This window comes from Aquimarina acroporae (assembly GCF_023195925.1).
Classification (GTDB): Bacteria; Bacteroidota; Bacteroidia; order Flavobacteriales; family Flavobacteriaceae; genus Aquimarina; species Aquimarina acroporae.
The window spans coordinates 402,833-835,355 of the sequence record NZ_JALPRE010000003.1 but is presented as its reverse complement, the minus strand read 5'-3'; the positions used below and the strand labels follow the sequence as shown (position 1 = coordinate 835,355).

Annotated in this window: 362 protein-coding genes and 2 tRNA genes (1 of these 364 only partly in view); 192 read left to right on the top strand and 172 right to left on the bottom strand. The window is 34.4% G+C overall.

The genetic code is table 11. The annotated features are described in order from the left end of the window. The first annotated feature begins 206 nt into the window (after positions 1-206). The 33 genes from M0D21_RS08105 (at position 207) to M0D21_RS07945 (ending at position 24,720) form a co-directional block, all read left to right on the top strand. A complete protein-coding gene (locus M0D21_RS08105; RefSeq protein WP_248328215.1) occupies positions 207-614 on the top strand; it encodes a hypothetical protein in 408 nt (135 codons plus the stop codon). A gap of 341 nt (positions 615-955) precedes the next feature. Beyond that, on the top strand, positions 956-2,440 hold the full coding sequence (locus M0D21_RS08100) for a S41 family peptidase (RefSeq protein ID WP_248328213.1): 1,485 nt from the start codon (positions 956-958) through the stop codon (positions 2,438-2,440). Between the two features lie 141 nt (positions 2,441-2,581). Continuing rightward, complete coding sequence (locus tag M0D21_RS08095; RefSeq protein WP_248328211.1) at positions 2,582-3,412, top strand: trypsin-like serine protease; 831 nt, start codon at positions 2,582-2,584, stop codon at positions 3,410-3,412. A 318-nt stretch (positions 3,413-3,730) separates the two neighbouring features. After that, positions 3,731-4,162, top strand: coding sequence for a hypothetical protein (locus M0D21_RS08090; protein WP_248328209.1), 432 nt, complete (start codon positions 3,731-3,733; stop codon positions 4,160-4,162). Positions 4,163-4,329: 167 nt separating this feature from the next. Further along, positions 4,330-4,902, top strand: coding sequence for a hypothetical protein (locus M0D21_RS08085; protein ID WP_248328207.1), 573 nt, complete (start codon positions 4,330-4,332; stop codon positions 4,900-4,902). 100 nt (positions 4,903-5,002) lie between these two features. Then, positions 5,003-5,506, top strand: a complete 504-nt coding sequence (locus tag M0D21_RS08080; protein ID WP_248328205.1) for an energy transducer TonB — start codon at positions 5,003-5,005, stop codon at positions 5,504-5,506. 421 nt (positions 5,507-5,927) lie between these two features. Then, positions 5,928-6,284, top strand: coding sequence for a hypothetical protein (locus M0D21_RS08075; protein WP_248328203.1), 357 nt, complete (start codon positions 5,928-5,930; stop codon positions 6,282-6,284). Positions 6,285-6,362: 78 nt separating this feature from the next. Further along, entirely contained in the window at positions 6,363-6,884 is a 522-nt protein-coding gene (locus M0D21_RS08070) for a hypothetical protein (protein WP_248328201.1), read from the top strand. Positions 6,885-7,072: 188 nt separating this feature from the next. Beyond that, on the top strand, positions 7,073-7,465 hold the full coding sequence (locus M0D21_RS08065) for a hypothetical protein (RefSeq protein WP_248328199.1): 393 nt from the start codon (positions 7,073-7,075) through the stop codon (positions 7,463-7,465). A gap of 155 nt (positions 7,466-7,620) precedes the next feature. Continuing rightward, positions 7,621-8,289: a hypothetical protein gene (locus tag M0D21_RS08060; RefSeq protein WP_248328197.1), complete on the top strand. Its 669-nt coding sequence runs from the start codon at positions 7,621-7,623 to the stop codon at positions 8,287-8,289. A 384-nt stretch (positions 8,290-8,673) separates the two neighbouring features. Further along, positions 8,674-9,414, top strand: coding sequence for a hypothetical protein (locus M0D21_RS08055; protein ID WP_248328195.1), 741 nt, complete (start codon positions 8,674-8,676; stop codon positions 9,412-9,414). A gap of 122 nt (positions 9,415-9,536) precedes the next feature. Beyond that, positions 9,537-10,532, top strand: a complete 996-nt coding sequence (locus M0D21_RS08050; protein WP_248328193.1) for a hypothetical protein — start codon at positions 9,537-9,539, stop codon at positions 10,530-10,532. A 782-nt stretch (positions 10,533-11,314) separates the two neighbouring features. Next, the gene (gene ribB / locus M0D21_RS08045; protein ID WP_248328191.1) at positions 11,315-11,977 is read left to right on the top strand and encodes a 3,4-dihydroxy-2-butanone-4-phosphate synthase; all 663 of its coding nucleotides are present in this window, start codon (positions 11,315-11,317) and stop codon (positions 11,975-11,977) included. Further along, positions 11,978-12,574 (top strand): Crp/Fnr family transcriptional regulator, encoded by a 597-nt coding sequence (locus M0D21_RS08040; protein ID WP_248328189.1) that lies wholly within the window; start codon positions 11,978-11,980, stop codon positions 12,572-12,574. A gap of 125 nt (positions 12,575-12,699) precedes the next feature. Further along, entirely contained in the window at positions 12,700-13,485 is a 786-nt protein-coding gene (locus tag M0D21_RS08035) for a DUF4261 domain-containing protein (RefSeq protein ID WP_248328187.1), read from the top strand. A gap of 132 nt (positions 13,486-13,617) precedes the next feature. Then, positions 13,618-14,199 (top strand): Crp/Fnr family transcriptional regulator, encoded by a 582-nt coding sequence (locus tag M0D21_RS08030; RefSeq protein ID WP_248328185.1) that lies wholly within the window; start codon positions 13,618-13,620, stop codon positions 14,197-14,199. Between the two features lie 63 nt (positions 14,200-14,262). Continuing rightward, positions 14,263-14,886, top strand: coding sequence for an FMN-dependent NADH-azoreductase (locus M0D21_RS08025; protein WP_248328183.1), 624 nt, complete (start codon positions 14,263-14,265; stop codon positions 14,884-14,886). 166 nt (positions 14,887-15,052) lie between these two features. Continuing rightward, positions 15,053-15,802 carry a DUF6597 domain-containing transcriptional factor gene (locus M0D21_RS08020; RefSeq protein ID WP_248328181.1) on the top strand — a complete coding sequence of 250 codons (750 nt, stop codon included), beginning with the start codon at positions 15,053-15,055 and terminating at the stop codon, positions 15,800-15,802. A 33-nt stretch (positions 15,803-15,835) separates the two neighbouring features. Then, entirely contained in the window at positions 15,836-16,123 is a 288-nt protein-coding gene (locus M0D21_RS08015) for a YdhR family protein (RefSeq protein ID WP_248328179.1), read from the top strand. A 52-nt stretch (positions 16,124-16,175) separates the two neighbouring features. Then, positions 16,176-16,703, top strand: a complete 528-nt coding sequence (locus M0D21_RS08010) for a DinB family protein (protein ID WP_248328177.1) — start codon at positions 16,176-16,178, stop codon at positions 16,701-16,703. 128 nt (positions 16,704-16,831) lie between these two features. Then, positions 16,832-17,245 (top strand): hypothetical protein, encoded by a 414-nt coding sequence (locus M0D21_RS08005; protein ID WP_248328175.1) that lies wholly within the window; start codon positions 16,832-16,834, stop codon positions 17,243-17,245. Between the two features lie 34 nt (positions 17,246-17,279). Then, positions 17,280-17,756, top strand: a complete 477-nt coding sequence (locus tag M0D21_RS08000; RefSeq protein ID WP_248328173.1) for a hypothetical protein — start codon at positions 17,280-17,282, stop codon at positions 17,754-17,756. Beyond that, entirely contained in the window at positions 17,719-18,348 is a 630-nt protein-coding gene (locus M0D21_RS07995; protein ID WP_248328171.1) for a nucleotidyltransferase family protein, read from the top strand. Before M0D21_RS08000 ends, M0D21_RS07995 begins: the two co-directional genes overlap by 38 nt. Before the next feature lie 137 nt (positions 18,349-18,485). Then, positions 18,486-18,929 (top strand): hypothetical protein, encoded by a 444-nt coding sequence (locus M0D21_RS07990; RefSeq protein WP_248328170.1) that lies wholly within the window; start codon positions 18,486-18,488, stop codon positions 18,927-18,929. 208 nt (positions 18,930-19,137) lie between these two features. Next, positions 19,138-19,608 carry a hypothetical protein gene (locus M0D21_RS07985; protein ID WP_248328168.1) on the top strand — a complete coding sequence of 157 codons (471 nt, stop codon included), beginning with the start codon at positions 19,138-19,140 and terminating at the stop codon, positions 19,606-19,608. Positions 19,609-19,669: 61 nt separating this feature from the next. Then, the gene (locus M0D21_RS07980) at positions 19,670-20,149 is read left to right on the top strand and encodes a GNAT family N-acetyltransferase (protein ID WP_248328166.1); all 480 of its coding nucleotides are present in this window, start codon (positions 19,670-19,672) and stop codon (positions 20,147-20,149) included. Between the two features lie 59 nt (positions 20,150-20,208). Continuing rightward, entirely contained in the window at positions 20,209-20,511 is a 303-nt protein-coding gene (locus M0D21_RS07975) for a hypothetical protein (RefSeq protein WP_248328164.1), read from the top strand. 203 nt (positions 20,512-20,714) lie between these two features. Further along, positions 20,715-21,323, top strand: coding sequence for a Crp/Fnr family transcriptional regulator (locus M0D21_RS07970; protein ID WP_248328162.1), 609 nt, complete (start codon positions 20,715-20,717; stop codon positions 21,321-21,323). A 35-nt stretch (positions 21,324-21,358) separates the two neighbouring features. After that, on the top strand, positions 21,359-21,808 hold the full coding sequence (locus M0D21_RS07965; protein ID WP_248328160.1) for a DMT family transporter: 450 nt from the start codon (positions 21,359-21,361) through the stop codon (positions 21,806-21,808). Continuing rightward, positions 21,805-22,527, top strand: a complete 723-nt coding sequence (locus M0D21_RS07960) for a GNAT family N-acetyltransferase (protein ID WP_248328158.1) — start codon at positions 21,805-21,807, stop codon at positions 22,525-22,527. Before M0D21_RS07965 ends, M0D21_RS07960 begins: the two co-directional genes overlap by 4 nt. Before the next feature lie 3 nt (positions 22,528-22,530). Further along, on the top strand, positions 22,531-23,160 hold the full coding sequence (locus M0D21_RS07955) for an NAD(P)H-dependent oxidoreductase (protein WP_248328156.1): 630 nt from the start codon (positions 22,531-22,533) through the stop codon (positions 23,158-23,160). Positions 23,161-23,515: 355 nt separating this feature from the next. Next, a complete protein-coding gene (locus M0D21_RS07950) occupies positions 23,516-24,109 on the top strand; it encodes a hypothetical protein (RefSeq protein WP_248328153.1) in 594 nt (197 codons plus the stop codon). A 149-nt stretch (positions 24,110-24,258) separates the two neighbouring features. Further along, positions 24,259-24,720, top strand: coding sequence for a RidA family protein (locus M0D21_RS07945; RefSeq protein WP_248328151.1), 462 nt, complete (start codon positions 24,259-24,261; stop codon positions 24,718-24,720). 354 nt (positions 24,721-25,074) lie between these two features. Here M0D21_RS07945 and M0D21_RS07940 read toward each other — a convergent pair whose 3' ends face one another. The 6 genes from M0D21_RS07940 to M0D21_RS07915 all read right to left on the bottom strand — a co-directional run bounded on the left by M0D21_RS07940 (position 25,075) and on the right by M0D21_RS07915 (position 27,660). Continuing rightward, entirely contained in the window at positions 25,075-25,284 is a 210-nt protein-coding gene (locus M0D21_RS07940) for a PLDc N-terminal domain-containing protein (RefSeq protein ID WP_248328149.1), read from the bottom strand. 5 nt (positions 25,285-25,289) lie between these two features. After that, entirely contained in the window at positions 25,290-26,135 is an 846-nt protein-coding gene (locus tag M0D21_RS07935; protein ID WP_248328147.1) for a hypothetical protein, read from the bottom strand. Between the two features lie 222 nt (positions 26,136-26,357). After that, on the bottom strand, positions 26,358-26,876 hold the full coding sequence (locus M0D21_RS07930) for a hypothetical protein (RefSeq protein WP_248328145.1): 519 nt from the start codon (positions 26,874-26,876) through the stop codon (positions 26,358-26,360). Between the two features lie 49 nt (positions 26,877-26,925). Further along, a complete protein-coding gene (locus M0D21_RS07925; protein ID WP_248328143.1) occupies positions 26,926-27,183 on the bottom strand; it encodes a hypothetical protein in 258 nt (85 codons plus the stop codon). Between the two features lie 4 nt (positions 27,184-27,187). After that, complete coding sequence (locus tag M0D21_RS07920; RefSeq protein WP_248328141.1) at positions 27,188-27,397, bottom strand: hypothetical protein; 210 nt, start codon at positions 27,395-27,397, stop codon at positions 27,188-27,190. 29 nt (positions 27,398-27,426) lie between these two features. Continuing rightward, a complete protein-coding gene (locus M0D21_RS07915) occupies positions 27,427-27,660 on the bottom strand; it encodes a hypothetical protein (protein ID WP_248328139.1) in 234 nt (77 codons plus the stop codon). A 373-nt stretch (positions 27,661-28,033) separates the two neighbouring features. Between M0D21_RS07915 and M0D21_RS07910 the strand changes: the two genes are divergently transcribed. From M0D21_RS07910 to M0D21_RS07895, 4 genes are all read left to right on the top strand, one after another. Then, positions 28,034-29,668, top strand: a complete 1,635-nt coding sequence (locus tag M0D21_RS07910; protein ID WP_248328137.1) for a helix-turn-helix domain-containing protein — start codon at positions 28,034-28,036, stop codon at positions 29,666-29,668. A gap of 101 nt (positions 29,669-29,769) precedes the next feature. Next, positions 29,770-29,907, top strand: a complete 138-nt coding sequence (locus M0D21_RS07905; protein ID WP_248328135.1) for a hypothetical protein — start codon at positions 29,770-29,772, stop codon at positions 29,905-29,907. A 27-nt stretch (positions 29,908-29,934) separates the two neighbouring features. Continuing rightward, entirely contained in the window at positions 29,935-32,100 is a 2,166-nt protein-coding gene (locus M0D21_RS07900; protein WP_248328133.1) for a prolyl oligopeptidase family serine peptidase, read from the top strand. Between the two features lie 6 nt (positions 32,101-32,106). Then, positions 32,107-33,732, top strand: coding sequence for a S8 family serine peptidase (locus M0D21_RS07895; RefSeq protein WP_248328131.1), 1,626 nt, complete (start codon positions 32,107-32,109; stop codon positions 33,730-33,732). A 177-nt stretch (positions 33,733-33,909) separates the two neighbouring features. Here the strand turns inward: M0D21_RS07895 and M0D21_RS07890 are convergent, their stop codons facing one another. Continuing rightward, complete coding sequence (locus M0D21_RS07890) at positions 33,910-34,413, bottom strand: hypothetical protein (protein ID WP_248328129.1); 504 nt, start codon at positions 34,411-34,413, stop codon at positions 33,910-33,912. A gap of 81 nt (positions 34,414-34,494) precedes the next feature. Further along, positions 34,495-34,974: a hypothetical protein gene (locus tag M0D21_RS07885; RefSeq protein ID WP_248328127.1), complete on the bottom strand. Its 480-nt coding sequence runs from the start codon at positions 34,972-34,974 to the stop codon at positions 34,495-34,497. A 172-nt stretch (positions 34,975-35,146) separates the two neighbouring features. Between M0D21_RS07885 and M0D21_RS07880 the strand changes: the two genes are divergently transcribed. Beyond that, on the top strand, positions 35,147-35,374 hold the full coding sequence (locus M0D21_RS07880) for a hypothetical protein (RefSeq protein WP_248328125.1): 228 nt from the start codon (positions 35,147-35,149) through the stop codon (positions 35,372-35,374). A gap of 106 nt (positions 35,375-35,480) precedes the next feature. Here the strand turns inward: M0D21_RS07880 and M0D21_RS07875 are convergent, their stop codons facing one another. After that, positions 35,481-35,744 (bottom strand): hypothetical protein, encoded by a 264-nt coding sequence (locus tag M0D21_RS07875; protein WP_248328123.1) that lies wholly within the window; start codon positions 35,742-35,744, stop codon positions 35,481-35,483. A gap of 29 nt (positions 35,745-35,773) precedes the next feature. On the opposite strand from M0D21_RS07875, the gene M0D21_RS07870 reads away from it, so the two are divergent. The 26 genes from M0D21_RS07870 to M0D21_RS07745 all read left to right on the top strand — a co-directional run bounded on the left by M0D21_RS07870 (position 35,774) and on the right by M0D21_RS07745 (position 61,902). Then, positions 35,774-36,250 (top strand): hypothetical protein, encoded by a 477-nt coding sequence (locus tag M0D21_RS07870; protein WP_248328121.1) that lies wholly within the window; start codon positions 35,774-35,776, stop codon positions 36,248-36,250. 1,007 nt (positions 36,251-37,257) lie between these two features. Next, positions 37,258-39,183 carry an AAA family ATPase gene (locus M0D21_RS07865; protein WP_248328119.1) on the top strand — a complete coding sequence of 642 codons (1,926 nt, stop codon included), beginning with the start codon at positions 37,258-37,260 and terminating at the stop codon, positions 39,181-39,183. A gap of 147 nt (positions 39,184-39,330) precedes the next feature. Then, entirely contained in the window at positions 39,331-39,867 is a 537-nt protein-coding gene (locus M0D21_RS07860; protein WP_248328117.1) for an ATP-binding protein, read from the top strand. After that, positions 39,851-41,353, top strand: a complete 1,503-nt coding sequence (locus tag M0D21_RS07855) for a PIN domain-containing protein (protein WP_248328115.1) — start codon at positions 39,851-39,853, stop codon at positions 41,351-41,353. Before M0D21_RS07860 ends, M0D21_RS07855 begins: the two co-directional genes overlap by 17 nt. Then, positions 41,331-41,726: a hypothetical protein gene (locus M0D21_RS07850; RefSeq protein ID WP_248328113.1), complete on the top strand. Its 396-nt coding sequence runs from the start codon at positions 41,331-41,333 to the stop codon at positions 41,724-41,726. Before M0D21_RS07855 ends, M0D21_RS07850 begins: the two co-directional genes overlap by 23 nt. Positions 41,727-41,864: 138 nt before the next feature. Beyond that, on the top strand, positions 41,865-42,776 hold the full coding sequence (locus M0D21_RS07845; protein WP_248328111.1) for an HNH endonuclease: 912 nt from the start codon (positions 41,865-41,867) through the stop codon (positions 42,774-42,776). Next, positions 42,773-43,156: a (deoxy)nucleoside triphosphate pyrophosphohydrolase gene (locus M0D21_RS07840; RefSeq protein ID WP_248328109.1), complete on the top strand. Its 384-nt coding sequence runs from the start codon at positions 42,773-42,775 to the stop codon at positions 43,154-43,156. The genes M0D21_RS07845 and M0D21_RS07840 overlap by 4 nt, the downstream gene beginning before the upstream one ends. Before the next feature lie 90 nt (positions 43,157-43,246). Continuing rightward, positions 43,247-43,933 (top strand): nucleoside/nucleotide kinase family protein, encoded by a 687-nt coding sequence (locus M0D21_RS07835; RefSeq protein ID WP_248328107.1) that lies wholly within the window; start codon positions 43,247-43,249, stop codon positions 43,931-43,933. A 143-nt stretch (positions 43,934-44,076) separates the two neighbouring features. Then, positions 44,077-44,820, top strand: coding sequence for a hypothetical protein (locus tag M0D21_RS07830; protein WP_248328105.1), 744 nt, complete (start codon positions 44,077-44,079; stop codon positions 44,818-44,820). A 21-nt stretch (positions 44,821-44,841) separates the two neighbouring features. Continuing rightward, positions 44,842-46,224: an AraC family transcriptional regulator gene (locus M0D21_RS07825; protein ID WP_248328103.1), complete on the top strand. Its 1,383-nt coding sequence runs from the start codon at positions 44,842-44,844 to the stop codon at positions 46,222-46,224. Positions 46,225-46,252: 28 nt separating this feature from the next. After that, positions 46,253-46,645, top strand: a complete 393-nt coding sequence (locus tag M0D21_RS07820) for a hypothetical protein (protein WP_248328101.1) — start codon at positions 46,253-46,255, stop codon at positions 46,643-46,645. 128 nt (positions 46,646-46,773) lie between these two features. After that, a complete protein-coding gene (locus M0D21_RS07815) occupies positions 46,774-47,334 on the top strand; it encodes a hypothetical protein (protein ID WP_248328099.1) in 561 nt (186 codons plus the stop codon). Positions 47,335-47,520: 186 nt separating this feature from the next. Then, complete coding sequence (locus M0D21_RS07810) at positions 47,521-47,946, top strand: hypothetical protein (protein WP_248328097.1); 426 nt, start codon at positions 47,521-47,523, stop codon at positions 47,944-47,946. A 117-nt stretch (positions 47,947-48,063) separates the two neighbouring features. Beyond that, positions 48,064-48,681, top strand: a complete 618-nt coding sequence (locus tag M0D21_RS07805; RefSeq protein WP_248328095.1) for a chorismate mutase family protein — start codon at positions 48,064-48,066, stop codon at positions 48,679-48,681. A 305-nt stretch (positions 48,682-48,986) separates the two neighbouring features. Beyond that, complete coding sequence (gene map, locus M0D21_RS07800) at positions 48,987-49,751, top strand: type I methionyl aminopeptidase (protein ID WP_248328093.1); 765 nt, start codon at positions 48,987-48,989, stop codon at positions 49,749-49,751. Positions 49,752-49,837: 86 nt separating this feature from the next. Next, entirely contained in the window at positions 49,838-50,368 is a 531-nt protein-coding gene (locus M0D21_RS07795; RefSeq protein ID WP_248328091.1) for a CIA30 family protein, read from the top strand. Between the two features lie 196 nt (positions 50,369-50,564). Continuing rightward, entirely contained in the window at positions 50,565-51,053 is a 489-nt protein-coding gene (locus M0D21_RS07790; protein ID WP_248328089.1) for a phosphoribosylaminoimidazolesuccinocarboxamide synthase, read from the top strand. Positions 51,054-51,308: 255 nt separating this feature from the next. Next, entirely contained in the window at positions 51,309-52,610 is a 1,302-nt protein-coding gene (locus M0D21_RS07785; RefSeq protein ID WP_248328087.1) for a WG repeat-containing protein, read from the top strand. A gap of 3 nt (positions 52,611-52,613) precedes the next feature. Then, positions 52,614-53,102, top strand: coding sequence for a YybH family protein (locus M0D21_RS07780; protein ID WP_248328085.1), 489 nt, complete (start codon positions 52,614-52,616; stop codon positions 53,100-53,102). 117 nt (positions 53,103-53,219) lie between these two features. Then, a complete protein-coding gene (locus tag M0D21_RS07775; RefSeq protein WP_248328083.1) occupies positions 53,220-54,032 on the top strand; it encodes a helix-turn-helix domain-containing protein in 813 nt (270 codons plus the stop codon). Between the two features lie 62 nt (positions 54,033-54,094). Continuing rightward, on the top strand, positions 54,095-55,768 hold the full coding sequence (locus M0D21_RS07770; protein ID WP_248328081.1) for an alpha/beta hydrolase-fold protein: 1,674 nt from the start codon (positions 54,095-54,097) through the stop codon (positions 55,766-55,768). A 159-nt stretch (positions 55,769-55,927) separates the two neighbouring features. Further along, the gene (gene bla, locus M0D21_RS07765) at positions 55,928-56,830 is read left to right on the top strand and encodes a class A beta-lactamase, subclass A2 (RefSeq protein WP_248328079.1); all 903 of its coding nucleotides are present in this window, start codon (positions 55,928-55,930) and stop codon (positions 56,828-56,830) included. 9 nt (positions 56,831-56,839) lie between these two features. Then, positions 56,840-57,772, top strand: coding sequence for an alpha/beta hydrolase (locus M0D21_RS07760; protein WP_248328077.1), 933 nt, complete (start codon positions 56,840-56,842; stop codon positions 57,770-57,772). A 203-nt stretch (positions 57,773-57,975) separates the two neighbouring features. Beyond that, positions 57,976-60,216 (top strand): aminotransferase class III-fold pyridoxal phosphate-dependent enzyme, encoded by a 2,241-nt coding sequence (locus M0D21_RS07755; protein WP_248328075.1) that lies wholly within the window; start codon positions 57,976-57,978, stop codon positions 60,214-60,216. Positions 60,217-60,259: 43 nt separating this feature from the next. After that, positions 60,260-61,069: a LytR/AlgR family response regulator transcription factor gene (locus tag M0D21_RS07750; RefSeq protein WP_248328073.1), complete on the top strand. Its 810-nt coding sequence runs from the start codon at positions 60,260-60,262 to the stop codon at positions 61,067-61,069. 176 nt (positions 61,070-61,245) lie between these two features. Then, a complete protein-coding gene (locus tag M0D21_RS07745; protein ID WP_248328071.1) occupies positions 61,246-61,902 on the top strand; it encodes a hypothetical protein in 657 nt (218 codons plus the stop codon). 26 nt (positions 61,903-61,928) lie between these two features. On the opposite strand, the gene M0D21_RS07740 is transcribed toward M0D21_RS07745, so the two are convergent. Beyond that, positions 61,929-63,188 carry a MutS-related protein gene (locus M0D21_RS07740; protein ID WP_248328069.1) on the bottom strand — a complete coding sequence of 420 codons (1,260 nt, stop codon included), beginning with the start codon at positions 63,186-63,188 and terminating at the stop codon, positions 61,929-61,931. A gap of 269 nt (positions 63,189-63,457) precedes the next feature. Between M0D21_RS07740 and M0D21_RS07735 the strand changes: the two genes are divergently transcribed. After that, on the top strand, positions 63,458-63,937 hold the full coding sequence (locus M0D21_RS07735; protein ID WP_248328067.1) for a hypothetical protein: 480 nt from the start codon (positions 63,458-63,460) through the stop codon (positions 63,935-63,937). 160 nt (positions 63,938-64,097) lie between these two features. Continuing rightward, positions 64,098-64,634: a toll/interleukin-1 receptor domain-containing protein gene (locus tag M0D21_RS07730; RefSeq protein WP_248328065.1), complete on the top strand. Its 537-nt coding sequence runs from the start codon at positions 64,098-64,100 to the stop codon at positions 64,632-64,634. A 66-nt stretch (positions 64,635-64,700) separates the two neighbouring features. On the opposite strand, the gene hemL is transcribed toward M0D21_RS07730, so the two are convergent. From hemL to M0D21_RS07715, 3 genes are read right to left on the bottom strand one after another with little or no spacing between them, the layout of a single operon-like run. Beyond that, positions 64,701-65,987, bottom strand: coding sequence for a glutamate-1-semialdehyde 2,1-aminomutase (gene hemL, locus M0D21_RS07725; RefSeq protein WP_248328063.1), 1,287 nt, complete (start codon positions 65,985-65,987; stop codon positions 64,701-64,703). A 2-nt stretch (positions 65,988-65,989) separates the two neighbouring features. After that, positions 65,990-66,859 (bottom strand): glucosaminidase domain-containing protein, encoded by an 870-nt coding sequence (locus M0D21_RS07720; protein WP_248328061.1) that lies wholly within the window; start codon positions 66,857-66,859, stop codon positions 65,990-65,992. A gap of 8 nt (positions 66,860-66,867) precedes the next feature. Continuing rightward, positions 66,868-67,809, bottom strand: coding sequence for a 1-aminocyclopropane-1-carboxylate deaminase/D-cysteine desulfhydrase (locus tag M0D21_RS07715; protein ID WP_394802451.1), 942 nt, complete (start codon positions 67,807-67,809; stop codon positions 66,868-66,870). A 78-nt stretch (positions 67,810-67,887) separates the two neighbouring features. On the opposite strand from M0D21_RS07715, the gene M0D21_RS07710 reads away from it, so the two are divergent. After that, on the top strand, positions 67,888-68,841 hold the full coding sequence (locus M0D21_RS07710; protein WP_248328059.1) for a polysaccharide lyase family 7 protein: 954 nt from the start codon (positions 67,888-67,890) through the stop codon (positions 68,839-68,841). A 14-nt stretch (positions 68,842-68,855) separates the two neighbouring features. Here the strand turns inward: M0D21_RS07710 and M0D21_RS07705 are convergent, their stop codons facing one another. Further along, positions 68,856-69,182 (bottom strand): hypothetical protein, encoded by a 327-nt coding sequence (locus M0D21_RS07705; protein ID WP_248328057.1) that lies wholly within the window; start codon positions 69,180-69,182, stop codon positions 68,856-68,858. 30 nt (positions 69,183-69,212) lie between these two features. Between M0D21_RS07705 and M0D21_RS07700 the strand changes: the two genes are divergently transcribed. The 3 genes from M0D21_RS07700 (at position 69,213) to M0D21_RS07690 (ending at position 70,729) form a co-directional block, all read left to right on the top strand. Continuing rightward, complete coding sequence (locus M0D21_RS07700; protein ID WP_248328055.1) at positions 69,213-69,389, top strand: DUF5522 domain-containing protein; 177 nt, start codon at positions 69,213-69,215, stop codon at positions 69,387-69,389. A gap of 85 nt (positions 69,390-69,474) precedes the next feature. Further along, entirely contained in the window at positions 69,475-70,026 is a 552-nt protein-coding gene (locus tag M0D21_RS07695; protein WP_248328053.1) for a DUF4136 domain-containing protein, read from the top strand. Between the two features lie 88 nt (positions 70,027-70,114). Beyond that, positions 70,115-70,729: a DUF4230 domain-containing protein gene (locus tag M0D21_RS07690; protein ID WP_248328051.1), complete on the top strand. Its 615-nt coding sequence runs from the start codon at positions 70,115-70,117 to the stop codon at positions 70,727-70,729. A gap of 271 nt (positions 70,730-71,000) precedes the next feature. Here M0D21_RS07690 and M0D21_RS07685 read toward each other — a convergent pair whose 3' ends face one another. Both M0D21_RS07685 and M0D21_RS07680 read right to left on the bottom strand, forming a co-directional pair. Further along, complete coding sequence (locus M0D21_RS07685) at positions 71,001-71,696, bottom strand: alpha/beta fold hydrolase (protein ID WP_248328049.1); 696 nt, start codon at positions 71,694-71,696, stop codon at positions 71,001-71,003. Positions 71,697-71,733: 37 nt separating this feature from the next. Then, on the bottom strand, positions 71,734-72,021 hold the full coding sequence (locus tag M0D21_RS07680) for a DUF6958 family protein (RefSeq protein ID WP_248328047.1): 288 nt from the start codon (positions 72,019-72,021) through the stop codon (positions 71,734-71,736). Positions 72,022-72,323: 302 nt separating this feature from the next. Here M0D21_RS07680 and M0D21_RS07675 point away from each other — a divergent pair, with 302 nt between their 5' ends. From M0D21_RS07675 to M0D21_RS07625, 11 genes are all read left to right on the top strand, one after another. Next, positions 72,324-72,656 (top strand): single-stranded DNA-binding protein, encoded by a 333-nt coding sequence (locus M0D21_RS07675; protein WP_248328045.1) that lies wholly within the window; start codon positions 72,324-72,326, stop codon positions 72,654-72,656. Between the two features lie 271 nt (positions 72,657-72,927). Next, a complete protein-coding gene (locus M0D21_RS07670) occupies positions 72,928-73,521 on the top strand; it encodes a Crp/Fnr family transcriptional regulator (protein ID WP_248328043.1) in 594 nt (197 codons plus the stop codon). Positions 73,522-73,541: 20 nt separating this feature from the next. Then, the gene (locus tag M0D21_RS07665) at positions 73,542-77,069 is read left to right on the top strand and encodes a metallophosphoesterase family protein (RefSeq protein ID WP_248328041.1); all 3,528 of its coding nucleotides are present in this window, start codon (positions 73,542-73,544) and stop codon (positions 77,067-77,069) included. Positions 77,070-77,104: 35 nt separating this feature from the next. Further along, positions 77,105-78,715 (top strand): glutamate synthase-related protein, encoded by a 1,611-nt coding sequence (locus tag M0D21_RS07660; protein WP_248328039.1) that lies wholly within the window; start codon positions 77,105-77,107, stop codon positions 78,713-78,715. Between the two features lie 60 nt (positions 78,716-78,775). Next, positions 78,776-79,519 (top strand): hypothetical protein, encoded by a 744-nt coding sequence (locus M0D21_RS07655; RefSeq protein ID WP_248328037.1) that lies wholly within the window; start codon positions 78,776-78,778, stop codon positions 79,517-79,519. Between the two features lie 26 nt (positions 79,520-79,545). Then, a complete protein-coding gene (locus M0D21_RS07650; protein ID WP_248328034.1) occupies positions 79,546-80,796 on the top strand; it encodes a cation:proton antiporter in 1,251 nt (416 codons plus the stop codon). 92 nt (positions 80,797-80,888) lie between these two features. Next, positions 80,889-82,910, top strand: a complete 2,022-nt coding sequence (gene ppk1 / locus M0D21_RS07645) for a polyphosphate kinase 1 (protein WP_248328032.1) — start codon at positions 80,889-80,891, stop codon at positions 82,908-82,910. A 315-nt stretch (positions 82,911-83,225) separates the two neighbouring features. Then, positions 83,226-84,164, top strand: a complete 939-nt coding sequence (locus M0D21_RS07640; protein ID WP_248328030.1) for a hypothetical protein — start codon at positions 83,226-83,228, stop codon at positions 84,162-84,164. A 33-nt stretch (positions 84,165-84,197) separates the two neighbouring features. Further along, entirely contained in the window at positions 84,198-84,965 is a 768-nt protein-coding gene (locus M0D21_RS07635; RefSeq protein ID WP_248328028.1) for a glycoside hydrolase family 25 protein, read from the top strand. A 115-nt stretch (positions 84,966-85,080) separates the two neighbouring features. Continuing rightward, positions 85,081-88,467 carry an amidohydrolase family protein gene (locus M0D21_RS07630; protein ID WP_248328026.1) on the top strand — a complete coding sequence of 1,129 codons (3,387 nt, stop codon included), beginning with the start codon at positions 85,081-85,083 and terminating at the stop codon, positions 88,465-88,467. Positions 88,468-88,486: 19 nt separating this feature from the next. Beyond that, entirely contained in the window at positions 88,487-89,092 is a 606-nt protein-coding gene (locus tag M0D21_RS07625) for a methyltransferase domain-containing protein (RefSeq protein WP_248328024.1), read from the top strand. A gap of 50 nt (positions 89,093-89,142) precedes the next feature. Here the strand turns inward: M0D21_RS07625 and M0D21_RS07620 are convergent, their stop codons facing one another. The 18 genes from M0D21_RS07620 to M0D21_RS07535 form a co-directional block, all read right to left on the bottom strand. Continuing rightward, positions 89,143-91,206, bottom strand: coding sequence for an alpha-ketoacid dehydrogenase subunit alpha/beta (locus M0D21_RS07620; protein ID WP_248328022.1), 2,064 nt, complete (start codon positions 91,204-91,206; stop codon positions 89,143-89,145). 49 nt (positions 91,207-91,255) lie between these two features. Continuing rightward, positions 91,256-92,329 carry a branched-chain amino acid aminotransferase gene (locus tag M0D21_RS07615; protein WP_248328020.1) on the bottom strand — a complete coding sequence of 358 codons (1,074 nt, stop codon included), beginning with the start codon at positions 92,327-92,329 and terminating at the stop codon, positions 91,256-91,258. A gap of 87 nt (positions 92,330-92,416) precedes the next feature. Next, positions 92,417-93,718: a dihydrolipoamide acetyltransferase family protein gene (locus M0D21_RS07610; RefSeq protein WP_248328018.1), complete on the bottom strand. Its 1,302-nt coding sequence runs from the start codon at positions 93,716-93,718 to the stop codon at positions 92,417-92,419. A 43-nt stretch (positions 93,719-93,761) separates the two neighbouring features. Beyond that, positions 93,762-94,538, bottom strand: coding sequence for a DUF3050 domain-containing protein (locus M0D21_RS07605; RefSeq protein WP_248328016.1), 777 nt, complete (start codon positions 94,536-94,538; stop codon positions 93,762-93,764). Further along, positions 94,535-95,134, bottom strand: coding sequence for an acyltransferase (locus tag M0D21_RS07600; RefSeq protein ID WP_248328014.1), 600 nt, complete (start codon positions 95,132-95,134; stop codon positions 94,535-94,537). The genes M0D21_RS07605 and M0D21_RS07600 overlap by 4 nt, the downstream gene beginning before the upstream one ends. Positions 95,135-95,224: 90 nt before the next feature. Continuing rightward, on the bottom strand, positions 95,225-95,977 hold the full coding sequence (locus M0D21_RS07595) for an enoyl-CoA hydratase/isomerase family protein (protein ID WP_248328012.1): 753 nt from the start codon (positions 95,975-95,977) through the stop codon (positions 95,225-95,227). Between the two features lie 17 nt (positions 95,978-95,994). Then, the gene (gene paaZ / locus M0D21_RS07590; protein ID WP_248328010.1) at positions 95,995-98,490 is read right to left on the bottom strand and encodes a phenylacetic acid degradation bifunctional protein PaaZ; all 2,496 of its coding nucleotides are present in this window, start codon (positions 98,488-98,490) and stop codon (positions 95,995-95,997) included. Between the two features lie 3 nt (positions 98,491-98,493). Beyond that, positions 98,494-99,705 (bottom strand): 3-oxoadipyl-CoA thiolase, encoded by a 1,212-nt coding sequence (locus M0D21_RS07585; protein WP_248328008.1) that lies wholly within the window; start codon positions 99,703-99,705, stop codon positions 98,494-98,496. Between the two features lie 31 nt (positions 99,706-99,736). Further along, the gene (locus M0D21_RS07580) at positions 99,737-100,144 is read right to left on the bottom strand and encodes a PaaI family thioesterase (RefSeq protein ID WP_248328006.1); all 408 of its coding nucleotides are present in this window, start codon (positions 100,142-100,144) and stop codon (positions 99,737-99,739) included. Positions 100,145-100,148: 4 nt separating this feature from the next. Beyond that, the gene (locus M0D21_RS07575) at positions 100,149-101,327 is read right to left on the bottom strand and encodes a 3-hydroxyacyl-CoA dehydrogenase NAD-binding domain-containing protein (protein ID WP_248328004.1); all 1,179 of its coding nucleotides are present in this window, start codon (positions 101,325-101,327) and stop codon (positions 100,149-100,151) included. 1 nt (position 101,328) lies between these two features. After that, positions 101,329-102,108, bottom strand: coding sequence for an enoyl-CoA hydratase-related protein (locus M0D21_RS07570; protein ID WP_248328002.1), 780 nt, complete (start codon positions 102,106-102,108; stop codon positions 101,329-101,331). Further along, the gene (locus M0D21_RS07565) at positions 102,109-102,477 is read right to left on the bottom strand and encodes a VOC family protein (protein ID WP_248328000.1); all 369 of its coding nucleotides are present in this window, start codon (positions 102,475-102,477) and stop codon (positions 102,109-102,111) included. Between the two features lies 1 nt (position 102,478). Further along, positions 102,479-102,982: a 1,2-phenylacetyl-CoA epoxidase subunit PaaD gene (gene paaD, locus M0D21_RS07560; RefSeq protein ID WP_248327998.1), complete on the bottom strand. Its 504-nt coding sequence runs from the start codon at positions 102,980-102,982 to the stop codon at positions 102,479-102,481. A 50-nt stretch (positions 102,983-103,032) separates the two neighbouring features. Then, positions 103,033-103,788: a 1,2-phenylacetyl-CoA epoxidase subunit PaaC gene (gene paaC / locus M0D21_RS07555; RefSeq protein ID WP_248327996.1), complete on the bottom strand. Its 756-nt coding sequence runs from the start codon at positions 103,786-103,788 to the stop codon at positions 103,033-103,035. A gap of 68 nt (positions 103,789-103,856) precedes the next feature. After that, a complete protein-coding gene (paaB, locus tag M0D21_RS07550) occupies positions 103,857-104,141 on the bottom strand; it encodes a 1,2-phenylacetyl-CoA epoxidase subunit PaaB (protein WP_248327994.1) in 285 nt (94 codons plus the stop codon). 11 nt (positions 104,142-104,152) lie between these two features. Then, entirely contained in the window at positions 104,153-105,109 is a 957-nt protein-coding gene (gene paaA / locus M0D21_RS07545) for a 1,2-phenylacetyl-CoA epoxidase subunit PaaA (protein WP_248327992.1), read from the bottom strand. An 11-nt stretch (positions 105,110-105,120) separates the two neighbouring features. Continuing rightward, entirely contained in the window at positions 105,121-106,194 is a 1,074-nt protein-coding gene (gene paaE, locus M0D21_RS07540; protein ID WP_248327990.1) for a 1,2-phenylacetyl-CoA epoxidase subunit PaaE, read from the bottom strand. A 93-nt stretch (positions 106,195-106,287) separates the two neighbouring features. Then, a complete protein-coding gene (locus M0D21_RS07535) occupies positions 106,288-106,857 on the bottom strand; it encodes a TetR/AcrR family transcriptional regulator (RefSeq protein WP_248327988.1) in 570 nt (189 codons plus the stop codon). Between the two features lie 191 nt (positions 106,858-107,048). On the opposite strand from M0D21_RS07535, the gene M0D21_RS07530 reads away from it, so the two are divergent. Continuing rightward, positions 107,049-107,498, top strand: coding sequence for an META domain-containing protein (locus tag M0D21_RS07530; protein ID WP_248327986.1), 450 nt, complete (start codon positions 107,049-107,051; stop codon positions 107,496-107,498). On the opposite strand, the gene M0D21_RS07525 is transcribed toward M0D21_RS07530, so the two are convergent. Then, complete coding sequence (locus M0D21_RS07525) at positions 107,495-109,150, bottom strand: T9SS type A sorting domain-containing protein (protein ID WP_248327984.1); 1,656 nt, start codon at positions 109,148-109,150, stop codon at positions 107,495-107,497. The two genes, M0D21_RS07530 and M0D21_RS07525, sit on opposite strands and share 4 nt — an antisense overlap. 171 nt (positions 109,151-109,321) lie before the next feature. Between M0D21_RS07525 and M0D21_RS07520 the strand changes: the two genes are divergently transcribed. After that, positions 109,322-111,082 (top strand): aromatic amino acid hydroxylase, encoded by a 1,761-nt coding sequence (locus M0D21_RS07520; RefSeq protein ID WP_248328233.1) that lies wholly within the window; start codon positions 109,322-109,324, stop codon positions 111,080-111,082. Between the two features lie 12 nt (positions 111,083-111,094). Here M0D21_RS07520 and M0D21_RS07515 read toward each other — a convergent pair whose 3' ends face one another. Together M0D21_RS07515 and alaS are read right to left on the bottom strand one after the other, a co-directional pair. Continuing rightward, entirely contained in the window at positions 111,095-112,042 is a 948-nt protein-coding gene (locus M0D21_RS07515; RefSeq protein WP_248327982.1) for a GSCFA domain-containing protein, read from the bottom strand. Positions 112,043-112,064: 22 nt separating this feature from the next. Continuing rightward, complete coding sequence (gene alaS / locus M0D21_RS07510; RefSeq protein WP_248327980.1) at positions 112,065-114,698, bottom strand: alanine--tRNA ligase; 2,634 nt, start codon at positions 114,696-114,698, stop codon at positions 112,065-112,067. A gap of 209 nt (positions 114,699-114,907) precedes the next feature. Here alaS and M0D21_RS07505 point away from each other — a divergent pair, with 209 nt between their 5' ends. From M0D21_RS07505 to M0D21_RS07480, 6 genes are all read left to right on the top strand, one after another. Continuing rightward, positions 114,908-115,885 (top strand): M23 family metallopeptidase, encoded by a 978-nt coding sequence (locus M0D21_RS07505; protein ID WP_248327978.1) that lies wholly within the window; start codon positions 114,908-114,910, stop codon positions 115,883-115,885. A gap of 7 nt (positions 115,886-115,892) precedes the next feature. Beyond that, on the top strand, positions 115,893-116,999 hold the full coding sequence (locus M0D21_RS07500) for a CapA family protein (RefSeq protein WP_248327976.1): 1,107 nt from the start codon (positions 115,893-115,895) through the stop codon (positions 116,997-116,999). A gap of 4 nt (positions 117,000-117,003) precedes the next feature. After that, on the top strand, positions 117,004-117,333 hold the full coding sequence (locus M0D21_RS07495; protein WP_248327974.1) for a MerR family transcriptional regulator: 330 nt from the start codon (positions 117,004-117,006) through the stop codon (positions 117,331-117,333). A gap of 125 nt (positions 117,334-117,458) precedes the next feature. Continuing rightward, complete coding sequence (locus M0D21_RS07490) at positions 117,459-118,061, top strand: LemA family protein (RefSeq protein ID WP_248327972.1); 603 nt, start codon at positions 117,459-117,461, stop codon at positions 118,059-118,061. After that, positions 118,061-118,498 carry a TPM domain-containing protein gene (locus M0D21_RS07485; protein WP_248327970.1) on the top strand — a complete coding sequence of 146 codons (438 nt, stop codon included), beginning with the start codon at positions 118,061-118,063 and terminating at the stop codon, positions 118,496-118,498. The genes M0D21_RS07490 and M0D21_RS07485 overlap by 1 nt, the downstream gene beginning before the upstream one ends. Then, positions 118,499-119,302: a TPM domain-containing protein gene (locus M0D21_RS07480; RefSeq protein WP_248327968.1), complete on the top strand. Its 804-nt coding sequence runs from the start codon at positions 118,499-118,501 to the stop codon at positions 119,300-119,302. A gap of 89 nt (positions 119,303-119,391) precedes the next feature. Here M0D21_RS07480 and der read toward each other — a convergent pair whose 3' ends face one another. The 4 genes from der to era all read right to left on the bottom strand — a co-directional run bounded on the left by der (position 119,392) and on the right by era (position 126,656). Further along, positions 119,392-120,699: a ribosome biogenesis GTPase Der gene (gene der, locus M0D21_RS07475; RefSeq protein WP_248327966.1), complete on the bottom strand. Its 1,308-nt coding sequence runs from the start codon at positions 120,697-120,699 to the stop codon at positions 119,392-119,394. Positions 120,700-120,936: 237 nt separating this feature from the next. Next, positions 120,937-122,469 carry a choice-of-anchor I family protein gene (locus tag M0D21_RS07470; protein ID WP_248327964.1) on the bottom strand — a complete coding sequence of 511 codons (1,533 nt, stop codon included), beginning with the start codon at positions 122,467-122,469 and terminating at the stop codon, positions 120,937-120,939. Between the two features lie 170 nt (positions 122,470-122,639). Then, on the bottom strand, positions 122,640-125,387 hold the full coding sequence (locus M0D21_RS07465) for a collagen-binding domain-containing protein (protein ID WP_248327962.1): 2,748 nt from the start codon (positions 125,385-125,387) through the stop codon (positions 122,640-122,642). Between the two features lie 384 nt (positions 125,388-125,771). Beyond that, positions 125,772-126,656: a GTPase Era gene (era, locus tag M0D21_RS07460; RefSeq protein ID WP_248327960.1), complete on the bottom strand. Its 885-nt coding sequence runs from the start codon at positions 126,654-126,656 to the stop codon at positions 125,772-125,774. A 211-nt stretch (positions 126,657-126,867) separates the two neighbouring features. On the opposite strand from era, the gene M0D21_RS07455 reads away from it, so the two are divergent. Beyond that, positions 126,868-128,892, top strand: a complete 2,025-nt coding sequence (locus M0D21_RS07455) for an OmpA family protein (RefSeq protein WP_248327958.1) — start codon at positions 126,868-126,870, stop codon at positions 128,890-128,892. Here the strand turns inward: M0D21_RS07455 and M0D21_RS07450 are convergent, their stop codons facing one another. From M0D21_RS07450 to M0D21_RS07440, 3 genes are all read right to left on the bottom strand, one after another. Then, positions 128,893-130,236, bottom strand: coding sequence for an alanine/glycine:cation symporter family protein (locus M0D21_RS07450; RefSeq protein ID WP_248327956.1), 1,344 nt, complete (start codon positions 130,234-130,236; stop codon positions 128,893-128,895). Positions 130,237-130,276: 40 nt separating this feature from the next. Next, positions 130,277-130,750 (bottom strand): RNA methyltransferase, encoded by a 474-nt coding sequence (locus tag M0D21_RS07445; protein WP_248327954.1) that lies wholly within the window; start codon positions 130,748-130,750, stop codon positions 130,277-130,279. A gap of 68 nt (positions 130,751-130,818) precedes the next feature. Beyond that, a complete protein-coding gene (locus tag M0D21_RS07440; RefSeq protein ID WP_248327952.1) occupies positions 130,819-131,661 on the bottom strand; it encodes an N-acetylmuramidase domain-containing protein in 843 nt (280 codons plus the stop codon). 259 nt (positions 131,662-131,920) lie between these two features. Between M0D21_RS07440 and M0D21_RS07435 the strand changes: the two genes are divergently transcribed. The 3 genes from M0D21_RS07435 (at position 131,921) to M0D21_RS07425 (ending at position 136,474) form a co-directional block, all read left to right on the top strand. Further along, on the top strand, positions 131,921-132,496 hold the full coding sequence (locus M0D21_RS07435; protein WP_248327950.1) for a hypothetical protein: 576 nt from the start codon (positions 131,921-131,923) through the stop codon (positions 132,494-132,496). Positions 132,497-132,658: 162 nt separating this feature from the next. Beyond that, the gene (locus tag M0D21_RS07430; protein WP_248327948.1) at positions 132,659-135,718 is read left to right on the top strand and encodes a sensor histidine kinase; all 3,060 of its coding nucleotides are present in this window, start codon (positions 132,659-132,661) and stop codon (positions 135,716-135,718) included. A gap of 6 nt (positions 135,719-135,724) precedes the next feature. Beyond that, on the top strand, positions 135,725-136,474 hold the full coding sequence (locus M0D21_RS07425; protein ID WP_248327946.1) for a LytR/AlgR family response regulator transcription factor: 750 nt from the start codon (positions 135,725-135,727) through the stop codon (positions 136,472-136,474). Positions 136,475-136,479: 5 nt separating this feature from the next. Here M0D21_RS07425 and M0D21_RS07420 read toward each other — a convergent pair whose 3' ends face one another. From M0D21_RS07420 to M0D21_RS07260, 33 genes are all read right to left on the bottom strand, one after another. Further along, entirely contained in the window at positions 136,480-137,841 is a 1,362-nt protein-coding gene (locus tag M0D21_RS07420) for an ATP-binding protein (RefSeq protein ID WP_248327944.1), read from the bottom strand. Positions 137,842-137,922: 81 nt separating this feature from the next. Then, positions 137,923-139,092 carry an eCIS core domain-containing protein gene (locus M0D21_RS07415; protein ID WP_248327942.1) on the bottom strand — a complete coding sequence of 390 codons (1,170 nt, stop codon included), beginning with the start codon at positions 139,090-139,092 and terminating at the stop codon, positions 137,923-137,925. A 15-nt stretch (positions 139,093-139,107) separates the two neighbouring features. After that, the gene (locus tag M0D21_RS07410) at positions 139,108-144,336 is read right to left on the bottom strand and encodes an eCIS core domain-containing protein (protein ID WP_248327940.1); all 5,229 of its coding nucleotides are present in this window, start codon (positions 144,334-144,336) and stop codon (positions 139,108-139,110) included. A 3-nt stretch (positions 144,337-144,339) separates the two neighbouring features. Then, positions 144,340-145,758, bottom strand: coding sequence for a contractile injection system tape measure protein (locus M0D21_RS07405; RefSeq protein WP_248327938.1), 1,419 nt, complete (start codon positions 145,756-145,758; stop codon positions 144,340-144,342). Further along, on the bottom strand, positions 145,759-149,691 hold the full coding sequence (locus tag M0D21_RS07400; RefSeq protein WP_248327936.1) for a PKD domain-containing protein: 3,933 nt from the start codon (positions 149,689-149,691) through the stop codon (positions 145,759-145,761). It lies immediately after the preceding gene. A gap of 15 nt (positions 149,692-149,706) precedes the next feature. Next, the gene (locus M0D21_RS07395; protein ID WP_248327934.1) at positions 149,707-152,691 is read right to left on the bottom strand and encodes a hypothetical protein; all 2,985 of its coding nucleotides are present in this window, start codon (positions 152,689-152,691) and stop codon (positions 149,707-149,709) included. Continuing rightward, positions 152,684-156,478 carry a hypothetical protein gene (locus M0D21_RS07390; protein WP_248327932.1) on the bottom strand — a complete coding sequence of 1,265 codons (3,795 nt, stop codon included), beginning with the start codon at positions 156,476-156,478 and terminating at the stop codon, positions 152,684-152,686. Before M0D21_RS07390 ends, M0D21_RS07395 begins: the two co-directional genes overlap by 8 nt. Position 156,479: 1 nt before the next feature. Then, positions 156,480-156,923: a GPW/gp25 family protein gene (locus M0D21_RS07385; RefSeq protein WP_248327930.1), complete on the bottom strand. Its 444-nt coding sequence runs from the start codon at positions 156,921-156,923 to the stop codon at positions 156,480-156,482. A gap of 10 nt (positions 156,924-156,933) precedes the next feature. Then, on the bottom strand, positions 156,934-157,221 hold the full coding sequence (locus M0D21_RS07380) for a PAAR domain-containing protein (protein ID WP_248327927.1): 288 nt from the start codon (positions 157,219-157,221) through the stop codon (positions 156,934-156,936). A 5-nt stretch (positions 157,222-157,226) separates the two neighbouring features. After that, complete coding sequence (gene vgrG, locus M0D21_RS07375) at positions 157,227-158,972, bottom strand: type VI secretion system tip protein VgrG (protein ID WP_248327925.1); 1,746 nt, start codon at positions 158,970-158,972, stop codon at positions 157,227-157,229. Beyond that, a complete protein-coding gene (locus tag M0D21_RS07370) occupies positions 158,969-159,661 on the bottom strand; it encodes a CIS tube protein (RefSeq protein ID WP_248327923.1) in 693 nt (230 codons plus the stop codon). The genes vgrG and M0D21_RS07370 overlap by 4 nt, the downstream gene beginning before the upstream one ends. Continuing rightward, positions 159,661-159,846, bottom strand: coding sequence for a DUF5908 family protein (locus M0D21_RS07365; RefSeq protein WP_248327921.1), 186 nt, complete (start codon positions 159,844-159,846; stop codon positions 159,661-159,663). Before M0D21_RS07365 ends, M0D21_RS07370 begins: the two co-directional genes overlap by 1 nt. A 1-nt stretch (position 159,847) precedes the next feature. Beyond that, positions 159,848-160,315: a phage tail protein gene (locus M0D21_RS07360; RefSeq protein ID WP_248327919.1), complete on the bottom strand. Its 468-nt coding sequence runs from the start codon at positions 160,313-160,315 to the stop codon at positions 159,848-159,850. 12 nt (positions 160,316-160,327) lie between these two features. After that, entirely contained in the window at positions 160,328-160,762 is a 435-nt protein-coding gene (locus M0D21_RS07355) for a phage tail protein (protein WP_248327917.1), read from the bottom strand. A 53-nt stretch (positions 160,763-160,815) separates the two neighbouring features. After that, entirely contained in the window at positions 160,816-162,876 is a 2,061-nt protein-coding gene (locus tag M0D21_RS07350) for a phage tail sheath family protein (RefSeq protein ID WP_248327915.1), read from the bottom strand. A gap of 21 nt (positions 162,877-162,897) precedes the next feature. Next, positions 162,898-164,136: a hypothetical protein gene (locus tag M0D21_RS07345; protein ID WP_248327913.1), complete on the bottom strand. Its 1,239-nt coding sequence runs from the start codon at positions 164,134-164,136 to the stop codon at positions 162,898-162,900. Between the two features lie 81 nt (positions 164,137-164,217). Next, the gene (locus tag M0D21_RS07340) at positions 164,218-164,817 is read right to left on the bottom strand and encodes a DUF4255 domain-containing protein (RefSeq protein ID WP_248327911.1); all 600 of its coding nucleotides are present in this window, start codon (positions 164,815-164,817) and stop codon (positions 164,218-164,220) included. 351 nt (positions 164,818-165,168) lie between these two features. After that, positions 165,169-165,585, bottom strand: a complete 417-nt coding sequence (locus tag M0D21_RS07335; RefSeq protein WP_248327909.1) for a DUF2452 domain-containing protein — start codon at positions 165,583-165,585, stop codon at positions 165,169-165,171. A gap of 57 nt (positions 165,586-165,642) precedes the next feature. After that, on the bottom strand, positions 165,643-165,927 hold the full coding sequence (locus M0D21_RS07330; protein ID WP_248327907.1) for a TIGR03643 family protein: 285 nt from the start codon (positions 165,925-165,927) through the stop codon (positions 165,643-165,645). Further along, positions 165,924-167,414, bottom strand: a complete 1,491-nt coding sequence (locus M0D21_RS07325; protein ID WP_248327905.1) for a cryptochrome/deoxyribodipyrimidine photo-lyase family protein — start codon at positions 167,412-167,414, stop codon at positions 165,924-165,926. The genes M0D21_RS07330 and M0D21_RS07325 overlap by 4 nt, the downstream gene beginning before the upstream one ends. Next, positions 167,404-168,936: a cryptochrome/photolyase family protein gene (locus M0D21_RS07320; protein ID WP_248327903.1), complete on the bottom strand. Its 1,533-nt coding sequence runs from the start codon at positions 168,934-168,936 to the stop codon at positions 167,404-167,406. Before M0D21_RS07320 ends, M0D21_RS07325 begins: the two co-directional genes overlap by 11 nt. Positions 168,937-168,939: 3 nt before the next feature. Continuing rightward, positions 168,940-170,241, bottom strand: a complete 1,302-nt coding sequence (locus M0D21_RS07315; protein ID WP_248327901.1) for a DASH family cryptochrome — start codon at positions 170,239-170,241, stop codon at positions 168,940-168,942. After that, a complete protein-coding gene (locus M0D21_RS07310; protein WP_248327899.1) occupies positions 170,234-170,377 on the bottom strand; it encodes a DUF2256 domain-containing protein in 144 nt (47 codons plus the stop codon). The genes M0D21_RS07315 and M0D21_RS07310 overlap by 8 nt, the downstream gene beginning before the upstream one ends. A gap of 78 nt (positions 170,378-170,455) precedes the next feature. Further along, positions 170,456-171,097, bottom strand: a complete 642-nt coding sequence (pdeM, locus tag M0D21_RS07305) for a ligase-associated DNA damage response endonuclease PdeM (protein WP_248327897.1) — start codon at positions 171,095-171,097, stop codon at positions 170,456-170,458. A gap of 6 nt (positions 171,098-171,103) precedes the next feature. Further along, a complete protein-coding gene (locus M0D21_RS07300; RefSeq protein ID WP_248327895.1) occupies positions 171,104-173,566 on the bottom strand; it encodes a ligase-associated DNA damage response DEXH box helicase in 2,463 nt (820 codons plus the stop codon). Beyond that, positions 173,559-175,184 (bottom strand): ATP-dependent DNA ligase, encoded by a 1,626-nt coding sequence (locus tag M0D21_RS07295; RefSeq protein ID WP_248327893.1) that lies wholly within the window; start codon positions 175,182-175,184, stop codon positions 173,559-173,561. The genes M0D21_RS07300 and M0D21_RS07295 overlap by 8 nt, the downstream gene beginning before the upstream one ends. Continuing rightward, a complete protein-coding gene (locus M0D21_RS07290) occupies positions 175,181-176,206 on the bottom strand; it encodes a ligase-associated DNA damage response exonuclease (RefSeq protein ID WP_248327891.1) in 1,026 nt (341 codons plus the stop codon). Before M0D21_RS07290 ends, M0D21_RS07295 begins: the two co-directional genes overlap by 4 nt. A 13-nt stretch (positions 176,207-176,219) precedes the next feature. Next, the gene (locus tag M0D21_RS07285) at positions 176,220-176,633 is read right to left on the bottom strand and encodes a hypothetical protein (protein WP_248327889.1); all 414 of its coding nucleotides are present in this window, start codon (positions 176,631-176,633) and stop codon (positions 176,220-176,222) included. Between the two features lie 5 nt (positions 176,634-176,638). Beyond that, complete coding sequence (locus M0D21_RS07280; protein WP_248327887.1) at positions 176,639-177,436, bottom strand: SGNH/GDSL hydrolase family protein; 798 nt, start codon at positions 177,434-177,436, stop codon at positions 176,639-176,641. A gap of 30 nt (positions 177,437-177,466) precedes the next feature. Next, a complete protein-coding gene (locus M0D21_RS07275; protein WP_248327885.1) occupies positions 177,467-177,637 on the bottom strand; it encodes a Lacal_2735 family protein in 171 nt (56 codons plus the stop codon). Positions 177,638-177,659: 22 nt separating this feature from the next. Continuing rightward, complete coding sequence (gene folE, locus M0D21_RS07270; protein WP_248327883.1) at positions 177,660-178,358, bottom strand: GTP cyclohydrolase I FolE; 699 nt, start codon at positions 178,356-178,358, stop codon at positions 177,660-177,662. A 283-nt stretch (positions 178,359-178,641) separates the two neighbouring features. Further along, a complete protein-coding gene (locus M0D21_RS07265) occupies positions 178,642-188,031 on the bottom strand; it encodes a Tc toxin subunit A-related protein (RefSeq protein ID WP_248327880.1) in 9,390 nt (3,129 codons plus the stop codon). Between the two features lie 225 nt (positions 188,032-188,256). Continuing rightward, positions 188,257-196,479: a SpvB/TcaC N-terminal domain-containing protein gene (locus M0D21_RS07260; protein WP_248327878.1), complete on the bottom strand. Its 8,223-nt coding sequence runs from the start codon at positions 196,477-196,479 to the stop codon at positions 188,257-188,259. Between the two features lie 156 nt (positions 196,480-196,635). Between M0D21_RS07260 and M0D21_RS07255 the strand changes: the two genes are divergently transcribed. Both M0D21_RS07255 and M0D21_RS07250 read left to right on the top strand, forming a co-directional pair. Beyond that, on the top strand, positions 196,636-197,214 hold the full coding sequence (locus M0D21_RS07255; protein ID WP_248327876.1) for an RNA polymerase sigma factor: 579 nt from the start codon (positions 196,636-196,638) through the stop codon (positions 197,212-197,214). Then, a complete protein-coding gene (locus M0D21_RS07250) occupies positions 197,207-197,938 on the top strand; it encodes a tetratricopeptide repeat protein (protein ID WP_248327874.1) in 732 nt (243 codons plus the stop codon). The genes M0D21_RS07255 and M0D21_RS07250 overlap by 8 nt, the downstream gene beginning before the upstream one ends. Here M0D21_RS07250 and M0D21_RS07245 read toward each other — a convergent pair. The 3 genes from M0D21_RS07245 to M0D21_RS07235 all read right to left on the bottom strand — a co-directional run bounded on the left by M0D21_RS07245 (position 197,928) and on the right by M0D21_RS07235 (position 202,179). Continuing rightward, positions 197,928-200,507, bottom strand: a complete 2,580-nt coding sequence (locus M0D21_RS07245; RefSeq protein ID WP_248327872.1) for a CHAT domain-containing protein — start codon at positions 200,505-200,507, stop codon at positions 197,928-197,930. The genes M0D21_RS07250 and M0D21_RS07245 overlap by 11 nt on opposite strands. A 228-nt stretch (positions 200,508-200,735) precedes the next feature. Beyond that, on the bottom strand, positions 200,736-202,019 hold the full coding sequence (locus tag M0D21_RS07240; RefSeq protein WP_248327870.1) for a S8 family serine peptidase: 1,284 nt from the start codon (positions 202,017-202,019) through the stop codon (positions 200,736-200,738). Further along, a complete protein-coding gene (locus M0D21_RS07235) occupies positions 202,009-202,179 on the bottom strand; it encodes a hypothetical protein (protein ID WP_248327868.1) in 171 nt (56 codons plus the stop codon). The genes M0D21_RS07240 and M0D21_RS07235 overlap by 11 nt, the downstream gene beginning before the upstream one ends. 336 nt (positions 202,180-202,515) lie before the next feature. Between M0D21_RS07235 and M0D21_RS07230 the strand changes: the two genes are divergently transcribed. The 11 genes from M0D21_RS07230 (at position 202,516) to M0D21_RS07180 (ending at position 215,792) form a co-directional block, all read left to right on the top strand. After that, positions 202,516-202,923 carry a response regulator gene (locus M0D21_RS07230; RefSeq protein ID WP_248327866.1) on the top strand — a complete coding sequence of 136 codons (408 nt, stop codon included), beginning with the start codon at positions 202,516-202,518 and terminating at the stop codon, positions 202,921-202,923. Between the two features lie 20 nt (positions 202,924-202,943). After that, positions 202,944-203,489, top strand: a complete 546-nt coding sequence (locus M0D21_RS07225) for a heme NO-binding domain-containing protein (protein WP_248327864.1) — start codon at positions 202,944-202,946, stop codon at positions 203,487-203,489. Beyond that, the gene (locus M0D21_RS07220) at positions 203,482-205,071 is read left to right on the top strand and encodes a sensor histidine kinase (RefSeq protein ID WP_248327862.1); all 1,590 of its coding nucleotides are present in this window, start codon (positions 203,482-203,484) and stop codon (positions 205,069-205,071) included. Before M0D21_RS07225 ends, M0D21_RS07220 begins: the two co-directional genes overlap by 8 nt. A 4-nt stretch (positions 205,072-205,075) precedes the next feature. Then, positions 205,076-206,170, top strand: a complete 1,095-nt coding sequence (locus tag M0D21_RS07215; protein WP_248327860.1) for an FIST signal transduction protein — start codon at positions 205,076-205,078, stop codon at positions 206,168-206,170. Between the two features lies 1 nt (position 206,171). After that, positions 206,172-207,332 carry a sensor histidine kinase gene (locus tag M0D21_RS07210; RefSeq protein ID WP_248327858.1) on the top strand — a complete coding sequence of 387 codons (1,161 nt, stop codon included), beginning with the start codon at positions 206,172-206,174 and terminating at the stop codon, positions 207,330-207,332. A gap of 5 nt (positions 207,333-207,337) precedes the next feature. After that, positions 207,338-208,471, top strand: coding sequence for an FIST signal transduction protein (locus M0D21_RS07205; protein ID WP_248327856.1), 1,134 nt, complete (start codon positions 207,338-207,340; stop codon positions 208,469-208,471). Position 208,472: 1 nt separating this feature from the next. Beyond that, the gene (locus M0D21_RS07200) at positions 208,473-209,525 is read left to right on the top strand and encodes a sensor histidine kinase (protein WP_248328231.1); all 1,053 of its coding nucleotides are present in this window, start codon (positions 208,473-208,475) and stop codon (positions 209,523-209,525) included. A 4-nt stretch (positions 209,526-209,529) separates the two neighbouring features. Then, the gene (locus tag M0D21_RS07195) at positions 209,530-209,850 is read left to right on the top strand and encodes an Hpt domain-containing protein (RefSeq protein ID WP_248327854.1); all 321 of its coding nucleotides are present in this window, start codon (positions 209,530-209,532) and stop codon (positions 209,848-209,850) included. A gap of 15 nt (positions 209,851-209,865) precedes the next feature. Next, complete coding sequence (locus M0D21_RS07190; protein ID WP_248327852.1) at positions 209,866-210,588, top strand: LytR/AlgR family response regulator transcription factor; 723 nt, start codon at positions 209,866-209,868, stop codon at positions 210,586-210,588. A 323-nt stretch (positions 210,589-210,911) separates the two neighbouring features. Further along, positions 210,912-211,520, top strand: a complete 609-nt coding sequence (locus M0D21_RS07185; protein ID WP_248327850.1) for a hypothetical protein — start codon at positions 210,912-210,914, stop codon at positions 211,518-211,520. 258 nt (positions 211,521-211,778) lie between these two features. Next, the gene (locus M0D21_RS07180; protein ID WP_248327847.1) at positions 211,779-215,792 is read left to right on the top strand and encodes a DUF6923 family protein; all 4,014 of its coding nucleotides are present in this window, start codon (positions 211,779-211,781) and stop codon (positions 215,790-215,792) included. 48 nt (positions 215,793-215,840) lie between these two features. On the opposite strand, the gene M0D21_RS07175 is transcribed toward M0D21_RS07180, so the two are convergent. Continuing rightward, positions 215,841-217,913 (bottom strand): tetratricopeptide repeat protein, encoded by a 2,073-nt coding sequence (locus M0D21_RS07175; protein ID WP_248327845.1) that lies wholly within the window; start codon positions 217,911-217,913, stop codon positions 215,841-215,843. 182 nt (positions 217,914-218,095) lie between these two features. Here M0D21_RS07175 and M0D21_RS07170 point away from each other — a divergent pair, with 182 nt between their 5' ends. The 8 genes from M0D21_RS07170 (at position 218,096) to M0D21_RS07135 (ending at position 229,599) form a co-directional block, all read left to right on the top strand. Beyond that, positions 218,096-218,392, top strand: a complete 297-nt coding sequence (locus M0D21_RS07170; protein ID WP_248327843.1) for an STAS domain-containing protein — start codon at positions 218,096-218,098, stop codon at positions 218,390-218,392. Between the two features lie 789 nt (positions 218,393-219,181). Continuing rightward, positions 219,182-219,493 carry a glycosyltransferase family protein gene (locus tag M0D21_RS07165; RefSeq protein ID WP_248327841.1) on the top strand — a complete coding sequence of 104 codons (312 nt, stop codon included), beginning with the start codon at positions 219,182-219,184 and terminating at the stop codon, positions 219,491-219,493. A 272-nt stretch (positions 219,494-219,765) separates the two neighbouring features. Continuing rightward, positions 219,766-221,145: a glycoside hydrolase family 71/99-like protein gene (locus tag M0D21_RS07160; protein ID WP_248327839.1), complete on the top strand. Its 1,380-nt coding sequence runs from the start codon at positions 219,766-219,768 to the stop codon at positions 221,143-221,145. Between the two features lie 908 nt (positions 221,146-222,053). Further along, positions 222,054-226,061: a DUF6923 family protein gene (locus M0D21_RS07155; protein ID WP_248327837.1), complete on the top strand. Its 4,008-nt coding sequence runs from the start codon at positions 222,054-222,056 to the stop codon at positions 226,059-226,061. A gap of 194 nt (positions 226,062-226,255) precedes the next feature. Continuing rightward, complete coding sequence (locus M0D21_RS07150) at positions 226,256-227,503, top strand: oligosaccharide flippase family protein (RefSeq protein ID WP_248327836.1); 1,248 nt, start codon at positions 226,256-226,258, stop codon at positions 227,501-227,503. A 101-nt stretch (positions 227,504-227,604) separates the two neighbouring features. After that, entirely contained in the window at positions 227,605-227,901 is a 297-nt protein-coding gene (locus tag M0D21_RS07145) for an STAS domain-containing protein (protein ID WP_248327834.1), read from the top strand. Between the two features lie 23 nt (positions 227,902-227,924). Continuing rightward, the gene (locus tag M0D21_RS07140) at positions 227,925-228,224 is read left to right on the top strand and encodes an STAS domain-containing protein (protein WP_248327832.1); all 300 of its coding nucleotides are present in this window, start codon (positions 227,925-227,927) and stop codon (positions 228,222-228,224) included. Positions 228,225-228,423: 199 nt separating this feature from the next. Beyond that, positions 228,424-229,599, top strand: a complete 1,176-nt coding sequence (locus M0D21_RS07135) for a glycosyltransferase (protein WP_248327830.1) — start codon at positions 228,424-228,426, stop codon at positions 229,597-229,599. Between the two features lie 19 nt (positions 229,600-229,618). Here the strand turns inward: M0D21_RS07135 and M0D21_RS07130 are convergent, their stop codons facing one another. The 3 genes from M0D21_RS07130 to M0D21_RS07120 all read right to left on the bottom strand — a co-directional run bounded on the left by M0D21_RS07130 (position 229,619) and on the right by M0D21_RS07120 (position 235,472). Then, complete coding sequence (locus tag M0D21_RS07130; protein WP_317249859.1) at positions 229,619-231,157, bottom strand: cellulase family glycosylhydrolase; 1,539 nt, start codon at positions 231,155-231,157, stop codon at positions 229,619-229,621. 5 nt (positions 231,158-231,162) lie between these two features. Continuing rightward, positions 231,163-232,284 carry an Ig-like domain-containing protein gene (locus tag M0D21_RS07125; protein WP_248327826.1) on the bottom strand — a complete coding sequence of 374 codons (1,122 nt, stop codon included), beginning with the start codon at positions 232,282-232,284 and terminating at the stop codon, positions 231,163-231,165. Positions 232,285-232,382: 98 nt separating this feature from the next. After that, the gene (locus tag M0D21_RS07120) at positions 232,383-235,472 is read right to left on the bottom strand and encodes a hypothetical protein (RefSeq protein WP_248327824.1); all 3,090 of its coding nucleotides are present in this window, start codon (positions 235,470-235,472) and stop codon (positions 232,383-232,385) included. A gap of 171 nt (positions 235,473-235,643) precedes the next feature. On the opposite strand from M0D21_RS07120, the gene M0D21_RS07115 reads away from it, so the two are divergent. Further along, a complete protein-coding gene (locus M0D21_RS07115) occupies positions 235,644-236,465 on the top strand; it encodes a dolichyl-phosphate beta-glucosyltransferase (protein ID WP_248327822.1) in 822 nt (273 codons plus the stop codon). 81 nt (positions 236,466-236,546) lie between these two features. Here the strand turns inward: M0D21_RS07115 and M0D21_RS07110 are convergent, their stop codons facing one another. The 3 genes from M0D21_RS07110 to M0D21_RS07100 all read right to left on the bottom strand — a co-directional run bounded on the left by M0D21_RS07110 (position 236,547) and on the right by M0D21_RS07100 (position 241,531). After that, on the bottom strand, positions 236,547-237,713 hold the full coding sequence (locus M0D21_RS07110; protein WP_248327820.1) for a PepSY-associated TM helix domain-containing protein: 1,167 nt from the start codon (positions 237,711-237,713) through the stop codon (positions 236,547-236,549). Positions 237,714-237,801: 88 nt separating this feature from the next. Beyond that, the gene (locus M0D21_RS07105; RefSeq protein WP_248327818.1) at positions 237,802-239,103 is read right to left on the bottom strand and encodes a DUF4374 domain-containing protein; all 1,302 of its coding nucleotides are present in this window, start codon (positions 239,101-239,103) and stop codon (positions 237,802-237,804) included. Positions 239,104-239,134: 31 nt separating this feature from the next. Next, a complete protein-coding gene (locus M0D21_RS07100) occupies positions 239,135-241,531 on the bottom strand; it encodes a TonB-dependent receptor (RefSeq protein WP_248327816.1) in 2,397 nt (798 codons plus the stop codon). 114 nt (positions 241,532-241,645) lie between these two features. Between M0D21_RS07100 and M0D21_RS07095 the strand changes: the two genes are divergently transcribed. After that, a complete protein-coding gene (locus M0D21_RS07095) occupies positions 241,646-242,656 on the top strand; it encodes a helix-turn-helix domain-containing protein (RefSeq protein ID WP_248327814.1) in 1,011 nt (336 codons plus the stop codon). Positions 242,657-242,665: 9 nt separating this feature from the next. Here the strand turns inward: M0D21_RS07095 and M0D21_RS07090 are convergent, their stop codons facing one another. From M0D21_RS07090 to M0D21_RS07065, 6 genes are read right to left on the bottom strand one after another with little or no spacing between them, the layout of a single operon-like run. Further along, positions 242,666-243,487 carry a crotonase/enoyl-CoA hydratase family protein gene (locus M0D21_RS07090; protein WP_248327812.1) on the bottom strand — a complete coding sequence of 274 codons (822 nt, stop codon included), beginning with the start codon at positions 243,485-243,487 and terminating at the stop codon, positions 242,666-242,668. Between the two features lies 1 nt (position 243,488). Continuing rightward, positions 243,489-244,601: a heparan-alpha-glucosaminide N-acetyltransferase domain-containing protein gene (locus M0D21_RS07085; protein ID WP_248327810.1), complete on the bottom strand. Its 1,113-nt coding sequence runs from the start codon at positions 244,599-244,601 to the stop codon at positions 243,489-243,491. A gap of 34 nt (positions 244,602-244,635) precedes the next feature. Then, on the bottom strand, positions 244,636-247,080 hold the full coding sequence (locus M0D21_RS07080; RefSeq protein ID WP_248327808.1) for a GNAT family N-acetyltransferase: 2,445 nt from the start codon (positions 247,078-247,080) through the stop codon (positions 244,636-244,638). A 4-nt stretch (positions 247,081-247,084) separates the two neighbouring features. Continuing rightward, on the bottom strand, positions 247,085-248,254 hold the full coding sequence (locus M0D21_RS07075; protein ID WP_248327806.1) for an MFS transporter: 1,170 nt from the start codon (positions 248,252-248,254) through the stop codon (positions 247,085-247,087). Next, positions 248,251-249,582: a lysine N(6)-hydroxylase/L-ornithine N(5)-oxygenase family protein gene (locus tag M0D21_RS07070; RefSeq protein ID WP_248327804.1), complete on the bottom strand. Its 1,332-nt coding sequence runs from the start codon at positions 249,580-249,582 to the stop codon at positions 248,251-248,253. The genes M0D21_RS07075 and M0D21_RS07070 overlap by 4 nt, the downstream gene beginning before the upstream one ends. 12 nt (positions 249,583-249,594) lie before the next feature. Further along, positions 249,595-251,100: a pyridoxal phosphate-dependent decarboxylase family protein gene (locus tag M0D21_RS07065; protein WP_248327802.1), complete on the bottom strand. Its 1,506-nt coding sequence runs from the start codon at positions 251,098-251,100 to the stop codon at positions 249,595-249,597. A 417-nt stretch (positions 251,101-251,517) separates the two neighbouring features. On the opposite strand from M0D21_RS07065, the gene M0D21_RS07060 reads away from it, so the two are divergent. From M0D21_RS07060 to M0D21_RS07050, 3 genes are all read left to right on the top strand, one after another. Beyond that, on the top strand, positions 251,518-251,736 hold the full coding sequence (locus M0D21_RS07060) for a hypothetical protein (RefSeq protein WP_248327800.1): 219 nt from the start codon (positions 251,518-251,520) through the stop codon (positions 251,734-251,736). Between the two features lie 143 nt (positions 251,737-251,879). Beyond that, the gene (locus M0D21_RS07055) at positions 251,880-252,311 is read left to right on the top strand and encodes a hypothetical protein (RefSeq protein WP_248327798.1); all 432 of its coding nucleotides are present in this window, start codon (positions 251,880-251,882) and stop codon (positions 252,309-252,311) included. A gap of 16 nt (positions 252,312-252,327) precedes the next feature. Then, positions 252,328-252,705: a DUF2237 family protein gene (locus M0D21_RS07050; RefSeq protein ID WP_248327796.1), complete on the top strand. Its 378-nt coding sequence runs from the start codon at positions 252,328-252,330 to the stop codon at positions 252,703-252,705. Between the two features lie 246 nt (positions 252,706-252,951). On the opposite strand, the gene M0D21_RS07045 is transcribed toward M0D21_RS07050, so the two are convergent. Both M0D21_RS07045 and M0D21_RS07040 read right to left on the bottom strand, forming a co-directional pair. Next, positions 252,952-253,179, bottom strand: coding sequence for a hypothetical protein (locus tag M0D21_RS07045; protein ID WP_248327794.1), 228 nt, complete (start codon positions 253,177-253,179; stop codon positions 252,952-252,954). Between the two features lie 23 nt (positions 253,180-253,202). Then, on the bottom strand, positions 253,203-253,988 hold the full coding sequence (locus M0D21_RS07040; RefSeq protein WP_248327792.1) for a prohibitin family protein: 786 nt from the start codon (positions 253,986-253,988) through the stop codon (positions 253,203-253,205). A 404-nt stretch (positions 253,989-254,392) separates the two neighbouring features. Between M0D21_RS07040 and M0D21_RS07035 the strand changes: the two genes are divergently transcribed. After that, positions 254,393-255,220, top strand: coding sequence for an RsiV family protein (locus tag M0D21_RS07035; RefSeq protein ID WP_248327790.1), 828 nt, complete (start codon positions 254,393-254,395; stop codon positions 255,218-255,220). Positions 255,221-255,298: 78 nt separating this feature from the next. Continuing rightward, complete coding sequence (locus M0D21_RS07030) at positions 255,299-256,165, top strand: YitT family protein (RefSeq protein ID WP_248327788.1); 867 nt, start codon at positions 255,299-255,301, stop codon at positions 256,163-256,165. On the opposite strand, the gene M0D21_RS07025 is transcribed toward M0D21_RS07030, so the two are convergent. From M0D21_RS07025 to M0D21_RS07005, 5 genes are all read right to left on the bottom strand, one after another. After that, on the bottom strand, positions 256,158-257,438 hold the full coding sequence (locus tag M0D21_RS07025) for an FAD-dependent oxidoreductase (RefSeq protein ID WP_248327786.1): 1,281 nt from the start codon (positions 257,436-257,438) through the stop codon (positions 256,158-256,160). The genes M0D21_RS07030 and M0D21_RS07025 overlap by 8 nt on opposite strands. A gap of 24 nt (positions 257,439-257,462) precedes the next feature. Next, on the bottom strand, positions 257,463-257,702 hold the full coding sequence (locus tag M0D21_RS07020) for a hypothetical protein (RefSeq protein ID WP_248327784.1): 240 nt from the start codon (positions 257,700-257,702) through the stop codon (positions 257,463-257,465). A 438-nt stretch (positions 257,703-258,140) separates the two neighbouring features. Then, on the bottom strand, positions 258,141-259,103 hold the full coding sequence (locus tag M0D21_RS07015; RefSeq protein ID WP_248327782.1) for a sodium-dependent bicarbonate transport family permease: 963 nt from the start codon (positions 259,101-259,103) through the stop codon (positions 258,141-258,143). 20 nt (positions 259,104-259,123) lie between these two features. Next, positions 259,124-259,414, bottom strand: a complete 291-nt coding sequence (locus M0D21_RS07010; RefSeq protein WP_248327780.1) for a hypothetical protein — start codon at positions 259,412-259,414, stop codon at positions 259,124-259,126. A 5-nt stretch (positions 259,415-259,419) separates the two neighbouring features. After that, a complete protein-coding gene (locus tag M0D21_RS07005) occupies positions 259,420-259,692 on the bottom strand; it encodes a hypothetical protein (protein ID WP_248327778.1) in 273 nt (90 codons plus the stop codon). Between the two features lie 102 nt (positions 259,693-259,794). Between M0D21_RS07005 and M0D21_RS07000 the strand changes: the two genes are divergently transcribed. Continuing rightward, positions 259,795-260,712: a LysR family transcriptional regulator gene (locus tag M0D21_RS07000; RefSeq protein WP_248327776.1), complete on the top strand. Its 918-nt coding sequence runs from the start codon at positions 259,795-259,797 to the stop codon at positions 260,710-260,712. A gap of 536 nt (positions 260,713-261,248) precedes the next feature. Here the strand turns inward: M0D21_RS07000 and M0D21_RS06995 are convergent. The 15 genes from M0D21_RS06995 to M0D21_RS06925 all read right to left on the bottom strand — a co-directional run bounded on the left by M0D21_RS06995 (position 261,249) and on the right by M0D21_RS06925 (position 288,508). Continuing rightward, complete coding sequence (locus tag M0D21_RS06995) at positions 261,249-262,151, bottom strand: mechanosensitive ion channel family protein (RefSeq protein ID WP_248327773.1); 903 nt, start codon at positions 262,149-262,151, stop codon at positions 261,249-261,251. Positions 262,152-262,171: 20 nt separating this feature from the next. Beyond that, positions 262,172-262,678, bottom strand: coding sequence for a Dps family protein (locus M0D21_RS06990; protein WP_248327771.1), 507 nt, complete (start codon positions 262,676-262,678; stop codon positions 262,172-262,174). 348 nt (positions 262,679-263,026) lie between these two features. Further along, a complete protein-coding gene (locus M0D21_RS06985; protein WP_248327769.1) occupies positions 263,027-263,563 on the bottom strand; it encodes a mechanosensitive ion channel domain-containing protein in 537 nt (178 codons plus the stop codon). 106 nt (positions 263,564-263,669) lie between these two features. Further along, positions 263,670-265,331: an alpha/beta fold hydrolase gene (locus tag M0D21_RS06980; RefSeq protein WP_248327767.1), complete on the bottom strand. Its 1,662-nt coding sequence runs from the start codon at positions 265,329-265,331 to the stop codon at positions 263,670-263,672. Between the two features lie 207 nt (positions 265,332-265,538). Continuing rightward, entirely contained in the window at positions 265,539-267,287 is a 1,749-nt protein-coding gene (locus tag M0D21_RS06975; RefSeq protein WP_248327765.1) for a tetratricopeptide repeat protein, read from the bottom strand. A gap of 222 nt (positions 267,288-267,509) precedes the next feature. Beyond that, positions 267,510-268,085 carry a hypothetical protein gene (locus M0D21_RS06970; protein WP_248327763.1) on the bottom strand — a complete coding sequence of 192 codons (576 nt, stop codon included), beginning with the start codon at positions 268,083-268,085 and terminating at the stop codon, positions 267,510-267,512. Positions 268,086-268,089: 4 nt separating this feature from the next. Next, positions 268,090-268,764: a hypothetical protein gene (locus tag M0D21_RS06965; protein ID WP_248327761.1), complete on the bottom strand. Its 675-nt coding sequence runs from the start codon at positions 268,762-268,764 to the stop codon at positions 268,090-268,092. A 251-nt stretch (positions 268,765-269,015) separates the two neighbouring features. Then, a complete protein-coding gene (locus M0D21_RS06960; protein WP_248327759.1) occupies positions 269,016-273,341 on the bottom strand; it encodes a glycosyl hydrolase in 4,326 nt (1,441 codons plus the stop codon). Between the two features lie 81 nt (positions 273,342-273,422). Next, on the bottom strand, positions 273,423-275,732 hold the full coding sequence (bglX, locus tag M0D21_RS06955; RefSeq protein WP_248327757.1) for a beta-glucosidase BglX: 2,310 nt from the start codon (positions 275,730-275,732) through the stop codon (positions 273,423-273,425). A gap of 96 nt (positions 275,733-275,828) precedes the next feature. Further along, complete coding sequence (locus tag M0D21_RS06950; protein ID WP_248327755.1) at positions 275,829-277,472, bottom strand: glycoside hydrolase family 16 protein; 1,644 nt, start codon at positions 277,470-277,472, stop codon at positions 275,829-275,831. A gap of 92 nt (positions 277,473-277,564) precedes the next feature. Continuing rightward, positions 277,565-279,358 carry a hypothetical protein gene (locus M0D21_RS06945; protein WP_248327753.1) on the bottom strand — a complete coding sequence of 598 codons (1,794 nt, stop codon included), beginning with the start codon at positions 279,356-279,358 and terminating at the stop codon, positions 277,565-277,567. 21 nt (positions 279,359-279,379) lie between these two features. Further along, a complete protein-coding gene (locus M0D21_RS06940) occupies positions 279,380-280,846 on the bottom strand; it encodes a RagB/SusD family nutrient uptake outer membrane protein (RefSeq protein WP_248327751.1) in 1,467 nt (488 codons plus the stop codon). Positions 280,847-280,850: 4 nt separating this feature from the next. Then, entirely contained in the window at positions 280,851-283,868 is a 3,018-nt protein-coding gene (locus tag M0D21_RS06935; RefSeq protein WP_248327749.1) for a SusC/RagA family TonB-linked outer membrane protein, read from the bottom strand. Between the two features lie 254 nt (positions 283,869-284,122). Next, positions 284,123-286,849, bottom strand: a complete 2,727-nt coding sequence (locus M0D21_RS06930) for a triple tyrosine motif-containing protein (protein WP_248327747.1) — start codon at positions 286,847-286,849, stop codon at positions 284,123-284,125. Positions 286,850-286,930: 81 nt separating this feature from the next. Beyond that, positions 286,931-288,508: a solute:sodium symporter family transporter gene (locus M0D21_RS06925; protein ID WP_248327745.1), complete on the bottom strand. Its 1,578-nt coding sequence runs from the start codon at positions 288,506-288,508 to the stop codon at positions 286,931-286,933. Between the two features lie 392 nt (positions 288,509-288,900). On the opposite strand from M0D21_RS06925, the gene M0D21_RS06920 reads away from it, so the two are divergent. The 12 genes from M0D21_RS06920 (at position 288,901) to M0D21_RS06865 (ending at position 301,781) form a co-directional block, all read left to right on the top strand. Continuing rightward, positions 288,901-289,572, top strand: coding sequence for a helix-turn-helix transcriptional regulator (locus M0D21_RS06920; RefSeq protein ID WP_248327743.1), 672 nt, complete (start codon positions 288,901-288,903; stop codon positions 289,570-289,572). Between the two features lie 315 nt (positions 289,573-289,887). Further along, positions 289,888-292,332 (top strand): peptidoglycan DD-metalloendopeptidase family protein, encoded by a 2,445-nt coding sequence (locus M0D21_RS06915; RefSeq protein WP_248327741.1) that lies wholly within the window; start codon positions 289,888-289,890, stop codon positions 292,330-292,332. A 102-nt stretch (positions 292,333-292,434) separates the two neighbouring features. After that, a complete protein-coding gene (locus M0D21_RS06910) occupies positions 292,435-293,313 on the top strand; it encodes a TolB family protein (protein ID WP_248327739.1) in 879 nt (292 codons plus the stop codon). A gap of 3 nt (positions 293,314-293,316) precedes the next feature. Next, positions 293,317-295,149, top strand: coding sequence for an N-acetylmuramoyl-L-alanine amidase (locus M0D21_RS06905; protein WP_248327737.1), 1,833 nt, complete (start codon positions 293,317-293,319; stop codon positions 295,147-295,149). Positions 295,150-295,318: 169 nt separating this feature from the next. Next, positions 295,319-296,779: a S8 family peptidase gene (locus M0D21_RS06900; RefSeq protein WP_248327734.1), complete on the top strand. Its 1,461-nt coding sequence runs from the start codon at positions 295,319-295,321 to the stop codon at positions 296,777-296,779. 293 nt (positions 296,780-297,072) lie between these two features. Beyond that, positions 297,073-297,978, top strand: coding sequence for a helix-turn-helix domain-containing protein (locus M0D21_RS06895; RefSeq protein ID WP_248327732.1), 906 nt, complete (start codon positions 297,073-297,075; stop codon positions 297,976-297,978). A gap of 98 nt (positions 297,979-298,076) precedes the next feature. Beyond that, positions 298,077-298,916, top strand: a complete 840-nt coding sequence (locus tag M0D21_RS06890; protein ID WP_248327730.1) for an aldo/keto reductase — start codon at positions 298,077-298,079, stop codon at positions 298,914-298,916. Between the two features lie 12 nt (positions 298,917-298,928). Beyond that, complete coding sequence (locus M0D21_RS06885) at positions 298,929-299,693, top strand: SDR family NAD(P)-dependent oxidoreductase (RefSeq protein WP_248327728.1); 765 nt, start codon at positions 298,929-298,931, stop codon at positions 299,691-299,693. A 43-nt stretch (positions 299,694-299,736) separates the two neighbouring features. After that, on the top strand, positions 299,737-300,708 hold the full coding sequence (locus M0D21_RS06880) for an aldo/keto reductase (protein ID WP_248327725.1): 972 nt from the start codon (positions 299,737-299,739) through the stop codon (positions 300,706-300,708). Positions 300,709-300,873: 165 nt separating this feature from the next. After that, positions 300,874-301,086, top strand: coding sequence for a hypothetical protein (locus M0D21_RS06875; protein ID WP_248327723.1), 213 nt, complete (start codon positions 300,874-300,876; stop codon positions 301,084-301,086). 143 nt (positions 301,087-301,229) lie between these two features. Beyond that, positions 301,230-301,511 carry a hypothetical protein gene (locus M0D21_RS06870; RefSeq protein WP_248327721.1) on the top strand — a complete coding sequence of 94 codons (282 nt, stop codon included), beginning with the start codon at positions 301,230-301,232 and terminating at the stop codon, positions 301,509-301,511. A gap of 3 nt (positions 301,512-301,514) precedes the next feature. Then, a complete protein-coding gene (locus M0D21_RS06865; protein ID WP_248327719.1) occupies positions 301,515-301,781 on the top strand; it encodes a hypothetical protein in 267 nt (88 codons plus the stop codon). Positions 301,782-302,370: 589 nt separating this feature from the next. Here the strand turns inward: M0D21_RS06865 and M0D21_RS06860 are convergent. The 5 genes from M0D21_RS06860 to M0D21_RS06840 form a co-directional block, all read right to left on the bottom strand. After that, positions 302,371-302,616 (bottom strand): hypothetical protein, encoded by a 246-nt coding sequence (locus M0D21_RS06860; protein ID WP_248327717.1) that lies wholly within the window; start codon positions 302,614-302,616, stop codon positions 302,371-302,373. A 172-nt stretch (positions 302,617-302,788) separates the two neighbouring features. Continuing rightward, a complete protein-coding gene (locus M0D21_RS06855; protein ID WP_248327715.1) occupies positions 302,789-303,454 on the bottom strand; it encodes a hypothetical protein in 666 nt (221 codons plus the stop codon). A gap of 50 nt (positions 303,455-303,504) precedes the next feature. After that, on the bottom strand, positions 303,505-304,599 hold the full coding sequence (locus tag M0D21_RS06850; protein WP_248327713.1) for a DUF4097 domain-containing protein: 1,095 nt from the start codon (positions 304,597-304,599) through the stop codon (positions 303,505-303,507). Continuing rightward, positions 304,577-305,116: a hypothetical protein gene (locus tag M0D21_RS06845; protein WP_248327711.1), complete on the bottom strand. Its 540-nt coding sequence runs from the start codon at positions 305,114-305,116 to the stop codon at positions 304,577-304,579. Before M0D21_RS06845 ends, M0D21_RS06850 begins: the two co-directional genes overlap by 23 nt. Continuing rightward, complete coding sequence (locus tag M0D21_RS06840) at positions 305,116-305,658, bottom strand: RNA polymerase sigma factor (RefSeq protein WP_248327709.1); 543 nt, start codon at positions 305,656-305,658, stop codon at positions 305,116-305,118. Before M0D21_RS06840 ends, M0D21_RS06845 begins: the two co-directional genes overlap by 1 nt. Positions 305,659-305,822: 164 nt before the next feature. On the opposite strand from M0D21_RS06840, the gene M0D21_RS06835 reads away from it, so the two are divergent. Both M0D21_RS06835 and M0D21_RS06830 read left to right on the top strand, forming a co-directional pair. Further along, positions 305,823-308,228 carry a TonB-dependent receptor gene (locus M0D21_RS06835; protein WP_248327707.1) on the top strand — a complete coding sequence of 802 codons (2,406 nt, stop codon included), beginning with the start codon at positions 305,823-305,825 and terminating at the stop codon, positions 308,226-308,228. 3 nt (positions 308,229-308,231) lie between these two features. Beyond that, a complete protein-coding gene (locus tag M0D21_RS06830) occupies positions 308,232-309,080 on the top strand; it encodes a DUF4249 domain-containing protein (RefSeq protein ID WP_248327705.1) in 849 nt (282 codons plus the stop codon). 74 nt (positions 309,081-309,154) lie between these two features. Here the strand turns inward: M0D21_RS06830 and M0D21_RS06825 are convergent, their stop codons facing one another. The 7 genes from M0D21_RS06825 to M0D21_RS06795 all read right to left on the bottom strand — a co-directional run bounded on the left by M0D21_RS06825 (position 309,155) and on the right by M0D21_RS06795 (position 318,787). Then, entirely contained in the window at positions 309,155-310,285 is a 1,131-nt protein-coding gene (locus M0D21_RS06825) for a glycoside hydrolase family 26 protein (protein ID WP_248327704.1), read from the bottom strand. Between the two features lie 107 nt (positions 310,286-310,392). Next, positions 310,393-311,364 carry a type I phosphomannose isomerase catalytic subunit gene (locus M0D21_RS06820; RefSeq protein ID WP_248327703.1) on the bottom strand — a complete coding sequence of 324 codons (972 nt, stop codon included), beginning with the start codon at positions 311,362-311,364 and terminating at the stop codon, positions 310,393-310,395. After that, entirely contained in the window at positions 311,365-312,492 is a 1,128-nt protein-coding gene (locus M0D21_RS06815) for a glycerate kinase (protein ID WP_248327702.1), read from the bottom strand. A 12-nt stretch (positions 312,493-312,504) separates the two neighbouring features. Continuing rightward, complete coding sequence (locus M0D21_RS06810; RefSeq protein WP_248327701.1) at positions 312,505-314,112, bottom strand: sodium:solute symporter; 1,608 nt, start codon at positions 314,110-314,112, stop codon at positions 312,505-312,507. A gap of 4 nt (positions 314,113-314,116) precedes the next feature. After that, entirely contained in the window at positions 314,117-314,725 is a 609-nt protein-coding gene (locus tag M0D21_RS06805; protein WP_248327700.1) for a GNAT family N-acetyltransferase, read from the bottom strand. Positions 314,726-314,745: 20 nt separating this feature from the next. Further along, complete coding sequence (locus tag M0D21_RS06800) at positions 314,746-316,050, bottom strand: MGH1-like glycoside hydrolase domain-containing protein (RefSeq protein ID WP_248327699.1); 1,305 nt, start codon at positions 316,048-316,050, stop codon at positions 314,746-314,748. A 73-nt stretch (positions 316,051-316,123) separates the two neighbouring features. Continuing rightward, positions 316,124-318,787, bottom strand: coding sequence for a TonB-dependent receptor (locus M0D21_RS06795; protein WP_248327698.1), 2,664 nt, complete (start codon positions 318,785-318,787; stop codon positions 316,124-316,126). Between the two features lie 132 nt (positions 318,788-318,919). Between M0D21_RS06795 and M0D21_RS06790 the strand changes: the two genes are divergently transcribed. Both M0D21_RS06790 and M0D21_RS06785 read left to right on the top strand, forming a co-directional pair. Beyond that, entirely contained in the window at positions 318,920-319,951 is a 1,032-nt protein-coding gene (locus M0D21_RS06790) for a LacI family DNA-binding transcriptional regulator (RefSeq protein WP_248327697.1), read from the top strand. A 669-nt stretch (positions 319,952-320,620) separates the two neighbouring features. Then, positions 320,621-322,222 (top strand): isocitrate lyase, encoded by a 1,602-nt coding sequence (locus M0D21_RS06785; protein ID WP_248327696.1) that lies wholly within the window; start codon positions 320,621-320,623, stop codon positions 322,220-322,222. 83 nt (positions 322,223-322,305) lie between these two features. Here M0D21_RS06785 and M0D21_RS06780 read toward each other — a convergent pair whose 3' ends face one another. Then, complete coding sequence (locus M0D21_RS06780) at positions 322,306-322,815, bottom strand: hypothetical protein (protein ID WP_248327695.1); 510 nt, start codon at positions 322,813-322,815, stop codon at positions 322,306-322,308. A gap of 154 nt (positions 322,816-322,969) precedes the next feature. Between M0D21_RS06780 and M0D21_RS06775 the strand changes: the two genes are divergently transcribed. Beyond that, on the top strand, positions 322,970-323,356 hold the full coding sequence (locus M0D21_RS06775; protein WP_248327694.1) for a Fur family transcriptional regulator: 387 nt from the start codon (positions 322,970-322,972) through the stop codon (positions 323,354-323,356). A gap of 81 nt (positions 323,357-323,437) precedes the next feature. On the opposite strand, the gene M0D21_RS06770 is transcribed toward M0D21_RS06775, so the two are convergent. Next, a complete protein-coding gene (locus M0D21_RS06770) occupies positions 323,438-324,709 on the bottom strand; it encodes a S8 family serine peptidase (RefSeq protein WP_248327693.1) in 1,272 nt (423 codons plus the stop codon). A gap of 462 nt (positions 324,710-325,171) precedes the next feature. Between M0D21_RS06770 and M0D21_RS06765 the strand changes: the two genes are divergently transcribed. The 7 genes from M0D21_RS06765 to M0D21_RS06735 all read left to right on the top strand — a co-directional run bounded on the left by M0D21_RS06765 (position 325,172) and on the right by M0D21_RS06735 (position 331,050). Beyond that, on the top strand, positions 325,172-325,441 hold the full coding sequence (locus M0D21_RS06765) for a hypothetical protein (protein WP_248327692.1): 270 nt from the start codon (positions 325,172-325,174) through the stop codon (positions 325,439-325,441). 314 nt (positions 325,442-325,755) lie between these two features. Continuing rightward, positions 325,756-326,292: a hypothetical protein gene (locus M0D21_RS06760; protein ID WP_248327691.1), complete on the top strand. Its 537-nt coding sequence runs from the start codon at positions 325,756-325,758 to the stop codon at positions 326,290-326,292. 11 nt (positions 326,293-326,303) lie between these two features. Continuing rightward, positions 326,304-328,511 carry a DUF5916 domain-containing protein gene (locus M0D21_RS06755; RefSeq protein WP_248327690.1) on the top strand — a complete coding sequence of 736 codons (2,208 nt, stop codon included), beginning with the start codon at positions 326,304-326,306 and terminating at the stop codon, positions 328,509-328,511. A gap of 73 nt (positions 328,512-328,584) precedes the next feature. After that, entirely contained in the window at positions 328,585-328,890 is a 306-nt protein-coding gene (locus M0D21_RS06750) for a heavy-metal-associated domain-containing protein (RefSeq protein WP_248327689.1), read from the top strand. Between the two features lie 11 nt (positions 328,891-328,901). Then, positions 328,902-329,432, top strand: coding sequence for a DUF6702 family protein (locus M0D21_RS06745; protein ID WP_248327688.1), 531 nt, complete (start codon positions 328,902-328,904; stop codon positions 329,430-329,432). Positions 329,433-329,444: 12 nt separating this feature from the next. Then, on the top strand, positions 329,445-330,032 hold the full coding sequence (locus M0D21_RS06740) for a HupE/UreJ family protein (protein ID WP_248327687.1): 588 nt from the start codon (positions 329,445-329,447) through the stop codon (positions 330,030-330,032). A gap of 190 nt (positions 330,033-330,222) precedes the next feature. After that, entirely contained in the window at positions 330,223-331,050 is an 828-nt protein-coding gene (locus M0D21_RS06735; protein ID WP_248327686.1) for a hypothetical protein, read from the top strand. A 123-nt stretch (positions 331,051-331,173) separates the two neighbouring features. On the opposite strand, the gene M0D21_RS06730 is transcribed toward M0D21_RS06735, so the two are convergent. From M0D21_RS06730 to M0D21_RS06720, 3 genes are read right to left on the bottom strand one after another with little or no spacing between them, the layout of a single operon-like run. Beyond that, positions 331,174-331,617, bottom strand: a complete 444-nt coding sequence (locus tag M0D21_RS06730; RefSeq protein WP_248327685.1) for a hypothetical protein — start codon at positions 331,615-331,617, stop codon at positions 331,174-331,176. Then, positions 331,610-332,932, bottom strand: coding sequence for an ABC transporter permease (locus M0D21_RS06725; protein ID WP_248327684.1), 1,323 nt, complete (start codon positions 332,930-332,932; stop codon positions 331,610-331,612). The genes M0D21_RS06730 and M0D21_RS06725 overlap by 8 nt, the downstream gene beginning before the upstream one ends. A gap of 54 nt (positions 332,933-332,986) precedes the next feature. Further along, positions 332,987-333,619: an ABC transporter ATP-binding protein gene (locus M0D21_RS06720; RefSeq protein ID WP_248327683.1), complete on the bottom strand. Its 633-nt coding sequence runs from the start codon at positions 333,617-333,619 to the stop codon at positions 332,987-332,989. Between the two features lie 100 nt (positions 333,620-333,719). On the opposite strand from M0D21_RS06720, the gene M0D21_RS06715 reads away from it, so the two are divergent. From M0D21_RS06715 to M0D21_RS06685, 7 genes are all read left to right on the top strand, one after another. Next, entirely contained in the window at positions 333,720-334,121 is a 402-nt protein-coding gene (locus M0D21_RS06715) for a MerC domain-containing protein (protein WP_248327682.1), read from the top strand. A 16-nt stretch (positions 334,122-334,137) separates the two neighbouring features. Further along, positions 334,138-334,800, top strand: a complete 663-nt coding sequence (gene folE / locus M0D21_RS06710; protein ID WP_248328229.1) for a GTP cyclohydrolase I FolE — start codon at positions 334,138-334,140, stop codon at positions 334,798-334,800. A gap of 117 nt (positions 334,801-334,917) precedes the next feature. Further along, positions 334,918-335,223 carry a hypothetical protein gene (locus M0D21_RS06705; protein WP_248327681.1) on the top strand — a complete coding sequence of 102 codons (306 nt, stop codon included), beginning with the start codon at positions 334,918-334,920 and terminating at the stop codon, positions 335,221-335,223. Between the two features lie 255 nt (positions 335,224-335,478). Then, positions 335,479-336,174, top strand: coding sequence for an ABC transporter ATP-binding protein (locus M0D21_RS06700; protein ID WP_248327680.1), 696 nt, complete (start codon positions 335,479-335,481; stop codon positions 336,172-336,174). A 20-nt stretch (positions 336,175-336,194) separates the two neighbouring features. Further along, complete coding sequence (locus M0D21_RS06695; protein WP_248327679.1) at positions 336,195-338,693, top strand: TonB-dependent receptor; 2,499 nt, start codon at positions 336,195-336,197, stop codon at positions 338,691-338,693. 16 nt (positions 338,694-338,709) lie between these two features. Then, positions 338,710-340,161 (top strand): ABC transporter permease, encoded by a 1,452-nt coding sequence (locus M0D21_RS06690; RefSeq protein ID WP_248327678.1) that lies wholly within the window; start codon positions 338,710-338,712, stop codon positions 340,159-340,161. Beyond that, positions 340,158-341,504, top strand: coding sequence for a DUF3526 domain-containing protein (locus tag M0D21_RS06685; RefSeq protein ID WP_248327677.1), 1,347 nt, complete (start codon positions 340,158-340,160; stop codon positions 341,502-341,504). Before M0D21_RS06690 ends, M0D21_RS06685 begins: the two co-directional genes overlap by 4 nt. Before the next feature lie 37 nt (positions 341,505-341,541). Here M0D21_RS06685 and M0D21_RS06680 read toward each other — a convergent pair whose 3' ends face one another. The 12 genes from M0D21_RS06680 to M0D21_RS06625 all read right to left on the bottom strand — a co-directional run bounded on the left by M0D21_RS06680 (position 341,542) and on the right by M0D21_RS06625 (position 356,395). Beyond that, positions 341,542-342,588, bottom strand: coding sequence for a succinylglutamate desuccinylase/aspartoacylase family protein (locus M0D21_RS06680; protein WP_248327676.1), 1,047 nt, complete (start codon positions 342,586-342,588; stop codon positions 341,542-341,544). Positions 342,589-342,758: 170 nt separating this feature from the next. Then, the gene (locus tag M0D21_RS06675; RefSeq protein WP_248327675.1) at positions 342,759-343,934 is read right to left on the bottom strand and encodes a cytochrome-c peroxidase; all 1,176 of its coding nucleotides are present in this window, start codon (positions 343,932-343,934) and stop codon (positions 342,759-342,761) included. A 257-nt stretch (positions 343,935-344,191) separates the two neighbouring features. Next, positions 344,192-345,607 (bottom strand): S41 family peptidase, encoded by a 1,416-nt coding sequence (locus M0D21_RS06670; RefSeq protein WP_248327674.1) that lies wholly within the window; start codon positions 345,605-345,607, stop codon positions 344,192-344,194. A gap of 48 nt (positions 345,608-345,655) precedes the next feature. Then, complete coding sequence (locus tag M0D21_RS06665) at positions 345,656-346,177, bottom strand: hypothetical protein (RefSeq protein WP_248327673.1); 522 nt, start codon at positions 346,175-346,177, stop codon at positions 345,656-345,658. A gap of 101 nt (positions 346,178-346,278) precedes the next feature. Continuing rightward, positions 346,279-347,367: a helix-turn-helix domain-containing protein gene (locus M0D21_RS06660; protein ID WP_248327672.1), complete on the bottom strand. Its 1,089-nt coding sequence runs from the start codon at positions 347,365-347,367 to the stop codon at positions 346,279-346,281. A 191-nt stretch (positions 347,368-347,558) separates the two neighbouring features. Then, positions 347,559-347,631: transfer RNA gene (locus tag M0D21_RS06655), tRNA-Met, on the bottom strand. A gap of 104 nt (positions 347,632-347,735) precedes the next feature. After that, a complete protein-coding gene (locus tag M0D21_RS06650) occupies positions 347,736-347,918 on the bottom strand; it encodes a CPXCG motif-containing cysteine-rich protein (protein WP_248327671.1) in 183 nt (60 codons plus the stop codon). Positions 347,919-347,923: 5 nt separating this feature from the next. After that, positions 347,924-349,267: a TolC family protein gene (locus tag M0D21_RS06645; RefSeq protein ID WP_248327670.1), complete on the bottom strand. Its 1,344-nt coding sequence runs from the start codon at positions 349,265-349,267 to the stop codon at positions 347,924-347,926. Further along, on the bottom strand, positions 349,230-352,460 hold the full coding sequence (locus tag M0D21_RS06640; RefSeq protein ID WP_248327669.1) for an efflux RND transporter permease subunit: 3,231 nt from the start codon (positions 352,458-352,460) through the stop codon (positions 349,230-349,232). The genes M0D21_RS06645 and M0D21_RS06640 overlap by 38 nt, the downstream gene beginning before the upstream one ends. A 2-nt stretch (positions 352,461-352,462) precedes the next feature. Continuing rightward, complete coding sequence (locus tag M0D21_RS06635; RefSeq protein ID WP_248327668.1) at positions 352,463-353,626, bottom strand: efflux RND transporter periplasmic adaptor subunit; 1,164 nt, start codon at positions 353,624-353,626, stop codon at positions 352,463-352,465. Positions 353,627-353,796: 170 nt separating this feature from the next. Continuing rightward, positions 353,797-354,255: a MarR family winged helix-turn-helix transcriptional regulator gene (locus M0D21_RS06630; protein ID WP_248327667.1), complete on the bottom strand. Its 459-nt coding sequence runs from the start codon at positions 354,253-354,255 to the stop codon at positions 353,797-353,799. A 220-nt stretch (positions 354,256-354,475) separates the two neighbouring features. Continuing rightward, positions 354,476-356,395 carry an ABC-F family ATP-binding cassette domain-containing protein gene (locus M0D21_RS06625; RefSeq protein WP_248327666.1) on the bottom strand — a complete coding sequence of 640 codons (1,920 nt, stop codon included), beginning with the start codon at positions 356,393-356,395 and terminating at the stop codon, positions 354,476-354,478. 59 nt (positions 356,396-356,454) lie between these two features. Here M0D21_RS06625 and M0D21_RS06620 point away from each other — a divergent pair, with 59 nt between their 5' ends. Further along, positions 356,455-356,844 (top strand): DUF983 domain-containing protein, encoded by a 390-nt coding sequence (locus M0D21_RS06620; protein WP_248327665.1) that lies wholly within the window; start codon positions 356,455-356,457, stop codon positions 356,842-356,844. Here the strand turns inward: M0D21_RS06620 and M0D21_RS06615 are convergent. From M0D21_RS06615 to M0D21_RS06580, 8 genes are all read right to left on the bottom strand, one after another. After that, a complete protein-coding gene (locus M0D21_RS06615) occupies positions 356,836-357,882 on the bottom strand; it encodes an NAD(P)/FAD-dependent oxidoreductase (protein WP_248327664.1) in 1,047 nt (348 codons plus the stop codon). The two genes, M0D21_RS06620 and M0D21_RS06615, sit on opposite strands and share 9 nt — an antisense overlap. 70 nt (positions 357,883-357,952) lie before the next feature. Next, positions 357,953-358,843, bottom strand: a complete 891-nt coding sequence (gene porN, locus M0D21_RS06610; RefSeq protein WP_248327663.1) for a type IX secretion system ring subunit PorN/GldN — start codon at positions 358,841-358,843, stop codon at positions 357,953-357,955. A gap of 17 nt (positions 358,844-358,860) precedes the next feature. After that, on the bottom strand, positions 358,861-360,408 hold the full coding sequence (gene porM, locus M0D21_RS06605) for a type IX secretion system motor protein PorM/GldM (RefSeq protein WP_248327662.1): 1,548 nt from the start codon (positions 360,406-360,408) through the stop codon (positions 358,861-358,863). A gap of 48 nt (positions 360,409-360,456) precedes the next feature. After that, the gene (porL, locus tag M0D21_RS06600; protein ID WP_248327661.1) at positions 360,457-361,083 is read right to left on the bottom strand and encodes a type IX secretion system motor protein PorL/GldL; all 627 of its coding nucleotides are present in this window, start codon (positions 361,081-361,083) and stop codon (positions 360,457-360,459) included. Positions 361,084-361,159: 76 nt separating this feature from the next. Then, on the bottom strand, positions 361,160-362,533 hold the full coding sequence (porK, locus tag M0D21_RS06595; protein WP_248327660.1) for a T9SS ring complex lipoprotein PorK/GldK: 1,374 nt from the start codon (positions 362,531-362,533) through the stop codon (positions 361,160-361,162). Between the two features lie 110 nt (positions 362,534-362,643). Continuing rightward, positions 362,644-363,807: a formimidoylglutamase gene (locus tag M0D21_RS06590; RefSeq protein WP_248327659.1), complete on the bottom strand. Its 1,164-nt coding sequence runs from the start codon at positions 363,805-363,807 to the stop codon at positions 362,644-362,646. A gap of 3 nt (positions 363,808-363,810) precedes the next feature. Next, the gene (gene topA, locus M0D21_RS06585) at positions 363,811-366,303 is read right to left on the bottom strand and encodes a type I DNA topoisomerase (RefSeq protein WP_248327658.1); all 2,493 of its coding nucleotides are present in this window, start codon (positions 366,301-366,303) and stop codon (positions 363,811-363,813) included. A 107-nt stretch (positions 366,304-366,410) separates the two neighbouring features. Next, positions 366,411-367,193 (bottom strand): hypothetical protein, encoded by a 783-nt coding sequence (locus tag M0D21_RS06580; protein ID WP_248327657.1) that lies wholly within the window; start codon positions 367,191-367,193, stop codon positions 366,411-366,413. Between the two features lie 129 nt (positions 367,194-367,322). On the opposite strand from M0D21_RS06580, the gene miaB reads away from it, so the two are divergent. The 7 genes from miaB (at position 367,323) to groL (ending at position 374,055) form a co-directional block, all read left to right on the top strand. Further along, positions 367,323-368,768 (top strand): tRNA (N6-isopentenyl adenosine(37)-C2)-methylthiotransferase MiaB, encoded by a 1,446-nt coding sequence (gene miaB / locus M0D21_RS06575; protein WP_248327656.1) that lies wholly within the window; start codon positions 367,323-367,325, stop codon positions 368,766-368,768. A 32-nt stretch (positions 368,769-368,800) separates the two neighbouring features. Further along, positions 368,801-370,060, top strand: coding sequence for a sigma-54 interaction domain-containing protein (locus M0D21_RS06570; RefSeq protein WP_248327655.1), 1,260 nt, complete (start codon positions 368,801-368,803; stop codon positions 370,058-370,060). Between the two features lie 37 nt (positions 370,061-370,097). Next, positions 370,098-370,604 carry an LptE family protein gene (locus M0D21_RS06565; RefSeq protein ID WP_248327654.1) on the top strand — a complete coding sequence of 169 codons (507 nt, stop codon included), beginning with the start codon at positions 370,098-370,100 and terminating at the stop codon, positions 370,602-370,604. Between the two features lie 31 nt (positions 370,605-370,635). After that, positions 370,636-371,547 carry a hypothetical protein gene (locus M0D21_RS06560; protein ID WP_248327653.1) on the top strand — a complete coding sequence of 304 codons (912 nt, stop codon included), beginning with the start codon at positions 370,636-370,638 and terminating at the stop codon, positions 371,545-371,547. Between the two features lie 7 nt (positions 371,548-371,554). Beyond that, positions 371,555-371,884 (top strand): preprotein translocase subunit SecG, encoded by a 330-nt coding sequence (gene secG, locus M0D21_RS06555; RefSeq protein ID WP_248327652.1) that lies wholly within the window; start codon positions 371,555-371,557, stop codon positions 371,882-371,884. 153 nt (positions 371,885-372,037) lie between these two features. Further along, positions 372,038-372,313, top strand: coding sequence for a co-chaperone GroES (locus tag M0D21_RS06550; protein ID WP_248327651.1), 276 nt, complete (start codon positions 372,038-372,040; stop codon positions 372,311-372,313). Positions 372,314-372,417: 104 nt separating this feature from the next. Then, positions 372,418-374,055 carry a chaperonin GroEL gene (gene groL / locus M0D21_RS06545; RefSeq protein ID WP_248327650.1) on the top strand — a complete coding sequence of 546 codons (1,638 nt, stop codon included), beginning with the start codon at positions 372,418-372,420 and terminating at the stop codon, positions 374,053-374,055. A gap of 88 nt (positions 374,056-374,143) precedes the next feature. Here groL and M0D21_RS06540 read toward each other — a convergent pair whose 3' ends face one another. The 4 genes from M0D21_RS06540 to M0D21_RS06525 all read right to left on the bottom strand — a co-directional run bounded on the left by M0D21_RS06540 (position 374,144) and on the right by M0D21_RS06525 (position 379,678). Beyond that, positions 374,144-376,798 carry a peptidase associated domain and porin domain-containing protein gene (locus M0D21_RS06540; protein WP_248327649.1) on the bottom strand — a complete coding sequence of 885 codons (2,655 nt, stop codon included), beginning with the start codon at positions 376,796-376,798 and terminating at the stop codon, positions 374,144-374,146. Continuing rightward, positions 376,798-377,646 (bottom strand): GLPGLI family protein, encoded by an 849-nt coding sequence (locus M0D21_RS06535; protein WP_248327648.1) that lies wholly within the window; start codon positions 377,644-377,646, stop codon positions 376,798-376,800. Before M0D21_RS06535 ends, M0D21_RS06540 begins: the two co-directional genes overlap by 1 nt. A gap of 74 nt (positions 377,647-377,720) precedes the next feature. After that, positions 377,721-377,921, bottom strand: a complete 201-nt coding sequence (locus M0D21_RS06530) for a hypothetical protein (protein ID WP_248327647.1) — start codon at positions 377,919-377,921, stop codon at positions 377,721-377,723. Positions 377,922-378,196: 275 nt separating this feature from the next. Next, positions 378,197-379,678 (bottom strand): helix-turn-helix domain-containing protein, encoded by a 1,482-nt coding sequence (locus tag M0D21_RS06525; protein ID WP_248327646.1) that lies wholly within the window; start codon positions 379,676-379,678, stop codon positions 378,197-378,199. 121 nt (positions 379,679-379,799) lie between these two features. On the opposite strand from M0D21_RS06525, the gene aceB reads away from it, so the two are divergent. Continuing rightward, complete coding sequence (gene aceB / locus M0D21_RS06520) at positions 379,800-381,398, top strand: malate synthase A (protein ID WP_248327645.1); 1,599 nt, start codon at positions 379,800-379,802, stop codon at positions 381,396-381,398. A gap of 239 nt (positions 381,399-381,637) precedes the next feature. Beyond that, entirely contained in the window at positions 381,638-382,936 is a 1,299-nt protein-coding gene (locus M0D21_RS06515; RefSeq protein ID WP_248327644.1) for a hypothetical protein, read from the top strand. Between the two features lie 3 nt (positions 382,937-382,939). Here the strand turns inward: M0D21_RS06515 and M0D21_RS06510 are convergent, their stop codons facing one another. Together M0D21_RS06510 and M0D21_RS06505 are read right to left on the bottom strand one after the other, a co-directional pair. Then, complete coding sequence (locus M0D21_RS06510; protein ID WP_248327643.1) at positions 382,940-383,698, bottom strand: M15 family metallopeptidase; 759 nt, start codon at positions 383,696-383,698, stop codon at positions 382,940-382,942. A gap of 175 nt (positions 383,699-383,873) precedes the next feature. Continuing rightward, the gene (locus tag M0D21_RS06505; protein WP_248327642.1) at positions 383,874-384,428 is read right to left on the bottom strand and encodes a DUF3347 domain-containing protein; all 555 of its coding nucleotides are present in this window, start codon (positions 384,426-384,428) and stop codon (positions 383,874-383,876) included. Positions 384,429-384,596: 168 nt separating this feature from the next. On the opposite strand from M0D21_RS06505, the gene M0D21_RS06500 reads away from it, so the two are divergent. The 8 genes from M0D21_RS06500 (at position 384,597) to galE (ending at position 399,204) form a co-directional block, all read left to right on the top strand. Further along, entirely contained in the window at positions 384,597-385,052 is a 456-nt protein-coding gene (locus tag M0D21_RS06500) for a GAF domain-containing protein (protein WP_248327641.1), read from the top strand. Between the two features lie 247 nt (positions 385,053-385,299). After that, entirely contained in the window at positions 385,300-386,316 is a 1,017-nt protein-coding gene (locus M0D21_RS06495) for a GntR family transcriptional regulator (protein ID WP_248327640.1), read from the top strand. 229 nt (positions 386,317-386,545) lie between these two features. Next, on the top strand, positions 386,546-389,617 hold the full coding sequence (locus tag M0D21_RS06490) for a SusC/RagA family TonB-linked outer membrane protein (RefSeq protein ID WP_248327639.1): 3,072 nt from the start codon (positions 386,546-386,548) through the stop codon (positions 389,615-389,617). Between the two features lie 39 nt (positions 389,618-389,656). Beyond that, a complete protein-coding gene (locus tag M0D21_RS06485) occupies positions 389,657-391,234 on the top strand; it encodes a RagB/SusD family nutrient uptake outer membrane protein (protein WP_248327638.1) in 1,578 nt (525 codons plus the stop codon). 113 nt (positions 391,235-391,347) lie between these two features. Then, positions 391,348-394,704, top strand: coding sequence for a CRTAC1 family protein (locus M0D21_RS06480; protein WP_248327637.1), 3,357 nt, complete (start codon positions 391,348-391,350; stop codon positions 394,702-394,704). A 34-nt stretch (positions 394,705-394,738) separates the two neighbouring features. After that, positions 394,739-396,505, top strand: coding sequence for a glycoside hydrolase family 36 protein (locus M0D21_RS06475; RefSeq protein WP_248327636.1), 1,767 nt, complete (start codon positions 394,739-394,741; stop codon positions 396,503-396,505). 2 nt (positions 396,506-396,507) lie between these two features. Next, positions 396,508-398,076 (top strand): sodium:solute symporter, encoded by a 1,569-nt coding sequence (locus M0D21_RS06470; protein WP_248327635.1) that lies wholly within the window; start codon positions 396,508-396,510, stop codon positions 398,074-398,076. Positions 398,077-398,184: 108 nt separating this feature from the next. After that, positions 398,185-399,204, top strand: a complete 1,020-nt coding sequence (gene galE, locus M0D21_RS06465; protein WP_248327634.1) for a UDP-glucose 4-epimerase GalE — start codon at positions 398,185-398,187, stop codon at positions 399,202-399,204. Positions 399,205-399,279: 75 nt separating this feature from the next. On the opposite strand, the gene M0D21_RS06460 is transcribed toward galE, so the two are convergent. From M0D21_RS06460 to M0D21_RS06425, 8 genes are all read right to left on the bottom strand, one after another. Continuing rightward, the gene (locus M0D21_RS06460) at positions 399,280-401,400 is read right to left on the bottom strand and encodes a peptidylprolyl isomerase (protein ID WP_248327633.1); all 2,121 of its coding nucleotides are present in this window, start codon (positions 401,398-401,400) and stop codon (positions 399,280-399,282) included. A 141-nt stretch (positions 401,401-401,541) separates the two neighbouring features. Next, positions 401,542-402,234: a lysoplasmalogenase gene (locus M0D21_RS06455; RefSeq protein WP_248327632.1), complete on the bottom strand. Its 693-nt coding sequence runs from the start codon at positions 402,232-402,234 to the stop codon at positions 401,542-401,544. An 18-nt stretch (positions 402,235-402,252) separates the two neighbouring features. After that, a complete protein-coding gene (locus M0D21_RS06450) occupies positions 402,253-403,521 on the bottom strand; it encodes a hemolysin family protein (protein WP_248327631.1) in 1,269 nt (422 codons plus the stop codon). 3 nt (positions 403,522-403,524) lie between these two features. Continuing rightward, positions 403,525-403,716 (bottom strand): hypothetical protein, encoded by a 192-nt coding sequence (locus M0D21_RS06445; protein ID WP_248327630.1) that lies wholly within the window; start codon positions 403,714-403,716, stop codon positions 403,525-403,527. A 42-nt stretch (positions 403,717-403,758) separates the two neighbouring features. Then, positions 403,759-404,316: an LPS export ABC transporter periplasmic protein LptC gene (gene lptC / locus M0D21_RS06440; RefSeq protein WP_248327629.1), complete on the bottom strand. Its 558-nt coding sequence runs from the start codon at positions 404,314-404,316 to the stop codon at positions 403,759-403,761. Beyond that, positions 404,316-405,689, bottom strand: coding sequence for a hypothetical protein (locus M0D21_RS06435; RefSeq protein WP_248327628.1), 1,374 nt, complete (start codon positions 405,687-405,689; stop codon positions 404,316-404,318). Before M0D21_RS06435 ends, lptC begins: the two co-directional genes overlap by 1 nt. Positions 405,690-405,705: 16 nt before the next feature. Further along, positions 405,706-406,950, bottom strand: a complete 1,245-nt coding sequence (locus M0D21_RS06430; RefSeq protein WP_248327627.1) for a hypothetical protein — start codon at positions 406,948-406,950, stop codon at positions 405,706-405,708. Next, a complete protein-coding gene (locus M0D21_RS06425; RefSeq protein ID WP_248327626.1) occupies positions 406,947-407,678 on the bottom strand; it encodes a type III pantothenate kinase in 732 nt (243 codons plus the stop codon). Before M0D21_RS06425 ends, M0D21_RS06430 begins: the two co-directional genes overlap by 4 nt. A gap of 98 nt (positions 407,679-407,776) precedes the next feature. Here M0D21_RS06425 and M0D21_RS06420 point away from each other — a divergent pair. Beyond that, positions 407,777-407,849, top strand: a tRNA-Phe gene (locus M0D21_RS06420). A 69-nt stretch (positions 407,850-407,918) separates the two neighbouring features. On the opposite strand, the gene M0D21_RS06415 is transcribed toward M0D21_RS06420, so the two are convergent. Further along, the gene (locus M0D21_RS06415; RefSeq protein ID WP_248327625.1) at positions 407,919-408,095 is read right to left on the bottom strand and encodes a hexameric tyrosine-coordinated heme protein; all 177 of its coding nucleotides are present in this window, start codon (positions 408,093-408,095) and stop codon (positions 407,919-407,921) included. Between the two features lie 195 nt (positions 408,096-408,290). On the opposite strand from M0D21_RS06415, the gene M0D21_RS06410 reads away from it, so the two are divergent. The 20 genes from M0D21_RS06410 (at position 408,291) to M0D21_RS06315 (ending at position 426,047) form a co-directional block, all read left to right on the top strand. Then, positions 408,291-410,252, top strand: a complete 1,962-nt coding sequence (locus tag M0D21_RS06410; protein WP_248327624.1) for a TraM recognition domain-containing protein — start codon at positions 408,291-408,293, stop codon at positions 410,250-410,252. A 3-nt stretch (positions 410,253-410,255) separates the two neighbouring features. Beyond that, entirely contained in the window at positions 410,256-410,813 is a 558-nt protein-coding gene (locus M0D21_RS06405; RefSeq protein ID WP_248327623.1) for a M23 family metallopeptidase, read from the top strand. A gap of 9 nt (positions 410,814-410,822) precedes the next feature. Next, positions 410,823-412,076, top strand: a complete 1,254-nt coding sequence (traM, locus tag M0D21_RS06400; protein ID WP_248327622.1) for a conjugative transposon protein TraM — start codon at positions 410,823-410,825, stop codon at positions 412,074-412,076. A gap of 92 nt (positions 412,077-412,168) precedes the next feature. Continuing rightward, positions 412,169-414,514: a TraG family conjugative transposon ATPase gene (locus tag M0D21_RS06395; protein ID WP_248327621.1), complete on the top strand. Its 2,346-nt coding sequence runs from the start codon at positions 412,169-412,171 to the stop codon at positions 414,512-414,514. 35 nt (positions 414,515-414,549) lie between these two features. After that, positions 414,550-415,392: a DUF4138 domain-containing protein gene (locus M0D21_RS06390; RefSeq protein ID WP_248327620.1), complete on the top strand. Its 843-nt coding sequence runs from the start codon at positions 414,550-414,552 to the stop codon at positions 415,390-415,392. A 21-nt stretch (positions 415,393-415,413) separates the two neighbouring features. Continuing rightward, positions 415,414-415,908, top strand: a complete 495-nt coding sequence (locus M0D21_RS06385) for a hypothetical protein (RefSeq protein ID WP_248327619.1) — start codon at positions 415,414-415,416, stop codon at positions 415,906-415,908. 30 nt (positions 415,909-415,938) lie between these two features. Further along, entirely contained in the window at positions 415,939-416,547 is a 609-nt protein-coding gene (locus M0D21_RS06380) for a hypothetical protein (RefSeq protein ID WP_248327618.1), read from the top strand. A gap of 31 nt (positions 416,548-416,578) precedes the next feature. Continuing rightward, complete coding sequence (locus M0D21_RS06375) at positions 416,579-417,142, top strand: hypothetical protein (RefSeq protein ID WP_248327617.1); 564 nt, start codon at positions 416,579-416,581, stop codon at positions 417,140-417,142. A gap of 28 nt (positions 417,143-417,170) precedes the next feature. Beyond that, positions 417,171-417,716: a hypothetical protein gene (locus tag M0D21_RS06370; protein ID WP_248327616.1), complete on the top strand. Its 546-nt coding sequence runs from the start codon at positions 417,171-417,173 to the stop codon at positions 417,714-417,716. Between the two features lie 31 nt (positions 417,717-417,747). Then, on the top strand, positions 417,748-418,281 hold the full coding sequence (locus tag M0D21_RS06365) for a hypothetical protein (RefSeq protein WP_248327615.1): 534 nt from the start codon (positions 417,748-417,750) through the stop codon (positions 418,279-418,281). A 70-nt stretch (positions 418,282-418,351) separates the two neighbouring features. Then, complete coding sequence (locus tag M0D21_RS06360; protein WP_248327614.1) at positions 418,352-419,233, top strand: hypothetical protein; 882 nt, start codon at positions 418,352-418,354, stop codon at positions 419,231-419,233. A 20-nt stretch (positions 419,234-419,253) separates the two neighbouring features. Further along, positions 419,254-419,535 (top strand): hypothetical protein, encoded by a 282-nt coding sequence (locus M0D21_RS06355; protein ID WP_248327613.1) that lies wholly within the window; start codon positions 419,254-419,256, stop codon positions 419,533-419,535. A gap of 102 nt (positions 419,536-419,637) precedes the next feature. Further along, positions 419,638-419,958, top strand: coding sequence for a hypothetical protein (locus tag M0D21_RS06350; RefSeq protein WP_248327612.1), 321 nt, complete (start codon positions 419,638-419,640; stop codon positions 419,956-419,958). 178 nt (positions 419,959-420,136) lie between these two features. Beyond that, positions 420,137-420,763: a hypothetical protein gene (locus M0D21_RS06345; RefSeq protein ID WP_248327611.1), complete on the top strand. Its 627-nt coding sequence runs from the start codon at positions 420,137-420,139 to the stop codon at positions 420,761-420,763. Between the two features lie 43 nt (positions 420,764-420,806). Beyond that, positions 420,807-421,229, top strand: a complete 423-nt coding sequence (locus M0D21_RS06340) for a PH domain-containing protein (protein WP_248327610.1) — start codon at positions 420,807-420,809, stop codon at positions 421,227-421,229. 231 nt (positions 421,230-421,460) lie between these two features. Next, positions 421,461-422,219 (top strand): hypothetical protein, encoded by a 759-nt coding sequence (locus tag M0D21_RS06335; protein WP_248327609.1) that lies wholly within the window; start codon positions 421,461-421,463, stop codon positions 422,217-422,219. 163 nt (positions 422,220-422,382) lie between these two features. After that, positions 422,383-423,249: a hypothetical protein gene (locus M0D21_RS06330; protein ID WP_248327608.1), complete on the top strand. Its 867-nt coding sequence runs from the start codon at positions 422,383-422,385 to the stop codon at positions 423,247-423,249. 114 nt (positions 423,250-423,363) lie between these two features. Then, positions 423,364-424,149, top strand: coding sequence for a hypothetical protein (locus M0D21_RS06325; protein ID WP_248327607.1), 786 nt, complete (start codon positions 423,364-423,366; stop codon positions 424,147-424,149). A 74-nt stretch (positions 424,150-424,223) separates the two neighbouring features. Beyond that, on the top strand, positions 424,224-424,985 hold the full coding sequence (locus M0D21_RS06320) for a hypothetical protein (protein ID WP_248327606.1): 762 nt from the start codon (positions 424,224-424,226) through the stop codon (positions 424,983-424,985). Between the two features lie 225 nt (positions 424,986-425,210). Beyond that, a complete protein-coding gene (locus M0D21_RS06315; protein WP_248327605.1) occupies positions 425,211-426,047 on the top strand; it encodes a hypothetical protein in 837 nt (278 codons plus the stop codon). A 53-nt stretch (positions 426,048-426,100) separates the two neighbouring features. Here M0D21_RS06315 and M0D21_RS06310 read toward each other — a convergent pair whose 3' ends face one another. The 5 genes from M0D21_RS06310 to M0D21_RS06290 all read right to left on the bottom strand — a co-directional run. Then, complete coding sequence (locus M0D21_RS06310; protein WP_248327604.1) at positions 426,101-426,859, bottom strand: LytR/AlgR family response regulator transcription factor; 759 nt, start codon at positions 426,857-426,859, stop codon at positions 426,101-426,103. 400 nt (positions 426,860-427,259) lie between these two features. After that, the gene (locus M0D21_RS06305) at positions 427,260-427,709 is read right to left on the bottom strand and encodes a hypothetical protein (RefSeq protein WP_248327603.1); all 450 of its coding nucleotides are present in this window, start codon (positions 427,707-427,709) and stop codon (positions 427,260-427,262) included. 754 nt (positions 427,710-428,463) lie between these two features. Then, positions 428,464-429,759 carry a KamA family radical SAM protein gene (locus M0D21_RS06300; protein WP_248327602.1) on the bottom strand — a complete coding sequence of 432 codons (1,296 nt, stop codon included), beginning with the start codon at positions 429,757-429,759 and terminating at the stop codon, positions 428,464-428,466. A gap of 33 nt (positions 429,760-429,792) precedes the next feature. Continuing rightward, positions 429,793-432,039, bottom strand: a complete 2,247-nt coding sequence (locus tag M0D21_RS06295) for a TOMM precursor leader peptide-binding protein (RefSeq protein ID WP_248327601.1) — start codon at positions 432,037-432,039, stop codon at positions 429,793-429,795. Between the two features lie 134 nt (positions 432,040-432,173). Beyond that, positions 432,174-432,523, bottom strand: partial view of a hypothetical protein gene (locus M0D21_RS06290; protein WP_248327600.1) — the end only. 568 nt of this gene lie beyond the right edge of the window; 350 of the gene's 918 nt are visible here — the last part of the coding sequence; the start codon falls outside the window, past its right edge; it ends in the stop codon at positions 432,174-432,176.

The following is a 432,523-nucleotide window of genomic DNA, read 5'->3' as shown; positions in this document are numbered from 1 at the left end:
CAAAGCCTTATTATACTACTTAAGAGCATACAACCTCTGGTAGCGATAAGCTGTTATCCTCTAGTGATGTTTTATTAAGTTTTTAGGGTAACATTTAGGCCTTTGCAAACACTTACTATTAGTTACCAAAAACTGCAACATCATATAAAAGAAGTATAGTTACCTTTAGTAACTATATACACTTGTTGTAGGCAATTTCAATAAAGATGAGTAAAAAACAAATAATCATATATCAAACTTTTTCTTTCCTATTGGTAATTCCATTTTTATTGTTGATTGAATTAATTGATTCCAATTATAAGCTTAGTATTGGTTTCTGTATCGGATGGATAGTTGGAAATATTGTTAATCAATTTTGGTCTAAACCTGTTTATATAGATAATATCTATTTTGAAAATAATTCTCTGACGATTGAATATTTAAATCCTCTGTTGAAAAAGGGAATAGAAAAATATGACTTTGAAAAAATCTCTGATTTCAAAATAAAAAAGAAATCTCTCTTCGATAGATCTGGAAGAATAGAATTTAAATTTGACGAATCCGTTATAAAATATGCATATCTGAAAATGGATAAAGAAAATATTGTAGAAAAGACTACAAAATTATTTAATTAAAAAACTACCTTTAACAGCATATATATGATCATAGTAACCAAGCAATTCACCAACTGGCATCTGTACCTTTTATAATATTTTATGCTTTAGCAGCGAGATTTTACCAACCCATATTATAATACTTAGGGGCATACAACCTCTGGTAGCGATAAGCTGTTATCCTCTAGTGCTGTTTTATTAAGTTTTTGTGGTAACATTTAGGTCTTTGCAAACACTTACTATTAGTTACCAAAAACTGCAACATCATATCTAAGAAATATAAGTAACTTTGGTAACTACATACTTATATTGTCCTTCATTATGTACATTGTAGAAAAAACCTGAATTAAATACTTAAACAAGTGACAAACACCTTATTTAAATTAGCTTTTTTATTGGCTTTAACAATCTCATTGCCAATTTTAGCTCAAGACAGCCTTGTTTTTCAGCCAGAGCAAATGCACAAGGATTTGGTTAAGTTTAAGACTGCCTTGATTAAAACACATCCAGGTGTTTATGAATTTCAAACACCTGAAGAATTTGAGCAATTTACAAATCAATTAATGTTAGAAACATCTAAGCCTCTAGAGGGTAAAGCATTTTACAATGTTGTGTTGAAACTTATTGCCAAAATTCATGACGGGCATACTGGTGCATATCCCAAAGATCCACTGAGGGAGTCTTTCAAAAAACATAAGCGATTACCTTTCGAAGTTTTTATTAAAAATCAAAGGATTTACATTGTTAGAAACATGAGTAACCTATCGATTCCAAATGGTTCGGAAATTATTTCCATAGATAATGTTCTCTCCAATGAAATTGTTTCTAAAATGATTCGGCATTATTCTGCTGATGGAGTAACTATTTCGGCAATTGAACACTATCTTGGAGTATCATATCTATCATTTAGCCGAACGTACCCTATAGTTTATGATGCCAAATCGACCTATGAAATAACATATAAAGACTATGTCACAAGAGAAATTAAGACTAAAATAGTCACATCAATTTCAAACCAGGAATACTTAAAAATTGAACTCGAACGATATGGAACGAATTCTAATAAGTATAAAGAAAAAGCTTTTGACTTTACGATAAATGAGAATGAAAAATATGCCTATTTACAAGTAACTCGTTTTTTTAAAGACAGTTTCCAAGAACCAGAAAGTACATACCCCGATTTTTATAAAAAGTGTTTCAAAGAAATTGAAGAAAGGAAAATTGAAAATCTGATTATAGACCTTAGAGATAATGATGGTGGCAAAGTTAGTAATGCTGCTCATTTATTGAGGTATTTTGTGAAAAATCCTTTTACACCCGTAAATGAAACTACAACAAAGGGAAATGATCAATACTATCTGGATTATAATGATAATGAAAATGGACTTTATCTCGATGAGCAATTTGGTTTAAAGAAAAAATTAAATGGAGATTATAAGGTTACAGATTTTGACTACCTAACAGGGTTGAAAGTTTTTAAACCTATCGATGAATATGAGTATAATGGTAAAATTATTGTTTTAATTGACGGTGGAGCATCATCGGCTGGAGGTTCGGGAGCAGCAATTATACAGGAATATACTGATGCCATTTTCGTTGGAAGTGAAACATTTGGCACTGCAGGAATTAGTAATGGGGTGAATAAAATTTATGTTTTAGGGAACGAAACTGGGATCGTCTTAACAATCCCGGTTATGCATTCAGATATTGCCGTAAACAAACATTTAAAAAGAAGAGGCGTATTGCCCGATTATGAAATTTCAAATAACATACACGATATTATTAACAAAAGGGATGTTATGATGGAATTCGTTGTAAAAAACCTATTGAATAGAAGTAAGAAATAAAAAAATGAGGTACAACAATTTGTATATGTCGCATTTGGCAGGAAAACGCAACTTACAATAGATATTGTAAATCCTATTAAAATCGTAACAAATCATGAAGTAATTCGTCTTAAGTTTTTAAGCATATCTCTAACTACAATTATGAAAAAAATTTTGTTTTTCTTACCAGTATTAGCACTAACTGCATTTACATTACCGCAGAACAATTTTAAGCCCTTCGGAATAATAAGACACGATACCGATATTAAGAAATATATCGAATTGGGACAACAACCTGAATTTGATTGTGTAGGACGGTATTCTGAATCAATTGAAAGTAATGATTATGCCGTAGGCGTTTTAATTTCTCCCAAGTGGGTGCTTACAGCATCTCATTTTGTGCAAAAGACATCTTTCTGGAAGTTTGGAGATAATTTCTACCAAACCAAAAGAATAATCAAACACCCCAAACTTAAACCTGGTGCTCAAGAAGCCCAATGGAACGGATGGGATATGGCATTGATAGAACTAGACAAACCCGTCTTGGATATAACCCCCGCTAAACGGTATTATGGAAATAAAGAACTGGGACAAACAATTACTAAAGTTGGATATGGATACATTGGAAACGGAAACGACGGAATGGACAATCCAAGAAAACAAGAGAAGCTAGGAGGTCGAAACATTATAGATGCAATTGGAGGAACATTCGAAAACAGAAAATTTAGCACCGATGTTATGGTTTGCGACTTTGACAACCCCGATAATCCTGAATCTAATCACTTTGGATCGCCAATTCCACTTGAGTTAGAAATAGGGGGATCGAAAGGAGATAGCGGAGGCGGAATTTTTATGAAAGAAAATGGTGAAACATTCTTTGTAGGAATTGTTTCTGGAGCCCTAAACCGACAAATTAAATATGGTTCGGTAATGGCTTTGGCACGAGTTTCAACAGCAAATGAATGGATTGACTCCATTATTGAAAAAAAATAAAGCTCTCTATACAACACAATATATGTGCTCATAGCAACTAAGTAATTCACGGCCTGTTATTGTATTTTTATAATGATTTATGGTTTTCAAGGCTATAGCAGCGAGATTTTACTAAGCCTTATTATACTCCATAGGAGCATATAACCCCTGGTAGCGATAAGCTGTTTCCTTCTAGTGCTATTTAACTGAGTTTTAGGGTAACATTTAGACGTTTGTAAACACTTACCATTAGTTACAAACAATTACAACATCATATAAAAGAAATATAGTTACCTTAGTAACTATATACACTTGTCACCAAACAATGGAAAAGAATAAATGAAAGCCTTACTGAATATAGTAACTCTGACTATCTTTTTATTTTTCGGACAAAGTAAACAAACTAAATTAAACGGAATTTATTACTCTATCGATAATAAATTTGAAAGGTGGTCAATAATGGAGTTGACTGAAAATGGAATATTTAAATACAAATATGGTTTAAGTGCTTGTCAAGGAGAAATAACTGGAACTTATTCAATTAACAACAATAGAATTCGATTTAAGAATGATACAGAATTCATGAAAGAATATTTGGAATCCGAAAGAGATTCTTTGATTAAATCGGATTCAACTTTTATTGGAATTGGAATACCAATTTATCCTGACTTAAGTTTAACCGAATGGAAAATAAAAAAGAACTCAATAAAGCCGATTTCGGAAATTGATTGCGGTTGTATAATAGAAAAAGGAAAACATAAGAAAAAATAAAAATCGTTTGGTAACAATTGCGGCTGAATTCCTTAATCGGAATTCATTTCAGATTTGCTACCTTAGCGACTCATCGGAATGTTTTCTTCGTCAGCACTGCAGCTCGCCCGCTGCTATCGCAGCGTCGTGCAACAAGCCATTCACAGAACGTTAGCTACAAGCTGAAAATGAACACTCAAAAGATAATATCAATACTCTTTGGAATTTTAGCAATTTATCTAATAACTGAATTTTTATTAGATAAATCGGATAAAAGATTAAGGTCATTTGATAAAACATATGTCTTAAAAGAGAGCTTAATTATTTCTGATAAGTTTAAAACTGATTTTAAATCATCATATGGAATTAGATTAGACTTATTGAATGGAAATTATAAAGGAATGGCTGACACAATATTTCCTTTAGAAATTGACTTAAAGATTCTGAAAAATGGAAAAGAAATAGAATTATTTGGAGATTATAAAAAAAGTTATTTCATAAATAATAATGAGGCTCAACTTGCAAGTTTTATGAGCAAAAAGAATGCTGAATATGAAATAGAAATGAATATTCACGATGCTGAAATTGAAAGAAACACCAAAGAACTTAAATTATATATAGAAACCAATGTTCCTGCACCTAGTTATGAACTGTATTTTGACAGAGAATTTAAATGGGTGTATCAAATTATAACTGGTATTGTCATATTAATTTCATTAATTACTGGATATTTTGGTTTTCGAAAAAAAGCCAGCAGCTAACACGGTATATAGCAAATAGGGCGTTCGGTTGTTTACGAAAGTTCCTTGTTTATTTGAAACACCGCCAAATCGTTGTGCGTCATTTAATAAAAATTGTGAATTGAACAAAATAATAGGAATTATATTGACAACTTTACTTCTGGTTTCTTGTAAGAATTCGGAAAAATCAAAAACGGAAAACAATTCTGAACCTGAAAACGAAATCACTCAATCGGAATTTAAAAAAGTGGAATCTCAAAATTCGCTGAACTTGGAATACCAACTTTTGGACGAAAATGACGAACAAATAAATTTTTCGAGTTTAAAGAAAATGCCTGAATTCCCAGGCGGACTCGATTCTCTGACTAAATTCATTCAACAGAATTATAAATTTCATCAAGGATTTACGGAATACATAAATGGAAAAGTTAAATCGACTTTTGTAGTTGACACTCTTGGAAAAGTGGTGGAAATAGAAATAATTGAGGGATTGAGAAAAGATTATGATGATGCTTGTTATAAAGTAATATCCAAAATTCCTGATTGGAAACCAGCCGAATTAGAGAATAACAAAAAAGTGAAAGTGAAATTTCTTCTGCCATTCAAATTTGTGGCTGAAGAATAAAAAACGATCGCGCAACAATATATATGTGCTCATAGCAACCAAGTAATTCACCTACCGATTATTCTACTTTTTATAGTAGTTTATGGTTTTTAAGGCTGTAGCAGCGAGATTTTACCAACCCATATTATAATACTTAGGGCATACAACCTCTGGTAGCGATAAGCTGTTGCCTTCTAGCGATGTTTAACTGAGTATTAGGGTAACATTTAGCCATTTGTAAACACTTACCATTAGTTACATACAATTACAACATCATATAAAAGAAATATAGTTACCTTAGTAACTATATATACTTGTTGTACATAATAGAGAAATGAATAAAGAAGAATTTTACAATAATCTAATCAAAGCAACTGATACAGTATATCCTCTTACTTGTGAAATGGTTATAAACAAACTACCTAAAAACTTTAAATATGTTGTGAAAATCTTTTCAAATTTCAGAGAAGGTCTTGAAGAAGGCGAAATGACTTTTCCTGATGTGGAAAAACTTAACCAAACAACAGCCCCCATTGAGGCAAAAGAGGTAATTGAAATTCTATGGATGGACCACGCGATTCCAGAGTGGATAAATATTCAGGTAGAGGACTATGATGAGAATTATACTTATTTCTCTTTGGAATGCTGTGGGAGATATTCAAAGCTTAGTAATCATTTATATCACATAAAGGAAGGCTATCCGCCATTTCATTCTTTAAGTCCAGCTTTACCATCAGATTCATTGAATGAAGATGACGAGATAATCTCAAAATTTGATATAAACTGGAATAAACAATAAACTATGTACAACAACACCTAAACTGCATTAAAACGCAGCTTAGCCAAATGTTGTAGCGCATTAAAATTAAATAACTGAATGAATTTAGCCAGGCATTGCGAATTATGCGATAACCAAATCGTTAGTTTAAAGGAAGGGACTACCTGTAAATTGACAAACAAAAAACCAGAATTTAATAAAACTTGTTCAAAAATCGAATTGAGGGAAAAGTTCGAACAAACACTTAAGGAAGTAAACATTCATTATGAACAGGTTAAAAGAACCAAAATTGCTTCTTATGTAAATTTTGGAATATTTCTTTTCATAAGTTTATTTGTAATGTTCGGTGGATACTATTTAGGTAAATACGCATTAGACAGTGGAGTTATTTCCACTGTTCCAATTATAATAATGGGAGTTGGATTCTTAATTTTACCAATGGCTTTTGGACCATTAAACCGATACAGACAAGACGTAAATGCCGCAAAAAATAAAAAGGATAAAATAGACGAGGTTCTGAATTTATATAACATTGACTATACCATTGATCTAAAATTTGGAAAGGAAATTCATGGAACTCAAGAAGTTTATGCGGATTTAAAAATAAAAGGGTTAAGGTAAAACGCACTACAACAACATGTATAATTAATTGCGGCTGAATTCCTTAATCGGAATTCATTGCAGATTTGCTACCTTAGCGACTCATCGGAATGTTTCCTTCGTCAGCACTGCAGCTCGCCCGCTGCTATCGCAGCGTCGTGCAACAAGTCATATACAGAACGTTGTAACACATTTACCAAAATAAACTAATGGAAAAAACTTTTTTTAAAAACCAAACATTTCAAGTTTTAATAATAGTTGCTCTTGGACTTCTAATTTGCTGGAATCTATACACATTTTTAATTTCGAAAAGTTTGGTTGCACTTATTCCTACTTTAATTCAAATGATTGTTCTAGTCCTAGTTTTGATGAAACATAAACATGCAAAAATGGGAATTAACGTTTGGGCAGTAATACTAATGCTCGGAGGTGGACTTGTAATTCTTGGCAAGCTCATAAAATTATTCATTGGAGATGATATAATGGATGGAATAGGAAAGTTAGTCTTAAATATAATTATATTCTCATCCGGACTTATTATCTATTATTACAATCAAAAAACTGTGGAAGTAAAACGGACGGACGAAAAAGTGATAGAGTAAAAAACGTGTTACAACAACGTGTATAATTAATTGCGGCGGAATTTCCTCAATGGAAATTCACACACATTAATTATCTTTAGCAACGGTGGAAAGTACTCGCGTACTTTCTCACAACTAATCATACACAAAACGTTGTAGGCATTAAAAAACACTTTATGTTTAACTGGTTTAAAAAAAATAAGCGAAAAGCAGAATCTGAATTTCTCAAAACAAATTCTCAAGAATATTCTTTTCGCTGGTTTGAATTAGGTGATAGCGATAATCCTTTTAACAAAAAAGTGTTAGATGTAAGTTCTTATACAAGAACAACAATGGCTTTTACTAAGGAAAAAGCTGTGGCAGAAAAGTATAATGAATTAAGAACATCTTTGGGAAAGGAATTAATTGAAATTGATACATCAGATTTCGATAAGACATCTACCAATCTTCAATATCCACATAATGGAGATAAACTAGAAGGCATAGCATTTAAGTCTGATTCTATGGACTGTAAATGGGACATATACGCTTATGATGGTTATTTACTTTTTTCCAGAAGTTGGGACGGACAATTAGTTTATAAAGCTAAATATGGTATTAGTTCTGACAAATTAACAATATCCGAGATACTATTTGACAATTATTTATCAAAAGACGAAGCAATAAACGATGTTCATTTCTTGATTAAAACTCATGCAATCGGACAAGCTTTTCCTCACTTAATCCCAAAAGAATTAAAAACTGAAACGGAAATTGCTCAATGGTCATTTACTAAATTCGGAAATCGAGCTTATTATGCCTGTTATGATGACATAACGGATACTGTTGTTAATTCAAAAGAATAACCACCTACAACACGATACATGATGTCATAGCAACTAAATGGCTAACAGATTGGTCTGTGTATATTTATGAAGGCGCAATGCTTGCGGAATGGAAAAGTTAGCAACCAATGCGCAGTTTTTGTCGAAATCAGGGTAATAATTTGTCCTGCTACGACACATATATTAAACGTTAGCATTCATTATGGAAGCAATTTTTGAAATTATAATTATATTAATCTTCTCCTATCCTGGAGCAGGTTTTAGATGGTTTATTTCAAGATTTTGGAAATCTAAAAAAACGTTCAAGGATTTTTTAAATGATGATTCATATATGAATGGGATAATTGGTTTATTAGTACTTTCTGCTCCTATAATTATATATAATTTAATCTAACCAATTACAAAATGGGAATATGTAGATTGTGTTTGAAAGACAAAAAATTGATTAAAGCACATATAATTCCAGATTTTATGTACAAAGGAATGAAAGACGAAAAAAATGTATTTCATTCTATAAAAGGAATTTCTGATGAGATCAAACCTATCCCATTACAAACCGGAGAATTTGACAAAGGAATACTTTGTGAAGATTGCGATAATAGAATACTCGGAGGCAAATATGAAAGGTATGCCAAGTCATTAATTTTTAGTGATAAATTAAATCTGGAAACTTATCCAACTTATAAAGCGGAAAATGGCAAGGATTTTTCAATACTTAATGATATTAATTATGACAAAATGAAATTATTCTTATTATCAGTATTATGGAGGGCAAGTATTACAAATAGACCTTTTTTTAAAGAAATTGATCTAGGATATAAACACGAATGCAGAATTAAGAAAATACTTTTTGAAAATATTATTCCAGATGAATTAGAATATCCCATATTAGCAACCTCTTTTTCTCAAACAAAACATCCTTTGCAACAGATAATCGCACAGCCAAAAAGAATAAAATTTGCTAATAATATAAATGGATATAGCTTCTCAATGAGAGGTTTGAATTTTATATTTTTAGTTAACTCAATAAACCATTCTTTACCCAAAAGTATGACGGAATCAATATTAAATAAAAACAATGAAATGACAATTTTTTACCATAAAAACAAACAGGATTTTAATATTTTAAACTCTATTTTAAAATAAAAAACGAATGCTAACAATTTGTATATTGCATATGCCGCCTTCGGCAGGCAAACGCAACATACAAGAGAAGTTAGCGCAAATCAAAAAAAATGAAAATCATTTACTACATAATGTTTATTTGGATGACATTAATTCTTTTCGCTTCTTGTCTATCAAATAAAACGGAACTTCTTAAAAATACAGGATGGTATGACTATGGTTTTTATGGTAAAGTTAAAAAGAGCGTTGAGCATATTTATGACATGCGACCGGATACTACAGTCATTGAAGGAAGAAAATCAAGAAAAATTAGAATAAATAAATTATTATTTGATCTTGATTTCGAAGTAAATTTTGACGAGCAAGGAAGAACTATAAAATATCGCCCTAATATAGGAGGACATATATCTTTTTTTGAATATAATGACCAAAATCAGTTAGTAAAATTGAGAAAATGTAGCAAAATTAACGATAAGGATAAGGATTGTAGTGAACTTATAGAATATTTATATGATTACGAAGGAAATTTGATTGAAGAATCAAAATATGAAAGGAGTTATTACGATAATACCAGAAACAAATTGATTAATATATATATATATAGATTAGAAAAAAAATACAATAAACACAATGATATAATAGAAGAAAATTTGAAACTGTATGATTATGAAACTGATTATGAGAATAACGATGCTGAGAAATTAGAAAGTATTGAGATACGTAGTAAAGTTTTTCAAAATGAATACAATAACAATATGCAGTTGATAAAACAAAAATTTGTTCTAAAAACAAATGACTCATTGATTAAAGGAGATAGGTGGATTGATTATGAATATGACGACAACGATAATTTGATTAAAAAATGGACTCACTTTGCCTCCTACGATGATATAGAAACTTATTATTCTGATGGAAAATTAAAAATAAAAAACAGTAATACCTGGAGTGGTCCAATTAAATGTTATTATTTGGAAAATGGAGATGTCGATCACGTTGAATCACCAAAAAGTTATCATAATACAACCATTAAATGCGAGTATGGCGAATATGATAAGGTTGGCAATTGGACAAAACGAATCATTTACATAAAAGGTATACCCAAATATTACACCGATAGAAAAATTGAATACTACGAATAAAAATGCGCTAACAGTTTGTAATATGCATATGCCGCCTTCGGCAGGCAAACGCAACATACAAAGGACATATAAACAATAAAGCATATCGAATATATAATCCACATATACCTTTTCTTTCGGTTTTGGGCAGCAATGATTTACAATAAGAATTCATTGCCAAAGGAAACTAGAGTTTCAAATCCTAAAATGGAGACGGAAGGTATGTCTTGGACAGTTTTCTGGGAGGATGAGGGTCTACCAACCCCATCAATTAATTTGACTCGTGCCTTTGTATATGTAATCCATTATAGGACTTGTTTGATCATTGGAGACAAAAATAAAATAGGAAGTTATGGACCAAAATACTTTAACAAATTAATGTTCAAACTTGCAAAACTTTATTTTCCGGACTGGATCGGTTTTAACACGGAAAGGTGTTCATATGAACCTGAATTAGCAAATAGAGTTCTAAGGATCCAAAAAGTAGCTGAATGGCAGTTGAATAAAATGTTTGATAATGAAATCTAAAAAATTTACAACAATTTGTATAGTTCATTTGCTCCCTTGAGGATGCAAACACAACTTGCAAACCACGTTAACTTTAACACAGTAAAAAATTGCGTTAGTTTCTCGCCTCTACCCTATCAAGTCTGAACATAATTGAATGAATAAGACTCCCCTACCAGTAATACCTAACCTTAATAACACCTATCAAATCGTTTAATTTATTGACTTAGGTCAAATAGTTTGATCGTAAACAACACTAGTTTTGTACCCATATAAAAACCAATAAACGATTTAAAATGGTACTTGCAGAGTTAGATACACTAAAAATATTTGGTAACAGTAGTCAAGAACGTATAGAAAAAGCATTGGCGAATCTTCAAAACGGAAATGGAATTATCTTAACCGATGATGCAGATAGAGAAAATGAAGGTGATTTAATATTCTCTGCTCAACATATGACTATTCCTCAAATGGCATTGATGATACGAAAATGCAGTGGTATCGTTTGTTTATGTATGACCAATGAAAAAGCTGACTTTCTAGATCTCCCCTATATGACCGAGGAAAACACGAGTAATTTTCAAACTGCTTTCACTATTTCAATAGAAGCAAAAAAAGATGTTACTACTGGAGTTTCTGCCAAAGACAGAATAACAACTATTCAGGTCGCCTGTGATGAAAACACTACAAGTAGTGATTTGGCTAGACCCGGTCATATCTTTCCGCTAAGGGCAGACGATAACGGCGTTTTAGGAAGAAAGGGACATACCGAAGGAAGTGTCGATTTAATGAGATTGGCGGGGCTAAAACCCGAAGCCGTTTTATGCGAATTAATGAATGACGACGGTACCATGGCAAAAAATGACTCCATTTTACGCTTTGCCAAAGAACATGATATGATCGTAGTATCTATTCAAGATATTATTCATTATCGTAAATTTGTAAGAGACTATAAATAGATGACTGATTATAAAAAACTTACAAACTTCATAAAAAAGAATGTCGACATTACCAATGAAGATTTAAAAGTCGTGTTATCCTATTTTAAAACGATAAAAAAAAGTAAAAATCAAATCTTACTCCCTAGCGGTAAAAACAGTCAGGTTAGTTATTTTGTAAATAAAGGTTGTTTAAGATTGTTTTATATAGATGAGGAAGGGAAAGATATTACACGCTATATCGCATTCGAAAATCAATTCGCAACAGAACTGGTTAGTTTTATCACAAACCAACCTGCTCAAGAATCTATTCAAGTTATAGAAAACAGTGAACTGTTATACATTACTCATGAAGATTTTAGGCATCTTATGAAGAGCATTCCCAAGTGGAAAGATTTTTATACTGTGTATTTAGAAAAAGCATATGTAAATAATTCTAAAAGATTAAGCTCATTTACTACGCTAAATGCTTCAGAGCGCTATCAACAATTGTTTGAAGTTAATCCAGATATTGTAAAGCGGTTACCCAATAAGGTGGTCGCCTCTTATATCAATATATCACAAGAAACGTTAAGCAGAATCAAATCTAAATTCCTGCTGCAAAATGAAACAAGTTGAGTAAGAAAAAAGGATGAATTACCATTCTATTACTTCTTGTTGAATATGGTTACTTTTATATAAAAATATATGGTTACTTTTTGTAACTATGTACAGATGTTACCTGCAAGCTGAAAATCATAACTATGTTCAACATTTTCAAAAAGAAAGAAAAATCAGTTAATCAAGCTGAAAAAAGACCTAAAACGATTCTTTGCATTCCTGGAAATTGGAATAATAGAACAGAAATAGTAACTGCAATTGCAGAAAACAATATGAATGATTTCATTTTTGCTGGAATGGTTCTTTTGAATTTAAAAACCAACAAGGGATTTGAATTGGAAATTTGCGAAAGAGATGACAGAATGAAAGATTCTTTCAAATATGCAGGAATGGTAAATCAAGTATCAGAAGAATTTTTAGAAAAAATTGACAAGCACAAATTTGTTGTTTATCTGTCAGCAGAAACTGGTGATTTAAAATCTGCTACAGAAATTGCGGAAGCTGGAAATGCGATATTAAAATCTGGCGGAACTGGAATTAAAGTAGAAACAACTGGAAAAGCATTTACTAAAGAGCATTGGACTGAATTATTGAATGATTTTGAAGAATCGAACCTTTATCAAATGTACGTCTTGGATTCAATAAGTGACGGAAAAGGAACAACCTACACATGCGGAATGCAAAACTTAGGACTTAAAGACAGTATTGTTTACAATGAAGATTTCCAAGAATCAGTAAATCTACTTTCTATTTTTGGTTATTACCGACTTATAGACAAACCTGAAATTCAATCAGGACAGACATTTAGCACAGATATGGAATCGCCAATTTTTGAAATTAATGAAGAAAGAAATCAACCGAATATTGGAGATAAACTTTTTGAAAACCCATATGGAATGTGGAAATTAATAAGAAAATCCAGCAGGTAACAATGTATATGAAAAAAGGCGAGATAATAATAAAATCAAGGCATTTAGATTGCATCAATCTTTATGCTTAACCGAAAATTCGGTGCATCCAAACCGCCTACTTTTCATACACTAACGTTGGCAATAATTTGAATGAAAGAGCAACTAATCAAATCAATTTCAAAATATATTAAATTAAATTCTCAAGAGGAAAATTTAATCGAAACGTTTTGGATTGAGAAAATACTTGAAAAAGGAGATTATCTTTTGCGAAACGGTGAAACTTGTCGAACGGATAATTTTGTTGTTCAAGGAACATTGAAAGCATTTTACATAAATCCCGAAACAGGAAAAGAAGAAATCCTATATTTTTCAATTGAAAATTGGTGGGCCACAGACATTGAGAGTTTTCAAAAACAGAAACCTTCAATTTACAACATTCAAGCTATTGAAAAGACCACGTTACTACAAATACGCTACGACTCTTTTCAAAAAATGCTAAAGCAAATTCCAAAACTTGAACGCTTTTTTAGAATCATCCTTGAAAATTATCTCGGCAGTTTACAACGGAGAATAATCTTAAATAACGTTCTTGATGCAGAACAACGGTATTTGGGCTTTTTGGAAAATTACCCAGAAATTGCCGAAAAAGTACCAAACTATCTAATTGCTTCGTATTTAGGGATTACTGCTGAATTTTTGAGCAGAATCCGTAAAAAAATCGAAACATCTTAAACTACATCAATTTTTTTCACTTTCCCTATTCAGAACTTTGCTTCATAATCAAAATTAAAGAATATGAACAAGGTATTAATTATCAACGCAAGTGTAAGAAATGAAAAATCACACAGCCGAAAACTAACACAACTTTTTAAGGAAAATTGGAAAGCTAAAAATCCAAACGATACTTTCACTTATCGAGAAGTTGGATTAGAACAAATCCCTGCAATTAATGAAGAATGGATTGCTAGTGCATTTGTGAAACCAGAAAACAGAACAAAAGAAAACCAGGTAGGGGTTGAGTTCAGCAATGAATTGGTTAAAGAATTCAAGGAACATAATATCTATGTTTTGGGAACGCCAATGTACAATTGGTCAATTCCGAGTGGGCTAAAATCTTATATAGACCAACTTATGAGAATTAACGAAACCTGGAAATTTCGGTCAGGAGAACCTGATGGTGATTATGTTGGAATTCTTCAAAACAAAAAAATGTTTATCTTGTCAAGTCGTGGTGATACAGGTTATGGAGAAAACGAGAAAAACGAACATATGAATTTTCAAACAACCTATTTGAAATTCGTTTTCGGGATTATGGGAATAAAAGACATTTCTATCATCTCATTGGATAATGAAGAATTTGGTGGAGAAATATTTGAAAACTCTAAAAAAGAAATCTACCAAAGGATTGAACAGATTTAAAAACAGATGTTAACAAGGTCCATAAAATCATATAGATAAAGTCACAAGCTTTTACACAAAAATCCCTAGTAACCATCAACATAAAACATTTGACAATAGAAAGTACTCGACAGATAAATAGATTAAATATCAATACATAGCTTCAAATTAGTAAACACGTTTTTAAATGATTTACGTTCAGCAACAGGCTCATGAAAACCTTCAGGATTATGTAAGGTGCTATTGGAAAATTGAAAATAATAATGATCATTTCCAATCCTATACCATATTACCTGATGGTTTTTTCGATGTATTGATATGCTATCATAAAGACAATCTGGAAAAAGTGCTGTTAACGGGTTTATGGGACCAAAAAACCAATGTAATTATCTCACCCGGAACTACAATATATGGTATACAATTTAGACTACTTGCCGTTGAAAGTATAATTCAAGAAAGTATTACTCCGCTAATTAATACTATGAAGACGGTAAAGAACTCTTATTTGGGACTTACTGAATTTGAAAAAAGTGAAGATTCTATCTTTTTTGAGCACTTGAACCAATGCTTACTATCATGTGTTGAAGAACAAGTTGCAATTGACCCCAGGAAATCGATTCTTTTAAAATCGATTAATCAAACCAAAGGGAGTAAAACCATAGCATATTATTCGGAGAAAGCCCTCTGGTCGAAGCGACAAATTAATCGATATTTTCAATCTACTTTCGGGCTTTCCTTAAAAAAATACTGTAGTATTCGAAAAGGTGCTTCTAATTATAGCCAGATAAAAAATGGAGATCTGTTTCCTCAAAAAGGTTATTTTGACCAATCCCACTTCATAAAAGATATCAAGAAAATAACAGGATATACTCCCAAAGCATTGTTGAAAAATGAAAATGACCGATTTTTACAATTTTCAATCATAAAAAGTAAATAAATTGTGACTATATAAATTCAAAATCTAAGTTTTATGATATTGCAAATTATTAGGTTAACATCAGATTTACCAGAAGAAGAATTACAAAAAAGAGCAAAAGATAGAGCGCCTAATTTTAAATCTATTTCTGGTCTTCTTCAAAAATATTATATAAAAACAAGCAATGAGGGTGAATATGGAGGGGTATACATATGGGATTCACTACAGTCTTTACAAGCCTATCAACAAACCGATTTAGCCAAAAGTATTCCAGAAGCATACGCCATTAAAGGAGTTCCAGATATCGAAATTATGGATATTATTTTTCAACTAAGAAAATAAGTAGACATTCTTTACCAATTGCTATATAGATTGCATAATTCGCAAATTTCATATGATGACAAAAACAGAAGTAATCGAAATCTTAAATCAGAAGCATCAAATACTATATGACTGGCTCAAAAGTCATCCCAATGAAAAATGGCCCAAAGGCCCCGAAGGTAAATGGAATACTGGTGAGCATATTGTTCATTTAATTCAAAGTGAGAAAGCCTTAAATAGAGCTTTCCTAGTTCCAAAATTTTACTTGAAATACAAGTTTGGAACTAATAAAAGAGACAATCGCTCTTATGATCAAATCGTTAAAAAATATCAAGGCAAACTTGCTGACAATCCTGGTGTGGTTGCAGATATTTCTAAAAAAATGCCAATAATTAAGCCCTCTAATAAAACTTCATATATCAACAAGCTGGAAAAGCAACAAACGAAACTTATCAAGCGATTCCAAAGATGGAATGAGCGTGATTTAGATACTTTCCTACTTCCACATCCTCTTTTGGGCAGAATGACGATTAGAGAAATCGTAATTTGGACAGCTTACCACACCGAACATCATTACAAAATTTTGAAATCAAACCATTGACACAGTATATAAAATAGCAGTTAAGAGTTACACTTCAAGTTCATTTCTTTTCTGCTATCTTTGTTTAAGTCTAACATTGGCCTATGTACACCTGTTACTTTTTTACGCACTAACTTGACGCAAACATTATGAAAAAGCTTTTAATTATACTATTTATCATTCCTCTTTTATCGATGACAATTGAGAATGATAACGCTAAATTTATCGGAAAATGGGTCGGACAGGATGAAAATGAAATTGGATATTTAAACTTTGATTCAGAAGGGTATGCATACTTCGAAATGCAGGGACAAATAATAGGCGGAAAAGAATTTGTTCGAAATGGAAAAAAAGGAAGCATGACCTATGAAATAAATAGTGAAACAAATCCAATTCAAGTAGATTTAATAGTAACCTTGTTTGAGAGTAATGAACAAAAAAAGCTACTCTGTATCTCAAATTTCATCGATGATGATACTATGAAATTTGCCATTGGCTTTGAAGGAATACGACCAAAAGAATTTGATTCAAATAACTCAATAATTTTAAAACGAGATAAATAAAAACGTTTTACGACCAGGGCTATAAACAATTGTAATGGAAAGCAACGCCTCCCAAAAAACAAATTACCACGGTAAGGTAACCATCCCAAACCCATTGTTACATCAAATTCTAACCTATATCGTTGTGCTATTTTTTTGCTGTGTAACCCTAATATCTTGTATCTGGGCTGTTACCCTCATGACAACAGAAGGGTTTTTATCTGTAGGTGGTGTTCCTGTGATTATCTTTTTTGCAGGGTACAGTTCCTATGTAGGCTTATTAGTATTAAGGTATAGAGCTGCAAAAGTTACTTATGGTGAAAAGGGCTTTACAATAACCCAAAGAGGCAACAGTACTAGTTACATTTGGTCAGACATCGTGAAAACCAAATACTATGGTATGTTTCAGGTTTTAAAACTATCTAATGCCAAGGGTAAAACTATATATACTATTCACGGCATAACCAGGGCGAACAAACAATTTATTCAAAAGATTGGCAAAACTGTGGGATTTACTACCGATGTATTTTGAACTTGATATGAATCTTAGCTTAGACCATGAACTCATACGAATAATCGAATCTGACAAATGGATGATCGAAATCTTAAGACTTGTTAGAGATTTGCATTTAAATGATTGTTGGATTGGGGCCGGCTTTGTGAGAAATAAAGTTTGGGATGAAAAACACGAAAAAGATAGATCTGCATTGAACGATATTGATGTCATTTATTATGACAAATCTAATCGAACCAAAGAGGATGATCTACAAATAGAAAACCAACTAAGAACGCTTCGCCCAAAATTGAATTGGTCTGTAAAAAATCAATCGAGAATGCATATCAGAAACGGTCATGAACCATATACCTCTTGTTACGAAGCCATTTCTTTTTGGCCCGAAACTGCAACTTCGATAGCGGTACGATTGAATCTCAAAAACCAAATTGAATATATCGCACCTTACGGGTTAGAAGATTTATTTAATCTTGTAGTGGCACCTACCCCAAAATTTGATTTGACCACATACAAGAAGAGAATTCAAAAGAAAAACTGGAAAGAAAAATGGCATAAACTAGAAATAAAAACGACCTACAGCACCACATACCCAACCATAACACCACTATGAATAGTGCCTTTACATTGCTCCTATCCTTTTTACGGATCATCATGATATTTTTTCTTTTTATATCCTGTACTACTGAGAAAAAACATCAAGAATCAAGAAATAATACAAAATTAAAATACAAGGTTAGAAATCTAATCTTGCAAAAGCACAACACACAGAAATTAGAAGAAATTGAGTGGGATATCGTTAAATATTATGCGCTATCTTCTATGTCCAAAAGTTGGAAAACCCTTGAACCAAGAGTAATAGATTTAAAAGCGACACAACAAGAAGATGAAACTTTCGGAAAATCAGTATTGTTTAAGTTTAGATATACTTTTTTAGATACTACAAATGTTATGACAAAAGATGTGTTTTATGGCAAGTATTTCCCTGAAAAAGATTCGATTGGCAATCTTATGTACTTTACTGTAGCACATTCTATGTATTTTATCAAAACAAATGGAAAAGGTTCATATGAAGACTTTTTTGATAAAAACCCAGAATTTACCGTGATGAAAAGAAGGATTCTTGGTAAAAAGATGAATCATGATATCATAGAGAGTCTTGAAAAAGGATTGAAAAAAAGACAAAAAGAATAAAACCGTGTATTACAATTGGCACATTGTATATCCTCCGTTCTAAACCAAATTCACTTTCCCATAAATGCAATAGTATATTTACAATCAACCACAATTATATCTTACCACATATGATGTTGTTTTTTATACAGGAATACTATTATTTTTATAGAAAAATATATAGTAACCTTTTGTAACGATATATAAAAGTTAGTAGCAATCAACATAAATGAAACGAAAACTAAAAGCGATAGGATATTGGAAAAGTATCTTTGAACCAGAGTTTCCTGATCCAATTAATTTTGAAGACTCTAATTGGAATGTAAAAGATAAGGAATTGGTTTTAGAACATTTAGGAAGAGGTAAGTCTATCGCTGATTGGATGGGAATCAGTTGGTGTCGATATCGATGCGGAGAAAAGGATATGGGAGCGAGTTGTATGTCTGATGGAGTATATATATTTCCTGAAAAGCTGAGTCATTATTTAGAACACCATCATGTTAGGCTACCTGATGAATTTGTAGAACATATTAAAACATACGAGCCTGTTAAAATACTGTCGAATCGTAGTCAGTATACTATTGATTATGATTGGTGGAAGCAACAGCAAGGATTCAATAACCATGTAACATCAAAATCTTATCTAGCTGCAACTGATGAAGAATTGATCAGATTTGAAAAAAGAAAAACTACTAACTAGAGGCAAAAATATAATAAAACACAAAGTACGCGCAACACTAACATCAATTAAGAAAACTGAAATGAAAATTAGAGAAGCACATAGAAATGAGTATACCATTTCTACCGACAAGGATAAATTAGATATTTTAAGCATTCACAAATTCCTTGCAAACGAAACCGATTGGGCAAAAGGGATTCCCATCGATACTTTAAAAACATCAATCGAAAACTCTTTAAATTTTGGGTTGTATGACCAAAACAAGCAAATTGGCTTTGCCAGAATAATTTCAGATTATTCGACCATTGCCTATTTGGGAGATGTGTATGTTCTAAAGGAGTATAGAGGAAAGGGATTAAGTAAATGGCTGATAAATGAAATCATGGAGCATCCCAATCTTCAAGGATTAAGACGCTGGATTTTGTTAACAAACACAGCCGAATGGCTTTATAAAAAGTTTGGGTTCACAGAAGTACCTCATCCTGAATTTTATATGGAGAAACATGACCCAAATGTATATGGCGGCATAGCTACAACAAATACCAACGATGTCATAAAATAAGCATTCAATGTTGGGTAAATCCATAACCTCGAACAAAATCAAAAATCGAACCCCGTGAGATGATACACTTAACACAATTAATTTATCTAAAAGAAGGGAAAGAAGATATATTTCATGAATTTGAAGCCATCGCTATTCCTACCATTCTAAAATATAATGGGCGGCTTACCTTACGTATTCGACCAAACGATAATGTTGTCATCGAAAACACTATAAAAGTTCCCTATGAAATTCACCTGGTCGAATTTAACACTCAGGAAGATTTTGACAACTTTAAAATGGATGAAGAACGAAAAAAGTTTCTCCACCTAAAAGAGGAATCTATTGAGTCTACTATTTTAATTCAGGGAGTGCAATTATAGTAACAAAGTAAAAGCTTATACCCTCTATAGATCATATCACGCAAAGAAAAGTATAAAAACGAGTGTATACCTAACCTCAGTCATAATCATATCGTACTGCAATTATTATTTATGAAGGAATACTAGTATTTTTATAGAAAAATATATAATTATCCTTTGTAACCATATATAGGTTGGCGTAATATAGACAGACAAAGTACCACATGCTAGCATACGAGACATTTGTAAAAAAAGTACTTACCAGATATAGTCCGGTAAGCAATGCGTCTGTCTCCTTACTTCTATCAATTTCTAGAGTACAACAGTTAAAAAAGGGAGATATATTACTTGATATCGGTAAAATCTCCAGAGAGAAACATATTTTGTATAAAGGCGCCATCGTATCTTATTTTATGAATAGTAATGGGGATGTATATCATAAGAATATTTTTTTGGAAGAAGATTTTGTGGGGTCTACAGTCTCCGCCTTAAAAGAAAAACCATCAGAATTTGCTTTGGAGGTTATTGAAGATGCAACATTAATAAGTTTCGATCACAGAAAGTATCATGAACTTATTGCCAAGCATACCGATCTCAAGAACTTATATATTGCATATCTCGAAAAAAATTGGGTCATAGATAAAGAAAGACGAGAAATAGATATTGTTTTAAAAGATGCAAACGAAAGGTATCTTGACTTTATTAACAATCACCCAAAAATAGAGACCCGAATACCACTACATTACATTGCCTCACATCTTGGTATAACACCCACACAACTAAGCAGGATTAGAAAAAAAATCAAAAAAAATGATTCTAATCAACATATGTAAAGGAAAAGATCGTTCATCTTGGCCACCTTTGCCATATGAAATCAATACTTCTTTATTTACTTGCATGCATCGGAGGTGTATTTTTAGCTGTACAGGCCGGATTTAACACACAACTAGGAGCAATTTTAAAACAACCCATCTTAGCTGTAATCGCAACTTCAATCGCCAGTACAATCTTTGGGGTTATTGTCTTTTTATTCATCGGTAAAGAAACGTTTCAACTTCAAAGTGTCAGAAACGTACCATGGTACTTATGGTTTACAGGTGGTCTGTTTAGTATGACAGGTATTTCTCTATACTTTTATACAATACCCAAAATGGGAATTTCTAAGATGATTGCTCTGGGATTGTGCGGACAACTTATCTTTTCTCTAATAGCGGGAAAATTCGGATGGCTAAACCTCCCGGTAGAGCCCTTAACATCAAAACGCTTAATAGGAGCTTTTGCGATGATAATAGGAATCATATTAATAAACTCAAAATGAAAAAAACAACACTAAATATTCACAACTTAGTTCTCTTATGGGAGCTGGCGGGGAGATCATCTGGTGGTTTTAAAAAGGGTACAGCATACTCTGTATCTACAGTTGAAAACTCAGACTGGCCCAATAGAATTTGGGTTAACAATACTACATCCCAAGCAACAATACAGGATATAAAATCTGAAATGAACGATAACAATCAGATTACTTTCTCTCATTTTAATGAAGAAAACAAAGAAACAAGCGTAATGCTTGACCGCGGGTTTAAAATCAAATCATTACAATACGGCATGAGTTTATCTCTTAACTCAAAATTCAACATCGACAACAATCTTATTCTTGATAGAGTTCATGATACCATGAATGCAAAATTTTGGAGTCAGGCATTTTATGAGGCATTTCGCTATAAAATTGCTGCAGAAACGATCACTAAAACAAGTGATACTATTGAGTATTATCTTGTAAAAAATGAACAAACCCTGGTAGGAACTATTATTCTATTTGTTACCAACAATACCGTTGGGATTCATAGCTTAGGAATTATACCCTCTCAAAGAAAAAAAGGATACGCAAGAGAGATCATGAACACGGTTTTAAACATGGCTATAGATCGAAATTATCATCTAGCCACATTACAAGCTTCTGAAATGGCCAAAAACATGTATGCCAAAATGGGGTTTTCTTTAGACTTTATGATGGAGAACTATACACTAAAACTATAAATCATGAAATACATTATAGACCAGGAATGGCGTTATGCCACAAAAAAATTCGATCCCAATAAAAAGATATCGAAAGAAAACATAGACCTCATCAAAAGAGCTGTACAATTGTCTGTTTCCTCTTACGGATTACAAACGTATAAAGTGCTTATTATCAAAAATCATTCAATTAGAGAACAGCTAAAACCCGCATCATGGAATCAGAGTCAGATTACTGATGCTTCACATGTAATCGTTTTTTGTAATTATACTCAGGTAGCACCACAAGTTATAGACGATTACATCAATCTAACCGCAAAGACAAGGAAACTAGATATAGAAGTACTTAAAGGTTATGGAGATTTTATGAAGATGAAGGTTTCAGAAAAATCACCTGAAGAAATATGTAACTGGACCAAAAACCAAACTTATATAGCACTTGCAAATTTACTTTCGGTCTGTGCGTCTCTAGAGATTGATGCTTGCCCAATGGAAGGGTTTGAGGCAGAACAATACAACAAGATTTTAGGATTAACCGAAAAAGGATTAAATGCCTCTGTAATTGCAACGATAGGATATAGAAGTAATGAAGATGAATCGCAATACTTGAAGAAGGTGAGAAAACCAATTGAACATCTTTTTGAAGACATATAAAATACTACATACACACGATATATGCATTACAGCGGTTTGGGTACTAACTCAAATCGCTTTTTTGTTTTACTACCATACAAAGACATGAGATTTACTTACAGAAATTTACATTTCTATCCTATAAATTGTCCAAAACCAACAAACAACCTGTGTACTGCCAGTTCTACTTTTGCGGTATGAAAAATTACAAATTTGACAATCACTGGTATCTTGGTTTCTTAGGGTTTGTGGGTATATACAAATTCCCCGAGGTTATACATTACTTTCAAGGGCAAGGGTCTATTTGGGGACTGCTCAATCTATTGTGGTTCACTTGGTTCGCTTACTTTCTTCCAGAATCGGCAAAAACATCTAAATGAAACAGATACACCATTCTAGGTTTTACCTAATGACTTTGGCTACTTCAAGAAACTTGAGTTTTGCCCTTTTGTTTGGGTTACTTTCACAGCTCTTAGCGGCTCAAAACAACCCTGAGTTAGATCTGCAACAATTGCATATGATTACCTATCAACATACCTACAGCAAACATTACCAAAGCTGGTCGGTACAATACCGTGAATTCAAAAAAGAGTCTAAGAAGTTTCAAATACCAATTACCCTAAGTTTTGGTACCACCAATATCAATAGTGATTTTTTGGCGGATAAGAACATTAAAGATGTAGACACCTATGCTTTGGGAATGGGGTTTGATGGCTATGAATATCTAGGCAGTGGGTTTTATTTTAATCTGGGTATTGGGGTGTCCCCCGGTTGGGAAACTGTCGAGCGCATTACGAGCGAGAAAAGCACGAAGTTTTTAATTGGGGGTAATATCAACACAGGGCTATTATATGTTCCTTTTCCAGATTTTGGACTTATGATAGGAGGCAAAATAACAGGTAAGTTATCGAACTCCAGGGTATTAAATCGTGCTGTAGGTTTTGCGATTGAAGCCGGTATCAATTTTTAGATTACTGCATACAATAAAATATAAAAGTAAAAGCGATTTGAGTCCTAACTCAAACCATTTTTTCGTTCTAATAAAGTATATTGTAACGCCAAAAGTAGTACCTATACACCCCCACTACTCACACCTAACAAAGACCAGAATTGAACACCATGAACCCAAAAGAAAACCTCGCCAAACTAGAACTACAATTACCCGATGTTTCAAGCCCAGGAGGAAGTTACGAATCGGTAAACGTTAGAAAAGATATCGCCTATATCGCGATTCAATTTCCTATTCTTAATGAAAAATACAAATACCAGGGACGTTTGGGCAATGAAATTTCTACCCAACAAGGATATAAAGCTATGGAGCTATGTGCTTTGAATGTGCTGGCACAGATCGATAAAAAAATTGGTTTTGAAAATATTGTGGGACTCAATCATATCGATGCATACTTTCAATCGGGAGCAGATTGGGACGACTCCCCCATTGTGGTAAACGGAGCCTCAGATTTGTTTGTAAAAGTGCTGGAGGAAAAAGGAAAACATTCCAGAGCAATTTTTGGAGTCGAAAAACTACCTCGAAATTTTAGTGTGGGATTAACCGCTTCATTTACCGTTGAGATGAAATAAACAGGAATATATCATTTAAGGGGCATTATAGCTACAACCCCGAAAGCTCCCCTTACAAAAGGGAGCTTTCGATCGAAACGCAAACTCAACTCAATCACTCATAATTTTTGTTTGTTTTTTTCACTACTAACTTTAGTTATCAGTCTGAAACATCCAATAAAATTTTATCCAGTGGTTATACTGACCAAATCAGTTTGATAATAGTACAAACTGGAATTTTTAAACCCATTTTTCACTACTAACTTTAGTTATCATCCTGAGCTTGTCGAAGGATTGGCAATGAAAAAAAGAAAATAAGTACATCCTGAACCAAGCTGAGGGGTCCAGTGTGACACTACCATTCTTCACCTCACGTTAATCACGATTTACTTTCTGTTTAGCACCAATTATAAAATACAATATCGAGCCTATAAGATTAAAACATAAGACCACAACCACCCACACCAATTTTTGGTTGCTGTCTTTAAAATCATTCCTCACTATGTCGATAAGTGCCAACAGCGGTAATAGAAGTACCAATAGGGCAAACAATAGTATCGTAATTATTTGAAAATCGTTTAACATATTTTTTAATGTTGATCTTCATCATTATCTCGATCTTCATTTGCTAAAGTAAAAACATGCTGAATCCCACCAGAACCTGCACCACTGTTACCACATGGAGAATAATATCCAACTGCGTGAATCAAATAACTTCTATCCCAATCGGCACTTACACCTACACCCAAAGGTGAAATGCTCACACCAATTGTCCCTGTTCCTTTGCCGTAGGTTTCCCAACGGTACTTTCCATTCCCTACATGTTGTACACTTTGTTCTATTTGTTCATAGGTACCCACAGAGTTATTTGCTGTTCGCTCTGTGGTCACAGTAATTTTTCCATTACCATTTTGATCATGTTCTACTTTGACCAGCACATTAAATTGCCCACCTATATTTGAACTACTTGTAGCATAATGTGATATCTTGTTTCCGCACATATTTCCAGTCTGTTGACCTCCTCCAGTATTAGTATCACAAGCTTGTGCAGGATCAAGAATAGTGGGAGGGCATGTTTCGGATGGTATAATAATCATGGTATTGCTAGCAGATTGAAACACCCTGTCACCATTAGAAGACTTTGCATGATCCTCTATTTCCCAAAAATTTGAAAAATCAAAAGTATAGAAAGTATTATCTTCCAACCCCTTTTTATAATCTCTCCTAAATTGATTAAACTCCTCGACAGAATCAAAATGTAGAACAGGTTTATCACTTTTGGCAAAACTTGGAGGTTTTAATCCTGATATATCTTCTACTCCCATTTCTTTTAGCTGTTGTTCAAAACTTAGTTGAGGGCTGTCCTCCAATTCTTCTTGAGAACAACTAATAACAAGTATGCAAATTAGAATTGTAGTTAAAAATTTAAAATTCATAGTTTTAAAATTTAGATTAATATTTAATTAAAATGGTGTGTGTTTTTCAAGGTTTTATATCAATGCAATAGTTCCCACAAAAGATTAATAAACTTTAGATTTAGCAATATGTATCCTGAAGCTTTCAGTATACCTTTTAAGAGGCATAAGAAAACTGACCTTATATTTTTCTAAAATGTGGTGCTTACAAAATGACTTAAATAACTCTGAAGACTTTAAGTCCTATTCTTTTACATATTTGAACTCTGCAGACATGGTATTAAAGGCAAAATCAAAATTTATGTGTACGCTGTTGCTTCTATATTTTAAAGTGACAATGTTCTCGTTATAAGTTGTAACATCTATCAGTTTTGTACTTGTTGAATTTTCATACTCATTATGGATGACCTGTAAAGTATCTGCAGCCAATATTCGATATGGTGTCCCGTACTTCTTATTAAGCGTATCAAATAACTCCTTAGTAATTTTTTTCTTTACATTAAATGAACCTCTATTGATAATATTATCCTTATCAGTTCTTATAGCTAAATGAGAAAAAGGTAATCCTAAAAAATAACATGGGTTACGAACCTCAAAATAATTATACTCTTCATTTGGTAAATTTCTTTTTTCAAAGGCATAAGGTAGAGAACCAATTTCCTGCCCCAAATATTCTCGAAAATCTATTTCTTGAGAAAATGCTTTTGCAGAAAACAATATGCAAAAAAAGACAAATACTAGGTGTTTCACTATTTTTTTCATTCGCACAATTTATTATTTTTTAAATATATCAACTTTTGTTCCAACACTGTTAATTTTCATAAAATCCAAATGTAAATTTGGTGGGTTTATCATATACAAAACTCTGTACCGTGGTATCATACAGCACAGGAGCTTCTAATGCTTTCATGGTATTAATAATACGATATACTGTAGTTTTAGAAACCCCAAGTTTTTTTGATAACATTATAGGAGAACCTGTGGCTTGCATACGAATAAGTTGATCCATTCTAGACATAACTTCTATTTGTTGTAATATAATATTCATTCTATCGATTTTATTTTTCATGCGCCTATCTTTTTTGCATACGTACTTCTTTCTCAATACGCATTAGGGTATTTTTATACAATGTCACTTTATTCATTTCTATATCGAGCAAAGAATTCATTTGTACCATAATTTTGTGTACTATATTATGATGTACCTGTAGACGCAGTGCTATTTTTTGATCTGCAACTGTTTGTTGTTCTTGCGATAGTTGTTTATAGTATTTGGTAAGCATAGGTTAAAAAATTGAATTGCTGGTAAAACTTATACAACACATGCATCTGTTTTTAACAGAAAAATGTTTCTAGCTTTATATATAATATCTATAGTATCGTCTATAGCCTTACCCTTATCATACAATTTCATGATCCAATGGTAAATGATCATTTCATAAGGTTGGCAATGCACCAAACGATACATAAATCTATCTATTTGCAGATGTAGGGCTGCTAAAATGGCATAGATAAATTGGTGTTTATAATAATTTGCTTTTGACATCTCGTGGTGTATTTTAATGAGTCAAAAGTATACTATGGTAAAGGTGGTTGCAAGGGAAGTAAGTCCAGATTCCGGAATCTATAGTTGAAATTCTGGAATTTGTTTTACGATTTTTCTCACTACAGGTTTTCCAGTAATTCTCAATAAAATATGTGATTGGAATTAAAAAGACAATCCTATTTTAATATGTTTTTCAAGGTCAATTTGATTAATGTCGAATTTAACAAATTAACATTCAGTACATAAAAAGTTATATTTGCATCAAAAATACTCGATGAACCTTAGAAAATATCTAATATTTATTTTATTAGTCACGTTTCATTTTAATAATTATTCACAAGATTCAAAAAGTCTTAGTAAAGAACAATTATTAATGGATAAAAAGTATGAAAAGATTCGTGAAAATTTCTTCAATAATATAGACACAAACAAGCTTATTGCAAAGCAATATGCAAAAGAGTATCTTAGAGATGCAAAACAAAATAATGATAATGCTAATATTGCAAAGGCATATAGTTTACTAAGCTGGTCTAGCGAAAGGTTGAGTGACCAAAAAATCCAATACCTAGACAGTGCAATTGCTTTTGGTAAGAAGGTTAACCGAAAACATTTTCCGGAATGTTATTACACAAAAAGAGGGATTGCCTATAAAAATAGGGGAAACTTAAAAAGAACTTTGGACGATTATCTTGAAGGACTAAATTATGCTAAGAAATCTAATAATGAACTTTATATTTTTGCTTTAAAACATAATATTGCTTTACTAAAAAGAAAATTAGGGAAATACGAAGAAGCAAAGGTTTTATTTAAAGAATGTCTCGAGCATGAAGAAATGATTAAAAATAAAACCGAGGCAGATTCATTATCATACTTAATAACTTTAGCCGATTTAGTTTCTGTTTACCGGCTTAATAAACAGCTAGATTCTGCTATCATATTAAATAAAAAAGGAGCAATATGGGCTAAAGAGACAAAAATCTCCAGTTTATTTAGTTTGAATGATGGAATACACGATTATTATAAAAGTAATTATCAAAAGTCTAAAACCAAAATTGAAAGGGTACTTCCTTTCTTCTACAGTTATAAAAACGAACCTCTTTTTCAAGATTATAACCTAATTGACGCCTATATACATCTAGGGAAAGTAAATGTAAAACTAAATAAATTCGAAGAAGCTATAGCTTCTTTTAAGAAAGTAGATTCTATCTTGAAAACCATGAATTATGTAATTCCAGAAGGTAGGTTAGCATATGTGGAACTCATTAAATATTATGACTCTATACAAGACTTTGAAAATCAATTAAGCAATATTAATCGACTTTTAAGTATTGATAGTATAATTAACCGAGATTATAAGTCTGTTAACGATCAATTATTATTAGAATATGATGCAAAAGAACTTATTGAGGATAAAGAAGCAATAATTAGTTTGATGAATAAAGAAAATACTAAGTTTAAAAATCTAAATTTAGTTCTGTTATTAGTTGTAATTGCAGCTATTACAATAACTTTTTATCAATACAAAAAACGAAAGATATATGCCAAAAGGTTCAATAACTTAATATCCGATCAACCTAAAATTGAAGTTCACAAAGATTCGAATAATGATACGATAAGGCAACCTGTCTTAAACGATATCGGAATCTCGGAAGATATAGTTAAAGCATTATCCGAAAAGATAGATCATTTTGAGCAAAATTTAGGTTTCTTAGAATCCAATATAACTACAAATAGTTTAGCTAAAGAATTTAATACCAACCCCAAATACATTTCAAAAGTAGTACGGTTTTATAGGCAAAAGAGTTTTGTCTCCTATATAAATGATTTGAGGATAGACTATGCATTAGAAAAATTAAAAACAGACAGTAAGTTTCGAAAATATACTATTAAAGCTATTGCTCAAGAAATAGGATTTAATAATACTCAATCGTTTTCAACATATTTCCACAAAAAGAATGGGATTAATCCCTCTTACTTCATTAATAGACTTGAAAAAATAAAACATTAGCCAACAAAAACACACTACAAATTCCGGAATTTGTAGTTGTAAAAATTTAATTAATATGAATTTATACTAATTTTGATATCAGTAATATAAAATTAACCGTCATGAAAAAATTAGAATTAAAAAGGATTACAGTCGTTAAATTGTCAAGAGATCAGTACCACAAAATTAAAGGAGGTGAAGAAAAAACAGAAAACGGACAACTAGGTTGTCATAGCAATAATAATAACCCTACATGCTAATTTAAATTCACTTTTTCAATTCAATATATGAAAAGAATCATTTTGTTTTTCCTTATTGTTTCCTGTTCCAGCAATCATAATAATCCTCCCTCAATTTCGGCCGATGAGGCTATAGATTACTATCATGGGATGGAAATTAAAGACCCATATAGAAATCTTGAAAACTTGAAGGACACAACAGTTGTAAATTGGCTTAAGGAGCAAGAAAACTATGCGTCTTCATTTATCACTAAGATTGATAAAAGGAAAGAATTGATAGAGAAATTGAAAAATTTTGATGATTTACAGACATATAATACATGGGGCGAAATCATAACTAATGATGGACAGTACTTTTATGGTAAAAAATTAAGAGGAGAAGATAAAAATAGTCTCTATTATAGAAAAGGATTTAATGAAAAAGAAATTTTGCTATTTAATCCTGATGATTTTTCTAGAAATAATGAGGTTTCATATCAAATGAATTTTTTTAGACCAGATTGGAAAGGTGAAAAAGTAGCTTTAAGTTTGGTTAAAGAAGGAGAAGAAGTATCTCAGATTATCGTTGTTGATGTTAAGACTAAAAAAGTGTTATCGAAAGAAATTAAAAATTGTTCCACTTCATTGGGGGGAATTAGATGGTTACCTGATAATTCTGGTTTTATCTGCATTCATCTTCCAATCACCGAAACAACACACCCCGACTATCTTTTAAATACACAATCTTTTTATTACAACATTGAAAATGATGGTGCTGCAATACCAATTGATGTTTTTTCAAAAAAGAATAACCCAGAACTTAATTTAAAACCAGAAGACATTCCAAGAGTAATTATACATAATGATTATGAAGATTATGCTTTTGGGGAAATTGGTGGTTCATCCCTGTTTTATGATATGTATTATACGCCTATTGAGAATCTTCTAAAGCCTAATACTAAATGGTCTTTGTTGTATACCCAAAACGATAAGGTAAAAAAAATGAGATTGGATAAGGAAGGTAATATTGTCTTTTTATCGGCCAAAAACGCTTCCAATTATAAGTTATGTCGAACCAACTTTGAAAATCCAGATTTTGAAAACCCTGAGGTTATAATTCCCGAAAGCGATATTGTTATTGACGATTTTGTAATAACTAAAGATGGTATTTATTTTACTCGTATAAAAAACGGGGTTCATGCAAAATTATATCATATAGCAGGTAGTACAGAGAAAGAAATTAAATTGCCAAAAACTTCAGGGAAAATTACTATTAGAACGCAAGGAAGAAAAAATAGTGATTTACGAATATATAGTGGGGGGTGGATAAGTGATAATGAGGTATACAACTATAATTTCAAAGAAGATACTTTCACGGATGTCGGTCTAGACCCAAAAGTGGAAAATACTGAGTTAGAAAATTTGGTAGTCGAAGAAATTGAAATAGAATCTCATGATGGAGTTAAAGTTCCATTATCCTTAATATATCCCAAAGGAACTAATAAAGATAAGAACAATTATACATTATTTTATGGGTACGGTTCTTATGGAGGAGGTGTAAAGCCTTTTTACTCTACTGGTTTGTTAACTTGGGCATTAGAAGGGGGTATAATAGCCGTAGCACATGTAAGAGGAGGTGGAGAAAAAGGAGAGAAATGGCATAAAGCAGGCTTTAAAACGACCAAGGCGAATACATGGAAAGATATGATTGCATGTACTGAATACATGATTAGAGAAGGGTATACCGTTCCTGAGAAATCTGCTATTTGGGGAGATAGTGCTGGTGGTATTATGGCTGGTAGAGCTATGACAGAACGTCCTGATTTATATAAAGCAGTATTATTAACCTCTCCCGCGCTTAATATGGTAAGATGTGAAATTCAACCAAATGGACCGGATAGCGTAAAAGAATTTGGTACAGTCAAAATAAAAGATGAGTTCGAAGCTTTGTTGGAAATGGACTCTTATCATCATATCAAAGAAGGAGAAAAATACCCTGCTACTCTTGTAACTGGTGGAATGAAAGATGGTCGTGTTGTAATTTGGGATCCTGCTAAATTTGTTGCCAGACTACAGGCTGAAAATGGTTCCGAAAATCCCATTTTGTTTTCAGTTGATTTTGATCTGGGACATTCTGCTATGAATGCTTCTCAAATGAAGTTTTATGATTTTTTTGCCAAACCGATATCCTTTGCATATTGGCAGTTAGGTCATCCTGACTACCAAATTCAATAAACTTTGATGAAATTCACTTTAGTAGTAGCCCTTTTCTTTTCAGTTTTTGCAACTGCTCAAAAAATTGAGTTAGGGAATCTTATACCAAAACAACAAAAACTAAGCGAACAAGAAAAAAAAGATTGGCATTTTAAAGATATCATAGATGATACCATCCCGGGTATAAGTCTTAATAAAGCCTATAAAGAATTACTAAAAGACAAAAAGGGTGATACAGTGATAGTGGCTGTGTTAGATTCTGGGTTTGATATCAATCATGAAGATCTAGGAGATAATATCTGGAAAAATTCCAAAGAAGTTTCTGGAAATGGATTAGATGACGATAACAATGGCTATATAGATGACATACATGGGTGGAATTTTTTGGGCAATGCTACCCAAACTATAGTATATGAAAATTACGAATTTATTAGGGTTCTTAAAAAATTAAAACCTAGGTTCGAACACATTAATGCTAATACTATTGATCCTAAAGATCAAATGCTTTATTCGCTATACCTAAAGGCTCAGAAGGAATTGGATAAAAACATTGCTCTTTTAAAAGAAGATTATCAATTCTTAAAAGATGTGGTTGATGCAAGAAAAGCTATAGATCAGTATCTTTCCAGAACCGATTATACTATAGAAGAATTATCCCAAATCGACCCTAAAGGTGATACTTTACTCCAGAAACACATCAAAGAACGTAAATCTTCCTTGCGATATAATATGGATAAGGATTGGGAAGAGTACTTCAAGAAGGTAACAGAAATAAAAGAAAAATATAGTTTAAATATTCATTATGATGGAAGGGAGATTATAGGAGATAACCCCGAAATATTAGGAAATGAGCTCTATGGAAACAATGATACTGAAGGGGATCTTGAACTAGAATCTCATGGAACCAATGTTGTAGGAATCATTGCTGCCAATAGAAAAAATGATATTGGTATTAATGGCGTGACCAACCTTGTTAAAATAATGGTAATAAGAACCACTCCAAGAGGAGATGAATATGATAAAGATGTTGCTAACGGTATTATATATGCTGTAGATAATGGAGCTAAGGTTATCAACATGAGCTTTGGCAAAGAGTTTTCACTTAATCATAAATTGGTACATGAAGCAATTAAATATGCCGAAAAAAATGATGTCCTCTTAATATCTTCAGCTGGCAATGAAAGTAAAAATATTGATGAAATAGATTATTACCCAAACGACTATGATTTAAGAACAAAAAATGAAATTGCCAATAATTTCATAAGTGTTGGAGCTTCAACTTTTAGCCCTAAGCACTTGGTAGCTTATTTTTCAAATTATGGAAAAATGAATGTAGATATTTTTGCCCCGGGATATAATATTTATACCACTGCTCCAAAAGATACGTATGAAACCAATGGAGGCACTTCGTTTTCTGCTCCCATAGTTTCTGGCATTGCTGCACTTATAAAATCTTACTATGCGAACTTATCAATGTTAGAAATTAAAAATATAATTTTAAACTCAGGAGTAGATTACAACAATATTCTTGAACTTAAACAAGATGATGGGACAAAGAAATCTATTCCCTTCTCAGAACTATCCAAATCAGGCAAAGTAGTAAATGCATATAATGCCTTATTAATGGCAGAACAAATGTCTAAAAGAAAATAAGTTATTTTTTAATGCAAAACCATTGAATTTCAAAAAACGAAACTGTCATATAGTATTCTTGTGCCATAAATGTGTTTAACATTAAATTACACAAATATGGCATTAGAAAATTTGATCAGTGTTTCGTTTAGTCATGAAGAATTAAAAGAGTTGGATGAACTCATAGAGTACTAATAATTACAAATCTTGTAAAAAGCCTTTTCCAAAAATGATGCGTGTTTTATGAAATGAATCTTGCGTATCTCCTATAATAACCTCTATATTGTATTTAGGTTTATTCCAAATAATAAAAACTGGAGATTCTTCAAAATTACATTGTTGCAAATCGTAACTATACCCTTCTGCTTCAAAAAATTCATCGTTATTTTGTGTTTTATCTAGTAAGGTCTTATTACCTTTTTTATACATCTTATCTGGTTCTCCGTGTTTTTCAACCATTGATAAATAAAAGGACTTATCAATTATTATGTCAACATAAAAACTTACACTATTTATAATACCTCGTTCATCTGTAAATAGAAAAAGCATATTGTATGGTTGATTTAAATATTGATCGTTGGTATCAATAGTATAAATCCCTTCTATATAATGTTCAGCTTCAGGAACAGTATTGATATGTTTTCCTATAAACTCTAAAGGAATATTTTGTATCATACCATAAAATACTAATATTAATTTCATTTTAATTGTACAATCCTCCCCTGCATACCCTAATGTTAATTTAAAAACCTTGGTAAGTTTCCTTACCAAGGTATGATTTTATTAATCAACATTTCCCATTTGTATGTGAATGGACTTATTTGTTAAACCTTCATCCTGTTTACATAGGAACTTCACCGTAAAACTGTTCTTATTCCAAATAACATACAATGGTTTTTCTTCAAACGTACAGTTCTTTAAAGTATATGAACTCGATATAGCTGTAATCCCTTTTGATGAAACGGGGTTGTTAAAAGTCTCTTGATCTTTTTTGGTCATTTGATCGGGTTCACCATATTTTAATATTAATTTATCGTAAAGTGATCTGTCAAAAACACCGTTAAGAATAAAAGAAAACTTTTGTATCACATTATTTTTGTCAGTTTCTATAAGGATAAGATGATGCATTCGATCCATAAACACAAAATCCCCTTCTACACTGTATGAATTTGAATAAAAAGAGTAAGATTCTCGTTGTTCTAATTCATATGGGAAGTTGTCAATAGATTGATATAAATAATCTTCAAGTTGTAAAGCGTTCATAGATGGATAAGTTAATAATATTAAAAACAGTGTCCTATTATTTATTGACAATTTGTAGGTTCAAAAGAATTAAAGAACAACTATTTTTTGATAGACAATGATATGAAAACTATCTAAGATCAATATATTTGAATATATACTTTTACAAGTATTGTATTTATATACCATTATCATGAAAACAGAAGTTGAATTGCAATTATCATTAGCTCGAGTTGAAAAAATTATTGAAAGAATATCTAAGCTTAATAATCCTCCGGAAGAATTGAAAATTGAAAATGAAAATTATCGATTACTTTTAGAACAGCAATATGTGTATCGCTGGATATTAGAGCATAAAGGTTATGATTTTATTGACGCCTACGATAAGCTCGAAAAATATCTGAATGAAATAGAAAATTAAATCATCACAAATAGCTCTTGAATAAAATAAGGACTACCATATTCTTTAATCATTAGATCAAAAAATAATCGATCTATAGTTCCTTCCAAATAAATACTTAGCGACTCTATAAAGTCATTTTCATTAGTTTAAAAAAAAAAGATTGATATTGTTGATTAAGAAAATAGCCCGCTTCTTCCAGCAAATAAATTTTAGAATTCAATTGGTTTTTATCTTCTAAAAGTACAACATTCGGCAATTCACTGATATGCTTACCAATTAAACCTGTATTAATGGCAGAACAAATGTCTAAAAGAAAATAAGTCATTTTTTTAATGCAAACCCTTCGAGTTTCAAAAAACGAAACTGTCATATCGTATTCTTGTGCCATAAATATGTTTAACATTAAATTACACAAATATGGCATTAGAAAATTTGATCAGTGTTTCGTTTAGTCAAGAAGAATTAAAAGAGTTGGATCAACACATGCTTGGCATTCAAAAAATCTTTAAGGGTAAAACGGTAAACCTTACTCCGTCGCAACGACAACAATATGGTAGTATTGGCAACCACAATAAATTAATTGTAGACAAAGCCAAAAACTATATGGAGCAACACCCGCAGTGGATTCCCAGATTTTTAGACAAAGAAGAGTTTGATAAAGACCATGCTGCCAGAGAGCAAGTAGAAAACAGAGTACAATTGCTTAACAATTTATCGCAACAGTTACTAGATACCAAAACCTTACTCGATCATGATAATTATACCAATGCCTTAAGTTTTTATCGTATGATGCGTTTTTTAGCGGGCGAAAACGAACCTGGTGCAAAACCGGTATATGAAGATATGAAGGTACTATTTGCCAAATCGAATGGCACTACTGCCGAAGAAGAGTAATATATGGCATTTAGGCTATTCTTTTTGAAACAGTCTAAAAAGTAATTGTATGATGTCAAACTAAGCCTGTCGAAGTTTTTAATACTTTGATTTTCAAAATGTCTTCGACAAACTACAATTGACGTATTGTATTCTATAAATGTTGATTTTCATTACGACTTTTTAGTTCAGCATTTAAGATAAATAGTTTTGATTCAACCTTCTTTTCATTTTCTTTACTCGCCCAAAGAAAACGAAACAAAAGAAAAGGCGCTTTTTCAAGGTATTTTTCAGTTACACTGAAAACCAAATTTGTTTTGCTAAAATCTTTCCAAGGCTTCAAGATTTTTTACACAAAACAAATCTTATACTGGTGAAAAAGATTTTCAAAGCTCTGCTTTGTAACGTTAGTTTAAACAATGGATAAAATTCATTGAATATCTAAGACTGACAAACCCAGACTTTTTGGGTTTGTCAGTCTTTTTTTATGGGTTTACTTACCACCAAGGGGGTGGTCTTGAACCCCTTTTATGCGGTTAAGAACCCCTTCGAACCGGTCTCGAAGTGTCTCCAAGAGGTTCACAACTGTTCTTAATGAGTTACCCTAGTGTTTACAAGCGGTTCTGTAGTGCTTCTATGGGGTTATACAAGTGTTTCGTATGGGTACAATGCCCTTTACAAGTGGTTCTATACTGTTTGTTAGAGGTTGTACAACTGCATCGAAGGTATCTCACACCCTTTATAACTACTATAAGGATACTACTAACCTATCTAAAACCCTTTCTTACCACTACCTCAACCCATAAGAAAGATTATACAATGGTCTAGAACCAATATATAACCTTTTACAAACACTACTATATAGCTTGGTAGTAGTTATACATATGCTTCACACATTTCTAAATCACTTTTACAATGTGTTACGGTATCCCGTAATATATTCTCTTCGTTTTCTGGTAATATTGTTGGTTATATAGATATATGGTTACCTTTTGTAGCTATTTACATTAAAATCAACAACAGAAAGAATGATAATAGGATTACTTTTACGATACATAAAAACATATCAAGGAATAAATTATATTCCGATAACAAGTAAAGATAAATTTTGTGGATTCGTTGGTAATAATGGAATAGGAAAAAGTTCCGTTTTAGAAGCTCTCGACTGTTTTTTTAATGATAAGCAATGGAATTATAATATCACAACTAAAAGGAGTGGATTTTCCGTAACAACACCATTAATTACACCTTTATTCCTAATTAAAAAAGATAAAATTTCGGAAAGCAACAAACCGATATTAGAATCATTGAGTAATACAGTATGGGACTTGCAAGAAAGTGACATTCCAAGTATTAACAGACCTCATTTTAAAACATTTCAATCCCAAAGAACAGAAATAGAAAGAACTTATAAAAAAGAAGAATATTATTTATTCCCTTTAGGTATTGACCACAAAGGCAATTGTGCATTAAGTATTTTTAACTGTAATAAAGTGGCAATTACACTTTTCCCTGAAATAGGAGTTGGTAATCAAAATTTAACACCTGAAAATATAGAAAGTCTTAAACCAATACTAAAAGAAATTAAATCTCTTTACCAATATATTTACATTCCTAAAGATATTGATCCAGCAACATTTACTAAACTTGAAACAACTGAAATTCAAGCGTTAATGGGAGAAAGTTTGTTTGAAGTCCTAGAAGAAAGAGTTCCGCAGAGTCAGATTGCACAAATTAATAGAAGTTTAAATCAATTTTTAACTACATTATCTGAAGAACTTGATATTTACTCTTTTAGAACACCAACAGATAGACAGCAAAATTTGCGTAAAAATGACATTTACAAATTAATAATTGATGCCTTTTTTACAATTAGAAAACTTCATAAAAAACAAGGCAAACACTGGTTGGAAATTACCGACTTAAGTAGTGGTGAAAAGCAAAAGGCGATTATTGAAGTTACACATAGTCTTATAAAGAATCATAGAGAAAATACTGACAATCTAATTATTGCAGTTGATGAACCTGAAAGTTCGCTTCATATGTCGGCTTGTTTTGACCATTTTATGAAAATGAGTGAAATTTCGGATGAATCACACCAATTCCTTTTCTCTACTCATTGGTATGGGTTTTTACCAATTATTGAAAGAGGTAGCGTGACTGCTATAAGCAAAATCGAACAAAATCATCGCTTTGACTTAATTAGTTTGGCGAATTATAGAGAGATGGTTAAACAACAAATTAGAGATTCAAGGGGACAACTTCCTTATGACATCCGTCTCAAAAGTATGAATGATTTTGTACAATCTATAGTTACTTCTATTCTTGATGAAAATCCATTTAATTGGATAATTTGTGAAGGTAGTTCAGAGAAAATATATTTTGACTACTATTTCAAAAATTTGAGAAGTGAAAATAAATTGAGAATAATACCAGTAGGTGGTGCGAATGAAATAAAGCGAATTTATGAATATTTGGTTGTGGCAATTGATGAATTCAAACGTGAAGTAAATGGAAAGATTGCATTTATTCTTGATACTGATTCTGAGTTAGTTCAGTTTGAAACTCAAAATACTTCAAATATTTTTATTAAAAGATTGGTTAATGTTGACAATGAAACTAAATTAATTAACATTAATTCTAATCCAAAATCACCACCAACGGAAATAGAAGACTCATTGAATGGCAAGGCATTTTATAAGGTATTAAAAAAATATAAGTCTCAATATCCTGGTTTACTTTCGTTTGTAAACGTCGATATAGAAAAAAGTGAAATACCTTCTTATTTTGCTCTTGATTTAAGACCTAGTGAATATGAAAATCTTTTAAATTTCTTCGATTCAGATAATATAAAATATGATTTTGCTAAAGAGTTTATAACTGAAATAAGCTCTGAAATAGAATACATTGAAATGAATTGGATTAATGAAATAAGAACATTTTTTGAAGAATAACGCAAGCTAAAAATGTTTAGAAGTAATAGCAGTTTAAATGAAAATATAAACATATAACAAAGGTCAGTGCAAAATCCAAAGTTCTGTGAGTAAGAATCCGCTACTAATCAGAGCAGGGACTATTGTGCGACATACTAAACCAACTCTATGAATGATAGGAAAATAATATTTATCGGAGGAATCCATGCAGTTGGCAAAGGGATGTTTTGTAAAGAATTGGCACAAAAATTCAATTTTGAGCATTTGTCAGCAAGTCAAGTATTAAAATGGAATGAAATAAGTGATCCTAAAAACAAAAAAGTTCAAAATTTCACTACAACACAAGATAGATTATTGACTAATCTAGATAGAATTATTAAGTCAAATAAAAAGTACTTACTCGACGGACATTTTACTTTATTAAATTCAAACGGAGAACCTGAAAAAATTGATGAATCTACATTTATTGGAATACAACCAGAATCCATAATATTATTGACCTGTGAACCCAAAATAATCTTTGAAAGATTAAAACAAAGAGATGATTCTATATATAAATTGAGCGTTCTCGAAAAAATGCAACAAATGGAAGCAGAACACGCTAACTATATTTCAAAAAAATTAAAAATACCTCTATATACAGTTATCGATGGAAACGCTGGTTCTATAATTGAATATTTAAAAAATTATGAGAATACTAATTGATACCAACATAATTATTCATCGAGAAGCTAATCGAGTTGTAAACGAAGATATTGGATTACTTTTTAATTGGCTTGATAGATTAAAATATGACAAATGTGTTCATCCTCTTTCAATTGAAGAAATTTCTGGTCATCAAGATGAGAATGTAGTCAAAACAATGAAAATTAAAATTGCTAACTACAATTCGTTAAAAACAGAATCGGCAGATGACCAACTAATAACTAAAATAAGACAAACGGATAATTCACGCAATGATTTTATTGATACTAGTATAGTAAAAGAAGTTTACAATAATCGTGTTAATTATCTAATAACAGAAGACAGGGGAATACACAGAAAAGCCAAATATTTGGGTTGTGCAGAAAAGGTTTTTAAAATTGATGCCTTTTTGGAGAAATGTATTGCTGAAAATCCTGAATTAAAAAGCTATCAAGTATTAGCGGTAAAGAAAGAATATTTTGGTAATATCAACATAAATGATAAATTTTTTGAGTCTTTTAAACAAGATTATAAGGAATTTGGAGATTGGTTCAACAGGAAAGCTGACAATGTTTCTTACGTGTGTATTACTGATGGAGATGTAAAAGCATTTCTATACTTAAAACAAGAGAATAGCGATGAAATTTATAAAGACATCGAACCTCCGTTTCCTCAAAAGAAGAGACTTAAAATTGGCACATTTAAAGTAACTTCTACAGGATATAAATTAGGGGAAAGATTTCTTAAGGTAATATTCGACAATGCTTTACTATATGATGTTGAGGAAATTTATGTAACAATCTTCGACAAAAGAGATGAACAATTAAGACTTATATATTTACTTGAAGATTGGGGGTTTAAACATTGGGGAATAAAAACAACGTCCAATGGTGTTGAACAAGTCTTTGTTAGAGAATGCAAACCCAGGCCTAACATTCAACTACCAAAATTATCTTTTCCTGTAGTGTCAAGAAACACGACTAAATGGATTGTACCAATCTATCCACAATATCATACCGAGCTATTTCCTGATTCATATCTAAATAACGAATCACCAGAAAATTTTAGTGAAAATGAGCCTTATAGAAATGCTATTAAAAAAGTTTATATTTCACGTTCTTTCAACAGAAATTTGAATAGCGGAGATTTAATACTTTTTTATAGAACAGGAGGACATTATGCTGGTGTAATATCAACAATCGGAGTTGTTGAAAATATAGTGACTAATATTCGTGATGAAAATCATTTCATAGAACTTTGCCGAAAACGGAGTGTGTTTGATAATACAGAACTAAAAAAATATTGGAATTGGAACAAAAATAATAGACCATTTATTGTTAATTTTTTATACATTGACTCATTCCCAATGCCAAAAGTTAACTTAAAGAGATTGAGGGATTTAAATATTATACAAAACGCACCACGTGGTTTTGAACCAATAAGTAATGCTAAATTTGAACAAATACTAAAAGAAGCAAGAGCCAATGAAAGTTATATTATCCATTAAACCGGAATTCGCGAACAAGATATTTAACGGCACTAAGAAATTTGAATTTCGCCGAACATTGTTTAAAAATAAGGAGGTTAAAAAAATTGTTGTTTATGCATCTGCTCCTATCAGCAAAGTAATAGGGGAATTTGAGATTGATAGAATCTTTCATGAGGAATTAAACCTATTGTGGAATCAAACATCAAAATTCTCAGGAATTTCACAAGACTATTATATGCAGTACTTTAATGGAAAAGAAAGTGGTTATGCAATAGAAGTTAAAAATCCGAAAAAATATAAAACTGAACTTTGCATAAAACAAAATTTTGGATTAAATCCGCCACAGTCATTTGCCTATCTACGAGAAAACAATTTGCACAACATTGTATAAAAAACATAGGTACGTTTAAGCGATAAAACGAAACTATAAACATAAAACAAAGGCAATACAAAGTCGAAAGATTTTTGAATAGAATTCTGTTTCTACCCATTCATGAGAACGTTATAAGCAACTACCAAAACCAAATAAATGTATTATTGGGTAAATCAAGGAAAAACCTATAAAGAAGAAAAAGAAGGAGGTTATTTGTGGGCTCCGACTCATAATAGTTCTGGGAATTCAGTATTTCATTGGGACAATATGACTAAGCTTAATCCCAATGATATTGTTTTAAACTATTACAAAGGTTATTTAATAGGCTATTGCATTATTGCATCTGAATACTTTTTAGCATCGCAACCTAAAGAGTTTAATGTAGATGTTGAATGGCAGACCAAAGGCTATATGATCGATGCTAAATATTTCCTGTTTAGTACACCTTTGGACATTAATAAAGTTTATAGCAAAATTGAGCAATATTTACCTTCAAAATACGCACCACTTAATAAAACTGGAAATCCTTCTAAGATTAAAGCCAATCAAGGCTATCTCTATAAATTAAATTGGGATATTGTAAAAGTTATATTTGATTTAGCAAGAGTACGTCTAGATGATTACACTAAACCCATACAGACGGTTAATGAAGAGGCTTCTAAATATAATACTCCTAAACAAACAACAAGAGAAAGTTTAGTTATATCAAGAACTTGTCAAGGTGAATTTAGGCAACAAATATTAAAAAGGTGGGACTATAAATGTGCGGTTAACGGAGTAACCATTAAGGAAATACTTATTGCGTCTCACATTGTCCCTTGGAGAGAATCTAGCGACCAAGAAAGAATAGATGTTGACAATGGCTTGCTATTATCGCCAACATATGACGCTCTTTTTGATAGATGTCTTATATCTTTTGACGATGATGGCCAAATTCTATTGTCCGGTTCAATGAATAGAAATAATTTTTCTAAACTTGGCATAACAGGAAAAGAGAAAATCAACAACCTAACCGAAGGAAATAAAAAATACTTAAAAAGGCATCGTGAAAAATTAGTTAACTTATGATTAAAGTAGTTTGCGGAATCATATACAAAGACAATAAAATATTCCTGTGTAGGAGAAATTCAGAAAAACAATTAGCAGGATATTGGGAATTTCCAGGAGGTAAAATAGAAATCAATGAAAAACCTGAGCAAGCTCTAATAAGGGAGCTATATGAAGAGATTTCAATGTCTGTAAAAGTCTTAAATTACTTTGCAAAAGTGACTCATAAGTACGAAAAAATAACCATTGAACTTATAGCATACAAATGTGAATTTATTGAAGCTGAATTCAAATTGACCGATCATGATCTATACGAGTGGTTAGATGTACATCAGATAAAAAATAAAAAACTAGCCCCTGCTGATGTGCCCATTTTACAAAAACTATTACATAGCAATTAAAAACTGCATACTACAATTTGTATATTGCGTAAGCCGCCTAAAGCAAGTAAACGCATCATTCCAGAGACACTAACAATACTAAATAAAATTATGGGAATTTTTGACTTTCTAAACTCTAAACCTTCTGTCGAAAAGCTAACCAGAAGAATTGTAAACTTTGTTTATAATGCAGTACAAACTGAAAAAGGTGTTCGAGTTGAAGATGCCATTTGTGTTATGGCGACAATTGTAGCCGAAAGGTGTATTACAACTGCAAATGAGTTTTCAATTTATGAACATGATTTTGAACCAGGTTCGGCAGTGTTTTCTGAGAAAATGAATGAACTTCTTGTTGGTCCTGTAGCTGTTGACCATTGGAATGACCTTCCTCCAGAATCTGTTTTTGCAAGAATAAAAAGAAAACTAAATTCCCACTTTGATAAGGTTCCTTTCCCTTCACTACAAACAATTTTTGAAACGTATGCAAAAAATGTAGGAGCATCAGAATGGGGATATCTTACTTTGAGCGTTCCCGACGAAAACAAACCTTTTATTTTACCTTTACAAGCAGGCTATGAAACAAGAAAATATGTTGATCAAAACATAAATCTTGAAAGTGATGAAAAAACATTACGAATTGTAATAAACGCTTTATGCCATATTCTCATAGAAACTAAAACAGCATTAGATGCATCTATTTCTTTGGCTTTGACATTTGAGATCATAAACGGAATGTCAAAAACCGCAACAATGACAGACAAAAAGATGATGGAATTACAGGCAGAAATGAAAAAGTAAAGAATTTCCTCTCATAAGGTATAAAAGCAATAGTAGTTTAGGCGCAAACTTAAACCGCTATTTTGTTTTTAATTTAATATCTTTCTGCAATAAGGTAAGGATTTATAGGTCCACCTACATTAAATTAAGAACATATCCCAAAAATGATCAAACAAAAGCTTTTACCCCTATTGCTATTATGTATTTGTGTAAGCTGTTCCTCGCAGAGCAAAAAAATTCCTATAGCCATACAATTAGATACGATTAACACTACAGCAGATCTTACAAAATATAAACTACCGTCGTTCACTTTTGAGTATGATAATGACGCTAGACTCATAAAAATGATCGATTCTATCAAAAAAAGAGATACCTATCGGGTAAGAGAATTATTGTTTACTTATGACCAAAAAGGTAGGTTACAACAATATACCTACACCATAAATGGTGAACTAGACGATGGCCATACCGTAACCTATGATAACAATACGGTGACCATGTCATCGATGAATAAGCTAGGGGGCTATACCTACACCTTCGAACTAGATCGATCTAATAAGATCATCAAAGGTAAAAGTATACATACCAATGCTTATTTTAATTCTTCTATAGCACCCACCTATTATGATGATGGAAGCATTAAAAAAGGGGGAGATTTTAGTTATATCTATAGCGATGACAAAGGTGTTTTTGCCAATATAAATATGGAGCCCTGGTGTCGTGTGTTTTTTGAAAAACTAATCACGTTATCACTGCAAAAAAGAAACGTTACCACAAGAACAACCTATAAAAGTTCTGATAATAGCGTATATGCTACCAAAAACTACGAGTACGAGATCGAAAATAACTACCCAACAAAACTGCTCAATGGTAAAGTGGTATATAAAGTCATCTATAAGAACGATTAAAATCGATTAAACCAAAACACAATGTCGCAAACAAGACAAGAATATCTTAAACGCCTCACTATTGTGTTGGACTATATAGAACAAAATCTCGACGCCGACTTATCGCTAGCATCGTTATCTCAAAAAGCACATTACTCACCATATCATTTTCACAGGGTATTTGTAACCGTGGTTCATGAACGCCTAAACGAGTTCATTACCAGAAAACGTATAGAACGTATCGCCTCTATACTCCTGGTAGCACCAAACACCCCCTTAAAAAAGCTGGTCTATACCTACGGTTTTAATAGTGACAGCTCGTTCTCAAGAGCGTTTAAAAAATACTATGGCTGTACCCCTACCCAATTTAAATCTGAAGGAAAAAAAATATTGAGCAAGATTGGTATAGTGCCTTTTTCATCTCAAAAATACATTTGCTCCATTGCTAATCATAAACAATGGATACAAATGAATGCACAAATTACCATACAAGAACTCCCAGAGATACAACTTGCCAGTATATCGCATATAGGAGAATTTGATAAGGCAGGTACTATGTTTCAAAAACTAATGGCATGGGGGCACCAAAAAGAAGTACTCGACACTTCAAATTTTAAAGCCATTACGGTATATCACGACAACCCCAATGTTACAGAAACTACAAAAGTACGATTCAGCACCTGTGTGACTATCAACCAAGACATTCATCCTGATGGCGACATTAGGCAACTCACCCTAGGCAAAGGGTGGTATGTGGTTGGGCATTTCGAAATTAAAGCCGAAGACATATCCCTGGCATGGAAAAACATGTGTATCTGGGTGATCGAAAACGGGTATGAATTTAGAGATGCAGACTATTTTGAGACCTATCATAACGATCACCAAACACACCCTGAGAAAAAATGTATTATAGACATTTGTATCCCTCTGGTAAAAACTAAGGACATGAAAGCTGAAGAAATACAACCTATAGCGGTTTCAAATCCCCAACAAAACCTGGACTATCATGAATTGATAGGCTATATGAAACACTTACGAGCCTTTTTTCATAAAGAATACGAAACCCTGTTTACACTTGGTAACATTTATAAGGGAAGCCCAGAGTATTCTTATTTTTCGCTCACCACCGCCGAGTTAAAAAAACAAAAACTTAAATTTGTGATCATCCTCAATCACAAATCACTCAGCTTTTCGATTTGCTTGTCGGGTCAAAATAAAAGCATTCGTAAAAAGTACTGGAACATGTTTAAAAACAGTGATTGGGATCGCTATCATCTGGCGGCGTCGATCGATAAAAGTTTATCGATACTCGATCATACTCTGATTGAAAAACCAGACTTTAAGGATCAAAAAAAATTGACCGCAACCATTGAGACAGCGGCGATGAAGTTTATACGAGAACTTCAAAACATATTGGAGCACTAAAGATACTAGCACGATAAGAGAAGAATATATGAACATTTATTTTTTAATTGCAGGAATACTATGTGTACTCTTAGGGGTGGTGCACTCTATTCTTGGGGAGTATTTAATTTTTCACCCCAAAAGAGAGAAAGGGAAACTGGTGCCCACCAAAACGAATCCCGGGTTGAGAGAACGGCATTTAAGAATTATTTGGGCTACCTGGCACCTGGCCTCATTCTTTGGTTGGTGTATAGGAGCCTTTTTGGTAAAAATAGCAATGGCACCCACTACCCTAGATACAGCGTTTACCAATTTTATGATTACGGTAGCAGCGATAACCATGTTTGCTTCTTCGGGGTTAGTGCTTCTAGGCACAAAAGGAAAACACCCGGGGTGGATTGTACTCTTAGTAATCGCAATCTTGCTTGTCATCGGGAGCTAAAACAGTATCAGCTTGTGATTAGCTATGTGATAAAACTTGCACCTCATCTATGTGCGAATCACCAATATTGTTATTTTTATACACATGTAGTTGCTTTTTGTGACTCTATATCTAATTTATAACCAACTATGAAAAACATATTATTGGTAATCATTCTGACTTTTATTTTTTGTTTGAATTGTAATGCGCAAAACCACAAAACAGTGGTTTCAAATTTTATAGAAGCCTACAACAAAAAAGACTCTATTACAACCTTCAAATATCTTCATAAAAATTTTGTTGAGCATTTCGAACTAATTTCTGATACTGCCATTGCGAGCAAGTCAGATTATTCTAACAATTATGCATGGGGAAAAGTAATGAATGATAGGATGGAATTTGAATTATTACAAACTGATGACAATTGGGTAGAAACAATGTCAACATATTATTCAGATAGGGATAGCTTGCTAGATGTAAGTCCTTATAAATCGATTAGAAAATATATTATTGTTGATGGACAAATTCTTAAAATAATAGAAAGTAAATTTTCGGGATACAACAAATACGACAATCCAAGAAGAGATAAATACAATAAATTCTTTGAATGGCTCTTAAAAAAACACGGATTAACTATAAGTGATTTTGAATATGATCAAAAAGGTGCTGAAAAACTAAAAAAAATACTACTTGAATATTCAAAAGAATAATGATAATACTATATGCTTTCATACGAACTAAGTAATCAATCGAATGGTTCTTGTATTTTTAGTACGTTGTAATGCTTGTAAAAACTAAATTTAGTAACCAATACACTACAAAAACGGAAAAGCTAGGTAACATTTTGCTTTGTTAAAACACATATATCAAACTCTAAATATGAGTAAAATCTACAAATGATTGACTTAAATAAAAACACGGATGAAATTAAAGAGTTTTTAAGCTCTTCAATTAACCGATTCATAAAAGAAAATCAAATACCTAAAGCTATTGGAATTTATTGTTGCCCTTGGTCTGGATGGATAACAACGAACTTTAACATCACTAAGAAAGTTGAGGAAACCTCAAACAATTGCCCAGATTTTGAATTTGTAGAATTTGATTTTCTTGAATTAGCGGAATGGGAAAGTGAATACGAAAAAGACAATCCTGAATTCAAATTGAACGGAGAAATACAATACTATAATGATGATTTAGGAGATGAAAGTTTAAATGAATTTATATTTGAGTATTTAAAACCTATTGTATATGAATTGACGAAAAATTATGATTCAGATTTTCTTTTACAAATGTTGGATAGTACTAAGGCTGAAATTATTTAAAACCAAAGAACAATAGGATATATGACGTCATAACAAAGTCTTGTATCAATCTTCCGATAGAATATTTTGGTACAATTCTTGGTCGATAAAGGAGAAACCAAACTACTGTATCAAGCCATGACAAAGACGCTCCAAATAATCTGTGTTTTCATCTTTTCATCGTGTTCACTTACAAACGCCCAACAAAATGAACAGGGAGACTACATCGTGTTAAAAACAGGTGAAACCCTCTACGGTTCGGTTTCTTATATAAACGAAAAAGCAGTAAATCGAGGATTTCATAAAAAGATTAGGTTGACAAATGCTAAGGGAAAAACAAAAAAATACAAACGCGAAAACATCACAATGTTTCGAGTAAATGGAGTTAACTACCAAAGTTTTTGGCTGTCTCAACCTAGGCAATCGTTCCCGCCTAGTTCACTTGTAAATCCAAGATACAACATAGACTTCCGCAATGGGAAACTCTACTTTTTAAAGGTCATTAGCACAGGGAAATTGAGTCACTACGAACTTGAGTGGTTCGACCAGGGAGATAGCCAATTATGGTCAATGACACTCCTTAAAAAAGCAAATGACAACTATTTTATAAGAGCAAACCAGGGAATATTAGGGCTTAAAAAAAAGGTGTTACGACGGTATTTTGCAGACTGCTATGAACTACAGCAAAGTATACAAAATTCAGAAATAAAAAAGGTTTGGCAGGTCGTAGAAGCGTATAACAACAATTGCAATTAACGTTTAAAAACGATTTTATATTTTCGTTAGATCACTTCAGCTAACAAAAATTATCATAGTCCAACTTGCTTCTTCGGGATTAGTACTTCTAGGCACCAAAGGAAAACACTCGGGGTGGATCGTACTCTTAGTAATCGCAATCTTGCTTATCATCGGGAGCTAAAACAGTATCAGCTTGTGATTAGCTATGCGATAAAACTTGCACCTCATCTATGTGCAAATCGTCAATATTGTTATTTTTATAAACATATATAGTTACAAAAAGCAATTATATATCTAATTTACAGTCAATTAAAAAAAATGAAATGTCGATAACAAAAGAATCAGAATTAATCGGAATGAAAAAGGTTAGTGAGGTCGTTGGGACTACACTAAAGATGATGAGGGAATATGCCAAAATTGGTATGACAACCAAAGAGCTGGACGAGTACGGAGGGAAAATATTAAAAAGTTATGGTGCTAAATCTGCACCTAATGAAACCTATAATTTTCCAGGATACACATGCATAAGTGTAAATGAGGAAGCCGCCCATGGAATTCCGTCCGAGTTAAAAAAGCTTAAAGGAGGTGATTTGGTCAACATTGATGTTTCGGCAGAGTTAAATGGTTATTGGTCTGATAATGGAGGTTCCTTTGTACTTGGAAAGGACATACATAACCACCAACCTCTTGTGGATGCTTCCAAGGACATCTTGAAAAAAGCCATTTACAGTATTAAGGGAGGGGTGAAAATATCAGATGTTGGATTACTAATAGAAACGGAAGCAAAAAAATGTGGTTTTAAAGTCATCAGAAATTTAGCCGGACATGGAGTCGGTAGAAGTCTGCACGAAAACCCCGAAAATATATTAAACTACCGAGTTAGGACAAATCGAGAAAGATTTAAAAAAAATACGACTGTGGCAATTGAAACTTTTATCGCTACCAAGTCCACTGTTGCGGTTGAATTAAATGACGGTTGGACTTTAGTTGGCAACAAAGGTGGTTATGTAACTCAACATGAACAGACAATTCTAATCACCGATAAGGAGCCTTTGATATTGACAGACTCCAACGAAATTTGGACATAAAAACTGGCTACAATAACACCTATACGCAATACCCTTCGGGATACTGCGCTTAGCCAAAACGTTATACATACTAAAAAAGAAATCTTATGATGAAATTGATGGTTATGATGGTAATGTTCACACCGATGGCTACACCTATAATTTTTGACTTTACACAAAAATCAAATCTAAAAGATTGGGTTATTGTTGATGATGACGTTATGGGAGGGAAATCGTCGGGCTCCTTTGCGCTAAGCCCCGAAGGACATGGTCTTTTTAAAGGGGTAATATCATTAGATAATAACGGAGGGTTCTCTTCGGTACGGTATAAATTCGATAGAAAATCGGTGAAAGAATTCACTAAAATCGTTCTTAAAATAAAGGGGGATACAAAAAAATATCAGTTTAGAATAAAATCTAATTCACAGGATTATTATTCCTATATCACTACCTTCGAAACAAATGGCAATTGGCAAGAAATAGAAATACCGTTACAAAGTATGATTCCATCATTTAGAGGAAGAACACTCGATAAACCAAATTTTTCTGGTGATGCTATTGAAGAAATAGCTTTCTTAATAGCCAACAAAAGAGTAGAAAAATTTCAGCTACTTATAGATAACATAGTATTAAAGTAAATCGAGTATTAGAGCTATATACAACAATGTATATAAAAATTGAGCGTATGGTAAGAACAGTAACAACTTATTACCTTAAACAACATTAAAACATACGCCTAGCATATTTGTTGATCATCAATATTGTTATTTTTACAGAAACATATTAGAAGAATGTGAACCCTATAAATAAGTTTATATTCATTGAAAAACCGAAATGGAACAGGAAAAAACATTTAAAACAAAAACAGGATTCTGCCATATCTTAGCTGATAAAATAGTTTTATCAAGAGATGGGATTGTTGGCAACGTAGCAAAAGTGACCGTTGGAAATAATATCACCAGAATTCTAATCATTTATGGAATAATTACCCTTGGACTTTTCTATTTCGCTTTCAATGCATTTCAAAATGGTCAAACATTACAACCCATTATATTTGGATTACTCGGCCTTTATTTGATTTATGGAATTTTTAATAGTCTTAATAACTCTGCGATTCCTATAATTGACCGAAAAACAGTTAAAGATATAAGATTCAGAAAAGGAATTAAAAGATTAACACGTTCGAGATTTGAAGTGATGTTTCAAGATGAGAACGGAAATATAAAAAAGCGATTAATTATGCTCCCAGGTTCCATGACTAATGGCCACAACGAAACCGAAAAGGCCATTAAAATAATGAAAGAAGAAAAGCTATTGAAATAGAAAATAAAGAAATGTCAACACCATAAATAGCAAATAGAGAATTAGACGATTTCGACAAATTTGCTGCCAATTACAAACACGCTAATTCACTAGATTGTTAGTAAGATAAATATTCTAAAGATTTGGCTTTTTACTATCTATAAATTAAAAATCTATATAAGAACCTGAAATCATACCGAACTAAAAGAGCCTACTCAACATTATAAATGACATCATACGAACACTTAAAGCGAATGTTCCTACTATAATTCTAAAATGAGAAATACCTTATTACTACTTATAACTTTAAAATGTATCGTTGCCACCGGACAAATTGAGAGTGAAGAAATTTTTCCCGAGGACTACAGCAACATTTATCATGAGAAAACAAATGGTCAATTCTCTATATCAAAAACCAATAATAAGTATGGTGTATACCATAATGAAAAAAAAATATTTATAATTCCTCCTTCTTACGACAGGATAAGATTCTCATCGGGAAAGGAAATAAGCTTTATTGCTACTTTTTCAGAATTAGAAAATTATACGACTACAGTTTTTAATCAAAAAACAACGTCTACAAGAAAGGTAAATAAAGAGGTTTTAATAAATACAAAAAATGAAATTGTTTCTAAAAAGTATGCTTCTATAGATCTTTTTCAAGACAATCAATTGGCAATAGCATCATTCTCGAAGGATACGATAGATTATGAAGTTTTTATTGATACAAATGGGAAAGAAGTTTCAGACACCTATGTATACATTGATTATAACCCCATACTTAAGCTATACTGCGTAAAAGAAAAGGATGGCAAAGCAGGTATTGTATCAGATAACCTAAAAACTGTGATTCCGTTTGAATATGATAACATCGAAATAAGAAGATACGACAATAGTACCATAGTCGTGAAAAAAGATAATATGTATGGAGTCGTAAATCTGAAAAACGAAATAGTCGTACCTATTATTTATCAGGAAATCAAGGGTCATTTTGACGATAAGTACATTGTTGTAAAAGACAAAAAACAAATCTTAATCAACCAAAAAAACGAACTTGTTTTTAACGTATCATACGATAGAATTTACAATCCCGATACAAATGGAAATTATATTGTAAAAGATAACCGTAAATATGGGGTTGTAAGCAACTCAGGGCAGCTTTTGATTCCTATTGAATGCAAAAAAATTTATTCCCGAGAAATATTGGGGTACTATGTCACACAGAAAAACAAGCTATTTGGATTATACAACAAAAGGGGAGAATTATTAATTCCTATCGAGTATGATTTTTTAGCATTATTAATTGAGGATGAAACCTTACTAAAATCTATCGATTACAAAACGATTAATAGATTTATTGCCGTAAAAAACGGTAAATGTGGTATCATTGATATGAACAATACTACTATCATACCTTTTGAATATAAATTCATAAAATTTGCTGGTCATACAAATGACTTCAAAAAGAAAGTGAAGTCCTCGAATATAAAACGAGAAGATTATCTATATCAAGTTTTTATCGATGAGGAAAATCATTATATCGTAAACGATATGAACGCTAAAGTAAAAACCAAGTAAACAATGAAAAAAATAGTATTACTACTCTTTGTCGTAGCACTTATGTTTGGGTGCAATTCAGAGAAAAAAGAAATAGAAATTGATAGAAATAGTGATTCAAAAGAAATATTGAAAACTATTGACAATTGGAATAAAGGGTGGGAAGTAAAAGATGTAGAACTAGCTATAAAAGACTATTCTGATAAAACCGATTGGACCAATGCTTTTGGAGACAGAATGCAATCGAAAACAGAATTACGCCAACTTCTTACAGAAATTTTTGCAATGGATTTTGTTATGACTGGGGTAGATAACTATGTCAATGATGATGTGCAATTCCTTACCGAGGATATTGCTTTACTACGTTCAAAGAATATCAGATCAGGGCAGAAATGGAGTGATGGCACTATAATGAAAGATAGATATATTCACCACTTGAGGGTGTATCAAAGAATAAATAACGAATGGAAAATAACTAACCACATGATTAGTCAAGCGCACGAAAAAAAATAAAATCTACCTCCCAATATCTGAAAATATATGCTAAGTTTATCACCAAACCACGCAAATACTCAAATCTAAAACCGTTGCTAGAATTTTAAAACACATACTTACGATTTACATATCAGAATGAATAACATTTTTGAAACATTCAAACCTAACAATCCTTTAATTGCAAAATATGTCGATTACTACTATTTAGATATAAAATCACAAAACACGGTAACAGAATTCGAATGTTTCCCTCATTATTATACCACCATATCCCTATACAAATCCAATATAAGTCCACAAAAAGGAGAAGTGATCTATGATGACAACGCCAACTTTCTAGAAATTTTTACACCCATAAGAGATACTATTTTAAAGGTTAAACAAATGGGTAAAGTGCATAGAATAGTCATCGTTTTTAAACCATTGGGAATTCAGCAATTTTATAAAGATCTAAATTTTACCGATTTTATAAAAAACTACAGTTTCTTTAGCTCTGTAGAGCTCTCAGCACTTTTTGAAACTCAAAATACATCTACACTTACCACGCTATTAGATGCGTATTTAAGTACTAAGTTCATAGCATACAAAAACCCCCTTTTAGAAGAGAGTGTTCTGTTGATTTTAAAAAATGCAGGAACTGTACCCATTGAGCAAATAGCACTAGAGGTAGGAGCTAGTCGTAGACATGTAAACAGGTTGTTCAATACTCATTTTGGTATTTCTGTAAAAACATTCAATAAAATTGTTCTCTTCAGAAAAACGTTGGAAAAGAAGCTTTTTAAAAACCCTAAACAAAGTTTTACCGAATTGGCATATGAATTCAACTACTCAGACCAGTCACATCTAAATAAAGTATTTCAAAATTTAACTTCAAACTCACCCAGGAAGTTTTTAAAAGACGGTACGCTTCTCGGAAACGAGGATACATTTTGGCATTTAAAAAAATAATGCATTGTCCCATTAGTACAATTTTTTAAATACGATCCTAAATATATTTGTCAAAAAAAAACATGACGCGTATACTACCTTTACTTTTTATGCTGTTTGCAATAGCTACTCAGGCTCAGAAATCATATACCGAATTAACAGAACAGGCAATAAAAGTCATTAATAAAGAAGATACAACCAGATACCAGGAAGCCTACAACTTTATCGAAAAAGCTTTTCACGATTACCCAGATAGTATTACTGGAAACGAGCTATACTATGCTTCTATTTTAAATACCCAATTAAAAAACTACAACAAAGCTTTTGAGTATTTATCACCACTCGCCAAAATGGAAAAAGACGAAGATGGGTACCCCGGTTGGAGTTTTGTTTTAGATGAATACGCCAAAGAAGATTATAAAAACTTAATGCACGATAACCGATGGGAAACCCTAAAAACAGAAGCTCAAAAAGATAGCCTGAAATTTTTCAAAAATTTGAAAGAACGAGAACAGGAATTTTTTCGGGTGTCAAATGTTGATCTCTATAGCGCCACAAAAAGTAAAAATCTATATAAAACTTTAAGAACATTAAACCCCTACATTTCAAAAGAACATAGAGATTATTCTATTTCTCTAAAAATTAATGACTCAACGGCAACCTCTTACCTGGTTCACCTACCAAAGAACTACAACCCCCAAAATAAATACCCTGTATTATTCTTTTTACACGGTGCGGTGCACTATGGAGAATTAAAAAAATATCAGATCCCAGAGATAAATTTAGGGGGTTGGAATAGGTACTATACCAAATATGGTGACCTAAACAAGGTGATTTTAATTTTTCCAAGTGCCAATAAACAATACAATTGGATGACCTCTGATGATGGTTTTTTTATGATTCCTAAAATCGTAAAAACGATTAAAACAGCTATTAATATCGATGACAATAAAGTGTTTGTTTCTGGTCATTCTATGGGTGCCACAGGTTCTTTTTCATATTTGATGAAACAACCCTCGTTATTTGCCGGTTTTTATGGGTTTAATACCTATCCAAAAGTATTTACAGGAGGGACTTTTATTGAAAATATATCTAATCGATCATTCATTAATTTTTCAACAGACCAGGATTATTATTACCCCCCCAATGCAAACGACCAACTCGACAGTCTTATGAACGCTATGCAACTAGATTATAAAGATCATCGATACTTGGGCTACCCACATTGGTTTCCGCAATTTGATGAATCTGAACCTGCATATCAAATACTGTTTAATGACTTAAAAAAGAGAACTAGAAATCCTTTCCCTAAACATATCTCCTGGGAATTTGATGATAACACCTATGGGAATATCGATTGGTTATCTCAAATTACATTAGACACCTTACACATACAAAAAAACTGGCATAAGAACGTAAATTTCACCATAGACAAGTGGTTAAATTATGATGAAAAAGATAGCCTAATTACAAAAAATGTAAGTAAAAAAGCTTTTGATTTTCCTCGGAAATCTGGAAAAATTACAGCAGTGTATAACGATAATACCTTTCAGATTAAAACGTCTAGAATTACATCTTTTAAAGTAAATATTTCTCCAGAAATGATCGATCTGGAAAAGGAAGTCAAAGTGTATGTAAACGGAAAACTATATTTTAACGATATCATTACCTATGATAAAGAATTCATGATTCAAGATTTTGAAAAAAACAAGGATCGAACAAAGGTTTGGGTCAATCAAATACTAGTTAAAACTTGAAAAATGGGAGTAAAAAGATCATCTATATTCCTGAACATACTTGTAAAATACAATTAACTCACCATTAACACAGTATTCAAGGCTAGTCTTATACATTTGAAAGTATAACTTCCAAATTCAATTTAAATAGTAATCTATCCAAAAAAACAACCCAACATTATGGCACACAAAACACCTCTTGTATTCTTAATCACCTTACTTTTGGTTACACAAGGATTCACTCAAAAGATGGAACCTTTAAGACAAAAAATTGAGAATATTATCCAACAAAAAGATGTGGTGGTTGGTGTTGCCATAAATGGAACCGAGGCGAATGACACCCTAACGATTAATGGTCAAAGACATTTCCCAATGCAAAGTGTGTTTAAATTTCCTATTGCGCTAGCGATATTATCTGAAGTAGATAAAGGCAATTTTGCTCTCGACCAAAACATCGAAATTAAGAAAAGTGATTTATTGCCAGGCTTGTGGAGCCCTATACAAAAAAAGTATCCCGAGGGAACTACACTCACTTTAGCAGAAATTATAGAATATACCGTCGCTTTAAGTGATAATGTAGGTTGCGACGTGCTATTAAAACTTCTGGGGGAACCTGTAGATGTAGAGAACTATTTTTCTAAGCTTGGTTTTAAAGATTTTGAGGTTAAAATAAACGAAGAGACCATGCAGAATAATTGGGACAAACAGTTTTTGAATTGGACCACTCCAAAAGAAGCAAATAGAATTCTCGATACGTTTTATGAAAACAAAGAGGGGTTACTCTCGCAGAAAAGCTATGATTTTATATGGAATGTAATGAAAGGCACCAAAACCGGAAAGAAGCGATTAAAAGGGCAATTACCAGAGAAAACAGTAGTCGCACATAAAACCGGATGGTCTGGAAAACATAAAAAAACAGGAATAACCGCTGCAGTAAATAACATCGGTATTGTTTTTCTACCTAACGGAAATTACTTTACCATTAGCGTTTTTGTTACAGCATCTTCTGAGAGTTTTGAAGTCAATGAAAAAATAATAGCCGATATTGCAAAAGTAGCCTGGGATTACTTTATACATAAATAAACCAAACCAATGAAAAAACTTATAACCACCACCACAATCTTACTTCTTATACTTACCGTGAAAGCACAAAACAACCCGCTCCCAAAAGTAGTGAGCGGAAAAGTTGACCGTATTGAAAACTTCGATTCGAAGTATATCACCTCAAGAAATATAGATATTTGGACTCCAGAAGGCTATACGGAAACAAAAAAGTATCCTGTTTTGTATATGCATGATGGGCAAATGTTGTATGACCCTGAGAACTCCTGGAACAAACAGGCATGGGATGTAGATGATGTAGCTTCTGCCCTATTTACCTCTGGAAAAACCAAAGAATTTATTGTAGTGGGTATTTTTAATGGCGGAGCCACAAGACATGCAGACTATTTTCCGCAAAAGGTATTTGAATCACTATCAGACAGTGAAAAAGACGCAGCTACTGCACAGTTAAAAAAAGCATCTATTCCAATTTCGGAGAGATTTAGTCCACAATCTGATAAGTATTTAAAATTCATTGTTGAAGAGTTAAAACCCTATATCGATAAAAAATACTCGGTTCATACCGATAAGGAAAATACATTTGTAGCCGGCAGCAGTATGGGAGGTTTAATCTCGATGTATGCTATATGCGAGTACCCCAATATATTTAAAGGGGCTGCTTGCTTATCGACGCATTGGCCGGGAATATTTACACTCGAAAACAATCCTATTCCAGATGCATTTTTAAGCTATTTACAAGATAATCTCCCAAACCCAGAGGAGCATAAAATCTATTTCGATTGTGGTGATGCCACGCTGGACAGCCTTTATCCTGAAATTCAGAAAAAAGTAGATCATCTCATGGCGCAAAAAGGATACACCAAAGACAGTTGGATGACTCAGTTTTTTCCTGGAGAAAACCACAGTGAAAATGCCTGGAAGAAAAGGCTCAATGTTCCTCTTGAATTTTTGTTTACAAAATAACTTCCTGCAATAGAAATACCAAAAAACATAGGGTACACCTACCAAACTCAATAGTTGAATACGATGTATTTGAATCGGAAAATATAAAATTTAAATTGCCAGTATGATACTGGTAAAATATTTATATTTGACTCATAATCAATTCGAAACATAGCGATATGTTTCTTGTATGAGATCTTGTAATTCATTCGAATAATTGCTCAATGAAAGAACTGCTAGAACCCTACAGTATACACCCTCAAGAAACCGAAAAACTTGATGGTTATGCCAGCACCAATTTCCGAATTAAGAGTGAGGGCAAAAACTATGTGCTTAAACACTATCTAGAACCTAATGAATTTGAGCTCATTGATGAGGAAGAAAGAGTTTTACAATTGTTATTACAGCAAAAGCTACCCTTTCAATTACCATCATGCATAGAGAAGATACACACCTACAAAGACGGTTCATTTTCGAGACTATTAGCATTTATAGATGGTAAACTCATGTCTTCGGTAGAACAAACTACCAACTTGTTAGAAAATTTTGGTTCGGCAGTAGGGTTAATGAATACCCATCTACAATCGATAGAAAGCAGCATTATAAGAGCAAGAGAACTATTCTGGGATATGAAACATACCTTGCTCAATGCCGAAAAAGTTTCATATATAGAGCAACCCGAAGATCGAAAAGTAGTCAACTATTATTTAGATCTATTTGAACAGCTAGTTGTTCCTAAACAAAGAAAATTACGGCATGGTATTATTCATTCTGACCTGAATGACAACAACATTTTTGTAAAAGACAATACCGTAACCGGAATTATAGATTTTGGCGACATTACTTATAGTCCGCTTATTTATGAGGTAGCTATTGCCCTAACCTATATCATGCTAGCCAATGAAAGTGATCCTTTTGAAAAAGCAAGAGCATTTTTACAAGGATACCACAAGATCCTGCCTTTAAAAAAGGAAGAAATAGAATTATTGTATCTCCTTATCCCCTCAAGGTTATGTGTCTCTGTTTGTAATTCGGCAAAGAAAAAAGCCGAAGGAGAAGATACAGAATATGTTCTGGTAAGCGAGAGACCCGCTTGGAGGTTATTGCATAAGTGGTTGTCGATTAACCCTATTTGGATCAACAGTTTCTTTTTGGAATCTCTTCAACTTGAAAAAGAGACACTTGATATAGGATCATTACAAACAGATCGAAAAAAGTTTACTGGGAAATCACTGGGCACTAGTTATAACGAGCCCATTTATATGACAGGAGGGGCATTTCAATATATGTATGATCATCTTGGGAACACCTATTTAGATGCCTATAATAATATCCCTCATGTGGGGCATTGCCACCCAAACCTATCAAAAGTCATTACCAAACAGGTGAGAAGTCTTAATACCAATACCCGGTATTTATATCCCCAATTGGCCGACTATGCCAAAGAGATCACCAAAACACTACCAAACGCATTACAAAAAATATTTTATGTCAATTCTGGTAGTGCAGCGTCTGATTTAGCCATAAGAATGGCGCAAACCCATACAAAACGAAGTACCGTTGCCATTTTACAAAACGGCTATCATGGTAATACTCTTTTGGGTATCTCTGTTAGTGATTATAAGCACAACGGCAAAGGAGGTGACGGTAAACCAGACGGCATTATCACTTTACCCTTACCCAATAGCCATAATGCTCTCTCAAAAACAGGAAAAGAATATGCTGAAGAGGCTATTGATATCTTAAAAAAAGAGATCGATAAAGGAAATACTCCTTCTGCACTCATAGCAGAACCTATATCGGGTTGTGGGGGTCAGGTTCCTTTGGCAGAAGACTACCTAAAAATACTAAAACCGTTTTTGGAGCAGCATGATATACTGCTTATCGTAGATGAAGTGCAAACAGGTTTTGGTCGATTAGGCAACCATTTTTGGGGATTCGAAATGCATGACATTGTACCTGATATTATCATATTGGGTAAACCTATGGGAAATGGGCATCCTATAGCAGCGGTAGTCACTACCCAAAACATTGCTGATACGTTTGCTAATGGAATGGAGTTCTTTACGTCATTTGGTGGTAATCCTGTGTCCTGTGCTGTAGCACTAGAGCTACTAAATATCATAAAAGAAGAAGACTTACCTAAAAACGCCGCACGAGTTGGAGATGCTTTAAAAAATGGTTTAATCGATTTACAAAAACAGTTTGACTGTTTGGCTGATGTGCGAGGAGAAGGTCTTTTTCTTGGCGTAGAATTTATAGATAAGCAAGGAAAGCAAAGTGAGGAAATTGCAAATTTTATTAAAGAGGATTTAAAAAAACGTTTTATTCTGGTAGGTACCGATGGGCCCTATCACAACGTAATTAAAATTAAACCTCCTTTGTGTTTCGATTTGAAGAATGTAGCACATTTTTTAACCCATATAGAAGAAGCTATACAACTGGCTACCTTAACATATATGTGATAATCGAAATAGTAAAGCCAAAAGACAACGTAGATAATCCCTTATGAATAGCACATCGTTTCATGTTAAACCTGCAAACCGATTCTTACCACAAATACTACTTGTGGGTTTAGGGATAGGCACGGCAAACTATATCATGAACGACACATTAAACTGGATTCAGTGGGGCATTCAAGCATTAGCCACCAGTTTTATAATTGGCTATACTCTGGTTGTTATTGGGGTAAATAAGACCTGGTTTTTGTCTCATATAACCTCAAAAAGAAAACTATATCTACTGTTAAGTTTACTTTTCTTTATTGTAGGTATATTGGCTACGGAAATAGAACACCTTATTCGATCCTTAATTTTTAAAAGTCAACCCTTTGCACTGTTCTCTTCGGGTAAAATGTATTTGTTTAACGGAATCATATCACTTATTCTAGGTTTTAGTTTTTTCTATAATTTTTTTCCAAAAACCAAAAGTAACACAGCACATGAGGAAAATGATAGCTCATCACCTTTAGACAGTTCTGAAACTCTTACCAATATCCCTGTAAAACAAGGAGAAAATATTCTAATAATTGCCATTACCGATGTTGCTTATTTTGAAGCCTATGGTAATTACTCTTTTGTGCATAGCATCACCGGAGAAAAGAGATTATGTGATTACTCTTTACTTTTTCTGGAGAGACGATTGCACCATAAATTTTCGAGAGTGCATAGAAAATACATTATCAACGAAAACCATATCAAAAGAATAAAACCACATCTAAATAGTAGGTATGTCATTGAGTTTGGCAATGGGTTAGCATCCATAATAAGCAGTAAAGGGTATGTTATGACCATTCGCAAGCTCATTAAAATTGAATAATTGCATCAATAAAAAGAAATTGTATACTCTTCTGATATTCACTCATCCATTGTATAGTATCATTCAGCCTTAATATCGATCATTCGTCCTTTTAGACTTCTACAACCCATTGCATTTCAGTTATTTGTGACGGGGTTTATTGCATAATCAATCGTAATCACAAATAATTTCTAGATATGGACATCGCACATCAATCAAATATTCTACTTCATATTATAACAGGTTCACTTGCATTATTACTAGGAGTCATTGCTTTGGCAACCACAAAAGGAGGTAAATTACATAATACCAGCGGAAAGTACTTTTTAGGATTCATGTCTGTGGTAATTTTAACAGGCTTGATTGGGGTTTTCGTTTTTGGAAGAAATACATTTTTATTGGTAATCACAGTACTAAGCGGGTATGTTGCTTTTTCAGGATATAGAATACTCCAACTGAAGATAAATACACCCAAGAGTATCGATATTTTGGTAGCTATAGTTAGCCTGTTGGTTCTTTTATACTTTCTGTATTATTTCAAATCTATAGGTATGATCTGGTCCCCGATTGTGATTTACAGCACGGTTGGCGCACTACTATTTATAATTTCTTACGATCTTTTAAGATATCTAATCCCCAAAAGAACATACAAGAAACACCGTATCTGGATTTATGAGCATATTTATAAAATGACCAGTGCCTTTGGTGGTCTCCTTTCAGCATTTATAGGTACCGTATTCGAAAAATATCAACCTCATAGTCAATACCTACCTTCTGCTTTTGCGGTGCTTCTTATATTGGGTTTTGCCGGATATGTGTACAAATATGGACTCAAAAAATTCCCAAAGCCATAATACAACCAGTTACTGTTTCTTACGCCTTATATGGATAACAACTCTTTTAATCCTTCCTTTTCAAATAATATGCTACCAATTTTTACATCAGACCAACCTTCTTTTAAAACATAAGTAAAGGTAGGTGTGTTATTAATAAGCTCGCAATCTATATAAAACGATGAAACTCCATCGATGTCTATTTCTTTTAGCTGTTGGATATGAGTCGAAATAAAAAACAAAGAGTCTTTGTATTTTGTCAATCCTTTTATGGTGATGTTACAGATTTCTAATGCATCTTCTATATTGGTTCCACTAAAAAGTTCATCAAAAATTGCGAAGCAACTTTCTGTATTTGATGTTAGCACCACATTTTTAAGGTGTTGTACTTCGGTCATAAAATGACTATAACCATTAAGCATATCGTCTCGGTGGTTGATCCCTATAGAAAAATTAGAGAAAAAGGGAATTCTCGCATACGATGCTGGTACTCCTATTCCTAGGTGGCCGAAGTAGATCGACAGTCCAATAGCTTTTAAAAAAGTAGATTTACCCGACATATTGGCTCCGTTCAATACTACCACATTACTTAAGGTTTTAAAATCATTCTTTATAGGGTGAGTCAATAAAGGATGATAAAGACCTTTTAGTTCTATATGATCCCCAAACTCAGGATATGTAAATTTTCTATGTGCAATGGTTTGACTTATCGAATCAAATGCTTCAAAACAAAACAAATGTTCCCAGAATTGAAAGATTTTACCTTTTGCTTGAAGCTCTTCGATTTTGGAACATAATTCGATAACCTCGGTATCTCCAAACTTATATTCTCGTATTAGTTCTTCATAATGTGCTAAATTAAATACGGCAAAGAAATCTATTATTTCCCGAAGTATATTGGCATATTCATTCGGAAAAGCCTGTAAACTCAATCTGGAAAAACAAAAGCTATATAAACGATGAAAAAGCAATATCATTTGAGAAAGTCTGGATCGATGTTCTACTTTTATCTTTTTTGAAGTTAAAAACCTATAGGCAAACTTTCTTTGAGATAGATCACTTATATCATAATTGGTAAGAAATTCATGTACTTCTATGAGATAGGAAACCGAATAAGAATATGTACTCAATATACCTCTATTCGCGGTAAAACCCCGAAGGATGCCTTGTCGATGTTTAATGTCACTTTTACTCTTTAGAGGCGCATATAACAACTCTAGTAACTTACTTCTCGAAAAATTGTTCAACGTATGATCAAACAAAGGAAGTATTTCTTTTTCTATATGTAAATCTTGTATGTTATTCATCAATACATATAGACTGTATTCGCTATTCTTAGTTGCACGCTAAAAGTATAGGATCAAAACGCTTATCTATATTTCTTTACTTCAGAACCCGCCATATTATTGGTATTCATAAGGTAAGAAGTACTTATAATCTCATTATGGGGTATACTTCCCCCTATCTATTCCCGAAATATCCCCATATAAAAAGGGGGATATTCCCGATGGCGTGGTATGCTGTTTTAAACTAGGTTTGTAACTCACATTACTAATAAATCTTAACAATCACACAAATGGCTCTAGAAAATTTAATACCAATTACCTTTTCTGACCACGAATTGCATCAGCTCAGTCACGGAATACATACAATTAATAGTGTTTTAACAGGTAAAACCATTAGCCTCTCTACAGAACAACGAAAACAATACGGACGCATGGCTAATCAAAACAAACTTATTATTGATCGAGCCAAAAAGTATATGGAAGAATATCCTCATTGGATACCTAACTTTCTGGATAAAGAAGAATTTGACAGAGATTATCATACTCGAACACAAATCGATACTCATGTCGGAAAACTAAAAGAACTTGCTCAACAGCTTATTGACACTAAGATGCTACTTGATTATGACAATTACTCTAATGCACTTAGTTTTTACCGCATGGTTCGATACCTGGCAGGTGAGAATGAACCCAATGCAGAAAAAGTACATCAAGAAATGAAAGTTCTTTTTGGTAAAAACAGCAAACTAACCAACGATTCAGAGGAGTAATTAGCCTATTATTTGTTAACCACTTAGTGTTCAGCCTCACCATAAAAACCAGTCTCCTTTTGGTGATTATGGTGAGGATTAACATCTTTTTAAGGTATACTTCGACAACAAAGTATGCATCACATACGTTAGTGTTTAACACACTATCATCAACCTACTCATGAGTATATTACCTAAATATGGCTTGCTACAATATCGAAATTCGGTAAGAGTATATACCAAACCCATAGATGAAAGTCTGGTACTTTTTAAAGAAGAAACCAAAGCTCATAAAGTCTCTATATTTTTGCTTCATAAGCCCGATCAATTAGAAGAATTAGATAGTGCTATCAATTTTCTAAATAACTTTCGGGTAATGATCTATGTAGATTGGTTGGACCAAGTACTCGAAGATGATAAGGGAGAAGCCATTACCAATCTTATTACTGAAAAACTTTCAGAAAATCAGAAATTCATTTTTTTAGCTACCGAAGAAGCAATTCATTCTAAATGGTGTAATTGGGTATTGCGATTGGCAAAAACAAAAATCCCTACCGAGGCTATTGTAATGTTACCTATTCGTAGTGATTTTGATGATTACGGCGGAGAAGAACATCTTTCTAAATACCCATACATTCATGAGATAGAAGCCGAAAAATATGGGGTAAAGTATCCCAACGGGGATATCAAAGAATTAACGGAGTGGATGAACTCCTAGGATATTAGATTTTGAAATACAAAACATATCATTCCAGCATAGCCGGAATGATAGTATGTTTTATTTTTAAAGCGTTGTAGCTACTTTGCGTACAGCATTAATTGTTTCATCCAGATCTTCATAAGTAAGTGCATCTGTAATAAACCAGGTTTCAAAAGCACTTGGAGCAATGTAAATTCCATTGTCTAACATGCCATGAAAAAATCGCTTAAAAGTATCGTTGTTTCCGTTCGCCGCAGTATCGAAGTCTATCACTGCATCTTCAGCAAAATGTACCGAAATCATCGACCCCAATCTGTTAATTGTGTAAACCACATTATGCTCATCTAATGCAGTTGCCATTCCTTTATGAAGATAGGCCGTTTTTTCATCGATGCTTTTAAATATTTCAGGCTTACTATTTAATTCTGAAAGCATTGCTAAACCAGCAGCCATTGCCAGTGGATTACCACTTAGGGTACCTGCTTGGTATACAGGTCCTAATGGTGCCAGGTGATTCATAATTTCTTCTCTGGCGGCAAATGCCCCTACCGGTAGTCCTCCTCCTATAACTTTACCAAAAGTTACGATATCTGCATCTATTCCCAGTAATTCCTGTACTCCTCCTCGCGCAAGTCTAAAGCCAGTCATGACTTCATCAAATATTAACAAAATATCATTTTCAGTACATAGGGATCGTAAACCTTCTAAAAATCCTTTTACAGGTGGTATGCATCCCATATTACCCGCAACAGGCTCTATAATGATACATGCGATTTCACCTTTATTGGTATCTATAATACGCTGTACATGCTCCAGATCGTTATACCTTGCCAATAGAGTATCTTTTGCAGTACCCTCAGTCACTCCCGGACTGTTAGGGCTCCCAAAAGTAACAGCTCCACTACCAGCCTGAATCAAAAAAGAATCACTATGTCCGTGATAACAACCGGCAAACTTTATGATTTTATCTTTTCCTGTATATCCTCTAGCCAATCGCACAGCACTCATACAAGCTTCGGTACCAGAATTCACAAAACGTATTTTATCTATGTTAGGCACCATAGAAACCGCCAATTCTGCAATTTGAGTTTCAATTTCTGTAGGCATCCCAAAACTGGTTCCTTTTTTTGCTTTTTCGACAACAGCATCAACCACAGGAGGATGCGCATGCCCCAAAATCATTGGACCCCAGGAATTGATATAATCTATTAATCGATTTCCATCTTCATCATATAGATAGGCTCCTTTTGCTTCTTTTACAAAAATAGGATCACCTCCTACTGCTTTAAATGCTCTTACTGGTGAATTTACTCCTCCGGGAATTACTTTTTGTGCTTCTTTGAATAACGCACTACTTCTTTGGTAGATCATATCTAATTGAAATCTTCTTCTTCCTCATTATCGGCAGCTACTTTAAGTACCTGACCGATTTTAATGTTATTATCTGCTAAGTTATTATATGCCTTAAGTTCTTCAACGGTAATTTTGTATCGTTTAGAAATAGAATATAATGTATCTCCTTTTTGTACCAAATGACCACTACTACTAGTAATAGCGCTTACTACTGCCACCACTTCTTTCTTTGGCTTTCTTTTCTTGTTTCTTCCTAATACGTCATTATCGAATTCATAAAGGCGGTATCTTTCAATAATACTTATTAGTTTCTGTGGATATTTCTTATCGGTGGCATACCCTGCTTCACGTAAACCACGCGCCCATGATTTATAATCACGTTGACTAAATGTAAACAATCTGGCATATCGTTTTCTATTTTTTAGAAATAGAGAATGATCTCTAAAAGATTCACTAGCTCTATCATATTTCCTGAAACACTCTTGAGAACGATCATCATCATGATATACTCTATCCCCTTTCCAATCATGACATTTGATTCCAAAATGATTTTTGGCTCTACTGGTAAGTTCACCATATCCTGCTCCTGACTCTAAAATTCCCTGGGCTAGGGTAATACTTGCAGGAATACCGTAGCTTTTCATTTCATCTTTGGCAATGCCTGAATACTCAAAAATATATTGCTGTACCCGTTCTGCATAAGAAAGATTTGCAGCAGACTTTTTTTCTATTTTTATAGGTTCTGTGGGTAATACTTTGGGTTCAACTTTGGTAATCGAAGTAGATCTTGGAGTTGTTGTTTTTGTTCTAGAAGTAGATGTTACCTTTTTACTTCCTCCACATGAAATCATAAACGCAGATATAGATAACAGTACAATAAATTTCTTCATTTTTAGCTTCAAATTGTAATAAGGGGTAGCTTCTTTTTCATTAATTTTTTATTCATCCCGGCAATACCTTGTAACCCTCCGGTATGCACGGCTAAAATACGAGTATTTTTTGGAAAAACACCTTTTCTAATACGATCAAAAATTCCAAAAAGCATCTTTCCGGTGTATACAGGATCTAGTAAAATACCGTGTTCTGTCTTAAATGTATTTATAAACTCTATAAGTTCCTCATTTATTTTACCATAACCCCCAAAATGATAGTCAGATATAAGTTCCCAATTACTTTTTGGGGTATTTTTTTTTATTTCTGATGTAAGAAAATCTCCCTTCAGTGCTGGAAAGCCTAATACTTTTTGATGCTGTTGAGAGGCATTTATCAATCCCGAAATTGTACCTCCAGTACCCACTGCACAACAAATGACATCATAAGAAGCGTCACTAGAAGTTAATATTTCTTCGCAACCTTTTATCGCCAGATCGTTGGTACCTCCTTCGGGAATTAGGTAAAAATCATCAAACTCAGCTTTTAGCTCCTCCAGAAATTTAGTCGATGTTTTTTGTCGATAAGCATCGCGAGCTACAAATTTAAATTGCATTCCCTCGTCACTAGCAAATTTTAAGGTATCATTTTGAAGTAAAGTATTGTTTAAATTTTCACCCAGTTCATCACCACGAATCACCCCTATCGTCTTTAAACCCATCATTTTTCCTGCAGCAGCAGTAGCTGCAATATGATTACTAAAAGCACCACCAAAAGTCAAAATAGTCTTATATCCTTCAGATCTGGCCTGTAAAAGGCTGTATTTTAACTTTCTGAATTTATTTCCTGAAACTGTATCATGAATCAAATCTTCCCGTTTTATAGTCATTGAAACTTGTGCCCTGTCAAGCTCAGGACTAACAATTGATTGATTTTCAGAACTAATGGTATCTAATGAAAATATATGCATGATAACAGTTGATATTTGGGGTAAAATTAAGGTTAATTATTTTTTTATTAATTTTGGTCAACCAATTTTGTTTTAGCTATGAAAACCCTAAAGTTCTTATGTATCTGTTTTTTGTTCGGATTTTTCACCTCTGTCACTACCAGTTGCGATTCTTCTGACACGGAAGAAATCACAACACAACCACCGACATCTGAAGAACCTGATCCAGACCCTGACACCTCAGAAGAAGAACAACCCGAAGAAGAGCAGGAAGAGGAGGAAACCGAAGAAGAACAGGAAGAACGAGCCAGTATCACTTGGAAAAACTGGTATTTGTCTGTGCCTATTGATCGTGGTAACGGAAAAGCAACCTCTATTTATTACCAAGCTATAGAGAATGACGATTTAACCGAAGAAGAACGTACTTACTTTGACAAAAACGAAGATGGGAGTTATACTTTTTTTACAAAATTTACAGGATACACAACTTCTGGAGAGTACCCTTTAGATCAAAAAAAATACTGCCGTACAGAGTTACGAGAATATTGGAGAGGAAATCAGACTACTACAGACAATTGGTCTATGGAAACTGGTACTCACCTCATGGAATCTACCTTAAAAGTAAATCACTGTGATGGAAACAAGCAAACCTATGTAGCGCAAATACATGGGATCAAGAATGAAGCACTAGGACTACAAAATTCTCCTGCTACTGTTAAAGTACAGTGGTATGATGGGGATATAGTGATAGAATATTACCAAAAACCAGAAAGCGGTGAATGGACGAGCCAGGGAGATGCAAAAGTGAACATCGGACGAGTAGAATTTGAAAAATTCACTATTTTCTTAAAAATTGAAGATGGAAAATTACTCTACAAACTTATTTGTAATACTAAAAATATAGAAACCGAGTTTGTTGAACTTTATGATTATGTGGGTAATGGTTATCGATATGAGAATTATTTCAAAACTGGAAATTACTTTAAATGGGACGACGATTATACTCAATCTGCAGAGGTCATTCTATATGATGTAAAAACCACACACAACTAAACTAAAAAATAAAATTATAGATATTTTATAAAGCTCCAGGGCCTCCTTTTTTTAAGGTACTCCAAATTCTCTTCATTCTCATAGGCTTCTCTTTCGAAAGAGATATTTCTATACGCTTGTTGTGAATTACGGTAAATTATAAGCCTTAAAACGTATTCGATTAGGTATATAAGATAGAAAGGTAAAACCAGTAATTCTGCTTGCTGTCTCAAATGAATTCGCTCATGGTTTATAAAAGATTCATCATGCTTAAGAAAAGAATCTTTTACTACGATAAAAGGCCATAATGCAATACCTACAAAATGACGACCTATCAAATATTTGTTAACAACAACTGGCATATACCTGCAAGATACTTATTTTTGTATAATATGAACGGTTCTAGAAAAATAATAACTCCAAAAGAAGGAGATTATTATATCACCCCCGAGGGGTATCGATGTTTTACCGAACAGTATCATCTTAGAAGAGGATATTGTTGCGAGAGTGGTTGTAGGCATTGCCCATATGGCTATGATAAAAAAACAAATAGCTATTCAAAAAAATAGTCCCAATATCATAGGATATATGGTATGATTATTGTGGTGTATTTTCCTACGTAAGTTGTTGTTAAATCTATAAAAATCAGGGATTATGAAATTTTTTTCACTATTATCATTAATCCTTATCATCACCCTTAGCTCCTGTACCACTGTGAGAGTAGCTTCGGATTATGATAAGAAGGCAAATTTTAATTCATACAAAAGCTTCGCTTTTTACAAACCTGGTATCGACAAAGCTGATATTAGCGATTTGGATAAAAAGCGAATTCTAAGAGCTATCGAAGCCGATATGACCGCCAAAGGATTTACCAAATCTTCTAATCCAGATGTATTGGTAAGTATATTTACAAAGACCAAAGAGAATATTCAGGTGTTTCAAAACAATTTTGGCTGGGGCTGGGGCCCTGGTTGGGGTTATGGATGGGGTTGGAACCCATGGTTTTGGGGACCAAACTATAATTCGGTATCTAGAGTAACCGAAGGTACTTTATACATCGACCTTATCGATGCTTCTAAAAAAGAACTAATCTGGCAAGGAATGGGTACTTCTGCATTAACCAAAAATGTAGATAGAAAACAGGAAAAAATGAATGAGATTGTTTCGGCAATTCTTGAAAAATACCCTCCACAAGGAGGACAATAAAAGTATTCTTACTTACTCAAATAGCCTTTCTTTTTAGAAGGGCTATTTTTTTATGTACATTTATACATTACTAGATACTTAACAACCTATGCGTAATTTTTTACTTGGCGCCCTGCTTATGGCTTTACTGGCATTTGGGATTAAATATTTTATAGATCGATCTCAACTCAAGGAAACAGAATTAGAATCCTCAAACCTAATTTTGACCCAAATGAAAAATGTGGGTAAACTCGTAGTAACCGAAGGTCATTTTGCCGAAGTGATCACCTATAAAGATGCTAAGAAATATTACTTAGACATGTTTACTTCTCAAAAAGCGGCAGTAGTGGTAGTTAACGCCAAGGTACAAGTATCGTATGACCTTAGCAAAATAGATTACATCATAAACAAGGATAACAAAACAGTTACCATAACCAAAATTCCCGAACCAGAAATTGATATTAATCCTGATATTAAATATCACAGTCTTATACCGGGATTTCTAAACAAATTTGCTCCAAAGGATCATAATACGATTAGAAAAAAAGTAATATTACAACTGGAGAAAAAGGTCCAAACATCTTCATTGATCACCAATTCACAAAATCGTTTACTGAGCGAGCTTCAGAAAATCTATATTCTTACAAATTCTTTAGGTTGGCGATTAAAATATAACACGACCGAGATTACCGATGAATCTTCAATACTGCAATTGATAGATTAATTGCGAATAAATTGCCACCCCAGATTCAAATTGTTTATCACAATGTGAATCCAGGATCCCTAACACAAATTTATCTAAAAACGGATTCTAGTATCACTAGAATGGCAATATCGTATGGTTTCAAAACAAAAAAGATGGAAAGAGGATATCTTTCCATCTTAATAATCCATCTGTTTTTAAAGAAATTTATTTGTCCCTCAAACTTCTCAAATTATTACAGATTATTACTTTGTACATGTGTAACGAATGAAATAGAAGATACCCTACCCCCCTACTTCATTTTTTTTATTACATCCAAAATAATTTGAGCTAACTCTTGTTTATTTATTTTTTCTATTTGATGATGAAATTCATCAATTACCTTAAAATGAGCATTAGGTAATACATCACATATTCTTTTAGACTCTTCTTGAGTAACCATAGTATCCTTGCCTCCTACCATAATAACAACGGTAGATGCAATATTCTTGAGATCATGATCACCCAACTTAGGAGCATTCCCTAGTTGACGCATCATATTTGCAGTTTGCACCACAACTTCTTTCCATTGATCTACAGTATGTAAACTGGCAAGATAGTGTGCAAATTTTGGCACCTTTTCTTCAATTTTATCTGGATTTAGCATTCGTATTTCCTGTTGAGCAAAATCAGGGGTCCAATCAAACTTGGTTCCAAGAGTCAAAATTTTAAGTCCTAAATCTTGATACTTACTAGCTAAGCGCAACGCAACATAACCTCCCATACTGTATCCAAAAACAATGGCCTTTTCCAGCTTTTGTGTTTTGATATAAGAGTAGGTATTGTCCACAAACAGATCAATAGAGAAACTCTTTTCTATTGCCATACCTCCATGACCATCAAAGTTAAAAGTATGTACCTCAAATTGTTCAGAAAGAAGGTGCTTAAGCCCCTCTAGCTGTTGCTTAGTCCCTAATGCCCCATGCAGAAGTATAATATATTCTTTCAATTGATTTTAATTTATGTTCGTTACCCTGAAATACGATTTATATTTTAAGACGCAATTTATGCGGACTGGTTTTGGGGATTCTCTCTATAATTTGCCTAGCTTCCAAATCTAACTTAACCGTTACAATATACCAGACCACTTTCCCGTCAAAAGTGCTAGATAGTGTATCTACTGCCAAGTCTGTTAAATCTGAAAATGATATTTCTTTGTGCTCTTCAATAGTTTTTAGAATAAATGACTTTATAAGATCATATCTTCTTTTCAAAATATTTACCCCTTGCTTTCCCTGAGGATGTAGTGTCATTATTTTCTCTTCATTTTTCATCACTGAAATTTTAGATATAAGTCTTCAAAATAAATGATTGAACTAAAGTAAAACTATCAGATTTTGACACTAACTATTGTTCATCTTTTAAAAATAAACATTTTAAGATTAAGAGTAAGTCATCAAGAACAAATTACTAAAATATTAATTAGCAATATTTTAAAGTTTTTTAAACGACTACAAATGTTTACAAACGAAATTAATTACTTCCTAACCGAATCTTACTTTATGTCTCGCTTAGGTTTGCATTGTCGAAACATAAGAACTCGATAGTATCAATTGTTTAACGAAAAACTAAAATTATGAACACGCTTAAAAACAAAGTACAGTTGATTGGAAACTTAGGACAAGAGCCTGAAATTGTAAACCTAGAATCTGGCAAAAAACTAGCCAAATTTTCTATCGCCACTAATGATTACTATTATAATAAAACAGGTGATAAAGTAACCGATACGCAATGGCATAATATTGTAGCATGGGGTAAGACCGCTGAGATTATCGAAAAATACGTAACTAAAGGGCAGGAAGTTGCTATTGAAGGCAAGCTTACAACCAGGAGTTATGAAGACGATAAAGGCACTAAAAGATATATAACCGAGGTAGTATGCAATGAGCTACTTATGCTAGGAAAATAAACAGAAGTAATCTTGAATATTCAAAAAACCCCTTATGTTATTTCTATAAGGGGTTTCTACTTTTATATATTATCCTGGACAAAAATTTAATGTTTTTTGTCGTGTAAAGTAAGTTTCCTAAAATTAACGCCTCTAAGGTATTGACAAAATTCATTATTTTTAACAATACTAATCGCGTAAACCTAATTCCCTGTTGAATACGTATACCAAATACTGGTTCCTTGAAAATTTTAACCTCTTCAATAAACTTGGAAGAATTACCATGATGCGTATGTGCGAAATTTTGGAGATGGACAATATTGACAAAGGAGAGGTTATCGACTTGTCAAACCAACAAGATAAAAGCATTTTTTTTCTAAAAAAGGGAACTGTAAAAATTATAGATAGCAAAAGTGATACGGTAAAGTATATCGTAAAAAAAGGAAATATTTTTGGAGAACTCAGTTTACAAGACACCAATCAAAGTACCCATGAAAAAGCCATTGCTCTCGAAGATAGTATTATATGTTATATCGAGGCACATAGAATGGAAAAACTAATGGAGAAACACAAATCTCTTAAAAATGGAATTCTGAAAATCTACGGATTACGTATTAAAAAACTAGAAAGACGACTTCGAGATTTATTATATAAGGATAGTGCTTCAAGAATTTCAGATTTTATCAAAGATTATATTCTTGAGTTCGGAGAGGAAGAAGGCCATAAAATAGTTGCCAAAAATTTATTATCACACAAAGACATTTCTAACCTCACAAATACCTCTAGACAAACCGTAAGCAATGTAATGAGTCAATTAAGAAAAGACAGTATTATTGATTACAACACACAATATATTTCTATTCTTAAAGAGCCCATACCAACCTAAGTTTAAAACACATCATATTTATGAAATTCACACCTTCAAAAATCATCACAATACTCTTTTTAATTTTTTACGCTTCACAAATTCAGAGCCAAGAATTAAAAAACTCTATTTTCATTACTGCCAATACCAGTAAAGACATGGACCTAGAAGTATTACAACAAATAGTAAGTGCTTCGGAACAACAAGAAAACAATACGCTTTTACTCGTAGGGAACACCGCTGATCCTAGTAGTATTAAAGAGAATTCAACTCGAACCACAGTTGGCAAACAACTAGATGTTATTTCAGATTTTAATGGTCAAATTATTCTTACCCCAGGATATAATGAATGGAAAGTGTCTGGTTACAAAAATGTAAAGAGAATAGAAACATTCATACAAGATAATAGTAGTGCAAAATACTATCCAGATGATGGTTGTCCGATTAAGAAAAAAGATCTTTCAGACCAAGCAGTTTTAATAGCTATTGACTCTCAATGGTTTTTAGAAGATTGGGATAAAAATATTTATATCAATGACAATTGTGATATTCAAAACAGAACCCAGTTTTTTGATGAATTTGAAAGCATTCTAAAAAAAAATCAAGATAAAATTAAAATAGTTGCTATTCATCATCCCGTTTTTTCGAATACTAAGGCTGGACTCATTGCAAAAACAGGAGGCACTTCTACACAGGATTTTCAAAACAAACAATATACAATCCTTCGCAATAAACTGCTTACATTAACACGTCAAAAAGAAAATGTAATTTTCGTATCTGGTAAGGATCAAAACCTACAATACATCAACAAATACAATGTCCCGCAAATCATAAGTGGAGCTGTAGGCACTACCCAGAATATTGGATCCATCATGAAAGACGACTTTGGTTCGTCACAAACCGGATATGCCAAACTAGATATTTTTAGTGATGGTAAAGCAACGGTTTCTTTTTACAATGAGAATACCAAACAACCTATACATACACATACTGTTTTTTCTGGGATTAGTAATACCGTACGATACAATTTCGAACCCAGAAATGGCTTTGAAAACACAAAAAAATCCTCAGTATATAGTACAGAAGAAACGACAAAAGGGAAGTTATATCGCGGACTATGGGGAGACCACTATAGAAAATTCTACAGTACACCGGTAGAAGCACCCGTCGCATTTCTAGATACACTTTATGGTGGGCTAAAGCCCATTCGACGTGGTGGTGGGCATCAATCTAAGTCACTTAGATTAAAAGATAAAGATGGAAAAGAGTTTGTAATGCGAGCTCTAAGAAAAAGTGCCATAAAATTTTTACAGGCTACTGCATTTCAAGATAAATATGTAGAAGAAGATTTACAAGAAAGTTTTGCAGATCGTTTTTTACTAGATTTCTATACAACCGCCCATCCTTATACCCCTTTTGCTGTGGGTAAGTTGGCAGATGCTGCAGATGTTTACCATACAAACCCCAAATTATATTATGTCCCAAAGCAAGAACCTTTAGGTATATATAATGATGAATATGGTGATGAATTGTATATGATAGAAGAACGAGTAGCCTCTAATCAAAGTGATCTTGAAAGTTTTGGTAAACCCAAAGATATTCTCAGCACAGATGATGTACTTCGTGAAATAAGGAAAACAGGAAAGTCTATTGTTGATGAACCATCATACATAAGAGCCAGACTATTCGATATGCTTATTGGTGACTGGGATCGACATGAAGACCAATGGCGCTGGGCACGATTTGAAAATCCCGATGGTACAGAAATTTGCAAACCTATACCGCGCGACCGAGATCAAGCTTTTTCTATTTTTGATGGTAGTGTTCTTTCTTTTTTACGTTTTGCTGTTCCTTTTATTAGAATGATGCAATCTTTTGATGAGGAGTTGCCAAATACAAAATGGTTTAATTTTGAACCTTACCCACTTGATCTCACTTTCATCAATAAATCTAACTGGAGCGATTGGCAAAAAGAAATTAAGTACATACAAGACAACCTCAACGATGAAGTAATTGAAAAAGCTTTTGCATCATTACCAGATGAAGTAAAAGGACAAACAATTGAAGAAATTAAATCAAAACTTAAAGGAAGACGTGCCAACCTAGAAAATATCGCAAGGGCATATTACCTCTACATCAACAAATTCGAAGTCGTAGTAGGAACCCAGAAAAATGACAAATTTTTAGTAACCCGACTCCCTAATGGAAAAACTTCTATCAAGATACAACGCAAAGATCTAGGGATTTTTGATCGAACGTTTTCTAAAGAAGAAACCAAAGAAATATGGTTATATGGATTGAACGGAAATGATTCATTTACTGTCGATGGTGATGGAGATCAACCCATCATGATACGTGTTATGGGAGGAAGAAAAAATGACACTTACGATTTTAAAAATACCAGAAAAATTAAGTTGTATGACTATAAATCAAAAAACAACACCATAATAAATAAGAAATCTCGTAAGTGGCTTGTAGACTCCTACGATATCAATAATTATGATTACAAAAAAAGAAGATATCATGTAAATCAAGTATTACCATTACTTGCCTTTAATCCAGATGACGGGCTTAGAGTTGGAGTACTTAACACATTTACACAATATGGCTTACAGCGCAATCCTTTTACACATAAACAATCTATAGGAGCATCCTATTATACTGGTTCTTCTGGTTTCGACATTTCATACTCTGGCGAATTCTCAAACATTTTTTACAATTGGAATTTTGGTGTTGAAGCAGAATACAATAGTCCAACCTTTGCTATTAATTTCTTTGGATTCGGTAACGATACCGAATATGAAAGAGATGACGTTGATCTGGATTTCAACAGAACGCGAATAGAAAAATTAAGCGCTGCTGTTTCTCTTATCTGGCGAGGTAGAGACGGAGGAAACTTCTATTTTAAACCCATATTCGAGTCTTTTAACGTCGAGAATACGGAAGGACGATTCATCAATATTGTACCTGCTAATAATGATGTATTTGAAAAACAAAATTACATCGGTGCGGAAGCACACTACCACTTTGCAAACAAAAACGATTTGGCTTTTCCCACATTTGCTTTAAATACAGGAATTACATTAGGGTACAAAGCCAATATAGATGGAGGTGATAATGAAAATAAATTTGCCTACGTGGAGCCCTATTTTTCAATTGATCACAGCCTAACCAAACAAGGCAACCTTGTTTTCGCCACTCGAATAGGAGCCGAAGCCATCCTTGGGGATGATTTCGAATTTTACCATGGAGCTCAATTAGGTGGTAATAATGGATTAAGAGGTTTTAGAAATGAACGTTTTACAGGTAAATATGCTGTATACCAGAATATAGACCTGAGATGGCAACTAGGTAAATTTAAAACAAGTTTTATCCCTCTAAAATATGGCTTAACGGGGGGCTTCGATCATGGTAGAATTTGGATTGAAGATGACGAATCAGATACCTGGCATACTACCGTAGGCGGAACATTCTGGATAAGCGGTTTAGATACGTTTTCTGCCAATGCTGGACTTTACGGCAGTGAAGATGGTGCACGATTTGTGTTTACCGTTGGATTTGCTTTTTAGGTCAAGAATTAAACTTTTAACATACGCTCACACATATGAAAAAACCAGTAGTAATTGCACAAATTAACGAGTTGGAAACCAAAACACCAACACATGCCATTGTAAATGGTCTGGATCTAGTAATTGTTAAATACGACGACGATATTTCTGTACTCTACGGTCGCTGTCTACACCGGGGTGCTTTGATGGCAGATGGTCACATTGATGGAGATAATTTAATTTGTGGGGTTCATGGCTGGGATTATCGATATGACACAGGAGTTTCTGAATACAATAATAAAGAAGTACTACACAAGTTTACTACACAAATAAAAGGTAATGATGTATTAGTTGATGAAGAGGAAATTAATTTGTATCTGACTCAGCATCCTCAACCTTTCAATAGGGAAGAATATCTAGGTGCATTTGCCGATACGCACCCTGAAGATACAGAGCCATACACGAATTACATTAAGCATTTGGCTCAATATGGACTAAAAAAAGTAGGCCACCATGGGTTTACAGAGGCTATGGGAGTCGATCGAAATACACTCCCTAAATGGGAAAACATTCAATTTTTACCCGCTCAATTAGCAAAGAAACCATTACTAGATAATGAAGAAATAGCCACAAAAGTGGTAATTGGTCCAAGAGCAAAAAAACCATTAACGCTCGACATTCCTCTATTTGTGAGTGACATGAGTTTTGGAGCTTTATCGCGGGAGGCCAAGATTGCTCTATCTGCTGGTGCGGAAATGGCAGGAACCGGAATTTGCTCTGGGGAAGGCGGAATGTTGCCTGATGAGCAGGCACAAAACACCAGGTATTTTATGGAATACGCTTCTGCCGGATTTGGTTTTTCCTGGGATCGAGTTCCAAAAGTTCAAGCATTTCATTTTAAAGGTGGACAAGGGGCAAAAACAGGTACTGGAGGACACCTACCAGGAGAAAAAGTAAAAGGCGAAATTGCCACAGTACGAGGACTCAATGAAGGTGAAGCTGCTATATCTCCAGCTACTTTTACAAATCTTGTTACTGTAAAAGATTTTAGAGATTGGGGAGATAAAGTACGGGAAGTATCTGGGGGAATACCTGTTGGATTTAAATTAGCAGCAAGTCACATCGAAAAAGATATTGCCTTTGCTCTTGAAGCAGATGCAGATTATATCATTCTAGATGGGCGCGGAGGTGGAACCGGAGCTGCACCAACTGTTTTGCGAAACAATATTAATGTCCCAACAATCCCAGCTTTAGCAAGAGCCCGAAAATTTCTTGATCAACATGGTGTTAAGGATGTTACCTTAGTAATTACGGGCGGACTTCGAATAGCAGAAGATTTTGCTAAAGCAATGATGCTTGGTGCTGATGCCATTGCTGTCTCCAATGCTGCCATACAAGCAGTAGGTTGTGTGGGTATGCGTGCCTGTAATACCAATAACTGTCCTGTTGGAGTGGCAACTCAAAAGGAACATCTAAGAGCACGATTAAAGATACAATCTTCGGCCAGGCAATTGGCAAATTATTTTGAAGCATCTACAGAATTGATGAAAGTAATCGCCAGATCCTGTGGGCACAACGATATACGACAATTCAATTTTGACGACTTAACAACTTTTGATTATGACATGCATCGACTAACAGGTATCAACTACGCAGGTGTTTTATGATACATTGGTACCCATAGATCGAAATTATTAGAAAACGAATTCAAGAATAAACTAAAAGAAATGACGACTCAATTGCATTTGGCTGCTCAATACCTTGCTGCAGCAGGAATAAACTTTATAGAAAAAAAAGAAGATGATAGCCATACAAATCTTGGGTTTTCTATTGAGAATTCTTCTCTATACTCGAGAAAACTAGGAAACAAAAACATAAAGCTAAATCTCAATTATAAACTATTTGTATTAGAATGGGAGGATCAAAATATAATTACCTCATTTCCTCTACATGGAAAATCTCATTTGGAGATATTAGAATGGCTAAGGCAAATGGCAAATCAAAGTGGATTAGGCATATACTCCTATAATTTGCATTATGACCTTCCTTACCAAATTAAAAATGATTTTGTATTTGAGCTCAAGGACGACCTTAAAATAGAGAAATTAATAGATCATAGGGTACTAGCAAACACTGTGATTCAAAGTTTTCTTGATGAAAACAATCTTACTTCTGAGATTAGAATTTGGCCTCATCATTTTGATACTGGTGCATTTACACCTCTGAAAAATGAATCTGATATATCTATTGGTTTAGGAATGGCAATTCCTGACACCATGATTGATGATTATTATTTTTATATCAGTGCATATCGTGGTCATGACAGTGTAGATACCACTAATTTTAATACTTTATCCTCTGGACAATGGAAAAATGAAGGTTTTAAAGGAGCTGTTTTACCCTTAAATGGTATAGATAGTAACACTGGGGTACGTTTTTTTAACGAAGCATTTCAATCTTACAAAAAGTAGCACTAAAATTAAAAACTTCCTAAATCATGCTACAATCATTCAGCATCATATTTTCTATAGCTGCACTTTATAGTTTTATCAATTATAAATGGTTAAAACTACCAGCAACTATTGCTTTGATGATTATGAGCTTAATTACTATAATTATTATATCGCTAAGTAAAAGTATTGTTCCCGACTTCTATACATTCTTTTGTAATATCATCATCAATTCAGATTTTAAAACACTGTTATTAGATGGTATTCTAAGTTTTTTATTGTTTGCAGGAGCGTTACATGTTAATATTGAGGATATCGTTAAAGAGAAATGGTCGATTATATTATTCGCTTCTTTGGGGGTACTTATTTCTACATTTATTGTTGGAGGTCTATTATTTTTCGTGTCAAACGCAATAGGTGTTGATATCCCGTTTTTAGACAGTCTACTCTTTGGTGCACTTATTTCTCCTACGGATCCTATTGCTGTAATGGCAATACTTAAAAAAGCAAACATTTCTAAAAGTCTAGGTATTAAAATTGAAGGAGAATCTCTTTTTAATGACGGTATAGGTGTGGTAGTTTTTTCTGGTATATTAATTTTTGCAGGTATGGGTGAACATGGCATAGAAAGTTCCATTGGTTCAGAAATCGGAAAGTTATTTCTGGAAGAGGCTGTAGGAGGATTGTTATATGGTACCACACTTGGATTTATTGGATATTATAGCATTAATTCTGTCAAAGAAAACCCTCAACTTTGTGTAATGATAAGTTTAGCAACAGTAATGAGTGGCTATTCTATGGCTTCATTACTACATGTCTCGGGACCATTAGCAATGGTGGTAGCTGGAATGATTATTGGTAATAAACTTAATATCAAGAGTAATACCGGACCCACCCGAAAACTTCTAAATGAGATTTGGGAAGTGCTAGATGATGTATTTAACGGAATTTTGTTTGTGCTTATAGGCTTAGCAATTCATTTATTAAATTATGATCCTTTACACCTTACTCTAGGGGTAATCACCATATGTATTGTATTAGTCGCTCGTTTTATTTCGGTACTCTTACCGTATTCATTACTAAAACATACAGAAGATAGCCCAATAAAAACGGTGAGTGTACTAACCTGGGGCGGGTTACGAGGTGGTATTTCTGTTGCTCTCGCTCTGAGCTTAGCAGATAATAAATCCTCTGAGGTTATACTCTATATTACCTATGTGGTTGTTATTTTTTCAATTATAGTACAAGGACTAAGTATCGGAAAACTAGTCAAAAAGTTATACCCTTTGAAAACTTAATTATTTTTTACTTAAATATAACATTAACATCACATCTAACATGCAAAACAAACCCTCTACAGTAATTATATTCCGAACTCAAAAGGCAACAAATGGCATTAATATCTAAGAAATATTATAATAGAGATTTATCGTGGTTACGTTTTAATCATAGAGTATTACAAGAAGCTAATGATGACAAAAATTTGTTGTATGATCGTATAAAATTTCTTGCTATTTTTTCTTCTAATCTGGATGAATTTTTCAAAGTAAGAGTATCAGATATTAGAAAAATTAAAAATCTTGACAAGTCTTTACGTAAAAAACTAATTACCAAGCCTAACAAGCTATTAAGAAAAATTAAAAAACAGGTGCACCTGCAGCAAGAAGAGTTTGGAGCTATTTTTAGTAATCAAATTCTTCCTCTGCTTAAAAAAGAAGGTATTCACCTCATTAGCCATGATCAGTTTTCATTATCACAGAAAAAATTTGCAGAAAACTATTTCAAGGAGCATCTTGAACATAAACTAAGTATTAGTATCAATAACCAAGAAGGAAAAGAGACTGTATTTATTGAAAATGAACAACTCTATCTTACTGCATTATCTAATAATTCTAATCTAATCATAGTAAAAATACCGGATGACACTTCCAGATTCATTGAACTACCCAAGGAGAATAATGAGCATTTTATCACTTTTGTAGATGATATATTAAAATATAATCTTCCTCAAATATATTCTGAAAATGGTACTTCTAATTTTTACGCTATAAAAATTTCCAGAGATGCAGAACTATATATTGACAATGAATATTCTGGAGATTTACTTACAAAGATCAAAGACTCTTTAGGTAATCGAGATACCGGACAAGTAACACGTTTATTGGTAGATCGGTCAATGCCTTCTTATATACTAAACATGGTTAAAGATATATTAGACGCTAATGAAACCGATGTCTTATTTGGTGGTACTTATCATAATTTCAAGGACTTTTTTGGGTTTCCCAATCCTACTACAAAAAAACTAGCCGAAGATGATTTACCTTTAATTACTGATAAAGAGTTGTATGGTTTTGAAACTATTTTCGAAGCTATTGCAGAAAAAGATCGATTACGGTATTATCCTTACGAATCTTTTGATGATGCTTTAAGTTTGGTTCAACAGGCTTCAAAAGACAAAAACGTCACCAAAATAAAAGTAACGCTTTACAGAGTGGCCAAACAATCAGGAGTCGCAGAAGCTCTTTTGGAGGCAGCCAAAAATGGAAAGGAAGTATTTGTCTTTATTGAAACCAAAGCTAGGTTTGATGAAGAGAATAACATTCGGTGGGGTAAAATTCTGGAAGAAAATGGTGCAAAGGTTATGTATAGCTACCCCGGCATAAAGGTGCATTCAAAAATCCTTTTAATAGAACGCATAGAAAACGGAACTCCTAAGTACTACGGCTATATAAGTACTGGAAATTTTAACGAAAAAACATCCAAAATATATACCGACTTTGGATTAATGACCGCACATAAAAAAATAACATCAGAGCTTGGTCAGGTTTTCCAACTTTTGGAAGGAAAAAGTATACTTCCCAAAGCTAAAAAATTATTAATCTCTCCATTTTCAACGAGAACCACTTTTGAAACATTAATTAGAAAGGAAATAGAAAATGCCACAGAAGGTCATGAAGCCTATATCATCTTAAAATTAAATAGTCTCCAGGATCAAGAAATGATAGATCTTTTATATCAAGCAAGTAATGCAGGAGTTAACATAAGACTCATCATAAGAGGTATTTGCTGCCTGGTTCCTGGTATATCCGGGCAAAGTGAAAACATTTATGTTACTAGTATCGTCGATCGATTTTTAGAACATGGCAGAGTATACTTATTTGCCAATGGTGGAAAGGAGAAAATGTTTATCGGTTCTGCAGATTGGATGACACGAAATCTCGATCATAGGATCGAAGTGATTACTCCCATCCTAGATCAAGATGTGTTTTCAAAAATAAGAAAGGTGGTTCAACTTCAAATTGAAGATACTGTAAAGTCAAGAATCATAGATGAAGAGCAAAGTAATACTTATGCAAAAGGTTCTAAATCTATAAGGGCTCAAATAGAAATTTTACACACTCTAAGTAATTAGATCTAAATTTTCAATAGATTACAACATTACTATTCATTCAACTCAACAAGAAATATTCCTTCAGAAAAAATTAGTTAGCACATCGATCTTTTATCATTTCTATTGATTTTATTGATTCTTTTTCCTAAGTGAAATCAATATTAAAGGGTTATAAATTCAAGTAGAATGAAAACTATAAAGCTATGGTAAAACAAACGCCAGGATACTATTAGTAATTATCCCTATTTTCAAAATTTACGTATAAACTCTTACTCATTTCTTTAGGTAAACTTATACTTTTAGGTAACAAGCAATATACTCTTAAACCTATTTGTAATGAGCACTAACCAAACATTACGTAATCTTATTCAAAAAGATAAAATCTGGACCATAATCATAACGCTGCTACTTGTGATTTTGGGGTTTACTTCAATACCGTCAAAACCAGCAATAGACTTCTTATCTGATGTTAATAGCGATATGATGCTCGGTTTGGGTATCGCGCTCGAATTAAAAAGTATTGCCACTAGCATAGACCATTCTAATATCCCATTGGTAGGGGGACTAGCAACAGAACTAGAAGATATTTTTACTAAGATTATTAACTATCTAACGTTTGCCAACATAGTAATTGGTATTCAGACCATTCTTACCAACATGGGCAAATCTCTCCTATTCAAAATATTGCCTCTTATTTTTTTGGCAGGTATATTTTGGAAAAAATATAGTCTCCTAGCTATTCGTCTACTTATTATTATGTTACTTATTAATCCTGGCTTATCTATTTATGTAAATGGGATTCACTATGTATCAAAAAGCATGGAACTCACCCTGGGATCAGATCTTCAATTGCATCTGGCTTCTATAAAGAACAAATACGAAGAGAAGAAAGAACATCTCAAAACAAAGCAAGAATCCAGAAAGCAAAAACAACTAGAAAAAGCCAAAAAGAAAGGGCATAAGGATATTAGCATTTTCAAAAAAGCTGAAGATGCTGTAGTAGATAAAGTCGAAGATATAGGAGTAGATGTTGGAGAGGGGTTTTCTGAAACTTTTGAAGTCCTGAAAGAAGGAAAAAAAGAACTCATGAAACTTATGATCAATATGGTAAGTAATTTGGTTGTTCTTTTTCTAATCTTACCATTACTCTATTTTTATTTTATGAGTTTTTTACTGAAAAAATTCTTCCACTTCTCTGGCTTAAGTACCATAGGAACTGAACAACTCAACAACTTAAAAAGCCTTGAAAAAGATATAAAAACCGGCCTTAAATAAACCAAATACTCTTATCTCCTAACTATTAATATCATGAAAAAGATATGTACTACTATAACAACTGTTTTCTTGCTGATCTCTTCTTGTCAAACAGATCCTAAAAACGAAATTTCTGAAAAAAAACAGGAGCAATCCGACGTTTGTCCAACACAAAAAAAACGAATTGAGACCGAACCTACAATTTTAGGAATGGACATTTCACATTTTCAAGGAAATATTGAATGGAACAAAATTAAAGCCGATGGTGTAAATTTTGTATATATGAAGGCTACTCAAGGAATACATTTTCAGGATCCAAAATTTGCTACAAACCATGAAGCAGCTAGGAAAGAATGTCTGTATAGAGGAGCATATCATTTTTATGTAACTGGAATGGACCCCAAAAAACAGGCACAAAACTTTGTAGATACCGTAAAAGAACTGATTCCTGGTGATTTGCCTCCCGTATTAGATCTAGAAGAAGCTGGAATAAAAACTTCAGTAAACAAAGGAACATATGAAACCAATACTTTATTATGGTTAAAAATTGTAGAAGAAAAACTGGGTGTCAAACCCATTATTTATTGTGATCCCACTTTTGGAGATGTATACTTAAAACATCCTGAATTCTCAAAATATAAGCTTTGGATCGCAGATTACACCAAAGTCAAAACTCCAAAAATTCCTTATACCTGGAAAAACCAAGGCTGGACTTTTTGGCAAAGAACAGATAGTAAAAAGCTTGAAGGTGCACAAGGTAAAATTGATTATGATTTATTTCATGGCGATGCGAATTCGTTTCTAAAAATGGTTAAGAAATAGAATTTTGTAGGATACAACGGAAAATATTATAACATTACTTTATAATTTGATGAAAAAAAAATAAACTACCTTTTGCAAGTTTTTATAATTTGTGATAACTCAACTTTCATCGTCAATGAAATTTTCAATTACTTTTCGAAACTCACTAATAATTTGTTTACTTTTTTTTCCCTGGTTTTTAATCGCTCAAACTGCTATCGAAAACAATGACACTACTAAAAAAGCTACCGAAGAACTTCCGTTAGAACCAGAAAGAACCATCTCATTTACCACAGACCAAGGAACATGGATTTCTTTAGATGTAAGCCCAGACGGAAAAACTATTGTTTTTGATCTAATGGGGGATATTTATACTATTCCTATCGCTGGAGGAAAAGCTACCCAAATCACTAAAGGTATGGCTTATGATGTTCACCCAAGATATAGTCCAGATGGTAAGTCTTTAGTTTTTATTTCTGACAAAAGTGGTTCCGATAATATTTGGACTCTTAATTTGGAAACCAAAGAAGAAAAACAAATTACCAAAGAAAATAAACATAATTTCTTTTCGGCCGAATGGACAAGAGATGGAGAATATATTGTTGGTGCCAAAGGAAGAAGAAACATCAAATTATACATATATCACAAACATAAAGAAAAGGGAATCGGTAGTCAACTTTTTAGTAAACCTGAAAAATTAAAAGCCATTGACCCTGCATTTGGAGCCAATGGAAAATTATTGTATTTCTCACAAAGACAAGGATCTTGGCATTATAACGCACAATTACCTCAATATCAGATTGGGACATATGACATGGAAGATGGAGATATGGCAGTTATTACTTCGAGGTATGGTTCGGCGTTTACTCCTACACTATCGAATGATGGAAAATGGTTGGTATACGGAACACGCTTTGAGGACAAGACCGGTTTAATATTACGTGATTTAATAACTGGAAAAGAAAGATGGTTGGCCTACCCTGTTCAAAGAGATGAGCAAGAATCTGTCGCCCCTTTAGGAGTACTTCCAGCCATGTCATTTACTCCAGACAATAAAAATTTAGTGACCTCATTTGGAGGGAAAATATATGCAATATCACTTGACTCTAATTCTGCAAAAGAAATCCCATTTCAAGCCGATGTTCAACTTGATTTAGGCCCAAAATTAGATTTTAAATACCCTATTGATGACGCTAAAAATGCATTGATAACTCAAATAAGAGATGCAGTGCCATCACCAGACGGTTCTAAATTAGCTTTTACAGCGTTAAACAGATTGTATATTCAGAATTTACCAAATGGTATTCCAAAAAGAATTACAAATAATAATTACACAGAAGCTCAACCCGCTTGGTCTCCAGATGGAGATTATGTTATTTTCACTTCTTGGAAACCCGGAGGCGGACACTTATATAAAGTCAATGTTAATGGGCGGCCAAAACCAGAACAACTAACTAAAGTACCTGGCTTATACACAAATCCGGCATGGTCATATTTATCGAATAGAATTGTGTTTCATCGAGGGTTTGCGCAAACTTATGATGATGCAATTGGTCCTCTCACCGACAGATCCCAAGAAGATTTAGTTTGGATTCCTTCAAATGGTGGAAATATTAACATCATAGATAAATCAAAAGGTAGACAATTCCCACATTTTAATAAAGTAGATGACCGCATCTACCTTAGTCATCGCGAGAAAGGTTTAGTGTCTATTAGATGGGATGGGACAGATGAAAAGGAGCACTTAAAATTAACTGGGATTACTACATATGGTTCTCAAGATGCTTTCGATAAAGACCATCATCATATATTACCTTCACATGAAGCAATGGCAGAAAACAAAAAGGCTTCTAAACCTTCAGAAATAGTAATTGCTCCTGACGGTAAATCTGCAATAGCATTAATTAATAATGATATCTATACTGTTGCCATACCAAAATATGGAAAAACCCCTGAAATATCTCTTTCTAATCCAGAAAACGCTTCTTTTCCTGCTATGAAACTAACAACCTTGGGAGGAGAATTTCCAAAATGGTCTTCAGACAGTAAAAAAGTACATTGGTCACTAGGGTCAAGTCATTTTCGATACGATTTAGATAAAGGTAAAAAGTTTAATGACAGCATCGTTAAGGTCAAAAAAAATGTCGAAGAATTAAAAAAAACGGATAAAAATTCAGATTCTACACAAACTAAAGACGAAAAAGAAGCTAGATTTTATGCTGATGAGTTCAAAATAAAAATTAACTATCAAAAGGATACCCCTAATGGAAATCTACTCTTAAAAAATGCTCGTATTATTACTATGAAGGGGAATGAAGTTATAGAAAATGGAGATTTGTTAATTGAGAATAACCGAATAAAAGCAGTCGGAAAAACAGGTACACTTTCTCTACCAAAGAATATTACAACCATTGATCTCTCCGAAAAAACCATAGTACCCGGATTCATAGATACCCATGCTCATATGAGACCAAATTGGGGTGTACATAAAAATCAAGCGTGGACATATTCTGCAAACCTTGCATACGGAGTTACTACCACCAGAGATCCTCAAACCGGAACCACCGATGTCCTTACTTATGCTGACATGGTAGAAGCTGGGATGATACATGGACCCAGAATTTACAGTACTGGACCAGGAGTTGGATATTGGAAATACCAAATAGAAAGTCTCGATCATGCCAGAGATGTATTAAAACAGTATAGTGAATATTATAATACGAAGAGCATAAAGATGTACATGGTTGGTAATCGTCAACAACGACAGTGGATTATTATGGCTGCTAAAGAATTAAGACTTATTCCAACTACAGAAGGAGCTCTGGATTTCAAATTAAACATGACACAACTTATGGATGGATATCCCGGTCATGAACATTCGTTCCCAATCTATCCTATTTATGACGATGTCACTAAAACTGTAGCTGATTCTAGAATGGTAGTAACCCCAACTTTATTGGTATCCTACGGAGGTCCATGGGCAGAAAATTACTTTTATTCTAGAGAAAATGTATGGGGTGATCCAAAAATCCAATATTTCACACCTTATGAAGACCTAGCCAGAAAGTCTAGAAGAAGACCTGGTTGGTTTATGGATGAAGAACATGTATTTAAGAAACATGCAGAATTTATAAAACAGTTAGTAGAAAAAGGAGGATTAGCTGGTATTGGAAGCCATGGCCAATTACAAGGATTAGGTTTTCATTGGGAACTATGGGCGGTTTCAAGTGGTGGAATGAAAAACCATAATGCTCTAAGAATAGCAACTATATTGGGAGCAGAAGCAATAGGATTAGACACAGATTTGGGGAGTCTGGAACCTGGAAAACTGGCGGATATTAATGTGTTAGCAAAAAATCCATTAGACAATATAAGAAATACCAATACACTTACTCATGTCATAAAAAATGGACGGGTATATGATGCTGACAATTTAAACGAAGTCTGGCCTGAAGAAAAAAAGGCTGAACCATTTCACTGGCAAACTAAAAGACCTGAAGGACTACCTGGAGTAAGAAAGTAACGGAGATTACCAAATTATAATGAAGGAACATCAATCTACCGAAAGTAAATATTGGACACAGCGTTATTCTGAAAATCGAACGGGTTGGGATATTGGATATATCTCTACTCCTCTTAAAGAATATATTGATCAAATCACCGATAAAACAACTCGCATTCTTATTCCTGGTGCAGGCAATGCCTATGAAGCAGAATATTTATTCAACAACGGATTCAAAAATGTTTTTGTACTAGACATTTCTCAAACACCACTAGATGCTTTTGCAGAAAGAGTTCCCAATTTCCCAAAATCTCAACTACTCTTAGATGATTTTTTCTCTCTAGAAGGAAGTTATGATCTTATTTTAGAACAAACTTTTTTTTGCTCTTTTGTCCCTACAGATCATAACAGGAAAGCATATGTAAAACAAATGGCCAATCTTTTACAGCCCAAGGGTAAATTGGTAGGACTTTGGTTCGATTTTCCACTTACCGGGGATATGGAAAAAAGACCTTTTGGCGGAGATAAAGACCTGTATTTATCTTATCTCCAAACCCATTTTGCACCTGAAGTTTTTGAAAAGTGCTATAACTCCATTCCTGAAAGACAAGGAAATGAGCTTTTTGGAATTTTTATAAAAAAATAACCTCCCAATGGGAGGTTACTTCTAGTATTTATTTCACTACAATGACGTATTTAGTAGTTTAATAGTTCTTCTATTTTTACTTTTATCTTCTCTGTTGAAGGAATCATAGTCTGTTCCAAAGTACTATTTAGAGGAATCGCCGGCATATTTTCTGACCCTATGGTCATTACTGGTCCATCCAAAGACCTAAAACATTCTTCCTGAATTTTTCCCGCCAAGGCTCTAGCAAACGAATTATTTGTAGGTTCTTCGGTCACTACCAAACATTTTTTAGTTTTCTTTACCGATTCCATGATCGTTTCTTCATCCAAGGGATACAATGTTCTTAAATCTATGATTTCTACAACATCTTTAATATCTTTTGTGGCATTCAAAGCCCAGTGCACTCCCATACCATAAGTTACCACAGTTAGAGTTTCCTTGTCCTCTTGTGGCCATATAGGCTGCACTACATTTGCCTTTCCGAAGGGAAGTATATAATCATCAGATGGCTCTATGGTTCTAGCTGCATCTGTTCCTTTTACTTTGGACCAATACAACCCCTTATGTTCAAGAATCACCACAGGGTTTGGATCATGATATGCAGCTTTCATTAACCCTTTAAGGTCGGCTCCATTACTTGGGTAAGCTATTTTAATTCCTCGAATATTTGTTACCACAGATTCTACTGATGAAGAATGATAAGGTCCACCACTACCATAGGCTCCAATAGGCACTCTCAAAATCATAGATACCGGCCATTTCCCATTAGACAAATAACAAGAACGACTTACTTCTGTAAATAATTGATTAAGTCCCGGCCAAATATAGTCTGCAAACTGCACTTCTACGATTGGTTTTAATCCCACTGCCGACATTCCAACTGTAGATCCCACAATAAAGGCTTCCTGAATAGGAGTATTAAACACACGTTCATCACCAAATTTCTGAGCCAGTGTAGCTGCTTCTCTAAATACACCTCCCAATCTACCTCCAACATCTTGACCATATAACAAACACTCTTTGTGTTCTCTCATTAATTCTTCTACCGCAAATAAGGCGCAATCAACCATCACCACTTCTTCCTTATCAGACGGAGATCGATCTCCTTGTTCTTCGGTAATTGGAGTTGGAGCAAAATCGTGTGTAAATAGATCTTCTGGTTTAGGATCTTCGGCTTTCATTGCTTCTTCGAGATCTTTCGCTACCTGATTTTTTGCTTTTTCTTCTAGTTTTTGCACCTCTTCTTCTGAAAAACCATTATCAAGCAACTGTCTTCTTAGAACAGGATACGGATCTCTAGAACGTGCCTCATCAAGATCATCGCGATACCACTCCATACGAACTCCAGAAGTATGATGATTCAACAAAGGAACCTTGGCATGCACCAGTATAGGCCTACGCTCTTCTCTTATGGTATGAATGACTTCCTGTATAGCCAGATAACTTTCTGTAAAGTTAGCTCCATCTATAGAGATGGCATCCAAACCATTAAAACCCCTCGCATATTCAAAAGCATTCTGTGCTCGGGTTTCTGCTTCATTGGCAGAGATATCCCAACCATTATCTTGCACCAGATATAAAATAGGAAGTTGCTTCAACGCTGCCATCTGGAAAGCCTCTGCAATTTCGCCTTCAGTTACCGACGCATCTCCTAAAGAACATACCACTAAAGGTTTATCTTGAAGTGTTTTATCATCAATATCCACCAGCTCTTTATACTGTAACCCCAAAGCTACTCCAGTAGCTGGAATTGCCTGCATACCAGTAGCAGAAGATTGATGTGGTATTTTTGGTTTGTCATCATCTCGTAAACTAGGGTGAGAATAGTAAGTTCTGCCCCCAGAAAAAGGATCCTCTTTTTTTGCTAGTAATTGCAGCATCAGATCGTAGGGTCTCATTTTAATACCCAACAGCATTGCATCATCTCTGTAATAAGGAAATGCATAATCCTGAGGTAATAATTGCATTCCTACCGCAATTTGTATAGCCTCATGCCCCCTTGAGGTAGCATGTACATATTTTGATACCAGTTTAAAATTTTCTTCATATAACTCTGCCATAGATTTTGCCGTACAAAGCGTTAAAAATGCTTCTTGCAATACTTCTTTGGCAATGGTTTTTTCAGCTAACATAGTCTTCATTTTTCAAATTCAGATGACTCCTTAGGGAGTATTTCATTAATTATCCTACTTTTTCTTCTACCTCAACAGGGATGATCCAACCGTGTGCATCTTCCCTTTTTTGAGTTTTTATTTCGTCAAGAGTGGTTTTCATATCTAAACTCACCGGATTATGATCCGGTAACGATATAACCTCATCTTTATAGCCAATAGCCTCTACCATAGCAATAGCTACAGCTGTTCCAGTACCAAATGCCTCTTCCAACTTTCCTTCTTTAGAAAACTGAATAACCTCATCAATGGTAATCGGACGTTCTTCTACTTCAAATCCTTTATCTTTTAGTAAAGTGATCACACTATCCCTTGTTATCCCCTTAAGAATAGATCCACTGGTACTTGGTGTTATAAATTTACCTTCAACTTTAAAAAAGATATTCATGGTTCCAACTTCCTGAACATATTTATGCTCATTGGCATCTAACCATAATACTTGATCATATCCCTTTGCTTTTGCTTTTTCTGTGGGTAATATCGCTGCTGCATAATTTCCAGCTGCTTTCGCTTCTCCTGTTCCTCCGTCTGCCGCTCTTATGTATTCAGTCTCTGCATACAACCTAATTTTCTTAGTAAAAAAAGGACCTGCCGGAGAACAAATCACAATAAACTTATAGCTGGTTGCAGCTCTCATTCCGATAAATGGTTCATCGGCATACATAAATGGTCTTAGATATAATGCACTACCATCTTGTGGTGGAATCCAATTATGTTCTACACCCACAATCTGTTTTACTGCTTCTACAAACAGATCTTCAGGAACAGTAGGCATTCCCATACGAACAGCACTGTGATTAAATCGTTTCGCATTTTCCTCCGGTCTAAACAAAAGAGGGGTCTTGTCTTTCCCTACAGTAGCTTTCATTCCTTCAAAAATTGCTTGACCATAATGCAAGGCCATCGCTGCAGGATGCGTAGCAATCATCTGTAACGGTTCTATACGTGGATTTTGCCAACTTCCGTTCTCATAATCACAAACAAACATATGATCTGTAAATACTGTCCCCAGCGGTATGTTGTCAAAATCGATATTTTGCAATCCTGAATTTGAAGTTCTTGTAATTTTGATCTGCTGTTCCATTTTTATTATTTTTTGGGCGCATCCCTTCGGGCCGGGCTATTTACGCTACACGGTAGCTTGTTTCTATCCCTTGCGCATACTTTTTAACTATATTTTTCTATTACTATCAAATGCTTCTAATTCATCTCCTACCTTACGTAGAAATGATCCTCCTAAAAATCCGTCTACCACACGATGATCAAAAGACAACGATAAATACATCATACTTCTAATCGCAATTTCATCTCCTATGTCTGTGGTAATAACTTCTGGTCTTTTCTTGATAATTCCCAACGCCAAAATCGCTACCTCAGGTTGATTTATAATGGGAGTTCCCATTAAGCTTCCAAAAGTTCCAACATTAGAAATGGTAAATGTGCTTCCACCTATTTCATCGGGTTTTAAAGCATTATTTCTAGCATTATTGGCCAAATGATTTACATTTTTGGCCAGACCAAGAAGATTTTTCTCATCTGCATTTCTTACTACAGGAACAATCAGGTTTCCACTTGGTAAGGCGGTAGCCATTCCGACATTTATATCATCGTGCACTACAATCTTATCTCCATCTACAGATACATTAATCATCGGGTACTCAGCAATCGCTTTTGCCACGGCTTCAACAAAAATGGGAGTATAGGTAAGCTTTTCTCCGTATTTTTCTAAGAACTCATTTTTTACTGAGTTTCTCCAGTTCACAATATTAGTAACATCTACCTCTATATAGCTGGTAACATGAGGAGAGGTATGCTTGGAATAGACCATATGATCTGCTATCATTTTTCGCATACGATCCATCTCTACAATTCGATCTTTACCTTCAACAAAATTAATAGGTGGTGCGTTATAAGATGACTTTGGAGCCGAAGCCTCCGGTCTGCTAGGCAAAGGATACTTTCTATGCTTAAGATAAAGCATAATATCGCTTTTGCGAATACGCCCACCTTCTCCTGTTCCTTCAATACTTTGTACCTCTTCTATGCTTAAATTTTCTTTTTTGGCAATACTAATCACAAGCGGAGATAAAAAGCCGTCATTATCTCCAGTATTTAATGATCTAAAGGCTTTTTCTGCACTAGGTTGAGCTGTTGTAGTCTTTGCATTGGCATTTTTTTCTTCTTTTTTAGAAAGTTCCTCTTTTTCTGAAGGAGAAGATATCGGCACTTCACCATCTGCATCAATAACTGCAATTACAGTTCCTATTTCGACTACTTCATTAGGTTTATAACGAATTTCAGAAATTACCCCGTTACAAGGAGAAGGCACTTCAGAATCAACCTTATCTGTAGCTACCTCAAGTATTGTTTCATCTTCTTCAACTGCATCACCCACTTTTTTCAACCAATTCAAAATGGTGGCTTCCGAAATACTCTCGCCCATTTTGGGCATCTTTAATTCTATTACTGACATTTTAATTAACTAATGTTTGTTAGTTTATTATTACATTAAAATTCTACATCGGGATTGCACTACTCGCGAGAGCATTACTTACTCCTGTCCATAGTGCTATACGCCTCTCTAATGCTTGTTTACTGTATTGTAAAGCTTCCTCCCAGTCTTCTTCATTTTCACAAAGAGAACTTACCATTTCCAGACTAAGGGGACCATGCTCATCACCATCTAATTCGATATGGCGTTCTAAATAATATATAAGTCGTTCTAATTTTAATTCTGATCCTTTTGCAACACTCTTTACTAATTCAACAAACATATCGGGAATTAAATCTTCCCTTCCAAAAGTAAATACCGCGGCTATTACATGAGGTTTATTGGTCGCTATCACCTCAAATGTAAACTTCATAAAATCCTTCACTTCATCTATAATTGAAAGTGATTCTATTCCTTCTTCAACAGTGCCATTATTGCGCAAGTGAAGTATTAAGTTATCTATTTGAGTGGTATCTGCACCTGCTTCCTGCATAGCGCCTAGGTACATTTCAAAATGACTCACCGATTTTCCAGATTGATCAACATCACTTTCTTCTCCAAGTACAATTTCATTCACAAAACGCCTCACTTTAGCATTCGCCGAAGGCATCCAAGGAATACTTATGGTGGTAAGATGCAATTGTAGGCTTTTCAACAAAGACATAAAATCCCAAACCGCAAAAACATGATTCTGCATAAATACTCGTACATCATCTATATCCTTAATATCGTTGTATAACGCATGCGTTTTAAGTTGCTGTCGTAAAGGCTCTAATTCTTTTATGATATGATCTATATTCATATTTTATTTTTAAACTCCTCCAAAGTTTTATAGAACGCTTCTTGCGTTGGTCTTTCTTTTGGCACTTCTCTTAAAGGTTGTACTTCACGTAACGACTCAAAACAATCTTCTGGCAATTGTTGATATAACTTTGTGCCTTTGGTTTTCCAGCTAATCATTTCATCACTCACCTCTTTAATAACTTTGGCAGGGTTCCCGACGATTAAGCTTCGCTTAGGAAAAACAGTTTTTGCCTTTACAAAAGACATCGCTCCCACGATACACTCATCTCCAATTTCGGCATCATCCATAATAACGGTATTCATGCCTATCAAACAATTTCGTCCTAGATTTGCCCCATGTATTACTGCACCGTGACCCACATGGGCACTCTCTTTGAGTACAATAGATTTACCCGGAAACATATGTACAGTACAATTCTCTTGTACATTGACTCCATCTTCAAGAATAATCTCACCCCAGTCACCGCGAATTGCAGCACCTGGCCCTATATAACAATTTTTACCAATAATCACATTACCAGTAACGGCTGCCAGAGGGTGCACAAAACTACTTTCGTGTACTACGGGTATATATCCTTTGAAACTATATATCATGATTACTCCTGTCAATCTAAGCCTATCGAAGACTCTATTTCTAATTTACTATTTGCTACACTTCGACAAGCTCAGTGTGACAATATAATTTTATTTAAACCTTTTCAACGTTTCTTTAGTAAAATCACTAAGCACTAATCGACCGCTTATTACAGCTCTTTCTGCCAATAACGTATCCCAATGCTCTGTTCCTTCCCAAAAAACGTTTTTCATTTCTCTCATAGCTTCCGGATTATAAGTACATAAATGTTCAGCAAAAGCTTTTACCTCTTTATCCAAAGTTTCTATATCTTCAAAAACATGGGTAAATAAGCCTTTATCTCTCGCCCATTCTGCACTGTAAAAAGTGTTGGCATCTATCGCAATCTGAGACATAGCAGACAAACCTATTTTACGTTCTACCGCTGGCCCTACCACAAAAGGTCCTATACCAACATTAAGCTCACTTAATTTAATGGCTGCATATTTTGTCGCCATGCAGTAATCTGTAGCAGACGCTACTCCAACTCCTCCTCCTACAGTTTTTCCTTGTACCCTCCCTATAATGAACTTAGGGCATTTTCTCATCGCATTAATGACATTCGCAAATCCTGAAAAGAACACTTTTCCTGTATCTGCATCTTTTATATTTATAAGCTCTTTAAAACTTGCTCCTGCACAAAATGTTCGGTCTTTACCGCTTTTAAGGACAATCACTTTTATCTCATCATTATTACCTGCATCGGTTATAGTTTGGGCCAATTTTGCCAAAATATCTCCTGGTAATGAATTATGAGCGGGGTGAAAAAACTCTATGGTTCCTACTCCATTTTCTATATCTATATGTACGTATGATGCTGTCAATGTTATCTTCTTAAATGTTATACTATTCCGAATTGCTCAAAATGATGATTAAAATGTTTCGAATGCAACAAATCCCATTCGAACTTGTTCATTTCTCCAAACACTGCATTTTTTGTAATAGCTTCTGGATTTTCCTTGAAAAATGTTTCAAACGCATCATAAGCTTCTAATAACTTAGTTTTGGCAGAAGACAAATCTTCATGTTTCAAGTCTTCTAGAGATCCCTTTTTTAGTAAAGGATGGCTGTGCTCTTTTGGCATTGGTCTATGATTATAAATCATTTCCTGTACCCTTTCTAACTTATCTTCTGGTGTTGCTATTTCGAAATCCTGAATTTCTCCTGAACCTATTCTTATAGTATATTCTAAATGTTCTACCATATGTTGTGGAGTCATTATTCCCCATTTTGGCTTAAGATCTTCGGTTATTTTGGCCAAATATCTTTCAATATTTGATCTATCGACTTGTACAAATGGCGATTTTTTCTGTACCATAGTTAAAATGGTAGCGATAGCTGCTAATTCATCTTCTTGATCAAACACCTCTACAAACCACTTTACAATTCCACTTGGTAGTTCCTTACCTCTATGATCCCGATCAATTTTCTGCTTACACGTTAACCTCACATATACGGTATCATTATGATAAATTGGACGTAAGAATCTACACTCTTCAAGACCATAATTAGCTGCAACCGGTCCTTTATTTGGATAAACAAAAAGTCCTGCAGCAGCGGCTAGAATGAAATATCCATGTGCTGTTCTTTTTTCAAAAATACTCCCGTCTAAAGAAGTGATGTCTGTATGCGCATAGAAATGATCCCAGGTAAGATTTGCAAAATTAATAATGTCTGTATCGGTTACTGTACGTTTGTGCGTTTTTAGAGACATTCCTGGCTCTATATCTTCCCAATGGTAAGCAAAAGGATGTTTTTCTGATGGTTTATAAGCAGAATTTGCTTGATAAATCCCAGTTACCTCAGTAAGGGTTGTAGGTGTTCCTTGCACTGCACATCGTTGCATATAATGTTTGATTCCTCTCATACCTCCCATTTCTTCTCCACCACCAGCTCTTCCTGGACCTCCATGAGTAAGCATAGGTAATGGTGAACCATGACCAGTACTTTGTCTTCCATTTTCCCGATTTCCTACCAAAATACGCCCGTGATGCGACGCAGCTCCAACTACGAAGTCTTTGGCCATTGCATCATCAAATGTAAAAATCGAAGACACCAAAGAACCTTTACCCATATGAGTAAGAGCAATGGCGTCATCAAGAGTTTTATAAGGCATAATAGTAGATACTGGTCCAAATGCTTCAATTATATGAGCTTCTGTATTTTTAAAAGGATTATCTTCTCTTAACAAAATAGGAGATACAAAAGCTCCTTTTTGAGCATCTGCACCTACAGTTTCTATCTTATCTAAATCACCATATACCATTTGGGCGGTTTTGGCAATTTCAGAAACATTATTTCTAAAACTTTCAACCTGTTGCTTACTAGCCAGTGCTCCCATTCTTACCTCTTTACGTCTAGGATCACCAATAGTAACTTTATCAAGTTGTTGTCCTAGTGCTATCTGCACATCTTCTATAAGGTTTTCTGGTACTATTATTCTTCTAATAGCAGTACATTTTTGACCTGATTTTACGGTCATTTCTTTTCTCACCTCTTTGATAAACAAATCAAATTCTGGAGTTCCTGGCACAGCATCTTTTCCTAACACCGAAGCATTTAAGGAGTCGGCTTCCATGGTAAAAGGAACAGATTCTTCAATTAATCTAGGATGTGCTTTTAATAGTCGACCCGTATGAGCAGAACCAGTAAAAGTTACGACATCCTGAGATTCTACAGTGTCTAAAATATTTTTGGTCATCCCGCTTAGGAGCTGTAAAGCCCCTTCGGGAAGAATTCCGGAATCTATAATTACCCGAACAACGGCTTCGGTTAAGTAAGCAGTTTGCGGAGCTGGTAATACTACTGCCGGGACTCCAGCCATCCAATTCACAGCACACTTCTCTAACATTCCCCAAATAGGAAAATTAAATGCATTAATATGCACGGCTACCCCTCGTTTAGGCACCAAAATATGATGTGCCATAAAGCGTCCTCCTCTAGAAAGATCGATAGGGTCTCCCTCTACATGATAGGGTTGATTAGGAAATAATTTACGCAACGAAGCATTCGCGAACAGATTACCAAAACCTCCTTCGATATCAATCCAACTATCGATTCTTGTTGCTCCGGTACGATAACTCAATTCATAAAAATCTTCCTTTCTTTTGGTAAGGTATAAAGCCAATTTTTTAAGCATATTACCCCGTTCCTGAAAAGTCATTTTTCTAAGAATTTCTCCTCCTTTGGTTCTTCCATAGTGTAAAACCTCAGGAATATCTAAGCCCTCAGTAGTTGAACGCCCAATTACTTCACCCGTAACTGCATCATGCATCACAAGTCCTTCTCCAGAGCCTGTAACCCACTTACCGTTAATATAACTTTCTAATATTTGCATAAATTAGAGATTTGTATTTTCAATCACACATGCATATCCTTGACCTACTCCAACACACATGGTAATTAAAGCATATCTTTTATTTTGTTCCTGTAATTCTAATGCCGCAGAGAACGCTATTCTCGCTCCAGTTACACCAAGAGGGTGTCCTATAGCAATAGAACCTCCATTTGGATTTATTCTAGGATCATCATCGGCCAATCCCCATTCACGAATACACGCCAGAGCTTGAGAGGCAAAAGCTTCGTTAAGCTCGATAACATCGATATCGTTCATCGTAATTCCTGCTTTTTCTAACGCTTTATTAGAGGCTTGAACTGGGCCAATACCCATGATTCTAGGTTCTACACCAACCACTGCAGAACTTACTATTCTTGCCAATGGTTTTAGATTATATTTCTTCACCGCATCTTCTGAAGCTATAATAGTAGCAGCTGCACCATCATTTAACCCAGAAGAGTTTCCTGCAGTAACACTTCCTTCTTTTTTGAATGCTGGCCTAAGTTTTGCCAATACTCCTTTGCTAGTCCCAGGTTTTATAAATTCATCCTCTGAAAAAAGAATCGGATCTTTTTTTCTTTGAGGAATTTCTACCGTTGTGATTTCTTTTGCTAATCGACCTGATTGCTGAGCTTTGGTTGCCTTCATTTGACTCCAATACGCAAAGGCATCTTGATCTTCTCTTGAAATATTATATTTCTCGACTAGATTCTCAGCGGTATTTCCCATCCCGTCTGTTCCATATAAATCATGCATTTTTTGATTTACAAAACGCCACCCAAAACTTGAGTCATACATTTTAGAATCATTTCCAAATGCTGAAGAAGGTTTTGCTATTACATAAGGCCCTCTAGTCATATTTTCTACTCCTCCTGAAATGAAAAGATCACCATCACCAGCTTTTATAGCTCGATTTGCATGAATTATTGCTGAAAGACCTGAACTACAAAGCCTATTTACCGTTTCACCAGGAACCGTAAATGGTAAACCAGCCAACAACGATGCCATCCTAGCTACATTTCGATTATCTTCTCCAGCTTGATTGGCACACCCCATAATCACATCATCATAAGCCTCTTTAGGAATACCTGAATTCTTTTCTACTAATTTTTCGATAACTAAGGCACCCAAATCATCTGTTCGTACGGCAGATAAAGTTCCTTTATAATTTCCGATCGGAGTTCTTATTCCGTCTATGATATATGCTTCTTTCATTCTTGTTTTAAGTATATACGCTTTTATATTTTTATTCCCAGTCTTTACCAGTTCTATACACCACTCCTTTGAATAATGCTACAATTTGATCACCTCTTCTCACTTCAACAATATTAAAACCTATCTTGGTTTTACTGATATCGGTTACAGCTTCAGCTGTTAAATAATCACCTTCTTCTAATGCTTCTATGTGATTGATAGAAGTTTCTATAGACACTGCATACTTACCGTGTGTATTTGCCGAAAACCCAAATGCAGTATCAGCAAGACTGTAAGATATCCCGCCATGAGCCTTACCCATACTATTTAACATCTCCTTTCTTACGGTCATTCCTACTTTACATTTTCCCTTTTCTACATCAAGCACTTCGATCCCTAACCATTGGCTAAAGGGATCTTGGGATAACATTTTATGTGGTATAGTTTCTGCCTGTATCATATCGTTATTGACCTGCTATTTGCGCAGTATTAAAAAAGGTTTGATTCTCTTTGGCCATTTTTCTTAATAAAGGACTACACCTGTATCGATCCTCTCTATATTCATCATATAAACTATCTAACATCGTCACACACCAATCAATTCCTATTTCATCGGCCCAACTCAAAAGTCCTTTCGGATAATTTACCCCTTTGGTCATCGCGTTATCGATATCACCAGCAGAAGCAATATTCCAAAATAAAGCATCAGCCGCTTCGTTGATGAGCATCACCAAAACTCTATTAAAAATATATGTTGCAAGGTCTTTGTCTTCTTTTGGCATTGGTTTTTGAGCACCTTCTGAATAGTTATAATATCCTTTTCCAGATTTACGGCCCAGATACCCCGCTTCTGAAAGACGTTTTTGCGTAAAAGCAGGTTTGTATCTTGGATCATAGTAAAATGCTTTAAATACAGTTTCGGTAACTGTATAATTGACATCATTACCAATAAAATCCATTAACTCAAAAGGTCCCATTCTAAAACCTCCTAATGTTTTTAAACTCCAATCTATGGTAGCCACATCGGCAATACCCTCTTCCAAAATGCGCAAAGACTCTCCATAAAACGGTCTTGCCACACGGTTTACAATAAACCCAGGAGTATCCTTGGCAAGTGCCACAACTTTCTTCCAGTCTTTAATCGTTTTTACCACTTTATTGGTAATTTCTTCTGAAGTCTGTACAGCAGGAATTACTTCTACCAACTTCATTAAAGGAGCGGGATTAAAAAAATGAATTCCTATACAACGTTCCGGTTTTTGTAGGGAAGAAGCGATAGAGGCGATAGATAGAGATGACGTATTCGAAGCGATAATAGCGTCTTCTGAAACGTATCCTTCTAGTTCTTCGAACACTTTTCTTTTGATGTCAAGGTTTTCAACAATTGCTTCGATAGTTAAGTTTGCTTCTTTCAACCCTTCCAAAGCACTTACATAAGAAATATTTCCTTGAATACGTTTTTTCTCACCCTCGTCTATCCTTCCCTTTTCTACCAGACGTGAAAGCACTTTTTCTAATGCGCTTTTACTTTTTTCAAGGGCTTGCGTATTTGTATCGAATACTTTTACATCACATCCAGCGGTAGCTGCTACTTGTGCAATACCACTACCCATTGTACCCGAACCTATAATTCCTACAATCATATTACTTGCCTTTAAAAACTGGTTTTCTTTTTTCTATAAATGCGTTCACACCTTCTTGGTAATCTTCACTTTCTGCTGCTTCAATTTGCAATTCAGATTCCATATTTAATTGCTCTTTCAGAGTGCTAGTCATAGAACTATTGAGCAATCTTTTTGTTAGCCCCAACGCCTTTGTCGGCATTTGAGCAAGATGCAATGCTAGTGCATTCACATCCTCATTAAAAGTATCTACACCAAAAACTTTATATAACATCCCCAATTTCTCTGCTTCTTCGGCTCCAATTTTATCGCCCAACATCATTAATGCAGAGGCCTTCTGAAAACCGATTAACCTTGGTAAAAAGAATGTACCAGCGCTATCAGGAATCAGTCCTATTTTGCTAAATGCCTGAATAAAACTAGCCTTTTCTGTTGCTACTACAATATCACAAGCCAAAGCTATATTTGCTCCGGCCCCTGCAGCTACACCATTTACAGCAGCTATAATAGGTTTCTCAATAGCCCTTATTCTCTCAACAATAGGATTATAATGTTCTTCTAGTATTTTTCTGAATCCTGGGTTTAATTCTGGAGAAGTAACTTCATTAAGATCTTGTCCTGCACAAAAAGCTTTCCCATTACCAGTAAGCACAATTGCTCTTACCGCTTCATTAGTTTTACAATCGTCTAACACTTCTTGTAAAAGCAACGCCATTTCTCTATTGAAGCTATTAAATGTTTCTGGCCTGTTTAGAGTTACTGTAGCAACTCCTGTTTCTATTTTAAATTCTATTGAAGGCATTTATTGTTCTATTTTAAATTCTGGATTATAAATAATTCCCAGAATATTATTCCATGGGTCCTTTACTGAAGCTACCATAATTTCTCCTCCCACATTTGTTGGTTTTTCATGTATAGCGGCTCCTAGGTTTAATAATTTTTGGTACTCGTTTTCTATATCTTCTACTCCCCAATATGATAAGACACTATCTGATTTCTTTACAACCTCATTCCCTTCTTCTGGCAATAAGCCTAGTTCGAATCCTCCTATATTAAACCCAACGTAAAAAGGTTCATCGAAGTAAGGAGGTCTGCCAAAAGCGTCAGTATACCATTCTTTTGCCTTGGCAAGATCGTTCACCTTATATATCGTGGTTCTTAGTCCGAGCATATTATTTTAAGCATTTGAAATAATCGAAGGGTTCTAGGCAGTCTTCACATTGAAAAAGCGCTTTACAAGCAGTAGACCCAAATTGACTTACCAATTTTGTGTTGCTAGAACCACAATTTGTGCATTTCACTATTCGCTTATTGCCTAATAAGGCGGCTTTATCAGCTTCTTCATTTAATGGCGCTGCCACACCATATTTCTCTAATGCCTGTCTTCCCTTTGGTGTTATCCAATCCGTTGTCCATGCTGGCGATAATACTAATGAAACTTTAGCCTTTACATTTATAGCTTTAAACGCATTGACGATATCGTCTCCAATAACATCCATTGCGGGGCAACCACTATAAGTAGGAGTAATTTTAACCTCAACTACGTCATCATGATATTGGGCAGAACGTACGACCCCCATATCCATTATTGACAATACAGGAATTTCAGGATCATGAACTTTTTCCAGAACCGGAATCAATTGCGGATCGATATGTTGCTCTAGTTTGATTGTCATATTAGAAATGAACCTGAATTTGATTAAAACGAAAAACAGTATTTAGATCACTACCATTTCATATTAGGATAGGTACGCTGCATATATTGTAAATCTGCCAACAGGTATCCCATATGCTCGCTATGCACACCTTGTTTTCCTCCTTTTTGAAACCACTTCACTTCTGGTACCATTAAGGTTGCTTCTTCTAAAATCTCTTTTACAATTTGATGATATTTATCTTTAAGGGTAGTCACATCTACGCCTATTCCAGATTCAACAGCTATTTTATCATCATCGGTCATATGAAATAGTTCATCAGTAAATTTCCAAAGATCATTAACTGCTTCCTGTACTTTTTCCCTGCTCTCATCAGTCCCATCTCCTAATCTCTTAATCCAATCTGAAGAAAACCTTTGATGATAGCTTACTTCTTTAATTGCCTTTTTAGCGATTGCAGAAAGCATCTCATCATTACTATTTTGTAATTCCTGTAATAACAATAAATGAAATACATCATATAAAAATTGTCTTGTAATCACGTATCCAAAATGAACATTTGGTTGTTCTACTAACAGAACGTTTTTATATTGTCTTTCTGTTCGTAAAAAAGCTATATCATCTTCTGTTTTTTCTTCTCCCGATAATTGGGCAACATATTGATAGTAACTTCGCGTTTGCCCCAATAGGTCCAATGCCATATTGGTAGTCGCAATATCGGTTTCTAGGCTTGGTCCATGACCACATAACTCTGATAATCTTTGACCTAGAATTAGAGCATTATCTGCTATGCCGTAGATATATTGAATTTTATTTTCGTTTTTCATGTTTACAATTTGATTTAAACAAACGGATTTCACCCTTCCACCTGATCAGGATAATTCTGTAAAATTCATTACATATGTTTTACTTCGTCTGGCAACGTATAAAAAGTAGGATGCCTATATACTTTATCTTGTGCTGGCTCAAAAAGTTCACCATGATTTTCTGGGTTCGAGGCCGTTATATTTTTAGATTCTACTACCCAAATACTCACCCCTTCATTTCTTCTTGTATATACATCACGAGCATTTTCTAAAGCCATTTCTGCATCAGCAGCATGAAGGCTTCCAAAATGACGGTGTTCTAAACCATTTTTACTTCTTACAAACACTTCCCAAAGTGGCCAATTATTATTCATCACTTATGTTATTAAATTGCTTTTTTAAGCTTTTTTTCTTCTTGTTTTTTTGCATATGCCATAGCTGCATCTCGAACCCATTCACCCTTTTCCCATGCATTTACTCTAGCAGACATTCTTTCATGATTACAAGGCCCATGCCCTTTAACCACTTGCCAAAACTCATCCCAATCGATCTCTCCAAAATCGTAATGACCTGTTTCTTCATTCCATTTTAGATCAGGATCAGGAACGGTTAAACCTATAATATCTGCTTGCGGTACCGTTTGATCTATAAATTGTTGACGTAATTCATCGTTTGTTTTACGCTTCAATTTCCATTTCATAGATTGTTCGGTATGTATAGACTCTGCATCTGTTGGTCCCAACATCATTAATGAAGGCCACCACCATCTATTCAACGCGTCTTGAGCCATCGCTTTTTGCTCTGGTGTGCCCTTGGCTAACGTAGTCATAATCTCATACCCTTGTCGCTGATGAAAGCTTTCTTCTTTGCATACACGTATCATTGCGCGGGCATAAGGACCGTAAGACGTACTACATAACGGAACTTGATTAATAATAGCTGCACCATCTACCAACCAACCGATTGCTCCTATATCTGCCCATGTAATAGTTGGATAATTGAAGATACTAGAATATTTAGCTTTACCAGTATGCAATTGATCATAAAGTTCGTCCCTCGAAACTCCCAGAGTCTCGCATGCACTATATAAATACAATCCATGTCCGGCCTCATCCTGAACTTTGGCCAAAAGAGCCACTTTTCTTCTTAAAGACGGGGCTCTAGTAATCCAGTTTCCTTCAGGTAACATTCCTACTATTTCTGAATGAGCATGTTGAGATATTTGTCTAATATGAGTTTTCCTGTATTTTTCAGGCATCCAATCTTTAGGTTCAATTTTCTCGTCTCGAGCAATTCGTTGCTCAAAAATTTCTTCTAAATTCTTAATTTCCTTTTCACTCATAGCTTCGAGTTTTATACATCAAAATCTACAACCACTTTTTCAGTTGTAGGTACTGCTTGACAAGACAATACCAATCCCTTGGCTACTTCATCCTCTTCAAGCGCATAATTTATTTTCATTTCTACAGTACCGTCAAGTACTTTACATTTACAAGTACTGCATACCCCTCCTTTGCAAGCAAATGGTAAATCTGCACCAGCTGCTAAGGCACCATCTAATATATTATCGTAGTCATCATCCATGGCAAAATGAAATTCTTTACCACCATCAATGATTGTTACTTCTGTTCCTTCAAATTTATGTTCTACTGCCGCAGCCGCCTTTCTTTGATCTTCTTCAGATGCTCCTGAGAAGAAAAGTTCATAGTGTATTTTGTCACTAGACAGTCCAGCTTGGTTAAGTGAATCTCTAATTAAAAAGATCATTTCTTCTGGACCGCAAATAAAACAATCATCTACATTAGCAACGTTTATTACTTTTTCGGTAAGTTCCTGTATCTTTTCTGCTGTAAACCTTCCATTCAGCAGCGGAATATCTCGTTGTTCTTTAGTTAAAAAATAGAATATCTCAAATCTCCCGAAATATGTATTTTTTAAGGCTTCAATCTCTTCCTTAAAGATAATCGATTTAACGTTTCGATTCAAATAAAAGAGCTTAAAAGTACTGTTTGGCTCCAAAGCCAAATGAGTTTTAATAATAGATAAAATAGGTGTAATCCCACTTCCAGCAGCAAACACAATATAGTTTCTGGAAGCTGAAGGATCTACATCTACATAAAAGTTCCCTGTAGGAGGCATAATTTCTAAATGGTCTCCTTCCTTAAGCTGGTCGTTCGCATAATTAGAAAATACTCCTCCATTAATTCTCTTCACGGCAACTTGCCACTTATCCTCTACGGGACTAGAACAAAGCGAATATGATCTTCTAACATCTTCACCATTGATCATAGCCTTCAAGGTAACATGTTGCCCTTGTTTATATCCAAATTTTTCTTTTAACTCTTCCGGAATATCAAAGGTAAGAGAAGCACAATCTTTAGTTTCTTTTTGAACTTTAGAGACTTTTATGGGATAGAAATCTGTCATAAGTTTTATTTAACTATAACGTTATAGCTAAACAAAACTAACAATTGTTAGTTTTATACACAAATAATTGACGTTAATTTTAGCTAAAGCCCTTTATACTATCCCTTTGAGCAAAACCGAAATCATATCGCGCTTTAAAATACTTGCATCAATATTATTTTGCTTAGGATACCATAAATACAGTGTTCTTAGGGTCGACAAGGTGGAAAACACTATAATTTCGACATTGAAAGATTTTATTTCCTTTTCCTCGATTCCCTTCTTTACAATATCTCTAAAACTCTCTTCATAATCTTGTCTCATTTTTTCAAAATACTGAAGATTTTCTTCTTCAAGATGCATCCAATCATTATTAAGTGACGCTAATCCATCTGAATTTCTAAGTGTTACATCTATATGTAAACTTATGATATTCTCTAATTTTTCGGTCGCATTCTTATCTGATATCACAATTTGATTCATCCCACTTGTAAACTCCTCTGCCAAATCAATAATAATGGTAGATAAAATCTCTTGTTTAGATTGTATATGGTTGTACAAGCTCGCAGCCTTAATTCCCATGGCTTTAGCCAAGTCCCTCATGGTTACTGCACTATATCCCTTTTCTTTAAAAAGAATTGATGCAGCCCTGATGATCTCTTCCTTTCTGCTTTCAGGTTTCATCTATTATTGCTAGTTTAAATTCCATAAGAAAACCCTATACATCATGTTCACAATTAAAACACAATTACAGATCTTTTCATAAAATACTTTTTGTTTCCTATCAAAAATAGAATTAATCTGTTATTATCCACGTTTTTAATCGAAAAAACGTACATTACCCTAACTTAACTATCAAAACAAAACCTTTTGCTATGTATTATCTAAAGCTTTTCTCCTTCTCCTTTTTCATGTTTGCTTTATTGAATCAAAATGGATGTAATAAAAAAGAAAAATCTGTGACCGAAAACAAGCAGGAAGAAACTCATGGTATTGATAAAGGTAAGTTTTGGATTACATCACTGAATGAAAAGGATGTATCTAAAGAAAAGTTATACATGGTTTTTGATCCTGAAACGAATAGAATTTCTGGGTATTCAGGCTGCAATACATTTTCGTGTACGTATACCCTAAATGATGACAATACCATTTCTATTGGTATGGCGATGGCTTCTAAAATGTATTGCGAAAACAATGACGCTCTGGAAAGAGAATTTTTCAAAGCTTTATCCAACATAAAAACAGCAACTTTTAGCAACACCGAAATAACTCTGAAATCGGATAACAAAAAAGAAGTGTTTAAAGGTCAGAAAGCCAAAGACTAGAGTCTCTGGTTTATAATCACTTTTTTAGTAAAAGAACTACCAGTTGTTTGATCCTCTATATAAATAAAATACATCCCCGATGACCTCCCTGTAAGATCAATTTCTCCTTCATCATTGGCTAATCGCCCAGAATCTATCAAAGCCCCATTGATATCATAGACCTGATATGCAATAATATTATCGATATTTTGAATTGATACTTTTGCATCTGAAGGTACAAATGACACCACGATCTCTTCCACTTCGGGCTCAGTAGGAGGGCCTCCACCCGTATTTTCCTGAGATAACATATTCAAAGTAGTTCTCCCAGTATTATTTGGATCTAACCAATTTGATAATCTTGTTGCATCGGTGGTTCCTGCATCCCAAGAAGTTGCAAATCTCCCATAAAAGTCCGGTTCATTATTATCATTCACCCCATTACAAGCTGCTGTCCCACCTGCCAACTGACCAAAAATTCTACCATTTTGATCAAAGATCGCAGAACCAGAAGAACCCCCTTCTGTCACTCCAAGATCCCAATCATCTATTCTCCACATTTTGGTTTGAGAATTACCATTAAAAGGTATTTGATCTTCTGTTGGAGCATTATTATCTCTACATACTTTCATAATATCCCCTGCAGGATGGTGAATTCCAATTGAAAAACTTGGCACAGATCCAGTTCTATCCCAACCGGCCCATTCTAAATCCCAAGACGCATCCAATCCGCCATCAAGATTAAGTAATTTCATATCAGATTCACTATTTTCTGCTCGCAGCGTCGCTCCACTGGTGGTTTGATTAACAGTAGCATCTGTACTACTAACTGCAGTTGCACAAGAGGGATTAGGACTAATCCAATTAAATCGAAATGCCCAGGTAGCCTCTTCTCCCGCATTACAATGATTTGCAGTTAAAAAATACGGAGCTCTATCATTACTTGTATTATTTATTAATGAACCTGAACACACAAATCCTTGCATGATTACAAAGGCCACAGAACGTTTTAGTCTATCTTTTATAGCTTCAAAATCATCTCCAACCGGGCAATCTACATCATGATTACAATCTCCAGAACTATTAAGTGCTTTCTCTCTAATTTCTGCATCTGTAACCGATCTATATCCGTGTATAACTTTATCAATACTTAATTTCCCTTTTCCTTTTAAACCGGCAGGTTCAAAATATTCGATCCAGACATTATCTCCTTGCACCAACCATGTTCCCAGCTTTTTGTCGGGTCTGTTAAAAATATTTGTGTAAGCTCCTAATAAATCAGACTTATCATCGCTATACAAATAAATTTTAGCTCCACGAGGTATTTCATACCAATCAAAGACAAAATTCATAGTTTTAGCACCTTTGGATACGATATTTATCCTCCAAATTTTATCTCCATTTGGCAACACATCCCAACTACCAGAATTATTAAAATTAAGATTCACATCGATTTCATGTCCAAAGCGAAAAGGAACTCCTCTTTTTTTATCGTTTATAGCATCTTCATCTTGGATTTTCTGAAGATCAAAACCCTTCATAACCTCTGGAGCTATATTTTTTTTTGCTAACTCATCTATCAACCAACTTTCTGGTTCTCCTTCATTAGTAATCTGTGCTGTTATCAAATGACCAAAACACAAAAGCGCTACATAAAAAAATATCCTTTTCATTCTTAGATTCTTTAATGGGACTAATTTGTTCAATGTTTTACAATAATAAAACACCCAAAATTAGTTATACCCTACCATTTATCTTCATAAATTTAGTTAATAAATACTTATATTATGCCCCAAACTTGTAATTTTCCGGTTTTTAAACTCAAAAAGAAATCTTTTCACCCTATGTCGTTAGCTATAGAATCTAATCCACTAATTGATAGACTTCCTCCTCATCTGAAACAGTTTATCAAACCTCAAAATTATGAGGATTACACTCCTATCGATCAAGCAGTATGGCGTTATGTAATGCGCAAAAACATTTCATCTTTGAGTAAAGTTGCCCATAACTCATATTTAAAAGGATTAGAAAAAACTGGCATTTCGATTGATGCCATACCAAGTATGTATGGTATGAATAGAATTTTAAAAGAGATTGGATGGGCAGCAGTAGCTGTTGACGGATTTATTCCACCCAATGCATTTATGGAATTCCAGGCATACAATATTTTAGTAATTGCCTCTGATATTAGACAACTTGAAAACATAGAATACACTCCAGCTCCTGATATTATTCATGAAGCTGCTGGTCACGCACCAATTATTGCAAATCCTGATTATGCAGAATACCTTCGTCGTTTTGGGAAAATTGGCTGCAAAGCGATTTCTTCTAAAAGGGATTACGAAATATATGAAGCTGTTCGGCTTTTATCCATTTTGAAAGAAGCTCACAACACCAGCCTTGAAGAGATCTTAAAGGCCGAGGAACATGTTAAAGCGCTACAGAACCAGAAAGAAAACCCTTCCGAAATGGCTTTAATTCGAAATCTACACTGGTGGACCGTTGAATACGGGTTAATTGGCACAACCGAAGATCCTAAAATTTATGGTGCAGGACTACTGTCGTCTATTGGAGAAAGCGAATGGTGTATGACTGATGCTGTAACAAAATTACCCTATTCCCCCGAAACTGCCTATCAGGAATTTGATATCACTAAACCACAACCTCAATTATTTGTTACTCCAGATTTTGCCTATCTATGTCAAGTACTAGAAGAATTTGCAGATACCATGGCATTACGAAAAGGAGGACATCGAGGGCTAGCAAAACTTATTGAGTCGGAAAATCTGGGAACTATAGAATTAAGTACTGGATTACAGATCTCGGGAGTATTTACACGAATGATTAAAAATGAGGATAACGAAGTCATCTATTTCGAAACCTCAGGACCTACCGCACTTTCTTTTAGAGAAAAAGAACTTATTGGTCATGGTATCGACGCTCACCCTGATGGTTTTAGATCTCCGCTTGGCAAGTTAAAAGGCATCAACCTGGCTATAGAAAACATGTCACCGAGAGATCTAAAAGCTTATAATTTTTATGATGGCGAGTATATTGAATTTGAGTTTGAAAGCGGAATCACCGTAGCCGGAACAAATATTACCGGGATGAGAAATATTCAGGGAGAATTAATTCTCATTCAGTTTATTGAATGTACTGTGAAATACAAAGATGAGTTTTTATTCAGACCGGAATGGGGAACTTTTGAACTAGCTGTAGGTAAAGAAATTGTCGCGGCCTTTTCTGGGCCGGCTGATGACTATTCTTTCGATTTAGTCATTCACAAACCTTCTTCAGAAACGGAAAAACGACAATATTCTGCACAACAATTAGAATTGCACGATTTGTATAAATCTGTGCGAAATAGTAGAGAAGGGAAAAACACCAAATTTTCACTCGAAGCGGTTTTTGATATTTTAAGAGAAGCTCATTCTAACGATTGGTTATTACCCTTAGAAATCTACGAACTTGTACACGATAGAGATTTCGAATTCGCTTCTAAAATCAAAGATCATTTAGAAGAAATAAAACTAAATAGGAAAGAGATTAAGCATTTAATCGAAAGTGGTCTTAGTATTATTGCAAACGAGAATGCAACTGCCTAAATCTCAATCGACCTAAAACGAAATAAAAGGAAACTCTTTCTGGATATGGCTCTTTTTTAATTCTAACGCCTTTAAAAAGGAGACGTGTTGTTTACTCTCTGGATTAAATGGTCGATGCGCAATTCCCTTTTGAATTTCTGCCACTTTTTTCATAGTAGCTATACTTTCCTGAGCAACCCAACTTTGGCAAAATCTCTCCCAAATGTATTGTACTGCAGTATCACTAGGATGAATCATGTCTTCATTATAAAACCTATAATCTCTTAACTCGTCCATCATAATTTCATAGGACGGAAAATAAAAGCTATTCTCATCTTTTTGAATGGCCTGATGGATAGCTGCTATGAGATGAGATTTACTCTGATTATTTTCGACAAAACCATCTTTAATATGCCTTACCGGTGAAACTGTAAAAATAAGTTGCGCTGATGGATTTTGATTTCGAACTAGATGTATGCAATTTTGAACACATTGCATTACTTCATCAATAGCAAGCAACTCCTTTGTAAATTCTCTTTGTGGGATCTTATGACAATTCGCTACGATCATATCAAGAGCCAATAACCTATAGACCCAAGCTGTACCAAGAGTAATACCTATATGCGTTGCAGAGTTTATCTTTTCTTTACTGGCCACCAAAGCACTATTGAGTCTTTCTAACAATGCATCTTTATGAGGCGAACTTAACGAAGAATGAGCATCAAAGCAATGCCATTGTTCATTATGAAAAAACAGATCGGCGTCGGTATACCTTTCGTCTTGCAAAGCCATCCACAAAAAAGTCTCAATAGCTTTAGGGTGGAATAAAATTCCAAAAGGGTTTACTAGGTTTCTAAACTTAAAATACTCAAATCTGGCTCCAATATTTTCTGCAAAACATGACCCAAGCATAACCACCTCAGATTTATAACAAATCTTAGTTTCCTGAGACGGTAACGGTATTTTGGTTTGAAGATTCATCACCCCTTTTTTTGAGGTATTATTAGTTTAAATATTGTTTTGCATTTTTCAAGGCTTCCTCAAGACCACTAGGATTCTTACCTCCTGCGGTAGCAAAGAAAGGCTGTCCTCCTCCTCCACCTTGAATAAATTTCCCTAATTCCCTTACAATCTGACCAGCATTCAGCCCTTTTTCCTCAACTAGATTCTTAGAAATATAACAAGAGAGCAAAGCTTTTCCATTTTGTTCGGCTCCAAAGAGGGTTACAATGTTTTCCATTTCACCTCCCAACTCAAAAGAAAGATCTTTGATACCTCCTGCATCTAAATCTACTTTTTTTGCAAGAAATTTTACTCCATTTATTTCCTCAAACTCACTCTTCAAATCTCCTTTTAGGTTCTTAGCTTTGTCTTTAAGTAAAGCTTCGATTTGTTTTTTAAGATTGTTATTCTCTTCCTGTAAAGATGTAATTGCCTTAACTGGGTCTTTTACATTTTTCAATACAGTTTTCACTTCATTATAAGCTTCAGTCTGTGTTGTAAAATATTCTTTTGCAGCATCTCCTGTTATAGCTTCGATCCTTCTTATTCCGGCTGCAATAGCACTTTCTGAAGTTATTTTGAAATGCCATATATCTCGTGTATTTTCAACATGAGTTCCACCACATAATTCCATAGATTCTCCAAAACGAATTGCACGAACCTCATCTCCGTATTTTTCTCCAAACAATGCAATCGCACCATCGGCGATAGCTTTGTCATAAGAAATACCTCTAAACTCTTGCAATGGCAGGTTTTCTCTAATTCTAGCATTCACAAACTCTTCAACTTCTCTTAACTCATCGGCGCTAACCTTAGAAAAATGAGAAAAATCGAATCGTAAATTACCACTATGAACCATAGAACCTTTTTGTTCTACATGCGTTCCTAAAACAGCACGAAGTGCCTGATGTAAAAGATGCGTTGCTGTATGGTTTGATGCTGTTCTACCACGTTGCTTATCGTCTACTACCGCCTTGAAACTACCTTCTAATTTTTTAGGCAGACTTTTAGAAAAATGAACAATGAGATTATTTTCTTTTTTCGTATCAATAATATATGACACATCTCCATTTCCCGATTCTAAATATCCTTTATCACCAACTTGACCTCCTCCTTCTGGATAAAATGGCGTTTGATTAAAAACCAGCTGATAAAGCTCACCATCCTTTTTGCTACTCACCTTTCTATATCTAGTGATTTTCACCTCCGAAGACAGTTGATCATAACCCACAAATTCTTCGTCAGTATTTTCTAAAAGCATTTCCCAGTCTCCTGTTGACACTTGAGAGGCTGCTCTTGATCTATCTTTCTGTTTTTGAAGCTCTGTCTCAAAACCCTTTTCATCTAAGGCATATCCTTGCTCACTTAGAATTAATGCAGTTAGATCGATAGGGAAACCATAAGTATCATATAACTCAAAAGCTTTTTCTCCGGAAACTACTTCTCCTTGTGTGTTTTTAATAACATTATCTAAAAGTGTTAGTCCTTGATCCAATGTTCTTAAAAAAGATTGCTCCTCTTCTTTTATCACATTTAGTATTAGGTTTTTCTGAGCTTTTACTTCTGGAAAAGCACCACTCATCTGCTTGCTTAAAATATCGACCAACTTGTATATGAATGGTTCCTTGGTATTTAAAAAAGTAAAACCGTAACGTATCGCTCTTCGTAAAATTCTTCGAATCACATACCCGGCTCCTGTATTACTCGGCAACTGTCCATCGGCTATAGAAAAAGTCACAGCTCGCACATGATCTGCAATTACTCTTATAGCTACGCTTACCTTACCATTTGCGTCGGTAGGCAAACTATCTTTATCATAAGTAGAATTGGTAATCGTTTCTATTTCTCGTATTAAAGGAGTAAAAACATCTGTATCGTAATTAGATTTCACCCCTTGTAACACCATACACAACCTTTCAAAACCCATACCAGTATCTACATGTTGAGCTGGTAATTTTTCTAAAGAACCATTGGCTTTTCTGTTATATTGCATGAAAACCAAATTCCATATCTCTACAACTTGCGGATGATCCTGATTCACCAAATCTTTACCAGGTATTTTAGCTTTTTCTTCTTCTGATCGTATATCGACATGAATTTCTGAACAAGGTCCACAAGGCCCCTGATCCCCCATTTCCCAGAAATTATCCTTTTTATTACCCATGATAATTCTGTTTTCAGGAACGATTTCTTTCCATAAATCATAAGCCTCCTGATCCATTTCGAGATTTTCATCTTTTGCCCCTTCAAATACAGACACATACAAGATATCTTTGTCTATTCCATAAACATTGGTAAGTAGCTCCCAAGCCCAATGAATTGCTTCTTTCTTGAAATAATCACCAAAACTCCAGTTACCCAACATTTCAAACATTGTATGGTGATAAGTATCCATACCCACTTCTTCTAGATCGTTATGCTTACCACTTACTCGTAAACATTTTTGAGTATCTGCAATTCGATTGCTTTTTGGAGTCCCATTTCCTAAGAAAAACTCTTTGAATTGATTCATCCCAGCATTGGTAAACATCAAAGTAGGATCATCTTTTATCACCATTGGCGCAGAAGGAACTATACTGTGTTTCTTTGACTCAAAAAACTCTAAAAACTGATTTCTTATTTCTTGGGATTTCATGGATTCTATTTGTTGCAATTCTTTTTTATTCTACAATTATCATTTGCCTGATTTTTAAACCCTTACAATCTAATTTCATAAGAGATCAAAAATCGTCATTTGTCAGTTTTTTCTGGACTTTGCAACATTTTCTTATATTTGTTGCGTTGTCTTGTAATGAAAACAGGACTTTTTGTTTGATATCCTGCAAAAATAGCATATTTTAGATTATGTCAAAGGTTAAATATTACTATGATAGTGACACGCTTTCTTATCGCAGAATAGAGCAAAAGAAAGGGCGCAAAGTAGGTATTGCAGCATTAAGTATAGTTGGTGCTCTTTTGGCCGGCTTTATACTTCTCCTTATTTATTTAAATATCCCTCAATTAGAAACTCCAAAAGAAAAAGCTTTAAGACGTGAATTGGAGAATATGGAGCTTCAATATGACCTGATGAACAAAAGGCTAAAACGCAATGAAGACATCTTGGGTGAAATTGCAGAACGTGATGATAATATTTACCGTTTATACTTTGGAGCAGAACCTATTTCTGACGAGGTAAGAAATGCAGGTTTTGGAGGTGTAAATCGATATAAAGATCTTGAAGGTTTCGATAATTCTGAAATGATCATCGAAAGTAGTAAACGTATTGACAAACTCACCAAACAAATTGTAATACAATCAAAGTCATTGGATGACATCGCTGCCCTAGCAGAACAGAAAGAAGAGTTATTAGCTACAATCCCTGCGATACAACCTATTCAAAATTCTGATTTAAAAAGAATGGCTTCTGGGTATGGATGGCGAAGTGACCCATTCACCAAAGCAAGAAAGTTTCATTATGGCATGGATTTCTCTGCAGCAACAGGAACTCCTATCTATGCATCTGGAAACGGTGTTGTAACCCGTGCCGATGCTAATTCTACAGGATATGGAAAACACATAAGAATAGATCATGGATTTAATTATGTGAGTCTATATGCACATCTAAGCAAATACAATGTAAAGAAAGGTCAAAAAGTAAACCGTGGTGATATTATAGGTTATGTTGGAAGTACAGGGCGATCAGTAGCACCACATTTACATTATGAGATTTTTAAAGACGGAGAACGCATTAATCCTCGTAATTTCTACTATGGAAGTTTAACTTCAGAAGAGTTTAACGAAATGCTTAAAGCTTCAAACCTAATTAACGAAACCTTAGATTAAGCCTTTTATGCGTTATCTATTTTTTATTGCTGTTATTTTTGGTATCAGCACATCGATGCAAGCTCAAAAATATTCAAAGCAAGCTGTTGATTCGATGTATGTTATTGCAATAAAAACCCAGGAAGAACTTTCCAAACCAAAGGAAATTAAGATTATGGCTGTTGGTGATATCATGATGGGAACCAATTTCCCAAATGACAGTTATCTTCCTCGGGACGGGAAAGGTCCTTTTGATGATGTAAATACCATTCTTACTCAAGCCGATATTCTCTTTGGAAATCTTGAAGGCACCCTTACTGATGAAGGAGAAAATGCTAAAAGATGCTCAGACCCATCAAAATGTTATTCTTTTAGGTCCCCAGAATCTTATGGGAAATATTTAGAAGATTCTGGCTTTGATGTTATGAGTATTGCTAATAATCACATTGGTGATTTTGGAGCTGTTGGAATAAAAAACACCTCTAAAACTCTTGAAAAACATAACATTGCTTATGCCGGTGTTTTCGCTCAACCCTCTACTATTTTCGAAAAAAATGGTATAACGTATGGGTTTTGTGCTTTTGCACCAAATAAAGATTGCTTAAAAATTCATAACTTAACCAATGCAAAAAAAATTGTTCAGGAGCTTAAGCAAAAAGCAGACATTGTAATTGTTTCGTTCCATGGTGGTGCCGAAGGGTTCAAACATACTCATGTTACCCGTAAAACAGAACGTTTTTATGGTGAAGATCGAGGAAATGTGTACAAATTTGCACATACGATGATTGATGCAGGTGCAGACATAGTATTGGGTCATGGCCCTCACGTTTCTAGAGCCTTTGAAGTATACAATAATAAGTTTATAGCCTATAGCTTAGGTAATTTTTGCACATTTTCAAGATTTAATCTGGACGGCGTAAAAGGTTACGCTCCTATTGCCGAAGTGGTAATTGATCTTGAAGGAAATTTTATAAAAGGGAAACTTCATTCTGCTAAGCAAATTGATGAAATATATCCTTTTATGGATGAAAAAAAAGGTGCTTTAAAGGAAATTAAACGATTAACCGAAGAAGATTTCCCAGAAAGTAAACTCCTTTTTGAAGAAGACGGAAGTTTTAGCCAACAAAAAGAGTAACACTATGTATGTAGACTTACCTAAAAAAATGTACTATGGTATTGGCGAAGTAGCCGAAGCTTTTCATGTAAATACTTCGCTAATTCGATTTTGGGAAAAGGAATTTGATATTCTTAAACCCAAAAAAAATGCAAAAGGCAATAGGAAGTTCACTCCCGAAGATATCAAAAACCTCGAATTAATTTATCACCTTGTTAAAGAACGTGGTTTTACCTTAGAAGGTGCCAAAATTCATCTCAAAGAACAAAAACAGGAAACCCTTGACACTTTCGACATCATACGAAAACTAGAAGCTATTAAGGGGCAACTCCTTAAAATAAAAGAGCAGTTATAATTTTATTTCACCAGAATTGTATTCATTTCGATAGTTACATGATAAAAAAATCATCTAGAGGTGAAACAAAATGAAGTAATTGTATACTAATCTATTAGAGTAATCAGAAAACAACCACATTTTAAATGAAAAAGATTTTAATTCCCATAATAGTTCTTGTTGTATTAGCAGGAGGCTTATATAGCTTATTTGCCGGAAGATATAACAAGGCCATAACACTACAAGAAGACGCAAAAACAGCATGGTCAAATGTTGAAAGTGCTTACCAAAGAAGAAGTGACCTTATCGGGAACCTGGTAAAAACTGTACAAGGAGCAGCAGATTTTGAACGCTCTACGTTAAAAGAGGTGATTGAAGCCAGATCAAAAGCTACCTCGGTAAATATTGACCCAAGTAATATTACAGCGGATCAAATGGCACAATTTCAGCAGGCACAGAGTGGATTATCATCTGCATTATCCAGATTATTGGTGACTGTTGAACGATACCCAGATTTAAAAGCCAATCAAAATTTCTTGAATTTACAAACACAACTCGAAGGAACGGAAAACCGAATTAATGTTGAGCGAAACAGATACAACGAAACGGTCGGACAATACAATAAGTATATAAAAGTATTTCCAAATAATTTTGTTCTTGGTATGTTCGGAAGTTTTGACGAAATGGCAAGATTTAAAGCTGATGAAGGCGCTGATAAGGCTCCAGATGTAGATTTTGATTTTAAGTAATGTCTAAAGTAGAAGATTTTCTTACCGCTACCCAGGAACAGCAAATTGTTGGAGCTATACGCCAAGCCGAAAACACTACTTCGGGTGAAATTCGCGTGCATATCGAAAGCCATACAGAACTTGATGTTCTGGACAGAACCAAAGAGGTTTTTCATTACTTAAAGATGGATAACACCATTCAACGAAATGGTGTCCTCATCTATGTTGCGGTAGAAGATCACAACTTTGCAATTTATGGAGATGAAGGTATACATAAGATCGTAGGAGATAACTTCTGGGAAAGTACCAAAGATGCTATCCTTTCCAAATTTAAAGAAGGAGATTTTACTCAAGGTCTAATTGATGGAGTTTTACTTGCTGGTGAGCAATTACAAAAATACTTCCCCTGGGAACATGGGGATATCAATGAATTACCAGATGAAATATCAAAAGGATAGATGAAAACAGTACAACAATTTATAGGTTCTCATGTATTACTTTTAACGATATTAATCGCTACAGGAACTTCTTTATGGGGGCAAAGAGCTATTCCTGCCAAGCCTAAATTTCAAACTGCTGTTTATGATGAAGCAACTATGCTTTCTCCTTCTCAGGCAAAACGTTTAGAACAAAAACTGGTTCGGTATTCTGATACTACTTCTACACAAATTGTGGTAGCCACTATAAATTCATTACAGGGAGAAAACATTGGGTTATATGCTGCAGAATGGGCTCATGAATGGGGAATTGGACAAGAAAAAGAAGATAATGGGGTTTTCATTCTGGTTGCAAAAAATGATCGTAAAATTTGGATTGCCACAGGCTACGGTGTAGAGGAAAAACTTACCGATTTCATGTCGAAGACCATTGTCGACCAAATTATTACACCAGAATTTAAAAAAGGGAATTTTTATGGAGGGCTCGACAAAGGAACCACAGCCATTTTTGAAGTATTAGATGGCACTTTTAAAGGTTCTAGAAAAGGTTCTGGCAATAAAATTTCTATAGGGCAGATCATATTTCTGGTGATTATTTTCATTATTATCTTAAAAGCTATTTCTAAGAGTAACCGCGGAAATGATGGTAGAGGAAACCGAGGCAGAAGATCAGGAAGCGGTAGTCTGCTAGACGTTATTATCTTAAGCAATATGGGTCGAGGAAGCTTTGGCGGAGGATCCTCTGGCGGCTTTGGAGGCGGTGGTTTCGGCGGCGGCTTTGGCGGTGGCGGCTTTGGCGGTGGCGGCGCAGGTGGAAGCTGGTAATAACCAAGAGATAGCTTAACCTACAAAACCAATCTATCATCTTACCATTGTAAGAATAGACCAAAAAAACGCTAACTTGACCTTATTTACTATTTCTTTCTGAAGTATACAGAAATTGGCACGCCATGAAAATCGAATTCTTTACGTAATTGATTTTCAATAAAACGCTTGTAAGGATCTCTAAGGTACTGAGGTAAGTTACAGAAAAAGGCAAACTGAGGTTGCGGTGTTGGCAACTGTGTAATATACTTAATCTTAATATACTTCCCTTTGTAAGCTGGTGGCGGGTTATTTTCTATGATAGGCAACAACACATCGTTAAGCTCACTGGTTTTAATTTTTTTAGAACGGTTTTTATAGACTTCTACAGCTGTTTCTATAGCTTTATAAATTCGCTGCTTTGTAAGTGCCGAAATGAAGATAATAGGCACATCTGTAAAAGGTTCTATTTCTTTTCGAATCTGTCTCTCAAAATCTTTAAGCGTGTTACTTTCCTTATTTTCGATAAGATCCCATTTATTTACGAGTATTACAACTCCTTTACGGTTGCGCTCTGCCAACCAAAAGATATTTTGCACCTGACCGTCAAACCCTCTTGTGGCATCAAGTACTAATAAACAAACATCACTATGCTCTATTGCTCTTACCGATCGCATCACAGAGTAAAACTCAAGATCCTCTTTTACCTTCGATTTTCTACGAATCCCTGCTGTATCTACTAGGTTAAATTCGAAACCAAAACGATTGTACTTTGTATCTATAGAATCCCTTGTAGTTCCTGCTATATCGGTTACAATATATCTATCTTCACCAATAAGCGCATTTATAAACGAGGATTTACCGGCATTAGGTCTTCCTACCACCGCAAATCTCGGTAATTCATCTTCTTCCCGTTCTTCTTTTTCTGGCAATGCTTCAACCAAAGCATCTAAAAGCTCACCGGTACCACTACCATTAATACTGGCAATAGTATAATATTCTCCAAGCCCCAAGCTGTAAAATTCCACCGCATCTGCGGCTCTACGAGCATTATCTACTTTGTTTACCGCTACAAAAACCGGTTTATCTACCTTGCGAAGTAAATTCGCAACATCTTCATCCATTCCTGTAATTCCAGACTCTACATCCACCATAAAAATAATAGCATCAGCTTCATCAATAGCCAATTCTACCTGTTTATCGATTTCTGCTTCAAAAATATCGTCACTTCCTACTACATACCCTCCGGTATCAATAAGAGAGAATTCTACTCCGTTCCAATCACTTTTTCCATAGTGGCGATCTCTGGTAACTCCACTTACTGCATCAACAATAGCTTCTCTTCTTTGAATCAATCGATTAAAAAAAGTTGATTTCCCTACATTAGGTCGCCCTACAATTGCTACGATATTGCTCATCTGAGGTTTTTCTAAATTTTGTGCAAAATTAGACTTTTTATTTTAGCAATACTACAGATATCTTATCAGATTGATATTTAGATAAAAAGTGCAGAAAAATAAAAAGCTCCACGGTCGTGAGACCAGTGGAACTTTTCATAATTGATAGTCAGTCAGTGAAATAATTACTTGTTCAAATATACCAACTATTTCATTGAAGTTGGTTACTGTAAAACAACAAACTTTTTATGGAACTCATTAATCCTCGGTTCCTACCTCATAAATAGCTACCGTATTCGATACTTCATGGGTAATAATTACCAAAGCATTTCCTGTTGGACTATCTGCTGCTTTTACAGTAATTAGACCTTCTGGACTAATATCACTAACGTCTCTTAACCATTCTAAAAATTTAGGGCTTGATGGGTTAGATATATCATACACCATTACTCCTCCTGTTCGCTCTAAACCAACAAATAGCAAAGTTGTTTTTCCTACTTTTAAAACTTCAACAGCTTCTGGCTCTGCTCCCTTATCATCAGACCTCTTATCTGCATCTCCTCCTTCATTATTATTGAATGCGCTTGGATCAAGATCAAAAACGGTTTTTCCTATTTGATCGCCACTATCATATATTACAGTTCCCGAAGTAGACCAAATGGTAAACGACCTAGCTCCGTAGGCATAAATTTGATCAATATCTCCATCTCCATCTATATCCCCATTGGCAGTAGTAGTCTTTAACCTTCCAAGATTTTCGTCTAACTGTAAAGCTGCTGCATTTGGATACATGGTAGGATCAAGATTTAGATCCTTTACTCTTTCCTCTTCTGAATACCCATCATAATCTCTTGCATCACCTTCGTTTGCAGTAATTAAATACTCTCCTCCTCTAATTTTTGCATAAGTAATTGCATCTGGATGATAGAATCCAAGCACAGGCCAGTTTTGGAAATTTCCGACGATATCATCCTTATCACTAGCATCTATTTGATTGGCTGGTAAAGAATAATCCTTCACTCCTAACCCTATAATATCGGAGATTACTTTCGACTGTAGATCAACCACTGCTATACCATTATTCTCTTGTAAGGTTACATATGCAGTTTTTGAATCTTTAGATATTGCTACATACTCTGGTTCGACATCTTGAGCAAAAGAAGCGCCCGGACCAAATACTCTTAAATCACTACCAATGCTCTCTGTTGAAAACCCAGTGAATCCGGCGTTATTTACCTCTCCAGTTATAGTGTTTATTATCGTTACAGATCCCTCAGGGTCATTTGTATATAGATCATCTGGCTCACCTTCATTGGCAGCTACAATATATTTCCCATTTGGACTAAAGGTTACCATGTCTGGAAGAGGACCTGCAGGATACGTACTTAACAATTGTTGCGAATTTGAATCGTATGTTGCTACAGTTCCGTTTGCTTGCTTGTTTGCCGCATTTTCAAGAGCTACTGCAACTGTTCCATCATAAACTGCAACACTATTTGGAATACCATTTAAAGAAATAGCGGTTCCTTTTACAGGTGTTGATGGATCTGATAAATCCCATACAGATAGCACTCCATCATTTGGATTTACAACAAATAGTTTATTTGTTTTGGCATCAAAGGCAGAAATTTCTGCAAAGCCTTCATCTCCTGTTCCGTTGATAAAACTCCCTATTTTATCAAAAGTAAGATTTTCGTTACTTCCTCCACCACTATAATCATCAAGATCACAAGAAACCAAAGTTCCGGTTAGTATTGCAGTAAAAAGAATCGATTTGTTAAAGATTTTCATTGTAGATAATGTTTTGTGTGATTAAAACCTCAAATGTTATTATCCAATATTTCTTTAACGTTATGAAAAAGCTAAAAAACCTAATGAAAACTATCTGCTTATATTAAGAATAAGAAAAGCCTGTCATAAGTTATGACAGGCCTTTGTATTTGGTTGGATAGTTAATCCATTTAATTAATTACAAATCTTTTCACCATACTAAATCCTTCATCACCTTTAATATGGATCACATACACACCAGAAGATAGTTTAGAGAATCGTCCTAAATCGATGCTCATATCTGATTTACCAGCATCCATCACTTTTGTAATTACTGATCCCATTACTCTACCAGAAAGGTTATGTATAGATACAGTAATAAACTGGCTCTTTTGTAAAGACAAGTCTACAGAAAGATCTCCATCTGGTCTCAACAATGTAGGATACACTGCTGCTGCAAAAGTAGACGGCCCTCCATCACAATCTTCAACTGTAATTGTAACGTCTGCTGTTTTTTCACATCCATTTTTTGTAATGGCAACTGTGTAGGTTGTAGTCACCTCTGGAGAAACCGTAATACTTTGTGTAGTTTCACCAGTAGACCAAAGATAAGAATCACCTCCTCTAGATGCTGTTAACGTAACTGAAGTTTTTGCAATACTAAACACTGGCTGATCATCTAAACAAATAGTTTCATCGACCCCTGCGAAGGCAGTAAAATCTGTTACAGTCACCAATACCTCATCGCTAACTTCACAAGCTCCTTTGGTAACAGTTACAGAATAGTTTGTAACTTCAGTTGGCGTTACTGTTATAGTTTGTGTAGTTTCTCCTGTAGACCATAAATAAGAATCTCCCTCGGTAGCAATAAGTGTTACAGAATCACCTAAACAGATAAACTGATCATCTCCAAGATTTAATTTTAATTCTTCGACAGTTACTACTACTGTATCAGAACCTTCACAACCACCTTTATTTACTATTACAGTATATTCTGTTGTCTCTCCTGGAGTCACCTCTATTGATTGCGTTGTTTCACCAGTAGACCACTCATAAGAGTCTCCTTCACTTGCTGCTAAGGTGATCGTTTCTCCTAAACAAATAGTTTGATCATCACCAGCACTTACATTACCAAGGTCAGAAAAGGTAACGGTTACTTCATCACTATCTTCACAATCTTTACAATCTTTAACAGTAACGGTATATGTTCCAGACTCTGTAACTGTGATTGACGGAGTAGTTTCACCCGTTGACCATAAGTAATTTACTTCACTGTTTTGAGTAGTAATACAGTCTCCTAAATTAAAATTAAAATCACCTCTATTAAAGTTACGATCTGAGGTATCGAACCATCCAGAACCTCCTAATCTACCAACTTCATCTTCGGTAACATTGGCTCCGTTTCCTATTTGAAACGACGGGCCTTTTCTAGTGATACTAAATGACCAAGATCCATCGGTTTGAGAAACTGTTCCACTTACATCGGTATAGTAAACCCATCCATCTGTATTTTCGGTATTACAATCATGGTTTTTAGGACTACCAGATGGAGTACTTGTAGTTCTTCCGGTATAGGTAACGTCTACTTCTAAAGTAATTTGTGCATCATTATTATCGACTACAGTTCCTTTAAGAGTTGCCGTTCCATCTGCTAATTCTTGCCATTGCAAATCAACATTTGAAAAACGTCTTACAATATTATTTCTATCATCTTTAAGCCATAATACGTAGTAAAAATCTCTACCACATCTATAGGTATTTTCTATGCCATAAACCTCTGTACAATCGGTACATGTAGATACTCCCGATACCGAAGCTGTAAGAGTTACTTCTGTCTCTCCGCAAACGTCAACATCATCTCCAGCATCTACATTAATAGCACATGGATCTGGGTTTTCTACTTCTATACAAGGCTCAAATGGATGATGATGTAATTCCCCACCGATATGATTATAATTAGCGGCGATTACTTGTCCATTTATATTTCCGGAAGAGTTTTTGGTGACATCAGCTTTGGGAGCAAATAGTGTTCCCACTAGAGTTCCTCCTCCGTTCAACGTAATATTTTGAGCATTATAAAAATTCCACAAGATAAAACGCCCATGCTGATCTCCAATATTATTCATATTAAAAACATTCCAGTCAAAAGTTGACGCTGTATTTACATTAATAATAACTGGAGTATTTACGTCTGGCTCATTTTCAAAAGTTAAGTAAGGTAGGCCTAACAATTCTGCACCTGTTAAGTTAATAACATTCACTTTATTAGGAGCCAGGATAATTTTATAATCTGAACTAACAACTACATTAGCAGATAAACTACTCCATGCCATAGCTTTGGCTATAAAATCTGTAAAAGCAGCCTCGAAATTGATAACATTACTTTTTGAAACGGTGTTACCTTCTTGCTTTCTTTGCACCTGAATTCTAGGTTTAGCATCATAAGCCCCTGAAGTCACTCTGGTATTTACCGAAGCACTGTTGAGATCTATATCATGAACACTAGATCCGCTCATATTTCCAACTTTTACGTACCCATGATTAAGGTGAATTCCTTCTCCCGAATCATAAATAACCTTACCATTAATTACTAATGAAGAAGGTTCGCTATCTCCATTAAAAGCATGTTCTCCTCCTGTATGAGCTGCAATTGTAATAATTCCGCTCATAGTAAGATCTCCACCAATTGCTATAGGTCCCTCTGTATCTCCTCCTTTAACTGTTGTAGCATTTCTAATAAATGCATTATACCCTAAACTTGCGTTTAACGGGTTTTCGCAAGTAGTACCTGGATCAGGATTAATTTCTTCGACTTTGCTATCATCAGGATTCATAAATCCGGTAGATAACGTAAAGATCAAAATCATAGTGAAGGTAAAGGTCATATAAAAATATCCCCTCTTCCCTCGTTCGCTAAGTTTTTTTGTGAATTTTGACATGGGTTGCTGTGTTTGATTAAATTCAAAATTGAATTTGCTAGTTAATATTTTGGGTTTTAATAATATACTCGACTACTTTCATAGTTATGAAATCATTACTATATCATAGAGAACAAATGATTTTAAAAAACCTATTTATTTTCTGTAAACTAAAAAAGGATGTATTTGCTTTTAGCGCGTGCGAAGAAGTACTTTTTACTCATATTTTGGGGCGTTGTTTTGAAATTTGGATCACTAAAATATACATTACGTATTGAAGATCAGTTATAAAAACTTAAAAAACGTTAAAGTGCTATTTTTTTTCTACAAAACACATGTATAATCAAAAAAATTAAAGAAAAAACCTACAATAAAATTAATAAATTACTGAAAAACAAGATGATACTATTTATTATTATACCCAAAACGTTTAAGTTGACGTTGGTTACTTCTCCAGTTTTTATTAATCTTTACATACAACTCAAGATGTACCTTTTTATTAAAGAACTTTTCAAGTTCTTTTCGCGATTCTACACCTACTCTTTTTAGAGCTGCTCCTTTATGGCCTATAATAATTCCTTTTTGAGAATCTCTTTCTACCATTATTACAGAACGCATTCTAATTATGGTATCATCTTCTATGAATTCTTCAGTTTCTACTTCGACAGCATAGGGAATTTCTTTTTTGTAATGCAGAAGAATTTTTTCTCTTATGGATTCATTTACAAAAAATCGTTCAGGCTTATCGGTTAATTGATCTTTTGGATAAAAAGGAGGAGAATCTGGCAGTAACTCTACTAAGCGATCAAAGACTTCTTTTATATTAAAATTCTCTAGTGCTGATATAGGATATATTTCAGCATTAGACACTTTCTCTGCCCAAAATTGCACCTGTTCTTCTAACTGTTCTTGATTAGACTGATCAATTTTATTGAGTAATAATAAAACAGGAATCTTAGCATTACGAATCTTATTGAAAAAAGCTTCATCCTTAAGTTCTTTCTCTCCAATTTCAACCATGTAAATGAGAACATCTGCATCTTCAAAGGCAGACTTCACAAAATCCATCATTGACTCCTGCAACTCATAAGCCGGTTTAATAATGCCCGGAGTGTCTGATAAAATCATCTGAAAATCATCTCCATTTACAATACCTAATATTCTATGTCGAGTGGTTTGCGCTTTTGATGTTATAATAGATAATTTTTCTCCTACAAAAGCATTCATAAGTGTAGACTTACCTACATTAGGATTACCAATTATGTTTACAAAACCTGCTTTATGAGCCATACCGTGTATTTTTCACAAAGGTATATCAATAATAAACAAGAATGTAATTATCATATTAGATAATTCCTATTTATTAACAGAATCATGCTAAAAATGGTTAGCAAATAATTATCAATCTGTTATTTTTCTTTTTATTTTTTTATAAATTTAATTCCAGTATGTTTTCAAAACCCCATGAGGACACAATGTTTTAACAAAATACTGGGATACTTTGAAAAATTGCTTATCAATTCCTTTTTCTGTATTTGCAAGAAAATCGCTTATTATTATAAGTGTCCTGCATTTATCATTCTCAACCCTTTACGGGCAAGGATTTGATAAGCAATTGGCTAAGGCTAACAAAAGCTACGATGCTTTTGCTTATATCGATGCCAGAGCAATTTACTTGGACGTAGCCCAAAAAGGATACTCTTCTAGGCTTCTATATCAGAAATTGGCCGATTCCTTCTACTTCACTGCAGATTTAGACAAATCGGTAGAATGGTATGAAAAACTTCTTAATGATTATAAGGATGAAGTTGACCCAGAATACTTATTCAGATATGCCCAAAGCTTAAAAAGTGTCGAGAGATATGAAGAAGCAGATGAAATCATGAACAGCTTCTATGAGTTAACAGGGAATGACAAACGTGCGAACTTGTTTATCAACAAAAAGAATTATTTGGACTTTATCGAAATGCAATCTGGAAAATATGATTTGTTCAAATTGAATATAAACTCTAAAAATTCAGAATACGCTCCTAGTTTTAATCATAAAAATCAAATAGTTTTTGCTTCCTCCAGAGGTAAAGATTCACGAGATTCAAAAATGCACGGCTGGACCAAAACTCCATTTCTGGATCTTTTTGCATCTACCATAGACGAAGATCAAATCACACTTAAAGAACCCGAAAAATTAAAAGGAAAAATAAACACCAAATTTCATGAATCATCAACCACATTCAGTAAAGATGGTAAAACCGTTTATTTTTCTAGGAATAACTATACTAATAACAAATTAGGAACCAGTAAAAAAGGAGTTGTACTTTTAAAAATCTATAGTGCCACTTTAAAAGAAGGGAAATGGACCGATATTAAGGAACTACCTTTTTCAAGTGATAATTATTCGGTATCCCATCCTGCACTTAGTCCCAACGGTAAAAAGTTATACTTTGCCAGTGATATGCCGGGAACTTTTGGACAATCTGATTTATATGTAGTAGATATTTTGGGAAATGGAAAATTTGGAAAACCTCAGAACTTAGGTGAAAAAATAAATACAGAAGGGAGAGAAACTTTTCCTTATGTAAGCAATAGTGGTAGGTTATATTTTTCTAGTGATGGTCATGTCGGTTTAGGTGGTTTAGATATTTTTGTAGCTGTACCTTCTGCAGAATCGGATACTGATTTTAATGGAGCCTTTAATGTAGGAAAACCCGTAAACAGCTCTAAAGACGACTTTACTTTTGTTCTAAATGAAGAAACCAAAATTGGTTACTTTGCTAGTAATCGTAGAGGAGGAAAAGGAAATGATGACATCTACAGTTTTAGACAAACCGAAGAATTAATTACCTCTTGCAAACAGTACATTCAAGGAATCATAAGTGATAAGGAAACTAATGAAAGTCTCCCCGGATCAGAAATAATGCTTTTTGATGATTCAGGAAATTTGATCGAACAAACGACCACCAATAGCCTTGGACAGTACACATTCGACATTGAGTGTGAAAGCCAGTACTCTTTAAAGATTTCAAAAGATGGATACATACCCAGAGATATTTCTATGGCTTCTGATGATACTTTTGAATTTACCAATGAGATATCTGTTCCTCTGGATCCCGAAAAGAAGAGTGACCTATTATTAACTTCGGTTGAAGTAAATATTGGTGATGATCTTTCCAAAATCCTTCAGCTTGAGCCTATTTATTTCAGTTTGGATGACTCTGAAATTTCTCCCGAAGCAGAAGTAGAACTTCAAAAGGTTATTTCAGCAATGAACATGTACCCAGATCTTAAAATTGAAGTTAGATCACATACCGATAGTAGGTCAAGTTTCTGGTATAATAAAAAGTTAAGTGTAAAACGGATGAGAGCCACAGTAAAGTATATCGTGGAAGAAGGAGAAATCTACTGGCGAAGAATTCGAGGTAAAGCCTATGGAGAAAGAAGGCTGATCAACAAATGCGAAGACGATGTTCCATGCACAGAAGAGGAACACCAAGAAAATCGAAGAAGTGAATTTATTGTTAGAAAATAACTATTCCTTATAACTTTTAAAGTATTCCTTAGCTAGGGCATTCACTTTGGGTGCAAGAATAAGACCTGAAAGCACTGTTGGAATTGCCATCATAGCAAACGCACTATCAATAAGATTGATAGCAAATTCTATTTTTACCACTGCCGAAACGACTATCGACAAAATGTAGATGTAATTATAATACTTCCCGTATTTTGGTTTGGTCAAGAACCCTAAACATGTCGTTCCGTAATAAGAATAGGAGAACAGGGTAGACAACGCGAAAACCAATACCATAATCATCACCACCCAATCTCCAATACCATAAGGTAATACAGAATTAAAAGCTTCCAGAGTGAGAGAAATACCATTATCACTGGTGGTTTTCCATACCCCTGTAGAAAGTATTGCTAAGGCTGTTAACGTACAAACCAATAACGTATCTATTGCCGGACCAATCATTGCGACCAACCCTTCTCGAATAGGCTCATTAGTTTTTGCTGTTCCATGCATCATAGGAGCTGTACCAATACCCGCTTCATTTGAAAAAGCGGCTCGCTTTACTCCAGTTTTTATGAGATACCCAAGCGCACCTCCAGCTGCAGCTTTACCAGAGAAAGCGTCAGATAAAATAAGACTAAACATATCTGGTATCACTTCTATTTGCAAAACCAGAATGGTTACAACGGTAACAAAATATAACAGTACCATAAAAGGAACCAGTTTACTTGCCACAACTCCTATTCTTTTTATTCCCCCCAGTATAACAATAGATGCAATAGCTGCCAAAACAATACCGATATACCATTTTGCAGTATCATTCCAATCTAATACATCTACCAAAGTTTGTGTTAACTGATTTGCTGTAAATGCAGGCAAAGTCCCTACCAAACCAGCTAAAGCGAAAAGAATAGCAAGTGGTTTCCAGTGTGCTCCCAAACCTTCTACTATGACATACATAGGACCACTTAGCAAATTACCTTTTTCATCTTTAGAACGATACATAACTGCCAAGGAACAGGTATAAAATTTTGTTGCCATCCCAATTAGCGCACTAATCCACATCCAGAAAACTGCACCAGGCCCTCCTGCAACTATTGCCACCGCCACACCACTTATATTTCCCATTCCCACGGTAGCTGCAATAGCCGAAGACAATGCTTGGAAATGGCTCAATTGACCCGGAGCTCGATCATCATCATACTTACCAGAAAGCACCTTAAGGGCATGTGCGAAATAAAGAAAAGGAGTACATCTAGAATACAACAAAAAGAACAACCCACCTCCAATAAGAAGAACTAGCAATGGCCAGTCCCAAACCCATGAACTAAATTTTGCAACAATATTCTCTATAGTTGAAAACATAATATTATACTTAGGTGAGTACTACTTCATTAAAACTTATCTATTCTGTATTTCTAATAAACCTTGGCTTATCTATTCCTCGATCATACATTACAATACTGCCTGCAACTGCAACATTAATACTCAATTCTGATGTAAACTTTACCAAAAACTGAGATTTCTCAATAGCTTTTTTAGATAGACCATGATCTTCTGCTCCCAATAGATAAACGCATCTTTTAGGATGATTAAACGACTCTAGAGAAATTGCTTCGTCTGTTAATTCTACACCCACCAACATAGCTCCCTTAGGTAAATGTTTATAAAAATCTTCAAAAGTATCGTAGTGGAAATACGGCATCGACTTAACCGCATTGTGAGTATCGCAAGCTTGTTTGGCATATCGGTTTCCTATGGTAAAAATGAAACTAGCTCCCATATTCTGCGCAGAACGCCAAAGTACACCTAAATTTTCTGGAGTTTTCCCATTTTGGATCCCAATACCAAAAAATTCATTCTCGAAATTATCTATCATGCGATAAAAATATGAAAAGATTGTAGTACGATGCTAGTATTATGATTCCTTTACCACATAAACCCATTTTACACCGCACTATATTTTATGTACGCATTTTTTAATTTAACATCATATTTATTCTTCTTGTAACCTGGACCGTTATATCCTTCGGCAAATCTTGCCCAGTTTTTTTCTTTTATCCAGTCAATTAGCTTTTTGCCTTTGAATGAAGTAGTAGCAACAAATTTTCCAAATGCTTTTAAATGTTCTCTTTCATGTTCATACATTTCTGAAACAAAGTGATCTACAGAAGCATACCCTAACCTTTCAAAATGAAAACCCATTATCTGAAACGCTCCCCAGGATGCAGCACAATAAGCAGCTTCGTGAAACGCTGGGTGATCTGAAATACCAGCCGCTTTTTCGAGTCTATCAAATTCTTTTGAACCTCCTTTATAATGCGTTTTGGTCCATTTCCTGTACAATACATCTTTGGTTTTCTCAGAGACGTATTTTGCCGGTTTTATCCCTCGTTTTTCAAGTTCTTTCCAAAATACATGTCCTTCGAACAAAATTCGAGGTCTTCCGTGTATTAAAAATCCTTTTCCTCGACTTTCTATCTCATTAACGGCCTTAACCATAGCCAACTCTAAACCAAACTGTTTTGCAAAGTCTTTAATATCTTTTTCCGAAAGAAATTTATCATTAAAAGCTACTAAATTTTTTTCTACCTCTATGAGTTTGGACCAAGTTTTCAACCCTACTATACCATCTACTACCAGATCATTTTTTAGTTGAAAATCTTTAACAGCTCGATCTGTATCTTTTCCAAAAAAGTTAGATACAAATACACTGTACCCCAGTTTAGATAGAATTTGTTCTAAGTGGTGTACATCTTCTCCTTGTGAACGATAACGTATGGTTCTCATGTATTGAAATTTAATATCTGCTTCAAATTAATGATAAAAGGTCATATTATGTTATTGAAAAGCTGTTTATTTCCTATAGCTTCATCTTTCTACATGTTTATTGATGCCTCTAACCAACCATTAAACAAGTAGTGTATGTTTTCTCATTGTATAGAAAGACGAATACTAAATGAACCACAACGAATACTAAAATCGTAGAAAACAACATGAATTATGACTGTACTTTTACATTAAATAGCCAACCTCAAAATACTCTGTTATGAAAAATGTAGCCATAATCATTATTTTATTTCAAAGTTTTCAATTCCTCAACGCACAAAAAGGGTTTACGAAAACTGATAGGTATTTGGTAACTACTGAAATCACAGATCAGGAGCAGGATTATCCTGCTTATGTTGTCAATTTGGTACGTACTGATAATAGCTCCGAAAAAATATCAACGTTAACTATTGAGGACACTGAACTTTTTGAGGACATCTTTATTACCACCTTAGAGAACCCTGGACTAGAAGGAGTCTCTGAGGTGATCAAGATGGAAGTAGAATATTTAGCTTGCTGTGCGCATGTAGAATCTTACTACTACATGGTAAAGGAAGGTGGTGAAATTGTAGCATTACCTAACTTACAAAATGTGTATTGTGAGGATTCTGATACGGATTATCAATATATTTTTCCAAACCAGGAATATGGTATAGCAGGTAATATTTTACAAACACAAACATATTATAAGAACACAACAGATATTAAATATGTGAATTTAAAGCAGAGTTATACTTGGAGTAATGTAGAAGGAAAAGTAAACATCTCAGAAACTACTGCCATCACATCGAACTAATAATCTTTACACAACTCAGTCTGATAAACAAAAAGGGGGAAACTTTTGTTTATTATACCGACAATCCTTTATAGGTATTGTCGGTTTTTGTTTTTACCAATATACTATAGAAAACGAAAATCAGTTTTGATTATATTTGTTACCAACCAGATTTACCACCAAATGACTATGTATAAACATATTTCTTTGTATTGCTTTTTTATATGGCTATTGTCTTTCCAAGCTAATGCTCAAAACAATCAGTTAAGAGCATATACATTAGAAGATGGTCTACCTCAATCTCAGGTTTATGATATCATTCAGGACGAAATGGGGTATTTGTGGTTAGGTACCCAAGGCGGTGGCTTATGCAGATTTAATGGAGAAGAGTTTGAGATATGGAACGAAACCCATGGTCTGCAGTCTAATTATATTCATGCTCTTGGTTTTGCAAATGACACCTTATTTGTAGGTACCAAGGGAGGTCTTTCAATAAAAGCTAAAAACAAATTTATTAATCTAGAAGGACCAAGAATTAATAAAATTCTCAGAATAAAAAACAAAACATATCTAGCCACCAATATTGGTATTTATCAATATGACCCCAACTTTGGGCTAAGAAAAATTAAACTGAATCCGAAAATTAACACTAGTATTATTAATGATATAGCCTTCGATGGCAGGCTATTTTGGGTAGCTACCAATAAAGGGCTATGGAAACTGAATAAAATACAACCCAATGCCCGTATTATAGAACGCCATAGCGCACATAATTTTACTGCAGCTATATTTCATAAAGACAAAATTTTTGCCGCTGCTTTCAATGAGGGAATTTTGGTATTAAATACAAATGCAAAATCTTACGGTAATAATTGGATATCGAAACCTTTACGAGTAACCAATATTTCAGTGCATAATGAAAATGAATTATGGTTTGCTACCGATAATGAGGGTATCAGAATTGTAAATGCCGGCAAACGTACTCAAAAAAGAATTATTAATAGAAAGAACGGATTATCAGTTTCACATATCCGTAAGAGTATTTTAGATCGCCAATCAAATATTTGGATTGCCACTTCTGGCGGTGGTTTTTATAAGTATTTTCAAAATAACTTTATTCATTATGATGAAAATACAGGACTAAAGGGTAATCGCGTATATGCTGTTCATAATGCTCAAGATGAAATATGGGCCTCCAATTCAGAGGTTGGTCTTGTAAAAATAGACTCTACAGGAATTCAACATATCCCACAAGATGATCGTTTATCCGAAGTTAGAATTAAGACAATTGCTAGTGATCAGAATAGAAATATTTGGGCTGGTACCGATGGGAAAGGAATACTGTTCAAAAAAAGAATTATAACTGATAGTATAGTAGTTGATTCAAGTGCTTCTAAAAACTCAAAAGTTGATTCCATTGTCAAAATAGACACCCTCAAAAAAACAACTTTCAAGAATTACCTTGTGGATCGTGACAATGGCCTTCCTTCAGACTGGATACGAACAGTTTTGGTAGATAAAAATACCATTTGGGCAGCTTCATATTCTACGGGAATATTCAGGTTTAAATTTGACACCATCAGAAAACGTATCAAAAATCTGAAAAAGTTCGATGGAAAAAGTGGTATTAAAGATCTCCAGATTAGATATATGAAAAAAGACTCTTTAGGGAAAATCTGGTATGCTACTCAAAATGGACATATTGGTTTCATAAAAAGAGGAACTGTAACTCATTTCGGTAATGTTCTGAATCAAAAAACCGCGATAAGCACATTGCTGTTTCATGACAATAAACTATATATTGGCACTGCCGGAAGAGGAATATGGTGGGCCGAACTCAATGAAAAAAGTATTGATGCGAAAAAGTTAAAAGGACGCAAAAAACCATATTCAGATAATATTTACCAAATGATATTTGATGAACAAAATAATCTATGGGTAGGTAGTGAAAGAGGTGTAGATCGTATTGAGCTAAATCAATCTAATGACATTGTAGATATTTTCCATTTTGGAAGAAACGATGGTTTTTTGGGTATCGAAACACACTTAAACGCTGTAACCAAAGATATGGATGGTAATTTATGGTTTGGGGCAATTTATGGTCTTACTAAATATGAACCTACCGAAACTACTAAGGCTACGATAAAACCACGGTTGTTTTTTGAGGATGTAAAAGTTACCTATCAAAGCGTAGATTCTATTAATCTTAATTCCTGGACCAATAGTGATCATATTCTAAAACTCAATCCTAACCAAACCGAATTATCTTTTAGCTACAAGACCGTCGATTTGGATCATCCCAATGATATTCAATATCGATTCAGATTAAATAATTCTGAGTGGAGTCCCTGGGCCACAGAAAGTAAGCAAAACTTGGCAGGATTGGCTTATGGTTCACACTCGTTTTCGGCACAATCCAGAAATTATAGGTGGGAAGAAAGTGACCCTATTACCTTTCAGTTTTTTATCGATAGTCCCATTTATGAAAAGACATGGTTCCAACTCGCAGTACTAGCTGCTATTTTACTTGTTTTAGGAGGTTATGCCCTAACCTACATTCGAAGAGTAAAACGAAAAAACAAAGAAGAACGTGAGCGTTTACAAATGCAAAATCACCTACTCTCGTTGGAACAAAAGGCATTGCGTTTACAGATGAATCCTCATTTTATATTCAATGCCCTTAACGGAATTAAAGCTATGGGAACTAGTAACCCACAGCGAATGAATACAACAATTAACACTTTTGCTACATTATTGCGCGAAACATTATATAATTCAAGAAAAGATTATATTACCTTAGACCAGGAAATTCAGACACTGAAACATTATATTGAAATTGAAAAATTAATGGCTAGTAAACCATTCTCATATGAAATTTCAGTCGATTCAGATCTTGATCCGGAGGAAATATTGATTCCTCCAATGCTCATACAACCTTTTGTTGAAAATGCGGTAAGACATGGTATTTTAAAAGGAGTGAGAGATGGAGAATTGAAAATACAGTTCCATACTTCAGAAGAGTATTTACACTGTACTGTTCTGGATAACGGACAGGGAATTTTTCAGTCTCAAAAAATTAAAACTAATACTGACCATCAATCTATGGCATTAACGGTTACTCGAGAACGATTAGAATCGATATCAGGAAAAGATGCATTAGATATTCAGGAAATTACAAATAAAAGTAAGGAGGTAGAAGGAACGCAAATTGCTTTCAAAATACCTTTGCAAACCGATTATTAAACTATTATGCTAACAGCTATTATTGTAGAAGATATGCCAGATGCACTCAAACTTTTAAAAAGTGATCTGGAATCTAACCACCCCGAAATTAAAATTATTGATACCGCACAAAGTGTAGTAGAAGCTGCAAAATCTCTACGAAATACTGAACCTGATATTCTTTTTCTAGATATTATGCTGGGAGACGGTACTGGTTTTGATGTTTTAGAAATTTTTCCAGAATTAAAATCGAAAATTATTTTCGTTACCGCTAGTGATGAATATGCGATTAGAGCTTTCAAATTTGCCGCTATCGACTATGTGCTAAAACCTTATTCTAATGAGGAATTGGCGCAGGCAGTAGAAAAAGCAAAACAACAAATTCAGCCTAATAAAGAGCGTTTAAATATTCTTAAAGATACCTTATCTGCTCCTGAACGTAAACCCGATAAAATCTCACTACACACTTTAGATAAGATCATTATTGTAAATCTTGACGATATCATAAGATGTGAGTCTGATAGCAACAATACGATTTTTTACCTGCAGGACGGACAAAAGATTTTTGTGACCAAAACTTTGAAGTATTTTGCAGATATGCTCAAAAGCTATCAGTTCTTGAGGGTTCATCAAAGTCATCTAGTCAACCTACAATGTATCAGTGCTTTTATAAAAACAGACGGTGGTTATCTTATGCTTAAGAATGGTGAAAATATACCAGTATCGGTAAGAAAAAAGAATGAGGTAATGGAAATTTTAGATAGGCTACATAGATGATCTAATTAGTAAGAGAAGGTTTTATCTTGTTTTTTAAACTCTTTTCTAATACCCTCAAAAATATCGTCTTGTAATATTAGATCACTCCCTCTGGAATATGCTTTCAGTGTAGCATAATACATTACATTTACAATCTCGGCTCCTGTGATTTCGTATTTCTCGGCTATCTCTTTCCAATCAATATTGTTTTCATATCCAATACTCTCTGGCAAACTTTTCTTCCATAATTTATGCCGTTCTGTAATTCCAGGCATTGGGAAATGTACGATATTATGAAAACGTCTTAAAAAAGCATCATCTATATTATTTTTAAAATTGGAAGCCAATATTAACAGTCCCTCAAAGTCTTCGATACGTTGTAACAAATATGAAACTTCCTGATTGGCAGCTCTATCATTAGAGGTATTTACACCTACTCTTTTATGAAATAACGCATCGGCTTCATCAAAAAACAAAACCCAACGCTTGCGTTCTGCCCGAGAAAAAACAAGTTCAATATGTTTTTCGGTCTCACCAATATATTTTGAAATCACCAGAGATAAATCAATTCTATAAACCGGGATATCAAACTTTTTACCCAAAAGCGAAGCGGTTAACGTTTTTCCTGTTCCAGGTTTTCCATAAAACAGAACACGATACCCTGGTTTTATTTTTCTTCCAAAGGCAGGATCTTTAAACACCTTTTTATGATAGGTCATCCAGGTTTGAATATCCGTTATTTGTTCTCTGGTTTGTGGATGCAGCACCAAATCATCCCATACCATGGAAGTGGTTATTTTTCGGGCTGGAAATTCTGCACTGTGAACAGGAGAAGCTTCTTTACCCAATAATATCAATTCTAGCCAATCGGCATCTGGTAACAACCTACCACTCATATTTGGTTCTCCGTTAGAAACTCCATCTACTTGTAATAGCCCATGTTTAGCAAATAACGCATCACTACCAAACATTTTTTGATACTGTAATCGCTTTTGCACATCATCTCCGGCAAGCAAGAAAAGTGCAGTTTCACCAGTAGGAATAATACCTCGGTGCTGTTGTCCTTTTACTCCTCCAAAAGCAATAAAGTCTCCTCCTTGAGGTAATGCTTGTGCCATTACTTCTTCTAAGAAGCCTGGTTTTACATAAGGAGTAATCGACAATAGTAATACAATTTTTTCTTCAAATGAAATTGCTTTATCTACCTGTAAAACGGCATCTAAAGATGCTACAAAAGGGCCTTCCTTATACTCATACAAATCAAATTTTTGTGTACCAAAGGAAGCTGTTATACGTTTTTTTAGTATCTCCTGTAAAGTATGGAGACAAAGGGTGAAGTCATCCTCAAACGTTGGTACAATTTTAAGATTACCTTTTGTTACTTGCATACGAACTTATATAAAAAGTGTAACTCCTGATTTTGATGAAGATAGCATTTATCTCTTTTCCAAAAAAGGGTTTTTTACCCCTTATTCTTCGGTTTCAGGAGGGGCAGATGACGACTCATCTTCACAATCCATATCCACCATTACGTGAAACGGATCTAATGCATCACTAGCTGCTTGAGCTGCCGCTTGTCTAGAAGCAGCATTGGCTTCGTGTAAACCTTGTACATAGTCTTGAATACCGGCACTGCACCCGGTATAATCAATAGGTAAAGTTACACTGCCATTATATTGATTGAACGCATCTACATGATCCTGTTCATGAGGAGCCAAGACATTGTCAATCGCATTTCGAACACGTTCATGTTGACACTCGGTTAATCCCTCGGGGACATCGGGCAAAGTAACACTTGTAGAAACACTGTAATTGATCTGTAACTGCCCTGTATAATGCCAACAATCACCCTCTGCACAATTTGCACAGTCTTCAGAAGGTGTTCTTCTCAAATTTCTTGTAGAGCCTACTCCTCCATTAAAAGTTGCATCGGTTCTACCTTCAAAATTTACTGAATTTGCATAAGCTGTTTTAGTGAAAGCTTTCCCAAAAGTTTGAAAATCTGGTAAACTCTCTGGTGTCATTACCATCTCCTCTTCTTTTTCTGCTTCTTTCTCCATGGCCATAGCATCTGCATTTGATGCTTGTTGTACACCTTCTTCACCAGTAGATTCCATACTCTCCTCTTCTTTATTTGCAGGAGATGCATTTTCATCCTCGGGCATCATCTGAATGGTAAAGGCTCCATTCTTTTGTTGCTGAACATGTTTCAACTCATGGGCCAATAATTGTTTACCTTCAATAGTTCCTTCGTTGTAATATGCTCCATTAAGTACGATATGATTTTTCCAGGTAAAGGCCTTTGCACCTATTTCTTTGGCGGCATTGGCCGACTCTTTGTCATTGTGTAATTTTACATCACCGAAATTATCATGCATTCTACTCTCAAAAAATGTTCTATTATTTTTTGAAAGGTTGCTTCCTTTGCTGTGTATGGTATTCATATAGTGACCGAAAAAACTCTTTGAACTATTGGATTGCCCATCAGATTTTTTTTGAACATTCTTTTTTTCTTCGTCTTCACATTTCTCACATTTGCGTTGCACCTGGCATTCGAAGAATTGATCGTTCTGTTGCTGTTTTTTTGAAGGTTGCTGCTTTTTGCTGCTTTTCCTTCTTCTGAATGATTTACGTTTCATTTTTTAACTTTGGATTTATGGACACCCTTCCTTAGTATCACTTTTTCTTAAATTATCTGCTCTAGAAATTACTTGTGCATTAGTATAGCTATTACTCCCTCCTTTCGCTCTTGGATATATATGATCAATATTCGCTTTTAAATCATCATTAGGATCATTATCATGTAAAATCTCAGAAGAATTACAGTCTGAAACTATTTTCCCTCCATTATTTGCCATGTTTTCATTGAGAATTTTTGTTCTCTGGGAACTTGAAAACTCTCCAAATGGTGCCACACTAGCAGGGTCAGGTATTGATGAATATGGGCCTGGCATACTAGTATTCTTATTTAATAAATCGAATAATCCTACGATTGCTGGTATTGTCTTACTTCCTACTACCAAACTTTGTAAAGGTTCAACAGCTTCTATTAATTTCTTTCTGATAAAATCCAATTGAGACTCTCCTCTAGATCCAGTTTTAGCTCCCATATTCCAATCTTCAATATATCTTCTAACTGCATCTTCATTAACTCTTCTGTAAGAAGTGTCCAGTTTTCTTTTAATAGTTCTTTTCCCAGTGAATTTAGGCATCAAGTCAAGTTGTTCCATCCCCTTTTGCAAGTAAAGAGGTAATACAATTCTCAAATCACTAGCCATTGTAATTTCTGTTACACCACTTGTGGTAACCCATCTAGCATGATGCGGTTCATCTCCCATGTTGAATGGAACCTCTTCGGTTATATCTGGGAATGGTTGTGTTGCTTGATTTGATCCCATAAGTTTACTTATAGAAGGAGTTAAGGCTGACATTTTGGAGTCTAACTTATTATTCAGATCCTTCTTCTTCGCGTTGTCTTTAGTAGTTTTTAACTCAGCTTGTATTCCATCAATTTCAGTTGATAAATTCACTGCCTGATTGATCGTTTCTGTCATGTTTTCATCTGTATTTTTACTTTTAGTTTTATTCAAAAACGCTGTAACTGGTGTAGGATCACTAGCTACTGTTAGTACTGCATTATTTTCATCTCCGCTAAAGAATAATTTATGAGATTTCCCATCGGCACCTTTAAATGTCTTTTTCTTCTTCCACCATTGCGTTATTTTGTCTATTGCTCCTTTAACCTTCTCCTTGCCTTTCTCTACCAAGTCTTCACCAAACTCAATAGCTTTAAGCACTCCATTTATTATTGGCATACCTATTTTAAGAGCTTTGCCTACTAACCAATCTATCCCTTCGGTGATTTTTTCTCTTACTTTACCGATAATTTCTGCTAGTTTCTTACCAATATCTCCCAGTCCTACCTGGTTTGCTAAGAAACCAATAAGCACAGGAATCCCTTTGGCCATTGCTCCTTCAAGAAAGTCTGCTGCCACTTTTATATTACCGGCTGCAATTTCCGCAACACCGTTTACAAAAGAATTTAGAATCTCAAGCATTGCTTTCAGGTGCTCTATAAAGGATTGAATCGCTTTATAAATCGCAATAACACTATTGATTACTGCCATAATTCCTGTAGGATCAAGCATGCTTAACAATTTGGTAACCACAGATTCTATCACCTTAGTCATGATCCAATTCTTAGCAGCATCGAGTACCATATTCCAAAGCTCACTTAATTTCTCCTGCACATACTCCCAAATTGCAATTGGCCCACGTTCTATTACATCTTTTACAAAAGCCCATATACCGGTGAGTTTATCTACTGCTCCTTTAATTTTGGCAACTTTTTCTTCTCCAATTTGCTCGGTAAGTTTGATCCATACTCGCTCCATGATTTTGTCAACGCTAATTCCTAAAATATCAAGAACAAGATTCAGGATACTTTTGAAGCTTAGGTCAGGAGGCATTTTTATACCTAAACCACCGAGAGAACCGAAGAGCCAAGTGGCTAGTCCTTTCATCAAGTGCTTAAGAATATTATCGAAGAATTGTACAAAACCTTGTTTAATACCTTTAAGGATGTTTTTGAGGAACCCGATTGGATCTCGTTTTATATTTCCGAAGGCTTCCATAGAACGTTGAATAATATTATTCACCGTATCGAATGGGAAATTCATTGCTATGAGTAATATTTCGATAGCAATTTTCACAATAGTTATCACAAATTTCACCAGTCTAATTACCGGATCTTTGAAGGTATTGAAGATTTTCTTAAAGACACCGAGAGGATTTAAGAAGTCTTTCCAATCCATAGACTCCCATAAACTGGTAAACAGCCCAAGAACATACTCGACGGTAAACCCTAGACGTTTGACCGCCTTATTAATTTTTTGGGTCATCTTATCGATTTTACCGCTTTCTTTCATCTGCTGGAACTGCGCCTCACCATCTGCCATTAGGCTGAAGAAACCATGAATAATATTTTCGGTATTTCTACGAACCTTATCACCTGTAAATGGATCTTTTCCAATGAGTACAGTTACCAGGAAGTATCCTCTTTGTTTTTTGGCAAATTCGCTTAACTTAGACACCAAAGCTTCTCGAAGAATTGCCAGCAATTCTATCATTGCATCGGTGATGAATGTGGTAATTCGCTCTATCGGAGTTAAGAATGCATCTGCTATTTTTGTAAAGGTCTCAATAGGCGTAAATAGAGAATCGAAAGTTACGGCCTCCCATAACGAATCGAAGATATTACCGACATCAGAAATTAAGGATAAAACCAAATTGATACTGCGATCGATCCAACCGGCACATTTTTCAAAAATGCCATTCTCTATCATCTGGCTCTTGATCTGGGTTCCGCGATCACCTAGTACTTTGAGACCCGCATTTAAAATATTAGTTCCATTGCGATCTACTTTTTGTTTGGTAACAGGGTCTTCTCCCAGTAATACCGTGAGTAAGTCATAGGCGTTCGGGAAATATTCTTTTACAAATGTTGCTAGTACGTTAATAGCAATATCGGTAACCATAGTTAAGAAATCTCCTCCAACCTCATCCACAAATGAAACGATATCGGTAACTACCGATTGGAATAGATTTGCAACATCACTCATTACTCCTTCGGGATCTCCAACATCATCGATACTTAACCTGTTCCAGAACCTTTCAAACCTTGATTCTACTGTAGATATGAGTCCTTTGAAACGTTTTACAGAATCGAACAACCAATTGGCAACAGGGTTCGTAGCTTTGAAATAATCTAACACCCATTTTACTGTATCTCCTCCTATTGGAATAATATCGAGTACTGCATCCAGTAAAGTCAATGGGGTCTTATTAACATCCCTTCCTGTTATTGGATCATACCCAAGAATATAACTTAACAAGGTATAGCCCGGAATTTCTACTACAAAATCTCTTACTTTATCCAACAGCCAATCTTTGGCCTTATCTAAGCCTTCTTCAATGAGGTCTGCAACATCTGAAGCCAGTCCCGAAACAGCATTCCAGGCATCACCAAGCCATCCTCCCTGAATCATAGAACCATTAGATTTGGCTTTTATGGTTCCTGCCAAAGGTGTTTCGGCCTTGGTCTGAATATCTGCCGGAGTATCATCAGATTCATATTCAACTCCATTAGAAGCGAAACCACCTGGACTTCCTATTTCTGATCGTTGAATTTGTTCCTGGTCTTCTTCAGAATCTTCAGATTTTGCTTGTATGTTTTCTTCTTCTTTTTCTTCAGTTACTTCTTTTGCCTGTATTTCTTCCTCTTCCTCATTTCGTTGCAGTTCTTCTTTTTCTTCATTTTCGGCTTCAGCCTTTCTACTTACATTGTATTTTAGCTTTCTAAGTTCTTTAAAAGTTTTAGGTTCGGTATCTTCATCTCCATGTTCGGGATCTCTTAGGTTTCCAGTCTTTGCTACAAGAGGATTAAAAAATGTATGCCAGTTACTGATATCATGGGTTTGCACCTGTATCTCGCCCCCAAGGTTATCATCCCCAGCGGTATTTCCATTTACACTTTTAACTCTATTAGGCCCCTCCATACCAACGACCAATCCGTAATGCGATCGTTTTTCCTTATAGGCAATATCACCAGGTTTAGGTTTATATCCTGGTGGGTAAGAAGCTTCTGGTGGAATAAAAGGTACTCCCAATTGCCATTTAGGCATTGGTATCCCTGCTTTGTTAAGTGCCCAAAAAGCAAATATTCCACACCAACTTGGCATAGCATCTCTATCTCCTTTACCAAGGTTACCATTATGATCAATGATGTTTCCGTAGAATTCTGATTTCTTCTTAATATTTTGTCTTGGGACAATATTTTTCTCTCCGGTTGGTTGGGATACTATTTTGTCTTTTCCGAAAGTGGTTTCGAAATATTCCATGAGGCGTTCCCATCCATAGCGATAGCCATCTGCTCCTTCTTTATTGGCTATGACTTTTCCTTGCTCCCCTTCGGCAAGCTCTACAGCTTTCGTTAATTGAGGTGCTACCTGTCGTTGAAGAATAGTTTTTTTCTGTACCGCGGTAAATGAATGTTTCCGTTGTACTTGAGATTGGGCAATAGGAGATGCTCCTTGCTGTATGGTATGTGTTAACTCATGAGCAAGCAGTGTTTTACCGGAGCTAGAATCCGGATCGTATTTCCCGCTATTAAAGTAAATGTGGTTACCATAAGTAAAAGCATGAGCATTTACTTGCTTACTCATTTGTTGAGCGCTCGCGTCGGTATGTATTCTTACACCACTAAAATCTGCCCCAAAACGGGATTCCATGAAGTTACTGACCGGCTCTGATAATGGCCGACCACCTGAGGTTGAATTGTGCAATTGATTTTCAAACTGCGCACCAGTTACCGGGGGACCGCGGCCGCTTCTTTGTATCGTATCTGAATGATATAAAGAAGATGGCCGCTCACTCGAATATGTTTGCAAGGTTTCCTCCTCTTCGTCTGAAGATGCTTGCGTATCATTGTTTTCCCTTTGAATAAAGGAAAATTGTTTCGTTTGTATAGCTCCTGATGCATCCTGTTCTTCATCTTCCATGCGTTGAACAGAAATTTCTGAAGCTTGGATAGTTTCTTCCTCTTCTTGTTCTTCTTCCTGGCGTTGCACCTCTGGAGGAGAAACATGTTGCACGCCAATTTGTGTTTCTGGCATGCCTACTACCCTATCTGCAATAAGATCGGCTTCTTTTTCATAAACATCATTGGGCTGATTTACCTTGACCTTCGTTTGAATGGCTGGCTGAAAAAAGGTAGGTTCAGACATAGGAGTCCTTTGCTCTTTTTGAGAACCAAAAAAAGCTTGTTCTGTTTTGCGTTGTATGCTCACAGATGGTTTTGCCGTTTTTTCTGCCTTTGAAAACAAATTTTATGTTTTATTCCATTCTACAAATAGTATTTCACTCATCCAATCTAATTTTATGGTTGAATAGTTCCAGGGAACATAAGACAATAAAATGTCTACTGTTTGTTCTTCTACATAGAGAAAATAAAAACCATTTTTCTTTTTCAATTTCCCTTCTCTTATCAAAAATGCTTCGCGTAATCCTTCTATGCTCGTTGTTTTTAATGCCTCCCAATGTGATATTACCGAAGTTAATAACTCGTTTACTTGGTTGTCTAAATCTTCAGTAGATTCAAGTTCGGTATCGCAATGTTGACCAGGTCTTAATCCCGATAATAGTTTTGGTAATGTTAATTTCCATTCTGGTGCCATGCTCTCACCAGTTGCCAAGTAATGCAACAGTATGGGTAGCTTATTTTTTTGGTGTATCTCTCCTTTTTCATTAATATACCCCAATATTTTTAGAAATCGTGGTATAAAGGGAGCTAAAAGTACCAGCCCTGCTTGTATGATTAAAGCTCCTTCATCTAACACCTCGCTACTGAATTCTGTATTTTTTGAACTATTAGTTTGATGTTCTCCTATATCACTTTTTGGTTCTAATCTCTTTCTAATATCCTTTTCTTTTTCCTGGATATTTTCAATAAGCAATTCTGGGAAATCATTTTTTATCTCCTTAGGAACAAGTAAGTTCTTACTTGAAATACGATCATTTATAACTTGTTCTCTAATTATCTTTTGTAATACTACCACCAAAGAAACATTTGATCGCGGTAGTTCTTTAAATATTTTATAGTAAAAATCAATTTGATGCGTGGGTAAAAAGTAATCTACATTCAATAGAAATAGCTTTAAGGTAGCATCTATTAATTGAGCTATATTCTTTTCTTGTGACCGTGCTTGTATAAGTTCTTTTACTACAGTTATATCTTTCAATTTAAAAAACCTCACAAAAGCATCTATATTCGAAACAGAATTAAGTAATACAAACTGAGAGGTTCTATTCTTTATCAAATTTTGTAAAAAATTACCGATAAGAAACTCCCATTCTTCGTTTAAATACTGATGATTCAACTGCCCTGTTTTTATATATTCTAAAACAATATTCGCATTAAATTCTTTCTTTGAAATTGTATTAGATTGGTGTTCTTGTATCGATTTCTCTATCGCCGTTTGAATTTGAGTGCTCAATAAATTATATATCGAATTACTCTCCTTAAGTAGATCTTCTTCTATTGTTAAATTGAGTTCTATGGTTAATTCAGGAATTTGGGTAACGGTGTTTCTATCACTTAATTTACTGGCATGTTCATCTACTAATTGTAAGACATTCTCTTTGATCCAATCTACAAGATCATTTGTCTTGGACATAGCTTCGTCTAGTCTATCGAAATCGAATTCTATACTTGCATTTTGTATTCTATGTAGATTATTGATTTTCATTTACCCCACAAGTTGATTTAACGCACTATCTATGGCTTGAAGAGCTTCAATATAAATTGATTTATGAAGAGCATCTGAAGTAGTTTTTGTTAACTCATTTTCTACTACTTTTTTCATGCTCTTTAAAACAGTGACACCTGTATTCCCAAATGTAGGATCTATAGTTTTCCAGGAGTTAATTAATCGATTGATCATTAATAATGTTTTCTCCGTTTTAACCTTTGCTTTATTTACGTCTTCTTTTTGACAGCACGCATAGAAAAGAGTAAGTTGTACCAAGATTTCAAAGTATAAAAGGGCACCTCTTCTCTGTTTTGGAGTAGATTTTATTATTCCGTCCAAAGTTTTCAATACAACTTGAATTACAGATACTGGGATATCCCCTGTCAACAACTGAAACTGTTCTTTCTGGGGTAATGTTTGTATGCTAGAAAACTTGTCAATAAATATCGATTTAAACAGTGGATATTGCTCAATAGATTTTTTGAAGGTTGCCGAACTTATCTTATCCAAAGTCTGGAATCTTTTTGCTATCTGATCAATCGAAGTGCAGGACACTGTCTCCTCGCGTAAAATTACATTTTCAAATGAGAAGTTCGCTGTACTATCATCGCTACAAATACCATTTACTATTTTTAGGGTTACGGTAACCGTATCTCTTTCGAAACCAATCAAACCAGGGTTTTGTTCTGTAGAAGTTTCCCCGTTGCCAAAATCCCAGAAATAGCTATCTGCAAACACTTCGGGAGTACTAAACTCTATAGTTCTTTTTTCAGGATCGATGTTATCGACTTTTATTTCAACTTCTGGGTTTTTAAATACCCTGACTTTAATTTCTTTGCTTGAGCCATCTACACTATAGCTTATTACTATATCTCTAAATTTACTATTCTCTACTTTAAAGTTATATGGTATAAACTCATTATCACTCACTGTTGTGCCTTCTATGGTTAATGTTCCTCCTTCTGGCTCAGCAAAAACCTGGTATGGTGTATCATCTTGATCACAATATTCATCATACTTCATTTCTAACCTAATATCGGTCTGATCGGGTTCATCATCCCCTCCAATCACGACAAAATTCATGGGCATACATGATGATTTACACATGTTAGGCACAAAGAAATCTGCAATCACAGTGCCATCTGGAAATTGATTAACAAGACCTTTCAATTCTTCATCGGTCAAGCTATCTCTTTGTTGCGGACCATCAAAAACACCAAAGACACTATCTATACCAAGCCCTTTAATAGAATTACTAGCTCTTACTTCTGAAATAGGACTAAATCCACTTGTAGCTTTCACATTCTGTTTAGACGACACAAATGCCCTAAACCCTTGATCTACTGTACTTGCTTCGGCCCGAGAAATATCTGCGGAAGCTGCTACAAAATCATTAATTACATCGGGGCCTGTAGTGGCTCCAAGTGTAATATTAACTGAGGTTCTTCCTTTTACCTGTTCTTCTCTTGTTTGATATCCTACAGAGGATACCACTAGTACCGAATTATCCGGATCGGGAACCGTTATCGTATAATTTCCATTAAAATCTGTGATAGTTCCGGTAGTTGTTCCTTTTACTATAATATTTACTCCTGGCAAAGGCGCTCCGGTTACATCAGAAACTCTTCCGGTAACGGTAATCGAGCGTATTTCTCTTTTATCATTATACACCATAATGAAGGTTCCTCCGTTAGTTACACCGGCCTTATGTTGTATACCACTATTTCTAAAGGCATACATAGCAAAAGTTTGATTAGAAATAAACAGAGCATAATTAAACAAGAAGTTTTTATATAGAACATTGAAAACTTCGGCTTTACAAATCCAAGTTACTGCTCCAAGACTTTCTTCCCATAATGAAGGTAGTTCTATATTGTTATCTCCAACATTGGCAGCATCTGCCAACAACAACATATATCCCGCAACGTTAGAGGCATCTTGCAACCGTTGTGTAAGTACATTAATTTTAAGTTCTACCAACCCATCTGGTAATGCTTCATATATCTTTTCAAGATAATACATCAAATATATAGGGTTAAGAAGCAACAACTGATTATTTGCAATACCTATAGCTCCAAAACCAACTGCAGAACTAAAAGCCAGTGGAGATATATAATCTGCATTTTTTATAGGCTCGTAAAATTTATCAAATGCATCTCCATAGGTATTTGCTTTGGTTTTGTATTGTGGGAATGCTTTTCTAATCATTGTAGACTGAGGAAAATTCTCAGTTTCGGGAGTTCCTTGTCCGAGAATTACTGGCAAGTTATAGAAATACACCATCACCTTTTGGATAGTACATCTTAATTCAGCAGCATGAGCATCATATTGAGACTCTATATCTGCAAAATAACATATTAGTTCTTCTGCGATATCTCTGTTTCCAGAAATGAGTTCTCCCAGACTATCTGTACTCGACAATAAGCTTCTAAACAGTTCGAAAATATCACCATTGAGTGCAACTACATCTATAGGTAATCGTTTTTCGTTTTTGATCTTTTTAACCTCGGCTAATGCGTTTTTCCAGTTAAGTCCTAAGTGCCCTTCAATTCTAAAAAAATCGTAAGGCTCTATATCATAATCGAGTGGATTTTGAATATACTTATTTGCTCCATATTTATCCCGATCATACGATAAATTGGTATCTCCTTTTTTAAGTTTCGATTTTCTGAAATTCCAATGATCATACAACTCGTCAGGAGAATTTGTAATATCATAATAATAGGGTATGGCTTTATCAGAAAGTGAAACATCTCCATAACTACTTGGAGTAATCTTTACCCGTTGCTTATCTTGAGAAAAAGAAGAAAATGGTATGTCGAGTTTTTGAATGAGAAGTACTATTTTCTTGAGTAAGAATTTTATTCTCCCTTCAGAACAGCAGCTACATGAAAAAGCTGGCGACTGAATCCAGTGATGCCTAAATTCATCTTCAGCAGAAATGGCATTTCCTAAGATCAAATGTCTGGGAAAGAGATCTTCATTTGGGCAGCAAAGCGTTAAACACTCATTGCATAATCTTCGTAACTCTTCATATGCATAAATTACATCTGAAAAGAAATCATAATAATATTGTGCATATAATACTTGTTGGGTAGTTATACTGCCATCAAACAAAAATTTAAATCTATTTTTTAATCCTGAAAAAGGATTACTTGGGAATTCGTCTTTGATATAATAACCAAATGAACTGTACGCTGCTTCCAGCACCTTTTCAACTTCAAGAAGAAATGTATCGTCTAATACCTTCAGGAAATTCTTTAAAACTTCGGCAGAGTTTAACAGCAAGGTACTAGGTACATTATATCTGGGCATTCTTATTTCTGGCCACTCAATACATGACGGTTCATGTAAGAATGGCTTTTCATCATTGGCTCCATATACCAATTCATCAAGATTTTCAGCATCAACTAATAAAGGTCTATGAGTAACCTCAACCGTACACCCTTTATCGTCACAAGAATCTGGGTCGCAGTTTTTGTTTTCTACTTTTAGCAATTCTACAAAAATTACCACCACCTTGTCTTCCAAAAATGCTGGCGTGATTGGTTTTTGAATTTCTGCAGCTCCGTTATTATGTAATAAGTATAAAGGGAACTTTTGTTTTTGTGTAATAGGGTCTATAAACGGTTTGTATAAAAACTCCTGCTCAGCCGAAAATTGATCATTATAAAATGTATAAGTGGTTTCTGGAAATGTTACTAAGTACCCTTTTGAGGTTACCCCAACACCTTGAGATATAGTTATGGCTGTACCGCTATCATTTACACTTACTTTCATACCACACATCACTCCAATACCGATGAGTGCCGTTCGTGTAAGTCGTTGTTGCTCCTCCAAATAGCCAAACATCTGATTAAGGCTCTTCTCTGTAAGCACTTGATCTGCTACAAATTTTGGATACCGATCATGTTGAATAGTTTGCCCCATAATAAATACGTTTTTTTAAATGATAGTGCTATTTAACCTAACCCTGTTTTCGTCATCTCCATCTTCACAATCATGTAAGGTGGCTTGAGGGTAAACACTTTTTAAGTTTTTAAATATTTCTATTAATTTTTCTAGCTTAATATGTAATGAGAGTTTATCAGGATCGGGTTTCGCTAACTCTGAAAGCCAATCACAATATGCTGTTTCAAATTCGATCAATTGTTCTTCAGAAACCCAACATATTTTGACACCCAAATGCGCAGGTGTTTCCATCCTGATAGTTTTTTCGGCAAATTTCCTGAAGGCGATTCCGCTATTAGAAACTCCTTGTTCTCCATTTAACACCACAGTAATTCTGAAAGAATATGGATCTTCTTCGCCACATAAATTGCAGTCTTTTTCAATACAAATTGGAAGCAAAGGATCTCCCTCGGGAATACTCACTGAAGGTAGGTTTCTAGGTCTTAATAAGATATGTTCTACCACATACACTTTTTCGCTCAATACAATCTGATCTATAAAGGCTTCTATAAGATTCTTTTGAGTATTTGCATCTGCTTCTACTGCAAACTTATCTGGCCCTGCAGCTATTATTTCGTTGCTATTATTTTCTAGAACAATGATAAAGTCACTTCCATCTGGAACTACTTTAAGATGCGTTTTTAAGGTTAATTGCTCTATAGCTTCATCTACATCTTTTTTCAATTGATTTCTTAAATCATATTCCTGATCAATGTCTTTAAGTTCTATACCTATCAAAATATTCTCATGTTGAGTATTATCGAGATACCAGACTCCATCCCATTTCCCATTAGTATTTTTAGTTACCTCATATCGAATAAACGAATGTGCTCCATTTAAACCCAACACTACTTTTATTCTCTCGCTTAATCCCGAACTATTGTCTTTATTACAGACTTTGGCTTCGTCCTTATAATCGATTGCCTTAGCTCGATTGGCTGAGATCGAGGGAAACTTTTCTAAAAAATTAACTTTATCAAAGATCAGCTCTTCTTCTGCTTTTTCTTCAGAACCATAAGCTTGATAAAGCATAAGAGCATAGTCATTAAAAGATTCTGCAAATCTTGCTAAAAGGTGATCTAAGAAGCCATTTCTTCGATCTAAAAACTGCGTTCTGTTTTCTAATAAATCATGAAATCCCGAATCATCAATATTTACATAATATTCTGATACTCCTTTAAGATCTTCTTCTCCAAATAAACCCGCAAAGTAGGTTTTTGAAATGGTCGGATTTATAGATAAGACATCTTTAAATCGCTCTAATTGCTTTACATAGGCTGAAAATAAATGTTCAAAAAGCAATAAGTATCCTTTTAATTGTTTGGTTTGTCCTTTTCTCTGTTCGGTTGTTGGTTCTTTTAAACCGTGTGGACCAACACCATAAGTTTCAGGTAACGCATACTGTAAAGGGTAATGAGAATTTTGATGTACATATTCTCCTTCGGGAACCTTTAAATCATTATCGATTTGAAGTATTTTATTCTGTTGTCTAATCCCTCTCCATAACTGTAGTGTATCATGAAGTTCATCCTGAAATGGAAGAAAGGGTAGTTCATCCTTAAACACCAACACTTTTGAGGCGTGAATGTATAATCTAGGTTGATGTCCTGGATCTATCTTTAACTCCCAGGGTTGAGATTCAATCAAATTTCCTGCTTCATCATATTTTGTAAGCGTAATATTTTTTACCGCCTCAATACCTTCAACATCCATTAAGATATTTATGATATCTGAGGTATATAATACCGTTTTTAAGTCTGAAGCATCTAATTCTTCATCAAGAATAAAACCATGATCTAATTTTGGTCCATGAAAAATCTCCTCGGTGTATTTGCCGTCGGTAAGAAGTTCACTAAGCGTATAAAACTTCACCACTGGATTTAAATATTCTGTAAATAAATAATATGCTTCTCCTAATACAGATTCTATATCTGCATTGGCACTCATTTCAATATCTGCACACAGACCAACATCTACAATAGGTACTGTTGATATTTTGCAATAATCTTCAGCCAGATTCCTATGCTCGTGCAAAGTTTTCTTTGCTTCCTCTACGGCTTCATTGGCCTTTTTCAATTGATAGAGATATTGGCTAAAAGGTCCTGTAGTATTGATATCTTCAAAAACCGTTTTAATGTCACTTTTTTGAATGATCTCTCTTCCTTCCTCTGTTTTAAACCAAATTTTTATAGGTAGTTCTAACAGATTGATATTTTCTACCCCACCCGAAGTGGTTACTTTATAACTTACATCAACTCTTAAAGGATCTCTTAAGGCCTTATAAAATACTTCATCGGCAACGTCGAGATGATAATTTGTAAGTTCGATGCTAACGATATCATTCGCTTTAACAATATTGAGTAATCCTTGGTCCAGTTGCGCCTTATACCATGGATCAAATCTCACCTCAGCCGTAGCTCTATGAGTATTAGTATCAAAAGAAAACTGATGAAAAATTTTACCACTGTTTAAATCTCCATATTGTGAATCTACCTCAAGTTCTAGCAATGTATCCCAAAACCCTTTAATAGTGATTGGGTGTTCGGTTTCTTCATAACTTAATTCACTTTCTTTACAGTCTGCATAAAAATCTGGATGACAAGGACATGGCGTACATTGTATCCATGCGTTTGCAATACCTGTTTGATCGATAAGTGCTTTTCGCCAATCATTATTGGTAAAGGGATTGACCGTTAATATCTCTCTAGCGGTATAAAAACATTGCTCATCCCATAGTACTTCTTCATTGGTTTTATAAGCTAGTAAGTCTTCTATAGAAAATCCAAGTTTAAAGCCTACTTCAGTCTGTGCAAAACATAATAGCTCTAACAAGGTAATCCCTGGATCATGAATGTTATAATCGGTCCAATAGGTACTCCCTAATTTTTCAATTAAATCAATCCCTTTTTTCCTTAGCACAGCGTAATCTTCGCTGTCTCTAAATCCTGGGTTTTTTAATATGGTAATATGCTCATTCATCGTTACACACTATTGGATTAACTATATTATTTGAGTTAAGCATTACTGTTAAATCATGTTTAAGCGCAGGAACAGAAACTAATATCGATCTGGCGGTTGATGCAATGGCTTCATCTACCAAAGTAGTTCCCCCAGAAGATTTAATATGTAAGAGTTCAAAATCTGTTATAAAATCTACGTAAGGCAATTCGTCTATAAAATCTATTAATACCGATTTATGCACTCTTCCACCAAAATTTAAATCTGTATCTGTTGTAAAAGCCCATGGACTTAAGAAGTTCATGATGTCTTTTTGTATTACTTCTTTGTAGTAATTAATATCTGGGAACTCGTCTCTTAAAACTATTTTACATTTTACTTTCACTTCTTCAAAATCGGGCTGCGCAGTATGGATGGTCACTTGGCAAGAAGTTCTTTCATTTAAGAATTCTTCAATATTTTTCAATGTACTTTTTTTGGTGTATGGTTTTAAAGGATCTATGTCATTTCTATTCGCAAGATTCGGAATTGTAATTATTGAAACATGTCCTGGAGCCACTTCGTTGTAAACTAAATTTCCTTCACTAAGTGAACCACCAATTTTGGTATGATTCAAACATTTTACTTTATAAATCTCTGGGAAAGCTTGAAGAACCAGGCGTTCATAATCCCAAATGGTTATAGCTCTATTTTTGTGTCGTAACCGCTCTGAAGCTCTCAAATAAAAAGACTCACTGTCTTCTTTTGGTGTTCCATCGAAACTTGTATATGGTTGTTCTATTTTCTTGATTTTTGCTTCAGGAGAAAATAGTTTTTTAATCTCACCAGAAGGTGTGATCATAGATGTATACTCTGTTTCTTCAGGAATTATACGCTTAACCTCAACCGCATTGGGATAAATCCCTATAATTTTACAAACTGCATCGGTGGCTTCTTTTACAGAACATCGTATCCAAATCAAATTACTCTCAAAAGCATTGTGTTCTAAACCAGCATCTTTGGGTATGATAAAACTAATCAATCCAGATTCAATTAACCCGTCGGTAGTATCGCCCACTCCATCTTCATCAAATGTTTTCCAGACATTATTATCTGCTAAGTATTCCCATAGTAAGTGATCTTCAGGTTTTTCAAGTAGAGGATCTTCACTACCTTCTTGCACCTGGAACAGTATTGATTGAGTATCTCCTGGTCTCAGATTTTCAAAGCCAATAAATAAACTACCTTGAGATTTATACTGGCCATCTAACCGTTTAATTAATTTACTAACTAATTTTGGTTTGGCATCTTGTAATTTTCTATGTTGTTCGCTATCTCCAAAAGGTCCTAAGTGAAAAAATTCTAATGGTCTATCTTCAAAACTACTCATATTCGATAATTGAGAAGAGCAACTTGCATTATAGCTTATAGTAAAAGATTCCAAAGTTGGACTATACGGATATCTTGGAGCCGTATGGGTATCCCGATCTAATTTCAAATAGCTTTGTAATGCATTATAGTAATCTCTATGTCCAAAATCATTCTTAAGCTTTACTTTTAAAAACCCTTTATTAGAATTTGCCCCATAGGTATTCCATGTCTGGTTTTTGGCAAGGAATACATCATCATGATTTTCGGTATTGGTAGATGATAAATCTATTTCTAACCAAACCTTATCATCTATACTTGAAGTGGTAGGATTCCTAAAAACCGATTCATTATCTAATAGTTGAACCCATTTATTCTTACTTAGTTTTAAAACTTCTACTGAAGGAGTGCTATTTGGTTTGTCTACACTATTGAACGAATTAAATTCGACATCAACAGGGTAATATGCGCTGGAATCGTCTCCATCATAATAATCAAAATCGATAGCGCCAGAATCGACAGTTCCATTATCTTTTAATGGATAATCTTTCCATTTAAAATTTAATTGAACTTTTGCTCCTTTTTTATAAAAAACCTCATCACTACCAATAATAAAGGAATTTCCAATGGTGGGTTCTACCCCCCAGGGATGAAAGGATTTTGATGGGTTTAATGGGCTTATATCATTGTGTAATTCAAGACTTTTTACACCATTCTCGTTATAGGTGTTATTTACCTCTCCAACTTCAACCTCTAGATTAATTTTTTTAATGCGGGTATTGCTTAATTTATCATAAATAAATGTTTCGGTATCATTATGTTCCAGCATAATTTTCAATACGGGTTCTGTCGCAGAAAGAGATCCTAAATGTACTTTACCATCATAGGCCGTTATCGGGTCTTTATCTGCTGTAACAGTCATGCTAAAAATTAGTTTTTTAACCCTCCCACCTATACCTTTAGAAAGTACCAAGTTGGTATCTTCTATTTCTAGCCATTCTTTTTCGGTGGTCACATATGCCCTATATTCAAACTCATTAAATTTCACAAAATTTGAAACTTCCATCTCAAGTGTTATCACTCTCGCTCCTTCCTTCAATCTTAAATAATGGGAAGCTATTGCAAACCCGATCTCAGCTCTAGGCATTTTAATACTCGAGAGCTCAGCGTTTACGTATTCTTTATTATGAAAGGGATGCCATGATGCTATATCTCCTTCTATAGGCTCTCCCAAACTATCGGCACTATTTATAATGGGGGCTGTAAATAACCTACGGTTATTAATCTGTGTTCCTATATTATCATCCTCATCACCATAATAAACAGCTGCCAAATGTTTAATTTTTGCTGTATTTAAAACAGTTTCTTTTGTGCTTTCATAGGTAATAATGCTACCCGTATCATCTTTAGGCCCCATGAACAATGTATTCTCCTTCAAGGCAAACGAGGATGTTACTTTATTTAGCTCTAAGACCAAAAAAGCTTTGTCTGGCGATTGTGCCAATTGCTTTAATTGCAATACATTTTGATAATAAAAATCAAGATGCCGTCCTGTTAATTCATTAAGGTGCTCTTTGGTTGACTCTAACAATTGCAACCAGGTAAGAAATAAAGTATAGTTTGGCTGATGATTGGGCCAATTGGTAAGATACTTATGGATATATTTTTGCGAAAGTTTACAGATGAATGTGGCAGATGCACTTATTTCATCTAGTATACTAGTAAAGAAATTATGCTGACTAACATATTTTATTTTTTTTGCAAACCCAGTTAAACCACCAAAAATAGAAGAATCGGCAGAAATAGCTGAATAATACGTAGTAAAGTCTGAAGATTCTAAAAACCTCTTACCCAAAAGGTTTGACAAACCAATAGCAATTGCATCTTCATGCCCTTTAATAGGTTCATGAAAAATATTCAAATCGGCTGAAGAACTATTTACGATTAGTTTTTGAGCAGGAGAACCCAGCAATGATGCCTTGTAATAGGCAAATGCTCTTTGTTCTAGAGGTAACAGTTTCGCCTGTATGTGATTGACCAAAATACCATTATACTCTTTATCCTCTTTTGTAAGTTTAAACAAGTTATCTACAACAATAAAGTAGGAAAATATAATATCAAAAAGTTCGGTATATGCAGATTTCAAACCTACATCCTGAGTTTCTGTATACCAAAGTAATTCTCTTATATGTTGAGACAATGTTTCTGGAGAATAACTTGCTGCTAAAGCCAATTGTGCACTTATATCGGTTGTAAAAAAAGGCTTCATTGTTCCAATCTGAGCATTGTTCAATGCTGTATAACCTATATGGTCTGAGAATTTGCCAGCCCAAACCATCCAATCTTCGGTAGATTTATCTATAATTTCTACAGAAGAAGGACTTAGTTTTGACAATACTCGTTGTCCTTGACTGGTTCCATTTCTGACTAGCGGATTTTTATTTTCGGAACAATTGCTCATTTTATACTGCTAATGGATGGTTGGTAGTTAGAATATTCATTTCTGTAGCTTCTTCACTATAGAATGGGAACACAAAATTGAATCTACTATTTGTGGCACTAACGATATATTCTATAGAGATGAGAAGCACTCCTTCGTTCTGTCTTGAATCATCAAGAGTAATTTTTTTAGCTTCAATTCTAGGTTCAAAATATAATATTGATGTTCTTATTCTTTCCTTAATCATGGTTTTAGTTCCAGTATCTAGGGATTCGAACAATAAGGTTTCAAGATGGCACCCGTATTTAGGTTGCATTACTCGTTCTCCGGGTCTTGTAGTTAACAATATTTCTAAACTTTTTTGAATATCATTATACAACTTAGTGGTTTCCAGTTCACCTTTTTCTCGATTAAATGTTGGTGGAAAACTCCACCCTACCCCAATAAAATCTCTTGCTGTACTCATTTTTCAACTTTTAACCTATTAAAACATTTGGTGCTCCAACGACAATCGTTCCTCCATGCGCTGTCGAATCCCCCAATCGCGCTGCTGGTTTTCCTTCGATCATTACGGTTGTTGATCCCGCAAGAATTGTATCGGGTGGCCCTACACATGTACACATATCTCCAACCCTGGCGGCAGGCATTCCTGCTATAAGTACTGTTGCACTGCCTTGTGATACCGGTCCTCCTACATGAGGTACTGTACCTGAAACCATTGGACAAACATGAAAATCTCCTATTCTTGCTGCTGGTGCTCCCATATTTCTTAATTTAATTGTACCACACTTCCTTTAACCGCTGTAGATCCTCCAGAAGATAACTCGGCCCCTGCTCCCCCTGATACTTTTGCATTAGCCCCTCCTCCTATATCAATATTCGATCCTGCATCCATTTTAATATCTGCAGATGCTTTTAGCTTTATATCTTTTATACTCTCTATCTCAATACCATCACTATTCATTATCAATTTATTACCATTACTATCTTCTAAAGTGATGCTAGTATCATCGTCATCCAAAATTGCGGTATGCCCTCCTGGAGTTTCAATTGTTATTTTCTTTTTATCATCATCAAATAGCAGTTTTAGCTCTTCTTTAGAAACAAAGCCTTTCTCAAAATTATCATTAGAACCTTCGATAGGAGCGTTATTTTTACTGCTATGTACCTTCCCCAAAATCACCCCGTATCGAGGATCAGAGTTCAAAAACCCTGTGATAACCTCATCTCCAATTTCGGGACGAAATACCCATCCTCTATTCTCTCCTGCATCTAGGGAACAAAGTCTCATCCAAGCGCCATCATCGCTGTCATGAACCATTGGCAACCGTACCTGAATTCTCTCTTCTCCATCGGGGTCTTCCAGATTTGTCACTACCCCAATTTGTAAACCTTGCACAGCCGGTAAAAGGGCAGATGCCATGGGTTGCTCTATTTTAAATTTTTCTGCAAACCGTTTTGGAGACGCTCCAAATTGTATAAATGTTTCCCAGTTTCCTTTTTCAATATGATGTCGTACTCCCGTGATCATTACTTTACCTTCAAAACGTTCTCCAACATTTTGCAACTCACACAATAGACCTGGTAATGGCGTATGGATTCCGTCTATCTTCAATTTACCTCTTATTTTAGCCAACCTTTGTCTTTTAAACATTCCATTGGCCCAATTCTGAAGTTCTTCTTGGTTTAATGCCGTATGCCGTATTTCTAGTTCTGAGTTATCAACCACTCCAGCCAAATCGTTTGCAGACAAATTTCCCGCTGCCGGCACCGATGGATCCTGAGCTTCACTATTTATAGCTTCTTGCTCTGCCGGACTCCAGGCTATCGATTTTAGATTTTCATATTGATGTCTTGCATCAATTTCGGCATCTAATTCTTTAATGGTAGCTCCATAGGTTAATGATAAGATAGGTTCCTGATTAAAATCTGGTTTTTTAAATCCAACTTTGGCACCTTCATTCGTAGTGATCCAAAACCCATTTTCTTCGGCTCGGCATACCATAAAATCCCAATCGGTACAGTTATATTGAACTACTTCTTTATGGGTAATTTCGGTAGAGTCACTATCTAGTGATAACCCATGATCTCGACATAATTGATCGGCAATATCAGAATCATTAAGGTCATGAAAATAGTTGTTACGGAGTTTGGTGGTCATCTTTATGGCTACATGTCGACATTCTACTACCAATACAGATGTACTTTTTCTAACTTTTAAACTGTGCTTTATTGTTACTCCTTTAAACACTGTTTCTTCATCGTTCTGATATCCAGCTAATATTTCAATTTCTTTTCCCGGAATGAGCTCATCGCTATTACTTGAAGTGAAACCTTGTTCAGCAGCAGAGCCATCTTGTAATAGCACAGTCGCCTTAGAAATACTGTTTATTTCCTTTTCTACAACGATACTCATTACCTTAAACTGATCTGAGATTTTGTTTCCATCTAACATAATAGTAAATGTGGAAACAGATTTTGGTTTTACGCTGGGTATGGTATTCACTTCACTCATGCTACTGGTGTATTCTTTTTTATTGGTGGAAAGAAAATTTCGGTACCGGGTTCCAGATTACGAAAACTCGATAGTTTATTTACTCTTGCGATCTGCACATAATGACTAGAATCTCCATAAATCTTATAACACATTAGTGGTAAGGTATCTCCAGCCTTAATCATTCTGTAATGGGTCATATCTGGGGATTCACGCCTTTCTTCGGCTGTACGTAAATTATCCTCTACGCTTCCGCTTAAGGTTACTTTACAAATTGCTCGAATTGGCTTTCCATCGGGATTAAATAATTTGAAATTGATATTTAATCCTGTACATCTCCCTTTAAACAAAAGGCTCCCCCATAACACTTGAAAATGTTTAGGTTCATGAATATCACCCTCATACTTTAACAGTAGATCTCTAAGTTCAGTGATATCTTCTTCTATAGATTCTCTAGGGTTATCATCAATAATTCCAGAGCTATCTATCAATAATTCGAATGCAAATTCTTCTGGCTTTTTAACGCTAAAACGTTGCTGTGCACTACTCGTTCCCTGCCCCTGACCATCCTGATATTCTACTTTATAGTCTAAAGTATAGGTCTCAGGATTGAGCATGGCAGTAAAAGTCTGTTGCTCATTTGGAGGATCAGAATAATCGGCATTTTTAAATGCAATGATCTTCAGTTTTTCAAGTTTACCACTAGCCATTACCTTTCGCTTTTATTTTCAATAATTTGTAACACTTGTTCGACTATATCTTTAGCCATTTTTTCTGAATCAGAGCCTTTATTTACATCATTATCAGAAGGTTTAGAACTACTACCTTCTCCCCCTTCAGACTTCGCCTGATTAACCGATATTTTCACGTTTAAATGTTTGATTTCTAAAGACATCTTATCCTTTTTCTATTTTAAAATGGTTATAGACAATTTCTAAGGTTTCTACCATGACTGAATTTTCTGAAGCATTTAAATCACTTACATTCCATTTTCGAGGCCAAGCTCTAAAGACTTTCCATGTTAACAATGGTTGATGACTACTATTGAGTAAACTTATATTCATATTTACAGGTTTAAACTCCTTATCATATAGCGCTTCTTTAACCCATTTTATAAGTTCAGAATCTAGGAGTAGTCCTCTTTTCAAAGTAAGATCTGAGAATTTACTTCTACCCGGGAGTTTATGTTCAAACAGGTTTTGGCCACCCTCTTTTATGTTCTCAACATCTAACTCCATGTTTAGTCCTCCTACACTTTGAAAACGCATATCATTATCATTTCCAATGTTTATGAACTCTACCCTGAAATGAAATCCTACAGGAGGATAATAGCCCCCGGCTCTATGATTATTCTCGTCTGCCATTATTTGGTTATCTTATGAATCTAAATTCATCATTTTTAAACCTTCATGCGCTAGTTCTAGGGTTTCTATAGCTACCTCATTACCATCAGCTTTAAAATCACTAGCCTGCACCTTTATGGGAAAAGCATTCTTGATACCCCATGTCATCACAGGCTCATGCTCTTCGTTTAATAAATTAATAGTAATATCTCTGCGTTCTACCTGATTAAGCTGAATTGTATTGATCCAAGCATAGAACTCTTTGTCTCCTGAGAATGTCCCTCTCTTTAGGGTTATATTGCTGTATTTTTGCATTCCCGGCATTTTTATCTTGTGGTACTCTTTACTTTCCCCATCTCTATATTCTATAAGCTCTACTTGAATATCAAGACCGGTTACTTCAGTAAATCCTATTTTGCTTCCTCCCCAGTCAACTGTGAAGTGAAACTTTGGTAATGGATATGCCATGATTATTTCTTTTTATGAATGAATTAATTTATTTTTCGTTATATAATCTCTGATTAAGATTCGGCTAATTTGTGAGAGAATTGTAGGATAATAAATTCTGCAGGTCTCACTACAGCCATTCCTATTTCTACGATCATTCTACCTTCAAGAATATCTTGAGCAGACATGGTTTTACCCAATCCAACTGCCACATAAAATGCATGTTCTGGTTTAGCTCCTTGCAGTGCCCCCTGACGCCAAAGATTGGTCAAGAAATTTTCTATCATCGTTTGTACCTTTATCCAGGTATTAGAATCATTAGGTTCAAATACAAAAGGTTCTGTAGACTTTTTACAACTTTCTTCAACCATGTTAAAAAAACGACGTACACTAATGTATCTCCATTCATTATCATTACCTGCAAGGGTTCTTGCTCCCCAGACCAAATTCCCTTTTCCTGTAAAACTTCTAATGGCATTAATAGATTTTCCTGCAACTGCATCGACATTAATATTTGCCTGCTCTTCGTGGCTTATGTTTACCGAAGGCTCTGTGACAGAATTCAGACTAACATTGGCAGGTGCTTTCCATACACCTCTTGCATTATCTACCTTAGCATATACACCCGCTATGCTTCCACTTGGAGGTATCGTATTAATTTTCTTTTTTATGTTTTTTACGATATTTCCAACAATGGGATGTTTTTCATAAAGTGCATCCTGAGCTGCTTTTTTGTAGTTGTACGCTGCTCCTGTAATGGCTTCTGTATAGGCAATGAGTTTTTCGAATTCAGCCAAAACATCATTAGCCACCTGACGTGCCATTCCTGGTCGTTCTGTACTGGTACTATAATCCCCATAATCTTTAGTTGTAGCCGCAACTCCTGCTGCTGCTCCAGGAAGCCAATCAGTACTCAATGAAGCGTAGAGTGCATTTACGGTGCCTTCGTCGGTAGTATCATTTAACGCAATCACATCGGTATTTTTGTCAATAGCTATTAGTCCTTTTGCAGCACCTCTTAGCATACTTTCAGATTTAGCATAAGAATTAAGGTCATTTGCTACCAGACTCTTACTTTTATCTATCCCGTTATATGTAGTTTGAAACCCTAATAATGTATTTCTAAAAAATGAGAAAAGGGATTTCAATGTAGATTTGGCCGATGCCGACGTTGTGGCTTCATCTACCGCTTTCTTAAATGTTAGATACTTTTCTCTTAAATTAGGTTGTGCAGAACCTCCTGCCAACGTTCCATTGGCCTGTGCCTCTTTAACTGTTGTTAGATAGTCAGAAATTAAAGTTACTTCATCATTGGCAGCTTCGTAGTTATCAATTAGCTGTAAATGTTCACTATCTGATGACAGTGCTTTCAGAGACACATCTGCACTAGATAAATTATCTATATTTTCTTTGAATGTACTAAGATCTATCTCTCTGGGGTAGGTCGCAACCACCCAAGGTGTATATGCTCCTCCATATTTCAAATTGTTGATTCCTACATTATTCCTAAAGTTTGATATGGCCGTGTCAAGATCTGCGGTAATATTTTCTTTTAAATCAAATAACCCCACTCGATCTTGTAGTTTGGCACACTGCTCCAACGCCATTTGTTGTAAGCTATAAAAACCAGGATCATCATTACCATCTGTAAGTACATTGGTAGCATCTGGAAATAGGATAATAGTTGGCTCATCAAACTTCTCTAATGCTTTTACTCCTGCTCGCAATCCGGTCGCAGGGATAGCATTTTCATCACCATAAACCGGTGCTGTTCCATACTTACCTACAGATACTATATAACAGTCGCCACCACCATTATCGAAAAATAATCTTAAGCTATCGTACATTAGATATCTTACCGTATTTGCAATACTTATACTGCTTACTGCAAAATTGTTATTTTCATCAACTATAACATTTATAGTATCAATGGTATTATCTCCTCCATAGAATTCTCTAAATTCTAATAATGATGAGATACGGGTGGGTTTCATATGAAGAGACTCTCCTTGTTTTTCTGCTTTTTGAGTATACCCCACAAAAGCCGGAATTGCTGTTTCTACCTGAGCTACCGAAGGTGGTAATTTTGGTATTTCCTCAACATAAACCCCTGGTGTTTTAAAAACTGTGGCCATAATATGTGATTTTAATTGTTTTTATAAATTCAAAAAAGTTTCGCTTATTAAATACTTGTTTTCGTCATCGGATAGGGATAAATTTCTATATCCCGGGACCTTGGTCTTTTTCAATGTTTCCGATCCATTATAGGCTACCGATATGGTATCAATAGCTTTTTCATTCATTCTTACTGGTAATTTGCTTTGAAATACATTTCCGCCGAGATTATCAAAATTTATAACCCCATCGTCGTCAGTAATATTTGTTACTTTGTTGGTTCGGCATACGTACTTTAACATATACTGTGCAGGTGCAAATCGAATTTTATATTGGCGAGTAGCAATTTCGGTATTGGCTGGAGTTACCGTATAAAATGTACCATCTTCCTTAATAAACCGATAATTTTCTGAAACTGCTAAATGATCGTTATGTATGTTTATCAGCCCTAAATAAGGTTTCCAATCATTCTCTAATCTGAAATACAGAAATTCTTCTTGTGCGTTTATAGTTACTCTGTAAATCCCTTCTGAAAAAGGCTTATTATCAGTGTTATAAAAATTCAATAGTACTCGTTCGATATTAGCTCCAGAAGGATTCTCTGATAATCCGATTACAGTTTCTTTAATTTCAATATCAAACTGCTTGCTTACAATGTTATATTGAAAATATTTGATGATTATTTCTGAAGAAGGAGTTTGCACCGTAATTTCTTTTTCTGGGCCAGTAAATTGCAAGCTTGTCGCTTGAGATATGTAGCTCACTTTCTCTAGTTGTCGAAATTGACTTGTATCATTGAGATTTCCCGAATTAGCATTTACTTTTTTAAGGCATTCAAAAGCAGTATTTGCACCGTTTCTAACAATATCATTGTAGAAATATTCTTGGGTAACATCGAAGATTGGTAATTTCTCGTTTAAATACAATGTATTCTCTACCGATTTATCATTACCGTCTACTATAGAGTTTGCATTGCTGAAATACAGTTTGTTGTTGTAAGGATCCTTTGTCTCAAAATTGGTTATTGTTGAAAAATCGAACCCAACAATCTCGAGAAAAAACTGAAGCTTAAAATCATTAGCCACTTTTAATGAAGGATTCGAACTATCTAATTGTTTAATGAGTACATATAAGGTATTGTCAAGAAACTTAGCTACCATTCCTGCTCCCCTAAGAATTTCTTTAGTAGCCGTGGTAGGCACGATACGAAGTACTTGTGGTTTTGATACCGAAAAATAATCGTGCTCTATTTCAATAGTAAATAAAGTTGCGTATTTCATTGGTCGATGTAATACCTTATGGTTTTAAAAGTTTTGACAATGTTTTTGAAGCATCTATTAGGACTTCAAATCAAAATGCAGTTACGTTTTTAGAACTCCAGCAATTGCACTTTTTTGCATCTGTATCTCAGTAATTAAACTGCCCTCATGGGTTTTCTCTTCATCGGCAATAGTTATCAGTTTCATTTTATATAGCACAGATGGAAGATATTTTCCTCCCAGAGTACTCCATAAATGGTTGATCTGCTCAAAATTCATGGTATACAGTTCGAGATGTAATTTTTCTATATTTTCATCGAGCGTGGGGAATTCTGCACTTGTAAAAAAATTGGTACTCTGAAAACATTGAATAACATTTGAAATTCTACTTAAAGCTGTAGTATATGTACTTAGGTTAACCGAAAACAGTACATATAAGTTTACCAGAATTTTAGGGTTACTTTTTATCACCCGATCTCCTTGTCTATAGATACCATCTGGGTTTTTTGATATCCTATCTTCTTCAATATTAACCAAGGTTATTACCACACCAGAACTTTCTTCTTCTTCGGTAGTTTCGGTACCATCTACTATTTTGGCAATATTACCTAATACGGCATATTTCTGCGTTGACGGACCGAGCAATCCTTGAAAATAGAGATTAGTCTGATCCTCAATAAAAGACAATGCTTTATTGATCATAGTACTTAAAAAATAAAAAATAATTGGGGTAATTATAGAAACAAGACACCTTATAAATTCGAAAAAGAGGGCTTTCGAATTCAAGTTAAATTCCTCAATATTCACAAAAACATTTACTGTTTTTCGTCCAAGAATATCTTCATAATTCGAGAATAAAATTATAATTTAACGTTTCCGAAGACAAGGGGTAAATCCCCCTAAAAGGTAGGAGCAAATGACTAATTCTATTTTTTGGACATAAAATCGCAAACGAAAACGAACTTAGAACATCGCTTTAACACCAGCAAAAATGGGGAAGAAATAGATTTAGTAAATTAAAAAAACTAATCGACTGAATTTATAATGTACTCCTTAAAATTCGGTATCGACTTGGATTCGAATCCACATTTTATCCGCATTCAAACGGAAGCTTCCTAAATATTCAAAAGAACATTCGTTTGGAGCTATAATAGATAAAAAAGGATTTTCATTTTTATTTTTATACAAATGATACACTTCACCAACCACTGGTTCAAAAGTAAATTTGGCACTATACACCAAGTTATTATACTCAAATTCTTCTATCAAGGCATCATACTCTGCTTTAAGTTCATCATACTTGGCTTTGATTTGTTTGTTTACTTTATGAATATTCGCGTTTTTCCACGCAACAGTATCATTGGTGGTAATTGCTGGAGCTCCAAGATCGGTAGCATAAGGTTTTAGAGCAGCATCATAGCTATCATTGTCTTCGTTATAAACTATATGATCTGGTTTTTTCTTTTTCACGGTTGTAAATTTATGCACTCTTACAGATTGCAAATTACTAATTCTTATTTACGCTTCCTACTTGCGTTTAGATATCTTGTTATGCGTAATATGTCTTTGTCTACTACATTTAAATCTTCCGTCTTCAAAGACTCTCTTTTTAAGATGTTTGGTTTTTCTACCTTGAACTCTTTTACGCCACATTCTAAAACTCGAAGCCTTCATTTCTTTGCGCATAAGTTCTATCACCTCCTGTTCTTTTAGCCCAAATTGAAATAAAATAGCATCAAAAGGAGTTCTATCTTCCCATGCCATTTCTACAATTCTGTCTATATCTCTTTCTGAAAACCTTTTATTTGTCATTTTAACTTTTTTCTATTAGGTAATGTATGTTTCTTAAGAATACGAACGCCTTCTTCCTTAACCACTGGATCATCAATCATTTTCCATAATATATCACTTGCTTTTTTACGTGTACTTTGCGCATTTACAATTGGGTATGGGTAATCTTCACCAAGGACAAAATCATTAAACTTTTGATCTAGTACTGTCATCTTGTAGGGTTCATGTATAAATTCTATAGGAATATTACGTAATTCTGGTATCCATTTTTTGATAAATTCCCCATCAGGATCATGAGAGATACTATTTCTCACCGGATTATATACTCGTAACATATTAATCCCTGTTTCACCAGCTTGCATCTGCAATTGGGGGAAATGAATTCCCGGTTCAAAATCTAAAAACAAACTGGAAAGGTACGCACTTGCGTCTTGCCAAGGCTGCCAAAGATTATGCGTAAAAAAGGAAACCACCAATGCCCGCATTCTAAAGTTCAAGTACCCTGTTTCTTTTAAACACCTCATACAAGCATCTACTAATGGATATCCGGTTTTACCTTCTCGCCAAGCTAATTGATACGCCTCAGAAACCTTTTTTTTCAATTTATGATACCCTTTGTTGATACTTTCAAATTCCATAATATCCTCCATTTCAAATTTTTGAACAAAGTGAATTTGCCAATGTAATCGGGAGGTAAAAGCGTCTATTTGCTTTTTATTACCCGAAACTTGCCTGAACTCTCTGGCATATTGTATCACTTGTCGCACCGACAAATTTCCCCATGCTAAATATGGTGATAAGCGGCTACACCCTTTTCTCGATAAATCTGGCTTTGAAATATGAAAACTATAGTTTTTATAACGGCCTTTATGGAAGAACGAGCTCAAATATTTTCTGGCCATAGTAGTTCCTCCCTTTTGAAACTTATCAATATCTGGAGTGGTTAAATCTTCGACAGTGAAAACACTTTCTACTTTTTTAAGGGTTTCTTTTTGAATAAAATCAGCCTTTTCAAATTCATATGTAAATTGAGGTCGAATCATGTAATTTTCGCACTCTTCTCTCCAGTTACTTCTATTTCTTAACCCTCTTATAATACCATTATTGCCATTTTCTTGCCAATTAATGAGGTTATTTTTACAAAAGATTTTGAACGCTTTATCTCTTTCATACGTTTTCTTAATACCCGTTTCCTGATGTGAAAACACAGTATCAATTTTCCAAAACTGCTGTAGCGTTCTAAATGTCTGTACTACCTCAGACCGTACCGCTAATACTTTTGTGTTATGTGTTGTTAATTGTTTATCTAAATCTTGTATTGACTGTTTTATAAAATTCCAATGACGTTCACTATAATGAACATCTTCTATTAAAGAATTTTCAAAAACATATAAAAAAAGTACAGGATTATCCCTACCAACCGCATTATATATGGCTTCGTTATCTTGCAATCGCAGGTCTCTTTTAAACCAGACAATATTAATATGTTGCTTATCATTAATAATCATTGGGGCTATTTATGATCTTGTTTGCTCTTTCTTTTAGCTTTTGCAACTTATCTCTATCCATCTTATCGAGTAGGTTAAGCATCATTCGCATACGTTGGTTAGATTCAAAATAAGAGCGTTTATCATCTAAAAAATTCCAATACAAAGCGTTAAACGGACACGCATCTTCTTCTGTCTTTTTAGTAACACTGTAGGCACAACCTTTACAATAGTTACTCATTTTATTGATATAACTACCACTAGAAACATAAGGTTTTGTTGCAACCACACCTCCATCTGCAAACTGACTCATCCCACGAGTATTTGTAATCTCTACCCATTCGATAGCATCTATATAAATACCCAAATACCATTCATCTACTTCATCGGGCTGAGTTTGAGTTAATAATGCATAATTACCTGTAACCATCAATCTTTGGATATGGTGTGCATATGCATGATCTAAACTCTGTTTAATTGCATGATGTAAGCAATTCATTTTGGTATCGGCGGTCCAGTAGAAATCTGGAAGAGGATTCGTGTTTTCTAAATGATTAGCAATTTGATATTCTGGCATTTTTGCCCAGTAAATTCCCCTCATATATTCTCTCCAACCTAAAATTTGTCGTACAAAACCTTCTACTTGAGAAATATCAATTTCCTCTTTGTGAGCACGCCAATAAGATACCACTGTTTTTATAACTTCTTTGGGATGTAATATTTTGCTATTCATAGCATAAGAGAGACGACTATGAAATAAAAAAACCTCATTACTGTGCATAGCATCTTGGTAGTCTCCAAAGTGCTTAAGAAGATTTCTACAAAAATAATTGAGCATAGCTAATGCATCTTCTCTACTTACCGGCCAATTAAAGTTTTGTACATCAATATTACCTATAGTTTGCACACCTTCTTTTTTAATCATACTTACCACTTCAGTAACTTTAAAATGGTACTTCTTTTCCTCAGGTATTTTAGGTTCTCCTGTCCATTTTTTTCGATTAGAATGATCAAAGTTCCATTTCCCCCCTTCGGGATTTTTAGGATCTAGCATCATAATATCATATCTTTTTCGCATATGCCGATAAAAGTATTCCATGATATACTGCTTTTTACCCTTAAAAAAGTCTGATAAATCTGAGCGTGATGTTAAAAAATGTTCGGTATCAAAAGCTTCGCTTTTAATATCTAATTTATCACAAAAACTTTTTAATTGTTGATCTAATCTATACTCATCTGGTAATTGATATTCAAATTTTCTTATTCCCTTATCTTTTATTATTTGTTGAAGATTAATTATTAAATCTTGTGCGTTATTTTCCTCATCCAACTGATAATAAATCACAGAAAATCCTTGTTCTTTTAACCATTCAGAAAAATTGCGCATGCTTAAAAAGAAAGCAACAACTTTTTGGATATGGTGTCTGGTATAATCGGTTTCCTGACGCATCTCTGCCAAAAAGTAGTATGTATCAGACTCGTTATTCTCATACCAAGAATGCTGTCTATTAAGTTGATCACCAAGAATAAGTCGTAAAGTCATAGTTTAAAATAAAGTAGGTTGCAGCCACATATTCTGATATTTTTGATTTGGGTCATATCGCTCAGATTGCAGTTTTATATTGAATTTTCTGTCTCTCGGGTCGTTACCGACACCTGCTACATATTGCCAATTCCCGTAATTGCTATGTACATCGTAGTCTAACAGCATAGATTCGAAATATGCCGCTCCAATTCTCCAATCCAGATGTAATTCTTTGGCAAAAAAAGATGCTACATTTTGTCTCCCTCGATTACTCATCCAACCTGTATACTTTAGTTCTAGCATGTTGGCATTAACAAATGGTTCTTTAGTTTCTCCATGAATCCAACGTTTTACGAGTGATTCATTTTTTTTCCATTCATATTTCTTGTCTAAAATCCCTTCAATTTTAAACAAATAGTTTCCATGTTTAAGTGAAACGTACTTAAAAAAATCGCGCCAAATAAGCTCGAAAATCAACCAATAGGTAGACTCATTTTTGGTGATTTCTTTTTCGTACTTTTTTATTTCCCAGTAGATTGTTCTCGGTGAAATACTACCATTGGCTAACCAAGCAGAGAATTTGGAACTATAGTCTTTACCAATAAGTCCATTTCTGGTTTTTTTGTAATAAGAAAGCTTTTGACTGTCCCACAGATATTCTGCTACTCTACTTAAGGCCTTGTCTTCCCCTCCACCGAATAGAAAAGCGGATCTCGAATCTATAGTAAATTCTTCATATCCCAAATCTGATAACAAAGGAATTTGAGTAGGGTTATCTATGTTGTGCTGGGCTAAACTCTTCTGAATCTTAAATTCAGGCCGAACCGATGTATATTTTTCACACTTTTTTCTAAAGTTGGTAAAAACTTGAGGGATTTGGCTCAATTCGAATGGAACATCATCGGGATGAAATAAAAACTGATCATAGTGTTCTTTCCATACTATGGTAAATCTTTCAATCGATTTTTTGACCGATAAAGAAATTTCTTCTTCTTCCTGAGTCCATTCTTTTTGTAAGTACACACTAGAAATATCATAATCCTCAAAGAACTGAGGCATTACATCTTCAGGGTGTTGTCTATATACAAATAACGGTATATTAAGCTTATCCAAATTATTTTTCAGCTGTTTCACCGTTTCTAACAAAAACTTCGCGCGAAATTTTTCGGTCTTTCTAAATCCAAATTTGTCGGGTTCAAAATAACGCGGATCAAAAAAGTAAATCGCTATCACAGTGTCATTTTCTAAAACAGCTCTATATAATGATTCATTATCCTGAACTCGTAGATCATTTCTAAACCAAACTAATCCTGTACTACCCATCTTTTGTTTTTTTATTCCTTCTACATCTTTCACTACAATACTTTACCTCATCCCATACTTTTTCCCACTTTTTTCGCCAGGTAAAAGGTCTTCCACATGTAACACAAATTTTTGTTGGGTGGGGCTTTCTTCTCATAAAGATAGTATTTGTTTAACAAATTTACTAAATAGCTAAACAAAATATTATACCTCTATATAAACTTTAACAAATGGGTTAAGGTATTTGAATCACTTCGTCTTCTGTAATCACAAAAACTTCATCTTCTAACTTCGGATTCAAAATATGCTTTCCAGTAAAGACTCCAAATGCGGGTAGAATCATTTGATGTGTTTGTTTAAAGAAACAAGGAACCGTGAGAGATTGCTTTCCTTCTCCCTTTAACCGAACACCTGGATGAATATGGCCTGAGATATTGAACATTCCTTCTCTACTTTCTGGGTGATGGGTAAGTAGAACAGACCCTAAACTCCATTCATCGCTAATGTGAATATTTAACTCTTCATATTTCACAGGAGAGATAACATCGTGATTACCACTAATCAAAACTATCTTGGCTTCAACAGTTTGTATCCAATTAGAAAACATATTCCATTCCTGATTAACATAGCTATGAAACAAATCTCCTAAAAAGCAAATTACGGCAGGCTTGAAATACAAAATTACCTGATCTAGTTTATCAAAATTTTGAGTTATTGCACCTTGAGGAACTGCACTACCATATTTTCTAAAATGGGTAACCTTACCTAAGTGTACATCTGCGATTAATAGCATATTAAACTCATGCCAGTATACACCTCCGCTAGGATGCAATTCAAAAGTCTGTCGATAACAATATGTAGTTTTAGTCTTGGTCAATAAGTATCAAGGTTTTTCTAATTGTATAGTCATTTTTTTAATACGGTCTGCCAGTTTTTCTGATGATAATTTTTCTCTCAAACGATCTGTAATTATAGGGAACGAAAATGGAGTGGGTTGTTTACAATGCCTCCATACAATATCCTGTTGTTCAATTCTCTCGAGAGCCTGTTGCAATCTACCTTCTTCCAGTTGATGCTCAAAAGTTTCTGTAAACGCTTGTTGAAAAAGTAAATTATCTGATTCATAATCTCGAAATACATTAAAAAACAATTGAGAACTTGATTGCAAATGTTTACTCTTTATCAACTTATCTGGATATCCTGTAAAAACAAGACCTGAAATAACTGCAACATCTCGAAACTTGCGCCTTGCCATCTCTGTAGCATTCAAACTTTTTCTTAAATCATCATGCAAAAATTGAGTACTAAAAAGATCATTATCTAGCACCTCTTGCATATCTATTTCCTGGTCTGATAGTAATTCGAAACCATAATCGTTAAAAGCTAAAGAAAAAGAAATTGGCAAAAGTAAACTAATTCTATAAGCCAACAAGCTAGCCAAAGCTTCATGAACAAACCGACCTTCAAAAGGATAAAAAATAGCATGGTATCCTTCTCGCGTTTTAAACGTTTCAATTAAAAATTGACTAGAATTAGGTACAATACTCTCCTTACGTTGCCTCTCAAAAATAGGTTGTAATGCCTTTAATTCTTTAGATTTCTTATCTTCTTCATTTGCAGCATATAACTCTTCTCTAATAAGATCACTCATTTCTGAAGAAAAGCTCATTCTCCCACCCATCCAACTAGGTACTTTTGCTTTTTTTTGTTTTGATTTTTTAACCAGAACCTGCATATTTTTCACCTTAAAAAGCTCTAGGTTTCTTCCTGCAAAGGTAAATACATCTCCCGGTTTGAGTTTTGAGATAAACCATTCTTCTATAGACCCAAGGTATCCCCCTTTCAAATATTTTACCGTCATTACTGCATCGCTCACAATAGTTCCTATTTGCAATCGATGTCTCATCGCAACTCCTCTGCTTTTTACTTTAAACTTTCCATCATCCTCGATCTCAACTTTTTTGTATTCATCATATGCCTGCAGACTTTGAGCGCCTATGGTTATAAAATTAAGAATCCACCTATATTGTTCTGAAGTTATAGCCTGAAAACAAAACGTACGTTTAATTTCTTCAAAAATTTCTTCAGGATAAAAACCATTCGAAACAGCAAGTGTAATGAGATACTGTACCAGAACATCAAAACTGTTTAAAAAAGGCATTCTATCTTCCACTTGATTACTCAACACTGCGTTTTGTAAAGCAGAAGCTTCTATTAGTTCTATAGCGTGAGTGGGTAAAAAATAGATAACACTTTCTTTTCCAGGCTGATGACCACTTCGCCCTGCTCTTTGCATAAATCGTGCAACACCCTTCGGGCCTCCAATTTGAATTATGGTTTCTACAGGAGCAAAATCTACACCTAGATCAAGACTCGAAGTACATACCACTGCTTTAAGCGTTTCGTCACGAATAGCATGTTCGACCCATATTCTGGTCTCTTTATTTATGCTCCCATGGTGCATTGCAATTTCGCCAGCAAATTCAGGATATTTTTCTAATATTTTTTGAAACCAAATTTCACATTGAGCACGAGTATTGGTAAAAATCAATGTAGTTTTACTTTGATGTATTATAGGAATTACATACTCTAAAAGATGTAAACCTAAATGTCCTCTCCACGGAAAAGTCTCCATCGTATCAGGCAAAACAGACTTTACTTTTATTTTCTTTTTAATATTTGCTCGAATTAATACAGAATTTTGAAGATGAGTATTGTTTTGCCCTAACAAAACTTCTTGTGCTTGCTCCAAATTACCAATTGTTGCAGAGATACCCCAGATACGTAGACTTAATGACACTGTTTTCAATCTTGAAAGGGCAAGTTCCATCTGTACTCCACGTTTACTACCTAAAAGTTCGTGCCATTCATCTATCACAATTGAGGTTACATCTTTAAACATAGTATCATACCCTTTTGACGCTAACAAAAGTTGTAAACTCTCTGGAGTCGTAATTAACAAATCGGGCATATTTCTTTTTTGAGCAGCTCTTTCTTTTTGCTCAGTATCGCCGGTTCTAATACCAACAGTTAGCGGCACTCCTATGCCTTCTGCAAAGCGCTCTGTTGCTTGTTTAATTTCAATAGAAAGGGCTTTAAGAGGTGTTATCCAAATAGCTTTTAATCCTTTTTTATGCTTTGATTTATACTCTGGGTTTCTTTTGATGTATTCTAAAACGATTGCTCCCCATAATGCATAAGTTTTTCCACTTCCTGTAGGTGCGTTGAGTAAACCATGTTTTCCTTGCAAAAAGGCTGTCCATGTTTGTTTTTGAAACGCAAAAGGTTGCCAACCTTGTTGTTGAAACCAATCTATGGCTATTTGCTGAAGTTCCTTTCTATTCATGTAATTTTTCTTTGGAAGGAATCATTGCTTTTAAATCTTCTAGGGTGTTTGCATCCTGTATTTTTTTATCCTGACGCCAACGTAAGATACGCGGAAATCTTGTTGCTATTCCACTTTTATGTCTTTTGGAGAGCGCTATACCTTCGAAAGCTATTTCAAAGACCAACTCTGGGGTAACACTTCTAACAGGTCCAAAACGCTCTAAAGTGTTTTTTTTGATCCAAGCATCTACTTTTCTAAATTCAGCATCGGTTAATCCAGAATACGCTTTAGCAAAAGTGACTAATTCTTTATGCTTATCATCCCAAAGGGCAAAAGTATAGTCGGTAAATAAATTGGATCTTCTACCATGCCCTCTCATGGCATAGGTTAATACAGCATCAATAGTTAAAGGATCTACTTTCCATTTCCACCAATCTCCTTTTTTTCTTCCTACCAAATATGGAGAACCCTTTCTTTTTAACATCAAGCCTTCACTTCGTTTTTCACGAGCTTTATTTCTTTCTAGTGTTACCTGTTCCCAGGAATCAAAATACATTTTTTCAGATAATTGTAGTGGTGTGGCTTTCTCGATTCTTGAATTAGATAAATCTTGAACCAACTCTTCAAGTATTGCTCGACGTTCTTGAAATTTAAGATCACGAATATCTTTTCCTTCCCACTCTAATAGGTCATAAGCTCTTAATACAACAGGAGTTTTGGCAAGTAAAGCTTTAGAAACTGTTTTTCTCCCTATTCGAGTTTGCAAATCATTGAATGTTCCTATTACCCCTTCAGAAAATGGTAAAATCTCGCCATCAATAACGGTTCCATTAGGGACATAATTCACAAATTCATGAAATTCAGGATATTTATCGCTCACTAATTCTTCACCTCGACTCCAAACAAAAATATTACCATCTCTAATAATGACCTGTGCCCTAATACCATCCCATTTATGTTCTACACTCCATTCGGTAACATCTCCTAACTTTTCAATCTCTTCTTCTACAGCATATGCAAGATAAAAAGGGTACGGTTTAGACAAAAAGTCTGAGGGTTTCTCTTCAATAACCAGATCATGAAATGAAATCGTATTTGGATCCCAATTACCCATTAATTTGAAAGCCAAAACATCTTCATCAATTTGTGTAGCTTTTGCCAAAGCTTTGGTCATTAACTTTTGGCTTACCCCTATTCGGAAACCACCTGTGATGAACTTAACAAACACAAATCTTTCATAATAGTTTAATTCTTTAAGATTGTCTAGTAGATACTCTTTCTTTTCTGCTTCTTCCTTCTTTTTAAGATCAATTATTTCTTTTAAGAATTGCGTTAAACTTTTTTCGGTTTCTGTTTGAGAATTGGGAATAACCAGTGCTATAGTTTCTGCCAAATCTCCCACTATATGATACGATTCTTCGAACAACCAAAGTGGGATATTCGAGAGTTCTGAGGCCCACGACCGTAATAGCGTTGTGTTTATTGGTCTAGGGGGACGACGATGAGACAAAATAGCAATAGTCCAAACCTTATCTGTATCGGGAGCCTCTTTAAAATAAGTAGCCAACGCTTCAACTTTTACATTGGTTTTATTGGTACTATCCAATTTTTTAATCAAACTAGCAAATCGCTTCAAGTGTTCACCTCACTTTCTTTTTTTGTTTCTAATTCGGCCAATTCGCCTTCAAACTGAGTTTTCTCAGTTCTAGCGTCATATCCCAGTTCTCTTAAATACCTTGAAAAGATATCTGTATACCCATGTGTACTGATTATTTTTTCTGCTCCAGTAGCTTTAATTGCGGTAAGTAAACCTTGCCAGTCACAATGATCCGAAAGTACAAATCCCTTATCGATAGCTCTTCTTCTTCTTGCTCCTCTAAAGGTCATCCAACCACTTGCCGAGGCTGTTTCGTAAGGCACCATTTTACGAATCCATGTGCTTCCATGCGCACTTGGCGGTGCTACGACAATACTTCCTTTTAGCTCTTCTTTGGTGATAGAAGCTGTTATTAGAGTTGTTTCTGGTAACTCTACCAAAGGACGTATTACATTGGTCATATTTTCTATGGCTCCGTGGGTAAATATCTTCCCTATCGAAGTATCAAGGTGTTTCAATAATCTTTGCGCTTTCCCAAGCGAATATCCGAAAAGGATAGATGTTTTGCCTTCTTCTCTATTTGAGGACCACCATGAATTAATGTCTTCAAAAACCTCGTGCTGAGGGATCCAACGAAACGCAGGTAAACCAAAAGTACATTCGGTAATAAAAGTATGACAAGTAACAGGCTCATAGGGAGCAGAAATACCATCATCTTCAATTTTGTAATCTCCTGTAAAAACCCAGATTTCTCCCTTATGTTCGACTCTAACTTGAGAACTTCCTACAATATGGCCAGCTGGATGAAAAGAAAATTTAACGTTATTGATAATAAAAGTTTCTCGGTAATCTTTTCCAGTTACATTTATATCCCCTAACCGATGTTTTATGATGGGGACATTGGTATGATGAGTAATATATTGTTGATGCCCCCAACGACTATGATCTGCATGACCATGAGTGATAATAGCTTTTTTGACTTTTCGCCAGGGATCTATATATACATCTGCTGCTTCACAATAAATTCCATTTTCATTAAAGACCAGCAGCGGTGTTTTCATGTGATAGATTATTTTAAATTAATGCATTGAGCAGATTTGCCACAAAAACAGCAGTAACCAACGATGTGCGTAACCAATTCTTATGAATTAGACCATCTAAAATAGTTTCGCCTATTCCCCCAAAGGATATTTGATTATGCATAGGTACAAATTGAAAAAAGGTCGACATCCATACTAGGGTTATTAGTAATAATACTATTAGACTGAATAGATTGAATTCTGTAAAAACCTGAACAATAGCCAAGCTTAGTTGCCCTATCATCAAAGGCATTACAACATATGCGATTCTAGTTACATATTTTTTATGCCACATTTTTAAACCTTCTTTTTCATAGAATTTGAAACTTGGATATATAACAAGCTGAACCAACCATATAAGAACTAACATCCCAAAATCAAAAACTAATCTAAAAGTTTCGATATTCATAGTTCTTATTGCAATTGTTTTTTAATTTTAGTTTTTATTTCTTCATTACTCATCATAAAATCTGAAACATCTTTGGCCCAAGTTTGATAAGTAAGTTTAGATGGATGAACTCCATCACTAAAAAAATCTGAAGGGTGTGCCGATACGTTCATTTTTTCCATCCAGTCTTTTAGTGTTATCGTTTGGGCGTGATAAAACACATTTTCAAAGTTTATAACAACCTCTTCAAGTTCTTGGCCTAGAATTTCGACGAGATTACCTATAATAAACTTAATGAGCCAGGTAAATGCAGGGAACTCTTTTATTGGAGGCATGTTAGTAAAAATAATAATTCCATTTGTAAATTTGCCTCTTAATTCTTTAATAAGTTGAATGATATGAAACCCCCATCTTTTTGGGTGATTAAGAGTAAAAGCATCATTTCCTCCTAAACCTATAACAATAATATCGACCTCTTTCTCTTCTATTTTCGGAATTAATTTATGTACTACTTTTTTAGCAGTATAACCACTTTTAGCATAAACCTTCCATCTTATATTTGTTTGAAATCTTGTGGCTAACTCTCTAGCCATTGCCCCTGTAAAACCTTCATTATGTGTATCTACTCCAACGCCTGCAATTGTACTTTCTCCAATCGATATAAGCCTAAGTTCTCTGTTAGCACCTTTGTTAATTAGTCCTTCATTACCTTTTGCTTCTGGTAAAGAAGGAACCCTTTTCCTTATTAACTTTCCTTGAAAATAAAGAATTGGCAAGAGAGGAACCGACAGTATCACTCCCAAAATATATTTTATAGTATTCATACTGAACTAATGCAAGTAGATGCTAGAGGATCAATTAGAATTTAACGACTCAATTTGTTTTAAAACATCTTCGGCTTCGGCATATTTCTTGTCGCTTTCAGAACGATTAACTGTAGACAATTCGTGCCATTGTTTCATTAATTTCTCATATTTCTTTTGTAAAACTTCTTCTTGAGTTTTTTTCTTGAATAGACCAAACATAATAGATATTTTAGAACGTTAGTTAGCTGTTTAAATAATTTTGTAATTCTGCTATTTTTTCGGGCGTATCAAAAGCACCTCCATAATATGTTGTAACCGTCGCAGAAGTATCATCTTTAATTCCTCTTGAAGACACACACAGATGTTTTGCATCTATGATTACAGCTATATCTTCAGTATCCAAAATTTTAGACAACTCCATTGCTATTTGATTTGTTAACCGTTCTTGTACTTGTGGACGCTTCGCATAGTATTGTACTATTCGATTTAATTTTGATAACCCAATAACTTTCCCTGATGAGATATAAGCCACATGTGCCTTACCAATTATTGGAACGAAATGATGTTCACAATTTGAGTAAAATGTTATATTTTTCTCTACTAGCATTTGTCGATATTGATATTTATTATCGAATAATGCCACCTTAGGTTTATTTTTTGGATTTAATCCTGAAAAAATTTCATCGATATACATTTTGGCTACTCTTTCTGGAGTCCCGCGAAGCGAGTCATCGGTAAGATCAAGTCCCATGGTATTCATGATTTCTGCAAACAACTCTGCAATACGAACTTTTTTATCTTCATCAGACATATCAAAAGCATCAGCTTTCATTGGAGTTTCTATTCCTGTAAATAAATGATCATCTCCTATTTCTTCAAATGTAAATCCGTTTAAAGTATTTCCGTTGGTAGTTAATAAAGTGGTGTCTTCAAATTTCATAGCAATTTTTTGTTTATGTAGTATCTCAAACATTTGATCAAACAAAGTTTTTGGATACATTTTTTTTATTTCTAATACTTTTTAAGGTTATCTATTTGATTCAGCGTACTTCAAATCTACAAAAATGTTTAACTATTAACATAAAACATTAAACAATAATTAACATACTGCTATAAGTTTTATTGATACTGCCAACCTGTTTGAGATCTAACACATAAAAAACCCAGTATTCTTAAGAATACTGGGTAAAAACTATGCTAAAGCGAAGGGCTTTGCTACAATTTTATATCAAAGTTCTATAGTTTAAATACAGATACACATCTTTTATTTTATGATCATCCAGGGCTGAAGGATCAGAAGGAACGCTGATTTCCGGAGCCAAATCACCTGCACTGTTTATTGTCAAATCTACCCTTAAAGTCTCATGAACTGGCAAGAAATTGGTAAACGTGTTAGCATCTAGATCAGCTTCATATACTCCGTTCGAATTATTAAAATGAGTAATCGTTGTAGGTATCGTGCCATTACTATCTATACTCATTCCTACATTTATAGGAGTTGGAATTACAATATCTCCATCATCATCTCTAAATCCATTTTCGTCAATCTCCAAAATTAACTTAGCACTCTCAATTTCTAATCTTTTTCCTTGAAGAAATAATGGAAAGTGTTTCTCACTAAGTTCTAAAGGTACAGTTTCTCCTTCTTCGCTATGCAACAAACGATGAAATGTCTGAGAGAACTCTTGACGTATACTAAATACTCGTTGTAATATAAAGTCTTCTTCTCCTTGCAAGAGCGTATCTAATCTACCCAAAACTCCTTCATCACCTTCGACCTCTTCTCGAAACTGCGTATCATAATCTGCAGTGTAGCTAATATGTAAAATGGCATCATTGATCGTTGCATAATCAAAAGGTCTAAACTTTTTTGGTAACTCCAATTGCCAAGTGCTCTCTACTGCACCAGCACCTTCAAATGGCATGTATCGTTCATCTCTAAAATCTAATCTAAATACTCCGCTATCATTTTGCGCTGTGCTTGTCGCTACCGTAGTTGATCTAGAGGCTGGCACCAATGACAGGGATCCTTCGTCTAATTTTGCTTCTTTACGAATATAACTGCTTTTTAAAGTTAAAGTAACACTCACATTACTATACGGCCCTGTTATACAAGGAATTGTTAACCTTGCCGATTTAATCTTACGACGGTATTGCCCGGGATAAAACAGGTCAAAGTATAACTCAGGAACTGTAAACTCACAAATTCCAGTTTCCTTAAGTTGTAACAATGCGCTAGGATTTATTTGTGTAAGTGAAAACGCCTGATCAATTTCCATACTTCGCGTATTGGTTTCCATATACCTTAGCTCCATACTTCTTAAAGCATTCATTAATTTTTCTCCAGATAATAATCCAGCACGAGAATTATTCCAATAACTTCCATTTAAAAGTACAGTTGTATCATCATTACGCTCGAAGCGATAGGCGCGTTCTGCCATTCGCGCAATGGTCATCGCATTTTGATATGCTTCTCTATACAATCGTTGCAATTGACTAGATAACCACGTGTACAGCCCCAGGTTGGTAAACCTATCTCTATAAAACTCATAGGTCTCCTGCAATTGTTCTATACTTTTTTCGTGAAGTTCTCTAGATTTTATAGAGATGTCACGTCTTATCGTAGCTGCTTCTATTTGTTTCTCTATTTCCTTGAGTTCGTTTTCAGCTTGTTTCAGACTAAATTGCCAACCTTGCTCTCGTCTTTTCTTTGCTGCCATCATTCCAAGCAAATCAGCACCTCTACTGGCAGCCCCTGCCAAATATTGTAGAACAGAAGCAAATACTTGTCCTCCATCTGCTACTCCTGAAGTAGGGGTACTATTACTAAATCCTATTATTTTTGGAGCAAACTGAAAGCCAGAGGAAACAATCATAGGAATTACTGAGAACTCAGTTAATATATATGAGGTAATTTTCAAATCATTCTGCCATTGTTCTTCTCCTATCCTTCCAGTAGTAATAAGATTTTGGTAATAATCTCGTCTTGAAGTAATTGTAATCTCTCTTTTACGTAATCCTTCTAAACTAGTTTCTGCTGCTTTTACTTCCATATCTCTTAATCTAGAAGTCATTTTCAAAATTTCATCCTGTTGACTTAATCGCAATAAAGTTAACTCCTCTGCGCTCTTCTTTTCTAAAGCTCCTAATAAAGCTCCACCAAAAGATTGTAAAGCACCTGCGTATTCTTTAGCTTTTGCCAGTAAAAAGGCAAATCGATAAGGAGGAAGGTCTCCATTTATAGAATTTAAAATATCACTTAGTGACAAACCAGCAGCTTTGGCTCGAACTAATAATCTTGGATCAATTTCTGGAGCAAAAAGAGGGATTTGTCTACGTACTCCACTTATATTTAAACAGTTCCTTATTTTAAACAAACGATCATCTACTCTATCCCAATACACTAGTAAATCTGGATTCGGCGGGATACAAAATAAACAGGTTTGTTTTAGGAAGCTGGTATGAAAGGATATAAGATCAAATAAATTTTTAAACCTTTCTTTCCAATAAAACCCGTCAAATGGGAGATCTCTATCTATTTCAAAATCGATATTTACATCTCCTACAAAAGAAGGGCCATCTAAACCTAAAATTGCATTCTCAGAGGTATTTGAATTATTCGAAGTAGCATATACCACTGCAGTTGTAAAATACTCTGACAACCATTGTTCATTCTGAAATATCCGGGAAGGAGTTGGGATTATAAAATTATCTTCTGGAGCGGTAGGTCTTTCTGATTCATTTTGAGTATTACTTTCTAGATTATTTAAGAAACTTCTACAAGTACTACCATTCATTCTTCGATACAGTTGCTCATATGTCTGATCTTCGCTAACTTTTTCACAGTCTCCCAATTCTACCGGCTTTTTCCCCAGAATTTCACAAGCTAACATATAAAGTAAGGTTGCTTCATTAATAGATTCCATAGTATCTTGAGCAAATAAATGATCTCCCCAATCAAGTAAATTATCAATATACTTCATAGTAATTGACTTCATATAGGCTCCTAAGCGTAATCTTGCTATAGCATGAGGATTAAAAGGATCATTTTTATATACATTTACTGCCTGTTGATCGTTAAGACGTTCTTTCCAATTTTGTAAGGTATGATCTCTAAACTCAATAAATTGCCATACCCGATCGGCCATTCGCTTTTTTCTTTCTATGGGATCTGTAATTGCTTCTATATCTTCAGGTATTTTGTTTGAAGTTGGGTCAAAAATATAATGGTACCAACGTTGGGCATCCTCAAATTTTTTCTGACTGTTTAAATGATTTGCAATCAAAAAAGGAATATGAAAAAAGATTTCTCTGAAGTAGGTTCCCATAAAGCCTTTAGTAAATAGAATACTTGCTCCTTCTCCATCTAACGTATCATTCCAAATAGCATCTAAATTTAAAGTAGCTTTTATTGGCTCCTCTACTAATTCATCTCTTTGATAATCAATTGCCATAAAACCATCGATACCCGAGCTAAACAATTGTCTTGACATTTTTTGAACAAGTGTGGTTCCTAATCTCTTTACAGCATAAGGTTTCCAATGTCTATCACAATGCACATATAATAAATCATTATTAGTAAGAACCAATACATCTGATAAACTTCCATTCACAGGAATTACCTGTATCGGTTTTTCATCAAATTCAACTAGATCTGCCTCTTTAAGAGAATACAGGAAGTCATTTTCTAATGAAAATGAAGACCAAAAATACTTAAAGGCATAGCTTGAAGTTGGGGAATACCAGTATCCAATTTTTGTTTCTTCCTTAAGTAAACGTTTAACCGCAATTGAAGGGGTGTAACTGTCTATTCGTCTTAAACTCTCCCCTCTTTCACCTGTAAAAAGAACTATTGTATGATTCATAAGTTCATTAGCCAAAGTAAGGTTTCCAGTTCTTTCATCAATAGAAGGAAATATTCGTACCCAATCCCAATCTTGTTTGGTATAATTCTCATTTAAACTAGTTCCGGTACTCTCTGAAACTATTAGGCTATCTACTTTTAATCCTTCGATCTCTTCAAAAAGTATGGTTCTTGGTGTTTCCCAAGCATCATCTAACCTTAAATAAGTATATTTTATTTTATATATATGCTTATATTCTGCTTGATTACTTTCTTCCCACTCTGATTCTGGTAGTGGTCTTGTACTAATTTCACTCCAAAAAAGATACAATCTTTCATTATAAATTATAGGAGAAATAATTCCTGTAGGAATTTGAAGTTGAAGTTTTTTCCACGAATCTGAAGTTACACTAACTGAGGAAAAATTTTGCTGTGATTTATAAATATTTCTTACGGTTCGATAATAATATTCTTTTGCTTCACCATTACTGACTCCAAAAACATGTAATGTATCTTTATTCCCCTCTAAATCATGATATGCTCCAGCAATTTTCAGATTCGAAATTTCTTCAAACCCCTTCATATATTTACCATAAGCATCGAGTGCATTTTGAGCGGTAATTTCTTTTTGTAATAATTCAGATTCGAGGTCTCTAAACAACTCTGTTTTATTATCTCTTAAATCGGGTTCTATATAATTTTCTGGGTACAAAAATACTTTTCGATTGGCTTCCCAGACACGGTAGTTCTTCCTCCATTCCCATTGATCTAAAGGAATATCTGTAGGTGAAACATAATGTAGTGGTTCTCCAGAGTCTTCAACAATCTCTTCGGTTTGCTCCAAATTCATTAAGCATCGTTGTATATATAACTGTAAACTTGATATTCCTGCCACTACCCTAGAGGTTCTTGCACATCCTTCAAGCTCTGTATCGATTAAAAAATAGTTGTATAAATCTTTGGTAGTTTTAAACCAATGACCGTCATCAGTTAGATTAGAACGATACGTATTCATAAGATAATCTGTGAGTGCATCTCGCTTGAGTTCACGAATTTCATCTTCAAAAGGACCTATTTTTTCCTGCCATGCTTCTTCGGTGTCGTATTTGGTTCTTATAGCAGTAACTAAAGCTTTTACGGCTATTTTAAGATCATTAAATTCATTCGAAATACATAACGGCAAAGCTTCGGCTCCAATTCCCAAAAATTGAACAAGACCTATCACCTTAATGAATTTATGTAAAGCTTTTATTCCTAGATTTATGTTAACTCCACTTTCTACGGCAATTGGAAATAAACCCGAACTACTCATCGTTTGATTAAGGTTACTTACTATACTGGGATCCAACCCTAATAAAGATGCCAACTCATCATATATTGTATCTTGAAAGGCAGGTTGAGGAAGGTCATAATTGTATACCGAAAGCACAGTATTAATTTCTTGAGTGTTATCGTTAAAATTTACAAGTAATTTTCGATATGATTCTATCTGTTGCAAAAGAGATATTGTTGGTTCCCGATAATCTACTGGAATTCGTATTTGAAATAGTTGTGTATGATCTCCAGATTGCATTCTAACAAACTCAATGGTATCTGGAGTAAATTTGGAGTCTTTAAACCAAATTGAAAGTCTTTGTAATACGTTTACTAAAGCCATTAAAGTCGTTAAATCCTGCGTCCCCTGAGCTATTTGAGTAAGTTGATTGGTAAGAGATACTTCCAGTAAGTTATATCCTCCCAACCTTGATAAAGCCATTATTTTATCTGAGGAAATTTCAAGTTGATCTTCTAGCAAATTAGATATGATGCTACTTACATGTTTACCTAATACTATTTCCTGAGCTTCGGTAATGGGTAAAGGAATATCTCCCGGAACATTAATCATTGTGGAGACATCAAAATCAGGATGTAACCAATACAGCGTATCGTCTTCTATAGCTTCAAAAAGTGATGCATTGGCTGTGATAATCGTTCTTGATTGTGCTAGATCAAGTGTGCCTGTCCCTACCAATGTTCGATCGGATAGTTCTGGTGCTCCTGGCAATATATATCTAGCTATATTTTCAACTAAATTACCATACAAAGTTTGTTGTTCGCCCAAAGAAAGATCAGACCATATAGTAGACGGTATGGTAATATTAATTGTTGAAGGATCATTTAACACAGTAGGATTTATTTCATAATCTGCCGTACCCGATACTGGAGTAAAAATGGCATCGGTATTTGCATTTAAAATTGCTTGCGAATCTGCTTCTGATAATCCTTCAATTAAAGATAATATCCCATTACTAATTGTCGAGGTACCATTTAAGATTTGTACTGAAATAAGATTTAAAATAGACCCAATAACCCGTATTCTTTGTTCAACAGATAATCTATCTAAAATCTCTGAAGGAATATTAATATTAAACGTTTCTGGTATATGTGTTATCGCAGACATTTGATATCTTCTTAAATCTGCTGGAACCATACTTGAAGGGTTGGCCTCTACAATCGCTCTAGACTGGGATTCTGAAATTCCTTCAAAATAAGAGAATAAGGTATCCCTAAATAGTAGACTTTGGTCCTCTTGAATTTGTTCCCAGATATCATGAGACATTTCTTCTGGGGTTGACATCAAAGTATTTTCCATGAGGGGTTCTTCTATAATAAAACTCAATTCCTCAGGACTGTATTTGCTTTCTTTTTGCCAGTTTAATATAGTTAGTAACACTTGTATATCGTCTATATCTTGCAAATAACCAGCGGTCAAATGGTCCGATATACGAATAAAGAAAAATAATTCATCTACGGTTAATCTCAACTTGTTTACCAGCAGGGCATGACGGTATAGTATTGATAAATTCTCAACATTAATTTCAAAAGATCCAACAGGTGCATCGGCAGCTAATCCATTTTGTAAGGGTTCCTGTAAATATTGGATCAGGCTAAACAATTGTTCATTATCTACTCTTAAACCTGCAAGAAGACGATGTAACACCGTTGTTTCTTCAGTAGTACTTACTCCTGTACTTCGGTAAGAAGGGTGCTGAAATAGCAGAACTTCACGCGTTAAATCACTAGGTACCCAGCGATCAGTTTCTTCTTTCACAAAAGCAGGAAGGTTAAATAATAGATCAAAAAACGAAGGATCACCTCCAACTGATATTTGTCGAATTAATGCACACAACTGATCGACCTCGATTTTAAACTCTTTTTGCAATTGTACCACCTGTACAATTTTTTCAGGGAATAGTTCATGTACAATACTCGCAGGGTTAGCAAATGAAAAATGAATATTTTCAATGACTTTATCTAATTCGATAATCGACCAGTCTAATTGTTTCCATAATCGAACAAAACGGTGCATCCTATCTAAATGCGCTATTGTAAGATGATGTATTTTTTCTATTGTAATCTGAAGATTGTCATTTTCATACTCTCCAATAATTTCAATTTCTTGAAATAAAATTCTGGTTCTTGGATTCACAAAATAGGTTTGAATCAATTGTGCAAACTCTTCCCTATCTATACCTATTATACCTAAAATGTCTTGAACATTTACCGGATTTATGGAGTTATCTTCATTAATATCCACCTTGTATAAGCGTTCCAAAAATTCATGATTTACATCTTCCCCTACATGATCCCGTGCCTTATCTTCCAATAACAATTGATATTCTCGTGCGGAAAGTTCTAAAAACGATTGTGGTAAAATTGGAGCATCATGAGGTACATTTTCTAACAATGTCTTTGCTAAAGAGTGTCTTGACATAGGGAAATGTTCCAAATAGATTTCCAGTTCTTTCAATGGCAAATTAAATGGCTGTTTAAAACTATCGATCATAAGGGGATCTGCACCAATAAAACTTAGTAGCTCATATACTGAATTTTCTATTTCTGTTCGATCGGGTAGAGAGGCAACATCATCATGAGTTTCAGCATAAATAAAGTTTTCTAGCAGCTCATTTATAATAGTTAAATACGGAATTAACTCATGGGTATTATTGCAGTTTAAAATGAGTGCGCTCCATAAGTCTGGGCGTCTCCTACGTGGACTTATTATAGGTCCATCTGCCGAATCAGGAAAATGCGCATCCATAACATGATGTTGCAAGAATGTCATCAAATCCATGAAATACGCTACCGGACTAATGATAGAAGCACAATGTTTACATTTACAATGATCGGTTTCTCCAAAAAACTCTTCATATCCATTAATACGTCGTAGATATCCATCTACATCTGTACTTATATTATCGATCATGCTGCCTCCCAAAGGATTATTGATCTGATCTAAGATGTTTCCCAAAGCTATGTTTACACCTAAGCTTTCGTTACGAGCATTCTCATAATATCTTCTTGCCAAAGGCTCATCAAGACTGGTGGTCTCTAAAAACTCAGGAAAACTAACTCCTACTATTTCATTGGCAGATCTATAGTTAGTCTTAAGCTGTAATGCATGAGTTGCATCTCCGGTAATTTTATATAAGCGCTTGTTAGATTTAAGCGTATCAATAATAGTTTGTTGTTGTGTATCAGAAAAATTACCAAAACTTATATGTTGCCAATCATCACTATCTTCATCAAAATTCATTTGCAAGAAGTTAAAAGAGGTATTGGTTTCATAAAACTGTTCCATAAGATCTCGTACTCCTGTTTCCTCTAAAACTCTACTTCTTGCCCTAAATACTTGATTTGGATATAAGGTTTCTATCAACTTTTGTTTGCGTTGTGCTCGTGTCTCGATCAAGGCATCATCATCACTATTTGCGTTTCGTATAATATTTACCCAATCATTAACTTCGAGAGGAGCCAACTCTTCGATAGATTGTAACCCTATATTATTATAATTCTTAATGGCATTAGAGAGTTCTATATCTTCACTGGCAACAGCATACACATTGGCATTCAACAATAACACTTCTCCTTGTTCTTTACTAAAAACACCATTGTCTATTAGATTTGTAATCGTTTCTGGAGTTATGGTCGAAACCTGCAGATTGTAAGAAACCAAAGTAGTAGAAAGTTGATCATCAAAATTGGCTAGTGTACTTATCTGATATACCTTGGCGTGTTGCAGTTCTTTTTGCAGGAATACATTCTGTCGTATAGGTGTTTTTGGCTGAATGAGTGCATTCAGGTTTTCTGTCCCATCCCAACTTTGTATATGCAATACACCTTCATTCTTACTTTCCTCATCAAGTTTGCTGTGTTCTATAATGTTACCTACATATTCTTTGACAGCATTTTCATGTTCCAATTCAGAAAAATTTATAGCTTTTACAAACTCTTGCACACCCTCACTACTCTTGTTAAAGAAATCTTGCACCTCTTGGCTAATGTGACGTAGTGCTTTTTGGGTGATTGTTTGGTATACCTTTGGTTGTGTTTTAGCTAAATTTTCTGGGGTTTCTTGTTGATAAGTTAAAAGCTCAAGTACTTCCTCTTTTACAAGCTCAGGGGGAGTTTGTGGTGAGGTATTCACCTTTATAGTGATGGTGATTTTTTTAGGCTTTTTACCTACATTCCAAAGTACATTTTTACGAGTATCTTGAAGCAATTGATCTCCATCAAAAACTTTGAAAAACAAATCTGGTTTACGATCGAAAAAGAGTTCACTAAAGTATTTCTTAGTAAAGGAAAAGGAAAATGCTCCTGTATCGTCACTTATGGTACTCCCTACCAAATCATCACAGATTAAATCTTTGTCCCAGGCCTCTACTCTTAGCCCAGATAAGGGTGCTTTGTGTTGATTTACCAGTTGCCCAGTTATTACAAATGTTTGCATGATTTCTAATTTTTTGTTTGTACTTTTTTTATTGTTTTTGCAATTATTTGATGGCGCTTATCACCACACAGATTTCACTTCTATGCAATTGGGATTTACGTTATAAATGGGGAAGGGTATCATGACTCCAAATGAGTTTTGGAGTCATGATTGTTAGGGTTTTGGGGTGGACAACTTCCTAATATTATTCTTTAAAACATCCTTAGTTTCAAAATTTCTAAATCTTCAAAATCCTAAGAAAGAAGGTCGAGAATAACTAATTACGAGACCACGTTCTAGATAAAGTCTAAGAAAATGCGCCGCTCTATCAGCATCTGTTGTAATATCAATGATAATCCCGCCAAGAGAACCTTCAGGTTTCCCTATTAAATCAGCAAATCCCCTTCTATCTCCTCTTCCTATTACTTCCCGTATTCCCAAAAATCCAGAATCACTAGTTAATGGATCAATATGTTGTCGCAAAACTGGATCATGATAAATAGCCCTTCTGACTCTTGCCTCGACAGCAGTTCCAAAAAATGCAGCTTTGGAACTACCATTGGGATCTAATAAATGATCGACTCTTGCTACAGAACCTTCAGATGAGGTTAAGTACCTTTCAAGAAAACCTCGATCTCCTTCATCTACAGCTCTCGCTACTCTATCAACACTTCTATCGACTATTGTCTGGAGTCTTTCTATTATAGATCTTTGCTCCTGAGCTCTTGCGGAAAGTGCACTTGGTGGTGTATTAGAATCTGATGTTTGTCCTGATCTTGTTCCGCCAGTTATTGTGCCTATTGTTCCGGATATACCAGCATTAATCAATCCTGCTTGTAAAATAGCTGTTCCATTAAAATCGTCTTCAAAAATTGCCTGACGTAGAGCCTCTGTTCCACTACCTTCTATTGCTCCCAAAGTTGAATGGGTAGCTGCTCTAGTAATAGCAGAAGAACCAATTCTAGTACTTGCACTTGCAATGAGAGATTGAAAAGAACTGGCTTCACCTGCTAATACAGCACTTCTGGCACCAGCAGCATATCCTCCCAACCCAGCAGTCAATCCTCCTGTTACTAAACCAACAGCTCCAGAAAACACAGTTTGTCCAATATCATAATCTTCAATTGTTAATTGATCACTAGCTGCAATTGTTAGTAATTGTGAAGTAGCGTCTGAAGCAACTCCTGCGGCCAACCCTGCAACTGCACCGGCTATTACTAATTGCGTAATCGAAGCAGTTGCAGCGGCTGTCCCCATTACTGCTAATGCAGCTCCGAAGGTTAAAATAGTAACCGCTATTGCAACCAAGACCGCAGCAATTACGATTAAGGCTGTTTGCCACCATGCCAAATCGTCTTCTTGATTTTGCGGGGTAGCATTTGGATTATGCTGCCCATTAGCCAATTCACTATTCACATTTTCGGGAGCCAATAAGGAACCATCAATACTCCCATCTACCGTAGCTCTAGAATCAACACTTCCTTCTTGAGGTGTTAACCCTTGGTTTTCGGGTCTATTTTCTCCTTCAGGAACACCCGGCACTCTCTCTCTTTGAGGCGTTCTTCCATTTCCAGTTCCTGTAGCTCCTGGTCTTCCTAATTGTCTACCGAGACCCTGGCGATTTGCATTACCATTTCTTCCTTCTCTTGCTGTTTCTCCATCTTGTCCTGAGCCTCCTCGTTCATCGTCTCCAATATTGCTCTGACCTTCCCCTTCTCCCTCATTTCCAGATCCATTGCCAATTGTTGTGCCAGAGCCACCTCCTTCATTCTCTTCTGAGCCTGAAGTCCCAGATCCAGTATCATCACTTGAAGCTGAATCTCCTTCGCTAGGATCAAATACTTGATCCATTATTTCTTCTTGAGTCATAGAAGGGGAACCATTTAAAATCAATGATAGAAGCCCACTATCCGAAGAGTATGAAACTCCATTATAAATAACTATACCCTCAGGATGTTCACGAATCCATTCACTAAGAAATGCTCTTTCATCTGTTGTTGAATTAAAGGTATATTCGTGTACCTGTAAACTTTCTGCACCACTTTCGTTTGGAGTTCGAGTGGTTGAAGTCCACCTTCTTTGTTCGGTTGTAGACTCACTACTCTGCAACCCATCTGGATCAACTTCATTTATGGGGTTATTATGCACAAATTGGTAAATATTGAGTCCGTCTTCGCGACCAATAGGGTCTGGATTAAGCCAACGACATAGCCAAGGGGCATAATAGCGGTATCCATAATAATAAAGCTGAGTTGCATCGTCACGTTCTTTACCGGTATATCGATAATCCTTTAGCTGTACATCCCGTATTTGCTCACCAAACATAAAAGCCGAACCCCCAAAGGAAAAATACTCTTCATAATTAATAATATCTCCTTCTTCATTAAGCTCATAGGTCGATGATCCTAAATGGTCATTAAGCTGGTAATGTATTCTTTTGTCACTAATCGTATCGGTCTCTGCACCTAAGGTATCTATGGTCCATTGATGAAGTAACCCTACTCGCTCTTCTCCATCACTGAGATGCGAAGTATATCGTTCTAATAATAAGGTATCTCCTTGACGAACACGTTTAATCTCACAACCATCCAGATATATCTTTTCGGTGGTTTCCATCTCGCCATTGTTCATACGTCTGGTGATTTTACGTACTCGTTGCCCGTCTCCACCATACACATAATACTCAGCATCATTCTCGTCGCTAGTACGTTCAATGATAACTGCTGCAGAAAGTTGATTGAGATAGTTCCATTCTACTTGTCGAAGGTGTGACATATAACCTAGGTTTCCATTTTCATCAAATCGCGTTTCAGGATCGGTTACCGGAACTCCATTCAAGTCTTCTAGTTCTAAAGATCGATTTGAAGTTTCAGAAATCCATAGATTGCGTCTCCATCGTAACACATCGCCTGGTCTAGTACCAGAATGATGGGTCATAGATCGCATATTCCCATTTAAATCATACTCATATCTTCGCGTATAGGTTCTCACCAGGTTCATATTACTCAAAGAGATATGTCGGGTTCCTTTTACAAATCCAGGAGTATCTGTGGCGTGAGCATAATCTGTTCGCTCTAAAGCTTCGTGAGTTCTCCCTTCGGCTTGTATTAATTGATAAAAAGCATCATAGGTATACTGTTGTATCCTTGGCAGGCTAAATAAAAGCGTATCATTAGGTCTTGCCGTATCTGCAATATGAGTGATGTTACCCACCGCATCATAGGTATATCGCATATTTTGATATTGCCTCGCAGTAGTATTGGGAGTTGCTCTTCTAAAACTGGTTTTGCGTTGTAATCTGAAATTTAAAGTATCGTATTCATATTGCTGCACTACATCATTTCCTAAAACAAGCTCTTTTCGTTGTCCTCTGGCATTGTACTTACTTTCTCTTACTATAGGTTGTTCAGAAAGCACCCCATCTGCAGTACTTAGTAATACTTCATGAACGGCCCCGCTTTGGAAATAGTGATATCTTCTTATCGTTCCATCAGGTAGATCTTGAAGTACTGGTCTACCTAAAGCATCATACGAAATTCGGCTTTCAAAAGCTGGGCCGGCCATCCAAACCGGAGTAACCGTACCTGACCAGTCTGGAATTTCCTGATAATTTTCTAAGAGACGGCGATCTTTAAACAAGACATTACCCAAGATATCGAAGCGATAAAATCTATGTACTCCAGCTGGATCATAATATTCTACCAATTGCCCTGCTAGATTATGTTGCCATAGGTCGGTGCTCGATGTGTTTTCTGCATACACATATCGCTCGGTTAAGTGATTCATATCTAAAGCTCCATCGACAAATTTTTCTGTTACCCGGCCCCAGGTATCGTAGCTAAGTTGCTGATGAACATCCTTACCATCCCATAAATGAACAGGTTGGTTTAGTGCATTTACGAATTGCCATTTAAGGCCGGCATCCATACTCACTTCATGTAATACTCTCCCTTGCATATCTCTAGCATAGGTAAAAGCAATAAGACCTCTTGGATCAATAATTTCACTAGGATTGCCTAATTCGTCATGAACTATTCTATTTCTACGAATATTGCCATTCTCATCGGCCTCTTCGGTAAGGAACACCCGGCCCAATGCATCAACATTGGTAATTACTGGTGTGTTATAGTGCTGTTCAGATTTTTGCAAGGCTATTCGCTCTGGACTGTCTGAAGGATACGTAGCCTCGACCCGAAGGGCATAAAGACTTCCTTCAATAGCGTCGTTGGCATCATATTGTCTTGTTTGCCAAGGAGTAATTTCTACATAATTCTGAGTTCCATCGGCCAGAATGATACGCTTTTGTCTTCCTAAAGCATCATATTCTAGCAGACCAGATACGCCAAACGTTTCTAGCACCTCATCATTTTCAAAATCTATGATCGGGCTAAAATATGTTTCATATTGCTGTACGGGTTGTTGTTTATTATTATAGATTGTGTGTCCTGACACTCTCCAACGTGGTTCGGTAGAAGTATATAATTCTGGTTCTCCGTCGCTTCCTACCACAATTTCATCATCATCATTATATCTTATGGTATCTTCTCCTGCTTCTACTAGAGTTTTGGTCTGTACAGTTCGCGAAAAACCATCTACATAATTTACCGAAAGTTGAAAATTACCTTCCGGTTGATAATTTCCATTTCCATCAAACACCCATTCTTCTCGTACCAAATTCAAACTACGCAGAGGAAGTCGAAAACGTTGCCAACTATCTAATTCGTAATAAAAAAATGAGGCGCATTCCTGAAGATATTGCTCCGGATTTTGAACGATTACATCAAAACTAATTTCATCTGGTTCGATATAGTTCTCTAAACGATTATGCCCAAACGGTTCTAAAACTCCAGTATCAGACAGCAATTCTCCATGTAACGACGATCGAATAATCACTCCAAACGGATCATAGTATACCTCAGAAATATTTCGGTTTGCATCTTCAATTTCAAATGGGGCAATGACATGGTAATCTATAATAGCTGAAGTTGTATTACGAGCAATAATAACTCCTGTTTGGTCTACCAAAACTGCTGTTGATCCTGTGAGCGTAACATAATATGGGTCGTAAGTATATATAACCCTACCCCCATCGATTTGAGTTTCACCACTAGGTAAATAAAATTCATTTTCTGGTAAATACTCTAGTATTGCACTTGATTGCCACCATAATTCATCATGAAACACATAATGCCCTTCTATGGCTAACCTTTCAGTATATCGATCTTCCAAAACACTTTCTAAAAATCTATTATGAAAACATGCAGTTTCTGAATGGTGTATAAGTATTTTACGTCCAACCGATCGCCATGGCAAAACCTCAGTTTGGGCATCGTTCCAGTAGTAATTTTTACTCCATTGCAACAGTTTTGCTTCTCTTTCAAGAGTAAATTCTTCATCAAACGAAATTGGAGAACCGCTGGTTACATCGAATAGAGATTTTACGATCTCAAAATCATATAAATTTCCTTCGGAAGGAGTTTCGGTATGACGAAATTCAAAGCTTTTGCTCTCTAAAGGAATAGCTATTTCATATCGATCCCGTTCGTCAATATGCAATACATTTGTTTCTGATCCTTTGATATGAAACAACTGTTGCTCTTCGGTTGCTTCTTCATGAATTCTGGGGTAGGCAATTGCAACCTGTTGAACAGGAACTCCAAAGTCATCAATTCCCAAATACATACTATGCCTAATTAAAGGGTCTTCAGCATCTTCTTCATATACAATTTCAAGACTTTCTCTTTGGAACACCGCTACAGAAGGATCATATATTTCTTTTCTGGGTTGTGTTCTACGTATGGTATAATTGGTATGTGTTATCTGAAAAGGATGTTCGTTTCTTTCACCTTCTCTGGTAAGTCCATAAATTTCGGTTCTTAAAGGTTGTCCGGCTACACTTCTTATGAGATCAAAAAATTCTTCTGGTCCTAAATCATTTATCGTTTCTATATGAAAATCTTTCAATTGAGTGCTATAACTATCGTATGGATAATAACTTTCTGATCGCGTCTGCTGCCAACCCGGCGCACCATTATGAAACCATTTACGCACGCATACAGGATCTGTGAATTGTGTTTCAGGAATTGTAGAACTCCCCAAATAACTGTCTGAATCATATTGATCTACCAAACAAAATCCTCTAAACGCTCTTTCTTCTCCATCATAAAATCCATCATGATATTCATACCGTTGCATAAAACGTGTATGTGCAATATGATCGATCATTTCTACAGCATCAGCAACAGTTTGGTGTGATGGTATTCTGGTCATCCATGGGTAATCACTTTGTTTATCTCTTAAATAATGTTCTCCAGAATATCCGTAATGAAATCGAGTTTCCAATCCCATTGAATTTTCAATACTAGTGAGCAATCTTGGTTTTACGCCATTGGTGAGTTCCAAATAATGAACAGGGCTATCGGCATGCATAGCTAACATCGATGACCAAACCAGACATGGAGTGCCATTTCCTAAAAAATCTATGATCTGCGCACTCGAAATATTATCAATAAACGGTAACCCTGTAATTGTTCCTCCTTCTACAAAACGATTCCCCGAAGCATTGATCCAGTAGGTAATCTCTCCCCGACCCAAATAGACCAAATCTGAAGTACCACTTCCATCAAGATCTACCAGTCGAATGCGGCTAGCATCCAACTCAAAATCGAAATCCAGGTGTGGAGCATCTTCCATTATAATACCTGCTCCAAAATTTCCGTTTCCTAGATTTGGCCAATACTCTACCTTGCCATTATACACATGCACTTGATCAGGAAGGCCTGATCCGTTCATATCGACAAAAAAGTAATCTAGCATGGGATTTGAACCAATCATAGGTGTTCTGCTTACCCCATTAGATAGTGGTTTGGCTATTTGTTTTGGTTCTCCAAATCCTTCTTTTCCTTTTGAAGGATACCAAATAATACGATCTTCTTCTGTAGTTAGTATATCTGCCCTTCCATCTCCAGTTAAATCAAGAAGTTGGGTGTTGACATCCATTTGTCGAATATGTGGTATCGATGTAAAAGAAGTAAAAGTGTTCCAAGTTTCCTTATCTCTGTTGTATTCATAATATCCAGATTCGCGACCTTGCATAATGACTAAGTTGAGATTCCCGTCTCTATCGAAATCACTTAAAGCATAGGTCCCAAAAGATAAATTTGGCTTTTCTTCAACTTTCTGTTGTTTTCCCAAACGCCCCCCTCCCAGATTTGGTTTATAATACCAAACATCGTTGGATTCATATAAGATTCCCGGTAGCCCTTCACCATAAAGATCTACCCATTTGTAATTTAGTCCACCTAGCCCTGCTGGGATATTATCAATACTTTGTTCTGGAGCTGTTAAAAAACTGGATTGTACCGAAGGAGAAGTATATTCAAATAACAAAGGAGGAAGTATTTTGAATTCATATTGATCACCGTTTCTTCGGAAACCTTTATAAAATATATCTGATATTGTACTCCCGGAAGCATTGAGGTCATGATTCAACTCCAAACTTCCTACTAATGTAGGAGTTTGCCCTAATTCTTCGATACGATGAAACATCAATACTCTATGGCATAATCTATATATTCTTTGCTCAAAACCTGCTATGTATGATGAAAATGCATCTGGTCTAACTGGTAATTGTTCGGGCACTTCATCATATTGAGGAATCTGGTTTTCTAAAGGATGTTCTCCAAAATCGAATACTACTTCATACAACCAGTTTGGATCACTAATCGAGTTATGAGGTAGCACTGGAGTTGTATTCCCATAATAAATGCGTTTCAGGTATTTTTGGGCATTTCCTAATCCTTTGTATATTCTATTTCTTTCATAGCTGGTATTAGCATCAATGTTGGTATTGCTTTCTGATATATATTCATACCGCATAGCATTTCCCGTATTGTCATAGACTTCCTCGAGTAACCATTGAAAGATTCTAGTAGTATCTGCAGGGTCATAGATTTTGCTGCTATGGTCTGATGAATGTCCAAAAATCATGACTTGATTATTTTGGCTATGTACCCGCCAATGAATAGCTCTTGAAATTTTATTAATCCATTTTTCAAAACGAGTAAAAGAAGTATCCACTTTATTTCTGAAATACTGAATGTAAAACTCATCATTTTCCTCTGTTCTAGGTTCCCAAACCCCATCTGTTTCAACCATCCAAACAATTAGTTCCTGTCCTCCAAAAGCATACTTGTCTGTATGGTCATACTTGGGATATCCGTCTTTTAAACTTATTCCAATCGAAGGTATCCCTTGCAGTTCCCAGCCAGACCCAAAAACCGAATTTCTACTACCAGAGCTATACGCCAAGGTAAGTCCAGGTTGTATACCATTTCTTCCTGCAGTTAAGGGTATATCAACCACAACATTGGCTGCCCCTGTCTGTTCTGAAACTGATGCGTTAAAAGGCACTTTAAGATCTTCGGGATTGATTTGCAAAAACGAAATCCCTTCATTACCATTTTCCATAAATGTGATGTTTTAAAATTTACAATTTTGCGGGGATCAAAAATGTTATTACCTTGACAACTACAAAGTGTTATTTGTTTTCTTAATACAGAAAATCAAAAAGGTTAACATGTTTTTATTCTTTTTTTTGTTAACCTTTATCATTTAATAGCAATAATGAATAAAAGCAAAGACGTAATTCTACTTGAAGAACTTAAAAGAGGAAGCGATGATGCTTTTAAAAAAGTATACCAAGATAATAGAACGAAGTTTTTAAGTTTTGCCAAAAAATATGGCCTTGAATCACAAGATATATTAGACATTTATCAGGATTCTTATATCACTTTATATGAAAATATTGTAAGTGGAAAATTGATAGAATTATCCAGCACTTTATCTACATATTTAATAAGTATTGGAAAATATAAAATTCTGGAAAGATTGCGTAAGAATAAGCATAAGGTTAATGATGAATCTATATTCAACTTTTATAATGAAAATGATGCATCAATTGAAGCTTTTGATTTAGAATTTGAAAAACTAACTACCAAAGAAGAACTATTGGCTATGTACTTTGATCAATTAGGAGAAAAGTGTAAAGCCATTTTGATTATGTTTTACTACAAAAAATATAGTATTAAAGAGATTATGTCTTTTGGCAATTACAATTCTGAAAATGTTGTAAAAAGTCAAAAGTCCAGATGTCTTAAAACCCTTAAACAACTGTTTCATTCTACCCCAAAACAAAATGAATAAAGAAGAATTACTATATAAATATTTTTTAGATGATCTGTCTTCAGAAGAACAGTTGGTCTTTACCAAATTGCTTGAAGATGACAGTGAGTTTAAAGCGCAATTTGAATTCGAAAAAAGTGTTCAAAGAGTTATTAAAGCTAAAAACAGAAGTATTTTGGAAGAAAATGTTTCGAATTTAGAAACTGATATACATACTTCGTCTGAACCAAAAATCATACCTTGGAAAATATTTCGTATTGCTGCTTCCATAGTATTACTTATTTCTCTAGGTATCTATATGTACACTTCTTATTGGAGCAACTCTCCAGAGCAATTATTTGCATCGTACTATGAGAAATACCCGAATACTGTATTCCCTATTAATCGTAGTGACAACCAAGAAGAAACTGCAGAACTACTAGCTTTTGAAGCCTACGAGTCTGACAATTATAACAAAACTGTAGAACTACTAGAGGAACTAAGTTCTCAACGGGATCATGCATATATCCATTTTTATTTAGGGCACGCCTATTTAGAAAATAATCAGGCGAACAAGGCTATTCAAGAGTTTAAAAATGTTATTACAAAAGGACAAGACTTTTTGAACGAATCCCGATGGTATTTGGCGCTAGCATTTCTCAAGAATGATGAGTTATCAAAAGCACGTGAAATACTCAAGATTATTAGTAGAGAGGGTAAATTTAAAGCTAATGAAGCAAAAAAGTTACTAGAACTTACAGATTAGCTTTTCTTCTGCGAATTAACCATACAATAACTATTAACAATGGTACTACTATCAAAAAACAGTAGGTAAAAAATGCATTAGAATTTGTAATAGGTGCATTATCACCAATGACTATTAAGGCAGCCCAATACGAAGGAGGCACACTATTTTTATACTTATTAAGGAAAGTTAGCTTAGATGCTCTTAAAGCTTCTGATTTGGTTAATCCTTGATCCAGACCATTATAAAAATCTACGATTAAATCTTTACTTATTTTATCATTAATGGTCCACAGCGAGGACACCATACTTTTCGCTCCCGAATGAAAAAATCCTCGAGCAATACTTAGTACCCCTTCTCCTTGTTGTACTTCCCCTACCGAGGTATTACAAGCACTTAACACTACCATATCGGCTTGATTTTTTGCTGCATAAATTTCATTAAGGTACATTTTCTCATCGGCAAAAGCAATCCAATGATCCTCAGAATCGGTAACATCGGCATGTGAAGAAAGATGAATAACCTTATAATTATACATATTATTTAACCATCTCGATTTAGTCGCTTCGTTCCCTAGCAAAAGATTCCCAGAATAGATGTTATTAACCTCTTTGACTTCAGATTCACTAAAATTTAGCTCACGTAACCCTAGTTTCTCAAATTGAACCGGAGCCAAACCAAGATACATTTTCTTGGCACTATGTTTTACGTGTTGTTTAACACCTAAATACGACATAGAGTATGCATATCGTACTTCGGTGTTTTCTATCAAATACTCTTCTTTTTCACGATCTACCACCAAGGCCTCAAATGGAATTTTTTGTAAAGTATAGTCTGGAATAACAGTAAGCTTTTTCCCTTTAATCTTTTTGTAGATATTATCCGGAATAAGTTGATTAAAAACATCATTAGAAACCCTATTGAAACTGGTTGTCTTTTTGGTATCCCAAACCAAATTACTAAGCATTAGATATAACCTAGAAATTTTGTTATTAAGCGTTTCAACATTTTTTAGTTCAAAAAACATAGACTCTGTGCTTGTTTGTAAAAGCCCATACCCTTGATTCGCATTGAGTATGTATTGTAACACCATTTGATTTTCGGTTACGTATCTTTTTTGAAAACTGGTATACGGCAATAACTTTACATCTCTTTTAAGAGCAATGTATTCAGGAAATTCAATTCGTAATGAATCTACAAAATTACTGTAATTACTTTTGAGTCTATAAATATCATTCTTTAGGGAATCTAAGTTGTTTTTTGATTGTATAATAGCATTTTGTAATTCATTTTCTGACCATAATATTGCTTGCTTTAACTCATATTCTCGTTTGGCAATATTTTCAGGCAATTTTGCTATTTCTTTGGCTTCTTCACCAGAAATATCTTCAAGCAATAACAAGGCTTTATTTCTTTCCATAAAATAATAAGCCTCCCGATGTTTCTTCAAGATGTAACAGGCTTCTACAGCTTTCATATAGAGTTTTGCTCCTTGTGCTCTCCAGAATAATTTAGATTGATATTCTGTACTTTCAGACCTAATGACATCTACCAATTCATCAGCCAATCTAAATGTTTGTAAGGCCTGCTCCAAGTGAGATGTATTTCTTTCAAATTCATAATACTGCAACCACCCATTTGCTTTGGTTACTATATGATTTAACAACACAACTTTATTCGGTACGATTTCCAAATCCTTAATGCTTGGTAAATGTTCATAATTTATAGTTGAGCTTTTACCTGTAGAGAAGTGTATTGCTTTTTGATAATATTGTAATGCTTCTTTATATCTTTTTTGTCGAATAAAATAATCCCCAAAATTATTATAAGGCCCGCTATTTTTGGGATTATAAGCGATAGCTTTCTCTAAATGAAGTGCTGTATTGTCAAAATCTGATAAATTTAAATAAGAGATTCCTAAGCTATTATGGACAATACTTCTATTTACAGAATCTTTTTCATCTATTGTTTCTAGAATCTGACGTTGGTAAATTAAGGCTTTTTCATATTCCTCAATTTCAAGCAGTCGATTCCCTTCAATTTGAAATATACGATTTTTGTAAACATTACTTTTGAGCTCTTTTTTATCTAAAATAGTATTGGCTTTTTTCAGATTATTAGCTATTTGATCTGAATATTCTTTATACCCCATCAAAGAATACGTATTTGCTAATTCTATATATGCGATTAAACGGTTTGTATGTAATGGATTATCATCGTATGCAGAGATTACCTTCTCAAAACATACGATCGCTTTATGAAAATCTCCTATTTCATTATATAATTTGCCTAGCTCCCTATAAGCTAATAATGTTTTGCTTCCATTCTCATAATTATTAACCAAATCTGAATAGGCTCTAATTCCCTCGAAGAAGTTCTTATTTCTATAATTAAAATACCCTAAATTATATAGTGTTTTCTGAAAAGAAGAATGATCCAACGTATCTATAGATTGCTTTATGCTTAAGGCCTTTTGCGTAACATTGATCGCATTTTGAAGGTTCTTGGTATCTCTCTTTTTTAACCACCTTTTATAATACCATTTGCTTCCTAGATCATGGTAACAATCTGCCAAAAGGGCTGTTGACATTTTAGTTTCATTGATCTGTAAAAAAGAATCTATTTTTTGCTGTTTAATTTCAGTACTATAATCAGAATTAATAATTGCAAGGAAGTCCTCCTTTTGTTGCGAAAAGCAAAAGACACAGGAGGAAAAGAAGAAAACCCAAATGCAAACGTAGTGTTTCATCTGTTAAAGATAATAAACAAACCCTTGAAATTGTACTTCGCATACAACTCTAGGGGTTTAGAATACTTTCTATGGTCTTTCAGGCAATAATATTTTGCCATCTTCAATACTAGAACTAAGACTGGTTGAGAATAGAGCACTATTTAAAACGTAATTTTTCAATTGCAAAGGTGAACTTCTATCAAATAAAGCTGCTGTTTTTGCGGTAATCAATGCTGTTGAAAAAGATGTTCCTTCTATATTTACTCTTCTGGTACTCCCGTCTGCCGTTAAATCTAAAATATAACCTCCAAACGCAGTAGCAACATCTGTAGTATTGGCTCCAAAATTAGACCTGGGGTGCATGATTAATCCTCTTACTTCATTTCCAGATAATATTTCTGGAGTACCGCTATACCCTCCTACTGCTAAGATATGATCCAAATTATATCCGGAAGGAAAATGACCATTCCCTGAAACATCGGTATTTGTCCCTCTATTTCCCGAAGAAGCAACAATCACGGATTTATCTCCTAATTCGCTAATTAAATCTTCCAAAATTTTTTGTCCACTAATATCATAATATCCAAAGCTTGTGTTTATTATATGAATGTCTGAAAATTGTTTTAGATAATTCATAGCACATACAATTTTCCAATACGAGCTTTTTCCTTGGTTGTCAAATGCTTTTACAGGTAAAATGCGATAACCACTTGGTCCTAGTGTTCTTTCTAACTCATCTGTAATAATTTTAGCAACATACGTACCATGGGTATGATCATCTTTAATTTCTGCAGTATTATTTACAAAATTCCAACCAGATATTTGATCTGGGCATATAGTATTCCTACTGGTATCATACAGAATGGGGTTGGGAAAATATCCGTAATCTAATCCAGTGTCCACAATTGCAATATTTATAGAAACATCATTAGTGATTGGTGGGAAAAGATCAGAACTAAGTTGCACTGAACTTAAGGGTAAATCACCTCGGTAATCATTATTAATAAAGAAATCAAATTGATAATCTCCTTCTACTCCACTACCACCATCTTCGGCACTGGATAGGTTTTCTTTAGATTCTTCGATATCGATTATAGTGGTATCGATAGTCCATAGTTCCACTTTATCCACTCCGCAATCACAAGTGTCATGAGAAACAGCATGATTTGCCCTCCTAATAGAATCCTTTTGTATAGGAGAAAATGTTCTATTATACCGAACAACCAATTGATTAGGAGATCTTGCGGGTTGAAAGTTATCTTCGCCGCTAACTCCAACCGATTCTTCACAACCTTGAAATAAAAAAACAAATAACATTGCCATACCCCCTGCTATGGTAGGCTTATACTTAAAAAAAGATTTAATATCCATAATACTCCTCCTTTCCAAATTCAATGCAATTAATGAATGAATTACGAATTTCCGATGTACCACAGTGGTGTATACCCACAAAAAATTCTTTAATTTCTTCAGTAAAACCAAACGATTGCTGTACAACAGTTTCGTTTGTTAATAAAGAGTACGCTTTCATAAATATAAATTTTGATATGTGTTACTTACATAATGTATTCTCAAGACAAAGGTTAACATAGACTTCTAAAAATAATGATTTACATTTCAAATAAGTAATTTTAAATCAACTATTTACCGCATCCAAAAAAGGTAAGGTTACAAATTTGTATTTATAAAAGATTAACTATCATTTTTTTTGTTTGTAAACAAAGATTAAAATATTATACCGCTCATCTACACTAAACTACCATTCGTCGATAGTAAAATAAGTTTAAACGAAAGTAAAAGAATTATTGAGATATAAAAAAGCATCTTTAAGGGTATCGAAGTTTGATTTTAACCAAAATTTACAAGTATGAGTTTAACTTTTTTATTAATAGAAGATGATGAAATAGAGCGCTTAAAATTTGCAAGAGTAATGCAAAAGAACAACTTTAATCACAACTTAATTGAAGTCGAAAACGGTGAAGAGGCCTTAAAAATTTTAGAAAATAAAGACGCTTTACCTGATATTATTTTTTTAGATTTGAATATGCCTAAGATGAATGGGCTAGAATTCTTACGGATACTGAAATCTGACACATCGTTAAAATATACCCCTGTTGTTATCCTGAGTACTTCAAATAATCATAACGATCTTAAGGAATGTTATGAGACAGGAATTGCCGGGTATCTAGTTAAACCTTTAAAGTATGAAGACTATGCGCATAAGATCAAATGCCTGATCGAATACTGGAGCGTTAACGAGTTTGTGAATGTTTAAATCCTAAATACAAATAGAATATGAAAGGTATTGTTTTTACTGAGTTTTTAGAATTGGTAGAAAAAAAGTTTGGGCTTGAAATGGTAGACACCATAATAGAGCAATCTAATTTACCATCTCAAGGAGCCTATACTGCTATTGGCACCTATGATTTTACAGAAATGTTAAGCTTACTAAAACATTTAAGTGAAAACAGTGGGCTTAGTATAGACGATTTACTATTAACGTATTCTGAACATTTTTTTAGTGTTCTTGCTGATAGTTATCCCGATTTGATCAAAAAATATACAGATCCTCTAGATATGCTATCCTCAATCGAAAATCATATTCACGTAGAAGTACAAAAAATTTACCCCGATGCTGAACTACCTACTTTTGAGGTTTTAGAAAAAACTGATGACAAACTAGTAATGATCTACAAATCCAGTCGGGCTATGTATAGTTTTGGTCTGGGATTAATGAGAAAGACTTTTGAACATTTTGATACTAAAGCTAACATAACATATGAAAAATTAGCATCAGATGGAACCGAAGTTAAATTTAGTATTGTAAAAACAAATGGCTAATGATATAAAAATACTCCAACGCGCTTTAGACAGAGAAAAAATAGCCCGAAAACAGGCCGAAAAAATTCTTGAAGATAAATCTAGAGAACTTTTTGATACAAGTTTAGAACTTAAAGAAGCTAACGAAAGACTAGAAGAGTTGATCGATGTAAAGAGGTCAGAACTTCAAGGAGTCTTCGACAATTTGGTAGATGCTTATGTTCTTATGGATCTTTCAGGCAATGTCTTAGACATGAACAGATCTGCCGTAAATTTATTTGGTTATGACATATCTGAAGGGCTTAATGTGTTAAAACTCATATATAAAGAAGATTATGGGTATGCCATGACCTCGTTCAATGCACTTCTAACCACAGGGTCATTTTCTGACTATCAGGCTAGAGTTTACACCAAGCACAAAGGAATAAGGACTGTTCATATTAATGCCAGTATTATTAAAAACAAAAATGGTAAGGCCATTGGTGCTCAAGGTATCGTAAGAGATATCACAGAAAACCTTACGCAACAACGCATTTTTGAAGAGCAAAAAAAACAACTTAGTGTTATCGTAGATAACTCTTCATTAGGTATTGCTCTCACCCAATTTGGCAAAATCATACAAACTAACCGCGCATTTCAAAATTTCCTGGGGTATACAGAAGAAGAACTCAAAACAATGAGCGTAGCAGATATATCTGTGAAAGAAGAATATGAAGAATCTGCAGAAAATATGGAAAAAATGAACTCAGATCAAATAGATCATTTTACAGTAAACAAAAGATATGTTCAAAAAAACGGTTCCCATTTTTGGGCTCGAACTAGTGTAGCTGCGGTAAGAAACCCCGATCGAAGTGTAAAATATCAAGTAGCACTTATAGATGATATTACCGAGGAAATGGAACACGAAAAACAACGGGAAATTTTACTCGATAACTTAGAAAAAAGCAATAAAGATCTTCAGGATTTTGCCCATATAGTATCACATGACTTAAAATCTCCCTTACGAAGCATGAATGCATTAATCACATGGATTAGAGAAGACTATGAAGAAGTTCTAGATGACACTGCTCAAAAATCCTTCGATATGCTACTTAAGAAAGTTGATAAAATGGATCATCTTATTACCGGTATTTTGAAATACTCAAGTATTGACAAAACAGAAACCTCAAAAAAACCAATTGATCTAAAAGAAGTTATACAAGATATAATTGATATCATTTTCATACCCGATCATATTAAAATTTCAGTAACATCTCCGTTACCGGTAGTACTTGGAGACAAATTTAGACTTCAACAATTATTTCAAAACCTTTTAAACAATGCCGTAAAATATAATGATAAAGAAGAGGGAATTATTACGGTAAATTGTGAGAATGAAAATGATTTCTGGAAATTTAGCATAGAAGATAACGGACCTGGTATTTCAAAAAGATATCATCAAAAAATATTTCAGATTTTCCAGACCTTAGATAACGGTAAAGAATCTACAGGTGTTGGACTTTCTATAGTAAAGAAAATCGTCGATATGTATCAAGGTAAAATCTGGGTTGAATCAGAAGAAGGCCTTGGCACAACTTTTTATTTTACCCTAAAAAAAGTATAGAATTATGTTTATTACCCCAAATACCATTGAAAACATTGTCAAGCAAATTGAAGAAACTGCTGGTACGCAAACTGCACTGCTGTTTATTGCAGAACACACCAAAATTGATATTGAAAATTTAATCTTAGAGCTAAACCAAAGACAAATTACATTTGCTGGTGGAATTTTCCCTAGAGTGATTTATAATGACACTGTTTATGAAGAGGGAATTGTTGTGAATTTTATTGATCAGATACATCATGCTTTTGTGATAAAAAATCTGGATCAAAAGGAGTTTACAATTCCAAAGATCCAACTTGCCTCAGATAAATCATATTGCACCTTTACATTGGTCGATGGACTCACTGGAAATATTGCCAACTATTTATCAGAGTTATATAGAACATTAGGCACCTCCTCCATCTACTTTGGCGGCGGAGCAGGAAGCTTAACTCTTGAACAAAAGCCTTGTCTTTTTGATAATGATGGTTTCTACATGAACGCTGCTATATCTTTGATATATGAAAGTAGAGTTAGTATTGGAGTAAAACATGGCTGGGAAAAAGTTGATGGTCCGCTCATCGCCACCAAAACAAATAATAATACCATTCAAGAAATTAATTGGAGGAATGCTCTTGAAGTTTATAAAGAAATTGTTGAACGAGATTGTAAACAAGAGATTACTGTAGATAATTTCTTTAGTATTGCCAAGGCTTATCCTTTTGGTATTGTTAAAGAAAATTCTGAATGCATTGTTAGAGACCCCATTTCAACCAATGAAAAAGGAGAACTGATATGTGTTGGTGAAGTATTAAATAATACAGTACTTGATATATTAAGAGGGAAAAATGAGAACCTAATTTCGTCTGCTACTGAAGCTGCAAAGCTAACCACAAAAAATGCACAGAATCCAAATACCGGAATCATTATCGATTGTATTTCACGAGTTCTTTTTCTTGAAGAAAATTTCCAACTAGAACTCAATACGGTAATTGAAGAGCTTAGAAGTAAAAATAACCAAATGGAAATTAGCGGAGCATTAACCTTAGGAGAAATATCTTCTTATAATGGATACCTCGAATTTTTCAATAAAACAATAGTAATAGGGCTTTTTGAATAGTATGGATATCGGAAAAAACATAGCAGATATTTTACAGCTATATGAGTTTTCTATGGCTATAGGAAAGTCGTTGGATTATGAAAAAAATTGTGATAAATTTTTAACATTACTATTGGCTCGTAAAAATTTAAGCGGATGCTGTATTTTACGAAAAAGGGATGAGCATTATGAAAAATTATATGCTTTTCCTGCGGCATCAGTGAGTAATAAATATATACCACATAACCAATTCCTTACTTCTTGTTTCAAAAATAGTGAACCCAAAACTGGGATTTTTAATGACAGCATTAAAAAAACGGTTCCAATGTGCACAGAAAAAGGAGCTTGGGTATATTTCAATCTTAAAGAAGATCTCGGATTGTTTTTATTTGAAAATAATGGTAACCTTTTTACTTCTATTGACATCAATCAACTTAATCCCATTATCGCTAAATTTTCTTTGTCTTTAGACGCATGTGAATCTTTTTCTAAACAACAAGACTTGCTAAAAAAACTAACAAGCCAAAACCAGGAATTGAAAGAATATGCCCATGTTATCTCTCATGACCTTAAATCTCCTCTAAGAAACGTAGTTACCCTAATTGCCTGGACCAAAGAAGATGCTGGTAATCTTGACGAAAATCTTTTGCAAAATCTAACTGGCATAGAAGAAAATGCTGAAAAAATGGATAATTTGATCAACGGTTTATTAACATATTCAACCATAGATAAGGAAGATATTGTAGCAAACCATATAGATATAAAGCCCTTTATTCAAGAAATTATTGAATCGATAAATGATTCTAAAAAAGAGATTACAACATTTAATATTCACACCAATGTAGAATCACTTAATTTCAATGCTCTTCAATTCAAACAACTCTTTTTTCATTTAATAAGTAATGCAATTTACAGTATAGACAAAGAAAATGGTGTTATTAATATACATATTGACCAGCACGACTCGATATTAAAATGTAGTGTTCAAGATAATGGAAAAGGAATCGCAAAAAGGTATTTTGATAAAATATTTGAAATTTTTCAAACCCTTGAAAATGATAAAAAATCAACTGGCGTCGGACTTTCTATCGTGAAGAAGATTATTGAATTGTATGAAGGAAAAATCTGGTTAGAGTCTCAAGAAAATATGGGTACGTCATTTCATTTTACATTAAAAACTTAAAGCCTATGAAATTTCAACAATACAAGAAGAAAAAAAATGAAGATTGGGTATGTAATGAATCCTCTAAAATCGAACTAAAAGCCCCTTTGGTTTTGGTATTCGGGAATCGGTATGCCTTAGATAATGATACCATCTATGAAGAGGTGAAACAACTTTTTCCTGATGGCGATATTATTTTTGGCTCAACCGCAGGAGAAATTATTGGAGATAAAGTACTTGAAGAATCAATAACATTAACGGCTATAGAGTTCGAAAAAAGCAGTTATCGCATCTATCGAGAGAATAGCCTTGATCATGAAAAAGACTCTCTGGAGCTCGGAAAAAGACTCATACAAAAAGTTCCCAAAGAAGGTTTAAAGCATATTTTTGTAGTATCTGAAGGAAGTTTTGTTAATGGTTCTGCTTTAATCGAAGGTTTAGAATCTGAACTAAAAGGTATTGCTATCACAGGTGGACTCTGTGGTGACGATTCTAGATTTGAAAAAACCATATCTGGCTATAATGAAAACCCCAAAGAAGGTGAAGTAATTGTAATTGCTTTATATGGTGAATCTCTAGAGGTAAGCTATGCTCAATACGGTGGTTGGACTACATTTGGCCCAGAACGTATTATTACCAAATCTGATCAAAATGTGCTACACGAATTAGACAATCAACCCGCATTAGATCTTTACAAAAAATACCTAGGTGATAAAGTTGCCGAATTACCACAATCGGCATTGCTATATCCATTGAGTGTTAAATCTAAAAATAAAACAGAAGCGATAGTACGTACTATTCTAAATATTGATGAATCTACAAACACTATGACTTTAGCTGGTGATGTTCCTGAAGGTTCTACGGTTCAACTCATGATGGCAAATATCGATCATATTGTAGACGGAGCTTTACAAGCAGCAGATATAGGCATGAAATCCAGAAAAAATAAGCCAGAATTAGCCATACTTATAAGTTGTATTGGCAGAAAACTGGTAATGGACCAACGCGTCGAGGAAGAAATAGAAGAAGTCATAGAATCGATTGGTTCTCAAGCCAAAATCACCGGTTTTTACTCTTATGGCGAACTTGCTCCATTTACAGGAAATTTAAACTGTGAATTGCATAACCAAACAATGACATTAACACTATTTAGTGAATAACATGCACTCATTACTAAAAAGACAAATACGAAAATTCCTGAATTCGGACCTGGATCGATCTGAGGAGATCTCCGAATTTCTCAAAGCCATCGATAGATCTTATCAAAATTATGATGAGCAATTTACGATGTTACAAAGAGCAATGTCTATTAGTTCTCAGGAATTGTTTGAAGCCAACAGGAGATTACAAAAAGAAGCAGAAGAACAAAAAAAGGTAATCAACAGTTTGACTGATGCTACCAAAGTATTACAATCGATAACTATTAAACACGGAGAGGGAGATGACAATGAAAAAAAACTTACAGGAATAGAGCTTGCTGGTCTAATTGAAGAACAGGCCTCACAAATTGCTGAAATTGAGAAGCATCGAGAAGTACTTCTTCAAAATCTGGAAAAGAGTAATAAAGAATTGAATGATTATGCACATGTAGTGTCGCATGACCTTAAATCTCCTTTAAGAAGTATGAATGCATTAATTAATTGGATAAAAGAAGATTATGCAACAGTTTTGGATGAGCAAGCCCAAAACACTTTCGATATGCTCCTTAAAAAGGTAGACAAAATGGATCACCTTATCAATGGTATCCTCAAACATGCAAGTATTGATAAAGTCAATTATCAAAAAAAAGAAATTGACCTCAATGTACTCGTTCAGGACATTATTGATATTGTTTATATCCCAGAGCATATTGAAGTAACCATTATCAATTCCCTACCAACAATAGAATGTAATAAGTTTAGGACGCAACAGGTATTTCAAAACCTAATAAGTAATGCAATTAAGTATAATGATAAGGAAAAAGGTTGGGTTAAAATATCTTGCACAGATCAAGAAAGCTACTGGCAATTTGAAATTGCAGATAATGGCCCGGGAATTTCTAAACAATATCACAACAAAATTTTTCAAATATTTCAAACTTTAGACAGTAAGAAAGAATCTACGGGAGTAGGCTTATCTATAGTCAAAAAAGTCGTGGATCTATGCGGAGGTAAAATTTGGTTAGATTCAGATGAAACCGTAGGAACTACTTTTTACTTTACATTTAAAAAATAAAATTATGAATGAAGCCCCAAATTTAAATTATATCAAAGAACTAGCTGCAGGCTCTGAAGAGTTTGAGCAAAAGTTAATTACAATTGTAAAACGAGAATTTCCTGAAGAAAAAAAAGAATTCCTCAAAAACTATTCTGCCAAGTGTTTTGAAGAAGCTGCAGAACATGTTCATAAATTAAAACACAAAATTGGAATGTTAGGTTTTGAAAAAGGATACCAATTGACAATTAAATTTGAAGAAGAGCTTAAAAAGAATGAGTTTTCTCAATTCTCAAAATTTATGCTTATTTTAGAATCAATAGAAAATTTCCTTAAAATACACTAAAAAAGATCTTGTCCTATGAATTGCATTATAATTGATGATGAAGAAACTGCTAGAATGATTATTCAACAACTATGCTCACAAGTTGATCAACTTTCGGTAATTGAAGAATTTCCTAACGCAATTCAAGCTATTAAGTTTTTAAATAGCAATAAAATTGATCTTATTTTTCTGGATATTCATATGCCCGATTTTACAGGTTTTGATTTCATTCAAACGCTAAAAAATCCACCTCAAATTATTCTAACCACATCAGACAAAAATTTTGCATTAGAAGCATTTGAGTACGAATGTATTGTAGATTATCTGGTAAAACCAATAACACTTCCCCGGTTTCTTAAGGCAATACAAAAAGTAGAAACTGATGCTTTGGAAAAGAAGGAAATTACAGAGTCTTCAGCTGGTGAGAATAACTCAAGTTCTTCTGAAGAAAATGATTTATATGTGAATATTGATAGACGACTTATCAAAATTGATCTTCCGACAATCAATATAATTGAGGCAAAGGGAGACTACATTTTAATTAAAACCGAAAAACAAAATTATACTGTACATTCTACACTCAAAAAGATCGAAGAAAAATTACCAGATGATCTTTTCCTTAAGGTACACAGATCCTATATTATCAATTTTAAAAAAATTATTGATATCGAAGACAATAGTGTACTTATAGAAAAAGATGTAATACCTGTAAGTAGGTCTAACAGACCTGAATTAATGAAACGTCTTAACCTACTGTAGTTATCCCTCTATTTTTACGATAAAAATATAACATATATCCCTATTTAATGACAAGAAAGGATATATGTCTTTAAACTACCTATGCACATAGTTTTGTGTTATTCATCCCTCAAAAACAGGCACATAACCTCTCAAAAATACCAAGCATCGAAAATCGACGAAATTTTTCAGCTTAAGGTAACGGCAACTTAACGATTCAAATGTACCATCTACCGAAAAAATCCCCAACTCACCTAGTATATATGTAATTTTATAGTATAAGATTAGAAAATGCGCATCTTCTAGTTCTACAATAGACACTAATAACCCTAAAATAGAATGCTATGAGATATCTAATCCTTATTTTGTCAGTACTCTTATTACCTTCATGTTCTGTAGAAGATGACTTTGCTCCATTATCCATTGAACCAATATATATGGATAATACTGCAGCCAACGTGCTAGTAGATATTATATATGTTCTTCCAAACGAGGATTATGATAAGACATTCTATAACCTAAATGAAGCAAAATACATTGATTTCTTAAATGGTTGTTTTTTTAATCGTCATGATATCGGAATAACTATGGGAGAATCAAAAACTATTATAAACCCAGAACTATTTAACTTAAAGGATAACCAACACCAAGAACCTCAAGTTTTTAGTTCAGAGACAGAAAATCTTTATAAAACAGATCGCTTAAGTATATTTATTATACCCAGATCAAACACGTATGGTATTGCTGGTTTGGGCTTACCACATAGATTGCTCATCACAGACGAGTTTCTTTTTACCACTACTAGTCCTCACGAAGTTGGACACTCGCTTGGGTTAACTCATAAGGAGATTGAAGGAAACATAATGTGTAGAAAAAAGCCTTACTTAAGAAAAGAATTCGACGAAGATCAAGCATATACTATGAGAGAAAAAATATTTGACCTTTATAATTAATAAACCTAATAATATAGCGACGACCTAAGTAGAAATTATATACCTATATTATTAATAAACAGCAGAATAAAGAGATTGGGTATTCTGCTGTTTTTTTCATTCCTATTTCTTGATTTAATAGAATAATTCACTCAAAAATAGTTAAACGGGTCAATGACACCATTCATCTATTCAATCATACTACTTATCGAATAACACCATTTACCAGTGCACAGATTGGGTAATTTAGAGTATCGAAAAAACCTAAATCATACCATAATGAAAAAAATAACTACCCTACTATTAATCATTATTACTTTCTCAATGAAAGGTCAAGAGGCTTTCGATTGTAATGATGGTACATTTTATCAAGTAATTTCTGGTGCTATGAAAGCATACGATCCTATTACGGGGTCTTACTCAGATGCTTTACATATATATACCTCATACAATGCCGGAGGATATAATGTAGTAGACAATTATCTATATGCAATTAAAAAAGGAGATAATCACCTACTAAGAATTGCAAAAGACATGGTTATAGATTTAGGCGCTGTAACACCTAACGGAACCACCGTGTTTGGCGGTGGTTATGCCGCAGATGTGGACCCAGAGGGTAATCTTTGGGTATTCCAAAATAACAATAAGCAAACATTTCATAAAATAACCAATTTGGCTAGTTATGACGGTACATCTTCTCCGGTTTTTGAAATCGTACAAGCCGATGTAAAAGCTCCAAGTACCTGTGCAGATATTGTATATGTGAACGGTGCTTTTTATGGTGGTAGTAGAGGAAAAATCTTTAAATGGGATCTGTCTACGGGCACTCCTGTTTTTTCTAGTAAATCAGTAACAAATTTACCAACCAGTACTTTTGGAGCTGCATACGCAGATTCTAATAACAGATTATATTTTTCTGATAACAATGGAGGTCTTTACTTAATTAATGATTACGAAGGAAATAACCCAACAGCAACCATGCTGAACCTAACCGAAACCACAAACTCTAATGATGGATTTAAGTGTGCTAGCGGTGTTTCTCCTCTTGACAAAGATCAAGATGGTGTTTTAGATTCTATGGATGCCGATTGTGATGGTGATGGAATATTAAATGTGGTGGAATGTAAAGGAATTGACCCATATGGAGACGATGATGATGATGGTATGTATAACTATCTTGATGATGACATAAGCGGAAATGGTGATAATGTTGTGCAAGATGCTTTTGACAGAGATAAAGATGGTAATCCAGACTTTTTAGATATAGACTCTGATAATGATGGAATCTATGATATTGTTGAAGCGGGTCAAGGTGCTCAAGACACCAATAATGATGGAATGTGTAATGGTCAAGATAATAATTTTCAAGATTTAGACGCTGATGGTGTAGCCGATGTTTTTGACGCTGACCAGAATGGAACCACGGTTACGCCATTAGATTTTGATAATGATGGTATTTTCGATTGTTATGATATCGATTCTGATAATGACGGAATCGTAGATATCATCGAAGGGCAAGAAAGTGGTTCGTACTTAGGTATATCTGGTAAAGATGAAGATAGAGACGGATTGGATGATAACTTTGACGCTGATTTTGGCGGTTCAACCAATGGAACTGTAAATACCGATGGAACCGATGGATATGATCACTTAGATACCGATTCTGATAATGATGGTATTTCAGATTTTTTAGAAGCCTATGATAACGATGGAGATGGCGTAGCAGAAACGACACCTTCAGGTATAGACCAAGATGAAGACGGTTTAGATAATAACTTCGATCAAAGAAAAACAAACTTTGACTCTGAAAATGGTGGTCAAACTCCAGCAAGCTTCCCTATTCCAGCCATTTGTGATAGATATAATTACCTAGGAGAATTCAATAGCAACGGAAAACCACTATACCTTGATGGACAAGATGTAGTTAGTCAGGAAACTTTGGATATGATTAACAATGCATTACCAGAAGGATATCCAGTACCAGATTTCAATCCGCATTACATCTCATCGGGATATGATACAGATGTAGTAGTACAAGAAAATGCCGAAATCTGGATAACATTTGTTGGTGAAGGTGCAGGTTACAGAAATACCCTTGGATTCTACACCTACGATATAAATAATCCCTCTCAAACGATTCCACAGCCAGAAGACATTACAATTATATTTCCAAATGTTTCTGCTGTAGGTAGTGGTGGAGATTTAGAAGTTGGTGATAAGGTAAAAATTGGTAGCTTCCCTCCTAACACAGGAATAGGTTGGGTATTACTAGCTGATGCCTGGAAAAATGGATGCGTTGATACAGGTAACTGGCAGTTACACTCTAATCCAGATTATAATCCAGAAAATGATGAAACCCTAAGATATCATAATGTATTGCTTAACGATCCAGATAGCGAAAGAATCATTCTAGGTTTTGAAGATATACGAAGAGATTATGCTTCTTGCGATCAAGATTTTAATGATGCATTATTCTATATCACTGCAAGTCCAATTACTGCTATCAAAACCGATAATTATGCAGATATTAATAGTGGTACAGACGTAACTTCTGCAAATGATGGAGGTTTAGAAAGTAACGGAGACCTTGCTAGCTTAATTGCAAAGCGTAACTTCAACAGAATAAAGACTAACAATGTATTTAACACCAAAAAGAGCCAACAACGTTTTATGCCAGGTGTAAAATCTTATAAGTCTGCAAACAACGAAGATTTAAGCGTTCATTTCCCAGAAACAGGAATTAAAGGAATAGAAACAACGTATGTATCTAGCCCTGAAGATTTATTGGGAATTACCAATGCAGAAGCCGTTTTCTCAATAGATTATTACGAAGGAGAATCAAGAGTTGCCGCAGCATTAGCTACATCGACCAAAGGTTCTGTATATGATCATTCTAAAACTATATGCGATAGACTAAACGGTTCTAAGCTACTTGACGTAAGAACAGTACAAATTAGAAAGCACACTGTAGTGAGCACAAAAATTGAAAGAGCGACAGGTGAGATTGAATATGCATTAACATTCTCTATACGAAAAGCAGAGTATGAAAATGAAATCTACAGTCTTTGGAATATCGGTAACTACCCAGAAGGTGATTATGTAAATTTCCAGGTGTGGGGTGGTACAGTATCTCAGGTAGCTAACATTACCAACCACATTATAGACTCTTTTGTTGCCAATAAGCCACTTAGAAGTAACAAATTAAAAAACATTGTACCTACAGTATTTGTAAAAGAAGGATCATATGCCAACGGAAAATTAACGTTGAACATCGTGAACAAAGCCAAATCTGCAAATATGAAGTTTTCTGGTAACATGAGAGTTACAGAGCAGTCTGAAGAAGTAAACACAACGAAAACTGTGGCATTATCAGGAGCATATAATGAACAAGTAATTATAGATACAGGATACTTATTTGACATAGGGTTCTCACTTCAAGGTGAAGCCTCTACACAAATAGATGCACTTTACCTGGCAGATGGGCCATGGGGAATCGATTATGCAGAAAACGGTGTTGTGGTTAGTGATTTTGAAATTGAAACAAATAGCAACGACGTTGATGAAAACAAGTATATGGTAGAAAGAAATGCTTTGGTACAAGGAGAAGTAAAAGAAACTTTAAACCTGTTCAGAAACATTATGCCAGGTGACCTATCATTAGATGTGACAGACTACAAAGCTGTAACTTTCGAAATGATGAATACCAGAGATATCGAAGTGATCTTAGTTACTGAAGGTCTTAAAGATTGGAATAATAGATTGAGATATACGATCCCTGCAAGTGATGAAAAACAAAGCTATTCTATTGCCTTCTCAGACTTTGTAAATGGTACTAATCAATCTGAAGAATTAGAAAAAGTAAGAAGCATTGTATTCTCTGTACAAGGTGATTACCAAAACTTCTATGCCTTCGAACTTCAAGTATCTGCTTTGGCTTTCAGCAATGGATCAGGAACAGATGAAGAAATTGAAGAAGATGATATTGTTGAAGATGATGAAGTAATCGCTGAAGAGGTTGAAATAAATGAAGAGATTGCGGTTACACAGGTTAAGAATTACCCTAACCCTTTCAGCTCAGAGACCACTATAGAGATTCCTGGTATACACCAAGAAGTACTTATCGAAGTAATCGACATGTTAGGAAGAACGGTAAGAAAAGAATATGTAGCAGTAAACAGAAACAAAATACGTTTTGAAGCAAGAAATTTAACTCCTGGAATCTATCATTATATGATAAGAGGTCAGCAAATGAGAAGATTTAAGGGAAGGTTATTTATAAAAGAGACAAGATAAGTGTTTCGGATTTGGGTAAATAGCGGGAACCAAACTTAGTGGTTCTCGCTATTTTTTTTGTAATCGTATTATTTTATCATCAAAAATAGGTTTCTTTAAGAAGTACCATTTCAGTTTAAATCCGAATTCGGCAAATTCGAATCCCGCAGCGGTCGCAGAAGCTATATTACTATATTTCCCGTATAAATTACCAATAAATCGATCTGAGAATCGATACCCGAACTTACCTTCTGCCCTAAATGTAGTGGAGGCTTCTTCTTCATCAACAAATTGTTGCCCCAGAGCCGCACTCAAACTATAGATCCATTTATTGTCTGAAGTACTCGAAAGCTCAGCAAATACCTCTCCCAAATTAAATGTCCCCGGACTAAAATAAATCTCGGGAACCTGATTTTTAAATGAAATATATTGATAATTCAACCCTGCTTTTACTACAGGACGTTTCAAAAAACTATAATATAAGGAGGTAAATAATAAATTCCTGACATTATCATCGGTCTGGGTGGTATAGATATATTGTGTATACCAACCTAAATTAAAGTTGGTTCCTAAATTATAATTAAGGAAATAATTATTCATGACAATTTCCCGAGCTATAAGATTTGCATTAAAATTCTGCAACTCTCTTCTATATCCCAAATCTAAATTCTGAAGTTTAAAAGGTTTAATAGTTACAATACCTTCTGCCGTGATCTGGGTATAATCTGTTGTAATTGCTTCAGAAGTATTTACTCCCAACTTTCCTAACAAAGAAATTCTCCCACTCAACTTATATGACGCTCCCAAAGAAATGTCATGCGACGATGCTTCTACATTGGTTCTGGTATTTTCTGTCGTTCTGTATGTGTAATTAACTGTAGATTTAAACCTTGTCGAAAACGGAATTTCAGAAAGCAAACTTATGCTAAAAGCCTCGTTATCTCCATTATCAAATGTAAACGAAGTCTTTTTCTCAACAAAAGGAGTGTGAGATATCTTTAAGGTTTTAATTAGTTTTTCGGCATCCTGTTGTTTTGGATAAAAACGTAATGTAGCAAAAGCGTATTCATAGGCTTTCATATCATTTCCAGAAGCTCGATATGCATTGGCAATACCCAAATTACCATCAAAAGAACTAGTTTCATTCTTTAAAATAGATCGATATCGATCTAAACTAACCCCAAAATCACTGGTATACATTCCATAGGTAGCTTCTAGGCTAAAAACTCTGTTCTCATTCGGAAACTTAGATTTTAATTTTTGAATTTGATTTCTGGCAAGTTTATATTTTTGGTTCCATAGTAATGCCTGAATATACCGTTCATAGGTAGAAAGCACCAAATCTTTATCTTCTTTATGTTTTGCTAATTTTTTTATCGCTTTTTCTGCTTGTTGTAAAGCCTCTTTATCCTTAAATTGTTTATGGGCAATTAGAGCAAGGCCATTGAGTGCAACAATACTATCTTTTGGTGTAGAGGCCAAAGTTTTATACACAGTTTTCGCATCAGAAAATTGGTTAGTAACGATATATATATTTGCTTTATTGAGTAAGGTGTTTTTGTCTGCAGGAAAGTCTATAAGATTTTCATCAAGAAGTTCCAAGGCATCTTTATAGTTTTGGTTTTGTGACATTTCAAAGGCATAGCCCAGGCGCACAAATTTTCTAGAAATAAGGGCATTGGCATTACCCGGCTGCAATGAAAGAGCTTTATTAACCCATTCTAGAGCTTGACTATATTTTTTTAAGTTGGATAATGTATTGGCATATCCCAAAACACCAGGAAAACTACTTGGGTTTTCTACTACTAGTTTCTCATAATAAGATTCTGCAGCTGTGAATTGTTTGTCCCACAATAAAGATTCTGCATAATTCAACTTAATCTCAAAATCTTCAGGATATTTTTCTTTTAACTCGGTAAAAATATCCACGGCTTCTACAGTACCTCCCAACAAACCAACCGCTCGGCCGTAACAGAGTTTTGCCGTTTTATTTTCGGGATATTCCTTAAGGATATCGGCAAAAAATGTTTCAGCTTTTTTATAATCTCCTGTTTCTAAAAAAGTAAAACCTTCTTGCATATCTTGTGATCGAAGAATAAAAGAGATAAAAACAAAAAGAGAGAGTAATACTTTTTGAATCATTTGTTCATTTTGATAACAACAAGTTAAGCATATCTTTTATTATGTCACAACCAATAATGTTTTTTTATCTATACTTTTTTTCCTTTGAACTTTAGCAATCTTCTTCTTAACGAAAATCTATTCATACCACTTTCAAATTGCACCATCTTTGTGTGAGAATTAATACTTAATAACAAATTATCATGGTGCTTTCTATAACCAAAAATCAAGGAGTATTTGAAATAAACGGAAGTATTGTCGCTGAAAACGCTCAAGCATTGCAATATCATTTTGAGCAACTACTATTTTGCGAAAAACAAGTTATTTTATCCGTAGATCAAGTAAAAAAAATTGATGTCTCAGGAGTCAATGCTTTGTCCAACTTATACAAAAGAGCTATTAAGAGTAACAAACTCTTTTACATTATTGGAAAAGAGAACAAAAATGTAAGGAAAGCTTTTTACAAAGTAAATTCTATCTTAAAAAAAGAGGCTTTATAGTTCTGATATTATATCACTATGTAAGATAATTAGGTAATAATTTATCTCTCCAAAACCTACACTAAAAAACATCTTTTAGAGCATCTATAAGTTTTCTGAAAATTATAAGGAAAATCCAACCAAACCATCTCATTTTGACAAAACCAACCTTTTTTTACGGAAAAACATTACTTTTTACACCTAAAAACCAGTAGTTTTTAGCAAAAAAACTATGAGAAAACCCACATAATCTTTAACGTTTGTAGTATTTTTTATAGATTTCTGTAAGTAAAAATGTTAAATTTTAAGGTATAAACACCATTTTATCGACAAAACACACTGTTTTTGGCAATAACGTACAAAAAGTGTGGTTTTACCGTATTAAAGGTCGAGATAACTTTTTTAGTTTTACTATATGTTGACTAACAAACTCTTTCTCAACATAAAAGTAGACTTCGTCAAAAAATGGTAACATAATCTTCAAAGTCCCAAGAAGAATATGAGCAAAAACAAAACCATTTAAAATTTAAATAGCACATAGAATACCCAAAGTAAATTTTCGTCAAGGTGAAAAATAGACTTCTAAACCCCAGAAGAATATTTGACCCAATTTAAAATGTGATAAACCTAAGAAACTAGGTAATGTTCAACGAGTACTTCTTTTACAATACCCTTGGAGTATTCCCAAATCTTTAAAATTAGCATGACAAAAATTACCAGAATTATTATTCCATGCTATAATGAATATTATAGACTGGAAAGGGAGAAATTTTACAACTTCCTATTAAAGACACTCAGTCCGGTACTAAGGTGTTTGAAAAAAGTGTTATCGAAAATGTATACAACCAAAGATTCATTAGCAATTGGTTATTCGATATCGAAATATTTCTAAGGCTCAAAAAACATATAAGAATTAATGACCTATTACACCGTATTAGCAAAGAACCTCTAGATAGATGGATCGAAGTAGAAGGATCTAAAATAACGCTCAAAGAGTCTTTCCTTATACCAATAAATCAACTCATGATATGGTTCAACTACTCTAAAATTAGAACCGTTGGCAAAAATGTTTCTGAAAACTTAAAATTAAAACTGAATGACTATATAACTACTATTTTTTAAAAAAAATAAAAAGCTCTAAAACAGCTAGCAAAATATAAAATCAATAAGATTTTAACCCCAAATTATCAGATCTAGAAGATCATTATAACTGTAGTAAACGCGAATTCATCTTGCCAACAAAACTATTAAACGAAAAATATCAGTTTTTGACAGTTTATCTTATTAATTTGATAAAGAAGAACTTTTAATTCATTAGGTACTGTATAAGCCAATACCTATTTCCTGTCACCAACTGAAGGTTAAACTTTTAATATCTAATCCATTTTTCAGCTATGAAAACAACCAACTTTAAACTATCAATTTACGTTACAATTTCTTTACTATTTATTCTATTTTCCTGTGAAAAAGAAGAAGTATCTACTATGATTGCCCCCTCAATCCAACAAAATACAATAGCAAAACCCATTCAGGATACTACCTATACCGACGCAGAGCTTTTAAAAGTTTTGGAAGAAGAACTCGATTTTTTAAAAATCGAAGAAAAAACTGGTATTGTAGACATCTCACATATGGATATAGTGAAAGAAAATCCTAAAAAAGTGTATGTACACTACCTCCCTTGGTTTCAAAGTAAAGATTATGATGGATATTGGGGACAACACTGGACTATGACCAACCAGAATCCTGATATCGTAGACGCAAACGGAAATTCACAAATTGCTTCATATTATTACCCTTCTATCGGACCATATTCATCAAGCGATCCTGATTTGCATGAATACCATTTTCTTACCATGAAATTGGCAGGAGTAGATGGAGTAATTTTTGATTGGTACGGGAGTAAAGATTTACACGATTATGCACTTATTAAACAAGCTACAGAAACATTTATTGATACTTTGGAAGATCTTGGTCTCAACTTTTCTATCATGTATGAAGATAGGGTAGCAATGCAATCTGCCCAGATGGATCTATCCCCCAGTGTAGTTGCAGCTGCTCAAGCAGATTTCTCATACATCAATGATACTTATTTTTCTAGTCCAGAGTATATAGAATACAATGGTAAAAAAATGTTATTTGTTTTTGGCCCTCACTATATTAATACTGAAAATGAATGGAATCAAGTATTTGACGTATTCCCTGAAGAAAATAAACCTCATTACCTTACCTTATGGGCTGCTAGTGATCGGGTTGGGGTAAATTCTGCTGGAGAGTTTCTGTGGGTAGACAAAGACCATTTACTTGCTCATGAGTACTATTACGATACTTATTTACCACAAAACAAAATTACAGTAGGTTCTTCATATCCCGGTTTTAGTAGTTTTTATGCTGACGGAGGATGGTCAGATGGTATTAATGAATGGAGTATAGATACTAATGAAGGAAATACCTTTGTAGAGACACTCAACTACACCCATCATGAACAATCAGATTTTATTCAAATTATCACATGGAACGATTTCGGAGAAGGCACAATGATAGAACCCACACAAGAATTTGGTTTCACATATTTGCAAATCTTGCAAGAATATACCGGTGTACCCTTTACTCCATATGACCTACAAGTTGCATTAGATTTATACAATGCCAGAAAAGAATTCAAAGATAACCATGAAGTACAGCGAATACTAAACCGAACTTATCGCTATGTAAAAAGTTTAGATATGGAAAGGGCGAATAAAGTAATACAATCTGTTACACGTTTTTACTAGTATGATCATCAAAAATCAAAATAAATCATTTAAAACCTTAATCAATTTATTTTCTAAATACCATTTAATTTGGTCTTATTAACTTTTTTTTAAGGAAAACAACTTCAAAAAGAGATCAAAAAGGGACTTTTTTTAACAAAAAAACTATGAGGAAACCCACATTATTTTTAACATTTGTAATATTTTTTTACTATTTCTGTAAGTAAAAATGTTAAATTTTCATGTAAAAATACCATTTTATCGACAAAATACACTGTTTTTGGTAGTTACGTACAAAAAGTGTGGTTTTCCCGTATACAAGGTTGGGGATAACTTTTTTAGTTTTACAATATGTTGACTAACAAACCCTTGATCAACATAAAAGTAAACTTCGTCAAAAAATGGTAGCATAATCTTCAAAGCCCCAAGAAGAGTATAAAAACGTATTACCATTTACAATTTTAGAATACCTAAGTAAATTTTCGTCAAGGTGTGAAACATAATTCTAGGCCCCGGAAGAATGTTTAACCCAAAATAAAACAGAAAGCGTCACAATAACAATGGCCTTTCATTTTACTTCTTCTGAATAATAGTTGAAGTAGCCCAAATCTAAAATAAAATGACGATAATTATGGAAACCAACCTACTATGTTTGTACAAATATTGTGGACTAGAATCAAGAAAAAATAATCCTTCAAAAGTAGATTTCATTCACTTCTTTATTACATGTATACAACATGTGGTAACTACTATAATTACCAAAAAGTTTATACCATTTAATTTTCATGCTATACATAAAGCATCCATATCCCATTTTAAAGACCGTACTTTTTTACCGCCAACAAATTTCTTCTCACTGTATAAGAACTGAAACTTTACTATTCATCTTACAATAATATCACAGTCAAAAAAATTAAAAAAGCGATTGTATGAAAAAAATAACTACGCTATTCTTACTACTCATTGCCATTTTAACATCGAGTTATGCGCAACAACCTTTCGATTGTAACGAAGGTAAATTTTACCAGGTTATTTCTGGTGCCTTACGATCTTATGATCCTATAACAGGAACATATTCTGCCCCCTTACATATTCATTCTGCTTACAATGCAGGAGGATACAACCCTGTAGATAACTTCTTGTATGCCATAAGAAACAAGGATAGACATTTACTAAGAATTGGTAAAGACATGGTGGTTGATTTGGGTGAAGTTGCACCCAATGGAGGTGTAAAGTTTGGAGGCGGTTATGCTGCCGATATAGATAATGAAGGTAATCTATGGGTTTTTCAAAATTCCTTAGACAAGAGATCCTTTCATAAAATCATAAATCTTCAAGACTATGACGGTTCTTCCGCTCCTGTTTTTGAGATTGTAGTATCTGATCAAGCCTCCCCCCAGGCTTGTGCAGATATTGTTTTTATAAATGGTAATCTTTATGGCGGAAGCCGAGGAAATGTATATAAATGGGATCTTTCTACGAATACACCTGTATTTAGTGGTAAAGCTGTAACAGATTTACCAGGGCATACCTTTGGAGCAAGTTACACAGATACCAGCAATCGCTTATATGTATCAAGTAACAAAGGCGGATTGTATCTGGTTAATGATTATAAAAGTAGTAGCCCTTATGCTACCTTATTGAATAATACCGAAGTAACCAATTCTAATGATGGATTTAAATGCGCTATAGGAGTCTCTCCTGTAGATGCAGATCAAGACGAAGTATTGGACCCTTTTGATAAAGATACCGATGGAGATGGTATACCAGACCTTGTAGAAGGTGGAGGAGTTGATCCCTATGGAGACGATGATTCTGATGGCACCTTTAATTATCTGGATCCAGATTTTGGAGCAACTTGTAATAGCGGTGTTTCGCTAGCTTTTGATACCGATAGAGATGGTGTACCCAATGTTTTAGACCTTGATAGCGACAATGACGGTATTTTTGATATTGTAGAAGCCGGGTTAGGTAATTATGACACCAATAACGACGGATTATTTAATGCAGAAGACACAAACTTTAATGATGCAGATCTTGATGGTATAGCAGATATTGTAGATATCGATCAAACGGGAATAGCTTTCTACCCTCCCGATACTGATGGAGATTTAATTTATGACCCATATGATATTGATGCCGACCAGGATGGCATCATCGACTTAATTGAAGGTCAAAATAGTACTAATTTCGTTGCTCCTTCGGGGAATGACACTGACAGAGATGGAATGGATGATGCTTTTGATCCAGATCAGGGTGGTACTCCACAAGGTTATGTCAACACTGATGGCACTGATAATCCCGACTTTTTAGATACCGATTCTAACAATGATGGTACTCTAGATCATGTTGATGCTTATGACACCAACACCGATGGTATTGCGGATACCGTAGCAGCCGGAAACGATTTTGATCAAGACGGGCTCGATGATAATTTCGATCTCAAAGAAACAGTTTTTGATGCCGACAACGGAAATCAAAATCCAAACAGTTTTCCTGTGCAAAGTATTGGTGAGCGATATAAATATATGGGCACATTTGGAAATAATGGCACTCCAAATTACCTGAGAAATAATGAGACCTTATCATCAGATTATCTCAATAGAATTGCTACTGCCCTTCCCGAAGGAAGTTCAATTCCTAACATGAACCCTGACTATATTTATTCTGGATATGATAATGATGTATTTATAGAAAACACTACCAATATTAAGGTCACTTTTATCGATGAAAATACTAGCTATAAGAGTTCCTTAGGATACTACACATATAATGTAAACAACCCATTAACCAAAACTCCAGATCCTGAAGATATCACCTTGGTATTTCCAAACGCATCTAAAACAGGGAGTAATGGAGAACTTATGCCAGGGAATACTGTAGATTTAGGAAGTTTCCCTGCAGGCACAGGTATAGGTTGGGTGTTGTTAACCGATAGTTGGAACGGTGCTATGGTAGATTCTGGTTTATGGCAATTATATTCAAATCCTGGCTTTAACCCAGAATGTGATGATGCCTTAAAACCTCATACTATTTTGTTGGCTGATACTGCAAATAAAACAATTGTTCTCGGTTTTGAAGATGCCAGAAGAGACTACCCTGCTGCAGATCACGACTTTAATGATGTTCTATTTCACATTAGTGCAAACGAATATTCAGATCTAAAAACAACCAATATTCCTGAACTTACCGAAGAAGGTGTAGTTACCTCAGGGAATGATGGTGGTTTAGAAAGTAATGGTGATTTGGCCAATTTAATTGCAAAAAGAAATTTTTTAAGAGCAAAAACCAATAACGTTTTTAACCAGAAAAAATTACAGCAAAAATTTATGCCAGGTTCAAAAAAATACAGATCAAAAAACGGTATAGATCTTAGTGTTTATTTCCCTGCAACAGGTGCTACTGGAAATGAAAGTTCTTATGTATCAAGTCCAGATGATCTTATAGGTGTAACCAATGCTACTTCAGTTTTCTCGATAGATTATTACAATGTAGATGACAGAGTTGGAGCCGCATTGGCTATGGCTACCAAAGGTGGAGTTTATGATCATTCTAAAACCATTTGCGATCGTCTTAATGGTTCTATTATTGAAGATATTAGAACCCTAAAAGTGAGAGATTTTACTCTGGTAAATACTCGAATAAAAAGGCCTAACGGAGAAATAGAATACGCGTTACATTTTTCTGTACGTTTAGATGAGTATCAGAATGAATTGTATAGCCTTTGGAATATCAATGAGTACCCAGAAGGAGATTATCTTAATTTCCAAATCTGGGGAGGGTCTATACCTCAAACGGTTAATATTGCTAATACTATAATAGATAAATTGGCAGAGGAAAAATCTCTTGGAAAAACGTTTATTCCTGATAATATCCCTCCAATATTCATTCAAAAAGGGTTTTATCGCAACGGGAAATTAACGCTGAGTATGATCAATAAATCTAAAGCAACTCAATTTTTATTTGAAGGAAACAAGAGAGCCACAGAACTTTCTTCCGAAGAATTTATGACTAAAACCATTGCATTATCTGGAGCTTATCAAGAAACCATTACAATAGACACAGGGTACTTATTCGATATTGGTTTTTCTATAACTGGGGATGATCCTGCCAAAGCAGATGTGTTATACTTGGCCGATGGACCATGGGGCATTGACTATCAGGAAAATGGAGCTAGTATTGCAAATTTCAAGATTTCAGAAAACGAAGTGTCAGAGAATGAACATGATGACTATTTTGTAGAAAGAAATGCTAGTGTACAAGGTTCTATAAAAGAGACCATGAATTTATTTAGAAATATCTTAGGAGGTGATCTTACTCTTAATGTTTCTGAATACCAAGGAGTTTCGTTTGAACTACTTTCGAAAACAGATGTTGAAGTAATTTTAGTATCGAATGACCTTGTCGATTGGAATGATAGATTACGATATACCATAAAGGCAAATGATACACTTAAAAAATATGTGATCTCATTCTCAGATTTTACGAGTAAAGCCAAGAAAAAGATGACCTTAGAAGATGTAAGAAGTGTGGTATTTTCTATACAGGGAGACTACCGAAACTCAGTTCCATTTAATCTTGAGGTCAATAAACTTGCTTTTGTAAGGGATCTTGATATAAACGAAGATGATAATGATACTGTAGCGGTAGATGAGGATACACAAGACCTTACCAGTAACGTTGCTACGGTAAGCAACTCTCCTAATCCTTTTAAAAGTGAAACCACAATAAAAATGCCTACTCCAAACAAAAAAATAACCATTTCGGTTATAGATATGTTAGGAAGAATAGTGCAGGAAGAGGAAATAACGGGGAATCAGACTTTATCAAGTACATTTACTTTTACCGCTAAGAACTTAGCGCAAGGAGTATATAAATATATTATTAGAGGAGATAACTTCAAAAAACGATATGAAGGAAGTTTCCTAATACGATAACCAAAAGTGACTGCTTCGATTGGGTGAAAAAAATTATGATATGTTGAGGCATTCCCTATTTAACTTTATTTAATTTTCTGTTGGCTACTGTACTTTATAATAAAGTACAGTAGTTTAACAAAAAAAGAATGTAACTTTAGTAACACTAGAATAATAAATTCAAAAACTATACGAATAAATATATGATAGCCCTCATGAAAGCATTGAAAAACATCACTGCTGAGCAGAAATTCATGCTTAGTGTGATCATTGTTAACGGAGGGAACTATCTTTACAATTTACTTCTCGGAAGAATCCTTGGACCTCAACAATTTGCAGATGCGGCACTTCTTATTACATTTTTACTCGTGCTTTCTTTTATTGCTATGACGTTTCAGCTATCTACTGCAAAATTCTCGGTACTGTTTGAAAATAGTATTTTTAAAAATTTCATCAATATCATTTACAAATACGCTACACTTACTGGTATTGTATTTGGTATTCTCATTGTAGCATTTTCTAATCAACTACAAACCTTATTTAATACCCAAACATCTTTGATGTTTATTCTCTTTGGGATTGGAGTACCCTTGTATTTCATTATGAGTGTGAATCGAGGTTTTTTTCAAGGCTCCAAAAAGTTTGAAAAACTAGCGATTACCTATCAGGGAGAAATGATAAGTCGTTTATTGATTACTTTACTATTGATTTACACGATCAATCTTCAGTCTTCAATTCTTGTGTCTTTGGGAATAGCGTTATCATTTATGTTCGGATTGATTCCTTTTCACGCAAAAGATATTAACCCTATAAAGAAATATACATTACCATCTGCAGAGAATAAGTATATTCTTCGATTCTTTACCTTGACTGCATTTTATGAACTGAGTCAGATTATTATAAACAATAGCGATATCCTATTGGTGAAACACTATTTTGAAACTTATGATGCCGGCTTATACGCATCGTTGGCTTTAATAGGCCGTGTAGTATATTTTGTCGCCTGGATGTTTGTGATGCTTTTATTACCTAAAGTAGTTCAACTACAAAAAGAAGGTGTATCTACCGCCCCTATACTGTTCAAATATGTATTTTACATCACACTCTTATCCAGCTCTATTGTAATTGGCTGTTACTTTTTCCCGGAGCTTGTCATTAATATCATGTTTGGGAAACAGTATATAAGTATTGCTCCATTACTATGGAAATATGCTATTGCAACTTCACTCTTTGCAATTTCTAATATATTCGCTTATTACTTTTTATCGCTGGATCAATACATTCCTGTGATTATCTCTTCTTTACTTGGAATTCTTCAGGTAGTACTTATCATTTTATTTCACAATTCTTTATTACAAGTTGTCATTATGCAAATCGTCGCCATGACGATTCTACTCGTCTTTCAACTTTTGTTTTTCGTAGGATATCAAAAGATATCTTCAAAAAACTTAACGAAAGGTTAGTTCCACTCGTCGAAAGAAAAATTCTATTGATCGAAAGATCAACTGTACAATTAAATGAAAAAGAGAAATTAGAACTATAAGTAACCTTAAAATTCAACATTATGGCACTTAAAATTACCCAAAACCAAGGAATCTATGAGATCAAAGGCAGCATTGTTGCCGAAAATGTAAATTCATTAAGAAGACATTGTGAACAGCTCCTATTTAATAAGGAAAAAGTTGTTTTATGTTTAGATAAAGTCACTAAAATTGATAATTCTAGTGTCCATGCCTTGAACTCGATTTTTAAAAAAGCTGTGAAAAACAATAAGATATTCTATGTTATTGGCCAGCAAAATCAAAAAGTAAGAAATGCTTTCGGAAAAGTAAGTTATGTTTTAAGAAGCGATAATCTATAAACCCCAACCCCAAAATAAATATCATGAATTTACAAATAATACATACCGCAGGAAGGTTTGAGGTAATTGGTAACTTTACCTTAAACAACACAGAACTTGTAAAACGACAATTCAATTATCTTCTAGATAATTATGAAGAAGTTGTAATGTCTCTTAGAAAAGTTGAAAAAATTGATCAAAATGGCATCCAAGTACTCAAAGACATATATGCTAAAGCGAATAAGAGAAGTAAAATTTTGTTTGTCTTTGGTAAAGAGAATAATGTGATAAAAAAGGCTTTCAAAAAAAATAAAGTGAATTATATTTTTAGAGAAAACTATTAACTATCATATACGTCTTTTTTTTCGATCAAACAACTCGAAGAATCTGTTTTCATATGTTGTTTTTTTGATAAAGTTACTATAACTTGTAGATAAAATAAAGACGTACCCCCTTGCGTCCTAAAATCTTGAAATCAACTTACCCCTTAGTATTTCAGCTAGATTTTAATTCGTACTGGTCTATTCCATAAATTGATTTCTTATGAAACTAGCTATTGTAACTGCTTATCCTCCCAGCAAAGTAACTTTAAATGAGTATGCTTATCACCTAGTAAAACATTTTAGACAACATTCTGATGTATCGGAGCTCATTATTTTGACCGATATAAAACCAGAAGAAGCTGATATCAACTTTACAGAAAATGGGTGTAAAATTACTGTAAAACAATGCTGGCGTTTTAATAGTTATACCAATATTTCTTCGGTCATGAAGGCTGTAAAAGAAACTCGCCCAGATGCAATTCTATTTAATCTCCAGTTTATGAAATTTGGAGACAAAAAAATAGCTGCGGCATTAGGTCTTTTATTGCCCATGTTATGCAAGCGAAAGAAAATACCGACTATCGTATTATTACATAATATCATGGAGCAGGTAGATTTACAAAGTGCTGGTTTTACCAAAAACAAACTACTCCAGAAAATATATAATTTCATAGGCACCACCCTTACAAAGTTTATTTTAAAAGCAGATAGTATAGCGGTGACCATTAGTAAATATGTAGATATTCTTGAAGAAAAATACAAAGCCAAGAATGTAATTCTTATTCCTCACGGAACTTTTGAGCTACCAGAAGAGCCAACATATGACTTGCCAGAAGGCCCACAAAAAATAATGACATTTGGTAAATTTGGAACATATAAAAAAGTAGAAATACTGATAGATGCCGTTGAGAAAATAAGGGATAGAACTTCTGAAAACCTAGAGGTGGTTATTGCTGGCACCGATAACCCAAATGTACCAGGATACTTATCATCTGTGCAGGAAAAATACAAAGAAACCGACCAAATTACATTTACCGGATATGTTGCCGAAGAAGATGTTCCAAAGATTTTTGGAGAAAGTGCTATGGTTATTTTTCCGTACACTTCGACAACAGGTAGTTCTGGGGTGCTACATCAAGCAGGCAGTTATGGTAAAGCGGTAGTCATGCCTGACCTAGGTGATTTAGGTATTTTGGTTAAAGAAGAAGGGTATCGAGGTGAATTTTTTGATCCTACTAGTACCGACAGTCTAGCCGATGCTATTCAAAAAATTGTTACCAACCCAAATTATCGTAATGAACTGGGAAAAGCTAATTATGATGCAGCAACCGCATTTCCGATGAGTAGGATTACCAGAATGTATCTAGAGAAATTTGGGGAAATCAAAATGGCTTAGGTTTTTTAATGCAAATATATCAGTTGGAGATGTGCTTAAATGCTTTCTTTTTCTCTCCCGAAGCATTAATAAAACCAAAGTGTTTTTGTTTATGTTTTCGCCAAGGTAGTCGCCCAACTACGCTACTAGGTACATTTTCAAAATCGTAAAGCGTCCAGGATAGAAAATGAACATTATATTGTTTTATCAATGTTTGAAATTGCTCATGATATTCTGCCTGGGTAGTTTCTGAAGGGCCAAACGGACTCCAAAATCCTTTGTTCGATGACAGTCCAAACTCCTGCAATACCATAGGCTTATCGATTTGTTTTTGTAACTCTTCAAAAGAGTTCGAAAACATATCAATATCCAAATAATAATGAAAGGATACCAAATCTACTTCGTTTTGTAATATAGAAGCCGATTTCATATCGGACCATCCAATGGTAATTAAATGATTAGGATCATATTGCTTGATTTGAGCTATCATTTCCTTTAACCATCCTGTTACATTTTCTTTTCCTCTACTTTCAAAATCTAAATTTGGTTCATTCTTTACATCCCAAGCCAATATGGCCTTATGATCCTTAAAAACACTTATAATTTGCTCTGCATGGCGATGTGTTAGTGTCCAATCCAAAACTGAATAATCTCCATAGAAATCAAATAATGTTACCACAACCATAATCTCTTTTGATAAGGCTGTATCTAATAACAATTTTAACTTTTCAAGCTTTTCAGGATCTACTTTTGCTTTTCCAAAGGCTTCATACGGCACAAAAACACGAATAGTATTTAGTCCTGCATCATGAATGATGTCAAAATCCTGACCTATCACTTCGATATCAAAATTTTCGCCAAACATATCCCATGGAGTTTTTTGAGGGTAATAGTTAATGCCTTTAAGTTGATATTCTTTATCCTTAACATATATTTTATTATCCACAACTTTGGCAAAACCATTTGAGATTTGTGGTGTTATCATTTCATCATTCTCCTTTTTTACCAAATGTCGTATTCTCCAGTATCCATCTTCAAGCAATAACAAAACCTGATAGTTAGTAATATCTTCTGTTTGAAAAAGCAATTCATTTTGTTGATAAATATGCTGAAACGCTTTTACCCCAGAATCTGTAATTACTGCTAACTGCCCATCTGCACTATAAAAATCTAACGAAATATTATGAGCAACTGTGGTGCTATGTATAGAAAGGTTGTTAGATACATTTGCTGCAATAGTGCTTTCTATATTTTGCATGGCACTTGCTGTGTAATAATCATCGATGGCTTTTAACTCGTTGTTCTGATACGCCACATTACGTACATACCATGCATTTAAGTAGTCTTTCTCAATATCTAGAATAGTTTGCTCCTCTATGGGCCTACCAGGATTAATAGTATCTTTCCAGATAACCTTGGGTACATACACCTTTTCTTTATTCAAAGCTACATGCAACATCGAAGATCGATCTGCACCCGAACCCAAATAGGCAAGTACCTGACTAATACCAAAGAGTGCTATTATCACAACCCCAAGAAAAGAGAGTATAACCAGACTTCTATATATATTCCTATTCATTCTCATCATTGCAGTACTCTATTTTTAAACCATTTTGCAATACCCATCGATTTGATTCTAAAATCATACTCTCCATCGGGATAAAATCCTTCTTCCAAGACGAATTTGACCCTACCTTCAAATGATGTTTTTACTTTTGTTTCTATTAACTCGTTGTTCGTATAAATTTCAAGTTTTACTATGGCACCATCGGGTATAATCTGTCCCATAAAACTGGTGAGAGGTCCTACAACAATTTCTCTTTGATACATATCGAAACTGACTTCAAAATCATCTAATACCCCATCAAATGTAATTTCTAGTATTTCGCTCTCCGCAATACCATCTATAAAAGCACTTATTTCCCAGGAATCTGCATGATCTGGGTGCAATAGTTTTGCTGTTACTATACCATTTACGGTAGTACCTTGTGTTGTTAATAGTGAGCCTTCAGAGTTTTTAATCACAAAATTGACCATGGTACCATCACTTACAATATTGCCAAAACTGTCTTTTATTACATCTGAAGTGAAAGTTGTTACCTGGTTTCCATCTGCATATTCATGCTCACGAAAACTGTAAATTTTAAAGTTCTGAGCTAATGAAGGGTATATTTCTACTGTAAATTCTTTTGAGTGTATTTCTGCTATCTGAGAAGAGATTAATAGTTTCCCCTTTTTTGAATATGAAAAAATATTTTTCCAACTAATTAGATCTTTGGTAACCTCTTCATATTCTTTTTCTAATCCCAAAAACTGATGCTTAAGCCATATTTTTGTACTATCAGCAATGGGATTATCATATATATCTGAAGGCACTACTACATGCATGGTATAATCTTCACCCCCAGCAACAATGCTTGGCGGCCCCACATAGGTTTCTAATTGGATCTTCGTTTTCGATTTTGCCTCTATATCTATTACTCCTTGATAAAGACACTCTCCTTCCTGAACCAAATAATAATCTAATCTTCCTTTTTTTCGAGAAAAATAATCTGGAACAACAAATTCACCTGTAGAAGATGTAATCATAGTACTACCATAGGAACTTTTTAAGAAAAGTTGGGCCGCTAGAGTTGTATCTCTTTCAAAATCGATGATAATGTTATCTCCCGCCTCATACGTTTTCTGCGTAGTTTTTAGTCTCACTTTAGTCGGTGAATTGGGCATATTAAAAATCATAGTAAAACCTATACAGCAAAATATAGAGATACTAATTAAAATGATATGTATTTTGCCTATTCTCATTAATTTGATGCTCCTACATAATTATTAATCTCGATTTTGACATATTTAAATCCCTTACCATCAATTGGTATTAATTGGGATTGTTTTTGATCATGCCTTCTTTCGGGAACCATCTTCTTACTTATTTCCTCATTGGCTAATCCGTTTACAAAAATGTTCTCCATGCTTTCATCGATCATTATCGCACAAGAAAGGTCTTCAAAATCGTACTCAAAAAAGAGTTTCCTTTGAGGCCTAATACCTTCGGGTAAATATTTACTTGCAACCCATATTAATTTTCTTTCTGAATCATAATAAGAAATTATTAACTGAGGTATGGTCACTTCTCGAAGTCCTGAATTAAATAGTACTCCTTGAATGCCAGTGTTTTTTACTGTTAAATCATTAATCACAACCCTTTTATAGAGATCTACGGTTGCCACATTACCAGCACATTGTAAATTAAACTTAGCCGGTTGGCCGTCAAAATCAACTGCGGTAAACTGTTCTGGATCAAATGTGGTAGGTTTTTGATCATCAATATTTTTCCATGCGATACCTTCGAAGTTCATCCTAAAACTCGTAGTTTCTTTTGGCATTAGTTTATGCTTAATCTGATGTTTTACATTATAACTAGCCAATTCTATATTATCATCGTTATACAAAGTTCCAGATACGACAACATCAGAAGGAACATTATCTACATTTTGTAACTCTCCTACGATGTAGTATTGATCTTCATTATTTATAATTCTAGCAGACAGCACCTCCAGAACAGGTTGTTTTAAAACATCTTCATGATGTGTCTGCTCAGATGTAATTCTTCGACGCCCATGATTGTAATAGGTTGGGATATTTTCTGAAAATAATTGATCGGGTGGAATGTCTAAATCGTAATCTAAAGGCAATACATACCATTTCCCTTTTTCTTTTTTTAACTCATGATAAAATGCTTTGTCAATTTTTTCCAGAGGTGTAATCCAGTTCCCAGATACTTTTGTTTTGGCCGAGGTATCGGTCTGCTTTAGAACCTCGATAGTCAACTTATCTAACTTCGCATATGAACTTAACAGCCCATCTGTAACAGAAACTTCGAGCATAAATTGATCTAATGACTTATTACTACCAGGATGCAAATAAGAATATGCCCTTTGAAATTCTTTAAAATCCAGAGCATCATAATAAGCAGTTATTACATTTTCGGGTCTAATTTGAGTTACATTTTTCACATAAAGAAGATAAATTCCAAACGCAAATATCCCACACATTGCTATAGCCCAGAGAAAAGATGCGCGAATAACCGATTTCTTAAAGCCGACATACTCTATACCATATTTGAAATAAACAGGAAATGCTTTGAATTTGGATTTTAGCGCGTGAATCCAAATAAGCTGTATATTGATTATAAATGCAATAAGAACTGTAAGTACAGGTATTAACCCCCACATCAACTTTTGAAACAAAGGAACATTATCCTTTGGTAAAATATTGGATAATGGTGGAACATTTAGCTTTTCCCATACCATAATACCATTTTCTAGTTGCCGTAAACGCTGCCAACCACAGAAATACAAAATAGGGTCGTAGAATTTATCATTAGAGAACACATATTTCAGGTTGTATTTTTCGGGAACCGTTAAGAATTGCTGTAAAGATCCTATTCCTTCTACTCCTCTAAATTTAGAATTTTCGAGTCGCTCCACTGCTCTTGTAGTTAATTCAGGTAATCTTCTTGCCGAATGATAATTACCATCTACCGTCATTGCATCGGTTTGCGCAGAAAGCCACGCCATTTGATCTCCAAACCCCAATGGTAAATATCTCCAATGATCGTGCTGATCTTGTTTTAAAAAATTGAGAATAGGTAACATTTTTATTTGTGCAGGTTGTAAAGGTCTGAAATAACCTAAACACATGGTAAAAAAGGTCATCAATACGATTGCACTGCCTAGCAATCCTCCCAATATTCGATGTAACAAATTCCCATATCTTCTCTTTATTTTATCTCTGAGATCTCCTTCTACAAATCGATAAGCAAATTCTCCAAATATTGGAAGCGCCATCAATGAGGCCCACAGTGTAAAGCGATCTAGCGTTAAAATATTAAAGGCGTTATCTCCTAATATTGCTCTGGGAATAGGTGTTGTTCCTCCAGTTCCCAAAATAGTAAGTAATGTAAACGACAACCCGAAAAAGAGATATCGTTTGCTAAAAAATCGATACCATATATACGGTAGCAAAAACAATAATACTCCCCAGGGAATTAAGAAAAAAACCAAACCAGAAGAGGTTACTTCCAGAAAATTGTCTCTTGAACCATGAGGTATAGGCACCTGGGTAATAGGGTTATTTTTGGTATTGATCCAATATGGAAGAATACAGAAAATAATAAGAATTAATGACCCAAAACCAAAAGTTATAATTCGTCGTAGTAACCCAAAAAATGTCTTAATAAAATGTAGTAATCTAATTTCCTTATAACTACCTGCTTTGTCTCTTGCGGCATCCATAATTATCATTCCGATTAATGGAAAAATAAAAAACACCATCCCAAATATAGGAGTTACATGATGCGAAGTCACAGTTACCGAAATTAAGCTTAAGGCATTTATTAAATACTTCAGTTTTCCAACCTTGATCCATAAATAAATTTCGGGAAGTGAGTGCATCAGCACAGAAATACCAACAATACTAGGTAACTGGCCAAAAATATGTAATGTCTCTATAAAAGTTGACGAAAAAACCGCTAAGATCGCTGTATAACCAGCCACGGTTCTATTAGAAGTGAGCACCAAAGCATAACGATATACCCCGGTAATAAATAATATGATAGCAATTATAGCGACTGAAAACAGTCCAAATTTTAATCCTCCGATATAAGATAGCAACCCTATACTTTGGTGAACTAATGGAGGATACCCCATGACCGTAAATCCTGTATACCAGCTATAACTCCAGGGTTCGAACCAACTGTTGGCATAGTGGTTTCCAAAAAACAAGTGAATTAATGCATCATAGGTGTATTCTATAGTGAAGAAAATAGAAGTACCATGAAATATAACTCCAATCAATAAAGCAGTGATTAAATACTTATTCGTAGTTGAATTCATAGACTCGCCGTAGTTTCTGATTTAAATATACAACAAAGGTTTGGGATTCGACGAATGGTATGTCTTTCGATAAAAACCATTCATCGAAACCAATTTTCCAGTGAACGAAATACCATCATACCCCCTACTTGTTTCAGGTACTTTCGAAATGTAATCCCAAAATAACAGACTATGAAAACCGGAATTATTGTCCCTTGCTATAATGAAGAAAAAAGATTAAATGCAGATGCATTTATTAACTTTATAAATAAGAAAAACAACTATCATTTATGCTTTGTAAACGATGGCAGCAAAGACAACACCATTTCTGTTCTAAGGCAAATTCAAAACACAAACCCAGAAAAAGTAAGTGTTATCGATATTAAGAAAAATGTAGGAAAAGCAGCAGCAGTCAGAGCAGGTGCAAGATATTTACATAGTAGAGGAGATATTAAATTTGTAGGCTTTATAGACGCTGATTTATCGACAGACTTTGATGATTTTGATGGATTACTAAAAACCTTAAAAACAAATCGGAAACTAAGCATGGTATTTGGATCAAGAGCTAAAAATGCGTCGACGGGAATTCAAAAAGATGGGATGAGAGCTTTTTTTTCTAAAATTATCAAAATGCTCGTTTTCTTCATTTTAAGGTTACCTATAGAAGATACTCAGTGTGGAGCAAAAGTGTTTAGAGCTGAATTGGTTCCGGTATTGTTCAAAAGAAACTTCTTTAGCAGATGGTTATTTGATATTGAGATGTTTTTAAGAATGAAAAAACACTTTGGTAAGGTTAGAATACTTAATAAAATACATGAACAGCCTTTAAAAAGATGGATACATATGGATGATTCTAAACTAGGACTAAAAGATTCTTTAGAAATCCCTTATCGATTATTGTCCATATGGTTTAACTATAATGTAATGCAAAATTTAAAATACACTCCCAAGGAAAAAATTATTGAGCCTAATGTTGAGATCTATGGTATGCCCTTTGCCCCCATAGCCCCATAACAAATAACCCAGACACAAAAATGTCTGGGTTATTTTATTGGGGAGGAGCGAACATCGAAGTTATAACTTCGATGTTTACTTTTAACTTACCAGTCTAAGTTTCTTATCGCTTACACGCTTATATTTTCTTCCGTACCAAAGTAAAATTCCACTTACCGGTAGAGACGCACATACTAAACTCACCAAAAAAGCGATAATCTTTCCCGCAATACCGCCAATGGCTCCAATATGAATATCATAATTCATACGAATTACTTTATCTGCAAACGCTGCATTTTTGTATTTCCCATAAATACTTGGAGTCTCCATTTCTTTTAGCGTATACTGATCAAAAAATAGATAATCCATATTATAATACAATCCCTCAGAATTACTCACTTCTACTAAAATCGATGTGGTATCATTTTCTGGATAGTGTAACTCAAAACTATGTGCTTCTTTATATCTATTCTTTAAAATAGGAATTAACTTATCATACTCATACTTTGGAGTAGATGTAGTCACTACTACTTTTTCACTTTCTGGAATAACGAATCTTGGGTCTTTATTACCTCCTGTGGCTACATATGCTATAAAATAAAACCAGTTAAACGCCATAACACAACCGGTAAAGGCTAGAATTAAACCAAAAGAAGAGATATAAAATCCTACCACGGTATGTAAATCAAAATTCTTACGTTTCCATCTTGTATTTGCTTTCCAATCAAACTTTAAGCGTTGTTTCCAATTTTTATTATTTCTGGGCCACCATAAAATTAAACCACTAATTAAAATGAATAGAAATAGTAATACCGAATACGAAACAATTCTGGATCCTATAGCCTCTGGTAACCACAACTGCAAGTGGCCTTTTAATACAAAACCAAAAAATCCTGCCGTATTATCAACTCGTTTTATAAATTCACCTGTATAAGGATTTAAATAGACACTTTGATAAAAAACCTCTGGTTCTGCTTCATAAAAGACCACCTCAATGGCTTCATTTGGTTTTCCATAGATTACTCCATGAATTGTTTTATCAGGTATAATTATTTCTGCCAAATCCTTGACCTCAGATGCTTTTATAAAATGTTCTTGTTGAACAGTTACATATTTGTAATCGTCATAAAACCCTTCTATTTCTTCTTTAAACACCCATAAACATCCTGTTACAGAAACTACAAACACAACCAAGCCCGTCATTAACCCAAGGATTCTATGAATTTTCAAGATGGTTTTACGAGTATTTTTTTTCTTAGGTTTTGTCATTGTTCGTTTATTTATGTTTAAATGAGAAACACCCCCAGAGTTCAAGAGACCTCTTGGGAGTGTCTTTTCAAAGTGTAAGTAAGTGAGGTTAGTTAGTTACTTTGAAAATTCCTTTAAGCCCTAGCCCTAGTACTTTGGCTCCTTTAGTAGCAGTTGCAGTTTCAGGATCTACAACATAAATATGTGTTTCGGTTGCGGTAGAACAGCTAATATATACTTTACCATCTTCGACAAACATTGGTGATGTATAACGATGCCCATGAACTGGGGCTCCACTAACATCAGTGACTGTTTGGTTTTCTAGATCGATCACCACTAGTTTAAATACATCTTTTTTAAAGAATGCTCCCCATTCTCCTGCACCATTGGTATCATCCACAATTATTCTTCCTATAGCTTTTCCGTTTCCAACATAATCCATCAGGAACAATTTCCCTCCGTTTGTTGCTTCTTCTATATTAAAGAAATAATCTGGGTCGAATTCTGTAGCACCATTTTTAATTCTTAAAATCCCAGAAGGTTTAACAGCTGATGTGAATCCAGCACTTAATGCTGAAGGAGAGAATGAATAAATATCTCCGTTTTCTGTTTGTTCTATACCTGTACTATGCCCATTAACTCCTATTGGACTACTACGGTCATCTTCTATAATCTTTTCTAATTCGAACTCTGGATACGTTAAAATTGCAACATTAGATTTATCTGCTCCAATATTGGTAAACGTTCCATCTGGAAGTAATTTGTGATATGATATAAAAAGTTTTCCGTCTCTTAGTACCATTCCTGTTACCCAAGGGATATAAGGAGGGTTTGCTGGGGTTCCATCTCCCACGCTACTATCTACTGCGTGTGTTTCTATTTTCTCTACCAAACCAGTTTCTGCACTCACAATATAGAAGCTTCTATCTGGTATTGCTGTAGCACTTGCATCTGTTACTGCACCACTTAACTCAACCGCGATAAGTGTATTATCATCTAGCGCTGCATAATTATCTAAAGTAGATTGAAATTCGAAATTCGCTTTTTCTTCTAGCTCACCTTCTTCATTAAGCTGATATGCAATACACTTATCATCATCTGCATACCCTGCAGTAAACACAGTATTTCCAGCACTGTGAAAGAATCTCCATCCTTTTAGGGGGGTTCCTTGTCCTTCAACCGAAATCTCACCAGAGGTTAATGCATCTAATGAAGGTAACTCCAGAATATAGTCTACCGGACTTGCATCTCCTACTGGAAATGCCTCGAAACCTACTACATATTTTGAAACCGAGGAAGTATCTCCTCCTGAGTTCGGTTCGCCATTATCATCATCACTACTACAAGAAATAGCGACTAGCGCCATCGCTAAAAGTAGGATTGTACCTTTAATACTTTGTATTGTTTTCATTTTTGATTTAGTTTAAAAATTAGCAATTGTTTTAATTTGATAAATAGTATCTAAACTTTATATAAAAAGCTCGTCCTGGCTGCTGTATCAGGAAATTGTCAAATATTCTTGCATCAGTAATATTTCTGGCTAATACAGATACATTATATTTTCCTTTGTCAAAAGAATAACCCAATTGAACATTATGAGATATTTGTTCAGGAATGATATCTCTTTCTTCTGGGCTTCCTTCTACAAATGATGTTAGGGGATAATCGTGCACGTAATAAGTGTTCCAGGAAAAGTTTAGTTGATCATCTGAAGCTAGAATATCATCAAACTTTCCTCCGATTCTTGCATTTCCGAACAAATAAGGAATATTAGCGATGCGTTGGTTTTTAAGAAAATCGACGCCAGTATTTTCACCTGCATTACGATCAATTATATTTTGATAAGTAGCATTAACATCCAAAAAGAACCTATCCTTATACAACGTTCTTATTTCTCCTTCTACTCCAGTACTTCTAGCATCTGCCGTATTATAATATCTCGAGAAAATCCCTTCTGACCTTATAGCGATAAAGTTTTTTGACTCTCGTAGAAATACATTGGTATCGGCCTGTATTTGAAGATTGTTAAATGATGTACTATACAACGCTCCAAGATTCACATTATAGCTTTCTTCTGGAAGTAGTTCGGGATTCGATTTCAATAAAAAGCCATCTCCAAAAAGCTCGAACCCTTCAGGTATTCTATAAGTTCTCTCAAACGATCCCTTAATTTGTAATCGATCTATTATCTTATAAGTTGATGCCAAACCATATCCTAACTCTTCTAATTTGTTTTCAAAACGAGTGAATCGATCTTCTTCTACACTAGCAAAAACATCTTCAATAATCCCTTCAGAATTCAATAGGTATCCTTTGGTAAAAAGTGAAGTATTTAATTTGGCGTCGAATAATTTGAGGTCGTAAGAAACTCCCAATATATTTTTACTAATGATATGTGGATCCTGAAATGCTATTCTACCAGATCTCGCAGGATCTTCACCTTTTCTTTTTATGTAATTTTTGGAATAATTAACGAGTACACTGTGCTGCTCATTAAATGTATAGGTAAACAGCGCATTGACTAGATGCAGATGGTCTTTAAAGGTAAATAAGGTTTTATTGGCTTCAAATTCTCCTAAAGTTTGATCTGTTCTTTCGGTAAAGTTTCCGAACCAATCGTATCTACGAGCAGAGGTGTCTACAACTTTTTCTTGATTTTGAGTTACTGAGGCATAGATATTTATCTTCAGTTTATCTCGTAATAAATTTTTCTTTTCAAAATTGATACTTCCTGAAATAACATCGTTTTCGGTAAATACCTCTCCAAAAGGGTTTGAAGGGTCTATAGGGTGTTGAATTTCATTTTTGTTGGCAGATGCCAAAAACCCAAATAGCAATCGATCTGCAAATGGTTGATCAACCCATCCTGTTTTAAGATTTATCATCTGGGAATCATAGGCATCATGAAACCTCCTCACCTCATCGACAATCTCTCCTGTTGGGTTCCCTAAATCATCTCTAATTACAAAACCATCTACATTTGGATCTACTTTATTAATCGTATAATCGTTATCTGAATAATTATAGTATGACGCTAGCTGAAAAGTAAATCCTTTTTTACTGAAATATTGCCCATTAAGTGTGGCTCTATGTGTATTAAACGAACCAATATCGTATGATACGTCCAGAAAATCTTTCTTTTTACGATTTGTAACAATATTTACGGCACCTCCTAAAGCGTCGGCCCCAAGATATATAGGTACAACACCTTTATACACTTCGGCTCTTTCGATAAGTGTAGCGGGAAAATTGTTCAGCGACAGAGAGCTCCCAAAGTTTTCAAGAGGAATACCATCTATAAAAAACTTTATCTGTTTTCCAGACAATCCGTTGAGTGAAAAATCGAATGCAGATCCTAGTCCTCCCTGTTGTCGAACATTTACTCCTGGTATTGTAGTAAGTACAGCATTAATATCTACACTCATATTTTTGAGTTCTTTGGCTTGAATAACCTCTACTTCAAAAGCTTTTTCCCGGGCTTTTTGGGCTTCGGTTTTTCCTTTTACCACTACATCAGTTAATTCTTCTATGTTTTCTTCGAGAACAATGGTGATACTTTGAGATGCATTCGTATTAACCACTATTGAGGTAAACTGCGTTTTAAAACCAATAAAACTGGTTTGTAGGGTATAAGAGCCCTTGCTAAGTCGAATACTAAACTTACCATCAAAATCGGTACTTGTTCCAACATTTTTAAGGCCAACTATTTGTATAGAAGCCTCTGGTATCGGGTTCGATTTTTGATCCAATACTACGCCTCTTATCACCCCTTGCCCACTACAAAAAAGTACAGCAAAAAGTAAAAAAAAGACACAACTTTTTCTTTTTGAAATAACCACTGACTATAATTATTTTTTGTTTACTTTAGCGACCGGAAAAACAATTATTTATAATTGGTCTAAATAAATTTAATTGCAAAATTAGTGTCTAGGGAAGGAGAAAAATGACGCATTATGGATAAAAAAAGACGTGAAAAAACGTCACTTAAAACCAAAATACATAGCAAACATAAAATTGAGAGTTTGTATGCTATTTTAGAACCAATTAGTACTCAAAAACAATGTGGTATAACATCAAAAAAATTTAGATTTCTCGAAGAATTCGGTGTTGGATCTCTTCAGGTTTACAAATTCGATGGTTTGCACATTGCCATATCTGATGTAATTCTAAAGGAAAATCTTTTTATTGAAGGATCTCTGCCCAACAACTTCCTTGAACTCTCCTTTCTCATAGAGGGTGAGCAAATTATTAAGATCGAAGGCATTCATTATGATTTAATTTATGAAAGTCAGGAATGTTATCTTTTATATCTTTCAAAACTGCGCGGCTCTATATCGTATCACAAACGCAAACGTCTGAAAGAAGTAAAAATAAGAATGAGTTTAGATTTTATAAAGAGACATCGTCTAGATGCCGAATATAATATCTTGGAAAAATATGCCTTGGCAAAATCAAAAAAGAACTTTCTAAAGCCTTTGTGCCCCAAAACTCAGGAAATTCTTTCCGAAATTCTTTCAGACAAAAGAAAGGGCTTGTTAAAACGTTTGTTTTTAGAATCAAAAACACTTGAACTCATTGCTTTAAAACTAGAAGATACTTCGAAATCACAACCTGCTGTAACCGCTCCTGTTGATCATTTGGTAAAAAAATTATATCAAACGCAGCATCTTATTGCTTCCGACCTCTCTATTCAACACTCCATTCAACAGTTATCACGAGAAATTGGTTTAAACGATTTTGTATTAAAAAAGGAATTTAAAAGCCTATTTGGTAAAACTATATTTGAATATTCTACGCAACTACGTATGGAAAAAGCAAAGCAGTTATTGAATCATAGTAAAAAACCCATCTATGAAATTTCAGAGCTGGTGGGTTATAAAAACTCAACGCATTTTACAGCAGCATTTAAAAAAATAGAAGGTACAACTCCAAAAAAGTATAGAAATGCTAAAAATCTAAAATAAAAACTTGCATCACGCTATTTTTTTACGTTGTTGAGCCTTTGCCAAGATCTCCATTTTTCTTAGATCAAAAGATTGTACATTCATGCATGCTTCTACCCAAAGGTCAGTGACATGTATTAACTCATCTTTGGGCAACGGATTAATCATTTTTTTACATTGAATATGATGATATTCAAAATTATACCGATCTCTTAATTGATGAATAAATTGATGTAATTCTATCATTGATCCATTGCTATTTGTAACCTTTTCTATAAGCCCAAAAGACTGCAAAAACCTTGATGTATACATCTTATTACTTCTAATCAAACTATCGGCATCAGGATTCGGGATTTTTCTGGATAATAAGCTATGCGCTCCCATACCAGGGAATAAATTGAATTTATTTTCTGGAAAGCAAAATTTTGCATGTTCGGTAGCAACAATAAAATCATGAGCCAAGGCACATTCAAAACCTCCTCCGTAGGCATTACCTTCTACCAACGCAATAGTAATAGCGGGCAAACCAAATGCATTATATATTCCATATATGGCATCAATACAAAGATGTGCATACCTTCGTAACCTCTCGATATTTTTTGTTCTTATACATTCAAGAAAAAAAGGCAGATCTCCTCCCATGTTGTAAACACCTTGATGTTCTGAACCGGACACTATGAATTGCAAGGGTCTATCAGGATGAGAAAAATACTCAAATAACCAATCACGCACCTCAACAAATTCCTCAAGCCCTTTTAAACAAAAATTTGGCATTCCGGTATCCTTAATTTTCCAAAAAAGCAACTTCTCTTCTGGAAAATATTCTAAAGTAACGCAATCAAACTTTCTCATATTATTGTGGCTTTTGCACAGCTACTTGATTTTTGGCTATACCAGATTGTTTTTTAGATTTCTTCGCAAACAACTTATCTAGTACGAATCTCTGAACACCCAGGGTTAACAAAATGTAGAAAGGAATAAGTAATAAAACTCCACGTACTCCGAACTGTTGATATCCCAGAGCCCCCATTCCCCAACAAATAAGCACCCATTGAATAACGTAGATTGTAGTTACTCTTTTGCTGCAGTAATAGAAAAAATTGAAAACTGCATTTTCTCTAACTCTTGTCACCAGTAGATGCATGAGCCATAAACATACTAAATTGAAACCCGCTAGATATAACACTCCGCCAGGACCTAAATGAAAATAGTCTCCAAAGTGATATTCAAAATTGTAATAGCATAATCCTCCACCAACAACCATTAATACAATTCCCGAAATGAGCATACGTGAGAACAAATAATTATTGCTTTTATTTTGTTCTTTATACCACATCCCGAAGAACATTCCAATAAGTATAAAAGAAAACCAAGGAAATACCGCGAAATAAACATTCCAATCGGCTCCCCAAAGAAGATTTAACAAATAACTCACACCTGTTATATCTACCTGAAAACCATGTACTTCCTTGGTCAATACAACAATGAATAATGCAAAAAATAGCGGCACATATTTATTTTTAGAAAAATGATTGATAACTCCCATGAACAATAAAGAAACTCCTGCTAACTGAAGAATGTCTCCCGTACTAAACATGTAAATCATATTATCAAGAGTTGCCGGAGTGGTCCAACCGTATGCTTCTATAAAATTATCTGGCATCGTTCCCACCAAAACAGGGAGCACAAACTTTAGGAAATTCATTAAATATCCAACGGCCAAAATATAAATAGCTCTTTTAATAGATAGCACAATGCTTTGGTTTCTAGATAAGGTAAAAGACACTCCCATAGCAATTAAAAACATTGGTGTTCCTTTACCAATGAAATGAATAGTTTTTCCTAACCATGTCTCAGATTGTGTGATTAGGTCTCCATAAATCCAAAGGGTATGTACCAAAATCACCATGAGTACGGCTATCCCTCTGGCCAAATCTACAGCAAGTATTCTATTATAACTTTTCATGAGTTCTTCTATTATCTTTAATTCTTTATTTAAACTATTCTGTAGCGTTATCAACAGAACTTTGAGTTAGAAAGGATCTATCTTTATATTGAGCTATTGGATTTTTGATAGTTCCCATAAACTGTAAGCTTTCTACAGGATCTGCCAAATTGAGCATATGTTTGGTATTTAGTAACTGTAGTCGATTAAGGCAGCACCTTTTAAACTCTGGAGCAAAAAGATCTATTTTCTCAAATTTATCAGACAGATGTTTATTTGCATCTTGATATTTTAAGATACATTGCGCCACTTTATTCCATAGTACAGATTCATCATATCCTCCCTGATACACAAGGATATCTGATAAAAACCTAAAAAAGCAATCAAAAACATCAGTTAAAATAGCCAGAGCTTTAATCTCATCATTTGTATCAACATACAAACGTTTTGCTTTTTCTGGCAAGATTCTTTTATCATCAAAAATTGCTATTTCTTCGGTGATATCCTTCATAATTACTTTTGTAGGAATGTAATTATCGAGAACCAAAATTAGATTCTCACCATGAGGCATGAATACTAGTTCATATTCATATAAACAATGCAAAAGCGGAGTTAAATATGCGGTTAAATAATGTTCTAGCCATATCTCAACCGTAACTCCTGATTTTTTAATCAATTCAACCGCAAGTGCTTCCCCCTTACTGTCTACATGAAGTAATGCGGCCATTGTCATCAATTTTTGGCTCTCGTTGATTTTGGTATACGGGCTTTCCCTCCATAATGCAGACAACATTTTATTATGAGCTTCGGTTTTCCCAAGTGTTTCATAATATCTGTTTCTATAGCCTACAGTGGCTACTTCCCCTAGCATTGTGAAGCCGATTTTTTGTAAAAACTCATCATTATCTAATAGTTCGGAAATCCATTCAGTAATAACCGGTGTACTTCCCATGTAGTAGGGAGAGAGTCCACGCATAAATCCCATATTAAGTATTGATAACGATGTTTTGGTATATAATTTATAAGGATTAGAAGTATTAAAAAGTGTTCGAATTGATTGTTGCGCTGCATATTGATCTTTTCCTTCGCCTAATAAAATAATATATTGTTGGGCTATATCCTGCGCAAATATTGTACTTATCTTATTCTCCCATTGCCATGGATGTATTGGGATAAATATATAATCTAGAGGACTTAATCCCTGAGCATTTAATTTTTCAGCAAACTTTTTATAAACGTCTTCTCCCAATTCATTGATTATGAATTTTTCATAATTGTATGATGGCGTGCTATGAAATTCTGCCTTAGTTATATGTGCAGCTATCCAAACTAATGAAAATGTTGTTCTTATTTCTGGGGCGAAATGCTGGTATTGCTTAGAATTGAATCCGATACGTCCATTATTCGCAACAAAACAAGGATGTCCTTCGCTCATAGCTTTTTCTACTTCCTGAAAGTTGGCATTTGTCAACGAAGCAGCACTATATTTTTCATGTTTGTGTTTATAAGCTGCTCCATACAACGTACTGGTAATCTCCTCCATATACGTAGGTAACATATTCTCTGGAATTCCTAGTGTATTCTTAAGTTCTAAAATAAAATCTAGAGCATCTAGTTCAGTTTCTTTGCCCTGCTGATTTTTTTTTATCGATATGCCATTAATATGTAGATGATCTAGCGCTTGAGTTTTTGCTTCAAAATAGTAGGAGATTTCCTCACTATCTGTATATAGCTTATACAAATCCCAATTTTCATTATGACCAATGAGTTCAAGTTCTAGTAGTAATTCATGGGCAAATTCGCTTATCGCTTTTCGAATTAAACGTCTATTTACTATAGCCCAAACATTAGGATTTAGGTGTGCTGTATGATTGGATAAAACTAAATTGTCTGACATTGAATGCATTGTTATATCTATTTCTGTGGGTGAAGGAATACGTTTATAATTTTCTCGTGCGCATATTGCTAATTGTGCTATTTTATGAGGCAACTGAATTTTTTTTATATACTGAAAGCCAGCTTTCTTATTCAGCACATGTATTTTTTCATTAGAAATATCGGGTTCAACTACTACCCTTTTGGCATCTGCTTTAGAAAACAAAAAATCCATAACCGTAGTGAATACATTCCAGGTAAATCCAGGTATTTTCTTTTTCACCGGAGCTACTAAAATATGCATCCCAATATCTCCATCAAGTACATCGTAATGTTCTGCAATTGTATCGTATTCGGGATCATAAAATTCCATCAAAAACATAGGTATCTCATTTAGAATTCCAATAACTACATGATGATGTATATTTGCCTCTAAGTCTCTATACTCGCTTTCAACTTGGTACAGGCTAGAGTTTTGCATTCCCCAATATTTAGCATATGGTCTGTTTACCCAATCATGAATGGTTTTTATATCATTTTCTGGCTGAAAGCTTCGAATTTGTAGTTCTCCCAAATCTTCTATATATCTGGAGAATAAAATATTTGTTTTTTCTATTGTGGCCATTGTTCTAAGTTGCTTTTAAAATCAATCTTTTGAATTTTGTTTTAAAAAATGTTACAAAAAGTATCAAGGTTAATCCAAACCCTATCCATGCAATGGAAAACGGAATTTCTAATCCATATCGCTCCACCAAAATTCCTACTAAGAATGATGAAATAAGTACCCCAAGATTTTGAAAGAAGTGTACTTTACTGTAATCTATAGCATAGGTATCTGGTGTACTAAATTCAAATAGTAACACATCAAAACGAACGATGGCTCTAAAAACCGCCCACCCATATATTACTCGACCTATAATTACAACTAAAGGGATTGGCACTCCCTGTATCCAAAGTCCTAAAACCCCAATACATAACGGAGTTACGATACGTGTAGAAGTAGTCTTTTTTGTTTTTATATCCCACCAAAGTACAAGCAAAGCCACTAAAGCAGGGATAGCATAAATTGTTCCTGAAACAAGTTTACTATTGTAGGTAGATATATATTCCCAATAGGATGAAAAAAAGGGTCTAGTTATGAATCCACTACCATACAAGACCAGCGTAATAAGTCCGATTTTAAGCACAAATCCTTTGGGAATAACCTTTTGATCAAGAGTTATCTCTTTTTTATCTTCTACAATTCTCGAAGTATTGTATCTTGTGCTTTTGAGTAGGTATATAGTCATCCCCATTTGGATAAAATCTCCAAGTGCCATGATCAAAAAAATGTAGCTTGCATCAATCGCATCAACAGTAACGCCTCCAATTACAGCCCCTAAAACACCTCCCAAATGAACTACAACAGATAGGATTCCTATAATTTTTGAGTGTTCTTTTTTACCTGTAATTTTTAAAATATAGGGGTATACCAACAGGTAACTCCCTTTAAATAAAATCATCAACAATGAAATCATCCAAAAATTGATATATGAATCGGTGTAGTAACAACATAAGGCTAGTATTCCTGCTATACACTGGGTATACACCAGTATATGAAGCTCAGCAATCTTTTTAGAGATATAAGCCCAAAACGGAAATGATATCATCACCATAAAACAAATTGCGGCAAAATAATATCCAACCCACTCTGGATTCGTAACTCCAAAACGAGCTTCAAAAAACTGAGGATAAAAAGGATGTAATAAGTAATCGCTTACTACGGCAACCAAAGTCATTATAATGAGAAATCTTTTCATATCACTGGGGTTTCCTTCTTAATTTCTTCTTCTTCGGTCACCTCAAATTGCTGAAAAGCAATTCTTCTCTCGATTGGGTAATAATCGGTTCCTGTAATTTCTCTTATGATGTAAGAATTACGATACGCTGCCATTCCTAAGTCTGGAGTTACAAAACCATGGGTATGTAACTCTGCATTTTGCACAAAAATATCTTTACCCAAATGATCTATCGCATAGTTGCGATGTACGTCATATCTTCCTTTTTCATCCCATCGAATTTGATCTTTGATCCCTTCAAGAAACTCAGGTTGATGATACGCATATCCTGTTGCTAGAATTAATCCTTCTATATCTTGTTTATAGTGTTTATCCTGCTCTGTTTGATGAAATTCTAGGTAAAACTTATCTAAAGCCTCATCATAAACTGTCTTTTGAAGTTCAGAATTGGTTCTCAAGTTAATTTTTACATCGTGCAAAAGGCGTTTTGTGTAGATAAGGTCAAAAATCTCAGCGATCAGATCCTGATTAATCCCTTTATACAAATGTTTTTGATTTTTAATCAATCCATCTCTTTTGCTTGCAGGTAGGTTATAAAAATAGTCTACATACTCTGGAGAGGTCATCTCTAGAGTTAGTTTTGAATATTCTAATGGAAAAAATCTTGGAGATCGGGTAACCCAATTTAATTCATAGCCTTTATCATCGATTTCTTGTAAAAGGTCATAAAAAATTTCAGCAGCGCTTTGCCCACTGCCTAATACAGTGATTGATTTTTTAGACTGCAACTGTTCCTTTTGAGTAAGATATTCAGAAGAATGAATAGCCTGTCCTTTCAAATTTTTACAGCATTTAGGAATATAAGGTTGTGTCCCGGTGCCCAATACTAGCTTTCTAGCTTTATATACTCTTTGTTCATTGGTCTTTACACAAGTAGAAAAGACCGTGTAGTACTTTTCCGAATTGTTATAAAGTATTTCGGTAACTTCTGTTTGAAAATGGATATTTGGTAATTTTTGAATTGCCCATTGACAATATTGATTGTATTCACTGCGTAAGAGTAAAAAATTCTCTTTGATATAAAATGAATAAATACGCCCCTGTTCTTTGATATAATTTAAGAAACTAAAAGGATTGGTTGGATCGGCAAGAGTGACCAAATCTGCCATAAAAGGAATTTGCAAAGTAGTATCTTGGAGCATCATACCTGGATGCCAATCGAATTTCTCTTTTTTATCCAAAAAAACACCTTCAACTTCAGGAATAGGTGCTGTTAAACAAGCTAGTCCCAAATTCATAGGTCCAACTCCAACAGCCACAAAATCAAGTATATTTTCAGTCTTTGTCATGTTCGTTTTCATTTAGTTATTTGTTTTATGTTGTAATCCGGTATCCTTTATCATTTGTATGATATTGAGTAAATCAGAAATAGTACTTTTAGGATTTAGGAGTGTAAATTTTAAATAGATTTTATCGTCAAACTTTGTACTTGCCACTGATGCCTGTCCGGATTTAAAAAGTGTATTTTTTATGTAAAGGTTAATCCTATCATGCATGGTATCGTTATCCACTCCAGGTGTGATAAATCTAAATACTAGTGTGCTTAATTCGGGTTGGTGTACAATTTCAAAAAAGGGATCATCTTTGATACTGTGATAAAGGTCTAGCGCTAAATAATGTACTTTTTCAAGGAAAGACCCTATCGTTTTCGCTCCAGTCATTTTTAAGGTAAACCATAGTTTTAAAGCATCGAATCTTCTTGTCGTTTGAATTGATTTCTCAATTAGATTAGGACATGTTTCATCTCTATGCTCCAAAGGGTTTAGGTAATCGGCATAATAAGACACATACTTAAAATTTTTGGTATCTCTAACCAAAAAAGCACTAGAACATACCGGCTGAAACATAGTTTTATGAAAATCGATAGTAACTGAATCTGCATCTCCTATCCCATTTAATAAATGGCGATGTGTTTCGGTTAAGACATAACTTCCACCGTAAGCCCCATCAACATGAAACCAAATATCATATTCTTTGGCAATCTTTGCTATGGTGTCGATAGGATCAAAACTACCAAAGTCTGTAGTTCCTGCTGTCGCTACGATAGCCACAGGAATATTCCCAGCTTGTTTTTCTTTTTCTATAGCTTGTACCAAAGCATCTGGTTTCATCTTCATCTTATTATCTACAGCTACAGGAATTACAGCATTATACCCCATCCCCATTAATGCAGCATTTTTCTTAATGCTAAAATGTGCCTTTTCTGAGCAGAAAAATCGAAATTTAGATACGACATCAGACCATCCATTTTCTTTTAGATTGAGACCAAAATGACGAAAGGCATAGTCGTCTCTAGCAAGCAGAAGGGCCATAAAATTAGACTGAGTACCTCCACTGGTAAAAACCCCGTCTGAAGTATCGGGCAGTTCCATTTTTGAGCAAATCCAACGAATCATTTCCTGCTCTATTAAGGTAGCCGAAGTACTTTGATCCCAAGTTTCTACAGCAGTATTTACAGATGAAGCTATGAGATCTCCCACTAATGCAGGTAGTAAAACCGGGCAGTTAAGGTGGGCTACATAATCTGGGTTATGAAATGCAATGGTATGATCTAGATATAACTCTTTGATCTCTTGTAAAGCCTCATCAATATCCAGTTTCGTAGTAGGACTGGGTGTTATTAAGTGCTGCTTAGAGGTAAAATCACTTACAAAATCACCACTATAAAACTGATCACGATCTAAAAAAGATTTTACATGTTGTATCGCTTTATTAAGATATTCTTCGTAGGTATATTTTGATTGTGAGTCAAAAAAATGAGCTATTTCACGATCAATTACTAAGTTCTCTTGTGTGTCGAGGAGCATATTATTTTTATTTAATCTAAATAAGTTTTACAAATTTAGATTGACATCCTATGAGATCCATGACGAATTTTGGAGAAAAAATGACGTGAAGAAATGTATCCGTAGTATTTAATTTTAAGATAACACAGATCTTAACATTGGATAATACAGGTCATAACGACTATCACCAAATAATATTGGACACGTTGAGAAAAACGTGAAGGTGGTTGAAATGATTTATAAAATTATAAGTATCAAATATTTTTTTAGACAACAAGCGTTAATATTTGTTTAATATTTGATTTTTTTCATTAAACAATTTGTATCTTTATACAAGAGAAATTTAAAAGAGAACCTCAACGGGTTTCAATATTTTCTGAAACAACAATATTTTTAAAATTTCTTTAAGAATTTTTATTAGAATTAAACTATTACGCTATGGAATTGATACAAAATGCTTTAGAATTTGAAAATCGTAAAATGTCAAACATGTCTACAAGTGATAGAGTGGCTGCCTCTCGAGAGGCAAAATCGTTGATATTGAGTATTAATGAAATTTATAAAAAAACCAAAGACTCGGACTTGATGGATCTTATGAAGCGACTTACTCAAAAAAAGAGAAAAATAGAAAAGAGATTAAAAGGTAGTCCCGTTTAATCTAAAAATTGATGAACAAAATGTTATAATAGTTAAAAGCCAACTTGATAAAAAGGTAATATGATGGTGTAGTAGTTGGTTTAAGATGAAGAATACCCTGTTTCTATGATTCTTGACAGGGTATTCTTTTTAAAATGAAGTTTATGATTCTAGAAACCACATATAGTAGTAAAGAAAATAGACGAATCATGAATGATATGGTGGGAAAGCCTTTCTCCTTCATTCAGTCTATAAAAATGAAAGGAATAGGCTCCAAAAGAATGATCATCGATGATGTTAGTCCAAACCTCAACAAATTTTTAAACGTAGTTTCCGACCTTAACTACGGAAGCATAGAACTTAGACCAAGAGGTATTTTAATTGGTATCAATAAAGGGTTAAGGAATTTTACATGGATTATCCCATACTATCAATTCTATATGTATAAAACCAATGGAGTGAGCATTCATGCACAAGGCAAATATGTACACTTCAAAAATAACCGCACTCATAAAGAAAATCGTTCGTTCTTTCAAAAACTTACCCGATTAAAAACGGAATACGACATTAGATATCCTCATGTTGATTCTATTTAATTTATTTCATTAAAATATGAATACAGAACTTAATGTTTTAGGAACTCCTTTACAGTCTTGTTGCTATGAACCCCTAACTGGATATTTTAGGGATGGATACTGTAGAACTAACGCAACAGATACCGGTACTCATATTGTCTGTGCCATAGTAACTGATGAATTTCTGGAATATACCAAAGAACAAGGAAACGATCTATCTACACCAATCCCATACTGGAATTTTCCTGGTTTATCTCCAGGAGACAAATGGTGCTTGTGTATTTCAAGATGGTTAGAAGCTGAAAAGGTTGGAAAAGCTCCTCAAATTAATTTAGCTGCAACTCATCAAAAGGCATTGCAATTTGTGCCTCTTGAAACTCTAAAAAAGTATAGCCATATTTCTTCTTATTCATAATACATGGTTATTCATCAAGTGGTTTGATGAAAATCCTAGCAACAAAAAAGACCATTTACTGCCCATAAATGATCTTTTTCTGAAACAATCCACTAATAAAACACTATTACTATTTGAAAAAGTGTGTAAGCTAATTCTAGCCAAATAGGTTTTTTAAATTTAATTTTGTGTCCGATATGTTGGGGTATGTAATGTTGCTAAAACCTGTTAGCACATTTAGACTTTACTATGTTTTAGGATGGTACACTACACCATTCCTAAAGATGGTCCCTTTAATCGTTTATCTATTTTTCGTTTTTTTACCGTAACCAATTTCATGACTTCCATTAAATAGGGATCTTTAGTTTTTTTATAGATTTCATTGATCTTAAGTATGATTTTTTTCGCTTCTCTGGATGCCAAAACCCTATCACTTGTCGTCATGTTAGACATACTTCTTTTTTCAAACTCAATTGCCTTTTGTAATAATATCATCGCTTTATGTTTATCTGTTTAAATTAATCTTCAGTTTCTATTAGAAATGGTGTTTTTCCATCTGTCACAATAATTTTACTATTTGGGGATTCAGAAAGTTTATTAAATGCTTCAATACTTCGTATTTTGATAATTTCCTGAGTTAAACCTTCAGACAAAATCTTTTGAGCGTCTCTTTCTCCCTTCGCATTTATAATTTTTCTATCTGCCTCTAATTTGGCTTGTTCGATAACAAATTTCATACGCATAGCATCCTGTTCTGCCTGAAGCTTTCGTTCTATAGAATTGGCTAAACCTCTAGGTAATTGAATACTCTTCATTAACACTGCTATAAGTTCAATACCGTCTGCTTGTTTTTCTAAATTCTCTTTCATTTTTGCCTTTATCTCCTCTTCAATAGATGCGCGCATGCCTGAATGCATATCCTTAGCATAGAATTTGGCACACACATCTGATGATGCTGACCTAAAAACGCTGGTGATAATAGATTCATAATCACGCCCAAGGTTTTCTAACACACTTGGAATTTTATTTTGTTCTAATCGATAAAGAATTGAAATTTCAGAGTTAACACTCAACCCTTCTTTACTAGGAAGACTCAAAATTAACTTGATATTACTGGTTTGGGTAGACTCCTTAATCACCTTACTTATAAATGGGTTATAAAATACCGTTCCTTGAGTTGATACTTTGTCAGAAAACTTTCCAAGAGTTTGTTTCACTCCAGCTTCTCCTGGACGAATTACAGCACAACTAGTGTATGTCAAAAAAATTATTGCTAACCCAAAAAAACACTCTATCCTCTTCATATTTTGTATCAATTTTATTGTTCTGATTATAAATTTAGCAAACAAAAATCATTAATTATTATTTATATTAATTATAATAAACATAATTAATATTTATATTTATGTATTTTAAGAACCTCTTAACATTTTGTAAAACAAATACATACAGACTAAATTAAAAGTATTACTATTGAAAAGCCTTTAGTTATGGGACTTAAGGTCATTAATCAAATAATTAACATTATAGATTATTAATGAACGTGCTTAAAGTTTAACAAAACATTCATGATCACATAAATTATTTTTATGCAATCAATATAAAATATAAATAAAAATATATGACAAAGAATATGGATTTTTGCGGCAGATAAATAGATAATTTCAGACATCTACTGTTTCTGATTTGAACTTTAAAATATGTACCTATGAAAAATAAATTAAACTATCTGCTATCTATATTTCTCCTTATAATCCTTACACTAGGGTCTTGTAAAAAGGAAAAATCAGCACTCTTGGCAGATCATTTATTAGATATTCAACAAAAAGAATTGTCTGAAACCAATTCCAAATCTGAGTATTCAAATGATTTTATCAATGTCGATGAAAAAATCCTGGAAAATAAGATTACCACAAAATCTTTCTATAAAAATGAAGACAGTTATATTATAGATTATCGATATCCTGTTTTGGATGTGAAACAAAATAGAACATTTAAAAAATTTAATGATTTTATTACCAATCAATATTTAGACTATTCTATTTCGGTAAAAGATATTATTAACAAACAAAAGCTTTCTTGCCAAATTGGTTACGACCAAACTGAGCGATTAAAACGCTTGATTAATTATAAGATATATACCAATAACTCCAAAGTACTAAGTATCCTCCTTTACAAAGCGAATCATTATGCGAATGAGAACCAGTATTCCTATTTATTTAAAACACTCAATTTTGATACGTCTAAAGGAGATTTCATATTCTTCAATACTTTGTTTCGAGAAGGAACTGAAAGAGCGGTTTTTGAATTGGTTAGAAAAGCTTTAAAAGAAAAGATACAAACAGACCAGAATTTTGAACAGTGCAGTGAATTAACATATGACACTTTTCTTGCTTATAAAGATAATTTTGTAATCGATAAAAATACAATCAAATTTTATTTTGATGACTGCGTAATCTGTCCCGTATATTCTGGAAATTATTTTGTCGAAATTTCGCGATCTGATATTTTAGATAAGCCATACAGCAATTTTTAGTTTGAATACTAGTTTACTAAAAAAATAGGTTCAAACATAAAAGCTTGAACCTATTTTTTATTTAATAAACTATCTCTTATGTTTAAATCATTATTATCTGAGTACGTACAAATTTTTATAGGAATCTTACTAGCCAGCATAGGTTTAAAAGCTTTCTTATTACCCAACGGATTTCTTGACGGAGGAGTCACTGGTATTGCTATATTATTGAATTCTAACTTTGACATTAATATTTCATGGATACTCATTGTATTGAGTATTCCTTTTTTGATTTTGGCATTTTTCTCCATATCAAAAACTATGGTTCTAAAGTCGATTGTAGCCATAATAACATTGGCAATAATGATAGAATTTGAAACTTTTGAAACGATTACTGATGATAAGTTACTCATCTCGATATTTGGTGGGTTATTCTTAGGGTTAGGTATCGGAATAACTGTAAAAAACGGGGCTGTCTTAGATGGAACGGAAATTTTGGCGATATATATCAATAATAGATTTGGTATTAGCATTGGAAGAGTCATTTTGCTCTTTAATTTTGTTCTTTTTTCTATTACTGCAATTATCGCTTCAAAAGAAGTGGCTATGTACTCGATTTTAACCTTTTTGGTCACTGCAAAAATTACTGATCTAACTATAGAAGGTTTTGAGGATTTTATAGGAGTTATGATTGTATCTAAACATAGTCAGATCATCAAGAAGCAGATTGTAGATCAAATAGGTGCTGGTATGACCATCTATAAAGGAGTTAATGGTTTTGGAAACAGCGGTAAAATCGAAGATTTCGAAGTTATTCATACTGTAATTAATAGAATGGAAATTAGTAAGATTAATAGACTTATTAATCATATTGATCCCAATGCATTTGTGATGGAATACGATGTGAATCGAATTAAAGGTGGGATTTTAAAACGCTATTTGGGTCCTAAACCAAATACTAATTAAATTCTGAAGTAAATTCTTCTACGATCAAACCTTTTTCTAAGGTATTAATAACCCCAAGAGCAGCTCGTTCTCCCGAGATCATAGCAGCATTTAAAGAAGCATTGAGTTGTTGATCACCAGCTAAAAATATACTTGAAGACAATTGTGTTTCTGATGGTAGCATTTCATATTGAATATTAGACAGATCGGGAAGTGCCTTTCTAATTTCATATCGTTTTATAAAATGATCTACTTGAATATTACAATACCTTTCTAACTCAGCACTTACTTGTTGTATTAATTCTTCAAGGTCGAGTTGATGATCTTTTACAACGGTAACTGATACTACCTTTTTTGAAGTTTTAGCATCATCTTCTAGCGAGGTTGCAGAACAAATATTGTTAATCAAAGTACTATCTTGTGCTATTAGCCCTATCAGAGAAGTATTTCTATATTCTCCTTTGGTCTTAAAATAAAGGGTGTCGCAACTTTTCCAGGTAATTTCTTGATTTCTTAAATTAGGAATTAGCACGTTTGGATCTGTGGCAACGATAGTAAAATGGCTTTTAATATCCTCTCCATTTTCTAACACAATTTTTTGTTCTTCTATGTACTTTACTCTTGTATGATATTTGAATGAAGTAAATTTTAAATTTGCTTTTAATTGTATTGGAATTTGTTCTATCCCCTTTTTAGGAATAGCAGCATTACCTTCTCCAAACATCTTGTATACGAATTTGAACATTCTTGAAGAAGTTTGAAGATTTGCTTCCAGAAAAATACCTCCGAAAAAAGGTTTAAAAAAATGGTTAATCATGGTTTCAGAAAAACCAAACTTTTTTAGAAAAGAAAGCGTTGTTTCTTCTTTTTCTTCAAAGATTTCAGAAATCTCTGTTTTTTTAAGAAGCCTGTTTAGTCTAAGAACCTTCCATTTATCTGCAATACTTCCTACATTAGAGAAAAGAGTCGGCAATAATAATTTGATACTCCTTAGCGGATCACCTAGTAACGTACTACCCTTATCGGTGAAAATTTGCGCTCCTGGTAAAAAATGTTGTAACGTTAAAGCATCATAATCTAAATATCGCTTTGCTGCAGGATAGGCTGTTAGTAACACTTGAAAGCCATGATCGAGAACACAATCTTCTACAATATCGGTTTTCACACGCCCTCCGACTCTATCTGTAGCTTCAATAATAACCGGATGATATCCCGAATTTTCCAACACTTGTGCTGCTATTAATCCGCTGATTCCTCCACCAATAATGTGAATTTTATATTCAGATTTGTTCATATGATCCTACACTACTCCTAAGAACTAGTTCATCCTTAAATTAAAAGCTAATATTTGCCGCACTGACTTTTTATGCTTATTCTCACATTTTTTCAGTATTCTTCTTTTAACGTAATTATCAATATCACCAGGTTGAACCCAATCCATTAAACCATAATTAAAAATACTTTCATCATACATATGTTGTATCATACCATTGCTATAAAAAGTATATCTATCTTCAAGATAATCGTTTCCTATAGCCACAGAGCAAATTTCCTTCATGATCTTTATATTTTTGTTTAACTTTTTTGACATAACGCTAAACAAATTTACAATTTTTATTTTTAGAACCAAAACACCAAACTACATATGTTGCAACAATCAATTGTTTAACAAATATTTAAGCACTTGCATATTCGCCATATCCACGCAAAGCTACAAGTGCTTTTTTTACTTGCTTGCCTTATACAAAAGACGCTGGATACTATTAATTTCTGCTTTGGTAACTTTAAGTAAAAGTCTTTGCTTCCTTTTTGAAAACAAATTACCTGAATGTTTACTATCAACCTTTGCCCTAAAAAGTAGAGATTTACAATATTCTAACCTTTCGCTTAAACTCCTGTGGTTTATTATATCTCGATACAGAGGATCCAAACAACACAGGGTATTTTTTCTGAATAATCTTTTCATTTTATCTTGTTCGAAATTTATAGTTTCTTATTAGAAACCTTGTATAACATACATATATAAAGGCATTCCCAAAGTGATATTAAATGGGAATGTAATTGCTAGTGCCATAGGTAAATACAAACTTGGATTTGCTTTTGGCGCTGCAATACGCATCGCTGCGGGAACTGCTATATAAGAAGCACTTGCTGCTAGAATGGCAAGCAAAAAACGATCTCCATTACTAGTTAGAAAAATACCTGAAATCTTAGCAACTAATATACCGTTGATAAGAGGTATAACAATAGAGAAGAGAAATGCGAACCACCCTTTCTTAAGTAATGCTCCAATCTTTTCACCACTTGTTATTCCCATATCTAATAGAAAAACAGCCAAAAAGCCTTTAAAAATATCGGTTGTAAATGGTTTAATGCCTTCGGCTTGAGCATCACTTGCTATAAAACCAATTACTAAACTCCCCAATATTAATAGTACACTACCATTGGTCACGGCATGTTTTACTAGTACCAAAAGTTCTTTTGCAGATTTTTTTCCATTTGAATATAGTCTTAACAGTAATACTCCAATAATTATAGAAGGTGCCTCCATTAAGGCCATTACAGCCACCATATGACCTCCAAAATCAATTTTTTCCATCTCTAAGAAACTCACTGCCGTGACAAAGGTTACAGCACTAACCGATCCATACGCCGCGGCAATGGCACCAGCATTATCTGCTGTAAACTTTAATCGTAAAATAAAAAAGGTGTATACTGGTACAAGAAGCGCCATTACAATACCAGCTACTATAGCATAGGTGATTTCGATACTATATTCGCTGTGAGCTAACTCTTGCCCACCTTTAAAACCAATAGCGAGCAAGAGATATAATGAAATAAATTTAGAGGAATTTTGTGGGATCTTAAGATCACTTTTTACTTGTGATGCAATGATTCCTAAAACGAAAAACAACAGGGCCGGGTTTGTTAAATTATCGACCAGTAGGTGTATATTCATTGAACTAAATCCTTGTGGTTTTAATCTATAATTTCTATTTCCAGAATCCCACTAATTCTTACCCTCTTGCCATGTAATAGAGCCTCTTTATAAATGGTTTTACAGTTTTCTTTTTCTTTTAATAGTTGAGATACTCGATTATCATCATATTCGGTATTACTATGTTCATTTCCTTCACACATAGATAACCTGTGTAATTTGTGAAAATTGATTTTTTCTCGAATTAAACTATTGATCACATCTGTAGCTTCTGAAGGGGTAAATACTCCATCTACCAATTGCAACTTGTGTAAAACTTCTTTCGTTATCATAATATTTATTTAGAATTTAATTTATTTTTCACTCTTTGATTGAAGACTATAAAAGCCACAAGACTCATTACAAATCCTGCCTTTATTAGTTCAGAAAACAATGGGCTCTCGTAATAAAAGCTTACAATTAAAGCTCCTGTAAAGGCAAACAAGAACGTTATTAAGCCTACAACTTGAATACTGTTTAAAATTTTAACTTTATCAATTTCAAGTATAAGCCTAGATTCACCATTTCTTATATGAATCATCTTGGGAGGTAACTTAATATCGGTTTCCATACTGACTATTTTTAAAATATTGATATTTCCTGAAGGCAAAATTAAATAGTACAATCCATATATTTTTATTTATATTTGTAATGAATAGCATAAGTATTATTTATGAATTATACATTACATCAATTACAAATATTCTTAGAGATCGTTGACAAGGGCAGTATTACCAAGGCTTCAGAATCATTATTTCTTACCCAGCCAGCAGTATCGATTCAGCTGAAAAAATTTCAGGATCAGTTCCCTCTTCCTTTAACCGAGATTGTGGGAAGAAAACTATATGTGACCCCGTTCGGAAACGAGATAGCTGAAGCCGCCCATAAAATTTTGGATGAAGTATCAGCCATTGAGCACAAGGTGAACCAATATCAAGGAAAATTAGCCGGTAAACTATCTATTTCTGTGGTATCTACAGGTAAATATGTGATGCCTTACTATTTATCAGAATTTGTAAATGCACATCCTAGTATAGATTTCAAAATGGATGTTACCAACAAGTTAAAAGTAGTAGAAGATCTGGAAGAGAATCGTGTCGATTTTGCTTTGGTATCTGTACTTCCAGAACATTTAAACTTAGAAAAGTTACCTCTTTTAACAAACAGCTTGTATTTGGTAGGAGGAACAGAAAGAGAAAAAAATCGTGAAGGAAAGAAAGAGTTAATTTTTACAGAGCAACCACTGTTGTATAGAGAACATGGATCTGCTACTCGTAACGCTATGGAAGCATTCATAGAAGGTAAAAATCTTCCTGTAAAGAAAAAAATAGAACTCACCTCGAATGAAGCCTTAAAGCAGGCTGTAATTGCAGGATTAGGATACTCGATTATGCCAATGATTGGTATAAAAAATGCACTCAATTATGGTGATATCACCATTATTCCATTCAAAGGATTACCTATAAAAACACAATGGAATTTGGTATGGTTAAAAAGAAAAAAATTATCACCAGTTGCTCAAGCTTTTGTAGATTACTTACATACAGAAAAAGACAATATTACCTCCAAATACTTTAGTTGGATAACATAAAAAAATCATTATACCTAAACAGGCATAATGATTTATATATTTTGACTACCAAATGGTAAAGATTAAAAATCGGTCAAATTCCGAAGATATCATCGTAGGTCTATTTTTTATTCTGAAGCGGTTGATCATTCAACGTTCTTTTTCTTTTCCTTCGTAAAAAGCTCTTACTACCAAAATATTTTTGTAGTAAGCCTGGTCTTTTTACATAATTGTTATTGTTATTCATGTTTTTATACTAAATTATGAGGAATAAAATTACAGTAACTGCATATAAGAGCATTGAAGCTATGACCATTATTCCTACAGATTCGAATATTCTCTTTTTAAAATTATTCATTTCGCGTTTCTAGATTACTTATGTATCACCTCTCGTTTACCCAACAATAATTCTCGTACAAATTTTAATGCACTTTTCACAACTATTTTAAGGTGCCTATAATATAATTCCATGTGTATGTTTCTAATTTGATTTTAATTTCAGATTGATCTATAATCTGAACTTGTTAGTGATTTTATGTTCTATAAAACTATATGTATTAATTTGTCACAAAAGCTTCTAGCTTATTCAAGTTTTTTATAGAATGTTGTAGGCTAAAATGAAGTGTTCGAATTGGAAATGGAATATTAATTCCTTCAACTTCATAGGCTTTCTTCAGCTCTACAAGCGCCTTACTTTTTGCCTTTAACCTGTCAAGTCCACTGGTTCCTTCTATCCAAAATCTACAGAGGTAATTGATAGAACTGTCCTCAAATCCTGTATAATAGAATTCTATCTGTTTATCAATTGACTCTTGATCAAAAAACTCTGAAATAGTATCTTTCGTTAACTTTTCAACCTTCTCCAAATCAGATTCGTATCCAACACCACACTGTATTGAAACTCTCATCTTTATAGTGAGTGAATAGTTTTTAAAAGGATTTTCTATAATTTGCTTATTGGGAATAACAACAATATTATTATCTGCTTCTTTTAGCACAAAATAATTTAAGTTAATATCCATTACTTCACCGGCATACCCATTAGTTTCTATCCAATTCCCAACTTGAATATTGTTTCTAAATGAAAGTACAATTCCCGATATAGTATTAGATAAAGTTCCTTGTAACGCTAGTCCCACAACTAATCCTGAAACTCCTGCTCCAGCTAAAATACTCGTCAGGGCCTTACCTAAATTAAGGGCTGATAAAGAAAGTAATAGTCCTGCTAAAACCACTAAGACAGCTGCCGATCTGGCTACAAGTTTTGCTATAGATGTTTGTTTAATTTTTTTAATAGTTAATTTGATGGTCGCTCGGTAGATAAATCTGGAAACCAAATATGAAACTAGCATCACTATTATGGCTACCAATAAGTTTGGAAGATTATCTATAAAAACATTAGCCCAATCTTGTAATTTATGGGTTACAACTCCTACCGAGGAATTTATTTCTACGTTCATTTTATATTTTTTAGTTAGTATTAGTGAGACTTAATCATACTGGTGTCTAATTGTTCACTAGTTTCTTTGTTCCAAGCCGATAACATCCAACTAAATTTTTCTAACTCCCTGATGTAACTTCCCATCATATCTAATGTTCCTTCATCACCAGCATTTTGAGCATGAGAAATAATCACCCTCATTTGCACCAACAACTTTGTATGATCGTTGATTAGTTCACTCACCATTTCTTCATCTGTTTTTAATGGTGAAACTTCTTTTATCGACGCAATTTGAATATAATCGCTGTATCTAGATATTGGATGATATCTTAGGGTTAGTACGCGTTCTGCGATTTCGTCTATTTTTGATCGAGCGTCATTATATAATTCTTCAAACTTTCCGTGTAATTCGAAAAAATTTTTTCCTAAAATATTCCAGTGGAAATTTCTTAATTTTTGATAATACATATGGTAGTCTGCCAATAATGTGTTCAGTTCCAAAACAACAGGCAATAGTTTTTCATCATTCATTTTCAAATAATTCATTTGTTATGATTTTTAAAGATTAGTAAATAGATGTATCGATTAACAGCTAAAAACTGATTACAGGTTTGTAATAGAAAAGAAATTGTTTTTTTAAAGAAATCTGTTATTCAAAAATCAATACACTTTCAATATATGGCAGATAGGAATTTTGTCAAGCGATTTAACGGGCTTTAACCTTACTTAAGAATCTTTAACATAAGAAATGTTAAATAAAAACGAGGACTGTTAAGAAACCATAAAACCAAATACTAAGATTACTCAGTTTTGCATAAAGCATTGAACAAAGCTAGCAATATCAATCATAGTTAACGAAAACGGGATCTCTACATTGAGATCCAAAGGATACGTTTAATTACCTCCCTGATCTATTTCCTCATTTTGAACTCTTGGCACCTTATCCAAAATTTCTATTCCTTTTTGCATCACCAGAGAGTTAGGGATAGTTACATTTTTACCATCATCGGTTTTTAGGAATAGGTAAAAACCTGTGATATCGATTAGTTCACCGGTCCAATCAAAATCTTTGTCTAAAATCCTAATCCTATCACCTATCCGAACAGGGTGACTAAAAAATAAAATAACGCTTGCCGTGAGACTTGATAAAATTGACCATTGTGCAAAAAAACCAACTCCTAATACTGCTAAAACAGAAGAAATAAATACTGCAAACTGTTTATGATCAACTCCCCAAATAATGGCAAGAATAGAAATACTAATAATATAAATCAACAAATAGCTAAGGTTCAGAATGACTTTTCTTCGATTGATCTCGATAGCTTTAATAAAACCAAATTTCCCTATAGCCCTCTTGGTTAAAAAAATAACAATAACCATTACAGATAATAAAATAATACTATAAAGTATTTCCATTTTATATGCCAGCATAACTCATGTATTTTAAAAATGTAAAGGTAATATATGAACAACATTATTACTATTTACCAATTGAAAAAGCAGTATACAATATTAAATCGTTCATAAAAACCAATTACTATTTTATAAGATCCGAAGGGCTAATCGCAAATTCTTTTTTGAAGCATTTTGAAAAATACGAAGGATTTGCGAAACCAGCCTGGTATGCAATTTCGGCAATGCTATGTTGTTGTCTAAGCAATAATTCTTTTGCGCGATGTAAACGTACAGAGCTTATCAGTTTATTAGGAGATTTGTTTGCTATCGATTTCAATTTTCGCTGTAGTTGTCGCTCACTTATTCCTACTTCTTTGCAAAGCATTTCAACTCCAAACTGTTCGTTATCTATATGACATTCTATCTTTTGTAAAACCTTTCCTAAAAAAGAATCATTTTGGCACGTATGATATTGACTGTTTTTTTGACTCAAATTAATACTACAAGTTTTTGGTGCTATGGTGAAAAGTTCTAAGGATTGTCCTGATTCGATATTAAATATTGTTTTGTACGTCTTGATGTTTACGCTGGCCCCGATTAACAAGTTTTTTACAGTTTGGGTTAATATAATTTGATTAGGTAAGGTGTCATCAAAGATAGTGGTAGCAAAACCTTCTGTTTCTTCACAAATACACTTCTTAACGTAACACTCCTTGATATCTATCCCAAGAGATAAGGTGATCTGTTGTTGTTCTCGAAAAGCTTCTACCATATTCGTAGCGCAATTAACCGCCCTGCTTGGTCCTTCAAAAGTCGCTGTAAAAGCCATAGAGGAATACTCTACTAGACTTCCATTGTATTGTGCTATATATTTTAAGATTTGAGCTCGATCATCTTCATTATTTTCTTTTACACTAACGATCTTCCCAATCATTACTGTGTATAATTTCTTTTCATAGATAGGCTGTGGTTCAACATTACGAATAAATGTTTCCATTTCTTTGAGTATCTCCTCAGTATTACCCACCCAAAACAAATGGTCATTGCCTTCAAGTTCAACAAACTTAGATCCCTTTATACGCTCTGCTATAAATCGTCCTTCTTCAATTTTTACATCAATATCATCAGTTCGCTGTAGTAAAAGTGTTGGTACTTTTATAGATCCTAAAATATCTATAATATCTACCTGCGTATTCATCTTGGTCAATATCACCGCCGATTTTGGACTAGCTCCAGATCGAAAATAATTTGCCAACCAATCCATAAAAATAGTATCATTAGCTTTTGATGGTGCTAAGGATTCTAAATTCATTTCTCCACTTCCCCAGTTATTTTCAATCATGTCATACACCTCTTGTCGTTCTTGATCTGTAGGCGCCCAAGGATAGTCTTCTGAATATTTACGTTTTGCAAAAATACCGAAGGTAATTAAAGAGATTACCCTATCAGGATAAGTAGCGCTAAATAATGCAGAAACACTTCCCCCTTCAGAATGCCCAAACAACACTGCTTTTTCTGACGCTACTGCATCCATTACCACAGTAATATCTTCCATTCTTTCTTCTAGTGTTGCGAAATCTACTACCCTATCAGACAGACCGGTACCTCTTTTATCAAAAAGAATAACCCTGGCAAATTTACCTAGTTCTTCAAAAAAACTAACAAGCTCTGGACACGACCACATTAAATCAATATTAGACACCCACCCTGGTATATATACCAAATCTATCGGTCCAGTACCAAAAACCTGATACGCTATACTAATATCTCCACTTTTGGCATATGTTGTTTTAGGCTTCATCATAGCTCTTCGATATAAATTAACTGTTTGTAAAACTATAAAAAGAGAAAGCTCAGGCATTAAAAGAAGTACCTACAAAGTGTATACTTAATTCTCTAAACCTTCAAAAGGAGGGGTACATTATGTAGACATTGAATTTTTAAAAAACTGATAATCAGTTTTTTAAACCCAAAAATATATTTATTAATTCTCAGGTATAGGTTAGTGATCCTATTCTTGCTCCAATTGAATCAAATAGGATAAAATTTCTTGATCTGGAGCTAATTTCATTTTTTTACGTAGACGATATCTTGCTGTCCTAGCACTATCTGGTGATATGCCTAAAATACCCGCCATTTCTTTAACATTCAGGTTTAATCGTATTAAGGAACAAATCTTCAAATCATTAGAACTTAAATCAGGATGTCGCGATTTGAGCTTTGTATAAAAGCCTTGGTGTGCATCTTCAAAAAATCGGCTGAAATCCTCCCAATCTTTATCAATACTAACATTTTTTCGAACAATTTTATTAAGGTCGGTGATGAGTTTGTTTTTTTCAACAGAAGGAGCTTTTTTAATACTTTGTATTGTTTTCTGAATCTGCTGTACAATTTCATTCTTCTTTATAAAATTAAGAGTATATGCGCTAAGTTCTTTATTCTGAAAATCTAGTTGCTGCTTTAATTCTTGCTCTTTCAACTGTGCATTTTCTAAATTTTTCTGACTTAACTCGTATGCAGATGCCAGTAACTCTTGATCTTTTTCAATGAGTTGTCTATTTTTTTGAACCCTTTGTCTTGATATTACATAAATAAAGATTCCAGCAATAGCCATGGTAATAGTCCCTAATAACAAAAGATATTGAATAAGTCTATCTTTTTTTTCCTGCACTTGTAGAGATTGCAAAGCTTTATCCCTTTTTTCTAACTCATTTTCGAACTCTAAATAAGCTACCTGTTTTGACTTTTCAAGATTGAAAAGAGAATCCCTAAGTGTTATATATTTATCATAGTATTGATACACCTCCTCAGGCTTACCTTGTTGTTTTTTTAATTCTTTTAATTCTTCATACGCTAATAATTCATACTTTTTCAAACCATTCTCTTGCGCCAACCTTAGTCCTTTATTGAGCTCTGAAGCCGCCTCATCAAAACGATCTGACAATCTTAAAATCTTTCCATGAAGAATCAAATTATTTGTCAATCCATCTGTATCACTTACTTGACGACCCAACTCCATAGACTTTTTGATATGGTAGTATGCTTGTTCTATCTCGTTCTTATGTGCATATAACATCCCTAGTTTATTGTGAGCTTCTGCAATACCATAGGTAAAGTTATTATCGGTATGCATTTGTAATGCATCTGTTAAGTATCGTACTGCATCTTCATCTTTATGCTGTTCTATAAGCATTGTCCCTATCTTAGTAAATGTAGTCGCAATTCTACCCTTTAATCCTAAGCCAGTAAATTCATTTATCGCTCGCTCATAGTGATATTTAGCTTTTTCATATTCCTTAAGATCTGCATATACCATCCCAATATTAAGTCTAGTATTGGCTACACCAGTTTTATCGTCGAGGTCTTCATAAACTTTATAAGATATATTAAGATACTGAAGGGCCATATTTAGATTTCCTTGCGCCCAATATGCCACTCCTATCACACGGTTAGCTTTTGCTTCTCCATCTTTATAGTTGAGTTGTTCTGATAATTGAAGCGCTTGTGAACCATATTGTATAGATTTATTAGCATCTACAATCCAATATTCGAAACCGATATTATTTAACATATCCACTTTTAAAGCATCATTATCTTGATGTACACTTAGTTTCTGAAGTAATGTATCTATTTTTTGAGTACTTGCCCATAATTGCACAGAGTATAAGGCCAGAAAAGAACCAATGATTAAGCAAATGATCGATTTATGTTTGGTTACCCCCTTTTCTGATAGATAAAAAGAAACTCTGGAAAATATCATTAAAAAAGAACAATTACAGGAATTAGTGGTTTTAAGCTTTTTAATTAGCTATAAAACTACTTATCATTTTTTTAATCTAACCTGTAAGAAATGTTAAATCCCTGAGGAGTAGCCTTCTTTTGAGTATCTGCCAACCCAGATTTATTTTATTTAATAAAAGTTCAAAACTTCTATACTTTTTTTTCACAAAGTAGTAAGGGTTTGCCTAAAGAATAAGAAATGTCATTCAATACTTTGATATTTTTCTTTATATAAAATAATCAAATTACAGAATGAGATAATAAAACCTGCCGAAAACAAATAACATAAAAAAAGAAGAATAATAAGTTGCATTCTATTTGAGGTGATACTTTCTTTGGTCCATGCTTTTTCTGGATCTCCTAAGACAATCATCATCTGCTCGTTTCTTGAAGGTAAAAAACCATGAGAAGTTTTAAAAGCCTCAAAAGGGTTGTTCTCTACAAACTCATCACCAATAACTATATCTTTCTCAAGATATGGTAGTGTTTTTGCCTCACGAGCAAAGTGATAGGTAGCATAAACACCAATGAAAAGAACTATGAATTCTACAGACAAACGCATCCATGTCCTGATGATTTTATTTTTAAGTGAATACAAAATAAGAAACCCTGCCAATACTGTGGCTATAAAAACCCCAAACTTGACAAAAAAAGATGTGTTTTCGTCAGAAGCATACCAAGAAGGAAGTGGTATGATAAAAGCTCCTGTAACCGATGCTATCCAAGTGCTCAGGAGTGTAATTTCTTTCCAAACCTCTTTTAATTTTGAAACCAGCATAAAACTATTCTTTTGGGGTTTCTAATACCAACATTTTTTCTTCCTCACCACTATTACTCATAATTAAATGAAGCTCTGGTGTTCCCACACGATCATCTTTTTCTAACCAAAACAGGTAATATCCAGGCACAAAATCCTGAGTCGCATTTTGAGTAGGCTGGTTAAATCGAAACCGTTTAATTTCTTGCTCTTTTTCGAATGATAATTTTCCGAAGACGAAAAAACCTTCCTCTTTTCCAGAGTTCACTACCACTCTAATCTTCGTTGTTGCATCATTCTTGGCGGTATTGTTTATCGTCTGCATTTTAGCATCGAAATCCTGATAAATCGCGTTGAGGATGAACTTTTTATCATCTATTTGATCAAAATTTTTATCCAAACCATCCAAAGTTTTCTTGGTCTCCTGTAATGTGGATATGTATTCGGGAGAAAGTGCATATTTTTCATTGCATTTTTCTAGCAAAGGTGCTAATCCCTCATATTTACTATCTAATTGATTATAGGCATCTATCAAATCATCATTTGCCGATGCTGCTACTTTATCTTTAAGATTTATGATCGTTTGTTTAGTCTCAAGCAATACTTTTGTTAAGTCATTACTTTTAGGGGTATAACTTGCACAACTACATATATATATTGCTGTAAAAATTGAAATGACCATCCTAGATAATTGTCTCATGTGTATGAAGTATTGTTGGTTTGTTATACTAGTGATAAAATTATATTTACATACAATATTCTACTATTACAAAACCGACAAATACAAGGAAATATCCGACATGGGAACAGCGCTTTCTTATTCAATCATTAATATTCTTATACTACAAGATTATATAGTGCTGTTTGCAAAAAGACAATTTTTATATGATTATTTAATGGCATAAAAAAAGGTCTTCGTATTTGAAGACCTTTATATCAATACCTAATAAACTACATTTTTAGAATTTTATAAACTTCCCTCTTTTTATCCCCAAAAACAGACAGTAAATACATTCCTTTTGGAAGTTCATCAACATTTATACTTAAATTAGAAGTATTTGTTTTCAATATTTTATGAATAAAGAGTTTTCCGGTTACATCAAAAACCTTAACATCTTGTATGTTATTTAAATTAGATAATGTTATAGTTTTGTGAGCAGGATTAGGGTAAACACTAATTTGAGATAATTTCTCTTCTTGATCTATATTATTTAATTGTTTCACACTGTTACAATTGCCAACTGTAAATTCATTTCGCATATTGAACGTATTGTTCTCGCCACCAGTTGGTAGACTATACGTATAATAGAAGTATATCGTCTGTCCTAGAATTGCATTGATTTGATAGGGTTGCCCTGGAGTCACTATATAACCTGGGTAACTACCAGAAGGTGATGTTCCGTAATATAGTATACATATATTATCCCCTACGCCAGAAATTTCAGGAATGAAAGTAATTGATGGGTTTTGCGAATCTGAAGATATCGTAAACCTATATTGTTCATTTGAAGATATCCCTGAACATTCATTATTTCCAGTAACCTTTTCTTTAAATTCTACATAATTAATATTAAACCCATTACTATCGAAAACCAATCGTAATTCACGAATACCACTGCTAATTGAAATGTCATTTACCGTTACCGTAGTATAAGACTGCCAATTTCCAGTAATAGGAACAGTAATTATATCTGTTATAGAAACACCATCTAATTCTAAATGAAAACTACCTCCGCCAGAAGGAGAAGCAACTCTAAAATCTATATTATATCTCTGAGATCCAGCTGTAGCATCGATATTATACGCTAACCATTCCCCAGCTTCAATCCATCCTACATTGTGACCTCCAGCACTATCACCAGTAACTTCTATATCCACATTATCATTCCTATAAGCACCACCAGTATTCCCCGCATCAACATCAGAATAACCAATACCTTCACCTCCATCTTTATAATTTTCTGCTTCAATCACACCTGGTATCACAATACCAGTAGCTAAGCTATTTACTGTTACTTGAACATTTGCAGAAATACCTCCGCTTGCTGCAATAATTGTATAAACACCACTATCTGAAGAAGAAAACAATCCATTCTGATCAATTGTTCCTCCAGAAGAAGACCAGTTAAAACTTGAAGCAAAGAGATCACCAAATTGATCGTAACCCTGAGCGCTGAATTGTTGGCTTTGACCAATATTTATTATACTGTTTTCTGGAGTAATTTGTATACTAGATAATACCCGATCATCTGAAGGACCAGTATATTCAAAAGTCATTCTACCCAAATTAAATCCACCTTCTCCAACACGTACCCTAATTACTTGCTCCCCTGCTACAAGATTCACATCTTCGGTTACAACATCTTGCCAAACATTCCAATCTGTTCCTGTAAATGGAACAGTAATATCGTCACTAATTTTTGACCCTTCCTGTTCAAACCAGAATGGTCCTCCTCCATTGGTATTACCCGACGCATATCTCATCGTTATTTTGTAAAGCCCTGGGTTATTTACATTAACTGTATATTCTAACCACTCTCCAGGGTCTATCCATCCAACAGTAGCTCCTTCATTATCGTCTGTATTTGCATCTACCCCTTCATCCTGTCTAAAATTTCCTTCATTGTAGGCTGTATTATCGCTATAGGTAATACCTTGTCCATTTCCTCCTTCAAAAACATCGAAATGTCCTGATTCAATTGTCCCAGGAATAGTCATCAGTGTTCCCTGATACGCAAGTTGACTCCCAACTTGAATTCCGATAGAATTAGATAAGTTAAAATTATTTCCTACAAAAGCCTTGGCATAAACTTTAGGAAAACCTGCGGGCAATGCTCCACTATTGATAGTGTAAGGAGCAGTGGTATCTGTTCCCAATAACGTTTCGTTTGCATAAAATTCTACTTTCGTAACCCCAGCCCCTGTAACCGTAGCAGTAAGATCAACATTACCTCCAGAGGGTATTTCAAGAGTATTTGTCTGCAAGATTACCTGTACCTCTATATCTCTACTCGTAGCCATACTATTACTAGGAACGTTTAGGCTGTATCCATCTGAAAAACGAACTGTAATCGGAGAATTTCCGTAATTATGAGCAACATAAGTTGTGGTTTCATTACTTCTAAACGCAGCTGCTATTGGGTAATCGGCCGTTATTTCATTTGCTAATTGACCGAGAGAAACCATAGTATGCAACCAATGGTATGTTTGTGTATCTGAGATTCCCACTTTTATATCTCTTGAAGGGTATGCACGATACAAATCAAGTGCTTTTTGTGGATCAGCAAATGATAAAAATTTCCAATACGTATCATACCACAGATTCGCATTTGGAACATTATTTAATACTTCTGTATTTTGAGTCATTTCTAACCAAACTCTATCAACATAATCTTTTCGATGTCCCAAGTACAATGACCCAGCATGAATAGGATATAATTGAATTCCGTATGAAGCCGCTACATCGTTGGTCCACCAAGTACCATTATCATATCCTCCAGCCCATACTCGTGCCACCATATCGTATTGATATTCTGGCTGAAAACTTCGTTGTTCAACATCGAACCAGTATTCCTGAATTGTAGATAATTCTGTCGTATATAAATAAACACCTAAATCTCTTATTTCTTTATTATTAGTAATTGTACCCCAATGAATTAATGCCGAATTAAATTGCATAGACTCTGAGGTAGATTCTTGGTCATTTCCAAAAGGTTCTGTAGAAAAACCATTTGCCCAGCTATGTCCTCCATATGGACTAAAATTTCTTAAAAACGGGAACATGGAGTCGGTCCGGGATGGATTGGCAGCATCTCTAACCAATAAATTAATCATTTCACCCCATTGAGCCGCCCAACCCGGATTAAACTGTTCGATTGCAGATGCAGCATGAATAAAATATCCCCAGTGAAAATGATGATCATTTAAATTGGTATCTTGTCTATGTCCTGCCGGATATCCAATTAAAGCATCCCAATCTGAGTTATAATAGAATAAAAATGATACTTCACCATTTTCTGCAGATAGCCAGTCTTCTAATCTTACTCTAACAGTATTAATTAATTGATCCCTAGCTTCTATATCACCAATTTGATTTGCTATTCTAGCAGCTTGCACCAATCTGTTCATATCTTGCCCCTGATTATAGGAGTCTGTCCATTCAGCTAATCCATCATTTTTAATTTGATCAACGGTACTTGCCAAAGCTCCCAAATCAAAACCACTGGTATATTTTCCTAAATCAGGTAATGTTGGTAAGATTCCACTAAAGGTATTTTGAACCGTAAAAGTATTCCCCTCAAGAGTCTTAATAGTTCCTCTTACTGAATGATATTCATATCCATTTGGACTTGGTGAACCCGAAGACAATCTATCCCACTGGTGAGGTAGTAAACCTTGTAAAATTTGATTATGACTCCCTTCTTTCACATCCGTCGTAATTGTAAATGTAGTTCTCACCTGACCGTTCGTCTCGTTATAATCCCAATCTACCCTTGTATTATCAGGAAAAACAAACGCATATTTTTCATAATCTGAAATAGCAGTATTTACATCTACACCAAAAGGTAATAATACCATCGACCAATAATTCTTACCATTCAAAGTAGACGTATAGACTCCGTTACTACCTATCCAAGTAGATCCAGAAGGAGCAAACACTACGTAATTTGAATTATTCATGTTATTTTGAATAATTAGTTTATTACCATTAGTAGTAACTCCAGCTTGATTGAAATTTACAGCTACCTTAGCTGCACCTGCGGTATTACTTTTTTCAAAATATACAAAGGGGGAACCTATATTTACAGTACTATAAAATTGGTTTCCCCAATTCATAGTTACGCTCCAATCAGAATGATCAGATACGGTAGAGTTGGGTTCTCCTAGATTCTCGGTTCCAATGACAATTGATTTTACATCGCTCATAGGTTGTCTATATTCTATTGCATTAGAAACCAAGGGAATTGTATAGTTAATATTTAGCCCTTCTGCCAATGACCTAAATGACAAAGGGTAATTAAATGCTTTCCCTCCATGATCAGTTTTAATCATGTCTGACCACCAATCATTGGTAGGTATTGGTTTCGAAGCAGCTTCACCAGAAACCCAAGGAGTTCCAGATGGAAATCCGTTTCTGCCGGCAATATCTACTCCAGGAAAGGTAGTTGTGTAGCTGCCGTTTCCAATAGGAACAATTTGAGCATGCAAATCCTTGTGCAAAAAACTTAGTATCAGTATACAAATTACACTGATAGTATTATACCATTGTGTTTTCATTTTGTTTTGAGTTTATGTTAAAATTTTTAAGCCCGACTAAGGTTATTTATTTAAAAGTTATGTAATATTATATCCTCGCTGCTATTCCAATTGAAAGCCTGATTGTATTGTGCGATCGGAACTCCCACCTACAAAAACTTCGAATTCCCCCGGTTCTATCAAAAATTTCCCTTGATTATCATAAAATCCTAATTCTTCCTTTTTCAAAAAGAATTGTACTGTTTGAATTTCTCCTGGCTTTAATTCAATAATCTCAAAGCCTTTTAGTTCTTTTACAGGACGTGTAATACTGGCAAAAAGATCTCTGATGTATAATTGCACCACTTCCTTTCCTTTTACTTTACCAGTATTCTTTATATCTATCGAAACTATTACTTCAGGATTTCCAGCACTTTTATTAATGATTTTAGTAGTAAGATTCTCATAAGCAAATGTTGTATAACTAAGTCCATGCCCGAAAGCATATAACGGTGTGTTCTCTTGATCAGAGAAATGGGACCAAAAAACAACGTCTGGTTCTGGTTCTATTGGTCTACCTGTATTTTTATAATTGTAGTAAATTGGCACCTGCCCGACATCTCTTGGAAATGACATAGGTAACTTACCGCTAGGGTTATAATCTCCATATAGCACCTGAGCTATCGCATTACCACTTTGCGATCCTAGCTGCCATCCCTCAACAATTGCAGGGATATGCTTATCTGCCCATGATACTGTTAATGGACGCCCATTGTTTAGTACCAACACTATATTTTTATTTACCTCATACACCTTTTCCAGGAGATCCTGTTGCACTCCTGGTAAATCTAATTTTGTACGACTTCTTGCTTCTCCACTTTGAAAACCAATTTCTCCCAGGACCATAACCACTATATCTGATTGTTTTGCCAGATCTATGGCCTCCTGAAATTTGGTTTTATCATCTGTATTTATCTTTGTTTCGTGTATAAAAGATGTTTCACCTAAAGATACCTCAGCCCCAATTGCATATTTAAGTTCATTTCCCTTATACTTTTGCATTCCTTCTAAAACCGAAATTGCAGAATCATCATCTGCGGCTATTCTCCAACTCCCTAATGGACTATTTTTATCGGCGGCCAAAGCACCAATTAAAGCTATTTTTTGGCCTTCTTTTTTTAGAGGTAGAATGTTTCCTTTATTTTTAAGAAGCACAATAGATTTCTTAGCCATATCTAAAACGGCATCATGATTTTCTTTGCTATTTAATATTGAAATCTCTCGCTTTTCATCACAATACTTAAAAGGATCATCAAACAAACCAAGTTCAAATTTCACCTTTAAAATTCGACCTGCAGCATCATCTATAAGTTCTTGACTAACTTTTCCTTCTCGAATTAAAGCAGCCAGATGTTCTACATATACATAGGATTCCATATCCATATCTGATCCCGCATGCACAGCTAACTCTGCAGCTTTTTTTTCATCCCGAGCATATCCATGTGCAATCATCTCTGTAATAGAACCCCAGTCTGAAACAATGAATCCGCCAAAATCCCAACTACCTTTTAAAATATCTCTTTGCAACATTTTATTTCCCGTGGCCGGAATACCATTTAATTCATTAAATGAATTCATAAAAGTTCTAACCCCTATTTCTGAGGCTTTTTTAAAGGGTGGAAAAACAATATTATGCAATGTTGAGGTTCCTATATCAACAGTATTATAATCTCTACCAGATTCTGAAAAACCATATCCTGCAAAATGTTTTGCACATGCAGCAATTGTATTGTTAGCAGCTAAATCTTCTCCTTGAAAACCTTTAATTCTGGCTTCGGCGATTTTTGTTCCTAAAAAAGGATCTTCCCCTGCCCCTTCCATCACACGACCCCAACGAGCGTCTCTTGAAACATCTACCATTGGAGCAAATGTCCAATTAATCCCAGCTGCCGATGCTTCTAAAGCGGCTACTTCTGCAGATTTTCGTATGGCTTCCATATCCCAACTTGCAGATTCGGCTAATGGAATAGGACTTATGGTTTTATACCCATGAATAACATCAAAACCAATAATTAGTGGTATTCCCAATCGAGATTCCTCAACTGCAATTTTTTGCACTGCCCTTACATTATAAACTCCTCTCACATTAAGCATAGATCCCACCCATCCTTTACGAAGATGTTCATATTTTTTGGCAGCAACACCTTCTTCAGGTTCAGGACCGGTTAGGTCCCAAAAACCATTATACTGGTTCATCTGGCCTATCTTTTCCTCAAGTGTCATAATTGATAATAAAGAATCTACTTTGGCCTCAATAGGGTCAAGCTGCATCTTTTTATGGTTTTCTTGCTCTATTTTTATATCACCGGATTTACCACAACTCGTCAAAAGCGTGGTTAGAGTAATCATAAAAATGATAATACTATTTCTCATCTAGGGTATTAAATATTTACTGATTTATAAAAATTGGAAGATTATCTGGGGTTAATAATCCTCCAATCTAAAATGAAATGAAACTAATTCTGCTCTTTATTGGTATACTCTTACATAATCTATTTCCATGGTGGATTCAGTAAATGCAGGATCAATGGTTCCTCCCAAGGTTCCTCCCATGGCTACATTGAGTATTAAGAAGAAACTATTACTTGAAAATGGCACATCGCTTCCGTACGAAAATGTGTGATAAGAGGTTCCATCTATAGAAAATACAATCTGAGTAGATGTCCACTCTACTTCGTATATATGGAAATCTGTTGTTGCACCCGAAATTGTTGTACGATCTACTACAGCATTACCTCCTGAATTTTCTGGAAAATGTAACGCACTAGAAACTTCATCTATATTATTCCCTACATGTTCCATTATATCTATTTCTCCGCAAGCTGGCCATCCTACCTCATCAATATTTGCTCCCAGCATCCATATTGCGGGCCAGGTACCTCCTCCTGCTGGTAACTTTGCTCTTACTTCTACTCTACCATGTGTAAACTCAAATAAATCTTGTGTTTTAATTCTTGCCGATGTATATCCTCCAGCTTCTGATTTAGCGGTTATCTTAAGGAGCCCCTCATCTATTATTACATTTTCTGGATCATTAGTATATGACTGGGATTCATTGTTCCCCCAACCACACAAGCTTGGACAACCATCACCTAAATCATATGTCCACTTGGTATTATCTAAACTACCATTGGTTTCAAATTCATCAGACCAAACCAAAGTATTAAATGCAGAACCACTAGTATTATCAGATCCCTCTGGAGTAATCAAAAACCACCAGTCAAATTCACTATTCCCATCTGTAGTTCTTAGAGAAAGATCATTACCTGGATTATTAGGATCATAACCAACTAATTCATAGGAATGGTTACCCCCAGTATAATACCCTATAAATGAGGTTCCTGTGAGATTAATCATTACTCTATCATCTGGCGCTGTAATAGTCCAAGACCCTGTATAGTCAGATAATGGGTAATTCAAAATATCTGCCCCATCTGGAGTAATTGTATGTGAACCTAATTCATCAATAAGACCGACCCTGCCGAATACCGTGCCATCAGTATTCTCATTTGGATCATCATTGGTACTATCGGTAATATGTGTAAAGGTTCCATCTGCGTTAAAGACATATCTATCATCGTACATTCCGGTACCCGCTTTGTCATTTGCAGGTGCAGAGAACCATTCTCCAAAGACATCTCCTCCTACAGGGCCCAAACCAAAATGTCCACCTACTTCATTTTTTATTCTCCATCTTCCAGAAGTTAATAAGTCTATGAGCGCCTGAGGTGGTTCATAGTTAACTAATACCTCAACTTTAAAAGTTTTACTAGAAGAAACCCCACCCGTTCCGTTCGCAATAACAGTAACCGTATAAATATTTACTCCTGTTTGAGAAAAACTAAATTCATTAATACCTGATGGAGAAGAATTAATATTTTCATTGTACACGTAGGAATATGACACAGCATTATCTGCATTTGCTGTAAATACTACTACACCGCTTCCATCTCCGTATGGATTATCTGTATCGGCGCCAACTATATTAATATCTACCGTTAGGTTTGTAGGAGCCTTTAACTCTCCCAATTGTGCATCATCTTCTTGGCAACTCAGATTTACTACTATGAGTAATGTGAGGGCTACCATTCTTTTAAAAATATGTGTTACCATAACCTTATTTTCATTTTATACATTTCATTTGTTCAATGATCAAATACAGTATGTTTTATTATTTTTTATTATTTATAAGTAGTTTTTCTTATTTATAGTTTTACTAATCTAAACTGCCAAAATACTCCCGACCCTGTTTCTATAACCAAACTTAAAGAATCATCATTCAAAGAAGTCACGTTATACGTGATAGAGCTAGGAACCGGTACTCCAGGTAATTCTCCTGCATTACTTGCCTTTGCTAATCCCACAAAACTACCTTCTCCATTTATAGTTAAAGTCCCAGCAGCTTCATCATAGAGATACGTTCCTGCATTAGTGCCATTATGAGGAGCAACTGGAGTACCACAAGCATCGGTACCTCCTTGCCAAGCTTCTACCCATGTTTCTCCTCCCATTACATTGCTAAAGCTTCCATCGGCTCCAAAAACATATAAATCATTGTAATAACAAGCTCTTGCTTCTACACAAGCATCATCACAATTAAACCAGCTTACATCACCAGGTGCAGGGCCCACACCCAGCGAACCCGCCTCTGGAGCCAACTTCCAAACACCTTGAATTGGTATAGTAGGATTTTCTCGAATTAATCTAAATTGCCAAAATACTCCAGACCCAGAACCTGTTTCTATAATCACACTTAGGGTATTATCATCTATAAAAGAAACTTCATAGGTTATTGAGTTTGGTACTGCGACATTGGGAAGTTCACCCTCATTATTAGCTTTTGCTAATCCTATATACGCCCCTTCACCAGTTAACGTAACAGTACCTGCCACTTGATCGTAGGTATACGTCGCCGGATTAGATCCGTTGTGAGGAGCAACTGGGGTACCACAAGAGTCTCCACCTCCTTGCCAAGCTTCAACCCAAGTTTCGCCTCCAAGAATATTACTAAAAGTCCCATCGGTATCAAAAACATATAGATCATCATAGAAACATGCTCGGGCACTAACACAGGCTTCGTCGCAATTAAACCAACTTATATCTCCACGTGCAGGTCCTACTCCTAAAGCACCCGCCTCTGGGGCCAACTTCCAAACTCCTTCAATGCTAGCGACCACAGAGGTAGTGAGTATGATATCATCAAACAAATATTCTGTATCGTCCCCGGTATTTCCAAAATCAAAGAAAATTGTCAATTTTTGATATTCTTGTGAAGTATCAATACTACCAAAATCAAAACTCAATTCCTCCCAATCATTGGATACTGAATTTACGACATCTACTTCATGACTTATATTCTCGTTTGACCCATTTTCAACTTTTAATTTAACAGTTATCCCGCTTTTTGGAGAGTTTATCTTTAATTGAATTAATTTATTAGAAGAGAAATCAATAGGTTCTTCTAGCACCAATGTGCTACCTGCAAATGTTTCTGCTCCATTGTTTTTGATTGATCTCCCGACCTTAGAACTTGAATTTGTTCCTGAAGCATTTGGATTATCGATAACAGAACTATTTGTACCTCCAAAATCTACAAACTCATAAATAATGAAAGATTCAAAATCGATAGGGAATTGAATCGGATCATTCCCTGAGACTACAATACTTTGTGTGTATTCATTGGTAAGACCAGTAGGGCCAACTCCTATAATTTTAACTTCATATGTTCCTGCAGCGTAGACATGCTTAACCGAAAAACCTGGTAACACCACGGTAGGTTCTTCATTCTCTACATCTCCAAAAAAAACTTGAAAAGATGAAACAGAGATTCCACTTGGTATTATGGTCACTTGCCCCGTATTATCCTGTGTAATGTTAATATCAACCGCTATATCGGTAGGAGCACTCGCTTGTAATTCTTCTAAGCTATCATCTTCATTACATCTATTAAATGTAAATATGATTAAAACTATTAATAATAATGACTTAAAAATTTTCATCGTTTTTCTTTTTTGTTCCCTTTAATACCCTGGGTTTTGTTGCCATATACCTCCTGCTAATTGAATTTCAATCAATGGAATAGGAAACAATTCGTGTTTTCCTACTACAAATCCATTTATCTCGTCTGCAGCTCTTCCTGTTCGTACTAAATCAAAAAAATGATGCCCTTCACCAACAAGCTCCACTCGTCTTTCTGAATAGATTGCGTTGGTCAATGCTACTCCGGTAACTGTAACATCAGGTAATTGAGCTCTTGTTCTAACTCTATTAAGGTATACCAGTGCTCTATTATCATCACTTGGAGACTTTCTGTTATGAGCTTCGGCTGCCATAAGCAGTACATCGGCAAATCGTATAGCTCTATAATTGTTTGGATTGGTAAGATTTGCATCTCCCGTATTTAGGTCACCCACACGCGCAATATATTTTCGATTATAAAAACCTGTGTGTTCAAAACCTGTTGAGAATGTTGCCCCCGTTTGTGATGCCCAAGAATTGATATCTAAAATCGCTACATCTCTTCTAATATCTCCTGGTTCAAAGGCGTCAAATACTTCTTGGGTAGGGATGTTGAAACTGAAACCTGATTCGAACAACGGCCCTGAATAATTTCGAATACCATTAAAACCAACAGCAACATTACCTTCGCTACATTGCAAACAACCAAATCCTGCTCCTTCTTCATCAGAATATTGTATTTCAAAAACCGATTCTATGTTATTTTCTCCTGCTTGCTCAAAAATTGATTCATAATCAGACACCAAATCATATGGTCCAGCTACGACTTGCTCTAAAATGGTAGCAGCTTCCGAAAATTTATCTTGAAAAAGATAAACTTTCCCAAGTAACGCCTGAGCAGCTCCTCGAGTTACTCTTCCTATTTCAGACTGAGTATCGGGCAGGTTATCTGCTGCAAACTGTAAGTCTTCTTCAATTAGTGCATATACGTCTTCTTTTGGTGCTCTATCAAAACTAGTTTCTTCACCAAATAAAATTCTTTTGTCAATTGCCAAAGGCACATCTCCAAACCACTTTACCAATTCAAAATAATAATATGCTCTTAAAAATCTTGTTTGTGCTATCACCTCATTTTTACCAGGAAAATCAATTTTGTTTTGAAATTCCATAATGTAATTGGTTCTGTTTACTCCTCCATACATCCAAGACCAGATATCTCTAAGTTGAGCATTAACCGGTGTGTGCATCATATCATCTATTTCCTGAATACCTGGGACATCAGTAGCACTCTCACCACCTGCCAATGTATTATCTGATGCAATTTCTCCCAACATCACATTTATGTATGTAGATTGAAGAGGGTCATAAGCAGCTATTAAGGCATCTTGATATTCTTGCTCTGTATTAAAAAAGTCCTCAGAATTGGGGTCGACCGACTCCACATCGACAAAATCATCACTACATGAAGTTATCAGTAACATTGTCGCCAAAAGGATTATTGGTACTATATATTGTTTACTCTTTTTCATTTGTTTAAAATTTGAGATTTACTCCTAATAAATATGTTCTTGGCACTGGGTAAAATCCTTGATCAATTCCTCCACCAATCGGTTCTCCAGAAGATGCAGAAGGGTCATACCCATTGTACTCTGTGAAAGTATAGAGATTGTTTACCGTTGCATATATTCTAAGTTTATCGATTCCAAGAGTCTCCATATCGGCTTCATTAAAGGTGTAGCCAAGTTGTATATTTTGAATTCGAACATATGAGCCATCTTCTACATAAAAACTAGAAAACAAACTATTTGAATTGGCTCCATTGGTCACCCTAGGAAAAGCATTGGTAGTACCCTCACCTGTCCATCGATTTAAAAAGCCATTTCTTCTGTTCACTAATGGTTGATCTCGTTCATAATTCCTAACAATATCATTTCCTAAGGAAGCAAAGGCATAAGAAGAAAAGTCAAAATTCTTATAGTTAAACCCTATATTAAGTCCCATGGTTACGTCTGGTATAGGGTTTCCTATATCGGTTCTATCATCAGAATCGATTTGACCATCATTATTCATATCGACATATCTTAGATCCCCTGGAGCAGCGTTTGCTTGGGTAGCATGAGCATCGACTTCGGCTTGGTTTTGAAAGACGCCATTGGTTTGTAAACCATAAAAGTATCCTATTGGTTTTCCAACTTCCATTCTAGCTGGAGAATCCTGCCCCACGCCAAAAGAACCTCCTGGTATAAAACCACTATCACTATTTACAAATAATACCTCGTTATCTAATGTTGTAAAGTTATAGCTGATATTGATATTTAAATTATCCGATAGCTTGTCTGCATAACTAATTCTAAACTCAAACCCTTTATTCTCTACAATACCAGCATTAATAACCGGAGGAGAAGACCCCGGAGCACCGGCCCCTAGAATTCCTGATACAGGTGAGATTACCAATAAGTCCTCGGTTTTTTTCTGGAAATAATCGAAGGTGATATCAATTTTGTTTTTCCAAAATCTGGTATCAAGACCTATATCTAAGGTTTTTTGTTTTTCCCATTTTATTTCAGGATTAGATAAGGCGCCTATAGCTTCTCCAAAAACCAATTCGTTATTTATGACATACGTTCCTTCTCCATTGAGCAAAGAAATAAATCTGAAATCAGGAATTCTATCGTTTCCGATGATACCGTAACTTGCTCTAAGTTTTAAAAAATCTAACCAATTACTATCTGCTAAAAAAGATTCGTCAGATACGACCCAACCTAAAGAAGCAGATGGAAAATATCCGAATTTATTCTTAGGTCCGAATTTGGAAGAACCATCACGTCTTATTACCGCTGAAAGTAGATACTTGCCTTTAAATCCATACTGTAATCTGGAGAAATAGGATAGTAACCTAGCATCGAAAGTATTTCCACCGTTAAGGAAATTATCTCTTATATCTGAAGCCTGTGATAACTCTGCATTTTCAAATGAATTCCCTGGGATATCAAATCCGGTAAAACTCGTGAACTCACCGGTTGATTTAAAAACCGACATTCCTAATAGCAATTTAAGGTCATGATCTTCTGCGAATACCTTTGAGTAGGTAAGGAAATTGTCCCATGTAAAGTCTCTGAAGATATCTTCATCTTCGGTAACACTACTTCTGTCTACGTTAAAAACTTTTCCTGAACCATAGAATACTTCTGGTGCAAACATTTTCTCAGACACTTCTGCATAATTAAACTGAAATCTAGACTCTGCTTTAAAATTCTCTAAAAACTTATAGCTAAGACCTGCAACTCCACTTATCTTATGCACTCTGGATTCATTAAAGGTATTTGCAATTTGTGCAACAGGGTTAATTACTTCATTTCCCAATCCTTCTGCCAAAGTAAAATCTCCATTTTGATCAAGTACAGATAAAGTGGGGGCCATATTTAATGCATTAAATAAAACTGACCCCAATGCATTCTCCAATAACCTATTTCTATCTGTATAAGTATATATGGCTGAGGTAGATAATTTGAAGTTTTCAAAAAATTCAAGATTATAATTTGCTCTACCTGTGAATCTCTCGAAGTTGGAGTTACTGCCACCTACAATTCCGTCTTGACTTAAATATGAAGTCCCTGCAGAATAATTAGATTTACTTCCTCCTCCACTTACATTAAAATTCACATTAGAAATAGCTGCAACTCTAAATATTTCATCCTGCCAATTGGTTCCTTCACCAAGTTCAGAAAGGTTTAAAAAAGGAGGAGTATTTCCTCCATTAACAAACGCTTCGTTTATTATAGCTCCATATTCTGTTGCATTGAGCACAGGTATTTTTCTAGAAGTTTCCTGAAATCCAGTATAAGAATCGAGCTCAAACTTTAATTCTTGGTTTTTTCTTCCTGTTTTGGTTGTAATTAATATAACCCCATTTGCAGCTCGAACTCCATAAATACCAGCTGTGGCATCCTTAAGTATATTAATACTTTCTATATCATTTGGATTAATTACACTGAGATCTTCAATTACATTTCCATCTACCAAAATTAAAGGTCTATTATCTCCATTTGTACTTATACCCCTAATGGAAATAGTGGAAGCACTTCCTGGGGCACCTGATTGTGAAGTAATATTCACCCCAGCTACTTGGCCCTGTAATGCTTGTTCTACTCTAACCACATTGAGTTCTTCAATGGTTTCGGCTCCTACTATAGATACGGCTCCAGTAACCTCTTTTTTGGTTTGTGTTCCGTATCCAATAATTACTACTTGCTCTAAGGCTTGACTGTCCTCCTCTAAGGTAACATTGATCTCTAAATCTTGACCAACTACAATTTCCTTAGTTATAAATCCCACATAAGAAAATGTGATCGCACTACCGATAGGTACTTTATCTAACACATAATCCCCATCAAAATTTGTTACTGTTCCATTTGACGTGTTTTTTACCAATACATTTACCCCCGGAAGAGGTAATCCATCGGGGGCAATTACCTTTCCTGTAATCTGAATTTCTTGCGCATGTATCAACGATGTTAAAAACATGGCTATTGCGAAATATGCAATTTTCATAAATATTTTTGTTTGATTTTCTCAAACTTAAACAGTATTGTTAACAAATTCTCAATGAGCAACCTCAACAAAAAACATACATTGTAGGAAGGAAAAAAGGATTATTTACGAGGATTCCGCAGCAAACCCATTAAAAATAAGACTCTTATAATGTTTTCGTTTTATTAAATAATTGTAAAAAAATATTAAATAAAGGAAAGCTCTAACGTTGGAGTTGAGGTAATGTTGAGGTGTATTTTAAAGTTGTTGTAGTGCTAAATCTCAAGAATGTAGTTCACTAAGTTATCAGAGTGTTCTAATTTTAACTTTTTTCTTAAACGATATCTTTTTATCTCAACACTTCTTACAGAAATATTTAACAAAGGAGCAATTTCTTTGGAGGATAAATTAAGCCTTAAATAGGTACAAAATCTAAGGTCATGAGGCGTTAAATCATTGTGCTTTGCTTTTAGTTTTTTCAAAAAATCTTTATCCACATTGTTGAAAGCCTCTTCAAAGTGTTTCCAATCGTCTTCATTATTCAAATTCCTATTAATAATTCGTTCTACATTTTTGACTCCTCCAACATTCATCTCAGATTTTTGAAGTTCTTTTTTTATAGTATTAAGAATTTCATTTTTCTTAATAATATTCATGGTAGAAGTAGCTAACTCCCGGTTTTTATTCTCTATGTCTTGAGTTAACTTTTCATTATTCAACTTCATAATTTCTTTTTCAGACTCAAGTCGTTTTAGTTCCAGTTGTTTTCTATTTTCCTCAATAAGTTTTTGCTTTTGTCGTGTATAATATCGTTTATACAGTTTATGCATGAGGAATAATATAAACAAAAACAGCAATGCATAAATTATAATAGCCCAAACTGAAACGTACCAAGGTCTTTTAATTGTAAAGTCAAATCGAGCAACGTTATTAGTAGGTATATTGCCTGTTTTTGCCCTTACCAGAAATGAATACTCTCCGTAAGGTAAATTCTCAAATACTACTTTCGAATTTGTGGTCCAATTGCTCCAAAAATCATAGAACCCCTCCAGTTTATATTCAAACTTGGAAACCATATATTTATCATATTCAGGAATCGTATACGCGAAGGAAAAAGTATTAAAATTGGGCGCAAAAACAGGATTTTTTTCAAATCTAGAAACCTCTTTAAATGCCGTTTTTTTGTCTTTTACCCATATTTTATCTAAAATAATCTGATGCGTTTCGTTATGATTTTTTGAAGTATTTAATATCAAATACCCCCTTGTAGTGCCTATTAAATATTTATCTTTTCCTAAAAACATAATATTCTCGAAACCAAACATCTCTTTTCTCAATGACCTTGGTATCGGAATCCTTGTGATTTTGAAATCCTTAGAAAACTGACTTTTTTCAATATAACTGATATTGTTTTTGGAGAAACTCCAGAGTTTTCCATTATTATCTTTAATAAGCTTTCCTATTTCATGATTTTCATTATTTGAAAACTGACTTGTGACACCCCCCTTTTCAAATTTACCAGTAGAAGCATTGTATACATACAAGCCTTGTTCATGTGAGTATAAAATATCTCCTTTATATTCTATGACATTTGAGTTTTTTCCTCTTTCTACAAGTGAAGGCGTTTCAATCTCAACAATAGTCTTAAAATCTTCATCTAACTTGATTTTAAACACTCCTTTATTTTCATGATTTACCCAAACCGAATCCTCAAATAACTCTATGAACCTAGCAGAATACTCAAACCCCTCTATCTTATGTCGCAATTCCCATTTCCCTTCATTCTTGTGCAAAACACAAAGGCCAGTATAGGTTCCCTGTAACAGCTTATCGGGGTGTTTGGCAATTGGTTTAAAAACCCAGCCTCCATTTAAATTTGATATTAATTGAGCATTATCATAATCAATTAGAAATGTTCCTGAATCGTGTCCACAAAAAAGAGAATCATCATAAACATAAAGACTCCAAACCTGCCCATTGGTGCCCTTAACAAACTTGAATTCTTCATTTAAACCTATTGATTTATAAAATAGCCCCTGGTTGGTTCCTAGGTATAAGACATTGTTAAAAATAACCGAAGTATAAACCGTACCAATAGTGCCATCTACATCATCAAAAAGCTCTATTGGAGATTTAATATTAATACAATTGATCCCATTGTCGAGTCCAAGCCAAATATTATTATCGGCATCTTCAAACATAGATAAAACCGTATTATTGCTCAATCCTTGACTTTGATTGATCTTATAATTTATAGTTCCCTCTTCTGAAAGGTATATTACACCTTCAGAAATGGTACCAAGAATGAAGCTCCCATCTATAAGGCGTATACTACTAAAAATGCTTATCCCTTCTAATGAATCATCTGCCGGTATATTCCATTTTTGTACGCCCTTCTTTGAAACAGTAAAAAACCCGTTACTACTGGTAAGTACCAAAATACCATTAGAAATCTTGGATATACTCACTACCTTATCATTTTGTGCAATCGCAAAATCTGTAACTAATCGTGGTTTTCCTTCTTCAATCTTATAGATTCCTTTAACAGGGTCCTGAAAATATATTACTCCATTAACATTGTATAACCCAACAATACCTGTGTTAGATTCCACAAAATTGATTGCCTCTGTCTCATCATTATAAATGTATATTCTATTGAGCGATTGAAAAAGCACCCAATTTTGCAGGTGAACTATTTTCCAAAACTGCTCATCCTCTATCAGTTTATCCTTAACAATATCACTCAAAGAGGTATACTTAAGATTACCAAAATTGTTCTTCTTCCAATATCCGAAATTCATGTAAGAGCCTGTGTAAACTCGATCACCTACAACATTTACAGATCTGGTGTTAGTTCCATTAGGAGTAGAATATAGTTTCCAATTTGTTCCATTATATTCTAGTAACCCTCCTTCATTTGCCACATAAATGTATTTTGAGTCAGATTGAGTAATAGCCCAGTTTTGAGTTCCAGCATTATAAGTCTCAGGCAGAAAGGTCAATATTGGTGGTAATTCCTGTGACGAAAGAATATTCGCGTACAGAAATGAATAAAATAAAATTATGTAGTTATAATATTTCAATTATCTAAAAAAGATATAAGTAGCCACTACTATTAAACATATTCCAACTCCTACTAACTTTGTATATCTCCACGGAGTAATATCTACATCTTTAGTATACTCTTGTATATAAGCTTTCTTTTGAGGATACAATTTACCAATAATTAGCATTATCGCGATATTAAAAATAAAAAGTATGGCCATTACATGAAGGAAATGTGGAAAGTCTCCTTTCATAATAGAACTATCTAATACCACATAAATAAGATATAATAATGCTCCCGAAATAATGGCAATATTTGCAGCGATTGCAGGTACTTTTTTAGTTAAATACCCCACTACAATAATAGTAAGTATAGGAATGCTATAACACCCGTTTACTTTCTGTAAATATTCAAAAATGCTACTTACCTGTTCTAAAAATGGTGCTACAAACATAGCTAGTATAGCGAGAATAACTCCAAAGCTCTTTCCTGCTTTCACTACTTGTTTTTCAGAAGCTTTTTTATTGAAATATTCTTTGTAAATATCTATACCGAACAGGGTTACAGAACTATTTAATGCACTATTAAAAGAACTTAAAATAGCTCCAAACAAAACAGCCGCAAAGAACCCAACCAATGAAACAGGTAAAACTTTACTTACCAATCTAGGATAGGCCTCATCTGGACTAGAAAGCTCTCCTTTAAATATATGAAATGCAATAATACCTGGTAAAACCACAATTAAGGGTCCTAATATTTTGACAAAAGCACCAAGTAATAATCCTTTTTGACCTTCTTGCAAATTTTTTGCTCCTAAAGCTCTTTGTATTATGGCTTGATTTGTCCCCCAATAAAATAATTGTACCAACATCATACCTGTAAAAATAGTTGCAAAGGGGATTGAAGATTCTGACGAACCTACGGCATTAAATTTTTGGGGATTATCATTCATTAAGATAGTAACTCCTTCAAAGACACTTCCATCTCCTATTTCGGCAAGACCAAAAACCGGAATCATTAATCCTCCTATTAACAAACCAACGGCATTAATTGTATCAGAAACCGCAACCGCTTTTAAACCTCCAAAAATTGCATAAATAGAACCTGTAATTCCAATTCCAAAAACACATATCCAAATAGAAGTAGTTTTTGAAACCTCTAGTAATTCTGGAATATTAAACATGGTCGTTAGAGCCAAAGATCCAGTATATAGCACTACAGGCAAAAAGACTACTACATATCCAGTTAGAAATAACCCAGAAGTTAAAGCTTTTGTTGTGGTATTGTAGCGTCTTTCCAAAAACTGAGGCACTGTGGTTATTCCTCCCTTCAAATATCTTGGCAGTAAAAAAATAGATGTTACCACCATTGCAATTGCTGCCAATGTTTCCCAAGCCATTACTAAAATTCCTTCGGTGAAAGCCTGACCATTGAGACCAACAATTTGCTCTGTTGATAAGTTGGTAAGCAATAGAGATCCTGCAATTACTACCGCAGTTAAACTACGTCCACCAAGAAAATACCCTTCTGATGAAGTTTCATCGGTTTTTTTTGTGGCCAAATAAGAAATAATCGCAACCAAAAGGGTAAAACCTAAAAATAAAATAATGCCCATGTTAAAATTTTAGAGATTCATAAACTGCTAAAAATATCAGATATTATGATAAACTTGTCAGGTTTTTTGTGCTAATAACTATGCTGTATAGTTTTTGTATAGGTTTTCCTATTTAAACAAGATTCATTTCTAAACAAATTCAGGTTATTGTTAAGAATCAATCCTCAAGAGTTTAAATCAAATTCAACTAAATTTATCTCTATTCTTATCATTTTTATCCATCTTTTATAGCAGTAAAACTAAAACATATTATATCTATATTTTTTAAATTTTTATTGAAAACTAGGCTTCATAAATTCGATTTTAGTGATTTTTTCAATCAAATATTATTATATTAACAAAACTATTTTCTAAAAATAGTTCTCCACAAATCGAACTAATTGAATTTAATTATGAGAGCATTTGACGTGATTGTTGCTTATGAGGATCCTCTAAAAAGACTTGGAATAAAAGCAATGCTAGAAGCCCCAAAAGAGTTAGTTTTTAGGCTGCATGACGACATAAGTGACTTGAATAAACTGAGAAAAAAAATAATTGAACTACAACCTGACTTTATAATTATTGACGCAACCCTAAATTCCAATAATTCCGGTATAGAATTAGCTCAATTTACCAAGCTCCATGCTAAAAAAACTAAAATAGTAATCATGACTTTTGATTTGGATCCTCATCTTAAAAGCATATTAAAACATCTTGAAATTAGTTGGGTTTTGTATAAAGCAGATACCGTAGAAAGCATGAAAAAATGTGCTTGGAGAGCTATACATGACAAACCCTATATAAGTAAAAAGTTCAGGGATAAATGGTATTCTAAAACGGTAAACGAAAATTGGAACAATCCACTTGAAAAGCTTTCAAAAACAGAAATTAAAATTTTACAACAAGTGGCTAAAGGAAAAACAAATAAAGAAATTGCCTTGGAGTTTTTCAAAAGTGTAAAGACCATAAAAAATCATCGCCAAAATATCTGTAACAAATTAAACTTACAAGGTAGTAATGCTCTTCTAAAATATGCTTTGGAGCTAAAAAACACTACTACTTTTCCCGGAATTTCAACATTCTAAGAATCTGTTTATTTTGATCTTTTTATCAACTATGTTATTCATCTATTAATTCTATCCTTTCATAGAAATAAGAACATGTACCTATTTTTTTTAGGAATGAGTATGAGTACTTTAGCAGCGTATACTCTGATGCATCAAACTTAAAACCTAAACTATGAAAACATGTATTATAGTAATGAGCACTTAACCAAACATTAGACAAACCTTACTTCCTGTAATATCATAAAAATACCATTACAGCATTTTATCGAAGCTTATATACTCAAAATAGGCTCACCTAATTATTGAATAATCTTAACGACAAACTCACTCGTAATGAAAACTTTTACCCTAAAATGGATATTGTTTCTTCTTATCCATTCGACACTTGTACATTCTCAGGAACTTATCATCAAAAAAAACCAGGATTTTTTAATTACTAATCTTGTAGAACCAATACCTAAAATAGGTAAAGTCAACAAAAGTACAACTGTAAGCCACCGACCCATTTCGTTAGATCGAATAACTTATTATGCCGATCAAATCTCTAAGGATTTGATCCTATCTAAATCTTATGATTTTTTCCAAGGATTGCAAAGCCCTTTTGATCCCAACATATGGGTTTTTCTTGAAAGAGAACAAATAGGGGGAGCTTTTAGATTAAAAAAAATAAATACTTCTCATGGACAGCAAAGTAATCTGATCTATAAAAAAAATACGAATAGATCGGAGATTGCTTTTAAACCAATCGCATGGACTCAAAATCCAAATAAAATTTATGTTGAAGGTATTTTTTTGGATGCTGCCGAGGAACATCAAGGAATTTGGATACTTGATCTCGAATCTAAGCAGCTTGAAAACCTTGATGTCTCATTCGATTACATGAAAACCCCTTTGCTTTCACCGACGAGAGATCGTTTTTATTTTGTAGGTTCATTAGATAACAAAGTCGATAATTTACATGGTAACACCGATGTTATCTTAGAATACAACATAAAAAGTAAAAAAGTAAAAACTATACTTAAAGAAAAGGGCGAGTACCTTCAAATCATTGGATGGAAAAACCAAATTTATAAAAACCAGAAAACACAACAACTAAAATTTTCTAACTTAAACTACTATTTGCCTTGGGATGCAGGAGTAGATCTATGCGTTTCTAGACACGGTACTCCGGGACCTGTTGGTTCTCATACCCACGTTGGCAGATGTAACATTTTTGGTCCAGGTGGACATCACTCATATCCTGCCATTGATTTTGCCACATCCTTATCTAGTGATCAAAATGTTAGAGCTTCAGCCAGCGGAGTCGTTTCTTTTTCAGGGATAAGTGGTAGCCTAACCAGTGGATATGGTAGGTTAGTGATTATAAGGCATAGTGATGGTACAAGAACCTATTACGCTCACAACAAGGTCAACTTGGTCAATCAAGGTCAAACCGTTAGCAGAGGACAAGTAATTGCAAAGGAAGGAACCACTGGGGGATCCACAGGAGATCATATTCATTTTGAGTGGCGAGCTGCTGGAGGTAATGCTTCTACCAAAGGACGTTTCACTGGGATTGGAGAGCCAAGACAAGATTATCGTTATCGCTCTAATAATAGTGTAGTAACCCCACCCCCTCCACCTTCCGGAGACACCACTGCTCCTACTACTAGTATTGGTGCTAGTGGCGGAACTACCCAAGCTGGAGATTTTACCGCAAACATTACCGATAATGATAATATTGAAGTAACAAGAAGATTCTACCAGGCTTTAGAGAAATACGGAGATAACTGGTATGCCAACCGAGGTAACGGTTTCTTTAATGATAATTGCAACGTGCTCTATTCTGGGTATACCATTGGAGCAGGAAACTGGTCTATTAACAACAAACATCTTAGACAATCTAATACCAGTTCTGATAATACGCAACTTAGTTCATTCCTATCTCAAAACTCTGGGTTACCCTACTTATACGAGTTTGCTGCCAAAGTCGAATCTACCTCTGGTCCTAGAAAGTTTGGAATACATATCATGGCAAGCGATAGCAATTTATCACAACGTGGGAACTCCTATCTTATATGGTTTAGTGGTGAAGACAATAAGGTGCGTATTTATGAAACCGTAAACAATGTACTTAATACCAGAGCCATTGGCGATGCTCCTCAAGACAATAAGTGGGCAAATTATAAGATTACCTATAGCCCTGCTTTTGGAGTATTAGAAGTCTTCAAGAATAACAAATCAGTATTGAAATGGACAGATACATCACCCATCAAAAATGGTAGTTCGATCTCTTTAAGAACAAATAAAACCTTAGTAGAATTTGATGATCTTAAAGTGTACAAATTTAGAGCAGGCAGCAGCCAAACTATAACAGCTGGTAGTGCGGTAACCAAAGATATGAGAAGAAGAAATGGTAAAGTAAAAAGTTTGGTAAGAGACGCCGCAGGAAACTGGTCAACACCAGGAAATTTAGATGTAACTATTAGTAGCTTATCAAAGCAGAACAATACTATACTAGATGATACTTTTCTTACCAATACTGTAATAGTATATCCCAATCCAACTGATGGAAAGAAACTGCGAATGAATTATCATTCTTCATCCAAGAATACAGCATATGTTTCTATTTATGATATGCTAGGAAGAAAACTTAAATCCACTCAAGATTACTACAAGGGCATAAATGAAAGAACTATGGATCTTAGTGGTTTTATAGCTGATCTTCAAAAAGGACAATATATAATTAAGGTATCTCTTGACCACATAACCAATACTATAAAAATCACAAAACAATAGAGTCTCACTTATCTACAATAATGTGATCTCAAACAATATACACCTCAATACAACTGAATAACTCTAAGTTATTTCAGAATAATTAATCGAAACCTCAACTTTATGAAAACTTTTAAACTAATAACTTTAAGAATACTATGCTGTTTAATCAGTGTAATAGGGTATTCACAATCTTATCTAACCAATGTAACGCCTATTACTTCTGGAGGAGATTTTAGCACACCAATATGGTCGCCAGATGGGGAAAAAATACTTTTTACAAATCATGAAAACAGTACTTTATTTTTTATAGATCTCAAAAAAAGTAATAAAGTAGAAAAAGTAAAAAGTGGAGAAGGAATCGGGTATTTAGCTAATTGGTCAATTGACAGCAACAATATCATATTCAGAGAAAAACCCATAGGAGGAACTTTTTCTAACCTTGAGGTAAAGAGCATTAATCTCGTATCTAAAAAGGAAAAAGTATTAGCAGGTGTACATCCTGATAATACCAAAATGGTAGCTCAAACAAAATCTGGTGATAATCTGCTAGTATACATTAACCAGAAAACCTTAAAACTTGAAGCAAAAAAAGGAGTAAATGGCAAACCCTGGGTAATTACTAAGGAGGATGGTCAATTTTATCACCCTATCGTTTCTCCAAATCAAGAATACGTTGTGGTGCATCAAGGTGCTAATATGTATAGTTACCGTATTTCAGGAAAAGACCAAAGAAAAGATCTGGGGATAGGTTTAGCAAGTAGTTGGCTTCCAGATAGTAGCGGGGTAGTCACTTTTGAGGATAAGAGTGAAGATGGTCATACTGTATCTGCTTCAGATTTATTTTATATATCCGCAAGATCTTCAAAAAAGATACAACTAACGGCCACACCAGATACCGTCGAAATGTGGGGAGATATATCTCCAAATGGAAAGCAAATTGCGTTTTCTGATGAAAAAACCGGAGCCATATTTATCGCAGATTTTAATCTAAACAAGTAAACCATGAACATATATAAATATTTAAATCATACTATTGGCATTATGGTCTTATTGGCGGTAATGCTATTTTCAAAAACAAGTCGTGCTCAAGTCGTTGTTATTGATCCAGGACACGGATATACATCTACTGGTGCCGACCCCGATGGAAGGACAGAAACTGAACATGCCACAGCACTTGCTGTGGGATTAAAACTTCGTGCAAAACTGCAAAATAGTTGTGGTAATTGGACAGTAAGAATGACAAGAACCACAAGGAATGGTTGGGTCTCTCTTACGCAACGTAGAACGATGTCTAATAACTGGAATGCAGACCGATTTATTAGTATACATTGTAATGGTGGTGGAGGCACTGGGACGGAGACCTTCTGGTCCAGATCTAGTAATTCACCCAACGCAAGCAACAGTCGTTTTTCTAGAGAAATTCAAGATCAAATGGTTGCTGAAGGGCAATGGGTAGATCGCAGGTCTTCTGAAGATCGTCCTTATTTAGGATTTACACTAGGTGTATTAAACCAAAACAATGCAATAGGTATATTAAACGAGATTGGCTTTGTAGACTCTGCCGATAGAAATAAGTTACTTAATGATACCTGGAGAGATCGGTTTGCTGATGCTTATGTAACAGCACTCAAAAATAGCTTGGGCAACTGTTCTGGAGGAGGAACTCCACCCCCTCCGCCTTCTGGAGATACCACTGCTCCTACTACTAGTATTGGTGCTAGTGGCGGAACTACCCAAGCGGGAGATTTTACCGCAAACTTTACCGATAATGATAATATTGAAGTAACAAGAAGGTTCTATCAGGCTTTGGAGAAATACGGAGATAACTGGTATGCCAACCGAGGGAACGGTTTCTTTAATGATAACTGCAACGTGCTCTATTCTGGGTATACCATAGGAGCAGGAAACTGGTCTATTAACAACAAACATCTTAGACAATCTAATACCAGTTCTGATAATACGCAACTTAGTTCATTCCTATCTCAAAACTCTGGGTTACCCTACTTATACGAGTTTGCTGCCAAAGTCGAATCTACCTCTGGCCCTAGGAAGTTTGGAATACATATCATGGCAAGTGATAGCAATTTATCACAACGAGGGAACTCCTATCTTATATGGTTTAGTGGTGAAGATAATAAAGTGCGTATTTATGAAACCGTAAACAATGTACTTAATACAAGAGCCATTGGCGATACACCTCAAGATAATAAGTGGGCAAATTATAAGATTACCTATAGTCCTGCTTTTGGAGTATTAGAAGTCTTCAAGAATAACAAATCAGTATTGAAATGGACAGATACATCACCCATCAAAAATGGTAGTTCGATCTCTTTAAGAACAAATAAAACCGTAGTAGAATTTGATGATCTTAAAGTGTACAAATTTAGAGCTGGTAGCAGCCAAACTATAACAGCTGGTAGTGCAGTAACCAAAGATATGAGAAGAAGAAATGGTAAAGTAAAAAGTTTGGTAAGAGACGCCGCAGGAAACTGGTCAACACCAGGAAATTTAGATGTAACTATTAGCAGTTTATCCAAACAAAACAATACTATACTAGATGATACTTTTCTTACCAATACTGTGGTAGTATATCCCAATCCAACTGATGGAAAAAAACTCATGCTTACATATAACAGTTCTAAAACATCAGAAATAACAATATCCTTATTTGATATTACTGGTAAACTAATACATCAAAAACTTGATAAGTCTAACAAGCTCAATCAAGGAAATATAGAAATAAGTGATATGGTACATAAAATTCCCAATGGCACTTACTTACTCAAAATTAATAATGGTACTCAAATTAATACTACCCGAATTATTAAACAGTAGTAAATAAACACTTAGAATAGAAAATAAACCAGTCAAAACCTGAATTAAGTAAGGTTTTGACTGGGTTTGAATAGTATTAAAAAGCCAAAAAAGAAAGGAGGAGATAACCAAAAAACTCAACCAACTAAAAACCTCACACAAAATAACACAAACTCGAAAATCTTATTAAATGAAAAAAATTCAATTTTTAATCATTGGTTTAGTTCTTATTGTATCCTGTACAAAAGAAAAAGTAAATGAAAACATCCCAAATGGAGAACTAGTTGAAGAAACCCAAGAACTCTTATCAATTGAAGAGGTGAATTCATACATAGAAAAACAATTAAAAGAAAAAGGAGATGTACTATGGCTTAAGACTCCAGCCAATATACTATGGAGCGCGGTAAAACATGGAGGCGGATATCTAAATATAGGATATGGAACACAAGTAAATTTTTCTGGCCAAAAGTCTTCTGAAGTCGAAACAATAAAAGAAAACATACTTTCCATCTTAGAGGCTAATGAAAATAAAGCAAAATCAGCCTTGGTTACAGAGGAACAAGAGGTTTTGCAGTATATTGAAGTCAAAGTTTCAAGCCTCAAAACGATCAAAGAGCTTCAAAAAATGGATAAAATAAGGTATATGGAACCCAGCTCATATACCTTTTTCCTTAAAAATGAAGAAATTCAAAAGAACTTTGGTTGTGCAAGAGATGGAAGACCTGTAAACCCAAATGATTATAGAGTTACTAATCCTGGTAGCTGGATTCCCTGGACGTTTGATATACATAACATTCCTCAGGCATGGCAATATAGCACGGGTGCTGGAATAACAGTGGGAATTATTGATTCTGGAATTTCTGATAGTCAAAAGTTTCTAGGGAGTAATTTTAATGATGGATTTTCTACAGGAAGAACAGTTGAAAAATTAGGTACTTTTGATAGTTCGGTTGTAGATGATTGTGGTCATGGTACAGCTATGTCTGCTGCAATTGCAGGCCCAAGAAACGATGACGCGATGCCCGTTGGTGTAGCTTATAATTGTAACCTAGTATCGTATAGAGGAACGGGAGATGTTCTATTGGACAGCAGGAAAGAAAGAAGATCTGTGAGTAAAGCACTAATGGAGTTAGCAGATAGATCCGATGTTAAGGTAATTTCAATGTCTATAGGATGGGTATGGACTGTAGGCAACATAAAAGATGCCGTAAAATATGCTCATTCCAAAGGAAAAATGATTATCGCTGCGGGAGGCACGTCTACCACCTTTACCAACTGGTACGCCGTGATTTTCCCTGCAAGTATGAAAGAGACTGTTGCTGTTACTGGTATTAGAGAAAATGGGAAACGTTGTAATATATGTCATGATGGAAGAAAAATTGATTTTACCGTAATGATGCAAAGAGATGAAGATTCAGACCGAACAATGCCAGTTTTAGGGTATAGATCAGATGTTAGAAATGTCGTTGGAGGATCTTCAATCGCCACGGCTACCACCGCAGGTATAGCAGCATTGGTTTGGGCTACAAATCCAGAAATGACCCGTGAACAAGTTCTAGAAAAGATGCAGAAAGCTGGTGAGTACTACCCCAATAGAAGTAATAGATATGGTTATGGAAAAATAGATGTTTTAAAAGCCGTGAAACAATAAAATGAAATAGGGTAATCTCCTAGCGATATATTTTGCTAAAGGATTACCCTATTTATTGCGTCACCCATTTTCCTCTTCATACAATTAACTACACTTTATGAAATGATGTTCCTGATCGTACCCAACGAAAAGAAATAGGAAGCCAATTTTTGCTTGTTTCTCCTTTATAGATAACTAAAAACATAAAAATCATATATTTTCTTATCACCAATACTGTTATTTTTATAGAAAATATATTTACAAAAGATAACTATATACGTTAGCTGCAATTGCAAAAAAGATAATTAATAGATTTGAAAATAGACGGCATACATACCTTTTCAACCATCAAAGCCTATCAGGATTTTATAAATTTTGAAGGAATCATTTATAACGGATTTTCCATTGCTCGACTAGAAGAGACAGCGAAAGTAATTCCAGAAAGTATGCCTCCATATCGTAAGCGTTTCTTTAAAATAATGCTGATATTAAGTGGAGAAATAGATATGCATAACAACCAGAACACTGCACAGCTTCAAAATAATACACTTTTTTTCTCTGGAGAAGGACATATTCAGTCCTGGGAGAGTATTGCACCAATGACTGGCTATGTCCTATACTTTACTTCTGACTTCTATTCGATAGTTCATAAAAAGAATAAATTGCATTCAGATTTTCCGTTTTTTACTCAAAATGCTTCAATGAGTATAAAGATAAGCCCTGAGGAGAGCAATCATTTACAGCGAACGTGTGAAAATATTATCTCATTATCTAATCAAGACTTATCAAACAAAGAAGATATCTTTAGGTCATACCTCAATATCTTGTTACTGGAATCTAAAAATCTTTATAAAGAAAAAATAGGGACAAATTCTATTATTGAAGATTCCGATAAACGTATCCTAAATAATTATAACCTATTAATTGAACAACAATATGGAACGGATAAAGAAGAAGTACTAAAATCAGTCAAAGAATTTGCAAATTCTTTATCCCTTCACCCTACCCATTTAAACTATGTGATTAAAAGCTTAACTGGTAATACAGCTTTGCAGCTTATTCATAATAGAAAACTGCAAGAAGCAAAATCTTTATTACTGCAAACTTCAAAAACCGTAAGTGAAATTGCATATGATTTACACTTTGATAACCCTACCCATTTTGTGCGTTTTGTAAAGAAAAAAACAGGCAAAACACCGCTTCAATTGCGCAATACTTAAAATTGGTCATTTCTTCTTGTTTTTTGGTTTAATCTGTAAGGGACTTCACAGGTAAATTTGTAGTGTAATTAATTATTAATACTATAAAAATCAAGAAAATGAAAACTATAGCACAAAATAGCACCTTCAAAATAGGAGGAGATTTAGAAGTGAAGCGCCTTGGATTCGGTGCCTTAAAGACAACTGGTAATGGCGGATATGGACATCCGGATGATAAAGGAGAAGTTATAAATCTTTTGAAGAAAACAAAGGGCCTTGGCATTAATTTTATTGATACGGCTGATAGTTACGGTCCATATATTTCAGAAGAGTTGATAGCAGAAGCGTTGCATCCTTATAATCTTCAAACTGTTGTTGCTACCAAGGTAGGTTACGAAAGACCTAATGGGAGTTGGGTTATCAATAACAACCCAAAGCGCATGCGTCAAGCACTAGAAGGAAGTTTAAAGCGATTAAAAGTTGAGCAGATTGACCTTTATCAATTACATCGTGTAGACACTGCAATTCCTCTATCAGAACAGATTGAGTTTTTAGCGGAGGCTCAAAAAGAAGGACTTATCAAGCATATTGGACTATCAGAAGTTAGTCTTCAACAACTACAAGAGGCGATGACATATGCACCGATAGCAAGTGTACAAAATCAATACAGTTATGGTAATAGAAAATGGGAAGATGTTTTAGAGTTTACAGCTGAACATAGCATAGCATTTTTGCCTTGGTATCCTTTAGATTCAGGCAATATTTACGGCAAGCAAAAGTTAGAAACCATCGCAAAAAAATATGGTTTTACTTCTCATCAAATAGCACTTGCTTGGTTGTTGCATCACTCCCATAATATTGTTGTTATACCAGGAACATCAAATCCAAAGCATTTAGAAGAAAATGTAGTCGCTGGTAGTATTCCATTGACACAAGAAGATTTAGATTTCTTAAACTAAAAAATAAATATCATGAAACCAGAAGTAAAAATAGCTTTGATAACTGGTGGCAGTCGAGGTCTCGGTAGAAGTATTGCCTTAATGCTGGCGAAAAAAGGTCACGATGTAATCATTACATATCGAAGCAAAAAAGAAGAAGCATCAGAAGTCGTTAAGGCAATTGAAAGTTTGGGGCAAAAAAGTGTTGCTTTACCATTGGATATTGGTGAGTTATCAAGTTTAGAAGACTTCAAAGAAAACTTCAAACAAACATTATTGAATCATTTTAAATCTGAACATTTTGATTTCCTCATTAATAATGCTGGAATAGGTGTTTCAATACCATTTGAACAAGTAGATATGACAACCTTTGACCAGTTTACAAATATTCACCTTAAAGGAGTCTTTTTCTTGACACAGCACTTATTACCTCTTATTCAAAACGGAGGGCGAATCATCAATGTTTCTTCGGCTACTACGCGTTATTACATCCCTGGTTATGCGCTTTATGCAACTATCAAGGGAAGTATAGAAACATTTACTAAATATCTTGCTCAAGAAATAGGTGCTAGAGGAATAACAGCTAATGTTATTGCGCCAGGACCAGTTGAAACAGATTTTAATGGAGGGATGGTTAGAGACAATCAGAAAATTAATGAAGTGCTTTCCTCAAAATCAGCACTTGGCAGAGTTGGTCAACCTCAAGATATTGGTGGTATTGTAGCATTTTTGTGTTCTCAAGAAAGTGAATGGATAACCGGACAACGAATTGAAGCTTCTGGAGGTATGAATCTTTAATGTCTGTTTCAAAATATAAATCAAAACTTTAAAATAATCAATTATGCAATATAGAAGAATGGGGAATACTGGGTTACAGTTAAGTGCCCTTTCCTTTGGAAGCTGGGTAAGCTTTCATAAACAAATAGATGGCAAGCTTGCCGATAGACTTATGGGCATTGCATATGATAACGGTGTGAATTTTTTTGACAATGCCGAAACCTATGCATTGGGCGAAAGTGAGAAAATGATGGGAAGAGTTATCAAAAATAAAAACTGGGAAAGAAGCTCTTTCGTTGTATCGTCAAAAGCATTTTTTGGATGGCACGGAAAAGATAACAAACCTAATCAGGTTGGTTTAAGCAGAAAACATCTGATTGAAGCTTGTAATGAAGCATTACAGAGGTTACAGGTAGAGTATCTAGACCTTTACTTTTGTCATAGACCCGATGAAAACACACCAATTGAAGAAGTGGTATGGACAATGAATATGCTCATACAACAGGGTAAGATTTTATATTGGGGCACTAGTGAATGGAGTGGTGTTCAAATAATGGAAGCGCGTAGAGTTGCACAACAATATAACCTCATTGGCCCAAAAGTGGAACAGTCTCAATACAACCTTTTAAAAAGAGATAAAATTGAAAATGAGTTTAAGGACATATACAAAAATATAGGATTAGGCACTACGGTTTGGAGTCCTTTGGCTGCAGGATTTCTTACAGGAAAATACTTAAGCGGTGTTCCTGAAGGTTCAAGATTTTCCATAAAAGGAATGGATTGGCTGTCCAGCCAATGGTTGAAGGAAGAAAAAATGCAACAAGTACAAAAACTTCAGAATATAGCAGATGAATTAAGTGTTAGCCTTGCATCATTAGCTATCGCTTGGACGCTTAAAAATCCCAATGTAAGTTCTACTATTTTAGGAGCTACTAAAGAAGAACAACTTATTCAGAATTTAAAGGCTCTGGACGTAATTCCATTGCTAACAAATGATGTTTTAGAAAACATTAATGATATTACAACTACAGGATGAAATCTTACATGTTTACTACAAGCCATAGCAAGTCTTATGCTATGGTTTTTGCTTTTACTGTCATTTCGATTTTGGTCATAATTGCTATGATTTAGGTTTAGCACAGTTTTATAGTTGCAAGTACATTTGTAATGTAAATCAGTGATCATTAAAAATTATAAAGTGATGAAAAAATTAAAATCAGCATTTATCGTTTGGATAGCAATATATCCAGCTATAACAGGAATATTGTTATCATTTGGAGAATACCTAAACCATTTGCCAGTTCTGCTTAGAACTTTTGTTCTGACTGTTGTACTGGTGCCGTTAATGGTTTATATTTTAATTCCTTTTTGGAGTAAAGTAGTTTCATTAATTAGAACAAAGAACAGCAGCTAACATTGTGTATAAGCAATAGCGGTTCAAGTGCGTACTTGAGCCGTTTTTGCATTTTAACAAGTAACTTGCTAACCGACAGCCTAGTGGCGTTAAATCCACTACAGCTCATACACGAGACCGTTGTACACCATTTGACAAAACTAATGATATTCTTAATTGATAAAATAGATTTCGAACACCAAGTAATAGTCTACAAGAGCATTACTGATTTAACTCAAAGAGTTGAATGGCAAGACGTTTTTGAAGGAAAATCCATTATTATTGATGAAAATGGAACTGAATACGAATGGGGTTCCTCAAAAAAGAATGAAATCGGAACTGTCTACAATTACACTTTAATTCCGACTTCGAGAGTTTCAGAATTAATAGATGAATGTTTAAAAATAGTTAGTATTCATCAAAATATTTGTGAATTTAATTTTTAAATTATGAGTTGGGATATTGTGCTTTTTTATTTAAAACAAAAAATAGAATCGGTTGCAGAATTAGACGATACTCAACTTGAACCGACTGACTTTAGTGGAATTTTAGAAAACTTATTTGAAAGAGTAAAAAAGGATGATAATCATAGAGAAATAATCGGAAAAAACTTCGCAATTGACTTCTTTTCCTCTAATGAGCATTCAAGTAATTTTATGCTTTCGTTGTATGGAGAAAATGGACTTTTCGAATTGATTGTATTAGCTAAAAAGTAAAATTGGCAGATTTATGACTCCGGAATTGACGGAATGATTGATTTGGATAACCCAGAGAATAACGGATACCAAAACCACAGAAAGTACGTAGAGCAAATAATGAAAAAATAAAAACGTTGTACAACAACATATATGTGATCATAGCAACAAAGTGATCAATCGATTGGTTATTGTATATTTATAAAGGCGTAATGCCTGCAGAAAGTAAAAGTTAACAACCACTGCCCAGAAAAATCGAAAAGCAAGGTAACAATTTGCCTTGCTACATTAATAGCAGATAACACACAAGCGTATTTAATTTTCATTAAATACACCATCTGTCATTGCCTCTCGCATACGTTTACTGCGCCCCTCAGCTTCGCAGTTCTTCACAACAGTATCACTACGCTTCCTCGCATTTAAAAACACAATCCCCGCAGTAACAAAGCTTGTCCCAGCTGCGGGGGAGAGTCTGTATACTGCGGGGATGTATAAAACAATTGCGAGGGCGGCTCTTTTACCAGCGGGGAAAGGGTAAACCACTGCGGGGAGCAGTTATGTAGCTACGGGGAGCCTTGATGCTGCTGCGGGGGATAGCAATACTGTGGGTTTATTGCCTTTTGTACCTACTCACATACCCTTTAAAACGATCTGGGTCTGCTTTAAACGCATATTTGCCAGCAGCCCGCACCTCGTCTACGGCTTCTTTAAGGTGTGTAAACGCTTTATCGCGTAGCGACTTAGATACCGAGTTCTCTTGGGCGGCACCATTGGCTTTGGCAAGTAGTTCTGCCATAGTATCAGATAGTTGAGCAGCAACATCTAGCTTTTTTACTTCAAATTTTGATAGTGCCAACTAATATTTAGTGGAAAAAATTATAGGAGCTAGAGTAGTTTTTGATGATGTACCCAACGAAAAGAAATAGGAAGCCAATTTTTGTTGCGTGTTTTTATAAACACTTGTTCATTCTTTGAATACACCTTAACCGTCTCAATAATTTCTCGTTGAATGTTTATATTACTATTCATTAGTCTAACTTCTTTTTGTAACGATTTCGTCCCATATTGAATATCCCCAGTTTTATTCCTACCTCACCAGTAAAGCCATTAATGCGATCTATTGGACTATCTACCAATTCTATTTTGCTAGAAAACCTGTATTTAATTCCCGCTTCTATCTGTGCATATCTCGAAATATTAAAAAGTGCACTAACACCAGGTTCCACAACAAAAATCGCGTCTAGATCATCATCGCCAATATCGATATCTTCATCACGTTCTACTGTCTTCCGATCTACGTACCCTGCAACTCCTCCTCCAATAAAAAGAGGAAAGGCTAAACTCACCCTGGAAGTACCAAAAAATATAGGCTCAAAGTGAAAACCTGCGTACCCAGCAAATAGATCGTCGTTTTCCATTGATCTCGGATTAAAAATATTTTGTCTAGAATACAAACCTTTCATTAAAAACCCCACTTCAAATTGTCGATTTGCCACATAAGCAATCTTTAATCCACTTACATATGTATCTTCACCCTCAATTTCACCATATCCAAGACTTAATCCCACATATACACCATGTACTACATTTCTTCGATCATTAAAAGTAATATACTTGTCATCTTCATCTTGTGCAAAAGCACCGAAAAAAATCATCGATAGCACTAAAAAAATAATAGTTTTTTGATTGTTCATTTTGTTGGTTTTACTGATTTTAATTGATGATAATATCTTTTATTTTATGCTTAAAGATCATTTAGAGTTACTATGCCTTTCATACCACTGATAGATATAATACCTTTTGGACTTTTACCATAGGAGGCTTCTATTTCACGAAGCTTTTTTAGCTTATTAATCATATTAGAACTAACATGTTCAAACGACTTGGGTAATCGAACTACACCTTGTTCTAATCTGGCGGAAAAGCGATGCGGAAAATTGGTAACATTGAGGTTAATGTCTGATGACTCCTGCTCTATTTCTATTTTAATACCCGGGTTAAGAATTTCTTTTATTCGAAAATCTACTATTTTCATGCTCAGATTCACATTGCTGGACAGACGATTTAAATTCAATGTACTAAACTTTAGGTCACCCGATATTACATCTAATTGTTCAATAATAATATCGTCCTTATTAGAATAAATTTCCAAAGTGCTCACCTCATTAATCTTAATATCAGACCCATCACTACTCAGGCGTAGGTTTTCTGAATTTTCCATATCCAGTTCACCATTCTTCAATGTAACAGAAGCATAGTCAAGATTATTTGCTCTTATTTTTCCGAATTTTAATTTGATATCTGCTTTATTCAAATCTTCTCCCAACCAAAGATCACCATGTTCTATGACCGCATTCAATAAACCATTCCAATCTTCGATAAAAACATCTCCAAAACGATTAGTTATTCGAAGCTTAACTTTTTTAGGCAAGAATACCTCATAATCTATTTTTACGTGACTTCGATCAAAGTCGATTGGATTATTGCGATTAAAAAAATCTGCAAACCAACCTGTATTCTTATTAGTTATTTGGGAAACAATTGAAATATAACCATTGGTAGAAGTGATTTCAGGTTGTATTCTACTTAGTAAATCTTTGGCATTTTCTTTTTTTCGATGGTTTACTTTTATCTGTATTGTAACGGCGACTTTATCTTGATCCCAACCTGTCATGGTAACATTACCGTATTTATTCTCCAAATTTAGCTCTCCTCCATTGGCTAAGGAAAAAGTCTTTTCAATGGTTTTAGATACCCTCTCCTGAGCGGTACCCACTGTTATCAAGAACAGGGACAAAGTCATCAAAAGGACAAATTTATAAGGTGTATCCATAATCATTGTCTAGGTTTTTAGAATCATTAATTTTTTGTAACAAGTTGCGAATCAACTCAATTCTTTTTTGATAGTTGGCTACAATTGCTTCCAGGATACGTTCATTATCCAAATTGTTTTGCAACTCTAAACGCAGAAGTTCGTATTCGGCATCAAGTTCATCCATAAAAGACAAAAACTCTGTTTTATCTTCACTAGAAAGGTTTGGGTTTTTCTCAACTAATGAAATTTGATATGCCAGCACATCTTTGTAATGCATATTAATTTCTTGTAGTTCTTTTGATACATATTGTTGTTCTGGGGTAGTGCTTTTATAAATAGAAAAACCTACAAAGCCACCTATCCCAAGAAAAAGAATCGCAAAACAAGCTACTCTCACCACTGGCCAAACCCAAAGTGGGATTATCCTAGTCTCTTTCTTTTGAAGTTCAGAAGAAATATGCGCCCACATTTTATCTCGATCGGCTTTATGCTCATTAAACTGAGTTGCATTCTCTCTAATATGTTTTTCGAAATTGTCCATTACATTTCGTTTATAATTTCTAATAGTTTTTTCTTCGCTCTATGATATTGTGATTTAGAAGTATTTGTAGAAATGCCAAGTATTTCTCCTATTTCTACATGATCATACCCCTCTATTAAATACAAATTGATAATCTGGCGATATCCTTCTGGCAGTTTTGCAATACCGAGCTTAACCTTTTTAATATCAACAGTTTCAGAAACATGCGCAGGCTCTTCATCGGCCAGATAAAACTCATGCATTTCCATCGATACTACAGGAATTTTTTTAGCTTTTAGACGATTAATACTTTTGTTGATCACAATTCGTTTTAACCAGGCTCCAAAACTGCTATCATATTTAAAACTATGTAGTTTTTTGAAAGCATCTACAAAACTATCCTGTACGATATCTTCTGCCTCTTCTTTATTCCCTAAAAACCGGATTCCAACATTATACATAGCATCTACATAAAGCCCATACAGCTCATATTGTGAACTAGCATTACCGGCTTTGCATTGCTCAACCAGTGCTTTATGTGTAAAACGGATGTCGGTTTCCAAAGGTTTGGGTTGATGTCATTTATGTAGCTAAAGACAAGGTAAGAAATAAAGGGTTGCATATCCTGATAAAAAAAAGTGAAAATTTTGCCATCGTGCAACCCTTCATTTTTTGGTTTGTCAATAGAGGTGAAAAAAATTCAACAACCTTTTAAAAAAATCAAAAAATGAACAGTCAATCAAAATTAAACCCAGCATCCAAAACCAACCTTTGGTTGTTGTGGCTTTTCTTTTTAGGGTATTCGACCGTGTTTGGTCAAACAAATCACACCATAAGCGGTACCATAACCGATCAAAACAATGGGGAAACCATTTTTGGAGCTACGGTATTTCTTAAAGGCACCAGTATTGGAGGAGTTACCAATGAATATGGGTTTTATTCTATCACCGCTCCTGCAGGAGAATATACCCTTAACATATCCTATATGGGGTATAAAGATGTAAATCTTCAGATCAATCTAAACCAAGACACCAAGCGAGATGTAGAACTTACAGAATTTACCGCAGAACTCGATGAAGTTATTGTGAAAGCCGAAGGTGTCGAGCGGGCTATTTTGAGAAAACCTCAAATGAGTGTTGCAAAATTGAATATTGGTACCGTAAAGCAAATGCCCGTCGTTCTAGGTGAGGTTGATGTGCTTAAATCACTACAAATGTTACCTGGGGTAACCAATAATGGTGAAGGCACAGGAGGGTTTCACGTTCGGGGAGGAGCTCAGGATCAGAACCTGGTATTACTCGATGAAGCCATAATATACAATACCTCTCATATGTTCGGTTTCTTCTCGGTATTTAATGCCGATGCAATCAAAGACGTAAAACTATATAAAGGTGGTATCCCGGCCCGTTTTGGAGGTCGAGTTTCTTCGGTTTTAGATATTCGTCAAAAAGATGGAAATAGTAAAAACTTTGGACTAACAGGAGGAATCGGATTAATTTCTAGTCGATTAACCGCAGAAGGACCAGTTTTTGGAGATAAAGGATCTTTCTTAGTATCTGGAAGACGGTCATATGTCGATTTAATTCTAAAAGCAGCTGGAGAAGAAAATAGTGTTTCATTCTATGATCTCAATCTAAAAACAAACTACAACATCAATCAAAACAATAAATTGTTTTTGAGCGGATATTTTGGAAGAGATGCCTTCAAACTTGGAAATAGTTTTGATAGTAGTTATGGTAATACTTCTGGAAACCTACGATGGAATCATATTTTTAATGATCGTCTATTCTCTAATCTCTCTGCAATATGGAGTACATATGACTACGATTTAGAATTTGCTCAAGATGAATTTGAGTGGGTATCTTCTATTACCAATTACAACCTGAAATATGACTTCAAATATTATTTCAGTGATGCTTTAACGTTGGATTTTGGTGCCAATGGATTGTTTTACGATTTTGACCCAGGCCAAATTAAACCTACCGCAGAAACTTCTCCGATCAACGCCTTAAAACTCGACCCCAAAAGGGCTCTAGAAGGAGGGGTTTATCTTAATGCTGAATACAAAATCACTGATAAATTAACTACCCAATTAGGCCTAAGGTATAGTGCTTTTTCACGCTTAGGAGGGCAGCCTATCTCTGAATATGCAAACGGGCAACCCGTAGTCTATAATTCTAGATTAGGCATTTATGAACGTGGGGAGGAAATAGGAGAAACCAATTTCTCGAAGAGTGACGCTATTAAAACCTTTACGAATTTTGAACCTAGAGTTTCTCTAGCCTATCTATTAAATGAAAACTCCTCTGTTAAGGCTGGGTTTTCAAGAACCGCACAGTATATTCATTTATTATCAAACACCTCATCGGTCACCCCTTTGGATGTGTGGACACCAAGTGGCCCTTTTATAAAACCACAATTATCTAATCAATATGCGGTTGGATATTTTCAAAACTTTGCCGATAAAAAATACTCTTTAGAAGTTGAAACGTATTACAAAACTGTAGATAACCGTATCGATTATATTGACGGATCAGAATTGATTGGGCAAAACAATATAGAAACTGAAATTCTAAACGGTGAAATGCGTGCCTATGGTTTAGAGTTTTTGCTTCGTAAAAACAAAGGTAACCTAAAAGGTTGGATTGCCTATACTCTGTCTAAATCTGAACAACGCACTTTAGGAGGAAGCGCAGGAGGACCTGGCATTAATAATGGTGAATGGTACAATGCGGTTTTCGACAGAACCCACGACATTTCTATTTCAGGTTCCTATCGATTGAATGATCAATGGAGTTTTGGTGCTAATATGGTATTTCAAACAGGAAGACCTGTAACCTACCCCAATGGTCAATATGAGTATGAAGGTTTGTCGATTGCGAGCTATGCTGACAGAAACTCAGATCGATTACCTGCCTATCACAGAATGGATGTTTCTTTAAACTACAAACCAAAAAAATATAAAAACAAACGTTTTAAGGGAGAGTGGGTATTAAGTGTATATAACTTGTACCATAGAAAAAATGCAGCTTCTATTTCATTTGGACAAAATCTTGAAACCGGAGCTAACCAAGCTACAAGAACCGCCATCTTTGGTATTGTGCCCTCTTTAACTTACAACTTCAAATTCTAAATCATGAAAACAATTAATAAACTCATTTTAATCTATATACTAGCTTTTTCTGCTTCTTGTGAAGATGTGATCGATGTTGAAGTTCAAAAAGGTCCCGAACGACTTGTAGTAGAAGCATCTATAAATTGGGAGAAAGGTACTGCCGGAAATGAACAAACCATTCAATTGCGAACATCTACTCCTTTTTTTGATACCAATACAACTACCGAAGTAACGGGAGCTTCTGTTATGATTACAAATACAACCAATAACGAGCAATATATCTTTGCCGATCAGAATAATGGTTCCTATACCACGTCAGACTTTGTACCCATTATTGGTCAATCCTATACCCTTCGTATTGATTATAATGGTGAGGTATACACAGCTACAGAAACGATGACACCCGTTCCCGAAATTACCAATGTTTTTCAATCTCGAGAAGAGGGGTTCGATGAAGACGAATTAGAAGTTCACTTAGTATTTACAGACCCTCCCGAAGAAGAAAACAACTATCTTTTTAAATTTCAACGTAGAGGAGATTTACTCCCCGATCTTGAAGTGGCAGAAGACGAATTTGTAAATGGAAATGAAATCGATTGGTGGTATGAACTTGAAGAAGATGAGGATGAAAACCAAACACCATTTAAACCAGGAGATGTAGTTGATATCGAATTGTTTGGTATATCCAGGCCTTATTATGATTATATAAAAATCTTAATTTCTCAATTAGGAGGAGTTGGACTGTTTGAAACAACTCCTACTTCTGTAAAAGGAAATTGCATTAATGAAACAAACCCAGACAACTACCCATTTGGGTATTTCAGATTAACAGAGGTGGTTAGAACTAGTTACACTTTTGTAGAAGATTAAATTTGGTTGGTTTGATGTCGGGTGCCAGGTTCCTAGGGCTTGGCACCTTTTTTATACTCATAATTTGACATCATTTATCTAATACCTTCACTTAATAAAATAATGTCTTTATCCAAAAAAGTTCGAAAATCATCTACCGCAGGATGCCCTAAAAAAGGAGCATGAAAAAAAGAAGAGGAATCATTACGCCATATTAAAGCATAGGTAATACTGCTGCTTCTAATCGCTTTATACAGGTTTTCTGTCCACCAATTATTTTGTGTAACATTTTCTAATCCGGTTTCTGAGAGTGCAAAAAGCATATTCTTTTCATTTGCAATGCTTTCTACAATTCGAAGATTATTTAATGCATTTTCAAGAAATCTACCATTTTTAAAATCGTAGACATCTATGCCTAGCATATCTACGTATTGATCTCCAGGGTAATTTCTTAAATACTCTTCGGGACTAGACAACCAATTTGGTGCATACATATACAATACATTATGTACATCTAATTCTTCAGATAAAATCCTAACCGTGTCTCGATATAATTGTATGTATTCTTCGGTCGTTCTAAATCCTTCTCCCCAATAGAAAAAATCACCATTCATCTCATGCCACGGCCTAAAAAGCACAGGTATTGGCTTACCTTCGGCATCTTTCAGCCCATTAAAAACGCGAGCTACACGCTCAAGAAACATTAAAAACAGGTCTCTAAACTCACCATTCTCGAGCATTTTAGGAACTACATTATTCATATCACCAAAATTTCCGAAACCCAAATTATTAGGATTTGTGGCATGCCAACTCATGGTAATAATACTTCCGTTTTCATGTGCATCTATTACAGCTTTAGTGAATTTTTCAATAAAAGGATCAACATCGGGTTGGCGGCCAATAAGCTCCAGATCAAAACCTACAATAGCAGGATAATCCATTGCCACATCTTTAAAATCTGGATCTAGTTTATCGGGCATCGGAAAGTTGTTACCAGTACCAAAAGGTGCTTGTTGACCAAATGCAATACCGCGTTGTGTTAACTCTAAAAGTTTTGAATGTAAATCTCTAGCTTCTTGACATAGATTTGCATCTGCAAAAATACCACCGTGATTAATTTGCAGAGGGTTTCTTTCGGCATTAGGATCAAATAAACTTTGATCGTCTGTAGAACAACTTAGAGATATGAAAAAAATTAAGGTAAGTCGAAAAGGAACTTTAATCACTTTTTAGCAATTAGTCGCATAAGAACAATAACCTTACAAAAACACCATACTTTCTTTTTAGAGACATGTCTTTTTCACAAATCAACTATTGTAAAAGTTCAAAAATTTCAAATAAACACTTCTAGTAATTTTGCATCAAAGGCATTAAGTTCTAATGTATCAATTTGCGCAGGCACCAAAATCGTTTCTCCCTTTTTGAGATTAAATGTTTGGTTTTTGCAATCCCCTTCTACCTCTCCATCTACACATATATAAATAACAAAGGAATCTATCTCATTAAGATCTCGTAAAACTTCATTTGTTATATGAAGGAAGTTGGTCTGAAAATAGGGAGAAGTCACTAATTTATTAATCTCGTTCTGTCTTTTTGCGTAAATGGTCCTATAGTTTTTAGAAGTATTGAAATCAATGGCATCCATAGCCAAATTAGTATGTAGTTCTCTTTTCTGTCCTGTAGTCTTATCTACTCTATCATAATCATAAATACGATACGTTATATCTGATGTTTGTTGAATTTCTGCCAATAGCACTCCGGCTCCTATAGCATGAACCCGACCAGCAGGAATATAAAAAGTATCCCCTTCTTCAACTTTTTCTACATTTAGGATCTTATCTAAGGTAGCATTCGCAAGGTGATCCTGATACATTTCTTGATTAACTTCTTGGTTAAAGCCAACGATCAATTCAGAATTCTTATCCGCATGCATGACATACCACATTTCATTTTTACCAAAAGAGCTATGACGTTGTTTTGCTAATTCATCTCCTGGGTGAACTTGAATTGATAAAGGTTTTTTTGCATCGATAAATTTAATCAACAACGGAAAATTTTCCCCAAAAATATCATACACGCGATTTCCTACTAACTCCTCTTTAAATCTATGGATTAATTCTTTTAATGTCTTTCCTTTTAGCTCGCCTTCACTCACACAGCTCTCATTGTTTTCGACGTCTGATATTTCCCAAGATTCTCCAATTGACTCTTGGTCATACTTTTTGTTGAGTATTGATTTCAGGTTGTTTCCACCCCATATACGATAACTAAAACGAGGGGTGAACTTTAAGGGGTATAACTTCATTTATTTCATTTTTTTTTGAGCGAATGAAGAGGCTATCTGTTGTAAGTACTCATTAGTATTGCGCATGGCGTCATCAAAATCTACAGCTTGCTCCATAATGGATGCTGTATACGAAACTCCAAAATCTTTGACTGTGGTTTCTGGTAAATCGATAGCCCCACAAAACAATGCGACAGCTATATCTTTTTGTTTAGCTGTAGTAACAACTCCTTGAATCGTTTTCCCGGAGAGTGTTTGACTATCAAGCTTTCCTTCTCCCGAGATCACCCATTGTGCCCCTTCAATCTTTTCACTAAAATTTGATAGCTTTTTAATCAATTGAATTCCTGGTTCAAGAGTTCCATTCAAAAAGACTTTTGAAGCTATTCCCATACCCCCTGCGGCTCCAGCTCCCTTTATTTGCTGTACATCAATCTGAAACACGCTACCTAACACCACAGAAAAATCCTGCAGACCTTGATCTAACATCTCAATATCTTCAGGAGTTGCTCCTTTTTGAGCTGCATACACGTGAGCTGCCCCGTTCTTACCATACAAAGGATTACTTACATCGCAAGCAATTTCGAATAAAACATTCCTCAATTTTGAATTTACATGAGTTGAATTGATCGATACAATTTTTGACAAATTGGCTCCAATGGGTATTACGGGTTTATTATTCTTGTCTAAAAACTCATATCCAAGAGCAGAAGCCATTCCGATACCACAATCATTTGTTGCACTACCTCCCAGGCCTAAAATAATTTTGGCTGCACCATTGTTAATGGCATCCAAAATCATTTCACCAGTTCCATAAGTAGTTGCATTTTTACAATTTAATTGCTCGTTTTCTAATAGTTTTACACCAGAAGCTTCTGCCATTTCAATAAAGGCTGTTTGGGAAGATTCTGAATATAGATATGAAGCTTTTATAGTTTTAAAATGCGGATTATGAACCTCAACACTTATGAAGTTTCCTTTCAAATAGTAATTTATTACTTCAATAGTTCCGTCTCCACCATCGGCAAGTGGTAACTGAACAATTTCAGCATCAGGACTTATTTTTTTTATACCAGCTTCTACAGCTTCACAAAATTCTATACCTGATAATGAATTTTTAAATTTATCTGGAGCTAAGACTATTTTCATAGCTAATAAAGTTTAACCTAATATCGAAACCATTGATATTGCCAAAAAACATATGACTACAAAATAACTCAATAGTATAACCACCTCGCGCTTTCCCTGGGTATAAAATATGACTTCGAGACCTTTTTTTGTTTCACGATTGATTAACAAACTAATGGTGTATCCAAATATCATAGTCACCAGACAGCCAATAGCATTCCACCAAAACCAGAACACATCGGGCACATATAACCATAAATACATATTAAAGGCCACTCCAGCCACGATACCAATATTGGCTCCAAGGGCGTGTGTTTTCTTTGTTAGAATTGCCAGGATAAAGGCTGCCAAGATAGGACCATAAAATATAGAACTAATCTTATTAATCACCTCTATAACTGTGCCTTCTATATTCCCTGCAAAGAATGCAAAAAACAAACATACCAAACCCCAAAACACAGACAATAATCTTGAGTAGGTTACATATTTCTGATCTGATATTTCTGGTTTAAATCTTTTTATAAAATCTTCTAAAGTAACAGCAGACAAAGAATTTACAGTTGAACTCAAGGAAGACATGGCCGCCGACATTATCGCTACTATCAAAATTCCTATGATACCATTTGGAAGGTATTTTATAATAAAAACGGGCACCATTAAATCGGCTTTTTTACCTTCTAAACTGCCTATATTACTCTGGTACACACTTTCCATCATAGCTTGAAATCCGGCATCTTGAAATAAAAGAGTTCCTAATACTAATCCCATAATACAGTATGTAAGTGTAATAGGGAAACGAAACAGTCCATTTGCTAGCAGTAATTTTTTAATTGTTGGCATGCCGTTGGCCGATAATAAACGTTGGGATTGCGTTTGATCGGTACCATAGTAGGAAGCATACAGAAACACTCCTCCTATCACCATTGGCCAAAACCCAAACTCATCATTTTTATGCGCATTATTGAACCCCCATTTGGAAAAATCTACCGCGGTTAATCTATCTTGATCTACCTGGGTAAGAAAATTTTCGAAGCCTCCGAGTTCACTTATTCCGTAGACCAAGCAAATTACTATCCCAAAGAAAAGTATGCACATTTGTATAACATCTCCCCAAATTACGGCCTTCATACCTCCTTGAAAGGAATAGATCATGGTTATAATTCCTATTAGCAATATTGATATCCAAAAATCGATACCGATAGTGGCCTGTAAAATTAATGCCATTGTATATACCATTACTCCCGTGGCCACCGAACGACTTATTTGAAATACAAAACTTATAAGTAATCTTGATGAAGCATCAAAGCGTTTTTCAAGATATTCATAAACGCTTACCACACCAGAATTATAAAGGGTTGGTATAATAGCTATTAATAAAAAAGCCATTGCCAATGGCACTCCAAATTCATAGGTTAGCCATTGCAATCCTCCTCCATCTTTAAGGCCAACAAAGGCAGGTGCAGATATAAAACTTATGGCAGACAATTGGGTTGCCATTGTAGATAAACTAAGGGGAAACCAACCTAAAGACTGACCTCCTAAGAAATAATCTTTAGAATTTTTATTTTCCTTAAAAAAATACCCTATCCCCAGAAATGCTAGTAAATAAACTACAATAATAATATAATCTATATAATTCATAAGGCTATGCTTTACTACTTAATTTATCCCTTAACCGAGGTTCTGCAGAAGTGTACCATTCCTGTCTCAACATACTTAACAACACTATATCTACCCTTCCAGTTCCATCTATTGAAGGTATAAAATTTCGTAATACTCCCTCTTTTGTACAACCTATACTTTTCATTGCTGCAATACTAATTTTATTGTTCATATGTACTCCAAATCCAACACGCTCTAATTCTAAATACTCAAAAGCAAATTCTAGTAAAAGGTACTTGCAATTCTTATTTATATGTGTCCCTCTGAAGTTTTTACCATACCAGGTATGCCCTAGTTTAACAACTTTTAGCACTTCAGAATAATCATAAAATCTGGTTGTTCCGGCGTACATATTTTTAATTTTATCATAAACCACAAAAGGATATTCTTTACTAATACTACGATTTTCTATTGCATGAGAAACATATTCATGTAACCGAATTCTATCTCTCCCCTCCTCAAGCAAATAATACCAGATATCTGAATCATCAGATTGTAGTAAAAGGTACTCAACATGTTCTAGAGTAAGCGGTATTAGTTTTACTTTCTCATTTTCTAGTGTATAGTCTTTTGTAAAATCTAAAATATTCACCTGTTGTGATTTATATATAACTACGAATTCATTAGATCGATAAGTAATGCCGCACTCCAAGAAAAATTATTCCCTCCGTATCCTGCTTTACCTTCTTCATGAATCTCTCTTCTCGAATCAAAATACTCATAGAAACCATTTTTCTCTACAATCTCTACAGTATCGTTTTTCATACGATTTGCCAGATCATTCTTCTCATATCTATAAAGGCCTTTACACAACATCCAATTTAAGTTCACCCAAACAGGACCTCTCCAATATTTTTTTGGATTAAATCGTTCATTTGAAGGATCAAAAGAAGCACATAAATATTGATCATCTTTACCAAATTTATCCATCATCACTTTAATAATACCTGCAGCTCTATCTTTATTTGGAATTCCCGCAAATAATGGTGAGAAAGAAGAGGACGAGATATAGCTTAATACTCTTTCATTTCTTAAATCATAGTGAGTATACACCCCAACATCTGAATCAAATAGTTTATCATTGAAAGATTTTATACTCTTATTCTGCCAGTGTTTAAGAGTCCTAATTTTATCTTCATTATTACCTAGAAGTTGATAAAGTTCAATTAAAGATTCATTCGACTTGATCAACATCGCATTAAACAAAGGATCTTGAATCAAAAATGGAGAAAACTCTGCGATCTTTTTATCATTATAGTTATGCTTTTTGGCGATCTCAATGATATGCAAATAATGATCATATTCTCTTTTTGTAGGCCTTTCTGAAGCATCTACATGTGTTGTATCTCTTCTTTCAAAAGTATATTCTGGAGGGTTCATGGTCTCCCAAATATCATCCCAAATAGGAGAGTTATCGGTTCCAGATTCCCAGTTATGATAAATATAAACTAGTCCTTCATCTTTAGGATCTCTGTTAGCATAAAAATATTCGTGATTAAAATAAACCTTATCAATAACTCCTTCTATAAACTGCAATGTTGCTTTCTTGTCCTTGCTAATTCTATATATTTCTTGCAACACAAAGCCAGTAACAGGAGGTTGCGTCATTCCGGTAGTTTTATATTTTTTTGAAGCTTGCGGATGTAACTTTGAAAGATGAAAATCTGCGCCCGGAAAATAGGAATCTGTTTCAGTATGAAAAATAATATGCGGAATAAATCCATTTTCCCACTGCGCATCTAATAAGGTTTCTATTTCTTTTTCGGCTTTAGACATATCAAAATGTGCAAATCCAATTGCTATTAACCCAGAGTCCCAAAACCATTGAAAAGGATATAAGTTTTCACAAGGTATACTAAAACTTCCTTTCCAGTTTTTATTTAAAACTTCTATTGCTTTTTTTTCTAGTAAATTCATGGAATGTTTTTATAATTCATAAAAACTTATCGCTTATCACAATTGAGATAAGCGACAAGTCTCAATCAAAAACTTAAAAATTGAAAGTGGCTGTTACAAAAATTCTACGGGGTAATATTGGTCTTCCAAAGAAAAACTCTCCATCTGCAGATTGGCCTGCGATACCTGCTCGTGGGTTTCCTTCGGTAAGTCCATCACTATCGAATAAGTTAAACACAGATACTCCAAACCTGATCGAATTATCGGTTAACGTTTTAAATGTATATCCTCCACCAAGTCTCACAATAGTAATAGCATCTAGTTCTACGTTGTTAGAATCATCTGTAAATTTTTCTCCAGTATGGTTTACTGTTAAACCAGCATCAAATTTTTTATCATCATAATTCACACCTAAACTCCCTAACAAATTAGGCTGTCTCCCAATCTCATTTCCTTCGTTTATTGTTGAAGTGGTATTGTTTACTAAATCGGTCGTTTCATTTTTGGTGATTTCATGATCTTGATAGGTAACAGTAGCGTTTACACTTAATGCATCAGAAAAACGATATCTACCTGTGGCTTCGAGTCCGAACGTTCTTGTAGTCTGTTCACTTCTGGCTTGATCTACCAATTGTCCACCAGATATTGCCTGATCAATACGAATACGGTCACTTAAATTCACAAAGTAACCCGCTACCGATCCTGAGAAAGTTGCAGTACCAAACTTAGCTCCCAGCTCTCCTTGAAGAATAGTTTCTGCTTCATAATTGGTATCTCTAATTCCCGGAGTTGGTGCAAATCCTCTTAATTGTGGAAAGAAAAACCCTCTTGAAAAGTTAGCGTACAAATTAGTAGACTCTGTTAACTCATATAACCCTGCCAGAGAAACGGCCCATGCTGTATCATCAATCTCACCAGTAACAAAACTACCGTCTGAAAAACTTACATTTTGTAACTCTGCAGTTAGCTCAGGATTAGAATATACTTGGGTTTCTTCTAATCCTCCTCTTCTAAACGTTCCTTTGGTATTTTCTATACGAATACCGATATCAAATCGCCATTTATCAAATACCATTTCGTCGGTAAGGTAAAATGCTGTCCTACTTTGTGTCAAAAAGTTGTTGGCGGTCATACCTATTCTATTATACAATCCTCCTTCAGAATAGATCACATTACCCCCTCCTCCATCGGTGTAACTTAAGTTTACCAAGCGAGGATTATTATTAAATTCAGATAACACTCTATATTGGTAATTTACATCTTCGGCTTCAGTTCGGGCTAGGTACGACCCCAAGGTAAATGTATGGTTCCCGTCTCCCGATTTCAGAATAAGGTTTACTTCTCCAGAATAATCTGTCATGGGTCTTAACCGATCTACATGAAGATTTTCAACTACTAAATCACTGGTATTGATTTGCTCTCCTGACCCTCCTTGATATGTAGCACTGAAACCAGTATTTCCGGGCGCCACTTCATCAATGTAATCTGCCAATGTTATCGGGTTACCAAAATCACCATTTCCTCCTACATAAAGCGCAAAATTATGTTCATAATTCGCATATTTCGTTTTAGCCTTAAATCTTAAATTGTCGGTAATGTCATAATTAAAATCTGCCAATAGATATCCTCCTCTGGTAAAAACTCCGTCATCTATAGGGCTTTCATAAACTCCGCCCGGGGTTAAAAAAGATGTATTAGCCAACTCACCAGATAATAACTGCTCTACCTCATCACCATCATTTCCATTAATACGTTCTCTTGATCCGCCTTGTAAAGGAAGTGGAAGAAAGAATTGTGCTCTATCGTTTATGAACTGCCCATGTACCGTCAACGAACCATTTTCAAATTTCTTTTTGATATTAGCTCTAAACTGAACACCTCTGGTATCTAAACCTGTTTCAATTGGCCCGTTATCTTTTCTAACAAAACCTGTTAATGCATAATATGTATTGGAATTTTCACCACCTAATCTACCTCCAGTATAAAAATCTGTTTTTAACCTTCCTCTACTTCCATATTCCATATTAATTATATTCTCATCGTTGGTATCACCTGTTTTACTAGTATAATTTATAATACCTGCTACAGATCCAGCACCATAAAGTACGGCTGCTCCACCTCGTACGAACTCGACTCCTTTAAACCCTATATCTGGACGAGCATATACATCATGAGCCGAGGAGTTAAGACCAAATGTACTCATCAAAGGCATCCCGTCATATTGTAAAGGATTAAACACATATTGACCTCCAGAAGGGAGACCTCTTACAAATAAATTTGTCGCAGTCTCACCACCACCACCTTCAGCAGTAATTCCGGGGACATCGCGCAAAATATCTGCCTGGCTATTGGCTGATAGCTTAGTGATTTCTCCTATTCCTTTTGAACTAATGGATAAAGGAGCCTGCTTTTGAGATCTAAACGTGGAAGATGCAGTAAGTACCACTTCGTCTAAACTGTTTCCTTCTTGCAGTACAATTTGTAGACTTATCGGGGATGCAGTAAGTTCAACCGCTTCTAGATGTGTTTTATACCCTATATATGAAATCTGCACTGTTCTTGAACCTGTAAGATCTGATGAAAAACTAAAATTTCCATCAAAATCGGTTATTGTTCCAGTATTACTTCCTACTATCGAAACATTTGCACCAGGTATAGGAACCCCTGTGTTATCTTTAACCGTCCCTGAAATTTCAGTTTGCGAGAACGCTATACATGTGCTAAATACACATAATAACGCGATTATACCTTTTTTCATTTTGAATGTATTTATGTGATAATTATTTCAAATTTATTAACGTATTCATAATGAAAATGCCAAAATATTAGCATATTTTTACGCAAACGTTCCCGCAATCGTTTGCAATTTGATTTATATAGAATTAGGTTTATGAAAAAAGGCGTAACTACTTTAAAAATGTTGGCTCAACATTTAAATCTGTCGGTATCTACAGTTTCCAGAGCGTTAAATGATCACCCTGATATTAATGAGAATACTAAAACCAAGGTGAAACAACTGGCAAAATCGATGAATTATACACCTAATATTTTTGCTAAAGGTTTCAGGAAACATAAATCAAATATTATTGGAGTTATTGTTCCAAATATCACACATTATTTTACTGCCACTATAGTACGAGGTATACTTGAACAAGCTTCTATCCAGGGATATCGTGTTATTATCTCAGAATCTGATAATGATGTCATAAAACAAAACGAAATGCTACACACTATGATTCAATTTGGAGTAGATGGAATACTGGCTTCTCTAACAAAAATGACTAGAGACATAGATAATATACTACCTATTGTTGATACATTGCCCTTGATTTTATTTGACAAAGTCTCAGATAAAATTCCATGTACACAAATCACTATTAACGATGAAGAAGCCGCTTTTAATGCTGTTGAACATCTTATCAATATTGGTAAAAAAAGAATTGCTATCATTAAAGAAAGAGAGTTTTCATATACATCAGAAAAAAGATACGCAGGCTATCTTAGAGCTCTTAAGGAACACAATATAGAAATTGATGAAAAGATTATTCTTAGTGTAGATGATATCTCTCTGATGCAAGGTAAAAGAATGGCAAATATCTTATTAAGTATCAAAAAAAGGCCAGATGCTATTTTTGCCATCACAGATACGGCTGCTATTGGAGTGATACAAACATTAAACAAATTCAATATTGAAATTCCCGAAGAAATCGCTGTTGTCGGATTCAGCAACTCTAAACATTCTACTATCATAGAACCTAAACTCACTACAGTAAATCAACCAGGAAATGCCATAGGAAAAACAGCTATTAAGTATCTAATAAATGAAATAGAGAATGACAATGAAGCTGATTTAATTATGAAAAAAACTGTAGAAATAAAAACTGAATTAATCGTTAGAGCTTCTACTTTCAAAGCATCATAAATAACATAAAAAAACTCAGGTATTTTTAAAATAGGTTAAAATCACTTCTGTCTATTTTTGATTTTCGTTATAAAATGACAGTGTTTTTCCCCGACTTTTTATCATAATCGATTATTGAATAAATAAAACTACAATTCAAAAATTATCTGTTTTTTACTATTTCAAAATTATTTTATAGTTTTTTTGACATCAAAAAGAAACACCCATTAACATACTACAAATGAGTGAACAGCTTTCCTAAAAGGCTACAAAAACAACAAGCAATATCCTGTTTTACAGTGTTTTAAATCTATTTCCAATAACTTCTTATTTACCTTTCTTATTAAAACAAATCGCTATTTGCGAACAACAATTTTTTGTGTGATTTAATATTTTTAGCGAACGTTCGCTTTTTTTATTAAAAACTTTTTTATAATATTGTCCTGTAATTAATTCACTACTACAAATAGTGAACAGCTTACTAAAAAAAGAATCTGGTAGACGCTGTCGAGTAGATATTGGAATTCAAATTATTAATACAAACAAAAATCTAAAGGATGAAATCTCAAGTAAAAACTAAATCACTGGTTACAAATTGGGCTATTAATAATACCATTGATTACAATGCAGAAAAAACCAATACCGTAAAACAAAAACAATAACCCTTAATAAAATTTAAAAAACTAAATTATGACTACTTATAATTCAGCTCTTGATACAGTTCGTAAACTAAAAGCTAAACATGGTAACACTTGGGCAACTATCAGACCAGAAAACGCTGCTCGGGTTGCAGCTCAAAACAGATTTAAAACAGGGTTAGATATTGCTAAATACACGGCATCTATAATGCGTAAAGATATGGCAGAGTATGATGCAAATAATGTAAACTATACTCAATCTCTTGGTTGCTGGCATGGTTTTGTAGCACAGCAAAAAATGATTGCGGTAAAAAAACACAAAAAAACCACTAACAAAACATACCTATATCTTTCAGGTTGGATGGTAGCAGCCCTGCGTTCTGAGTTAGGTCCTTTACCAGATCAATCTATGCATGAAAAAACTGCCGTACCTAAATTAATAGAAGAAATATATACGTTTTTACGCCAGGCAGATGCTGTAGAATTAAATGATCTTTTTAGAAGACTAGATGCTGGAGAAGATGTGCAAGATGAAATAGACAATTTTGAAACCCATGTTGTACCAATTATTGCCGATATAGATGCAGGTTTTGGTAATGAAGAAGCTACTTACCTTTTAGCTAAAAAAATGATTGAAGCTGGAGCATGTGCTCTTCAAATTGAAAACCAAGTATCTGACGCTAAGCAATGTGGACACCAAGACGGTAAGGTAACTGTGCCACATGAAGATTTTATAGCTAAACTAAATGCACTTAGATATGCTTTCTTAGAATTAGGAGTAGACGATGGTATTATAGTAGCGAGAACAGATTCTGAAGGAGCCGGATTAACACAAAAACTGCCTGTATCTCAAGAAGAAGGCGATTTAGCTTCACAATACATGGATTTTGTAGAAGCTGAAGAGGTAACTCTTGATAACGTAAGTGAAAACGACGTATTATTTAAGAGAGACGGTAAGCTAGTTCGTCCTGTAAGACTACCTAATGGTTTATACAAATTTAAAGAAGGATCAAACATTGATCGTGTTGTATTAGATTGTATTACCAGTCTTGAAAACGGAGCAGACTTGCTATGGATTGAAACTCCTACACCAAACGTGAAACAAATTGCACATATGGTAAACAGGGTTAAGGAACAAGTTCCTAATGCAAAGTTGGTGTATAACAACTCACCATCTTTCAACTGGACAATTAATTTCCGTCAACAAGCTTATGACCTTATGGCAGAAGCTGGAGAAGACACTTCTGCTTACAACCGTGAAGAATTAATGGATGCTAAATATGATGGTACTGAATTATCAAACAGAGCAGACGAAATGATCAGAAATTTCCAAGCCGATGCTTCTAGAGAAGCTGGAGTATTTCACCACTTAATAACATTACCAACTTATCACACTACTGCGTTGCATATGAATGATTTGGTTGAAGGTTATTTTGGAGATCAAGGAATGTTGGCCTATGTGGGTTCTGTTCAACGTCAGGAAATACGTAAAGGTGTATCCTGTGTAAAACACCAAAGAATGGCTGGTTCTGACCTTGGAGATGATCACAAAACATTCTTCGCAGGAGATAAAGCTTTGAAAGCTGGAGGTGCCAAAAACACTAGTAATCAATTTGAAACCGCAGAAACACCAGAATTGGTTCTAGATAAATAAATTTTTAAGTCGGGGTATTATTAACAAAAAGCCAAATTGAAAATAATTTCAATTTGGCTTTTCTATATCTAATATGCTCTTAATTATTTTTGATCAGCCTCTTCTTCCTTTGCCTTCTCCTGATCTTCTTTAATCATTTTTTGATCTTCTTCTGTTATTTTTTGGTGTTCAGCTGCAATACTTTGGTGTTCTTTTTCCATAGATTCGTGCTCAGCTTTCATAGACTCATGCTCCGTTGTCATTTGTTCAAGTGTTATCTCTCCTGACGCATGTTTTGTCTCCAATTCTGCATGCTTTTCTATTAACGCCTGATGTGCAGAAATTAATTCACCATGCTTTGCTAATAAAGCCGTATGGTTCTTTTCTGTTACTAAATGAATAGAATCATTCTCTATAGCCTTATGAGCATCTACCATTTGTTGATGATCATCTTTCATTGTGTTATGTTCTTTTGCCATGGTTTCATGAGATGCTTCCATCGACTTATGATTTTCTACCATTGCCTTATGCTCTGGTGCTTCGGCAGGATTCTGTTTACAAGAAACAAAGAAAAGAACAGTTGCAATTAATGTTAATTTACTGAGTGTTTTCATGATTTTGGTTAATTTGTTAATAGTTCGAATCTATATAAAACTACTATTTTGCGTTATTATTTTCTAATATATCCTTAAGAATTCTTACAAAAAATATGCTAATGGTAAAAAATCATTAATTTCGATATTATAAAGAAGGTCGAATATTTACGCTATGGAAATAAAAAAAAGCAGAAATACCGAAAAGCAAAACCTAGTTAGAGAAATCCTATCTAAAAGTGAACATACAATGTCTGCCGAAGACATTATGGCTGCCATGCCTATCAAAGTAAATAAAACTACCGTGTATCGAATCTTAGATAGATTTGCAGAAAAAGGAGAAGTTCATTTTGTTACAGGTAAAAACGGAAAAGCGTATTATGCGTTATGCAATGGCTGTGGTGTATCGCATAAAATTCATAACCATATTCATTTTGAATGCCAGGTATGCGAAGAAGTAACCTGTCAACCAAATACCTTAAACATACCCAATCTAGAAGGTTTCACTATCCAGGAAACCCAATTTCTAGTAATTGGAATTTGTAATAAATGTAAAAAATAAAAAAACCACTTGTTCTCCAACAAGTGGTTTCGTAACGACACGTACCCAACGTAAAACAATAATGATTAAAATCTCGTTATTTTATCTTACGGCGATGGGATAATTTTCTCCTCTATTACTTACTGAACCAGAAGTTCTTGGCCCACTTCCTCTAGCATGCATGATACCAGCAACGTGCGGTGAAGCCATTGAAGTACCGCTTAAAGTAGCATATCCTCCATTTAGATATGTACTTCTTACACTGCTTCCTGTAGCTATAACATCGATAGGATTCATGTTATAGTTTGAGAAAGAAGAAAAGCCTCGGTTACAAGTCATAGAAGCTACGGTGTATATATTATTTCCATTTACACAAGCTGGTTGGTAACTAGCTGCATTTGCACTACTATTACCTGCAGCAATTGCTACTAAGGTTCCTGCATTTCCTAATGCTAATAAAGCATTACGGTATGAAGAGTTACTTGAACAACCAGAACCAAAGAAACCACCAAGGCTTAAATTAGCTACATCTCCAGCAATGTCATACTGACCTACGTGATTAATTCCAGAAAGTATAGTAGATGTACTACTACTTCCATTACAACCAAAAACTCTAACAGACACTACAGAAGCTCCTGCAGAAACACCTACAACACCTATGCTATTATTGATAGCTGCTGCTGTTCCAGCAACGTGAGTTCCATGTCCGTTACAGTCATTTGCAGATCCTCCTACGAAAGATCTTGAATACGTAGTATTGGTTACAACATTTAAGTCTGGGTGATCTAAATCGATACCACTATCGATTACCCAAATCCACTGATCTTTACCAGCGCCGTTTGCAGCACCTCCAGCTCTTGAAATACCACATGGAGTTTGCTGTGCCATTTTTTGAGAAGCGTCACCACCAGGAATGATTTCTTCTACTTCAAATTTTGGCAATTCCACTACTCTGTCATACTCAATAGCTGCTACGTTAGGATCTTTAGATAATTTTTGAAATTCATCGTTATCCAACTTAACCGCCATTCCCGAGATTTTGGTAGTGTAATAATCTAAAACTTTAGATTGATCTACATCATGCTCCAACAAAATGGTGTTCATCTTGTTAATAGACACTTCTGAAATCTCTCTTACCGCTTTAGCCTTTTCGTCTCTATCTGTAAAATTAGATTTTGCCAAGACTTTTGAGGCTGGTAAGATTTTAGAATCATGGAAAACAATGATGTACTGTCCAGAAATAATTTTTCCTTCTAAACTAGTTGGTTCTACTACTGATTCTACTTCTCCACCAGAAACGACATCGTCCTGACAAGAAGTAACTGCCAAAGCCATGAGTAAAGCACCCACGGCTAGATTACTAAATTTTTTCATATTGAGTTAAATTTGTGTTAGGCCCCAAAAATATAAATTCAATTCAAAAATCATATATGGCAAAACCGTAGCGAAACCCCTTTAAAAGCAGGAATTAAGAAGCTATAGGCAATCAAAATAACATGTTAATGCAATATAGTTGCTTTAGCAAAATCAACTACTCAAAAAGAATTTAACAGGAAAAATCTTTCAAATAGAATTTGTAAGAAAACAACGATTTACGTAAATCTAAAAATTAACTTAATTTAACAATAATTAGCAAATATTTAACAAATTAGACTTGCGAAACACAAATAATGTGTTCAACATAGTCTAGTATTCTATTAAACAAACCGGCGTTGTGGTACTAAATTTATCGCGAAAAAAATTCTTATCACTATCTTAAGATTTAAAAGTCCAATAAATTCCTATATTTAGCATGTGAGTACGCATTACAAAAAAAATATAATCTGCATATTTTTTATGACAGCTTTTCTTTTTCTTAGAATTGCTGATATTCATGCATTTTCCCATTTTTCTGATGATGATCATCAAATAGATTGTGAATTATGTGAAATCATTACTACATCACATAAGTTAACACTGTTTTCCGGAGATGTATTTGTTGAGGAAGATCAAAAATCAATCACGGTTTTTCCAACATACAATATTGACTTTACCTACAACACTTCAAAATATAGTGCTACATTACCAAAAAGTGTTTATAATAAACCTCCTCCCTTTTTTTATTAAGATAAAAATTGTAGAAAAGTTGAGAATGTCCGCTGTTGTGTTGAAAAACATGAAAGCATTAATAGATCATTATAGATTTTTAGGGCTTCTAGCACAATAGACACAATTATTTCTTTTCGATTTAAAACGCTATTTAAGATCACCTTCTAGAATTAGAACCTAAAAAATTCAAAATAGACAATTCTTGAGTTTTGAATACTAGGCCATAAATGTCTCTAGAACGAATTCCATCAAAATTAATCTAATCACTTAGATGTAGGTTTAACAAATGCCTCACATCATTTGTTTTTACCATTAAATATTGCAACTAGTATATGAATCTTTATAAATCAGAATCAGGAAATTATTTATTTCTTATATGCCCGTCGGACCATATGGAACCTGTTTTGCATCAAATTTGTGATGCAAAAGCATATTTCTACACGGCACTAGGAGCTAATTTTAACTGGGATGATACTACTCAAAAGAACCTTATTAATTTTATTGAAAGTCGAAACATTCTTCAAATAGTCTTTGTTACCAAGTATACTAATCATTTCTACAAAAAAAATATCGGGACTAAAAACAACACTATTTTAAAAGTACATCGCAACTTATCAAGTTTAGAAAGAACATTACCAAATTACTTTTTAAATGAGAGCCATCCTATCTTACGAAATATGTTACTGGCATCAAGACATCTTGGAAGTCAAAAAAAACAGCTACTAGAAACGACATCTTTAGGCAAAACACTTAAAGAGCATGGTATTCATATTAAAAGTTTTGTCTATCATCCTGAAAACGAAGCTTTCTATAGTCCACGAATAATTGAGGAAAAAGTATTAATACACGGTAAAGTGTCTCTTAATTAAATGCTATACGTATGTTCCGACTTATTCTCATATTATTTCTTATGTACCAATTGAATGGTTGGTCTCAAAATAAGAACGAGAACTTCCCTCCTTCTGAAACTCCTATAGAGGTTACCGTTTCAAAGGTTGAAAAAAAAATAAAATTAGATGGAATATTAAATGAAATTGATTGGAATAGTACTTCTATCACTGAAGATTTCTTTAGAAGAGAACCCAGACAAGGAGGTAAAGTACGCTATAAAACCGAGGTTCGTTTTCTTTATGATGACAAAAACCTCTATATCGGAGCTTTCTGTAAGGACTCAGTTGGAATAAAAGGAATTCGTATTCAAGATCTTCGTCGAGATTTTAGTTGGGGAGAAAACGATATTTTCGGAATCGCTCTTGACCCTCAAAATTTAAAGCAATATGCTCAAGGTTTTCAAACAACACCCTATGGTAATCAACGTGATTTCCAGAATTTTAATGGAAATAATTTCGATACAGGATGGAATACACTTTGGAGAGTTCGCACACAACGAACCAAGGATGGATATTCTGTAGAAATGGCAATACCATTTAAGTCATTACGATACAATCTCCCCAAAGAAGGCGCTACTATAGAAATAGGATTTACATTAGTGAGATATGCTAGAAGAGATATAGAAGTATCTTCTTTTCCTGCTATCCCACAGTCTTTTACGCCATATCGAATGACCTATGCCGCTAAACTAACAGGTATCGAAGCCCCTCCTCCTTCTACCAATATTAGAGTAGAACCTTATGCATTGTACCAATATGATGAAACAAAAATCGGAGATGAACTTACCGATAAACTAAACGATCCAAAAATTGGTTTTGATGCAAAATGGGCTATAAATCCTAAAACAGTTTTAGATCTTACGGTAAATACAGATTTTGCACAAGCCGATGTAGATCGCGCAGTAAACAACTTGGAACGTTTCAATATTTTCTTTCCTGAACGAAGGCAATTCTTTTTGGAAAATTCCGGAATATGGGCAGGTGGATTACAACAATCTATACGTCCATTTTTTAGTCGACAAATTGGACTTCAAGGAGAATTTAATGCCACTCCCGCTCCAATTGATGCAGGTATCCGATTTACTCAGCGTACAGAAAAAAATGCCCTTGCCGGTTTACTAGTTCGCCAACGTGAAACAGATAATTCTCCTGGAACCAATTTTGGCGTATTTAGATATCTGAAAAATTATGGAAGGGAAAACAACATTGGTGTAATGCTCACACATAGATTAGATGATAGTAATAACGATCTAAACCTGGACCGCAACAACAACACAACGATTACAATTGATGGGCAAATTCGTCCTACCAGTCAATGGGACATACAATATTTACTATCCACATCACTGGATGAACTTACCGGGGAAACCGGTTTTGCAGGTAGAATTTTTATAGGAAACGATTCAAACAAATACTATTATGGATGGGTCACAGAATATACCGATGAGAATTATAACCCAAGAATAGGTTTTGTTAGACAAAAAGATGTGATTAGACATAATCCAGGAGGGTATTTCATTTGGAGACCTAAAAAAATAAATTGGATTAGAAGATGGGACCCAGGAATGTTTATTAACTACAATCACGATGCGAGGGATCCGAGTAAATTTCAACAAGCTAGTCTTTATATTTTTCCGGTATTCACATGGTTCAAGGACAACAGTTTTTTGGAAATTTCTGCAACTCCAACCTGGCAAAATATCAATTTTGATTTTACTCCCCTAGGACTAGAAATTGAACAGGATAATTATTTTTACACTAGATATTTAATGCAATACAACACCGACTTATCCAAAAAATGGTCTGCAGATGTTGGTGTTAACTTTGGTAACTTTTATAATGGAACAAGAACAACTATAAATGCTGCGGCACGTTTTGCTCCTATCCCTCAAACCACCTTTTCTCTTAACTACGAATATAATGATATTAGGAATGTTGGTATTGCAGAAGAAGACCTAGAGACAAATCTTTATACTGCAAATTTACGATTAGCACTTAACCCTCGAATTCAATTATCTACGTTTTATCAATACAACAGCTTCAATGAACAGGGACGTTGGAATGCTCGATTTAGCTGGGAATATATGCCTCTGTCATTCATTTATCTGGTTTTTAACGATACGCAAACCGATGTGTTTGATCCCATGCAACAGAACACCCAATTTATAAGTAAAATCACTTTTTTAAAACAGTTTTAATATGCAATACCCAACAGGCTCTTTATCGAGGTTTAAAAACAAAAACACTAAAAAAACAATTAAATAACAGAACATGAAAAATGCAATCTTAATAGCACTTCTACTGTTCATAACTTCATGTAATAGAATAGAAAAAGAAGAAAGAATTCTAGTGCAAAAAGAAGGCGATGCCACGCTAGTAATTAATACCCCTAAAGCAGCTTGTAAAAAATGCCAAAAAATAATAGAAGGAGGACTTCAAAATGAAAATGGCGTACACCAGTCTATTTTAGATCTACAATCTAAAAATCTATCGGTGGTATATACTCCTGAGAAAACAACACCAGAAATTTTGGAGGTAGCTATAGAACAGTTAGCCCAGCAAATACCATGTAAATAAAATACGCAACTATGAAAACAAAAAACAAATTCTACAAGATTATATATGCAGTATGTTTACTATTTGTTTCTACCTCATTTAATAGTGTACACCCTATTAAAATATCATCATCATTAATAGAGTTTAATCCCAAAACAAATATGGTCGATGTTGAATGTAGAGTGTTTATCGATGATTTCACCTTCAGTATGAATGATACATTTACAAAAAACCTTAATGTATCTAATCTATCTGAAGAAGATAAAACCGCTATCGAAAAGTACTTTAAAAGATACTATAAAATATATATCAATGATATTTTATATTCACTCGAATACTCATCGTCTGAAGTTTTTGAAGAACACAATGTTGTTTCTTTTAAGTTTATAAAAGATGTCCCTCCCATAAAAGAAGGTGATCAAATTTGTATTGACAATACGCTCTTTTTTGAAGATTTTGGAATTCTCCAATCTAACAGGATTACCGTGCGTGTTCCTCCTTTTATTGCAGAAGATCATTTTGAAATAACAACAGTAGACGAACCTATACCACTTAATTTATAATATTTATATTCAATGGATAACTTAACTTCTTTTTTTATTAACGGATGGGAACATATCGTAGATATAAACGCTTATGACCATTTATTATTTGTAATGACATTATGTGCTGCTTTTAAACTAGAACAATGGAAGCAAATATTAGTTATAATAACAGCGTTTACTATAGGACATAGTGGCACACTCATTCTAAGTGCTTTAGATATTATTCCCGCAAACTCCAAGTTAATAGACATGCTCATCCCATTTACCATAATGATTACTGCAATAGCCAACATCATTAATTACAATAAACACGGAAAATTTTCTGATACAAAACTAAAATATGGAATTGCCCTTATTTTTGGTTTAATACATGGATTAGCGTTTGCAAGTAATTTCAAATTCATGCTGTTTGGCGATAGTATACTTATGCCATTATTAGCATTTAACATTGGTATAGAAATGGGGCAAATTTTTATAGTATTGCTCTTTATGTTTTCCTTATGGGTGTACACAAAGATGATAAGAGGTGAGCACTTTAAATGGAATCTGTTTGTTTCAGGGGCCGGTTTTGGGATAGCAGCTACTATTTTTTTAAACGCAATTAATGGTGGGGCATAAATACTATTTATAATAATGTATAAACGACAGAATATATCAAACAATTCCAGATAGAACAAAATCACAACAGCATAAAACATTAAAAATATAGTTATTACAAATTAAGATAAAGAATCTATCTCAAACTTTAATAAACTATACAAAACAATGCTTAATTTAGTAATCGAATAATACCTAAAACTAAAATGAAATGAATAAGAACACACATCACCTAGTTATTGCTTTATCCCTTTTGTTTTTGGTCACTACAGCCTGTAAACAGGAAAAAAAAGCTGAAGATCAAGAAGAAAATGCAGAAAATACGGTAGAGAAAGTAGAAGAACCTGCTGCACCTAAAATTACTCTTGAAAAATTAGAAGGATCTCCTGCATATGCTGATGCAGCTCTAGTATTAGATACTCCAGAAAATATTGAAGTTGCAAAAGCTGGAGAAATGGATTTTTCGTTTAAAGTAGAAAATTACGAATTAGGAGCTCAAACCGAGGGACCAAATGCAGAAAAACTCGCCAATTCAGGAAAAGGACAACACATACATTTTATTTTAGACAACCAACCTTATTCAGCTCACTACGAACCAAACTTTAAAAAAGAAGTTCCGGCGGGTGTACATCATTTGGTGGCTTTTTTGAGTCGCTCATTTCATGAATCAGTGAAAAATGAAAATTCTGTAGTAGTTAGAAAACTTGTGGTAGGAGAAAACCCTGAAGATACTTTTGGGTTAGATATGAAGACACCTACTTTAATTTACAGTAGACCAAAAGGAGAGTATAAAGGAAAAGACACGGAACAAATCTTATTAGACTTTTTTGTTCTCAACACTACCCTTTCACCAAGCGGGCATAAAGTACGTGCTACCATTAATGGTGAAGAATTCATGATTACAGAATGGGTTCCTCATACTATTAAAGGTCTTCCAATGGGAGAAGTAACTATACAACTCGAATTACTGGATGAAGCTGGAAATTTAATTCCTGGCCCGTTTAATAAAGTTACTCGAACCGTATCACTAAAAGAATAAGATAATATAACAGCACTTTTAGAAAGGCCTATTATCAAATACGATAATAGGCCTTAATATTATAATCCTTCTCGGCAGTTAATTTATGGTTACAACACTTTGATCAGCAATTAAGTTAATCCACTATTCTATTAGTTTTCCTACAGCATCTTTCAATATATAATTACAGTGATCAACATCTTCTACATTGAGTATCAAAACACCGGTAACCTCTACAATTTGATCTGTTTTAAAATTCGGTTTCTTCTTAAAAACAACTTCAACGACACTTTCTGGACCTGCTCCTCCACAAAAGAAACATGAAGACCTCGGGTTTTTAGAAAGCAAATAAAACCCATCATCATCAATAGAAAAATCTAAAAAATAACCTTTAACACGAATTTTAGCACCTTGGTAGGACTTTATAATAGGTCCAAATTTCGGTTTTAAAAAGATATCATCATACTTAGCGCTGTAGACATTATAAAATTTTACATCGGCAAAGTCATTCCAACTCAAGTTTTGCTGTGAAAACAGATTAAACTTAAATACTATAAAAAACGTTATACAAAAGACTATTTTATGCATCGGTTATTATTTTAGAAACATTTAATTTAAATATGGATAAGGAGGCTAAAATTGCTGCTAACAAAGTAGTTAAAATCACTATAATAAAAACAAATAATTCGTTGCTATCTGGAGTTCCAAACGCAAAATGATACCCATAAGAATTTGTAGAGAACTTTGAGAAAGCCAAGACACCTAATCTTCCGAATACCCAGCCTAAAACAAATCCTATTAAAGATAAAAAAAGTGCTTCCATAAATACTAACAGCATTAACTGTAAAGTATTTGCTCCATAGGTTCGTAGCAATGCCAACTCTTGTTTACGCTCCCTAACCGTTTTTACCAAGTTGATAAATATACTTAGCCCGGCAAACAAAAGTATGACTATTGCCATAATATTAATCGTTTGAAAACCTACTCCCAGAAATTTCATCAATCGTTCGATTTCAAATTTTGGAAGTGCTGCTTGCATCGCAGTTTCCTCATTAATAAATCTGGATCGTTGCAATGCTCCGACCGGGTTTCTAAATTTCACCAACACTGAGGTAATTTCCTTTTCTTCTTTATGCAGATCATGATCTACATGACGCTCTTCTTCATGTTTGCCATGACCCTCATTATGCTCCTCTTTATAATCTTCTGTAAAGATACTGGGCATATCTGCTTGTTCTTCTCCATGTTTAGCTCCATCATGGATACCATGTACCTCTTTATGTTCTTCTTCTTCTTCATGAGTACCTTCATGTTCATCTTCATTAGCGCTATGATCATCCTCGTGCTCATGTACCTGCCAAATACTTTCTAAAGTAGTTATAATAAGATGATCAACAACTGTTCCACTGGGTTTTAAAATTCCTGTAACTGTAAATGGCTTTTCATCATGGGTTTCGAATCCGCTTTCGGCAAGACCATGAGAACTAACAAAAGTATCTCCTATTTGTAGACCTATTTTTTTGGCTGCTTGATCTCCCAGAACAACTTCAAATGGTTTTTCGTTGAGCCTACCCCGATTTATTCTTGCACTATATACCGTTAAATATCTTTTTGTCGTACCTAAAATTCTAATTCCCTTATAATTATCGCCATAAGCAACGGGAATCTTTTCTTTAACCATTCGGCCCCTAACAAGATTTCTAGCTTTTTCGAACGATATATTCCCTGTAGGATTATCAATATGTAGTACCGATGATAAAACAAGTTGTAAAGGGCTCCCTTTGGCCCCAACAACCATATCAAATGGTTTGATATTACTTTCTAAATGCCGGTTAAGTTGACTTCTAATTTGTAAAACAAAAGTCGCCAATGCGATACTTATCATGAGTAACAAAACGCTCAAAATAGTATTTAGCGGTTTAGAAACCAGGTTCTTATAGGCCAGATATAACAATTTCTATAAATTTATGTGATTCTTAAAATGTGATTTCACTCTTTGATCATGTGTTATAATCACCAAATTACTTTTGCAAATTTCGGCTTCCTTTTTGAGCAAAGAAATTACCTTTTCACAATTTGCATCATCAAGGTTTGATGTAGGTTCATCTGCCAGTATAACTTTAGGTTTATGCACAACTCCTAAAGCAATAGAAAGTCGCTGCCGCTGCCCTTCACTTAAGTGATACACCTTTTTATTTAGAAGATTAGAAAGCCCCAAATGCATTAATAGTTCTTCCCTTCTATAACGATCATTTTTCTTGACAGAAATTCGCTCACGAAGGATTAAATTCTCAAGTAAGGTCAACGATCTAATAAAATGTGTATTTTGGAAGATTAGCCCGATATGTTGTCCCCTAAAACGATCGAGTTGTTTTCTGGTTAATCTATTCAAACAATTATCAGCTATAAAAACATCACCAGTTTTAGGAGGTATCAACCCCGCCAAAAGATGTAAAAACGTGGTTTTACCTACTCCAGACGGCCCTAATATTAACAAATTTTCTTTGGGAGGCAAATCAATATCAGGAAAAGAAAAAGCATCAATTCCTGAGGAATCATAAGCAAACTGGAGCGCACTTGTTTGGATCATAAAAATGTTTTGTCAAAAATAAATAAATATTACAAACGCAACAAAGTTGCATTTATAAAATAATGTTATCTTTGCGCATCAAAACAAAAGCATTTTTATAGTGAATATAGCTAATATACGAAATAACTCCGATACCCTAGGAATGATAGCTAGCACTTTGTGTCTCGCACATTGCATCGCTACACCTTTTCTCTTTATAGCTCATTCGGGAACTACTATACTACGAGATGTACATCCTACCTGGTGGAAAACGTTAGACATTATTTTTCTAGCACTTTCTTTTATGGCTATCAGAAAATCTGCAAAAACTACTGCGGAGCCAAAAATGAAGTATGCTTTTTGGATTAGTTGGTCACTATTATTTATCATAATTATTAACGAAAAATTATCAATATTACCTATACCTGAAGCAACAATATACCTGATATCTTCCTTATTGGTAGGCTTACATTTTTACAATCAAAAGTATTGTCAATGCCAACAGGAATGTTGTAAAAACTAAATAGAGCTTTATGAAAATGACGAAAGAGGAAATAGAATCTGCTGGAGACGCACATATTTCGGGAGCTGTAGAGACTCCTTTACGAAGTGATGCCTTCGACAAACCTGACGATACAAAAATCGAAAAAATACAATATCACTTCTCAGAGATTATGAAAGAACTGGGGCTCGATTTAACCGATGACAGTCTTTCGGGAACTCCTTACCGAGTTGCCAAAATGTATGTGAAAGAATTGTTTTATGGTCTTAATCCAGAGAATCGACCCAAAATTTCGACTTTCGAGAATAAGTATGGTTATCAAAAGATGTTGGTAGAGCAAAATATCAATATCGATTCTGCTTGCGAACACCATTTTTTACCTATTGTAGGTAATGCCCATGTAGGTTACATACCAAAAGATAAAGTGGTAGGCCTATCAAAAATTAATAGATTGGTAGACTATTATTCTCACCGTCCTCAGGTTCAAGAACGACTTTGCTTGCAGATACTAAAAGATTTACAGCAAACTTTAGACACAGAAGATGTAATTGTTGTAGTGAACGCAAAACATTTATGTGTTTCATCTAGAGGGATTAAAGATAAAAGTAGTTTTACTACAACAATAGAATACGGAGGGCGGTTTAATGAATCTGCATTCCGAAATGAATTTTTAAGTATTCTAGAAAAGGGCGAAGGGTAAAACACTTAAAACTCAATGAATAAGGGAGCGTTAGGAGTATTTCATGTATTAATGGATAAATCATTAAAATTTTGTTAAAATATAAAATACGTTCTCAATATTTCTGAAATTGCATTTATGTACCCAAGTGTACGCACACATATCGTCTCTTTTTTATTTCTATTGACCATACTGATTCCCAGGATTTTTAATCTGCATGAATTGGATCACCTCTTAGATGATGATATTTCTATTACTTGTGAGCTTTGTGACCTTGTTATTAATTCTGAAGAACCACTATTAATTGCAAACGACAATTCTTACGAACAAGGGAAATTACAAAACATCCCCAACACCCTTGTGATCTTAAGGTATTATCGCACTCCACAAGGTAAAATTGTTACGCCAGGGTTTATTTATAACAAACCCCCACCAATCTCATAAAGGAAACATTTTATATTATGATTATTTGCCTACACAAATTTGTGTCGGCATACCTATTTATGTATAGCTCAGTCGGTGGATACATAATTAGATACTATGCATAGTTAGTAAGAAGACACTTTAATTAAAGAGTTTCTAAATCACAAAAAACTCATTTATACTTTCTTCACTAAAGTTTCCTTCAGTCTCTGTTCGTTAGAGATTCTATTCGAATCCAAACATACAAGTCGTCAAACAAATTTTTAACATACACATATGCTTAAAGCAACAAACCTTTCCAAAACATATGGTAAGCACCAAGCACTTAGTCAATTGAATTTATCAGTAGATAAAGGAGAAATTTTTTGTTTATTAGGTCAAAACGGTGCAGGTAAAACTACAACTATTAATCTTTTCTTAGGTCTTATTGAACCCACAAGTGGAGAAGCATCAATTAATGGCGTAATGGTAGTCCCAAACAACAATAAGACTACTAAAATGATTGCCTACATCCCTGAGGTTGTTCAATTATATGGAAATCTATCTGGAATCGAAAACCTCAACTTCTTTAGTAGATTAGCTGGGTTCAGATACACCAATACCGAACTATCAAACTTTCTAATGAAAGCTGGGCTTCAGGAAGAAGCACACCATAATAACCTGTCTTCTTATTCAAAAGGGATGCGCCAAAAAGTAGGTATTGCTATTGCACTTTCTAAAAATGCCGATTACATTTTTATGGATGAACCTATTTCTGGTTTAGACCCCAAAGCCACGTTAGAATTTACCAATATATGCAAAGAACTAAGTAGCGAAGGTAAAGCCATCTTCATGGCGACTCATGACATTTTTAATGCTGTAAACGTGGGAACCAAAATTGGCATTATGAAAGAAGGGAAACTTGTACATACCTCAGACACCAAAGACATCAACGCAACAGAACTACAAAATCTATATTTAAAAACTATCTAAACTCAATTAAAATTCACACAATGAATATTTTTAAATCATTAACTACCCTATTACTAGTGCTTATAGGTTCGATATCATTTGCACAGGTAAAAATAACGGGAACCATCGTCGATAATCAAAACACACCTATTGTTGGAGCAACCGTATCCCTAATAAGCACTGAGAATACTTTTGGCAAACTCACAGATGCTTCTGGTCAATTCGAGATCAATGCTCCAGCAGGAAGCTACAATATTGAAATTCGATATTTAGGATTTCAATCTTTCAAAGATACTTTTGAAGCTACTGAAGGAACTCCATATGATATAGGAACTGTCACCTTAGATGAAGGCACCGAACAGTTACAAAGTGTAGAAATACTAGGTCGTGTACGAAAAGATTACAATAGTGATTATTCGTTTTCTGCAACCAAAGTAGCTATCAAAAACAAAGAATTACCACAAGTGGTAGCTGCCGTTACCAAAGAGCTTATCGCAGACCGCCAAGCATTTCAATTACCCGATGCTGTAAAAACAGTGAGTAATGTAGCAATTACAGGTCTGTATAATCATTACAACATACGTGGTATAACCCAAGCAGATGATGGACAAGTACTTAACGGTATGCGTACTCGTCAGTTTTACTTTTTACAGCCTATTACCTCTCACCTTGAACGGGTTGAAGTTATTAAAGGTCCTTCATCAGTTACATTTTCTAGTGCTGATCCAGGTGGAACTGTAAATATGGTAACTAAAAAACCATTGACTGAAAAACGTAATGAAGTTTCGGTATCTGCTGGTAGTTTTGGGACTCTAAGAGCGACCGCAGATTTTACAGGTCCTTTAAACGATTCTAAAACCTTATTATACCGTTTAAATGCAGCGATTCAGGAAGCAGATTCTTTTAGAGATATAGTAAATAATAATGCAATATTAGTCTCACCATCGTTAAGCTATATCCCCGATGAAAATACATCATTAAATGTAGAAATGATCTACAATACTGCAGATGGAAATATCGATAGAGGTCAGCCAATTTTTGGTGCTGTCGATGATACTTACGATCCAAATAGTACACCCATTACCTTAAACCCAGGTGCAATTAACGACTTTTACAAAACCAAAGAATTCATATTCATGACCAGTTTTAGTAAAAAGTTTACTGAAAATTTTGGTTTCAATGCCCAGTATATGAAACAAACTTGGGATGAAGATCTACAAGAACATAGAGCCGATGCATTCCGCCAAGCTTATGACGCCGATGGGAATATTGTTCCTAATCTTATTGCTATGAGATATGCTGAAAGACAACAAAATTGGAGCACCGATAATATAAGTGCATTTTTTAATTATGACATCAAAAAAGAGAGCTTTACGAATAAAATATTAGTAGGTTATGATGGAACCCGTTGGGAGAGAAGTATCGGTGGAGCAAACAGCTCTAGAGATTACTTGTTAAATGATGGTACCACTGCCAGATTCAGACCTGGAACCAGTGACCCCAATGACTTTCAACAAACCGCCGATGGATTATTAGTTCCTGCCGTGCCTCATTTAGATTTAACTAATCCTTTTAATGGAATTAGAAATACCAACGATTATGTGTTTTCAAGATTTGAGATTCCTGCAAACTTAACCACCTCTAGTGGGGTTTATCTTCAAAATCAATTTAAGATCGGAAAATTTTCAGCTTTGGTAAACTTAAGGTATGAGTGGTTTACCGATATTTTTGATTATGAAGGAGATGAACAAGAGTTTGAAACCAATGCTTTTGTACCTAGGATAGGTGTAACTTATGAAGTTACTAATGACATCAGTGCATACGCCACCTATCTAGAAGGTTTTCAACCACATACCAATACAATTTCGTTATCTCCATCTGCAGAAGGTTTCTTTTGGACAGCATCACCAGGTAGATTTGATCCTCTTGAAAGTAGTTTAATAGAAATAGGTGCCAAAGGAGAATTTCTAAATGGAAAAATATTTGCCAACATAGCTGTTTTTAGCATTACTCAAAAAAACATATTACTTGGTGATACCTTTGATATAGACAATTTAACAACCATCGGTGAGCAGCGCAGTAGAGGTTTTGAAATGGATATTTCTGGTTATATTTTACCTAATTTACAAATAATAGCTTCTTATGGCTATACAGATGCAACCATCGAAGAAGATGCTATTGCCGAGTTTGTTGGAGAACGAATAGGAGGAGCTCCAGAGCATAATGCAAATATTTGGGGGAGATACGATTTTAATTCAAACTCTTTATTAAAGGGAATAGGAATCGGTTTAGGCGCTCAATATGTTGATGAGAGATACACTTGGTATAACCCTACTTACTTACCTGACAGAGTACTATTGCCAGACTACACGGTATTTGATGGGGCAGTTTATTATAAGCCAAACTTTGTAAATATGCAGTTAACATTAAAAATAAATAACATATTTGATGAAACGTATTGGTTAGGAGGTCTTAACCCTAACAGATTGGGACCAGGAGCGCCAAGAAACTTTTTGTTGAATGCCACTTATACATTTTAACGCTAAATAGTAACAAATGAAATGGACTAACGTTAAGTTATTTGCATTTAACTTTTGGAAGAATGCAACAACGCCCAAAACTTTTTATCTGTTATTTTTTATTTTTTTACTACTAACAGCCTATTCGGCTGTTAGTGGTATAAGTAATTATGCTACCCAAAATGATATTCGATTAGAACATCAGGTTAAGGCTAGGCAAAGTTGGGAAGCTAACCCAGATAAACACCCGCATAGAATGGCTCATTTTGGAACTTTCGCCTTTCGAACAAATCCTATTCTAGGAGCTTTTGATTCTGGATTAGAAAGCTTCACGGGGAATACCGTTTTCTTAGAAGCCCACCGCCAAAATAGTGTTAACTTTTCTGAAGCTACGTTTTCTAACGGGACTTTACGATTTGGAGAACTAAGTTTAGCCTTGTTACTACAACTAGTATTACCATTGATTCTATTTTTTATAGGATTTTCAAGTGTTGCTGCAGACAAACAAAATGGAACGCTAAAAATGCTATTGTCTCAAGGAGCTACCTGGAAAGAAATTCTCTTCGGAAAATCTCTTGGGCTTTTTGGAATTTCAATGTTATTTTTTACTCCTATTCTACTAGCAACAATCATTACACTATTCGTTTATGGAAATCAAACCGAAAATGATTTTCGTTGGCTTCGTTTAGTGTTCATTGTCCTAGGATATTTAGCTTTTTTATTTGTTATTGCATCGGTAACCATTATCGTATCAACAAGAAGTAATAACCCGAAAAATGCTCTCTTACGTTTGCTTGGCATTTGGTTATTAATGGTTGTACTGTTACCAAAATCGGCACAAGCAATGGGTAATTACTGGTTTCCTACACCCACAAAACTAGCTTTTCAATCGGCTATTGAGAAAGAAGTAACCAAAAAAGGAGATAGCCATAACCCTGATGACCCTCACTATAACAAACTACGAGATTCGGTTCTTGCGGTTCATAATGTAAGCGAAGTAACCGATTTACCGTTTAACTATTCTGGTTTTGTGATGCGAGAAGGTGAAAAAATAACCTCAACACTATATAAAAAGCATTATGCCGATTTGATCAATATCTATAGAAATCAAAATGATGTAACAAGATATTCATCATTCATCAACCCTTTTACCGCTATTAAACAACTATCTATGATCATGTCGGCGACTGACTTTTCGTCCTATATAGACTTTCAAAAACAGGCAGACGATTATCGCTATCAATTAGCACAAACCATGAATGAATTGCAAATGGAATATATAAGTCCGAAAAGAAAGAGTGGTTCCGAAGGAAAAGTTCATGTTGTAGGACATGAACATTGGGAAGAGTTTCCTGATTTTGCACATAAACCTATGAGCTTTAGTAGTTCAATAAAACAAGTTTTCCCTGCATTGCTTTCCATAGCATTATGGACCATTGTAGCATTCGTACTATTGGTATTCACTTCAAAAAACGCAAAAGCAGTATGATAAAATATAAGTTATTCTTACAGCAATGTATTCGGTCAAAAGAAGTTTGGATGAGTTTGTTACTCATCACACTATTGGGTATTGTAGCTATCATTATTGGTAGCAAACACCTAGAAAGACAGGAACAAGCCATAGCAGAGGTGAGCTCATACCAAGAACAGCATTTTGACCGACAAGTGTCCCTTCATAATGAAGATTTGGGACTTTTACTATATTACGCGAATTTTGCATACATTAATAATTTAGATCCATTAGCCGGAGTATCAATTGGTCAAGCCGATGTAAATCCAACAGTCAAACGCATTACTATAAAGACCTTTGAAGCTCAAAAGTTTGATACCGATCTGGTGAACCCCATGAATCTACAATCTGGAAATCTAGATCTTTCTTTTGTAATTATCTATTTGTTCCCGTTACTGGTTATTGTACTAACATTTAATGCCGTATCTGAAGAAACCGAAACTGGTACGTGGCGTTTAGTTGCCATACAGGCCAAATCGAAACTAGGGTTTATTATTTCTAAACTTTTCATACGTTTTTTATTATTACTGGGTGTATTATTATTGTTATTCGGAATTGCAAAAACCATTCTAGGCATCCCATTAAATACGAGTTTCTTTGCAATGTTAGCATTATCGGTGTGCTACATTATTTTTTGGTTTACGCTTTCTTTCTTTGTAATTAATTTCAAGAAAACCTCTGGCTTTAACGCGTTATTACTTTTGTCTGTTTGGTTAGTGTTAATTATCCTATTGCCTGCAGGGGTTAATGCCTATATCGCTTCAAAATATCCTGTTCCCGAAGCTTTAAGTACGGCAATCGCACAAAGAGATGGATACCATACCAAATGGGATACCGATAAGCTGGCAACTATAGAGAAGTTTTACAAACATTATCCTCAGTTTAAAAAATACGGATACCCTACAGACGGATTTAACTGGTTATGGTATTATGCTATGCAACAAATGGGGGATGACGATTCAAAAAGTGAGCAAGATGCACTTAGCAAAAAAATTAAGTTACGTGAGCAATTCGGCACACAAATCGCAAAATTTATTCCTAACATTCATCTTCAGCTAGCATTTAATCAACTGGCCGGAACAAGCATGAGTCAACACATGGATTACCTGCAAAACACCGAAATGTTTCATGAAAAACTAAGGTTGTTCTTCTATCCTAAAATATTCGAAGGTAAACATGCTAACACTATTGACTGGAATCAGTTTCGTCCAGAACATTATGAAACGAAGACTACTGTGAATTTTCTTAAAAGTTTACTTCCTTTAGTTTCTGCATCTATATTTATGATTTTAATATCTATACCTAATATAAGACGATTATAGCACAGAGAAGATCCTATTACGGCTTCTTACTTTATCACTATGGAAGTAACCCGATATTCATAACAGTATCATTCTTGTTAATAGGTGGTGTACCGATCATATACAGAATAATTCCACTTTCTGATGCGGTAACATCTTCTAATTTATTGCCAAAAAAATCGGTAATATAACCTATAAACTCATCTCTTTTTACCAAATCACCGGCTTTTTTTTCTGTGTAGAAAAAGCCGGTCGATTTACTTTTAACGGTTGACCTTTTGGCGATTATTTTAGGTGTAATCGAATTAGGTTTAGAATTTGAACTCCACATATCTAAATGGGTTAACAAGGACATCATGCCTTGTACGATTTGTTGAGTCTCGATCTCCCCAGGGATACCTAACCGCCCGCATTCAATATCGACAGATGGAATTTTACGATGAAAAGCTTCTTGAGAGCAATATATACTCGGTTTTTGTAATCGTTCTTTAGGAATATCGAATATAATAGAGTAATCAAACCCCATGGCTAGAGCCATTTCACGTCCTTTTTTAGAAACCTCGGGCAAGGCCTCACTTTGATACCAGGCATTATATGAATATAAGTCTTCGGGTGCATCACCAGCGTGCATGTCTACAAAAAAATCAGATTTAGCAATAACTTCAGTAGTGATGATATGTGCTATACGTTGGGTAATGGACCCTTTTTCATCTCCCGGAAAAGATCGGTTTAGGTTCTTACCATCTATTGGATTTACAAAAGGACTTCTTCCTAAAAATGCGGGAACATTGGCGATTTGTACCAAAATAACTGTTCCCGACAATTGTTCTGGTTCTATTTCTTCATTCAAACGTTGTGCCGCTAATATTGGAGGGTACTCATACCCATGAACCCCAGCTGTAATTCCTAATGTAGGCCCTGCTTTGGAACCGTGAAACACGGTAACAGGAATAAAAGTGCTATCCTTTTCTACTACAACCGGAATTTTAAAATGACTTTTACTCCCAGGTTGGATTGTAACCTTCTGAAAAACTAACGGTTCTTGCGCAATTGTAACGGTTGAAATAAATAAAATTAGCCCTACGAAAATCTTTGTTTTTATCATAAAAACAAAGATAAATATACCTATCCAAATATTGTAGTTTTATATTCAGTTACCACATTTGTTAGAATAGAAAAATCTGTTATTCTAGATATGTTTTAGAAAATAAATTCATTATCAATATTACTTGATGACCTTAAATCTATCTTGTTTTTATTACTAATTTTAAGAACCTAAATTGCGAAAGGATCACTCCATTTTGGATCAATATACACATTAGTTCCTGATAGCGTTTTTATAAAAGCTTCTAGTGCCAAAATTTGCTCTTCGTTCAAATTGAGGTTTTGTCCATTCGCTCCAACTCCACCTCGTAGACGATTATCAAGATTTGTGTTTCCTGTAGCATCTATATTATTGTAATGCTCTAAAGCATCAGTAACTGTTGCCATACTAGCATCATGCATTAACGGACCGTTTATCTCTCCTTCATAGTTAAAAATATCTCTTAACGTTGGAGCTCTAGTAACCAAAAAATCACTAGCAATAGCATTCCCAAAAACTCCAGTTACGCCATTATTCAAACTTTCAGGGTCAATATCGAACTCTGGAGCAGTATGACAGCTAATACAGCCTGCTCCATTTTGAATAGCAGGCCTAAAAAACAGTTCTTTTCCTTCATTTTCCTGTTCGGTAAAATTAGGAAACGGCAAATTATCATTCTGAACCATTGCTCTACCGGTATCATATTTTGCATCAAAAGACTGTATACTACGAATAAACTGCGCCATGGTTTCTTGCAATCGATCTTCAGTTATACTGCTGTCGCCATAAACAAACTGAAACAACTCCTGATAATAATCGAGTTCTGATAATTTATTTAAAAGATTTGACAGGTCAGGAGCACCATCTTGACCACTAAAACCCATTTCGGCATGATCCTGAATTGGCTGTGTGGTTTGTTCTTCTAAGCTATTTGCTCTTTCATCCCAAAAAAAGCGAGTTTCTCTTGCAAAACGAGAATTAATCAAACGCATACTATGCCTACCTGTGACTCCATTAACACCTTCGCTTACGTTATCCTTGTCTCCAAACGCAAAAGCCTGTTGATGACAACTTGCACAAGCTATGGTATTGTCGACCGACAAATTTTTATCATAGAACAAAACTCTACCCAATGTTGCCTTGGCATCGGTAATTGTATTATCACCAGTATTATCTCGGGTAATATAATCTGGTATATTTTGATTTGCATAGTTAGCCAAGTTATCTAAATCAATGTTATTGCCAAACATTTGTTCTAAAACCAATGAATTTACAACATCTCCAGACACATCAACATAATCTTCATCTTCAGAGCACGAAGCCAATACAACAAGAGGTATGGCAAAAACCAAGTTTTTCAATTTCATATTTTAGAGTCTTATAATTGATTAGTAAGTATAAGACCCTTAAAATTCTAAAAGGTTTAATTACAACTTCTTTTTTCTTTCGAAAATGATACTTTGGAAGCGTTTTTTGAAATTGTAAAGACAAGCATATGTATACAATTTATGCTATTATGCGATTAACAAATTGATTGAAAACATGATATGTATCTCAAAGAAATAGACATCTAAAAACTGCGTCTATTGTTTACAAACCATTGAATTCAAACTAAGCTCATTATTTACTTATTTAGTATTTCTAACGCTCTTTCAATTCCACCATCTTTTTCTTCCTGAAAATCTTGGGTTGATAAAAACGGGACTTCATTCTCAGCATTTTTTGGTCCTATCCCTACAACTTCAAATACTTCACCTTGCGCATCACTATACACTTCATTAGATAATCCTACTGTTGCACCGTTAGGCAGTACATGCTCGAGAATAGTCGAAAAAGCACCACTTGTATTTTCTCCAACAATCGTCACATATGGTAGATCTTTTATGCATAATGCAAAAAGCTCTGCCGCACTTATAGTGTAAGGGCTTGTTAATACAACAATATCTCCAGTAAATTGAAAATTACCTTTAGGCGCTACAGTAAACGCTTTGTTTTCAGTAAAACTATTACCTAATCTAGCTTTTTTGAAATAGGAAACACGTTCCTGATCTATAAAACGAGATACTATATCTAAAGCCACCGTATCAAACCCACCATCATTAAAACGCAGGTCGATAACCAATTTAGAGACTCCCGATGCTTCAAGATCATTCATTATTCTATCTAAAACAGCATTTAATGCAGACAATTCATTATCAAAACTAGTCCCATATCCTTCCATCGATCCGATAATTATACATCCGACCTCATCATTGATTGATCCCCATACCATTCTCTCATTATCATCTATTTCAAAATTCCCTCCTAAATACCTTCCAAGTATTGTATTCACTTTTCGATCCACAAGATTTGAATAATCGCCTTCTCTCTCAATTAGAAAATCTCCACTTAAGCTTGCATTTAACCTTTCTATGAGTCTTGGATCTCCAGAATTAATTTCCACACTATTCTCTTGATCAACAATACTTACATGCCCATCTTCTAATTGATAAGCCAACTCTTCCAAAATATCATAAAAGTTATCTGCAGTTACTTGATCTCGTAAATTTTCATATTGAGCCCAATCTATATTTCGGGTTTCAAAAAAGGCATAATAATCGTTAAAAATATTCCAAAAATGATCAAAATTAATCTTCGGGTCTTTGGTCGCAGAAATCATATCAGGAAGACAATTTGGGTCAGGGTCTTGTACTCTAGTGAATACTATTTCTAAATCTGATAGTTCTGAAGTACCAATAGCTTCATTTTCGTTTATTTGATTTATTGTGAAACCAAAAAAATCTCCTGGTATAAAATTAGGGTTCTGTGTAGCGCATCCTACTGAATTAAAATTATAATGCACATCTGCATCATCTGTAAATTCGAAAACCCACCCTTTCTCTGCTACTTCCCAAAATCCATTGTCTATTGAAACTTCGGGCGGCATAACCGCATCGTCATCAGACTGACAAGCAGTAAAAATTAATACCATACATATCAGAAAATACCTTTTATTGTACTTACTTATTTTTTCTCTTACTATATTCATATGTGTATTCATTACAGTTTTATTTTTGAAATTATTATTAGTTAGGTCAAAAGAAAGTCGTTAAAATCGATACCCAATACCAAAGGCTACATAGGGTACCGTTACCACATCTCTACTATTCCCTTTTTCAAAACCAAATCCGGTACCAATTCCAGCTTCGTAATTAAAATGTTTGCCTATGTTTCTTCTTATACCCCAGGTAGCCACAGTAAGCAAATGGTATAAGTCAGATTTTTCGGCATCTTCTGTACTATGAAAATGATACCGCGCTCTAAGCGATATGTAGTTACCACTATTACCATCTACTCTTTTATCCTTATCTGCACGTTTTTGTAGGTTGTAGTACCATCGAGGTTCCAATGCTAATACGGGTCGAATATTTGAAGTATTGAGACCTCCAAAACCTATTTCACTACGTAAAGCAATTTGACTTGATAATTTTAATTCGTTGTGAGCCCATATGCCCAATAAACCAGTTTGAATTCCAAAAACCGATTTTTCGACTGAAACCTTTTTTGTCTTTTGAGAAAACCCAAAATAAAAACTTAGTACTAAGAGCGGAGTAAAAAATACTTTAATCATCTTTATGTGTTTTGATTTACACAGACTAAAGTATATTGACCTAAAAAATAAAGGAGTAATTTAAGCTCTGAAGAGTTCCTAAAACAATAGAATTGTACGAATCAGGAGGTTTTTTGAAGTTTTCTATAGGCTCCGGGAGACATTCCTTCGCTCGTATTAAAAGTTTTATAGAAAGCACTATTCGATTTAAAACCTACTTCCATACCTATTGCTTCTACAGAATATTTGTGAAACATAGGGTCTTGCAACAGGCTTTTAGCTGCCTCAATACGATATTCATTTACAAATTGAATACTACTTTTATTAAGTTCTTGATTAATAATCTGAGACAAATATCCTTCACTTGTTCCCAATCGGGTTGCCAGATCTAATCTACTTAAAAGAGGGTTTTTGTACAACTCTTCTTCCTCCATTAACGTATAAAGTTGACTTATAACCTTGGAAACTGTTGCCGCACTTACTTTCTTTTTTACGGGAGCTGTGGTCGTCTTTTTTGAAAGTAGATATCGATGTATTTCTTCTTTTTGAACAACAATCTGCAATCTAAAAACTCCATAGTATAATATCCACCACGAAAAAAAAGAAAGCATAATCCAAAGAAAAGGAGAAACATAGTCTGAATCGAAGACATAAAATTCGATACTAGATAAAAGCCAACAAATAATAAGGCTTATTATGAAGAAGTTTAATCGTAATAACCAGCGTTTTTTTTCTCTAGAAATTGTTGATCCTTTAATTAATTTTCTTCCCCAAACGATTAGAACTACATTAAATATAAAGGATGCATTATCCATAATAAAATACATCAAATCATTGATCCCTAGGTCAAAAAAATTATAAATAGTGTTGATATAAAGAATAGTTTCTATTACCACGGCTCCAACAAAAGGCACATAAAGCCATTTATACCATTTTCTCTGAAGGTATTTATGTTGAATTTGTATTAAAAAATAGGTAAATAAGGTAACTCCCAACAGATACTCTAATACTGGGTTATCTAAAAATTCTAGAACTGTATCTTCTAGATCAAACCACCCCAAAAGGGCTAAACTTGTTAATAAAAACAATGATAGGGAGAGATAATTATTGGCGCGATTCCTGAAAAAGTAAGTAGAAATTAATGAGATACTTATAAAATACCCAACAACTCCACTGGCAATAATTGCAAAATCAACTATTATTCTATTCAATCTTTATAGAAATTAATGATACTTAAGTTATAATACATAACGACTTTAAAGCACTCTAAAGTATAAAGACACTACAAACCCTAAAAAAGTTATGGATAAAAGTAAGGTTTCTTATTTAAAAAAATTAAAGTATTTAAAAGGATAAGTGTTGATAATAAAAAACCAGTTGTTTTCACAACTGGTCTTCTTCGTAGCGGGAGCAGGACTCGAACCTGCGACCTTCGGGTTATGAGCCCGACGAGCTGCCTACTGCTCTATCCCGCGCTATTGGACGGCAAATATACAACCATTTTTATTTTATACAAGTGTATTTTTATTAAAATATCATAAAAAAATTACAATACCCTGCTTACAAAGGATTTAGCAAACTACTGTTCTATATTTAAAGCCTCAAAACCTATCAATTGTTGCTCTTCGAACCTAGGGTGAAGCTCAATAGGATTACAGCAAACCTCACAATCTTCTACATATACCTGATATGTAATTGAAGGATCGAGTAACATTGAAATTTCTTCCCAACAATATGGACATTGAAAAAAATGCTCAAACATATCTTTTAGAATTCTATATTGAGTAGTTGACCAGTAAGTTGTAATAACTGCAATTCGGCAATTTTGGCGTCATATTTTGCCAAGTTCTTATTGGTTTGGGCATTTATAAGATTAATCTGCGCTTGTCTAAATTCTATAGAGGTAATCTGCCCCAACTTAAATCGTTCTTTTGATCTCTCAAAGTTATTTTGATTAGTAAGTACATTTTGCTGTTGAATCTGGAAAACACTTAACCTGTTCTTATAATTCCCTAACGCATTAGCGATATCTCTTTTTACTTCTTGTTCAATTTGCTTTTGCTGAATTTCCTGGTTTTCGACCGCGATCTTAGCATTTTTGATTCTGGTTATAGTACTCCCTCCATCAAAAATATTCCAACTCAAATTTACCGATGCCGATAAACCATCAGAAATCGAAGTTGCCAAAAATGAGGCTGCATTATTGTTATTCTTATTCCAGCCATAAGACCCCGTAAGGCCAATTGTAGGCAAATATCCCGATTTACTTACTTTAAGATCATATTCATTAATCTTGATAGAAGTTTGATTACGCTGTATTCTTACGTTATTTTCTAATCCTTTTTCTACAAAACTATCTATCTGTAAAGTGTTGATAAAATTTACCGTAGTATCTACCTCAAAAGCCTGAGCCAATTCGTTGTCAACGATTAGGTTTAAGTCTCTTTTTGTATTAAGTAATTGCTGTCTGGTATTAATTAGATTGATACTATCGTTTGCCACATCTACCTCTGCATTAAGCACATCTAATTTTGTATTTTGACCATAATCAAATTGGTAATTTGCTCTGGTTATTCTTTCTTGAGAAATTCCCAAAGTTTCTTCCAAAATACCGACATTTTCTGTTAATCGAGCAACTTCAAAATAAACAGTAAAAAGCTGAAGAATTGTGTTTTCTATAGTCTCTCTGGCCTGAAGCTCTGTTAGATTATACTGCTCTTTTAATCGTTTATAGTTATAGAATCGACCTAACCCATCAAATAAGGTATAGTTTAAATTTACTGCTGCACTGTAACGATCACTTTCGGCTCCATTTAGAATATTGGTTTCTCCGTTAGCAAATTGTGCCTCGATATTATCTTTGTTATACACTGCAGAGGCACTTCCCGTCACTGTTGGTAAGTAACCCGAATTCAATATATCCTTGTTATTTTCAGCTACTTCAATATCGTTTGTTGCTAAAATAATTCCGAAGTTATTTTCAAGGGTAAGTCGTAATGCTTCCTGCTTCGTCAATTCTTGACCCAATCCTACATGTACCGTAAACAGCAAGAAAACAAAATAAAAAATAGACTTATGCATTCTGTAGTTCTTGTTCTTGATGTTCTTCATGAGTTTCATTTTGTTCTTTGATCGCTCTCTCTACTTCTTCTTTGGTAATTTCATTCCCTGTCCACAACCATTTTGTAGCTACTTTAACATCGTTACTAAATGATAAAAACAGTGGTAATACCAATAAAGTTAATACGGTGGCAAAACCAATACCATATGCAATAGAAATTGCCATAGGAATAAGGAATTTTGCTTGACGACTTTCTTCAAAGATTAAAGGTGCCAATCCTGCAATGGTGGTAAGAGAAGTTAAGAAAATCGCTCTAAAACGAGATCGACCTGCTTCATAAATAGCACTATCAAAGGTCATTCCTGTTCTTAAGTTTCGATTAAATTTACCTATAAGCACTAAACCATCGTTTACCATAATACCTATAAGAGCAATAATCCCTAATAGTGATAATAGATTAATTGAAAAGCCGTGCAGCCAATGTCCTAAGGCAACTGCTGGTAGGCTTAACGGTATCATCAATAACAGCAACAAGGGTTGACTATAACTTCTAAAGGTAAATGCAATTACTATATATATAAGGGCTAATGCAGTAAGTCCAACTGGTCCCAAAGAACCTAAAAACTTACCTGCTTCTCTATTCTGCCCTTCGTAAGATGGTGTTACCGTTGGATACTTGGCAATAATCTCAGGCATAATCACCGTTCTAATTTCTTCCAACATATCTGTAGAGCTGGTCTCTTCGGGGTTTTTAATATCCGCAGAAATCTGCACTTCGCGTTGACCATCTAAGTGGTTTACAGCCACATCACCTCTTTCAATACTATAATTTGCGATCTCACCAAGAGGAATGCGCTCTCCTGTATTGGTAGCAATACGCATATTGTCCAGATCCAAAATAGAAGATCTATTATCTAGATCATATCGCACCCAAACCCTGATTTCATCTTGTCCTCGCTGAAATCGTTGTGCCTGAACTCCAAAAAAACCAGCCCGAACCTGTGTCATAATATCTCTAAGGTTCAATCCCAGGGCGTATGCATTTTCTTTGAGCGACAGTCGTATTTCTTTAATTCCTGCAGGATCATTATCTTCTACATCTTTTAATCGAAGATCGCTTTCAAATATTTCCTTTAACTCTTTTTTGGCTGCTTTGAGCTCTTGTATATTATTTCCCAACAAGGATACTGAAACCGGGCTACCCCCAAAATTACCTCCGGAGCCGTAGATCAATTTTTCAGTCCCAAATACAGGACCTACTTTTTCGCGTATACGGTTTGCGACCAATCCTGAATTAACGGCATTGGGTCGTTCTTCTCCCGGCAATAAATTTATCCGTAAAGATGTATTGGAAGAAGAATTCACATTTCTAATAACATTTTCAAATAACACTTTACCCTCATACTCCTCTCCTGTTAAAAATTCTTCGGAAAGCTCTTCATTTACTATCCATGCTTTTTCTTCTATCACTGAAATAATAGAATCTGTCACTTTTGCATTGGTACCATTTGGCATAGCTAATTCTATGGCTACAGTATCACTAGCAATTCTAGGAAAAATTGATGTACGTACCACACCTCCCATTATAAAACCAACACTTAAAATTAATAGGACCAGAAATATAGAAAAGGAGAAAATTCGGTTTTGTAATGCAAATCTAAAAATTGGACTATACAACTTATCCCTAAGCCATTGCATAATTCGATCTCCAAACGTATTGATAAGTCGAAGTTTCGCAAATACTTGTCCTATTGTTGTTTTGGCTTTTTGTTGGGGTTTCAAAGCTTTGGAGTGCGCAAGGTGCGCTGGCAAAATAATGAGTGCTTCTACCAATGAAACCGATAGCGTTAATAACACAATTACAGATACCTCCCCAAAGAAATCTCCAATACGACCATCTAGAAAGAGAAAAATTCCAAATGCCAACATTGTGGTCAAAATTGCCGACACAATAGGAGGTATCACCTCCATTGTACCATCTATCGCAGCTTGAACAGGGCTCTTACCACTTTCGTAATGCTGATATATATTTTCGGCAATTACAATACCGTCATCTACCAGAATCCCAATAACGATAATCATTCCAAAAAGAGACAACACATTGATGGTTACATCAAAATATCCTGCAAATATGAACATCCCCATGAATGCAACCGGAAGCCCAAAGGCCACCCAAAAAGCCAATCTAGTATTAAGAAATAAAGACAAAAAGGTAAGTACCAATAACATTCCGATAATTGCATTTTCCGTCAGAAGTTCTGTACGCTGTACCAAAGTGATCGATCGATCACTAATAACATTAAGTTGAACATTGGTATATTTCTGGTTAAAATCTTCAATATACTCCTTTGTTTTCTCTGCTGAGGAAATTAAATCTTCAGAATTGGTACTGGTAATCTCAACATTAACTGCTAAATCACCATTGAAATATGTAGCATTAGGAGACTCTGAAAACCGATCTCTAATAATGGCTACATCTTTTAATCGAATTACTCTTCCTGTGGGGTCTGAGCGTACAATAAGATTAGATAATTCATTTCCATAATACGACCTGTTATTGGCCCGAATTAAATATTCTTCGGCATCGGTTTTTATGGTTCCTCCAGTAGTTAAAATATTGGCCTGACTTACCGCTTGAGCTACTTGACTAAAACTTATATCAAATGCCAGTAAGCTGGTTTCGTTTACTGCTATTTCTATTTCCTCATCTGGATACCCGCTTATTGATATTTGAGAAATCCCCTCGATTGCTCTTAGATCATTTTCTATCTGTCGAGCAATTTGTTTTAACGTAACGAGAGGCACATTTTGCCCGCTCAATGAAAAACTGATTGTAGGGCGTATAGCTTCCTGTTTTGCTACTACAATGGGTTCCATTCCGGTTGGGAAACTTGGCACCCTATCAACAGCATTCTTAACCTCAAGCAGCATAAAATCGATATCCTTGCCTTTTTCGATTTCTACATTTATACTTCCACTATTTTCTCTAGAAGTAGAAGTAACGCGTTCAACTCCTTCGAGCCCTTTAAGGTTATCTTCTATTTTTAGCACAATACCCTCTTCTACTTCTAGCGGTGAAGCTCCCGGGTATGTCATACTTATACTTATATTTTTAGACTCTGTAAGCGGGAAGAAAGAAGATTTCAAGGACATCGCTCCAAAAATACCAAACGCAAAAAATGCAATAACTACTACATTTACAGCAACATGATATTTTATAAAATAAGATATTATTTTACGCATAACTACTTAGTTTGAGTACTTGCAGTATTACTATCTGGCACTGCTCTTCTTTTATTTGATTGCTTAAAGATCTTAACGAGCATCCCTGCATAAGCTCCTGGAACAGGTTTATTAAGAATTACATCACCATTGGGAACTCCTTTAAGCACCACTTTCTTTTCAGAAAAATAAACAGGTTGAACTTCTATAAGATCAAGAATGCTATCTCTTACAACAAACACCTTATCCCCATCCTGAAGTAGTCCTCTATCTATTTCTATTGCATCGTTTTCCTTTTTTGCATCAAGATTGGCTTCTAGATATACACCTTCTTTAAGCAATGGGTCCTTTACTTCGATAAAAGCTGTTATGGTTTGAGTTGCCTGGTCTACTCTACCGTTAATTCGACTAACAATACCGGTGTAGTTTTGAGTTTTACTAAGATTAGTCAATGCCACAGACTCTCCAATTTTGAGCAACTCTGCATATTCTTTTCCAATAGCGACTTCCATCTCATATACACTGGTATCTATAAATTCTCCTAGTTTCTGTCCTTGACGAATTAACGTTCCTTCTGTCACCAATGCTTCTGTTAAGACACCATCAAAAGGAGCTACCAAAGAATATTTAGAAAGACGTTGCTCCAAATTTTTCACATTGTAATAGGTCGTGTAGATATTTCTACCGGTTATAAAGTATTTTTCTTTTTCTGATGCAACCTCTGGTAATGGTGGCGTAGCTTTATTCATATCAAAAGCATTCAGGTAATTTTGCCACTTATCATAAATATCTGGGTAATCTAGCCTCAAATCAGGCATGATAGAAGTAACCAAATTGTATAAATTACTTTTAGCAGATTGCACGGATGCATAGTATTCTGAAGCATCTATTCGAATTAAAGTTTGTCCCTTTCTATAGGTTTGACCTGTCTTAAAGAGCTGAGCTCCTCCTTTAAAAATTCCCTGAACCTCAGAAAATAGTTCAAGTTTTCTTTTAGCTACTAAATTACCATTTGCAGCAATTTTTATAGGGATTGTCGTATTTTGTACAGTATCTACAAAAACTGTTTTGATCACTTTTGCAGATCGGGGCTTGGGTTTTGTTTTGTTAGCTATAATTGCCATGGCTGCAAAAACAGCACCCACAACTAATAACAATCCAAGGATAAGTAGTATAACTTTTCTCATAGCAAATTTAGATTCATTAGGTATGAAATCGCCTACAAAACTATCAACACCGTTGTTTTCATGCAGTTAAAGAACTCATAAAACTTAGTTTACAGTATTTTAAGTAGATCAAAACAAAAAAAACACCCGTAAACAGGTGTTTTTCAATAATATACTATTTTAACTCTATACTAATCTTCAGCTATGTCAGAGATTTTTTCCCTAATTTTCTTAAGAGCTGTTATTAGTGTTTCTATCTCTTCTTCACTAAGAGTATCTTGAACAGCAGGAATTAGATCATACATGATTGGTTGAACTTTTTCTACTACTTCTTTACCATAATCGGTTAAGAAAATTCTATTTACTCTTCTATCGTTTTCATCACTTTTTCTAACTACCAGGCCTTTACTTTCCATAGTATTCACCAATCTGGTCATAGATGTTTTATCTCTATGCGTAATGAATGCCAGATCGTTTTGGGGCTGTCCGTCATTTACATTTAATCTTTTCAAAACACTCCATTGTTCTTTAGAAAGATCTAAACCGTTTTCTTGAAATGCCTTTTGTACTAAAAACCCAAAGTCGTAGTGAATCTTACCTACCCAAGATAAGGCATGAGCATTCAAGTCGATGACTTTTGTATTATTCATAAATACTGTTGTTTAATTTCCAGCTACAAAAATATCTATAAAAATTAAGTTGAACAGGTTAGACAACATAAAAATATCGTAAAAGTAACATACTGTTTTTAAGTAATTTTAGCAGAAAGACCTTCTTTATAATCAATTCTCAAAAAAGAATGAAAAGCACTATTAAATTATTATTTTAAAGAGCCCAAATTAAGAATTCAATAAAAATTGATGTTTTCTGTTAAGAGGTCATTATGTCTATTTCTTCCTGAAGCGTTTCCCAATCTTCCATTAAATTGTTTAACTGATCTTTTTTGGCTTGGTAGTTATCAAAAAAATTGGATTGTGCTATGGTTTTATCATAATTTATAGCTAATTCTACATCAATTTCTTTAATCTCTTTTTCCAATTTATTAATCTTAGCCTCTATGTTGCTCAGTTTATTATTTAAGGATTTTAGCTTTTTTTGATCTTCATACGATTGCTTTGCCGTCTCCTTGGTAGTAGAAACTTCTTTAAGCTGCTTGTCCTTTTTCTCAATATCCCTTAAGTCATCAACGCTACGTTGTTCCAGATAAAAATCGATATCTCCCAAATACTCCTTAATCTTTCTGTCTTTAAACTCATAAACCGTATTGGTAAGCCCTTGAAGAAAGTCCCTATCGTGAGATACGAGGATCAAAGTTCCTTCAAAACTTTTCAAGGCCTCTTTTAATACATTTTTAGATTTAATATCCAGGTGGTTGGTGGGTTCATCCATTACCAAAACATTAAATGGCTCCAATAACATTTTACAAAGGGCCAAACGATTTCTTTCTCCTCCAGATAAAACTTTTACCTTCTTGTCTACATCATCCCCTCTAAACAAAAATGCACCCAACATATCACGAACCTTACTACGATTTTTTTCATTAGCGGCATTGATCATGGTTTCATGAATGGTGATCTCTCCTTCTAAATATTCTGATTGGTTTTGAGCAAAGTATCCGATCTGTACATTATGCCCAAGTTTTAGCATTCCTTCGTGAGATATTTCATCTATGATTATCTTTGCCAGCGTTGTTTTTCCTTGTCCATTCTGCCCTACAAAAGCAATTTTCGAACCTCTTTCGACCAAAAGATCGATATCGTTTAATACTTGTTTTTCTCCGTAAGACTTGCCAACACTTTCTGCTTCTATAACCACTTTACCAGGCTGAATACTGACAGGAAAGCTTACATTCATAACCGCATTATCATCTTCATCTACCTCGATACGATCAATTTTATCTAGTTTTTTTATTAGAGATTGGGCCATTGAGGCTTTACTAGCTTTTGCTCTGAATTTTTCAATAAGCTTTTCGGTTTGCTCAATTTGTTTTGACTGATTTTTTTGAGCAGCGAGTTGTTGCTCGCGCATTTCTTTTCTTAATACCAGATACTTAGAATATGAGGTATTGTAATCGTAAATACGACCCAGCGATATTTCTATAGTTCTATTGGTAACATTATCTAAGAACATTTTATCGTGAGAAACGATAACTACAACTCCAGAATAATTTTTTAAAAAACCTTCTAACCATATAATCGATTCAATATCTAAATGGTTGGTAGGCTCATCTAACAATAATACATCGTTATTTTGAAGCAATAACTTCGCCAGTTCGATGCGCATTCGCCATCCTCCAGAAAAAGTATCAGTTAATTTTCCAAAATCTTCTCTAACAAAACCAAGTCCTTGTAATACTCTCTCAGTTTCTCCCTGGTAATTATATCCTCCTAATATTTCATAATGCTGTGTAAGATCACTTAGCTCTGTAATTAGATCATTATAGGAGGTACTTTCATAATCGGTTCGTTCTGCAAGCTGAGCGTTAATATGATCTATTTGTCGCTCTGCTTTCTTAATTTCGACAAAAGCTTCATAAGCTTCATCTAGAACCGTTCTACCGAGTACAAAGTCGATATCTTGTTTTAAAAAGCCAATTTTCACCTCTTTATCCATAGCAATCTGCCCTGAATCTGGCTCTTGCTCTTTAGATAAAATTTTTAACATGGTTGACTTACCCGCTCCATTTTTCCCAATCAATCCAACTCTATCCCCTGCATTGAGTCTAAAGCTTATTTCTTCAAAAAGATATTCTCCTCCAAAAGATATCGATAAGTTGTGTATGTTTAACATCAGCTTTTGAATATTTTGTGCAAAGATGACTAATTTTGTGTTATCATAAAAATACGGTTATGAACTTATTTAAAGGCACAAAAATATACAGCATACTCACGGGGAGTTGTCCTGTATGCCAACACGAAAGCATGTACCAAAACAGTAATCCTTATAAGTTGAATGACACCCTTAAAATGCAAGAAAGATGCAGTCACTGTGGTACGAAATATAAAATAGAGCCTTCTTTCTTTTATGGTGCGATGTATGTGAGTTATGGGGTGGGAATTGCATTTGCAGTAGCCGCATTTGTAATTGCTAATCTATTTTTTGAACTCAATCTTTTGAACACCTTTTTTGTAATTGTAGGAACTTTGGTTGTTTTCATGCCCATAATTATGAGATTAGCCAGAAACATATGGATTAACCTCTTTATGCACTACAACAAAGAAAAGAGCTTATCATCTTAATTCTTTAAATCTCTCTATACTAATTGATGGTTCCAAAGGGGTACCTTGTTCTATAAAATTAAACAAATGCTCTCCAACTGTAGGGCCTATTAAGATACCTCTGCTTCCTAAACCATTTAGGATATGAACATTTTTATGCACAGGATGCGTACCTAACAAAGGCCTTCTATCTCGTACCGTAGGACGAATACCGCTAACTTGATCTACAACTTCATAGGGAGCCCTTAAAACTGTATTAAGCTTTTTTTGTAGTTCTTCTTTTGCCTCTGTCGTAATTTCGGGTGTTTTATCCTTGTTATTATATGTTGCACCTACCTTATAAAGATCATTCCTTAACGGAATAATAAATACAGATGACTTAACTGCCTCGTTAAGCTTTAATTTTTCAGATTTAATAATGAGATACTCTCCTTTATTTCCTACTAAAGGTAAATAGTTAAAAAACGGATTGTTTTTCACTCCAAATCCTTCGCAAAAAACAATGTGTCTAGCTTGAAAACCTTTATAAACCACATATTCCTTTTCTATCTGAAGCTGATCATACTCAAAAACCTCTTTTTTAAGGCTTTCTTTAGTATCGATATACTGTAAATACAAGGACAACATTTGCTGTATATCTATTCTTCCTGTTCCTTTTACCTCTCCAAAATGATATGGTATATCTAATCCCGTATTTGAATTCGTAAGCAAATTTGCAGATAAAAACCGTTCAAGAACCGGCTTGTCACAAGCTTCAAACCATGTATTCTGTTCTTCAACAGAGTTAAACCTCCTGTAAATAGGAAGGGGAAATATAAGCTTTTTATTGAGCTTAGCTTCTATACTTTGATAAAAAGGAACTGCTTTTTCTAATTGTTCAACTGCTTGCCAGGCAGCAGTAAAACGCTTTAAGATAACAGGATTGTATAACCCTCCAGCTACACGAGATGATTTTTGTGATCCATCTTCAAACACAATATACGTTTTACCCTCTTTCTCCAGTCTCTCGACAAACGATAAGCCTGATAAACCAAAACCAACAATGATATAATCTAACATAGCACAAAAATATAAAAACGCCCAACTAAAGTCGGGCGTTTTTTATAACAATTATGTAGTGCTATCTAGATTAGTAACTCCACATATCCATTTCGAAATTTCGAATACTTTCCTTGATTCTCTCACTCTCCAGAAGTTGCATTAAAGCATTATCTACGATATAATCTTTAATCTCTCGGTCACCTTGCTCATTATCTTCTTTATAGATAATAGAGTTAAATCGCCGAGCATTAAGAATATGATCTAAAGTAAAAGGCATTGATGTATTTCTACGATTGAAAGCTGATGCATTATGAAGAATTTCTCTTACATCTGGGTACCATACCCAAAATAATGCTACCATATCTGGCTCATCATCGTCGATGAAGTTTACGTCTGGAGCTACAGGCGCTATACCTAGCAATCTATATCTTAATTCTCCCTGACGCTTATCGAAATACCAATATCCTCTTATTTTGTACTCTGTAATATCTGCAGAAGTAATATCTCTTCTATTGATATATTGAGGATCAACTTCTTCACCTGCATTATATTGCTCATATCCTAAATCTGTAGTATCAATTTTTGACATTGTAGACTCAAGATCCTGAAAAGTACGAGTTTCAGTAAAGTATGAATCTGAATATATACTCTTGATTTTACCGTTTTTAATATTGCTTACTAGTACATCATATAAAGAACGACGACTAGAATCAATATTATTTGTATCAATAGGATAGTACAATGGAAAATTGATTCTTTCATCAAGATCTATGGTTTCCCAAGTTGTCTTAGCCCATAATACATCACGTTTGTCAACATAACCATATTCTAATGGGTGATCATTATCATACATGATCTGCTCCTGTGTCTTCTTTCCAATATCGCTAGGCTGCGCCGCATTTAACGGATTCGTCTGGCCATATGAAAGGCAGGAAACAGCCAATCCTATAACGGTGAATACAAAATTTTTCAAATTCATAACTAATTTGGTTTATTTTAATTTGTTAACTCAACAATTACCGGAGAAATCTTCTTCAATTTATATCCAGCATTTGTCGTTAACTGTGCTTTTATATCAATAATCTGTACAGAAGAACCTCTCTTAGCCTTACGAAGTGCAGATTTTGCTTTAGAATCTAATCTACCACCACGAACACTAACTGTTGGTTGTCCTTCTACCTTAAATTTAAATCCTGTTACTTTAAGCTTAATGTCGAAATCGAAATCAGGAAGTATCGCTCCGATAGAAGAAATACCTAAAGCATTTCTCGCCATTTTGATAGATCCATCTTCACCACGAACAGTTCCAACTGGTCTTGGTATATCCTTAATTCTAAATTTCTTACTATCACTCACAGAAGAACCATTAGGTAACTTACCACTAACCTTGATACTTACCTCACGTGCTTTTACTGCAGTAACATTCATCATGTATTTTCCAGCACCACCCACTTTTCTTAAACCAGGTGCAGTAGCATTAACTGCAGGAACTCCAGGAATCGAAATTGTCATTGGGTTATTTACACCACGGTATACCACGTTCATTTTATCTGCCGAGATTACCGCAGAATTTGGCTTAGGAATTACCGCATAAGAACTCTGGATAGGTATTTTCACAATTGAATCACCTTCTTTGAATTCTAATTCACCTTTTACTTCTCTTTCTCCAACATTACCTGCTGGGAAATCAAGCATAATCTGACCATTCTGAACTTCAGTTTGCTCTTTACCATTAACCATTACTTTGGTTGGCTTAAGCGTTGCATCAAAACGACCTAAAACGATTCTACCTTTAAACTTCTCTCCACTAAAGAAAGCAGTTTTGTCTGGTACTACGATCGCCTCATAGTTACTAAAAGAAAGTTCTGAAGCTTGCTGTCCTGCTAATAATGCAGAAAGTACTTTGCTTTCTGTAGTCTTAACATCTGCTTGCATTTGAGTAAGTTTTGTTAAAGAAGCAACCATTGGGAAACCTTCGAAGTTATACTTCAACCAGTCTACAGGTCTATTATCTCTATTTCTTACCTCTCCAGTAGCAAATGTTTTGTCAACGTCATTTGCAACTTCAGCATCAACCTCTTTTACACTACGTATTGCAGAGGTTACTCCCTCTCTATACGTATTTATTTTGGTAACAAATTCTTCAGCTGCTGCTGTTTTATTACCTCCTTCAAAGAACTTTTGATCTAATGTCACAGACTTATCCATAGTTTCATAATCTGTTGGATCATCTGTACCTTGCAAAATCTCAGCTTTCAATTGCTCAATATAACTATTGAAGTCATTTGAAAGCGAACTAATTTGATCAGCTTTTTCCTTAAGCGGTGTATATTTCTCTGGTTGTTCTGTAACTTTTTCAGCCAGACCAGCCATAAATGCAGTATTACGCTCTGTAGCTATCGTGTTCGCTGATGTTAACTTTTCGTTCATCAAACCGAAAGCCGATAGTACTTCTTTTGACATATTTAATGCCATCATTGCGATGAAAACCAGGTACATCAGGTTAATCATCTTCTGCCTTGGGGACAATTTTCCTCCTGCCATATTCTTCTTAGATTTTGGTAGTTATATAATTATTTTAATTACTTAATGTTAACTTCTGTTCATTGCAGTTAACATACCACCATATACTCCATTAAGAGAAGAAAGGTTGCTAGCAAGACTTGTCATTTGTTCTTTAAGTTTCTCAGCGTTCTCCGCAATTTGAGCGTTTGCCTCAGCTTGCTTAGCAGAAGATTCTAATTGAACTTTGTATAAGCTATTTAAAGATTCTAGGTGAGACGCAGCACTTGCCATTTCTTCACTATACTTTTTAGTACCTTGAATAGCATCTACAGTTGGAGAAATATTTTTTGCAGCACCTTCGAAGTTACGGATGCTTTCTCCTAAACTACTCATAAGACTAGAATCTACTCTAGCTTCTTTAAGCATATCATCTAATTTCTTAGATAACAATCCTTCTGGAGTAGTATCTTGCTTTTTATCTTTCTTTTGACCTCCAGCTAACTCTGGGTATACAAGAGACCAATCTAATTCGTCATCTACTGGTTCAAATGCAGAAACTGTAAATACAAGTGCTTCTGTAATCAGACCAATGATAAGCATTTCGTTACCAAATGGCCAGTGCATAATCTTAAAAAGTGCACCTAAAATTACTACGGCCGCTCCTAGACCGTATACCATGTTCATTAACTTTTTGCTTGCTTTTGAATTTGCCATAATAAATTTGTTTTGTTTTTTAAATCTAAATTTTAAAAAAAGGGTTAGTAATTAAGTTGATAGAAAATTTTGGGACTTATTTATCATTACGAGTATTATCTTCTCCAGTCACGTCAGTACCCATGTAGTCCTGTACGGTTCTGAATCCGATATAACTTCTCGCTGAATCCGCATACTCGTAATCTCTGGTGCTTACCTGTAGGAAATAAGCAACATCTTTCCATGAACCTCCACGCACTACTTTACGTTTGTTTTGGTCATCACTAACATTTGGGTTCATTGATGACACAAATTCGTATGCTGAAGGATCGTAAGACGACTGTACCCACTCAGAAACATTACCCGCCATATTATAAAGATTATAATCATTAGGGTCAAATGTTTTAGCTTCGACAGTATATAAGAAGTTATCTGCTGCGTAGTTACCTCTAAGAGGTTTAAAGTTTGCCAAGAAACAACCGCGGTCGTTTAGTGCATAAGGTCCACCCCATGGATAAGTTGCAGACTCGAGACCACCTCTTGCTGCATACTCCCATTCGGCTTCTGTAGGAAGTCTGAAATAATTTACAAACTCCTTACCTTTTTTCTTTTGGAATGTATTTTTCTCAATAGTTCTCCATCTGCAGAAAGCCTTAGCTTGTTCCCAAGAAACACCTACTACAGGGTAATCGTCATAAGCACTATGCCAGAAATAATCGTTGTGCATAGGCTCATTATATGAATAGTTAAAATCTTTGATCCAAACCGTGGTATCAGGATATACCTTTATTACCTCTTCTTTTACGAAGTCTTTTCTTCTTCCTTTTCGCGCTCTTGCTGCCGATTGAATATCCATCCAAGTAAAACGGAACTCAAACTTACTTACGTCAAGTGTTCGCCTTCCATTATAAGACTCTTCCAATGGAATATACATCGTGTCCATTACTTCAGCATAATACTCATCGGGGTAATCTTCGATATCCCAAATGATATCTACATCTTTGTTGAGTTTTCTTCCTTCGTAACCAGTTTCTCCGATACCGCTATAATTCTCATACATATACTTTTCGTACGGTGTCATATCGGTAGTATCGGCATCAAGGAAAGCAAACTCTCCGACACCTTCATCATCCGGCACTTTTCCAAGCTCATCTGCCATAATAGCCAAACGAGTTCGAATCACAGAGTCACGAACCCAGTTTACAAACTGACGATACTCACTATTGGTAATTTCGGTCTCGTCCATGTAGAAGGAACGAACGGTAACCATTTTGGTGGGTGCGTTTGCTAACGCCGCTTTGTCATCATCTGACTTACCCATGATAAAAGAACCTCCTGGAATTAGGGCCATTCCGTAAGGCTTTTCTGGGTGCCACTTTTTCCCTTGTGCTCCTATTAGCTCTCCGCGGTTTCCTTTACCACAACTATAGAGCATTGCTACAATAGCAAAGAGTGATACAAATTTCTTCATAACGTGTTTTAGGTTAAGATCTTCTAGATTTAAGGACGTAAACCTATTTATTTATTTTCAGAAAAACAATTTTTTTCTAAAAAAAACCTTAAATCTGCCTAATAAAAATGTTAAACTTCGTTTTTTCGTTTTGCCTTATACCATCTTTCAGGTATTTCTTGATTACAAGCACGCTCATAATCGTTGTATGTGCAAGGTAATAACGTATGTCTTTTCAATTTATTATTGCCAGACGAAATAAATGGTATTTCTATCCACCATCTTCCTGTTTTTGCACTCTTATAAAAAGATAATATTTCATCTTCGATTGGGACATTATAATGTAATGTGCTTTTTAATTTTTTTACATCAAGTTCATTGGATCTATAGTTAACACCTTCTATAAAATACCAAATGATCTGAGCTATTAATAAGGACGCAGTATCCTCATTTTTAAAGTTTTTGAATTCGTATATACCAAAACTTTTAACTTTATCACTTATTCCAGCGTATCTAGATATCGCACAAATCTCTCGTCCGTCAAAACCATTTGGCGAAGCTATAGCTCCTTGTAAACTATTTGAATTTAATACCCCTAAATCTATAGACACAATATCTGCATCCCTCATTATAGGCTCTACAATAGTTACATCTGAAATTACTTCTCCCAAGCGATACGCATCAAAATATAATTTTTCTATAAGATCTATTTCCTCTTGAGAATTGAAATAGGTTTGATATCCTATATTACTATAATTAAACAGATTGTATGGTTGCTCTACTATTATTTTACCTACAAAAGATTTATTGGTAATGGGTTGCGCAGAATTTCCCAAGTCAAACCTGGCATCTACATTTGCCAAATTTACCATACGTTCTAAAATGTCAAAAGCTCGATATTGTGCGTATACCAAATCCTGACTACCTCCTATAACGATAGGGATAATATTTTTTTGAAGCAAAGTAGACAACACCTCTTGCACAAGATAATAGGTGTCACTCACTTCATTACCAGGCAACACATCTCCAAGATCTACTATTTGTGTATCCCAATTCCCAGGATATAATTCATAGATAGATTTTCGGATGGCATCAAAATTTAATTTCTCACCTAAAAAGTCTTCATCATTTCTATTTTCCTGAATCCCTATGATAGCAATATCTACTTTATCAAGTTCAGGAATACCATTTTCTACGGTGTGAATATTTATTCTTTTTCCCAAAGATTGATCTGAAAGCAATTTGGTGTGGGCGGCAACTAAATCGCTTACCGGAGCAAGAAATTCGAAAGACATTGTTTATTTCTTTTTGGTAGTAGTTTTTTTCTTTTTGGCTGTCTTTTTCTTTGGAGCATTCTTTTCGATAAGATCCTTTACTTTCTCCAAGGTGAGTTTTGAAGCATCTACAGTTTTTGGCAATTCTATCTTGGTTTTCCCTTTAATGATATTACTTCTACCCCATCTTGCTTTTTCTACTCTAATACCTTCTTCTTCCCAATTATGAATTACTTTATCAATTTCTTTTTGCTTTTTTTCTTCAATAAGCTTTACAATATCTTCGTCAGATAAATTATCAAAATCGTACTTCTTATTTACATTGATAAACATTCCGTTCCACTTAATAAAAGGACCAAATCGCCCTTTACCTTTTTGAACCGGTAGGTTTTCATATACATATATAGGAGCGTCAGCTTTTTCTTTTTCATCTATAAGCTCTTTTGCTCTATCCAGCGTAATGCTTAATGGATCTTCTCCTTTGGCTAATGAAACGAACTTTTCTCCAAATCTAACATATGGACCAAATCGCCCATTATTCACTACCAAGGTTTCTCCTTTGTACTCTCCTAATTCTTTAGGCAATTGAAAAAGATCCATGGCCTCCTCAAAAGTAATACTACTCAACGTCTGACCTGGAGGTAAGCTTGCAAATTTTGGTTTATCTTCATCTTCTGCAGTACCTATCTGAACCATAGGACCAAATTTACCTAAACGAACACTTACTACTTTACCGCTGGCAGGATCTTCACCCAAAACGCGTTCACCTACTTCTCGATCAGCATTTTGCGCTACATCTTCAACTATTGGATGAAACTCTTTGTAGAATTCTTTCATTACATGTGTCCAATCTTCTTGTCCATCTGCAATTTCATCAAAATCTTGTTCTACTTTTGCGGTAAAATTATAATCGAGAATTGACGAAAAATGATTCACCAAGAAATCATTTACAACCATCCCCACATCAGTAGGTATTAATTTCCCTTTGTCACTACCTACTTTTTCTGATAAGTTTTTCTCTTCAATAGCATCTCCCGAAAGGATCATCTGAGTATACTTACGCATTTCTCCTTCCTTAGCACCTTTCTCCACATAGTTCCTGTTTTGAATAGTAGAAATAGTTGGAGCATATGTAGAAGGACGACCAATACCTAATTCTTCTAACTTTTTTACTAGAGACGCCTCTGTGTAACGACTAGGTGGCCGAGTAAACCTTTCTGTAGCTGAAATAAAAGAGTTATACAACGCTTCTTTCACCTTCATTGCAGGAAGAATTCCTTCTTGTTCTTCATCTTCATCATCGTTTCCTTCAAGATAAACCTTTAAAAATCCTTCAAACTTGATCACCTCTCCATTTGCCGTAAATTGTTCATTATGACCATTTGATTCTATCTTGACATTGGTTCTTTCTAACCTAGCATCACTCATTTGAGAAGCGATAGCACGTTTCCATATGAGCTCATATAATCTTTGCTGATCATAATCTACATTTACTGTATGCCTGGAGAAATCTGTTGGACGAATAGCTTCGTGAGCTTCTTGCGCTCCCTTAGATTTACCTTTATATTGTCTTGGGTTACTGTATTCTTCACCATAGGCAGAAACAATCTCTGCTTTGGCACCATTTTGAGCTTCAACGGAAAGATTAACACTATCTGTCCTCATATAGGTTATTAAACCTGCTTCATACAATCGTTGCGCCATCGTCATGGTTCTACTTACTGAAAAGTATAGTTTTCTAGATGCTTCCTGCTGTAAAGTTGATGTTGTAAATGGCGGTGCAGGAGATTTTTTTGCTGGCTTTGTAGTTAAATCTGCAACTTTAAAAGATGCTCCAATATTCTTTTTTAAGAAATCCTCTGCCTCTTCTCTGGTTTTAAAATTCTTAGGAAGTTTGGCTTTAAAAGATTTCCCTTTCTCATTTGAAAATTCAGCATCAATTCTGTAAGATGCTTCTGGGGTAAAACCTATAATATCGCGCTCTCTCTCAACAATCAATCGGACCGAAACAGATTGCACTCTTCCGGCAGACAATCCTCCTTTTACCTTACGCCATAACACAGGTGACAACTCATAACCCACCAATCTATCCAGCACTCGTCTTGCCTGCTGCGCATTTACTAGATTATAATCAATCGACCTCGGGTTTTCTATAGCTTTTAAAATAGCATTTTTAGTAATCTCATGAAAAACAATCCTCTTCGTTTTAGTTTTATCCAATTTTAGAGTTTCTGCAAGATGCCATGCTATTGCTTCTCCTTCTCGGTCTTCATCACTTGCTAACCAAACTATCTCTGCTTTCTTCGATAAATCCTTAAGTTTTTTTACAACATCTTTCTTATCCTTTGAGACTATATATTTGGGTGTAAATCCACCATCTACATCTACTCCAAGCTCTTTTGCAGGCAAATCTGCGATGTGCCCAAAACTTGATGCTACCGTAAAATCTTTTCCGAGAAATTTTTCTATAGTTTTAGCCTTAGCAGGCGACTCCACTATCACTAAATTCTTAGCCATAATCCTTTAATTTCAGACCACAAAAGTATATCAAAAAATTGATATCAGGATTCATTATATAAAAATAAGTTCAAAAAACAACCTTGTATAAGTTGCACTTAAAATTATCATTCTATTAATATAGAACCCTCATTTTTTGTTTCATCATCCTCAAATCCTATACTATCTTTATACAAGAAATATATGGGCAAATACACAAAAGAAGCTGTAAAGAACACTCCTATTACACACAATAAAAAACCGACAAACTGAGCCAACATAGACGAAATAAGAATTAACCCAAAAGCCACTAACCATACTTTATTCCCTAACTTAAAACTAGCTTTAATAATATCAGAAGTCCCAACATCTGGGTTAAATGCAAATATTACCCCTATTAATTGTAGTGGAACCATTACATAAAAAATAGGCAAATAACATAGTAACGCAGCCAATAAAGCGATACCAAAAGAAGCTATGGCTAGAGTAAAGATCTTTCCCAGGTATTTCCCTTTGAAAAACATAAAATAACTTGAACTTATAGAAGATCCCATATCTGCTTGTTTACAGACTTTATAAAAATGAGCCATGATACCCAGTTGAAAAGCTGATGCTAACATTGACATAACTATTACAAGAATAACAAACAAAATACCCAACCCAACAGATAATTCTTCATGACCATAATCATAACCAGAATAACCGGGCTCAAACCCTGCTAAACCTGCCAGAGCAAAAATCGGAATATACATTATCAGAACCAACGGAAGAACAATCAGCATAGAAATGAGTAAATGTATAAACCCCTGAGACCAAACCTTTTTAAACAAATCGATACTTTTGGTGAAGATATCTCCAAAATCTACAGGATTATTATTTTCTATTTTTTCAAAAAGTTTATCAGCTTGCATAATGTTTATTTTTTAGTTGTATCACTCAAATATAGATTTTTTCAAAATAAAACCCTGCCACTTTGTCATAAATCGTATTAAAAAGTATCTTTGCACATTATTTGCCTCAATTGGGTAAGGAATATTTTTATGGAGAAGATTATAGACGAAAACAAACAAGGACAACCTCTGATACTAGATCAGAAAAAAGAAAACCAACGTAAACTTTTTATAGAGAGTTACGGCTGCCAGATGAATTTTAGCGATAGTGAGATAGTAGCTTCTATTCTGGCTAAAGAAGGTTTTAACACCACACAAGATCTTGAAGATGCTGATCTTGTCCTAGTAAACACCTGCTCTATTCGTGAAAAGGCAGAACAGACAGTTCGAAAAAGACTAGAAAAATATAATGCTGTAAAAAAGATCAACCCAAGAATGAAGGTAGGCGTTCTGGGATGCATGGCCGAACGTCTGAAAAGTAAATTTCTTGAAGAAGAGAAAATTGTAGACCTAGTCGTTGGACCAGATGCCTACAAAGATCTCCCTAATCTTATTGAGGAGGTCGATGCTGGCCGCAATGCAGTTAATGTTATTCTTTCTAAAGAAGAAACTTATGGTGACATTTCTCCTGTTAGACTACAAAGCAATGGCGTTTCTGCATTTGTATCTATAACCCGTGGTTGTGATAATATGTGTACCTTTTGTGTAGTTCCTTTCACCAGAGGAAGAGAACGTAGTCGCGACCCTCAAAGTATTCTTGAAGAAATAGATGAACTTGTTGCGCAAAATTTCAAAGAAGTAACACTGCTTGGTCAAAATGTCGATAGTTATTTATGGTATGGCGGTGGATTGAAAAAAGATTTTGAAAAAGCCAGTGATTTCCAAAAAGCAACAGCAGTAAACTTTGCCAAGCTTTTGGATATGGTAGCAGAAAAGCACCCAAAATTAAGATTGCGATTTACAACGTCTAATCCACAAGATATGACATTGGATGTAATCAATGTAATGGCAAAACACCAAAACATTTGTAAATACATTCACCTACCAATACAAAGTGGTAGTGATAGAATTTTAAAAGAAATGAATCGCCTGCACACTCGACAGGAATATTTCGATTTAATAGACAATATCAAGTCGATAATACCTGAATGCGCCATTTCTCAAGACATTATTACCGGTTTCCCAACAGAAACAGAAGAGGATCACCAAGACACTTTATCTCTTATGGAATATGTAAAATATGAGTATGGTTTTATGTTTGCATATTCTGAAAGACCTGGTACTCTTGCTGCCAGAAAAATGGTAGATGATGTACCAGAAGACATAAAGAAACGAAGATTAGCCGAGGTCATAGAACTGCAAAGAAAACATAGTGAATATAGACATCAGGCATTTGTGGGTAAAACCGTAGAAATCCTTATTGAAAAAGAGTCTAAAAAATCTGATGCACACTGGAGCGGAAGAACAACTCAAAACACTGTAGCTGTTTTCCCTAAAGGAGAATATAAAATCGGAGACTTTGTTATGGTGCATATTGACGAGTGCACAAGCGCTACTCTATTAGGGGAAGCTGTAGGATATTCTGATAATAATTAATAAAGATTTAAACTCTTAACGTTTACTATCATATGGAATCAGTTCAAGCCATAAAACAACGATTTGGAATCATAGGAAATGATCCTAAGCTAAATCGTGCTGTAGAAAAAGCCATTCAAGTAGCTCCAACCGATATTTCTGTATTGGTCACTGGAGAAAGTGGTGTTGGTAAAGAAAGTATTCCTAAAATTATACATTCTCTATCTCACCGCAAACACGGAAAATATATTGCTGTAAACTGTGGTGCAATTCCTGAAGGAACCATTGATAGTGAATTATTTGGACACGAAAAAGGAGCATTTACAGGAGCTACCCAGACCCGAAATGGTTATTTTGAGGTAGCTAGTGGCGGAACTATTTTCCTAGATGAAGTAGGAGAACTTCCCTTAACCACTCAAGTACGATTGCTTCGCGTGTTAGAGAATGGAGAGTTCATAAAGGTAGGGTCTTCAAAAGTACAAAAGACAGATGTTCGCATTGTAGCGGCTACCAATGTAAACATGTTTGAAGCTATTAAAAAAGGTAAGTTTAGAGAAGACCTATACTATCGTTTAAGTACTGTTGAAATTCTATTACCCCCTCTACGCGACAGAAAAGACGACATACACCTCTTATTTAGAAAGTTTGCTTCAGATTTTGCAACCAAATATAAGATGCCTACGATTCGTCTGACCGATGATGCCATATCTTTATTAGAAAAATATCACTGGAGCGGAAACATTAGACAATTACGCAACATTGCAGAACAAATTTCAGTCCTTGAACAGAACAGAACAATTTCTGCGGTGACATTACATGGGTATCTTCCAAATATAGGTAGCAACCTTCCTGCAGTAATTTCTTCTGACAAAAAAGAGAGCGACTTTAGCAATGAGAGAGAGATTTTATACAAGGTGCTTTTTGATATGAAAAGCGACCTAAATGACCTTAAAAAACTAACAATGGAACTGATGCAAAGTGGTAACTCACAACAAGTTCAAAAAGAAAATGAGGGGCTCATCAGAAAAATTTATAGAGAAGAAAACGAAGAAGAAGTTCGCTTTAATGAACCTGTAACTCCTACTGAGGTTTTACAAATTGCACAACCCTCGACTCCTGCAGTAAGCGAAGAGGATAAATATCATTTTGCAGAAGAAATTGAAGAAGAAGAAACTTTATCACTCCAAGACAAAGAGCTAGAACTTATTAAAAAGTCGTTAGAACGTCATAGAGGAAAACGTAAAGCTGCAGCTGAAGAATTAGGAATTAGTGAGCGTACATTATATAGAAAAATTAAGCAATACGACCTGTAAGCGAGTACAATAAAACATTTAAGATCCAACACAGTTAATGAATATAATTAGAAACATTTTTATTGGTTTTTTAACCTTAGCATTGATTCAAAGTTGTGGTATTTATTCCTTCAGCGGAACTAATATTTCTCCAGACACGAAGACCTTTCAGGTGAATTTCTTTCAAAATCAATCCCCGAGAATTTTTCCCGGTGCAGACCAAACCTTTACAAATCAATTGCAAGATTTAATTCTAAACCAAACAAATCTTGATTTAGTAACATCTGGTGGTGATATAGTTTATGAAGGCGAGATCGTTCAGGATTATGTCTCACCTAACACCGCTACTTCAGATATTACTGCAGCTCAAAACCGACTTACTATTGCCGTTAATATGAGGTTTTATGACGCCAAAGACTCTACTCAAGATCTAGAACAACGTTTTTCATTTTTCTTTGACTACCCTGCTTCGCAATCAGAAAACACTGTTAGAGACGAGGCATTACAAATTATTTTTGAACGTATTACACAAGACATGTTTAATGCCACTCTAGCTAGGTGGTAAACCAAATTACCAATACATCAATACATACTACTTGAATCTAAAGGAACTCACATATTTACTACAGCATCCCGACCAATTAAAAACGTCGCAGCTCAATACTTTGGAAAAAGTGTCGAAGGAGTTCCCCTATTTTCAAGCTATTCGTCCTTTATTACTCAAAGCTCTTAAAAACCAAGGTAGCTTTAGATATAACCAGGAGCTTAAAACTACCGCAGCTTACACCACAGATCGCGCTGTACTGTTTGACTTTATCACCTCTGATCACTTTCAAAGTGAGAAACAAGAACAAGAAACACTGAAAAAAACAAAATCAGATATCGAAGTGGTCGATCATGAGGAGGTAAAAACATTACCTAGAATGGCTATGGATGATGCGGTTACTATGAAAATAAAAGAGGCCGAAGACGTACTGGATCCAGGGTTGTTTTCTATCAGAAAAAAAGAAAGTCTGCCACAACAAATTCATCAAAAAAAGGAAGATAAACAGCTCCCAAACTCTGATGAAAACTTACAAATAAACCAACCTCTTGATTTTACAAAAAAAGAGACACATTCATTTGCAGAATGGTTAAAATTAACCTCTTTGAAACCAGTTGAAAGAGATCTCGATCAACAGGAAACAAATACCATAGATGCAGATAAAAAAGAATCTGACGGGAAACTAAAACAAGAGGAAAAATTCAACCTCATCGATGAATTTATTGCCAATAACCCTAAGATTCAACCCGCTTCAAAAAACACTCCTACACGCAATTTGGCTAAGGAAAATCAAACTCCTGCAGACGAATTAATGACCGAAACATTAGCCAAAGTATATTTGGCTCAAAAAAATTACAAAAAAGCAATTCAGGCTTATAACATATTAATTTTGAAAAATCCCGAAAAAAGTGGTTTCTTTGCAGACCAAATTCGAGCAATAAAGAAATTACAAGAAAATAAATAACAATATAATGACAACGTTTTCAATCTTTTTAATATTAATCGTTATTGTATCTTTTCTACTAGTTGTAGTAATTATGGTACAAAACCCAAAAGGAGGCGGTTTATCTTCTTCTTTCGGAGGCGGAGGCACACAACAATTGGGTGGTGTTAAGAAAACTACAGATTTTTTAGATAAAAGCACATGGACTCTTGCAACCTTGCTACTTGTGTTAATTCTATTATCAAATATAGATCTTATGGATAATCAAGGAGCACAGGACTCAAAAGTAAATACTGACGATGTTCAAGTAGAGGTTCCGGTGACTCCTCCTACAACAGACGACAGCAATCAAGACTAGTTTAGTTTTGAAAAAAACATAAAAAAATGCCGACTTGTCATATAGTCGGCATTTTTTATTTCAATTTGTCAGTATCCTGCTACTGGCACAATTTCTGAAATATAAACCAACGAAAGATTTCATTAAATTTTAAACATAAAACTAATCATAAACATGGGAGTAAATATTAAACCTCTTTCAGACCGTGTGGTAGTAGAACCACTTCCAGCAGAAACTCAAACTGCATCAGGATTATACATTCCAGACTCTGCACAAGAAAAGCAACAAAAAGGTAAAGTTGCAGCAGTAGGTAACGGAAAAAAAGACCACGAAATGACTGTTAAAGTTGGAGACACTGTACTTTATGGAAAATATGCTGGTACAGAGTTAAAATTAGACGGAAAAGATTATTTAATCATGCGTGAGGATGATATTCTGGCAATCGTTTAATAATCTAAATATTTATTCAGATTCTTTAAATCACAAATCAGTTTAAACTATTCGAAAAATTGCTTTTCTAATTTTGTTGAGCAATTCTAAAACAACAAACAACAATGGCAAAAGATATAAAATTTGATATTGAGGCACGCGACGGTATTAAGCGCGGTGTAGATGCATTGGCCAATGCAGTTAAGGTAACCTTAGGACCAAAAGGTCGTAACGTAATTATAAGCAAGTCTTTTGGAGCTCCAACCGTAACTAAAGATGGAGTTTCAGTTGCTAAAGAAGTAGAACTAGAAGATGCTCTAGAAAACATGGGAGCACAAATGGTTAAAGAAGTAGCTTCTAAAACTAATGACCTAGCTGGTGACGGTACCACTACAGCTACTGTATTAGCACAAGCTATCGTAAAAGAAGGACTTAAGAACGTTGCTGCGGGTGCGAACCCAATGGATCTTAAAAGAGGAATTGATAAAGCTGTAGAAGCTATTACTAAAGATCTTGAAAAGCAAATGAAAGAAGTAGGAAGCTCTTCAGACAAGATCAAACAAGTTGCAGCTATATCTGCAAATAACGACGAAACTATCGGAGACCTCATTGCTCAAGCTTTTGACAAAGTAGGTAAAGAAGGTGTTATTACTGTAGAAGAGGCTAAAGGTACAGATACCTATGTAGATGTAGTAGAAGGAATGCAGTTCGACAGAGGGTATCTTTCTCCATATTTCGTGACGAATAGCGAGAAAATGACTACCGAGTTAGAGAGCCCATACATCTTATTGTTTGATAAGAAAATCTCTGCAATGAAAGATTTATTACCTATTCTTGAGCCTGTAGCTCAAACTGGTAAACCTCTTTTAATTATTGCAGAAGATGTAGATGGTGAAGCTCTTGCTACTTTAGTAGTAAACAAGTTAAGAGGTGCTTTAAAAATCGCTGCTGTAAAAGCTCCTGGATTTGGAGATAGACGTAAAGCTATGCTGGAAGATATCGCAATCTTAACTGGAGGAACTGTAATTTCTGAAGAAAGAGGATTTACTTTAGAAAACACAACTATAGAACATTTAGGTACTGCAGAAAAAGTAGCTATCGACAAAGACAACACTACTGTCGTAAACGGAGCAGGAGAAGAAGAAATGATCAAAAACAGAGTAAATCAAATTAAGGCTCAGATCGAAACTACTACTTCTGATTATGACAAAGAAAAATTACAGGAAAGATTAGCAAAATTAGCTGGTGGAGTTGCTGTATTATATGTTGGTGCTGCTTCTGAGGTAGAAATGAAAGAAAAGAAAGACCGTGTAGATGATGCTCTTCATGCAACTCGTGCCGCAGTTGAAGAAGGTATTGTTGCAGGTGGTGGTGTAGCTCTTGTGCGTGCTAAATCAGTTTTAGACAACGTTTCAACAGAAAATGCAGACGAAGCTACAGGTGTTCAAATTGTAAACCGTGCTATCGAAGCTCCATTGCGTACTATCGTAGAAAATGCCGGTGGAGAAGGTTCTGTCGTAATCTCTAAAGTTCTTGAAGGAAAAGATGACTTTGGATACGATGCAAAATCTGAAGAGTATGTAGACATGCTTAAGGCAGGGATTATCGACCCTAAAAAAGTGACTCGTGTAGCTCTTGAAAATGCTGCTTCTGTTTCAGGTATGATTCTTACTACTGAGTGTGCATTAACAGACATTAAAGAAGACGCTCCTGCAGGAGGCGGAATGCCACCAATGGGCGGAGGTATGCCAGGAATGATGTAATAAAAACATCTTACCATAAAGACCAACAAGGTAACTATCCTTGTTCTTACATAAAAAAAACCCGTTTCAAAAATCTGAAACGGGTTTTTTAAAAGTTCAAATCTAAAGACACCATAAGATAACGAGAAATTAAATTGCTTTGAAAAAGTATCGTAGAAAAATCTGAGTTATCTATCTGTCTAAAAACATTAGTATCAAATAAATTCCTACCAATAACGCGACCAGAAAACCATTTTAAATCTCTTGGCTTATATCTTAAGCTAAAATCCAAAAAAGAAACACTATTATTACTTTTCAAATCAGGCACATAGAAATAACTAAAAGCACTTAAGACAAAAGTTTTGTTAGGCTTATAAATTATTCTAAAAGTATTTTTAACAGCATTGTTTGTATTTCTAAAATTGTTTGAACCCACAAATGTAGCATTAGTATAACTGAAATTATTCTCAAAATTTACTGGAATTGCAAAGGAGGTTTTAAAGAACAAATCTCCAGTATAATTTTTTGATTTATTATTACGCAAATTTGATTCATTAACTACATTTTTAAAATTTGAAAACGTATATTTTGAAGTATGCACAAAAGTAGTTCGTAAAAATCTCACATAGCGACTAATAGAAAGCTCTGAAAAAACATCCTCATTTGTAACTGGCGCCTGAAAATAAGTTTTGGCAGTAAAATCATTATTAATATTGTAAGACAATAAATAAGGGTTTGCTCTTTCTTGGTATCCCAAAGAAAGATCTAATTCGATATTCTTTGAAAGATCATCAACCCTATAACTTAACCTATAATTATTCTTTTTTGAAAGTTCCAACGACACTATATTATTTACCAAAGTGCGATTTGAAGAAACGACATAATTAGAAAATAAGTTATTTTCACTAGGAGTTAGATAATCTAAATACCCTTTAAAACTAATTTTAGAAAATTTATTTATAGAATATTGATAACCAAGTAAGATATTAGGATACAATTTATCTACAAATTGATTATTCACTCCATCTTCCAAATCCTTTAAATTTTGTCTTGTATAATTCATTTTCAGGGTTGCACTAGCTTTCCATTTTTTATTTTGATAGCCAAGCGAAATCCCTGAAAAATAATTGGCTTTTGAGTAATTCAAGTTGTTACTAAAACCTTGTATTACAGAATCTTGGCTTTTTAATTCTGAAAAGAATGGTATTTCATAAAAGTTTGCTCCAAAAGAGAAATTATACTTTACTCCTACTTTTTTTCCTACTAACTGAACGTAGTTTTGAAAAGCCTCCTTCCTAAATTCACTGCTTTGAACCAATTTTCCTCCAAGATTTGTTTCTAAAACAAAATCACCTTCAGTTTGAAACAATTGTGGGGAGTTATTTCTAGAATACAAAGTAGAAAATTGCATTACAAGAGAATCATTTAATTTTTGAGAATACAAGACTCTATTTTTCCAAAAAAAAATTTCAGAATCTAAATTTGAAAAAGTAGTCTCTTCTAGATCCCTTTGAAATTCTACACGATCTAATATATTTTCATAGCTTATAGAAGAATCTATTTCCAACAGTGATTTTGCAGAAATGCTATAGTCCATTTTTACATCAAACCTTCCCTGTTCAGGTTTTTGCACTGTAGTCGTTTTATCTCGAAACGATAGATTATTCTCGAAAAAAAAATCTTTATTAAACGAGTTCTGAGATCTCAATTTATCTTTTAAATAAAATACATTATATCTAATTTTAAATTTAGGTGTGACTTTATGAATTAAATTGTAATTCCCCGACCATTCATCATTTAATCTTATTCTCGTATTTCCAATTTCGGGTTTAATAGAGGTCACATTAATATTTCTTTTACCAAAAAGGTTTTGGTTACGTATTTCTTCTAATGTTAAATTCGTAGAAAAATAATCGAAAGAAGATCTGTTTAAGCCTATATTATTTAATGAAAACACACCAAAGGACTTCACTTTTTTGGAGACACCAAGTACCGTGGAGGATAAATCATAACGCAAGACATCTCCCAATCCTAGTCCTAATTCACCATTCCCTGAATAATCTACCTTACCTCTTTTTAATTTTAGGTTTAAAGCCACACTTTCTGAACTTTCTACACCTTTAAGGAATGAATTCTTAGAATAATTTTCTATGGCCTCTATCTTATCAATTATATCTACAGAAATATTCTTAGTACCGATCGAATAATTATCACCAAATAGATCATCCCCATCCAATTGTACCTCCTGTACTTTTTTCCCTCTATACTTTAAAGATCCATTGTCCAAAACCTTAATTCCTGGTATTTTTTTTAACAGGTCTTCTACTTTTTGTTCGGTACCATCTTTATAAGCTTGAGGATTATAAATAACAGTATCCTTTTTTATCCTAAAAGGTCTTCTTGACACAAGAACTACCTCTTCCAATTCTGTACTTTTAGAAACTAACGTAAAATTACGCACATAAGTTTTCCCGACCAGCGGTAATTCTATACTATCTTCTTGTTTTTGAAATCCAAGAGTAGATGAAGAGAAATACAAAGTTTCATTGTATTTTTCTTTCACCTCATAAGAAAAGTTTCCTTGTTCATCGGAAGAAAAGAATTCTGAGATGGCAGAAGTATTTTTATTCTTTTTAATTAAAAAAGTAACTCCCGGAATTTTATCTCCTTCTTCATTTTCAACGAAGCCCGTTATTGTTTGGGAGATTAAACTATTTACAGAAAGAAAAACCAATAATAGTACTACTGATTTATACTTAACCATTAGTTTATTTTATCCAATTTTTCCGTAATCCCATTTGGAATATCTATAAAATAATTAGTAAAAAAACTTGGCAAATACATTATTTCTGCATCGCTCTCATACCCTCTTTCTTTTGCCCATTTAGCTTTTATAGCTGCATTTATTGCTAATTTTCGCCTTTTATAATCCATTAGCGACATCGAAGCAACATCTTCGTAACTACAATAATCCATTACTTCATGACTTAAAAAGAATTGTTTATGAAAATCAAATACTTCAGAAGCCGCCTTATTACTTTTCTTTACACTAAGTAATTTCCAATGGCGAGTGATCTCTTCTTCGGAATTAGAAGATACCGTGACTTCTACAATCATACCTGGTAGTGCATTTAATCGAAAAGGACCGAACCCAATAGGAACTTCAGTTGTAAACCAAGCTTCATAATACCTTCCATGAAGCTGTAGAGTTGCTTTTTGACAAGTGTACACGCCTATTTTTTTAATTTCATTTACAAATGTCCAATTAAGTTCTTCTGCATCAAACCTATATATGAATTCTTTCTGCTTTCCTTTAATAAAAGGAATTCGTGTAAAAACTTCATTTTTAGTTGAATATGAAAAACTTGAAAGTTTATCCGTATTTTTACGTTGCAATACTACAACCGTTGTACTCACATCAGGCTTTTTGACTGCATTGTCTAATTCATGACTATCGTTTACTTTAAAAACAGCTTCATTACCCCTAACTATAAGATTGGCATTACTACTATTACCTAACATATCTTTAAAACTATATTTCAACACATAATCCTGACTATTAGCTAATTGAAAGAGCCCAAAAAAAACTACTGTACAAACAAAGTATCGCATAATTTTATATATATTAATTAAAATAAGGGCACAACTTTTTTTAAAAGAGTTATGCCCTTATCAACAAAATTCACCTATTTCTCCATAGATTTAATAGCAAGTTCTCTTGCATCTGCGCAAGTAGAACCGTATCCCCAACCTATTAACTCCCCATCTCCATTTCTAATTTCAACGGTACAGCCAAATGCTTCGTCAGAGGTTTCTACACTTTTATCAACATTGGCAAAACTCATTAATGCTCCGGCTAAGAATAGCCCTAAAAAAACTTTTTTCATTTTAAAAAATTTAAAGATTAAATTAAAAAAGCTATTTTAGGTATAAATCAAATAGTAGAAGTTCTGGATTTGTATATAGTTGAAGATTCAGGACTAATTTTACCCCATATAATTACATGCACTAGATTAAACCATGTATACTGATATCCTGAATAACTTAACTATTACTAATATCTATAAATGTGTAAGAATTAAGTATTAAACCAAATATTCATTGTGCTTTTAAATCTTATCAAAAAATGTTAAAACATAGGCTTTACGATATAGGTAAGAATTCAGGAATACTTTTTAACGATATCCTCTACAAGACGAGAGGTTTTTTTATACTTTTCCTTGGCTATTAATCGTTTTGGAGGTGCCATTCTATCACTGCAATCTTTTAAAGAACAAGATTCACAAGTAACCCCCACCTTAACCTTAGGTATCTTAGAGTCATTTACAAAACCAATCTTTTTCTCTAATGCTGGAGAAATTAAAAATCCAATCCCGATACTTCGATAGTAATCATTCCTGAACGGGTCTTTGGTCGCAGACGTAAATACAAGATATTGCTGATCTGAGTCTGCATAATCAGAAATCTGAATATTAAATGCATAATCCAGATCCTCATTTGCCGTTCGTTGCAATGTTTTTATAGCCATCCATCGTCTACAATAATGCTCATTAATCTCATTGGCGTGCGGTTGCTGCTGATGCGTGATATGCAATTCCTTCACCAAATTAAATTTTTCGATTCCTTTTTTATGTGTAAATCTGAGAAAGAACACATTTTGCATTCCAAAATCCTTTGGCAACACATTGGTTAACCTTTGATAAAAAGATTCTGGTGACGCATTATACATATGCATAATTTTATGGAATGCTTTTTCAGAAAACTTATCAGTAGAAAACAGTTTTTTTAGATGGTCTTTCAAATGGTTTCTAGGAATAATCAAAGCTCCGGCGAAATAAGAGGCATAAAAATTATGCAACACCTCTTCAAAATTATCATATCGTATCCAGGAAAAAGTATATGGCCTTTCAGTAATTTTCAAATATTGATATCCTAATTCTTTGGCGTAAATAAAGGTTTTTTGCGCTTCATCTACTCGATCAGACAATAATAATGTCTTTGTAGAAGGAACAAACACAGATCTCAAATTATCCAACTCCTCTTCTTTAGGAATACCTGCTTCATTAATCGTATATCCATATTCCTCCTTTAATATTTCTTCTAACTCGGCAGAAGTTATCTTACCATCGAGACTCAATTGATAAGTATTGGCCGAACGAACCACTTTGTCCTCTAAATCCTTAAAAAAGTTATTGTGTGCTTCTTGATACGATCTAAGAGATGCCAAATAAAACCCCTCTCTACTCATGTTATAATGCTGTGCTATTTCAATAATAGTACTTATAAATGCATTCACTTTAGAAGGAGCATTTGCAATGATGTCTATTAAATCACTTTGCTGGATTCCGAATAACTCCAGAGGAATCTCATCTAGTATTCCCGATTGTAAAATCTCGCCAATTGGAGCCAGATTTTTATCTAATTTCAAAGATACTAATTGATCATACGGCACCTCAAGGGTGTCTGCCAGTTTAATAATTTTATCTGTTTTTGGATATTTTTTACCTTTTTCAATTTCGTTCAAATACGACTTAGATAACCCACTAAGCTTGGAAAGCCCAAAGAGAGAGAGATCCTTTTCTGTTCGTATTTGCTTGATTTTCAGACCGAAAATCAATCTTATATATTCTTCTGCTATTGCCATAATTTCAAAAATAGTAATTTTTGCGTAACAATTGAAAAAAGAAAAAATTCACATTTAGCGAACGTTCGCTTGTTTAATAAAAAACTTTTTTATAATATTGTTCACTCAAACGATAATAGTTATGGAAATACAGACAAACCTTAGCCAAAAAATTAGCTTCTCTAAAGATGTAAGAAACTATCATCCAGAAATTTTAACAGATGGTGCGTTGATTTTCTTAGAAGCTTTGCAAGATCGTTTTAACGAAAGACGATTAACACTTTTGAAAAACCGTGAGTGTCAGCAGCAGTTGTTTGATCTGGGAACTTACCCTTCATTTCCAGAAAACACCAAAGAAATTCGCAATAGCGAATGGTCTGCCGCTCCTATTCCAGCCGACTTGCAAGATCGAAGAGTCGAAATTACAGGTCCTGTAGACAGAAAAATGGTCATTAATGCATTAAACTCGGGAGCCAAAACTTTTATGGCCGATTTTGAAGATAGTAATGCACCTCTATGGGAAAATTGTTTACAAGGACAAAAAAATCTGAAGGATGCCGTCAACAAAACTATTTCGTTTTACAACCCAAAAAAAGATAAAACATACCAACTTAGAGAGAAAGTAGCTACCTTAATTGTGCGCCCAAGAGGATTACACCTTAATGAAAAGCACTTATTGATTAAAGATCAGGAAATGAGCGCCTCGCTATTTGATTTTGCTCTTTATTTGTTTCACAATAATGAACAACTAAAAGAAAATGGTACAGGAGCGTATTACTACCTTCCAAAACTAGAACATTTTACAGAAGCAATCTGGTGGAATGATGTAATTGATTTTTCTGAAGAATACCTAGGCATAGAACCAGGAAGCGTAAAAGTTACAGTTCTGGTAGAAACTATTACTGCAAGCTTTCAGCTAGATGAAATTATTTATGCTTTAAAAGATCATATTGTAGGGCTTAACTGCGGTAGATGGGATTACATTTTCAGTTACATCAAAAAATTAAGAAACCACAAAGGTTTTGTAGTTCCAGATCGTGCTCAGGTAACCATGACCAGTCCGTTTATGGATGCCTATAGCAAACTTGTAATTCAGAGGTGTCATAAAAGAAATATTCTGGCTATTGGTGGAATGGCTGCACAAATACCAATCAAAGATGACGAAGAGCGTAACGCAGCAGCATTTGCAAAAGTAAAAGCCGATAAAGAACGTGAGGTAAAAAATGGTCACGATGGTACATGGGTAGCGCACCCAGGGCTTGTTAAATTGGCTTTAGAGGTATTTGATACAAATATGCCAACTCCCAACCAAATGAATGTAAAACGGGATGATATTAACATTACTGAAGAAGATCTATTAGCAATTCCCGAAGGGACTATTACCGAAAAAGGAATTCGAGAAAACATTAATGTAGGTATTCACTATATCGCCAATTGGTTAAGCGGAAACGGAGCTGTAGCATTATATAATCTTATGGAAGATGCAGCTACGGCAGAAATAAGCCGAACACAAATATGGCAATGGCTAAAAAACGAAGTTACTCTTGAAGACAGTAGAGTACTTAACCAACAGCTGTTTGATGAATTATTTGAAGACGAGTTAAGAATCATTAACGAACAAGTAGGAGCGCAACTTTATGCCTCTAACAATTATCAAAACGCAATCTCTACTTTTAAAGAACTTGTAATTTCTGATGATTTTGAAGAATTCTTAACCACATCGGCATATCAATATTTATAGAATATATACAAACTGTAATCTAAATATTTATCTGAGATAAAAAACTTAGTGAGGGCAGCCCCCATATAGAGCAAGTCCAGATAATAGCATAATTTTTTCCGATTTTTTATAATTGTGCTCAAAAACGGCATTCACTTAGGTGAGTGTCGTTTTTATTTTATTTCCTCAAAGACATGTTGGGTAACATTTTATACAATCATGACATAAATAACTATATTGATCATCAATAATTCTTACTCATGGAAATCACACAAGATCTTTCTACCCAATCCAAGTGGAACTTACCTACTCTTTTAGCATTTAGGTTTACATTTGTATTCTTTACGTTTAATATAATTCCAGATTTATTCTATTACCTATCTAGCTTTTCTGGACAAGATAATCTTTTTGATTTTTATTCAGAGTGGATAGACCAACTATGCGTTTGGACAGGAAAAAATATTCTCGCTATAAAGTATGATATTAGAATTGGTCCTAATGGGAGCGGTGATACAACCGCAGATTATATATTTCAATTCATTGCTATAATCATTTCAATTTTCTTTACTGTACTTTGGACACTTATAGAACATAAAAAAGATAATTACCAAAAACTCTTAGTTTATTTTAGAACATTCATTAGGTATTATATTACGCTAACAATGTTTTCTTATGGTTTTTCCAAGGCATTTACCCTTCAGTTCTCCGAACTAAGTAATTTCGATTTAATCCAGACTTTTGGAGAACAATCTCCTATGGGGCTAATGTGGAATTTTATGGAATACAGCGATACATACACCAGGTTTTCAGGATATGCTGAAATTATAGCAGGGGCCTTACTTTTATTTAGAAAGACTACTATTCTTGGAGCAATCATGACCATTGGTGTTATGTTTAATGTTTTTATGATGAATATGAGTTATGATATCCCAGTAAAATTATATAGTGGTCTATTAACCCTAATGGGAATCTTTTTACTTGTTCCTGATTTTAAGCGATTAATTAATTTCTTCATATTGAACAATACGGTTAATCCCAAAAGGTTACCATCTTATTCTAACAAGAATAAACATCGAAAAGCACTTGCAATAACAAAAACTTTATTTATTATTTTCATCCTTTATTTCAACATTAGTGACGGATTAGAAGGGCAGGAAGAATGGGGTAAAAAGGCGCCAAAACCAGCTTTGTATGGAATTTATGAGGTTGAAGAATTTGTTAAAAATAATGACACCTTGCCTCCATTGGCTAACGATAGCATACGCTGGAAGCGCTTGGTCATAGACAAGTGGTATAGCGGAATTCAAACCATGGATGAAAAAATTACCGGATTCAAAGAAGAAACTGATACTATTACTAAAACTATTAGCCTGACATCCTATGGAGATAGTACGGATATTAAAAAATTCTCCTTTAAACAAAAAGACAGTTTATTTTATTTCGAAACCATACACCATGGAGATACTTTAATAATTGCTGCCAAAAAGAAACTTAGAGAAGATTTCTTATTAATCAATAGAGGTTTTCATTGGATCAATGAATTTCCATATAACCGATAGAAATTAATTACATTTCCACCTAAAATCTGATATTTTAAATTTCTTACCGCTACTAAAATTGTAATGCCACCATTCTGATTTAATAATGATGAAGCCATGTTTTTCCATTGTTGTACGCAAGAGTTTTCTATTGGCAATAACCTCTTTTGGTAATTGGGCATAGGAATGACGAGCTTCTTTACCAAAATGATCAAAGGCAGTACCCATATCCAGTTCATTCCCTTTCAGATCGGTTAAGGTAATATCTATGGCTGCACCTCTGTTGTGAACAGATCCTCCCTTAGGATCGGCAACATAACCCGGATTAGGAACAATTTTCCACATTTTTTTCTGAACACTATGTGGTCGATAACAGTCAAACAATTTAATTCTATATCCTTGACGCATTAAATCTTTACTTGCCGCCAAAAGAGCTTGAGCCACTTCGTTTCGCACATAACATTTTGCACAAGCGTACACTTGTTCTTTTAAGAAATTAGCAGATGTAGCATATTTCATATCTAAAATAAAATTACTAGACAATTTTTCTACATCAACAAATTCGTCGTTTTTTTTAGGGGTTTGAGAAGATTTACCGTTAGACAACAGCTCTATAGAGTCTTTTTTTCTCAGCATGCTTTGCTCTACCTTTTCCCCGCGTAGTCGAAGCGCTTTTGATTTTTCAAGAAGGCTAATAGTCTGAACTCCAGGAACAACTTTAGCATTATTACAAGACAAAAGTATTGCCGAAAAAATCAACAAAATCAATTTTTTCTTTTTCATATTCTTTTTGTTTTATCCCAATTACAAAAAGATTCAATGTATAATTTACTTTAGCAAAATTTCCCCAATAATTATGCTTTTTCAAACACTCAATCTTCTATAAAGATAGTCAATATTTTTATTTATCGATATTTTCAACCTTCTCTATTTCCAAAAACACACAGGAAAAACTACATCATTCCCTCTTCAAAACCGCATTAACCTCTCCACATTCAAGCATTTTGGTTCCATAATAAGGGTTTCTTATTTCTTTAGAATTAGAAAACCAATAACCGCCATTTCCATCAAATGCCATAGGGCAATATTGTTTATAAACTTCCCCAGAAACAATAGCCGTACTTGTAAGTATTTTTTCCACCTCCTCGGTGAGAGCTGCAAAAAAATCTCGTTGCTTATCAATATCTTTAGTTAAACTTATCAATTTTGCTGTGGCCCGCATTTCTTTATAGCCTTTTGATGTTTCGGCCATTTTTGCTGCCTCTTTTTGTACCGTTCCTGATGAAGAATTTACCATAGCTGCTTTTACCGATAGATAATTATGATAAATCATTTGAACATTTTTGTCAGAAAACTCAACTTCAGAATAAGCGTCTGTTTTATTGTAATCGTCATTCCCCTCTACAGTTATAACCTCACTATCAGAATCGGTTTTAGGCTCTTTTTTACAAGACACAAGACCAACCCCAATGAAGAGCATCATAACCATCAAACTACTAATTTTCCTAACCATTTCAAACTATATTTATGTATACTATTACGTTGCAAATTTATCTTTTCCAAAGCATATTCACTAACATATTTTTAATTTTAAGATGTAATTTTTAACAAAACTATACCATTTAAAATTAATAGATTTTCTAAATATTTTAAATATTTTTGCCGGAATAAAATTGTAGGAATGGGGTTTGAAGATTTAAAGCCAGAAGTAAAAAACATACTTCAAAACGAAAACAAAACAGTTACAGATAGACTTAACACAGTATGTCAACTACTTAAAGATCATATTGAGTATTATGACTGGGTCGGTTTTTATTTCAAAAACGGAGACAAGAAAGAATTAAAGTTACGCACTTATGTTGGGGAAGAAACTGAGCACGATATAATTCCTTTTGGGAAGGGAATTTGTGGACAGGTTGCACTTTCTAATGAAAACTTTGTAGTGCCCGATGTAAATGCTCAGGATAATTATATAGCATGCAGTTTTACTGTGAAATCTGAAATTGTTATTCCTTTGTTTAAAAATGGGGAAAATATTGGGCAAATCGATATTGACTCTGAAACTCCAGATCCATTTACCGAAGCAGACGAACGATTCTTAGAATACGTAAATCTAGAAGTAGCTAAAATTTTATAGCCTAAGAAAAATTGTTGGTTTGCCTTATCTAATTCTTTCAATTGACTTGAAAGAAAGTTGACTGTAGAAAAAACTTTGTCAAATAAGGGTATAGTTTCCTCTCAAAAACTTAGATGATATAGGATAAACGGTGGAGTTTGCAAATACAAAACCACTTTTTCTGGTGTAAATCTTACAGGAAAAAGGATTTCATTTTGAAATCTAGTTTTTAAGTTTAAATTTATACCCACTTGAGAAGCAAAGAACTATGTCACCGCTGTTAGAAAAAATATATGACCTTCAGGATATCCACAGCTTATCTAAGCATGAACAAATTGTTCAGGGTATTATAGAAGCCATTGATACTGGGATTCTGAAAGTTGGTGATAAATTACCTTCTATTAACGAGATGGTTTCTGAAGTAGGTTATGCCCGAAAGACGTTTGTAAAAGCATATACAGAATTAAAGGAAAGAGGGCTCGTAGAATCCAAAAATCTAAAAGGATATTACATTATAAGTGAAGAAACCAATGTTACTTTAAAAGTAGCTTTAATTCTGTTTGCCTTTCATAGTTTTCAAGAAGATTTTTATAACACCTTTAGAAAAGAACTCGGTAAAAAATATCATATCGATATTTTCTTTCACCACAATAACAGCACTCTTTTTAAGACCATTATGGATAACATTTCACGCAAGTATGGTATGTATGTTATTGCCCCCATACAAGAACCTGAAATTATCCCTATTCTTAAAACAATTCCTTCTGACCGCTTATTATTGGTAGATCGGTATCTAAAAATGCCTGAGGAGTATTCATATATTGCCCAAGAATTTGAAGAAATTACATACACCAAATTGGCCGAGCTCGCTCCCCAAATTGAGAAATACGATAATTTTGTACTTTTCTACAAAGAGAATACAGATCTACCTCCCGACATCTTATATGCGTTTAATCGGTTCATCAAAGATTTCAACATCAATGGTGAAGTTGTAGAAAATTACTCTCCAGAAATTCTCAAAAAAGGAACGGTTTATTTTTCTATAAGCGATTCTCATTTATGGAAAGTACTAAAAGGTGCTCGAAAAATGGAGTATCGTATCGGTTCAGATATTGGCATCCTGGCACATGACGATAATATTGTAAAAGAGATTGCTTTTGGAGGTATTACTACTATTTCAACAGATTTTAAAATGATGGCCGAAAAAGCAGCCAACTTTGTCAAGGTACGTAATAGTGTTCAAGAAATAATTCCCACCCACCTTAGTCAACGTAACTCCTTATAGTTCTTTTTGAGCTATTCTTAACCTTACTAGAAGGTAATTTACACATATAACATCCATATGTAATAATATCATTTTTTTAACATTAAAATGATAATATCCTAATTTTTAGTACCTAAATTTTAATATTTAAGAAAAAAAATTATACATTTGCTTAGTAGCATAGTGTATCATAGCACAATTAATGATCACTTGCGAGTATTCTAAAATTTCACCTATAAACACAAATCATATGAATCGAAAAACATTCTCCGGCTTTCTGATGTTTTTGTTCGGTTTTATCACTACCATTGTTTCTGCACAACAAACTGTGACAGGAACAGTCACCGAACCTCTGGGCCCGCTTCCTGGAGTAAACATCATTGTAAAAGGCACTCAAAACGGAACTACAACCGATTTTGATGGTAGATATTCATTATCAAACGTATCGGAAGATGCAGTCTTGATCTTTAGTTATCTAGGCTTCATTACCCAAGAGGTTGCTGTGGCTGGAAAGACCATTATTGACGTTATTCTACAAGAAGATGCTGCAGCACTCGATGAAATTGTAGTAGTAGGATATGGCACACAATCTAAACGAGAAATCACTGGAGCTATCTCACAAATTAAATCAGAAGATATTGCGCAGGTTGTGGTTGCTAACCCCACGGCTGCCCTACAAGGCAAACTTGCTGGAGTACAGGTAGAAAGTGCAGGTGGAGCACCTGGAAGCCCCACCAATGTATTTGTTAGAGGAGTAAGTTCTCTTACCAATTCTTTTCCGTTATATGTAGTAGACGGAACGGTGGTAGACGATATTGTATTTCTTAACCCCAAAGACATTGTAGATCTACAAGTCTTGAAAGATGCTACTTCTGCAGCTATATATGGATCTAGAGCAGCAAATGGAGTTATTATTATCACGACAAATAGAGGTAAAAAAGATACATCTCCTACTGTGAATATTGATATTAGAGGAGGAATAAATACTCAAGCCAAAGAACTAGATTTACTTAATGGCCCTGAGTATATTCAATTTTTAAATCAACGAAGAATTAATGATGGTCTAGCGGGTAACATTCCTGATCCGGGAATCAATACCGACTTTCAAGATTTAACTATAAACTCAGGCTCAATTCAGGATTATGGTTTTAATATTTCTGGTGGAAATGAAAAATCATCTTATTTCTTTTCTTCAAATTACTATTATGAAGAAGGTCTTCTAATTAGTGAAGATTTTCAGCGTATAAACGCCCGTTTAAACAGCCAGTTTGAGATAGGTAAAGTAAAAATTCAAGAATCATTTGCTTTTGCTGAAAACTCTTTCACTCAAAACCTCGCTTTTGGTAATCAAGGACCAACATTACCCATCTTAAATGCTACAAATCCAAATAATGAAGGTGGATTTGAAGCTGTAGATGGTAATCTATATCCAGGTGTTGGAGGTACAAATAAGTATGCTCAGGCACTTCTATTAGACGACGATAATACTGAACGTAATTTGTTAGGAAATATCAATATTGAATATGAAATAACAGAAGGATTGAAAGCAAGACTAAACCTTGGTATTGATTACAAAAACATTTACAGAAACTCTTTTCTGCCTACCTTCTTTCAAAGTAATACCGATGCAAGTAACAATTTAAATGATGCCAATGATTTAACAGAAGTGCGAGGAGAAATTTTATCTACCAACGTAGAACCTACTCTTAATTACAAAAATACATTTGGAAATCATGGTATAGATATTTTGGTTGGTGGTGCTCGACAGGAAGTTGACAACAATACGCTAGCCGTTTATGCTCAAGGATTGCCAAGTAACGACATTAGAAATATTGGCAATTTTACCGATCAGGTTGAAAATACTGGAGGTGGTAAATTTATATCCCGCTTGTTCTCATACTATGCAAGATTAAATTATAAATTTAATGATAAATACTTATTTACTGGAATCATACGCCGAGATGCCACCTCCAGGTTTTCTTCTAATAACGATCTTAATGAAGGTATATTCCCTTCATTTTCTCTGGGTTGGGTTGTAAGTGAAGAAAAATTCTGGCCACAAGATGGAATTATAAACACATTAAAACTTAGAGGAGGATACGGAGAGTTAGGGTCTCAAAATATTGGAGACTACGTTTTTCAATCTGTACTTAATCCATCGTCAAATGTAGCCTTTGCAAACAACCCAAACCAGGGATTTGCGATTACCTCCTTAGTAAATGAGGAAATTAGCTTTGAAACATCGACTACCACCAATTTTGGTGCAGATATTACGTTATTTGACCGGTCCCTTAGAGTAAGTTTAGACTACTTTAACAGAGATAATGATGATGTTCTCTTAGCATTAGACATTCCCTCTACTACCGGATCTTCAAATCCCGTAATTCAGAATGCTGCTTCAATCAACAATAAAGGTTTTGAATTTGAAGCCAATTATAGTTATGATAAAGGAAGTGATTTCAAATTTAATGTAGGTGTTAATTTTGCAGCTATAGAAAACGAGCTTACATCGGCAGCTAACCCGATTCTAGGTCCTGTAATCAATGAGGAGCAAACAAGGGTAAATAAATATGAAGAAGGACAACCGCTTGGGTTTTTCTTTGGATTTCAAACCGACGGTATTTACAATAGTCAGGAAGAAATCGACAATGACCCTTTTCTTGCCAATGACCCAGATCGAAGAAACCTTTTACAACCAGGAGATTTCAGAAGAGTCGACACTAATGGAGACGGCAGAATTGATGAGTCTGATCGGGTAAATCTTGGAGATCCTACTCCAGATTTCACATACGGTATCAATTTTACCGGATCCTATAAAAAGTTGGATTTTGGGTTGTTTTTTAACGGTGTGCAAGGAAACGAAATTTATAATGTAACAAGGTTCTTTGGTGTTTTCTTTGCCGATGATAACAAATTTGGCTTGGTAAGAGATGCATTTACTCCTGCTAATCCTAACACAAATATTCCAAGGGTAACCAATCTAGACCCCGCAGGTAATCAATTACCTTCAGATTTCTTTGTAGAAGACGGGTCATTCTTTAGGCTTAAGACTTTAGAAATTGGGTATGACTTAACTGATATTATAGGATCAGAATGGGTTAAAAAAGGTAGAGTTTTCTTTAATATGCAAAACGTATTTGTAATTACTAATTATTCAGGATATGATCCAGAAGTGGGTTCAACTTCTGGAGCACAAGCAGATGCAGATACCGGATTCTTTGGTTTTAGAGGAGTAACCAATCCTATTTTTGGTAGAGGTCTTGATGTTCGTGCACAACCCAGACCAAGAACATTTATCATGGGATTACAACTCTCGTTTTAACACAAAAATCACTTCAAAAATTACTTAAAGACATATGTCATGAAACTGAAAAACAAACTATTTCTCATTTCCATCTTAACTACACTCCTAGTGGTTGTTAATGGTTGTAATGAAGATCAATTAGAATTATCGAACCCAAATACGGTTGCAGAACCCGATTTTTTCCAGACTGAAGCCGACTTCAGACTTGCAGTAAATGGAATGTTTCACCCAGTAACCGCTGTACTCTTCTGGGGACGAGTTGTACATACCGGAGCATTACTAAGATCTGACGCCTATAATATTGTTCCATTTCAGCAAAATACAACCATGTCGACCCTAGAAGGACAACCTGGAATAGCCCGTTGGTCTTCAGATATGTTTCCACAGTTGTATCAAACTATTTTTAGAGCAAATACAATATTAGAAAAGATCAATGAAGAAAATGTTCCTGATGAAAATGCAAGAAACGAAATTATTGGGCAGGCTTATTTTATGAGAGCCTTTGCCAACTGGTATTTGGTAAATCTTTGGGGAAATGTTCCGTTAGTGTTAAAAACCCCAACTACAAATGAAGAGCTATTTCCTTCTGCAGCAACACCTGCCGCGATTAATCAAGCTATAATCGACGATCTTACCGAGGCAGCAAATCGATTACCTGACTCCTGGGCAGACGAAGATAAAGGTAGACCCACAGCAGGATCTGCACTAGCACTACGAGGTAAAACTCACTTATACATCAAAGACTACCCAAGTGCTGTTACCGATTTTCAAGCTGTGGTTAACAACTTTGGTTATCAACTATTATCTGCCGCCAATTATGAGCAAAATTTTACAGAGGAAAATGAAAATAATGTAGAATCGGTTTTTGAACTCCAGTTTTTAGGACAAGCAAATTTTATCTGGGGGACCGATATACCTGGGACAGGAACCCAAGGACATTACTTCATAGACTATTCTCCACCAAATTTAAGTCCTGACAATGGTCACTTTATAAATCCTCATATTCTTCAGGTTTTTGAAGACAATGCAGATGAAGTAAGAAGAAATGCTACTATAGCATTTGATTACCCCGGTGCTTTAGGATATGGTGGTGTTCCATTTACTGAAGATTTTGCAGACGATATTGCTGAAGCTGCGCAATTAGGAATCCCGGCTTTGTTTACCAAAAAATATGCAGGATTTGAGCAAGGGACACGGGAAGAAATTCCTGTACTAGGAAATACTATAGGAAATAACTGGAGAATTATTAGATATGCAGATGTTTTATTAATGCTTGCCGAGGCTCTTAATGAGGATAATCGAACACCAGAAGCTATTCCTTTTATAAATCAGGTAAGAGAACGAGCTCAGATAGCTCCACTAGCCCTATCTCTTTCTAAAACTGAAGTTACACAGGCCATTATTGATGAACGCGTTATGGAATTAACAGGAGAAGGACACCGTTTCTTTGATTTGGTAAGATGGGAACTGGCAGATGATATTCTTGGCCCAGGTTCTACAGTAGCTGGAGGAAGACACCCTAAATCTCTTGCTGGGCCTTCTGCCGTTTTCACGGTAGGTCAAGATGAGCTACTTTGGATCCCGGTGCCTGAGTTGCAAGCCAACCCCAACCTAAGACCAAATCCAGGATATTAAGATGGCTAAATAAAAATAGTTTTGATTGTTTGTAATTGTTTCCAATCACAACCACCAGGTAAGTACCACATATTTAACTTACCTGGTGGAAATATTAATACACTATATTATTCTTGAAAAAATCGGTATACTATATAGTCCTTATAATATTGCTTTCGAATTGCAAAAAGGAAAGTAACCCAAATCTGTTATTTTCTTTCGTTCCTTCTTCGGAATCAAACATCACATTTGAAAATACCATTACAGAAAACTCCGAAATTAATGTTATTGATTTTCAGTATTGTTATAATGGAGGCGGTGTAGGTGTAGGAGATTTTAATAATGACAATCTACCAGACCTTGTCTTTACAGGAAATCAGGTAGCAAGTAAAATTTACTTGAATTTAGGAGATATGAAATTTCAAGATATTTCTGAAACTTCTAACTTTAAAACATACGGATGGGTAACCGGAGTAAGTATAGTAGACATAAATGCTGATGGATTTGATGACATATACCTCAATGTAGGAGGGCCAAAATGTAATAACGATTGCAAAAACCTACTTTTTATCAATAGAGGTTTGAAAGAAAACAAAATTCCTTATTTCACCGAAGAAGCTTCTATGTATGGCTTAGATGATGGTAATTACAGTCAGCAAACAGCTTTTTTCGATTATGACCTAGACGGAGACCTTGATGCCTATATTGTACACAATGGAAACACTAATAGAGACAGGAATATCCCTTTGCCTAAAAAATACTTCCCAAAACACCTAGGCGATTATCTTTTGGAAAACAAAACAAAACAAAATTCTGACCAAGTTCATTTTACTAAAGTGTCTGACAGCCTAGGAATTACACACAAAGGTTTTGGCCTCGGTATTACCGTAAACGATCTTAATAATGATCATTTCCCAGACATATACATCAGCAATGATTTTATCACAAATGACCTTATTTATTTAAACCAAGGCCTGAATGAGAATGGCAATACCAAGGGGTATAAAGAGGTTAATCAGCAAATTTTATCCAAACAAACATATAATGCGATGGGTGTTGATATTGCCGATATTAACAACGACCAGTTTCCTGATATCGTAGTCTTAGATATGCTCCCAAAAAACTACGAGCGACAAAAGAAAATGCTTGGATTTAACAACTATGACAAATTTTTACTCTCACAAAAAAACGGATATACCCCGCAATATGTCCATAACACCCTACAAATTCATAATGGCATTCTAGATAATGAGATACTTCCTTCTTCAGAAATTAGTCATGCAGCTGGTATATCAAGCACCGATTGGAGTTGGGCACCACTTATTGCAGATTTTGACAACGATGGAAACAAAGATATTTTCATTACCAATGGGTATGTAAAAGATATTACTGATTTAGATTTTATCAATTATTCAGATCAAAATAACCTTTTCGGAACACCATCTTCCAGAAAAGAAAAACTCAAACATTTTGTAGATCAATTACCAGGTATTCATATCCCGAATGTACTGTATAGAAACAAAGGTGATCAAACCTTTGAAGATATATCTAATGAGTGGATGAAAGATAAAAACTCTTTCTCCAATGGAGCATCCTATGCAGACTTAGACATGGATGGAGACCTAGACTTAATTGTTAGCAATATAAATGCTCCAGCCTACATCTTAAAAAATAATACTTCGGAAAAAGAAAAAAACTTTCTCAGGGTCAAACTACAGGGAAAAGAAAAAAACAAAAAGGGAATAGGAGCAAAAGTTACCCTTTGGTGCAATAATACTATTCAAACACAATATAATGCTGTTATTAAGGGATATTTATCATCGGTAGAACCTATTTTACATTTTGGGTTGCCATCAAAACAAATAGATTCTATTCAAGTAGTGTGGCCAGACAAATCTGTGACTATAAAAAAAGATATTGTTGCCAATCAGCTAATCACTATATCACATGATATTTCAGAATCAGGAGAGGTTTTAAAATCTCAGGAAAAACTCTTTAAAAAAGATCTTCTTACCCTACCCTATGCTCACAAAGAAAATAGGCAGAACGACTATAGATACCAACCCTTAATTCCTCATCAGTTTAATGCTAATGGCCCGTGTATTATTGCAAACAACATCAACGACAAGCCGGGCGAAGAAATTTTCATTGGAGGAAGTAAAGGAACGCCCGGAATTCTCTATGCCGAAGATAATTCTGGAACTTACCAACCTATTCAGGAGTTTGATACCGAATATGAAGATACCGCAACTCTTTTTATTGATATAGATAATGATGGAGACCAGGATTTATATGTTGGCAGTGGTGGCACAGACTCTAACAATTACCCAAGCTTGCTTAAAGATCGAATTTACATAAATAATGGACATGGAACTTTTGATCCAACACCTCAAAAAACCCAATTTTATACAAACACCTCTTGTTTGGCAAAAAACGATATTGATCAAGATGGAGATCAGGATATTTTTGTGGGTGGTGGTATACTACCGGGAAAATACCCTCTATCATCGGCCAGCTTTATCTTAAAGAACGAACAAGGGAAATTTACGATTAATGAAAACTTAAAATTTCCCCATAGAGGAATTATTACAGATGCGGTGTGGGCAAATATTAATCAAGAAAACACCAAAGAACTTATTGTTGCAGGGCATTGGATGCCCATTACTATTTACACTATCGAAAAAAATAAAGTAAAAGAAATTCCTGTGAAATGGAAAACCAAACAAGGAAAACATATAGATATGTCTGGTTGGTGGAATACGGTTACTACTGCTGACTTTGATAACGACGGTGACATTGACCTTATCGCTGGAAATCAAGGAACCAATGGTTTTATTAAACCATCCTTCAACAAACCGATTTATGTATACAAAGAAGACCTGGACAAAAACGGGAGCATTGATCCTGTCTTAGCCCAATATTTCGAAACCGAAAAAGGAGTCTCTTTAAAACCCATACACACTAGAGACGACATCATGAAACAGCTGGTATTTTTAAAAAAGGAATATGGCACATATCAGGAGTTTGCCAACGCTTCTTTTCAAGAACTATTACGTATTACAGATTTAGGCTCCCAAACACTAAAAGCTCATCTTTTTGATTCTGTATATGCAGAAAACATAGGCAATAATACATTCGTTATTCATCCTTTACCTAGCATCTGCCAGTTATCCCCTATTAATGATTTCTTAATTCAAGATTTTGACCAAGATGGATTCAAAGATGTACTTGTAGTGGGGAACAATTATTCTGCAGAAGCTAATTATGGCAGACATGATGCAATAATTGGAATCTATTTAAAAGGATCTCAAAAAGGTTTTATTCCTATCAAAAACATGGATACGGGTTTTGTAGTACCTAAACAATCAAATCACATCATCTCTATAAAAAATAGAAATAAAGAACAACGCATACTAGCAACTCAAAACAATGATAGCATATGTGTTTTCAAAGTTAAGAACAAACTAAACGAAGCCTTGGTAGATCATTAGCAGTACTCAAGGTCAAAAGAATACAATAGAATACATGAAGGATATTATTACCAATAATATTGAGGTTTTAGGAAAAAGCGATGACTTTGACGTTTCGGTTTCTCTACAATCAGAATCTAACAACTTACAGATTTATGATGTTCATTTTTCATCAGATTCTTATTTTTCCCCACACCCAATTACGTTGCGATGGAAGATTCCGGCAATTAATGTAAAAGGAGTATGGAAACCTACCACCGATTTTTCAAAAAGAATTATGGATGATTGGGAATTAGATCATATGGAATCAAGAATTTCTGTAGATTCTCCCGTTATTTCTATATTTGGTCATAACGACGATAATGTTTTGACTTTCGCATGCTCTGACCCTATAAACACCACAGAACTTAATGCTCTATATAGAGAGGAAGACAATTGTATTTATTGTCATATTTCCTTTTTTACAGAACGACATCATAACATAAATTCATACAAGACACAGTTACGAATTGATCGAAGCAAAAATCACTTTTCAGAGTCACTGTCTGAAGTAGCAAGTTGGTGGAGTAATTTCGACTACCTTATTCCTATCGAGACACCAGATTTAGCCAAAACGCCTGTATATTCTACTTGGTATCAATTTCATCAGAAGCTTAAACCAGAAGAATTGCTCCTAGAATGTAAAATCGCTTCTAGTCTTGGTTATGAATTAATTATTCTTGATGATGGATGGCAAACCATAGATGAAAACAGAGGCTATGATTACACTGGAGATTGGCAACCAGAACGCATTCCAAATATGAGAAGATTTGTAGAGCAAGTTCATAACACAGGAATGAAATTGGCACTCTGGTATTCTGTCCCCTTTTGCGGTAAAAAATCCAGCGCTTATCAAAAATTCAAAGGTAAATTTTTAACTGAAGAACATCGTTGGGCACCTGTCTTTGACCCAAGATATCCCGAGGTAAGAAATCATCTCATTAACATATATATAAACGCCTTAAAGGATTGGGGTATTGACGGGTTTAAGCTTGATTTTATTGATGAATTTAAGGCATATCCTGAAACTGTACTTACCAAAGAAGATGGTAGAGATTTTTCATCGGTGAATCTAGCTGTAGATCGTTTGATGACCGATATTATTAATTCCCTACATGCTATAAAACCAGATATAGTTATAGAATTTAGACAGAAGTATACCGGCCCAGCTATGCGAAAATATGGGAATATGTTCAGAGCTTTTGATTGTCCGGGAGATTCTGTAATGAATAGGGTACGTATTGCAGATCTTAAAATGTTATCTGGAACAACAGCAGTTCATAGTGATATGTTCACTTATCACAAAGAAGAACCTCTCGAAATAAAAGCGTTACAATTGGTGAATACGTTATTTGGCGTTCCTCAATTATCCATTTTTCTTAATGAGGCTTCTGAGAACGAATTATCTATGATCAATTTTTACACAAGGTACTGGAACACAAATAAAGACATATTGTTAAGTGGAAAATTCATACCTCAAAAACCCCTAGCCAATTATCCAATATTAAAATCTTATACCGATAGTAAAACTATTATTGGAGTATTTGACAACTATATTATTGATTTTAAGGAAAAAACAGAACAAGTGGATATTATTAACGGGCAACTTGAAGAAAAGATAACATTAAGTAGTTCTGATAACTATGGAGGTTACCACTGCTTTATATACAACAGTGAAGGAGAAAAAATAAAAGAATATGATATTATGATTTTGATTGGTGCCATTCAGATAAAAGTACCTCCATGCGGGTTAGTACAATTAAAAAAAAATAACAATATTTGAGTATGGGACACGAAATTAGCACTATCGACATTGCCGTTATAGCATTTTACTTTATTGCTGTTATGTGTATTGGGTTATATGTAGCAAGAGGAACCAAAACAGGGGAAGATTTATTTTTAGGAGGTAGATCTTTTGGTTGGGGATTAATTGGATTGTCTCTATTTGCTTCCAATATATCAACATCTACTATTATTGGTTTGTCTGGAGCAGCTTACAGTTCTGGAATTGTTCAATCTGTATATGAATGGATGACCGGAATTCCATTAATTATTGCAGCATTATTCTTTATTCCTCTATACCTTAAATCAAAAATAACTACAATACCCGAATTTCTAGAACTTCGATTCGATCGAAGATCAAGAACCTTTTTTTCTGCGGTTACCATTTTCACCAGTATTGTTGTAGATACAGCAGGAGGATTATATGCTGGTGCAATTGTTTTACAGGCATTTTTTCCTAATCTTGTCATCTGGCAAACATGTTTAGTGTTAGCCGTTTTTGCCGGTTTATACACCGCTTTTGGAGGTTTAAAAGCTGTTGTTTACACTGATGCAATACAAGCAATCATACTAATTTTAGGTTGTTCTATCCTTAGCTATATGTTATTTGAAAAACTTGATTTTTCTTGGGAGAATGTACTTGCCGCTGCACCAGAAGGACATTTATCTATCATTAGACCTGTAGACGATGAATCTTTACCTTGGCCAGGATTAATAATGGCAGTTCCTATTCTTGGATTTTGGTACTGGACTACGAATCAATACATCGTACAAAGAGTTTTAGGAGCAAAAAATATTCAAAACGCCAGATGGGGTGTAATCTTAGCTAGTTTTCTCAAAATAATACCTCTATTCATTATGGTTATTCCAGGGACTATGGCTATAGGACTTTTTCCAGGTTTAGAAAATCCGGATCAAGTTTTTCCTACCACGGTTATTAATGTTTTACCTGTAGGTTTAATTGGGCTTGTACTTGCTGGGTTAATTTCAGCAATAATGTCGAGTGTAGATTCTACTCTCAACTCAGCATCTACCTTGGTGGTTATTGACTTTATAAAAGCAAAAAAAACAAATATAACCGAAAAAGAGATTGTAAAATACGGAAGAATTACCACGGTAATTTTAATGATCATTGCTGCTGTTTGGGCTCCACTCATAGTTAATTTTGGTGGAATATGGGTATACCTCCAGCAAATGTTCTCGATCATTGTCCCTCCAATAGCAGTACTCTTTTTGGTCGGGATATTCTATAAACGAGGAAATGCTTCAGGGGCTTTTTGGACATTAATTTTGGGAACTCTCGGTGGTGCTCTCTTATTTATTCTGGGACAGTTTGATCTTTGGCCACTACATTACACTTATAATGTTGGCATCATGGTAGTAATAAGCACTATCCTGTTCGTGGCTATAAGTCAATTTGCACCAGCGCCAAATACAGATCAGATTAAACACTATATTTTCAGAAAAGAGTTAATTGAAAATGGAGAAAAAATGCCTTGGTATAAAGATTATAGAATACAGATTGTAGTACTTGCGATTACCATATTTATTCTATTAATTAAATTTTGGTAAAGGATCATATTCTCTTGATTAAATAACTTTCTAGTTCTATATCAAATGTATACTTTTGTTATTCACTATTTTTAAGGGTTTATTTACTCAAAATCAGAAAACAAAACAATGAAAATACTTGTAACAGGAGGTTTAGGATTTATCGGTTCACATACCGTAGTAGAATTACAAAATGAGGGGTTTGAGGTAGTTATTATAGATAATTGTTCTAACTCTTCTCCTGAAGTGCTTCAGGGTATCACCAAAATAACAGGAAAAGAACCCATATTTGAGCAATTCGATTTGAGAGAAAAAAGCAAGGTGCAGGATTTTTTCAAAAAACACCAAGATATTAGTGGAGTAATTCATTTTGCGGCTTCGAAAGCTGTTGGCGAAAGTGTAGAAAATCCATTATTGTATTATGAAAACAACCTCTCTACTCTTATATATCTATTGCAGGAACTATCTGGCAAAACATCTGCTAATTTTATATTCAGCTCTTCCTGTACAGTTTATGGTCAGGCTGATGAGCTTCCAATAACTGAAAACGCCCCTGTTAAGGTTGCGGAATCTCCTTATGGTAACACCAAACAAATTGGAGAAGAAATCATTAGAGATACTTGTAACGTATCAAAAAACCTTAATGCTATTTCTTTAAGATATTTTAATCCTATTGGTGCACATCCATCTGCTGAAATTGGGGAATTACCAATAGGGGTTCCTCAAAATCTGGTACCCTATATCACTCAAACAGCAATTGGATTACGAGAACAACTGTCTGTCTTTGGTGATGACTACCCAACTTCTGATGGAACATGTATAAGGGATTATATTCACGTTGTAGACCTTGCAAAAGCCCATGTGGTTGCTCTACAAAGACTCATCAGCTCAAACAACACCAATACTAATTATGAGGTATTTAATGTTGGAACGGGAACAGGGAGTACAGTTTTGGAAGTGATACAATCTTTTGAAAAGGTCTCTAACCAAAAATTAAATTATAAGATTGTAGGACGAAGAGAAGGTGATGTAACCGCTGCATTTGCAAATACCCAAAAAGCCAACGAAGAACTAGGTTGGAAAGCCAAAAGCACATTGGATGATTCTCTAGGTTCTGCCTGGAAATGGGAACAAAAGGTAAGAAGTTAACTTTTTCTCAATAAAGACAATAAAAAAACCTGAAACATAATGCTTCAGGTTTTTTTATTTTATAATTGAAAATTACTAATAAAAATTAGCTCTGTTATCTTCTATTTCTGCTGCTTCTTTTAAAGCATCAAACACCTTAGTGTTTACCAACCCTGCTTGAGATTTTGAAGCTTGGGAAGCATAACTAATATATGTATCTAATCCTGCAGCTGGAGTCTTTTTTGTTACTTCAATAACATAAACACCGTTATTACCAACTATAGGGCTTGAAACACCTCCTATTTCTTTAGCAAAGGCAGTACCAACAACTTTTGGCTCTGTTCCTGCACCACTAATTGTAGGTGTTTTCATATTTAAAGCAGATGCAGTCTTTACAGTTTGACCAGCACCACTAGCAATAGCATCAAGAGAACTCCCTGTAATTTTACCTTTAAGCATATCAGCTTTTTTCTCTTTTACCAATATAGGTTTAACCGTTGATGAAGCTTCTGATGCACTCATGATTCCTTTAACCTCTTTTGCTGTTAACTGTACTACAGCATATCCATTAGGAATATCAAAGCGTTTGATATCTCCAACTTTAGAATCTTCATTAAATGCCCACTGCACAATTGCTCTTTTAGCTCCTAAACCGGGGATATTCTCATCTAGTTCTTTTATTTTGTTAACTGGACGAACTGCAAGGTTATTTTCTTTTGAAACTTCCTCAAAATCTTTATCCTTAGCAGCTATCTGAAATTTAGTTGTTTCAGCAAAAATAGCATTGATTGTTTTATCACTAGGCTCTATTTTTTGTGCCACAGTAGCAACTTTAATCGCTTTTTGTTCATTTTTTTGTTCATCAATTCGAATAACATGATATCCGAACTGAGTCTCAACTACACCTAAATCTCCTGTTTTATTCTCAAAACAGTAATCGTTAAATGCTGGTACCATTGTTCCTGGTACAAAATATCCTAAATCTCCGCCTTTATCTTTATTCGAGTTATCTGCCGAAAACTTTGCAGCCAATTCAGTAAATTTTTCGGTATTACCTTTTACAGCATCAACTATACTATCTGCCAATGTTTTTGCTTCTTCCTTGGTTCTGCTCACATCTACAGCTGTACGAAGACCATTCCATGCCACAAGAATATGACTTGCTTTTACAGAGTCTGGTATTTGTTTTTGAGCTATTACTTTAGATACTTTAAAATACTCTCCATCTTTATAGGGACCAAAAACTCCACCAATAGGTAAATTATAAATAGTATCTGCCGCCACAGAAGGTAAGTCCTTCTTGAATTTGAAACGATCATCATATTTCAACACAGAATTCTGATTGATATATTCTTCAACATCTTCAACATTTGCAAATCCAGGAACAGAATCTGTAGTTTTTGTATTCTGATTAAACTCTACCCTATCGTTTAACAATGCAGCCACATCTTTTTCTACTTCATCCTCATCCTCTTTACTAGGCTTTTCTTCAAAAATTACATAACTAATGCTTCTAGAAGCTTCAGATTTGAATTGATCTTTATGCTTATCTATATAAGACTGAATTTCTGCATCTGATACTGTAACCTCACTATCCTGAATAGTAGAAAAAGGCAATTGCACATATTTAATATCTACATTATCATTTTCCATTTTATAAGCAAGTTCACCTTCTTTAAGTGTAGAACCTACACCAGCTTTTATCATATTAAGATATGTCTCTTCTCTTGCTGAACCGCTTATTGACGATTCATAATTTAGCCATTGTCTATAAGCATCAGGACTCGTTGCTTTTATATTAGCAACATATTCTTGCATCTTCGCTTTATCAAAAATCCCTGCTTCGTTCTGAAATGTAGGGTTGTTTGCTAATGATTCTGCTAACAATTCATTTACTTGATCTTCTCCTACCTGGATTCCTAATTCATCAAACTGCTCTTCAAAAACTACCTGACGCACCTCCTGATTCCAAACATAATTTACAGCCTGAATACTAGAAGAACCTCCTCCAAAGTTTCTAGAAGCCTCTTCCACTTTTCTAGCAAAATCGGTTCTATCAATATCCTTCCCATTTATTGTAGCAATGGTGTTTTCAGCTTTTTGAGACATTGCTCCTCCATTACGAAATAAATCTGCTAGCACGAAAGAAAAAAGGGCCAGCGCAATGATCACAATCAAAAACACTGAACGTTGTCTGATTTTATTTAAAACTGCCATGGTTTGTTATAATTTATTCAAATATAGTGGGCGAAAATACCATTTTATTGTAATAATACCAATTAAAACTCCTAAAGACTTAAGAAGTTTTTTTACTTCCAGTTTTTCCTTTGGAATCCTATAGTTTTCCCGCTTTGTTTTTTAAGAATTCGCAGGACCTTTTTCTTCCAAAATTCCAATAAATATCAACAATTGAGCTACTGCATATGTGCTCATTACTAATACATTATTATAGGGTAACGTTTTGTAAAACATATCTATTGCCAATAAACTATCTGACAACATAAAAAACAATGCTCCAGCTAATACTAAAACATAACTTTGACCCGAAACTTTTCTAGATCTAAAATAAGCTGTGTTTGACATGAAGAGAATGACTATCATATATATAGCTACCGGAATTAACATGCTTCCTAGCTTTTCATAAAGCAATGCGAATAGCAACACTCCATATATTAAAGTGAGCATAGGAAACAACCGCTTATTACCTTGTTGGCTTCTGTTTTTCAAAAAAATAAGTATGTATACGAGATGTGCGATAAGAAACATCGTTAACCCCAGCATAAAAAATACATTAGAATTTTGAGTAAATAACAGAAACACATCTCCCAATAGAGAAAACACCAAAGCCAAAAAAACCATTATAAAAAGAGGCTTTCTTATATTATTTCTTTGTGTTACTAGAAAGAGGATAAGAGATACCAAAATTGCTGGCTTAGTAAACAATCTATATTCATGCAAAATTGTATAAGTACCGCAAATAAGATCTGCCAGGACTATGAGAAAGAAAACACCTACAAAACGTATTCTTTTCTTATGCCAATTCAAATTCATAACACATTAAATACACCCTTAATCTTCTTGAATCACAATCAGTTCAACCAACTCTATCTTAGTATTAGAGGTTTCTATAACATTAATTTTGAAGGAGTTTATTTTTACCTGATCACCTTGTTCGGGAATTTCTTCGGTATGATTTACGATCATTCCTCCTAAGGTCTCATAATTTTCTCCTTCAGGGAGATTAAGTTTATAGGTTTCATTGATGTAGTCTACCTCCATCCTGGCAGAAAATCGGTACGCATTTTCGGTTAATTGCTCTTCTACTAATTCTAAAGAATCATGCTCGTCTTCAATTTCACCAAATAACTCTTCTACAATATCCTCAACTGTAATAATACCACTGGTTCCGCCATATTCATCAATAACCACAGCAATACTTTTACGAGTTTTGGTTAACTGATTCAAAACATCTTTAACAAACATGGTTTCTGGCACAAAAATAACGGGCAGTAAAATAGACCTTAAAGATTTTGGCTTTTTGAATAACTCAAAAGAATGAACGTATCCTATGATATCATCTATAGTACCATTAAAAACGAGGATCTTGGACAACCCGGTATCAATAAATAATTTACTTACCTCTGCAATAGATTGCGATTTCTCAACAGCTACAATCTCGGTTCTAGGAATCATTACCTCCCTAGATTTTACATCAGAAAAATCTAAGGCATTTTGAAAAATTTGAATTTCGCTATCAATTTCATCATGCTCTTCTACCGTTTCCATTTGTTCTGTAATATAATCCCCCAATTCTGTTTTACTAAATGCAAGTTGAACCTGATCTCCATCAGTTTTAAAGAATTTTTTAAGTACTACATCAGAAACCCATATGACAAAGGAGGAAATAGGAGAAAAAATAATGTAAAAAACATACGCAGGAAATGAAAATGCCTTAAGGAGATTATTTGAATAAATTTGAAAAAAAACTTTTGGCAAAAACTCTGCTGTAATTAATATCACCAATGTCGAAATTGATGTCTGTAATAGCAAACTAATACTACCTGCAATATTGGGATAATAAGCTTCTATGAACCTCATGAGTACTTCCCCCATGTAAATACCATAAATCACCAACGCGATGTTATTCCCCACTAACATGGTGGCTATAAACTTAGAAGGCTTCCGTGTTAACTTCCTAAGGATATTAGAAACAAAACCTGTTTGTTTCTTTTCTATTTCAATATGAATTTTGTTTGAAGAGACATAGGCAATTTCCATTCCTGAAAAAAAAGCCGAAAGAAGAAGTGAAATAACAATAACAACTATTTCGTATTCCATGAATTAGTTTTTGTCATTAGCATCGAAACGTTTTCTAAAATTTCTCTTGAAGAAAAACATAAAAGCCGCCATTATAGCAAAAAACAAATATAACATGCTCCGGCTATTCTCTTCGCCCCAATCATTATAGGCTTCATAAGCAAAGAAACACATAATTGCCAGATAAGCATATTCAAAAAACCTAAATACTTTCACGTGTATAAATTTATTAATGTTTACGTTAATATTGGTAACGAATTACTCGTCGATAAACATTACACCATCATTAATTCTTGAATTCAAGATAGTGAAATCCTGATTAGCATCAAAACCATCGGCTTCATTAATTGTGCCGTCGGGAAGGTAACTTTTATATGGTTGATCTGTAAAAATCCAGCTAATATTTTGATCCCAATAGAGTTGTTGAGCTTTTAGATGAGTACTATCTGCAGTTTTTATATCGACATTTCCTCTCATATCTATAAGACCCGTTTGCTGATATGAAATTGCATAGTCTGAAGTAATCACACTCACTTTTCCATCTTTATCAATTACATCTAACACAATACCCTCTGGAAACTCATAGTAACCAAATGGTTTATTGGTAAAATTAAGGATTTTTGAGGTTTTCAATACGGCACTTAACCTACCTGAATCTGTATATTTTAGATTTACATTGAAAGCCTCTGCAATTGGAGCTTCATCGGCAACCAAAAAACCTTGGCTGCTCGAAGTTTTAGATTGACATGAAAAAAACAATGTCACAGCAAAAGCTGTGACAAAGTTTACTATGATATAATATTTCTTTTTTTGCATTATAGCTTAGGAACTCTAACTGTTTCTCCTATCCAACATCCTATTTTTACAGAGCTTACTCCAGGGTTATTAAAGATATCGGTCTTAGAAGGAGCCAAACCTCTGTAACTTGCTGCAGTTTTGCTAGCAGTACTTTTCAAACTTGGATCAACTTTTCCAGCTCTAGCCGCATAATTTGCTGCTAACCAGTATACAGCTTGTTTGTTGAACTTTGTATCCCCACATGCATTTGCACTTGCAGCAACCATTTTAGAGATTCTCAAGTAACAAATACCCATAGAAGGTTTTTGTTGTAAAGCCTTTCTATAGTAGGTTCTTGCTTTTCCTTTACTTCCTAAATTCTTGTTATACACCTCAGCAATTTTAAAGTTCACCTTGGCTTTATCACTAGCTTTGGTTTCTAATTGTTCAGATTGCTTAAAGTACTCTAGAGCCTTAGAATATTTTTTATCTTTTAATGCCAATAAACCTAAGTAATATGCCGATTTTGCAGAAGGTTCGGCTTTATGTAAAGCCTCTACCAACTTAAAGAATAATGGATCTTCTGTACAATCTTTTGCAGACATTCTTCCTGCCGCACCTTTTAACCAATTAATATCGGTTTTCTTAGCCTCAAATTGACCTGTATATAAAGGTATTAGATTCTTACAATCTGCCAAATCTCCAATTTTTTGATTTACTCCAGCTTTTACCTTACTATAATTTGATAAGATAATAGTAGATCTCTTAAGTGTTTTCTTCTCTTTACTAGATAGTGCTGTTCCAGATTCTTCTTTATCGGTAATTGTAGCTATAGTCTTTGCCTTATCACTTTCTTCATCTTCTATCTTTTCGATAACACCATCGTATAGATCAAAAACCTCTTGTAATTCTTTTTTACCTTCTCCATGAAGATCTACTAATAGAGAAAAGTATGTATAAACATTTTTAGGGTTATCTACATTTTTCTTATCCTCTGTCCATGCTTTATGCAATTCTGCAAATTGATCTTCTTTTGATCCTATTTTATTGTCATACATCAATTGCCCTATAGTAGAGTGCATATCCCCTATTTTGGTTTTCGCAGGAAAATACTGAAATCTCTCTTTAAGTAATTGAATCATCTCCTTTGCAATTGCCACTTTATCACCAGCAGCAGCTTTTTTAAGTTTAGCTTTAAGCAACTTTTCTCCAAACTGGTATGTAGCAACACTATATGTTGGGCATTCTTTTCTTACTTTCCATAAAGGCTCCTCTGCTGCCGCATAATTCTTCACTTTAGCATGTTCATAAGCAATAGAAGCTGTAGTAGCACAATCGGTAGCTTGAGCACTTACCTTAGCAGTACTTAAAACCAACCCTGTTGCTAATACAAATAAAACTTTAGTATTCATAGCTGTATTCATTGTGTTAATTAAATTTTATTTTTCTAAACCATTTATCATTTAATGATAAACTCAAGGACACATTAAAAAACTCTTCTTTAACCAATCCAAAACTTGTTGTTCCTCGTTGGCCATACTCAAAACCAATATTAGCATTTGAGAACAATCTACCAACTGGTAGTCCTACTCCAAAAGATATGCCAAACTCATCTATTGAGTTGCCATTAATATTTAATCCGGTCTCCTCGTATCTGAATCCTGCACGGTAAACAACTCTACTAAAATAAGATGTTAACGAGTTGTACTTAGGCAAATAATACCCACCTAATTTAAATTTTGAAGCACTTTTACTTTCTACATTATCTTGAACAAATAATGCATTCATGTTATCTCCCGAATCCATATATACATATTCTGCCCCAACAAACCATTTTTTAGGTTTTCCGATACCACTACCAAATTTTACCTCGGCAGGAAGATCTATCTCCCTGTCTTCTAATTCGGTTTCTTGTCTTTCTGCAACAAGTTCTTGACCATTGTTTCCTAATACAATAGTGGCTAGTTCTCTTGAACCTTCTGCGGTCAATCCAAAAGATGGAGTAGAAACCACAGATGCATGTAATTCTAAATCTTCTGTGATCATCTTCTTATAGTTTACCCCTAAAGACACACTAAATGAAGAAAGATTTGAACTTGTTATTTCTCTGGTATCAAACTGTACTCCTGTCCTTCTTAGAATCGACTTATTTTCAATATTTCCAAAGTTATAATTAAAATCTAAACCAACACTTAGATTCTTGTTAACTTTGAACCCGGCAGCTAAAAAAACCTTATTTAATCCTCCAGTTCCGGTAAATTGTCTTTCGGTATCATCGTCTTCTACCGAATTTAAGCGATACCCAACAGAAGTAATAGGTATTACCCCAAATCCGAATCCAAACTTACCAGCTGGAATACCAACTGCTAAATAATCTAATGAAGCAATATCCCCCGAGGACGATTCTGTTTCATTACTAATATTAAAATTACTGTATGAAGTTCCTACAGTATACGCTGTAAGTTGTAATTCTCCAAACGAAGACGGGTTTTGAAGATTTAAATGAATACTATCTGTTAAAATACTCAAACCTCCCATCGATCTATTTTCTACCGTCCCTTTGAACTTCTGAATTCCTATTCCATAAAAAGAATAAGGGGATGAAGTTCCTTCTTGAGCATTAGAAATTATGGCTGTAAAAGCCAATATGACTACTAAAATCTTCTTTATCATCTACTATTATTAAAAGCTAAAATGTAGTTTAATCCCTCCAATAAAAAATTGGAAGTGGCAAATATGCTATTTTTTAATCTTTTAGACAAAAAATGTGCATCTCCTCCGGTTAAAATAACTGTTAAATGGGGGTAAATGTTGCAATATTCTTCAATTACGCCCTCTATTTCGTATAAAATTCCTTGCACAACTCCCGAATGAATAGCTTCATTAGTAGTATTACCGATATGATTTTCAGGTATCTTAGGCTCTAACAGGGGTAATTTTGCAGTGTAATTATTTAAACTATGATAACGTAATCGAATACCAGGAGCAATTGCGCCTCCCAAATACTCTTCCTTATGATTTTTAAACTCGTAGGTAATACAGGTTCCTGCATCTATCACCAATACATCTTTTTGAGGGAATTGATGAACGGCTGCTGCCACCAGAGCCAATCTATCAATCCCTAACGTGTGGGGAGTTTTATATAAATTTTTAAAAGGCATTTCTAAATGATGATCTACCACAACAGTTTTAAAACTTTTTTTTAAATGTATTATGGCATCTTCATTTAAGTTCCCGACAGAGGAAATTATAGCGTTGTTTATTGCCGAGAAATTTTTACCAACAGCATCAATCTCTTGGATAAAACTTTGTGCGTCAGTGTTTTTTTTATAAATGATCTTTGATTGATCAAAGACCCCTATCTTTATAAAAGTATTCCCTACATCTATTACAAGATTCATCTTTAAAATGGTATGCAACAAAAATACAAAATGAAATTTTTAAATTTTTCTTTTGACTATTAAAAAAAGCGTTCTATATTTGCATCCGCTTACAGCGAGGTGCCTTAGCTCAGTTGGTAGAGCAAAGGACTGAAAATCCTTGTGTCCCTGGTTCGATTCCTGGAGGCACCACCTTAAAAAGCCCGAACAAAATTGTTCGGGCTTTTGCTTTTTTAAACATTAAAGATCAATTAACTACAACTATCTCCAATATTGATTTGCTTCAGAAATTTTCAGAAAATTTATAGCTATAACCTGAGAAACCAATGTTAGACCAGAAGCATTGTTTGCATAATCTTTTCGCAGTTTCTTTAAAACTTCAATATCTGGCTGTGTAGATTTTAGCCCTTTTCTATAAAGTACTGAACTAAAAATCACTACTACTTTAAATCGATTTTTTACCAAAAGTCATTTAAATAAGGTTACGTTTTCCCCATACAAAAACTAATATGTTTTATCAAAGTCTACACTTATTACGTAGATCGTGCACTTATTACTTTTCACCTTCAGAACCCCTATTTAGCTTCTAATTTTACATCATAAAACAAAACAAAGGAGTAAATATTGTAAGCAATGAAAGACGGCAAATTATCAATAGACTTTATCATCATTTTTGCATTTATCATATGTCTGGCAGCTCTAAGTATGGATATTTATAGCTCCTACCTAGAATACTTTACGCAAAAGGGATTAGCCAATGTTTATTTAAACAACATATTAATCAAAGTCTACAGTAATGCACCTGTTTTTCAGTATTCTATTTTTACGAGGTTCATTTGTATTTTATTATTTGCTTTTGCTTCATTAGGGTTTCATGTAAAAAAGAAACCCGAAGGCAACAATCAAATTAAATACTATGTTACCGGGTCTGTTATCGGTATTTTGGGATTTATTTTTATAGCTGCAATACCAACTCCTTTATTTCTAAATATAGGCTTTACTATATTTTCATTTATTGGATTCATTTGGGGGTTTATCAATTTTAGAAGACACTTTGATTTTTATAGCCAGAAAGATGAATTCAATGAAAATAACCTGATTTTCAAACAAGAAAAAGGAGTAAAAGAAAACCCCTATTCGGTTAATTTCAAAACAGATAATGGATTGATTAATGTGGTAAACCCCTTTAGAGCCACTATGGTCTTAGGTACTCCCGGATCAGGAAAATCGTATTCGGTAATCGAAGAATACATACGACAGCATATCCAGAAAAAATTTACGATGCTGGTGTATGATTACAAATTCCCTTCTTTAGCAAAAGAGACCTATGCGTTTATGCAATATTATAAAGACAATTATGATATTGAGCCAAGTTTTAGTGTAATCTCCTTGGATGACATCCAGCGTTCTAACTTCGTAAACCCAATAAGCCCAGATCTAATAGGCAAAGCGGCAGATGCTATAGAAGCAGCACAAACTGTACTTTATAATCTTAATAAAGAATGGATCACACAAAAAGATTTCTTTGCTCAGTCTGCGATCTCATATTTTGCCTCTTGTATTTACTTCCTAAAAATATATGAAGACGGGAAATATTGTACGTTACCTCATGCAATTGCTCTGGCTTCGTGCCCAGATGAAAAAGTCTTCAAGATATTTTGCGATTATAAGGAGCTCAAATTTTTTATGACACCATTTGCCGACGCACTTGAAAAAGAAGCTTTTGAGCAGTTATCAGGACAAACGGCATCTGCAAGAATACCGCTATCTCAATTAGCAACAAAAGAGCTATTCTGGGTAATGGGGAATAACGTTTACCCCGAAATGAATATTCCTTTGGAAATAAATAACCCTAAAGAGCCTTCGATAATGATATTGGCCAATTCGCCAGCGACACAAACTACAAATTCACCAGCTCTTGGGTTAATTGCAACCCAGGTACTAAAAAAGATAAATCAGAAAAACAAACAACCATGCTCTGTTATCATTGATGAGTTACCAACGATGTACTTTATGGGATTAGACAACTTAATCGCAACAGCAAGGTCTAACAAAATCTCTACAACCATAGGAATGCAGGACCTGGAACAACTTAAGAGAGATTATGGGGATAAAATTGCAGAGACCATCTTCAATATTGTGGGGAACATTTTTAGTGGGTCTGTACGAAGCGATACAGCTACCAAACTACAGGAGATTTTTGGTAAGAAAAAACAAAAAATGAAAAGCGTATCTGTAGACACCAGTGCTACCTCATACAGCATAAGTGAAAACCTAGAATATGTAATGCCAGTGGCTACTATTTCTCAATTATCACAAGGAGAATTTGTAGGTATTGTTGCCGACAATTTTGGTGAAGAAATCAATAGAAAAATATTCCGTGGTAAAATAAAAATTGATAAAAGAGTAGATCAAATCCCAACCGCTATCCCTAAAGCACTCGAAGAAGAAGATGATGTAGAAAGCCTTGTTAACGGTAATTTCAACAGAATTGTAGAAGAAATAGATATTCTAATTGCCAGTGAGCTTTACAGAATAGAAGTCGAAAATGAAAAGGAGAGCAACCCTATTTCCGAAGAAATTATAAGCAAATAAATCATGAAAAATTATAGCATATCACAGCGTATCTTGTTAACAGTTGCTGCAGTTCTATTAAGCTTTTCGAGTACCATCGCTCAACAGTCTGATATCGCATTAGTAACTAAGAATAACAGTACGCTTCCTATATATTTTCCATTGGACAAGAACGACTTTATTAGAGTTTCTTCAAGATACGGATACCGTCTTCATCCTATCCTTAAAAAGAATAAAAAGCATCAAGGCATTGACCTAGTTGCTGCAAAAGGGAAACCAGTATTTGCGGCTGCTAGTGGAACGGTAGAAAAAGCTGACTTCGTAGAAGGTTATGGAAATCGCATTCTACTAGCCCATAGAGAAGACATCAAAACCCTTTACGGTCACCTTTGGATAAAAATGGTAACAAAAGGAGACACAATACAACAAGGGCAAATTATTGGTTTGGTGGGAGATACCGGAAGAGTAACAGGCCCTCACTTACACTATGAAATATGGCTCAAAGGGAAAAGAGTAGATCCCCTAATGGTTTGGAGAAGCTTGATTAAAAAAGAGGATAAGGAAATTGCAATGAATCAATAAAAAATAAAAATGGACAAAAACAAAAAAATAATAGCGACAGTTGTATTTACAGCCTTTATGGCACTGATAGGTGTTTTTATAAAAGTAGCCATCATGCCTTCGGACGAGTCTGATAAAAAGGAAGCCAAAATAAACATTTTGACACCAAAAGTTGATGACAAAAAAATTAAGAGAACTTCAAAAATTCAAAACTACGAAAAAGATAAATCCATTTTTGGTCTCAACAAGGTTGTAAAAAACCTTAGCGATGTTGAAGATGAAGAGGAAAAGGTTTATGTAGAAGAATCAATTATTAGAGGAATGGAAGATTCCTTGAATCCGCAAGAATTAGAAGAACAACAAAAATTATATCAAAACGATGCTTATGCTAGCGCTACTACTACGACTTATAATCAAGCAACAAAATCTCAGAATACTCAAGAAGTTCAAGAGGTTTATATAGACGATGAATTGCAAAGAATAATGGCTTTGCAAGATCAACTTATGGAGCAATCTAGAATGGCTGCCCAGTCAGATAACCCAGAAGATAACCTTAATGCTTTTGTCGATTCTTATAATCAGGTTGCTTCTGCACACGGACAACCTCCTATGCAAATGAAATCTGAAGGTAACCCAACCAGCCTGGGAACAGGAATGGGAGGTACTAACCCAGAAGATATTGCAAAAACGGCCCAAATGGCCAGCGAACGCATGTCCAACGCTATTAAAGATAAGTTTACCACAAAAAATCACTTTCAGGGAGCAGGATCTGCCAGAGGAGATGATAAAATCGTAGGATTAGTACCAGCAGAAACTGTTGATCAGGGTGTATTGGTTAATGGTAGCACCATAGCCATAAGAACCAAAAAAGATGTGCGATTAAGTGAACCTGCCCTATATATTCCAAAAGGGTCGGTGGTTTATGGGAAAGTTAATCTTTCAACAGATAGATTAATGATAGATATCAATAGCTATAAGGTTCATGATAAACTCTATCTATTAGATTTTAGTCTCTACGATTATGATGGACGAGAGGGAATTCATTTAGGTAATCGTACCTGGCCCAAAATCCCTTCTAAAGTAGCCAACGATGTATATGATTATGCTTATCAAAGAGGAACTCAAGCCGCAGCATTAGGTGGAAATAACAGTATCAATCTGGACGAAGCAAAAGACATCGCTATTCTTTCTGCTGCCAAAGAAATAAGCACCGAAATATTTGATAAAAGAACCGTGTATATGCCTAAGAAATACCACCTGTGGTTTAACATTAACACCAAATAACATGAAATAAGCCAATACAACTAAGTTGACACACATCAACATGATGATTGGCGATTCCATCTGACCTTAAAAAAACAATAAAAACACAACAGATGAAAAACGATACTCTAAATACCGTATTTCCAATATATGCCGTTGAGAATGATCTGATCGTATCTAAAAAGGGAGACATCAGCGTTGGGTACAAGTTAAAACTACCACAAATATATTCTCTCGATATGGCCGCCATCGAAAGGATCAATCAGTTATTTGACAAAATCATCAGGTCCTTACCTGAAGATACTATCATTCAAAAACAAGATTACTTCTTTGTCGACACGGTAAAAGAAGCCATAGCAAAAGGTGAACACATGTTATCTCGAAGTGATAACAAGTTTTTCTATGAAAAACCCACATTAAGCCATGAGTGTTACTTGTTTATCACCAAGGATTCTAAGAAGAAAATGAGTATTACTAGTAGCCCAAAACAGTACGAAAAGTATATGGAAGAGGTAGATACTTTTCTTAAAACTGTGACTACAAGTATTTCTTTCTTAATCAAAGAAGAATTTTTTGAAGTCGAAAAAATGAATACCGAATGTATGCTTGAAGTTATCGGAAAGTATTTTTCACTATCTCCAAAGGGAAATCAATCACTACAAGATATCTTCTTCGATAAAAAGCTTCAGGTGGGTAATAAAGTTGGAGAAATGTATGCCATAACTTCATACGATCAATTACCCCTAACCATTGAAACCACGAAAAAGAATATTGATTTCTCTACCCAGAAAACAAATTTTCAGATTCCGTTTATACAGCCTGTATGTCTTGGTTTAGAATGTAATCATATTTATAATCAGGTAATCTATATTAGTAGTTCAGACAGTATTTTTTCAAAATTAAAGACCAAACTTAACCAGTTTAAAAGTTTAGCCATTTTATCAAAGGAAAATGAAGTTACCTATGATCAAATTGATGAATTGGTAAGTACTGTGATTGAGAAGGAGTTGAAATTCGTAAACCAACATTTCAATATCATTCTTTGGGATACTTCTGAAGAAAAACTAGAAAACCATAAAAATCAATTAGAAAACTCTTTCAAAGAACTAGGAATTACCCCATACCAAATAAAATATGCTCTAAAGGATTTATATATCAATAATGCTCCCGGTGCATCTGTTTACATTCCTGAAAACTATAAGTTTATCGGGATCTCTGAGCAAACTCCAGTATTTCTAAATTTTGAGAGCTATTATGAAGGAAACACTAACGGAATTTTATTAACCGATCGCAAAAATGGAGCTCCGGTACGATTAGATTTATGGGATGAACCTCTAAAAAGAGGGCTTATTGTAAACCGTAATCGACTCATCTTTGGTCCTTCTGGAACCGGAAAATCATTCCTGATCAATCACATAGCCAGTCAATACTACGAGCAAGGGCATCATATCGTAATGATTGATATTGGTAACTCTTATAAGAAATTGTGTCAACTCGTAAACGGTCAATATTTTGCCTACGATTTGGATATGCCACTACAGTTCAATCCTTTTTACTTCCAGAGTCTAAGTGAAATAGATAACGAAAAAAAGGTATTTCTTACTTCTCTCATCCTGTTTTTATGGAAAGGTGATGACCCGCATATGAGAGAAGAAAAACAAATCATTGGGTTATATCTAGATGCTTACTACGAAAGTTTTGAATCTGATAGAAACAAGTTCCCTTGCATGTCTTCATTCTACGAATTTGTAGATCAACATACAGTTATGGATAATGAAGAAAAGTACTTTGACAAAACGAGTTTCCAGCTTTCACTTCGCGATTTTCATGATGGAAAATATAGTCAGATCCTAAACTCTAAAGACCAGATTGATCTTGTACAAGAAAGATTTATAGTTTTTGAGATGGATAACATTAAAGATCACCCGGTTTTATTCCCTCTGGTTACCATGTTGTGTATAGACGTAGTAATGGGAAAAATCAGAAAAATTCCCGAGATCAAGAAATCCATATTTATAGACGAGTGCTGGAAACCAATTTCAAAAGGAGAAATGGCACAATTCATCAAATATCTGTACAAAACGGTAAGGAAATTCTACGGAGAAGTAGCTATAGCCACACAAGATGTGGAAGATATTTTGGATACTCCTGCAGGACCTGCAATGATTAACAACACAGACACAATGATCCTTCTTTCTCATAAAAAGAAGATGGCGACCAAAGATAAGTTTGCACAATATCTATCCTTTAGTGAGTCTGATCTTGAAAAACTATTCTCCACCGATAAAAGAGAGGTCTTTATCAAAGTAGGTAGTGTGTCAAATGTATACAAGGTAACCGTATCGCCAGAACGATATGCTTGTTACTCTTCTAATGCAGATGAAAACAAATTCATATACGATGTCTATAACAAGAAGAAAAACATGCAATTGGCCTTAAGAGAATTTGTAGAAAAATAATTAGCAATTAAACAACCAGATAAAAACCACAAGTTATGAAACGCATTTTTTTAATATTACTAATGATTGTAGCGAATCATTGCCTAATTCATAGTCAGGACAACTTGGTACCTATCAACAAACAGGATACTTTATTGGTCTCTGATGTAAAAACCACACATCTCCTATTTGATAAAAAAATCAAATATGTGGATATAGGGTCGCCATATTTCGTGGCAGACACTTTACCGCAAATGATTCGTTTAAAGCATATTGGAGAAGAACTTATCGATTCTCGAAGTCAACTCTCTAACCTTACCGTAATAACTGATGACGGAGGATACTATTCTATTGCATTGGGTTATGATCGTTTTGCACAATCTGTAACCTATAAAGTTAAAGCATCAGACCATTTGGTAACAGTATTTAAAAAAGAAGAGCAGGAAGAAAAAGAAAAAGTAGATCAATTTGAAGGTTTATGTAATCAATTGGCGAGACACAGTCGAAACATTCTAAACCTTAAGGATGGTAAAAAAGGTGATTTAAGAATAGAGGTTGCGGGAATATATTATGTCGAAGAAAAAATTGCCGTTCGTATAGCGTTAAAAAATGAATCTACACTAGACTTCGATATCGATAATATCTTGTTTAGAACAAAATTACGTAAACGAATGAGTAAAGATTACTTATACCAGGAGCGTGTTATTTCTCCTATCTATACCTGTACCGATAATTTTGAAATCATAGGTCATGGCGAACAATCTGTAACCCTCCTGTTTAACAAGTTCATGCTCAATGAAAATGAGAAACTAGCGATAGACATTTTTGAAGAAAACGGTGGTAGATCGGTAAGTATAGATATTCCCAGAGAACGATTATTGCGTCCTAAGATTATCTAAAAACACAATAAGACCTAAAAAATGAAAGTACTTTTTATAATAGGATGTTTTTTTATCACGATGAACTCAACAGCACAATATCTGGATATCCCAGGGATGCTTATGAGAGGAACTGAGAGGAACAAGGTGAGAGAACTTGGGCGCCAGATGAGCAAAACAACTACAGCGTATACAACTACAGCGCTACCAACTCTTACTATAAGAGGTGCAAAGGAAGCTTATTTTTTCACCCCGGGAATCACCATTAAGTATGACGATTATAGTGATATCTGTAATGGATATATAGGACTTAAATCCAGAAGTACCTGTAACAATAAAAAAAACTACTTGATATATGCTCATAAAACGGTGTTATACCTCTTAATGACAACCACCAAAAATAGGGTGAATACAGGGGTTATGGAACAGATTAATGAGAAATATGTGAGTATAACCAATACCATATACAAGGAACTTGAAGCGATGAAACGCGAAGCAGAACGAAAAATTTTATACAGGTTATTATCTAAAAACTAACACACAGGAAAAAATCAAAAATAAAGTATTATGAAAGGGGCATTAAAATTAATCATCGGACTACTATTTATAAGTCAAACATGTTTAGGACAATTTGTTCATGTACATACACATTTCAATAATAACGACAAGAAAACTCGCCAAAAGTTGGGTGAACTTGGAGCGATCATAGGGGTAAGAAACGGTATACTGGAATCTCAAAATTCTCTCTTGAGTCAGTCAAACCGTTACATGCAGAGAATGTTAGACGAAAATTATACGCGAAAACATAATTATGAAGAAAAAGAACTCCCAGCTATTGCCGCTTCAATCGTTTCCTCTCTGGCCAGTACTACCGTATCGAAATATGCTGCGCTACCATATATGACTAGAACGAAAAGGGAATATTTTGAAAATCTTTCAAAAGACAGAGCCGTTCTAGCAGCTTTGATGTACTTAGATAAATCTAAAATTAAATCCTCAAAGCGTCAAGAAATTTACCAATTACGAAGTGAACTCATTAAGGAATTTTCTAAATACGATAAAGATGCAAGAAGGATTTTATTCTTTTCAGCATTAGGCTTTGTAGTAATTAACTATGCTACTTTTTCTGAAGTATCGGGAGTACTAAAAGCTGCAGACCTCACCCTTTCATTATAAATATTCACCTAATACACAAACCATAGAAAAAATGAAGGCTATAAATAAAATAGCAATAGTAATGTGTCTACTGAAAGGCTTGACCGTATCTGCTCAGGAATATCCTTTCCTAACAGATCCGGGGTCTTTGGGAGGCTCTGTTGGGGCCTACTATTTATACAGATCATTGTTATCGAATGAAAAGAATTTAACCAGTGAAATTAACAGGTATAGAAACAAATATTATGAAAGACTTGCTTACTTAACAGGTCCTGCAGCCGCAGGTGCTCTTTATGTTAATGATAAACTTGATGAAGAAATTTCAAATGCCAGAAAGCGATATAATACCCTTACCAATAGAAATAGCACCATGGCTTTCTTCAATTATACCAAGAAAAAGAGAAACACGAAGAACCTGGCAACTGCTAAACAAATGATCGATAATCTACAAGGGGAACTCAACAATAATAGTTCGCTAATAATCCTTTACGGAGATAGACTTAACCTTTATCAAAATGCAATGGAATCTATTTTTAATATTCATCGACTACTAGACATGATCGAAGATAGCGTAGAACAAAGTGCTCTAATTGATTTTATAACTAGACGAAAATAAACCTGAAGCTTAACTAAAAAAACATAACATGAAAAGAGTTTTGATATATGTACTATTTGTAATGATAAGCCTCTCAGTTAAATCACAGGTAGTTATTACTCATACCGTTAACGTAAGCTGGACCGACAATCTATCTCAAAGTCGTTACAAAAGTATCAATAGTGAAAACAACAAACTTACAGGTAAACTTACCGCGAATACACTATACATCTACGGACTTAATTCGATGTATAAAGAACAGTATGATGAACTAAAATCGTTGAACCAATTATTTAGTGCAAGAGCCAGAGGAACCGTGGCGAGATTTACTAATGGGACAACATTTAGCAATAACACGTATGAAAGTATGGGATACATCAATTCAAAGTACCCTATACTCAATTTAAACCCTGGAGATAGTTTTAGAAATCTGATTATTAGAAGAAGGTATAGCACTAAACTCAACAGAGAAAAGAAAAGAGTTGAAAAATATGCAAATACCGACAATCCTATTCCTGAAGGAGAACGCATTTATCTGATGCTCTCAACCATAGAAAACGTATTAAATATCACTTTACAAAATGAAGAATATTAGCATACTTATTATAACTGGTTTGTGCTGTTGTATGAGCATTCAATCACAAACGCATTCCTCATCTATAGCCGATGTTGTTGTTGCTGCAGAAAAAGGAGTAATCGCAGGACTTTTGGGGTGGGAACTAGACAACAAGAAAGACCAGCTTAGACAAATTAGAAATCTAAAAACCAAAGAAACTACCTATGCAAAAAACAGAAGGGTTACAGGTAACCTTAAAACATCTCCAGTATATGGAGCGGTTTATATAATGTCAAATAGTCTTAGTACTAAAATAGAAAATGTAAAATCAAATATCAAAACTCGAAAGTATGCCACTTTTGGAATCATGCACGGTCTCAAACGGCATGAAGCTGATCTAGAACAACAAGAAGAATATTACAAAAAGTTAAAGTCGGAGTTAGAGGTCATTTCAAGCGGTCTCTTGCTTAGCGGTGGAACAGGATATAACTACACGGCTTTCTTGAAATTATTGATTCGAATGATGAGAGTAAGAGAAAAAGTGCATCAAATAGATAAAGATGTATTAAGTCTAATGGGGGTTTCCAGGATTCTTGCAAAATAAAAGCAACTCTACTTAAGATTTCTGGAGCGAGAATAATGTAGCATCGAAAGAACAAATAAAAATTAAAAAAATGGATTTAACAGATATTATAAACAGTCTACAGACTGCTATTTTTGAAGGGAATGTAGGAGATAAAAATCTCTTAGGGCTATACCAATATATAGAACATATAATAGATTATGCTTATGGTTTGGCCGCCATATTAATGATCATCTTAGTGGGATCCAAAGTAATGAGTTACTTCGCAAACCCATCTGGGAACCTAGACCCATATACTTTGGTAAGGCCAATTTTAATCTTGGTGGCCTTGGTATTGTACAAACCACTGGTAGAACTTCTTTTATTTAGCCCAACAGATATTATTGCCGATGTAACCGAAAATGCAGCTCATTATGTCACCAAGGTTGGTGACGCCAAAGAATTTGAAGACAGTTACACTGGAAGTATTACTCATATTCAGGATAGCAATGCCGACGGAAGTGGTGACGGTGTTTATGATGTATTGCAAATTAATCCTGTCTTAGAACTACTACACCTTATTATCTTTTTCATTGCATCTGTGGTCGCAGGATACATTATGCTTAGACAAATTATATATAAAGCTATTTACTTTGTCATTGGAGTATTTGCGCTACCTCTGGCTTTAATTCCCGGCAACCAGGACGTACTGAAAAAATGGTTCTTCGGGTTCTTAGCCGTCCTGTTATGGATACCTATTCTTACAATTCTAAAGACCATTTTAATACTTATACATAATAACACCGCAGCAGGTGGTTTTACCCAGATACTCATGTCTATATGTTTACAAGTTGTAATGATCATTGCAGTGCTTAGAGTTCCTAAATATGCCAACATATTAGTAAGTGCTGGAAGTGATTCTGGAAGCAATTTTACCGCCAGTTTTATGACTGTGCCTGCTATGGCAATGTATAAGAAATTAAGAGGGAAATAATCATTAAAAAATAAAACATCATGGAATATAAAACACCAAAAGTATTAGAAAAAAAGCCTGTAATAGCAGGATACGATCTTCAAACTATTGTAATCATAGTAGCTTCTATCCTCCTATTCGTATTTACCATATTTAAGTCCTTTTTGTTATCACTCATATTTCTTGCCATAGGCGCTCTGTATGTATATGTGAACAAGAAGTTTCCACAAAAAGGAGAGTTAACCACCTTATTAAGGTACAACTCGAGTACAAAATGTATTAGGATCGATCAGCAAATAAGATCGATGGTAAAAAATAAATAATCAAAAATTATAAAAACAACAAATAAGATAATTGTCAAACTTTAACCAAACAACAAAATGAAAACTTTAAAATTCAACATTAAAAATCTAAAACTGAATACCATGAAACTTAAAATTAAACATTCAAAATTATGGTTAACGATATTGTTAATCGCAATTAACTTAGCTCCATTATTTGCCCAAACTGATGACGTAAATACTAAACTGGCATCATGGGGAGAAGATATTAAAACTATTCTTAATGCAGTAGTAGGGATTTTCTCCTTTGCTGGAGGCTTTTTAATCTTCGTTCAGTATATGCAAGGTAACGAACAGGCACAGAGAAACTTTATTCGATTTATTATTGGATTAGCAATTTTCGGATTAGTTGCTTTAATAGCAAACATTTTCTTACCAGACGCTACAGCAACCACAACCGCATAATACTAACTATCGTATAATCATTAATTCACAAGTCATCCTAAACTCAATATTTTAAAGTATAGGGATAGCAATAGAAACTGTTACAGAAAGATATCTAACCTGAGGGTTCAAAATTTTGAAGGCTTTTCAGTATACACTCAGGTTTAGTTATCGTTCGTATCACATTAAAAAATATATTATGGATTTAAAATCACTAAAAGATATTCCTGCAAGTTTTGCGTTGGCAAAAAAATCGCTTCTTTTTGGGCTCATTATTTCTACATTAGTTTCTTTAGGTAGTCTTACCTGGGCATTTTTCACAACTCAAAGTATCAGAGATACCGCCTATGTAATTACTAAAGATGGTCAAGCGGCTTTAATGCAAGGAGTAAATGTAAGCGAAATAGATTCGTATAGAAAACCAGAAATTCTCAATCATGTGAGGATGTTTCATACTGCATTCTGGGAAATCGATGAATTTAATTATAAAAGAAATATCGATAAGGCTTTATACCTAGCAGGAACCTCTGGAAAACAACTCTATAAAACACTGGATGCCAATGGACACTTTGCCAAAATATCCACAGAAAACCTGAAACAAAAACTCATTATAGACTCTATAAAAGTAAATGATAAAGTTAAACCTTATCAAAGTATATTTTATGGAAAACTAAGAGTATTACGAACAGACCAAAAAACAGAATCGATAAATGAGCTAAGAGCCAAATTTGTATTACACAACGTTTCCAGAACCGATAAGAATCCACATGGATTACTTATAGAAAACTATCATTTAGACCTAAAACCTATCGAATCTAAGAAATAGTAGGCTGTAATCACTAATTATTTAAGGTTAAAAAAATTGAAGTATGGAAGAAAAAAAGTTATGGACAGGGGTTCCTTCACAATGGATAAACTTCATGTTTTACCTTTGTTGTATCCCATTAACTGCAGCTTTTGGGTTGGGGTTGGTACTTGCCCTTTGGAAGTACTATGATACAAAACTTCATAAATTGATGGTTACCGATCAACGTATAATTGAAGAACGAGGAATCTTATCTAAAACCACCAATGAAATAGAATTGTACCGAGTAAAAGATCTTACGTTTGAGCAGCCCTTTTTCCTTAGAATTTTTGGCTTGTCGAATATTGTCTTGATAACCGCAGATCATTCTAGCCCAACATTTGTTCTAAAGGCCATAAAAAATGGAAAAAATCTAAAAGAACAATTACGAATAGCTATCGACATAAGAAGAGATCTTAAACGAGTTAGAGAAGTAGATTTTAGTTAATTCAATAATTATCTATTAGTCCTAAAATATATAGACCAGGATTAAACATATTATCTGATCCTAATTTACAGCCGATAACAAACTTTTTACAAAGCAGAAACAAGCAATTAAAAATCAAGAATTTAGAAACAATCTGGAGATGTATTCATCTTTTTCAGAAGCGACTCCTTATTTCAATTTCTAAAGACGAAGTAGTCATAAAACTAATTATAACCTTAAAATTTAAATATCATGCCACAGCAAAGAAAAATTTACGGAGGAGAATTATATTCAAAAGAAAACATTGTTGCTTACACCGGTGACTTACATGATAACCCTACTGTTTATTTCGTGCAGTACGGAGAAGATGGCCAAAAAACTTATGGACATATCACTCAGGATCATTACTACGATAAATTTAATATTGGAAGAGAGGACATAAAAACAAATGCTACGTACAAACTGGTTAATGAATGGTCTGAAGATGAGGGTTTGGTCTCAAGAGAATATGTCAACGGAAAATGCTTTCATGAAAGCCGTAGCGAGCACAAATTGGTAGGGCCCAACGACGAAGAAGTAAGAGAAATATTGGCCAAAGCGATTGATCATCATCCCGGTATCAAAAAAATGAATATGGGTGATTATGTTTCAGAACAATTGGATTTAATTGATGAAGAAAATGATCTGGAAGAACAACTAGGTCGATTGGCAGATCTATATGATGAAGTCGATCAAATCACTGCTCAAATGAAAGAAGCTTACCCCAAAAGTGCAGAAGATCTTGAGGAGGTAAAAGATAACCTGCGAGAAAGGATTGAAGAGCAATATGATATCATTCATGAAGAATTCGTAGAACAGCAACAAAACCAGAAATCACGCTTCAACGGGATGCATCAACCTATGAATGCTTCAGATAAACCTCAACGCTCTCTACATACCAAGGTAAGTGCGAAACAGGATAAAAACAATTCAAAAAACAATCAAATCAAGCAAAGAAGAATGACCCTTTAAGAGTATAAAATCACTTATTACCTAGATCATGCACTTATTACTTATCGTTAAAAACACCATGTATTGCCCTGTAAATTAGCTATTGCTAGTAAAGTGATTTTCACAAATTTTTTCATGCGATCTATTCGAAACAAATAACTATCAACCTTTAAAAATTAAAAATATGCCATACAGAGATAATTTATATCAGAAAGAAAATATTATAGGATATACAGGCGATCCTAACAATAATCCTACCGTGTATTTCAAACAAGAAAACAAAAATAAGAATGGTACTGTCGAGTCGGTAACCTTTGGCCATATTACTCAGGATCATGGTCTATATTTTAACATAGGAAGAGAAGAAGCTGGAGTAGCTGAAACCTATGAAATTAAGAATGATGGAAAATTAAACGAACAAGGTCAAAAAACAGCGCAAGAATACGCCAATGGAGTCATGTTTCATCCTAGTCGAAATGCTTTTACCGATGTTAGCAAAAATGATAAGATGAAAGAGCATTTATCTGATTCTATTGAAAAATTTGCTGAAATCAAACAAAGATATATCTCAAAATATGCTCGTGATCAGGTTAAGGAAATCATCAAAAACCCGAACAAGAAGGAACAACTTCGAGCACTAATAAAATTGGATAATCAGGTAAAACAAATCGCTGTAGACCTAAAAGATTTTCATTCTAAAAGAGGATTAGATAAAGACAAATTAAAACGGAAACATGAGCAGGTAGATGTATTAGAAAATCAAGCAAGACGGTTAGTTGGATCTAACTATTATGCAATCAAGAAAGAGCAAGAAATTCTTCAAAGACAGAAAGAAGAGCAACTACAAAAACAACAAGAACTCCTAGCAAAAAACCAACATAAGACCAAAAAGAAGTCGTTGGCTACGTTTTCAGAACCGTTAAACACACCATCAAGTCTTGGGGATAAGTTGCGTCTAGAGCAAGCTAAAAGCCATTCTAGTAAACAGAAAAATACCAACGTCTCTCAAGAACAAGGTACCAAAAAACAAACTTTTAAACCGAAGAGATAGTCATACAGAATATCAAATCACTAAAACATGTATCAAGGGTTAACCATTAAGTTGACCTCACAATATTGTAAGACAACATAATAAACGAATATTAACTTTTAAAAAATAAAAACTATGCCATACGGAGATGATCTTTATAAAAAGGAAAACATTTTTGCCTACACAGGAAAAATAGGAGAAAAACCAACAGTGTATTTCAAGAGAGAAATCACCAACGAAACCGGGGATAAAATGATTGAATATGGTCGTATTACACAAGAGCATAACAACAAGTTCAACGTTGGACGAGCTGAAGTAGCACAGAGCTCCAAATACGAATTAAAAAACGAAACCGTAACCCGGAAAGATAAAAAGGTTACCCGTAATAAGGAGTACGCCATGTTACCAAAAAAAGATCAGGATCCTAAGAAAGATAAAATCGAGTATGAATTCAGAAGTTTTCATACCAGTCGTAATCCTCATATACCGGTAGCTCCAGATGATCATAAAACCAAAGCGTTGTTAGCCAATGCACTTGAAGCTCATAAAGACATCAAACCAAAAAGTTCTAAAATTTATGTAGAAAATAAAGTAGAAGAATTTAAGAATGATAAGGACTTTTCGCAAAAACTGGATGAGCTAAATGCCAAAATTGACGAAATGGCTAAACAGAGTATCAAAAATCAACCCAAGAGAGAAAAGAAGCATAAAAAAACACAAAAGAGGCTAAAGAAATTTGTAAAGGAAAAAAGGGAACTAGCAGTAAAAAAACACAAAAGAGAAAAACCTGATTTATCCAATTTAGGTAAAGCACTCAATAGTGATAAAAAAGAAATCGTAGATCGAGTAAAAGCTAAAAGAAAAAACGAGCAAAACATTGATCAATCTAGTAAAAAGAGAGTACGATCGGCCACTATTTAAAACAATAACAACAGATTAACGATTGATTACAAAAACTACTGTATCAATTCACATTAACTTTTAAAAATAAAATTATGCCATACGGAGACGAACTTTATAAACCAGAAAACATAGTAGCATACACAGGAGATATCAATAATAATCCATCAGTCTATTTTCAAATCGACCATGGTAATGGTGATATAACTTATGGACACATTACGCAAGATCATAAGAACAAATTTAATATTGGTAAAGAAGAAGTAAGAAGAAGTGATTCTTATGAATTAAAAAATGAAATGGTCTACAACAAAGAGACTAAACTAAACGAGTTGAGATCTTTTGAATATGACCAGAACCGAAAGCAAGGTACTCACTTTCATAAGAGTCGTAATCCACACATAAAAGTAGATCCTAACGATTTTGACACCAAAGTAAAACTTGTTGAAGCGATTTCAGCCTGCAAGGAAATTAAACCAAAATATCTTGAACAGTATGTAAAAAACAGAATAGAGGAATATAAAAACACTTCTGATTTTGAAGAAAAATTAGACGAGATGAATACAACAATTGAGGAGGTGACTGCTAAGTATGTTCAGAAAAAGCCTAAGAACAAACTTAAATACGAAGCTAGAGAACAAAGATGCAAGGAACTAATTCTACAAGAAAAAACAGCATTACAAAAAGAGAAAATAGCAAAGGAGAAAGTAGATAAAAAACCTGACCTTAAAGCAATGAGCAATCCAGTAAATTCATCGAGCCAGCTTAGTGAATCTCAAAAATCCCAATTGCAAAGTGCGCAGTCGCAAAAAGATCAGAAACAAAGCAAGGATAACAAGAAGGTAGTAAAGCTGTAGGTTATTAAATAAAAAGTATATCAGTACTACTTAAAAAACCAGAATAAGCATATGTAATGCACATGGCCTATTCTGGATATTGTTAAAAAGCAAGAAAACCAAAAGATTCATGTTGAACATGATTTCATTTTGGCTGGTTGAAGTGGAGGTATTCATTTTGATTTTTCAACTATGGATACTTCCAAACTTCAAAAAAATTAGGCTAACTTTAAAATAGAAAATCAGATGGCAGAAGACAAAAAGCAAGAGCAAAAAGAAGATCAAGAGAATCAAGAAAAAAACAAACGTATAAGTTTTGAGGAAGCTATAGACTGCATGCCGCAGGAATCACAACTTGCCTTACGACTAATCATGGATGCCTTAAGGCTATCTGTGCAAATCCTGAAGTCTCCCTATACAATACCAAAAGGAACTGTAGACTTATATAAAAAACACTTTTCGAAACAAGACACTTCTGACGAAATTGAGCCTGAAGTTGAGTTAGCATCGGTTATAGAGCAAATCGAAAAAAATATCATAACTTTTGTAAAAGAACATCCAAATCCTAGCAAAGCTGAACTAGATAAAGTTCTTGAAGCTTCTTTTAAAGATGTGCCTAAACACTTACAGCCTATCGTACAAATGACCACAGAAAATGTGATGAACAGGTTAGCAACCGAGAAGAAAGCGAAAGCGGTGAAAGCTCAAGAGCAAGATGGACAAAAGCCAATAAAAAAAGAAAATGGTCTAAATGAGAATGCTAACCTTGAAAAGAAAGAAAACCATATTCAAAAACCTGAGCTACACAAAAAAGATAAGCAAAAAGAGCCAAAAGTAAATCCATTAGTAGCTCAACAGAAAAGCAAAAAACGCAGCAATAGCGTTATTGAAAACAAAAAAGAAAAGAAGCAAATAGAAGAAAAATTAAGAAAGTATAGGCCAATAATGAGAGAAGCTTTTTGTCAACCTTTAAATCAGGAAAAAGCACATATCAGAGATAAAGTGAAAAAGAGAAATGCATTGGCTAATGCTAATAAAGTTAGTCATGTAAAAAATAGAAATAGAAGTCAAAGTCTTAAATAAGAAAGAGAGGGGGAGGCGGGAAATTAATTTATTAAATCATTCATACATAGTCATTATTTAATTCTTAAATACTGATAAAATGGTTCAATTCTCCTGGTAGAAACCGGCAAATATTTTTTGTCTAATATTTTTAAATAAACACCATCTTTTTTCTGAACGTTGGATATAAAATTCACGTTTACTAGATATGAATGATGATTCCTGAAAAAATTGTTATTACGCAATAACTCCTCATAAGTACCTAAGTTTTTACTCGACACAATCTTTTCTCCGTTAATGGTGTAAAAAATAGTATATCTTCCTTCAGATTGTAAATACAGTATATCATCTACCTTAATAATTTTCACTTCAGAAAGTGATGGTATAGCCAGTATTTTAAGAGGTTCTGTAGGAATAGGTTTTTCATTACTTCTGGAAAAAGATCGTTTCAAGTCAATATTCGTTCTTGCCTTATTTACTGCTTTTATTACACCTTCTGGAGCTATAGGTTTAAGAATATAATCGATAGCTGCATAGCTAAAAGCTTCTAAGGCGTGCTCTTTATCTGCAGAAATGACGATTAATTCCTTATCCTTAATATAAGAAGCACATGTTTCTAATAGTTTGAAGGCGCAATCACTACCTAAATTAACATCTAAAAATATGATATCATATTCGGTTTCTTTCAAAACTTTATTTGCTTGCCCCATGCATTGTGCAACACTCTTAACTTTTACTTTCGGGCAATATTTCTTTATCACCTGTTTTAATAATTCTGCCTGACAAGAATTATCTTCTATGATAATTGCGTTTAATAAATCTAGCTTATTCATAATATATTTTAATCAACTGTTTGTTATCTGTTTAAATGTATTCAACCAACCCCATTAGTGGTTTAGTTAGTGCAAATTGGTCTAATCAATTAAGACCTAAAAGGGAATTTTGACGATTGAATGTTTATTAAATATGAAGATGTTTACTTTGTTGATTTAATCGTTTAGGATACATTAGAATTAGAAATAATACCTTGGTTAACGTAAGTCATTTTGTTTGAATTCCAATTTTTTAGAACAAAATAATTAGTAGAATAATGTTTTTTCATGTGAAGAGTAGTTTTAAGATTATGTATCAAAAGTAGTTTTAGAATTCCTAACTTGAAATACGTATCCCTACCTAAATTTCAATACTTTTTATGCTCATGTATAGATTATAAAAAAATATAATCATGAGCATTTACACATATTGATCACTTAAAGAGTACCCTATTTGTTTTCTTATTTTCATTACATATTTAGAGATGCTCCCTAGTTCGATATCACTGGTTTTTGATGGTATTACATGACTATCTAAAACCTGATCATAAATGGTTATCGTTCCAAAAGCCCCCATATCTGCATTTATTTTTATATGTATAGCAGTATATTTATTTACAGTACTACAGTTATAAACTTCAATTCTTATTTCGGGGTTATTATTTAGCTGTGCAGTGGTATAACTATTCACCGGAATTTCAATTTTTTCAATTTTCCCTTTCTTCATTCCAGTAAGCTGACTAGAATAATAGATATCATAACAATCCTCCCCACGGTTTATTAACTGCAATGTTGTCTTTATGCGTTTTCCAAATAGCCAATTACCTAACTTAATTTTTTGCGTTTTTGTATTTATAATAGGATATGACATACTGTTTAAGTTTAGATTAATAATGTAGTATTGAATTAATATGAGTATAAAATTATAGAATACTTCAGCGTAGAACTATTTCATTATATTTCACAGTACTCCTATTAAGGTTTCAGAAACTTTCAAACATGCCAAGAACTGCAGAATCTTAACCCCCCGATTCTACAGCACAACTATGTTAGATGTATACTTGGCTAGATGAATATCAAATTGCTCTACTAATACATTTGTATTTAAACAAACTTGATATAACTTCTTGTTTAGTGTTGGATAGTTTTATTTGGCTAATACTAAAAACATTTTAAAAATCCTGAACACCATTCTTTTTCTATATATGTTTTGCGAGTCTTGTGTAATCATTTTTATGCAATTGTCTTTTACTTGCTTAGTGAAACAAATATATTGAGACACCCTAGAAAATAATATTTCACCATATTTCATTGTTAATTATATCGATACAAACACTTTTCATAAAAAAAGCTGCAGAATCTACCCCATTGATTCTGCAGCCTAGCCATCTAACATCTTCTTCGTGACATTCATTAAACATCAAATCAGTTCCCCCTCTATTTTCCCTATGTTATAGATTGATTTGATGTGTTTTTTAATCTTCTATACGTTTAATTAGTTTGACAAGACAAATATATGACAGCCCTTAGGGAAATAATATTTCATCATATTTCATCACCCATCAAAAAAAGCAGTAACCAATTGATTAACTGCTTTTTAAATTTATTTTTTTCGTTTAAAACTGCTATAACATCAATACATTTGAATTAACGATGTCTTTTTCTTCTTTAAATAATTCGATCAAATTACCAGCATCTTTGGTATGTTCATCAAAAGGAATGAGTTTAATTTTTCCTTCTCCTTCTATATCAGGAGGAGCTTGTAAAGATTTTAAAACAAAAAATCGTTCATCATTAATAGTTATGACACCATCTAGTAATGTTCTATGTAAATCATTCATAAAAACGGGACCTCTTACGGTACGCGCCAAACCAGTGGTTTTTTTCTGAGCTTCTTGAAAGATTTGTAACGCTTTGGCTAACGGAATTCTAAAACAAGATTCTGAATTATGATCGGCTTCGATAAACATATAATAAGGTACCATTCCTAAAGCAATTTGGGCATTCCATAAATTACTCCAATCTTCTGGCGTGTCATTGATACCCTCTACCAAAGGTCCCTGGCACCGAATCACAGTTCCAGTTTCTCTAATTCTTGTTATTGCCTTTTTTACCTCCTCGTTTTCTAATTCTCTAACATGAGTAAAATGCGCGCAAAAGTTTAAATGTTTCCCCCTAGATTGAATATATCTAAATAATTTCAAGAGTTCGTCTGCATCCTTATCTGTGGTAAACCGAAACGGCCACCAACCCAATGATTTCGAACTGATTCGTATTACCTTTACCGATTCTATATCTAATATTGGATCAATATATTTTTGTAGTATTTTAGCATTCAACACCAAAGGATCTGCCCCAGTAAATAACACATCTGTAATCTCTGGGTGTTCTCTTAAAAAAGCCACAGGTTCATTGGGATCTTTGTATGAAGAATTTTGCTGTGCTTCTTTATCGTTAAACATAATCCATCTAAAACAATATGAACAGTAAGAATGACAAGTTCGCGACATGGGATCAGGAAAAAGACTCACAATAGTTCCAAAATTACTATACATACCTCGTATGCGTTCACCATTCATCTTTGGAATACTAGTATCTGTCTGTTTTACTTCAGGATACATTTTCCTTTTTACCCGTTGAATAAATGGAATCAATGTTTTATTATCTAGCCCACTTCGATATAACATCTTTAATGTCTCAAAATCTACAGCCGATAACATTTCTTTTCTGGGAAAAATAAGTTTGTAAATAGGATCATTGGGTACAGCATCCCAATCTATGAGGTTTTCTAACACATAATTATTCACTTTAAAATGAAAGACACTTGATAAGACATCAAATATATTTCTTTCTTCTTCTGGCAACTGCTGGTAATACTCAGTTTTCTTAAAAGTAGTATTACTATATGATATAAATTTCACACGTTTAAATTTTAGAAATTATGTGATTTCATTTTAAATAAAAATACCTACAGGGTTTAATTGTTCTTCTGTTAGTGGTTTTTTCAATATCCCCATTTTTACCGGTACATCGTATAATCTTCCAGGAGCTGTACGTCTCCAAAAATGACGTAAACCAGGCACAATCACTTTGGCAACTGGAAGCCCCACATCTGGTTGTGTTAAATCTACCACAAGGGTTTCAAGTCCTTGTTTCTTTACGGTTTCAATACAAAATTGTATACTATCGTAGAGATTCGGTTCGCAGAGCTTGGGATAATCAGTTTTCATATTTTTTTTCACATCCTTTACAGGTTCTAAATATGCATTATCCTTTAATTTGGCTGTTTCTAACCAATCGACAAACACTTTATCTGATGTGAGATATCCTTTGTCATCACTCTTTACTACAGGGAGTAACTGGTTCAATTCTATTACAGCTCTTTCTAGTGCAATTTCTGCATCTATATGTGCTCCAAAAGCATATAAAATCTGATCATTTTCGTCCTCTTTTATATTATGACTTACCGCCACAAAAACAGGAATTCCTAATTCTGTAGTAATATCCAGCACACACAAACTCCTATCAATCGCTTTATAATGATCAAACATTTGATTCACATAGGCATTATTTACTGTTTCTAAATCAATAGCAGGATATTGTATTCGATTATACCACCATATAGCTGCGGCATCTCTTTCTACCAACTCAAGAAAACCTTGTAAAATGGCTTCTTCCAAAGTATTTCCAGCAGCACACCCATTAGAATCGGGGTAAGAAAACAACTTTTTCTCATCCTCTGCCGGATACTGCGCATAGCAATACCCCGAAGGAAGATATTTAAACTCATTTTCGGTAAGACTATACACTGGGGTCCAATCTATCTTTTTGTCGATATCAAAAGGTATTGGGATAAGAGAGTAAAATTTGGTACTCTCATTATTAATTTGTTCTCGATTTTGATATTGTTCACTACTGTAGAGCATGCATTCATTAGGATGAATTGCTTTTTCCAGGTTTTTGTATGAATCCTTTATCGTATAGGTTTCTCCTTGATACATCAAACTATATCTTTCGATAGCTTCACATAAAGCACCCGTTTTTGCTTGAATTTCTGTCTTTCCTTTACCCCCGTTGGCACTTCTGAGATGAAGATTTAACCAGAATAATGATGAGCTTTGCAAGGCCAGGTTTTTACCCGAGCCAAAATTATAAATAGGCACCCCTTTAACTGGATGATATTCTTTTAGATAAGGTACCACTCCGGTAATCTCACTCACATGATGTCGATAACGTTGTAAAGTTTCTTCGGGAGTTACGGTTCTATACCCCCCTTGATGTTTTGATAAGGTGTCTTGTTTTTGCAACCGAATTGGTGAAGGATGTTGCTCGGCAATTTTTATATCTCCACATGCCTTGCATTGCGGTCGTTTTACGATCGTATGTACTGTTCTCTCATTCGTTTTTGCATCGAGTGAGACGAGACCATTTTCTAGGGTCAAATTATGTTTGTGATACAACCAGAAAACCAACTCAGAAAGTGCAGTGCTACTGCCCCATTGTTGTGTTAAAGGATGACTTATGAGAGGTCTGGTTATATTATTATCGGTTTTAGCCAATGCTTGGTATAATCTATTTTCTTGATCGTGTAAGACAAGTCGATGTTGTAAACATTGCCAGCAAGCAACCTCTTCCTTATCCGAGATCATTAATGGCCCTACATATGACCTGGTACCGTGTAACTTTAGCAATAACCATGGCATTCTATTATCTATCATTTCCTTATTGATCATTTCTAAATCAGGATGTAAATAACTAGTGGTTAATACTACAGTAACATGAGGATTCTCAGAAAATTCTACGCCTGTCGCAATACATAAATCTTTAAATAGGGTATCATCTACTTCACCCAAGGTTTTTACAGCTATCGTTTTAGATTTAAAAACAGTAGCCAATTTTTCTGTTTGATATCCTAATTCTTCCCAGTACGCAGCTTGTTCTGGTGTAAATAATGGTTTTGATTGAGTGATGTACCCTTCTGCTTCCAATTGATGTAATGTAATGAGTACTTCACTAAGGTTAGCACTATATCGTTGGTAATCTGAAACAATCATCTCCTGTGTTACTTTGCTATTGCTAACAGCTTCTAGGAGTTGAATTGCTAACGGAGACTGTAACAATACACTATCCTTTTCTGAAGTCATAATCGTATATTGATCATTGACTTTTACTTTGGCATATTTTTCTTTTATTCTATACAATGTATTTATCTACTAATAGTTTTGTTAAAAGTGCTAGCTATAATAGCTAAAAATACCGTCTGATACATTTTTTATACCAAACGGCATCATATTAGCTTTACAATATTGAAATCAATTTTTACGAAATATTTAGATTAAGAACAAGTTGCAATAAACTCTTCTACTTTTTTATTTGTGTCAAAGATTTTCATGTTAGTCTTTACATCTAATCTTGGACTAGAATAGGGCATGTATAACGTATAATCATATTTTTCCCCATTTTGTAACTCTAACTCAATTTCACTAAAATCTAAGGTTTTATACTGTTCTGAATCAGACTTATTGATAGTAAAAAACCCAGGGGTCAATTTTTGTTTGTTGTTTTCCGTCTTTTTATAGAAAAAATCGGTATCCATTAAAACTGAAAGTTCTAGTTGATATGGTTTTTCCTCTAAAACAATTTGTTTATTGTTATGTATACTGGTATTATCCTTTTTAGAAATCA

What these genes read in the sequence shown, in the direction of transcription:
- M0D21_RS08105 (WP_248328215.1), top strand. Translation starts at nt 207, where the DNA reads ATGAGTAAAAAACAAATAATCATATATCAAACTTTTTCTTTCCTATTG.
- M0D21_RS08095 (WP_248328211.1), top strand. Translation starts at nt 2,582, where the DNA reads ATGAAAAAAATTTTGTTTTTCTTACCAGTATTAGCACTAACTGCATTT.
- M0D21_RS08090 (WP_248328209.1), top strand. Translation starts at nt 3,731, where the DNA reads ATGAAAGCCTTACTGAATATAGTAACTCTGACTATCTTTTTATTTTTC.
- M0D21_RS08085 (WP_248328207.1), top strand. Translation starts at nt 4,330, where the DNA reads ATGAACACTCAAAAGATAATATCAATACTCTTTGGAATTTTAGCAATT.
- M0D21_RS08070 (WP_248328201.1), top strand. Translation starts at nt 6,363, where the DNA reads ATGAATTTAGCCAGGCATTGCGAATTATGCGATAACCAAATCGTTAGT.
- M0D21_RS08065 (WP_248328199.1), top strand. Translation starts at nt 7,073, where the DNA reads ATGGAAAAAACTTTTTTTAAAAACCAAACATTTCAAGTTTTAATAATA.
- M0D21_RS08060 (WP_248328197.1), top strand. Translation starts at nt 7,621, where the DNA reads ATGTTTAACTGGTTTAAAAAAAATAAGCGAAAAGCAGAATCTGAATTT.
- M0D21_RS08055 (WP_248328195.1), top strand. Translation starts at nt 8,674, where the DNA reads ATGGGAATATGTAGATTGTGTTTGAAAGACAAAAAATTGATTAAAGCA.
- M0D21_RS08050 (WP_248328193.1), top strand. Translation starts at nt 9,537, where the DNA reads ATGACATTAATTCTTTTCGCTTCTTGTCTATCAAATAAAACGGAACTT.
- ribB (WP_248328191.1), top strand. Translation starts at nt 11,315, where the DNA reads ATGGTACTTGCAGAGTTAGATACACTAAAAATATTTGGTAACAGTAGT.
- M0D21_RS08040 (WP_248328189.1), top strand. Translation starts at nt 11,978, where the DNA reads ATGACTGATTATAAAAAACTTACAAACTTCATAAAAAAGAATGTCGAC.
- M0D21_RS08035 (WP_248328187.1), top strand. Translation starts at nt 12,700, where the DNA reads ATGTTCAACATTTTCAAAAAGAAAGAAAAATCAGTTAATCAAGCTGAA.
- M0D21_RS08030 (WP_248328185.1), top strand. Translation starts at nt 13,618, where the DNA reads ATGAAAGAGCAACTAATCAAATCAATTTCAAAATATATTAAATTAAAT.
- M0D21_RS08025 (WP_248328183.1), top strand. Translation starts at nt 14,263, where the DNA reads ATGAACAAGGTATTAATTATCAACGCAAGTGTAAGAAATGAAAAATCA.
- M0D21_RS08020 (WP_248328181.1), top strand. Translation starts at nt 15,053, where the DNA reads ATGATTTACGTTCAGCAACAGGCTCATGAAAACCTTCAGGATTATGTA.
- M0D21_RS08015 (WP_248328179.1), top strand. Translation starts at nt 15,836, where the DNA reads ATGATATTGCAAATTATTAGGTTAACATCAGATTTACCAGAAGAAGAA.
- M0D21_RS08010 (WP_248328177.1), top strand. Translation starts at nt 16,176, where the DNA reads ATGATGACAAAAACAGAAGTAATCGAAATCTTAAATCAGAAGCATCAA.
- M0D21_RS08005 (WP_248328175.1), top strand. Translation starts at nt 16,832, where the DNA reads ATGAAAAAGCTTTTAATTATACTATTTATCATTCCTCTTTTATCGATG.
- M0D21_RS08000 (WP_248328173.1), top strand. Translation starts at nt 17,280, where the DNA reads ATGGAAAGCAACGCCTCCCAAAAAACAAATTACCACGGTAAGGTAACC.
- M0D21_RS07985 (WP_248328168.1), top strand. Translation starts at nt 19,138, where the DNA reads ATGAAACGAAAACTAAAAGCGATAGGATATTGGAAAAGTATCTTTGAA.
- M0D21_RS07980 (WP_248328166.1), top strand. Translation starts at nt 19,670, where the DNA reads ATGAAAATTAGAGAAGCACATAGAAATGAGTATACCATTTCTACCGAC.
- M0D21_RS07975 (WP_248328164.1), top strand. Translation starts at nt 20,209, where the DNA reads ATGATACACTTAACACAATTAATTTATCTAAAAGAAGGGAAAGAAGAT.
- M0D21_RS07970 (WP_248328162.1), top strand. Translation starts at nt 20,715, where the DNA reads ATGCTAGCATACGAGACATTTGTAAAAAAAGTACTTACCAGATATAGT.
- M0D21_RS07965 (WP_248328160.1), top strand. Translation starts at nt 21,359, where the DNA reads ATGAAATCAATACTTCTTTATTTACTTGCATGCATCGGAGGTGTATTT.
- M0D21_RS07960 (WP_248328158.1), top strand. Translation starts at nt 21,805, where the DNA reads ATGAAAAAAACAACACTAAATATTCACAACTTAGTTCTCTTATGGGAG.
- M0D21_RS07955 (WP_248328156.1), top strand. Translation starts at nt 22,531, where the DNA reads ATGAAATACATTATAGACCAGGAATGGCGTTATGCCACAAAAAAATTC.
- M0D21_RS07950 (WP_248328153.1), top strand. Translation starts at nt 23,516, where the DNA reads ATGAAACAGATACACCATTCTAGGTTTTACCTAATGACTTTGGCTACT.
- M0D21_RS07945 (WP_248328151.1), top strand. Translation starts at nt 24,259, where the DNA reads ATGAACCCAAAAGAAAACCTCGCCAAACTAGAACTACAATTACCCGAT.
- M0D21_RS07940 (WP_248328149.1), bottom strand. Translation starts at nt 25,284, where the DNA reads ATGTTAAACGATTTTCAAATAATTACGATACTATTGTTTGCCCTATTG.
- M0D21_RS07935 (WP_248328147.1), bottom strand. Translation starts at nt 26,135, where the DNA reads ATGAATTTTAAATTTTTAACTACAATTCTAATTTGCATACTTGTTATT.
- M0D21_RS07930 (WP_248328145.1), bottom strand. Translation starts at nt 26,876, where the DNA reads ATGAAAAAAATAGTGAAACACCTAGTATTTGTCTTTTTTTGCATATTG.
- M0D21_RS07925 (WP_248328143.1), bottom strand. Translation starts at nt 27,183, where the DNA reads ATGAAAAATAAAATCGATAGAATGAATATTATATTACAACAAATAGAA.
- M0D21_RS07920 (WP_248328141.1), bottom strand. Translation starts at nt 27,397, where the DNA reads ATGCTTACCAAATACTATAAACAACTATCGCAAGAACAACAAACAGTT.
- M0D21_RS07915 (WP_248328139.1), bottom strand. Translation starts at nt 27,660, where the DNA reads ATGTCAAAAGCAAATTATTATAAACACCAATTTATCTATGCCATTTTA.
- M0D21_RS07910 (WP_248328137.1), top strand. Translation starts at nt 28,034, where the DNA reads ATGGATAAAAAGTATGAAAAGATTCGTGAAAATTTCTTCAATAATATA.
- M0D21_RS07905 (WP_248328135.1), top strand. Translation starts at nt 29,770, where the DNA reads ATGAAAAAATTAGAATTAAAAAGGATTACAGTCGTTAAATTGTCAAGA.
- M0D21_RS07900 (WP_248328133.1), top strand. Translation starts at nt 29,935, where the DNA reads ATGAAAAGAATCATTTTGTTTTTCCTTATTGTTTCCTGTTCCAGCAAT.
- M0D21_RS07895 (WP_248328131.1), top strand. Translation starts at nt 32,107, where the DNA reads ATGAAATTCACTTTAGTAGTAGCCCTTTTCTTTTCAGTTTTTGCAACT.
- M0D21_RS07890 (WP_248328129.1), bottom strand. Translation starts at nt 34,413, where the DNA reads ATGAAATTAATATTAGTATTTTATGGTATGATACAAAATATTCCTTTA.
- M0D21_RS07885 (WP_248328127.1), bottom strand. Translation starts at nt 34,974, where the DNA reads ATGAACGCTTTACAACTTGAAGATTATTTATATCAATCTATTGACAAC.
- M0D21_RS07880 (WP_248328125.1), top strand. Translation starts at nt 35,147, where the DNA reads ATGAAAACAGAAGTTGAATTGCAATTATCATTAGCTCGAGTTGAAAAA.
- M0D21_RS07875 (WP_248328123.1), bottom strand. Translation starts at nt 35,744, where the DNA reads ATGGCACAAGAATACGATATGACAGTTTCGTTTTTTGAAACTCGAAGG.
- M0D21_RS07870 (WP_248328121.1), top strand. Translation starts at nt 35,774, where the DNA reads ATGGCATTAGAAAATTTGATCAGTGTTTCGTTTAGTCAAGAAGAATTA.
- M0D21_RS07865 (WP_248328119.1), top strand. Translation starts at nt 37,258, where the DNA reads ATGATAATAGGATTACTTTTACGATACATAAAAACATATCAAGGAATA.
- M0D21_RS07860 (WP_248328117.1), top strand. Translation starts at nt 39,331, where the DNA reads ATGAATGATAGGAAAATAATATTTATCGGAGGAATCCATGCAGTTGGC.
- M0D21_RS07855 (WP_248328115.1), top strand. Translation starts at nt 39,851, where the DNA reads ATGAGAATACTAATTGATACCAACATAATTATTCATCGAGAAGCTAAT.
- M0D21_RS07850 (WP_248328113.1), top strand. Translation starts at nt 41,331, where the DNA reads ATGAAAGTTATATTATCCATTAAACCGGAATTCGCGAACAAGATATTT.
- M0D21_RS07845 (WP_248328111.1), top strand. Translation starts at nt 41,865, where the DNA reads ATGTATTATTGGGTAAATCAAGGAAAAACCTATAAAGAAGAAAAAGAA.
- M0D21_RS07840 (WP_248328109.1), top strand. Translation starts at nt 42,773, where the DNA reads ATGATTAAAGTAGTTTGCGGAATCATATACAAAGACAATAAAATATTC.
- M0D21_RS07835 (WP_248328107.1), top strand. Translation starts at nt 43,247, where the DNA reads ATGGGAATTTTTGACTTTCTAAACTCTAAACCTTCTGTCGAAAAGCTA.
- M0D21_RS07830 (WP_248328105.1), top strand. Translation starts at nt 44,077, where the DNA reads ATGATCAAACAAAAGCTTTTACCCCTATTGCTATTATGTATTTGTGTA.
- M0D21_RS07825 (WP_248328103.1), top strand. Translation starts at nt 44,842, where the DNA reads ATGTCGCAAACAAGACAAGAATATCTTAAACGCCTCACTATTGTGTTG.
- M0D21_RS07820 (WP_248328101.1), top strand. Translation starts at nt 46,253, where the DNA reads ATGAACATTTATTTTTTAATTGCAGGAATACTATGTGTACTCTTAGGG.
- M0D21_RS07815 (WP_248328099.1), top strand. Translation starts at nt 46,774, where the DNA reads ATGAAAAACATATTATTGGTAATCATTCTGACTTTTATTTTTTGTTTG.
- M0D21_RS07810 (WP_248328097.1), top strand. Translation starts at nt 47,521, where the DNA reads ATGATTGACTTAAATAAAAACACGGATGAAATTAAAGAGTTTTTAAGC.
- M0D21_RS07805 (WP_248328095.1), top strand. Translation starts at nt 48,064, where the DNA reads ATGACAAAGACGCTCCAAATAATCTGTGTTTTCATCTTTTCATCGTGT.
- map (WP_248328093.1), top strand. Translation starts at nt 48,987, where the DNA reads ATGTCGATAACAAAAGAATCAGAATTAATCGGAATGAAAAAGGTTAGT.
- M0D21_RS07795 (WP_248328091.1), top strand. Translation starts at nt 49,838, where the DNA reads ATGATGAAATTGATGGTTATGATGGTAATGTTCACACCGATGGCTACA.
- M0D21_RS07790 (WP_248328089.1), top strand. Translation starts at nt 50,565, where the DNA reads ATGGAACAGGAAAAAACATTTAAAACAAAAACAGGATTCTGCCATATC.
- M0D21_RS07785 (WP_248328087.1), top strand. Translation starts at nt 51,309, where the DNA reads ATGAGAAATACCTTATTACTACTTATAACTTTAAAATGTATCGTTGCC.
- M0D21_RS07780 (WP_248328085.1), top strand. Translation starts at nt 52,614, where the DNA reads ATGAAAAAAATAGTATTACTACTCTTTGTCGTAGCACTTATGTTTGGG.
- M0D21_RS07775 (WP_248328083.1), top strand. Translation starts at nt 53,220, where the DNA reads ATGAATAACATTTTTGAAACATTCAAACCTAACAATCCTTTAATTGCA.
- M0D21_RS07770 (WP_248328081.1), top strand. Translation starts at nt 54,095, where the DNA reads ATGACGCGTATACTACCTTTACTTTTTATGCTGTTTGCAATAGCTACT.
- bla (WP_248328079.1), top strand. Translation starts at nt 55,928, where the DNA reads ATGGCACACAAAACACCTCTTGTATTCTTAATCACCTTACTTTTGGTT.
- M0D21_RS07760 (WP_248328077.1), top strand. Translation starts at nt 56,840, where the DNA reads ATGAAAAAACTTATAACCACCACCACAATCTTACTTCTTATACTTACC.
- M0D21_RS07755 (WP_248328075.1), top strand. Translation starts at nt 57,976, where the DNA reads ATGAAAGAACTGCTAGAACCCTACAGTATACACCCTCAAGAAACCGAA.
- M0D21_RS07750 (WP_248328073.1), top strand. Translation starts at nt 60,260, where the DNA reads ATGAATAGCACATCGTTTCATGTTAAACCTGCAAACCGATTCTTACCA.
- M0D21_RS07745 (WP_248328071.1), top strand. Translation starts at nt 61,246, where the DNA reads ATGGACATCGCACATCAATCAAATATTCTACTTCATATTATAACAGGT.
- M0D21_RS07740 (WP_248328069.1), bottom strand. Translation starts at nt 63,188, where the DNA reads ATGAATAACATACAAGATTTACATATAGAAAAAGAAATACTTCCTTTG.
- M0D21_RS07735 (WP_248328067.1), top strand. Translation starts at nt 63,458, where the DNA reads ATGGCTCTAGAAAATTTAATACCAATTACCTTTTCTGACCACGAATTG.
- M0D21_RS07730 (WP_248328065.1), top strand. Translation starts at nt 64,098, where the DNA reads ATGAGTATATTACCTAAATATGGCTTGCTACAATATCGAAATTCGGTA.
- hemL (WP_248328063.1), bottom strand. Translation starts at nt 65,987, where the DNA reads ATGATCTACCAAAGAAGTAGTGCGTTATTCAAAGAAGCACAAAAAGTA.
- M0D21_RS07720 (WP_248328061.1), bottom strand. Translation starts at nt 66,859, where the DNA reads ATGAAGAAATTTATTGTACTGTTATCTATATCTGCGTTTATGATTTCA.
- M0D21_RS07715 (WP_394802451.1), bottom strand. Translation starts at nt 67,809, where the DNA reads ATGCATATATTTTCATTAGATACCATTAGTTCTGAAAATCAATCAATT.
- M0D21_RS07710 (WP_248328059.1), top strand. Translation starts at nt 67,888, where the DNA reads ATGAAAACCCTAAAGTTCTTATGTATCTGTTTTTTGTTCGGATTTTTC.
- M0D21_RS07705 (WP_248328057.1), bottom strand. Translation starts at nt 69,182, where the DNA reads ATGCCAGTTGTTGTTAACAAATATTTGATAGGTCGTCATTTTGTAGGT.
- M0D21_RS07700 (WP_248328055.1), top strand. Translation starts at nt 69,213, where the DNA reads ATGAACGGTTCTAGAAAAATAATAACTCCAAAAGAAGGAGATTATTAT.
- M0D21_RS07695 (WP_248328053.1), top strand. Translation starts at nt 69,475, where the DNA reads ATGAAATTTTTTTCACTATTATCATTAATCCTTATCATCACCCTTAGC.
- M0D21_RS07690 (WP_248328051.1), top strand. Translation starts at nt 70,115, where the DNA reads ATGCGTAATTTTTTACTTGGCGCCCTGCTTATGGCTTTACTGGCATTT.
- M0D21_RS07680 (WP_248328047.1), bottom strand. Translation starts at nt 72,021, where the DNA reads ATGAAAAATGAAGAGAAAATAATGACACTACATCCTCAGGGAAAGCAA.
- M0D21_RS07675 (WP_248328045.1), top strand. Translation starts at nt 72,324, where the DNA reads ATGAACACGCTTAAAAACAAAGTACAGTTGATTGGAAACTTAGGACAA.
- M0D21_RS07670 (WP_248328043.1), top strand. Translation starts at nt 72,928, where the DNA reads ATGTGCGAAATTTTGGAGATGGACAATATTGACAAAGGAGAGGTTATC.
- M0D21_RS07665 (WP_248328041.1), top strand. Translation starts at nt 73,542, where the DNA reads ATGAAATTCACACCTTCAAAAATCATCACAATACTCTTTTTAATTTTT.
- M0D21_RS07660 (WP_248328039.1), top strand. Translation starts at nt 77,105, where the DNA reads ATGAAAAAACCAGTAGTAATTGCACAAATTAACGAGTTGGAAACCAAA.
- M0D21_RS07655 (WP_248328037.1), top strand. Translation starts at nt 78,776, where the DNA reads ATGACGACTCAATTGCATTTGGCTGCTCAATACCTTGCTGCAGCAGGA.
- M0D21_RS07650 (WP_248328034.1), top strand. Translation starts at nt 79,546, where the DNA reads ATGCTACAATCATTCAGCATCATATTTTCTATAGCTGCACTTTATAGT.
- ppk1 (WP_248328032.1), top strand. Translation starts at nt 80,889, where the DNA reads ATGGCATTAATATCTAAGAAATATTATAATAGAGATTTATCGTGGTTA.
- M0D21_RS07640 (WP_248328030.1), top strand. Translation starts at nt 83,226, where the DNA reads ATGAGCACTAACCAAACATTACGTAATCTTATTCAAAAAGATAAAATC.
- M0D21_RS07635 (WP_248328028.1), top strand. Translation starts at nt 84,198, where the DNA reads ATGAAAAAGATATGTACTACTATAACAACTGTTTTCTTGCTGATCTCT.
- M0D21_RS07630 (WP_248328026.1), top strand. Translation starts at nt 85,081, where the DNA reads ATGAAATTTTCAATTACTTTTCGAAACTCACTAATAATTTGTTTACTT.
- M0D21_RS07625 (WP_248328024.1), top strand. Translation starts at nt 88,487, where the DNA reads ATGAAGGAACATCAATCTACCGAAAGTAAATATTGGACACAGCGTTAT.
- M0D21_RS07620 (WP_248328022.1), bottom strand. Translation starts at nt 91,206, where the DNA reads ATGTTAGCTGAAAAAACCATTGCCAAAGAAGTATTGCAAGAAGCATTT.
- M0D21_RS07615 (WP_248328020.1), bottom strand. Translation starts at nt 92,329, where the DNA reads ATGGAACAGCAGATCAAAATTACAAGAACTTCAAATTCAGGATTGCAA.
- M0D21_RS07610 (WP_248328018.1), bottom strand. Translation starts at nt 93,718, where the DNA reads ATGTCAGTAATAGAATTAAAGATGCCCAAAATGGGCGAGAGTATTTCG.
- M0D21_RS07605 (WP_248328016.1), bottom strand. Translation starts at nt 94,538, where the DNA reads ATGAATATAGATCATATCATAAAAGAATTAGAGCCTTTACGACAGCAA.
- M0D21_RS07600 (WP_248328014.1), bottom strand. Translation starts at nt 95,134, where the DNA reads ATGATATATAGTTTCAAAGGATATATACCCGTAGTACACGAAAGTAGT.
- paaZ (WP_248328010.1), bottom strand. Translation starts at nt 98,490, where the DNA reads ATGCAAATATTAGAAAGTTATATTAACGGTAAGTGGGTTACAGGCTCT.
- M0D21_RS07585 (WP_248328008.1), bottom strand. Translation starts at nt 99,705, where the DNA reads ATGAAAGAAGCATATATCATAGACGGAATAAGAACTCCGATCGGAAAT.
- M0D21_RS07580 (WP_248328006.1), bottom strand. Translation starts at nt 100,144, where the DNA reads ATGATACAGGCAGAAACTATACCACATAAAATGTTATCCCAAGATCCC.
- M0D21_RS07575 (WP_248328004.1), bottom strand. Translation starts at nt 101,327, where the DNA reads ATGATTGTAGGAATTATAGGTTCGGGTACAATGGGTAGTGGTATTGCA.
- M0D21_RS07570 (WP_248328002.1), bottom strand. Translation starts at nt 102,108, where the DNA reads ATGCCTTCAATAGAATTTAAAATAGAAACAGGAGTTGCTACAGTAACT.
- M0D21_RS07565 (WP_248328000.1), bottom strand. Translation starts at nt 102,477, where the DNA reads ATGCTCGGACTAAGAACCACGATATATAAGGTGAACGATCTTGCCAAG.
- paaD (WP_248327998.1), bottom strand. Translation starts at nt 102,982, where the DNA reads ATGACAATCAAACTAGAGCAACATATCGATCCGCAATTGATTCCGGTT.
- paaC (WP_248327996.1), bottom strand. Translation starts at nt 103,788, where the DNA reads ATGAAAAACGAAAATAAAATTCAATATATCTACGGCATAGCAGATAAT.
- paaB (WP_248327994.1), bottom strand. Translation starts at nt 104,141, where the DNA reads ATGAATAATAATTGGCCACTTTGGGAAGTGTTTGTAAGAAGTAAAAAT.
- paaA (WP_248327992.1), bottom strand. Translation starts at nt 105,109, where the DNA reads ATGAGTGAAAAGGAAATTAAGAATTTAGAAGAAATTTTTGAGCAACGA.
- paaE (WP_248327990.1), bottom strand. Translation starts at nt 106,194, where the DNA reads ATGACAGATTTCTATCCCATAAAAGTCTCTAAAGTTCAAAAAGAAACT.
- M0D21_RS07535 (WP_248327988.1), bottom strand. Translation starts at nt 106,857, where the DNA reads ATGAAACCTGAAAGCAGAAAGGAAGAGATCATCAGGGCTGCATCAATT.
- M0D21_RS07530 (WP_248327986.1), top strand. Translation starts at nt 107,049, where the DNA reads ATGTATTATCTAAAGCTTTTCTCCTTCTCCTTTTTCATGTTTGCTTTA.
- M0D21_RS07525 (WP_248327984.1), bottom strand. Translation starts at nt 109,150, where the DNA reads ATGAAAAGGATATTTTTTTATGTAGCGCTTTTGTGTTTTGGTCATTTG.
- M0D21_RS07520 (WP_248328233.1), top strand. Translation starts at nt 109,322, where the DNA reads ATGTCGTTAGCTATAGAATCTAATCCACTAATTGATAGACTTCCTCCT.
- M0D21_RS07515 (WP_248327982.1), bottom strand. Translation starts at nt 112,042, where the DNA reads ATGAATCTTCAAACCAAAATACCGTTACCGTCTCAGGAAACTAAGATT.
- alaS (WP_248327980.1), bottom strand. Translation starts at nt 114,698, where the DNA reads ATGAAATCCCAAGAAATAAGAAATCAGTTTTTAGAGTTTTTTGAGTCA.
- M0D21_RS07505 (WP_248327978.1), top strand. Translation starts at nt 114,908, where the DNA reads ATGTCAAAGGTTAAATATTACTATGATAGTGACACGCTTTCTTATCGC.
- M0D21_RS07500 (WP_248327976.1), top strand. Translation starts at nt 115,893, where the DNA reads ATGCGTTATCTATTTTTTATTGCTGTTATTTTTGGTATCAGCACATCG.
- M0D21_RS07495 (WP_248327974.1), top strand. Translation starts at nt 117,004, where the DNA reads ATGTATGTAGACTTACCTAAAAAAATGTACTATGGTATTGGCGAAGTA.
- M0D21_RS07490 (WP_248327972.1), top strand. Translation starts at nt 117,459, where the DNA reads ATGAAAAAGATTTTAATTCCCATAATAGTTCTTGTTGTATTAGCAGGA.
- M0D21_RS07485 (WP_248327970.1), top strand. Translation starts at nt 118,061, where the DNA reads ATGTCTAAAGTAGAAGATTTTCTTACCGCTACCCAGGAACAGCAAATT.
- M0D21_RS07480 (WP_248327968.1), top strand. Translation starts at nt 118,499, where the DNA reads ATGAAAACAGTACAACAATTTATAGGTTCTCATGTATTACTTTTAACG.
- der (WP_248327966.1), bottom strand. Translation starts at nt 120,699, where the DNA reads ATGAGCAATATCGTAGCAATTGTAGGGCGACCTAATGTAGGGAAATCA.
- M0D21_RS07470 (WP_248327964.1), bottom strand. Translation starts at nt 122,469, where the DNA reads ATGAAAATCTTTAACAAATCGATTCTTTTTACTGCAATACTAACCGGA.
- M0D21_RS07465 (WP_248327962.1), bottom strand. Translation starts at nt 125,387, where the DNA reads ATGTCAAAATTCACAAAAAAACTTAGCGAACGAGGGAAGAGGGGATAT.
- era (WP_248327960.1), bottom strand. Translation starts at nt 126,656, where the DNA reads ATGGCTCATAAAGCAGGTTTTGTAAACATAATTGGTAATCCTAATGTA.
- M0D21_RS07450 (WP_248327956.1), bottom strand. Translation starts at nt 130,236, where the DNA reads ATGTTTTCAACTATAGAGAATATTGTTGCAAAATTTAGTTCATGGGTT.
- M0D21_RS07445 (WP_248327954.1), bottom strand. Translation starts at nt 130,750, where the DNA reads ATGATAGATAATTTCGAGAATGAATTTTTTGGTATTGGGATCCAAAAT.
- M0D21_RS07440 (WP_248327952.1), bottom strand. Translation starts at nt 131,661, where the DNA reads ATGAGAACCATACGTTATCGTTCACAAGGAGAAGATGTACACCACTTA.
- M0D21_RS07435 (WP_248327950.1), top strand. Translation starts at nt 131,921, where the DNA reads ATGAAAAATGTAGCCATAATCATTATTTTATTTCAAAGTTTTCAATTC.
- M0D21_RS07430 (WP_248327948.1), top strand. Translation starts at nt 132,659, where the DNA reads ATGACTATGTATAAACATATTTCTTTGTATTGCTTTTTTATATGGCTA.
- M0D21_RS07425 (WP_248327946.1), top strand. Translation starts at nt 135,725, where the DNA reads ATGCTAACAGCTATTATTGTAGAAGATATGCCAGATGCACTCAAACTT.
- M0D21_RS07420 (WP_248327944.1), bottom strand. Translation starts at nt 137,841, where the DNA reads ATGCAAGTAACAAAAGGTAATCTTAAAATTGTACCAACGTTTGAGGAT.
- M0D21_RS07415 (WP_248327942.1), bottom strand. Translation starts at nt 139,092, where the DNA reads ATGAAACGTAAATCATTCAGAAGAAGGAAAAGCAGCAAAAAGCAGCAA.
- M0D21_RS07405 (WP_248327938.1), bottom strand. Translation starts at nt 145,758, where the DNA reads ATGAAAATCAATAATCTACATAGAATACAAAATGCAAGTATAGAATTC.
- M0D21_RS07400 (WP_248327936.1), bottom strand. Translation starts at nt 149,691, where the DNA reads ATGGGGCAAACTATTCAACATGATCGGTATCCAAAATTTGTAGCAGAT.
- M0D21_RS07395 (WP_248327934.1), bottom strand. Translation starts at nt 152,691, where the DNA reads ATGAATGAGCATATTACCATATTAAAAAACCCAGGATTTAGAGACAGC.
- M0D21_RS07390 (WP_248327932.1), bottom strand. Translation starts at nt 156,478, where the DNA reads ATGAGCAATTGTTCCGAAAATAAAAATCCGCTAGTCAGAAATGGAACC.
- M0D21_RS07385 (WP_248327930.1), bottom strand. Translation starts at nt 156,923, where the DNA reads ATGAGTACAGCAAGAGATTTTATTGGGGTAGGGTGGAGTTTTCCACCA.
- M0D21_RS07380 (WP_248327927.1), bottom strand. Translation starts at nt 157,221, where the DNA reads ATGGGAGCACCAGCAGCAAGAATAGGAGATTTTCATGTTTGTCCAATG.
- vgrG (WP_248327925.1), bottom strand. Translation starts at nt 158,972, where the DNA reads ATGAGTGAAGTGAATACCATACCCAGCGTAAAACCAAAATCTGTTTCC.
- M0D21_RS07370 (WP_248327923.1), bottom strand. Translation starts at nt 159,661, where the DNA reads ATGGCTAGTGGTAAACTTGAAAAACTGAAGATCATTGCATTTAAAAAT.
- M0D21_RS07365 (WP_248327921.1), bottom strand. Translation starts at nt 159,846, where the DNA reads ATGTCTTTAGAAATCAAACATTTAAACGTGAAAATATCGGTTAATCAG.
- M0D21_RS07360 (WP_248327919.1), bottom strand. Translation starts at nt 160,315, where the DNA reads ATGGCAGACGAGAATAATCATAGAGCCGGGGGCTATTATCCTCCTGTA.
- M0D21_RS07355 (WP_248327917.1), bottom strand. Translation starts at nt 160,762, where the DNA reads ATGGCATATCCATTACCAAAGTTTCACTTCACAGTTGACTGGGGAGGA.
- M0D21_RS07350 (WP_248327915.1), bottom strand. Translation starts at nt 162,876, where the DNA reads ATGGCCACAGTTTTTAAAACACCAGGGGTTTATGTTGAGGAAATACCA.
- M0D21_RS07345 (WP_248327913.1), bottom strand. Translation starts at nt 164,136, where the DNA reads ATGAAATACGCAACTTTATTTACTATTGAAATAGAGCACGATTATTTT.
- M0D21_RS07340 (WP_248327911.1), bottom strand. Translation starts at nt 164,817, where the DNA reads ATGATCAATAAAGCATTGTCTTTTATTGAGGATCAGACTAATCTCTAT.
- M0D21_RS07330 (WP_248327907.1), bottom strand. Translation starts at nt 165,927, where the DNA reads ATGACAAATAAAAGGTTTTCAGAAAGAGATATAGACAGAATTGTAGAA.
- M0D21_RS07325 (WP_248327905.1), bottom strand. Translation starts at nt 167,414, where the DNA reads ATGATTATTAATGATAAGCAACATATTAATATTGTCTGGTTTAAAAGA.
- M0D21_RS07320 (WP_248327903.1), bottom strand. Translation starts at nt 168,936, where the DNA reads ATGACTTTACGACTTATTCTTGGTGATCAACTTAATAGACAGCATTCT.
- M0D21_RS07315 (WP_248327901.1), bottom strand. Translation starts at nt 170,241, where the DNA reads ATGGGTAGTACAGGATTAGTTTGGTTTAGAAATGATCTACGAGTTCAG.
- M0D21_RS07310 (WP_248327899.1), bottom strand. Translation starts at nt 170,377, where the DNA reads ATGAGAAGAAAGCCCCACCCAACAAAAATTTGTGTTACATGTGGAAGA.
- M0D21_RS07300 (WP_248327895.1), bottom strand. Translation starts at nt 173,566, where the DNA reads ATGAATAGAAAGGAACTTCAGCAAATAGCCATAGATTGGTTTCAACAA.
- M0D21_RS07290 (WP_248327891.1), bottom strand. Translation starts at nt 176,206, where the DNA reads ATGAAAACACCGCTGCTGGTCTTTAATGAAAATGGAATTTATTGTGAA.
- M0D21_RS07285 (WP_248327889.1), bottom strand. Translation starts at nt 176,633, where the DNA reads ATGAATATCGAAACTTTTAGATTAGTTTTTGATTTTGGGATGTTAGTT.
- M0D21_RS07280 (WP_248327887.1), bottom strand. Translation starts at nt 177,436, where the DNA reads ATGAATACTATAAAATATATTTTGGGAGTGATACTGTCGGTTCCTCTC.
- M0D21_RS07275 (WP_248327885.1), bottom strand. Translation starts at nt 177,637, where the DNA reads ATGTTTGGTCTATTCAAGAAAAAAACTCAAGAAGAAGTTTTACAAAAG.
- folE (WP_248327883.1), bottom strand. Translation starts at nt 178,358, where the DNA reads ATGAAATTTGAAGACACCACTTTATTAACTACCAACGGAAATACTTTA.
- M0D21_RS07265 (WP_248327880.1), bottom strand. Translation starts at nt 188,031, where the DNA reads ATGCAAACATTTGTAATAACTGGGCAACTGGTAAATCAACACAAAGCA.
- M0D21_RS07260 (WP_248327878.1), bottom strand. Translation starts at nt 196,479, where the DNA reads ATGGAAAATGGTAATGAAGGGATTTCGTTTTTGCAAATCAATCCCGAA.
- M0D21_RS07255 (WP_248327876.1), top strand. Translation starts at nt 196,636, where the DNA reads ATGAATAAAAGCAAAGACGTAATTCTACTTGAAGAACTTAAAAGAGGA.
- M0D21_RS07250 (WP_248327874.1), top strand. Translation starts at nt 197,207, where the DNA reads ATGAATAAAGAAGAATTACTATATAAATATTTTTTAGATGATCTGTCT.
- M0D21_RS07245 (WP_248327872.1), bottom strand. Translation starts at nt 200,507, where the DNA reads ATGTCAACAGCCCTTTTGGCAGATTGTTACCATGATCTAGGAAGCAAA.
- M0D21_RS07240 (WP_248327870.1), bottom strand. Translation starts at nt 202,019, where the DNA reads ATGGATATTAAATCTTTTTTTAAGTATAAGCCTACCATAGCAGGGGGT.
- M0D21_RS07235 (WP_248327868.1), bottom strand. Translation starts at nt 202,179, where the DNA reads ATGAAAGCGTACTCTTTATTAACAAACGAAACTGTTGTACAGCAATCG.
- M0D21_RS07230 (WP_248327866.1), top strand. Translation starts at nt 202,516, where the DNA reads ATGAGTTTAACTTTTTTATTAATAGAAGATGATGAAATAGAGCGCTTA.
- M0D21_RS07225 (WP_248327864.1), top strand. Translation starts at nt 202,944, where the DNA reads ATGAAAGGTATTGTTTTTACTGAGTTTTTAGAATTGGTAGAAAAAAAG.
- M0D21_RS07220 (WP_248327862.1), top strand. Translation starts at nt 203,482, where the DNA reads ATGGCTAATGATATAAAAATACTCCAACGCGCTTTAGACAGAGAAAAA.
- M0D21_RS07215 (WP_248327860.1), top strand. Translation starts at nt 205,076, where the DNA reads ATGTTTATTACCCCAAATACCATTGAAAACATTGTCAAGCAAATTGAA.
- M0D21_RS07210 (WP_248327858.1), top strand. Translation starts at nt 206,172, where the DNA reads ATGGATATCGGAAAAAACATAGCAGATATTTTACAGCTATATGAGTTT.
- M0D21_RS07205 (WP_248327856.1), top strand. Translation starts at nt 207,338, where the DNA reads ATGAAATTTCAACAATACAAGAAGAAAAAAAATGAAGATTGGGTATGT.
- M0D21_RS07200 (WP_248328231.1), top strand. Translation starts at nt 208,473, where the DNA reads ATGCACTCATTACTAAAAAGACAAATACGAAAATTCCTGAATTCGGAC.
- M0D21_RS07195 (WP_248327854.1), top strand. Translation starts at nt 209,530, where the DNA reads ATGAATGAAGCCCCAAATTTAAATTATATCAAAGAACTAGCTGCAGGC.
- M0D21_RS07190 (WP_248327852.1), top strand. Translation starts at nt 209,866, where the DNA reads ATGAATTGCATTATAATTGATGATGAAGAAACTGCTAGAATGATTATT.
- M0D21_RS07185 (WP_248327850.1), top strand. Translation starts at nt 210,912, where the DNA reads ATGAGATATCTAATCCTTATTTTGTCAGTACTCTTATTACCTTCATGT.
- M0D21_RS07180 (WP_248327847.1), top strand. Translation starts at nt 211,779, where the DNA reads ATGAAAAAAATAACTACCCTACTATTAATCATTATTACTTTCTCAATG.
- M0D21_RS07175 (WP_248327845.1), bottom strand. Translation starts at nt 217,913, where the DNA reads ATGATTCAAAAAGTATTACTCTCTCTTTTTGTTTTTATCTCTTTTATT.
- M0D21_RS07170 (WP_248327843.1), top strand. Translation starts at nt 218,096, where the DNA reads ATGGTGCTTTCTATAACCAAAAATCAAGGAGTATTTGAAATAAACGGA.
- M0D21_RS07160 (WP_248327839.1), top strand. Translation starts at nt 219,766, where the DNA reads ATGAAAACAACCAACTTTAAACTATCAATTTACGTTACAATTTCTTTA.
- M0D21_RS07155 (WP_248327837.1), top strand. Translation starts at nt 222,054, where the DNA reads ATGAAAAAAATAACTACGCTATTCTTACTACTCATTGCCATTTTAACA.
- M0D21_RS07150 (WP_248327836.1), top strand. Translation starts at nt 226,256, where the DNA reads ATGAAAGCATTGAAAAACATCACTGCTGAGCAGAAATTCATGCTTAGT.
- M0D21_RS07145 (WP_248327834.1), top strand. Translation starts at nt 227,605, where the DNA reads ATGGCACTTAAAATTACCCAAAACCAAGGAATCTATGAGATCAAAGGC.
- M0D21_RS07140 (WP_248327832.1), top strand. Translation starts at nt 227,925, where the DNA reads ATGAATTTACAAATAATACATACCGCAGGAAGGTTTGAGGTAATTGGT.
- M0D21_RS07135 (WP_248327830.1), top strand. Translation starts at nt 228,424, where the DNA reads ATGAAACTAGCTATTGTAACTGCTTATCCTCCCAGCAAAGTAACTTTA.
- M0D21_RS07130 (WP_317249859.1), bottom strand. Translation starts at nt 231,157, where the DNA reads ATGAATAGGAATATATATAGAAGTCTGGTTATACTCTCTTTTCTTGGG.
- M0D21_RS07120 (WP_248327824.1), bottom strand. Translation starts at nt 235,472, where the DNA reads ATGAATTCAACTACGAATAAGTATTTAATCACTGCTTTATTGATTGGA.
- M0D21_RS07115 (WP_248327822.1), top strand. Translation starts at nt 235,644, where the DNA reads ATGAAAACCGGAATTATTGTCCCTTGCTATAATGAAGAAAAAAGATTA.
- M0D21_RS07110 (WP_248327820.1), bottom strand. Translation starts at nt 237,713, where the DNA reads ATGACAAAACCTAAGAAAAAAAATACTCGTAAAACCATCTTGAAAATT.
- M0D21_RS07105 (WP_248327818.1), bottom strand. Translation starts at nt 239,103, where the DNA reads ATGAAAACAATACAAAGTATTAAAGGTACAATCCTACTTTTAGCGATG.
- M0D21_RS07095 (WP_248327814.1), top strand. Translation starts at nt 241,646, where the DNA reads ATGGATAAAAAAAGACGTGAAAAAACGTCACTTAAAACCAAAATACAT.
- M0D21_RS07090 (WP_248327812.1), bottom strand. Translation starts at nt 243,487, where the DNA reads ATGAGAAAGTTTGATTGCGTTACTTTAGAATATTTTCCAGAAGAGAAG.
- M0D21_RS07085 (WP_248327810.1), bottom strand. Translation starts at nt 244,601, where the DNA reads ATGAAAAGTTATAATAGAATACTTGCTGTAGATTTGGCCAGAGGGATA.
- M0D21_RS07080 (WP_248327808.1), bottom strand. Translation starts at nt 247,080, where the DNA reads ATGGCCACAATAGAAAAAACAAATATTTTATTCTCCAGATATATAGAA.
- M0D21_RS07075 (WP_248327806.1), bottom strand. Translation starts at nt 248,254, where the DNA reads ATGAAAAGATTTCTCATTATAATGACTTTGGTTGCCGTAGTAAGCGAT.
- M0D21_RS07070 (WP_248327804.1), bottom strand. Translation starts at nt 249,582, where the DNA reads ATGACAAAGACTGAAAATATACTTGATTTTGTGGCTGTTGGAGTTGGA.
- M0D21_RS07065 (WP_248327802.1), bottom strand. Translation starts at nt 251,100, where the DNA reads ATGCTCCTCGACACACAAGAGAACTTAGTAATTGATCGTGAAATAGCT.
- M0D21_RS07060 (WP_248327800.1), top strand. Translation starts at nt 251,518, where the DNA reads ATGGAATTGATACAAAATGCTTTAGAATTTGAAAATCGTAAAATGTCA.
- M0D21_RS07055 (WP_248327798.1), top strand. Translation starts at nt 251,880, where the DNA reads ATGATTCTAGAAACCACATATAGTAGTAAAGAAAATAGACGAATCATG.
- M0D21_RS07050 (WP_248327796.1), top strand. Translation starts at nt 252,328, where the DNA reads ATGAATACAGAACTTAATGTTTTAGGAACTCCTTTACAGTCTTGTTGC.
- M0D21_RS07045 (WP_248327794.1), bottom strand. Translation starts at nt 253,179, where the DNA reads ATGATATTATTACAAAAGGCAATTGAGTTTGAAAAAAGAAGTATGTCT.
- M0D21_RS07040 (WP_248327792.1), bottom strand. Translation starts at nt 253,988, where the DNA reads ATGAAGAGGATAGAGTGTTTTTTTGGGTTAGCAATAATTTTTTTGACA.
- M0D21_RS07035 (WP_248327790.1), top strand. Translation starts at nt 254,393, where the DNA reads ATGAAAAATAAATTAAACTATCTGCTATCTATATTTCTCCTTATAATC.
- M0D21_RS07030 (WP_248327788.1), top strand. Translation starts at nt 255,299, where the DNA reads ATGTTTAAATCATTATTATCTGAGTACGTACAAATTTTTATAGGAATC.
- M0D21_RS07025 (WP_248327786.1), bottom strand. Translation starts at nt 257,438, where the DNA reads ATGAACAAATCTGAATATAAAATTCACATTATTGGTGGAGGAATCAGC.
- M0D21_RS07020 (WP_248327784.1), bottom strand. Translation starts at nt 257,702, where the DNA reads ATGAAGGAAATTTGCTCTGTGGCTATAGGAAACGATTATCTTGAAGAT.
- M0D21_RS07015 (WP_248327782.1), bottom strand. Translation starts at nt 259,103, where the DNA reads ATGAATATACACCTACTGGTCGATAATTTAACAAACCCGGCCCTGTTG.
- M0D21_RS07010 (WP_248327780.1), bottom strand. Translation starts at nt 259,414, where the DNA reads ATGATAACGAAAGAAGTTTTACACAAGTTGCAATTGGTAGATGGAGTA.
- M0D21_RS07005 (WP_248327778.1), bottom strand. Translation starts at nt 259,692, where the DNA reads ATGGAAACCGATATTAAGTTACCTCCCAAGATGATTCATATAAGAAAT.
- M0D21_RS07000 (WP_248327776.1), top strand. Translation starts at nt 259,795, where the DNA reads ATGAATTATACATTACATCAATTACAAATATTCTTAGAGATCGTTGAC.
- M0D21_RS06995 (WP_248327773.1), bottom strand. Translation starts at nt 262,151, where the DNA reads ATGAACGTAGAAATAAATTCCTCGGTAGGAGTTGTAACCCATAAATTA.
- M0D21_RS06990 (WP_248327771.1), bottom strand. Translation starts at nt 262,678, where the DNA reads ATGAATTATTTGAAAATGAATGATGAAAAACTATTGCCTGTTGTTTTG.
- M0D21_RS06985 (WP_248327769.1), bottom strand. Translation starts at nt 263,563, where the DNA reads ATGCTGGCATATAAAATGGAAATACTTTATAGTATTATTTTATTATCT.
- M0D21_RS06980 (WP_248327767.1), bottom strand. Translation starts at nt 265,331, where the DNA reads ATGATGAAGCCTAAAACAACATATGCCAAAAGTGGAGATATTAGTATA.
- M0D21_RS06975 (WP_248327765.1), bottom strand. Translation starts at nt 267,287, where the DNA reads ATGATATTTTCCAGAGTTTCTTTTTATCTATCAGAAAAGGGGGTAACC.
- M0D21_RS06970 (WP_248327763.1), bottom strand. Translation starts at nt 268,085, where the DNA reads ATGCTGGTTTCAAAATTAAAAGAGGTTTGGAAAGAAATTACACTCCTG.
- M0D21_RS06965 (WP_248327761.1), bottom strand. Translation starts at nt 268,764, where the DNA reads ATGAGACAATTATCTAGGATGGTCATTTCAATTTTTACAGCAATATAT.
- M0D21_RS06960 (WP_248327759.1), bottom strand. Translation starts at nt 273,341, where the DNA reads ATGAAAACACAATGGTATAATACTATCAGTGTAATTTGTATACTGATA.
- bglX (WP_248327757.1), bottom strand. Translation starts at nt 275,732, where the DNA reads ATGAGAAATAGTATTATCATTTTTATGATTACTCTAACCACGCTTTTG.
- M0D21_RS06950 (WP_248327755.1), bottom strand. Translation starts at nt 277,472, where the DNA reads ATGGTAACACATATTTTTAAAAGAATGGTAGCCCTCACATTACTCATA.
- M0D21_RS06945 (WP_248327753.1), bottom strand. Translation starts at nt 279,358, where the DNA reads ATGAAAATTTTTAAGTCATTATTATTAATAGTTTTAATCATATTTACA.
- M0D21_RS06940 (WP_248327751.1), bottom strand. Translation starts at nt 280,846, where the DNA reads ATGAAAAAGAGTAAACAATATATAGTACCAATAATCCTTTTGGCGACA.
- M0D21_RS06935 (WP_248327749.1), bottom strand. Translation starts at nt 283,868, where the DNA reads ATGAAAATTGCATATTTCGCAATAGCCATGTTTTTAACATCGTTGATA.
- M0D21_RS06925 (WP_248327745.1), bottom strand. Translation starts at nt 288,508, where the DNA reads ATGGGCATTATTTTATTTTTAGGTTTTACCCTTTTGGTTGCGATTATT.
- M0D21_RS06920 (WP_248327743.1), top strand. Translation starts at nt 288,901, where the DNA reads ATGAGAGCATTTGACGTGATTGTTGCTTATGAGGATCCTCTAAAAAGA.
- M0D21_RS06915 (WP_248327741.1), top strand. Translation starts at nt 289,888, where the DNA reads ATGAAAACTTTTACCCTAAAATGGATATTGTTTCTTCTTATCCATTCG.
- M0D21_RS06910 (WP_248327739.1), top strand. Translation starts at nt 292,435, where the DNA reads ATGAAAACTTTTAAACTAATAACTTTAAGAATACTATGCTGTTTAATC.
- M0D21_RS06905 (WP_248327737.1), top strand. Translation starts at nt 293,317, where the DNA reads ATGAACATATATAAATATTTAAATCATACTATTGGCATTATGGTCTTA.
- M0D21_RS06900 (WP_248327734.1), top strand. Translation starts at nt 295,319, where the DNA reads ATGAAAAAAATTCAATTTTTAATCATTGGTTTAGTTCTTATTGTATCC.
- M0D21_RS06890 (WP_248327730.1), top strand. Translation starts at nt 298,077, where the DNA reads ATGAAAACTATAGCACAAAATAGCACCTTCAAAATAGGAGGAGATTTA.
- M0D21_RS06885 (WP_248327728.1), top strand. Translation starts at nt 298,929, where the DNA reads ATGAAACCAGAAGTAAAAATAGCTTTGATAACTGGTGGCAGTCGAGGT.
- M0D21_RS06880 (WP_248327725.1), top strand. Translation starts at nt 299,737, where the DNA reads ATGCAATATAGAAGAATGGGGAATACTGGGTTACAGTTAAGTGCCCTT.
- M0D21_RS06875 (WP_248327723.1), top strand. Translation starts at nt 300,874, where the DNA reads ATGAAAAAATTAAAATCAGCATTTATCGTTTGGATAGCAATATATCCA.
- M0D21_RS06870 (WP_248327721.1), top strand. Translation starts at nt 301,230, where the DNA reads ATGATATTCTTAATTGATAAAATAGATTTCGAACACCAAGTAATAGTC.
- M0D21_RS06865 (WP_248327719.1), top strand. Translation starts at nt 301,515, where the DNA reads ATGAGTTGGGATATTGTGCTTTTTTATTTAAAACAAAAAATAGAATCG.
- M0D21_RS06855 (WP_248327715.1), bottom strand. Translation starts at nt 303,454, where the DNA reads ATGAACAATCAAAAAACTATTATTTTTTTAGTGCTATCGATGATTTTT.
- M0D21_RS06850 (WP_248327713.1), bottom strand. Translation starts at nt 304,599, where the DNA reads ATGATTATGGATACACCTTATAAATTTGTCCTTTTGATGACTTTGTCC.
- M0D21_RS06845 (WP_248327711.1), bottom strand. Translation starts at nt 305,116, where the DNA reads ATGGACAATTTCGAAAAACATATTAGAGAGAATGCAACTCAGTTTAAT.
- M0D21_RS06835 (WP_248327707.1), top strand. Translation starts at nt 305,823, where the DNA reads ATGAACAGTCAATCAAAATTAAACCCAGCATCCAAAACCAACCTTTGG.
- M0D21_RS06830 (WP_248327705.1), top strand. Translation starts at nt 308,232, where the DNA reads ATGAAAACAATTAATAAACTCATTTTAATCTATATACTAGCTTTTTCT.
- M0D21_RS06820 (WP_248327703.1), bottom strand. Translation starts at nt 311,364, where the DNA reads ATGAAGTTATACCCCTTAAAGTTCACCCCTCGTTTTAGTTATCGTATA.
- M0D21_RS06815 (WP_248327702.1), bottom strand. Translation starts at nt 312,492, where the DNA reads ATGAAAATAGTCTTAGCTCCAGATAAATTTAAAAATTCATTATCAGGT.
- M0D21_RS06810 (WP_248327701.1), bottom strand. Translation starts at nt 314,112, where the DNA reads ATGAATTATATAGATTATATTATTATTGTAGTTTATTTACTAGCATTT.
- M0D21_RS06800 (WP_248327699.1), bottom strand. Translation starts at nt 316,050, where the DNA reads ATGAATTTACTAGAAAAAAAAGCAATAGAAGTTTTAAATAAAAACTGG.
- M0D21_RS06795 (WP_248327698.1), bottom strand. Translation starts at nt 318,787, where the DNA reads ATGAAAAAAGGTATAATCGCGTTATTATGTGTATTTAGCACATGTATA.
- M0D21_RS06790 (WP_248327697.1), top strand. Translation starts at nt 318,920, where the DNA reads ATGAAAAAAGGCGTAACTACTTTAAAAATGTTGGCTCAACATTTAAAT.
- M0D21_RS06785 (WP_248327696.1), top strand. Translation starts at nt 320,621, where the DNA reads ATGACTACTTATAATTCAGCTCTTGATACAGTTCGTAAACTAAAAGCT.
- M0D21_RS06780 (WP_248327695.1), bottom strand. Translation starts at nt 322,815, where the DNA reads ATGAAAACACTCAGTAAATTAACATTAATTGCAACTGTTCTTTTCTTT.
- M0D21_RS06775 (WP_248327694.1), top strand. Translation starts at nt 322,970, where the DNA reads ATGGAAATAAAAAAAAGCAGAAATACCGAAAAGCAAAACCTAGTTAGA.
- M0D21_RS06770 (WP_248327693.1), bottom strand. Translation starts at nt 324,709, where the DNA reads ATGAAAAAATTTAGTAATCTAGCCGTGGGTGCTTTACTCATGGCTTTG.
- M0D21_RS06765 (WP_248327692.1), top strand. Translation starts at nt 325,172, where the DNA reads ATGACAGCTTTTCTTTTTCTTAGAATTGCTGATATTCATGCATTTTCC.
- M0D21_RS06760 (WP_248327691.1), top strand. Translation starts at nt 325,756, where the DNA reads ATGAATCTTTATAAATCAGAATCAGGAAATTATTTATTTCTTATATGC.
- M0D21_RS06755 (WP_248327690.1), top strand. Translation starts at nt 326,304, where the DNA reads ATGTTCCGACTTATTCTCATATTATTTCTTATGTACCAATTGAATGGT.
- M0D21_RS06750 (WP_248327689.1), top strand. Translation starts at nt 328,585, where the DNA reads ATGAAAAATGCAATCTTAATAGCACTTCTACTGTTCATAACTTCATGT.
- M0D21_RS06745 (WP_248327688.1), top strand. Translation starts at nt 328,902, where the DNA reads ATGAAAACAAAAAACAAATTCTACAAGATTATATATGCAGTATGTTTA.
- M0D21_RS06740 (WP_248327687.1), top strand. Translation starts at nt 329,445, where the DNA reads ATGGATAACTTAACTTCTTTTTTTATTAACGGATGGGAACATATCGTA.
- M0D21_RS06735 (WP_248327686.1), top strand. Translation starts at nt 330,223, where the DNA reads ATGAATAAGAACACACATCACCTAGTTATTGCTTTATCCCTTTTGTTT.
- M0D21_RS06730 (WP_248327685.1), bottom strand. Translation starts at nt 331,617, where the DNA reads ATGCATAAAATAGTCTTTTGTATAACGTTTTTTATAGTATTTAAGTTT.
- M0D21_RS06720 (WP_248327683.1), bottom strand. Translation starts at nt 333,619, where the DNA reads ATGATCCAAACAAGTGCGCTCCAGTTTGCTTATGATTCCTCAGGAATT.
- folE (WP_248328229.1), top strand. Translation starts at nt 334,138, where the DNA reads ATGACGAAAGAGGAAATAGAATCTGCTGGAGACGCACATATTTCGGGA.
- M0D21_RS06705 (WP_248327681.1), top strand. Translation starts at nt 334,918, where the DNA reads ATGTACCCAAGTGTACGCACACATATCGTCTCTTTTTTATTTCTATTG.
- M0D21_RS06700 (WP_248327680.1), top strand. Translation starts at nt 335,479, where the DNA reads ATGCTTAAAGCAACAAACCTTTCCAAAACATATGGTAAGCACCAAGCA.
- M0D21_RS06695 (WP_248327679.1), top strand. Translation starts at nt 336,195, where the DNA reads ATGAATATTTTTAAATCATTAACTACCCTATTACTAGTGCTTATAGGT.
- M0D21_RS06690 (WP_248327678.1), top strand. Translation starts at nt 338,710, where the DNA reads ATGAAATGGACTAACGTTAAGTTATTTGCATTTAACTTTTGGAAGAAT.
- M0D21_RS06685 (WP_248327677.1), top strand. Translation starts at nt 340,158, where the DNA reads ATGATAAAATATAAGTTATTCTTACAGCAATGTATTCGGTCAAAAGAA.
- M0D21_RS06680 (WP_248327676.1), bottom strand. Translation starts at nt 342,588, where the DNA reads ATGATAAAAACAAAGATTTTCGTAGGGCTAATTTTATTTATTTCAACC.
- M0D21_RS06675 (WP_248327675.1), bottom strand. Translation starts at nt 343,934, where the DNA reads ATGAAATTGAAAAACTTGGTTTTTGCCATACCTCTTGTTGTATTGGCT.
- M0D21_RS06670 (WP_248327674.1), bottom strand. Translation starts at nt 345,607, where the DNA reads ATGAATACACATATGAATATAGTAAGAGAAAAAATAAGTAAGTACAAT.
- M0D21_RS06665 (WP_248327673.1), bottom strand. Translation starts at nt 346,177, where the DNA reads ATGATTAAAGTATTTTTTACTCCGCTCTTAGTACTAAGTTTTTATTTT.
- M0D21_RS06650 (WP_248327671.1), bottom strand. Translation starts at nt 347,918, where the DNA reads ATGTTTGAGCATTTTTTTCAATGTCCATATTGTTGGGAAGAAATTTCA.
- M0D21_RS06645 (WP_248327670.1), bottom strand. Translation starts at nt 349,267, where the DNA reads ATGAAGAACATCAAGAACAAGAACTACAGAATGCATAAGTCTATTTTT.
- M0D21_RS06640 (WP_248327669.1), bottom strand. Translation starts at nt 352,460, where the DNA reads ATGCGTAAAATAATATCTTATTTTATAAAATATCATGTTGCTGTAAAT.
- M0D21_RS06635 (WP_248327668.1), bottom strand. Translation starts at nt 353,626, where the DNA reads ATGAGAAAAGTTATACTACTTATCCTTGGATTGTTATTAGTTGTGGGT.
- M0D21_RS06630 (WP_248327667.1), bottom strand. Translation starts at nt 354,255, where the DNA reads ATGAATAATACAAAAGTCATCGACTTGAATGCTCATGCCTTATCTTGG.
- M0D21_RS06625 (WP_248327666.1), bottom strand. Translation starts at nt 356,395, where the DNA reads ATGTTAAACATACACAACTTATCGATATCTTTTGGAGGAGAATATCTT.
- M0D21_RS06620 (WP_248327665.1), top strand. Translation starts at nt 356,455, where the DNA reads ATGAACTTATTTAAAGGCACAAAAATATACAGCATACTCACGGGGAGT.
- M0D21_RS06615 (WP_248327664.1), bottom strand. Translation starts at nt 357,882, where the DNA reads ATGTTAGATTATATCATTGTTGGTTTTGGTTTATCAGGCTTATCGTTT.
- porN (WP_248327663.1), bottom strand. Translation starts at nt 358,843, where the DNA reads ATGAATTTGAAAAATTTTGTATTCACCGTTATAGGATTGGCTGTTTCC.
- porM (WP_248327662.1), bottom strand. Translation starts at nt 360,408, where the DNA reads ATGGCAGGAGGAAAATTGTCCCCAAGGCAGAAGATGATTAACCTGATG.
- porL (WP_248327661.1), bottom strand. Translation starts at nt 361,083, where the DNA reads ATGGCAAATTCAAAAGCAAGCAAAAAGTTAATGAACATGGTATACGGT.
- porK (WP_248327660.1), bottom strand. Translation starts at nt 362,533, where the DNA reads ATGAAGAAATTTGTATCACTCTTTGCTATTGTAGCAATGCTCTATAGT.
- M0D21_RS06590 (WP_248327659.1), bottom strand. Translation starts at nt 363,807, where the DNA reads ATGTCTTTCGAATTTCTTGCTCCGGTAAGCGATTTAGTTGCCGCCCAC.
- topA (WP_248327658.1), bottom strand. Translation starts at nt 366,303, where the DNA reads ATGGCTAAGAATTTAGTGATAGTGGAGTCGCCTGCTAAGGCTAAAACT.
- M0D21_RS06580 (WP_248327657.1), bottom strand. Translation starts at nt 367,193, where the DNA reads ATGCAAGCTGATAAACTTTTTGAAAAAATAGAAAATAATAATCCTGTA.
- miaB (WP_248327656.1), top strand. Translation starts at nt 367,323, where the DNA reads ATGGAGAAGATTATAGACGAAAACAAACAAGGACAACCTCTGATACTA.
- M0D21_RS06570 (WP_248327655.1), top strand. Translation starts at nt 368,801, where the DNA reads ATGGAATCAGTTCAAGCCATAAAACAACGATTTGGAATCATAGGAAAT.
- M0D21_RS06565 (WP_248327654.1), top strand. Translation starts at nt 370,098, where the DNA reads ATGAATATAATTAGAAACATTTTTATTGGTTTTTTAACCTTAGCATTG.
- secG (WP_248327652.1), top strand. Translation starts at nt 371,555, where the DNA reads ATGACAACGTTTTCAATCTTTTTAATATTAATCGTTATTGTATCTTTT.
- M0D21_RS06550 (WP_248327651.1), top strand. Translation starts at nt 372,038, where the DNA reads ATGGGAGTAAATATTAAACCTCTTTCAGACCGTGTGGTAGTAGAACCA.
- groL (WP_248327650.1), top strand. Translation starts at nt 372,418, where the DNA reads ATGGCAAAAGATATAAAATTTGATATTGAGGCACGCGACGGTATTAAG.
- M0D21_RS06540 (WP_248327649.1), bottom strand. Translation starts at nt 376,798, where the DNA reads ATGGTTAAGTATAAATCAGTAGTACTATTATTGGTTTTTCTTTCTGTA.
- M0D21_RS06535 (WP_248327648.1), bottom strand. Translation starts at nt 377,646, where the DNA reads ATGCGATACTTTGTTTGTACAGTAGTTTTTTTTGGGCTCTTTCAATTA.
- M0D21_RS06530 (WP_248327647.1), bottom strand. Translation starts at nt 377,921, where the DNA reads ATGAAAAAAGTTTTTTTAGGGCTATTCTTAGCCGGAGCATTAATGAGT.
- M0D21_RS06525 (WP_248327646.1), bottom strand. Translation starts at nt 379,678, where the DNA reads ATGGCAATAGCAGAAGAATATATAAGATTGATTTTCGGTCTGAAAATC.
- aceB (WP_248327645.1), top strand. Translation starts at nt 379,800, where the DNA reads ATGGAAATACAGACAAACCTTAGCCAAAAAATTAGCTTCTCTAAAGAT.
- M0D21_RS06515 (WP_248327644.1), top strand. Translation starts at nt 381,638, where the DNA reads ATGGAAATCACACAAGATCTTTCTACCCAATCCAAGTGGAACTTACCT.
- M0D21_RS06510 (WP_248327643.1), bottom strand. Translation starts at nt 383,698, where the DNA reads ATGAAAAAGAAAAAATTGATTTTGTTGATTTTTTCGGCAATACTTTTG.
- M0D21_RS06505 (WP_248327642.1), bottom strand. Translation starts at nt 384,428, where the DNA reads ATGGTTAGGAAAATTAGTAGTTTGATGGTTATGATGCTCTTCATTGGG.
- M0D21_RS06500 (WP_248327641.1), top strand. Translation starts at nt 384,597, where the DNA reads ATGGGGTTTGAAGATTTAAAGCCAGAAGTAAAAAACATACTTCAAAAC.
- M0D21_RS06495 (WP_248327640.1), top strand. Translation starts at nt 385,300, where the DNA reads ATGTCACCGCTGTTAGAAAAAATATATGACCTTCAGGATATCCACAGC.
- M0D21_RS06490 (WP_248327639.1), top strand. Translation starts at nt 386,546, where the DNA reads ATGAATCGAAAAACATTCTCCGGCTTTCTGATGTTTTTGTTCGGTTTT.
- M0D21_RS06485 (WP_248327638.1), top strand. Translation starts at nt 389,657, where the DNA reads ATGAAACTGAAAAACAAACTATTTCTCATTTCCATCTTAACTACACTC.
- M0D21_RS06475 (WP_248327636.1), top strand. Translation starts at nt 394,739, where the DNA reads ATGAAGGATATTATTACCAATAATATTGAGGTTTTAGGAAAAAGCGAT.
- M0D21_RS06470 (WP_248327635.1), top strand. Translation starts at nt 396,508, where the DNA reads ATGGGACACGAAATTAGCACTATCGACATTGCCGTTATAGCATTTTAC.
- galE (WP_248327634.1), top strand. Translation starts at nt 398,185, where the DNA reads ATGAAAATACTTGTAACAGGAGGTTTAGGATTTATCGGTTCACATACC.
- M0D21_RS06460 (WP_248327633.1), bottom strand. Translation starts at nt 401,400, where the DNA reads ATGGCAGTTTTAAATAAAATCAGACAACGTTCAGTGTTTTTGATTGTG.
- M0D21_RS06455 (WP_248327632.1), bottom strand. Translation starts at nt 402,234, where the DNA reads ATGAATTTGAATTGGCATAAGAAAAGAATACGTTTTGTAGGTGTTTTC.
- M0D21_RS06450 (WP_248327631.1), bottom strand. Translation starts at nt 403,521, where the DNA reads ATGGAATACGAAATAGTTGTTATTGTTATTTCACTTCTTCTTTCGGCT.
- lptC (WP_248327629.1), bottom strand. Translation starts at nt 404,316, where the DNA reads ATGCAAAAAAAGAAATATTATATCATAGTAAACTTTGTCACAGCTTTT.
- M0D21_RS06435 (WP_248327628.1), bottom strand. Translation starts at nt 405,689, where the DNA reads ATGAATACTAAAGTTTTATTTGTATTAGCAACAGGGTTGGTTTTAAGT.
- M0D21_RS06430 (WP_248327627.1), bottom strand. Translation starts at nt 406,950, where the DNA reads ATGATAAAGAAGATTTTAGTAGTCATATTGGCTTTTACAGCCATAATT.
- M0D21_RS06425 (WP_248327626.1), bottom strand. Translation starts at nt 407,678, where the DNA reads ATGAATCTTGTAATAGATGTAGGGAATACTTTTATAAAGATAGGGGTC.
- M0D21_RS06410 (WP_248327624.1), top strand. Translation starts at nt 408,291, where the DNA reads ATGAAAGACGGCAAATTATCAATAGACTTTATCATCATTTTTGCATTT.
- M0D21_RS06405 (WP_248327623.1), top strand. Translation starts at nt 410,256, where the DNA reads ATGAAAAATTATAGCATATCACAGCGTATCTTGTTAACAGTTGCTGCA.
- traM (WP_248327622.1), top strand. Translation starts at nt 410,823, where the DNA reads ATGGACAAAAACAAAAAAATAATAGCGACAGTTGTATTTACAGCCTTT.
- M0D21_RS06395 (WP_248327621.1), top strand. Translation starts at nt 412,169, where the DNA reads ATGAAAAACGATACTCTAAATACCGTATTTCCAATATATGCCGTTGAG.
- M0D21_RS06390 (WP_248327620.1), top strand. Translation starts at nt 414,550, where the DNA reads ATGAAACGCATTTTTTTAATATTACTAATGATTGTAGCGAATCATTGC.
- M0D21_RS06385 (WP_248327619.1), top strand. Translation starts at nt 415,414, where the DNA reads ATGAAAGTACTTTTTATAATAGGATGTTTTTTTATCACGATGAACTCA.
- M0D21_RS06380 (WP_248327618.1), top strand. Translation starts at nt 415,939, where the DNA reads ATGAAAGGGGCATTAAAATTAATCATCGGACTACTATTTATAAGTCAA.
- M0D21_RS06375 (WP_248327617.1), top strand. Translation starts at nt 416,579, where the DNA reads ATGAAGGCTATAAATAAAATAGCAATAGTAATGTGTCTACTGAAAGGC.
- M0D21_RS06370 (WP_248327616.1), top strand. Translation starts at nt 417,171, where the DNA reads ATGAAAAGAGTTTTGATATATGTACTATTTGTAATGATAAGCCTCTCA.
- M0D21_RS06365 (WP_248327615.1), top strand. Translation starts at nt 417,748, where the DNA reads ATGAGCATTCAATCACAAACGCATTCCTCATCTATAGCCGATGTTGTT.
- M0D21_RS06360 (WP_248327614.1), top strand. Translation starts at nt 418,352, where the DNA reads ATGGATTTAACAGATATTATAAACAGTCTACAGACTGCTATTTTTGAA.
- M0D21_RS06355 (WP_248327613.1), top strand. Translation starts at nt 419,254, where the DNA reads ATGGAATATAAAACACCAAAAGTATTAGAAAAAAAGCCTGTAATAGCA.
- M0D21_RS06350 (WP_248327612.1), top strand. Translation starts at nt 419,638, where the DNA reads ATGAAACTTAAAATTAAACATTCAAAATTATGGTTAACGATATTGTTA.
- M0D21_RS06345 (WP_248327611.1), top strand. Translation starts at nt 420,137, where the DNA reads ATGGATTTAAAATCACTAAAAGATATTCCTGCAAGTTTTGCGTTGGCA.
- M0D21_RS06340 (WP_248327610.1), top strand. Translation starts at nt 420,807, where the DNA reads ATGGAAGAAAAAAAGTTATGGACAGGGGTTCCTTCACAATGGATAAAC.
- M0D21_RS06335 (WP_248327609.1), top strand. Translation starts at nt 421,461, where the DNA reads ATGCCACAGCAAAGAAAAATTTACGGAGGAGAATTATATTCAAAAGAA.
- M0D21_RS06330 (WP_248327608.1), top strand. Translation starts at nt 422,383, where the DNA reads ATGCCATACAGAGATAATTTATATCAGAAAGAAAATATTATAGGATAT.
- M0D21_RS06325 (WP_248327607.1), top strand. Translation starts at nt 423,364, where the DNA reads ATGCCATACGGAGATGATCTTTATAAAAAGGAAAACATTTTTGCCTAC.
- M0D21_RS06320 (WP_248327606.1), top strand. Translation starts at nt 424,224, where the DNA reads ATGCCATACGGAGACGAACTTTATAAACCAGAAAACATAGTAGCATAC.
- M0D21_RS06315 (WP_248327605.1), top strand. Translation starts at nt 425,211, where the DNA reads ATGGCAGAAGACAAAAAGCAAGAGCAAAAAGAAGATCAAGAGAATCAA.
- M0D21_RS06310 (WP_248327604.1), bottom strand. Translation starts at nt 426,859, where the DNA reads ATGAATAAGCTAGATTTATTAAACGCAATTATCATAGAAGATAATTCT.
- M0D21_RS06305 (WP_248327603.1), bottom strand. Translation starts at nt 427,709, where the DNA reads ATGTCATATCCTATTATAAATACAAAAACGCAAAAAATTAAGTTAGGT.